The 461,373-nt window shown below is 60.7% G+C and carries 407 protein-coding genes, 4 tRNA genes, 3 rRNA genes and 22 pseudogenes (2 of these 436 running past the window's edge); 235 read left to right on the top strand and 201 right to left on the bottom strand.

The annotated features are described in order from the left end of the window. From NUH87_RS29120 to NUH87_RS29110, 3 genes are all read right to left on the bottom strand, one after another. On the bottom strand, positions 1-270 hold the 5' portion of the coding sequence (locus tag NUH87_RS29120) for a hypothetical protein (RefSeq protein ID WP_338523732.1). 708 nt of this gene lie to the left of the window's left edge; 270 of the gene's 978 nt are visible here — the first part of the coding sequence; its start codon is at positions 268-270; its stop codon lies off the left edge, out of view. Between the two features lie 215 nt (positions 271-485). After that, complete coding sequence (locus tag NUH87_RS29115; protein WP_338523731.1) at positions 486-914, bottom strand: hypothetical protein; 429 nt, start codon at positions 912-914, stop codon at positions 486-488. A 259-nt stretch (positions 915-1,173) separates the two neighbouring features. Then, positions 1,174-1,530 carry a VOC family protein gene (locus tag NUH87_RS29110; protein WP_338523730.1) on the bottom strand — a complete coding sequence of 119 codons (357 nt, stop codon included), beginning with the start codon at positions 1,528-1,530 and terminating at the stop codon, positions 1,174-1,176. 322 nt (positions 1,531-1,852) lie between these two features. On the opposite strand from NUH87_RS29110, the gene NUH87_RS29105 reads away from it, so the two are divergent. Further along, complete coding sequence (locus NUH87_RS29105; RefSeq protein ID WP_338523729.1) at positions 1,853-2,266, top strand: hypothetical protein; 414 nt, start codon at positions 1,853-1,855, stop codon at positions 2,264-2,266. A 247-nt stretch (positions 2,267-2,513) separates the two neighbouring features. On the opposite strand, the gene NUH87_RS29100 is transcribed toward NUH87_RS29105, so the two are convergent. Beyond that, positions 2,514-2,834: a hypothetical protein gene (locus tag NUH87_RS29100; protein ID WP_338523728.1), complete on the bottom strand. Its 321-nt coding sequence runs from the start codon at positions 2,832-2,834 to the stop codon at positions 2,514-2,516. A 978-nt stretch (positions 2,835-3,812) separates the two neighbouring features. Between NUH87_RS29100 and NUH87_RS29095 the strand changes: the two are divergent. Together NUH87_RS29095 and NUH87_RS29090 are read left to right on the top strand one after the other, a co-directional pair. Then, positions 3,813-4,525 (top strand): annotated as a pseudogene (locus NUH87_RS29095) (enoyl-ACP reductase FabI). Between the two features lie 108 nt (positions 4,526-4,633). Continuing rightward, positions 4,634-4,876, top strand: coding sequence for a hypothetical protein (locus NUH87_RS29090; RefSeq protein WP_338523727.1), 243 nt, complete (start codon positions 4,634-4,636; stop codon positions 4,874-4,876). A 235-nt stretch (positions 4,877-5,111) separates the two neighbouring features. Here the strand turns inward: NUH87_RS29090 and NUH87_RS29085 are convergent, their stop codons facing one another. Further along, positions 5,112-5,900 (bottom strand): class I SAM-dependent methyltransferase, encoded by a 789-nt coding sequence (locus NUH87_RS29085; RefSeq protein WP_338523726.1) that lies wholly within the window; start codon positions 5,898-5,900, stop codon positions 5,112-5,114. 588 nt (positions 5,901-6,488) lie between these two features. Here NUH87_RS29085 and NUH87_RS29080 point away from each other — a divergent pair. Together NUH87_RS29080 and NUH87_RS29075 are read left to right on the top strand one after the other, a co-directional pair. Then, positions 6,489-7,142 (top strand): hypothetical protein, encoded by a 654-nt coding sequence (locus NUH87_RS29080; protein ID WP_338523725.1) that lies wholly within the window; start codon positions 6,489-6,491, stop codon positions 7,140-7,142. Positions 7,143-7,447: 305 nt separating this feature from the next. Continuing rightward, a complete protein-coding gene (locus NUH87_RS29075) occupies positions 7,448-8,200 on the top strand; it encodes a carbonic anhydrase (RefSeq protein ID WP_338523724.1) in 753 nt (250 codons plus the stop codon). Positions 8,201-8,407: 207 nt separating this feature from the next. Here the strand turns inward: NUH87_RS29075 and NUH87_RS29070 are convergent, their stop codons facing one another. Beyond that, on the bottom strand, positions 8,408-9,085 hold the full coding sequence (locus NUH87_RS29070) for an acyl-homoserine-lactone synthase (RefSeq protein WP_338523723.1): 678 nt from the start codon (positions 9,083-9,085) through the stop codon (positions 8,408-8,410). Positions 9,086-9,219: 134 nt separating this feature from the next. Between NUH87_RS29070 and NUH87_RS29065 the strand changes: the two genes are divergently transcribed. After that, entirely contained in the window at positions 9,220-9,438 is a 219-nt protein-coding gene (locus tag NUH87_RS29065) for a hypothetical protein (protein ID WP_338523722.1), read from the top strand. Positions 9,439-9,453: 15 nt separating this feature from the next. On the opposite strand, the gene NUH87_RS29060 is transcribed toward NUH87_RS29065, so the two are convergent. The 3 genes from NUH87_RS29060 to gntB all read right to left on the bottom strand — a co-directional run bounded on the left by NUH87_RS29060 (position 9,454) and on the right by gntB (position 12,176). Next, positions 9,454-10,170: a LuxR family transcriptional regulator gene (locus tag NUH87_RS29060; RefSeq protein ID WP_338523721.1), complete on the bottom strand. Its 717-nt coding sequence runs from the start codon at positions 10,168-10,170 to the stop codon at positions 9,454-9,456. Between the two features lie 142 nt (positions 10,171-10,312). Further along, on the bottom strand, positions 10,313-11,212 hold the full coding sequence (locus NUH87_RS29055; RefSeq protein WP_338523720.1) for a DMT family transporter: 900 nt from the start codon (positions 11,210-11,212) through the stop codon (positions 10,313-10,315). Further along, positions 11,202-12,176: a guanitoxin biosynthesis L-arginine gamma (S) hydroxylase gene (gntB, locus tag NUH87_RS29050; RefSeq protein ID WP_338523719.1), complete on the bottom strand. Its 975-nt coding sequence runs from the start codon at positions 12,174-12,176 to the stop codon at positions 11,202-11,204. Before gntB ends, NUH87_RS29055 begins: the two co-directional genes overlap by 11 nt. A gap of 219 nt (positions 12,177-12,395) precedes the next feature. On the opposite strand from gntB, the gene NUH87_RS29045 reads away from it, so the two are divergent. From NUH87_RS29045 to NUH87_RS29010, 8 genes are read left to right on the top strand one after another with little or no spacing between them, the layout of a single operon-like run. Next, positions 12,396-13,208, top strand: a complete 813-nt coding sequence (locus tag NUH87_RS29045) for an enoyl-CoA hydratase/isomerase family protein (RefSeq protein ID WP_338523718.1) — start codon at positions 12,396-12,398, stop codon at positions 13,206-13,208. Beyond that, complete coding sequence (locus NUH87_RS29040) at positions 13,205-14,593, top strand: asparagine synthase C-terminal domain-containing protein (RefSeq protein ID WP_338523717.1); 1,389 nt, start codon at positions 13,205-13,207, stop codon at positions 14,591-14,593. Before NUH87_RS29045 ends, NUH87_RS29040 begins: the two co-directional genes overlap by 4 nt. Positions 14,594-14,604: 11 nt before the next feature. Then, positions 14,605-15,459 (top strand): TauD/TfdA family dioxygenase, encoded by an 855-nt coding sequence (locus NUH87_RS29035; protein ID WP_338523716.1) that lies wholly within the window; start codon positions 14,605-14,607, stop codon positions 15,457-15,459. Between the two features lie 2 nt (positions 15,460-15,461). Beyond that, positions 15,462-16,196 (top strand): NRDE family protein, encoded by a 735-nt coding sequence (locus NUH87_RS29030; protein WP_338523715.1) that lies wholly within the window; start codon positions 15,462-15,464, stop codon positions 16,194-16,196. 24 nt (positions 16,197-16,220) lie between these two features. Continuing rightward, on the top strand, positions 16,221-17,045 hold the full coding sequence (locus NUH87_RS29025) for a GNAT family N-acetyltransferase (RefSeq protein WP_338523714.1): 825 nt from the start codon (positions 16,221-16,223) through the stop codon (positions 17,043-17,045). 19 nt (positions 17,046-17,064) lie between these two features. Beyond that, on the top strand, positions 17,065-18,522 hold the full coding sequence (locus NUH87_RS29020) for a class I adenylate-forming enzyme family protein (RefSeq protein WP_338523713.1): 1,458 nt from the start codon (positions 17,065-17,067) through the stop codon (positions 18,520-18,522). After that, entirely contained in the window at positions 18,519-19,676 is a 1,158-nt protein-coding gene (gene argJ, locus NUH87_RS29015; protein WP_338523712.1) for a bifunctional glutamate N-acetyltransferase/amino-acid acetyltransferase ArgJ, read from the top strand. The genes NUH87_RS29020 and argJ overlap by 4 nt, the downstream gene beginning before the upstream one ends. A 26-nt stretch (positions 19,677-19,702) precedes the next feature. Then, positions 19,703-19,834 carry a hypothetical protein gene (locus tag NUH87_RS29010; RefSeq protein ID WP_338523711.1) on the top strand — a complete coding sequence of 44 codons (132 nt, stop codon included), beginning with the start codon at positions 19,703-19,705 and terminating at the stop codon, positions 19,832-19,834. Positions 19,835-19,914: 80 nt separating this feature from the next. Here the strand turns inward: NUH87_RS29010 and NUH87_RS29005 are convergent, their stop codons facing one another. Continuing rightward, entirely contained in the window at positions 19,915-20,469 is a 555-nt protein-coding gene (locus tag NUH87_RS29005; protein ID WP_338523710.1) for a TetR/AcrR family transcriptional regulator, read from the bottom strand. Positions 20,470-20,594: 125 nt separating this feature from the next. Here NUH87_RS29005 and NUH87_RS29000 point away from each other — a divergent pair, with 125 nt between their 5' ends. Both NUH87_RS29000 and NUH87_RS28995 read left to right on the top strand, forming a co-directional pair. After that, positions 20,595-21,263 carry a DJ-1/PfpI family protein gene (locus NUH87_RS29000; protein WP_338523709.1) on the top strand — a complete coding sequence of 223 codons (669 nt, stop codon included), beginning with the start codon at positions 20,595-20,597 and terminating at the stop codon, positions 21,261-21,263. Between the two features lie 23 nt (positions 21,264-21,286). Then, positions 21,287-21,817 (top strand): DUF2867 domain-containing protein, encoded by a 531-nt coding sequence (locus NUH87_RS28995; protein WP_338523708.1) that lies wholly within the window; start codon positions 21,287-21,289, stop codon positions 21,815-21,817. 443 nt (positions 21,818-22,260) lie between these two features. Here NUH87_RS28995 and NUH87_RS28990 read toward each other — a convergent pair whose 3' ends face one another. The 7 genes and pseudogenes from NUH87_RS28990 to NUH87_RS28960 all read right to left on the bottom strand — a co-directional run bounded on the left by NUH87_RS28990 (position 22,261) and on the right by NUH87_RS28960 (position 27,109). After that, positions 22,261-23,391, bottom strand: a complete 1,131-nt coding sequence (locus NUH87_RS28990) for an ABC transporter permease (RefSeq protein WP_338523707.1) — start codon at positions 23,389-23,391, stop codon at positions 22,261-22,263. Further along, a complete protein-coding gene (locus tag NUH87_RS28985) occupies positions 23,388-24,290 on the bottom strand; it encodes an ABC transporter ATP-binding protein (protein WP_338523706.1) in 903 nt (300 codons plus the stop codon). Before NUH87_RS28985 ends, NUH87_RS28990 begins: the two co-directional genes overlap by 4 nt. A gap of 8 nt (positions 24,291-24,298) precedes the next feature. Beyond that, on the bottom strand, positions 24,299-25,171 hold the full coding sequence (locus NUH87_RS28980) for an HlyD family secretion protein (protein ID WP_338523705.1): 873 nt from the start codon (positions 25,169-25,171) through the stop codon (positions 24,299-24,301). A gap of 394 nt (positions 25,172-25,565) precedes the next feature. Next, positions 25,566-25,901: a lipoprotein gene (locus tag NUH87_RS28975; RefSeq protein WP_040066210.1), complete on the bottom strand. Its 336-nt coding sequence runs from the start codon at positions 25,899-25,901 to the stop codon at positions 25,566-25,568. Positions 25,902-26,135: 234 nt separating this feature from the next. After that, positions 26,136-26,342 (bottom strand): annotated as a pseudogene (locus NUH87_RS28970) (SDR family oxidoreductase); the annotation flags it as partial. Between the two features lie 89 nt (positions 26,343-26,431). Beyond that, a complete protein-coding gene (locus tag NUH87_RS28965) occupies positions 26,432-26,668 on the bottom strand; it encodes a hypothetical protein (protein ID WP_040066207.1) in 237 nt (78 codons plus the stop codon). A 123-nt stretch (positions 26,669-26,791) separates the two neighbouring features. Next, positions 26,792-27,109, bottom strand: a complete 318-nt coding sequence (locus NUH87_RS28960) for a carboxymuconolactone decarboxylase family protein (RefSeq protein ID WP_040066205.1) — start codon at positions 27,107-27,109, stop codon at positions 26,792-26,794. A 221-nt stretch (positions 27,110-27,330) separates the two neighbouring features. Here NUH87_RS28960 and NUH87_RS28955 point away from each other — a divergent pair, with 221 nt between their 5' ends. From NUH87_RS28955 to NUH87_RS28945, 3 genes and pseudogenes are all read left to right on the top strand, one after another. Further along, positions 27,331-28,704, top strand: coding sequence for a glutamine synthetase family protein (locus NUH87_RS28955; protein ID WP_338523704.1), 1,374 nt, complete (start codon positions 27,331-27,333; stop codon positions 28,702-28,704). 7 nt (positions 28,705-28,711) lie between these two features. Beyond that, positions 28,712-30,102, top strand: a pseudogene (locus NUH87_RS28950) (aldehyde dehydrogenase family protein). Positions 30,103-30,105: 3 nt separating this feature from the next. Beyond that, the gene (locus NUH87_RS28945) at positions 30,106-31,266 is read left to right on the top strand and encodes an iron-containing alcohol dehydrogenase (protein ID WP_338523703.1); all 1,161 of its coding nucleotides are present in this window, start codon (positions 30,106-30,108) and stop codon (positions 31,264-31,266) included. A 116-nt stretch (positions 31,267-31,382) separates the two neighbouring features. Here NUH87_RS28945 and NUH87_RS28940 read toward each other — a convergent pair whose 3' ends face one another. The 4 genes from NUH87_RS28940 to NUH87_RS28925 form a co-directional block, all read right to left on the bottom strand. Next, on the bottom strand, positions 31,383-31,826 hold the full coding sequence (locus NUH87_RS28940; protein ID WP_338523702.1) for a hypothetical protein: 444 nt from the start codon (positions 31,824-31,826) through the stop codon (positions 31,383-31,385). A 685-nt stretch (positions 31,827-32,511) separates the two neighbouring features. Then, positions 32,512-32,925, bottom strand: a complete 414-nt coding sequence (locus tag NUH87_RS28935; RefSeq protein WP_338523701.1) for a hypothetical protein — start codon at positions 32,923-32,925, stop codon at positions 32,512-32,514. Between the two features lie 307 nt (positions 32,926-33,232). Further along, positions 33,233-33,628: a VOC family protein gene (locus NUH87_RS28930; protein WP_338523700.1), complete on the bottom strand. Its 396-nt coding sequence runs from the start codon at positions 33,626-33,628 to the stop codon at positions 33,233-33,235. Positions 33,629-33,769: 141 nt separating this feature from the next. Then, entirely contained in the window at positions 33,770-34,330 is a 561-nt protein-coding gene (locus tag NUH87_RS28925) for an ATP phosphoribosyltransferase regulatory subunit (protein ID WP_338526994.1), read from the bottom strand. Between the two features lie 699 nt (positions 34,331-35,029). On the opposite strand from NUH87_RS28925, the gene NUH87_RS28920 reads away from it, so the two are divergent. Both NUH87_RS28920 and NUH87_RS28915 read left to right on the top strand, forming a co-directional pair. After that, positions 35,030-35,467: a DUF3592 domain-containing protein gene (locus NUH87_RS28920; RefSeq protein WP_338523699.1), complete on the top strand. Its 438-nt coding sequence runs from the start codon at positions 35,030-35,032 to the stop codon at positions 35,465-35,467. 10 nt (positions 35,468-35,477) lie between these two features. Next, complete coding sequence (locus NUH87_RS28915) at positions 35,478-36,056, top strand: hypothetical protein (RefSeq protein WP_338523698.1); 579 nt, start codon at positions 35,478-35,480, stop codon at positions 36,054-36,056. A gap of 290 nt (positions 36,057-36,346) precedes the next feature. On the opposite strand, the gene NUH87_RS28910 is transcribed toward NUH87_RS28915, so the two are convergent. Together NUH87_RS28910 and NUH87_RS28905 are read right to left on the bottom strand one after the other, a co-directional pair. Further along, a complete protein-coding gene (locus tag NUH87_RS28910; protein WP_338523697.1) occupies positions 36,347-36,823 on the bottom strand; it encodes a hypothetical protein in 477 nt (158 codons plus the stop codon). A gap of 277 nt (positions 36,824-37,100) precedes the next feature. Next, the gene (locus NUH87_RS28905; RefSeq protein WP_338523696.1) at positions 37,101-38,444 is read right to left on the bottom strand and encodes a hypothetical protein; all 1,344 of its coding nucleotides are present in this window, start codon (positions 38,442-38,444) and stop codon (positions 37,101-37,103) included. A 482-nt stretch (positions 38,445-38,926) separates the two neighbouring features. On the opposite strand from NUH87_RS28905, the gene NUH87_RS28900 reads away from it, so the two are divergent. Both NUH87_RS28900 and NUH87_RS31435 read left to right on the top strand, forming a co-directional pair. Continuing rightward, complete coding sequence (locus NUH87_RS28900; protein ID WP_338523695.1) at positions 38,927-39,274, top strand: DUF6124 family protein; 348 nt, start codon at positions 38,927-38,929, stop codon at positions 39,272-39,274. Positions 39,275-39,643: 369 nt separating this feature from the next. Next, positions 39,644-39,853 (top strand): annotated as a pseudogene (locus tag NUH87_RS31435) (arginine N-succinyltransferase); the annotation flags it as partial. A 17-nt stretch (positions 39,854-39,870) separates the two neighbouring features. Here the strand turns inward: NUH87_RS31435 and NUH87_RS28890 are convergent. The 3 genes and pseudogenes from NUH87_RS28890 to NUH87_RS28880 all read right to left on the bottom strand — a co-directional run bounded on the left by NUH87_RS28890 (position 39,871) and on the right by NUH87_RS28880 (position 41,288). After that, entirely contained in the window at positions 39,871-40,527 is a 657-nt protein-coding gene (locus NUH87_RS28890; protein ID WP_338523694.1) for a VOC family protein, read from the bottom strand. Positions 40,528-40,557: 30 nt separating this feature from the next. Beyond that, positions 40,558-40,889, bottom strand: a pseudogene (locus tag NUH87_RS28885) (IS66 family transposase); the annotation flags it as partial. A 12-nt stretch (positions 40,890-40,901) separates the two neighbouring features. Continuing rightward, complete coding sequence (locus tag NUH87_RS28880) at positions 40,902-41,288, bottom strand: hypothetical protein (RefSeq protein WP_338523693.1); 387 nt, start codon at positions 41,286-41,288, stop codon at positions 40,902-40,904. A gap of 393 nt (positions 41,289-41,681) precedes the next feature. Here NUH87_RS28880 and NUH87_RS28875 point away from each other — a divergent pair, with 393 nt between their 5' ends. Continuing rightward, a complete protein-coding gene (locus NUH87_RS28875) occupies positions 41,682-41,981 on the top strand; it encodes a hypothetical protein (protein WP_338523692.1) in 300 nt (99 codons plus the stop codon). 115 nt (positions 41,982-42,096) lie between these two features. Here the strand turns inward: NUH87_RS28875 and NUH87_RS28870 are convergent, their stop codons facing one another. Together NUH87_RS28870 and mobH are read right to left on the bottom strand one after the other, a co-directional pair. Beyond that, positions 42,097-42,291, bottom strand: a complete 195-nt coding sequence (locus NUH87_RS28870; protein ID WP_338523691.1) for a hypothetical protein — start codon at positions 42,289-42,291, stop codon at positions 42,097-42,099. Between the two features lie 217 nt (positions 42,292-42,508). Continuing rightward, positions 42,509-44,389 (bottom strand): MobH family relaxase, encoded by a 1,881-nt coding sequence (mobH, locus tag NUH87_RS28865; protein WP_338523690.1) that lies wholly within the window; start codon positions 44,387-44,389, stop codon positions 42,509-42,511. A 570-nt stretch (positions 44,390-44,959) separates the two neighbouring features. Between mobH and NUH87_RS28860 the strand changes: the two genes are divergently transcribed. The 3 genes from NUH87_RS28860 to NUH87_RS28850 all read left to right on the top strand — a co-directional run bounded on the left by NUH87_RS28860 (position 44,960) and on the right by NUH87_RS28850 (position 47,038). Beyond that, positions 44,960-45,529 (top strand): DUF3577 domain-containing protein, encoded by a 570-nt coding sequence (locus NUH87_RS28860; RefSeq protein ID WP_338523689.1) that lies wholly within the window; start codon positions 44,960-44,962, stop codon positions 45,527-45,529. Between the two features lie 106 nt (positions 45,530-45,635). Next, positions 45,636-46,130 (top strand): RadC family protein, encoded by a 495-nt coding sequence (gene radC, locus NUH87_RS28855; protein WP_338523688.1) that lies wholly within the window; start codon positions 45,636-45,638, stop codon positions 46,128-46,130. Positions 46,131-46,687: 557 nt separating this feature from the next. Further along, positions 46,688-47,038: a hypothetical protein gene (locus NUH87_RS28850; protein WP_338523687.1), complete on the top strand. Its 351-nt coding sequence runs from the start codon at positions 46,688-46,690 to the stop codon at positions 47,036-47,038. Positions 47,039-47,256: 218 nt separating this feature from the next. Here the strand turns inward: NUH87_RS28850 and NUH87_RS28845 are convergent, their stop codons facing one another. Beyond that, positions 47,257-47,451 carry a hypothetical protein gene (locus NUH87_RS28845; protein WP_338523686.1) on the bottom strand — a complete coding sequence of 65 codons (195 nt, stop codon included), beginning with the start codon at positions 47,449-47,451 and terminating at the stop codon, positions 47,257-47,259. A gap of 446 nt (positions 47,452-47,897) precedes the next feature. Between NUH87_RS28845 and NUH87_RS28840 the strand changes: the two genes are divergently transcribed. Then, entirely contained in the window at positions 47,898-48,347 is a 450-nt protein-coding gene (locus NUH87_RS28840) for a hypothetical protein (RefSeq protein ID WP_338523685.1), read from the top strand. 32 nt (positions 48,348-48,379) lie between these two features. Here the strand turns inward: NUH87_RS28840 and NUH87_RS28835 are convergent. After that, positions 48,380-48,647, bottom strand: a pseudogene (locus tag NUH87_RS28835) (transposase); the annotation flags it as partial. Between the two features lie 363 nt (positions 48,648-49,010). On the opposite strand from NUH87_RS28835, the gene NUH87_RS28830 reads away from it, so the two are divergent. Continuing rightward, positions 49,011-49,445: a DUF6678 family protein gene (locus tag NUH87_RS28830; RefSeq protein WP_338523684.1), complete on the top strand. Its 435-nt coding sequence runs from the start codon at positions 49,011-49,013 to the stop codon at positions 49,443-49,445. A gap of 178 nt (positions 49,446-49,623) precedes the next feature. Here NUH87_RS28830 and NUH87_RS28825 read toward each other — a convergent pair whose 3' ends face one another. Then, positions 49,624-50,202: a hypothetical protein gene (locus tag NUH87_RS28825; RefSeq protein ID WP_338523683.1), complete on the bottom strand. Its 579-nt coding sequence runs from the start codon at positions 50,200-50,202 to the stop codon at positions 49,624-49,626. 266 nt (positions 50,203-50,468) lie between these two features. Here NUH87_RS28825 and NUH87_RS28820 point away from each other — a divergent pair, with 266 nt between their 5' ends. The 11 genes from NUH87_RS28820 (at position 50,469) to NUH87_RS28770 (ending at position 59,947) form a co-directional block, all read left to right on the top strand. Further along, positions 50,469-50,786: a DUF7693 family protein gene (locus tag NUH87_RS28820; RefSeq protein ID WP_338523682.1), complete on the top strand. Its 318-nt coding sequence runs from the start codon at positions 50,469-50,471 to the stop codon at positions 50,784-50,786. A gap of 198 nt (positions 50,787-50,984) precedes the next feature. Continuing rightward, positions 50,985-52,211: a DUF1444 family protein gene (locus NUH87_RS28815; protein ID WP_338523681.1), complete on the top strand. Its 1,227-nt coding sequence runs from the start codon at positions 50,985-50,987 to the stop codon at positions 52,209-52,211. 303 nt (positions 52,212-52,514) lie between these two features. Further along, the gene (locus tag NUH87_RS28810) at positions 52,515-53,141 is read left to right on the top strand and encodes a PilL N-terminal domain-containing protein (RefSeq protein ID WP_338523680.1); all 627 of its coding nucleotides are present in this window, start codon (positions 52,515-52,517) and stop codon (positions 53,139-53,141) included. After that, positions 53,141-53,815 (top strand): hypothetical protein, encoded by a 675-nt coding sequence (locus NUH87_RS28805; protein ID WP_338523679.1) that lies wholly within the window; start codon positions 53,141-53,143, stop codon positions 53,813-53,815. The genes NUH87_RS28810 and NUH87_RS28805 overlap by 1 nt, the downstream gene beginning before the upstream one ends. A 10-nt stretch (positions 53,816-53,825) precedes the next feature. Further along, the gene (locus NUH87_RS28800) at positions 53,826-54,563 is read left to right on the top strand and encodes a TIGR03759 family integrating conjugative element protein (RefSeq protein WP_338523678.1); all 738 of its coding nucleotides are present in this window, start codon (positions 53,826-53,828) and stop codon (positions 54,561-54,563) included. Then, entirely contained in the window at positions 54,548-55,123 is a 576-nt protein-coding gene (locus NUH87_RS28795) for a lytic transglycosylase domain-containing protein (RefSeq protein WP_338523677.1), read from the top strand. Before NUH87_RS28800 ends, NUH87_RS28795 begins: the two co-directional genes overlap by 16 nt. Continuing rightward, a complete protein-coding gene (locus NUH87_RS28790) occupies positions 55,120-55,680 on the top strand; it encodes an integrating conjugative element protein (protein ID WP_338523676.1) in 561 nt (186 codons plus the stop codon). The genes NUH87_RS28795 and NUH87_RS28790 overlap by 4 nt, the downstream gene beginning before the upstream one ends. 2 nt (positions 55,681-55,682) lie before the next feature. Beyond that, positions 55,683-57,881 carry a type IV conjugative transfer system coupling protein TraD gene (gene traD, locus NUH87_RS28785; RefSeq protein WP_338523675.1) on the top strand — a complete coding sequence of 733 codons (2,199 nt, stop codon included), beginning with the start codon at positions 55,683-55,685 and terminating at the stop codon, positions 57,879-57,881. Continuing rightward, the gene (locus tag NUH87_RS28780; protein ID WP_338523674.1) at positions 57,878-58,138 is read left to right on the top strand and encodes a hypothetical protein; all 261 of its coding nucleotides are present in this window, start codon (positions 57,878-57,880) and stop codon (positions 58,136-58,138) included. Before traD ends, NUH87_RS28780 begins: the two co-directional genes overlap by 4 nt. A gap of 14 nt (positions 58,139-58,152) precedes the next feature. Continuing rightward, the gene (locus tag NUH87_RS28775; RefSeq protein ID WP_338523673.1) at positions 58,153-58,902 is read left to right on the top strand and encodes a TIGR03747 family integrating conjugative element membrane protein; all 750 of its coding nucleotides are present in this window, start codon (positions 58,153-58,155) and stop codon (positions 58,900-58,902) included. 154 nt (positions 58,903-59,056) lie between these two features. Then, positions 59,057-59,947 (top strand): tyrosine-type recombinase/integrase, encoded by an 891-nt coding sequence (locus NUH87_RS28770; RefSeq protein ID WP_338523672.1) that lies wholly within the window; start codon positions 59,057-59,059, stop codon positions 59,945-59,947. A 40-nt stretch (positions 59,948-59,987) separates the two neighbouring features. Here NUH87_RS28770 and NUH87_RS28765 read toward each other — a convergent pair whose 3' ends face one another. From NUH87_RS28765 to NUH87_RS28725, 9 genes and pseudogenes are all read right to left on the bottom strand, one after another. Further along, entirely contained in the window at positions 59,988-60,251 is a 264-nt protein-coding gene (locus tag NUH87_RS28765; RefSeq protein ID WP_338523671.1) for a PAAR domain-containing protein, read from the bottom strand. Between the two features lie 52 nt (positions 60,252-60,303). Beyond that, a complete protein-coding gene (locus NUH87_RS28760; RefSeq protein WP_338523670.1) occupies positions 60,304-60,651 on the bottom strand; it encodes an immunity protein Imm33 domain-containing protein in 348 nt (115 codons plus the stop codon). 79 nt (positions 60,652-60,730) lie between these two features. Next, positions 60,731-60,991 (bottom strand): Imm32 family immunity protein, encoded by a 261-nt coding sequence (locus NUH87_RS28755; RefSeq protein ID WP_338523669.1) that lies wholly within the window; start codon positions 60,989-60,991, stop codon positions 60,731-60,733. A 152-nt stretch (positions 60,992-61,143) separates the two neighbouring features. Next, a pseudogene (locus NUH87_RS31430) lies at positions 61,144-61,493 on the bottom strand (hypothetical protein); the annotation flags it as partial. Positions 61,494-61,520: 27 nt separating this feature from the next. Then, the gene (locus NUH87_RS28745; protein ID WP_338523667.1) at positions 61,521-61,784 is read right to left on the bottom strand and encodes a PAAR domain-containing protein; all 264 of its coding nucleotides are present in this window, start codon (positions 61,782-61,784) and stop codon (positions 61,521-61,523) included. Between the two features lie 40 nt (positions 61,785-61,824). After that, the gene (locus tag NUH87_RS28740; RefSeq protein WP_338523666.1) at positions 61,825-62,226 is read right to left on the bottom strand and encodes a hypothetical protein; all 402 of its coding nucleotides are present in this window, start codon (positions 62,224-62,226) and stop codon (positions 61,825-61,827) included. Continuing rightward, complete coding sequence (locus NUH87_RS28735) at positions 62,223-66,890, bottom strand: RHS repeat-associated core domain-containing protein (RefSeq protein WP_338523665.1); 4,668 nt, start codon at positions 66,888-66,890, stop codon at positions 62,223-62,225. Before NUH87_RS28735 ends, NUH87_RS28740 begins: the two co-directional genes overlap by 4 nt. Then, the gene (locus tag NUH87_RS28730) at positions 66,887-69,793 is read right to left on the bottom strand and encodes a type VI secretion system tip protein VgrG (protein WP_338523664.1); all 2,907 of its coding nucleotides are present in this window, start codon (positions 69,791-69,793) and stop codon (positions 66,887-66,889) included. Before NUH87_RS28730 ends, NUH87_RS28735 begins: the two co-directional genes overlap by 4 nt. A gap of 133 nt (positions 69,794-69,926) precedes the next feature. Next, positions 69,927-70,445, bottom strand: a complete 519-nt coding sequence (locus tag NUH87_RS28725; RefSeq protein WP_338523663.1) for an Hcp family type VI secretion system effector — start codon at positions 70,443-70,445, stop codon at positions 69,927-69,929. A gap of 271 nt (positions 70,446-70,716) precedes the next feature. Between NUH87_RS28725 and NUH87_RS28720 the strand changes: the two genes are divergently transcribed. Next, entirely contained in the window at positions 70,717-71,106 is a 390-nt protein-coding gene (locus tag NUH87_RS28720; protein WP_338523662.1) for a hypothetical protein, read from the top strand. A gap of 299 nt (positions 71,107-71,405) precedes the next feature. Here the strand turns inward: NUH87_RS28720 and NUH87_RS28715 are convergent, their stop codons facing one another. After that, a complete protein-coding gene (locus NUH87_RS28715) occupies positions 71,406-71,537 on the bottom strand; it encodes a hypothetical protein (RefSeq protein WP_338523661.1) in 132 nt (43 codons plus the stop codon). 316 nt (positions 71,538-71,853) lie between these two features. On the opposite strand from NUH87_RS28715, the gene NUH87_RS28710 reads away from it, so the two are divergent. From NUH87_RS28710 to NUH87_RS28665, 10 genes and pseudogenes are all read left to right on the top strand, one after another. Beyond that, positions 71,854-72,288 (top strand): hypothetical protein, encoded by a 435-nt coding sequence (locus tag NUH87_RS28710; protein ID WP_338523660.1) that lies wholly within the window; start codon positions 71,854-71,856, stop codon positions 72,286-72,288. A gap of 288 nt (positions 72,289-72,576) precedes the next feature. Continuing rightward, positions 72,577-72,906, top strand: a complete 330-nt coding sequence (locus NUH87_RS28705) for an RAQPRD family integrative conjugative element protein (RefSeq protein WP_338523659.1) — start codon at positions 72,577-72,579, stop codon at positions 72,904-72,906. Next, on the top strand, positions 72,903-73,142 hold the full coding sequence (locus tag NUH87_RS28700) for a TIGR03758 family integrating conjugative element protein (RefSeq protein WP_338523658.1): 240 nt from the start codon (positions 72,903-72,905) through the stop codon (positions 73,140-73,142). Before NUH87_RS28705 ends, NUH87_RS28700 begins: the two co-directional genes overlap by 4 nt. Before the next feature lie 40 nt (positions 73,143-73,182). Beyond that, positions 73,183-73,545, top strand: coding sequence for a TIGR03745 family integrating conjugative element membrane protein (locus NUH87_RS28695; protein WP_338523657.1), 363 nt, complete (start codon positions 73,183-73,185; stop codon positions 73,543-73,545). 12 nt (positions 73,546-73,557) lie between these two features. Next, positions 73,558-73,962, top strand: a complete 405-nt coding sequence (locus tag NUH87_RS28690) for a TIGR03750 family conjugal transfer protein (RefSeq protein WP_338523656.1) — start codon at positions 73,558-73,560, stop codon at positions 73,960-73,962. Further along, positions 73,959-74,636 carry a PFL_4703 family integrating conjugative element protein gene (locus NUH87_RS28685; protein WP_338523655.1) on the top strand — a complete coding sequence of 226 codons (678 nt, stop codon included), beginning with the start codon at positions 73,959-73,961 and terminating at the stop codon, positions 74,634-74,636. The genes NUH87_RS28690 and NUH87_RS28685 overlap by 4 nt, the downstream gene beginning before the upstream one ends. Positions 74,637-74,638: 2 nt before the next feature. Beyond that, positions 74,639-75,535, top strand: a complete 897-nt coding sequence (locus tag NUH87_RS28680; RefSeq protein ID WP_338523654.1) for a TIGR03749 family integrating conjugative element protein — start codon at positions 74,639-74,641, stop codon at positions 75,533-75,535. Beyond that, positions 75,525-76,997: a TIGR03752 family integrating conjugative element protein gene (locus NUH87_RS28675; RefSeq protein WP_338523653.1), complete on the top strand. Its 1,473-nt coding sequence runs from the start codon at positions 75,525-75,527 to the stop codon at positions 76,995-76,997. The genes NUH87_RS28680 and NUH87_RS28675 overlap by 11 nt, the downstream gene beginning before the upstream one ends. Further along, the gene (locus tag NUH87_RS28670; protein WP_338523652.1) at positions 76,978-77,397 is read left to right on the top strand and encodes a TIGR03751 family conjugal transfer lipoprotein; all 420 of its coding nucleotides are present in this window, start codon (positions 76,978-76,980) and stop codon (positions 77,395-77,397) included. Before NUH87_RS28675 ends, NUH87_RS28670 begins: the two co-directional genes overlap by 20 nt. Beyond that, a pseudogene (locus NUH87_RS28665) lies at positions 77,397-80,212 on the top strand (conjugative transfer ATPase). Before NUH87_RS28670 ends, NUH87_RS28665 begins: the two are co-directional and overlap by 1 nt. A gap of 506 nt (positions 80,213-80,718) precedes the next feature. Here NUH87_RS28665 and NUH87_RS28660 read toward each other — a convergent pair. The 5 genes from NUH87_RS28660 to NUH87_RS28640 all read right to left on the bottom strand — a co-directional run bounded on the left by NUH87_RS28660 (position 80,719) and on the right by NUH87_RS28640 (position 83,697). Beyond that, positions 80,719-81,075, bottom strand: coding sequence for a hypothetical protein (locus tag NUH87_RS28660; RefSeq protein ID WP_338523651.1), 357 nt, complete (start codon positions 81,073-81,075; stop codon positions 80,719-80,721). Between the two features lie 94 nt (positions 81,076-81,169). Continuing rightward, positions 81,170-81,529, bottom strand: coding sequence for a hypothetical protein (locus NUH87_RS28655; RefSeq protein WP_338523649.1), 360 nt, complete (start codon positions 81,527-81,529; stop codon positions 81,170-81,172). Positions 81,530-81,984: 455 nt separating this feature from the next. Further along, positions 81,985-82,299, bottom strand: coding sequence for a hypothetical protein (locus NUH87_RS28650; RefSeq protein ID WP_338523648.1), 315 nt, complete (start codon positions 82,297-82,299; stop codon positions 81,985-81,987). A 336-nt stretch (positions 82,300-82,635) separates the two neighbouring features. Further along, positions 82,636-83,073 (bottom strand): hypothetical protein, encoded by a 438-nt coding sequence (locus tag NUH87_RS28645; RefSeq protein ID WP_338523647.1) that lies wholly within the window; start codon positions 83,071-83,073, stop codon positions 82,636-82,638. An 81-nt stretch (positions 83,074-83,154) separates the two neighbouring features. Further along, entirely contained in the window at positions 83,155-83,697 is a 543-nt protein-coding gene (locus tag NUH87_RS28640; RefSeq protein ID WP_338523646.1) for an Imm57 family immunity protein, read from the bottom strand. 162 nt (positions 83,698-83,859) lie between these two features. Between NUH87_RS28640 and NUH87_RS28635 the strand changes: the two genes are divergently transcribed. Further along, positions 83,860-84,195 (top strand): hypothetical protein, encoded by a 336-nt coding sequence (locus tag NUH87_RS28635; RefSeq protein ID WP_338523645.1) that lies wholly within the window; start codon positions 83,860-83,862, stop codon positions 84,193-84,195. Further along, positions 84,192-84,575: a hypothetical protein gene (locus NUH87_RS28630; protein WP_338523644.1), complete on the top strand. Its 384-nt coding sequence runs from the start codon at positions 84,192-84,194 to the stop codon at positions 84,573-84,575. Before NUH87_RS28635 ends, NUH87_RS28630 begins: the two co-directional genes overlap by 4 nt. A 1,189-nt stretch (positions 84,576-85,764) precedes the next feature. On the opposite strand, the gene NUH87_RS28625 is transcribed toward NUH87_RS28630, so the two are convergent. Continuing rightward, complete coding sequence (locus tag NUH87_RS28625; RefSeq protein WP_338523643.1) at positions 85,765-87,042, bottom strand: DUF1173 family protein; 1,278 nt, start codon at positions 87,040-87,042, stop codon at positions 85,765-85,767. A gap of 572 nt (positions 87,043-87,614) precedes the next feature. On the opposite strand from NUH87_RS28625, the gene NUH87_RS28620 reads away from it, so the two are divergent. The 3 genes from NUH87_RS28620 to NUH87_RS28610 all read left to right on the top strand — a co-directional run bounded on the left by NUH87_RS28620 (position 87,615) and on the right by NUH87_RS28610 (position 89,376). Continuing rightward, complete coding sequence (locus NUH87_RS28620) at positions 87,615-87,968, top strand: DUF1640 domain-containing protein (RefSeq protein ID WP_338523642.1); 354 nt, start codon at positions 87,615-87,617, stop codon at positions 87,966-87,968. A gap of 186 nt (positions 87,969-88,154) precedes the next feature. Next, complete coding sequence (locus tag NUH87_RS28615) at positions 88,155-88,793, top strand: hypothetical protein (protein WP_338523641.1); 639 nt, start codon at positions 88,155-88,157, stop codon at positions 88,791-88,793. A 226-nt stretch (positions 88,794-89,019) separates the two neighbouring features. Next, positions 89,020-89,376 carry an HNH endonuclease gene (locus tag NUH87_RS28610; protein WP_338523640.1) on the top strand — a complete coding sequence of 119 codons (357 nt, stop codon included), beginning with the start codon at positions 89,020-89,022 and terminating at the stop codon, positions 89,374-89,376. 313 nt (positions 89,377-89,689) lie between these two features. Here the strand turns inward: NUH87_RS28610 and NUH87_RS28605 are convergent, their stop codons facing one another. Next, positions 89,690-89,977 carry a hypothetical protein gene (locus tag NUH87_RS28605; protein WP_338523639.1) on the bottom strand — a complete coding sequence of 96 codons (288 nt, stop codon included), beginning with the start codon at positions 89,975-89,977 and terminating at the stop codon, positions 89,690-89,692. 955 nt (positions 89,978-90,932) lie between these two features. Between NUH87_RS28605 and NUH87_RS28600 the strand changes: the two genes are divergently transcribed. From NUH87_RS28600 to NUH87_RS28590, 3 genes are all read left to right on the top strand, one after another. Further along, positions 90,933-91,229, top strand: a complete 297-nt coding sequence (locus NUH87_RS28600; RefSeq protein WP_338523638.1) for a hypothetical protein — start codon at positions 90,933-90,935, stop codon at positions 91,227-91,229. Positions 91,230-91,684: 455 nt separating this feature from the next. Further along, entirely contained in the window at positions 91,685-91,837 is a 153-nt protein-coding gene (locus NUH87_RS28595) for a hypothetical protein (protein WP_338523637.1), read from the top strand. A gap of 112 nt (positions 91,838-91,949) precedes the next feature. Continuing rightward, positions 91,950-92,315, top strand: a complete 366-nt coding sequence (locus tag NUH87_RS28590) for a hypothetical protein (protein ID WP_338523636.1) — start codon at positions 91,950-91,952, stop codon at positions 92,313-92,315. Between the two features lie 263 nt (positions 92,316-92,578). Here the strand turns inward: NUH87_RS28590 and NUH87_RS28585 are convergent, their stop codons facing one another. Then, positions 92,579-93,055: a hypothetical protein gene (locus NUH87_RS28585; RefSeq protein WP_338523635.1), complete on the bottom strand. Its 477-nt coding sequence runs from the start codon at positions 93,053-93,055 to the stop codon at positions 92,579-92,581. A 166-nt stretch (positions 93,056-93,221) separates the two neighbouring features. On the opposite strand from NUH87_RS28585, the gene NUH87_RS28580 reads away from it, so the two are divergent. Continuing rightward, on the top strand, positions 93,222-93,623 hold the full coding sequence (locus tag NUH87_RS28580; protein WP_338523634.1) for a hypothetical protein: 402 nt from the start codon (positions 93,222-93,224) through the stop codon (positions 93,621-93,623). 74 nt (positions 93,624-93,697) lie between these two features. Here NUH87_RS28580 and NUH87_RS28575 read toward each other — a convergent pair whose 3' ends face one another. Continuing rightward, positions 93,698-94,120: a hypothetical protein gene (locus tag NUH87_RS28575; RefSeq protein ID WP_338523633.1), complete on the bottom strand. Its 423-nt coding sequence runs from the start codon at positions 94,118-94,120 to the stop codon at positions 93,698-93,700. A 154-nt stretch (positions 94,121-94,274) separates the two neighbouring features. Further along, a complete protein-coding gene (locus NUH87_RS28570) occupies positions 94,275-95,990 on the bottom strand; it encodes a S8/S53 family peptidase (protein ID WP_338523632.1) in 1,716 nt (571 codons plus the stop codon). A 597-nt stretch (positions 95,991-96,587) separates the two neighbouring features. Here NUH87_RS28570 and NUH87_RS28565 point away from each other — a divergent pair. Further along, positions 96,588-98,246: a hypothetical protein gene (locus NUH87_RS28565; protein WP_338523631.1), complete on the top strand. Its 1,659-nt coding sequence runs from the start codon at positions 96,588-96,590 to the stop codon at positions 98,244-98,246. 3 nt (positions 98,247-98,249) lie between these two features. After that, the gene (locus tag NUH87_RS28560) at positions 98,250-99,269 is read left to right on the top strand and encodes a hypothetical protein (protein WP_338523630.1); all 1,020 of its coding nucleotides are present in this window, start codon (positions 98,250-98,252) and stop codon (positions 99,267-99,269) included. Between the two features lie 242 nt (positions 99,270-99,511). Here NUH87_RS28560 and NUH87_RS28555 read toward each other — a convergent pair whose 3' ends face one another. After that, entirely contained in the window at positions 99,512-100,069 is a 558-nt protein-coding gene (locus tag NUH87_RS28555) for a DUF2442 domain-containing protein (RefSeq protein ID WP_338523629.1), read from the bottom strand. Further along, on the bottom strand, positions 100,062-100,307 hold the full coding sequence (locus tag NUH87_RS31425; protein WP_422393891.1) for a DUF4160 domain-containing protein: 246 nt from the start codon (positions 100,305-100,307) through the stop codon (positions 100,062-100,064). Before NUH87_RS31425 ends, NUH87_RS28555 begins: the two co-directional genes overlap by 8 nt. A 486-nt stretch (positions 100,308-100,793) precedes the next feature. On the opposite strand from NUH87_RS31425, the gene NUH87_RS28550 reads away from it, so the two are divergent. Further along, the gene (locus tag NUH87_RS28550; protein WP_338523628.1) at positions 100,794-101,855 is read left to right on the top strand and encodes a DUF3800 domain-containing protein; all 1,062 of its coding nucleotides are present in this window, start codon (positions 100,794-100,796) and stop codon (positions 101,853-101,855) included. 107 nt (positions 101,856-101,962) lie between these two features. On the opposite strand, the gene NUH87_RS28545 is transcribed toward NUH87_RS28550, so the two are convergent. Continuing rightward, a complete protein-coding gene (locus NUH87_RS28545; protein WP_338527069.1) occupies positions 101,963-102,142 on the bottom strand; it encodes a hypothetical protein in 180 nt (59 codons plus the stop codon). Here NUH87_RS28545 and NUH87_RS28540 point away from each other — a divergent pair. The 5 genes from NUH87_RS28540 to NUH87_RS28520 are packed head-to-tail and all read left to right on the top strand — an operon-like array spanning position 102,057 to position 106,705. After that, positions 102,057-102,461: a TIGR03757 family integrating conjugative element protein gene (locus NUH87_RS28540; protein WP_338523627.1), complete on the top strand. Its 405-nt coding sequence runs from the start codon at positions 102,057-102,059 to the stop codon at positions 102,459-102,461. The two genes, NUH87_RS28545 and NUH87_RS28540, sit on opposite strands and share 86 nt — an antisense overlap. Further along, positions 102,458-103,405: a TIGR03756 family integrating conjugative element protein gene (locus NUH87_RS28535; protein WP_338523626.1), complete on the top strand. Its 948-nt coding sequence runs from the start codon at positions 102,458-102,460 to the stop codon at positions 103,403-103,405. The genes NUH87_RS28540 and NUH87_RS28535 overlap by 4 nt, the downstream gene beginning before the upstream one ends. Before the next feature lie 48 nt (positions 103,406-103,453). After that, the gene (locus tag NUH87_RS28530; protein ID WP_338523625.1) at positions 103,454-104,851 is read left to right on the top strand and encodes an integrating conjugative element protein; all 1,398 of its coding nucleotides are present in this window, start codon (positions 103,454-103,456) and stop codon (positions 104,849-104,851) included. Next, entirely contained in the window at positions 104,848-105,192 is a 345-nt protein-coding gene (locus NUH87_RS28525; protein WP_338523624.1) for a hypothetical protein, read from the top strand. Before NUH87_RS28530 ends, NUH87_RS28525 begins: the two co-directional genes overlap by 4 nt. Before the next feature lies 1 nt (position 105,193). Further along, positions 105,194-106,705 (top strand): conjugal transfer protein TraG N-terminal domain-containing protein, encoded by a 1,512-nt coding sequence (locus NUH87_RS28520; RefSeq protein WP_338523623.1) that lies wholly within the window; start codon positions 105,194-105,196, stop codon positions 106,703-106,705. Between the two features lie 22 nt (positions 106,706-106,727). Here the strand turns inward: NUH87_RS28520 and NUH87_RS28515 are convergent, their stop codons facing one another. Beyond that, complete coding sequence (locus NUH87_RS28515) at positions 106,728-107,093, bottom strand: DUF3742 family protein (protein WP_338523622.1); 366 nt, start codon at positions 107,091-107,093, stop codon at positions 106,728-106,730. 579 nt (positions 107,094-107,672) lie between these two features. Here NUH87_RS28515 and NUH87_RS28510 point away from each other — a divergent pair. From NUH87_RS28510 to NUH87_RS28490, 5 genes are all read left to right on the top strand, one after another. Further along, on the top strand, positions 107,673-108,020 hold the full coding sequence (locus NUH87_RS28510; protein ID WP_338523621.1) for a DUF6124 family protein: 348 nt from the start codon (positions 107,673-107,675) through the stop codon (positions 108,018-108,020). 265 nt (positions 108,021-108,285) lie between these two features. Next, the gene (locus NUH87_RS28505) at positions 108,286-109,284 is read left to right on the top strand and encodes a hypothetical protein (protein ID WP_338523620.1); all 999 of its coding nucleotides are present in this window, start codon (positions 108,286-108,288) and stop codon (positions 109,282-109,284) included. A 292-nt stretch (positions 109,285-109,576) separates the two neighbouring features. Then, positions 109,577-110,320: a hypothetical protein gene (locus tag NUH87_RS28500; protein ID WP_338523619.1), complete on the top strand. Its 744-nt coding sequence runs from the start codon at positions 109,577-109,579 to the stop codon at positions 110,318-110,320. Between the two features lie 43 nt (positions 110,321-110,363). Further along, a complete protein-coding gene (locus tag NUH87_RS28495; protein WP_422393890.1) occupies positions 110,364-110,645 on the top strand; it encodes a hypothetical protein in 282 nt (93 codons plus the stop codon). A 45-nt stretch (positions 110,646-110,690) separates the two neighbouring features. Then, entirely contained in the window at positions 110,691-111,800 is a 1,110-nt protein-coding gene (locus tag NUH87_RS28490; protein ID WP_338523618.1) for a hypothetical protein, read from the top strand. Between the two features lie 268 nt (positions 111,801-112,068). Here NUH87_RS28490 and umuC read toward each other — a convergent pair whose 3' ends face one another. Beyond that, positions 112,069-113,355 carry a translesion error-prone DNA polymerase V subunit UmuC gene (gene umuC, locus NUH87_RS28485; RefSeq protein WP_422393889.1) on the bottom strand — a complete coding sequence of 429 codons (1,287 nt, stop codon included), beginning with the start codon at positions 113,353-113,355 and terminating at the stop codon, positions 112,069-112,071. Continuing rightward, on the bottom strand, positions 113,345-113,773 hold the full coding sequence (locus NUH87_RS28480; RefSeq protein WP_338523617.1) for a translesion error-prone DNA polymerase V autoproteolytic subunit: 429 nt from the start codon (positions 113,771-113,773) through the stop codon (positions 113,345-113,347). Before NUH87_RS28480 ends, umuC begins: the two co-directional genes overlap by 11 nt. Before the next feature lie 103 nt (positions 113,774-113,876). Between NUH87_RS28480 and NUH87_RS28475 the strand changes: the two genes are divergently transcribed. Further along, a complete protein-coding gene (locus tag NUH87_RS28475) occupies positions 113,877-114,566 on the top strand; it encodes an SOS response-associated peptidase family protein (RefSeq protein WP_338523616.1) in 690 nt (229 codons plus the stop codon). A 288-nt stretch (positions 114,567-114,854) separates the two neighbouring features. Further along, positions 114,855-115,784 carry a hypothetical protein gene (locus NUH87_RS28470; RefSeq protein WP_338523615.1) on the top strand — a complete coding sequence of 310 codons (930 nt, stop codon included), beginning with the start codon at positions 114,855-114,857 and terminating at the stop codon, positions 115,782-115,784. 74 nt (positions 115,785-115,858) lie between these two features. On the opposite strand, the pseudogene NUH87_RS28465 reads toward NUH87_RS28470, so the two are convergent. Beyond that, positions 115,859-116,095: pseudogene (locus tag NUH87_RS28465) on the bottom strand (transposase domain-containing protein); the annotation flags it as partial. 73 nt (positions 116,096-116,168) lie between these two features. Between NUH87_RS28465 and bamE the strand changes: the two are divergent. Next, a complete protein-coding gene (gene bamE, locus NUH87_RS28460) occupies positions 116,169-116,537 on the top strand; it encodes an outer membrane protein assembly factor BamE domain-containing protein (protein ID WP_338523614.1) in 369 nt (122 codons plus the stop codon). A 209-nt stretch (positions 116,538-116,746) separates the two neighbouring features. On the opposite strand, the gene NUH87_RS28455 is transcribed toward bamE, so the two are convergent. The 10 genes from NUH87_RS28455 to NUH87_RS28410 form a co-directional block, all read right to left on the bottom strand. Continuing rightward, the gene (locus tag NUH87_RS28455; protein ID WP_338523613.1) at positions 116,747-117,340 is read right to left on the bottom strand and encodes a hypothetical protein; all 594 of its coding nucleotides are present in this window, start codon (positions 117,338-117,340) and stop codon (positions 116,747-116,749) included. A gap of 255 nt (positions 117,341-117,595) precedes the next feature. After that, complete coding sequence (locus NUH87_RS28450; RefSeq protein ID WP_338526990.1) at positions 117,596-118,288, bottom strand: DNA/RNA non-specific endonuclease; 693 nt, start codon at positions 118,286-118,288, stop codon at positions 117,596-117,598. 293 nt (positions 118,289-118,581) lie between these two features. Beyond that, positions 118,582-119,475, bottom strand: a complete 894-nt coding sequence (locus NUH87_RS28445) for a hypothetical protein (protein WP_338523612.1) — start codon at positions 119,473-119,475, stop codon at positions 118,582-118,584. 255 nt (positions 119,476-119,730) lie between these two features. Beyond that, positions 119,731-120,138, bottom strand: coding sequence for a single-stranded DNA-binding protein (locus NUH87_RS28440; protein ID WP_338523611.1), 408 nt, complete (start codon positions 120,136-120,138; stop codon positions 119,731-119,733). Positions 120,139-120,140: 2 nt separating this feature from the next. Then, positions 120,141-120,713 (bottom strand): DUF3158 family protein, encoded by a 573-nt coding sequence (locus NUH87_RS28435; protein WP_338523610.1) that lies wholly within the window; start codon positions 120,711-120,713, stop codon positions 120,141-120,143. Between the two features lie 4 nt (positions 120,714-120,717). Continuing rightward, positions 120,718-121,530, bottom strand: a complete 813-nt coding sequence (locus NUH87_RS28430) for a PFL_4669 family integrating conjugative element protein (protein WP_338523609.1) — start codon at positions 121,528-121,530, stop codon at positions 120,718-120,720. Positions 121,531-121,840: 310 nt separating this feature from the next. Continuing rightward, positions 121,841-122,392: a DUF2857 domain-containing protein gene (locus NUH87_RS28425; protein ID WP_338523608.1), complete on the bottom strand. Its 552-nt coding sequence runs from the start codon at positions 122,390-122,392 to the stop codon at positions 121,841-121,843. A gap of 25 nt (positions 122,393-122,417) precedes the next feature. Continuing rightward, the gene (locus tag NUH87_RS28420) at positions 122,418-124,115 is read right to left on the bottom strand and encodes a ParB family protein (RefSeq protein WP_338523607.1); all 1,698 of its coding nucleotides are present in this window, start codon (positions 124,113-124,115) and stop codon (positions 122,418-122,420) included. After that, on the bottom strand, positions 124,096-124,350 hold the full coding sequence (locus tag NUH87_RS28415; RefSeq protein ID WP_338523606.1) for a hypothetical protein: 255 nt from the start codon (positions 124,348-124,350) through the stop codon (positions 124,096-124,098). Before NUH87_RS28415 ends, NUH87_RS28420 begins: the two co-directional genes overlap by 20 nt. A gap of 1,925 nt (positions 124,351-126,275) precedes the next feature. Next, complete coding sequence (locus tag NUH87_RS28410; protein WP_338523605.1) at positions 126,276-126,677, bottom strand: hypothetical protein; 402 nt, start codon at positions 126,675-126,677, stop codon at positions 126,276-126,278. A gap of 152 nt (positions 126,678-126,829) precedes the next feature. Between NUH87_RS28410 and NUH87_RS28405 the strand changes: the two genes are divergently transcribed. After that, on the top strand, positions 126,830-127,066 hold the full coding sequence (locus tag NUH87_RS28405) for a hypothetical protein (protein WP_338523604.1): 237 nt from the start codon (positions 126,830-126,832) through the stop codon (positions 127,064-127,066). Positions 127,067-127,614: 548 nt separating this feature from the next. Here NUH87_RS28405 and NUH87_RS28400 read toward each other — a convergent pair. After that, positions 127,615-127,845, bottom strand: coding sequence for a hypothetical protein (locus NUH87_RS28400; protein WP_338523603.1), 231 nt, complete (start codon positions 127,843-127,845; stop codon positions 127,615-127,617). 301 nt (positions 127,846-128,146) lie between these two features. Here NUH87_RS28400 and NUH87_RS28395 point away from each other — a divergent pair. The 3 pseudogenes from NUH87_RS28395 to NUH87_RS31420 all read left to right on the top strand — a co-directional run. Further along, positions 128,147-128,365, top strand: a pseudogene (locus tag NUH87_RS28395) (hypothetical protein); the annotation flags it as partial. A gap of 39 nt (positions 128,366-128,404) precedes the next feature. Further along, positions 128,405-129,259: pseudogene (locus NUH87_RS28390) on the top strand (AMP-binding protein); the annotation flags it as partial. Positions 129,260-129,339: 80 nt separating this feature from the next. Further along, positions 129,340-129,450 (top strand): annotated as a pseudogene (locus tag NUH87_RS31420) (hypothetical protein); the annotation flags it as partial. On the opposite strand, the gene NUH87_RS28385 reads toward NUH87_RS31420, so the two are convergent. Continuing rightward, positions 129,442-130,368 (bottom strand): LysR family transcriptional regulator, encoded by a 927-nt coding sequence (locus NUH87_RS28385; protein ID WP_338523602.1) that lies wholly within the window; start codon positions 130,366-130,368, stop codon positions 129,442-129,444. The pseudogene NUH87_RS31420 and the gene NUH87_RS28385 sit on opposite strands and share 9 nt — an antisense overlap. 86 nt (positions 130,369-130,454) lie before the next feature. On the opposite strand from NUH87_RS28385, the pseudogene NUH87_RS28380 reads away from it, so the two are divergent. Further along, a pseudogene (locus NUH87_RS28380) lies at positions 130,455-130,583 on the top strand (class I SAM-dependent methyltransferase); the annotation flags it as partial. An 81-nt stretch (positions 130,584-130,664) separates the two neighbouring features. Here NUH87_RS28380 and NUH87_RS28375 read toward each other — a convergent pair. Further along, complete coding sequence (locus tag NUH87_RS28375) at positions 130,665-131,108, bottom strand: hypothetical protein (protein WP_338523601.1); 444 nt, start codon at positions 131,106-131,108, stop codon at positions 130,665-130,667. Between the two features lie 538 nt (positions 131,109-131,646). Between NUH87_RS28375 and NUH87_RS28370 the strand changes: the two genes are divergently transcribed. After that, positions 131,647-132,330: a hypothetical protein gene (locus NUH87_RS28370; RefSeq protein ID WP_338523600.1), complete on the top strand. Its 684-nt coding sequence runs from the start codon at positions 131,647-131,649 to the stop codon at positions 132,328-132,330. A 472-nt stretch (positions 132,331-132,802) separates the two neighbouring features. Here the strand turns inward: NUH87_RS28370 and queD (NUH87_RS28365) are convergent, their stop codons facing one another. Genes queD (NUH87_RS28365) through dbpB (NUH87_RS28355) form a run of 3 tightly spaced genes read right to left on the bottom strand, consistent with a single transcriptional unit; the run spans position 132,803 to position 134,730 of the window. Further along, the gene (gene queD / locus NUH87_RS28365; protein WP_338523599.1) at positions 132,803-133,165 is read right to left on the bottom strand and encodes a 6-carboxytetrahydropterin synthase QueD; all 363 of its coding nucleotides are present in this window, start codon (positions 133,163-133,165) and stop codon (positions 132,803-132,805) included. 32 nt (positions 133,166-133,197) lie between these two features. Continuing rightward, positions 133,198-133,638 (bottom strand): hypothetical protein, encoded by a 441-nt coding sequence (locus tag NUH87_RS28360; RefSeq protein ID WP_338523598.1) that lies wholly within the window; start codon positions 133,636-133,638, stop codon positions 133,198-133,200. Between the two features lie 36 nt (positions 133,639-133,674). Then, the gene (gene dbpB, locus NUH87_RS28355) at positions 133,675-134,730 is read right to left on the bottom strand and encodes a DGQHR domain-containing protein DpdB (RefSeq protein ID WP_338523597.1); all 1,056 of its coding nucleotides are present in this window, start codon (positions 134,728-134,730) and stop codon (positions 133,675-133,677) included. Positions 134,731-134,912: 182 nt separating this feature from the next. Here dbpB (NUH87_RS28355) and NUH87_RS28350 point away from each other — a divergent pair, with 182 nt between their 5' ends. From NUH87_RS28350 to queE, 6 genes are all read left to right on the top strand, one after another. Then, entirely contained in the window at positions 134,913-135,848 is a 936-nt protein-coding gene (locus tag NUH87_RS28350; RefSeq protein WP_338523596.1) for a hypothetical protein, read from the top strand. Beyond that, positions 135,845-136,966 (top strand): DGQHR domain-containing protein DpdB, encoded by a 1,122-nt coding sequence (gene dbpB, locus NUH87_RS28345; RefSeq protein ID WP_338523595.1) that lies wholly within the window; start codon positions 135,845-135,847, stop codon positions 136,964-136,966. Before NUH87_RS28350 ends, dbpB (NUH87_RS28345) begins: the two co-directional genes overlap by 4 nt. Then, a complete protein-coding gene (dpdA, locus tag NUH87_RS28340; RefSeq protein WP_338523594.1) occupies positions 136,963-138,261 on the top strand; it encodes a tRNA-guanine transglycosylase DpdA in 1,299 nt (432 codons plus the stop codon). The genes dbpB (NUH87_RS28345) and dpdA overlap by 4 nt, the downstream gene beginning before the upstream one ends. After that, complete coding sequence (dbpB, locus tag NUH87_RS28335) at positions 138,258-139,313, top strand: DGQHR domain-containing protein DpdB (RefSeq protein ID WP_338523593.1); 1,056 nt, start codon at positions 138,258-138,260, stop codon at positions 139,311-139,313. The genes dpdA and dbpB (NUH87_RS28335) overlap by 4 nt, the downstream gene beginning before the upstream one ends. Before the next feature lie 30 nt (positions 139,314-139,343). Beyond that, positions 139,344-140,045, top strand: a complete 702-nt coding sequence (queC, locus tag NUH87_RS28330; protein ID WP_338523592.1) for a 7-cyano-7-deazaguanine synthase QueC — start codon at positions 139,344-139,346, stop codon at positions 140,043-140,045. 63 nt (positions 140,046-140,108) lie between these two features. Next, positions 140,109-140,744 carry a 7-carboxy-7-deazaguanine synthase gene (gene queE, locus NUH87_RS28325; protein WP_338523591.1) on the top strand — a complete coding sequence of 212 codons (636 nt, stop codon included), beginning with the start codon at positions 140,109-140,111 and terminating at the stop codon, positions 140,742-140,744. A 287-nt stretch (positions 140,745-141,031) separates the two neighbouring features. Here the strand turns inward: queE and dpdD are convergent, their stop codons facing one another. From dpdD to thrS, 17 genes are all read right to left on the bottom strand, one after another. Then, entirely contained in the window at positions 141,032-143,281 is a 2,250-nt protein-coding gene (dpdD, locus tag NUH87_RS28320) for a protein DpdD (RefSeq protein ID WP_338523589.1), read from the bottom strand. 1 nt (position 143,282) lies between these two features. After that, complete coding sequence (gene dpdK, locus NUH87_RS28315) at positions 143,283-143,804, bottom strand: phospholipase D-like domain-containing protein DpdK (protein WP_338523588.1); 522 nt, start codon at positions 143,802-143,804, stop codon at positions 143,283-143,285. Then, entirely contained in the window at positions 143,804-148,597 is a 4,794-nt protein-coding gene (gene dpdJ, locus NUH87_RS28310) for a protein DpdJ (protein ID WP_338523587.1), read from the bottom strand. Before dpdJ ends, dpdK begins: the two co-directional genes overlap by 1 nt. Beyond that, positions 148,597-149,319 carry a hypothetical protein gene (locus NUH87_RS28305; protein WP_338523585.1) on the bottom strand — a complete coding sequence of 241 codons (723 nt, stop codon included), beginning with the start codon at positions 149,317-149,319 and terminating at the stop codon, positions 148,597-148,599. Before NUH87_RS28305 ends, dpdJ begins: the two co-directional genes overlap by 1 nt. Then, the gene (gene dpdH, locus NUH87_RS28300) at positions 149,316-152,384 is read right to left on the bottom strand and encodes a protein DpdH (RefSeq protein ID WP_338523583.1); all 3,069 of its coding nucleotides are present in this window, start codon (positions 152,382-152,384) and stop codon (positions 149,316-149,318) included. Before dpdH ends, NUH87_RS28305 begins: the two co-directional genes overlap by 4 nt. 2 nt (positions 152,385-152,386) lie before the next feature. Continuing rightward, the gene (gene dpdG, locus NUH87_RS28295) at positions 152,387-153,277 is read right to left on the bottom strand and encodes a protein DpdG (RefSeq protein WP_338523582.1); all 891 of its coding nucleotides are present in this window, start codon (positions 153,275-153,277) and stop codon (positions 152,387-152,389) included. Beyond that, on the bottom strand, positions 153,274-155,847 hold the full coding sequence (gene dpdF / locus NUH87_RS28290; RefSeq protein WP_338523581.1) for a protein DpdF: 2,574 nt from the start codon (positions 155,845-155,847) through the stop codon (positions 153,274-153,276). The genes dpdG and dpdF overlap by 4 nt, the downstream gene beginning before the upstream one ends. Further along, entirely contained in the window at positions 155,841-159,113 is a 3,273-nt protein-coding gene (dpdE, locus tag NUH87_RS28285) for a protein DpdE (protein ID WP_338526988.1), read from the bottom strand. Before dpdE ends, dpdF begins: the two co-directional genes overlap by 7 nt. Positions 159,114-159,654: 541 nt before the next feature. Continuing rightward, positions 159,655-159,731 (bottom strand) — tRNA-Pro (locus NUH87_RS28280). 92 nt (positions 159,732-159,823) lie between these two features. Further along, positions 159,824-160,180, bottom strand: a complete 357-nt coding sequence (locus NUH87_RS28275; RefSeq protein ID WP_017128239.1) for a MerR family transcriptional regulator — start codon at positions 160,178-160,180, stop codon at positions 159,824-159,826. Next, entirely contained in the window at positions 160,161-160,463 is a 303-nt protein-coding gene (gene ihfA / locus NUH87_RS28270; protein WP_002553164.1) for an integration host factor subunit alpha, read from the bottom strand. The genes NUH87_RS28275 and ihfA overlap by 20 nt, the downstream gene beginning before the upstream one ends. 3 nt (positions 160,464-160,466) lie before the next feature. Continuing rightward, positions 160,467-162,848, bottom strand: coding sequence for a phenylalanine--tRNA ligase subunit beta (gene pheT, locus NUH87_RS28265; protein ID WP_338523580.1), 2,382 nt, complete (start codon positions 162,846-162,848; stop codon positions 160,467-160,469). A 27-nt stretch (positions 162,849-162,875) separates the two neighbouring features. After that, the gene (gene pheS, locus NUH87_RS28260; RefSeq protein WP_040069106.1) at positions 162,876-163,892 is read right to left on the bottom strand and encodes a phenylalanine--tRNA ligase subunit alpha; all 1,017 of its coding nucleotides are present in this window, start codon (positions 163,890-163,892) and stop codon (positions 162,876-162,878) included. Between the two features lie 110 nt (positions 163,893-164,002). Further along, positions 164,003-164,359, bottom strand: a complete 357-nt coding sequence (gene rplT, locus NUH87_RS28255) for a 50S ribosomal protein L20 (RefSeq protein ID WP_002553161.1) — start codon at positions 164,357-164,359, stop codon at positions 164,003-164,005. 30 nt (positions 164,360-164,389) lie between these two features. Then, positions 164,390-164,584: a 50S ribosomal protein L35 gene (gene rpmI, locus NUH87_RS28250; protein WP_002553160.1), complete on the bottom strand. Its 195-nt coding sequence runs from the start codon at positions 164,582-164,584 to the stop codon at positions 164,390-164,392. Between the two features lie 60 nt (positions 164,585-164,644). Next, entirely contained in the window at positions 164,645-165,196 is a 552-nt protein-coding gene (gene infC / locus NUH87_RS28245; RefSeq protein WP_209437187.1) for a translation initiation factor IF-3, read from the bottom strand. Then, positions 165,196-167,118: a threonine--tRNA ligase gene (gene thrS, locus NUH87_RS28240; RefSeq protein ID WP_338523579.1), complete on the bottom strand. Its 1,923-nt coding sequence runs from the start codon at positions 167,116-167,118 to the stop codon at positions 165,196-165,198. Before thrS ends, infC begins: the two co-directional genes overlap by 1 nt. 371 nt (positions 167,119-167,489) lie before the next feature. On the opposite strand from thrS, the gene NUH87_RS28235 reads away from it, so the two are divergent. Together NUH87_RS28235 and NUH87_RS28230 are read left to right on the top strand one after the other, a co-directional pair. Beyond that, positions 167,490-167,789, top strand: coding sequence for a hypothetical protein (locus tag NUH87_RS28235; protein ID WP_338523578.1), 300 nt, complete (start codon positions 167,490-167,492; stop codon positions 167,787-167,789). A 293-nt stretch (positions 167,790-168,082) separates the two neighbouring features. Further along, positions 168,083-168,295 (top strand): cold-shock protein, encoded by a 213-nt coding sequence (locus tag NUH87_RS28230; RefSeq protein ID WP_003179963.1) that lies wholly within the window; start codon positions 168,083-168,085, stop codon positions 168,293-168,295. A gap of 72 nt (positions 168,296-168,367) precedes the next feature. Here NUH87_RS28230 and NUH87_RS28225 read toward each other — a convergent pair whose 3' ends face one another. From NUH87_RS28225 to NUH87_RS28185, 9 genes are all read right to left on the bottom strand, one after another. Beyond that, complete coding sequence (locus NUH87_RS28225; protein WP_040069120.1) at positions 168,368-168,700, bottom strand: I78 family peptidase inhibitor; 333 nt, start codon at positions 168,698-168,700, stop codon at positions 168,368-168,370. Between the two features lie 170 nt (positions 168,701-168,870). Beyond that, positions 168,871-169,176, bottom strand: a complete 306-nt coding sequence (locus tag NUH87_RS28220) for a hypothetical protein (RefSeq protein ID WP_338523577.1) — start codon at positions 169,174-169,176, stop codon at positions 168,871-168,873. Between the two features lie 5 nt (positions 169,177-169,181). Beyond that, positions 169,182-170,210, bottom strand: coding sequence for a nucleoside hydrolase (locus tag NUH87_RS28215; protein ID WP_338523576.1), 1,029 nt, complete (start codon positions 170,208-170,210; stop codon positions 169,182-169,184). A 46-nt stretch (positions 170,211-170,256) separates the two neighbouring features. Next, entirely contained in the window at positions 170,257-170,661 is a 405-nt protein-coding gene (gene rbsD / locus NUH87_RS28210) for a D-ribose pyranase (protein ID WP_338523575.1), read from the bottom strand. Next, positions 170,658-171,578: a ribokinase gene (gene rbsK, locus NUH87_RS28205; protein WP_338523574.1), complete on the bottom strand. Its 921-nt coding sequence runs from the start codon at positions 171,576-171,578 to the stop codon at positions 170,658-170,660. The genes rbsD and rbsK overlap by 4 nt, the downstream gene beginning before the upstream one ends. 23 nt (positions 171,579-171,601) lie before the next feature. Then, entirely contained in the window at positions 171,602-172,621 is a 1,020-nt protein-coding gene (locus NUH87_RS28200; protein WP_338523573.1) for a LacI family DNA-binding transcriptional regulator, read from the bottom strand. Positions 172,622-172,624: 3 nt separating this feature from the next. Then, complete coding sequence (locus tag NUH87_RS28195; protein ID WP_338523572.1) at positions 172,625-173,608, bottom strand: ABC transporter permease; 984 nt, start codon at positions 173,606-173,608, stop codon at positions 172,625-172,627. Continuing rightward, the gene (locus NUH87_RS28190) at positions 173,605-175,158 is read right to left on the bottom strand and encodes a sugar ABC transporter ATP-binding protein (protein WP_338523571.1); all 1,554 of its coding nucleotides are present in this window, start codon (positions 175,156-175,158) and stop codon (positions 173,605-173,607) included. The genes NUH87_RS28195 and NUH87_RS28190 overlap by 4 nt, the downstream gene beginning before the upstream one ends. A gap of 57 nt (positions 175,159-175,215) precedes the next feature. Continuing rightward, positions 175,216-176,172 (bottom strand): sugar ABC transporter substrate-binding protein, encoded by a 957-nt coding sequence (locus NUH87_RS28185; protein ID WP_040069140.1) that lies wholly within the window; start codon positions 176,170-176,172, stop codon positions 175,216-175,218. 360 nt (positions 176,173-176,532) lie between these two features. On the opposite strand from NUH87_RS28185, the gene NUH87_RS28180 reads away from it, so the two are divergent. Further along, a complete protein-coding gene (locus tag NUH87_RS28180) occupies positions 176,533-176,811 on the top strand; it encodes a DUF1654 domain-containing protein (protein ID WP_040069141.1) in 279 nt (92 codons plus the stop codon). A gap of 4 nt (positions 176,812-176,815) precedes the next feature. Continuing rightward, positions 176,816-177,505, top strand: a complete 690-nt coding sequence (locus NUH87_RS28175; protein ID WP_338523570.1) for an endonuclease I family protein — start codon at positions 176,816-176,818, stop codon at positions 177,503-177,505. Between the two features lie 3 nt (positions 177,506-177,508). Here the strand turns inward: NUH87_RS28175 and NUH87_RS28170 are convergent, their stop codons facing one another. Next, complete coding sequence (locus NUH87_RS28170; protein WP_338523569.1) at positions 177,509-177,889, bottom strand: hypothetical protein; 381 nt, start codon at positions 177,887-177,889, stop codon at positions 177,509-177,511. A 250-nt stretch (positions 177,890-178,139) separates the two neighbouring features. On the opposite strand from NUH87_RS28170, the gene csrA reads away from it, so the two are divergent. Continuing rightward, positions 178,140-178,331: a carbon storage regulator CsrA gene (gene csrA / locus NUH87_RS28165; protein WP_040069145.1), complete on the top strand. Its 192-nt coding sequence runs from the start codon at positions 178,140-178,142 to the stop codon at positions 178,329-178,331. Between the two features lie 123 nt (positions 178,332-178,454). Here the strand turns inward: csrA and bkdR are convergent, their stop codons facing one another. Beyond that, complete coding sequence (gene bkdR, locus NUH87_RS28160) at positions 178,455-178,943, bottom strand: Bkd operon transcriptional regulator BkdR (RefSeq protein WP_040069147.1); 489 nt, start codon at positions 178,941-178,943, stop codon at positions 178,455-178,457. Between the two features lie 195 nt (positions 178,944-179,138). Between bkdR and NUH87_RS28155 the strand changes: the two genes are divergently transcribed. The 4 genes from NUH87_RS28155 to lpdA are packed head-to-tail and all read left to right on the top strand — an operon-like array spanning position 179,139 to position 184,112. Continuing rightward, positions 179,139-180,374 carry a 3-methyl-2-oxobutanoate dehydrogenase (2-methylpropanoyl-transferring) subunit alpha gene (locus NUH87_RS28155; protein WP_040069151.1) on the top strand — a complete coding sequence of 412 codons (1,236 nt, stop codon included), beginning with the start codon at positions 179,139-179,141 and terminating at the stop codon, positions 180,372-180,374. Positions 180,375-180,378: 4 nt separating this feature from the next. Then, positions 180,379-181,434 carry an alpha-ketoacid dehydrogenase subunit beta gene (locus NUH87_RS28150; RefSeq protein ID WP_338523568.1) on the top strand — a complete coding sequence of 352 codons (1,056 nt, stop codon included), beginning with the start codon at positions 180,379-180,381 and terminating at the stop codon, positions 181,432-181,434. Beyond that, positions 181,435-182,721, top strand: a complete 1,287-nt coding sequence (locus NUH87_RS28145) for a dihydrolipoamide acetyltransferase family protein (protein ID WP_338523567.1) — start codon at positions 181,435-181,437, stop codon at positions 182,719-182,721. 2 nt (positions 182,722-182,723) lie between these two features. Continuing rightward, on the top strand, positions 182,724-184,112 hold the full coding sequence (gene lpdA, locus NUH87_RS28140; protein ID WP_338523566.1) for a dihydrolipoyl dehydrogenase: 1,389 nt from the start codon (positions 182,724-182,726) through the stop codon (positions 184,110-184,112). Positions 184,113-184,173: 61 nt separating this feature from the next. On the opposite strand, the gene NUH87_RS28135 is transcribed toward lpdA, so the two are convergent. Both NUH87_RS28135 and NUH87_RS28130 read right to left on the bottom strand, forming a co-directional pair. Beyond that, positions 184,174-184,956, bottom strand: coding sequence for a class II aldolase/adducin family protein (locus tag NUH87_RS28135; RefSeq protein WP_338523565.1), 783 nt, complete (start codon positions 184,954-184,956; stop codon positions 184,174-184,176). A 74-nt stretch (positions 184,957-185,030) separates the two neighbouring features. Then, on the bottom strand, positions 185,031-186,074 hold the full coding sequence (locus tag NUH87_RS28130) for an ABC transporter substrate-binding protein (RefSeq protein ID WP_338523564.1): 1,044 nt from the start codon (positions 186,072-186,074) through the stop codon (positions 185,031-185,033). 207 nt (positions 186,075-186,281) lie between these two features. Here NUH87_RS28130 and NUH87_RS28125 point away from each other — a divergent pair, with 207 nt between their 5' ends. The 7 genes from NUH87_RS28125 (at position 186,282) to NUH87_RS28095 (ending at position 195,748) form a co-directional block, all read left to right on the top strand. Continuing rightward, positions 186,282-188,249, top strand: coding sequence for an FAD-dependent oxidoreductase (locus tag NUH87_RS28125; protein ID WP_338523563.1), 1,968 nt, complete (start codon positions 186,282-186,284; stop codon positions 188,247-188,249). 65 nt (positions 188,250-188,314) lie between these two features. Continuing rightward, the gene (locus tag NUH87_RS28120; protein ID WP_338523562.1) at positions 188,315-188,911 is read left to right on the top strand and encodes a helix-turn-helix domain-containing protein; all 597 of its coding nucleotides are present in this window, start codon (positions 188,315-188,317) and stop codon (positions 188,909-188,911) included. A gap of 17 nt (positions 188,912-188,928) precedes the next feature. Then, the gene (locus NUH87_RS28115) at positions 188,929-190,029 is read left to right on the top strand and encodes a DNA alkylation repair protein (protein ID WP_338523561.1); all 1,101 of its coding nucleotides are present in this window, start codon (positions 188,929-188,931) and stop codon (positions 190,027-190,029) included. A gap of 72 nt (positions 190,030-190,101) precedes the next feature. Next, on the top strand, positions 190,102-191,478 hold the full coding sequence (locus NUH87_RS28110) for a nucleobase:cation symporter-2 family protein (RefSeq protein ID WP_040069174.1): 1,377 nt from the start codon (positions 190,102-190,104) through the stop codon (positions 191,476-191,478). A gap of 201 nt (positions 191,479-191,679) precedes the next feature. Next, positions 191,680-193,032: an OprD family outer membrane porin gene (locus NUH87_RS28105; protein ID WP_338523560.1), complete on the top strand. Its 1,353-nt coding sequence runs from the start codon at positions 191,680-191,682 to the stop codon at positions 193,030-193,032. A 207-nt stretch (positions 193,033-193,239) separates the two neighbouring features. Then, positions 193,240-195,084 (top strand): DAHL domain-containing protein, encoded by a 1,845-nt coding sequence (locus NUH87_RS28100; RefSeq protein ID WP_338523559.1) that lies wholly within the window; start codon positions 193,240-193,242, stop codon positions 195,082-195,084. Between the two features lie 85 nt (positions 195,085-195,169). Then, complete coding sequence (locus NUH87_RS28095; RefSeq protein ID WP_338523558.1) at positions 195,170-195,748, top strand: DUF4337 domain-containing protein; 579 nt, start codon at positions 195,170-195,172, stop codon at positions 195,746-195,748. 69 nt (positions 195,749-195,817) lie between these two features. On the opposite strand, the gene NUH87_RS28090 is transcribed toward NUH87_RS28095, so the two are convergent. From NUH87_RS28090 to NUH87_RS28055, 8 genes are all read right to left on the bottom strand, one after another. Next, a complete protein-coding gene (locus NUH87_RS28090) occupies positions 195,818-196,144 on the bottom strand; it encodes a hypothetical protein (RefSeq protein WP_338523557.1) in 327 nt (108 codons plus the stop codon). Positions 196,145-196,357: 213 nt separating this feature from the next. After that, positions 196,358-197,680: a nitrate/sulfonate/bicarbonate ABC transporter ATP-binding protein gene (locus NUH87_RS28085; protein ID WP_338523556.1), complete on the bottom strand. Its 1,323-nt coding sequence runs from the start codon at positions 197,678-197,680 to the stop codon at positions 196,358-196,360. 14 nt (positions 197,681-197,694) lie between these two features. After that, on the bottom strand, positions 197,695-199,437 hold the full coding sequence (locus tag NUH87_RS28080; protein ID WP_338523555.1) for an ABC transporter permease subunit: 1,743 nt from the start codon (positions 199,435-199,437) through the stop codon (positions 197,695-197,697). A gap of 349 nt (positions 199,438-199,786) precedes the next feature. Beyond that, positions 199,787-200,554, bottom strand: coding sequence for an ABC transporter permease (locus NUH87_RS28075; protein WP_338523554.1), 768 nt, complete (start codon positions 200,552-200,554; stop codon positions 199,787-199,789). Beyond that, on the bottom strand, positions 200,551-201,750 hold the full coding sequence (locus NUH87_RS28070; protein ID WP_338523553.1) for an ABC transporter substrate-binding protein: 1,200 nt from the start codon (positions 201,748-201,750) through the stop codon (positions 200,551-200,553). The genes NUH87_RS28075 and NUH87_RS28070 overlap by 4 nt, the downstream gene beginning before the upstream one ends. After that, positions 201,716-202,558 carry an ABC transporter ATP-binding protein gene (locus NUH87_RS28065; RefSeq protein WP_338523552.1) on the bottom strand — a complete coding sequence of 281 codons (843 nt, stop codon included), beginning with the start codon at positions 202,556-202,558 and terminating at the stop codon, positions 201,716-201,718. Before NUH87_RS28065 ends, NUH87_RS28070 begins: the two co-directional genes overlap by 35 nt. Continuing rightward, complete coding sequence (locus tag NUH87_RS28060; RefSeq protein ID WP_338523551.1) at positions 202,555-203,625, bottom strand: acyl-CoA dehydrogenase family protein; 1,071 nt, start codon at positions 203,623-203,625, stop codon at positions 202,555-202,557. Before NUH87_RS28060 ends, NUH87_RS28065 begins: the two co-directional genes overlap by 4 nt. 49 nt (positions 203,626-203,674) lie before the next feature. After that, positions 203,675-204,235 carry a carboxymuconolactone decarboxylase family protein gene (locus NUH87_RS28055; RefSeq protein ID WP_338523549.1) on the bottom strand — a complete coding sequence of 187 codons (561 nt, stop codon included), beginning with the start codon at positions 204,233-204,235 and terminating at the stop codon, positions 203,675-203,677. 104 nt (positions 204,236-204,339) lie between these two features. Here NUH87_RS28055 and NUH87_RS28050 point away from each other — a divergent pair, with 104 nt between their 5' ends. The 4 genes from NUH87_RS28050 to NUH87_RS28035 all read left to right on the top strand — a co-directional run bounded on the left by NUH87_RS28050 (position 204,340) and on the right by NUH87_RS28035 (position 207,883). Beyond that, a complete protein-coding gene (locus tag NUH87_RS28050) occupies positions 204,340-205,251 on the top strand; it encodes an AraC family transcriptional regulator (RefSeq protein ID WP_338523548.1) in 912 nt (303 codons plus the stop codon). Between the two features lie 119 nt (positions 205,252-205,370). Next, complete coding sequence (locus NUH87_RS28045) at positions 205,371-205,625, top strand: DUF2790 domain-containing protein (RefSeq protein WP_040069190.1); 255 nt, start codon at positions 205,371-205,373, stop codon at positions 205,623-205,625. Between the two features lie 144 nt (positions 205,626-205,769). After that, positions 205,770-206,441 (top strand): heavy metal response regulator transcription factor, encoded by a 672-nt coding sequence (locus tag NUH87_RS28040; RefSeq protein ID WP_040069191.1) that lies wholly within the window; start codon positions 205,770-205,772, stop codon positions 206,439-206,441. Beyond that, positions 206,438-207,883, top strand: coding sequence for a heavy metal sensor histidine kinase (locus NUH87_RS28035; RefSeq protein WP_338523547.1), 1,446 nt, complete (start codon positions 206,438-206,440; stop codon positions 207,881-207,883). The genes NUH87_RS28040 and NUH87_RS28035 overlap by 4 nt, the downstream gene beginning before the upstream one ends. Positions 207,884-208,083: 200 nt before the next feature. On the opposite strand, the gene NUH87_RS28030 is transcribed toward NUH87_RS28035, so the two are convergent. Then, entirely contained in the window at positions 208,084-208,431 is a 348-nt protein-coding gene (locus tag NUH87_RS28030) for a DUF6124 family protein (RefSeq protein ID WP_338523546.1), read from the bottom strand. A gap of 354 nt (positions 208,432-208,785) precedes the next feature. Beyond that, complete coding sequence (locus tag NUH87_RS28025; protein WP_338523544.1) at positions 208,786-210,276, bottom strand: hypothetical protein; 1,491 nt, start codon at positions 210,274-210,276, stop codon at positions 208,786-208,788. Between the two features lie 238 nt (positions 210,277-210,514). On the opposite strand from NUH87_RS28025, the gene NUH87_RS28020 reads away from it, so the two are divergent. Continuing rightward, positions 210,515-211,219 (top strand): cyclase family protein, encoded by a 705-nt coding sequence (locus NUH87_RS28020; RefSeq protein ID WP_338523543.1) that lies wholly within the window; start codon positions 210,515-210,517, stop codon positions 211,217-211,219. 22 nt (positions 211,220-211,241) lie between these two features. Here the strand turns inward: NUH87_RS28020 and NUH87_RS28015 are convergent. Next, a pseudogene (locus NUH87_RS28015) lies at positions 211,242-212,206 on the bottom strand (NAD-dependent epimerase/dehydratase family protein). Between the two features lie 95 nt (positions 212,207-212,301). Here NUH87_RS28015 and NUH87_RS28010 point away from each other — a divergent pair. Further along, positions 212,302-213,204 (top strand): LysR family transcriptional regulator, encoded by a 903-nt coding sequence (locus NUH87_RS28010; protein WP_422393888.1) that lies wholly within the window; start codon positions 212,302-212,304, stop codon positions 213,202-213,204. 37 nt (positions 213,205-213,241) lie between these two features. Here NUH87_RS28010 and dmeF read toward each other — a convergent pair whose 3' ends face one another. Then, entirely contained in the window at positions 213,242-214,177 is a 936-nt protein-coding gene (gene dmeF / locus NUH87_RS28005) for a CDF family Co(II)/Ni(II) efflux transporter DmeF (protein ID WP_338523540.1), read from the bottom strand. A 73-nt stretch (positions 214,178-214,250) separates the two neighbouring features. On the opposite strand from dmeF, the gene NUH87_RS28000 reads away from it, so the two are divergent. After that, positions 214,251-214,526 (top strand): metal/formaldehyde-sensitive transcriptional repressor, encoded by a 276-nt coding sequence (locus NUH87_RS28000; protein ID WP_338523539.1) that lies wholly within the window; start codon positions 214,251-214,253, stop codon positions 214,524-214,526. A gap of 111 nt (positions 214,527-214,637) precedes the next feature. On the opposite strand, the gene NUH87_RS27995 is transcribed toward NUH87_RS28000, so the two are convergent. Beyond that, complete coding sequence (locus NUH87_RS27995) at positions 214,638-215,651, bottom strand: GlxA family transcriptional regulator (protein ID WP_338523537.1); 1,014 nt, start codon at positions 215,649-215,651, stop codon at positions 214,638-214,640. A 267-nt stretch (positions 215,652-215,918) separates the two neighbouring features. On the opposite strand from NUH87_RS27995, the gene NUH87_RS27990 reads away from it, so the two are divergent. Beyond that, on the top strand, positions 215,919-217,535 hold the full coding sequence (locus tag NUH87_RS27990; RefSeq protein WP_338523536.1) for a tyrosinase family protein: 1,617 nt from the start codon (positions 215,919-215,921) through the stop codon (positions 217,533-217,535). Positions 217,536-217,633: 98 nt separating this feature from the next. Here NUH87_RS27990 and NUH87_RS27985 read toward each other — a convergent pair whose 3' ends face one another. From NUH87_RS27985 to NUH87_RS27960, 6 genes and pseudogenes are all read right to left on the bottom strand, one after another. Next, positions 217,634-218,221: a hypothetical protein gene (locus NUH87_RS27985; protein ID WP_338523535.1), complete on the bottom strand. Its 588-nt coding sequence runs from the start codon at positions 218,219-218,221 to the stop codon at positions 217,634-217,636. Positions 218,222-218,225: 4 nt separating this feature from the next. Next, positions 218,226-218,669 (bottom strand): DUF3592 domain-containing protein, encoded by a 444-nt coding sequence (locus NUH87_RS27980; RefSeq protein ID WP_338523534.1) that lies wholly within the window; start codon positions 218,667-218,669, stop codon positions 218,226-218,228. A 153-nt stretch (positions 218,670-218,822) separates the two neighbouring features. Then, on the bottom strand, positions 218,823-219,278 hold the full coding sequence (locus tag NUH87_RS27975) for a hypothetical protein (protein ID WP_040069218.1): 456 nt from the start codon (positions 219,276-219,278) through the stop codon (positions 218,823-218,825). A 1,309-nt stretch (positions 219,279-220,587) separates the two neighbouring features. Further along, positions 220,588-221,304 (bottom strand): hypothetical protein, encoded by a 717-nt coding sequence (locus NUH87_RS27970; RefSeq protein WP_338523532.1) that lies wholly within the window; start codon positions 221,302-221,304, stop codon positions 220,588-220,590. Between the two features lie 404 nt (positions 221,305-221,708). Next, positions 221,709-221,987: pseudogene (locus tag NUH87_RS27965) on the bottom strand (hypothetical protein); the annotation flags it as partial. A 441-nt stretch (positions 221,988-222,428) separates the two neighbouring features. Beyond that, positions 222,429-222,516, bottom strand: a tRNA-Ser gene (locus tag NUH87_RS27960). Positions 222,517-222,638: 122 nt separating this feature from the next. Between NUH87_RS27960 and NUH87_RS27955 the strand changes: the two genes are divergently transcribed. From NUH87_RS27955 to NUH87_RS27925, 7 genes are all read left to right on the top strand, one after another. Further along, positions 222,639-223,307: a Bax inhibitor-1/YccA family protein gene (locus NUH87_RS27955; protein WP_040069257.1), complete on the top strand. Its 669-nt coding sequence runs from the start codon at positions 222,639-222,641 to the stop codon at positions 223,305-223,307. Positions 223,308-223,418: 111 nt separating this feature from the next. Further along, complete coding sequence (gene tusD / locus NUH87_RS27950) at positions 223,419-223,811, top strand: sulfurtransferase complex subunit TusD (RefSeq protein WP_338523530.1); 393 nt, start codon at positions 223,419-223,421, stop codon at positions 223,809-223,811. A gap of 1 nt (position 223,812) precedes the next feature. After that, positions 223,813-224,175 carry a sulfurtransferase complex subunit TusC gene (gene tusC / locus NUH87_RS27945; protein WP_338523529.1) on the top strand — a complete coding sequence of 121 codons (363 nt, stop codon included), beginning with the start codon at positions 223,813-223,815 and terminating at the stop codon, positions 224,173-224,175. Beyond that, positions 224,175-224,474, top strand: a complete 300-nt coding sequence (tusB, locus tag NUH87_RS27940) for a sulfurtransferase complex subunit TusB (RefSeq protein ID WP_040069263.1) — start codon at positions 224,175-224,177, stop codon at positions 224,472-224,474. The genes tusC and tusB overlap by 1 nt, the downstream gene beginning before the upstream one ends. Further along, entirely contained in the window at positions 224,471-224,806 is a 336-nt protein-coding gene (locus NUH87_RS27935) for a TusE/DsrC/DsvC family sulfur relay protein (RefSeq protein WP_338523528.1), read from the top strand. Before tusB ends, NUH87_RS27935 begins: the two co-directional genes overlap by 4 nt. Positions 224,807-224,820: 14 nt before the next feature. Then, complete coding sequence (locus tag NUH87_RS27930; RefSeq protein WP_209437188.1) at positions 224,821-225,804, top strand: glycosyl transferase family protein; 984 nt, start codon at positions 224,821-224,823, stop codon at positions 225,802-225,804. 88 nt (positions 225,805-225,892) lie between these two features. Next, positions 225,893-226,891, top strand: coding sequence for a glutathione S-transferase family protein (locus NUH87_RS27925; protein ID WP_338523527.1), 999 nt, complete (start codon positions 225,893-225,895; stop codon positions 226,889-226,891). A 96-nt stretch (positions 226,892-226,987) separates the two neighbouring features. On the opposite strand, the gene cysG is transcribed toward NUH87_RS27925, so the two are convergent. From cysG to ftsK, 6 genes are read right to left on the bottom strand one after another with little or no spacing between them, the layout of a single operon-like run. Then, positions 226,988-228,379 carry a siroheme synthase CysG gene (gene cysG, locus NUH87_RS27920; protein ID WP_338523526.1) on the bottom strand — a complete coding sequence of 464 codons (1,392 nt, stop codon included), beginning with the start codon at positions 228,377-228,379 and terminating at the stop codon, positions 226,988-226,990. Continuing rightward, positions 228,380-229,660 (bottom strand): serine--tRNA ligase, encoded by a 1,281-nt coding sequence (gene serS / locus NUH87_RS27915; protein ID WP_338523525.1) that lies wholly within the window; start codon positions 229,658-229,660, stop codon positions 228,380-228,382. It lies immediately after the preceding gene. A 15-nt stretch (positions 229,661-229,675) separates the two neighbouring features. After that, positions 229,676-230,050, bottom strand: a complete 375-nt coding sequence (gene crcB / locus NUH87_RS27910; protein ID WP_338523524.1) for a fluoride efflux transporter CrcB — start codon at positions 230,048-230,050, stop codon at positions 229,676-229,678. Then, positions 230,047-231,372, bottom strand: coding sequence for a replication-associated recombination protein A (locus NUH87_RS27905; RefSeq protein ID WP_040069281.1), 1,326 nt, complete (start codon positions 231,370-231,372; stop codon positions 230,047-230,049). The genes crcB and NUH87_RS27905 overlap by 4 nt, the downstream gene beginning before the upstream one ends. A 19-nt stretch (positions 231,373-231,391) precedes the next feature. Beyond that, positions 231,392-232,015: an outer membrane lipoprotein chaperone LolA gene (lolA, locus tag NUH87_RS27900; RefSeq protein WP_338523523.1), complete on the bottom strand. Its 624-nt coding sequence runs from the start codon at positions 232,013-232,015 to the stop codon at positions 231,392-231,394. A 57-nt stretch (positions 232,016-232,072) separates the two neighbouring features. Continuing rightward, positions 232,073-234,484 carry a DNA translocase FtsK gene (gene ftsK / locus NUH87_RS27895; RefSeq protein ID WP_338523522.1) on the bottom strand — a complete coding sequence of 804 codons (2,412 nt, stop codon included), beginning with the start codon at positions 234,482-234,484 and terminating at the stop codon, positions 232,073-232,075. A 157-nt stretch (positions 234,485-234,641) separates the two neighbouring features. Here ftsK and trxB point away from each other — a divergent pair, with 157 nt between their 5' ends. The 4 genes from trxB (at position 234,642) to infA (ending at position 237,439) form a co-directional block, all read left to right on the top strand. Then, positions 234,642-235,592, top strand: a complete 951-nt coding sequence (trxB, locus tag NUH87_RS27890) for a thioredoxin-disulfide reductase (RefSeq protein ID WP_338523521.1) — start codon at positions 234,642-234,644, stop codon at positions 235,590-235,592. After that, complete coding sequence (aat, locus tag NUH87_RS27885) at positions 235,592-236,272, top strand: leucyl/phenylalanyl-tRNA--protein transferase (protein ID WP_338523520.1); 681 nt, start codon at positions 235,592-235,594, stop codon at positions 236,270-236,272. Before trxB ends, aat begins: the two co-directional genes overlap by 1 nt. Positions 236,273-236,375: 103 nt before the next feature. Continuing rightward, positions 236,376-237,083, top strand: a complete 708-nt coding sequence (locus NUH87_RS27880) for an arginyltransferase (RefSeq protein WP_338523519.1) — start codon at positions 236,376-236,378, stop codon at positions 237,081-237,083. Between the two features lie 137 nt (positions 237,084-237,220). Next, positions 237,221-237,439 (top strand): translation initiation factor IF-1, encoded by a 219-nt coding sequence (gene infA, locus NUH87_RS27875; protein ID WP_002553999.1) that lies wholly within the window; start codon positions 237,221-237,223, stop codon positions 237,437-237,439. A gap of 56 nt (positions 237,440-237,495) precedes the next feature. On the opposite strand, the gene clpA is transcribed toward infA, so the two are convergent. Together clpA and clpS are read right to left on the bottom strand one after the other, a co-directional pair. Then, on the bottom strand, positions 237,496-239,766 hold the full coding sequence (clpA, locus tag NUH87_RS27870) for an ATP-dependent Clp protease ATP-binding subunit ClpA (RefSeq protein ID WP_040069300.1): 2,271 nt from the start codon (positions 239,764-239,766) through the stop codon (positions 237,496-237,498). A 28-nt stretch (positions 239,767-239,794) separates the two neighbouring features. Beyond that, positions 239,795-240,157, bottom strand: a complete 363-nt coding sequence (gene clpS / locus NUH87_RS27865; protein ID WP_040069302.1) for an ATP-dependent Clp protease adapter ClpS — start codon at positions 240,155-240,157, stop codon at positions 239,795-239,797. 227 nt (positions 240,158-240,384) lie between these two features. Between clpS and cspD the strand changes: the two genes are divergently transcribed. Next, a complete protein-coding gene (gene cspD, locus NUH87_RS27860; RefSeq protein ID WP_338523516.1) occupies positions 240,385-240,660 on the top strand; it encodes a cold shock domain-containing protein CspD in 276 nt (91 codons plus the stop codon). A 76-nt stretch (positions 240,661-240,736) separates the two neighbouring features. Here the strand turns inward: cspD and icd are convergent, their stop codons facing one another. Beyond that, complete coding sequence (icd, locus tag NUH87_RS27855) at positions 240,737-241,993, bottom strand: NADP-dependent isocitrate dehydrogenase (RefSeq protein ID WP_040069303.1); 1,257 nt, start codon at positions 241,991-241,993, stop codon at positions 240,737-240,739. Positions 241,994-242,499: 506 nt separating this feature from the next. Here icd and NUH87_RS27850 point away from each other — a divergent pair. The 23 genes from NUH87_RS27850 (at position 242,500) to yegQ (ending at position 269,894) form a co-directional block, all read left to right on the top strand. Further along, entirely contained in the window at positions 242,500-244,725 is a 2,226-nt protein-coding gene (locus NUH87_RS27850) for an NADP-dependent isocitrate dehydrogenase (protein WP_338523515.1), read from the top strand. A 69-nt stretch (positions 244,726-244,794) separates the two neighbouring features. After that, the gene (locus NUH87_RS27845; RefSeq protein ID WP_338523514.1) at positions 244,795-245,241 is read left to right on the top strand and encodes an NUDIX hydrolase; all 447 of its coding nucleotides are present in this window, start codon (positions 244,795-244,797) and stop codon (positions 245,239-245,241) included. 60 nt (positions 245,242-245,301) lie between these two features. Beyond that, positions 245,302-246,435 (top strand): tRNA 2-thiouridine(34) synthase MnmA, encoded by a 1,134-nt coding sequence (gene mnmA, locus NUH87_RS27840; protein ID WP_338523513.1) that lies wholly within the window; start codon positions 245,302-245,304, stop codon positions 246,433-246,435. Continuing rightward, positions 246,432-247,055, top strand: a complete 624-nt coding sequence (gene hflD / locus NUH87_RS27835) for a high frequency lysogenization protein HflD (protein ID WP_338523512.1) — start codon at positions 246,432-246,434, stop codon at positions 247,053-247,055. Before mnmA ends, hflD begins: the two co-directional genes overlap by 4 nt. Before the next feature lie 112 nt (positions 247,056-247,167). Beyond that, positions 247,168-248,538, top strand: a complete 1,371-nt coding sequence (purB, locus tag NUH87_RS27830; RefSeq protein WP_040069310.1) for an adenylosuccinate lyase — start codon at positions 247,168-247,170, stop codon at positions 248,536-248,538. Positions 248,539-248,622: 84 nt separating this feature from the next. Further along, the gene (locus tag NUH87_RS27825; protein WP_040069312.1) at positions 248,623-249,789 is read left to right on the top strand and encodes a cupin domain-containing protein; all 1,167 of its coding nucleotides are present in this window, start codon (positions 248,623-248,625) and stop codon (positions 249,787-249,789) included. Further along, a complete protein-coding gene (locus NUH87_RS27820) occupies positions 249,782-250,207 on the top strand; it encodes a GNAT family N-acetyltransferase (protein ID WP_040069313.1) in 426 nt (141 codons plus the stop codon). The genes NUH87_RS27825 and NUH87_RS27820 overlap by 8 nt, the downstream gene beginning before the upstream one ends. A 133-nt stretch (positions 250,208-250,340) precedes the next feature. After that, the gene (locus tag NUH87_RS27815; protein WP_338523511.1) at positions 250,341-251,162 is read left to right on the top strand and encodes a secretin N-terminal domain-containing protein; all 822 of its coding nucleotides are present in this window, start codon (positions 250,341-250,343) and stop codon (positions 251,160-251,162) included. A gap of 499 nt (positions 251,163-251,661) precedes the next feature. After that, a complete protein-coding gene (aceA, locus tag NUH87_RS27810; protein ID WP_017123838.1) occupies positions 251,662-252,987 on the top strand; it encodes an isocitrate lyase in 1,326 nt (441 codons plus the stop codon). Positions 252,988-253,501: 514 nt separating this feature from the next. Further along, positions 253,502-253,915: an NADH-quinone oxidoreductase subunit A gene (locus NUH87_RS27805; protein ID WP_040069318.1), complete on the top strand. Its 414-nt coding sequence runs from the start codon at positions 253,502-253,504 to the stop codon at positions 253,913-253,915. A 10-nt stretch (positions 253,916-253,925) separates the two neighbouring features. Beyond that, on the top strand, positions 253,926-254,600 hold the full coding sequence (locus tag NUH87_RS27800; protein ID WP_040069320.1) for a NuoB/complex I 20 kDa subunit family protein: 675 nt from the start codon (positions 253,926-253,928) through the stop codon (positions 254,598-254,600). 74 nt (positions 254,601-254,674) lie between these two features. Further along, positions 254,675-256,456, top strand: coding sequence for an NADH-quinone oxidoreductase subunit C/D (gene nuoC / locus NUH87_RS27795; RefSeq protein WP_040069322.1), 1,782 nt, complete (start codon positions 254,675-254,677; stop codon positions 256,454-256,456). A gap of 2 nt (positions 256,457-256,458) precedes the next feature. Continuing rightward, positions 256,459-256,956 (top strand): NADH-quinone oxidoreductase subunit NuoE, encoded by a 498-nt coding sequence (gene nuoE / locus NUH87_RS27790; protein WP_040069325.1) that lies wholly within the window; start codon positions 256,459-256,461, stop codon positions 256,954-256,956. Next, positions 256,953-258,308 (top strand): NADH-quinone oxidoreductase subunit NuoF, encoded by a 1,356-nt coding sequence (gene nuoF, locus NUH87_RS27785; protein WP_040069327.1) that lies wholly within the window; start codon positions 256,953-256,955, stop codon positions 258,306-258,308. The genes nuoE and nuoF overlap by 4 nt, the downstream gene beginning before the upstream one ends. A 129-nt stretch (positions 258,309-258,437) precedes the next feature. Further along, a complete protein-coding gene (gene nuoG, locus NUH87_RS27780) occupies positions 258,438-261,152 on the top strand; it encodes an NADH-quinone oxidoreductase subunit NuoG (protein ID WP_338523508.1) in 2,715 nt (904 codons plus the stop codon). Beyond that, positions 261,149-262,156, top strand: coding sequence for an NADH-quinone oxidoreductase subunit NuoH (gene nuoH / locus NUH87_RS27775; RefSeq protein ID WP_040069330.1), 1,008 nt, complete (start codon positions 261,149-261,151; stop codon positions 262,154-262,156). The genes nuoG and nuoH overlap by 4 nt, the downstream gene beginning before the upstream one ends. A gap of 11 nt (positions 262,157-262,167) precedes the next feature. After that, positions 262,168-262,716, top strand: a complete 549-nt coding sequence (gene nuoI / locus NUH87_RS27770; protein ID WP_040069332.1) for an NADH-quinone oxidoreductase subunit NuoI — start codon at positions 262,168-262,170, stop codon at positions 262,714-262,716. Positions 262,717-262,725: 9 nt separating this feature from the next. Continuing rightward, on the top strand, positions 262,726-263,226 hold the full coding sequence (gene nuoJ / locus NUH87_RS27765) for an NADH-quinone oxidoreductase subunit J (protein WP_338523507.1): 501 nt from the start codon (positions 262,726-262,728) through the stop codon (positions 263,224-263,226). 3 nt (positions 263,227-263,229) lie between these two features. Then, positions 263,230-263,538, top strand: a complete 309-nt coding sequence (nuoK, locus tag NUH87_RS27760; protein ID WP_040069337.1) for an NADH-quinone oxidoreductase subunit NuoK — start codon at positions 263,230-263,232, stop codon at positions 263,536-263,538. Beyond that, positions 263,535-265,388: an NADH-quinone oxidoreductase subunit L gene (gene nuoL, locus NUH87_RS27755; protein ID WP_338523506.1), complete on the top strand. Its 1,854-nt coding sequence runs from the start codon at positions 263,535-263,537 to the stop codon at positions 265,386-265,388. The genes nuoK and nuoL overlap by 4 nt, the downstream gene beginning before the upstream one ends. A gap of 40 nt (positions 265,389-265,428) precedes the next feature. Beyond that, a complete protein-coding gene (gene nuoM / locus NUH87_RS27750) occupies positions 265,429-266,961 on the top strand; it encodes an NADH-quinone oxidoreductase subunit M (RefSeq protein WP_338523505.1) in 1,533 nt (510 codons plus the stop codon). Positions 266,962-266,968: 7 nt separating this feature from the next. Continuing rightward, on the top strand, positions 266,969-268,432 hold the full coding sequence (nuoN, locus tag NUH87_RS27745) for an NADH-quinone oxidoreductase subunit NuoN (RefSeq protein WP_040069342.1): 1,464 nt from the start codon (positions 266,969-266,971) through the stop codon (positions 268,430-268,432). Between the two features lie 133 nt (positions 268,433-268,565). Beyond that, positions 268,566-269,894, top strand: a complete 1,329-nt coding sequence (gene yegQ, locus NUH87_RS27740) for a tRNA 5-hydroxyuridine modification protein YegQ (RefSeq protein WP_338523504.1) — start codon at positions 268,566-268,568, stop codon at positions 269,892-269,894. Between the two features lie 122 nt (positions 269,895-270,016). Here yegQ and NUH87_RS27735 read toward each other — a convergent pair whose 3' ends face one another. The 3 genes and pseudogenes from NUH87_RS27735 to NUH87_RS31410 all read right to left on the bottom strand — a co-directional run. Then, positions 270,017-271,699, bottom strand: a complete 1,683-nt coding sequence (locus NUH87_RS27735; protein ID WP_338523503.1) for a methyl-accepting chemotaxis protein — start codon at positions 271,697-271,699, stop codon at positions 270,017-270,019. A gap of 66 nt (positions 271,700-271,765) precedes the next feature. Beyond that, the gene (locus NUH87_RS31415; RefSeq protein ID WP_422393962.1) at positions 271,766-272,521 is read right to left on the bottom strand and encodes a methyl-accepting chemotaxis protein; all 756 of its coding nucleotides are present in this window, start codon (positions 272,519-272,521) and stop codon (positions 271,766-271,768) included. A gap of 102 nt (positions 272,522-272,623) precedes the next feature. Further along, positions 272,624-273,367, bottom strand: a pseudogene (locus NUH87_RS31410) (cache domain-containing protein); the annotation flags it as partial. Between the two features lie 397 nt (positions 273,368-273,764). On the opposite strand from NUH87_RS31410, the pseudogene NUH87_RS31405 reads away from it, so the two are divergent. Both NUH87_RS31405 and NUH87_RS31400 read left to right on the top strand, forming a co-directional pair. After that, positions 273,765-275,054 (top strand): annotated as a pseudogene (locus NUH87_RS31405) (HAMP domain-containing protein); the annotation flags it as partial. A 102-nt stretch (positions 275,055-275,156) separates the two neighbouring features. Continuing rightward, positions 275,157-275,912 carry a methyl-accepting chemotaxis protein gene (locus NUH87_RS31400; protein WP_422393961.1) on the top strand — a complete coding sequence of 252 codons (756 nt, stop codon included), beginning with the start codon at positions 275,157-275,159 and terminating at the stop codon, positions 275,910-275,912. 137 nt (positions 275,913-276,049) lie between these two features. On the opposite strand, the gene NUH87_RS27720 is transcribed toward NUH87_RS31400, so the two are convergent. From NUH87_RS27720 to NUH87_RS27705, 4 genes and pseudogenes are all read right to left on the bottom strand, one after another. Then, positions 276,050-277,363: a sensor histidine kinase gene (locus tag NUH87_RS27720; RefSeq protein ID WP_338523500.1), complete on the bottom strand. Its 1,314-nt coding sequence runs from the start codon at positions 277,361-277,363 to the stop codon at positions 276,050-276,052. Continuing rightward, a complete protein-coding gene (locus NUH87_RS27715) occupies positions 277,360-278,028 on the bottom strand; it encodes a response regulator transcription factor (protein WP_338523499.1) in 669 nt (222 codons plus the stop codon). Before NUH87_RS27715 ends, NUH87_RS27720 begins: the two co-directional genes overlap by 4 nt. After that, positions 278,028-278,336, bottom strand: a complete 309-nt coding sequence (locus tag NUH87_RS27710; protein ID WP_338523498.1) for a PepSY domain-containing protein — start codon at positions 278,334-278,336, stop codon at positions 278,028-278,030. Before NUH87_RS27710 ends, NUH87_RS27715 begins: the two co-directional genes overlap by 1 nt. Further along, positions 278,336-278,443, bottom strand: a pseudogene (locus tag NUH87_RS27705) (peptidase); the annotation flags it as partial. The pseudogene NUH87_RS27705 and the gene NUH87_RS27710, both read right to left, overlap by 1 nt. Before the next feature lie 180 nt (positions 278,444-278,623). Between NUH87_RS27705 and NUH87_RS27700 the strand changes: the two are divergent. Continuing rightward, on the top strand, positions 278,624-279,703 hold the full coding sequence (locus NUH87_RS27700; protein ID WP_338523497.1) for a patatin-like phospholipase family protein: 1,080 nt from the start codon (positions 278,624-278,626) through the stop codon (positions 279,701-279,703). A gap of 84 nt (positions 279,704-279,787) precedes the next feature. After that, positions 279,788-280,144 carry a 6-carboxytetrahydropterin synthase QueD gene (gene queD, locus NUH87_RS27695; protein ID WP_338523496.1) on the top strand — a complete coding sequence of 119 codons (357 nt, stop codon included), beginning with the start codon at positions 279,788-279,790 and terminating at the stop codon, positions 280,142-280,144. Positions 280,145-280,276: 132 nt separating this feature from the next. Here the strand turns inward: queD (NUH87_RS27695) and rrf are convergent. The 5 genes from rrf to NUH87_RS27670 all read right to left on the bottom strand — a co-directional run bounded on the left by rrf (position 280,277) and on the right by NUH87_RS27670 (position 285,501). After that, positions 280,277-280,392, bottom strand: a 5S ribosomal RNA gene (gene rrf, locus NUH87_RS27690). Between the two features lie 158 nt (positions 280,393-280,550). After that, positions 280,551-283,441, bottom strand: a 23S ribosomal RNA gene (locus NUH87_RS27685). Between the two features lie 258 nt (positions 283,442-283,699). Further along, a tRNA-Ala gene (locus tag NUH87_RS27680) sits at positions 283,700-283,775 on the bottom strand. A gap of 30 nt (positions 283,776-283,805) precedes the next feature. Continuing rightward, a tRNA-Ile gene (locus NUH87_RS27675) sits at positions 283,806-283,882 on the bottom strand. Positions 283,883-283,964: 82 nt separating this feature from the next. Next, positions 283,965-285,501, bottom strand: a 16S ribosomal RNA gene (locus NUH87_RS27670). The 16S, 23S and 5S rRNA genes sit together here with 2 tRNA genes alongside, the layout of an rRNA operon. Positions 285,502-286,217: 716 nt before the next feature. On the opposite strand from NUH87_RS27670, the gene rhtA reads away from it, so the two are divergent. Continuing rightward, positions 286,218-287,105 carry a threonine/homoserine exporter RhtA gene (gene rhtA / locus NUH87_RS27665; protein ID WP_338523495.1) on the top strand — a complete coding sequence of 296 codons (888 nt, stop codon included), beginning with the start codon at positions 286,218-286,220 and terminating at the stop codon, positions 287,103-287,105. 166 nt (positions 287,106-287,271) lie between these two features. Continuing rightward, positions 287,272-287,595 carry a hypothetical protein gene (locus NUH87_RS27660; protein ID WP_338523494.1) on the top strand — a complete coding sequence of 108 codons (324 nt, stop codon included), beginning with the start codon at positions 287,272-287,274 and terminating at the stop codon, positions 287,593-287,595. Positions 287,596-287,600: 5 nt separating this feature from the next. Here the strand turns inward: NUH87_RS27660 and NUH87_RS27655 are convergent, their stop codons facing one another. Further along, the gene (locus tag NUH87_RS27655) at positions 287,601-288,581 is read right to left on the bottom strand and encodes a zinc-dependent alcohol dehydrogenase family protein (protein ID WP_422393960.1); all 981 of its coding nucleotides are present in this window, start codon (positions 288,579-288,581) and stop codon (positions 287,601-287,603) included. Positions 288,582-288,700: 119 nt separating this feature from the next. Here NUH87_RS27655 and NUH87_RS27650 point away from each other — a divergent pair, with 119 nt between their 5' ends. Then, on the top strand, positions 288,701-289,600 hold the full coding sequence (locus tag NUH87_RS27650; protein WP_338523492.1) for a LysR family transcriptional regulator: 900 nt from the start codon (positions 288,701-288,703) through the stop codon (positions 289,598-289,600). Between the two features lie 40 nt (positions 289,601-289,640). On the opposite strand, the gene NUH87_RS27645 is transcribed toward NUH87_RS27650, so the two are convergent. The 4 genes from NUH87_RS27645 to NUH87_RS27630 all read right to left on the bottom strand — a co-directional run bounded on the left by NUH87_RS27645 (position 289,641) and on the right by NUH87_RS27630 (position 294,014). Then, positions 289,641-291,449: an aminopeptidase P family protein gene (locus tag NUH87_RS27645; protein ID WP_338523491.1), complete on the bottom strand. Its 1,809-nt coding sequence runs from the start codon at positions 291,447-291,449 to the stop codon at positions 289,641-289,643. Between the two features lie 46 nt (positions 291,450-291,495). Next, positions 291,496-292,665 (bottom strand): cysteine desulfurase family protein, encoded by a 1,170-nt coding sequence (locus NUH87_RS27640; protein WP_338523490.1) that lies wholly within the window; start codon positions 292,663-292,665, stop codon positions 291,496-291,498. A 212-nt stretch (positions 292,666-292,877) separates the two neighbouring features. Beyond that, positions 292,878-293,504 carry a LysE family translocator gene (locus NUH87_RS27635; protein WP_338523489.1) on the bottom strand — a complete coding sequence of 209 codons (627 nt, stop codon included), beginning with the start codon at positions 293,502-293,504 and terminating at the stop codon, positions 292,878-292,880. Positions 293,505-293,648: 144 nt separating this feature from the next. Next, a complete protein-coding gene (locus tag NUH87_RS27630; protein WP_338526983.1) occupies positions 293,649-294,014 on the bottom strand; it encodes an antibiotic biosynthesis monooxygenase in 366 nt (121 codons plus the stop codon). 94 nt (positions 294,015-294,108) lie between these two features. On the opposite strand from NUH87_RS27630, the gene soxR reads away from it, so the two are divergent. Both soxR and NUH87_RS27620 read left to right on the top strand, forming a co-directional pair. Further along, positions 294,109-294,570: a redox-sensitive transcriptional activator SoxR gene (soxR, locus tag NUH87_RS27625; protein WP_338523488.1), complete on the top strand. Its 462-nt coding sequence runs from the start codon at positions 294,109-294,111 to the stop codon at positions 294,568-294,570. Positions 294,571-294,658: 88 nt separating this feature from the next. Beyond that, positions 294,659-295,438, top strand: coding sequence for a TSUP family transporter (locus NUH87_RS27620; protein ID WP_040069416.1), 780 nt, complete (start codon positions 294,659-294,661; stop codon positions 295,436-295,438). On the opposite strand, the gene nudC is transcribed toward NUH87_RS27620, so the two are convergent. From nudC to NUH87_RS27570, 10 genes are all read right to left on the bottom strand, one after another. Continuing rightward, complete coding sequence (gene nudC / locus NUH87_RS27615) at positions 295,435-296,265, bottom strand: NAD(+) diphosphatase (protein ID WP_338523487.1); 831 nt, start codon at positions 296,263-296,265, stop codon at positions 295,435-295,437. The two genes, NUH87_RS27620 and nudC, sit on opposite strands and share 4 nt — an antisense overlap. A 20-nt stretch (positions 296,266-296,285) precedes the next feature. After that, positions 296,286-297,098, bottom strand: a complete 813-nt coding sequence (locus NUH87_RS27610) for a crotonase/enoyl-CoA hydratase family protein (RefSeq protein ID WP_338523486.1) — start codon at positions 297,096-297,098, stop codon at positions 296,286-296,288. A 151-nt stretch (positions 297,099-297,249) separates the two neighbouring features. Beyond that, entirely contained in the window at positions 297,250-298,773 is a 1,524-nt protein-coding gene (zwf, locus tag NUH87_RS27605) for a glucose-6-phosphate dehydrogenase (RefSeq protein WP_338523485.1), read from the bottom strand. Then, the gene (gene gnd, locus NUH87_RS27600; protein WP_338523484.1) at positions 298,770-299,750 is read right to left on the bottom strand and encodes a phosphogluconate dehydrogenase (NAD(+)-dependent, decarboxylating); all 981 of its coding nucleotides are present in this window, start codon (positions 299,748-299,750) and stop codon (positions 298,770-298,772) included. The genes zwf and gnd overlap by 4 nt, the downstream gene beginning before the upstream one ends. A gap of 115 nt (positions 299,751-299,865) precedes the next feature. After that, on the bottom strand, positions 299,866-304,638 hold the full coding sequence (locus NUH87_RS27595; protein WP_338523483.1) for a hypothetical protein: 4,773 nt from the start codon (positions 304,636-304,638) through the stop codon (positions 299,866-299,868). A gap of 78 nt (positions 304,639-304,716) precedes the next feature. Beyond that, a complete protein-coding gene (locus tag NUH87_RS27590; protein WP_338523482.1) occupies positions 304,717-309,558 on the bottom strand; it encodes a hypothetical protein in 4,842 nt (1,613 codons plus the stop codon). A gap of 191 nt (positions 309,559-309,749) precedes the next feature. Further along, complete coding sequence (locus NUH87_RS27585) at positions 309,750-310,241, bottom strand: GNAT family N-acetyltransferase (protein ID WP_338523481.1); 492 nt, start codon at positions 310,239-310,241, stop codon at positions 309,750-309,752. A gap of 98 nt (positions 310,242-310,339) precedes the next feature. Further along, complete coding sequence (gene zapE / locus NUH87_RS27580; RefSeq protein WP_338523480.1) at positions 310,340-311,452, bottom strand: cell division protein ZapE; 1,113 nt, start codon at positions 311,450-311,452, stop codon at positions 310,340-310,342. A 47-nt stretch (positions 311,453-311,499) separates the two neighbouring features. Further along, complete coding sequence (locus tag NUH87_RS27575) at positions 311,500-311,841, bottom strand: nuclear transport factor 2 family protein (protein ID WP_040069438.1); 342 nt, start codon at positions 311,839-311,841, stop codon at positions 311,500-311,502. A gap of 55 nt (positions 311,842-311,896) precedes the next feature. Continuing rightward, complete coding sequence (locus NUH87_RS27570) at positions 311,897-312,613, bottom strand: YafY family protein (protein WP_338523479.1); 717 nt, start codon at positions 312,611-312,613, stop codon at positions 311,897-311,899. Between the two features lie 179 nt (positions 312,614-312,792). Between NUH87_RS27570 and NUH87_RS27565 the strand changes: the two genes are divergently transcribed. After that, positions 312,793-313,845 carry an aldo/keto reductase gene (locus tag NUH87_RS27565; RefSeq protein ID WP_338523478.1) on the top strand — a complete coding sequence of 351 codons (1,053 nt, stop codon included), beginning with the start codon at positions 312,793-312,795 and terminating at the stop codon, positions 313,843-313,845. A 73-nt stretch (positions 313,846-313,918) separates the two neighbouring features. Here NUH87_RS27565 and NUH87_RS27560 read toward each other — a convergent pair whose 3' ends face one another. From NUH87_RS27560 to NUH87_RS27550, 3 genes are all read right to left on the bottom strand, one after another. Then, complete coding sequence (locus tag NUH87_RS27560; RefSeq protein ID WP_040069446.1) at positions 313,919-314,560, bottom strand: hypothetical protein; 642 nt, start codon at positions 314,558-314,560, stop codon at positions 313,919-313,921. A gap of 15 nt (positions 314,561-314,575) precedes the next feature. Beyond that, positions 314,576-315,361, bottom strand: coding sequence for an OmpA family protein (locus tag NUH87_RS27555; protein WP_338523477.1), 786 nt, complete (start codon positions 315,359-315,361; stop codon positions 314,576-314,578). A 237-nt stretch (positions 315,362-315,598) separates the two neighbouring features. Next, positions 315,599-316,525: a carbon-nitrogen hydrolase family protein gene (locus NUH87_RS27550; RefSeq protein ID WP_338523476.1), complete on the bottom strand. Its 927-nt coding sequence runs from the start codon at positions 316,523-316,525 to the stop codon at positions 315,599-315,601. Positions 316,526-316,831: 306 nt separating this feature from the next. On the opposite strand from NUH87_RS27550, the gene NUH87_RS27545 reads away from it, so the two are divergent. Next, positions 316,832-317,239, top strand: coding sequence for a fe2+ zn2+ uptake regulation protein (locus tag NUH87_RS27545; RefSeq protein WP_338523475.1), 408 nt, complete (start codon positions 316,832-316,834; stop codon positions 317,237-317,239). 2 nt (positions 317,240-317,241) lie between these two features. Here NUH87_RS27545 and NUH87_RS27540 read toward each other — a convergent pair whose 3' ends face one another. Continuing rightward, entirely contained in the window at positions 317,242-317,430 is a 189-nt protein-coding gene (locus NUH87_RS27540; protein ID WP_040069456.1) for a hypothetical protein, read from the bottom strand. A 167-nt stretch (positions 317,431-317,597) separates the two neighbouring features. On the opposite strand from NUH87_RS27540, the gene NUH87_RS27535 reads away from it, so the two are divergent. Continuing rightward, entirely contained in the window at positions 317,598-317,735 is a 138-nt protein-coding gene (locus NUH87_RS27535) for a hypothetical protein (protein ID WP_167337447.1), read from the top strand. A 34-nt stretch (positions 317,736-317,769) separates the two neighbouring features. Here the strand turns inward: NUH87_RS27535 and NUH87_RS27530 are convergent, their stop codons facing one another. Next, positions 317,770-318,681 carry a LysR family transcriptional regulator gene (locus tag NUH87_RS27530; RefSeq protein ID WP_338523474.1) on the bottom strand — a complete coding sequence of 304 codons (912 nt, stop codon included), beginning with the start codon at positions 318,679-318,681 and terminating at the stop codon, positions 317,770-317,772. A 106-nt stretch (positions 318,682-318,787) separates the two neighbouring features. Between NUH87_RS27530 and NUH87_RS27525 the strand changes: the two genes are divergently transcribed. Continuing rightward, positions 318,788-319,783, top strand: a complete 996-nt coding sequence (locus tag NUH87_RS27525) for an aldo/keto reductase (RefSeq protein ID WP_338523473.1) — start codon at positions 318,788-318,790, stop codon at positions 319,781-319,783. A gap of 147 nt (positions 319,784-319,930) precedes the next feature. Here NUH87_RS27525 and NUH87_RS27520 read toward each other — a convergent pair whose 3' ends face one another. The 3 genes from NUH87_RS27520 to NUH87_RS27510 all read right to left on the bottom strand — a co-directional run bounded on the left by NUH87_RS27520 (position 319,931) and on the right by NUH87_RS27510 (position 326,047). After that, positions 319,931-323,602: a translocation/assembly module TamB domain-containing protein gene (locus NUH87_RS27520; RefSeq protein ID WP_338523472.1), complete on the bottom strand. Its 3,672-nt coding sequence runs from the start codon at positions 323,600-323,602 to the stop codon at positions 319,931-319,933. Then, on the bottom strand, positions 323,599-325,326 hold the full coding sequence (locus NUH87_RS27515) for an autotransporter assembly complex family protein (RefSeq protein ID WP_338523471.1): 1,728 nt from the start codon (positions 325,324-325,326) through the stop codon (positions 323,599-323,601). The genes NUH87_RS27520 and NUH87_RS27515 overlap by 4 nt, the downstream gene beginning before the upstream one ends. A 70-nt stretch (positions 325,327-325,396) precedes the next feature. Then, on the bottom strand, positions 325,397-326,047 hold the full coding sequence (locus NUH87_RS27510; RefSeq protein WP_338523470.1) for a GNAT family N-acetyltransferase: 651 nt from the start codon (positions 326,045-326,047) through the stop codon (positions 325,397-325,399). Positions 326,048-326,183: 136 nt separating this feature from the next. On the opposite strand from NUH87_RS27510, the gene xthA reads away from it, so the two are divergent. Both xthA and NUH87_RS27500 read left to right on the top strand, forming a co-directional pair. Further along, the gene (gene xthA, locus NUH87_RS27505) at positions 326,184-326,996 is read left to right on the top strand and encodes an exodeoxyribonuclease III (RefSeq protein ID WP_040069467.1); all 813 of its coding nucleotides are present in this window, start codon (positions 326,184-326,186) and stop codon (positions 326,994-326,996) included. Positions 326,997-327,237: 241 nt separating this feature from the next. Next, the gene (locus tag NUH87_RS27500; protein WP_338523469.1) at positions 327,238-328,572 is read left to right on the top strand and encodes a phosphate ABC transporter substrate-binding/OmpA family protein; all 1,335 of its coding nucleotides are present in this window, start codon (positions 327,238-327,240) and stop codon (positions 328,570-328,572) included. A 10-nt stretch (positions 328,573-328,582) separates the two neighbouring features. Here NUH87_RS27500 and NUH87_RS27495 read toward each other — a convergent pair whose 3' ends face one another. After that, on the bottom strand, positions 328,583-329,812 hold the full coding sequence (locus NUH87_RS27495) for an acyl-CoA dehydrogenase (protein WP_338523468.1): 1,230 nt from the start codon (positions 329,810-329,812) through the stop codon (positions 328,583-328,585). Positions 329,813-329,963: 151 nt separating this feature from the next. On the opposite strand from NUH87_RS27495, the gene NUH87_RS27490 reads away from it, so the two are divergent. From NUH87_RS27490 to NUH87_RS27445, 10 genes are all read left to right on the top strand, one after another. Continuing rightward, the gene (locus tag NUH87_RS27490; protein WP_040069473.1) at positions 329,964-330,893 is read left to right on the top strand and encodes a LysR family transcriptional regulator; all 930 of its coding nucleotides are present in this window, start codon (positions 329,964-329,966) and stop codon (positions 330,891-330,893) included. 85 nt (positions 330,894-330,978) lie between these two features. Continuing rightward, entirely contained in the window at positions 330,979-331,383 is a 405-nt protein-coding gene (locus NUH87_RS27485; protein WP_040069475.1) for a MerR family transcriptional regulator, read from the top strand. Between the two features lie 42 nt (positions 331,384-331,425). Next, the gene (locus NUH87_RS27480) at positions 331,426-332,325 is read left to right on the top strand and encodes a hydroxymethylglutaryl-CoA lyase (protein ID WP_338523467.1); all 900 of its coding nucleotides are present in this window, start codon (positions 331,426-331,428) and stop codon (positions 332,323-332,325) included. A gap of 770 nt (positions 332,326-333,095) precedes the next feature. Continuing rightward, positions 333,096-335,144 (top strand): hypothetical protein, encoded by a 2,049-nt coding sequence (locus NUH87_RS27475; protein WP_338523466.1) that lies wholly within the window; start codon positions 333,096-333,098, stop codon positions 335,142-335,144. Positions 335,145-335,385: 241 nt separating this feature from the next. After that, positions 335,386-336,192, top strand: a complete 807-nt coding sequence (locus NUH87_RS27470) for a dermonecrotic toxin domain-containing protein (RefSeq protein ID WP_338523465.1) — start codon at positions 335,386-335,388, stop codon at positions 336,190-336,192. Then, positions 336,162-340,379 carry an NEL-type E3 ubiquitin ligase domain-containing protein gene (locus NUH87_RS27465; RefSeq protein ID WP_338523464.1) on the top strand — a complete coding sequence of 1,406 codons (4,218 nt, stop codon included), beginning with the start codon at positions 336,162-336,164 and terminating at the stop codon, positions 340,377-340,379. The genes NUH87_RS27470 and NUH87_RS27465 overlap by 31 nt, the downstream gene beginning before the upstream one ends. A gap of 217 nt (positions 340,380-340,596) precedes the next feature. Next, the gene (locus tag NUH87_RS27460; RefSeq protein WP_338523463.1) at positions 340,597-341,760 is read left to right on the top strand and encodes an isovaleryl-CoA dehydrogenase; all 1,164 of its coding nucleotides are present in this window, start codon (positions 340,597-340,599) and stop codon (positions 341,758-341,760) included. An 11-nt stretch (positions 341,761-341,771) separates the two neighbouring features. Continuing rightward, complete coding sequence (locus tag NUH87_RS27455) at positions 341,772-343,379, top strand: carboxyl transferase domain-containing protein (RefSeq protein WP_040069487.1); 1,608 nt, start codon at positions 341,772-341,774, stop codon at positions 343,377-343,379. A 50-nt stretch (positions 343,380-343,429) separates the two neighbouring features. Continuing rightward, positions 343,430-344,248, top strand: a complete 819-nt coding sequence (locus NUH87_RS27450) for a gamma-carboxygeranoyl-CoA hydratase (RefSeq protein ID WP_338526981.1) — start codon at positions 343,430-343,432, stop codon at positions 344,246-344,248. Further along, positions 344,245-346,197 carry an acetyl/propionyl/methylcrotonyl-CoA carboxylase subunit alpha gene (locus NUH87_RS27445; RefSeq protein ID WP_338523462.1) on the top strand — a complete coding sequence of 651 codons (1,953 nt, stop codon included), beginning with the start codon at positions 344,245-344,247 and terminating at the stop codon, positions 346,195-346,197. Before NUH87_RS27450 ends, NUH87_RS27445 begins: the two co-directional genes overlap by 4 nt. Before the next feature lie 116 nt (positions 346,198-346,313). Here the strand turns inward: NUH87_RS27445 and NUH87_RS27440 are convergent, their stop codons facing one another. Then, positions 346,314-346,964, bottom strand: coding sequence for a LexA family protein (locus NUH87_RS27440; RefSeq protein ID WP_338523461.1), 651 nt, complete (start codon positions 346,962-346,964; stop codon positions 346,314-346,316). Positions 346,965-347,093: 129 nt separating this feature from the next. Here NUH87_RS27440 and NUH87_RS27435 point away from each other — a divergent pair, with 129 nt between their 5' ends. Together NUH87_RS27435 and NUH87_RS27430 are read left to right on the top strand one after the other, a co-directional pair. Continuing rightward, positions 347,094-347,456: a DUF6124 family protein gene (locus NUH87_RS27435; RefSeq protein WP_338523460.1), complete on the top strand. Its 363-nt coding sequence runs from the start codon at positions 347,094-347,096 to the stop codon at positions 347,454-347,456. 334 nt (positions 347,457-347,790) lie between these two features. Further along, entirely contained in the window at positions 347,791-348,942 is a 1,152-nt protein-coding gene (locus NUH87_RS27430; RefSeq protein ID WP_040069499.1) for a M14 family metallopeptidase, read from the top strand. Positions 348,943-348,966: 24 nt separating this feature from the next. Here NUH87_RS27430 and NUH87_RS27425 read toward each other — a convergent pair whose 3' ends face one another. Then, a complete protein-coding gene (locus tag NUH87_RS27425; protein ID WP_338523459.1) occupies positions 348,967-349,884 on the bottom strand; it encodes a LysR family transcriptional regulator in 918 nt (305 codons plus the stop codon). Between the two features lie 141 nt (positions 349,885-350,025). Here NUH87_RS27425 and NUH87_RS27420 point away from each other — a divergent pair, with 141 nt between their 5' ends. Both NUH87_RS27420 and NUH87_RS27415 read left to right on the top strand, forming a co-directional pair. Continuing rightward, on the top strand, positions 350,026-350,466 hold the full coding sequence (locus NUH87_RS27420) for a DoxX family protein (RefSeq protein WP_338523458.1): 441 nt from the start codon (positions 350,026-350,028) through the stop codon (positions 350,464-350,466). Positions 350,467-350,568: 102 nt separating this feature from the next. Continuing rightward, positions 350,569-351,720 (top strand): MFS transporter, encoded by a 1,152-nt coding sequence (locus tag NUH87_RS27415; protein ID WP_338523457.1) that lies wholly within the window; start codon positions 350,569-350,571, stop codon positions 351,718-351,720. Positions 351,721-351,779: 59 nt separating this feature from the next. Here NUH87_RS27415 and NUH87_RS27410 read toward each other — a convergent pair whose 3' ends face one another. The 3 genes from NUH87_RS27410 to NUH87_RS27400 all read right to left on the bottom strand — a co-directional run bounded on the left by NUH87_RS27410 (position 351,780) and on the right by NUH87_RS27400 (position 355,838). Continuing rightward, positions 351,780-354,230: a TonB-dependent siderophore receptor gene (locus tag NUH87_RS27410; RefSeq protein ID WP_422393887.1), complete on the bottom strand. Its 2,451-nt coding sequence runs from the start codon at positions 354,228-354,230 to the stop codon at positions 351,780-351,782. A gap of 97 nt (positions 354,231-354,327) precedes the next feature. After that, complete coding sequence (locus NUH87_RS27405) at positions 354,328-355,311, bottom strand: FecR family protein (RefSeq protein WP_338526978.1); 984 nt, start codon at positions 355,309-355,311, stop codon at positions 354,328-354,330. Between the two features lie 26 nt (positions 355,312-355,337). Next, positions 355,338-355,838: a sigma-70 family RNA polymerase sigma factor gene (locus NUH87_RS27400; RefSeq protein WP_338523456.1), complete on the bottom strand. Its 501-nt coding sequence runs from the start codon at positions 355,836-355,838 to the stop codon at positions 355,338-355,340. Positions 355,839-356,053: 215 nt separating this feature from the next. On the opposite strand from NUH87_RS27400, the gene NUH87_RS27395 reads away from it, so the two are divergent. Beyond that, on the top strand, positions 356,054-358,258 hold the full coding sequence (locus tag NUH87_RS27395) for an OsmC domain/YcaO domain-containing protein (protein WP_338523455.1): 2,205 nt from the start codon (positions 356,054-356,056) through the stop codon (positions 358,256-358,258). Here NUH87_RS27395 and NUH87_RS27390 read toward each other — a convergent pair. The 3 genes and pseudogenes from NUH87_RS27390 to NUH87_RS27380 all read right to left on the bottom strand — a co-directional run bounded on the left by NUH87_RS27390 (position 358,247) and on the right by NUH87_RS27380 (position 360,278). Then, a complete protein-coding gene (locus NUH87_RS27390; RefSeq protein WP_338523454.1) occupies positions 358,247-359,155 on the bottom strand; it encodes a LysR family transcriptional regulator in 909 nt (302 codons plus the stop codon). The genes NUH87_RS27395 and NUH87_RS27390 overlap by 12 nt on opposite strands. Positions 359,156-359,198: 43 nt before the next feature. Continuing rightward, positions 359,199-359,720, bottom strand: a pseudogene (locus NUH87_RS27385) (redoxin domain-containing protein); the annotation flags it as partial. 126 nt (positions 359,721-359,846) lie between these two features. Beyond that, the gene (locus NUH87_RS27380) at positions 359,847-360,278 is read right to left on the bottom strand and encodes an organic hydroperoxide resistance protein (protein WP_338523453.1); all 432 of its coding nucleotides are present in this window, start codon (positions 360,276-360,278) and stop codon (positions 359,847-359,849) included. Between the two features lie 378 nt (positions 360,279-360,656). Here NUH87_RS27380 and NUH87_RS27375 point away from each other — a divergent pair, with 378 nt between their 5' ends. Beyond that, positions 360,657-362,057, top strand: coding sequence for a 2-oxoadipate dioxygenase/decarboxylase HglS (locus NUH87_RS27375; RefSeq protein ID WP_338523452.1), 1,401 nt, complete (start codon positions 360,657-360,659; stop codon positions 362,055-362,057). Between the two features lie 209 nt (positions 362,058-362,266). Here NUH87_RS27375 and NUH87_RS27370 read toward each other — a convergent pair whose 3' ends face one another. Continuing rightward, positions 362,267-363,157 (bottom strand): LysR family transcriptional regulator, encoded by an 891-nt coding sequence (locus NUH87_RS27370; protein ID WP_338523451.1) that lies wholly within the window; start codon positions 363,155-363,157, stop codon positions 362,267-362,269. A 95-nt stretch (positions 363,158-363,252) separates the two neighbouring features. On the opposite strand from NUH87_RS27370, the gene NUH87_RS27365 reads away from it, so the two are divergent. After that, positions 363,253-364,239, top strand: coding sequence for a threonine/serine dehydratase (locus tag NUH87_RS27365; protein WP_338523450.1), 987 nt, complete (start codon positions 363,253-363,255; stop codon positions 364,237-364,239). A 63-nt stretch (positions 364,240-364,302) separates the two neighbouring features. Here the strand turns inward: NUH87_RS27365 and NUH87_RS27360 are convergent, their stop codons facing one another. Continuing rightward, positions 364,303-365,622 (bottom strand): sigma-54 interaction domain-containing protein, encoded by a 1,320-nt coding sequence (locus NUH87_RS27360; RefSeq protein WP_338523449.1) that lies wholly within the window; start codon positions 365,620-365,622, stop codon positions 364,303-364,305. A gap of 284 nt (positions 365,623-365,906) precedes the next feature. Here NUH87_RS27360 and NUH87_RS27355 point away from each other — a divergent pair, with 284 nt between their 5' ends. The 3 genes from NUH87_RS27355 to NUH87_RS27345 are packed head-to-tail and all read left to right on the top strand — an operon-like array spanning position 365,907 to position 368,885. Beyond that, complete coding sequence (locus NUH87_RS27355; protein ID WP_338523448.1) at positions 365,907-366,791, top strand: MBL fold metallo-hydrolase; 885 nt, start codon at positions 365,907-365,909, stop codon at positions 366,789-366,791. A gap of 16 nt (positions 366,792-366,807) precedes the next feature. After that, positions 366,808-368,067, top strand: coding sequence for an FAD/NAD(P)-binding oxidoreductase (locus NUH87_RS27350; protein ID WP_338523447.1), 1,260 nt, complete (start codon positions 366,808-366,810; stop codon positions 368,065-368,067). Continuing rightward, positions 368,064-368,885 (top strand): sulfite exporter TauE/SafE family protein, encoded by an 822-nt coding sequence (locus tag NUH87_RS27345; protein ID WP_338523446.1) that lies wholly within the window; start codon positions 368,064-368,066, stop codon positions 368,883-368,885. The genes NUH87_RS27350 and NUH87_RS27345 overlap by 4 nt, the downstream gene beginning before the upstream one ends. Before the next feature lie 32 nt (positions 368,886-368,917). Here NUH87_RS27345 and NUH87_RS27340 read toward each other — a convergent pair whose 3' ends face one another. Then, a complete protein-coding gene (locus tag NUH87_RS27340) occupies positions 368,918-369,358 on the bottom strand; it encodes a carboxymuconolactone decarboxylase family protein (protein ID WP_338523445.1) in 441 nt (146 codons plus the stop codon). A gap of 175 nt (positions 369,359-369,533) precedes the next feature. Here NUH87_RS27340 and NUH87_RS27335 point away from each other — a divergent pair, with 175 nt between their 5' ends. Further along, the gene (locus NUH87_RS27335) at positions 369,534-370,970 is read left to right on the top strand and encodes a PLP-dependent aminotransferase family protein (protein ID WP_338523444.1); all 1,437 of its coding nucleotides are present in this window, start codon (positions 369,534-369,536) and stop codon (positions 370,968-370,970) included. A 4-nt stretch (positions 370,971-370,974) separates the two neighbouring features. Here NUH87_RS27335 and NUH87_RS27330 read toward each other — a convergent pair whose 3' ends face one another. Both NUH87_RS27330 and NUH87_RS27325 read right to left on the bottom strand, forming a co-directional pair. Continuing rightward, the gene (locus tag NUH87_RS27330; RefSeq protein ID WP_338523443.1) at positions 370,975-372,417 is read right to left on the bottom strand and encodes a mechanosensitive ion channel family protein; all 1,443 of its coding nucleotides are present in this window, start codon (positions 372,415-372,417) and stop codon (positions 370,975-370,977) included. Positions 372,418-372,540: 123 nt separating this feature from the next. Then, the gene (locus NUH87_RS27325; protein WP_338523442.1) at positions 372,541-373,407 is read right to left on the bottom strand and encodes a pirin family protein; all 867 of its coding nucleotides are present in this window, start codon (positions 373,405-373,407) and stop codon (positions 372,541-372,543) included. A 195-nt stretch (positions 373,408-373,602) separates the two neighbouring features. Here NUH87_RS27325 and NUH87_RS27320 point away from each other — a divergent pair, with 195 nt between their 5' ends. The 3 genes from NUH87_RS27320 (at position 373,603) to dkgB (ending at position 376,310) form a co-directional block, all read left to right on the top strand. Beyond that, on the top strand, positions 373,603-374,142 hold the full coding sequence (locus NUH87_RS27320) for a PaaI family thioesterase (protein WP_338523441.1): 540 nt from the start codon (positions 373,603-373,605) through the stop codon (positions 374,140-374,142). A gap of 42 nt (positions 374,143-374,184) precedes the next feature. Next, positions 374,185-375,321, top strand: a complete 1,137-nt coding sequence (locus NUH87_RS27315) for a thiolase family protein (protein ID WP_338523440.1) — start codon at positions 374,185-374,187, stop codon at positions 375,319-375,321. A 185-nt stretch (positions 375,322-375,506) separates the two neighbouring features. Further along, a complete protein-coding gene (gene dkgB, locus NUH87_RS27310; protein ID WP_338523439.1) occupies positions 375,507-376,310 on the top strand; it encodes a 2,5-didehydrogluconate reductase DkgB in 804 nt (267 codons plus the stop codon). Between the two features lie 4 nt (positions 376,311-376,314). Here the strand turns inward: dkgB and NUH87_RS27305 are convergent, their stop codons facing one another. Then, positions 376,315-376,938 carry a response regulator transcription factor gene (locus NUH87_RS27305; protein ID WP_338523438.1) on the bottom strand — a complete coding sequence of 208 codons (624 nt, stop codon included), beginning with the start codon at positions 376,936-376,938 and terminating at the stop codon, positions 376,315-376,317. A gap of 313 nt (positions 376,939-377,251) precedes the next feature. Then, positions 377,252-377,968, bottom strand: a complete 717-nt coding sequence (locus tag NUH87_RS27300) for an MgtC/SapB family protein (RefSeq protein WP_338523437.1) — start codon at positions 377,966-377,968, stop codon at positions 377,252-377,254. Positions 377,969-378,163: 195 nt separating this feature from the next. On the opposite strand from NUH87_RS27300, the gene NUH87_RS27295 reads away from it, so the two are divergent. From NUH87_RS27295 to NUH87_RS27280, 4 genes are all read left to right on the top strand, one after another. Further along, entirely contained in the window at positions 378,164-379,897 is a 1,734-nt protein-coding gene (locus tag NUH87_RS27295) for a hypothetical protein (protein WP_338523436.1), read from the top strand. Beyond that, positions 379,894-381,639, top strand: a complete 1,746-nt coding sequence (locus NUH87_RS27290; RefSeq protein WP_338523435.1) for a hypothetical protein — start codon at positions 379,894-379,896, stop codon at positions 381,637-381,639. Before NUH87_RS27295 ends, NUH87_RS27290 begins: the two co-directional genes overlap by 4 nt. A 434-nt stretch (positions 381,640-382,073) precedes the next feature. Beyond that, on the top strand, positions 382,074-384,416 hold the full coding sequence (locus NUH87_RS27285; RefSeq protein ID WP_338523434.1) for a membrane-targeted effector domain-containing toxin: 2,343 nt from the start codon (positions 382,074-382,076) through the stop codon (positions 384,414-384,416). A 29-nt stretch (positions 384,417-384,445) separates the two neighbouring features. After that, positions 384,446-384,583 (top strand): hypothetical protein, encoded by a 138-nt coding sequence (locus NUH87_RS27280; RefSeq protein ID WP_338523433.1) that lies wholly within the window; start codon positions 384,446-384,448, stop codon positions 384,581-384,583. Between the two features lie 3 nt (positions 384,584-384,586). On the opposite strand, the pseudogene NUH87_RS27275 reads toward NUH87_RS27280, so the two are convergent. Then, positions 384,587-385,908, bottom strand: a pseudogene (locus NUH87_RS27275) (ATP-binding protein). Next, positions 385,908-386,588 carry a response regulator gene (locus NUH87_RS27270; protein WP_338523432.1) on the bottom strand — a complete coding sequence of 227 codons (681 nt, stop codon included), beginning with the start codon at positions 386,586-386,588 and terminating at the stop codon, positions 385,908-385,910. Before NUH87_RS27270 ends, NUH87_RS27275 begins: the two are co-directional and overlap by 1 nt. 200 nt (positions 386,589-386,788) lie before the next feature. Between NUH87_RS27270 and dsbD the strand changes: the two genes are divergently transcribed. Genes dsbD through dsbG form a run of 3 tightly spaced genes read left to right on the top strand, consistent with a single transcriptional unit; the run spans position 386,789 to position 390,155 of the window. Continuing rightward, positions 386,789-388,534 (top strand): protein-disulfide reductase DsbD, encoded by a 1,746-nt coding sequence (gene dsbD, locus NUH87_RS27265; protein ID WP_338523431.1) that lies wholly within the window; start codon positions 386,789-386,791, stop codon positions 388,532-388,534. Further along, a complete protein-coding gene (locus NUH87_RS27260; protein ID WP_338523430.1) occupies positions 388,534-389,403 on the top strand; it encodes a TlpA disulfide reductase family protein in 870 nt (289 codons plus the stop codon). Before dsbD ends, NUH87_RS27260 begins: the two co-directional genes overlap by 1 nt. Continuing rightward, positions 389,379-390,155: a thiol:disulfide interchange protein DsbG gene (gene dsbG / locus NUH87_RS27255; RefSeq protein ID WP_338523429.1), complete on the top strand. Its 777-nt coding sequence runs from the start codon at positions 389,379-389,381 to the stop codon at positions 390,153-390,155. The genes NUH87_RS27260 and dsbG overlap by 25 nt, the downstream gene beginning before the upstream one ends. A gap of 7 nt (positions 390,156-390,162) precedes the next feature. Here dsbG and NUH87_RS27250 read toward each other — a convergent pair whose 3' ends face one another. Next, positions 390,163-390,972, bottom strand: coding sequence for a substrate-binding periplasmic protein (locus tag NUH87_RS27250; RefSeq protein ID WP_338523428.1), 810 nt, complete (start codon positions 390,970-390,972; stop codon positions 390,163-390,165). A 100-nt stretch (positions 390,973-391,072) separates the two neighbouring features. Further along, positions 391,073-391,696, bottom strand: a complete 624-nt coding sequence (locus NUH87_RS27245; protein WP_040064609.1) for a TetR/AcrR family transcriptional regulator — start codon at positions 391,694-391,696, stop codon at positions 391,073-391,075. 167 nt (positions 391,697-391,863) lie between these two features. On the opposite strand from NUH87_RS27245, the gene NUH87_RS27240 reads away from it, so the two are divergent. From NUH87_RS27240 to NUH87_RS27215, 7 genes and pseudogenes are all read left to right on the top strand, one after another. Beyond that, on the top strand, positions 391,864-393,654 hold the full coding sequence (locus tag NUH87_RS27240) for an acyclic terpene utilization AtuA family protein (protein WP_338523427.1): 1,791 nt from the start codon (positions 391,864-391,866) through the stop codon (positions 393,652-393,654). Positions 393,655-393,727: 73 nt separating this feature from the next. Then, positions 393,728-395,344: a geranyl-CoA carboxylase subunit beta gene (gene atuC / locus NUH87_RS27235; RefSeq protein ID WP_338523426.1), complete on the top strand. Its 1,617-nt coding sequence runs from the start codon at positions 393,728-393,730 to the stop codon at positions 395,342-395,344. Between the two features lie 24 nt (positions 395,345-395,368). After that, positions 395,369-396,526 (top strand): citronellyl-CoA dehydrogenase, encoded by a 1,158-nt coding sequence (gene atuD, locus NUH87_RS27230; RefSeq protein ID WP_338523425.1) that lies wholly within the window; start codon positions 395,369-395,371, stop codon positions 396,524-396,526. A gap of 32 nt (positions 396,527-396,558) precedes the next feature. Further along, a pseudogene (locus tag NUH87_RS27225) lies at positions 396,559-398,032 on the top strand (acetyl-CoA carboxylase biotin carboxylase subunit); the annotation flags it as partial. Between the two features lie 167 nt (positions 398,033-398,199). After that, a pseudogene (locus NUH87_RS31395) lies at positions 398,200-398,526 on the top strand (acetyl-CoA carboxylase biotin carboxyl carrier protein subunit); the annotation flags it as partial. Positions 398,527-398,595: 69 nt separating this feature from the next. Then, the gene (locus NUH87_RS27220; RefSeq protein WP_338523424.1) at positions 398,596-399,138 is read left to right on the top strand and encodes an exonuclease domain-containing protein; all 543 of its coding nucleotides are present in this window, start codon (positions 398,596-398,598) and stop codon (positions 399,136-399,138) included. A 114-nt stretch (positions 399,139-399,252) separates the two neighbouring features. Beyond that, on the top strand, positions 399,253-399,534 hold the full coding sequence (locus NUH87_RS27215) for a pyrimidine/purine nucleoside phosphorylase (RefSeq protein ID WP_040064616.1): 282 nt from the start codon (positions 399,253-399,255) through the stop codon (positions 399,532-399,534). Positions 399,535-399,588: 54 nt separating this feature from the next. Here NUH87_RS27215 and NUH87_RS27210 read toward each other — a convergent pair whose 3' ends face one another. After that, positions 399,589-401,394, bottom strand: a complete 1,806-nt coding sequence (locus NUH87_RS27210; RefSeq protein ID WP_422393886.1) for an ABC transporter ATP-binding protein/permease — start codon at positions 401,392-401,394, stop codon at positions 399,589-399,591. Positions 401,395-401,658: 264 nt separating this feature from the next. Between NUH87_RS27210 and NUH87_RS27205 the strand changes: the two genes are divergently transcribed. Then, positions 401,659-401,832 (top strand): PA1571 family protein, encoded by a 174-nt coding sequence (locus NUH87_RS27205; protein WP_040064618.1) that lies wholly within the window; start codon positions 401,659-401,661, stop codon positions 401,830-401,832. Positions 401,833-401,893: 61 nt separating this feature from the next. Here the strand turns inward: NUH87_RS27205 and pdxB are convergent, their stop codons facing one another. Next, entirely contained in the window at positions 401,894-403,036 is a 1,143-nt protein-coding gene (pdxB, locus tag NUH87_RS27200; protein ID WP_040064619.1) for a 4-phosphoerythronate dehydrogenase PdxB, read from the bottom strand. A gap of 250 nt (positions 403,037-403,286) precedes the next feature. Here pdxB and NUH87_RS27195 point away from each other — a divergent pair, with 250 nt between their 5' ends. Next, complete coding sequence (locus NUH87_RS27195; RefSeq protein WP_338526972.1) at positions 403,287-404,657, top strand: MATE family efflux transporter; 1,371 nt, start codon at positions 403,287-403,289, stop codon at positions 404,655-404,657. Between the two features lie 102 nt (positions 404,658-404,759). On the opposite strand, the gene tusA is transcribed toward NUH87_RS27195, so the two are convergent. Together tusA and rlmM are read right to left on the bottom strand one after the other, a co-directional pair. Further along, positions 404,760-405,011 carry a sulfurtransferase TusA gene (gene tusA / locus NUH87_RS27190; protein WP_040064622.1) on the bottom strand — a complete coding sequence of 84 codons (252 nt, stop codon included), beginning with the start codon at positions 405,009-405,011 and terminating at the stop codon, positions 404,760-404,762. A 26-nt stretch (positions 405,012-405,037) separates the two neighbouring features. After that, positions 405,038-406,105 carry a 23S rRNA (cytidine(2498)-2'-O)-methyltransferase RlmM gene (gene rlmM / locus NUH87_RS27185; protein ID WP_338523423.1) on the bottom strand — a complete coding sequence of 356 codons (1,068 nt, stop codon included), beginning with the start codon at positions 406,103-406,105 and terminating at the stop codon, positions 405,038-405,040. Between the two features lie 163 nt (positions 406,106-406,268). Between rlmM and acnA the strand changes: the two genes are divergently transcribed. The 3 genes from acnA to NUH87_RS27170 all read left to right on the top strand — a co-directional run bounded on the left by acnA (position 406,269) and on the right by NUH87_RS27170 (position 413,060). Then, positions 406,269-409,010 carry an aconitate hydratase AcnA gene (gene acnA / locus NUH87_RS27180; protein WP_338523422.1) on the top strand — a complete coding sequence of 914 codons (2,742 nt, stop codon included), beginning with the start codon at positions 406,269-406,271 and terminating at the stop codon, positions 409,008-409,010. 277 nt (positions 409,011-409,287) lie between these two features. Beyond that, a complete protein-coding gene (locus NUH87_RS27175) occupies positions 409,288-410,853 on the top strand; it encodes a PAS domain-containing methyl-accepting chemotaxis protein (RefSeq protein WP_338523421.1) in 1,566 nt (521 codons plus the stop codon). Between the two features lie 848 nt (positions 410,854-411,701). Next, a complete protein-coding gene (locus NUH87_RS27170) occupies positions 411,702-413,060 on the top strand; it encodes a hypothetical protein (protein ID WP_338523420.1) in 1,359 nt (452 codons plus the stop codon). Between the two features lie 75 nt (positions 413,061-413,135). On the opposite strand, the gene NUH87_RS27165 is transcribed toward NUH87_RS27170, so the two are convergent. Continuing rightward, on the bottom strand, positions 413,136-415,352 hold the full coding sequence (locus tag NUH87_RS27165) for an autotransporter outer membrane beta-barrel domain-containing protein (RefSeq protein WP_338523419.1): 2,217 nt from the start codon (positions 415,350-415,352) through the stop codon (positions 413,136-413,138). 395 nt (positions 415,353-415,747) lie between these two features. On the opposite strand from NUH87_RS27165, the gene NUH87_RS27160 reads away from it, so the two are divergent. The 3 genes from NUH87_RS27160 (at position 415,748) to NUH87_RS27150 (ending at position 420,336) form a co-directional block, all read left to right on the top strand. Then, entirely contained in the window at positions 415,748-417,652 is a 1,905-nt protein-coding gene (locus tag NUH87_RS27160; RefSeq protein WP_338523418.1) for a hypothetical protein, read from the top strand. Positions 417,653-417,772: 120 nt separating this feature from the next. After that, a complete protein-coding gene (locus tag NUH87_RS27155; RefSeq protein WP_338523417.1) occupies positions 417,773-419,578 on the top strand; it encodes an addiction module component in 1,806 nt (601 codons plus the stop codon). A gap of 32 nt (positions 419,579-419,610) precedes the next feature. After that, positions 419,611-420,336 (top strand): hypothetical protein, encoded by a 726-nt coding sequence (locus tag NUH87_RS27150; RefSeq protein WP_338523416.1) that lies wholly within the window; start codon positions 419,611-419,613, stop codon positions 420,334-420,336. A gap of 41 nt (positions 420,337-420,377) precedes the next feature. Here the strand turns inward: NUH87_RS27150 and NUH87_RS27145 are convergent, their stop codons facing one another. Further along, entirely contained in the window at positions 420,378-421,058 is a 681-nt protein-coding gene (locus tag NUH87_RS27145; RefSeq protein ID WP_338523415.1) for an alpha/beta family hydrolase, read from the bottom strand. 188 nt (positions 421,059-421,246) lie between these two features. Here NUH87_RS27145 and NUH87_RS27140 point away from each other — a divergent pair, with 188 nt between their 5' ends. The 16 genes from NUH87_RS27140 (at position 421,247) to fnr (ending at position 444,372) form a co-directional block, all read left to right on the top strand. After that, entirely contained in the window at positions 421,247-429,238 is a 7,992-nt protein-coding gene (locus tag NUH87_RS27140) for a hypothetical protein (RefSeq protein WP_338523414.1), read from the top strand. Positions 429,239-429,541: 303 nt separating this feature from the next. Next, positions 429,542-430,966 (top strand): cytochrome-c oxidase, cbb3-type subunit I, encoded by a 1,425-nt coding sequence (gene ccoN, locus NUH87_RS27135; RefSeq protein WP_338523413.1) that lies wholly within the window; start codon positions 429,542-429,544, stop codon positions 430,964-430,966. A gap of 10 nt (positions 430,967-430,976) precedes the next feature. Then, entirely contained in the window at positions 430,977-431,585 is a 609-nt protein-coding gene (ccoO, locus tag NUH87_RS27130; RefSeq protein ID WP_338523412.1) for a cytochrome-c oxidase, cbb3-type subunit II, read from the top strand. A gap of 3 nt (positions 431,586-431,588) precedes the next feature. Then, the gene (locus NUH87_RS27125; RefSeq protein WP_338523411.1) at positions 431,589-431,786 is read left to right on the top strand and encodes a CcoQ/FixQ family Cbb3-type cytochrome c oxidase assembly chaperone; all 198 of its coding nucleotides are present in this window, start codon (positions 431,589-431,591) and stop codon (positions 431,784-431,786) included. Continuing rightward, a complete protein-coding gene (gene ccoP, locus NUH87_RS27120) occupies positions 431,783-432,721 on the top strand; it encodes a cytochrome-c oxidase, cbb3-type subunit III (RefSeq protein ID WP_338523410.1) in 939 nt (312 codons plus the stop codon). The genes NUH87_RS27125 and ccoP (NUH87_RS27120) overlap by 4 nt, the downstream gene beginning before the upstream one ends. Before the next feature lie 332 nt (positions 432,722-433,053). Then, on the top strand, positions 433,054-434,496 hold the full coding sequence (gene ccoN / locus NUH87_RS27115) for a cytochrome-c oxidase, cbb3-type subunit I (RefSeq protein WP_338523409.1): 1,443 nt from the start codon (positions 433,054-433,056) through the stop codon (positions 434,494-434,496). Next, positions 434,496-435,104: a cytochrome-c oxidase, cbb3-type subunit II gene (gene ccoO / locus NUH87_RS27110; protein ID WP_338523408.1), complete on the top strand. Its 609-nt coding sequence runs from the start codon at positions 434,496-434,498 to the stop codon at positions 435,102-435,104. Before ccoN (NUH87_RS27115) ends, ccoO (NUH87_RS27110) begins: the two co-directional genes overlap by 1 nt. 5 nt (positions 435,105-435,109) lie before the next feature. Then, positions 435,110-435,295: a CcoQ/FixQ family Cbb3-type cytochrome c oxidase assembly chaperone gene (locus NUH87_RS27105; protein WP_040064652.1), complete on the top strand. Its 186-nt coding sequence runs from the start codon at positions 435,110-435,112 to the stop codon at positions 435,293-435,295. Continuing rightward, the gene (ccoP, locus tag NUH87_RS27100; RefSeq protein WP_338523407.1) at positions 435,292-436,266 is read left to right on the top strand and encodes a cytochrome-c oxidase, cbb3-type subunit III; all 975 of its coding nucleotides are present in this window, start codon (positions 435,292-435,294) and stop codon (positions 436,264-436,266) included. The genes NUH87_RS27105 and ccoP (NUH87_RS27100) overlap by 4 nt, the downstream gene beginning before the upstream one ends. A 336-nt stretch (positions 436,267-436,602) precedes the next feature. Continuing rightward, a complete protein-coding gene (gene ccoG / locus NUH87_RS27095) occupies positions 436,603-438,018 on the top strand; it encodes a cytochrome c oxidase accessory protein CcoG (RefSeq protein ID WP_338523406.1) in 1,416 nt (471 codons plus the stop codon). Positions 438,019-438,029: 11 nt separating this feature from the next. Further along, a complete protein-coding gene (locus tag NUH87_RS27090) occupies positions 438,030-438,569 on the top strand; it encodes a FixH family protein (RefSeq protein WP_338523405.1) in 540 nt (179 codons plus the stop codon). Positions 438,570-438,689: 120 nt separating this feature from the next. Then, positions 438,690-441,140, top strand: coding sequence for a heavy metal translocating P-type ATPase (locus NUH87_RS27085; protein ID WP_338523404.1), 2,451 nt, complete (start codon positions 438,690-438,692; stop codon positions 441,138-441,140). Positions 441,141-441,162: 22 nt separating this feature from the next. After that, entirely contained in the window at positions 441,163-441,369 is a 207-nt protein-coding gene (gene ccoS / locus NUH87_RS27080; RefSeq protein WP_338523403.1) for a cbb3-type cytochrome oxidase assembly protein CcoS, read from the top strand. After that, the gene (locus NUH87_RS27075) at positions 441,362-442,045 is read left to right on the top strand and encodes a sulfite exporter TauE/SafE family protein (RefSeq protein ID WP_338523402.1); all 684 of its coding nucleotides are present in this window, start codon (positions 441,362-441,364) and stop codon (positions 442,043-442,045) included. Before ccoS ends, NUH87_RS27075 begins: the two co-directional genes overlap by 8 nt. Positions 442,046-442,127: 82 nt before the next feature. Then, the gene (gene hemN / locus NUH87_RS27070) at positions 442,128-443,510 is read left to right on the top strand and encodes an oxygen-independent coproporphyrinogen III oxidase (RefSeq protein ID WP_040064663.1); all 1,383 of its coding nucleotides are present in this window, start codon (positions 442,128-442,130) and stop codon (positions 443,508-443,510) included. A 127-nt stretch (positions 443,511-443,637) separates the two neighbouring features. Beyond that, positions 443,638-444,372: a fumarate/nitrate reduction transcriptional regulator Fnr gene (gene fnr, locus NUH87_RS27065; protein ID WP_040064664.1), complete on the top strand. Its 735-nt coding sequence runs from the start codon at positions 443,638-443,640 to the stop codon at positions 444,370-444,372. A gap of 47 nt (positions 444,373-444,419) precedes the next feature. On the opposite strand, the gene glp is transcribed toward fnr, so the two are convergent. Together glp and moaB are read right to left on the bottom strand one after the other, a co-directional pair. After that, complete coding sequence (gene glp, locus NUH87_RS27060; protein ID WP_338526969.1) at positions 444,420-445,607, bottom strand: gephyrin-like molybdotransferase Glp; 1,188 nt, start codon at positions 445,605-445,607, stop codon at positions 444,420-444,422. A 22-nt stretch (positions 445,608-445,629) separates the two neighbouring features. Then, positions 445,630-446,169 carry a molybdenum cofactor biosynthesis protein B gene (moaB, locus tag NUH87_RS27055; protein WP_040064666.1) on the bottom strand — a complete coding sequence of 180 codons (540 nt, stop codon included), beginning with the start codon at positions 446,167-446,169 and terminating at the stop codon, positions 445,630-445,632. A gap of 92 nt (positions 446,170-446,261) precedes the next feature. Here moaB and mobA point away from each other — a divergent pair, with 92 nt between their 5' ends. The 3 genes from mobA (at position 446,262) to NUH87_RS27040 (ending at position 447,797) form a co-directional block, all read left to right on the top strand. Beyond that, positions 446,262-446,876, top strand: coding sequence for a molybdenum cofactor guanylyltransferase MobA (mobA, locus tag NUH87_RS27050; protein WP_338523401.1), 615 nt, complete (start codon positions 446,262-446,264; stop codon positions 446,874-446,876). A 99-nt stretch (positions 446,877-446,975) separates the two neighbouring features. Beyond that, on the top strand, positions 446,976-447,197 hold the full coding sequence (locus NUH87_RS27045) for a YgdI/YgdR family lipoprotein (RefSeq protein WP_040064669.1): 222 nt from the start codon (positions 446,976-446,978) through the stop codon (positions 447,195-447,197). A gap of 156 nt (positions 447,198-447,353) precedes the next feature. After that, positions 447,354-447,797 carry a type II 3-dehydroquinate dehydratase gene (locus NUH87_RS27040; protein WP_338523400.1) on the top strand — a complete coding sequence of 148 codons (444 nt, stop codon included), beginning with the start codon at positions 447,354-447,356 and terminating at the stop codon, positions 447,795-447,797. Between the two features lie 12 nt (positions 447,798-447,809). Here the strand turns inward: NUH87_RS27040 and NUH87_RS27035 are convergent, their stop codons facing one another. The 6 genes from NUH87_RS27035 to NUH87_RS27010 form a co-directional block, all read right to left on the bottom strand. Then, positions 447,810-448,700 (bottom strand): pseudouridine synthase, encoded by an 891-nt coding sequence (locus NUH87_RS27035; RefSeq protein WP_338523399.1) that lies wholly within the window; start codon positions 448,698-448,700, stop codon positions 447,810-447,812. A gap of 62 nt (positions 448,701-448,762) precedes the next feature. Beyond that, the gene (locus NUH87_RS27030; RefSeq protein ID WP_040064672.1) at positions 448,763-449,095 is read right to left on the bottom strand and encodes a hypothetical protein; all 333 of its coding nucleotides are present in this window, start codon (positions 449,093-449,095) and stop codon (positions 448,763-448,765) included. A gap of 143 nt (positions 449,096-449,238) precedes the next feature. Further along, complete coding sequence (locus NUH87_RS27025) at positions 449,239-449,439, bottom strand: hypothetical protein (protein WP_040064674.1); 201 nt, start codon at positions 449,437-449,439, stop codon at positions 449,239-449,241. A gap of 164 nt (positions 449,440-449,603) precedes the next feature. Further along, positions 449,604-449,843, bottom strand: a complete 240-nt coding sequence (locus NUH87_RS27020) for a glutaredoxin family protein (protein ID WP_040064675.1) — start codon at positions 449,841-449,843, stop codon at positions 449,604-449,606. Between the two features lie 74 nt (positions 449,844-449,917). After that, positions 449,918-451,012 carry an acyltransferase family protein gene (locus NUH87_RS27015; protein WP_040064676.1) on the bottom strand — a complete coding sequence of 365 codons (1,095 nt, stop codon included), beginning with the start codon at positions 451,010-451,012 and terminating at the stop codon, positions 449,918-449,920. A 72-nt stretch (positions 451,013-451,084) separates the two neighbouring features. After that, a complete protein-coding gene (locus NUH87_RS27010) occupies positions 451,085-452,293 on the bottom strand; it encodes an ammonium transporter (protein ID WP_338523398.1) in 1,209 nt (402 codons plus the stop codon). 345 nt (positions 452,294-452,638) lie between these two features. Between NUH87_RS27010 and NUH87_RS27005 the strand changes: the two genes are divergently transcribed. The 8 genes from NUH87_RS27005 to NUH87_RS26970 all read left to right on the top strand — a co-directional run. Continuing rightward, positions 452,639-452,953: a DUF883 family protein gene (locus NUH87_RS27005; protein ID WP_338523397.1), complete on the top strand. Its 315-nt coding sequence runs from the start codon at positions 452,639-452,641 to the stop codon at positions 452,951-452,953. Between the two features lies 1 nt (position 452,954). After that, positions 452,955-453,332, top strand: a complete 378-nt coding sequence (locus NUH87_RS27000; RefSeq protein ID WP_338523396.1) for a phage holin family protein — start codon at positions 452,955-452,957, stop codon at positions 453,330-453,332. Then, positions 453,329-453,670, top strand: a complete 342-nt coding sequence (locus NUH87_RS26995; RefSeq protein ID WP_338523395.1) for a hypothetical protein — start codon at positions 453,329-453,331, stop codon at positions 453,668-453,670. Before NUH87_RS27000 ends, NUH87_RS26995 begins: the two co-directional genes overlap by 4 nt. Before the next feature lie 113 nt (positions 453,671-453,783). After that, positions 453,784-454,947 carry an EAL domain-containing protein gene (locus NUH87_RS26990; protein WP_338523394.1) on the top strand — a complete coding sequence of 388 codons (1,164 nt, stop codon included), beginning with the start codon at positions 453,784-453,786 and terminating at the stop codon, positions 454,945-454,947. Positions 454,948-455,028: 81 nt separating this feature from the next. Continuing rightward, complete coding sequence (locus NUH87_RS26985; protein ID WP_338523393.1) at positions 455,029-456,360, top strand: deoxyguanosinetriphosphate triphosphohydrolase; 1,332 nt, start codon at positions 455,029-455,031, stop codon at positions 456,358-456,360. Positions 456,361-456,601: 241 nt separating this feature from the next. Then, positions 456,602-457,054, top strand: a complete 453-nt coding sequence (locus NUH87_RS26980) for a response regulator (RefSeq protein ID WP_338523392.1) — start codon at positions 456,602-456,604, stop codon at positions 457,052-457,054. A gap of 303 nt (positions 457,055-457,357) precedes the next feature. Further along, positions 457,358-457,987 carry a response regulator transcription factor gene (locus NUH87_RS26975; RefSeq protein WP_040064687.1) on the top strand — a complete coding sequence of 210 codons (630 nt, stop codon included), beginning with the start codon at positions 457,358-457,360 and terminating at the stop codon, positions 457,985-457,987. A gap of 8 nt (positions 457,988-457,995) precedes the next feature. Continuing rightward, positions 457,996-461,373, top strand: partial view of a transporter substrate-binding domain-containing protein gene (locus NUH87_RS26970; RefSeq protein ID WP_338523391.1) — the 5' portion only. The gene runs 270 nt beyond the window's last position; 3,378 of the gene's 3,648 nt are visible here — the first part of the coding sequence; its start codon is at positions 457,996-457,998; its stop codon lies beyond the right edge, outside the window.

Raw genomic sequence — 461,373 nt, 5'->3', positions numbered from 1 at the left:
GGTGCGTTGGCCCGCACTCCCGAACTCGTTCATCGTAAAGGTCCCTGATGGGTCGATCTCGCCGCTCAGGTAGATATCATTGCGCTTGCCGGCATGGCGATAGCTTCCCGTCAGCCTGCCGTCGACATTCTTGAGATTCATCGTAAACGCATAGCGATCGCCGATGCGGCCCGCGAAGGTCTTGTGGAAGTACTGAGGGGCGGCCAGCGCCGTGGTGGCGGTCATCCAGGACAGAAGCACGGCGACGATCTGCAGGGCTGGACGAAACATGGAGAGCGCTCGGGATTGAAGGTGGCGCAATTGTGACACTCCGTGCCGATCGGTGGCACCCGACCACGCGCGGAAATCGCTTGGCTGGAAGAATTCTCAGCCTAGTGATCGTCAGCAATTTCGGACCAGGCTTCGACGGACCGCTCCTGGCCGATTGTTGCCTGTCACGACCGACTGAAATCGACCCAAATCGGTCCCTAACCGCCGAATGACGGCTAAGAAACCTGGTCACCTATCACTACGATAGATGCTCCGAACGTTACGCCAGATAGCCGGGTAACCTCAGCCAATGCCCGTAAAGGGGCCGGCAAGTCGAAAAGTGTCAGTGGATTCAGTGGACGGTATTGCAACTCATACCCGTTCAAAGCTTGGCGTGCAGCGCGATGGACGTCCGACCAGTCATATGCAAAGAACCCACGTTTGGCAAATGCAACGAAAGCGTTTGCGCCAGACATGGAAGTGACCAGATCTACATCGGACACCTCCGGCAATGAAAGGACCAATTCTTCGGAGATCTCGACGGAGGGAAGTGCGGAGTCAGGAATCGGCCCCGGACCAGCCGTAGTGAAGAGCGCAACCTGCCCGATGGCGTCAGTAGCGATCCATCCAACATCAAAGTCCTGAAGATCGAGGGGAGTAACCATTGGCACCTACTTTAGAAAAAAGGACTCGTTGATTTTCCGACTCTAAACTTCCCAGCCCAGAGTGTGTAAATGCGCGTCGGCAAATTGCCAAACCGGGAAGAAATGCGGCGGATTTATTTTCCCTGCTCTAAACGTCTGCTTTTGGTCGATTGTTGCCTGTCATTACGGGCAACAATTGACCGATGGAAATCCTCAACACTGCTTGCTCACTACCTAAATGACCATGGGAGGCCCCTGCCCTTTCGAGATGAGCAGAGCCCTACGACTGAGCTGTCCAAACGGCCAGCTCATAGCCATCTGGATCAATGAAGTGGAACCTGCTTCCGCCAGGGAACGAAAATGTTTCGCGGGAAATAACAGCCCCCAAGGCTTTAAGCCGACGCTGCGCCTCGTCGAGATCATCCGAGTACAAGATGATCAAAGGGCCACCGGGCCGAACGGGCTCTCCCGTAGTGAAGCCACCCGTAAGGCGGCCATCACTGAATTCTGTATAGGCAGGGCCGTAATCGACGAATGTCCATCCGAACGCCTCGCCGTAGAAGGCTTTGCTACGGGCGATGTCGCCGACGTTGAACTCAATGTTGTCGATCTGTCGGTCTTTACCGCGAACGCTCATGGGTGCCTCCTTGGCTGATGTCGAAAAGACGATATTAACGCATCGACCGTTGATGTAACGTTGGAGCACAAGTCCGTTCGAGTCGGTTCTCTACCGACCATGGTCACGACGCCATGCTGGTCATGGTCGAATGCAAACAGGTGGTCATGAGCGTGCAAAGACCCCTCTGTGAAATTGCGCGTCACTTGACCGCCTGATCGCATCGAAAGCCGTCGCACGCAAATGGCGGATGTCGGCCAGAAACCGCAACAAGTGGATCAAGCAGAGCACGAGACAATACGATACGGTTCACAGTCATCTAGCGGACCATCAGGGCCAATCTATGCAATTCCACGGTTTTGTATTTGGAGACATCGAGGTCGAGGTCCAAGGACGCGCCTACGATCTGCATAACTTCTATCGGGCTGACGCCATTAACTACGCAGTCGTGGATCGCACGATCCTACTCAGCTTTTCTCGTCGTACCGACGATTGGGTACCGCCCGAAGAAGCAAAGCAGATCACCATCACGTTCCATGAGGTCAGTTATTTTTCAATGGATGGCCGAGACCAGAGCCCAATCAGAGAAGACGATGGTGTTATTCATTCGATTGGAGCTGTGCAGCCCGATGCCGAGACTCAAGAGTTCTACCTCACAGATAACATCCCTCATGACCATCACCTAGTCGTGAGCTTCGAATCGGGTCTGACATTACGAATACAGGCAGGTGAAACACGGTGCGAAATCGGTTTCTGAAGAGCCGATAGAGCGCGCCACTCCTTCCTGCTGCGCGGCGCCCTTCAACCTGAGCACCTGCTACCGCAGGCGTTAGCAAGTGCACGCGCCCATCAGCGCCCCGCTCCGCCGTTTCAAGGTGGGTTGCCTCGGCGTATTCTTGAAGGTTGCGAGCCGTTACCCATTCCAGTGGGATACCGAGCTGGTGCAGCAGGTAGACTGCCGAGGGCGAATACATCGTCAACAGCCTCAGAGAGGATCGTGCCAGTCACGCTGATGGCGTAAAAAGGGCATTCTGTATTTCCTGCCGGGCGAGAGGAAAATCCTCAAACGCCATCTGGACGCTCAGCGTATCGCGGGCTTTAGCCACTGCTGCCGGCCCCATGATCACAATGGCTCGTATAGCGGCCCAGCGCGTGAAATGGTTCTCCTGGTCTGAGACCAGCGAGAGTACTTTTTTAAAATCTGCATCGTCTGATGCGTGCTCCGCCAGCAGCCTGGCCATCCCGAAAATATCAATGGGGTATGCCACCTGATGCACACCCAAATACATCGCCCTGTCGATCAATTCGTCAAAAGAAGAGTCCATGAAACCTCATAAGGTAAACAAAAATCCCCCATGCACCTGAGTCCACTGGTAGCCCAGTCAGCCCCTAAAAGTGCGACCGTAATGCCCAAGCTTACCCGCCCGATCAGCCCGTGTCTGGGATCATCAATACCGCAGAGGTTCGACCGATCACTCTTGGCCAAAAGCTGCCTGCCGAACAGCCGGCAGACTCGACGCAAAACCGACGCAGAAGCTGCAGGAGCGCTAGCTTTCAGCGAACGGCTTAACTTGGAGGCTGGGCATGATCATTCAGCTTTTTCCAGCGTCGAGCGAAAGCGAAAGCTTTGTGTCGTACGGACTGCGAGAGCGTTTTCCGAGATGAGCACTGAAGCAATAGCTCGGATAGGTTGTGATCAACAGGAAACCCTTCGTCCAACCATTTGATCGCAAGCTGAGACCAGTACTGAGAGTCAGACTCCAGCGCAGTGACAAGCACCTCGCGCAGCGAGATCTCTGCTGGCAATGACCTTTTAATTTCCAGAGCTGATAGGGCGGCAGAAAGGTCGAGCTTTACGGACTCGTACGGCTTTTCAAGCAGTGGCAACAGCCAAACGTAGCTAAAACTCAGAGTCATCGTGTCAAGAATCTCATATGGCTTACTCGCTGATGGCCAATCCAACTTTCGCTGACCATTGGACCCTAGCATGTAACTCAGCGCCAATTCCCCTCGTCGTATTACGACTTCTCCCATTCTCGCTTCATGGCCGCATCACTGGGGCGGCCATAAGCCGAACACGAAAACCGGCACGCTGCCTCCTGGAGTTTCAGCGGTCGAACAGAGGCATGAGTGCATCATGCGTCTGAAAATATGCCGTTGCTCAAAGCCTCTCGAAGGCGACTGACAACGGCAATGGAAAGCTAGACATAAAGGAGCAATACATGGGATTTCTAACAGGCAAGCGCGTCCTGATCGTCGGTGTCGCCAGCAAGCTGTCCATCGCCTCGGGCATTGCGGCGGCCATGCATCGCGAAGGCGCCGAACTTGCCTTCACCTACCAGAACGAAAAGCTCAGGGCCGCGTGGAAGAGTTTGCGGCTGAGTGGGGTTCCAGCCCCGCATTGTGCTTCCCCTGCGACGTGGCCAGCGATGAGGACATCGCTCTGGTCTTCGAGAAACTGGGCCATCAATGGGATGGGCTGGACTGCATCGTCCACTCCGTGGGCTTCGCGCCTGGCGACCAACTCGAGGGCGACTTCACTGAAGCCACCACTCGTGACGGTTTCCGCATTGCCCACGATATCAGCGCATACAGCTTTGTGGCTCTGGCAAAAGCCGGGCGCCCCATGATGAAAGGTCGCAATGGCAGCCTGCTAACGCTGTCCTATCTGGGCGCCGAACGGACCATGCCCAACTACAACGTCATGGGCATGGCCAAGGCCAGCCTGGAAGCCGGCGTCCGCTACCTGGCCAGCAGCCTTGGCCCGGAAGGCACCCGCGTCAATGCCGTATCGGCAGGCCCGATTCGCACCCTCGCCGCTTCTGGCATCAAGAACTTCCGCAAGATGCTGGCCGCCAACGAAGCCCAGACCCCACTGCGCCGCAATGTGACCATCGAGGAAGTCGGTAACGCTGGCGCCTTCCTGTGCTCCGATCTGGCATCGGGTATTAGCGGTGAGATTTTGTACGTGGATGGCGGTTTCAATACCACCGCCATGGGTGACTTGGTCGATTGACCCACAAGACTGATTGAAGCGCCCTCCTCCGTAGCCTGGCCATTGGGCTACGGAGGTATCGTTTTCGCTGAACGTCACGGCCAGAAACAGACCTGAGTGGGGTTGCACATGTCCGAAATTACTCAGACGGTCATCGCCATGGCGCTGGCCTTTCTACTTGATCGGTTTCTTAAGCCGTACCCGCTGCGCAAGTGGCTAGGGGTGACGCTGGTGGTGGCTGGCGCAATCGGTTGCGTTGCACTGAGTCAGGCCCAATTGCTGGGCTTTGACATGGGATTGATGTCGGTCTTTGCCGTGCCGGTGGGCGCGGGGCTGTTCGTGACCAGGCGGCGGTTTGTGGAGGTTGGCTGAAGTGCATCACCCCTGACTCGGCATCATCCACCAGCGCCTTGGTCAAAGAGATGTAAAAAGGGGGCCTGCCTTCGATTGAAGCTGGCTGACTGCCGTAGGCCGACTCCCGCCTGGGTGTTGTGAAAACCGAGACCGACTTTTTCAACAGAATCGACCGATAGCTGCCCTTCAAGCCATGGACTCACTATCCGTGCCGCCCCGCGACGGCTTGCTCTAATGCGATGAATATCAACGATCACACCTTCACTGCACGCGTCGCTATGAAAGTCGGCAAAACGTTCTCGATCACGAAGCGCGGATGGGGCTGCCAGTCTTCATGGAATCCGGTCAGAACGAGCCCGGCATCAAGCTGGCCGCCAATCTGGTCAGCGAGCGTGTGCCCGAAGACCAGCGCTTCGTTGCGCTCACGTTTGGCCACCATCGCTGTGGGCGGCAAGTTAACTAAATCCGAGTAGGGCAAGCGCCAGACAGGCCGCAGCAGTCCCTGCTCGCGCAGCACTGGGTCGCGGTCACCTACGAAGACCACTGGGTTCCAGAAGCTTGCCAGCAAGCGACCGCCCGTGATCAGCACGCGCGCACATTCGCGCCATACCGGCAGCACGTTTGGCACGTACAGATTCGAGATTGGATGAAAAATGATATCGAAGCTGGCGTCAGCGAATACGCCAAGGTCACGCATGTCACCCTCAATGCAGGTCAGCGCCAGACCTTCTCGGTCGGCGACGGCCCGGTCTTGCGCGAGTTGGCCGATGGAGGCGTCGAAGACCGTGACCTGCGCTCCCGCTGCGGCCAGCAGCGGGGCCTGCTGGCCGCCACCTCCTGCGAGGCAGAGAACGCGCAGGTCGCGCACGTCACCTAACCAACCGGAGGGTAATGGACCTGGCGTCAGCCGGGCATTCAATTGACCGGCGCGGGCGGCTGCGATCTCTGCGGTATCGACTGGACGTGACCACTCGCAGCCATTCGCGGCCTGGTGATTCCAGGCAGCGGTGTTGTAGGCGAGGATGTCGATGGATTCTGTCATGGGCACTCCTTTGACAAAGAGGCCGCACAGCGAGGCCGGAGACGCGCCCATCAAGAACGGTGGGCAGGTAGTGACGCGGGCGCTCGCCGTCGGCCCTGGACAGGCTTACGGGAGAACGGTCGGACAAGGCGTCCAATGGGGCGTCACAGGTTCATTGCAATCTCATACCGGTAGTCAAAAAAGCGGCACGGCTCGGGGGGAGTTTTGCGGTTCGTGCCATGTATAGCACCTTACGGGATCACCTGCGCGGTTTCCACGGCCTGCTTCTGGCCGTTAGCCGCCTTCAGCGAAAGGCAGCTTTGGGTTGTGGATTCAACCGGTGGCGACAGGCAGAAATCGGCCAAAAGCGGCCGATTGGGGAGCAGCTATACTCCGGTTGTAGCACGCCATCCGCTTACCCCTGAGCCCAATGCTTTTCTTTTTTTCAATTGGTTAGAAGCGTCAGGCGCCTGCTACGGGGGATTTAAAGGGGCCTGATCACAGTTGCATGCCTTTCAGCGGTCGTTCTTCGAACAGGACTCACTTCGAATATCCGGCTCGGCCAGTCGAAGCTGGTTATGAAAACCGAGAATAAGCAAGGAGCATGCTATGGCTATCACCCTCATTTTGGGTTGCAATCAAGATGACTTCAACGCACGGCATGATGGCTCCTGCGAGGGCATTTCCTTTTATTTTTGCATGCGCGCGCTCGACCTGGGTCCGTTACAAGGACTTGCCGACCTGTTGGAACAGCGGAATATCGGTCGGAAGGTTGAGCGAATCATGGCTCTGCAGGACCAGATCTGTGATGGCCTCATAAATTCCGGCACCTATGAAATCGGCATTGACGGCCAGCCGATCAGCGACCCCAGAGGTGGCAACCTTCCCGGTATTCGCAACCAGGGCAAGGCCATCCAGGAGTTTCATAACCTGTACTCACAGGAGGCGCAGACCCTGGGTTGCAAGTCGATTGGAACCTTGTCTTCCTTCTTCGAGGGAGGCTTCGTCCAGTTGCTGACGCACACCATCGAGCTGTTGGTTCGCAGCAGGCACGGCGCGGCCCTGATCGCCATGCAAAGCGCTAAGTCCCACTCTGTGGCGCTTGCCTATGACGGTAGCGAACTCTATTTCTTCGATCCCAATTCTGGCGTTCACACATTGGCGAACCTCGGCTCGGCAGCTACGGAACTGGAGAGCCATCTGACGACCAGCTATGCAGTCCCCTCCTGCGTTCACGCCAATATGTTCAAGTTGAACCACTGAACGGGTCATGCGCACGTCCTGCTGTCGACGAACTTCCGAGTGAAAGGTTGGGGACAGTTCCATTTGATGGGCAAACTGGCCGCTCCTGGCCGATATCCGCCGCCCGCGGAGGGCAGCTTTGGGTTGTGGATTCAACCGGTCGTGACAGGCAACAATCGGCCAAAAGCGCTCGGTCACGGCCAAAGAAAACCCAGGCGACGCAGACAGGCCGTCTAGACTCCAGTACACCAGTGTTGACGGTTCCTGAAACACTAACCCCCCCAACATCTGTCATTCCAACCGAATTGACCTGAGTACACCCAATCATGTGTAAATCATGTGATTCAACCGCCGCCCCAGACACCAATGATCGTCGTCGTTTTCTTCGTACTGCCGGGCTAGGAGCTGGCGCCTTGCTACTGGCGGGTCTGCTGCCCAACAGGGCGATCCTGGCCGCCGAAAAAACATCGTCCCCCCCTAAACCACACAATGTCATCAGCCCCGATCAAGCGTTGCAAAGACTGATCGACGGAAATGAGCGGTATGTGACTGGGAATTCTAAAACACATGACTTCAAAGCTGAGCGCGAGGCACTGGTTTCCGGCCAGAATCCGTTCGTGGCTGTGCTCAGTTGCTCCGACTCCCGAATAGCACCCGAATATGCTTTTGACACCGCGCGAGGCGACCTTTTCGCTGTCCGCGTCGCTGGAAACTTCGTGACAGAAGAAGGTCTCGCCAGTCTTGAATATGGGGTTGCGGTACTCGGTGCTCCCCTCATTCTCGTATTGGGGCACGAGCGTTGCGGTGCCATCGAAGCCGGCATAAAAGCCGTAAAAGATCATACGGTATTCCCAGGGCAGATACCGAAACTGGCGGACGCACTCAGGCCATCGGTTGAGAAAGTGCTCAATCAACCTGGGGATTTAGTGGAAAACGCGACGGTGCAAAATGTCAGGCTCTCGGTCGACAGACTTAAAAAAGCGACGCCACTGCTGACGGATGCGCTCGCCAAGGGCACATTGAAAATCGTGGGCGGCATCTACCGTCTTGCCTCCGGCAAGGTTGAGATGATTGCCTGAATCAAGCGGTGCGATCACTTTACCGATAGGGGTGCAACGTCCGCAGGGCACAGGGTACGTGGATGGCGGTTTCAATACCACCGCCATGGGTGACTTGGTCGATTGAGCCACAAGACTGATTGAAGGGCCCTCCTCCGTAGCCTGGCCATTGGGCTACGGGGGACTCATATTCCCACCCTAGAATTACAAGTTATAAAACAATGTCAGTTACACGGGATTTACCTGAGGCAGATTGCAGGTACCGTGGGCAAGCCATCGAGGAACGTCGTAATCTGCCGGATGCCACGCAGGTGCATCCGCCGCTTCACTCACTGCCCGCTCCAGCGCAGCCGACGTCCGACCATTGAGCTCGATACGCAACGCCACCGCCCGCTCTACACCGACCTGCAATGCCGGGCCGAAACGGCTAATGTCTAGTCCCAGGCGGATCAGCATCTTTTCGACACCCACCGTAGTGACAGTGACGAACTGCTCCACCCCACACCCGAGGGCAAAGTTCACAATGGCACGGATAGCCTGAGTGGTGCCCTGCGAGAAGCCGAAACGGTTGCCTTGAGGGATCTCGATGGCAAAACGACTCAGCTCCCAGATCGAATCGGAACAAGGCGCTGGTTGGCCATGCAACAGCTCTGGAAAGGTATGCGCCAACATATTTGGCCCGGTAGTTGGAAGAATCCGCCAGCAACCACAGACATACGCAGACTCTGCATTACGGTTGATAATCATATAATAAGGGTCAAGCGCGTCATACCCATCTATTTCCATACCATTGATAAGTGGTATATCCCACATTTTCTTCTGCTTGAAGATACGCGCCCGAAGCTTGTGCATGCCATCCAACTCTTTAGGGTTGAATTTATGACGGCGATCAATAGAAATAAACATAGAGAAGATACCAGCAACTTTAAATTTGCCGAACAGGATATATTCACAATGAATAAGTGAGACCCTCCCAGATTAGGGAGGTGGTTCGGGGCTGCCGAATTTGCTAGGTTTCAGCTTTTAAAGGATTTACCCAGATGAAACTAATTGATACCTCGCCCGCGCGCGAGGTGGCACGCCAAGCCATCAACCTGCGCCTGAACCTGAAGCAAAGTCAGACCGAATTCTGGTCAAGGTTCGGCATCAGCCAGGCCTGTGCCAGCCGTATTGAATGCACCAGCCTGGTACCCGCCCCCGTCTACATCCTGCTGCGCTTGTACCTGAGCGGGCGCCTGCAGGAAAGTGACCTCGCCTAGCGCAGGCAGTGAGACTCAAGGCGTGATCAATTTCTGCTGGATGGCCTTGAGCACCGCCATCTGACGCGAGCTCACCTGAAACTTGCGGCGTATATTTTTGAAATGGAAGTCGATCGCCGAGGTTGTGCTGGACAGTATCGTCGCGATTTCCCAACTCGTCTTGCCCGCCGCGCTCCACTGCAACACCTCTTTTTCCCGACTCGTCAGGTGCACCACCGCGTGGTTTTCAGGCTGCCCCCTGAGCAACCGCTCAATCACGTAATCGCGCAGCAATGTCGCCATGGGCAGGGAGTGAATGATGGCGGAGACAGAGCGGGGCCCCCGCTCGTAGGGCTTGAGGCAAAACATACCCGCCTCGCCTCGCGGGCCGTGCACGGGCAATGCCAGCCCCAACTGGAGCCCGTGCATCGCGGCTTCTTCGAAGAACGCCAATTCCGCGGGCTGACGGTAGTTCTCCCGGTTCCAGAGCAATGGCAGGTTAGAGTTGAGGCAGTGATGCACGATCGGGTCAATCGCGGCATAGGCCTGGCTGTCGTAATGATTGCGCCAGGTAACCGGGTAGTTGCTTTGAATCACTACCTGCTGGTTGGGCGCACCAGGACCAGGCTTTACGCCCAACAGGAAATTCGAGTAACCCAGTCTACACGTCAGTGTCTTCAGGTTCCCCAGCCAGTCCTCGAAGCGCTCCGTCTTACCGAGTTGTACCAGATCATCCATTACCAGCATGGTCATTCCCTTCCATGGTCACACCGTTCGACGGTGCTCTCATCCTGAGATAGCACGAGGGAAATCGAGCCCCGTCATTAAAATGGGGCGGTAAGGTAGTGACGGGGAGCGTTGAAGTCAATATGCCTGCAAAGGACCCGACAATCGCTCACTCAGTCGTCGGGACCGGGGCTTTACTGCCCAAACGGATCAGCTCATTGGAGAAACACAGCCCGACAATAATCAGTGCCGCCCCGACGAACAGGCTTTCGCGCGGTACTTCATGGAGCACCACAAACGCCAGCAGCGCGGCGAACAGCGGCTCGGTCAGTTCCAGCGCCTGCACTTGGGATGGTTTAAGATGCTCGATGGCCTTGGTGGTGCAAAAGAAGCCGAGAATGGTCGGCAGCGCAGCCAGCGCCAGCAGTGCGGCGATCGCCAATGGCGACAGCTCGCCGATCACGAAACCATCGGCCGCAGCCGGCATCAGCAGGTACAGGCTGCCAAAAAACAGCAATTGTCGGGTGAAGTGCAGCCCCCCGGACACGCCCATCTGCTTCATGGCAACCGAAAAGGCCCCATAGCCGCAGCCGGCCATGGAGGCAAGCGCAGCGCCTTGCAGGGTAAAGCCCTGTTGCAGGTCGGCGCCAAAGATCACCGCGATCCCGGCGATGGCCAGTGCGGCGCCCACGGTCGCGTTCGCGGTGATGGCATCCTTGAGGAAAATGCGCCCCAGGATGATCGAGGAAATCGAGGCACTGGCCATCAGCACCACCACTACACCTGCCGCAGCGTAATGCCGATAGGCAGACGTTTCGAAGTGAAACAGCACGAAGATGCCAAGGAAGGCGCAGATTGCCGCCTGAGTCCATTTGGCCGTAGATGCCGGGCGCTTGAGGAAAAGCAATAGGATCGAAAGTAGCATGCAACCCAGCAGGGTCTTGATGACGGCCACACTGCTGGCAGTGAAGCCATTACTCATGAGTACTTTGCTAAGCACACCGATCGTTGCGTTCAGTGCCGCGGCGGAGAGTGCAAACATGACGCCTTTGCTGAAACTAGATTGCATTGATGACGGTCCCTGTCGCTACTTTGTCGTTAGATAGAATGCCGGCCCACATCGACGGCGCAAAGTTCGAGGATACAAAGATCCCGCCAAACCCGGCATTGATTGTGGCATAAACCGGATCGCCCAGCAGAATCCTGTGGGCCTTCTTGAGGTTCCAGTACGGAATGGCGGGAAAGAGATGGTGGATCAGGTGGAAGTTCTCTCCGTGCATCGCCGTGAAGAAGTGTTCGAGCGGATGGCTGAAGCGATTGCGGGTGGCCTGCAGATCGGTTTTGGCCTTGACGATCATCGGATAATGCTCGGCCAGCTCGATGAACCAGGTCAACGCCTGGAAGGTGGTCAGATACGGTAACAGCCAATAAAGCAGGTAGCCTTTGGCGCCGAGGACCAGCGTCAGGCACAACGCGAGCAGACACTGACAGGTCAGCACTGAAAACAGCTCGCCCTTGCTGGGGCTGCGAACCAGCCGATTGACCAGCAGATACCTCAAGCTCTCCGGCGCGCTTATGAACAACATCGGCTTTATCAAATGCGCGAGCGCGAACCTGAACGTCGAACGCGTTTCGAATACCCCGGATTGCCGATAGTACTGGTAGTCGGGGTCGTGATTCGGATCACCCAGCTTGTGATGGTGATCCAGGGTATGGGAGCGCTTGTAGCTGGCCCAGGCCTGGAATATCAGGAAGCCGGAACACCATGTACCGAGGAATTTCTCCAGTCGTCTGCTGCGGCACAGCGCGCCATGAGCCGCTTCATGCAGCAGCGTGGCCAGTGCTCGTTGCCGCGAGCCAATCAGCAGGATCGCCAGCGGCAACAGCCAAGGGCTGGACTCGCCCAGGTAGATCGCCAGGCTGATCCAGAACAAGTTCTGCAGCAACGCAAAGGGGCCGTGGTAATTGTCGTACCGGTACAACTTCTTGATTTGGTCCTTTATCTCTTTCGAGAACCGGTGTCTGGGTAACATCAATAGTCCTGTTGATTAACCATGGAAACTTTTTAGCCGTGCGTACTGCATGCGGCAGGAATTCGAGCGACCACGGAAACTAATGAGTTACCAGGACGGCCACAACCTCCCTATTCCGGGAGGTACCAGACCGTGCGCCTGCCTATTAACGTGGGCGTTACCGGCCTGCGTCAGGCACGGCAGCACCACTGCGCACAAGGACGTCACGGGAATTTATCGATGCCAGGTTTTGAAAACGATTACGCCACTTACGATTTCGACATTACCTTCGAGGGTAGTGTCGCGCTGGTAGCCTTCACCGACTCGCACCGGCACAACCTGTGGTCGATGCCGCGAATGGCCCAACTGACCCGTCTGCTGAGGCAACTGAACGCGGATGACGCGGTGGGTGCAGTGTTGTTGCACAGTGGCGAGGGCCGCTCGTTCGGCGCCGGAGGCAGCTTCCACGAGACCTCGACTTTCACCGGTGGCAACGAGGTCGACGTGTGGATCGATCACGTCACCGACCTGTACATCGCCGCCCTGCAACTGAACCGTCCATTGATTGCCGCCATCGACGGCTATGCCATCGGCATCGGCCTGCAAATAGCCCTGACCGCTGACTACCGAATCGGCAGCGATCGTTGCGTGCTAAAGATGCCCGAGTTCGAATTGGGCATTGCCTGCACCTTCGGCGGCTTCATGCTCGAGAAGATCATCGGTCGCAGCCTGATGCAGCACATGCTGATGTCCTGCGACGCTTGGCCTGCGCAACGCGCCATGGCCGACGGGCTCCTGCATGCCGTAGCCGATGCAGGGCAACTGCGCGCCCGAGCCCTGGAGCAGGCCCACCGTGCCGCCGCGTTCACCGATGCAGCGTTTCGTAATACCAAGGCCTACCTCAACCGGGACTTTATCGCTGGCCTGGAGCAAACCCGCATCGCCGGCAAGCAGGCGCACCGCGCGGCCTTCGCCGCCGGTGAAGCGCAAGGACGGATGAAGGCGGTGTTGAACCGCTCCAGCGCGCAACCGAGCGTGGGGGCGATCTCGTGACCGTACACCCCTGGTTGCTACTCTCCAGCCGTCCCCTCGAACACTTCGAAGACGCCCGCCTGCCATCGACCGCGTCAGCCTTCCAAACCTATGCCTCGGCTTGGCCAATGCCCGCTTCCGCCACCAGGGCCGATGCGCAGGGCCGCCCTTGCACGCGCTGGAGCGTGGGGGGTGACAACCTGATCGATATGCAGGGTGCCCAGCTGACCGTGACCACCAGTAGCCGCAACATGACCCCGCTGTACTGGAGCGCCGATGATCACGGAAACTTCGTCCTGTCGACCGACCTGCTCATCGCCGCCAGCGCCTGGGTGCGCCTGACCGATTGTCAGCTGGCCGTGCGCGAGGAAGCGGGCGTACGCCTGGATGGTCGCTCAAGCATCCAGGGCATCGACCGACTACCGCACAGCAGCCGCCTGGAGGTCGTCCTCCACGGCAACCAGGCGCGCATCGAACGTAGCGAAATGCACGACAACCTGGCCATGCAGAGCGCTCGCTACGACGACGCCCTGTTCGCCGGGCAGGCTCAGATCCGTGCTTTGCAACAGAGCATCGCCGGCCATCTGCAACGGCCCGCCAAGGTCGCCGCACTGGTCTCCGGCGGCGTCGATTCCGGGCTGGTCGCCGCCCTGCTCGCGGCGCAATGTCCGAGCTTCGAAGCCTTCAGCATCGGCACGCCCTGGGGCAACGAGTTCGATGATGCCCAGCAACTGGCCGACGCACTCGGGCGCCCGCTGAACCGTGTCGAACTCGACCCGCAATCGATCTTGCTGGCGCTGCCACAGACCATCCGTGCCTTTGCCCATGCACAGCCGCAATCCGTGGAGATCGGGGTAGCGATCACCGCGTTCTGCAGGCAATTGGAAGATCCTCGACTGATTTTCACCGGCTATGGCTCGGACCTGATCAACTCCGGCCTGGCCACCGGTGACGGTCTTGCCGAAGACATACGCAGCAGCATCGCCATCGAGGTCAACAAGACCCGCTACTCAAGCGAACTCACCAGCGTCGCCGCCCAGGCCTGTGGCAGCCAACTGGTCCATCCCTACTGGGACCTACCGGTATTGCGTACGGCATTGGACACTTGCCCGTCGGTCAAGACCACCCGCGGCCGCGAAAAGGGCCATCTGCGCCTGGCCGCCGAACAATGGCTGCCGGCGGAGGCCGCCTGGCGCAAGAAAACCGCCATCCATCATGGCAACGGACTGGGTACCGCGCTGGCGCAGTTGATCGACGCCACCACCGGCCAGAGCGGCAGCGCGGCGCCCCTGTACCGGCAGATCCTGGCGACCCAGCTGGACCAGGCCGTGCGTGCCCCGCTGGCGCCCCTGGGCGCCGAAGAAGTGCTTGACCGATCCCTGCAATCAATCGCTCACCGTCGCTGAAGGAACCGCCCATGAACTCATCCGTTTTCCCGCGTGGCCGGGCCCTGACCGCCTCGGGCCTGGGCGTCCATTTGCCGGACGAAACGCCGCTGGCCGCCGTTCGCCAGGCCGTGCTCGACCATGGCGTGACATTGCTGCAGAACGTCCAGCTTGACGAAAGCAGCTTTCGACAGTTCGTCGAAAGCCTGGGCGACAAGGTGTCCTACGCTGAAGACAACGCCAAGGTCGGCTACGGTTTTACCGACATCCTCAAGCTCGACGGCAGCCACGACAAGGAAAAGGTCATCACCGGTCGCGGCAGCTTGCCGTTGCATACTGATGGCATCCTGCTCGGCACCCAGGTCGACCTGATCATCCTGTATGCCGAGGACGTCAAGGACATCGACGAGGACGGCGCGACGGTGGTGTGCGACCAGCTCGCGGCCTTGAAGGACATGCCCGAATCGCTGCACCAGCCACTGCTGGACGGCCGGCTCGAGTACCTGGCCTTCGAGCGCGGCTACTTTACAACCGTGCCCGAAGGCTGGTACCCGATTTCCACCTTCCGCGACTACGGTCGCGTGCGCTCGCTCAATCTTGCCCTGCCCTTCGACGGCCAGGCCAAGGCCAGTTGGGACGTACGCGTGCCAGGGCTGAGCGAGGCAGCATCAGCCGCCTGGTTCGCGGCGCTGGAACAGCACCTGATGGCCGATCAGTACCTGTACTGCCATCGCTGGCGCAAGGGCGACCTGTTGATCATCGATAACCAACGCACCCTGCATGGGCGTCGCGGGCTCCTGCCCAATACCTGCCGCAAGCTGCTGCGCGGCCAGGTGACGTTCGAGGCCGTCGCCTCGGCGCCAGGCGCTGCGCTGGGGAGTGCCTGAGGGTGTGCACAATCATTGCCGCCGTCGGGCTTTCGCCGCAGTGGCCGGTGCTGCTGGCGACGGTGCGCGACGAATCAGTAGAGCGCCCATGGCAGGCCCCCGCCGCGCACTGGCCTGAGCACTATCCAAAGGTGATCGGCGGCCTGGACCTGTTGTCCGGCGGTACCTGGCTGGCGCTGGACACTCACCGGCACCGCGCCAGTTTCCTGGTCAATCGCCCTGAGCAGGCAGGCAGTGATACCCGCAGCCGTGGCGAACTGCCGTTGATCGCACTACAGATGCCCGAGCGACGCTGGGACGCCGAGAGCCTGCGTCGATACAACGGCTTCATCCTGGGGCAGGCCGATGCCAGTGGCTTGACACTTCATCAGTGGGATACCCGGTCGCTGCGTTCGGTGCGCCTGGAGAAGGGCATCCATGGCCTGTGCTATCGCGGCATCGGCGAGGATCACCCGCGCCTGGCACGGCACCTGCCCCGGTTCGCCGCAAGCCCCCTGCCCCAGCCAACGACGACGGCCTCCCCTGCACACGCCTGGGGCCAGTGGCTGCAGCTTCTGGCTGGCGATGGCAAGTACAGCAGCGCAGCAGATGCGCTGCTGTGGCGGCGTGACGTCGAAGGCGGTCCCTGGTCCTCCCAATCAGCCGCCTGCCTTGCACTGGGCGTACGGCAGGCGCGGCTGGATTTCAGTGCCTCTCCACTGGAACCGGCCAGCTGGCGCAACGTGACGCTCACCTAATCCCATCAGAACGAGAATGATGCCTTGAATATTCAACCCATTGCGCCGGATAACTACCCCCAGTTGCTGGCCTTCATCCGCCAGTCGGACGATGCCGATGCCCAGCTGTTCCTCGTCGGCGCATTGAACAATCGCACCGAGGGCCTGCAGGTGTTCGTGCACCAGGATGCAGGGCGGTTGCTCGGCGCCGTCGCCCTGCTACCGAGCCTGCCGCCGTTTGCCGTACCGGTGATCCTCGTCGTCGGCGAACCGGGCGCGTTGCTGGCGCACATTGCAGAAGGCCATGCCAGCCCCCAGATGGCCATCGGCCCCAAGGCCGCTCTGGAACGGCTGCTCGAACACTGGCCAGCTGCCTGGCTGCCACTGATCGGCCGTCGCGACGAGGTACTGCTCAAGCAGTTCGATGCATTCCCGGTCGCGTCGGCGCCGGCGCTCACCACGCGCCTGGCCAGGCCCGAGGACGAGGCCACTCTGGTCGACTACCGGATCCAGATGGAAAAGGACTCCGGCGTAACGCTGGTCTCCAGCCGCGAACAGGCCACGCAAACTGTTCGCCAACTCACCCGGACCCAGGCACTGCATGTGGTCGAGGTCGATGGGCAGCTCGGCGGCTGCACCGCCCTGACCAGTCGGGACGAGCAGCACGAGCAACTGGGTTTCATTTTCGTCGAGGCCCGGCACCGGTTGCGGGGTGTCTCGGACAAGCTGCTGGGCGAGGTGTGCGCCGGCATCCACCGTCGCCAGCGCAGACCGCTGACATTTACCTGCGTCGGCGGCCCGTTGCGCCATCGCCTGGGCGAGATCGGCTTTCGCGTGGTGGGCGAACACCTGAAGCTGTATTTCGGCTGACCATCAAGGAGACCGACGAATGTTCCAGCGACAATTCCTCAGCGTGGTTGCGCGGCATCGAGACCACCCGGCGGTCATCGACAGCCATGGCAACGCCCGCACCTACGGCGAGTTGCTCCAGGACATCGACCAGTTGCGCGCCCGCCTGCACGGCACCGGCCTGCGTGAGGGAGACGTTGTGGCAACCCAACTGGGCAACAGCACCGGCTACGTGGCGCTCTTGTTCGCCATGGCCAGCCTCGGACTGGTGCACTGCCCTGTGAGCCTGGCAAGCAGTGTCGAGCATCGGGCGATGCGCCTGTCCCAAGTCGACGCCGCCGTGCTGATCACCGCGTCGGGTATCGTACCGGCCGAGATCGACGTGCCAGGCTTCGCCCTGTGCAACCCGTCCCACGTCACCCTGGAGGCCCCCGTCCACGAAGAGCAAGCCGGGCTGATGCGCATGCAGGAAACCTCCGGCAGCACAGGCACGCCAAAGCTCGCCTTATGGCGCCAGGACCGTCTCTTTCGGGAAATCCTGCACTGGGTCGAGTGTGCCGGGCTCGACGCCAGCGCGCGCTACCTGAACATCCATACCCTCGATGGCGGTCATGCCGTGGACCTGCACGTGTTCCCGGCCTTGCTGACCGGCGCCACGCTTTACCTCGGCGAAGCCACCCGGATCGAGGACAACTTGCGAACGCTCCACGAACAGCGCATCAGCGTGATGAGCGCTTTACCGGCCCAGTACCTGGAACTGGCGCAGGCCGCGCAACGGTGCGCAATCCGTCTGCCGGCGCTGGCCTTCCCGTTCTGTGGAGGCGCCTACCTGGACGACCTGGTGGTATTGGAAGCCGAGCTCTGCCTGGGCGTGCATATCAAGCGAATCTACGGCTCCACGGAATTCGGAATGATCCTGGCCAACTTCGCCCCAGGCCTGCAGATAGGCTGTGGCATGCGCGTGGTAGGAGATGTGGAGGTGAGACTGGCGATCCTCGACCCCGCACAGCCGGAGATCGGCGAAGTCATCGCGCGCTCCAATCATCGGGGCTCTGGCTATTTTCCGCTGCCGGCCAACCCGGTAGAGGATGCCACCTATGCAACAGGGGATATCGCCAGGCAGCTGGCCGATGGCAGCCTGATGCCTCTGGGGCGGGCGAATGATGCATTACTCACCGTACATGGCACGCAGTTCGCCCCGGTCCTCGAAGGGCGTATCGCACAGGCAATGACGTTCGAACGGGTGGTCATACTGGTCGATGAGTTGGATCGCCGTCGCGCCCATGTGGTGGTGCAGACAGGTATTGCCACGGCCCGGGATTGGCAGTCGGAGCTTGCCGGTTTGCTGGAGAACATGGGAATTGTCGGTCGCACTGCGGTGCTTGAACGGATACCGTTAACGCCGACCGGCAAGCCGGACCGCATGCGCCTGCGCCAGCAGCTCGGCGAGCAGCATGCCGACAAGGAATCATTCACTCTTCTGAAGGACCTGACATGAGCAACACGCACATCCAGCCGAAAGGCTTCCGCAGCATTATCGCTAACCTGGGTATCAAGGACAGCCGCGACGATTTCATGGCCGTCATCTCCGAAGTGCCGGCCAGCGTCAGTGCCGTATTCACCCAATCACGCTTCGCCGGCCCGAGCGTGACCTTGTCCCGCGAGGTCGCCAAGCGTGATACCGCACGGGGCCTGATGGTCATCGCGCGAAACGCCAATGTCGCCACCGGCCCAGAGGGCCTGGCCAATGCCCAGGAAGTGCGCATGGGGTTGGCCCGGGCGGTGGAAGTCGACCCGCAGGACCTCATCATCGCCTCTACTGGCGTGATCGGTCGCCAGTATCCGATGGAAAAAATCCGCGCGTTCCTGGGCGACGTACCGGCCCTGCAACCCGCCGACTTCCAGCGCTGCGCGGCGGCGATCATGACCACCGACACCCACGCCAAGCACGCTGCCCGTAAGGTCGGCAACGCGAGTCTGGTGGGCATCGCCAAGGGCGTGGGGATGATTGAACCGAACATGGCGACCCTGCTGACCTTCTTCTTCACCGACGCCAAGATTGCGCCCGACGTATTGGATGCACTGTTTCGCAGGGTGATCGACAAGACCTTCAATGCCCTGAGCATCGATACCGACACCTCCACCAGCGACTCAGCAGCGATCCTGGCCAACGGACTGGCTGGCGACGTGGACCTGGTTGCTTTCGAACAGGCACTTTACGACATCGCCCTGGGACTGGTGCGGATGATCGCCTCGGATGGTGAAGGTGCGAGCAAGGCGCTAGAGGTGCAGGTCACGGGGGCACGTGATGATGCGCAAGCCAAGCGTGTAGCCAAGGCCATCGTCAACTCGCCATTGGTCAAGACGGCCGTACATGGCGCAGACCCGAACTGGGGACGCGTTGCCATGGCGATCGGCAAGTGCGAGGCGGAGCAGGACATCGACCCGAACAACGTACACATCGTCTTTGGCGAGACCGAGGCCTATCCGCGCCAACTGGACGAGGCTGGGTTGAAGGAGGTCCAAAGCTACCTGCGCGGAAAGGAAGTGCTGATCTCGGTGAATCTGAACATCGACCGGGGGCAGTTCACCGTCTATGGTTGTGACCTTTCTGAAGGCTATATCCGGATCAACGCTGACTACACGACCTGAGGCTTTTTATGGCGGAGCTGCTGAGAATGCCTTTTTCAGGTCCGCCAGACCAGGGTGCAAACCGCAAGGTGGTGATGGGGGTGGTGCACCTGACTGAGCTGGAACAGCTGAAGATGGGCTCGGTGCTGGATGAGCAGGCGGTCAGCATCAGCGGCTGACAACGCCCTGCGGAAGAACGGGAAGCCTGGCTTCCCGTTTTGTTGATCGCGCTTCTGGGTTACCCCATTTAGCTCATGACTTAGGCCCGCCACGGTGGAAGAGCCCCTTCGAAAAGTGAAAAGGCTCGATGCAGGAAACGGTTGAAGCGAGCGGCATCACGCCGCAGCCCTGCCTGTTGACCACCAATCAGGCACAGATGGGCCACCTGCCCCATCACTTCTGCTTCGCCTGGCATAGGGACCCAGCGGCGGCACGTCCGTATCGCGAAGTCCAGTCGTCTTGTGTCAACACGCTGCTGAAACTCGGCTACCAACGGATCGTGCAGCGACCAGGCTCGGATGGAAACTTCCCGCCCAGGTTGTTTCTCAGCGGCAATACTCAAGTAGCGTTTCAAGGTTTCGCCCGCGCTACGACCCTGCGCCGCATAAGCGAGCATGCGCTCCGTGTAGTCTTCTTCCCAAGCGGCCAGCAAGGTGCGGACAAAGTCTTCGCGATTGCGGAAATGGTGATAGAACGATCCGCGGGTCACATTCAATCGGCGCGATAGACTCTCGGCCGAAACGCCAACATGCCCTATTTGGTCGAGGGCTTCAAAACCAGCCGCGATCCAATGGTTACGCGTTAGTTTTCTCACCAGTATTTCGCTCCCTATTTAGCGCCATACAGACTGTGTATGGTGCGCAACCGATTGATACGCTGCGAACACCCGCAAAGATGGCCGTTGCGTTTTGCACGCCAGCACTTTTCATGGAGCTCGCCTTGAAGAAAATCGTTCTGGTTGCTTTCGACCAATTCACAGATATCGACCTGTTCCTGATGTGGGACATTCTAGGCCGCAACACTGAGGACTGGCACGTCCGAATAGTGGGTTCCAGCGCTATCGTGCGATCGGCGCACGGCCTGCCTGTTTCGGTGCACGGTCCGCTTTCCGAGGCCAATAGTGCCGACGCGGTATTGTTCGTCAGTGGCAAGGAAGGGATACCCGCTGCACTTGCCGCCCCCGATTTCCTGCCGTCGTTTGAACTTGACTCCAGACGCCAGCGAATCGGCTCCATATGCGCCGGAGCGTTCATTCTCGAACGGCTTGGGCTGCTCAGCGGCCAAGCCACTACACACCCGGACGCACGATCGAGCTTGCAAGCTCTGGGACTTGAGCCCGTGGACCAGCCTCTTGTATGCCAGGGGAACGTTGCAACCGCTGGCGGATGCCTTGCGGCGCTCTATCTGGTGGGATGGTTGGTGGAATCCTGGTTCGATGTCGACAAGCGCCGTGCGACGTTGCTCCCTGTTCTGCCAGCTGGGCAGCAAGAGCTCTATGATGCCTTGATCGGGCTCAGTATCCGACAAGGAAATACAGGGCGACAAGGAGCGTTATACGACAAGCCATCGCAACAAGAAACGCGACATGGCATGTCGTCTAACTTGTAGTTAGACCTCAGGAGAGATCCCCGATGCCCAGAGCATTCAAGCTCATTAGGTCCGTGCCTGTCCCCTCGAGGTCCGGCATCACCCACCTTTACAAGTCGATGAACCTAGCGGACGCTTTTGCGATTCGGCTCCCCGCGGGCACATCCAGCAATCCAGATTTGCTAGCGCGATTCATCTTTTCCCACCAGCCATCCTGGATCGGATGGCTCATGAAAGTCCGAGACACTATCGTTGCCTGTTTTGGTCTCAAGACAGCCAAACATTTGGCATCACTTGCCAATCGGATTGGAATCTTCAAGGTCTACAGCACGAACCAGACTGAAATCGTGTTGGGAGAGGACGACAAGCACCTCGACTTCCGGATATCGATCCTATGTTCTGGAGAGGCAGAGCCAGAAGGCAGTCGCCAACTCGTTTTTTCAACCGTGGTCCAGTGCCACAACCGTCTAGGCCGGGCCTACATCTTCGTCATTGCCCCCTTTCACCGCTTGGTTGTTAAGGCCAGCCTCCTCCGTGCAGCGCGCGTCGGTTGGCCTCTGGCTACCTGCCCCTAAGGCTGAGAGCGCTGTGTGCCCCCCTGAGGTCTAACCCTTCCATCGAAAGATCGGTGGAGGATCGAAGTCAGCCGACATCACGCGGGTACCCGATACCCGGGCTCTTTTCGTTCCTGCGCCAGTCCCGATGTCGCTTGCAGGTAAGCAGCAGTCGATTGCGACACGTTTTGACTTTTCGCTACCGGCCGCTTAGTGACTGCCCTACACTCAGATCAGCTGATGGATCAGCACCCTCTGGAAAAAGCCCGGCCCAGTGCCGGGCTTTTTACGTTTTGCCCTCGAGCTGACAAAATGCTCTCCCCTCATGAATGGACTCACTCGCATGCGCCTGCCCCTTTGCCCCTAGCCCTACTCTGCACCGCCTCCTTTACTATCCATGCCAGCACTGCATTCGGAGATGCGTAGGGTTTATCACTCAGCATCCATTTTGCCTCCAGCCAGAGTCAATCAAGGGTTCTTCGAAATCGCAGCAGCGCCACCGCCCCCACGACAGCGGTAAACAAAAGAAGTGGCCATAGGTCGGGCCAGATCTCGGCAAAACCGTTGGCCTTGAGCAGAATGCCGCGCACGATGCGCAGGAAGTGTGTGGCCGGTAGGAGCGTGCCAATGGCTTGGGCCCAGGTAGGCATCCCCATGAACGGAAACGCGAACCCAGACAGCAGGATGTTGGGCAGCAGAAAGAACATTGTCATCTGCATGGCCTGAAGCTGGTTCTGCGCGACGGTCGAAAATGTGTATCCCACCGCCAGATTGGCAATGATAAAGATCACCACGGCAATCGACAGAAGCCCAAGCGATCCAAGCATCGGTACCTGGAAGATGTAATGAGCCGCCGCCAGGATGACCGTACTCTGGATGGCGCCAATCAACACATTGGGCGTGATCTTTCCGATCATGATTTCCAGCGGTGTCGCCGGCATAGCCAACAGATTTTCGTAGGTGCCACGTTCCCGCTCGCGCGTGAGCGCGAGGCAGGTCAGCAACACCATGGTCATCGTGAGGATGACGCCGAGAAGGCCGGGCACAATGTTGTACTGGGTGATCGACTCGGGGTTATAGAGCAGGTGAGCGACGGTATTGAACGGTGCCGGTCCCTGCGCTCGTGACGCCAGCGGTCCAACCAAGTCATCTCGCAGCGCCGTCGCCGCGAGATTGTTGAATGCGGCCAGTGCATAGGAGCCTGCGGCAGGATCAGTAGCATCAGCCTCGATCAGAAGGTCTGGCGCTTTTCCGCGTACGATGTCACGCGTGAAGTTAACCGGAATCTCCACGACGAAAGTGACGTTACCTTCCTGTAGAAGTCGCCGTGCGCCTTGGGGATCGTTCGTCTGGGCAACAATATCGAAGTAGCTCGAGTTGGCCAGGGCCGCAACAATGGAGTGAGCAAAAGGGCCAGGATCGGCAACAGATATAGCGGTGGGAAGGTGTTTCGGATTCACGTTGATCGCTGCCCCGAAGATGAGCAACTGCATCAGCGGCACCCCGAGGATCATCCCCAGCGTCAGACGGTCACGACGCAATTGCAGGAATTCCTTGGAAAGGAGTGCCCGGATCCGGCTCAATGAGAAGCTCATTGAGTCCGTTCCTGCAACTGAATGAAGACATCTTCCAGACTGGGCTCTGCCTCTTCAACGACAAAGGCAGGTTGATCCCGATAAGTGGCCAGCGAACGCTCAAGCGCGTCGCGATCACGCCCACTCACATGGAGGATTGTCCCGAAAAAGGCGACATACTCAACGCCGGGCTGTCCACGTAAAGTGTCCGCCAGTCGTCGCACGTCCCTACCCCGAATGAGGAATGTGAAAAGCCCGGACTGCGAGATCACTTCACTCACCGTGCCGCGAGCCACCAACTTCCCGTCAAGGATGTAGACGATGCGATCACAGCGCTCTGCTTCATCCATATAGTGTGTAGACACCAATACAGTCAGGCCGCCTGCGCTCAAACGGTGGATCTCATCCCAGAATTCGCGCCGCGCCTGCGGGTCAACGCCGGCAGTGGGCTCATCCAACAGGAGCAACTTGGGCTCGTGCAACATGCAAGCCGCCAGCGCCAAGCGTTGTTTCCAGCCTCCCGACAGCTCTCCGGCGAGCTGCTTCTGACGCTCGACAAGCCCCAATCTTTTTAACGTTTCATCGACACGCAGGCGTAGGTCAGACATTCCATACATGCGCGCAGTGAACTCCAGATTCTGCCGGATCGAAAGATCCTCCCAGAAGCTGAACTTCTGCGTCATGTAGCCCACCTGGCGCTTAATGGCTTCTGCCTGCGTCCTGAAATCAAGCCCTAGACAGGTGCCGCTACCCTCGTCAGCACGCAGCAGACCGCACAGCATGCGAATCGTGGTGGTCTTTCCTGAGCCGTTCGGCCCAAGGAATCCCCAGACCTGCCCTTGCGGTACAGCGATGTCGATGTGGTCAACCGCTAGCTTCTTGCCAAACCGCTTGGTGAGACCGGTGATATTGATCGCCATGACGTCCATCAAAGCGGCCTCACTTCGACCGGTTGTCCGGGGTGCAGCGGCAGGCCGCCAGGTGCACGTGCTTCTGCCTTGAACACCAGTTTTTCACGGCTGCCGACGCTGAAAATCACCGGGGGCGTGTATTCTTGTTGCCTGGCAATAAACGTGATTTCCGCTTCCACCGGCTTACAGCCATCGCAGCTCACTTGGACTTTTTGCCCAAGGTGAACGCTGGCGAACTCCGTCTCAGGCACAAAAAAACGGACATAAATACTCGCAGGCGGTAGCACAGACACAACGTTGGTCGAAGCACCCACGTACTCACCAGGATGAAAGTAGAGGTCCTCCACCGAACCTTCGGTTTGCGCCACGATACGTCGCTGTGACAACGAATAATCGGCGCCACCCAGCGATGCGGCCATTTGACTGATCTGCGCATGCAACTGCGCAATGTGTTCCCGCGATTGCCTGGCGCTGTTTTCTGCCTGATCTCGCGTAGAGGGAATGCCCGCGTTGGCATTCGCAAGGCCGGTCTGTCTGTTCAGCTCAATGGTCAGGAACTTTAGATTCACCTCTTCCTGCGCGAGCGAGGCTTTGGCCTGGTCAAGCGATGCCTGCGCCTGATCGCGACTCGTTTGCTGCTGGGTATCGTCCAAGGTGAACAACAGATCGCCCTTGTGTACTGCTTGCCCACGCTGAACAGCCACTTCCGTTAACCAACCTGGCTGAGGCGCGCCGATGAAGGCGTAATCTCCTTCTCCATAGCCGAGCCATCCAGTGTCAGATTTATCGCTGCAGCCCGCCAAAGGCAGTAGCAGAAATAGAAACCAAGCACCCCTAGCGCGCGGTTTTGAGTGGCGAGCAAACAGGATATGGACGATGCTGGTTTTCATCTGTCGCTCTCACTCTTGCTCATGGAGGTCGGCATGACCTCCTGCCAAGATGGCAAGCCGAAGCGGTCAGGTCTCCCCGCAGTGGCAGGATCCACGTTGGCGGGTTCCACCCTCAACGATAGAAGAACGGGAGCAAGGCTTCCCGTTCATTTGAGTATGAAGCTCTACAGCCATGTCAGCCTCTCAGGCGATTACCTGACCTCTGCTCGGACCGAGATAAGAAACTTAAGGTGGTGTCTGGCTCAGTTGAACCACAACAGTAATCGGCAGACGCTTGCGGGCGCAGGCGGCGGAGTCAACGAAAACGGGCGCCTTGAAGGGCGCCCGTTTTGTTTGTCAGGGACTGCGGGCAACGCGTGGATCAGACCTGCTTTACACAGACTGAATACCACGTTTACTGAACGTTTTTCAGCTTGACCACATCACCGGAGATCTTGGTGGTGTAACCGGTCAGGACCCAAGCCCAGAACCAGTTTTCCTGCACCTGGGTGTTGATCATGGCGTCGCCGCCCTTGGCTTTGATCGCCTCGTCCTGAGCACGAACAAAACGGCTGTTCTGCCGGATCGGAATGACGCCAAACAGCAGGAGGCCAGTGGCGCTCGCTTCACTGTGGCCGAGAACGGTGTATTGACTGCTGTCATACTGCTGGGTCTTCATCGAAGTGCCGGTGCAACCCGCCAAAACCAGGCCAAACAGAGCAACGGCAACAACTTTCCTGAGGTATTTCACTGTGTAACTCCATGAGAAAAGCCCGGGATCCATCTCTCGAGCGGCGCACAGTCTAGCGGATAAGATGGCCAGTTAGCATCATCACGTGCAGTCAGGTGAATCTCTCACCACCTGTGATAAAAATACCGTCCGTGGTTTTCACGGCAGAAAGGTACGTGTCTGAGATTGAAATCATTACCTTCGGCAGAGGCTGCCGGGCTCAGACTTCACGTAGCAGCGAGCGGAAAAGTGGGTCTAGAAAGCGCTCTTTATCACGCCCCCATCGGCTCGCAACGCAGCTCCCGTCGTTGCCGACGACAGCGGACTGGCAATATAAGCCACGAGGGACGCAATTTCCTGCGGTGAGCCAAATCGCTTGATGAGCGATGTGGGGCGAACCTTCTCGAAGAATTCCTTTTCGAACGCTTCGAACGATTGGCCTTCGGCTTTGGCAAGGGTCTCAGTGCCCATTCGGCGTTTTTCAAGGTAATTGTCGCGTCAACTGTCTAACTATCGGGCTGTCATTGAACTCGAACACCATCAACCCAGCCTCACAACGTTCTTTGGCTATTACCGATACCTTTCGCGATATCGATGCCCCAATCCAGCGCGGCTTCCATGTCCAGCAGGTGCGGCCTTGGATCGTGCCCCTCGAAAATAACCGTGCCGTCCGGCCGGTAAACACCGATCAACAACTCCAGCGAGCCGTCCCTCAGTATCTCGGCCTTGACCTGGATCTTGCATCCGTTCGACAGCGTCTCCTTGTGGACCTCATGGCGCTCAGTCATTGCTGCACTCCTCCCGTCGTTGATACCCGAGTAACGTAAACCCCTATAGGCTTCATGCTCGAAGGACCGAACATCGACTCCCCTGAGGCGAACGGACAGTGTCCTGTCTTTCAGGAAGCTCGTTCACTGCTCCATCACATCATCCGCCCAACTGATCGCCGCAACCACTGTCGGGAAACCGATCGTGCTGGTCAGAGAGATCAGTGTGTGATGGATCTGCTCTCTCGTAGCGCCCGCTTCCAGTGCCCGCCTTGTATGACTGTGCACCGCGCCCTCGGAGCGGATGGCAGCCGCGGCACCGAGCTGAATCAGTTGGACCACTTTCTCGTCCAGTGGGCCGGCATGACGCACAGCCGTCCCCAAGGTCTCCACTGCCGCCAAGTACTCCGGGTACTGCTGTTTGAGATTTCGATAGGTCTTGTGCTCTTTCTTCTTTGCCATCTTTGTCTCCTCGCGAAACTGTGCCGACAGGCACACCTGCGGCAATGTTCCAGCCCGACTCATAAGGCGTCGATTACCTGAACGTGCGTAAAGCAACAGTAGGCTAATCTTAGTGCAGCTTATTGCTCACGATGCTCGCGTCTGCAGGTTTTGGTGTTTTCTGGAGAGCGTCTGCAACAGCTATTTCAGAAAGGCCCAAACCCTTCACGCAGGACTATGTGATGACCGAGCCCCTCCTCAGCCTTGACCAGCTCAAGCGTGCCGCCGCCTCCGGCGAGATTGATACCGTTCTTGTCTGCATGGTCGACATGCAGGGACGACTGGTCGGCAAGCGATTTCAGGTCGAGTTTTTCATCGACAGCGGCCATGAAGAAACCCATTGCTGCAATTACCTGCTGGCCGACGACATCGACATGGAACCGGTGCCGGGTTACGCCGCGGCCAGTTGGAGCAAAGGCTATGGCGACTTTGTGCTCAAACCCGACATGGCCACGTTGCGACGGGTACCTTGGCTTGAGTGCACGGCGCTGGTGCTCTGCGATGTGCTCGATCATCACCATCGACGGGAGCTGCCGCACAGCCCCCGGGCCATCCTGAAAAAGCAGGTCGAGCGACTGCGCGAGCGCGGCTATACCGGCATGTTCGCCTCGGAACTCGAGTTCTATCTGTTCGACGAGAGCTACGAGACCATTCACCAGCGCAACTACCACAAGCCGAAAACGGCCGGCCACTACATCGAGGATTACAACATCCTGCAGACCACCCGCGAGGAACCTGTGCTGCGGATGATTCGCAAGCATCTGCAGTCCTGCGGCATTCCCGTGGAAAACTCCAAGGGTGAATGGGGGCCGGGCCAGGAAGAGATCAACATTCGCTACGCCGATGCCCTGACCATGGCCGACCACCACGTCATCATCAAGCACGCCTGCAAGGAGATCGCGCAACAGCAAGGCAAGGCGATTACCTTCATGGCCAAGTGGCGCTATGACGCCGCCGGTTCCAGCAGCCATATCCATAATTCGCTCTGGGATAAAAACGCTAAAAAGCCGCTGTTCTTCGACGCCAAGGCTGAGTTCTGCATGTCGAAGCTGATGCGCACCTGGGTGGCCGGGCAGCTCAAATACGCCAACGACATCACCTGTTTTCTCGCGCCCTACATCAATTCGTACAAGCGCTTTCAGGCCGGCACTTTTGCCCCGACGCGAGCGGTATGGAGCCGGGACAATCGCACCGCAGGCTTTCGGTTGTGTGCCGAAGGCAGCCCATCGATCCGTATCGAATGTCGCATCGGCGGTGCCGACCTCAACCCTTATCTGGCCTTCGCTGCCTTGATCGCCGCGGGCCTGGCCGGTATCGACGAGAAGCTCAAGCTCACGCCGCCCTTCGAGGGCGATGCCTACCTCGACGAGCACTTGCCGGAAGTGTCGAAGACACTGCGCGATGCCTGCACCGCACTCAAGGCCTCGACCATGTTGCGCGAGGCGTTCGGCGATGAAGTGATCGACCACTACGTGCACACCGCCGAATGGGAGCAGAAAGAGTACGACCGGCGGATCACCGACTGGGAACTGCAGCGCGGCTTCGAGCGCTATTGAGACCACCATGACTTCGACGATTGAACTCATCTCACCGGTCGATGGCCGGGTCTATGCAGAACGCCGCTACTGCGATGCGGCACAGATCGAGCAGGCGCTGGCGACGGCCGCAGCCGCCCAGGCGCAATGGAAACGCCGGCCACTGAACGAACGCGCCGCTTTGTGCAGTGCCGCGGTGGACGCGATGCTGGCGATGAAGGCTGAAATCGTCCCGGAACTGGCCTGGCAGATGGGCCGCCCGGTGCGCTTTGGCGCGGGCGAACTGCGCGGGTTCGAAGAACGTGCCCGCCATATGATCGCCATTGCGCCTGAAGCCCTGGCAGCGCTCGAACCCACGCCTGTCGCCGGTTTTCGACGTCATATCAAACGTGAACCGCTGGGAACGGTGCTGGTTGTCGCCCCCTGGAATTACCCCTACCTGACAGCGGTCAACACGATTATCCCGGCGCTGATGGCCGGCAACAGCGTCATCCTCAAACACGCGTCGCAAACACTGCTGGTCGGTGAACGGTTCACCGAGGCCATGCGCCGCGCCCATCTGCCCGAAGGGGTGTTCCAGAACCTGCTGCTCGATCATGGCCAGACTGCGGCGATCATTGCCTCTGGACGGGTGCAGCAGGTGAACTTCACCGGCTCGGCCGACGCCGGCAAGGCCATGGAAAGCGCCGCCGCGGGGGCTTCCTTGGCATGGGGCTGGAGCTCGGCGGCAAAGACCCGGCCTACGTCCGGGCGGACGCCCACCTCGAACACGCGGTGGAGAACCTGGTGGATGGCAGCTTCTTCAACTCCGGGCAGAGCTGCTGCGCGGTCGAGCGTATTTATGTCGATGAAAAGATTTACCCAGCCTTTGTCGAGCGCTTCGTCGCATTGACCGGCCAATACGTGCTGGGTAATCCACTGGACGAAGCCACCACGCTCGGTCCGTTGGTGACGCCGAACGCCGCTGAATTCGTTCGTGGTCAGATCGCCGATGCGCTGTCCAAGGGCGCCAGGGCACTGATCGATCCGCAGGCCTTTCCCGCTGACGCGCCGGGCAGCGCCTACCTCGCGCCGCAGGTGTTGGTCGGCGTCACCCATCAGATGTCGGTGATGCGCGAAGAAAGCTTTGGTCCGGTGGTCGGCATCCTGCCGGTGACCAGCGACGACGAAGCCATCGCCCTGATGAACGACAGTGAGTTCGGGCTCAGCGCGTCCATCTGGACGCAAGATCTCGCCGCCGCCGAACACCTGGGCAACGAGATCGACACCGGCACCGTATTCATGAACCGCTGCGATTACCTGGACCCGGCCCTGGCCTGGACCGGGGTGAAGCACAGCGGGCGCGGGGTGACGCTGTCGCGCCTGGGTTACGAGCACCTGACCCGAGCCAAATCCTTCCATTTGCGCCACGAGATCTGAGCCATGAGCCTGACTGGAAACTGGAACTACCCCACGAGCATTCGCTTCGGTGTCGGTCGCATCACCGAGTTGGCCGACGTCTGTCGCAGCCAGGGTATCCAGCGACCGTTGCTGGTCACCGACAGTGGCCTGGCGCGCGCCCCGATCACCACGGCAGCGCTGGACGCCTTGCGTGCCGCCGGCCTCGGCGTTGTGCTGTTTTGCGACCTCAAGCCCAATCCGGTCTCCGCCAACCTGGCGGGCGGACTCGACACCTGGCGCGCCGGCCAACACGATGGTGTGGTCGCCTTCGGCGGTGGCAGCGGGCTGGATATGGGCAAGCTCATCGCGTTCATGAGTGGCCAGAGCCGACCGGTCTGGGATTTCGAGGACATCGGCGACTACTGGACACGCGCCGACGAAAGCCGCATCGCCCCGGTCATCGCCGTGCCGACTACCGCGGGTACGGGCTCGGAAGTCGGCCGTGCGGCGGTGATCATCGACGAGCGGACCCACACCAAACGCATCATCTTCCACCCGAAAATGATGCCGCGCGTGGTCATCAGCGACCCGGCCCTCACCGTCGGCATGCCGGCCAAGGTCACCGCCGGTACGGGCATGGACGCTTTGGCGCACTGTCTGGAGGCGTACTGCGCCCCCGGTTTCCACCCCCTGGCCGATGGCATCGCGGTAGAAGGTATGCGCCTGGTGGCGAATGCCTTGGTACGTGCCGTCCACACACCCTACGACCTCGAGGCACGAGCGCACATGCTCGCGGCGGCGGCGATGGGCGCCACCGCCTTCCAGAAAGGCCTGGGCGGGATGCACGCCCTCTCGCATCCGGTGGGCGCGCTGTATGACACCCATCACGGCATGACCAATGCCACCTTCATGCCTTATGTGCTGACATTCAATCGCCCGGCCATCGAAGAACGCATCACGCGCCTGGCGGCCTATTTGCGTCTGCCCTCGCCGGGCTTCGACAGTTTTCTGGCCTTCGTCCTCAAGCTGCGCAAGGACATCGGCGTACCGCACACGCTGGTTGAACTGGGTGTGGATGATCGGCGGGCCGACCTGATCGCCGACATGGCGATTGTCGACCCTTCTGCCAGCGGCAATCCGCTGCCACTCACCCGGGCCGGCGCGGCAGAAATTTTCGAAGCGGCTTATCACGGGCGTATTTAGAGCTGTTGACGGGCCAGGGTCGAGTCTTGAACACGCAACATGGACAGGTTGTAGTTGATGAAAGCCGAATTCAAGTCCTGAAACAGGTGCAAACCCATTTCAGGACTAGACAGACCTCAATCAGTCGGATGGCTGTCCAACGCGGACGATAGCTGACTGGATGGGGACGCCCCCTCAAGCAGCGCATCCACCACCGCACGCGCTACCTCCACCGAATGCAGCATGCCCCAGAACAGCGCCCGCTCGACGGGGTTGGTGTGCAGGCTGATTTCGTCGCCATTGAGCTCCGCCGTTTCGAGCAGATTCGAAACGTAGATCAGCGCGTCCTGGGCAGTTACGCCGGGTTGGATGGCGAATAGCGTGGGCTTGTACGGGGCTTCGGGGATGACGGACTTGGAGCAGGTGAATGCGAGGGTATCGAGCAAACGGGGCGTGTTTGCCGGGGCCGGTTCAGATCCATTGGAAGGGGTATCGGAAACTTTGCGCAGGTACACGCCTTTGTCGGCGGTGCTGAGGTTTTTGCGCATGAGGGGCGGATCGGGGGTGATTTTCTTGGTCACGGTAAAGCTCCTCTGTTCAGAAAAGGAACTCGTCACCCCACGCTGCAAAACGAAAGGTGGCAAGCCGTACACAGGTTTGCAGACCGGAACAGAGGACCGGCAGGCCGAAGCCTCCTGCGCACAGCTCGCCATAACGCGAGCACAAAAATACCGCTTTCGCGGCGCTGTGCGCCTCTGTTGTGCCGGGCTGCAAAACCCGTATCGCTGAATTTGCAGCGACACGTGAACAGTAGCCCTGGCGTTTAGCGCACGCAATATTCTCCCATGCCTGAAACGCGTGGGAAATATGAGTTTTTTTGGCAGGCTATTTCGCGAACTGATTCAGTACTGCTGAGCTGCGCCTGGGGCACAAGATCGTCTCCGCCTACCGATGGACCCGCCACCGACGTCGTCTGAACTCTTGAGTCCCTTTTACGCATAAGCAAGCCACCCTACCGTCGCAATCAGCGGTGGAAAGTGCATTCCCAGGCCGGATGACATGCTCACTGACCCTACGCGAGCTACGATCCAGCGATCTCAAATCACCATGATCACCGGCCGCCAGAAAGGCGAGCGGCTCAGGTTCGGTCACAGCACCAGGACGAGTGCCAAGAGCTCGCGGCATAACCGACGGGAGTAGCGGGTCAAGGCCGAAAGCATCACTGAAACCCACTCAATGAGCAGATCTTGGGATGTAGCCAAGCTACTACCGATTCTGCCTGGAGGTGATCAGTTCCTTGCACCTATCCGCCACCTCTGGAATGGCTGCAGCCACCTGGGATAGCACCTGACACATCTGGTGCCCATCTACAAATGGGAAGACTTCAAGGTTGAGAGCGATTTGAACCTTACGCGTATTGCTGCCTTCAACAAGCCAGCGCTCAACGGCTCGAGTCATCGCAGCGCCATTGTCTTCTGTTTGCCAGGCCAGAAAGTCGAAAAGATTGGCCACCAGAAGAAACGGAACCGATTCCGGTATATCGATGTACAGGCGATCCGCTAAATCTGACTCACCAAACTCGATTACAACTGCTCGTACAGCATCGAACGCCTCTGTGTATTTGGGTTCATGGTTCTCTACTGCGATCACATCCAGTGCTTTAGCAACAACCTGATGCATAGCGATTCCATGCTTTGTGCCGAGATGCTGATGCTACCAGCCTCAGCACTACCTGTTGAACAATCAGCGCCAACCTGAGCCTCATGCTAGCTACCCGAGCACCTGGTACTTCCCTGCCCCAAGCTACACCTGAATCTGATCTACCCGCCCCGCAAAGAGCGCCCCAGTACCCAAAGAAAATTTGATGCCCACAACAGACTCACGCGGCCAGTTTGGTAGATTGACGTAAGCGCCTGCCCAAGTCAGCTTGCGTGACTCAGGTAAGCCCCTACTGAGTAGGCAACCTCATCAGCGCACAAGTCGAAGGTCAGCTAGCGCTGTGACATGCGCAACATATCTTGTTGCCGTCAGGGTCTCTGATGTAAGCACCGTAATAATCCGGAGAGTACTGAGGACGCAGTCCTGGTTCGCCTTCGTCTGATGCCCCGTTAGCCATGGCGATCGCGTAGAAGTCATCAACCTGCGCCCGCGTTTGGGCTTCGAACGCAACCATCACCCCGTTACCTGGTGTCGCGCGCTCACCATTTAGTGGGCTATAGATGCAGAACGCCGTACCTGAGCCCGTCGTACTTTGGGTGAATAGAGCGCGTTCAGGATTATGCTTGAGGGCAAGCAACGCGATGCCTAGCGGTGCAAGTAGCCGCCCATAGAAGTTTGTGGCGCTGGCGAGGTCGTTGGTGCCGATGGTGACATGGCTGAACATGAGGCGCTCCGATGGGGTTAAGGTATGCGTCTACCCAACTTACCTTGTGTGAGTTAGGCCAGCACCCATTGATACGGCAGAAGGTTACCGATTTCACGCTGTTTAGTTTGAAAGCGCCTCTTGGTGGAGGCGCCTTGAACATCACAAGCTTCGAGTCATCTCAGAGGCAAGCACCAATCGCTCAAGCCCGATGCCGAAACCTGCTCCCTCTCGATAGGCTCCGCCACCAACGACTTGCTGCTGTGCCCCCAGCGCGGGACAACATACCTCGAAACCATTCCCCTCCAGGTAGTAGCTCAGTCCGCGCTTCACTGACAGATTCAACTCATATTCGAGTCCCAACGAGTCAAGGAAGCCGGTGCAAATTGCTTGGCTACGCTGCAACGCCTGTGCGGGTGCGGAGCTAAGAATTTCGAGTCCCAGCTGAGTGAACTCGCGATACCGACCCGCTTGAGGTCGCTCATACCGGTAACATCGGGCCACGTAGAAAAACATCACTTCTTCCCGTGATCCGAGCAGTGCATCGTTACGCTCCTGAAAAAGCGCGGTTGCTTCCGGGATGAGGCAGCAAGGACGTCCGGCTTTGTCATCGAAGGCCCACATCTGTCCGATGATTTCACTTCCACCGGCCTTCTCAATAAAAGTGTCCTGCCCCCACAGCGCAGGAACGATGGCCTCCTCAGCCCCGGCCTCGATGAAGATAGCTCCGAAAACGCCCTTCTATCTCACGCATGGTTGCAGCTTCTTTCCCAGTCACTATTCGGGTTCCACGAAGCATAGTCATCGTCCAATCTCCATTTTTTACAGGCAATAAAAAAGGCGCCATTGGCGCCTTGGTTTGGTTCATTGAGTCGTCAGAATGAATGTTTCGAATTCTGATTAATCGATGAGCGTAAGCAACCGCGGCACCCTGAGCGAGGTCCGTGATGGTGATGGCGATTGCTTGGAATAAATTGAGTCATAGCCAATCCTTGCACAATTGCGGGAGCGCTTACAAGCCGCGGATCGCAAACCGGCAACGGGCACCACTGACCCCACTTTCACACAACTTGGGTCGAAGGCAGCCCTTCGCGACGGTCGTAATCGGCCAGAAGCGGCCCATTAGAATCGCCTATTGGAAACGACAAATATCTCTTTCAACGCAACTTGATCAACACGTCCAGAAATGCGCGTACAGCCGGGTTGGTGCGGCGACACACACGAGATTTAAGAGAAACAAATACAGCGCTGCGAAAGCCAAAATCGCAGCAGACAGCCCTGGATCATGCCGAAGTCAGTAAACGCAATGGCACCGATATGAACGCTGGACAGCGCCAGGCGCAGTTCTTCCCCATCCGATTGACAGATTCCCGCCGGCTCATTGTAATAGCCGGCGTTTACGGACTATGCAAGGGACCTGCCATGACCAAGACGCCATCTTCTGGCCGGGGCGATCTGCCCCGCGCGCTGATTTTCATCCCGCTGGGCCTGTGTCTGCTCTACCTCACCCTATGGCTGGTCGAAGACCGGCTGGACTTTCTGGCCCAGGCGCAACGCGCCGAAGGGCATGTCAGCGCCCTGAACGCGGGCGGCAGCCACCCACAAATTGACTTCACCGACGCAACGGGCAAGGCAGTCAGCTACCCCGAGAGCGGGTTTATATTCGGCTACGCGGTGGGCGACTCAGTGACGGTGCTCTACCGCGCCGATGCACCCTCCAGCACCGCGATCATTGAAGACCATGGCGCGCTATGGGGCGTGAGCCTGCTGACGGGCCTGTTCGCAATCGTGTTCACCGCAGGGGGCTGCTACCACGTGGCCGCATGGATTCGCCGGCGCCAGATGGCGCGACCCAAATAAGGATATTCAAATGCAAATCCCATTACCTGTAACTGTCAGTGACTGGCGCTACAAGACTGCCAGCAGTGGCGGATTGACCGTAGTGTTCGCGGCCGCCGCTGGCGGTGCACTGACACTGACCGACCCCAAGGGGGTCGACCAGCAGTTTCGCTATGGCTCGGTCGGGGTCGGCGTGGGCATCGGCGCGCGCCTGCCGCGGTTCGGCAAGGTCAACTTACACGTGCGGGGCAAGAGCGTCGGGGCAGCGGGCGCAGGCGAAGACTTTACGTCGGTCGGCAAAGTGCTGGTCGCAGACTCGATCGCTGCCCGCGGTCTGCTCCGCGAGGACTTCCAAGGCGCTTGTGTGTTCATTGAAGGGGGCGTGGGCCTGCTCGGTGGGGCCAGCGGCTCGGCCATGCTGTTCGGTCTGGACCCCAAGCTGCTGGCCACGGCCGCCGCCACGCTGTCGCCGATGGGCAGCATGCTCCTGCCTCACGACAGCACGGCGCGCCTGCTGCGCTCGGCCAAAGGCGTGATCATCGCCGCTGGCCTTAACGTGGGGCTGCAGGCTGGAGGCGGCGCGACTATTTCCCTGGGCGGGCTGTTCTGATCATCAGCCCTCGCGGGCGTGAGGCTTGCCAGTGCCAGCAAGCCTGCCAGGATTTCCCGGAGCGTCGAGCCGATCAAGAAGATGGACATCCGTTCGCGCTCGGCCATTACGGCCATGGCGTTTATTCCGCTGACTGTTTCGGGTCGAAAGCAGCGGGTGTCGAAGGGCAGCTTTCGACCCGAAGCAGACGGTGGTCACCTGCAGATCTTGGCCAGAAAAGGCCCTTCAATCCGTCTACGAAAATGGGAACGACTCATAGAGTTGTCGTGGTTGAGTATTTAATCGGTGAATTATTTCTGGTAAGTGGTATTATTTTTAATTATTTCAGTGGATTGAACTTCGATTACGCTACACTTAATTAAGTTTTTGGTTAAGAAGTCTACAACCTGCACTTGCTCTTTTAGAGATAAAGCATCGGTGGCTTGGCGTTGAGTTTCTTTGTTCAGGTTCTCTGCTAGTGTTTCATATGAAGAACTGAGCTGGTGTGATAGGGCGTAATGTGTGCTGGATTTAGATTCATACTCTTTCTTGGCTTTTGGCTTGATCACTAGTTGTGCGGCCGTATAAAATGCGGCGCAGCTTATGTTAGCCATTGCAAGAGGTTCAAGGCTCAAGCTTTTTTGATCCGCTGACACGTTGTGAGTAATTGCTGAAAGTGAAATTAAAATTATCTTCAGATATTTGCGTTTCATGTCTTTAGATCCGGTGTAACTACAAATAGCCCCTAAATGGGGCGAAAACGCTTTCGTAGACTTGGTGGATAACATTCCTTGTTTCCTGCCTAGGCTGGGTTTTGCAGCGGTCCGATGACCACATAAGGGAGTTATACACCATGGCTGGAAAACCACGGTTACTCTTGCAGATGCACGAGCAAATTCAGCTTAAACACTACTCGATTCACTTTGCGCGAGTCTACTGCGAATGACTGCTTTTGGCCGATTCTTGCCTGTCATTACGGGCAACAATTGACCGATTCCTGCTCTTGGCGAATGGCGGCTTACGTCAATGACTGGCGAAATCCAGAAGCTTTTTTCCTTCTGTCAGTCATATCAGCCGAGCGAGCGACCCGGTTGGCAATACGTTTGTCGCTTCAAGCTCAGTCAGGTGCTGAATAGTCTGCTCGCGCTCACTCTTCGGGGTGAGCCGGTCAAAGATCATGTAGTGCTCATCAATCCAGAGGCGTATTTGCTCCAGCCAATAGCTAGCGTTGCTCCGCTTCTGGAACTGCTCCAGCAGAAATTGCACCTGAGCCCACTTGGGCATGAGCCGGTGAAGAGCCCGTCTGCGAGAGGGTTGTAGAGTCTCCCACTCGCGCTCAAGCCTGGAGGTTAGATCGGACTGGATATCGCGCCACACCAGCAAGTGAGCCCCTTTGATGGCGACATCGAATACAGCTTGGGACGGATCATGGAGCGCCGCCACGATCATCTCCGGCCTGTGGTTACCCTCAATTGCCAGTACCAGCGCACGAACGGCACCACTACGTTGGTTGATACCAGGGCGTACCCACTGCTCAGGTACTCGCACACTCAGGTTTTGTGCAAGACCCAGCACACCCAGCCATTGAGCTTTGGAGATCGGCATATCACCGGCCAAACGTTCGAGGAGGATCCGGGAAGGATCAACGCCGTGCTGACTGGCAGCCCACAGTGCCGCAGACCTCGCCGACGACGAAGGGTCTACCAGAAACTGCTCTATCAGACGAAGACGGCCCTCCTGAAATCGCATGGCTGCGCGGAAAGATTGGGTCCTGAGGATACCGCTTGCGTTGCTCAACCCCAATGCGATGACCCTTTGCGCCGGTTCTTCGGCAAGCTCTTGAGTCTTGGCAATAGCCATTTGTCGAGCCACCAGATCTGGGTGGCCCATGGTCTCGCCCAGGAACGGGGTGAGATCATTCTCCCCCTTGGTTTGAATCAAGACCTTGAAGAGAAATCGAGCAGAAACGCCTCGGCTCACCCAGAAAGCTTCATTGCAGTGGGCAAGGCACTCTTTCATCGCCAGCGTGGTTTCAACCTTCTTGATCGTCGCGGTGTGATCGGCGCGCTTTCGGTTGCCTAATGCCATGATGGCGGGCATTTGCGCAATGAGCGACTCGGCATGCTGCGGCGTCAGATAATCATCAAGCGCCTCTACCGCGGCAACACGGACTTGAGGCACCCAGTCGTTGAGACGCTCGAGGATCGCAGCCAGCCGCATCGTCGACTGGGACGATCTGATCGCTTTCAGTCCGGCTTCACGGTCGAAACCAGCACAACTCTTAACCAGTACCTGCCAGTCTTTCGTCTGGAGAGGAGGCTCCTGCTCTGGCGGTAGTGGAACAACGGGTTCAGCCACAATAGGTTCTTGATGATTACGAGTGAGTCCTTTCAACCAAAACTTCCACATCAACACTGTCCCTAAATATGAATCCGCCAAGCATATAGGCATCGATCTCAGCAGCGCCACCCAGGTTCTTTTAAGGGAGCTACAGACGGCCACACGCTGGATCGACTATACGGTCAATCGCGCTCGCAGCCCCTCACGGAAGCCTGTCATTTCAGAAGCCCGCAAGAGATCTCTCTTTCACTTGACTGAAATTTCCTAGAAAATCCTGACCGCTTGTTTGCGCCTGCTCTCGCCGCTAGGCTTCGATTCGTCACTGCTCATCAGTGATCGGGTTTAGTCGCCCGGAAGTTCTACATTGGGCGCACAAGCGTCACCTCCCTGTCGGGCACGATTTTTCTTGCCCTGCTTTATGGTGGCTGTGCGCAGGGCGCCTTCGGGCGCGCCGGGTTCCCAATGTTCCGGTCGACTAACCTGTGTACAGCTGCCACCCCCTCGTTTAGTCGCGATAACTGGCAGTTCCACTTAACATTGGAAGTGCGAATATGTTCAAAGTAACCCCCAATCCACCTGCAACACCCAACGTTGAAACCATCGACCCTCGTGTCGCCGACCGGGCTTTGTCTTACTACAACCTCGGTCCGGATGCAGTCTCGAAACCTGCCCCTATCACCGTACTGCATGAGCGTCTGCCTGACCCCAGGAGTCAAGAGGACACCTTGGTCAGCGTCTATTCGATTCTGCAATCCGCTGCTGCAACAGCCTATGAAAACGCTGACAACCAAACCGGTTCGAACCGCAAGGTGGCGATGGGTGTGGTGCATCTGATTGAGCTGGCACAACTGAAGATGGACTCGGTGCTGGATGAGCAGACGGCCAGCGTCAGCCGCTGACAGCGCTCAAACGACAGAAGGACGGGAAGCAGGGCTTCCCGTTCATTTGAGTCTGAAGTTCAACAGCCGTGTCAGCCCTCCTCAAGCGATTGCCAAACACCTGCCCGGACCGAGAATAAGAAACACAAGGTAGTGTCCGGCTCAGTTGAACCACATCACTGTTCGCGGAATGTCGACTGAAGTCCCAGGGGCTGCAGCGCCCTATCGGTTTCGCTTATTGAGCAGGATGTCGGCGATTGGACCTACGCTGCGAAGACCTCCTCGACCAACCGCGGCAAAACCTCTGCCGCTCTACCCGCCAGGCTGAATTCGCGATCCCCTTCTACAGGCTCAGGCTGCACATTGATGTGCAGCACCTGCGCGCCATGTCATAAGGGTTACATCAACATCTTCGACGGAGGTCCGGTCATCGAAGCCCAGATCTCGAGAATCCGTGCCGTGCGCGACAGCCAGCCGCTGGGCCTGATGGTCGGCACACCTGACGACCATGCGCCGCTCTGGCTGATCCATAACCAGCGCCTGGAAAACTGCCGCATCACCGCCGCCCCCAGCGTGGAATCAGAACGAGATGTCGGCTGAATAGTTAGGCCAATGCGTCACCAGTTCATAATCATCGGCAACCCAGGACGAAAATCGTGTGTCTGGCCGCTTGCGCCATGATCGATTTCCAATATGACCAGATGCTCATCACCATGAACAATTTCAAATCCTTTCAGCTGGTTCGCGCAGTTGGCAGGGGTAGAAAAAGCTTGGCTGTTGGGAATGGTAACTCGCACAAATGTAATGTCGCGAAAGCCGTTGGGATGTTCTAACGGCTGCGCTCGCTCAATCGGAGCCTCATCGGGTCTCTTGGCAAACGAAAGAAAAAACCACATCGGTTCGGATATAGGCGCATGCCCCACGTCGACTTTCAGGGCAATGGGTAAGTAAACAGGTCGATACTCCCAGACCGGAAACGTTGGCTTCTCGCCTACGGTGGATGGTCTGAAGCAAATGCCAAAGGGCGCGGCGACTCCATCTGCGCACTTGAGGCGGTCAAAGAGCCGGGTTGGCGCTGTTAACTGACTTTGAGCTTCTGACTCATCGGTGAGATGTAAAAGCTCAATGAAAGAATTTCTAAAGAAGAACCTTCTATTGGCAGTGCCTTGGCCTGGGTGTACGTTTGGCGTCCCTTCAGCGAGCCCGAGGGCTTTCAGAGCATCAGCGCCTCGACCGTCATCATTCACGCAAACAAAAATATGATCTATTTCCATCGTTAATTCCATTTAACCATTTGATTTTATTTAAAAATTATTCGGCAGCAGGCCAGCAATTTCACTCGCCCGACGCGTCGGTAGCCGCGTGAGGACGTCTTTAAATAAGCATATGGATCGTACCCATTCAGCCGCGCAGACTGGATCAAGCTCATGATCGTCGCAGCCCGCTTGCCTCTGCGTAGCGAACTTGCAAAGAGCCAGTTCTTGCGACCAAGAGCCCACGGCCGAATCTGGTGCTCTGCCCAGTTGTTGTCAATGGGGACGGCCCCGTCCTCAAGGTAGCGCGACAGCACTGCCCAGCGCTTCAGGCTGTAATCCAACGCTCTGCTGATAGCCGAACCTTCGGGCACGAGATCGCGCTAGGCGACACTTCAGTTGGTTAAAGCCTGCTTCTTTGCATACTCCTGCGAGAGCCACTTAGCCTTTTGCTGGGCATAGTCGATACAAGACTTGATACTGCTTCGCACCTTAATACTGTCCGCAGGGGCCGCGTGTGAGCTCTCGGTCAGGCATTCCTCGATCAAGGCACTACTGAGTGGTAGCGCTTCAGCCGGCAAATCAGGCAGGTACTCACGGACGAAATCTGCCGTGCTAGCAAGTCGATTGGCATCGGTAGCGAATGCCCATTCTCGGAGGCTCACGTCATGCAGATTGCCGCCACGTTCCCAGCCATCGGCGAAGCGGTCTGGCTTACCGCAGCCTCCTAGTAGCGCAGCCGCTAATAAAACGACCAGCCAGTTCAACGTCTTTATTTGCATCCTTGCTCACTATTTAAATGTTTTGAAATTGTGCATGCGACCCGTGCTCCGGTACAGGCGAAGGTCTGCACTGAAACGGCACATAATAGGGCGATGTTTCCATTCTCCTTCTTCAATATGGCTCCACACAACACATGGTGGCCTACGGCTGGTCCAAAGCCGCTGAATGCCCCCTGAGTCCGCAGACACTGAATGGGAGCTCTTGGCCGGTTGTAGTCTGTCGCGACCGGTAGCTATGGGTCGTTTCGCGTGTCGATTGAGCGCGACTGAGCTGCGCCTAGAGCGACAAGGGAAAATAAATCGGTCACCTTTTCCGAAACAATGCGAAAGGAGGAATAGTCGGCCAATCGCCATTAGTGGTACCGTTTCCCTCAAGCAACGGAGGTCGCCGACATGAACGCGCTGAATAAAGTAGTAGCCTTGTTTCGCAATCGTAAGAAGAAAACTTGGGCTGAACTGAACGACTGGTCGCTCGCCTTCATCGGTGGCCCAAGCTTTCTGGTCGGCAGCTTCTACTTATGGGTTTCCGGGACCAACACGCTCAACTTAATGGTGGTGTCACGCGATCACGGCCTTCCCCTGAAAGCCATTTTGGCTTTCGCTTTCTTGGGCGGTCTCGCATTAAGTGGCTTGTACTTTATGACCGTAGCCAAGCGTTGCTACGAACTGATCGTTGAGCGGAATTTCAAGTAGCGTCCAGGCGAGGCCACCACAGCCAAGCTGGTTGCGCTTACGCGCAACGCGCCATGCCTGGCGCACGGCAAAAAGCCCAGCGTGGAGCTGGGCTTAGAGATCAATAAAGGTGCGATCATTTACATTTTGCGCCGCTCACATCGTCAGATTGGACTGAACGAATAACGTCCTTCTGCTCGCGAATTGCAGCACTGGCGACGGCAGCGTAGACCGCTCGCCTTTCCTCCACGGAGCCGTGGCGGAAAAAATCAGACATCGCCGAAGAGCCATGCGTCTTCGTCGAAGCGTCTATTACCTTTTCGCCTTTCATTGGGATGCTCCGTTCAAAACTTCTTCAAACTCTTCGTGATCGTAGGGCTGGTTGACGAAACCGTCAATTTCGTCGGCGAAAGGCCGATGCCGATGTCACCGTTTCCAGGCTCTCATCCGCTACTGCAAAAAGGGCAACAGGCAGCGTGCTCGACTTGGACGGCCTCGCGTCGTGATTCAGCGCCTGGCGTAAAAATCGAAGGTCAGCCGAAGGGACTCTACCCCTTGGAGTCCATCAACTTCAGATACGGATTGTCATACGGTCTCTCGGTGAAAATCAGGCTGGGGTCCTTGAGCAGATACCCCTTGATGCCTCGGTTTTTGCGTGGGCCTTTGACCTCACAGAACCAGATGTTCAGACCTTCTTCACTCTTGTGGTGCAGGCCCAGTTTCTCAAAGCAGCGTTGAACCCAACGCCAATCGCTGGTCCCCTGCTCCTTGGCCATCCGCGCGGTTTCGGGGTGTTCCTGGGCATAACGCTGAAAGATCTTCGGAGTGACCAGAAAGGCCGTCTCGGCGACGCTATGGACCGGCGCGTGGGCGTCGTTGAGGGTGATCGTGTGATTCAGGATGCCTCGGCGTAGCCAGGTGATGAAAGCTTCTCCCAAGTCCTTCCCCTTCACGTCCAGGACTGGCAAATGGATAGGCGGACAGGACTCGCGCGGAACAGGGCGCGGGCTAACAGGTGACGGATAGGCCTCAACCGTGGAGGGCTCGTCGGGCTCGTGAGGATGCGTGTCCGTTGAGCTGTCCTCATCCAACAGTCGAAACCATTCAGGGGGATCTTCACATGCTTGCTCCTGGGCCTGCATACCCATGCCGTGGAGTTCCTCCTCGTCAAAGGTAAAGCGGGCCTGAGCAGAGCCGTGCATCCAGTCCGGCTCAGTGTCCCAGGGTGAAGCCTGTTCGGGCGATGAGTGATCTACGGCTGGTGTATCACTGGTTTGTCCGGTTGTTGCGGTCGTCGTTTCAACCGTGATTGTGCCGCTGAACACAGGAGGACGCTTGCCCTCCTCCCAGAGCAACGCCGGGGAGACTTTGAGGAACGTGAGGGTTTTCTTCCATTTACCGCTCTGCACGGTGGCGGTCCAGATCGCTTTGCCTTCCACGTTGATCTGGATGATCGCGTTATCCTGAAGCACGTTGAACAGCGTGGCATTCGAGGACGGAATCCCCTCAGCACCTTGGGACAGCAAGTGAGCACGCAGCTTGTCAGCTACCGTTTTGCTGACCAGCCAGACGCTGTCGTCGGTGAGCCAGCCGTCTGACGCACGTGACTGATTCAACTTGAGCTGTTCGTTGACGAGGTAGCGCAGCCCTTCAATCAATTGACGCTGCAAGGAGCTCTTCGGCGCGGCCAGTGCCCGAACGGGATTACCCCCCAACTCCTGCGCCACCGAGGCCTGGTCCGCCTGACTGACCAACTCGCCCAAGGTGCCGGCATGTTCGAATTGCCCAGCCAGCATATAGATCAGTGCGCTCCAGGGTTCAGGATAGGTGCAGAGCCAATCGAGGATCGACGGTGGTAACACTTGCAGGGAGAGCAAACCCGTTGCGGCGCTGTGGAGCTTGTAGTGGCGCCCCTTCAGGTACTTGAAGCGATACGCGCGGTTCACCGGACCCTGCCACGGATGCCACACCGATCCATCCTCCAGGTGCACTTCTACGTCGACAGCGACTTTCCCAAGGTCGTGTAAAAGAGCCGCATACGCGATGGTGGCGGTCCAGGCTTCGGTTTGTGCCGCTTGGGTTTCAGGGGTGGCTCCCATGGGCAGCAGGTGGGACTGCCGAATCTTCAGGGCGTAAGCCACGATCTCCAGGCCATGATCAAGCATGCCACCGGGGTAAGCATGGTGGTGGTTTTCGGAGGCCGGCAGTTGTTGAACCAGTTCGGCGTAGCGTTCGATGGGGCGTAGATAGAGGTCGGCAAACTGTTTGCGTGACAGCGAGGTGCGTTGCCAGATGTGCTCCAGGAGCTTGCGCCGGCGCGGGGTCGACAGCAGCTCTGTAGCGGTCTGAGGCGTGAGGTAGTCGGACGCGCCGGGCTTGCGGGTTGGCTCGTGATCAGCCGCCTTTTTCAATTTGAATCGCCAGAACATTCAGCCTGCCATCCGTGTGGTGTGAGGGAGCCTTTTGGCTGTTCAGTGCACGGATGACCTTTTGCGGGTAAGCCCTTTGCCCTTCGTTTTGCTTCCCTTAGCCCCTTCCGTTTCGCCGTTCCTTTTATGGCCTTTTGGGCGCGGGGCTCCAGAGGAAAACAGGATTACGTCCCTCTGTATTTTTCTGTCACAGGTGGGACCAAGCTGTGTCATTCGGAGGGAGCACGGGAAGTGACACGACACGGGGTGCTTCGCCAAGCCCACGATGCTCAAGCTGAAATATCCGACACCCTCCGTCTGAAAGGGAGGACTAGACCGCCAGGGGCTCTTTTTTCATGCTGAAGGGGTGTCCTGCTGACGTTGTCGGCAACATGCCCAGGTAGCCCGGATCTAAAAGGCTAAGACGCGATGATCGCGTTGATCACCACCCGACCGCTCTCGCATTCATCACCGCGGTCAGTCGTCAGAACCGTTGACGACCGAATGCCTATTGCACCACCACCCAATGGGGAATCACTTTCCCCTGCGGATGAGTGCTTCCCCATTTTCTTAACGAAACTGGAGACACTCATGACTACTCAGAATCAGTCCGCTACTGAAGAAAAAAAGTACTTCAACCTGTACCTGCAAGGTATTGGCTACCTCAACAGTGTCAGAACGATCACTCGTCATAGGCAGTCGTACCTGAAGGTTTCGGTTGCCGTGCTCCAGGGCCCGGCTGACAGCGCCGATTACACCTACATCGATTGCACCGTGGTCGGTATCGAGGCGAAACAGCTCATCAGCCACTGCGCTCAAGAGATCAACAGCTCACGCGAAGCAGTCCTAGCGTGCTTCACGCTCAGCGACCTTTGGGTCAGCCCCTACATTCACCAGAAAGGTGATCGCCGAGGTCAGCCGGGGGCTGGACTGACCAGCAACTTGCTCTCTCTGTCCATGATCAAAATCAACGGTGAAACGGTGTATATCGCGCCGCCCAAGGAGAACACCTCAGATGAGAGTCCAGCGAACGCAATGCAGACACCCGATGCGTTGGATACAACGGATAGGCCAGAAACAATCGATGACTTGGAGACCATCGATAGCGGTGATTTAACCGATGGCACAGAAGACACCATGGTCGCGCACGACGCGGCCTGATCCATCACCCAACCAGGCGCCCTGACCGGCGCCTTCTTTCACCTTCGGGGCATTCACGTCCCTCGGGGATGGCGTGCCTCCATGACTGGACACAGAGGTTGACGTCATGAGTTCTAACCGAGCCTTGAGCGACACGCAGGCACCCGAAACACAAAGCCCTGCCCAGGAAGATCTGTTGATCGAAAGGGCCATGCAGATTCTGGATCGAAGGCTATTCACTCGGGGTCCTAAACTCGAGAGTCCGTCAGAGGTCAGCAGCTTCCTCAAACTGAAACTGGCCAGGGTGGACCGCGAGGTCTTTTGCGTCATTTTCCTGGACACCAAACAACGAGTTCTTGCGTTTGAAATGATGTTTTACGGGGATATTGATCAAACCAGTGTTCATCCCCGGCAGATACTCAAGCGCGCAATCGCCCATAACGCCTCATCGGTCATCGTGGCTCACAATCATCCTTCTGGGTGCTCCACACCCAGTAAGGCCGATCGTGAGCTCACTCGACGATTACGTGAGGCGCTGGCGCTCATTGACGTGAGGTTGCTGGATCACATCATTGTCGGTGCCGGTGATCCACTGTCCATGAGCGACTGCGGGTTGATGTAACCCTCATCAAGATGCCCTCCCCGGGGCCCCACTTTTCTGGTTTCACCTCTGCCTCTGCCGTGGCGGATCTGAACTCGTAGCTCACACTCAGCCCGACCTTGTCGGGCTTTTTTTCGTCCAAGGAAAAGCCCCTGTGATTTCACCCATTTTTTTGCAATGGAGGGTCATTGAGAGCCGATTCTGCGCCGATATGGGGGTGAAAGTAGGACCGTTCTGACATGAATCGGCCAAGTGCTTGATTCGCCCCTCCCTTCATGCACCTACAGGCATCAAGTCAGCTTTTGGCCGACTCAATCGTGGGAAATGCCTGACTACCTCAGCCAACGGGATTGATCGACCATTTACACGGGGTCGCTGTCGAGGACAGCCCTTCATCAGGTGGTCATGATCTACAAGGCTACGACGTACAGGAGTGCGTTGATCAGTGCAGTACGCCGGGCATTCATAGGCGAGGGCTGTCATCGACACCCTCGCCGACTGAAGACCCGATTTTCACACTGACGGAGGCTTGCCGACAGGCCGTGCCACCGGACAAATGATCGATTGCAGGAGATACGATGAAGTCCTCAAAACGCCTGGAAAATGCGCTCGAATCTACCATCTGTATTGAAGAAAAACTCAAGGCCGCGGTGGCTGGTTGGGGGGCCGACATTGACCGTTTCGCTTCAAGCTATGAGCTGCAGGGGGTCGATCACGAATTAAGGTCAACTATCAGGCAGCGAGAACACCAGCTTCATTCGTCCATCCGTTCTCAGAGCACTGAGTTAACCTGTTTGATCAGAGACGTAAGGTTCGAACTGGATATGATCAAGTTCGATAAACAGTTGTGGAACTCCACCCTTTTCGCGATCGTCGCTTCCCCCTTCACCGCGATCTCTGTCTTGGCATTGATCGATACATTCAAATAGGCCACAGCGTATAAAACGTGCCCTGGCAGGTTGGCGTTTGTGACCCCCCTTTACTCGGCACGGCCTAAGTGCTGATCCACAGCCACTCATCCTGTACGGGGCACGCCTCCGTACGGGCGCACGGCCTCTTCACATCAGGCATTCAGGGCCTAGCCGCCGCGAAAGATGGTCAAAAGAAGGTCCCTGGGCCTCAAATACGGATCGGGCGTTTTGTGGTGTCAGTCGTCGAGGTTTTCAGCCAGAAAAGCGACCAGATCCATCGGGCTTCGGCTGTTGATCACGTTGTAGATCAGATCGCGCTTGGAACGTGGCAACTTCTTCACGCAGCTCTTGGCCGATGCCCTCACCGCCTCATCCGTACCATGAATGCGTGCCGCCAGGAGCAGCACAAGAACGACGTCAGAGAGATTCATAGCGGGGTCCAAAACAGAGTGCTGGGAGTGTAGCGATTCTTGAGCGCTCGTAAATCCCCAACAACACGTCAGATGGGCATTCATATACCGTTCGAATCGGCGAACCAGGCGCGAGCTTTCAGGGCACATCGTGAACGGAGGGCATCCATTTTTGGCACCAGAATCTTACTCGGAACGGACTTGAAGCCGAAACGTTTCCAGGACGGAATCGCCCTCGCACAGGCGCACGTCACACTTCTCTGAATTTCCCCCCTGCATCACCAAAAACCTGCGGCTCACGGCCATCTTCTCCGAGCTCAAGCAACCGATAATGGCTTTTGGCCAGAAGCCTCCCGTGGTAAAACGGCTATCAGTCAACAACAGCCACAAGAACAGCACTAAGCGGTGCAAGGGATGTTGAGCGCATGAAGCGCCCATGGCCTCACCGCTTTGACCATTAGGGCATTATGAAAATTACGCGAGACGACAGGCCTGAAGATTTTCTCAGGCTGGAACAGCTTTTGTACGGCAACAATTATTGCGTATGGGTCAACGTCTACGGCCCTCTGGACGCTAGCCAATCATTAGCCGATGCCCTCACACACGCAGTATCCCGAGACAGTGTGGTGGGCGGCGCCAAAGACGTTTCAGTTAGCGAAGTTCAAGAGCAAGTGATGGAGCTACTGCTTCATCCAGGCGATGAAGGTTCAGGGCCGGTGGATTTGGCTACCAAGCTAGATGAAATCACGCTCCTCGCTGAAAAACTGATGCAAACCGCACACGTCCATGAGGCTGACGACATAAAAGCCTTCTGGTTCAAAAAAGGTCACCCCGCCTACCCGGTATTTTGGGAGTTTGCCTATGACGTCCACGCTCAAGGTAAGCGCTGGATCCTTGTGGGCAGTAGCAGCGACTAACCGCATGAGTTGTTCGTCATGGGTGCGCGCTACGACCGTTGGGCTTCTTGCTCCAGGCACCGGCTCGACTGAATGTGGTTGAGACAGCCATCGATGTAGATCTTCAGCAGGATCGTGGGGTGGTCAGGAGGCCGGCCTGTGGCAGCTGCAATAGCGTCGTCGAAACCCAAGAAGGTCAGGTCGAGTTTGTCTACGAAGGCATCGACTAGGTGCACCGGATTGGCATCGCTGAGGTCGTCAGGACTCTCGGGGGAGCAAAGTGTTTTGGCCGCGATATTCGTTTTGAATGAAGCGCCTCATGGGAAATTCCTGCGTTAAAATCTTCAGCAATCATGCGAGCGGTGACCGTTATGAAAGCCCCACGAATGACGAAAACACACGGCTCTCAATGGGCTCAAAAGCTCGTGGAGCTTGGCTGGACGCTTAAACATGAATTCAAGGCTGACAACGAAACATACGAGTGGTACCTGGAATGGGAGCACGCCGAAGAGCCACCCTTGCTGCCTCACAAGATCATTGGGATAAGCCCGGCCGCTAATGTCCCTGTGCCTGATTCAAGAGAGCAGATTTAACGTTGCAGGTCTAAGCACGGTGGATACGTTTTCACACAGCCTTGGCCAGAAGTATTCATTCTTGAGCACCAAAAAATCGATAGGACTGAATATGAGTGAACTACCGGGGGCCGGCGCGCTCCATGATGATGCAACACGAAAGAAAATCCAGGCTGCCGTAGCGGCGAGAAACCTGGCCAGTGCATCGAACAATACCAAGTGGGATGAGCTGATCAACCATTTCCGCCAGCTTCAGGGTTGGCGTCCGTCTTACCGATCCAAGTCCGTCACAGGATATGTCTCAGAGTGGGATGTCGAGTGGTTTTACCATCTGCCGTTTCCATTTGCGTCCGTCGAATGGTTCGACATTGGCTTGTCGGAAGCAGCCCCCTCGAAAGGAAGGCTGCTTGCACCTACAACCATTGACCATACAGACGAAATATCGAAGATCGTCGCACAAATTGGGTTCGAGTTTGACGTACGTGCTGACGTTCTGAGAATTTGGGGATACCTCCCAAAATCGTATGAAGACTTTCCGCCGGTATGACAGGCTGAGATCGGCAATCCGCTAACCCCCTCACCCCAATGATGCACCCGTGCTGTACTCCCATCCTCTGCCCGCTGCTCAGCAGCCAAGTAGCCCCCGTGGAGACCAGCTCCCGGCTCATGCATTGAAAGCATTCACCGAGCACTCATGCCCGTGCACAGTGGAACGACTCAAACGGCTACCGCTTGGCCGGTGAAACCTGGTCTTTCTGTCCTGCCTGGGTGATATCAAAAATTTTCTGGTCGCATGACAAGAAATTCTGCAGATCAAACTCAACCAAATAGGTCTTACTGGACTGAGCGAGGAAGGCTCGAGACAGCGGGCCACATTTTTCCAGCCGATAAGTCGTGCCACGGTCGTCACGCCAATTGGCTACACCTTCAACCTCAGTCAGTTGACCCGCTGGCACTAACATTTCGCGGCTCGGCTTCGCACCATAGAGCCCTCGAGTGAGCCCTTTAGCCAGCCCCCTGGCAAAGGCGGGTAGCTGCTGCTCTAGAGCATCGTTATACACAACACCTACTCTGTTCAAATTCCCGGGCTTTCCGATCTTAAAATTCACGGTAGCGCCGGTGTTGACCACTTTGAAAATGACCTTTGCATTGTGTTCGTCTGCGGTGAGCACCTCGGGCTTTTCAACCGGTTCTGCTGGATCCGCAGCCTTATGCGAAGAGCAGCCGGCAAGAAAAACGGTGAGCACGATCAAAGAGACTGCCTGAACTAACAAATTGCGTACAAACAAACCTTTAGCCTCCATAAACCCCATCATCCTCAGCCATGAGATAGCCAAACGCCATCATATCAAAAGCGCCTATAGCCAGACGTTTTTTCGAATCGCTCCGCCTGCCAGGCATTCCGATACGCGGCCTTGAGATCCTATCCGGGCCACATTGGAGCATGAAGACTTCAGTATACTGAGAGGCCCCTTTATCAAAGTCCGTGGGTTGTCATGCCGAGCCGCAGAAGCAAATCACTCGTACCGTCTTTTAGCTGGGCCTCACCGGACCCGACGGAACGACGCACATGACGACAGCCACCGCCCTCACCGCTCGAGAGGTTTACCAGGTGCTCAAAGATGTGGCTCTGGGTGTACGCACCCTGCGTCGACTGAGCACGCAGTCCTGGAACGAGATCCATACCGGACCTATGCCCGTTGAGGTAGATGGCTGGACGCTTACGCTTTTCAATGACGGCGATACCCTGAATTACTGTGACGACGCGACGTGCCCTGCTGGAAGAGTAGGAACGCTTGACGATTGGCAGCGTTACGGAACCAATCCGGTTGATCTACTTAGCACTTGGGAGCATCAGCAGCTGCAGCACACGCTCGCCAATCTTTGATGTCCGCGATAGCCAGCAGTATTGGCAACAGGCAGCTACCCCTCCTCCGACTGAAGAGCCTCCTCAATCAGAGACGTTCTGCCAATCACGTCCGCCAACTGAAGGCAGCCTTGTTTAACTGCACAACTTTGGAATCTTTACTTAAGTTCCATTGGACAAGCATCATGAGTCACCAGCATTCATGGAATGAACTCTCACATGCTCAGCGCATTTTTCAATAAGCTCTTCAACCGCCCCCCGACACAGGAGAGCTTTGCCCAGAAGGTCATCAAAGCCGCTCGCGATAGCGGCTTTAACGGTCCCCTCGAGTACTTGCCTGAGGAATTCCGACTGCGCCAAGGTGATCGCGCTTATTTCAATCTACACAACGCCTACCGCGACTACCTACAGGCCAGTAAAGACCTAAAAGCAAGCGTGCTCAACCGCTACTTGGCAACCCTGCTCGCCTCGCATAAGGGCACGTCTGCGACCTTCGAACAGACTCGCCCCTTGCTACGTCCGGTGATTCGTAATCTGGCCATGCTGGAAGAGATTCGCCTGCACCACGTACATAACGAGGGCTGGGACTCACCTTTCACCGTGGCCCACCACCCGCTCGGCAAGGATTGTGTGACGTTGCTGGCGGTCGACTACCCAGACACCACCTCCACGCTGACCAAGGGTCCGCAGGACGATTGGAACATCCCCCTGAACGAAGCGCTGTCCATTGCACTGGACAACCTGCGAGACGTAACGCCCGATGCCTTCGAGCAGATTATCCCCGGGCTTTATCTTGGCGCCTGGAAGGACGGCTACGACACCAGCCGGGTGCTGTTGCCCGATGTCCTGCAACGCGCGCGCGTGAAAGGCCGACCGGTGTTCATGATCCCCAACCGCGATGTGCTGATGGTCACCGGCGACAAGGATATCGAGGGCTTGCGCCATATGATCGAGCTGAGTTTCAAGGCCATGGATAAAGGTCGTGCTCTTTCCAGTCAGATCTACACCTATAACGAACACAAGATCATCCCGTTCCCCATTCAGGAGCCGGAACTCAGCGCACGCCTGGGCGACCTTCAGCGATTAATGCTCCATGGCTTCTACAGCGCGCAGAAAGAATTTCTGGACAAGATTCATGAGGTCTGGAATGAAGATGTGTTTGTAGCCACTCATATGCTCTACGAACAGCCCGAGAACAACGGCAGGACCTTCTCAATATCGGCCTGGACACAGGGTGTTGCTACCTCCCTGCCCAAGACGGACCGAGTCGTATTGGTACAGCCTCAGGAAAACGGCCCAGCAGTCACGCAAGTGGTTGCTTGGCAGGAGGTAGAATCAAAGCTGGGAGAGCTGCTTTGCGCGGAAAAAGACTTCTACCCTCCGCGTTACTCCACCCTCGGGTTCCCTGGTCCCGAGCAGCGTAGCCAGCTGACGCCGATTATCTGACGAACTGCCTGCACCGCGTTCAGAAGAATAAGTTGGAGCCATTTTCACGGTATAGGCGTGGCTATCCTTAGCCTTTTCAAGAGCTAGGTGAAAAACAGCTTCACGCCTTGTATTTTCTGCGTGCTCCTCCAGAAAAACCAAGCGCGCAATCAACCTCCGCGCTGATTTTCCTCAATAGGTCCTGCTCTGAACTCCGTTGCATCGCCCACCAGAAAAAATACCCTCGACCCAAATCCTGTTTGTTTGCGGCGCCACCGGCTCTGATTTGCAACTGTGTTCTCACCACTGCGTGAGGACACATGGATGTTTTTTTCCCCTACTCGGCCGCTGGCCACCGCTGTAACACTCGCCTTGCCGTTGACCATGATTGCGCTGTCGGGCTGCGCATCGTTGACGACTTCATCTGCCCGGACGGAGGTCGCACGCCCTTCCGTTTCGAAGGTTTCCCACCGGTCCCAGGTTCAGTGGCTGCTACCTGAACGTTCGCCTGCACAGCGAGAGGGCCGTTACACCCTCGCCAGCACGTTACCCCGGGCCGAGCAGTTGGATCTGCTGAGCCAGGTGATCGATATCCATCTACCGGAGGTCTTGAACCCGACGGTCCAAGAAGCCATGCGCTACGTTCTGCGCCACTCAGGCTATCGGTTGTGTCCGGCGGACGGTGCAGGGACTGGCGATGTGCAGGTGCTGTTCTCCCATCCTTTGCCCGCTGCTCACTACCGGCTGGGGCCTATCACTGTGCGTAATGCACTGCTGGCGTTGGCTGGGCCGGCCTGGCAAGTGGAGGTTGACGAAAGAGCCCGAAGCATCTGCTTTGTGGCACGGGACAAGGGTTCGGAACGGCTGCCGACAACCGTAGCGGTTGGCGCGGCGGCGAGTACAGCGGGAGCGATTTCCTCACCTGCGGCGCGGCCGCTGGGAGGTGAGTGATGAAGCGTCCCACGCTGTATTCAGCCATTCAGGGCACCACGCTGGTTCTGTTGGTGGGCACCGCGATCTACCTGGGAAGCAAACTCTCGACGCTCTCCACCGTTGTGGCCTCGACGCCCTCTCACGAAGGTCCAGACAGCATCCAGCTGCATCTGAAAAAGGTGGATGCCGAACTCAAGGGTTTGCAGTCGCTGAGCTGCGTGACAGAGGCCGATTTTCAGGTCGCGCAACAGGCAATCCTTGAGCGCGTTGAGGCGCTGGCGGCGGACCGCGCCGTAGAGACCGTCGTCTCGGGACTCGCTGCACTGACCACCCAGGTGGAAAACACCGAGGGCGCGTTGCTGGCGCTCAAAGCTGCTGTAGAAACCCCTCCTGCTCCGGCCACTGCGCCGCTCCCCTCCACTGCTGTTGCACCGGGTTCTTCATCGACCGTGCCCAAGGCTGTACGTCCTCGCAAAACCAGCGTACGACCACCCTTCACCGTCGTGGGTCTGGAGTCGCGCGGCGGTGAGTTGTTTTTGGCCGTGGCGCTCACAGGGGTACGGCGACTGGAGGACATTGAGCTACTTCGGCCCGGCCGGGTGTTCTTGGGCTGGCGCTTGGAAGCGTTGGAGCCGAGCAAAGCCCGATGGATTCGGCCTGACGGTGGGTCGCTCACCGTCTCGATGCCGTGAGGGATGCGCCATGAACGTATCCCCTCTTTGTCTGTTGTTGAGCGGCGCCTGTCTGGTACTGCCTTCAGTGGTGCAGGCCGAAACGCTGATCCCCCTGACCGTTGAAAACACGCCACACACGCAACACCAGGAACACCCGGCTCAAGCGCTCGAGCAGGCGCTGGCCACCGAATGGGGCCTCAAGCCAGAAGAGTGGCAGCGCTACCGCCGCTTGATGCAAGGGCCACTGGGCGTGTACTCGCCCAACCTCGATCCGTTGACGGCGTTGGGCATAGAGGCGCGAGATCCCCAGGAACAGCAGCGCTATGCCGAACAGCAGGTGCAGGCGGAGTTCACCCGTGTGCAGAAGCTGCTGGCTTACCAGAACGCCTACAACGATGCCTTCCAGCGTTTGTACCCCGGGCAACTGCCGGTAAACCTGATGGGCTCCGAGAGCACGGCCCAGGCATCCCCTATTACTTCAGCGGCGCGGTTGGCGGTGTTTGTTACCACGAACTGCAAGAACTGCCCCGAGCGCGTCAGGCAGCTTCAGCAAATGGTGCAGGGTTTCGATCTGTACCTGGTCGACAGCCGAGGTAAAGATGACCGCCTTCGCGCCTGGGCCAAACAGGCTGGGATTGAGCCGCAGAAGGTTCTCAACCGCGACATCACCCTCAATCACGACGCCGGGCACTGGGCACGTCTGGGCGACAACGGGGCCTTTCCTGCCGTCATGCGGCTGGTCTTTGGCCAATGGCAACGGCAATGAGCCGGCGTCGTTTATGGCCGTGTGCAGGCCTTGTGGGGGGTGGTCTGTTGGCCCTGCAGGTCAGTGCCACTGCGTTGCCACCGCCCGCTTACCAATGGGCCACACGGGGCACGCCGGTCCCTTCACCCGTGCTGTACGCGCTGGCCCTTCAAGAGAGTGGTGCCCGCGTCCGTGGTCGACTGGTCCCCTGGCCTTGGACCCTGAATGTGGCCGGCCAGCCTTACCGCTTTGCGGATCGGCGCTCGGCATGCAGTGCCCTGCTTCAGGCCCTCCAGACGGTCAGTGCCAAGCAGGTGGACGCGGGCCTGGGACAGATCAACCTGGGCTGGAACGGTGAGCACTTTGCACATCCCTGCGAGGCCCTGGACCCGTACCGCAACCTGGCCGTCGCCACCGCGTTGCTCCTGAAACACAAATCCCCGGACAGCGACTGGACCGCCGCCGCGGGCCGCTACCACCGCCCAGCCGGCGGCGCTCCCGCCAAACGCTACCGCCGGGCCTTTGCCAAGCACCTGACCCGTGTCACCACCCCCAACCTTCAAGGAATGAAGACCCCATGAACCCAATACACTCCCCCCTCTCTCCGTTTGCCCCCCGTGCACCGCTGGCTGCTTTGGTACTGGGCGTACTGACTGGCCTGTCCTGCGCTGCCGTCCACGCCGAACTGATCGTCGTTGATGACCTGGGCGGCGCCTCGACCCTGGCCTATTACCGCTCCCTTAACCTGTTGCCGGATGAGCAACCGGCCAAGGCCATGACCTTGCCGCCGGTACGCATCAACGCCTACAGCGAGGCGGACATGTTGCCAGTGAGGTCACCATCATTGAGCCCAGGTTCCTTCGAGAGCCGCGTGCACAATGCTGCCGGCTTGCAGCCCGTGTTCCTGGTGGGCGATGACGAGCTGTCACGGCAGTGGCTGCAGCACCGAGGTGATGCCTTGCGCGAGATGAAGGCCGTTGGCTGGGTGGTCAATGTGAAGCGGATGGCGGCCCTTGCTGAGCTGCGTGCCTTGGGCGCCGGACTGGAGATGTTACCGGCGGCGGCAGATGACCTGGCCCAGCGGCTGGGGATTGAGCACTACCCCGTACTGGTGACGGCTACCGGTATCGAGCAGTAGTCATGACCCAGTCCCACACCATCGAGGCCCTGCTGCGGCCTGCCGTGGAGCTCTACACCGTGGCGGTGTGTGGCATTGGGGCTTACTTGAGTCTGTTCGCGCCCTGGTCGCTGGCGTTGACACCGATCTTCGGGGTGGTGTCGGCGATGTTCTTTCTAGCGTTCGGCGGGATACGCCTTCGCCAGGCGCTGGTGGTGATGCGCTACCGGCGCAACATCCGTCGGTTACCGCGCTATGTGATGACCAGCAAGCAGGTCCCCGTGAGTAACAGCCGACTCTTTATCGGCCTAGGCTTCAAGTGGGAGCAGCGGCACACCCAGCGCCTGATGCAGACCTACCGGCCCGAGTTTCGTCGCTACGTAGAGCCCACAGCAGCGTTTCAGGCCGCTCGCCGACTGGAAGCGCGTCTAGAGTTGGCCCCCTTTCCGTTGAGCCTGGTGCCACGCGTTACCGCCTGGGACAGCCCGCTCAACCCGGTACGCCCGCTGCCACCGGTGGGCGGTTCCCCTCGTTTGCATGGCGTTGAACCCAATGAAGTGGAGGCCGGCCTCCCGTTGGGGGAGCGCGTCGGCCACAGCCTGATTCTGGGCACGACTCGGGTCGGTAAAACTCGGTTGGCAGAACTGTTCATCACCCAGGATATCCGCCGCAAGAAGATCGTCGACGGACTGCCCTTATTCGAGCCAGTGATCGTGATCGATCCCAAGGGTGACGCTGACCTGCTCAAGCGCATGTACATCGAAGCCAAACGCGCCGGTCGTGAGGGCGAGTTTTATGTCTTTCACCTGGGCTGGCCGGATATTTCGGCGCGCTACAACGCCGTGGGCCGGTTTGGGCGCATCTCCGAAGTGGCCAGCCGCATCGCCGGCCAGCTCTCGGGTGAAGGCAACAGCGCGGCCTTTCGGGAGTTTGCGTGGAGATTTGTCAACATCATTGCCCGGGCGCTGGTGGAACTGGGGATTCGTCCGGACTACCTGAAGATCCAACTGAACGTCATCAATATCGACGCGCTGTTCATCGAGTACAGCGGTTACTACTTCGCCAAGCACGACCCCAGGGCCTGGGACGTGATCGTCACCCTTGAAGGCGCCCTGAACGAAAAGAACACCCCCTACAACATGCGCGGTCGGCAGAAACGCGTAACCGCCATCGACCAGTATCTCTCGCAAACCCGGGTGGCGGATCCGGTGATGGATGGACTGCGCTCGGCAATCCGCTATGACAAGACCTACTTCGACAAGATCGTCGCCTCGCTCCTCCCGCTGCTGGAGAAGCTCACCACCGGGCGCATGGCGGAGTTGATCTCGCCCAACTACATGGACCTCAACGACCCCCGGCCGATTTTTGACTGGATGCAGATCATCCGTAAACGGGCCGTCGTGTATGTCGGGCTTGATGCCTTGTCCGATCCAGAGGTAGCCGCCGCCGTAGGCAACTCGATGTTTTCAGACCTGGTGTCCGTGGCGGGCCATATCTACAAGTTCGGCATCGATGACGGCCTGCCCGGTGCTGCCCAGGATCAGAAAATCCCCATCAACCTTCACGCTGATGAGTTCAACGAGCTGATGGGCGATGAGTTCATTCCGATGATCAACAAGGGCGGCGGCGCTGGCATCCAGGTCAGCGCCTACACCCAGACCCTCAGCGACATCGAAGCCAAGATCGGCAACCGGGCAAAGGCCGGTCAGGTAGTGGGCAACTTCAACAACCTCTTCATGCTGAGGGTCCGCGAGACCGCCACCGCCGAGTTGCTGACCCGTCAATTGCCCAAGGTGGACGTCTACTCCACCACGTTGGTCAGCGGTGCAACCGACAGCTCGGACCCGACCGGCAGCACCGATTTCACCAGCAACACCCAAGACCGGGTCAGCTCCACCAGTGTTCCGCTGATAGAGCCGGCCCACATCGTCAGCCTGCCGAAGGGGCAAGCGTTTGCCCTGATCGAAGGCGCCAACCTCTGGAAAATCCGAATGCCGCTCCCTGCCCCCGATCCTGATGAATGCATGCCCAAGGACCTGCAAACCTTGGCCCAGCACATGCGCAAGCGCTACATCCACGGCGGTGGCGAGTGGTGGATGAGCAGTGGAACGCGGGTGCTGGATGAATCGCTGCCCGCGGATCTGTTGGACGATGGCCCTGCCCCCAAGGACGCCCCCCTGGCCGCGGCCGACGCGACGGATACAGAGGAGGCTCAGCCATGAGAGGGTCCACCCGTTTAGAACTGCGCTTCGCTCAGCTTCGGGCGCCGAGCGCTTCGGTGAAGGCCATATCCAAGGTCCTGGGGAGATTGCTGAGAGAGACTCAGTTGGGGGTCCATGATGCGTATGAGCTGTTTGACCAGTTGAATCAGCACGGCCTGTCTCCACGGTGGACCACCCCGGTCCACATTCGGGTGGAAGACTCGGTCGCAGGTCCACTGCTGGTCTGCTTCGAGCCCGTGCTCGTCACGGTGCACTGAGCAGGAGTGGGACCATGGCCGCGAGCACTGACACCGCAAAAAACCAGCAGGCGTACCGTGAAAAAGGCCTGATCAGCAAGGTTCTTGGGCTGCCCTTCACCCTCCTCGGCATCTTGTTGGTGTCGCTGTTTTTCAGCGTGGTGACCGAGTGGATCGGTCTGTACTTCTTCTGGCCAGAGGAAGGCTGGCACCACTCGCGGGACATGCTGAACAGCGAGCTGGAGTGGTTGTCGGCGGCCTTTGTCCAGAGCCTGCTGGTCGAGCAGCCCGGGCAAACTGCCCGCTGGATCATCGGCCTAGCGTACGAATGGGGCTTTGAGAAAACCGGTCTGATCCATTGGATCACCCAGTCCGCCGAACAGTCCCGGTTGAACAGCAATCGGAGCACCGGGTTGCAGTACTACCTGGGGCTGGCCTATGTGCACCTGGAGGATTACGGGCTGGCGGCGGTCTATGCGGCGCTGACCTTTCTGGCGCGGATTCTGATTTTGATCCTGACGCTGCCATTGTTCTTGATGGCGGTCCTCACGGGGCTGATTGATGGTTTGGTGCGTCGGGATTTGCGCCGCTTTGGCGCGGGAAGAGAATCCGGGTTCATCTACCACCGGGCGAAGCGAATGATCGTGCCGCTGTGGGTCGCGCCCTGGATGATTTACCCCGCATTGCCGATGACCGTAAGCCCCTTGTTGGTGTTGCTGCCCTGCGCAGCAGCCTTGGGCGTGGTGGTGAGTATCTCAGCCGGGAGCTTCAAGAAATACCTGTGAGCGCTGGGGCTTTGCTGCTACCCATCCCCCCAGAAAATTAAGAGGACATATTCAGAATTACAGCGCCCTGACACCAGAGCGTTCCTATCCGCTAAATTGGGACGCCCACTGCCGAACAGGCAGCTTTCAACTTCAGTTATGGAGAGAAGCTGTCATGTTCCAATTTCCCCCATTCGGTACAACGACCCTCGCACAGTGGTGCGATCTGCAGGAAGAGCTGATTCGCTCTCGCCCGCTCAAGCCTCGAACAATCAGCGACCGCCTCAACAACCTGCGACACCTGCGCCTCTCGTTGGGAAATCGCCTCCTGCATCAGATCATGCCTCGCGATCTTGAGCTGTTAATCAACAACATCGCCAAGAGCGGCCGCCCTTTCACTGCCCGGCGGGTGCACATCGAGGCCAATGATCTATTCAACACAGCAGTCTACTGCCGGTTACTCGTCAACAACCCATTATCTCCGATCAAAACACCTACACCCCGCCCCGCACGTGACCGCCTGAGCTTGCTGCACTTCCTAAAAATTCGTGAGGTCGCAGAGTCCTGGAAGAGGCCGTGGTTTGCCAACTGCCTGAATCTAGCCTTGGTCACCGCGCAACGCCGTGCCGATGTGGCCGTGATGGCGCCTCCCCATGTCTTTGCCAGCCACCTGCACGTCACCCAGCAGAAAACGGGGGCTTGCGTCGCCATACCGCTTGAGCTGAAGCTCGACGCTATTGGCATGAGCGTCGGAGAGTCCATTGATCGGTGCCTTGAGGTGCAGCCCAACGGCAACACGTTCATTGCCCGGCGTGACGGAAAACCCTACGTCACAGCGATGCTGACCCACTCTTTTGCGGCCTGCCGTGACGAGGCATTCCCACGCAAAACCTGGCGATCCCCGCCAACGTTCCATGAGATCCGGTCGCTCTCGGAACGCCTTTATCGAACGCAAGGGATCGATACGCAAACACTCCTGGGTCATAAACACGCCAGCATGACCGACTTGTACAACGACGAACGTGATGTAGAAGGTAGAACGTATCGATACGTGAGCCTTTCGTAAGCAGTAAGCTTGAGTGGTGATCGGCGGTCTCGGCTAATAGCTAACCTATAACCGCTCCTTTTGGGCCGCTGGCGATGAGACTGGCGCCACAAGCGGTTTTCATACCGTCCAATGCCACAGCAACTCCACCGACCGTGTAGGTACTGCTGCCCTCGGCGATGGGGAATACGCCTTTGCACTGCGGGCAACTGACGTTGTGACCAACGCCCGCAATCGGTTTCCCATTGAGATCGGTTTGGGAAAACGCCTCCAACACGACGCCACCATGATTGGTGGCGTCGCCCAAGCGGATAATGTCTTTCATACTCAACCAGTACTCGTCAGCGAAGCATTTTAAAACACCCAACAGAAGTCGTTCATTCTGACTCCGCCATCCAGACATCCTCGTAACCCTGCCTGTCTATAATAAACCTTGCCCCTTCAGGCAGAAAAAGATATTTCACGACTTCCGGCAACTCCTCCACTAAATGGCTTGTGTGAAGTGCTTGGTAAAAACCGCTCGCAGGCGAATGCTCGCCACAGTGAATAAACCAGCTTATTGTACCGCCCTCAGGCAATTGGACCCTTGCCCCATAAATTGGAGACTTGTGTAGAGTGTCCAATGCAATGGCGACCATTTCCTCAGGAGGATGAACGGGTAAGCCATACTTGGCGCACACCTTCTTCTGTGCCTCGTTAGGTGCAATCAAGTCAATCCTTTGCATACCTAAACTCCTAGTTTATTTTTCATGCATTTAACCAGGTTGACTCACCATGAGTGCGGTATCGAATAGCCGATAGCGATCACTTGCTTACGGGCTTGACCACTTCCTGGTTAAGTGCGATGAAATCCACATGCTTCTTGTGCGAGAAATTCTCGATCAAGTCTTGCAGGTGTAGGTGCTCTAGCCCATTTGTCGCCATTTCGTACGATGCGCTGATCAAGAAAACACCTATGTCTCTTATCGTTTCTGGATCGGCGAGAATCGATATCTCGTCCAGCTTGATGTTTTTATCACTACCAACAGCCGTTCCATGAACGGTAAATTTTTTTAGCTTTTTCATAGGTTAAATCCCTGCGCCCGAAGGTAATCTTTCTCTTTGCGAGTCAATTCGGATACATCGCCGCGTGTGCCATGACTCTGAGATCCGTCCTGGTTAACAACAACCTCTGCCTTTTCGTTGCGATTCCATTGCGAGCCGGCCTCCGGGCGTCATCTGTAGTGCGCGCTGGAGTTCTTGTGCAGGCGACGATCGAGGGCATCTTAGGCGTAATTCACCGCCAGGCGCGCATCGTCGAAATGCACTAGACGGTCGAACAGGTCCTATTGTATCCGGCTGTAGCTGCCGTTATGCCAACGCTGAATCTGGTTGTCGCGCTCGTCGTACTCTTAATGGGTACCGGCGTACTCGCGCAACAGGTTGTCGAGCAGTTTGCTGCGCGGCGAATCCTGGTCCAGCGGTCGGCGGGTTTCTACAGTCTTGTCATCGAGCAGGTGCTGGCCGGGTCGAAGGCAAAGGTTTCCACGCCCAAGCGGCTGGTGGCGCTGAACAGTCGGCCGGCCGGATGATTTGCTCTGAAGTCAGAGGAACGTCAACTAATCACAGCCCCCTTCGGACCACTGGCGATCAGGCTGGCACCGCAGGCGGTTTTCATACCGTCCAGTGCCACAGCAATTCCGCCTACCGTGTAGGTGCTGCTGCCCTCGGCTATAGGGAAGACACCTTTACACAGAGGACAGCTAACCTTGTGGCCAACGCCAGCAATGGGTTTGCCGTTGAGGTCCGTTTGTGAGAAGGCCTCAAGTACGACACCGCCATGACTGGTGGAGTCGCCCAAGCGGATGATTTCTTTCACTGACTAACAGCGCTCCTTCTCGACTGCAATAAAGTACTCACTATGACTCTCTGTCTTCATAGTTATATTTTGCTGCACTAGCAACATCTTCATCCTCGTCCTCAAGTAGTCTCTCAAGGATTGCAGAGGGCGTCTTTTTGTTTGCAGCTATTCCAATTCTCACAACAGAACTAGAGTCCTGAGAAAGACGCTCAAACAATGCCAGTGACAACTTTCTTTTTGTTGCAACAAGGCGCCTGACGCTAATATCGAACGCACACAGCTCTTCAAGAATCTCCAATGGAACAGTTTTATTATGCGCAACCCACTTCCTATAATCAGGATATCTCTCAATTACTTCGCGCCACACAGAAATAGGAGCCTCTTCCATGGCGGCTCTATCGTACTCGCTTTTTATATCGCTCCCACGTAGCGCCACAAATTCCTCGGCAGAGGTAATCATTTTACATCCTTGCACTTCAAAGATTTAAAGTTGATGTTTTTCCCAGTATCGCTTTTGTGCTTACTCATGTAGTCACCATACACATCAGCGTCAGCAATCCACTCGCCACTATTATCATAGACCTTCCACGCACTCTCTCCATGACCAGTTTTATCCTCCGACCACCAGGTTTTAGTCTTGGGATCACGATGGTATTTCGCGTAGCCTACGCCACCCACGTTACCTTCACAAAGTCGATCATACCGATTGACCTCCCATTTTTTTCTGCACGGGCATTCGGAGTTTTGATTTGGTTTCTCAGATTTAGGTTTTCGCCCTGACCCACCTGGCGATTTTGCCAAACCGAACGGATCGACCCACTTAACCGGATTCGGCGCATAAGCGTATAGATTTGGACCTCCCGCATAACTGATCGGGTCCTGCGAGATAAACCGCCCAACCCCCGGATCATAGTACCGATACCGGTTGTAATGCAGCCCCGTCTCATGGTCGTGGTACTGACCTTGGAACCGTATGGGGTTGGTGAGCCCTTGCTGCTGCGCCAAGGCCGAGCGTTGTTCGCGCACGTCACCCCAGGCCTTGTACTGCGCGCTCCAGGCGACGTTGCCGTTCTGATCGGTCAGCTCTTGCGGTGTGCCGAGGTGATCGCACTGATACCAGGCAACCACATCAAACGGTTGTGCGGTCGGTTGGTGGTTCCACAACGGATCGTCATCGAGGCTGTAGTCGCCGCTGTAGTCCGGCTGGCCTAACAGATTAATCGGTTTTTGCCGTAGGGCTTGGGCCAGCGGGAAAAAGGAGCCGGGCTCGAAGACGTAATGCACGGTGCGCCCCGTGCCACCATCCTGCTGAGCCGGGCTGCTTTCCCAGGCCAGGTTGTCGCCGTCCCAGCCATACAGAGTGAAGCCACATCCGAGTTCGCGCTGTTTGCGCGCGTGTTCGTTGCGGTTCCACTGCGAGCCAGCCTCCGGGCGTTGTTTGTAGTGCGCGCTGGAGTTTTTGTGCAGGCGACGACCGAGGGCATCGTAGGCGTAATCCACCGCCAGGCGGGTGTCGTCGAAGTGCACCAGACGGTCGAACAGGTCCCATTGCATACGGCTATAGACGCCGTTATGCCATCGCACGACCTGATTACCTCGTTCGTCGTACTCGTAATGAGTGCCGGCGTATTCACGCAACAAGTTGTCCAGCAGTTTGCTACGCGGCGAATCCTGGTCCAGCGGTCGGCGGATTTCCGTAGCCTTGTCGTCTAACAGGTTGCTGGCCGGGTCGAAAGCAAAGGTTTCTACGCCCAGGCGGCTGGTGGCACCGAGCAGGCGGCTGACCGGGTCATAGCGGTAGGCCAATGGACCACGGCGGCTGTCGTTGATATCGGTCAGTTGGCCTGCGGCATCGTATTTGTATTCACGTTTGAGCAACGTGGATTTGTCGTCACTGCGCCCCAGCAGTTGCTCTTGCAGACGCCCAGCTGGGTCCCACTTCTGGGTTTGCAACAGGCGGTTGCCCTGATGGCGGGCGACTTCGCGGTGCAGGTCGTCGCGCTCATAGCCGATCAGTTCGTGCTCATCCAGACGCAGGCCGAGCAAATGGCCGCTGCCATAGGTCAGCCAACTGACCCGGTGACCGTCTGGACGAATGGTGGCAATGCGTTGATTGAGCACGTCGTACTCATGCTGCCAGACCGCAACCTGTGGTTTTTCCAGTCCCAGGTAATGCTGATGCTCACGCAGCTGGTTGCCGGCGGGATCGTGGAACCATTGCAGACGGCTGTGGGCGTTGCTGGCCATGACCAGGTTGCCGTTGCCGTCGTAGGCGAAGGTTTCACTTTGCGACTGCTCGCCCAGCGTCGCGCGGCGCTCGGTCAACCGGCCCATGGGGTCAAAGCTGACGGCGATGCTGCGTTCTCCATTGAGTGTTTGGGCCAACCGACCGCTTTCAGCGTCGTACTGATAACGGGTGGTGCGGCCATCGAAGCCTGTCTCTTCCAGCAGACGGCCCACCGGATCGTAGAGAAAGTGCGCGCGTCGCTCGTTTTCGTTTTCCAATGCCTGCAACCGACCCAGACGGTCCCAACGGTAACGCAGGGTTTGTTCGGCAGCATCGACCCGTTCGGCAATCAAGCCAGCCTCGGTGTAGCTCCAGGTGGTGCAGCGATCCAAGCCATCGACGTGGGCCAGCAGGCGGCCCTCGGCATCGCGCTCGAAAGATTCCTCGGTCTTGTCCGGATGCTTGATCAGCACCAATTGGCCGGCCTTGTACTGGTACTCGGTGCTCTGTCCGGCAGCATCGGTGAAGCAAATCATCTGCCCGCGCTCGTTGTACTCCCAGGCGCTGGTCTTGCCGGAGCAGTCGGTGTACTTCACCAACTGACCAGCGTCGTTGTACTCGAGTTCTTTCGCGTTGCCGCTGGCGTCCTTGATCGCCGTCGGCAGACCTGCCGGGTTGTAGGCGTACTCGGTTTTGTTGCCCAGTGGGTCGATGGCTTCGACCAGGTTGCCGACCAGATCGTAAGCCCGCTGCCACTGACCGCCTTCGGCGTCGCTGATCTTGATCAGTTGATCCTGGTCGTCATAGGCGTAGTGCATCACGCTGTGGTCAGCACGGATATGCTCGAGCAGGTTGCTGCGTTCGTCGTAGCTGTAGCGGTCAGTGCTACCGTCGGCATGAACATGACGGATCAGATTTTTCGCGTCGTCACGGAAGAACCACTCCGAGAGCCCATCGGGATGACAGATACGGTAGGTGTAACCGAGACTGTCGTAGTAGTGCCAAGTCTCGTGGCCATGGGCGTCGGTGACGTAGGTCAGGCGAATGTTCTCGTCCCACTCCAACCGCGTGTCGAAACTGCCGTCATCGGCCCATTCACGCACGGCCTTGGCATCGGCACCATGGCCTTGCCATTGCAGGTTCATGCCGCGTCCGGTGCGGTCGGTGTAACGAGTGATCAGGTGATGCTGGTACTGATAGCGCCAGGTGGCGCTGTTTTCGTCCTGGGCCTGGATCAAGTCGCCGACACCGTCGTACTGGTAAGCACACAGTTGCCGCTGTGGGGCGCCGTCACGGATTTCCCAGAGACCGATCAGATGGCCGTACTCGTCAATCATTGTGCCCAGATGCAGATGGACCTTGGTGATATCGTTTTCTTGGTAAGTGATCAGGTCCGAGAGCACCGAACGCTCGCCGTGGCGATGCTCGTAATGCAGCATGATTCCGGCGCCATTGCGCAGCACCACGCCCGTCAGCAGGTAACCCTGGCCACGGCGTACATAGGTTTCCTTGCGCTCGAAGCCACGGCACAGCAGCAGTTGATCTTCGCTGGTGCGCACCACCGTGAGGTTTTCAATGGCGTCGTAATGGAACAAGCCAACCTTGGGCAGCGGGTAGTCGTGACTGCGTCCATCGGCGTCATGGAACAGCAGGCCGTCGTTGGCTTGGTCGAAGCGGGTCGTGAACTCAGTGATCCAGCGCGCACCTAGTACGTCCTGATCATAAGCGTCCAGGCGCGAGCAGTAGGTGCGGGTCCACTCAATCGGGAACGGTCCCGGCAAACTGAAATCGGTATGGCGCACAGACTCCGAGCCAAGAGCGAAACTGATACTTCTCTCGGTCGCTGCACAGGCGCAGTTCTTCTCTTCATTGGGGCGTTTTTTTGCAGGCTCCTCGTGCTTGCTGACCTCCACCTTACCTTCACCCGCCTTGCGCTTGGCCTGGCTGGTCGTGCCAGGTTTGACGTTGCCACCCTGACCATGGCCATTGCGCTTGCGCCAGGCCGCGACAGCGCCGGCTAGTACCAATAACAACGCGCCGATGGAGTTCTGAACCTGGGTGTCGCTCAGGCGGTTCAGTTGAGTACGCAACTCTGGGCCCATGAGCCGCAACGAAGCCGTGCTATCCAGTACTTTTTTCTTCACCTCACCAGGCAGCAGGTGTTCGGCGGCACTGTTGGCAACCCCTTTGCCGGCTGCCTTGTAGACATTGGCGACAGCACTGAAGATATTGCCGATAGCGGCCTTGGGATCATGCAGCAACTGATCGCCTGCGGTGCTGAACTGCTGCTCCGCCTCGTGAACATTGCCCTTGGCGTCGAGCTTGCCCTTGACCGCTTTCTCCAGGCCCGTGGCAATCTCCTTGATCACGTCTTCGCCGAGTTTCCCTGCGTCGTCGAGGATCTCCTTGAGCTTGGTCTGGGCCTGTTTCACGAAGTCATCGATGGTGCCGACAATATCGGCGTTGAGGTGCCCGACGATGATCTCGATCAGCGAATCACCCAGCAGCGTCTTGCCGGCCTGGCGCAGCTCCTGACGCACCAGGAACAGCGTCGGGCGCAGGCTCATGCGTGCGGCAGCCATGCTCGGCGGCATGGGCAAGACACCGATTAGGTTGATGCCCAGGCTGACCCAATCGAGCACTTCCCGCTTTTGGCTGGTGGACAGGGTGACGATGTCATTCAAGGCATCGACCAGCGCCATGATGTTGCCGACCACTGGCAGCGCACCGGCGACGTTCTTGATCCGGTCGAGGGTGACGACACCACCGCTGGTAGACTGCAACCAGGCATCAAATTGCGCGGCGCTGCGTCCTACATCCCCCACTTGGATGAGGTTCAACGGGACGATCGCCACCTGAGGTTCACGTTTTTTTGCAACAGCCGTTTCAGTCGTCATGAAAGCATCTCACCCGCCAGCAGGCCCGGGGTTTTGAGGGAAGTCTTGGAAGGGGTGGCAGCCGGCAGACGCGGCAACTGGCCGCTCTTGCTCGCCACACCGAGAATGCGTGAGGCACTTGGCATCGCCGCACTGGCAAGCTTCGGCAATCCAGCCGCGCCGCCCTGCACCACGCCTTTGACTTGCTGCGCGGTCTGCATCGCCCCCTGGGCGGTTTGCACCGCACTCATGCCGGTTTGCGCCAAGCCTTTGCCCTTCTCCAGAAGGTCAGCGCTACTGCCGGCGCTCGGTAGGGCTTTGGCGACCATGGCCTGTACCTGGCTTGGAATATCCTCGGCAGTCGGCGGATTGACCGGCCACTGCGGTTTACCGATGTAGCTGCCATCGCTCCAGGTGTCCGCCGGGTCCTTGCCGAACACCACCCGCGCCGGCCCCGGTGCGGCCCCGGAGACACTGGCGAACCCCTTGGCATCGAGCGTGCCCTTGAGGCTCTTGCCCAGCGCATCGATCACTTCGAAATCGCCGCCCTTGATGCCCTGTTGCCCGGCGTACTGGTTGAACAACTCCAGATTGCCCTTGCCCGGTTTCGGCGGCTCCGGGAACACGCCGGCCAGACTCTTGGCCCCGGTGTAGGCAAAGTTCGCCGCATGGGCGGTGTACGGGCCGGTGGTGGCGTGGGTGATGCCCCCGGCGTTGTAGGTGGTCGCGCTGCCGCCGCCCTGGATCACCAACTCGGTCTTGGCCGTGATCGTGATGCGGTCGGCATTGGCGGTGATATTGAGCTTGGCCAGCAGGTTGATGCTGTCCTTCAAGGCGCGCACGTCGATGTCACCGGACGCCGCCACCAGCCGCCAGCCCAGGCTCTGCACGAACAGACGCATGCCACGACTGGCGCTGGCCAGTAAGCGTTGGCCAATGGACAGGCTGGTGTGGCCGGTGCTGCTCAGGGCCAGGTGTTCGCCGGTGGCAATATGGCTGGAGCGTGGCGTGGTCAGGGCGATGCCGGCGGGACTGGCGAGCACCAGGTGCGGCTCGGTGAATTCCGGAAACTCGTTGGCGCTCAGGTTCGCCGGACCGCTGCCCAGAATGCCCTGATGCTGACTGTGTAGGGCCTTGGCCACGTCATCCTGATCGCCCGCTTCCTGGGCTTGCAGTTCCTTGGCCTGCATCGCGAAACCGTCCTGCTGCTCGCTGGCGGTGGCCAGGCGTTCGGCGGTTTCCGGCAGGTCCTTGTGGTGCTTGGATTCGTTGGGCCGTGGCTCGGTGGTCAACAGCAAGCCGGCCGCCGCCCGCACCGCGCCATGGCGGTCGGTGCGCAGCTCAAACCCCTCGCCCCGTGGCTGACCACCGGACGGTCGTGGATGGGTCAGGTAGCCTAGGTTGATCGCACTGGCGCCATGGTCGCTGCGCAGGGCGATGCTGATCTCGCTGGTGGTGTCGTCGATGCGCAGTTCGTTGGCGCGACTGCCCTTGTATTCCTTGCTCTTGACCGTGGCCAGGGTCTTGAAATCCGGCAGCTTGTACGGCGGCAGGTTCACCCCGTGGTACAGGCAGCCGGTGATCAGCGGCTGGTCCGGGTCACCTTCGAGGAAGGTGATCAAGACTTCCATGCCGATGCGCGGCAAGTTGATCGAGCCGAAGTTCTGGCTCGCCCAGTTCGAGGCCACGCGCATCCAGCAACTGGTCTTGTCGTCGTGCTGACCTTCACGGTCCCAGAAAAACTGCACCTTCACCCGACCGTACTGGTCGCAGAAAATCTCCTCGCCTTCGGGGCCGGTGACCACCGCGCTCTGGGTGCCGAGGACTTTCGGTTTCGGGTGCTCCAGTGGCGGACGGTACGGCACGTTCCACGGGATCGCGCTGAATTGGTTGCGATAGCCCTGGTGAAAGTCGTCCTTAAGGTCGGTGACGTCACTGGTCACCGACTCTTCCAGCACCTGCGGCTGCTTGCCTTCGTGGAGGATCTCGGTAAGCAGCCACAGGTCGTTCCAGGCCGGGTTGAAGTGGTCGGTCAGGGCCAGGAAATGCCCGCTGACCAGCAGTGGTTGATCGCTGCGACCTTCGGCCAGCCGGTAGTCGCTGCGATGCCGTTCCAGGTTGCGAGTGGCCAGGTGCTTGCCGCGTTCACGGTCAACGAAACGTCCCGGGTAGTCGTAATCCTCCAGGTCCGGTTGGGCGGCGCTCTTGGCGTCGCTTTCCAGTTCGATGCGCGGCTTGGTGAAATCGTAGTCACGCCGTGTAACCCGGCTGGTGCGGGTCGCCAGGCGCAGACCGAAGCGCTTGATCATCGGCGTGTCGGCGACCAGCCCGGTGTCTTGCTGATAGGCCACCGGCGCCAGTTTCGGGAACACCGTCTGGTCATCGCCGAACACCAGCAAGTGGCCTTTGGCACTGTGCTGGAAGTGGTAGTGAATCCCCTCCTCCTCGCACAGACGCTGGATGAATTGCAGGTCGGACTCGTCGTACTGCACGCAGTAAACGCGCTCTGGGTAGACCGCTCCCAGCTGGAACCGGTGATCGCTGGCGAGGATGCCGTGCTCTTCCAGGACCTGGGCAATGATTTGCGGCACCGTCATCTGCTGGAAGATCCGCTGATTGACCCGATGGGCCAGGTAGGCCAATTGCGGGCGTAGGGAAATCCGATAACGGGTCAGGCGTCTACCGGCCTCACCCTGGGCGATGCTGTAGACCAGCCCGTGAATGCCGCTGCCCGAGGGTGACAGCTGCAAGAACGCCAGCTTGTGCAGCAGGCTTTCGAGGTTCAGGAAGGAACGCTCGCTGACCAGCTCCAGCTCAAATTCAAATGGCGTGTTCAGGGCTTCGCGGCCCTTGAAGGCCAGGACCTGAAAGTCCGCACCCTCGAGGGTCAATGTGAAATGGGGCTGGTTGGCCGGTGAGAACATCCCTTGTTCCTCGCGCAATGCGGCGGCGCTCCTCGACATCCAAGTCGGGTATCAACGAACGCAAGAATTCTTGAGTCATGCACACAACATCGACCAGCAGCGCTGGCCGATGTTTTGTAACGGTCGGCCAGACTTAGCCGGCGACCGGGGAACGCCAGTCATCGGAGCCCGAAGTACCGGAGACTTCGTGGGTCCAGGTGATTTTGCGGTAGGTGAACTCGACGTCTTCCAGGTGAGTGAAGTGCGAGTTCGACGGATCCTGGCAGTTGTGCATGTAGTCTTTGATATCGACGATGATCGCGTCTTCAAGCTTGGTGGTGAAGTAATGTTCCTGGGTGCCGGCAGCCGAAGTGCGGTACCACTGGATGGTGATTTCGGTCAGGCGCTCGCCGGAAGTCAGGGCCGCCAGCAGCAGAGGCGAAGACTTGTCGAAGACCTTGGTGATTTTCACAGGCTTGTGCACGCGCTGGCCGGTCGGTTGGCCGGACTGCGGGTCACGCGGGATGATCACTTCGTGGACGAAACCCTGAACCATGACCTGGTCTTCGTGACCTTCCTGGTAGGTGTTGCCCACCGAATCAGCGGTGAAGGCACCGGCGGTGATCAGGCCTTGTTTGGTGCCGGTGATGGACATATACGCGGGTGTTGCCATGGATGCTCTCCTTGCTCAAAAGTCGGGACCAACAGGCAAAATCGCCTGCCAGGCGCCGGCGGGAAATCAAGATCCGTGCCAGCCAGCATGTAGCCATTATCCATCAAGGACTTGAGCGGATTTTCCCTGTGCTATCTCCAATTTTCGTCCAGGAAAATCTACCAACGTGCGCAAGAAGTTGCGCAGCACTGTGCAACTTCTTGCGCACACCTCTGAAGGCCTTGGATTACCTGATCTATAGCGATTTAGCCGGAGGGTTGCCCACATTTGAGTGCGCAACTTTTTGCGCACCACCGCGAAAATCTTAGAGAGCACTTTTGGACCTAAAAGGGTTGTTCACGCCTGTCGCCCGAACGCCATGACGCAATTTTCAGGTCCTGGAAAAAAAGCCATTCGACCGAATCCTATTTTCTGGCTGTCTCCCGCCTCGTCTTTCGGCACGCTCCTGGCCAATCAAGCCGACGACAATGCGCTGATCACCGATCACAACGCGATGGTGGCCTCAATAGACCCGAGAGGGTTGGGACTACCGCTGGATATTTGGGGCGACGAAGTGGAGCGATTGATCGAGGCCCGTGCGCTTGTGTTTTCATCGGGCATTTTCAGGAGTTCAGTGCACTTGCTCATCACGTGCCACTCAATGCCTCCTGGCGTGCGCTGAATGCCATCGCTCATGGTGTTGCAGGCAGTCAGTGTCTGTTGATCATCAACACATTAGGCGGCAGTGCAGCGGCCTACCATGGGCAGTCGGGTCACTACATCGTCGTGCACCTTAGCGTGCGGCCAGACAGCAGCCTGGATGTCACCTATGTCGATTCTCTTGCAAGCGGGTCACCACGCGATCATCTGATCACTCAACTGGTGGGAGCCTTGCGTGCCAACAGAGTCCCGCTCCCACCGGCACCTCCACAGGTTGGTTAACACATGTTCGTTATTACTCATGCACAAATGCAGACGCTTTCAGTGCTCAATCGCCCACTGATCGTCGAAAAAACGCTCGCGGTGCTGGTGCAGCGCGACGACCACCTGGCGCAAGAGGCTGCACGCCAGGCGTGCCGAGACATTGCTGCGCCAAGCGGTGAATCGGTCCATCGGCGTGCTCGGGTGTAGCAGTGAATCCTGCGCGGCAGATTACGCGGGACTGGTTTACACGTTCGGTTTTGGGTTTGAGCACGATGTACAGGTTGCGGCCATCCTTGCCCGCACCGAGCTCAGCATCGAGGCGCGCCTCCACTCAGTGTTTCGCGAGCTGTCTGACGAGGATTGGTCACGTTTGCAGGCAGCACGTTGATAGAGGCACATTCAACCCAGAACCCGAGAGGCCTGTTCGCCAGCAACTGCCGCCATGTATGATTGGTTTTTGTTCGAATTATACCAATTCGAAATTGGACATAGAAAAGGAACTAAAATGGCCAAAACTTCTTTTGGTTTTATTCCCTATGGTGATGTACCGCTTCGACTAATAGATGTAATGGTGTATACAAATGCTAACCGCTGGGAGTCGATGAGCAGTACTCATGCCCCCAATACTGGAATGTCTCGGCTTAAAATATTTAATCCGGATTTTGATGCGGGCTCTGAAATTAAGTGTTGGGTAGAGTTGGATATTGATCCGATTCTTGTGAACGATAATAAGTACGCCTCTGATGGTGCGAGTTTGCTATTCAATATTAATGGCAGTAATTTGCATATCAATATTCACAAAAATGGAGGAATGGAATGTACGGGTGTATACGGTTCTGATCCTCGTACCGTTAATTGGGCGGTAAAACTTGGGAGCGTTGGAATGATATCACAAATCACTTGCGGAGGACGCCACCTGGTGCCGTCTGTTGAGCGGTAAACTTGGGAACGCTGGAATTGGATCACGTATCACTTGCGAAGTACGCTAGTGGTCTTTACGGCCAGTTCGTTAATCTAAGAGGCCCGAAAACAGGGCCATAAGCAATTTAAATAGGTAAATTAATTAAACAAACAGGCCACTAGAGGGTTGCTCACGCCTGTTGCCCGAACGCCATAACGCAATTTTCAGGTCCTGGAAAAAAGCCATTCGACCGAATCCTGTTTTCTGGCTGTCTCTCGCTTCGTCTTTCGGCACGCTCGTTGAACCTTCTTCGAGCGAGCTAACTCCATGCCCTATCCCATTCCCCCTCTTCGATGTATCGCGTTAGTCGCGAGCCTCACCGTGCCCATGGTGATGGCCGAGCCCACGGCCCACGAACGCACCCAACTGAGTCTGGTGCTGAGCCAACTGGAGGCCGTCACACGGCAGGTGAAGGCCAATGCCGCCCTCCCCGTTGATGACCAGGCGCGCTTCACCTTCGACTACGCCCGCCTCTCCGCAGACCTGGAGCAGGTTCGCAGCGGCATTGAGGGTTACCTCACGCCCTCACGTGCCCAACCCCGCACGCCGCCTGAGCTGACCGGCCACTACACCCGGTCCACCTGGAGGTCCCCATGAGCATGAGTGCGCCGCAGCTCAGCGCCTTTCAGGCCATGGGCGGCTTTACCCCACAACAAAGCACCACCTTGCTGATCGGTCTGGTCCTGGCCTGCGCGCTGATCTTCGCCGCCTGGGCCCTTGTCACGGGCTACCGGGGCTGGGCCAGCGGCCAGCTCTCCCAGGGCAAGTTCGCCGGCCTGGCCGCCAAGGTGTTGTTGATTTACCTGCTGCTCACTTTTCTGTTGCTGCACTGACCCACTTTTTCGCTTTAACCCCTGCCATTGGAGGCACCTGATGAAAAATCGTATTGGATGGAACCGCGTCACTCACCTGTTCTCGCGCTGCACCTTGGCCTGCTCGGCTGTGTGGTCCTCCTGGACGTTCGCGGCGCTTCCGGAAATGGAAGCCCCGAGTCGTGGCGAATCGGACAGCATGATCCAGACCCTGCAGGACCATGCCTTCGACATCGTCTCCCTGCTCGCCCTGGCCATCGCGGCCGCCGCGTTCTGTGGCGTGGCCTATCACGCCTACACCACCTACTCCGAGGTGCAAAACGGCAAGAAGACCTGGGGCCAATTCGGGTTGACCTGCGGCGTGGGTGCGCTGCTGCTGGTGATCATCATCTGGCTGCTGACCAAAGGCACGGATGTGCTGTGAGGAGGCCCGGCCATGACACAAGACTCGGATCACACCCTCCCCGACGGCACTCTTCGGTTTCTGCCATCACGCCTCAATCGTCAGCCGGTCATTGTGCTGGGGCTCACGGCCGATGAGATGTGGATCACCGTCGTCATGGGCGCGGTGAGCGGCGCGTGCCTGGGGTTCTTTGCAGCCATGCTGTTTCAGAGCCTGGCCCTGGCCCCCACAACGCTGGTGCTGTGCACCGCACTGGGCCTGCTGGTGGGCGGCAAGTGGCTGCGCCGCCACAAGCGCGGCAAACCCGAGACCTGGCTGTACCGTTACCTGCAGTGCGCCATCGCGACACGCTGGCCGGTGCTCACGGCCTGGGTCGGCGGCGCCGACCTGGTGAGGCGCTCTGGACGCTGGAGCACCCGCCGGAGCCCACGCCCATGAGCCGCTTCAAGAACGAGGTGGCTCGACTGGAGTCCCACCTCCTCTCACTGCGCATTGGGTGTGGGTTGCTGTTCGGGGTGGCTTTGGTCATGGGACTGGGTTGGTGGGACGCCCCCCGAAACCTGACCATCCATATTCCTCCGGACCTGCGCTCTGGCAGCACCCGCAAATGGTGGGAGGTGGCACCGGAGTCGGTGTACACCTTTGGCTTCTACATCTTCCAGCAGCTCAACCGTTGGCCTGTCGACGGCGAGAAGAACTACCCGCGGGCCATTCAGAAGCTCTCTGCCTACCTGACGCCACAGTGCAAATCCCAACTCGAAGGCGACGCCCAGAAACGCCAGACCGCCGGCGAGCTGCGCGGCCGGACCCGAGGTGTGTTCGAGATGCCCGATCGGGGCTACGGCGACGCCCCGGAACTTCGGGTCAAGGTGCTGGGGCGGGACCGCTGGGTGGTGAACCTGGACTTGGTGAGCGAAGAGTATTACGGCTCGGAACGGGTCAAGCAGGCCTTCGTGCGCTATCCGCTTCAGGTGGTGCGCCTGGACGTGGACCCGGAGAAAAACCCCTTTGGCCTGGCCCTGAACTGCTACGACAGCGCGCCGCAACGCATCACCCCACCGCCCAACCCTGTCCCCTCTCACAGCCCCGCCACTGCTATGCAAGGAAGCTAGTCATGCGTCGATTAAACCTCCTCCTCCCCCTCTGGCTGAGCTGTACGGCGGCCCAAGCCATTGAGCTCATGCCGTGGGCGCGATTGCCCCTGGCCGTGCCGCTCTACGTCGACCAGGAGCGCATCGTCTTCATCGATCAGAACGTCAGGGTCGGCGTCCCTCGCTCATTGGGTGACACGCTGCGTATCCAAAGCACGGGGGGCACGCTGTACCTGCGAGCGAATGCGCCGATCAAGCCGACTCGCCTGCACCTGCAAGACGTGCGCACGGGCGAAATCATCCTGATCGACATCACGGCCACCGACGGCCAGGGGCAGCCCGTGCTCGAACCCGTCAAAATCGTGAAAGCGTCTGGCTCGTCCAAGGGCTACGGCGATACCGCCGAGACCTCCCCGTCGGACACCGAGGCTAAGGCGACCCTCAGAGCTGCGAACAGCCCTCCCGCGTCGCAGCAAACGCCGATCCCGGTGGTCCTGACTCGCTACGCGGCACAGAACCTCTATGCCCCCTTGCGAACGGTCGAGCCCCTCCCCGGCGTATTGCCGGTCAAATCGCACCGTGACCTGGACCTGACGGGCCTGATGCCCACACAACCGGTCATGGCCCAATGGCTGGGAGCCTGGCAGTTGGAGGACCACACCGTCAGCGCCGTCAAACTGCAGAACCGCGCCATCACGCCCATCGCACTGGACCCGCGCGAACTGCGGGGCGACTTCGTCAGTGCAGCCTTCCAGCACCCGTACCTAGGTCCCACCAGCCAGGCCAGCGACACCACGGTGGTCTACCTGGTGACCCGTGGCCGGAGCTTGGTGCAAGCACTGCCACCGGCCCTCAGCTCCGTGGATGCCAGTACCGCCCTCACCGTCGCCACCGTACCCGGGGGTGACCATGACCAGTAATGGCCTGCTCAAGTGGTTGCTCCTGCCCCTGATTCTGCTGGTGGTCTTCGGGGTGCTCAAGATGTGCTCCCCCAAGGAGGTCCCGGCCCCCAAACCCGGGAGCACCAAGCAGACTCTGACTCCGGAGGACATGAAGCTGCTCGGCATCGACGGCGACACACCCCAAGACACCGTGGCCACGTTGGTGGCCCAGACCAAAGCCATGCGCACTGAGCTCAAGGCCTTGCTCACGGAGAACAAAGACCAACAGAAGGAAAACGCTCGCCTGCGTCAGCGCGATAGCGACATCGACCAGCGTATCCAGAAAGCCCTGAGCACGGAGCTGGAGAAAGCGCCGCACGCAGGCACACCGCGCTTGAGTCCGCAGGACACCCAGAACCTACTGGAAGACCTCAAGCAGCAGCTCTCGAGCTCGTTTCTGAACAAGGGGGTTGCCGACCTGCCCATCGGGCTGGGCCTGGAGCCTGGTGATGAAGCGTCGTTCTCAGGCACTCACGACGACCTCATCTGGACCGAGCCCCAGGACGCCACCGCCGTCGATGCCAAGGGCAAGCCACTACCGGCCGGCTCCGGTAAACCCGCAAAGGGCTTCAGTTTTCCGACGGCCTTTGAGGACACGATCCATCAAGGCCAGAAGGCGCTCAAAGCCAACACCGGTGCTGTCGGCCGCAATATCAAAACCATTGACGACAAAGCCGCCGCCAAGCCCGTCTACACCCTGCCGGAGAACAGCACCCTCACCGGATCCATCGCCATGACCGCGCTGATCGGGCGGGTGCCGGTAGATGGCGTGGTGAACGATCCCTACCCCTTCAAGGTACTGATCGGTCCCGACAACCTCACCGCCAATGGCATCGATCTGCCGGATGTGGCAGGCGCGGTGATCAGCGGCACCGCCGCCGGGGACTGGACGCTCTCCTGCGTGCGCGGACAGATCGTCAGCCTGACCTTTGTGTTCAATGACGGGCGTATTCGCACGCTCCCCGCCCCGCAAAAACTGGCCAGTCGCCAAGGCACAAACAAGACCGGTCAATCGCAACTGAACAAGATCCAGGGCGGCGTTGGCTGGCTCAGCGATCCGTATGGCGTGCCGTGCATTGCCGGTGAGAGGCGTTCCAACGCCCAACAGTACCTGGGCACCAAAAGCCTGCTCACCGCGGCCGGCGCCGGGGTGGCCAAGCTGCTCGAAGCCGATAAGGCCGACGCCAGCACCGTGCTCACACCTAGCGGAGCCGCGATCGGGGCCGGTCCCTCGGCACTGAACAGCATTTTGTCCGGTGGCGTGAAAGACATTGGTGACTGGGTGAACAAGCTCTATGGCCAGGCCTTTGCTGCCGTCTACGTACAACCCGGCGCGCCCGTGGCCGTGCACCTGGACCGGCAACTGGAGATTGACTACGAAACCCTCGGCCGCCAGGTGCGGCATGTGACAGGAGGTCCCCATGCATCGACCCTCGATTAACCCTCTAGTCTGCCTGTGGCTGGTCACGCTGCTCACCGGCGGCTGCACCACTGACAAGGGCGACCTGCTCCCTCACGGTTCTCAGACCATGACCGACCTCTGGGATCAGCATACCGGGCCTGCCCCCCAAGGCGCCCTGATCCGTCCTCTTCATGAGGCCCGCCTGGCGTTGCGACGACCGCTGGATGACACCAGCACCGATCAACTGGCCTACACCCGCACCGCCCGCAACGAGATCCATAGCCAGTTCAAGCGTCTGCCCAATCCAGACCTCGTGATGTACGTCTTTCCGCATCTTGCGGGATCGGACCCGGTCCCGGTGCCGGGCTACAGCACCGTCTTCCCCTTCTACCAGCGGGTACAGTACGCCCTGCCCGGCGAGCGCACGGAGGACTACTGATGGAGATGGGCCAGAACGATCCCTGGGCGCAGTACGTCGAACAGTTAAAAGCTCACGGCCTGCCGGAGCCTGGCGCCGCGAGTCCCCCCGAAAGCGTCCCGCCACGAAGGCCGATGAGCAGGCGCTGTACGCCGTGACGCCGAGCTTTGTCGACCTGTTGCCCTGGGTGGAATATTTGCCTGACACCCAGTGCCTGCTGCTGGAGGACGGCGAGTCGGTGGCAGCGTTTTTCGAACTGACGCCGATCGGCACCGAAGGCCGCGAAGCGAGCTGGTTGTGCACCGTACGCGATGCCCTGGAAAACGCCCTGCAAGACAGCTTCGACGAGCGGGAACAGCAGCCGTGGGTGGTACAGCTCTACGCCCAGGATGAGACCGAGTGGGACAGCTATCTGCAAAGTCTCAGGGACTACGTACAGCCCCGCGCTCAAGGGACAGCCTTTACCGAGTGCTACCTGAGCATGTTTAGCCAGCACCTGGAGTCGCTGTCTAAGCCCGGCGGACTGTTTGAAGACACCGTAGTCACCCAACTGCCCTGGCGCGGCCAGCGTCGCAAAGTGCGGCTGGTGGTCTACCGGCGCAGCAAGGGTGCTGACACACGCCGGGGCCAAAGCCACGAGCAGGCCCTCAACAGCGTCTGCGACCGCCTGCTGGGAGGCCTGGGCAATGCCGGTGTCAAAACCCAGCGCATGACCGGCGCGCAGATTCATCGTTGGTTGCTGCGCTGGTTCAATCCACATCCGCGTCTGTTGGGTGACACCCAAGCGGACCGTGAGCGTTTCTATCAGTTGGCGTCCTACCCCGAGGGCCCGTCAGTCGATGCCCTGGAGCTGGCCAGCGGCACCGACTTCGCCCAGCGCCTGTTCTTCGAACAACCGCGCTCGGACCTGGACCAGGGGCTCTGGTACTTCGACGAGCAGCCCCATCGTGTGGTGGTCCTCGATCGCTTGCGAACACCGCCAGTCATCGGCCACCTGACCGGGGAAACACCCAAGGGGGGCGACGCCATCAACGCCCTCTTCGATCAGATGCCGGAAGACACCGTGCTCTGCATCACTCTAGTGATCTGTCCTCAGGACCAACTGGAATCCCACCTCAACCACCTGGCGCAAAAGTCGGTCGGGGACACGTTGGCTTCCGAGCAGACCCGCGCGGACGTGCATCAAGCGCGTAAGCACCTGGGCAGCGCGCACAAGCTGTACCGGGGGGCGATAGCGTTTTACCTGCGAGGTCAGGACGTAGAGGAGCTTGATCACCGCACCTTGCAACTCCACAACGTGATGCTCAACGCGGGGCTGCAACCCGTGCGCGATGAGCACGAAGTGGCGCCGCTCAACAGCTACCTGCGCTGGCTACCGTGCGTGTTCAATCCAGGGATGCGCCAGAGCGAGTGGTACACCCAGCTGATGTTCGCGCAGCACGTGGCCAACCTGGCGCCCATCTGGGGACGTAGTGAAGGCACGGGGCATCCCGGGTTCACGTTCTTTAACCGCGGTGGCGGTCCACTCACCTTCGACCCTCTCAACCGCTTCGACCGGCAGATGAACGCGCATCTGTTCCTGTTCGGGCCGACGGGTGCTGGTAAGTCGGCCACCCTCAACAACCTCCTCAATCAGGTCACGGCGCTGTACCGGCCACGGTTATTCATTGCCGAGGCTGGTAACAGCTTTGGTCTGTTTGCGGACTTCGCCAAACGCCTGGGGCTGGCGGTCAATCGGGTCAAGCTGGCACCTGGCTCGGGCGTGAGCCTGGCGCCCTTCGCCGACGCCTACCGACTGGTCGCGACACCTGATCGTGTCATGACGCTGGATAGCGAGGATCTGGATGAGGCCGAGTCCACGGAAGACGATGAACGCGATGTGCTGGGCGAGCTGGAGATCACCGCCCGCCTGATGATCACCGGCGGTGAAGAAAAAGAAGAGCAGCGCCTTACCCGCGCAGATCGCAGCTTGATTCGTCAGTGCATCCTCAATGCGGCCCATACCTGTGTGGGCGAACACAGAACCGTACTTACCCAGGACGTGCGCGACGCCTTGCGGGACATGGGCAATGACACCCACCTGCCAGAGCCGCGGCGCATACGTCTACTGGAAATGGCCGATGCCATGGACATGTTCTGTCAGGGTGCCGAGGGTGAGTTGTTCAACCGCGACGGTACGCCCTGGCCGGAAGTCGATATCACGCTGGTGGACCTGGCCACCTACGCCCGCGAGGGCTACAACGCCCAGCTCTCCATCGCCTACATCTCACTGATCAACACCGTGAACAACATTGGTGAGCGAGACCAAATGCTGGGCCGGCCCATCATCAACCTCACCGACGAAGGCCACATCATCACCAAGAACCCATTGCTGGCGCCCTACGTGGTCAAGAGCACCAAGATGTGGCGCAAGCTCGGGATCTGGTTCTGGCTCGCCACCCAGAACATCGATGACCTGCCCAAGGCAGCCGAGCCCATGTTGAACATGATCGAGTGGTGGATCTGCCTGAGCATGCCGCCGGATGAAGTCAACAAGATTGCGCGGTTTCGGGCGCTCACCGAGGCACAGAAGGCCTTGATGTTGTCAGCGAGGAAGGAGTCCGGGAAATTTACAGAAGGGGTGATCTTGTCAAAGTCGATGGAGGTGCTGTTTCGGGCCGTGCCGCCGAGCCTTTACCTCGCCACAGCCATGACGGAGCCAGAGGAGAAAGCCGAGCGGTTCGAGCTGATGAAGGCGCACGGCATCAGCGAGTTGGATGCAGCGATGGTCGTGGCACAGCGGATTGATCAAAAGCGCGGGATTTCCACCCTTACCGTAGGCAATGATCAGGCCTAGGGGCATAGCCCCACCTGCTCGGGAGTCATAGCCATAACCTGCACTGAGCTATATCCCCCCACTCACGCGACAGACATGATGACTATAAATTCAGAGTGGGATCAGCGAACCAAACCCAGTGAGCTATCAGCGCCACGACCAAACCGATAGCTCCCTAAACACGTACCCAGCTCAAAGCCCATATGCCATTAAATGTCTCGGTGGTGAACCCATATGCAGCCCTTAAATACCGCCCCCAAATCTGACCGGCCTCCTGGCACACCGCGCTCATCCGCCTGCTGGCTTCGCAGCAGTGAGTCAGTCCCGTGGTGTTTTCCAACAGATTACTCGCCGCTCCATACAGCTGGATCATTCCTTCCCGACTGGTCAGGCGGCTGCTGTCGGCGGTAATGGTGGTGGGCGCAGTCCCCACCACCTATCCCGAGCCCAGATCCGTGGTGGCACACTGCATCCTGTTGTCCCACCACATTCGGTTTTGGTACATAGCTCTGCAATTTCGACGTCAATCAATGCCATGCAGGCGGGCATGAGAATGAAATCGGGCTGTCGACCGCTGACCAGAACGGGGACAGATCAAGCGTGAATTCCCCCTTGATGACGTACCCTTCCCGCCCACCTTTAAGGCGTACATGAATCGCACTGTACGACTTCAGATCGTCGCAGCTCAGAACTTGGACTTTTTCACCTAACTCGATTTTCCCCACGCTTGGGAATCGAGTTGGATCGGGTATCGGATAGCTGTCAACGATCAGATTTTCATGGGCAACAAGGAGAGCTCTCTTCGCCGCTATCCAGCCATATAGCAACACAATCACCGCCAAGACACCGGCGGTCCATGCCAAGGACTTATAGAAACGCGTCATCAGTCCCCCCATAAGGCCGGATTGTCGAACGGAGCTCCCGTCCTCTCCGGGCCTTGATACGCTTTTATGCCAGTCAATCGATGAACTTCGTCGTTCATTGCTCTTGGCGGCGCGTAGGATCGTTGTCTTCTTGCAGCGCCGACTTTCCACACTGCGGACAAATTTTTACTGCCAGTAGCCAATTCAACCACTGGCCTACGCTTTGGTGCGATATTGCATACGCCACAAGGCCTAAGCCACAGTAGGGGCATCGGACAGAGAGAAGAGTCGCGCCAAATATGCTGAACGTAGGCAGTAAGATGGCCAGCTGCACCACGAATGGATCGACACCAAGCACACGGCCAATCCCATCGTTGAGTAGAAATCCAAGCGCGGCGGCAACGGCCAATCCTCCAAACAACCAAAGCTTCCACCTCTGCGAGGTTAAAAGGATCGGCAAGTCATTCTTGCTCACGTTTACGGCCCTCACTTCTTGCAGGTGCATGCAAATGTAGAGGCTGCACGATTGATGCCCGTCCTTAAGATGGTTCCAATTAAAACGCCCGCGTCGAATGCGTCCTTGATCAGAACACCGTTAACTGCCCACGTCGTATGGGTTGCTATTTGTTCTCCCACCGACTATGACAACGGTATCTGACTCCTTAGGGTCAACCCATTTCAACAGGCTATCACCTAAATAGTCATATGTGAATTATCTTTCGCTCAATGGACCAGATCCCTAACGGCTGCCTTCATTTTTTATTTGCCGTCGCATTTGCAGATTCCGCCAAAGCGCTTGCAGCAGCCTGTTGAATAGCCTTACAAAGGATTGCTGTTCTCGCATTACTACTACAGGACTTTGTATTGAGTACAATTTTCTTCAGATCTTCATCCGAGGCAGTCGCATCGACATGACGTATCGCCCAGCGTTTAAAATTTGGATGTTTTTTTTGCAATAGCGATAAATATACCGAACTGATCCCATCTCTGTGCGAAGAGGTGCACCACAGCATCAGAGTAACCTTCACCAAGCTCACCATCATCACAAGAAGCGAAAATTTGCTGATGTTTCATAAGAGAGGACCAATCTCCGCGCGCATCGACCAACAAAGATTCTGCTCGATTATTCATTTCGGCGGAGCAATTTGCCTGCGCCGCAGCCTGAGAAAACGGCATACAAGCAAATACAAGTCCGAATAACAAGAAGATTGGATGGCGGGAGAATACGAGTCTGGTGTAGATCATGATTGTCGTCCTATTCTTCAAGCTAGTGCTGCGTACCAACCTGAGGTGCGCTGGGGTTATTATTTATAACAGCCATGGATATTAATGGATCTTTTGGTTCAAAATCGCGCATACAACTCATGGCTGCGTCCATTGTTCAGATGCATCCCAGAGTTGGATGGTTTTGCGCACCACTATTCGCTCTTCCTAAGTGAAGCCCCATTCCTGAACGACCCGGCACCCTGAATACGAAGATACCAAGTGTGGCTCCGCAGGCATAGCTGATTCAGCTCCAGACGATGCCCTAGGTAGGAACCGCCCCTCAGAACGAATAATCCGACAGAAAGACCACAAAAACTACTTACAACTTTCAGTCAAACTGCTTTCGAACACCTTGGTATTGAGAAACCCAAAACGCTCTTTACCCCTAACAAATCCAAATCTATCAACATAATAATCCTCCCCCTTATATTTGATAAGTGCTCTAGTGTTATGCCCATCATACAGGGAGCCATCGCCGCTACCAAAACTGCTATCGACATTTTTCTCAAAATCACTCTTGGAGATATAAAGCTTTGAAAAGGCTCGTTTCTCAATAGTACTTTCGCTCTCTGGGGCGTACAACTCAGCATCAAACGTTATGATGAGAACCTCACCACACTCCTTGGCAAGGACCTCCCCCGCAAAAAATATAAAAGCGAACACAAAAAACGCCCTTAACATCCCACCCCCTCCTTCACTATGGGTAGCTAACCCTATCAGGAAGCCCAAGCTCTCGACGAATAGGGTTCTCATTTGTTATTACATTATTCATCAACCCTGGACCATCATCTTGAACTTTAGTCGCAGCCTGCTCTGGTGGGCTCTCGCTCGAAATCAGAAATCTCCGGGGGAGCACCGCTTGCTATGTTTCACCCCATCAGCAAGGGCACCTGATATCTCGCGAATGCTGACGTCAGTTGAGCAAATTGAATTCACATCGACTCCACGAAGTAAACTCGGACTGGCAGCCTCAGCCTTTTTTAGTTTTTGTTCGCAATCTGAGCGCAATTCATCTGGTTTAATTCTTGTCAGTTCCCGAGACATATTGTGCCCTTTGCCAAGCGCGTAGCACATGAAATCTTCTGATAAGCCTGCATCCAGTTTGTATTTGAGCATCGAAGCAAATGCCTTTAGTGACTCAGGCGACTTCCTCCCCCCCAACAAAGCCAGCCCAAGTTCCGCCCGGTCACCACTGCAAGCCAATGCGTTTTGCGAACAAGCAATTCGCCCCTCTTCGCTGACTGAAGCGACCAACGCCCAAAATACGGCATCGTCCGCCATCTTTATTTCCCGCATCTCCCTTGACTCATTCTCAGCCATGGCAAAAGCCGAGAAGAAAGTCAGAAGAAGAGTTACTGCTTTCTTTCCATTAATCATAGTCAGTCCGTAACCAAAACAGAGCTATTGGGTTCAGCATTGAGCAGTTGATTGAGCTGCTGCATGCCTGATGGTGATCCAGTGATGCATCCTTCAGATGCAGTACGGCCCATTCACAGATGGACCAAAGGCATTTTGACAACTATGTGTCAGGAAGCCATTATGGCCTACGATCCGGTCAGCAGCACGCTGGTCAGTGGCAGCACCTATCTCCATGGCCCGAATGGCGAGGTGATTGGCCAAGCCGATTACGATGCCAGTGGTCAACGGCTCGTTACTCGATACCGGATCTGGCTGGACAGCATGCCGCTGGACCAGGTTGAGCTGAACTACACCCAAGGTGTACCGAGCGGTGCCCAACTGGTGTTCCTGCACTCGGACCACCTGAACGCTCCGCGACTGGCCAGCACCCACCAAGGTATCTCAGCAGGCTTTCAACAGGAATTGATTGGAAGTGGTACTGTCTCAAGCATGCAATGGTATAGGCCTTCCAAATGAGCACGACTAAAATTGTGATGATACTGATCGGCCTGGCTCTGGTGGTTTTTATCTGGTTAGCGCCATCTGGATATGTTATAGAAGTCGAATCTGACGCAATGGTTTACAAAACCATCGAAAACCGTCCTTTAGACGAGCTCCCGATTGCCTTTCAAGTACATAAAGGCGACACCTTATCATTGCTGGGCTGCTTGGACCATAAAGGTGACGTTTATCTTTATGTCCAAAATCCTGATGGGGCGAGAGGGTATCTTTGGGACTTCAAATTCAAACTCATTGACTCTTTTGATTTTTCATGGGACCGGCTTATATTCTCAGCAAAAAATAGAATTGACAGCCTCCAATGCCATGTAATGGCTCATGAGTATAACAGGAGATAACTTTCTCACCACACTGCTATAAGACCAGCAGCAACCTTATCATTTTCACCATGTGGCTTGAGCAAGGCTGCTGTGAGTCACTGGTGGAAAAGGTATTTTACATCTTAACAACCACTTAGGATGCCGAGACTTCGCATGATGCTGCTGATGGCGTCGCAGGACAAATTAATGGTGTTTGGAACGGACAAACCCAAGGGACAATTAATAGCTGTGATTGTCGAAAGCACTAGGCGAGGTAAAAATGTATAACCGACGAAGGTGGTTGGCGTTTGCGCTCGCGCCATTGTTGCCATCGGTGTTCTTCTTGTTCGCATTCCACTTGTCCGACCCAAGGCAGGCGGCTTTTGTTTTAGTATTTTCTATTACATTTAGCTATCTGCCATGTTTGTTGCTTGGCACTCCACTCATAAGGCTTCTGGAGAGGAAAAATTTGTTGAGTGTTGTAAGCATGACGCTGTGCGGATCATTGCTCGGTGTCGTAATATTCTATGCTTTCGGATTCGTTATCTCTGTGGCACTAGGTTCGTCCAAGGGCATTGCCCCTGAGTTGAGAGAGGTTTTTTCGGGCGCCTTACTTGGTGCTTCGGTGTCTACGCCTTTCAGTTTGATAGCCGGTTTCCCACTGTTCAGTTCAAAGAAACGGTGATCCAGTGGAAGCACGCATAAACTGGATTAGTCCAACGATTCCCACACGCGGAGACCTCTTTTATGCCTCAGCATGGCCCTATGCCTGGACCAGGTTTTAATGCGTCTCCGAAATTTGACTCAAAATAGGGTGCATGATGGCTGACAATAAATTTCTTCATAGTCGACAATTATTGAAGCTCGCCCCTTGGCTGCTGCTGGTGATTTTGATTTTATATTTATCGACGTGCTCACTAATCTCTAATTCACGAGCTCAATCATTTGATACTGTTAAGATAGGTGAGGGACTGGGTGCTGTGCTTGCCAGGTTAGGTCCTCCGTCTAAAATTGAAATGTCTGGTGAGCTATTCACTCGCTACGCATCAAAACAGTGCAGCCTCCCCTGCGTTAAACGTTTATGGTATGAAAATCGTCTAACTCTTGACGCTGAGGCTTGGTCAGTAGAGTTTGATGCTAACGATGTAGTTGTGAATAAAACGCATTGGAGCTCTCCGTAACGAAGTGAAACTAATTTGCTTGCGCACTCAACCGACGAATATTGGGATCAATCCGAGCTGGCCGCAGAGCCTGCTTGCAGGCAGGGTAATTCAGGCATCCACTGCCCTTTCGGGTCCTCAGCAGCGTTCCAGCTCCACCAACCTTCAGTTCGGTACACACGTTCGTACCATTGGGTTTTCCGCGCCTTCTGCGCGAGGTACTCAGGCGTACTCATCCCGAAGACCTCCAGAGGAAAATCCTGCTTCATGTCCAAGAGCCAGAAGTCCGGGAAGAACTCGCACTCCTCGGCGTCATAGCGAAGCGGTTTTTCAAAGCGGCGGCCGGCGGCGAACAGCTTGGCCTCCAGGGTGGATTCGTAATCGGAGTCCAGCGGTATCCAGCGCTCACTGACATGCATCAGAGCCAGGTCGAGCACCTGGGCACGAGCACCGGGGTTACCCGTTTCCACGTTGAGCTGAGCTATCGCCATGACCCGGTCTCCGCGCTTCCAGGCCGCAAACTCCTGCTTGAATCGCCTCTGGGTGTCCTGCCAGACCTCGGTGGGCATATTGAGGTAGGGCATGCCAAAGGGACCTGCCAGCGGCAGCTTGGAAATTCCCTCGTCGTGCTTGCCCTTGTCAAAGCGCGCCAAGGGCGAGACCGCAATCACTCGACGGTTGCGCTGGATCGCATCCAGCACCACGCCTTCGTTGGAGACTTCAGCTTTGGAGCGGGGGGTGGCACTGACCAGTAACACATCGCTCAACGTCATGCGCCCGACCTTGATCCGGCTCGCGGTTTGACGCAGAGCGCTATGGACCAGCCCACTGGTTCGCTTACCCTCCATCGCCGGGTACCAGACGTTCAGCCGCGCCTCTTGCCACAGCAAATGGAGCAGCCCGAGCAAGGTCATCGCCGGTTTGCGGAGGCTCGCCGCGGGCATGTGAATGCCCACGCCCTTATCGGCACGCTCACCCTTCGCCGCGTGCTCAAGCAGGCCCCGCGCCAACCGCACACGCAAGGTGCCGTCATCGCCCTCCTCGACCACACCGCTCTCATAGCCCTGCATGCCTGAGCGCTCAGGTGCTGGCGCGTAAAAGCGGCACTCGTTGGCATGCTCGGGGCCTGTACCAGCGAACCTGGCCAAGTGGAAGTCGTCAGTCGTTTCCCGGCGTTTGATGGCCAGCTTGCGCTCACCTTTACCCGGGCAGCTGCACGTGGCGTGAGTGCGGCCATAGGCCTTCTCCAGCACGGACTTCCAGCCCTTGGCGAACTGATCCTCCGTTTGAAATAGCTTCGAGAAGGGTTGGCCGTCGATCACGACCGTAAAGCGCTCATTGAGCATGGAAACACTCTCCTTGTGCAGGCCCTTCGCGATGGGCCGTTGTCCTAACTGTCAGCGTTCTCGAGCAGGGGCTTGAGCAAATCCGTGAAGGCAGTTTCACGCACTCTGCCCCTTACCCTGCATTGACATCACCCAGACGCGCCGGGCCTTTCATCATGTTCGAGCGCACGTTGGCCACCAAGGCCAAAGTTGTCACTGAATGAAAGGGGCTAGCAGGATACCTCTCAGTCCGCCGTTCCCTAGGGAGCCCCGTATCCCGGCGCCCAGGATCACTGACACTCAAAACACTAGGCAGGAGACCACGCAATCCGAGGAAACGTCCGACTATCCCATCCAGTGGGTTTGGATCGATTATCTGGGCTGGTTCGCTGTCGTTGGCAGCACCTTCCCAGGTAGCCAGGACCTTCAAGGCTACGGTGGGCTTTCAAGCTCATGGGTCATCTGTAGTTCGCTCAGCATTCGGAAGCGCGAACAATCGACGAAACCCTCGTCGACCGAATGCCTCAACCCCACCGTGACGGAAATCCACCGTCAGGTGGGTCTCCTGATCGGCTTTCCGTACAGGAGACAACATGACACTTGCGATAACGATCTACGACGCGTTGACAACCGCCAACGTTCCCCCTGACAAAGCCAAAGCGGTGGTACACGCTTGGGAGGCCGAAGTGGAAAACCTTGCATCAAAGGCTGACCTCAAACAGGTCGAGACCCATTTGACACAGTCCATCACAGCGTTGGGTGTTGAGCTCCGCTCTTCGATCAGAGAGATGCAAGCCGCTCTGCGCGAACAGGGGGCAGAGCTTAGAGCCGAACTCAAGGAACAGAGAGCCGACCATCGTTCATCCATTCGGATCCTGCAATGGGGTAACGGTGTCACGTTCCTCTGTGTGGCGGCGCCCTTTCTCCGAAGTGTGTTCGGGGTGTAGACCAAGCCCTCTGGGTTTGAGCACCTGCATCAACCTTCAGCCACACGATCTTCATCGGTGGCCTACTCGTAACAAGACGTTGGCCCTGGCCACGCCCTGATTCACCACCTATTCAGCCCATGCGGGGAACACTCCCCCGTGCGGGTGCAGTGTCTCTCCGTGTTGGGCTTTTTTTGGAGAGATCCCATGCAACTGAATGCCCTTACCCCGCTGCAACAGCAACTGATCAAACTGCCAGTCGTGCTCAGCGCACGCACCTGGCAGGAAGCCGTTTACACCGATCATCCCTTTGAGTGGATGGAGTTTGAACAACGCCTGACCGAAGTCATAAGGGCCGGCTATCGAGCCATTCTCCAACGGCCCGAGGTGTCGGTGCTTTGCAGTTACACCTACGACTTCGGCCTCTATCGCTTGCCACCTCAGCATCTGCAGGATGAGTTTCACTGGTTGGACCTGCGGCTGATTGTCGAGCGAGATCATGACGTACCGACGCTGCTGCGGATCATGCTCAGGAGCGAACACACTCAATCGGCTCGGCACACTCAAAGCCTGCTCTTTGAGCCCGGTCAAATGGTGATGACTCGAGGTGTGAGTCAGCTTGAGCAACAAGGGCTGCTGGACATACTTCCATACCTGAAACGGCACCTCGCCGGTGATTGGGGCGAGTTGGACGAGGACGACAAGCTGAGCAACGCCCAGGCGCTGCAGAACGGCACCCGGTTGCTCTCGGCCTACAACATAGACGCCGGAGACCAGACAAGACTCTGGATCATCACCGAGGCGGACAGGCGCGTCACCACTGTGCTGCTGCCCTGTGAGTACTGACTCATTTCCCCTGCCCCAGCCTGACTGAGGCTCACCAGCCGCCTGCTCACCTTCCTGGGTGAGCAGACGGTTTCCCCTTGCTGCATGTTCTGAAACCGAGGTGCTCGGCTCAATTACGGTCTGAACACCGCATCGGGCCCCACTCCGCCGGACGTCTTGATTCCGTGAAGACGGCGCAAGACATCTGGCAGCACCGCGGACCTCTTCTGAAACCAGGAGGCCTTTAGTGTCCAACTCCATCGCAAGAGCGCGCGCCTATGCGTTCTATCGTCAGGAGGGTCGCTGCTGTTACTGCGACTACCCCATGTACGTCACCTCGCCCCAGAAATACGCGCAGCTCTATGGCTGCTCGCATAGGCAGGCTCTGCAGATGCAGTGCACGGCCGAACATCTGGTGGCCAAGTGTGAGGGCGGCTCAAACCGTGCCTCAAACATCGCAGCGGCCTGCAAGCTATGCAACCTCCGGCGGCATCAGGGCAAGGTCGCTCTGCCGTCGCAAGCCTATCGGGAGCTCGTCCAGAGCAAGGTACTGGAAGGTCGCTGGCACCCGTTTCGCCTGTTGGGACCAGCGGCTCAGCCTTAGGCTAGACCTCGCAACCACCCCATGGTCGTACTCACGACCATGGGGTGGTTGTCATTTAGGGCTCGGTGCAGCGCCCTCCCACTGAGTTCCGTACAATTTTATTTCCCAACCCAATAGCGAGCCGACTCAACGGAGTGCTAGCGCCAGGCCAGACCGAGAAAAAGCCTAACGTCTTGTCCAAGATAGTTGAACACTGCACTGCTTACTCGGCGAAACATCTCGCTTCTCCTACGGCCTTCGCCCAGCGCGATGGCTGGGCTTGGGCAGTACCAAGATTTTTCTTCTAACGCCGGCTGGCGGGCTGTCAGGCAAATCAGGAAGCGTCTTTAGTAAAAATCAGCGGGTAGGGCGTGTATGCGTCTCCACGCGAAGTATCCCTCCCCACACAGCGCCATGATCCCGCATATTTCTCAGGCTTAGTGACATGTAAAAGGTTGGCCCCTCGCAAAACGTCTGTCATGCCAACCATCTCGCTGGTAAATATCGCGAGTCCGTCACCCTCATTGCAAATAATCAGATTGCCATTTTCACCCATGAAGCCATTGACTGTGGGCAGGTTGAGGTTTTTGGTTTCCAGGACATCCCAGTTGCTTTCTTTCATGAGATACGACTCCTTCTTAGCTGTTACATGTGATATTCACGGGGGCGAAAATCGCGCCTCTCCTATGGTCTCGGCCTCGCTTGTGACGGCGAGGCGTTGTGTTGTTTCTCTCGTGCGAGAAACGGTGCCCCTGGGACTTTCCTGAACAGGACAGATCATCCTACAGGGACATGGGTTCAGATGATTCGGGCGACAGTTTTCAACCGGTGTTGAACACGACCCTCCACACAGAAACGGCAAGCGTTGTCAGGAGCACTGGCTACACCGGCAAAACGCTTTTTAAATCGGCTGCATTCTCCTGGTAAAGCGTCACCGTCCAGCAGACTACCGAACGACTATCGACGTACGAGATATCGACTACGTCAAAACGATCAACTTTACGCGGTTTGAAACTGAGAGACTTGCAAGGGCCCCAAAGCCGGCAAAGCATCATCAACAGCTCGACATGCAAGGTCCCATCCGGGAGGATCGAAAACCTCGCCTCAGTGACTCCACCGCCAACGATTGGGTAGGTTCGTACAATAGCCTGGCTCATTTCCAAGTGTCCTTCTTGAGTGGGAGGCGCGAACTACATCCTTTCAATGACTTGGCCCCATTGAAAGGGAAACTGTCCGTTGCTCAGCTTTTCCGATAGGGAACCTCAACATCAGCGTGAGTTACCGACCTCTTCTTTGTAGCATTTTCCGGGCAGAAAAAGCTTGTAGCAGTTGAGTTTTGACAATCCATACGCGCATTTCCCATGCTGTGACCGTGTCTCGCTGACGTTGTCAGCCACATGCCCATGTAGCCTGGATCCGCGAGGCTACGGTGCGCCTCATTGAGCGCATTGATCCCACCCAAGATCGCTTCGCTTGCGGTTGCGCGATCGGTCGACACTGTCGACGCAAGCATGATTTTCCCCCATACGGGCCTACCCCCGTATGGGGCAGGCCTCTCTCTAAAACCTGGAGGCTTAATGAAAATAGAACTGGCTATGTACCAGGCGTTGGTTGCGATCAACGTCCCGGAACTGAAAGCTACCGCAGTGATTGAAGCACTGGAGAACGATATGCAATCCGTACTGGCTACTAAAACGGATATCACTGACGTCAAAGCAGATATCACAGCACTGAAATCCGATATCACAGCGCTACGCGCTGAAGTTGTCGCCACCTGCTCTCAGCTGGAGACAAAACTCACCGTCCGCATGGGTGTCATGCTGTCCGCGTTCATCGGCCTTCAATTGGCAGCCATGAAGTACCTGGCGCTCTAACACACCTCACGCTCCATCCACCCACGCGGGGAATCCTTCCCCGCCGGGCGAAGTGTTTCTCCGCGCTCTGTTTTTTCTGGAGAATCACCATGAGCGATGCTCGACCTCAAGAGGTTCAACACCTCGACCTGTACCCCCTCGGCTCTGATGCTGCCTCACCGATTCGACCGCATGCCTCACGCATGTCCGCTGCTCATCATTGCCCTCTCAATGGGCGGCCTTACCTTCGACCCAGCTCGCCACACACGCGCTAGCGAGCCCCTGAATAGCCACCGGGAAGGCAAAACCCACACTCCCCTCTGCCGATCCCGGCGCTGATATTCAGCACACTCACGATGACGTTCGTCGAACGGTTTGATTGACCCCAGGCGCCCTCAAAGGCGCCTCAGCACCGTTCTGGCTGACTGCAACTGAACGGCACCGTCGAGTGCCATTCACAGAAGAAAGGACTCGATATGAAAATCTTGTTTGGTCTGAACCTGTTTTTGCTGGTCGCAGGGATATTACTCGGTGACGTAGTACAGATTCTTCTCTGCGTGATGGCACTGAGCACCGCTCTGATCCAATGGCAGGAAGAAAAAGATGAACGTGAGACCTTTGAAGCCTGACCTAGCTTGCTTGAAACCATGAGTTGACCCGCACAAGGGCACGCTCATTTCCCACCCTGGGGGCACCTGCCCCCAGTCGGGACAGATGCCCCCTCCTCTTTGGAGACTCGCCATGCGACATAACCCACATCGCTTGCCGTTGCTCATCAAGATCGGCCACTTAGCCGCGCAAGCAAACGTTCACAGCAGGTTGAATACGAAATTCCCTATCATCGTGGATGATCCCTACACGGACACACATTACTTTCTGGACATGGAGCTTTGGTATTCAGTGTATGAGCTCGTCAATGAGCTAGCGGAAATGGACCACCAGAACGACTTTTACCCCGATGCCAGTCCTCTCCTCACTGAGTTCGGCTTGCTACGCGATTACTGGGACATACGAGACCGACTTGATCCTGATCCTGATCCTGATCCTGATCCTGATCCTGATCCTGATCCTGATCCTGATCCTGAAGAGTACCAATGGCTTCGTTAAAAGCGTTATTTTCTCAAACCTGCCATTTTGGGTGAAACAAAAAACGAGTTCTCTGCCCTTCTTAGTGCCACCACCAGCGCCATCAAGGAGCTAGTGGTGGCACTGGGCGTGTTGCGTCAGCGGATGTGCCATGCAGACCGCGGAGTCATCGCAGACCAACTTCAACCACCTGACCTTCATCGGTGGCCCATTCGTAACAAGACGTCGGCATCGGCCACGTCCTGATTCACCACCTATGCAGCACATGTGGGGAACACTCCCCCCTACCGACCACAACCTTTCTTAACCTCCTCCCTGACGAAAGATGGCGGTGGAAGCCCCGTATTCTTCTCGAAGATTTCCATGAGGCAGCCACGCGATGGCACTGTTTGGACTATCTGGTAGGTCTGCCCGGCAGCAGGGACGAAGCTACTGACATTGATGCAGTTGCGAAGGGTGACAACACCGTCTTTCTTCGATCCTCCCGTACTCATCATCTGCACAAAAATGCGTCGGTCCGGGATCAACAAGAATTGCTCGGTCGCCTCACCTTTACGAACCCCAAGGACACCCGTCTCAGAGGTGTCTGTACACGCCACATCGTAGTACGCCCAATATTGTTGGACGCCGCCGTCGAGCATCGTATTAACGCCTTGAATGGCTTCAAGCGTCGCATGGGGAGCTTCTGCATGAGGTTGCTGGTAGAACCCAACACAACCGGAGGTCAAACACAGGGAAAGGGCCACCATGGCTTTTTTCAAATGCACTGCTCCATCAAAAAATAAACACATCACGGACTGGCAACAGGAACTGGACTGCTCAGGCTGGCTTAAACACAATCGACACTTATCGACAGCGCCCACAAAAATCTGAGAGACGCGCACCTCCTGGTGTCTCAATCTCCAGCTCTAAGCAGGGAGGATCGCAATGACCACGAATGATCGCAAGACGTACCTTCACCGTTTAATGCTTGACGCAACTGAAACCGGGCTGAGCCTCAACGACATAACGCCCATTTGTGCACGGCTAAAGATTGACCCTTGTCAGCTTGTTAACGAGCTCACACTCACGGTGGCGAAAGGCTTTAACGCGATGACCCTCGACTTCAATTTCTGTATCCAGGTCATGAATGGCCTGGAAAGCGTTGTCGCCCAACTGGCCGTCGATGGCGAAACACCGGAGCCCGCCCTTTCCATCTACCTCGCTTTCGATGCCGGTGAATTCAAACGGTCCAGCGATGCGGTAGAGGTTTGTCCCAGCGAGAAATACACGAGGCCGATGATTGAACGAGTCTTGCTGGAGCACTACCATCGATGTGATAGAACCTGAGTGGCAACCCTTTAAGGGCGCCGAATAGCCCCCCTATCGATACGCTCGTGTTCCGCTGGTCTTGCATGGAGTCTCTATTCGCCCTGCCACGAGTCGCTGCCCTCCTCACCGGTCAAAATTGTCAGCGTGATGGCCCCCCAATTGTTCCAGTAATAGCCGGTGCGGTCGTTTGCGAATACGAAGAGCACGCCGTCGGTGGTCACCCGATGTTCGCCCTGAACGCCGATTGGAAACGTCTGCGCCGGATCGTCTTGAGTCGGCACCACGCCATTCGGCACGATGCGCCCCATCAAACGGAAATAGCGGCCATCGTCGGGGATCCGCGGCGGACGCCCGGTCGCATAGAACAACTGGGCCGGGTAACCATCCGCTGAGCAAGGAATGACCGCGTCTACCCACACGCCGATTGATCGAAATCGAAGCAGCATACCTGCCACAACGTGCACATCCGTGTCGAACCATGGCGCGTGCGCGGGTACCGAAACGACGTGAGCCAAATTTCACCTCTATCTGAATGACTGAGCGCCTTCCGGCGCAGGCTGTCCTGTGCACGTTTTCCTGAGCCAGGTGTGTATTGGCCGTTCCGCCGATGCGAAACGGCCACGTTGAACACGCCGGTGCACACGGGCCGCAAGACGATAACCGCGTCGCCTAGCCAAGCGCCCTGCGTAACGCGTTGGAAATATCGTGGTTCAGCAGCAGCGTTTTGACTTTTGTCCGATCCGCCTGCGACAACGCCAAATCTGGCCTGCGCGTCGCCGCGGCATCCCAGTCCTGGTGCGCGAGCGCCACGAACTCCGAATCGGTCGACCGATAAACGGTCTGAACCGCTTCGACCTCATACATCTCCGGATTTCCGGGCGGCGCCTCCCCGAGCAGGTCGCGGATCAACGGCCACGAGATCTTGTCTGGATCACGTCGTACGATCGCCCCGCTCGCAATCCCCGCAAGGGCCTGGTCGACCCACTGATCGGCAAGCATGAGTTCGACGTTCAATGCGCCGTGATGACTGGTGTAAGGGACTACATTGGCCGATAGCTGTGTCGCTGACTTCTCGAGTGCATATCGGCATGCTTCGACGCGTCGCCAATCGGCGTCCGGAAATTTATCGCGATGTTTCTGCAACCAGAGCGCGCACGCGGCCGCGATTTGCGGAGTGGCCGCAGAGGTACCGCCGCCTGACATTTCCCACGGTGCGTTATCGTTCGGCGTGATCGGTTGCATCCACGCGACGTTAGGCGTGAACGCGGCGATCGACTTGTAGAGGATCGAATCCGGACCGTAGCTACCTTGCATCGTCGCGTTGTCGCTGGTTTCGTAACCGGTGCTCTTGTACGTCACGCCGGTCGCCGTCACGACCCGCCAGAATGCGGCCGGATAGACTGTATAGTGGGGCGGCGCCTCCAACAAACCTACGCGATACCAGTCGCCGGCCGCAGCGACCACAATGATGCCGGCATCATAGAGTTGATTCACGGCCTCAGCCCATGACTGGCACGGGTAGCCGCCATGGCTGATGGTGACGACATCGCAGGGCTGTCGCCCCTGGTCACCCAGCGCATACAGTAGCCCTTGCGCCACCGATGCATCGCCAAGATGCATTACGGAACCACCGATGCCCCCCACCACGACCGGAACAACAGTCGCGTCCGGGGCACACCCGATGTCGCCGGTGTAACGGCTGCCAAACCCCCACTTGGGCTGGGGATCCAACGTCATCGTGTTGCCGGCCAGAATGCCAATTGTGCCGACCCCGTGGCCCCGATTGAACCATTCCTTATCCGTATCCGTCACGTCCGCCGGAGTGCTCGAATCGTAGAAATTTCGACCTTCGGCAAGGGCAAGGTGGCGTGGCGCAGATAGATGTTTCGGGGCGCACCCGGTATCGAGATGCGCGATCCGCACGCCTGCACCCGTCACAGGAACGTTGGTACCTATCACATATTTAGTGTGGACCTGATCAAATCTGGCTGAACGCAAGTACCAGGTGGGGCTAAAGTTCGGGTCAGCTTTCCTGTCGGGCCCCCACTGCGCCGGCTCTTTGGGCCCATCGTCCTCGTGGTGCACATCCATGCTGAACATTAGCTGAGCTTTCTGAGCCCGGGTCTGCATCTGTGCATCTGTGTACCGTGTCTGTACGCAGTCTGGCTCAGCATACGTCGCGTTGCCCGACATCACCGCGTGGTGCGCGGCGTCCCACGGATGATCCCCAGTCAGGCTCCAACGTGTGGCCGCGGATCCCGGCGGCGACATGATGGTCGCGAAAGACGGTCGAGTGGGTGTAATGGGCATCGACAGGAACGGCGCGTTGTCGTGCATCGTGATGAGCTTTCCGGTCCAGCGCGAATAGTACTGCTTGGTCGGCATGGCAATCTCCTTGTGCGTTTTTCTCTACCTTGACGCCTTCGTACATCGACTTCGCGAAGCCACTCCGCATTCCCCACGCCCCACCGAGCTACGGTCGCGCTAGTGCGCAAACGCTAGGTGAATCTGTCGGGGAAAGCGTAGGCACCCAAGCCACCCCGAGCAACCGCCGTTCATCCGTCGACGGCATTGTTTAGCTCCCCCTGCCAGGTGCCCCGCACGACTAGGCAACTGAGGATTGAGGACCCGTTGGAAACCTGGCTGTGGGCACGTGAGCTGATCGAACTGTTGCAGGCCAGAGTAAGACGGTTTCTGACCACCTCGTGGTCGGTTGGCTGGACCGACGGTCCATGATCTGCTTCAGACCGCCCTCACTCCAATCGGAGGGATGAAACGTCTATCGGCTCAGGACATGATGAAGGTTAGTAGACTTGATGCGCCCTGCCCTCTGGTCAATTGGGGTAAAGGAGACTAATCGTGAAATGGGCAGCCGCTCGCTCCTAATCAGTAACCCCTCCAAAAGCCTCATTGTAAGGCCCCACCAATGATGGCCTAATAACATCCTTTCTTTTAGCCGCCCCCTCTGACAAGGACAGTCCCATGCCAACTCGGCCGCCTCTGGAAGCTGATCCCCTTCTAAAGGCCAATCTCGACGCACTGCTCAGTTCGGTAGTTGACGAAGACCTGCGCAACCTGCAATCCCTCGCCCCTCCCCGCTCCGAGCGAGAAGCACTGAAGAACCAGCGTTTGCAAGAGTTGCTCAACAGCTGCCGTGAGGAGGCCTTACAACAGGTAGTCGGACCGTTTGGCCTGACGCCGGCAATGTTTTCAGATATCAAGGGTGGAAACGTCACCACCCAGCACAACGCTAATCAGGACATTTACGCCAAGGAATCCGAGCGTTACAACCGCAAAAAGGACTACAACTACTCTGCAGGAAAAAAGCAGAAGCTCAAGGATGCGTTCCAGAAAGGCCAGATGAATTCGCAGACCTTCACAGACACCTACACCGGCGAGACGGCACCAACCACACGGGTGACTGAAAACGGCAAAGTAAAGATGAATGCCGAGCTAGACCACACCATCCCACTCAAACAGACGCATCGAGAAGGGGCGTGGATGGTGTCGCCAGAACGGCGCAAGAAATTGGCTTCCGAGCAGGGCAACCTGCACTACACCACCCTTGAAAACAATCGTGCGAAGGGCCACAAAGCAGCCGACGTGGCGCTATCGAGCGAAAAAGGTTACGACGAATCCCGTACCCAACCACTTATTAAGAAAGCCCGAGAGGCGGTTGATAGCCACCTGCCAGGCACTGGCGAGCGAATGCTGTACCACGGTAAGGAGCTAGGCACCACCGGAGCCAAAGAGTTTGGCAAGACCGGATTGAATCGGGCCATGGGCGTGCTGTTGTTCGAGTTGGTTAATGGCAGCTTTGTCGAGGTGCACAAGGTCGTAAGCCAGCGCAACAGCGAGGAAACACTGCTCAATCGGGTACTCGCGGCGATTGAGCGAGTGCTCAAACGTGTGCAGGGTAAATTCAAGGATGCCTTCAAGGCGTTCTTCGAGGGCGGGTTGCAAGGTCTGGTCAGCAACTTACTGACCTTCTTGATCAACAACCTGATCACTACCTCTGCCAAGGTCGTGACCATCATCCGCAGCGGCATGGAAAAACTGTTCGAGGCGCTAAAGCTACTGCTTTGGCCGCCAGAAGGCATGCCCACGTCGGAGGTAATACGTGCGGTCAGCAAGAGCCTAGCCGGGCTCTTCACCTTAGGGGCGGGAATGCTATGGGAGCAGTCGGTCAATGCTTTTATCCTGAGCATTCCAGTGCTGGCGCCACTGGCCGGGATGATTGCACCAGTACTCACCGGCTTGATGACTGGGTTGGCCAACGCACTACTGATGTATGGCATCGATTCGCTGATCGACTGGATGCTGGACAAAGGTACCGATTTCATCAATGCACAGATCAATGCGCTGGAGGCGAGTGCCGAGTTAGGCCAACGCATGATTGCGCAGGTCGAGGCACAGTTCGAGATCTCCCGGCGCTACCGTGAGATGGCGCAGGTCAACGACCAGATCGGCACGCAGTTTGAGCAAGCCAGCCAGGCCTCCCATACATCGATTGTGCACGCACAGGCCACCATACAGCACCAGGATGTCACGCTTACCGCGTTGACCCAGGCCATCGATACCAAGAAACAACTCAATGAGCGATTGGGTTCGTTGCTTCAACAGTTGAAAAAGGAAAGGTAGGGGATGTCCACCGTTATCGCACAGCTTGCCGACATGGTGCCCAGTGACGACCTGCTGGCGCAGATTGACGTTGCCGAGGTGTATGAGAAGTTTCACCGCACCTTCAAGCTTCTGGATAAATTCAAACAGGTTCGTGACGAGCATGAGCGGCGCAGTTTTTTCGGACGACTTTTCAACCAAGGAGAGTTGAAGAGCGCGCAACTCGACGCTCAAGAAGTGCAGGCGGAGTTTTCCAAGACCCTGGCCCAGCTGATGGTGATCAGTTCATTGCAATCGCAGCAATTGACCCAGCAGCAGGAGCTGATTCGCCATCAACAGGACGACCTGAGGACCAAGGCTGAGGAGCTGGCTCGGCAGAATCTTCGGCTGGAGCAACATCAGACGGTTATTCGAGACCAGGCCACTAAACTTCGTAGCTACGTGACGGATTTGCTCAATGTGCAAGGTCTGACGGATGAGCACGGTGAGACGCTCATACGCATTGCCGAGGAGGTCATGGCGACTCGAGACACGCTTCTGGCTGACTTCGATGGGCGCATGCAGGAGATTGGGGGGGCACTCGAAAGCCAGCTCGAACAATCACAACGGCTGCTGGAACAGCACACGACTCGGGCTGAGCAACAGCAGGTTGAATTACGCAGCGAGGTGGATTCACGGTTTGAGCACCTTCAGCAGACCCTACAACAACAGCTGCTAACCAGTACCGAAGCACAGCAAGCTGATGCAAACCGCCAATTGGCGCTGCTTCGAAGTGTAGTGACCGAACAAGAACAGGCGCTGCAAGCACTGCGTGCCGAACACGAGCAGAATGCTGTCAGTCGCGAGGCTGCGCTGAAGCTCCTTCGTATCGAGCAACAGAACAGTGAAGCACGCTTGCGTCGATCAGTACGTATGCTGCTGGCGGGGCTCTGCGGACTCAGCTTGGCCGGTGCAGTGAGTATTTTCGGGGTATACCAACTGAACAGACCTTTGACGGTAGAAGTGTCGAGCATGGTTCAGGCACATGATACGAGTTCGAACTAGTCAGTCCTTGACCAAATCACAAATGTACCTCCGGCGCTCTGCTCAGGTGTCAACGCCTTGCTCTGCAGAGTAACGCCGGTGCGCGCCTATTGAACTTGATTGGCTCGGCGAGGCAATGCGAACTCCCCCCTTCCTTGCGAGCGTCTACTCAGGCCATACCTGACTAATAGGTGGGTTGCCACTCTCCTACGACCGTCACATCTCCGGCGCGCTTTGCTTCAAACGCGTATTTAGCCCTATGCTTAACGCTTCTTTTGTCCTTTGGGCGAGCTACCAGGACGTCGTGCTGCTACCTTCAGAGCTCCATCACCGTCCTGCTTGCGAATGGTGCCTGCGAACCCCAGCTTTATCCTCCAAAATTTTGAACCATAGGCCACTCTCTGAAGCGGTTTTTCGCTCATTAAGTTTCGAGTTTTCTTTTTTTCATCTGCAATGCGGATCGCCTCATCCTTCTTGATGCGAATAATGCGATCGTTGTGATTCACCATCCACGCCGGGCTCCCCATAACGCCCTGAAGCAGGCCTGCTATCAAGATGTCGGCATCCAATTGAGGGAAGTACAGCCCCAGACCAGACGGGCTGATCTCAATTTCACTCAGTTGAGTTGCGCTCCCCACATCCAAGGTCTCAACGAGGCCAGTGGGGACCTCAAGCCGGACGCCTGAATGAAAGTCGATGATAAGCCTGCGGGATAAGCGATCAAAATGTGCCTTTACCGCATACAGGCCCAACATGCGAAGCTGCTGAGTGCCCGAGCCGGAGGGTGTTGTAGAGGCGCCGGTACCTAGGTTATTAGCCATAGAACTGACTCCATTTTTTGCAATAGGTGCCCACTGACGCCGACACTATTTTGCACAGCCGATTTGCTTCATGAGACGGCATGTTGATCGGATCCTCCCTCAACGTGGGTGGCCCATCCGAGCAGTTCAACACGAAAATCACCTCACTATCTTTGTTCATCACGTGGACATGCGCTGGAGCATGATCGTTCGAGTAGTACAAAACTCGATATCCATCTATTCGGTCGATTGTGGGCATGCTCACTGCTATCCATTTTACCAGTCATTTTTCAACGTAAACTAGGGCCTCGCTCGAGGTCCAGCTTACGCGTCCTCTGTGCTTCCGAGAATTGTTGCTACTCATCATGGCGTCATTTTCAAGCGACGCAAGGCGACACCACACCATTATGCCATCATGGCTTCAGGCTTCAGGCTTCAGGCTTCATGGCTTCATGGCTTCATGGCTTCATGGCTTCAGGCTTCATGGCTTCGAATGCTCGGCGAATAACGTCTATATCATTAGCAGGGCTAGGTATGATCAAGACACTACCAACCCGCTGATGGGGCCTGCTGAATAGCATCATACACCCGACAAAGCTCTGGCTCGCCCTCCAGCTCGCGACGTTTGAAAGCTAACTCGAAGGCCGAACGCTTGTGCACCATCACCAAGCACGAGTTGGGTTGCGACCGCTCTGTTGCTCGCTCGGGTCGAACCGGTGTAAACAACATACAGGAGAAGTGTCAAATGGAATGCTTCCGAATCGACGAGAGTGGCTACACGGGATTTGATCTTCTGAATGCCGAACAGCGCTTCCAGGGGGCCACAGCTGTCGCCATCAGCGACGAGGATGCAGCACGCCTGATCAAAGAGCATTTTCCAAAACTGCAAGCCTCTGAGCTTAAGTACCGGGCGTTAGCACGACGATCTGGAAATCATCCCCGTCTGCTGAGACTCCAGCAGGATATCCTGACCAATTACAAGTGTGTGACCTATGTCTGCGACAAGCGCTACCTGCTGTTGCTGATGTTCTTGGACTATGCAGTGGAGCCGTTTTACTACGAGCGAGGGCTTAATTTCTACGAGGATGGGCAGAATTACGCGATGGCGTCTCTGCTGTACACTGTTGGCCCCAAACTCTTGGGCAAGGTAGCCTTCGATAGCTTGCAGGCTGCTTTTCAGCGGGCCGTCAAGGAAAAGAGCCTGGAAGCTATTAATGAGCTCGTCTCTGCGGCGCGCAAGACTAGGTGGCAAGAGCTACCGGAGGCACTGGGGCCATTAGCAAAATATGCTGCGCCGGAGTGCCTGGAGGCAATCACAACACCTGGTGTAAGTACCGATGCGGCCTTCATTGTGTTGCAGTCACTGGTTAGTCGCATGGAAGAAATGGCCGCAGGCCCATACCGTGTAGAGCACGATCAGTCCAAGAACCTGCTCACCTACCACGATCTGCTGCAGCGCTACATCGCTCATGAGGAGACCATCGAGTTCCGCCAATCCGAGATCGCGCGCATCAAATTCCCACTAAAACTTGAGTCGGTGACACAAGTAGACTCAAGAACAAGTCCGGCAGTGCAGTTGGCTGACGTGTTGATCGGCGCCGCTATCGAGGCGGCCAATACGCTGACTGGCCAGCGTACGGGAGGATTGGATGCCAAAGCGGTGATGGCACTATATGCCGACCACCAGTTTATCCATATGTTGCCGTCGATCGACTTTACCGAGCAGAGGCGGTTCCGCCAAGGCACGCAGGCAGCCGAGGTAATCGACTACTTCGGTACTTACTTTCACGTCGGCCCCAAAGGTTAGGCGATTCATTCGGCATGACGCTTGAATCCGAGTCCATTAAGCCCAGGAACTATGGTGAGCTGCGGCTTACTATGTTCAAGGCACTACCAGCCAAGGATCATCAGCCTTCATAAAAAAGCTCCCACTCGTAATCCTGTTTTCTTGCTGTGATCGTGCGTCGCTTTGGAGAGGATTTGGGTTTCTCTTACCCGGACCTTTGCCATGACGCTATCGCCTTCTTTTCGGTCGCTCGGCCTGACTGCCTTGCTGACCGTTGCCCCCACCTGTTTCGCCAGCACCTGGGTCATCACGGACTCAGCCCATCCTGTTGAGGTAACGCCGGACGTTCGCCTGATTCACCTGGATCGTCTTGATCACCTGGAGGCTGTGCTGTCCGGTCAACTGCCGGCGGATCCTGCCCTGGCGCAGGCCTTCTTTCAGGAAAGCCTCACAACCGAAACCGCAGCCGAAATCAGACAGGCCCACCAGGACGTAGTGGAAGCCTGGAGCCTCGGCGTTACCAAGATGCCGGCCGTTGTCGTGGACCAGCGTTACGTCGTCTACGGCGATCCGAACCTTGAGCGAGCGCTCGCGAAGATCGAGCATTTCAGGAGGACTCAGCCATGAATATTGGCTCGTCGCGTACGCGAGTGAAATCGTGGGTAGTGGTCCTGTTGGCCCTTCCCTACTCCACCCTGAGCCTCGCCCTGGACACCGCCACCATCGTCCCATCGGTGTCGTCTCCGAGTTGCCTGGAGTACCAGGTCGTGGGGGTGTGCTATTGGCTGCGCTGCACGCCCTTCGGCTGTAGCGTCAAGACATCGGCCAAGGTCCGGCATTACGTGCCCGATGCCGTGGTCTCCAGCTATTCCTCCACGGGTGAGAACCCCTGGACGGAAGTCAGGCTCCTAAGCCCGGCCAACCCAACGGCCCAGGGCGGTGGCAGCGGCACCACCAACAACGCGAACGAGAACAACCTCGCGGTCTTCAAGAACGTCGATGTGATCGGTCACCCGGGCATCGCGGCGTTCAATGCCTTTGCCAGTGGGTCGGGTTACACCTGCGCGGGTGCCGGTACACCCTATGTGCCCAACCTGCTCAGCACCCTCGACACCCTCGGCTGGCGCCATGGCATTCCGGAAAGCATCTACCCGCCTTCGCTGATCCCAGGCCTGCGTGAGATCGGCAGCCGGCTTTCCCTGAACTTGTGGGGCAGCGTCTATCCGCGCAGTGGTTTCCTGCACCAGCCTGACGACTACAAGGCCTCTGCCGTGATGGCCCAACGCGCGGGTGACATCGTGACCCGACCGGGCCAATTGCATGTCTACCGGCCGCTTCTGGCGCTACCGAGTCCGGGTTACTGGCCCGCAGGGGAACTGCGTGAATCCGATCCCAGCACGGGCAAGTGGCAGGCGCTGACACCGATGCTCAGCCCCTCTTGTTCGGTCTTTCCTCATCCAGGCCCTCACCTTCAGGCCCAGGACGGCGGTTACGCCTGGTCGCTGTGGCGCCCCTACACCTGCTGCAAGCGAGAGGGTCAGACCTTTCTCGGCAGCACAGGCCCTCAATAACGCCTTTCCCGTCTTTCCATCGTCTCTATACGGAACGGAGCTTCACCCATGACTCGGATGTCAGTGTTTCAACGGCCTTCAGCCGGCCCCTGGCTGGTCCTCTTCACGGCCCTCTCAGGCTTGCCTGCCTTCGCGGCGCCACCCAATTTCAGCAGCACCGGCAGCGTGATCGGTGACGACGTGCTGTACCGCATTGGTGGTGGCAATGCCGTGTCCATGGGACGTGCCGGCAACATGCGCAGTATCGGCGTGGGCGTGGGTTGGAACAGCAACCTCATGTGCGGAAACATGGACCTGTCCACCACCCTGCACAACCAGCTCAATGGGCTCACCGATGGCTTTCAGAGCATCATGGGCAGCTTGATTCAGAACGCCACTGGCGCCGTGGCCTCACTGCCGGCGCTGATCATTCAGCGGGCGGACCCGGCCCTGTACAACCTGCTCACCAACGGCATCCTGCAGGCCCGTCTGGACTTCGATCGCTCCAAGGCCAGTTGCCGCGCCATGGCCGAGCGCATGGTCAACGTGGCCGGCAGTCAGAGCGGTTGGGGCTCACTTGCCGAAGGCCAGGCGCTCAAGGAAGCCATGGGCCAGAACCGCGATGCCGTCGCGGTGACGGCACAGGCCGAGTCAGACAAGGGCAATACCGGCATTCCCTGGGTGGGCGGTGACAAAGCCGGTGGCCGGGGTCAGCCACCGATCCGGGTGGTAAACACCGTCACCAAAGCCGGCTACAACCTCCTCAATGGCCGTGGCGCCACGGAGACGGGAGCCATTGCGCCGGCCGACTGCAACAGCGGCATGCTCTGCGGTGTTTGGCGCTCACCGGATGAAGCCGCCACGTTCGCCAACCGTGTCCTGGGCGAAGTGGAGCAGCAGACCTGCGAAGGCTGCACCAAGAGCAGCACCACCGCAGGCGTGGGCCTAACGCCACTGATTCAAGAAGAGTACGAAAGCAAACTCCAGTCGCTGCAAGCGCTGATTGCCGGTACCCAGCCGCCCAGCCTGGAGAACCTCGCCGCGGCCGGCAGCAGCTCGATGCCCATCACCCGGGGCGTCATCACCGCCTTGCGCGATGAGCCCGACCAGGAGCTGTTGGCCCAGCGCCTGGCGTCAGAGATCGCCGTCACCAGCGTGCTGGAAAAAGCCCTGCTGCTGCAACGCACCCTGCTGGCTGGCAACAAGGAACCCAATGTCGCAGCTAACGAGATCGCCACGGCGGCGGTGAACCAGGAGCGCGAGTCCCTGCAACAGGAGATCACCAACCTGCGGACCGAGCTTGAACTGCGCCGCGCCCTCACCAGCAACTCCCCCGCCGCCATCATCGCCCGCCACACCGAGCGCAAGGACAACTCACGCACTATCTACGAAGGCGACCCGGACACCAACCGGCTCGAAGCGGTGGAGAAGGACGTCAACAACGGCAGAAGGACTCAGCGACCATGAGCGCTCCCTTCTTCTCTCGCTTCAAAGGCTGGAGTGTCTGGGCCCCTATCGCCGTCGCCTTGTTGGTCATTCTCATCGCCGCCGCCTTCAACCTGGGTGGTGTGTATGTAATGCAGGGGTTGCCGGCCTGGCAGGCCTGGAGAGCCCAGACCTACTGGTACTTCTTTGCCTGGCGCATGGGCCTCTACAGCGTCGCCCTGCTGGGGTGGCTCAAGTACCGCGCGCGCCTGCTCAAACGTGAACCGGGCGCGAACCTGCGATGGCGCAAAGCCGAAATCGCGGTCGTGCTGGCCGTAGTTCTGATGGAGCTGTCCCGCGCTTACACCCAGCTAGGAGGCTGACATGACGCTCTACACCAATGACTATTTGGAGTACTACCTGACCCTCGTGGGCTGGCTCGTCGGCAACGGCATCTGGGACGTGCTGATGGACTCCGGGCTCTTCGCCCTGCCAATGTTTGCGATCCTGCTCCAGGAATGGCTCAGGGCCCGCGATGAAGGCGCCGATGAGGGCAACAAAGGTCTGCTGGCCGCCACCCGCATCGAGAACCGCCTCTGGCTGGCCACCGCCGTGATCATGTTTGCCGGCGTGCCCTTCATTGAGCTCAACCTCACAACCCTGCAGTTTGACGACAGCCGCTCACAGCAATGCCAGTACCAGGTGCCGGCCCCAGAGGACACCGGCTGGGGTCGATCCTTCACGTCATTGAACAACCAGAGCGCCCGCGTGCCGGTGTGGTGGTGGTTCGTGCACTCGATGTCCAAGGCGGTGACCGGTGCGGCGGTGGCGGCTATTCCGTGTGGCACGGATCTGCGGCAGATGCGCATGCAGGTCAACACCACCCGGCTGCATGACCCGGTGCTCACGCAAGAGGTCGCCGACTTCACCAACGACTGCTACGGCTACGCCCGGGCCAAACTGTTCATGAGCCGCCCCACCCTGACTGACGAACAGAGCCACGACATCAACTGGATCGGCTCTCGTTACTTCAGTCAGCAATCCGGGTACTACGACACCTACCACTCCAAGACCCCACGGGCCGAGTGGCCCTACGATCCGGTACGGGACATGGGATTGGCCGAGGTCAGCCATGGCGGCGGTTACCCGACTTGCAACCAGTGGTGGGGCGACAGCAATCAGGGCCTGCGGACGCGATTGCTCAGCCAAGTGGACAGCAGCCTGCTCGAGCGCTTTATCCGGTGGGCCAGCTTCATGTCCCAGGAGGAAGTGAACGACGCGATCATTCGACAAGTGGTGTCGCCGAGCAGTCAGCATATGACGCAGGGGCAGATCTACATGGACTATGGCGGTCAGGTGGGCGGCTCTCCCTACAACGATTTGAGCCGAGCCGCAGGTACCATTGGGCTGTCTATGGGAACGCTGGCGTACTTCCCAGCGATGGACGTTGTGCGCCAGGCACTGCCCATGGTGATGGCGGCACTAAAAATGGCGCTGGTGATCTGCATACCGCTGGTGCTGATGTTCAGCACCTACGACCTGAAGGCCGCCGTCACGGTGTCGGTGGTGCAGTTCGCGATGATCTTTGTGGACTTCTGGTTCCAGCTTGCACGCTGGATCGACACCACCATCCTCGACGCTCTCTATGGCTACAACTCTCCCTACTCGAACCTAGACCCGTTGATGGGCTTGCACAACATACAGGCCGACATGCTGCTGAATTATGTGATGGCGGCGTTGTTCATCATTTTGCCGATGTTCTGGATGGGAGCTTTGAGCTTCGCCGGAATCAAGGTTGGTAACTCTATTGACGGGCTCAGGCAAGGTACGAAGGGAGCCGAGGGTTCTGGAGGCGGAGGTGCCGATTCATTAAAGAAAATGGCGACCAAGCCCTAAAAGTGGAGGTTTTCATCAATGGTTAATCGTTGTCAAATCTACCAGGATCAACACGATAGTCATCAATGTAATCACCAAAGCCTGAATGACCGTGCCGCCAACCATCACTATCACCAGTAGGTATCTCTTGATCGGGTGCAATGGCTGCTGCATTCGCAATGGCTAAGGCACCCAACACGAACAGTGCAATCCAAAACGCCAGGTACAAAAGCAGTCCTGCAACGGCCAACTTCACGATCCAACGCACAGACCGCGTTGCCATAGGTGGTATGCCTTTCTTTTTAAACCACCCAACCAGGGTGGTTTCAATCCTGCGACAGGCGCCCTGCAGTCGTCCAAGGCGATAGCCCAGTCGGTAAGCAAATCCTTGGTTCTTCGTCTCGTCCATATTCACCTTCCCTGCATTCATGATTGGGCTTGCTTCAGTGCCTTGAGGGGCCCGCTGCCCCATCAGCTTTGCAGATAGATACGAGACACGCTTGTAGGGGAATTCGTAAAAGCAGCAGGCATTTTTCAGCAGACATGCGCCGTCACTGGAGAGCTCGTGGCGACCTTCAGGCGTGAAGTTGGCGCTGGCCGGACGATGGAAATGATATGAGGCTCTGTGAGCTGTTGAACGAACGCTTCTCTGCGGTGATTTGCCAAGGCCAGCAAGACAACTCGCTTTCCATCGAGTGAAATTTCCTAGAAAATCCTGACCGCTTGTTTGCGCCTGATCTCGCGGCTAGGCTTCTACTCGTCACTGCTCATCAGTGATCGGGTTTAGCAGCCTGTCGTGCACTAATTGCGCAAAGCACCACCCCAAGAGGTTCTCATTCGATCCTCGTCTTTATGGTGGTCGTGCGCAGGGCGTCTTCGGGCGCGCCGGTTTTCCAAGTGCACCGGTCTGCTAACCTGCGTACGGCTGCCACCCTCGTTTAGCAGCGAGGGTGATAGCTACCAATCAAGCACCTGGAGTTATCGAATCATGTTCAAACCCACTCCCAATCCGCCTGCATTCTCCAACGTTGAAACCATCGATCCTCGTATCGCCGACCGGGCTTTGTCTCACTACAACCTCGGTCCGGATGCTGGCTCAAAACCTACCCCTATCACCGTGCTGCGTGATCATCTGAATGAGCCCAACCGTCAGGAAGACGCCCTGGCCAACGTCTACTCGATTCTGCAATCCGCTGCGGCCACCGCCTATGAGCACGCCGACAACCAAACCGGTTCGAATCGCAAGGTGGCGATGGGTGTGGTGCACCTGATTGAGCTGGCGCAACTGAAGATGGATTCAGTCCTCAATGAGCAGGCCGTCAGCGTCACAGGCTGACAACGCCCTGCGTATGAACGGGAAGCCTGGCTTCCCGTTTTGTTGATCATGATTCTGGTCTTCGGTTGCCCGGTAACATTGAGCATCAGTGCCAATCTGATACCGAGACCGAACACACCTACCGCAGTGGCTGCCCGTGTGGTCCTTGGACAGCCCATTGGCGAACCCGTCGGAGTTGACCGCCACAAGTTTGCCTTGATGTGAACAACGCATTCAGGCCTATAATCTGATACTATCAAAATGCCATCATTCAAGGGAAGGAAGGATGAAGACTGCTACTTGGTCCGCCTGGCGAATTTTCGGTACTGGTTTGGTGATAGCCGGCTTATTGACGGGCTGCGGCAGTGGCGGTGTGCGCGATGGGTCTGGGCAACAAATTTCGGACGTCTATGGCACGTTCTCCAAAGGCGAGATCCGCTTGCGATGCGGGCTAAGCTGCGCCGGCGCGGCAGGGTTGAATCGAAATCACTGGGCCGAACTGTACAAACATAAGGCTTGGCGAGACCTCGCGCTAAGCGTGGCCGATGTGAACTTAGAAAGCGACCATGAATACTTTTACCTGGGTCGCGCTGCTGAAGGCCTGGGGTTCTACCAGGCAGCGGATAGGTACTATCGTCTCGCTCGCGCCTCCTCTTACGAGTGCGATAGCTTCACCTGCAAAGACGTCAAAGTAGCTGCGGAAATCGCTCAGGGATTAGCTCGTGTCGCGCCCGTTCTTGCCTCAACAGCTCTGACACCTCCAACTCCAAAAAACGCGCCTGCACCGATGATAAGGCCCGCGCAAACCTTGTTGACGTCGCCGGCCACCTCCGCTCGCCAGGAAGATAGCAGCGAGAGGAAAGTCACGGTGACCCACATGGAGAATGGAAACACCGTCTACTCCGAAGAAATTGACTTCAAGTCCGACCACAAGGGCGATTGGGGTGGCGGTAATGTGTCCCTCACTGCGGCTGGCAGACCAGGCACCATGGGTTATGGATTGCTTATTATGATCGGCTACGTGTCACCCCACAGCTACAGTTACCGCTTCGCGCGAAATGAATACGACCAGTTGTTGGACTACCAGCTAATTTTTGACAAAACCATTTCCTGCAATGGTTCAAAATGTGCGCGCAATGAGGCGGCAAGAATCCCGCTGCCTCGCTCCTACCTCGAAGTGCGAGCGACGACCGGTTTGAAAATCCGCCTGGAGGGAAAAGAAGGAGATCAAGTCATAGAGGTGCCGGCTGCTGCCGTCTCGCACTTCCTGACCTCAGTGCCGTAGCCAGCCACAACTGAACAGGAGGCGCACCTCTTCAACCCGACTCAATGCTCTCGCTACCGTGCAGCGGGTCCTTCTGTAGTGTGCGCAGTTGTTCGGGGGTAAGCGGTCGAAATTGGAGAGCGAAGTCCTGCCGCCGATTTTGCCAGAACAGGTCAACACCGACGATAGGCTGATCGAACAATTGCACAGCCAAGCGGCGCATGACAGAGGCTATGCGATGGAAACTGACTAATCATTAAAGTGCTTATCCATGTGTGAGCTTGAATACCCTAACTGCTGAGACTTCATATAAATGCCCACATCACTTCGAAAAACCTGGCGCCTGCTACGCGGCACCAAAGTTACTACCTACATCCTGTTAATGCTTGGCCCCATGTTTATACGCCCCTTGGCCTTCATTAGACAAGCACACCAGTCCCAGCCTGCGTACGCAAAACTGCCGGGGCTTTGGGGCACTCCATTGGTAGTAGCTGGCGTGTGCGCGGCTGCGGTTCAGTCCATCTACCAGTGGATGTTCTGGCAGGAAATGCACAAGCCCGCTCCTGCAAAGCCCCCCGCCGATTTGTTACTGCAATTGCATAAAACCGAAGGCCAGTGCTTTTGGATAGCATTCGCCCTTACAACCCTGCTGGTATATGCCCTAGCTGGACTACGTTGGGGCTATCACTATGGTGCCATCCTTATGATTCGCAAATGGCGCCCCGAGCTAAGCAAGCCACCGTTGAAATATTTTGTGGTTACCACTGCAGCGTGGGGACTATGGCTGAGCCTTTACATCGCAGGTGTAGTGTATGGCCTGTGGAACTGGAAAGCTCAGGGCGATATTGGTGAGTTTTTCAATACCTATGTTCAAACGCATCAGGTCAGTGCCCTAGTCGTAGTGTTAATTATCGGCGCTGTCATGAGGCTTGCCGGGCGCAATAGCCAACTGGGCATGAAGGCTCTATACGGTGGGTCGAAGTGGCTAAGCCTGTTGGTGGATGTAATTGGTATTGGTGTGATGGTGTTATTGATGCTTTTAGTGACACGACTATAGCTGCCCACTGTACGATTTTGAGCTCATTGAAGCTGCGCACAAAGTGAGTGTCCAAGTTGCCCAGACCGGCTTGCTTGATGGCATGATTGGTACCGTTTTCGCGACGATCAAGGTTGAATCTGAGGCATTTCAATGGGCACCTGATGCGGCCAAAGCGAACCAGCAACCCAAGCGTGTACCGCTGCCGGCGCAGTTTCCTCATGCGCCGATCCACCACGAACCGGACAACAGCCTTTGTCAGTGCGACTGTGCCGTCAAGACCTCACCTCCTTTTTCAGCCCTTGATACCCCAATATCTGTAGGTTATCGTTCAGTCAGCTTGTAAATTTAGAGCACGGCACCTTCACTAAAAACTTTAAAGAGCAGAGCAATGGCTAGCATTACCCTGATGCAACTTCCACCCCCCTCTGACTGGCAAAATTTTGAACGGTTATGCCGAGATCTTTGGGCACTGCTTCTAGAAGACAAAAACACACAGAGAAATGGCCGAAATGGGCAGCCTCAATGCGGTGTTGATGTGTATGGCGTTGACTCGGCAGGCAAGCGATACGGAATACAATGCAAAGGAAAAGATAACTATACCAACGCCACCGTTACCGAGAAAGAGTTAAGGAACGAGGTGGAAAAAGCAAAAAAATTCAAACCTGGAATAGACCACTTTATACTAGCCACAACAGGCCCAAAAGATACAAACCTAGAACGGGTTGCTCGAGAGATAACTGCAACACAAAACGAAACAAACAGCTTTTCTGTTCATTTTTTTGGCTGGACCGACGTAATAGAAAGATTAGAACAATACCCTGAACTAGTAAAAAAATACTATCACCTCCTAATCAATGACAGAGATAAAGCGCATAGATTTTTCAAAGCCTGGAGCAAGCTTGTAAGCTATTCAAAAATGAGCACACATTGCAATTTTCTACCTTCAGGCCAATTTAGCGTACGCTTTTCCAGACCTTACATATTATCATTAGAATCTTACTTCTATAAAATCAACGAAATCCTCAAGGACCCGCACTGGCAGGACCTACCCAGCAATGTAAAAATTGCAATCACCAACTTCAATAGAGTAATAAAAGACTTAATCGCCACATGCTGGCAATATGAAAGCAAGATGGATAACGAAGGAATTGTAACCTACTGGATATCAGCAGATCATCTTGCTTACGAACAACAAGGCAAGTATATCGAATATAGAAAAAATGTTTTAAGAGCAGTCTTCTATCAGACCATATTAGCGGCCAACTATGTCGCCAAAACTGTAAATGCTTGCCTTAGCGACATACAAATTGACTATATTGGCTTCACCGAAGAGTTCCCCTACAACCACCCAATTTTCGGGGACCCACATCCTTCGCCAGAAACCTTCCCAATGTACCCTGAGGATGATGTATTAACTGGAAATTTATACCTTGGCTTAATAGCAACCGATTACCATATCAGAGATCAGATTTACCCACCAAAGCCTCCATGCTTTTAATTTTAAAGTATTATATCCCACTCATAACTCACAGGAACGCTGGCCGCACGCGGTGTTCCTTACCCCACATCTGATTGATCGGGTCCAGCACGATCTGCCCCTTGTGACCTGTCGCATCACGCTGGAATGCTGAACCTACCAGCTCTACCGCCTCACCTACCGGTAAGGGTGCATCATCGCAGCGTATATTTCTCCCTAATACGCTCTGCGCTCTGGCCGCTGGTTACCTCAAACGTCGTGTTACCACTACGTATCGACACCAATGGAGTCAGCAGCAAGACACCCTCCACAACTGGTCCAGCCGCGTGGTGAAGCTGCGGCTCATCATCTCCCGGCGCATGCCCCACTCGGGGTGCAGCGGGACGCTGGCCGCGCGCAGCGTTCCCCTGCCCCATCGTTCGTTGATCTGGTCCAGGACGGTCATCACCTTCGTGGTGTTGGCGGGTTGAGAGGCAGCGAACAGGTCATCGGTGTACTCGCCTCGCTGGCAGAGATTGAGGAGTAGGACCTCGGCTTTGCTGTATCTGAAGCCGGGCCGAAAGAGCTGGTCGAGGGCATCGACCGCCATTCTCGTCAGCAGGCGCACGTCGTCTGTGGGGTACGGCAGATCGATCACCACCCCGTTCGCGTACTTGGCCTCTTCTGGGTTGAACATCCCTGTCCGGATGCTGATCCGGATCTTCTTGCACAAGGAGTGCTGGGCCCTGAGCTTTTCCGAGGCTCGCATCATGTAAGTGGCCACGGCCTCTTTGATCGGCGGCAATGTCTGCAGCCGCTGGCCGAACATCCGGCTGCAGCAGATCTCCTGCTTGGGTGCGTCGGGTTCGTCCAGCTCCAGGCATGGTGTCCCTGCCAACTCACGGGCCGTCTTCTCGATCACCACGCTGAAGTTCTTGCGCAGCATCCAGGGATCAGCCTGTGAGAGCTGCCAAGCAGTTCTGATGTCTATCCCGGCCAGGTGTGCAGTCATCTTCCGGCCGATTCCCCACACATCCGATACATCGCAGGCTTTGAGCAACCTCTCCCGGCGGTTCGGTGCCCGGACATCCAGGACACCGCCCAATTGCGCCTGCCACTTCTTCGCGCCGTGGTTGGCCAGCTTGCTGAGGGTCTTGGTACCGGCGATGCCTACCCCCACCGGAATGCCGGTGCTCCGCAGCACCTGAGCGCGTATGCGGCGCCCCAACTGCTCCAGGTTCTCAGTCATGCCGGTGAGTTCAGCAAACGCCTCATCGATGCTGTAGACCTCCAGCGCGGGCACCATGGACTCAATCACCGTCATGACCCGCTGGCTCATGTCCCCGTACAACGCATAGTTCGAAGAGAACGGTACGATGCCGTGCTGGCGGAGCTTGTCCAGGATCTGAAAATACGGCTCGCCCATCTTGATGTGTGGCTTGGCATCCGCAGAGCGGGCAATCACACAACCGTCGTTGTTGCTCAGCACGACGATGGGCGTATGGGCGAGGTCCGGCCGGAACACTCGCTCACAGCTTGCATAGAAGCTGTTGCAGTCGATCAGCGCGAAGACGGGCTCAGGGCGTTCAATGGCCATGGCTGCGCACACTGAAGGTAATTACCCCCCAGATCGACAGTTCATCGCCTTCCATGACGTAACGGGACGGGTACCTGGGGTTCTCCGACTTCAGGATCACCTCTGGCCCTTGCTTGCACAGCCGCTTGCAGACCGGTTCGTTGTTCAGCAGTGCAACGACGATATGTCCGTGCAGTGGCTCCATAGAGCGGTCCACCACGGCCAGGTCACCATCGAAGATGCCAGCGCCTTGCATGCTGTCCCCTTCAATCGACACCAGGTACACATGGGGCGCTCGTATGTTCAAAAGCTCATCCAGTGAGATCTGTTGTTCGATATGGTCAGAGGCCGGCGACGGGAAACCCGCCGGCACTTTGAAGGAACAGAGGGGCAGCTCGGCACCGCCTTCTGCGAGAGGGCCTAAAATGGTAAAGCTCATGACGCACGACTTCCGAAATACCTGTACGAATATACAGTTAACGTTGTAGGAGCCTTGCGGTCAATTCCATTGAGGGGGATGGCGACAAGCGGAGGTACTCAGCATGTGCGGACGATTTGCCCAGTATCAGGGTATGGCGGACTACCTGCGCGAGCTTGAGGCCGAGCAGGACGTCATCAGTGGCTACGACAATGAGCCCATCGCCCGCTACAACATTGCCCCCACCACTCGCGTACTGATCCTGCACAGCGTTGAAGAAGGCCTGCGGATCGATCCCGTGCACTGGGGCTGGGCGCCCTTCTGGGCCAAGGGCAAACGACCTGATCCGATCAACGCACGGGTCGAAACCGTCACCACTGGGAAATTCTTCAAACAGCTCTGGCCAAGTGGGCGAGCGCTGGTCGTGGCCGACGGTTGGTACGAGTGGGTGAAAGATCCCAATGACCCGAAGAAGAAGCAGCCCTACTTCATTCGCCTGAAGAACCAAGCACCGATGTTCTTCGCGGCACTGGCCCAGGTTCACCCCGGGCTTGAGCCACATGAGGGTGATGGCTTCGTCATCATCACCGCCGCAAGCGACCAGGGCATGGTCGACATCCACGACCGGCGCCCCTTGGTGCTCGCGCCAGAGCATGCCCGGGAATGGATCGACCCTGAACTCTCACCAGCACGGGCAGAGGACATTGCGAAAAACCAGTGCCTGCCCGTCGATGCGTTCGAGTGGTACCCCGTGGGCACAGCTGTAGGGAACGTCAAAAATCAGGGAGCAGAGCTGATACTACCCATAGGGTGATGTGTAAGCGTCTGCGCAACACATCTTGCTCATGTTCAGCGTTTGTCTGGGAGAAGAAAATCTACCTCGTAGATCCCCCGTGCCGCGCGGACGGTGGCAGAACCTAGGCTGTTCACTGTTTCGTTTTCGAAGTCCACTCCCGGATCTACCGGCCAATCACCTGTAAGTCGTTGTAAGAAAAAAACAAACTGACAGTGGCAGCCTCTCAAAAGGTGGCCTATACATGGGCAGGCTGGCAAACAGAAGTGCCAGCGCCTTTCCAATTTGATCGGACAAGGAGTCCGTTTTATGGCTACAGAACTGGACGCGTTGCTCTCAAGTATTCGCGACTGCAAAACCTACGACGCGGTAAAAAATCGCCTCGCTATCATCACAGAAAAAAAGGACGCTGCTACTGACCCTGATGTGGTGCGGGCGCTGCGGGATGCCCAGGTGTATGCACTGGTCTGGGGAGTGTTCACCGCCGCTCTCGACAAGGGTGAGCCCATCGTCGCCTTCGACAAGGCCCGCAAGGCACTCGATGCTGCCGTGAAAGCCAAGGTGGGCAACGAGGCGCTTGAAGCTGCCTACACCGCCTACCAGAAAGCCTATTCCGACTACCGGAAAGGCCAAGTTAGTGACAATGCGCCGCTCATCAATGCCATCAAAGCCGTAACCGATGACGCGGCCAAGGTTGCACCCGGCAAGAACGGTACTGATTCGATTGCCGATGCTGCCGCCGCTGAAATGGCCTCGAGCGATGCCTACAATTACCTCGCAAGCCAAAACTCCATCTATTCTTCCGAAGAACTTGGTGCGGACCCTATGCGGGAGTACTACAACAAGAAGCGGCAGATCAGAAATATCCTCAGCCCCGTCAACACGGCTTGTGCTGCTTATGTCAATGAGTATGTCACCCGTGCTCAGGTGGCGGCCCAACTCAAGCAATCACTCAACCAGTATCTGCTCGTCTGGCGCAAGACGACCACCGGAGGCGGGAATCCGCTGGCCGTACAAGGCATATTGGAAAGTATCGATGAGAAGAACGGGACCTTCGTGCTGAGAAGCACTGTCTATGAAGGTCGGCGCGACACGGCTTCGTTTTCCGATATACAAACCATCGATACCTCACGGACGGGCCCAGGGGCACTATCCAGTGCAATCGCACCCGACTGGAGGAACGTAGACCTGGGGAAATGGGTTCGCTCCGACGAATATTACAAATACAAAAGTGCTTAATGCCTGCATAGCGTAACCCTTCACGACAGCGACTGGAGCTAGCACCCGGTCGCTGTTTCTTCGAAATGCGTAAGTCAGGCCGGCATCCACTGATGCGGTAGCAGTTGCCTGATCTCACTGGCCCGCTGTGTCGTCGGCAACCGCGTCAGCACATCTTTGAGATAAGCATACGGATCATGCCCATTCATGCGCGCCGACTGGATCAAGCTCATGATTGCAGCCGCCCGCTTACCGCTGCGCAGCGACCCGGCAAACAACCAGTTTGAGCGGCCAAGCACCCATGGTCGTATCTGGTTCTCAACCGGGTTGTTTCAGCTTGCGGCCAAAATGGGACGGTCGCATTGCTGCTAAGCTACCGCAATCTCACTATTCAATGGATATCACGTGCCAAGCCATACAAAAAATATCGGTTCAGTATCCAATCGAATTTTACTACTGACGGTCTTAGCTGTATTAGTAGTGCCCATCATTGGATTCTGCATCAGTTCATTTTTGGAACCTAATCCCGATCAAGCATTCGAGCAAGTACAGATGGGCGCAACCCAGCAGCAAGTCGTTGCACTTCTTGGGACGCCAAGTGTCGTTCGAGCTTGCGGCGAAACTCTTTGGTGGGGAAGTGACGCAGACTATCGCGGCAAGAACGATGGCCGTTGCGTTACGGAGGAGCGCTACGAATATTTTTTAAGCGCGTGGGGCATAGGCTATTCTCAAGATGGACACGTCGTGTCCAAGTATCATTATATCTCTGAGTAAGTGATGGTCAGTAACTTCTCGACACGCCTATTAAACATTGTATGTGCGCAGTTTTGATGGCCGCTTCGGGTCGACTGCGGCCTGTCATCAGCCGCTATCGACCCAATGTTCCGCAGTCAGCACGCTGGTCGATGGCAATCTTCATAGAGTTCTCTGTTAGCCCGACGCCAGAGAATCACGATTCTTGAAACACTTACGCTTGGCTTGCATCAGCCTTTGGCAACGGGGCAAGGGTTGAACTGCTCGGAGTATTTGAATTCAGTAAAAAAAGGAATTCTTGTTCCAGGAATCACCCCGCTCACAATTTTTTCTTTATCGCTCAACCTAGAAGATTTCCCCCCGCTCCCGATCAGCAGCGGCTGACCGTTAGCCAATAAATAATCAATCATTTGTCTATGCATCGGCCCATTCCATTTCTTTTGAGCATCTACCGGTAGCAATACAAAGGTATAGTCCATAGTGAACATATTTAGTGCTTCTGCCGCCTCTCTCGATGTGGCTGTATGGCCACAGAGCACATCAGCGGTTTTCAGGACATGTGCGGGAACATATTTGTCGTTCTTATAGAGACTAAGAATCAGCTCCTGTCGGGTGAGCACTGCCAGACCATGCTCTGCATGGCAGACCGCTTCAGTGCCGTACTCCAGCCTGCAAAAACCAGACTCAGATATCGCGACAATGTCATTGGCTGAAACACCCAAGTCCTGCTCTATCTGAGCCCTGGCCTGTGGGGTTTGGTATGGAATGCTGCAGGCAGCAAGTGTGAGGGTGGCAACCAGATAAATCAGCGGTAAAAGACGCATAGATACCCCAGACAATTTAGCGTGATGGTAACACCAATGGGCATAACGCCATCATCCGGGGTAGGCTTTGCTCGCTCTGCTTGGAGCGGAGCGCAGTGTTCGTTGGAGCAAAGAGCCCCTGATCTCTCGGTCACGCTATCGGGGCTTTGAATAACTGTTTCAGGCTTATTCTCTCAGGCAGCTTTGGGTCGCTTCGGGTCCTTCACTTTCGGCCAGAAGCGGACTTCGTGGCAATAACCAAATCATCCTACCTGCCTAGCTGAGGTCACACCCACTCGGCTTCGGCCAGGTGGCCGCCGGCTTTTGCGCCTTCACACTGGCCGACACCGGGATGTTCACGTTCTCAGCCCCGACCTCGGCTTCGAGCTCATTGATGCTTCGAATGTAGGTGTCCAGATTACTCAGCCCAGCCTGATTGGGAATGTACCAACTGATGGCCTGGGTCTCCCCGGCCGCGTTCGTGGTGACGACGGTTTTCCAGAAATAGTCAGGCGTGCGGATGCCATGGGAGGCCACGAAGTAATCGTTAGACGGATCGTTGTACACCACACCGCCGTAGACGTGAACCGTCGCCAGGTCCCGATAGCACTCGGCAACCTCCTCCGCCTGCTTCCAGATACCGCGGTTGAAGGTGCCCACCTGCGGCACGATGTTGGTCATGTAGTTGGCGCGACGAATGTAGGTCTCGTCGTAGTCCATGTGGTTGGAGGTCACGAGGTGCCCCCGGTCCCAACCGCTGACACTGGAGTAAGTCGCCGCACTGGACTGCTGACCACAGCCACTGGGCAGATCCGGGTCTAGGCGAAACGACGAAGGACGCGGCACGGAACCGGTATCGGCGGTCAGCACATACTGATAACGCAACGCTGTGTGGTTCGTGCAGTCGTACGTCAGCACGAAGCCACCCTTGTCGAGCGTGACAATGTTCGACACAGCAGCAGCCCGCATGGGGACTGGTGACCTAAGCGTTTCCTGTGTGGGGCTCTGACAGCCCGAGATGACCAGAAAGGTGAAACACAGCGTGCCCAGGAGTTGATTCGTTCGCATGACATGTCCCTATGACTGAACTGAGGATGGCGCGCTGATTGTAAGCCACGACGAGCTCAAGCCTCTTCCCGTGCCTATTGCGTACTGTTTCAGTGCCCCGGCTTGCTCGGCGGCCAGCTTGGCAAGGACAGTCTCTCCCACCATGATGTTCCGACACACGCTAGCAAATCCTTAAAGCGAGCCCACCAAGACATTCAATCCGGTGCAATATACTCGACAAGCCTCGAGTTATCCTTATATGTATAAACATTATTACCATATTGAGAACTGTTATTTCTATTGAGTGCATGTGCGTAAGCCTGAGTATCCAACGCCCTGGGATCCTCTTCATAATACTCCCCCTTACCCAACCTCCCTTCCAATGTCCTATCAAATCTCAGGCGACACGATTTCGCGGTTTCCTCAAATTTATGCCGAGCAGATGCTATCAACCTAACAGCATATTCTGTACTAGGCGGATCAGTAGCAACATCCCGACTCGCCTTCCCTGGCTTACAATAGATAACCGCACCACCAAAATTTTGCGCTTTGTGGTGACTGTGCTGCCACAAAATAGCCTGAGCTTTTGTATACCAAGGATCAACGACGATTATTTTATTAGAGGCATTCCTCACATCGAAATCGCCAATCGCACAATAAAAATGAACAATGCTTTTAGAGTATATGTAGCTCACCTTCTCAGAGGCGGGGAGATACTCTCGCAGCAATGCATAGGCCAACGATGCATAGTCTTGGCAAACACCTCGCTCCTCTTCGTGTAAAGAAGCCACTACCACCTTTGGCCTATGATTGACTATTTTGTTGGAATACCCACCCCGAATATAGTTATTATCAAATCGAGCCTTATGTTTCTCTTGCAACTCCTGACTGAGCTGCCTTTTCTTATCACCAATCTCGAGAAAGTACTGCTTTGCGATCCCGATTCTCGTATAGGAGTTCAAATCCCCCAACACATCCACATCTAATCTTTCAATCTCCTTGCGCTGATTCAACGGCGTATTGCCCAACACTGCCTTAACCACAGCTATCACAGCGTCTGCAAGTTTGATTTTCTGCAACAACTCCGCATCATCAAGAGTAATTTTCACACCTAACCGCCTGCACAGTTAATGGGAAAAGAAAATATAGACAGCCCCCCAAGAAAATCCAGAGCACATCCTTACGGCCCTGCCCGTGGACGGGGCTACCGCGATTGGATCGATGGGGATGAGTACATTGATGAAGTGCCTGCAGTCCGCCTACCCGGTTGACGTGTCAGTGCACTGATAAGCGATATGGAGTAACTCAAGAGTGACAGCAGTCCCTCCCAGGAACCGCTGCCCTCCAACTCAACGCCCTCCCCTTCATTCCGGCTCATCAGCCTCAGGGACCGGCACAGAGCGCTCCTGTGCCGCCATGACAACGATCTCGACACGATGCGGCAATATCCCCACGCGACTGGCCTGAACCTTCATCGCACGGCATTCGACGCCTTTATCATCCTCCCACTTGTCCATGAGCATTCGCCCTATGACCAGCACCCGCATCCCCTTGCGATAGAGTTCTGAGTATCGCTCAGCGTCCTTGTGCCACACCTCAACACCGGCCCAGTAACCACCTCGATCCTCGTACTCGCCATCGCTTTTCGGAATCGGATTGTCGAAGTACACGTTCAGCCGAAGCAGCCGGTAAGGCTCGTTGTTGCCATTGGGGATCTCCTTGAACTCAGGCTTCGTACCGATGTTGCCCTCACCCCAAAAATTGCTGGACATGGTCAGTTCTCCTCCGTGTCACGGCTGATGTGTTGATCCATTCGCTGACGGTAAACCTGATCAGCCACCTCCACCTTGCAAGCGCACAGGAACGCCTGGCGACTGATGCTGTGGGTCAGGCTGATCTGCATGTTGATCACGATCCGCTGGAGCTCCAGCGCATAGAGATCGGGCACCAGGCTGATGGAGGTAAGCTCATCACGAATCAACTCCGCCCACAGATCCACACCCATCTTGCTGCGATCCACCCGGCTCCAACGCAGGAACACCGTGCCCGCTCCAGTGGACTGTCTCGTCAGTCGAATGGGCAACAACGTGAACGGGTAACGCTCCGCCTGGGTCAGTACGCCCTGAATGGCCAACTCGATCAGACTGCCCGTCAGTTGACTGCACGCATCCCCGAATTCGGCCAGTTCCCCCTTACCCTTAAAAGGCTTTAAAAGCCCTTTAAGGAAGGCTGTGTGTTCCAATGCCTGGAAGGCAGTGTGTTGCAGCGGCTGGAAGGCAGTGTGTTTTTCCCCAGCCCCCGGCTCCATTGGGCGAGAGCCATCCAAAGTGTCTCCTGAAACAGACATGGCATTACCCTCCCAAGCGCTCGGAGCCCATCACTTCGTCTGCCGAACCTACGCTCGGATTCGCCCGACTCTCGCCCGCTGCACCCTCAACCTCGGCCCCGTCCTCAATCTCTGCTTCAACTACCTCCAGCCGCCCCACATCATTCACACGACGCCGAATGATCGCAGGCGCGAATTCACAACGCCGAGTGCCCTCCAGCACATCCGTCGGCAACTCCCCAAACCGCTCCCGGGCTTCACGCGCCGCGGCATTGTTGGCGATGAAATCCTCACGAGTCGTTCCGGAGAGCCTGGACTGTTGAGCCAAACCAAACAGGCTACGCAACACATTCCTGCCCGCATTGATCCAGACGTCCATATCCCGGCGCCCCATCAGCGCCGTGTGGTGAGCCAACCGCAACCGGCGAACGATATTGTCGTAGTCGATCAGCAGATATACCGCCAAAAAGCCCAACTGGGTGTTGATGTGGAGCGGCAACGTGACAGGGTGAACATTGAAATTTTCACCCACACGGATCGCAGTGGGCAGACACCCCATCCGCTCATCCAGCCGATCTCGAATCAGCGTCAACGCATCTTTCGAATGCTCAAGCTTCTCGTGGATACGGATCATCCAGAGATCGGCGTAAGGGTCATCCTGCTCGGCCCCACGCACGATCTTGTTCACCAAGCTGACGAATCCGTTAAGGCTGATGATGCCGCTCTTCCCTTCGCCAGCGGGTCTGCCTAGCCAGATGAGGGCTGCGTGGTGAGTGTGAAGCGTCAGCTCCATGGAACTGCGCAACGGACCGAAAGTGAGTGGAAATGGATTTGACATGAAAAGCTCCTGATAGATTGAGGTCGAGACATCAGTGTCATCAGGAACAGGCGAGGCGTCAGTCAACAAACAGGTTTGCGCATGATCCGTTTTAGCGGGTGAAAACCGAGAAAAATCGCCGAAAAAAATAGGGATGGCACAAGCGAGTCACCTGCTAACCCGACTGAAAATGCAGTAGCGCCCTGCCAGCATGATTCCAGTGGAATCACCTGGAGAACTCCCCTCACAGTTGCTCAGCGCCCTACTTACCTGTGTGAACGGGGACCCACAGCGGTCCCCGAAGTAAAGCCATGGAGAGATCCGCCGGCGATCACACCAGATCTTGTGCGATCCAGCCCTGGATAATGCTCCAGACCATTGCCAGGTTCTGCGTTGGCTCGCGCTCTGTCATCAGCATGGCCACCTCCAGAACAGCGCGCATGTCCCGTAGGTTAGTGCCCTGCTCCTTCGTGAGCTGGACCCAATGCCCCCAGAGAATGGCTTCCTGCTCAGGGCCGATTTTCGGCCAGCGCCCCTTACGACTGGGAATCCCAAGAATGTCGCGCCGAACGGCGGTTTCCTTAGGTGGCAATCCAAAGAGCTCAGTGATCATAGTCGCACTCGCTCCCAAGCCGATCGCGCGCCGGATCATGTCCTCCTCATTCATATTTCTGGCATGGGCCAACAACCGGTGGACGATGGTCCCATCCACGACAACCTTAAACCAGGGGACCGGTGAGTTCACCAAGGCCACCATGCTGTGAGGATCAATCAGGGTTTGCAGGTCCTTCTCTTCAAACCCCATGGCCAGACAGCTACGCAGCTGGCCATTTTTGATGTTGTCCAACACTTGAAAGGCGACTGCAAGATTCAAAGGGAGCACATGTACCTCCACCATTCCATGGTTATCAAATGACCTGATTCACAGGTCGATCTTCCTGTCGTTCAACGAGACGCCGAGCCAAACGTATGACCCGGAACAACTTGATCAGGGCGACATCGCTGAGACGCTCCAGTCTCGATGCTGGCTGATCGTCGAACGGCGAACCGCCCAGTAGTAATTGCCCGAGCTTGACCGCGAATCGGTCGCTGGGCATTTCAAAGGGCAACGCCAGGTTAGCGTTGCCCCTGAGTGGTCCTGGCCTTGAGGCCAGTCCACAACCGTCGCTCAATCCCTCCAAGAAATTGAGGAGAATGTGCGCCTGAGGCGTGAATCCCTCAGGTGTGACAGTGAGCGAGTCAGTGCCCCAGCCCACCAGACGGACACACCGAAAACCGATGCCCTGATCGCTCGCGCAGAAAAATTTAGGCTCCAGCGCCACCTCATCGGCAATGTCCCGCACCAAACCAAAAATCACTTGGCGCAAACCCTCAGGATCATCGACAACACCTTCGAACTCGCCAAGATCCTCCACCCGATTCGGCTCATCCGCTGGTGTGACAACGAACGGTTGGAGCATCGACTCGACACCGGGTACCGCATCAACATCATCACTGACCTGCCGCGGCTCAATCACTTCAGAGAAAGGCATACGTTGCGGTGTGGTCGAGCCTATATGGCTCTGGAGGCCTGTCGGCTGCTCATCTGCCGTGAGCGTGAACGGCAGCCCATCAGAGAGCTCCTGCTCGCCCAAGCGCACAGGCGGAACCGCCTCGCCATCCATCACAGGGTTGCTCGACGCCAGCACCTCTGACGGTCTGGACGCTTGGTCAGTGGCCCGCCCTATCTGTCCGGCCATCAACGGCGGCGGTAACGATGGAGACGTCAGGGAAAGCCCCAGCGCGCGCTGTTGCGGTACCTGACGTTCGGGTTCGAGGAGGTCCAGTTTCAGTGCGTTGTAATCCTGCCCCAGCACCTGCGTCATCTTGTGCAGCAACTCATCCTGAAAACGCTCGAAGCTGAAGTCTCCCTGGTCAAACAGCGCGAGGGTCTCCTGGAACAGAGGACCGTGATCCCTTGCTTGAACCGCTGCCCCCGCGTGCTTCAACCAGGCTCTTTCACTCGAACGCCGCAGCGCGGTCAGCTTTTCGATCTGGGGCTTACCCAAGCCTGCGTACAACGTCTTGGGAATGGCCGGTAGCAAATAGCGCACCGTGTCCTGCATCTTGCTGATGTGGGACTGCGAAACCGGGTAACCATCGGACATGAGGTGTCTGGCCAACTCGCGCTGGGAAAGCTGCGCCTCCAGCTCCTGTTCATAGAGCGCCTTAAGGCGCTCCACACCCAACGCCCGCTCGATAAAGGTCAGCCCACCGCGCAGATCGTTCTCCTTCAGGTGCCCTGCCAGGGCAACGACTTCCCCACGGGCCGGCCACGGGCGAAACAAGCAGTGAAGACGAAAGAACTGCTCGTCTCGGGTTTCCCGCCAGAGCTCTTTGAGAATCGCCAGTCGCGTATTACCGCCATTGCGGGTGATGAAGTGTGCCTCTCCCGGCCGACGGGTTATGGGCGGTGGCGCGTCCAAACCACCACGGAGGATGGAGGCCCGCATCTTGTCATACCGTGGGTTGCGGTTCACCCGAGGGTCGTATTCATAGGCCCGCAGTTCGTCCAACGTCACAACCATCGGGGTGTCGACAACGGGATCAGGTAATCGCGCCGTCATCGCCCTCTCCTTGTCGTCCCTCAACGACCTCGAGAGCCTCTGCCAAGTCCTCAAGATCGGGTTGAGACTCATAGCTGTATCCCTCGAGCTGAACACGCAGTACCTCAACCCCTGCCCACCCTTCCATGCGGCAAGCCAGCTCGTACAGAAAACCACGGCTCTCCAACAACTCTCTGCTGAGCTTGAACAGCACCGTGCAGGTGTCATCAAGCATGTCATCAGCGCTCAAATCCATTTGTGCTTTCTCCCTGTTTTAGCGATCGCCCACAGAGCAGACCGCCCTTCTACTTCGCCTTGAGGCAAGACTGACTCAGCATCCCCACCGACCCCACCGAACTTTCCTCCTGCGAGATCCGAATCCACGTCCGCGGCTTATGAGCACCATCGCGCTCAGCATCGGATCCATTCCGTAGTGGCGCTTTAAATTTGTAGTTCTTTTCCTCTGGGCTTTCTGTCAGCAAAAGCGTCTCATCAAAAGGAAAAAACAGACGCTCGCTGTGAGACGCTCATTTTGGATATCAATCCAATGAAGAAAATGCGCCGCGCTCACTGACGCGAAAAAGCAACACAACACGCGGCCCCAAAAGCGTCTTGCAACCGAGGCCGGCCAACACCTGATACTCGCCGTCAGCTTATGGCTAGGGACTGTGATTCCACAGGAAAACGGGTTACCACCCAAGGCATTCACCCGTCGCCACCCGGGCCCGACTGCATAAGTCAGAACACCCGTCGCGCCTCAAAGCTGACGCTCGATGCGGTGAGACCCAGGCCGTCACAGGCTTGAGACGCGGACGCGCACAGCAATGTTTGTGTAGACCCGCTCATCAGCGTCGATGCCCCACTAGCTGATTCCGAATCCAGCGTTTGTGTGCTCGAAACCGTCAGAGAGCCGCGACTAAGGTTGAGCCCCAACGGCTGAGGCTTGCATAGCATGTTGGCCACCAATATGATGGCAACGGATTCATCCCTCAGATTTCTGCGGGCTTGAATCCACCAAAAAATGGCGCGCTAAGGCCAATCAGCCCACTTACCCTCCTCCAATAGAGTAGAGGGCAGGCAAGGCACCTGGACGTTCTTTACGAGCGTCCTGGAATTAAGAACCTGGCGATAATGCACCATCGTGCCTTATCGCCCAATATAGAACGCAATGCACACCACGGATCCGGTCAGTGTTTGCGTCAGCTCAGAGCTCATAGGGCTCGAAGCGGCCAAGGCCCTTAGGCAGCCCGCGGAGCAAAATTTAATTTTGGCCGTGACCTATGACCACGGACCAAGCCAGGCAGGCTCTCCTCGAGAACTGCTCGGACTTTAGGCTATTTGCCCCCTCATCACGAGGGGCTCAAGCCCATTTTCCAACATACGCGCGGCTACGCCGCAGCGAGGTTGAGAAAAACGTGTGCTCTTCTGTTGAGCGTCTATTGAGGCTCCGTCTGTAGCACGCAAACTAATTCGCACCCATTAGATGGCGCGAAACACTTAGCTCAATTACGTCCAGGGATGGCCGTGCTTGATGCGAGTTCCCAACCCAGGGCTATGCAGCGCTGGAGCTCCGGGAGCGCTAATCAACTACACAGCACTATGGACCGCCGATGCGCTCCAAATGTGCCCGTGCCCGATGTGAGGGTTCGGAACCAACATGGCTGAAACGCGCCTCCTGACAGTTGCTCACGCAGGAGAGCCGAATGAGCGCATACCGTACACCCGAATGGCTGAAAAAAATTGTCCGTCGACTCGTGAAGATGATCATTCGCGAGCTGATGCAATGGTTGTGGGACATGCTGATTGAGCTGTTCGAGGACTAAACAAGGCGGCCCGCTTACGCGGGCCACCTTTTTTACAGGCGATAAAAAAGGCGCCATGGGCGCCTTGGTTTGGTTCATTGAGTGATCAGAGTGAATGTTTCGAATTCTGATCAATCGATGAGCGCAAGCAACCGCGGCACCCTGAGCGAGGTCCGTGATGGTGATGGCGATTGCTTGGAATAAATCGAGTCATAGCCAATCCTTGCACAATCGTGGGAGCGCTTACAAGCCGCCGCCTCTTTTACGGATGGCAGACCGGCGACGGGCACCACTGAACGCGTTTTCACACAACCTGGGCCGGCCGCACCGTTGGTAACAGACCGCCGTCGAGCCAAAACTACCTGTTGTGCTGGCCCGATTAGTTGAATTGGCGCTCGTGTGCAGCGACGAGTTCAGGAAACAACTCACCATACACAGCATGCGGAACACCAAGAATATTGACCTCAATGCAAGGAAACGTGAGTTCCTCGGTGTAATCCAGAATGCCCACGCCAACGCACGGAATGGCATTGCCTGTTCGGGTCTGAACAGAGAGGTTTAAAGCGGATTGATCGCTATGATTGGTTCGGCATTCGCTCTGTATGCCCACGTATCCATCAGTAGGCTCGAATACGCCGAATGCGACGCCCATGGGAGGGTCGCCAGACTCTAGAGCTGAGTAGCCCACCAAAACCGAGCCGCTATAGATACTGAATCGCATCATGAAATCGCCTGTTTTTACGTGATGTGTTTCGTCAGCAACGGTGCTGCCTTTGCCCATTACTACTGGTCGCACCGACAGCAATCAGCCAAAAGCAGACTGTAGCGTACAAAGCCCGGTCAAGCCCTTCGCGCCAATACTCCAATTACTGAAATACGTTTGGCTCGTTGGAATGATGTAGGTATGGTAAGCCGAAATTCAGGAGGTCGTTGATGGAAGCTGATCCGCTATGCCTTGTATTTATACCTGCCCTTGTAGCCGTTCTCCGCACTGCTGAAGAGCGAAAAGGTTCACCGCTTACTGAAGCTGAGGTCTGCAGTATTCGAGACCAAGCCGTTTGCATCACCCTACCATTCAGCGTTGCGCTCGACATGGAAAGGGAACGTGGCTATCCGGATATTGCACCTGAAAACTGCTGGAGTGAATGGAAAAAAAGCAAAGGTAGTTGATCTAAGCCCCGGTCCCCAGAGCACCACCCAACTGCGCCTACCATTTCTCCGCGCGTGGTTGGTGAGCTAACACGGCAATGCTCCCCCTACTCCTGAGCACCTGGCAACGTAGACGGCGTCCCAGCCCCCCGCCCAGAAACCACCTCCTCCTCGAACTCCTCCTTGGTGCAACCCGCTCGGCTCCACGGCAAGAAATCGATACCCGCCACAGTGGATTACCAGGTCAACCAAACGGGCAACAACGTAAACGGATATCGCTCGACTCGAGCAAGCCCCCCTGCATCGCCAGCTCAATCAGCTCCCCCTTACCCTTAAAGGCCTTTTAGGGAAGGCAGTGTGTTCCAGTGCACGGAAGGCAATCTGTTGCAGCGTCTGGAAGGCTTCGTGTTTGGAGCTCGCACCTGAGGTTATCGAACCGGCACCGGCGTCATGACCTGATGATGTGAACATCGCATCCCCCTCCAGGACCTCAAGCATCAATTCCCCAGGCATTGAAATTGAGGCAGCGCAGGAAACTCTGCGTTTGTAACAACTGTCCTCGCCCCAGGTTACTGAACAAACTCACCCAATCGAGCCCGTGCGCTCGGAATGATCTCCTCCAGCAACTCAAGCGGCACTCCCTGCATGAACAAGGTCACTTCGAACTTGAGCTTCTGATCATTTCGAAACACCTCAAAGACCATATCGTTCCCTTTCCAGCATTCGATTGCCAGGCCGTCGTGCCGTGGAGTGACGCTCGATGCAATTTCAAAACGATATTCAACGCCATCAATAACCACGCAGCTAACTCCTTTTCAACCAGCGGGTTATGCGAATTTACATACTGGAAATCACCAATGCAAATCGACAAGAACAACAGCCCGACCCGTCTTTGGAAACAAGGACAAGCTGATGGGTATGGCGGGCTCAACCCGTCAACGCAACGTATACTTTCATCCGTTGGTTGGAGCTAAGCAAGAATTGCGCAGCATCTCAAACAACGCTTGATATGCCTGAAATTATTTCTCATGGACGGAAATCCTGCCGCTAACGGATTATTCCGCTCAACAAAGCGAAGACTAATAATGCTCACTTTAAACGGAGCCGCTGGCGTCGACGACTTACCAGAAATGCCTCGAAACCACCTTCGTCCTTAACCGCGACATGTGTCACTACATGCCCCCTGCCCGCGGTACTCATTCTCACGACATGGTGTACCGGCAGATCCTGGCGATTTCCTTCTCGCGGCCCGGGACCACTTTCGACGTTACAGCTATGCACTCATCTCCAACCATACCGGTACTGGCCCCATCCGGCTGATTAGTGCGCGCATGTCCTTCAGCCACGCAGGAGCCGAGCATGAATATCGCCAACTGGCTGGACGAAGCCGGCCTTCGCTACCCGGAGCGTCCGGCCTTGTTCGAAGGGCTGCAGCAAGTCGCCAACTATGGCGCCTTTGTCGCTCTGGTCCGGCACCGGGCCGCGTATCTGATCGACGAGCACGGCATTACTCCCGGCGACCGGGTCGCACTGTTCATGAAAAACTGTTGCGAATACCTCGAGCTGCTCTACGCCATCTGGTGGGCCGGCGCCGTGGCGGTGCCACTCAACTACAAGCTGCACCCCGTCGAGGCCGGTTGGATCGTGCGCAAGGCCCAGGCCCGGTTGATTTTCACCGATGGCGGCCAGGTGTTCGCACCCGGGGCCCTGCCCCAGACATGTCGAGAGCTGGATCGAGAGGACATGGGAGCACTCGCCTCGGCCACTTCGCCGCCGGACACGCCATGTCCGCGTCATGCCGATGACCTGGCTTGGCTGTTCTACACCCCCGCCCCCACCGATCGCTCCAAGGGGGTGATGCTGAGCCACGGCAACTTGACGGCCATGTCACAGGGCTGTTCGCCCGATGTCGATCCGATCGATGCCGATGACGCCGTGGTCTATGCAGCGCCGATGTCTCACTGCGCCGGCCTCTACAGCCTGATCCATGTGCGCCGGGCCGCTCGCCATGTCGTCCCGCAGTCTCGCGACTTCAAGGCCGACGAGCTGTTCGAGCTGGCCAGCGGGTTCGGCAATATCACGTTGTTCGTAGCACCCGCCATGTTCACGTGCCTGGTCGAGCAGGCCCGCCGCCAAGGCTACGACGGCGAAGGAATCAAGACCATCATCTATGGGGACGCCCCCATCTACCCGACAGACCTGCGCAACGTGCTGCTCAGGAACAGCTACGGCGATCTCCTCAAGACGGAACTGCGTCTGTGGTTGAAGGCCAGCGCCAATGACACCTCCGCGCCCTGAAGAACATTTCCGATGCTCTACGTGCCAGCATCGCTGTACAACACCCGCAACACACTGATCGCCGCCGCCCGGAATTTTATGCAGCGATTCCGACGTTGTTATGTGCGTACGGCAGCAAAAGCCTCTTTCTCAGTGTGGCGGTTGGAACGGCTACGTACATTGTGCTCGGTTCGTTCATGTGGGCCCAGGTCGACCACATCGCTTAATGCCTGGCTCGACAACTCAGGGTTATTGACCACCAGCCGCACTTCGAGGAAATCCTCGAACCCAGGGAAAATAGTCAAGCCGTTACGCTGGGCCGCCTCACGAGACACCATGCCGAGACCGTCCATCTGGGTTATCAGCGAAAGGGTCAGGGTTTCGCTGCAGGAGTAAATCATCCGCTGACCGGATTCATAACTTCCAAGGCCCGCGTCGAGAAAGCGCAAGAAACTGTGGGCATAGGGACAATCGTCCGCCGGACGAACCTGAAACTTATCGCCCAGCAACACCCACGAATCGCTCTCCTGACCACAGTGAGCGCCCACCACCTGAACGCGAACACCGGGCAGTACAATGCTTGGCAATCCGTGCTTTTGCGGGCCGATCAAAACGGCTAGGTCGAAGTCCTCATTCTTGAGCTTGCTGAGGTTTTCCATCGACTCGGCGTAGCTGAATTCCAGCTGATGGTCAGGAAACACCTCAATCAGGCGTCCGATCATTTTTCTATTGAAGTCCTCCGACAGCGTGGTATTCAACGCCACCTTCAACGTGCGTTGTCCAGGCACCTTCAGAGCGGTGACTTTTTCTTCCATCTCCCGCGTGGCGACCAACACCTTGTCGATGTAGGGCGTGAGCTCCGCGCCCTGCGGGGTCAGGGTCAAGCCCTTGTTGGAACGTTGAAACAGGCGAAAACCAAACTGTTCTTCGACCTTGTTCAACTGCGCGGCCAACGCCTGCACAGTCAAACAGGAATGCTCCGCCGCCGCCGACAACGAGCCGGTCTGCACGATGTGCATCAGGTTGCGTAAGGTTCTACTATCCATGGGCTAATGCCCTCTAAAGTGGGCTGGCGATTGTTGTGTACCTTACGGCCTATCCTTCCATCCAACCACCCACTCCGAATAGCGAAATTCCTGCCTTCGAATCCACCCTCCTCCAAAGCTAGCACCACAATGTCCAATCCTGGATCGAAGCCGTCCGCACCGGCCGGCTCACCGACCAGGTCATCCTGTTGACGGTACTAGCCCCACACCGGGTTTGAGTGACGTGGCTATTGAAGGCCCAACGTTACTGTCTAGCCCTGAAACAGGTTTAAAGCTGTTTCAGGGCTAGACACACCTCAATCAATCGGATGGCTGTCCAACGCGGACGATAGCTGATTGGATGGGGATACTCCCTCAAGCAACGCATCCACCACCGCACGCGCCACCTCCACCGAATGCAGCATGCCCCAGAACAGCGCTCGCTCGACGGGATTGGTATGCAGGCTGATTTCGTCGCCATTGAGTTCCGCCGTTTCGAGCAGATTCGAAACGTAGGTCAGTGCATCCTGGGCAGTTACACCCGGTCGGATGGCAAACAACGTGGGTTTATATGGGGCTTCGGGGATGACGGGTTTGGTGCACGTGAACGTGAGGGTATCGAGCAAACGGGGAGTATTTGCTGGGACCGGCTCGGGCTCGTTGGAAGGGGTATCAGAGTGTTTACGCAGGTACATCGCCCTGTCGGCGGTGCTGAGGGTTTTACGAATCGGGGGTGGATCGGGGGTGATTTTCTTAGTCATGGTGAATCTCCTGTTTATAAAGGGAGTTCATCCATCCTCGCTGCGACGCAAGGGTGGCGAACTGCGCGCAGGTTCGCAGACCAGGGTAAACAGGAACCCGGCAGGCCGAAGCCTCCTGCGCACAGCTCGCCATAACGCGAGCAACAAAAAGCCGCTTTCGCGGCGCTGTGCGCCTGTCTACGACCGGGCTGCGAAACCCGCGTCGCTGAATTTGCAGCGACACGTGAACAGTAGCCCCGGCGTTTGGCGCACGCAATATTCTCCCATGCCTGAAGCATGTGGGAAATATGAGTTTTTTTGGCAGGCCGTTTCTCGTATTGATTGAACTGTGCCTTGGGCAAAAGGGAAAATAAATCGAGCCCAGAGCGGGGATAAGCCAGACTTACCTGATATCGCAGTTTACCTAAAAGAAGCCAAGTGCCACTATTGGCATCCGATGGAACGCCCTTGCAATTCCGCCCCTTGAGAAAAGGGCCAAATTGAACACAATCCGTCGGCACCCCAGATTTTTTAGTCAGCACACGGATAGAGGTTTTGCATGACGGAAGAAAAGGAAGACAACGGCTCCTCTCTGATGAAGCTTGTCGAGGCCATTGCCATCACACCCAAGGACGCGCGGGAACTGGTCTCTCAGTATAAAGACCAGGTCCGCAGTGCAGAGCCGGATGCCAGCAACAAGCGCATCCAGACGCTGGTCACTGAGAAAATCATCGAACGATACTCCAAAATGGCAGCAACCACCGGTGGTGCAACGTCCCTAGCAGGCGTCATCCCTGGTATCGGGACTGCAGTGGCCATGGTTGGAGGCGGTGTAGCGGACGTTTCGTTATGCATGAAACTGCAAATCGATATGACGATGTGCCTTGGCATTGCTATCAACGATAAAATTTCAAATGAAGACGCCAAACATATGTCCTTCGTCATCGCACTTTGTGGATCGCTGGAGCAGATGGCTTCAAGCAGCGCCACTAAGGTCGCGTCGAAGGCGGCCGTAAAGGTTGTCAGTGAATACCTCAAAGGCGCCACCCTTCAGACCATCAAACAGCTTTTCAAACAGGTGGGAATCAACTTCACCAAAGCTGCAGCGTCCAAAGCTATTCCATTCGGAGTGGGCGTTGTGATCGGTACTGCAGCCAATTATGCACTGACTCGTTATGTGGGTAGCGTGGCTCGGGATGTGTTTCTGCTTCATGTAGAGGGTGGTAGCGCCACCACCGAGTGACCATAGCAGTCTCAAAAGCCACTCAGCCAGCGCTCGATCGATAAATGCGGCATGCCGATGGATCAGATTCTGGCCGCTACACCTGGGGCAGTGAGTAAACCACTCACCCTGCCCCACCGCGTCACTTTGTAGCGCAAGTGTTTTCTTCCACCCACAGTCATTGCAAACAAATGTGCACGGCCTGGGCTCACTGGCGTTGCAATTTATAAATGGCGTTGAGCGCCCAACAACAAGGCCGAGGGCAACCCAGAATTGTCCATTTACCAGCCCAAACCCAGCGCGTCACCTTTGTCCTCAGCCAACTACTAACTCCGATCGTTACAGCTATGCCTCTGCACATTATCTCCGCCTAGCGAGGGCCTGTCGCGGAGCGACCTCTCTACCGACACAAATTTTTGCGAAGACAGTACCAATCGAACCGCTCAGTCAATTACATACCACACATAGCTATATTTCCTTTAATCAAGAGTGGTTATGCCTCCGGTCCTCTATAAACACACCCACTTGTACATGTCTCATGAATACGTATTGCGGATAACTCAGGAAGCAATGGTTTGAGTTCACCCCAGACCCAAATGGCCAAAACCTCACTTGTCGGATTTTCCAACCCGGGGATCTCATTAAGATAATTATGATCAAGACGCTCATATAGAGGCGCAAAAACCTCCTTTATCTCAGAGAAATCTTTAACCCAACCCGATGCTTCTCCGACAGGACCTTCAACATAAATCGCAATACGAAAGGAGTGACCATGCAGGCGCCCACACTTATGTCCCGCAGGAACGTTTGGCAACCGATGAGCGGCCTCAAAAACAAACTCTTTAAAAATCTCCATCAAACCCTCCACATCTACGAGAACCCAATCAGTTAGACTAAAGCCTTCCAAGACTCAAGATCAGCACATAAAGTTTCAAACAAAAACTCTACGACTTTAGCCCGCCCCTCGCCTAGCGCCGATGCAATAGTCATTACAGAAACCAATATTGAATTAACCGTATGAAGATCGATCACAGCACTTAGGAGATCCAATACCTCTTCAAGCTTTACCAACAAAGTTGTTTGGGAAAAACTTAAAGCCTGCACAGTATGGGTAGACGGTGCTAAATATAGAATATTCGCACGCGTCCGCAAACCGTACGCTTCAGTAAGCATGCCATACCCTTCCGAAGGGAAAGCCTCGTCCTGCCCTGCAAGCCTCCTTAATGCTTCCTGAAAAGCCATAGACAGATGCAAAATAACTTCTGAAAACTCTTTGACACAGGCATCACTGGCTAGCGCAGGGGAAAAATCTGAAGAAATCAATGTCATTATAGCGCCTCCAAAATTATTAATAACGAATATTAGCTAGCTAAACTCGAGATCCGAACGCCGAACCACCCTAATCAAATGATCAGTTAAAATATGAATATCGCCATGTAAATTCTGAATACCGTTCCACGGTCGGCTACCCGTTTTAAACGACCACTCCCCAGAGTCTAGCGTCCAAGCTGTATACCCTTGTAGTTTTCTAAGGCCTAGCTTGAATAGAGGAGCCAGAGGCGCGCCGGTAGCACATAACTGCTCCATAACAAACCCCATAGAAATAATTCCCGCACTGTGCACGAGACGAGAACTTTTAGGCGTGTGGCCATGCCAGGCCTCGCCAAACACTTCCTGAACCGCCTGAAAAAACTCACTGATGGCCAAGAAACATCGATCCTCACCTCCCGATAACTCAATCACCTCCCGACAGTAACCATCAGAAAGGGAATTCATTACCAGTTTCTGGAGCGACGTATCGCCGATGACCCCTGAGGGGTTGGTATGCTGCTTAATCTGCCCTTGCAAAGAAGACCGATCATCGTAATTCAGCATTTCAACGATGCGGGCTGCGCGCGCTCGGGAGGTCATTCTGAATGGAAGGCCGCTGACAGAGGGGAGCAGCTCATATACCAGCGATTTCGGCAGTGGACTGGTGTTGTTGACGAGAATGAATTGCCGGCGAAGCTCTTCCGGACTCTCACACACCAGAGCAGATACCAGTAGCTGGAAAGAACTCCCCTCAAGACCAGCTAACGCTGACAGGCGCTGCTGCCCATCCACAACAAATCCTGGGGGGCCGGATGAAACATCGACCTCTATTTCTGCATAGGCCCCATTCCCATCCACCACCCGGACTCCGCTGGTAAACGCTAAAACCACAGCATTAGGCATGACCGCATCGGGACGGGAGAGGTAGTCGCGGATCTCCCGTATGTGTTTGGACACCTGCGGCCGCTGAAAGCCATGAAGGGCGCCACGATCATCACGCTTGACTCGGTCGATGCTAGCGATCGCCAAAATCTGCTCAACGGTAGCCGCAAACGATACCACCTGGTGGGTTGGGCTCTGTAACGCCTTGATTGCGCTGAACTTAAGCAATGAATCTCTTCCTTCATCGAACGGCACCCCAGAAGGAGGGGTAGCAGCAGTTTTGGGGTTCTTATACCAACCCCTCCGCATAAAAACCAGCCTCAGCGCATTGGCCCATACAGTTATTAAATGGTAAATTGCCAACCTCAAATAAATGCGGCATCTGTCAAAACAGGCTTACAGTTTTCCCCATGAGAACCGTCATCGTCACCAACTGCACCAATCGAAAGCGTCTCGACGGCCTGCCGCCGGTGGTGCTGAAGGATCAGTGCTACTCATCGATTGCTGCCATGGCAAAGGCATGGATGGGGCAAATAGACGAACGCCCCACCACTCTGACGGCATCCTCACTTTACGTAGGCAGAAGCGTTTCTGATGCTAGGCGCGTAGCAATAAAGCTGGACGCAAAGCTAATGTTTGCGTCGACCGGCTTGGGGTTGGTTGAAGGTGATCACAAATGTCCACCGTACAACCTGACGGTGGCTCAGGATCCGAATTCTATCATCCCACGTCTCGAAAAACTGGGGGCGCAAGCATCAGATTGGTGGGAAGCCATGAATGCCACACAGTCCAAAGGAAGCGCGATCGCTGACCTCGTCAGCCAACCCGACGTCGACTTGGTGCTCATTGCTCTCTCTTCAAACTATCTCCAGTTGATAGGCGAAGACCTCAGAAAAATTAGGGATGTGGAAATCGATAAGCTCAGAATATTCACCTCGCGCCCTGGCATTGAAATGCTTCCCAGTCATTTGCGACGCATAGCAATGCCGTATGACGAACGCCTTGAAACCTCGACTCTACCAGGCACCCGCAACGACTTTCCTCAAAGAGCCCTGCGTCATTTTGTTGAGGTTCTTGACCTGTCGAATGCTCCTGCAGAGACCGCTCGAAAGAGCGTCGGTGCGGCCATGGATCTTTTGTCCCGAGCAAAAACGACCATCCGGCGGCGCGCATCGGACGATGAGATTACCTTCATGCTTGAGTGCGCCTGGGCTCGCCACCAAGGCAGTTCCACCCGTTTGTTACGCTACTTAAGAGACGAAGCCCTGGTATCGTGCGAGCAATCGCGCTTTAGGAGGATCTGGCAGGACATCAAAGGTCAAGACAGCATAGAGAGCAACGCATGACGAGCAAAGATGCGATTGTGGTGCGAGCACTACGCACCACACAAGGAGACAACCTTGATGTATTTGCATTATTCATCAGGGGGTCTGACTTGGTCCGAATTGCTGACATCAGCCGCCTGTCGCGCGAAGACAGCAGCCCGCTCAAGGGCTTTCAGCGCCCTGAAATCAAGAACCATGTCAAAGGGATCACCGAGTACCTAAATCAAGGGAATGTACTTTTTCCCAATGCGATTATCTTAGCGCTGTCTCCTGATCTGCGTTTTGTTGCAACACGCGGCAGCAAGCCAACAGGAGACACGGGGCTTTCGCAAGCGGGTACGCTGACGATCCCGATCAGGGAGGAAGGAATGAGGTCTGCCTGGATCGTGGACGGGCAACAGCGCTCATTGGCGTTGGCGAAAGCAGCCAATTCGGATCTTCCTGTTCCAGTGATCGGATTTGTGTCCGACAGCCTGACCACCCAGCGCGAGCAATTCATTCTGGTCAACAAGGCCAAGCCCCTGCCCACGCGACTGATCAACGAACTACTACCGGAAACAGGCAGTATCCTTTTGCCCCGCGAACTGAGTGCTCGCAAAGCACCAGCTGAGTTGTGCGGGCTTCTTAGTCGTGATCCCAATTCCCCTTTTTATAAACTCATAAGGAGATCATCCGAGCAAAATAGCAAAGCAGTGATCACTGACACAGCGGTAATAACGATGATCCGCAACAGTATCAGTAATCCGTTAGGCGCGTTGGCCCCCTATACCTCTAGCACCAACGGCGCGGCGAACGTTGAGTCCATGTACAACCTACTAATGACCTTCTGGCGGGCTGTGCGTGAAACGTTTCCAGAAGCATGGGCACTTGACTCCAAGAGCAGTCGACTTATGCACTCAGCGGGGATCATCGCCACAGGAGTGCTTATGGATCGTATCTACGCCAAAATTGGTGGTCCGCGCGAAACCTACGAAGCCGTCTTACAAGAACTGGCAAAAGTTGCTCCTTACTGCGCATGGACGTCGGGTCAGTGGCCGATGATCAACGTCCAGTGGAACGAAATCCAAAGCACCCCTCAAGATATCAAGGCACTACAAGAAACCTTGATCCGCCTCTACATGACCAGCGCTCACCCATGAAATTTTTATACGCCGACACCCAAGACTACGTAGACCCGGACTACGACTTCATCAACGATCGAAATGCGCCGGGCCGGAAGAGATATTGGGACGACCAGTATGCGCACGAAATGATGACCCCCGTCCCCTATGACGGGCTCTTGGTCTCGATGAGCGCAGTGCGCCCTGCAAATGGCGTCGCTAATTCAAAGGTTCGATACTCGACTTCCGAGCAGCAGCGTTTCCTGAGAGAAGGAGCGCGCAAATTTCTACGACTCGATGGCGTCCAGTTCAAAGACACGATGGTCCTTGGTGACTGCGGGGCATTCGCCTATGTAGAGCACCCTACCCCTGCGTATAGCCCAAGCGAAGTAGTAGAGTTTTACTCGGATGCGGGATTCACCCACGGTTGCTCGCCGGACCACATCATATTCAACTGCGACTCCAGCAATCCTCCAGCGTTGAGCCAGTCGGAAGATGTGCTGTTTCGGTACGAAATCACGCTCAAAAATGCTCAAGAGTTTCTAGATTTAGTGAAGGAGGCGGAATGGCCTTTCGAACCTCTTGGAGCGGTACAGGGTTGGTCTCCTCGAAGCATGGCGAACGCTGCAAAACAACTAGAAGACATGGGTTATCGCTACTTGGCTATCGGAGGTCTAGTACCTTTGAAGGTTGACCAAATCCATGAAGTTTTGAAAGAGTTGAGAGCTATCCTCAAGCCCGAGACAAATATCCATCTACTGGGTTTCGCCAAAGCTGAAAATATTCATGAATTCACTGGATATGGCATTACCAGCTTTGACTCAACCTCTCCACTTATACGTGCATTTAAAGATGCAAAGTGTAATTACTACATGAGTAACGACACGAAAAAACTGGACTATTACACCGCAATCCGAATCCCACAGGCAATTGAAAACCCACGCCTGATGCAAGGAATAAAAAAAGGTACTCTGAGCGCAGAGGAATTACAAATCAAAGAAAAAGCAGCGTTGCTAGCGATACGCGACTACGATAAAAATCTGCTCGACTTTGATTCCACCTTAGCCGTACTAGTAGACTATCTCCGACTGACCCTTTCCGGCACGACGTTATCGCCACTAGAAATGGAAAAAGAAATCGCCAAACATATCCGGCTAATCTCACCAACGCTGAGAGATAAACCTTGGCAAAAATGCCAATGTTCGATTTGTCAGTCCGCGGGTATCGAAACTATTATCTTTCGAGCCAGCAATCGGAACAAAAGACGCGGATTTCATAATTTAGGCGTGTATCACCGCCACCTTCAGAAAACCCTGGAACTTTCGAAACAATGATCTATCGATTTAAGGGTGTGCGCGCCCAACAGGCCTCGGGGCATGACGTATTTTCGTTTGCTGCCACTCCAAATGAAATTTTAGAGTTCTCTGAAATTGAGAGAGTCGGCCGCGATGAAGAAGGCCACCTCAAAGGTTTTCAGCGCCATCAAGTCGCGTCGCACATCAGAGATATTCGCGACTATCTTCAGCGCGATGATGCGTTGCTCCCAAACGCGATTATCCTGGCCTTTCTGGGCGGAGTAACGATTAAAGACCTCGGTGAAGGTATTGTAGAAATCGTTATTGATGCTACCGAATCCAAGCCAGGCTTCGTGGTCGATGGACAACAAAGACTCAGCGCCCTTGCTACGATGGAGAAACCTGGATTCCAGGTATTTATATCGGCATTAGTTTGTAAAGATTACAACGAACTGCGGCAACAATTCGTGCTCATTAACAATACCCGACCGCTGCCAAAATCTCTGATCTATGAACTTTTGCCAACCGTCGACGGGTTGCCAGAACGATTTACCAGTCGCAAATTTGCAGCTCGCATTATTGACCTACTGAATTTCCTACCAAACTCTTCTTTATTTGGCGAAGTCAAGCAACATACGAATCCTAGAGGTGTCCTAAGCGATACGGCAATGCAGAAGTTCGTGATGAACTCTGCGAATGATGGCGCGATTCGTAGCTTCATGAAATTTGATGATTTTGAGGGGCGCAGCATCGAACTCATCAACAACTTTTTCCATGCAGTGCGTGTTGTTTTCAAATCGGAATGGGAAGGACTAGCGCCTAGGAATTCACGTTTGAAGCACGGGGCGGGACTGGTTTCTTTGAGTTTCGTTATGGAATTGCTTTACTCCGATCAAGGCACAACTAGCAAGGAAGGATTCATCAAAGGCCTAAAGCTTTTGAAGCCTCATACGGCGTGGACAAGCGGCGATTGGCATATTTCTGAAACCGACCGACGCCCTTGGAATGGTATCCAGAACACGCCCACTGATATAGGACTACTAACTAAGTATCTGACCGACAAACTAAAACAAGAACTAAAACGACGTTAAATCCAAACAACCAGTTCCGAGGAGAGCAGTATGCACACTAAAGCCTTAGTTTTATTTTCAGGCGGACAAGACTCAACCACCTGCCTTGCTTGGGCGCTGGAACGTTACGAACACGTCGAGACCATCGGTTTTGACTATGGCCAAAGGCATCGGATCGAACTCGAATGTCGGCTGAATATCTTGCAGGAGGTACGTAACAGATTTCCGAACTGGGCCAAGCGACTCGGTGAAGATCACGTGCTTGATCTCAAATTACTCGGTCAGATCAGCGATACGGCAATGACCGCTGAGAAAACCATAGAATTTGAAAAAAATGGACTTCCCAATACATTCGTACCCGGAAGAAACCTGCTTTTTCTGACATTCGCAGCAACTATTGCCTACCGAAGAGGCCTGACAGTGCTAGTCGGGGGAATGTGCGAGACCGACTATTCAGGCTACCCAGACTGCCGGGACAACACCCTGAAAGCCACCCAGGTGGCCTTGAGCCTCGGGATGGACGCTCCGGTGATCATTGAAACTCCCTTGATGTGGCTCAACAAAGCTCAGACCTGGCGTTTGGCTGAAGACCTAGGGAATCAAGATTTTGTCAAACTGATCCAAGAAGAGTCCCACACCTGCTACCTCGGGACTCGACAGCATAAACATGAATGGGGCTACGGGTGCGGAACGTGCCCAGCTTGCGAACTGCGCAAAACTGGATATGAGCAGTACATTCAAGAACGAGATTGACGATGGTTCAGCGGTGGCGAATCAAATCATTCGCCACCCATTTGAATCAGGTGAGTAAACCAAATGTCTTACAGTATCAAAGAAATGTTTTACACCCTTCAAGGGGAAGGCAACCAAGCGGGTCGACCCGCGGTATTCTGCCGATTCTCTGGATGTAACCTATGGTCAGGACGTGAACAAGACCGGACTAGCGCGATCTGTACATTCTGTGACACCGACTTCGTCGGAACAGATGGGGATGGTGGCGATAAGTTCAAAAATTCTGAAGCTCTTGCCCATGCTATTGATTCATTTTGGCCAATATCTCATCAAGATCATAAATATGTAGTATTGACTGGAGGAGAACCGCTGCTTCAGGTCGACGATGCATTAATATTTGCTCTGCATAAATTAGACTTTGTGATTGCCGTAGAGACCAACGGCACAATTACACCTCCGCCTGGAATCGACTGGATTTGTGTTAGCCCAAAATCGAGCACTCAAATAAAAATCACTCAAGGTGATGAACTGAAGCTTGTTTTTCCGCAAATCGACTGCATGCCGAATGATTATGAACACCTAAACTTTCAGCATTTTTACCTGCAACCAATGGATGGACCAAACGCCAAAGGACACACCGAGGCAGCTATTAATTACTGCAAAAGCAACCCTAGGTGGCGCCTTAGCTTACAACAACACAAAATATTAATGATACCCTAAACAACCCCGGCAAACATAGAACATTCATTTAAATTTAATTTTCTACTCATAGCAAAACATCTGTTACCTTACAACTCTTAGCCGCAGGATTTCTTTCAACAGCTATCAATATGACCGATCGCCAATTCTCACCTTCGTTATGATCAACAACCACACAGCTTTATTCCTGGCGCTTAAACAACGAAAAATCAACCAAAATCTCGCTCAACACATGAACGGATTTTGAGCAAAACACAGCAAAATGGAGCCTACATGTATAAAGCTGAAGCACCGGAGTTAATGGACTACTATAGACCCTGACTCTTAGTGACGACACACTCAACGATTCTCGTAGTCCCACTTCCCTCAACCTGCTGAAGGAAGGCATTCTCTCGTAAGGAATTTTTGATACAAAAGAATGCCTGATGTGTAGCCACTGCTGCCACAAAAACGACCCAATCTGCGTTTCGGACTGCATTCTTGAGTCTTGGTGTACAGACTTCTTCGTCGTTGATATCGAAGTGAGCATGCGGGAAAATTTTGCTCAGCAGTATTTGTGCACGACTTATCGCGAGGCTATCCAGACTGTAAAGCAACACCCGACGGGAGAATGTCTGTTCGAGGGCTATTTCTAGCGCAGAGTCTTCGCCATCTTTAGGTAGGTCTATCGAATTTTCTTTAGCGAGCAACCGCAAAAGACCTCGCTCTGCAATACCCAGACGGTCATAATATAATATTCCCGCTTGGACCACACTTGTCAGCCATCGGAGTCGAGCCTCAAGAGCTCGACATTGGGCATTCACTAATCCGTCCGTGAGATCAAGCGCCCAGGCCATTGTGTGAGGAGCGCTAACCTGTTCGAATACCCCGATGAGCCTATTGATCAAGCGATCGTACTGCTCCTGACCTGCACCCGCGCGGACTATGTGAAGGATGGCATTCTTCAGGAGTTCAAGCTCTGTTTCGCCAAAACGATCTCTGACTCTTAGGGACTCCGCTAAAGCCTCGTAGGTTACTAGGAACGCGGAATCCGGAGCCGTTCGTTCGATCAACCATTCAAACCAGATAGGATAGATGACTTCGAAGACATGGCTATGAGCAATTGATAGCTCTTCTGACAAACTGGCCAAGTCTTCTGGAAAACCTGGCTCTGACAGTGCATCCCTTGCGTCGGAGGATCTTGCTATTTCGCGCCAGCGGAGCACAAATTCCGCCACGCTTACATCGTCCTCCGGCTCTACGACCAAACGCCCTCTCCAGGTTTCGACGCCTGCTGGGCCAGCAATTTTTTCTACAGCAGCGAATAACCTCGAACTGTTACTGCGAATCGCTTGAGAAATCGACTGACTCGCGCTTGTCGTTCGATCTACAACAGATCGTGCTAGTTCTGGATCCTCAATCTCCCGCGCACATCGAAGTAACGCCGTCAGCACCTCAACACTGTCAGGAAGAGGCTTCAGTAACACGAGAGCCTGCTCATAACGCTCTAACTCCATCTCGCTCCGCGCCTGAATTAGACCAGACTTAGGCTGAAGCGCCTCTATCAGAGTACGAATACCATTTTCAGCCTGACCAAACTTTCCTGCACCAAGGATGTCCAGCAACTTATGACATAGGTCCGCGCTTGGTTCTGGCTGGACAAGTTCGTTTAAAAGGACAGTTTTGAGCACAGAAATACGGCGAGATGAACCGCGGCTCCGCAACAATGGCCCTACTAAAAGTTGGACATGGCTGGAAAAGGCTTCAAGCAAGTGCGTTGGGTCCTCTATTCGCTCAAAGGGACGTAGCCTTGTTTCAAACAATGCATCGAACACATCGCCGAAGGTTTCAGGTGGGAGTTTTAGATGAATCAGATGCTTGAATTGCGGGTGTTCGACGATGCTATCCCACCTTCCGAACGCGGCATTCAACCGGACTTCAAGGAATGCGCGGTTTTCTGCGCTCAAGCCATGCTGATCGCGCAAAGCTCCCATCGCTGACAACGCTTCAGACTCATTTCTTGCTAAGAGAGCACGGTCAAAGGAGGACCGTAACTGTGCGAAGGTCCGAGTTTGGATGGCTGAGCGCAGCGGTCGGTGCTCCAGCAAGTCCCAATACAACTGCCACTGCTTCCCAATCAGCACGTCTCGTTCCGGCCGATGTACCTGAAACGAAAAATATCTCAGTCCGCTTTTTTCAAGCAAAGACGCAACAACTCCATTGGCCAAGACGACCTCCGGTGCCGTAGGACCGAAGTCGGCGAAACTAGGCCCTATGAATGCCTCCAATTCGGCCCGTAGCGCTTCATATTGAGTGTCGGTATGGGCACAGGCATACCAGACCGTAACGCTCTGACCAGCCATCATAAACGGCAGGAGTAGAGGACGATCCGAGAAGCCTTTCAAGTAGCGTCGAACACTCGACTGAAATGCATACGCGCCTGTATGTAAAGCCTGGCCAGCCTTTTGAGCGTCTCGCTCACAAAGATCACTAAGTTTGAACTCATTGGGATCACAGAAGAAGGCATCAAGCATGGCCTTCGCGATCTCCACCTGCGACAAGGAAGGGGCAATCGGCATGTTACTGACCATGGGTTTCAAGTTCCGTATGAGCTTCGGCAACGCGAGCCCTATCAAAAGAAATTAAGACGCTCTCCGCACCAAAAGATATTCCATTTTCCGTAAAGTTCATTGAGCCACCAACAACTGCATGGTCAGTGAGCAGGCTTTTAGTGTGGAGTGCTGCACTTTCTTCCCAAGTGCAGAGATCCTGCGTACCTGTATCGTTGAGTGCCGCCAAGAAACGAGATTTGAAATACTTATTGTGCTGATCGGGCCGAACCCTGATCAACAATTTTGTATTATTGGTAGTTACAGCCACCAAGATGTCGATCAAACGAATCTCACGTCGCCCCCACCCGGGGTTCAGACCATCAAACTCGCCCATTCGATTGTCGAGAATAACGATATTACTTATCCACGGTGCCATCAGAATCACACGAGTACTTGGCACCATCAGTTCCTGTGCAAACAAAATTCCAAGTACATCCTTGACCGAAGTAGGTGCAGTCGTAGCGGATTTGAATATCTGACGATCAGCCATTATGCAGTCTCCGGTATTTCAAATGTCCATTCAACACTCTCGCCCACCCTTCTGATCGAATGCAGGCGGGCGAAAACGTTGAGATATTCAAACTGGACCGGTTCCGTAACAACCTCGCGAATAATTCCCGGAAGCGAACTTGCAGCCTCCGAAACCGGCATGGCGACTGTAGCTCGGTTGGTAGCAATCAAACGCTCGCGGAGCTTTTCTGCCCATTCAGGTGTTCGGGGATCGATAGGCTCCTCCCGCTGGGTCAGCCATTGGCCGACAAGAATCCGTTCGCTGGCGCACGATTGGCTTGCGAATCTATTGGGGAGGGGGAGATTCTTCGAGCGTAGGGCATGCCCTCTTGCCCATAAGATCCCCATAAGCACACTGAAGCGCCAACTCTTTCGGTCTCCATCCGGAAGTTCGAAAGTACCGCCAGCGAAAGCCCGATCCAGACGTCCATCATTGCTGTACAGCGCGCAGATGAGACGTACATCGATCTCAATTCCGTGTTTTTTCTCCAGTTCGTCCCAGTGTAACTGGACTTCTGCAAGCAGTTCATCGAGCAATTCAGGACTGTCCTGGCGAAGTAACCGTAAACTAAGCGCCACCGCGTACCCATGGAATACCGCATGACCTACCCGAACTAGCTCGGCCCTCAGCCGACCAAAATTAACTTGGGCCTCACCGTTGCTCTCAGCACACCGCACGCTTGCAAAAGCATCGATCAATGCACGGTCCCTTGAGGGACCTCCGAGACGCTGAAGCGTGTCCCTAAGTTGCATATCAATAGTTTCGAATTCCTGAGGGTTCAATGCTGCTTCAATATGGCGGTAGAGCCGTTCGGGCTGGGAAATAAGTAGGTCCACGACTTGCTCGATCAAGCCATTTCCGCCTGGATTCGCCTCGGACACCCATATGTACTGCCCATCGCGCTTGGCTCCAGACTCGCTCAATCCTGGATCAACGTCGACACAAAGCGCGTCACCATTTACCTGAGGGCATGCTTGTTGGATTGCGTCTAGAACAGCGGCACCTAGTGTCGTGCGTATCGTACAGGACAACCATTCATCCCAGGTGGCGTCGACCGGCTCGACAAGTACATCAGCCACAGATCTGAGCGCCCGTCGAACTTCTGATTTGGAGAGTTCAGACTGGAGTTCCTGTCGCAATCGATCGGCTCCGTCCTGAAGATCATCGTCTATCTCAGAGGGTGCCTGGAAAACCGTATGCAGGACATCCAGTAAGACCTCTAAATGCTCCCCTGCCCCCAAGCCATCCAAGGCAGTACGCAAATCACACTTTGTCGCTTCGGCCACGAGCAATGCCGCAGTCTGAAAAATCTGGCCAAGCCATGAACGTACGAAAACATTCAATACGAGCTCCGAAAGGTCGCATCCATGTAGGGCCTCCCAGCTAAAGCGCGCCGACCGCGCGGCCCTCGCGCGGGCAGGATCGGACCAGTCGATTTTTCGGTGCAGGGAATCCGGTAATTTCAGCTCAAAAACGAGTGCATCAACCTCCTGATCGAACCCGACACCAGCGGGATGGGCTTCATCCATAAAACGCCACTTAACGACAACCTTACGTGACTCCTGGCCAACGGTAAGTTTCAAGTCGGCCCTAGATCCTACCGCATAGCGCTTAACGACGGCCTCCGAATGGCTTGCATGCGTGTGGAAGGTAACCGAGGGAAGGATGCCTGCTATACCGACACTCGTCGGAGTTTGAAGTGTGGTTCCGTTGAGAGGAGCAAGAAGTTGCGTGACCCAATCGAGTTGGGCATTTGAGGTGTCCGACAACCTCAGAACCGGAGTAACTCCGACGGACCTTAGATCGGCATCCTGCAATTTAGCCGCAACAGGTCTAAACGCGCGACCGGTCGAAAGGATACCTTGCTCGTTGAGATGGAATACGCCCTTGTGGTCGAGTTGATACCAGTCGGATAATTGTGCCTCGAGCTCAACAACCTCTTCACCGCTATCCAGTATTTCATTCAAAACCATTCCATTGACGCCGAGCCACAGTGGCGCGTCATAGCGCATGGACACGCGCCCCGGAGCAAACTCCGACAAGCCTTGCAACACAGGCATAAACTTAGGCTCTTCACTTCCCCCAGCTTGCGGAAGAACAATCTCCATCTCAGGTAAACTTAGATCACTAAAAAGAGCCGCAGGTATGAAATCCGGAAGCGGGTGACCGGCCTGATGGTCGCTGCTCGGACTGTCGTGTGAACGCCAATTTGTCGCGAGTCGCCGTAATAGAGTGGGAATTGCACCTAGAAAAAGTGGTCTAGGCTGACTCCAAAGTAGCGGTTCTACACTCTCCCGTGACAGTCCGAGTAGCTCCCCGACACGACTCGAGCATCGATCCAATTCGTCGGTACTTTTTAAAATGCTGGCAAGCAGTTCTACCAATCGCTGCTGCCGCAACCTTGCTTGCAGCCAGTTTTTACCGAGCCACTTTGCACCGGATACATTGGGAGCCAGATCGACGGCTTTCTTCCTTAATGCATTCCACTTCTCCGAGGTCAAAGGAAACGTTACGTCTCGGGCCAAGATGCGAACTTGGACAAACTGCTCACTTTTCCAATGCTCCGGAGTCTCGTCCTTCAAAGGTCGCGCAAGATCTCGCCAAACGGCCCCAGGGATGGGATCGACTTGCATACATCGTCCCAACTCGTCAATTAATGCATACACTGCTTGCATCCGTTGGACGTAACGGTTCGTCATCGGCAGATCCCGGGCAGCCACCAAGGGATCAAAGAGTTGATCATATGCCTGATAGGCGAGACGATCTCGACCGTAGTCTGAAAGAACAACGACTGTCCAGGGCCGCATGTGCCGTGTCCGGCCGGCACGCCCTTTGCGCTGCAAGAACTGGGCGACATCACGAGGAGCCTTATGTTGAAGTACGACCCCTACCTCTGGATCGTCGAATCCTACTTCCAATGATGCAGTTGCAACTACTACTTGTGATTTCTGGCTCACACCGGAATCAAGGGAAGTTGTCCGTCCAACCTCCAAACATGCGTTAAGATCGTGTCCAATTCCATCCCCTGTGCTCAGAGCCCGCCAGTCCTGCCCAGCCAAATATCTTCGGCCAACAGGGTTAATCGGGGCTCGCAGACGCGCCAGTCCACCATCTGGATAATGGCTCGTATTTCGATTCCCATCGGGGTAGCGTCCCTCGGCGTCAAGAAGGTTCTTGAACAAACGATTGGTCGCATCAAGTTGATCAGTAAACGCGAATGCTCGCCAACCACTGAAAGGTCTTTGCCTGAAGTCAAAGCCGTCCCGTGGATCTAGAAGGCGAGCAAGCAACATCAAGGATTGGATCGATGTTGAGAGAAGTGCGGTCTGCGAAACAGGATCACCGCGCAGAGCAACGAGATACTCGCCTCCCTCTTCAATCATGTCGTTCTCGTGCGGGGTAATGACTTCAACTACGGACTCCTCGAGTCCGGTTAATGTCGCAAAAAATCGTTGTCCCTCCGCAATCGTTGCCGAGAGCCCCACAAAACTTGAACGTCGCCCACTCAGAGCCCACCATCGGCGCAGCAAGTATCCGACCTGTGCACCATAGGTGCCTGCATAAAGGTGCACCTCGTCCAGTAAAACTAGATCAGGGGCTTGGGCTGCCTTAACCCCCACGCCGAACAAATGCCGCACCTGTGTGCTGGCAAGATTCTGATTAAGCATCTCAACCGAGGTGAACAAAATATCCGGCGGATTCGACTCCATACTGGTCCGAGTGAAGACTAGACACGTCTCATCGACATGGTTGCCGCAAGATGCGCATGTCAGGCGCTCCAATCCATGTTCAAGGTCATTTTTGCGAAGAATCATATCTCCGTTGCAGGCATCATCAGGACATCTCATGAAAGGGCAGATACGTTCGCGGGCGCCGCCTTTCCATTTTGAGTACGGACCAAACGCGGACTTTGCCGAGTGGGGGGTGTCACCGTAGAGCACACCCACACGCAACGGGCGCTTACCCCGCGCACTCAGCAAATCGTCAAACTTTCGACACTGACCAAAAACCTCGAGAAGTTGGTCCTTCAACAGTTCGTTCCGAGGGTAAAGTGCTAATACGCGAACTGCTTTTACCTTAGGAGATACCTCTCGCTGATAAGCCAACCACGACAAAGCCGGTAGATAAAAAGACAAGGTCTTCCCACTTCCGGTGCCCGCTGATACCAAAGTACCGCGACAAACTCCGCTTACAAGACCGTTTAGAATTCGAACGCTGGAATCTATTTGAAATTTTGCCAGCCGAGCATTAAGCGGCAGACGTTGCAACCAATGTCCAACAGCCACGAGTAAGTTTGGATCCTCCACCACCGCCTGAATTGCTGCGTAAGCCTCCGCCCACGAACACTCACGCTTTGGATATCTTCGAGGCCTCCATAAAAAGCGAAAATCGGCAACGAGAGTCGGCGCTGCAATCCACTGAGTATCGCCAGAATGACGACGAAATAGCTGGCGCAACCGGGCTAGAAGCCGAATTCCTTCGGCCATTCTGGTACGCCAACGCACCTCACCAGACGATGACAGTGGTAATAAGAAGAGTAGCCTTTGCGCCACCAGAAAATCGCGTAGATCCCCCGATGTTGAAATAGTGCAATCGGGATGGCCCTTTGGCTCGTGAGCATCATCGGAATCCAATACAGATCGCAGACAATCCATGAGTTCAAAACTGGATAAGGAACTGTCAACCAATCCCCAAACCAAAACCTTCGACTCTACCCGCTCGATTGCATTCAGCGCCAACTCTGCGAGCTTATGATCAGGACCAAGAGCCATTATGTATTTCTCACGCGAACTACGAACCGGCTAATATCATCTTTTTCTTTCAACCAACTGAGCACCGTCGGAGTGAGTAACTCAAGGCCAGCACCAAAGTTCAACCCCCGATAGAACTCCCGCACCTCATCAGGTAATTCAAGATCAATTTTCTGGAGCAACTCCTGTAACTGCAATGCACTCTCACGCAAAGCAGTTAAATCTTCTGAGGACTTTGGAAAAAACTGCGCTCGCAACACCTTATATCTTTCGTACAACTCCTTGTAGTCCTGGAGTGTGCTCATATTTGCAGGTGATTTTGGCATCTGCTCTTCAATTCGCTCAGGAGAATCGACTACCCCGGACTCTTCAACTCTTAGTGCCCAAACTTGCCTTACAACTGCTTCGGTCTTGGCCGTCATACCCGCTGCGGAGTTCAGCAAGCGTGTCCAAAGATCATCTTTCGACACTGCCTGAACGTCATCCGCGTTGCTGAGTAATGTCCATGCGTCGCCCGCTAACCCCCTCAAAACCTCCTGCGCCATTTGGAGATCGGGTTCCTCTGCTACCGCTATCCTGAGCCAGGACAGCTTTTCCACCACCTCCCCGACCTTGCGTTTGCGGTCCGACCAGGTTGCGTGCAAATTCTGAATGCTAGAGACCTGATGCCTGATCTGGTTAGCTATTTGGGCCTTTTGCAAATTTTCCCGGGCCATTTGACTGCGACTGAGCAAACTCGTCATTGGAGATCCCAAGTAAGACTGTTGAGCAACCCTTCCCGCTCACGAAGCGCCTCCTCTTGGCCCATCGCTGCGGCCTGATCGGCGCATAATTTCTCAAGAGCACTGAAAAAAACGCCTAGTGCCAGCACGTTCTGCGCCACTTTTATCAGTCCTAGTAGCGGCAGACTGCTCCAAGCCGCAATTTGTACCTCCAAAGACCTTTGCGGGTCTGGGGCTTTGAAATTGCAAGCACCACTGATGACTGCTTCAGATTTCTCGTCAGCAAGATAAGTGACCATCTTTTTTAGCTGAGTTTCGTCACATTTGGTTGGCCATAAGGACAACTGCTTGGCAAGTTGGAGGGTGCTCAGCAAATCCTCACGCCAGGCGACACGCGCATGCCCCTTATCGAAGGCTTCGGCAACCATTGGCTGAAACGCTTCCATAGAGGTCTGCAAGTAACGTACAAGTTGCTCAACTCCGGTATCGGACATCCGCTCTAGCGCGTCGGTGCTCGCGGTGCCAAGGGGCATAGGTCCTTCTAGGAAGAGTATCCAACGCCCCTCGATTACACGCTTCCATGCACTCTTCATGCGCTCAGTATCGACTGCGAGTAGCGTTGTGCCTCGCGCCCCCTGATAGCAGCCAAGCCGATTGGCAAAAAACGTTTGCAACCCCTCTCGTCCCGCCAGGGCCTCTGCCCTCACCAAAATCACCTTTCGTACCGCTGAAGGTAACGAATCGTCTTCCTTAGGTGTCGGCTCTACGGGTGCCCTGAGCATTAACTCCTGGATCCGGGGGGCCTCTGGCTCTGCCTTCCGACTCAACCCAAGCATCAGGTTCTGTCGGTGTAGCACGGTACACAGCATTCGCAAGTCCCGTTGCGCTTCAGACTCTAAAAGCTGAACAAGTTTCGTCTCTAGTTGATCGAGCAAGGCTTGGGCCATCGAGTAATCAGTTTCTGCATCTGCATAGGACCAAGACTTGCCGTTTGAATCCCAGCGACTCAGCGCACGAAGCCCCTGCACCAAAAGTAGCGGAATCGGCTCTCCTGGTTCGGCCACACGAACGATGAAACCAACGCTTCTATTACCGACGGTACGCTCTGGTGGAAGCCAGAACCATTTGAAATCGATTCCCTGCCCCTGCAGGCGGAGAGTGTCCAGCGAGATTCGCTCTTTGAGAGCAGCCGCAAGCAACTGTCGAACTTTCTTCGGATCTTCTCCGGTAAGTTGCGCGTCAGGAGACCAAGCCTCCAATGCTCTCTCGAAACGCACGTCCCCGACTACAGGCTCAACTTCGGATTCGACTGGCACTGTGTGTGTTGTATTCCCTCCACTGTTGGCACTGACGGGCGCCACAGTTGGAGGTTCTTTAAAGTTACGATCAAAAGGCCATGGCAATTTGAAAGCGTCGAACACCGCCTTTGGAGCTTGCGGCGACTGTCGTATGGAACTCGGGGCTCCTGCCCAGTGATACATGAGGGATTCAAGCCTCTCTTCCTCAACTTGTGAGTAGTACTGGAACTGCAACTCCTGGCGAACGCTAGGCTGGAGTCTAGGCTGGACAAAGTTGGCGGGGGGAAAGACTCCTTGCTCGAAGCTATCACGCATGAACAGCGTTTTTCGAAGCACCTCAATGATAAACGCACGCGGATTGAATACCCATCGGTCTGCGCGCTTAAGGGCGTTCTCGCCTAGCGAACGCACCGCGAGTTCGTTAAATGGAAACAGAGCGTAACCCAAACTGCTGGTGCCGAACGCCTTCAACACCTCGGCCGACTGCGCATCGATAACAGGCTCAAAACTAGGCACCCAAGCATACAAATCCACCTGTTCGGAAGGGCGCGCTGCAAAACTGTTTTTGAGCTCCCTCAGTCCCCAGCGTGCCGCATTGAGATAACGCCCAGTCATGTCCACGAGTCGCTGAACGACCACTTCTTCGGACAATCCTTCGCTAGGAATCACCCATTCACCACGCGCGCGCGTGAGCAATGTCTGCCGGCCTGGCATGAAACCGTCCGTAACTGCTAGGGCGGTCCGGATCGGGGCTCGGACCCATTCCCCCTGGTGAACACTCTCAGTGATCACAATGTCCAGAAGCGGCTGCTGGACCCCCGACAAGGTAGCAAGATCTTCAACCAGTAATACCAGTTCCTTGCCCTCATGAAGCAACTGTCGACGAATATCGTCGACAACCTCCTGAATGGTCTTTTGGCGGAAAGTCTCGGCAAAGCCAAATAGAGTCCTCAGGGCCGGATCCAAAACTTCTTGCAGAATTTCTGCGGCGACCACTCGGTCCCGCCCATCGTTTCGGCCAAGAAAACTTAGTGCGTCAAGGGTATCTCCAGAATAATCCCCAAGACGGAGTGACTCGGGTGGTGTGAGATCTTTCGCAGAAAATCGTCTTTGATCGGGATCCGATGCACCGCCCAGGCTGGAACCGACAATACGGATCAGTACCTCTGCAAACCAATTGTCGCGGGCCATTGGATCACGAATCAGGTTTCGCACCTTTTTAGCGATTGTGATCCTGAGACCGAGTTGGCTCTGCTTCGAAGGGTCTGTTTTAACTTCCAAGACAGCCTGCTCGGTATAGGCATGTAGCTCTGAACCGATTGTGGCCGCAAGCAATTCGGCGGCCCGGGGAGGGTCAAGGGCATCTGTAACGCTCGAAAGCTCACGCTTCAGCGTTTCGAAAGCCTCTCCTCCCAAGGGTTCAAGAATCAGTTCAACTACTTGGCGTAAGCTTGCCGTCTTCGGAATCGAAACGATCACAAGGCGGTCACGTGCAGGATGACGCTGCAGTTGTGCACCTAACCAACGGACCATGTGTGACTTACCGATTCCAGAAGCCCCAGTAATAGTCACTAGAACGGCACTACCGTCGTCGGTCGGGCGCATCAATTCATTCAGCAGGTCTGCCTCATCAGCAATCGTTTCAACCCCGGTTTGAGCGGCGCGACGTAATAGGCTTACAGGCTCATGGACCGCTAGTAGTAAGGCCTCATCGATCGTTTCGGCTTCGGTGCTCAAACACTCAAGCACCTGGGGCACCGTGGGCCAATATTTAGCTAGGTTGCTCATTTTTAGGGCTCCATGCTGGGACGGCTCAACCATTGGAAAGTTAGATCTGGGCGAATGCCTTGATATCCGCTAAGGACAATCGATGAGCCTATGTCCGCACGACTTTGCAGTAATAACTCCCCGGAGGCACGAAGGCAAAGAAGCGCACGCGACAATGCCGTCGATACCTGGCCAGGCTGGAGAGGCGCGAGCGCACTCGCGTTTACCTCAGCAAGCACCACAGCCTGCCAACGCCCTCCGTCCAACACTGGCAGTTGTTCCGCTATCCGCTCGACGAAGTCTCGGGCGGACATACCTTCCCCTGGGGCCAGAATCTCGGGTAGGACATCTCTAACAGCCACCGTCGGATCGATGTCGCCACCAGGTTGCCGACTGAATCCAAGGAACTCGGACCAGTAATTCACACCGGTCTTGCGTGTTGAGTTCTGCATTAGGCGCCGATCAGAATTTTCGATTTGCTCCGATTCAAGCCGCTCTAGGTCGCCAAAACGAGTTCGGAATACGTCCTGGGCCATCATCCAGGCCAAGGTTCGCGTGAGATCTGCGGAGCGAGCTCCCTCTGCTGCCCAGAACTCTTGATTATTCTGATCAGAAAGAGCGTACCGGCAGGCAATACGTCTAGTGAACGCGAGGGTTTGCAGTGCTCCTGCCGGAACTTTTGAGGGCCGATCTAGAACGGAAATCATATCATCTGTTTCTATGAATAAGCCGAGCTCAGTCCAACGCCGTAAGGTTTGCCGGGCTTGTTTACCCTCGTCTTCAACAACTCCTCCCGGAGCAACGGCTTCTAGCAACTCCTCGCGAGGAACAGCATTTTTCGATGCCAGCACCCTCGAATGTAGTACGGCAAGCACGTTCGGAAGACCGTCATTAGTAATATTCAATAGGCTCATGCACTGAGCTCCCTGAGCAATGTGTCGAAACTTAAATGATCGATGACATCGGTCCATCTTCGATCTGGTCGGTCCGGATCCTTAATATCCTTAGGGATGACAAGAACAGTGAGGTCGCACGGAGAGGACAAAAGCGAGCCTCGAACATCTTGCGAAATAGAAGTGGTAGACCACAAAACAATGCGCACCTCACCAGCCCCCCCGTCAAGCGAAGCTGCCTTACCAGGGTCGAAAGTATCGATGAACGCATCGCTCCCCGCCCGCCCTACTGCATTCCAGACATCAGTCCACTCCTGCGAGCCGGTCGGGGCGTCTAGCAATACAGTGTGAGGTTGAGTTTTACTCAGAAGTGCCTCGATCAGGGCACCCCGTATGACTGCGCCGCCGGCCGCCTCTGGACAGGTGACGATTAGCAGATTTGGCGAAAGCAATGGCAGCGTTGCGGTTGCCTTTCTCCACCCCTTTTTTGTCGCGAACCGACTAGTGCGGCTCACGAACGGCTTGCCATATTTACTGCTTACTTGCTTGTTGGCCCAGTGCTCAGGGCATCCCCCGCAACAACGTGTTACTGGAACGTATGCATTGTCCTGCACAAGCTCATAGGTAGAAGAAAGCGCATGCGAAATTTCGATATTTCCTGCCACAACATCAAGCACCGCCTCTACGCTCTCATCGGACGATTCGTTAATCACGCTTCTTATTGTGTTCATACGGGCATTGAAGAAAGCCTCGTTCAAATGACCCGTTTCTAAGATCCGAACCGCTGCATAAAACGCATCAACCTCGCGTACGACTTCGTCCTCCACCTGACGAGACTCTGGACGGTGGGATCGAAGCTCACATATTTCGAGCAACCCCGCCAAAGCCATTAGATTCAAGGTTCTGAAATTCCACCCACGATTCGCCGCTGAATGCTGATGCAGATCAGAGCGCAGAGCATCCAAATCTATCCATACGAGATCCGAATTCGGCTGCTGCCAAACCGTAGTAGCAATCATAGCCACCCACCGTTTGTAGCCAAGACCGTTCCCGATTAGTCTCTGGAGCGATATACTCCGTGCCTGCTCGATATCCTCATCAGTGTAAAACAGCAGGCTCGCAGAGGCCTTGCCGTCTCTTCCGCTGCGTCCAACCTCTTGGTAAAACCGATCAAGCGACTCGGGGAGAGTGGCATGCACTATGGTGCGGACATCGGCCTTATCTACGCCAAGACCGAATGCAGACGTGGCGACCATACCGTCAAGCATTCCCGAGTTCCATGAGCGGAGTAGATGACCGCGCTCCGAGGTGAGGGTCAATCCGGTGAAATGATCTATTCGACCGAACCCTTCATCACGTAGCAGTGCACAAAACGCCACCGCCTCCTCCGGCTTGGTCACATACAGAATAAAAGGCCGCGGTGCTAACTTGAGAACTTCTAGTACTCGCTCCCTTTGCTCAGCCTTTGACCTACACCGCTTAAACGCATAACGTGGTTCCGAACGCAAGTGGACACCCGAGATCAACTCGGTCTGTGCCGCTGGTCCAAAGTGCTTTTGGAGTACGTCTATCGTCCCCTTCGTCAGGGTCGCAGATGCAAGAATCAGTCGAATCGACCGTTTAGCCCCTTCGTGACTGATCTTACGTAGGTGTCGCACTAGAGCTGGAAGTAATTGGAACTCCGGGCGGAAGCCACTTCCCCAAGTCGCTACGAGATGTGCCTCATCAACAATTATGTGCGTCAAGCGACCGATAGCAGCTGCATGCTCTAGTGCATCGCGCAAGGCGCCTGTAGCACTCTCCGGGGAGGCGAAGATCATTCGCTGAGCACCGCTCTGTATAGCCCGGCGAACGTCGTCACGCTCCTTCTGCGTCAGTCCACCATGGTAAGCCAGTGGAGTGGCTTCCCAGAATGGACTCTGCTGCAAAAGTAATTCTTCCATCCGCCGCGCTTGATCAATAGCCAAAGCCACGGTCGGTACGATCGTCAATGTAAGATGACCCTCGCCATGAAAAAGCGGGGGAAGATGGCTGAGGGAAGACTTACCACTACCCGTGGGTAGATTCGCAATCAATGTCACATCGGCGGGTAAATGTACAACAGCTCGCAAAGCTTCGCGCTGCCCCTCTGATAGACACGTATCGTTTCTAAGCAGCCTTCTCAGCATAGGGTCCGCAGGAACCTCAAGAGAAGTACGGGAGATCAGCTCCGCAAAAACGTCGTCAAAAATATCCTCTTGGGCGCCGAACCAAGGAAACCTAACAGGCCGAGTTCGTACATCGAACCCATCGCTAAACTCGGCCACGTCGAATCCAGCTTCGCGCCATAACGTTACGGACGGCCAATCGTCGTGCCGTGACACCCTCAGCCAGGAGCCAGCGCCAGCGGCCATATTACGCAGTTGCCACTGCCGAATCAGGCAGATGAGGTCAACATGACTGACAAATCTAGGAAAAGACTTCATCCCGACCAAAAGTTGACGAATTCGCTCTAAAAGGCCATCAAGGGCCAATTCAGAAGGAATGTTGGCATTTGACCAGTCTCTACATGCGCTCTGTAGTGCAGAGTCGTCGAACAGATCGCTCAACATGAGGTGAAAGGAGAGTGATTGGCGATAAAGATTGCACCCACGCATTCGAGCCTAAGAATCGGGGTTCGCAAAGCGGTTGCGAGATGCCTGTAAAAACAATCATCAGTTTCTAACTCCCGCAACTCCGTCGCTGCGGCGACACCACTCATTCGCGAGGCACGTGCCCTACCTTGTGCCAAACGCAACTTATGTTGTCGCGCTACGACTACTAGCGCACTTTCGAGATGCCCATTGAATTTTGGAGACCCCAACACATATTGCTGAGCCAAATCCCTTGCCCGCGAACAAAGCTCGTCCCAGTTCTGCAACCAAGCGAAATCCCGCCTCTGATGCAGAACGCGCCAGCGGTCCGGATTCAAATTAAAATCAGCGTTCCCCGTTTTTTGTCCGTTGTCTTTATACCTTTCTAATAGCATTTTTGGAGGTTCACTCACAATCTGACCCGAACCTGACACCCATACGGTAAAAAATAAGGGAGGCATGCTTGCCCGTGCCAATCGGGATAATGCGCTTCTTTGGATATCGTAAGCGTGTGCATCCGAAACGCTCTCACTCGACGACAGCACTTCACCTGGATGAACCACGAAATCGAAGCGAAAAAAAAGGTCTGCACCGCTCGGATCGATGATTTCAGAATCCTGCCTAACACGCCACAAACCAAAGGCCCGGCCACGGTCGTCAACAGCTGCAAAACGCTCTAGTGCCGTGATTAACGGGTCACCTATCCTGAGGAGGCGGATGTTGTCCCTAAGTCCCTCGCGTGAGTTGACCGTCTGGCGTTTAAATGCATAACGATGGGTGAGAGGCATCTGCGAACTTCCATCAGGTGCCTCAAGATCCATAGCTTGAAGAAACCCTCCGACAAACCGACTTAACGGTAGCAGCGTTTGCTGATCACCTCGATATGCGTAACCAACTCGAAAGATCGAGTCCCCATTAAGACGAGTTGCTTCGGTTCGACGAACGAAGCGAAGTGCCTGAACGGCGAAGGTGTCGAACCCGTCGCGCCAAGCCTCCCACTGCTGGTCACATTCCGTTAGGTCATCTAACAAATCATCGCCTGGCTGTTCGAGCGAATCCAAAGCATCTTGCTGGTCGATGCGACGCAATTCTTTTCTAATCCTACCATCCTGCCCAGCAAGCGCTTCGACGTGAGGAGCGAAAGCCAGTGCACCGAGATCAAACCAGTCATTGATCAACCCCTGAGTCGACTCCTCAATCAGATACTGAAGGCTGGCAACAGAGCGATCAAAAATCTCCCATGCAGTATCAAGCACATCCAGCCACCCCATCTCATTAAGGTTGGCGCGATCAACTAGCACAATAGACCGCACGGGATCGCCCGTGCCAAATCGATCCAGTCGTCCGAGGCGTTGTTCGATCCGATTGGGAGACACGGGTAGATCAAAGTGCAACGCTACCTTGCTGCCTCCATGAAGGTTCACACCCTCTTCTGCGCTGGCATCACATACCAGCACCCGGCATGTAGACGGAAGCGTCAGAAATGCCTTCCAAGGCAACTGCTCATCGTCTTCAAGATCTTCTTGATCAGGTATCGCATCAAGGACCTGATGGCGTTGCACCAATCGACCAAACTCCCTACCAAGCATCTCTACGGCACGATCCGCATCTTCGGCTGAGTCGCAGAAAACAACGATTTGCTGTGCAGCCTTCTTGAGCAGTCCGGAAACGGCATCGCGTAGTGCGAGAAAGCGGCTATCCAACTCACGAATGGTTCGTGCAGAGCCCTCCAGAACCCTCGCCAAATGTCTCGCCTCGATGTCTTCGACACCCAAGTTGATCAACCACTCTTCCACGCGCATGCAGGAGTTGGGTCGTATTCCCCAATCTAGGAGTGTCGCTCGGGCACTAGGCGAGAGATCCGTGAGGGCGCCAAGATGAAGGCGCAAGTCTTCAAGTTGGTGCATGAAAGTCGCGCCAATGTTTCTTTCATACTCGAACTCAAACCGTTCCATGCCAGAACGTTGGATGGTGGCCCACGGGACCGCTACACGGCGATTTCGAAGAACGCGGCGATGTAAACGATAGGTTTCAGCAAGGTGCATTCGCAACGCACCCAACGCGTCAATTAACGCTTCATCGTCCTCTTCAGGAAAACGATCCAGAATTACGCGCAGGTCACTTGTAAGCTCATCCAACAAAGGGTCGGTATTGAATTCATTGTTTAACCTATCGAGTTCTGCTGGTAGAGACCAAACATTCTGCGGTAGCAGGATCGCAACCAACTCGGCCACGAACTGACGAGATTTGATCCGATGCTCGAAACCTGCCAAATCGTCCAGCGGAAAGACCGCAGAGTCCAGCAGATGCATCACCCTGAGAAAACCAGAGCTATCACTCAGAACAGGTGTCGCCGACAGCAATAGCAATCGGGGAACGCTGGGGGCAAATCGTCGAAGTAATTCATAGAGCTGGTTTTCCCCACCTTCCGTTTTTCGCGAAAGGTGGTGAGCTTCATCGACCACAATCAATCCCGCATCGGGCAAAAGCCGAGCTATACGGTCGATCTGATCATGACCTACAACATGTAAGTAGTCGTCCAGAAACGCGTCAAGAGCAAATCGACGCGTTAGCTCCTCACGCCACTGCTGCACCAATGCTCTCGGTGCTACGACGAGAACCTTAGCATTCAATGGATCGTCAAGCATGTATTGCCGAATGACAAGACATGCCTCAATAGTCTTGCCTAAACCAACTTCATCGGCGAGCAAATAGCGTTGGATTGGGTCAGTCAGAATCCGTCGAACAATATTGAGTTGGTAATCTACGAGTTCAATCGACGAACTCAGTACGGAGGCCATCCCCCAACAAGCCGCGTATTGGAGAGATGTGACGTGAGCAAAGGCACTCCGCGCATCAGCAAGGAAAGGTGTTTCCGTTGCTTCTGCTATCAAATAAGGTAATGGGTCTCGAATCGGCTGGTCCCAACGCACTTCAACATCGCAAGCTTCGACGTTGACGCTATCACCATTAGGGTATTGGACCAAAAGCGTCCTCTCCCCATCGTGTTGAAGCACTCTTCCGACCTGCCAGCGCCCACCAGCTGAGTGGCGTCTATAAATACGTGTTTGAGGTCTTAGACTTACAGACCGGATCCTCGCCATCGGAAATTCAATCGTGACATGTGACCCCGGATCGGGAGAGTCGAAAAATTGCACCGTCCCAAGTTGGCCAGCGATCGTCACTAGCTTCCCAACCCCCCATTCAGCGTAAGGAGGATCTACAAGCTCAACGAATGCACCCACAAATAAGCTCAAGCTTTCCCTCGCTACTACGAATTCACTTTCCTATTGATTCCGCTTGAATGCACATTACAGCAGACAATACACGCCTACGCCTTCGCCCTTGGCCACTGACTACTAGCAAGCGATCGGCGCAAAATCCTAAAGGCCGCGGACCGTTCTGCAACTGCCACCTACGGAAGCTCTTGGGGTGCTGTGAAACCTGACGGCCAACCTAGAAACGCCGGTAAATTTATACAATGCTGGAGAGCATAGCCGCCTAACTCAACAACTGCTTAGAGCTTGATAATGCTCTCAAGCATATCAAATAGCCACCACGACATCTACCTTCCATCTCGCGACTAAAGCGCTCCAGGACAATCACCAAACCGCTTGCTCTGCCACCGTGTCGCTTTGAAATATTGTTGAAGGCTGCCAACCTACATCCGGTGTTGCCGGCCTTAGCCAAATAAAAATAGTCAGAAAAATCCGTGCGGGGGGGATGCGGGATATTTTTCAGACACAAAAAAGCCCAACCTTCTCAGATTGGGCTTTTTCAAAAATATGGTCGGGACGGAGTGATTCGAACACTCGACCCCTAGCACCCCATGCTAGTGCGCTACCGGACTGCGCTACGCCCCGACTAGGCGTGAAACTGGGTTTTGCTTCTTGTGGAAGCGAGGAGAAATATACCGCAAGCTTTTGAAATGTCAAAGTATTTTAAATACCTTGAATCACTTCTTCAGCACCACCAGCACATCCTCCAGCTCCGAAATCATCTGGCGGATCAGTTGCTTGTACTGGGTGCTGTCATCCTTGGCCTCATCGCCGGAGAGACGCAGACGCGCCCCGCCGATGGTGAACCCCTGATCGTACAGCAACGCGCGAATCTGCCGGATCATCAGCACGTCATGGCGCTGATAATACCGGCGATTGCCACCACGCTTGGCGGGGTTGAGTTGAGGAAACTCCTGCTCCCAGTAACGCAGCACGTGCGGTTTGACCGCACACAGCTCGCTGACTTCACCAATGGTGAAGTAGCGTTTGCCTGGGATCGGCGGAAGCTCGTCGTTATGACTTGGTTCCAGCATAGGCCTCAACTCGGGCTTTCAATTTCTGCCCTGGACGAAAGGTGACCACACGGCGAGCCGTGATCGGGATTTCCTCTCCCGTTTTTGGATTGCGGCCAGGCCGCTGGCGTTTGTCCCGCAAGTCAAAATTGCCGAAACCCGACAGTTTGACCTGCTCGTTGTCTTCGAGAGCGTGCCTGATTTCCTCAAAAAACAGCTCGACCAATTCCTTGGCCTCCCGTTTGTTCAGGCCCAGCTCTTCGTAGAGACGTTCCGCCATTTCAGCTTTCGTCAGAGCCCCCATACGTCACTTCCTTAGCGTGGCGTTCAACCTGTTTTCAAGCGAGGTGAGGATGCTTTGGGTCGCGGAATTCACCTCATCGTCATTAAGAGTGCGCGATGGATGCTGCCAGGTCAAGCCAACTGCAAGGCTTTTTCTATGCGGATCAATACCTTTACCCTCATAGACGTCAAAGAGCCTGAGCTCTGTGAGCCACTCGCCTGCATTTTCACGGATTACGTCCAGTACCGCACTGGCCGCCACGCCCTTGTCCGCCAGCAACGCCAGGTCACGACGCACTTCAGGGAAACGCGACAACTCGCTGAATTTCGGCATTTTCCCCAACGCCACTTCAGCCAGTACCAGCTCGAAAACGAAGACCGGACGGTCGAGACCGAGGGTTTTCGACAATTCCGGGTGGATTGCGCCGACGAAACCAACCAGACGCCCTTCCCGCTCGATGCGCGCGGTCTGACCCGGGTGCAACGCAGGGTGCTTGCCCGGCACGAACGTGAACGAATCCAGCGCACCGGCAAAGCCCAGCAGCGCTTCCACGTCAGCCTTGACGTCGAAGAAGTCGACGGTGTCGCGACCCTGTGCCCAGCCTTCCGGCAGACGGCTGCCGCAGACCACACCAGCCAGCATCGGCTCTTGCTTCAGGCCTTCCAGCTGACCGACGAAACGCAGGCCGCTTTCGAACAGACGCACGCGATCCTGCTGACGGTTCAGGTTGTGCTGCAACGCCTTGACCAGGCCCGGCCACAACGAAGAACGCATGGCGGCCATGTCGTTGGAGATCGGGTTGGCCAACAGCAACGGCTCGACGCCCGGGTTGAACAGTTCGAACTGTTTCGGGTCGATGAAGCTGTAGGTGATCGCTTCCTGGTAACCACGGGCCACCAGCAGGCGACGCAGCTCAGGCAGGTCGCTACGGGCTTCGGCCTTGGCTTGCGGGGCCAGGCGCGCTTGCGGGTAACGGACCGGCAGGCGGTTGTAGCCGTACAGACGCGCCAGTTCTTCGATCAGGTCGACTTCCAGGCTGATATCGAAGCGATGGCTTGGCACTTCAACGCGCCACTGCCCTGCCCCGCTCGCAGAAACGCCCAGGCCCAGGCCGGTCAACAGACGCTCGACCTCGGCCGACTCCATTTCCATGCCCAGCATCTGGGTGATGCGTTCGGCACGCAGGGTCACCGCGGCCACGGCAGGCAGGTGCGCTTCGCTGACGGTTTCGATGATCGGGCCAGCTTCGCCACCGGTGATTTCCAGCAGCAGGCCAGTGGCGCGCTCCATGGCTTCACGGGCCAACTGCCAGTCCACGCCACGCTCGTAGCGGTGCGAGGCATCGGTGTGCAGGCCGTAGGAACGGGCCTTGCCAGCGACGGCGATCTGGTCGAAGAAAGCGCTTTCCAGGAAGATGTCACGGGTAGTCGCGGTGTCGACACCGCTGTGCTCGCCACCCATTACGCCGGCAATCGCCAGGGCGCGGGTGTGGTCGGCAATCACCAGGGTATCGCCACGCAGGGTGACTTCCTGGCCGTCGAGCAGCACCAGCTTCTCGCCCTCTTCCGCCATGCGCACGCGGATGCCGCCATTGATCTCGGAGAGGTCAAAGGCGTGCAGCGGCTGGCCCAGCTCGATCATCACGTAGTTGGTGATGTCGACGGCGGCGTCGATGCTACGCACGTCGGAACGACGCAGGCGCTCGACCATCCACAGCGGGGTCGGCTTCGACAGGTCGACGTTACGGATAACGCGACCCAGGTAACGCGGGCAAGCGGCCGGCGCCAACACTTCGATCGAACGAACTTCGTCGTGCGTGGCAGGCACGCTCGGTACGACCGGGCGAGTCACCGGAGCGGCATACAGCGCGCCGACTTCACGGGCCAGACCGGCCAGGGACAGGCAGTCGCCACGGTTCGGGGTCAGGTCGACCTCGATGCTGGCGTCGTCCAGGTTCAGGTAGACACGAATGTCCTCGCCCACCGGCGCATCGGCCGCCAGTTCCATCAGGCCATCGTTGTCTTCGCCGATCTGCAGCTCGACTTGCGAGCAGAGCATGCCGTTGGACTCGACACCGCGCAGCTTGGCTTTCTTGATCTTGAAGTCGCCGGGCAGTTCGGCACCGATCATCGCGAACGGGATCTTCAGGCCCGGGCGCACATTCGGCGCGCCGCAGACGACCTGGAAGGTCTCGGAACCGTTGCTGACCTGGCACACGCGCAGCTTGTCGGCATCCGGGTGCTGTTCGGTGCTGAGGACTTCACCGACGACCACGCCGCTGAACACACCGGCGGCCGGCGTGACGCTATCGACCTCAAGACCGGCCATCGACAGACGAGCCACCAGCTCGTCGCGGCTCACTTGCGGGCTTACCCAGCCACGCAGCCATTGTTCACTGAATTTCATCCTGTTCTCCTAATAGATTCGTTACGACTAGCGAAATTGCGCGAGGAACCGCAAGTCGTTGTCGAAGAACAGACGCAAGTCGTTCACGCCGTAACGCAGCATGGCCAGACGCTCGACGCCCATGCCGAAGGCAAAGCCCTGGAAGGCTTCCGGATCGATCCCGGACATGCGCAGCACGTTCGGGTGAACCATGCCGCAGCCCATGACTTCCAGCCAGCCGGTCTGCTTGCAGACGCGGCAGCCCTTACCGCTGCACATCACGCATTCCATGTCGACTTCAGCGGACGGCTCGGTGAACGGGAAGTAGGAAGGACGGAAACGCACCGCCAGCTCCTTCTCGAAGAAGACCCGCAGGAACTCTTCGATGGTGCCTTTGAGGTCGGCAAAATTGATGTCGCGATCGACCAGCAGGCCTTCGACCTGGTGGAACATCGGCGAGTGGGTGATATCCGAGTCGCTACGGTACACACGGCCTGGGCAGACGATGCGGATCGGCGGCTGCTTCGCTTCCATGGTGCGGACCTGTACCGGCGAGGTATGGGTGCGCAGCAGCATGTTGGCATTGAAATAGAAGGTGTCATGCATCGACCGGGCCGGGTGATGGCCTGGGATGTTGAGCGCTTCGAAGTTGTGGTAGTCGTCTTCCACCTCGGGACCTTCGGCAATGCCGTAGCCGATGTGGGTGAAGAATTGTTCGATACGTTCCAGAGTCCGGGTGACTGGATGCAGACCACCGGAGGTCTGGCCGCGGCCAGGCAGGGTCACGTCAATGGACTCGGCGGCGAGCTTGGCGGCCAGATCCGCCTCCTCGAACGACGCCTTGCGCGCATTGAGAACCTCTGTGACACGCTCCTTGGCGACGTTGATCAGGGCGCCGACCTGCGGACGCTCTTCTGCCGGCAAGCTGCCCAGGGTCTTCATCACCTGAGTCAGTTCACCTTTCTTGCCAAGGTAGTGAACCCGGATTTGCTCCAGGGCATTGATATCTTCAGCGCTTTGCACAGCCTCGAGAGCTTGAGAGACCAGTGCGTCCAGGTTTTCCATGTACAGACTCCAGATACGAAATAGGGGAAGAGCTTTAAGGCTCTTCCCCTATTCATGACGTTTAACACCGAGCCCTACACAGGCAAGACCCGGTGATTGTCGGTGGGTACTTAAGCCAAGGTGGCTTTAGCTTTCTCGACAATCGCAGCAAACGCCGCTTTTTCGTTCACAGCCAGATCAGCCAGAACCTTACGGTCGATTTCGATCGACGCTTTTTTCAGGCCAGCGATGAAACGGCTGTAGGACAGACCGTTAACACGAGCACCTGCGTTGATACGAGCGATCCACAGAGCGCGGAACTGACGTTTTTTCTGACGACGGTCGCGGTAGGCGTATTGGCCTGCCTTGATGACCGCTTGCTTGGCAACACGGAATACGCGCGAGCGAGCGCCGTAGTAGCCTTTTGCAAGTTTCAGAATCTTTTTGTGACGCTTACGGGCAATGACGCCACGCTTTACACGAGCCATGAGTTACTTCCTCTATTCTTGAACCAAAAATTAACGAAGGCGCAGCATGCGCTCGACTTTTGCCACGTCAGACGGATGCAGCAAGCTGCTACCGCGCAGTTGACGCTTACGCTTGGTCGACATTTTGGTCAGGATGTGGCTCTTGAAAGCGTGCTTGTGCTTGATGCCGTTAGCAGTTTTCAGAAACCGCTTGGCAGCACCACTTTTAGTTTTCATCTTTGGCATGTTCGGATACTCCGCATTCAGTTGATAAACATAACCGCAAGGCCTGCCGTGCCCTGGTGGTTACTTCTTCTTTTTCGGGGCGATGACCATGATCAGCTGGCGTCCTTCCATCTTAGGATGCTGTTCGACCGAGCCGTACTCCTGCAGGTCAGTTTCAACCCGCTTGAGCAGCTCCATCCCCAGCTCCTGGTGGGCCATCTCACGACCGCGGAATCTCAAGGAAACCTTGGCCCTGTCCCCGTCACTCAGGAAACGTACCAGGTTGCGCAGTTTTACCTGGTAATCCCCTTCCTCCGTCCCTGGACGAAACTTGATTTCTTTAACCTGCACTTGCTTCTGGTTTTTCTTCGCAGCAGCAATTTGCTTTTTCTTTTCGAAAATCGACTTGCCGTAGTCCATCACCCGGCAGACGGGTGGCACTGCATCGGCGGAAATCTCCACCAGATCCAGCTTGGCTTCTTCGGCAATCCGAAGCGCTTCATCAATCGAGACGATGCCAATCTGCTCGCCATCAGCGCCAATTAACCGAACCTCGCGTGCCGAGATATTCTCGTTGATCGGGGCTTTCGGTGCAGCTCGTTTATCTTGTCTCATTTCACGCTTAATAATAATTACTCCGAATCTGGGCGACCACGCCGGGAAACCGCTTGCGCGAGGAACTCGGCGAACCGGGCGACGGGCATCGAGCCCAGGTCTGCACCTTCACGAGTACGCACAGCGACGGTCTGCATCTCGACTTCCCGATCTCCGATAACCAAAAGATAGGGAACCTTGAGCAAAGTATGCTCGCGGATTTTAAAGCCAATTTTTTCATTTCTCAAGTCGGACTTGGCACGGAATCCGCTTTCGGCCAGAGTTTTTTCCACCTCGAGGGCAAAATCAGCCTGCTTGTCGGTGATGTTCATCACCACGGCCTGGGTCGGCGCCAGCCACGCAGGGAACGCGCCCTCGTAGTGCTCGATCAGAATTCCGACGAAACGCTCGAAGGAACCGAGGATCGCGCGGTGCAGCATGACCGGGTGCTTGCGGCTGTTGTCTTCGGACACGTATTCGGCGCCCAGACGGATCGGCAGGTTGAAATCGAGCTGCAGGGTACCACACTGCCACACGCGACCGAGACAGTCCTTGAGCGAAAATTCGATTTTCGGACCGTAGAACGCCCCTTCGCCCGGTTGCAGGTCATACGGCAGGCCGGCGCTGTCCAGCGCGGCGGCCAGTGCGCTTTCGGCGCGATCCCACAGCTCATCGGAGCCCACGCGCTTCTCGGGACGCGTGGACAGCTTCATTTCAATGTCCTTGAAGCCGAAGTCGGCATAGACATCCATGGTCAGCTTGATGAACGCCGCGGATTCAGCCTGCATCTGCTCTTCGGTGCAGAAGATGTGGGCGTCGTCCTGGGTAAAGGCGCGTACGCGCATGATGCCGTGCAGCGCACCCGACGGCTCGTTACGGTGGCAGGCACCGAACTCGGCCAGGCGCATCGGCAGCTCGCGGTAGCTCTTCAGGCCCTGGTTGAACACCTGCACGTGGCACGGGCAGTTCATCGGCTTGATGGCGTAGTCGCGGCTTTCCGACTCGGTGGTGAACATGTTGTCGGCGTAGTTGGCCCAGTGCCCGGACTTCTCCCACAGGGAGCGATCGACCACTTGCGGGGTCTTGATCTCCAGGTAGCCGTTCTCACGCTGCACCTTGCGCATGTACTGCTCGAGCACCTGGTACAGGGTCCAGCCGTTAGGGTGCCAGAACACCATGCCCGGCGCTTCTTCCTGGGTATGGAACAGGCCCAGGCGCTTGCCGATCTTGCGGTGGTCGCGCTTTTCCGCTTCTTCGATCCGCTGGATGTAGGCAGCCAGCTGCTTCTTGTCGGCCCAGGCGGTGCCGTAGACGCGCTGCAACTGCTCGTTCTTGGCATCGCCGCGCCAGTAGGCACCAGACAGCTTGGTCAGCTTGAACGATTTCAGGAAACGGGTGTTCGGCACGTGCGGGCCACGGCACATGTCGACGTATTCTTCGTGGTAGTACAGGCCCATGGCCTGTTCATTCGGCATGTCTTCGACCAGGCGCAGCTTGTAGTCTTCGCCACGCTGGGTGAACACCTCGATCACTTCGGCGCGCGGCGTGACCTTCTTGATCACGTCGTAGTCTTTTTCGATCAGCAGTTGCATGCGCTGCTCGATCGCGGCCAGGTCGTCCGGGGTGAACGGACGCTCATAGGCGATATCGTAATAAAAACCTTCATCGATGACCGGACCGATCACCATTTTCGCCGTCGGGTACAGCTGCTTGACCGCGTGGCCAACCAGGTGGGCGCAAGAGTGGCGAATGATCTCCAGCCCCTCTTCGTCCTTGGGCGTGATGATCTGCAGGGTGGCGTCGCTGTCGATCGGGTCGCAGGCGTCGACCAGCTTGCCGTTGACCTTGCCGGCCACGGTGGCCTTGGCCAGGCCGGCGCCGATGGAAGCGGCGACTTCGGCTACGGAAACCGGGTGATCGAACGAACGTTGACTGCCGTCGGGAAGAGTAATAGTGGGCATGGCGCCTCCTCTCCTAGTGGTGACCCCTACCAAAGGTCACGTGGGTTGGGATGAGCAGCCAGTACGCGATTCGTCCAGCCGTTTATGAAAAACGCCTGCCGCACAGTGGCAGGAGCCGCAAGGCCAACCGGAAACGAACCAGAGTGACTGGAGTTCAAAAAAGGGTTGATGGCGCGGCATCGAGCGCAAGACACGCAAGGGATACCGAAAATAGCCAAGGCGTGGATGCTAGCACAGATGAACGGTCATCGCCTCGTTCGCAACCTGCTAAAGTTGCAGGGGTTTCTGCCTTGCGGGTGAACTTGCGCCCCGCTCTGCCGCTCAAACACAAAGCAACAGCATATCCGCCCGTTTCCAAGGAGTACCCGAACATGCGCCTGACTCACCTCTTCGCCTTCGCCGCCCCGCTCGCCCTGCTGCTGCCCTTGAGCGCGCAGGCCGCCTGGCCCGCCGGCGCCAAGGACGCCTACATGAAAGATTGCATTGGCGCGGCCAGCCAGAGCGTCAACGCCACCGTCGCCAAGCAGCACTGCACTTGCGGCGCCGATGTGCTGGAGAAGAAGTTCACCACCCAGGAAATCCAGCAACTGATGAACTCCAAGACGCTGCCGCCCGCCGAGCTGCGGACCCGCGCCCTGAACGAAATCGCCGTGTGCAAGGTGCAGAAGTAACCCGCCATCAGGAGCCTTTTAGGCCTCAAGCGGAGTGAAAAAAGCGCGAAAGCATGATTTTTATCAATATTTACGCAGCTTTTATGGGTTTTTTTAGGGGCTGTCCTGTCGGCTGAAAGCCTTTAAAACCGGGGCTTTCAGCCAATCTGACAGCTAAACGGGGCACGCCTGACGGGCAATCCGCCGCCAGGGGGGGCTCCCAAGTCGAACATTTCGACTATGATAGCCCAGTGTGCCCAGTTGGCCTGAGCAGCACAGTACTACTGAAAATATATGTTTCTTGGAGATACACCATGTCTAATCGCCAAACCGGCACCGTAAAATGGTTCAACGATGAAAAAGGCTTCGGCTTCATCACTCCTCAAGGTGGCGGTGACGACCTGTTCGTACACTTCAAAGCTATCGAAAGCGACGGTTTCAAAAGCCTGAAAGAAGGCCAAACCGTTTCCTTCGTGGCTGAGAAAGGCCAAAAGGGTATGCAAGCTGCACAGGTTCGTCCGGAGTAAGTTTTCCGCGAACTGAAAAAACCCCGTCCATGCGACGGGGTTTTTTATGGGCGCTGGAAAAGCCCGGAGGCCTTAACCGCAGTTGGCGCGAATGATCTTGCCGCTGCTGTCGGTGTTGAGGTTCAGACGGTCCGAGCGGTACTCCAGGGTCACCATGTCGTCGGGTCCCAGGACCCGGGCGCTCTGCGCGCCGGTGCGGCTGCGGGCCTGCTCCAGCAGTGCGGCGGAGGCCGACTGGCCAATGGCGAAATCGGCCCCTTTGGCCTCGCAACGACCGTCACCGGCCTGGGTGACCGAGTCCTTGGGCGCAGCCGACTCTTTAGCCGCGGACGACGCGCTGGTGGTGCAACCGGCCAGTACCGACAAGGCGAACAGCGCCCCCAGGGATGCAAGCTTCCAAGGCATGGAGCCTCCTTTCAAATAATAGGTAGAGTGAGTGCGACCGCGACTTTCGCCATTGGTTGCACCCAAGGTGCCAGACACGTCGATTCCGACTTCGGCGACCGACAAGTCTGCCTGACCTGTCGAGCGACTTCCCCAGGGAATCGTGACTGAATATTAACGGGTGATGTCGCTCAGTAGATGTCGATGTAGTCGAAGGGCGGGTTGGGCCAGTTCTGCTGCAGGGCATTGAACACCTGCATGACCCAGACCTCGTCGGCGGCCGCGACCTTGCCGACGTAGCCGGAGCCCGCCGCCCAGGTTTCCAGGCGGAACAGCAGGCCGTCGATCTGCGCGCCGCCGACAACTCCCGAGGAAATGTACGCGATGCCCGAACGGGTCACGCGCAACTGGGTATGCATCTCGTCGCTGGCCGCCGCGAGCATCTGGCGCACGGCGTCCAGGGTCAGGTTGTCGGGGTTGTTCAGATCGATCTGCATGGGATTCACTTGAGGCGCGCCAGGCGCTCGGTCAGCAAGTCGAAGAAGCCCTGGGCATTGCCATTCTCGACCCAGAACACGTTCTTGGCCTGCTTCAGGCCGTCGTACCAGTCGACGATGGTCTGGCCGAAGGTCGGGCCTTCACGGCTGTCGATCTGCATGTTGACCTGACGTCCGCTGAACAGCTCGGGATTGAGCAGGTAGGCGATGACGGTGGCGTCGTGTACCGGGCCGCCGGGAATACCGTAGTGCTCCATGTCGCCCTTGACGTACTCGTTGAGGATATTACCGACCACCTTGCTGGCGTTGTTGTTCAACGCCGCGATCTTCTCCAGGCGTTCATCGCTGGTGAGGATCTTGTGGGTCACGTCCAGTGGCAGGTAGGTCAGCTTGACGCCGCTCTTGAGCACCACTTCGGCGGCCTGCGGGTCGGCGAACAGGTTGAACTCGGCGACCGGGGTGATGTTGCCGCCGTTGAAGTGCGCGCCGCCCATGACCACCACTTCCTTGATGCCCTGGGTGATCTCCGGATCCTGGGTCAAGGCCAGCGCCAGGTTGGTCTGCGGCCCGAGCATGGCAATGGTGATGCTGTGGGGCTTGGCCGCCCGCAGGGTCTCGATCAGGAAGTTGACGGCATTGCCCTTGGCCAGGCCGGCCTTGGGTTCGTGGACGGTCACGCCGGAGAGGCCTTCCTTGCCGTGGATATTCTCGGCATAGATCGGCGTGCGCAGCAGCGGCTTGGGCGCACCGGCATACACCGGCACCTCTTCGCGCCCGGCCCACTCGCGGGCCAGTCGGGCATTGCGCGAAGTCTTGTCCAGACGCACGTTGCCGGCCACGGTGGTCAACGCGCGAATATTCAATTCCTGCGGCGAGGCCAGGGCGAACAGCAAGGCCACCACATCGTCGGCGCCCGGATCGGTGTCGATGATCAGGTCGATTTTTTCCGCCGCCTGGGCGCCTGTAGCAGTGAGCAAGGACAAAATCAGCAGACTCCGAAACCAATGTTGCAAGATCTGAGCATAGCGTTGCATGGCACACTCCTTGTGCGGGAAAGAAAGCTTGTGCGGGAAAGAAAAACTAGAAGGTCACGCCGGCCACCAGCACGACGTTGCAATAAGGCTGGCATTCGCCGGTGCGCACCACCGCCCTGGCCGTGCGGCTGAGCACCTTGAATTCTTCATGGCTGAGCAGGCGCCGCTGCCCCATGGCGCCCTGGACGTTCAGTGCGTCGAGGTGTTCCAGGGCCGGCGGACGCTTGAGCAGGATTTCCTCGGCCAGCACATGGCTCTCCACCTGCATTTCGCTGAGCACCGTGCGCAAGGTGCTGACGAAGTCAGGAATGCCCTGGGTCAGGGCCAGGTCGATCAGTTCCACGCCCGGCGGAACCGGCAGGCCGGCGTCGCCGATGACCAGCATGTCGCCATGGCCTAGGGAGGCGATCAGGCGTGACAGGGCGATATTGAGCAGCGGTGTCTTTTTCATGGCGATTTGAAACCCTGGACATCGGACAAGTGGGGAATGGACGGCTGGGCACCGGCACGGGTCACCGACAGCGCCGCCGCGACCTGGCCAAAGCGAATCGCCTCGGCCTCGCCCTGCCCTCGGGCCAGGGCCGCGGCGAAACCGCCGACAAAGGTGTCGCCGGCCGCCGTGGTGTCGAGCGCCTTGACCTTGGGCGCCGGGAAATGCGCAAAACCCTCGCCGTCGGCGAACAGCGAACCCTGGGCGCCGAGGGTAATGATCACCTTCCCTGCCCCGGCGGCCATCAGTTGGGCGGCGGCGGCCCGGGCACTCTCCAGGGAGTCCACCGGCAGGCCGCTGAGGGCTGAGGCCTCGCTTTCATTGGGAATCAGGTAGTCGATCGAGGCATACCAGTCGGCCGGCAACGGCGCGCTGGCCGGCGCCGGATTGAGGATCACCGTCTTGCCCAATTCGCGCCCGCGCTTGAGTACGTAGCCGACGGTGTCCATCGGCACCTCCAACTGGCAGATGATCACATCCGCGTCCTGGAGCACCGCATCAAAGCCTTTGAGCATTTCAGGGGAAAGGCAACCATTTCCGCCGGCAACGATCACGATGGCGTTCTGGCTGTTGTCGTCGACGACGATCAGCGCGACGCCACTGGACACCCCCGCCGCCACGCTGACGGCCTGGCAATCAATGCCCTCGGCCACCAGCGCATCGCGCAGTTGCGGACCGTAGGCATCGTCCCCCACGCAACCGATCATCGACACCGTGGCACCCAGGCGAGCGGCCGCCACGGCCTGGTTCGCACCCTTGCCGCCGGACACCGTGGCGAACGACTGGCCCACCAGGGTCTCACCCGCCCGTGGCAGGCGTTCGGCACGGGTGACCAGGTCCATGTTGAGGCTGCCCACCACCACTACTTTTGCTTGCATACACCAGTACCCATCAATTCGATTCAGCGGTATTGCGCAAACACGCCCGGCACCGGGCCCGTCGATTCGCGCAGGACGATACTCGGCGTCACGATCCGCCGATCAACAGCCAGGAGCGGCGTTGCGATTCTGTTCAAGAGCATTTCCGCCGCCGTTTCCCCCAACTGGAGAATCGACTGGCCGACCGTGGTCAACGCCGGATAGACATAGCGGCTCATCTGGATATCGTCGAAGCCGATCACCGACAGCTCGCTGGGCACGCGGATATTGCGCTCCGCCGCCGCCCGCAACACACCGATACCAAGCATGTCGTTACCGGCGAAAATCGCGCTGGGCCGGTCCCCTTCCAGGAGCAAGGCCGCCGCCCGATAACCGCCGGTGCTGGTGAAGTCGCTTTCCAGCACCCAACGCTCGGGCACCTGCACCGCCGCCTGCGCCAGGGCCCGTCGATAACCGGCCAGACGCATCTGCGCCACGCTGGTATCGGCCGGGCCGCCGATAAAGGCAATCGCCCGATGCCCCAGCTCCAGCAAGTGCCGGGTGGCCAGGTAGGCGCCCTCCTCGTGGTCGATGCGCACCAGGTCGGTTTCGATCCCGGCAATGCCCCGGTCGACAATCACGATGGGCGTGTGCACCGCCGCCAATCCGGCGCCGAGGCTGTCATCGCCGCCGGTGGAGGCGACGATCAGGCCGTCGACCCGTTTCTCCAGCAGCACCCGCAGGTAGCTGCGCTGCTTGTCCGGGTCGTCGTCGGAGTTGCAGAGGATCACGCAGTAGTTGTTGCGCTCGCAGTAATCCTCGATCCCCCGCGCCAGCTCGGCGAAGTACGGGTTGAGGCTATTGGGCACCAGCAGGCCGATGGTCGCGGTGGTCTTGGCTTTCAACGAACGCGCCACGGCGCTGGGCACATAGTCGAGCTGGGCGATCGCCGCCTCGACCTTGAGCCGCACCTTGTCGCTGACCGGCCGCGTCCTGTTCAGCACATGGGACACCGTGGTGTAGGAGATCCCGGCCAACGCCGCCACATCCTTGATGGTTGCCATGCCTCAGCTCCGCCGACGGGCGCGTTGACTGCGGTAGGTGTCCAGCACCACCGCGATCACGATCACCGCGCCGGTGATGATGCGCTTGGTCGGCTCGGTGGCGCCGATCTGCGCCAGTCCCGCCGCCAGCACGGAGATGATCAGTACACCGAAGAAGGTGCTGATCACCGAACCGCGACCGCCCATCAGGCTGGTCCCGCCGATCACCACCGCGGCGATCACCTGCAGTTCCAGGCCGGAGCCGGCGTTCGGGTCCGCCGCTTCCAGGCGGGAGATCTGGAACAGCGCGGCGACACCGGCCAGCAGGCCCATCAGGCTGAACACCAGGATCTTGTAGGGCTTGGGATTGATCCCCGCCAGGCGCACGGCTTCCTCGTTGGTGCCGATGCCGATCAGGTAGCGGCCGAACACGGTCCGCGTCAGCACCAGTTGGGCGACGATGATCACCAGCAAGGCGATGATGAACGACGGCGAAATACCGACGGCCACCGGGTTGGACAGCCAGGCGAACGAGTCGCCGATATAGGCGGTGCGCGAGCCGGTCATCTGGTAGGCCAGACCCCGGGCCATTTCCAGCACGCCCAGGGACACGATGAACGAGGGAATGCGCCAGGCCACGGTGATCGAACCGGTCACGGTGCCGGCCAACGCCGCGCAGCCCATGCCCAACACGGCGGCCGGCCACACGCCCCAACCCCAACCGAGGATCGCCACGCTGACCGCCGAGGCCGCCAGGGCCAGCACCGAGCCCACCGACAGGTCGATGCCGCCGATGATCAGCACGAAGGTCATGCCCACCGCCAGGACCATCAGGTCGGGAATCTGGTTGGCCAGGGTGCTGAAGGTGTCATAGGACAGGAAATGACTGCTCAGGCTGGAAAACAGGATGATCATGGCGAGCAAGGCGCCCGCCAGGCCCAGGTAGGTGCCCAGGCCATAGAAATTACGCGAGGTCTTGCCGGCAACAGCAACAGATACAGTTTTCATGGGGTATTCCTGGGCGCCGCTTCGTGGAGCAGCGCATCACGTTTTTGGTAGCCGGCGAAGGCGGCGGCGAGCAACTCGTCCTGGGTCCAGGCATCACGCTCGAAGGTCTCGATCAGGCGCCCGGCGGACAGCACGCCGATGCGGTCGCAGATCAGCATCAGCTCGCGCAGGTCGCTGGAAACCACCACCAGCGCCTTGCCCTGGCGGGTCAGTTCACCCAGCAAGGCATAGATATCGAACTTGGCGCCGACGTCGATCCCGCGGGTCGGCTCATCGAACAGCAACACCGTGCAGTCGCGCTCCAGCCAACGGCCGATCACCACCTTCTGCTGGTTGCCACCGGACAGCTCGGACACCAATTGATCGGGACTGGAACTGCGAATGCGCATGGCGTCGATCTGACGCTGCGCCAGCGCCGACTCGTCACGCCCGTTGACCAGCCCGGCGCTGGAAATCGCCGGCATGTTGCCTAGGGCGATATTGGCGCTGATGGATTGTGTCAGCAGCAGCCCCTCGCCCTTGCGATCCTCGGTGATCAGGGCGATGCCATGGCGGACCGCATCCACCGGCGAACGAATGTCCGCGACCTTGGCCGGCGAGCCGAGGGCCACCGTGCCGCTGTCGGCACTGTCCGCGCCATAGATCAACCGCAGCAGCTCGGTGCGGCCGGCGCCGATCAGGCCGGAGATACCGAAGATCTCACCGGCACGGACCTCGAAGGAGACGTCGAGGACCTTGTCCGAACGGCTCAGGCCCTTGACCGTCAAGGCCGGCGCGCCGATCTTGCGCACGCCCATGTCGATATGTTCGCCCAGCTCGCGGCCGACCATCAGGTTGACCAGTTGCTCGCTGTTGTAATTGGCCATCGGCTCGACGCAGACCAGGTTGCCGTCGCGCAATACCGCGATGCGCTGGGCGACCCGGGCCAGTTCTTCGAGCCGGTGGGAGATATAGATGATCGCCACGCCACGGGCCTGCAGGCGGGTGATCTGATCGAAGAGCATTTCGACTTCGCGGGCCGTGAGCATCGCGGTCGGCTCATCGAGAATCAGCACGTGGCAATCGCCGATCAGGTTGCGGGCGATTTCCACCATCTGCTGGTGCCCGATGCCCAGATCGCCAACCAGGGTGTCCGGGTCGATGGCCTCGAGGCCGACCTGGGCCATGGCCTCGATGGCGGCGCTGCGCAACTGCTTGCGGCTGATCCACCCTGCGCGGTTGGGCAGGTTGTCGAGGAACAGGTTTTCCGCCACGGACAGGGTCGGCAGCAGATTGAGCTCCTGCATGACCATGCGGATGCCCTGCTCTTCGGCGTGGGTCCGGCTGCCCGGCACATAGGCGCGGCCATTGAACAGCATCTGCCCGGTGGTCGGTGTGACCAGCCCGCCGATGATCTTCGACAAGGTGCTTTTGCCAGCACCGTTTTCACCGGTCAGCGCCAGCACTTCGCCGCGCAGCAACGTCAGGTCGATGTTGCTGAGAACGGGTTGCGCATAGGTCTTGCCGATACCGCTGACCGACAGGACAGCGTTCGGAGCGGAAGATGACATAGGAAAGTCTCCATGCGCCCGCTCAGGACGAGCGGGCACCATTGAACCGCGAGGGGTTTACTTCTTGAGTACCAGCTCGACCGGGGTTTCGATCACGCCGTCCTTGCTGTCGACTTTTTCGCCCTTGATGACTTTCAGTGCGGTTTCGATGCCGAACACCGCCTGCTTGGCGGCGAACTGGTCGGCGGTGGCGAGCACGCGACCGTCCTGGAGCATCGGTTTGATGGCATTGATGTTGTCATAGCCGACCACCTGCACCTTGCCGGCCTTGCCTGCCGAACGCACGGCGGAGACGGCGCCCAGGGCCATGCTGTCGTTGCCGGCCAGCAGCGCCTTGAGGTTCGGGTATTCGTTGAGCATCGCCGAGGCGACCGCGTTGCCCTTGTCGATTTCCCAGTCGCCGGACTGCACGGAGACGATCTTCATGTCCGCGGCCTTCATCGCGTCGGTGAAACCGGCGGTGCGCATCTGGGCGTTGGTGGTGGTGGACACGCCTTCGATGATGCCGACCTCGTCACCCGCCTTCAGTTGCTTGCCCAGGTACTCGCCCACCAGGCGCGCGCCCTTGCGGTTGTCAGGCCCTACGAACGGCACTTCGATGCCCTTGCTTTTCAGCACGCCGGCGTCGAGCTGGTTGTCGATGTTGATGACGACGATCCCGGCATCCTTGGCTTTCTTGATCACCGAGACCATGGCCTTGGAGTCGGCCGGGGCGATGACGATGGCGTTGACCTTGGAGACGATCATCTGGTTGACGATGTCGATCTGCGCGGTGGTGTCGGTTTCGTTCTTGATGCCGTTGGAGACCAGGTCGAAATCGGCGGCGTGGGCTTTCTGGTAGTCCTTGGCGCCGTCTTCCATGGTGCGGAAGAACTCGTTGGCCAGGGATTTCATCACCAGGCCGACCTTGGGCTTGGCGGCATCGGCGGCGAAGGCCTGGGACAGCGGCAAGGTAGCGGAGGCGGCAGCCAGTACGGCGACAGCAAGAAGACGTCCAGCGAATGGCAACTTCATGGGTTTACTCCGGATCTTATGATTGTTGTGAGCAACGCCAGGAGCGTGACGGGAAATGCGTGTGCACAGCCCTGGAAAGAGTTCGCGCAAACGTTTGCGTCATCCAACTATGCGAATCTTGCGGGGATTTGTCAACGGTCCGTCACAGCATAGTCGCCAGTCTGACAATCGCGAAAATCCCGACGAGGTCGGGCAAGGATTCCCCCCTTGCCTGAGCCCGGCGGCCGGCCGATCCGCTACGCATCTCTCTGTAAAATCAGATAATTTTTTCGATTGGCGTACACCAAATCGCAAAAGACGCTGTCAGAAGCACCTCACCACTCCCTGACAGTTGCGAAATGACCTACAGTTAAATACTGTATGCACGTACAGCTAATTAAGGATTGTTCCGTGGCAAACCCAACTTCAGCTTCCTCCGCGCCCAGCACCTACGAACGCATGGGCCTGCGCGTACAGAAAATCATCAACTCGCCCACCGCCCAAAACGCCAAGGCCGCCCTGCTCTTTCGCCTGCCGGACGAACCGGTGGACGAGTGGGAGCGACTGCTCGAGGAAATCGCCGAGAACGACAACGTCACCCTGGCCTACCGCGACGACGGTGGCATACAGATTTTCTGGGTTGTGCCGAAGGAAGACTGAACCAATGATTGTCCGCGTTATCGCCCTGCTGTGTTTTTTCTGTGTGCTGTCGGCCCAGGCGGAGGCACCACGTACCTTCGCCGAAGCCAAGAAAGTCGCCTGGAGGCTCTACGCGCCGCAGTCCACGGAGTTCTATTGCGGCTGCAAGTACAACGGCAACCGGGTTGACCTGGCGGCCTGCGGCTATGTGCCACGCAAGAATGCCCAGCGGGCGGCGCGCATCGAGTGGGAACACATTGTCCCGGCCTGGCAGATCGGCCATCAGCGCCAGTGCTGGCAACAGGGCGGACGCAAGAGTTGCAGCCAGAACGACAAGACCTACCAGCGCGCCGAGGCCGACCTGCACAACCTGGTGCCGAGCATCGGCGAGGTCAACGGCGACCGCAGCAACTTCAGCTTCGGCTGGTTGCCGGTGCAGAAGGGACAATACGGCGCCTGCCTGACCCAGGTCGACTTCAAGGCCAAGAAGGTCATGCCGCGCCCGTCCATTCGCGGCATGATCGCCCGCACCTATTTCTACATGAGCAAGCAGTACGGCCTGCGCTTGTCGAAACAGGATCGGCAGCTGTATGAAGCCTGGAACAAGACCTATCCGGTCCAGGCCTGGGAACGCCAGCGCAACCAGAGCGTGGCCTGTGTCATGGGCCACGGCAACGAGTTCGTCGGGCCGGTGAACCTCAAGGCCTGCGGCTGAGGATCAATAGCCGGTAGCGGGCGCGGCGGTATCTTGCGCAGGGCTGGCGGCAGGCGCCTTGTGCTCCACCACCTCGGAGTCCATCTGCTGCTTGTCGGCCAGCTGCGCCTTTTTCTGCTCGGCAATGGCCTGGGTCGCGAACGGTCCGGCAATCACCTGGCCATTGTCGAGGATCTTGAACGGATAACCGTGCTCGATCAGCCAGGCCGTCCAGTCGGTCAGGGCCTTGGACTTGTCGTCCTTGATCAGCAGGTCCCAACCGGTCGCAGGCGCCACCACCGCCGCCGGTGTCGAGGCCACTTTCGCCGGCTCGACCTTGTTTCCCGAGCCGTCGCCGCAACCGGCCAGCACCACGAATGCCACCATCACTGCTATTCTGCGCACAAGGCGTCTCCCGTAATCATCAGTTAATGTGATTTTATCACCTTGCAGCCTGTCTTAACCTCGTTCCACTGGCTGCTCGGGTCTTATCAGGCTGAATTACCGACGGTTTTCCGACCCCGGGGAATTAAATGGAATGAAATGACGCCTGTAATGAACCACCCGTTCGGATGCACTTAGCGGTATTCTGTGTGTAAGACCTAAGCCAGGAATGCCTGAGAAAGGCACCTTAGTAATATTCAAGGAGAAAGACATGCTGATACTCACCCGCAAAGTCGGTGAAAGCATCAACATCGGTGACAACATCACGATCACGATTCTGGGCGTTAGCGGCCAGCAAGTCCGGATAGGCATCAACGCCCCCAAGGACGTTGCCGTGCATCGTGAAGAGATTTACCAGCGTATCCAGGCCGGCCTGTCTGCCGGTGACAAAGAACCAAAGTAAGCAGCCCGCTCCCTCGTCAGCCCTGCCGTACCAGGGTCGCGGCTGACGAAAGCTTCCCCCCTCTCCTCGCTACTGGCTCAGCGACGTGCCCAACCGGGCTACGTTCTCAACGGCCCCAGGTTCTCAACTGCCCAGGATCAGACCGCCCGCCGGCAACGGCAGCGCCGTCTTGTAGCGCACCTGCTTGAGGGCAAAACTCGAGCGGATGTTCGCCACCCCCGGCACCTTGGTCAGAAAATCCATCATGAACCGCTCCAACGACTGGATCGTCGGCACCAGCACGCGGATCAGATAGTCCGGATCCCCGGCCATCAGGTAGCACTCCATCACTTCCGGTCGATCGGCAATTGCCGCCTCGAAATGCTGCAAGGCCTCTTCCACCTGCTTTTCCAGGCTGACATGGATGAACACGTTGACGTGCAGCCCGAGCAATTCCGGATCGAGCAAGGTCACCTGCTCGCGAATCAGCCCCAACTCTTCCATGGCCTTGACCCGGTTGAAGCACGGCGTCGGCGACAGGTTGACTGAACGCGCGAGGTCGGCGTTGGTAATGCGGGCATTCTCCTGAAGGCTGTTGAGAATCCCGATGTCAGTGCGATCCAGTTTGCGCATGAGACAAAAACACCTGTTTTTTATGGTTATGCAGTTTTTTTATCTGCAAATCGTCTTGAGTGCAATGAAACAGAGAGAAATATTCTTCTGAGTCCGGCCTATGATTGTTGTAGGACAAGATTTCCCTTACCCAGGGAATGATTGCCAGCTAGCGCGCCCACTACAAGAAATTCACAAGATAGAGCGTAGAAAGCCATGACCCCAGCGTACGAACCGCTGCGCCTGCACGTTCCTGAACCTTCAGGGCGTCCCGGTTGCAAGACCGACTTCAGCTACCTGCGCCTGACCGATGCCGGCCAGGTCCGCAAACCCCCGATCGACGTGGAACCCGCCGACACCGCCGACCTGGCCAAGGGCCTGATCCGTGTGCTCGACGACCAGGGCCAGGCCCTCGGCCCCTGGGCCGAAGGCGTGCCAGTGGCGATCATGCGCCAGGGCATGCGCGCCATGCTCAAAACCCGCATCTTCGACACGCGCATGGTGGTTGCCCAGCGCCAGAAAAAGATGTCGTTCTACATGCAGAGCCTCGGCGAGGAAGCCATCGGCAGCGCCCAGGCCCTGGCCCTGAACCTCGACGACATGTGCTTCCCCACCTACCGCCAGCAGAGCATCCTGATGGCCCGGGAAGTACCGCTGGTGGACATGATCTGCCAACTGCTGTCCAACGAGCGCGATCCGCTCAAGGGCCGGCAGCTGCCAATCATGTACTCGGTCCGTGACCACGGTTTCTTCACCATTTCCGGCAACCTCGCCACCCAGTTCGTCCAGGCCGTCGGCTGGGGCATGGCCTCGGCGATCAAGGGCGATACCAAGATCGCCTCCGGCTGGATCGGCGACGGCGCCACCGCCGAGTCGGACTTCCACACCGCCCTGACCTTCGCCCACGTCTACCGCGCCCCGGTGATCCTCAACGTGGTCAACAACCAGTGGGCGATCTCCACCTTCCAGGCCATCGCCGGCGGTGAAGCCACCACCTTCGCCGGGCGTGGCGTGGGTTGCGGCATCGCTTCGCTGCGGGTCGACGGCAACGACTTCATCGCGGTCTACGCGGCCTCCGCCTGGGCCGCCGAACGCGCCCGGCGCAACCTCGGGCCGACCCTGATCGAGTGGGTCACCTACCGCGCGGGTCCGCACTCCACCTCCGACGATCCGTCCAAGTACCGTCCCGCCGACGACTGGAGCCACTTCCCCCTGGGCGACCCGATCATGCGCCTCAAGCAGCACCTGATCGCCATCGGCCAGTGGTCCGAAGAGGAACACGCCGCGGTCAGCGCCGAACTGGAAGCCGAGATCATCGCCGCGCAGAAGGAGGCCGAACAGTACGGCACCTTGTCCGGCGGGCACATACCCAGCGCCGCGAGCATCTTCGAAGACGTCTACAAGGAAATGCCCGACCATCTGCGTCGGCAGCGCCAGGAATTGGGGTTATAAGCCGATGAACGATCACAGCAAACTACAAACGGAGAACGCCGTGGCTACCAGCACCATGACCATGATCCAGGCCCTGCGCTCGGCCATGGATGTGATGCTCGAGCGCGACGACAACGTGGTGGTATTCGGCCAGGACGTCGGCTACTTCGGCGGCGTGTTCCGCTGCACCGAAGGCCTGCAGAGCCGGTACGGCACCTCGCGGGTATTCGACGCACCGATCTCGGAAAGCGGCATCGTCGGCGTCGCCGTCGGCATGGGCGCCTATGGCCTGCGCCCGGTGGCGGAAATCCAGTTCGCCGACTACTTCTACCCCGCCTCCGACCAGATCGTCTCGGAAGCGGCGCGTATCCGCTACCGCTCCGCCGGCGAGTTCAGCGTGCCGATGACCCTGCGCATGCCCTGCGGCGGTGGCATCTACGGCGGCCAGACCCACAGCCAGAGCCCGGAGGCGATGTTCACCCAGGTCTGCGGCCTGCGCACAGTGATGCCGTCCAACCCCTATGACGCCAAGGGCCTGCTGATCGCCGCCATCGAGAACGATGACCCGGTGATCTTCCTCGAGCCCAAGCGCCTGTACAACGGCCCGTTCGACGGCCATCACGAGCGTCCGGTAACGCCATGGTCCAAGCACCCGGCCAGCGCCGTGCCCGAGGGCTACTACACGGTGCCGCTGGACTGCGCCGCCATCGCCCGCCCCGGTAGCGAAGTGACCGTCCTCACCTACGGCACCACCGTCTACGTGGCCCAGGCCGCCGCCGAGGAAACCGGGGTCGACGCCGAAGTCATCGACCTGCGCAGCCTCTGGCCGCTGGACTTGGAAACCATCGTCAATTCCGTGAAGAAAACCCGTCGTTGCGTCGTCGTCCACGAAGCCACCCGCACCTGCGGCTTCGGCGCCGAGCTGATCGCGCTGGTCCAGGAGCACTGCTTCCATTACCTGGAGGCACCGATCGAGCGCGTCACCGGCTGGGACACGCCTTACCCCCACGCACAGGAATGGGCTTATTTCCCAGGTCCGACGCGTGTCGGTGCGGCCTTGAAACGGGTCATGGAGGTCTGAATGGGTACTCATGTCATCAAGATGCCGGACATCGGCGAAGGCATCGCAGAAGTAGAACTGTCGCAATGGCACGTGCAGGTCGGCGACCTGGTGGTCGAAGACCAGGTGCTGGCGGACGTCATGACCGACAAGGCCATGGTCGACATTCCCTCGCCGGTCCACGGCAAGGTGATTGCCCTGGGCGGCGTGCCCGGTGAAGTCATGGCGGTCGGCAGCGTGCTGATCAGCATCGAAGTGGAAGGCGCCGGCAACGTGCGCGAAGGCGCTGAAGCGCCGGCGCCAGCGCCGAAAGCCGCCCCGGCCGTCGTCGCGGAAAAGCCGCTCGCCGCCCCCGAGGCCCCGAGCAAACCCGCCGCCAAACCGGCATCGAGCGCTCCCGTGGCCGCCCGCCCGGCCCCCGTGGCGCGTGCCGCCGACGAGCGTCCGCTGGCCTCCCCGGCCGTGCGCAAGCGCGCCTGGGATGCCGGGATCGAACTGCGTTTCGTCCACGGCAGCGGCCCGGCCGGACGCATCCTGCACGACGACCTTGATGCCTACCTGGCCCAGGCCGACCAACCGGCACCCGCCGTCGCCAGCTACGCCAAGCGCACCGACGAACAGCAGATCCCGGTGATCGGCCTGCGCCGCAAGATCGCCCAGCGCATGCAGGACGCCAAGCGCCGCGCCGCGCATTTCAGCTATGTCGAGGAAGTCGACGTCACCGCCCTGGAAGAGCTGCGGGTCCACCTGAACCACAAGTACGGCGATAGTCGCGGCAAGCTGACCCTGCTGCCGTTCCTGGTGCGGGCGATGGTCGTGGCCCTGCGGGACTTCCCGCAGATCAACGTACGTTACGACGACGATGCCCAGGTCATCACCCGCCATGGCGCGGTGCATGTCGGGGTCGCCGCGCAGACCGACGGCGGCCTGATGGTGCCGGTGGTGCGCCACGCCGAGAGCCTCAACCTGTGGGGCACCTCCAACGAGATCAATCGCCTGGCCCAGGCCGCCCGTAGTGGCAAGGCCAGCCGCGAGGAGATGTCCGGCTCGACCATCACCCTGACCAGCCTCGGGGCGTTGGGCGGGATCGTCAGCACGCCGGTGCTGAACCTGCCGGAAGTGGCCATTGTCGGGGTCAACCGCATCGTCGAGCGGCCCATGGTCATCAAGGGCCAGATCGTCATCCGCAAGATGATGAACCTGTCCAGCTCCTTCGATCACCGGGTGGTCGACGGCATGGACGCGGCCCAATTCATCCAGGCCATTCGCGGCTTGCTCGAACAACCCGCCAGCCTGTTTGTGGAGTGATCATGCAACAGACCCAAAACACCACCCTGTTGATCATCGGCGGCGGCCCCGGCGGTTATGTCGCGGCCATTCGTGCCGGCCAGCTGGGCATTCCCACCGTGCTGGTGGAAGGCCAGGCGCTGGGCGGCACCTGCCTGAACGTCGGCTGCATTCCGTCCAAGGCGCTGATCCATGTGGCCGAGCAGTTCCATACCACCCAGGGCTACAGTGGCAACGCCTCGCCGCTGGGGATCAAGGTCTCGGCACCGACCCTGGACATCGGCAAGAGCGTCGAATGGAAGGACGGCATCGTCGACCGCCTGACCACCGGCGTCGCGTCGCTGCTGAAGAAGCACGGCGTCAAGGTGATCCATGGCTGGGCCAAGGTCATCGACGGCAAGCACGTCGAGGTCGACGGCCTGCGCATCCAGTGCGAACACCTGCTGCTGGCCAGCGGTTCGCAGACCGTGAACCTGCCGATGCTGCCGATCGGCGGGCCGATCATCTCCTCCACCGAGGCCCTGGCCCCGACTTCGATTCCCAAGCGCCTGACCGTGGTCGGCGCCGGCTACATCGGCCTGGAACTGGGGATTGCCTACCGCAAGCTCGGCGCCGAAGTGACGGTGGTCGAGGCCCGCGAGCGGATCCTGCCGACCTACGACCGCGAACTGACCCAGCCGGTGGCCGAGTCGATCAAGGCCCTGGGCATCACCGTGCACCTGGGGCATAGCGTCGAAGGTTTCGATGCCACGTCGAGCACCCTGGAGGTGCGCGATCCCCAGGGGCAAATCCTGAAGATCGCCACCGACCAGGTGCTGGTGGCCGTGGGACGCAAGCCGCGGACCCAGGGCTGGAACCTGGAGGCCCTGGCGCTGGAGATGAACGGCGCGGCGATCAAGATCGACAACCGTTGCCACACCAGCATGCGCAATGTCTGGGCCATCGGCGACCTGACCGGCGAGCCGATGCTGGCGCACCGGGCCATGGCTCAGGGCGAAATGGTTGCCGAGCTGATTGCCGGCCAGCATCGAGAGTTCAATCCGACCGCGATTGCGGCGGTGTGCTTTACCGATCCCGAGCTGGTGGTGGTCGGCAAGACGCCGGACGAGGCCAAGGCGGACGGGCTGGATTGCCTGGTGTCGAGTTTCCCGTTTGCCGCCAACGGGCGGGCCATGACCCTGGAATCGAAAAGCGGTTTCGTGCGAGTGGTGGCGCGGCGTGACAATCACCTGATTGTCGGCTGGCAGGCGGTGGGTGTCGGGGTATCGGAACTGGCGGCGGCGTTCGGCCAGTCCCTGGAAATGGGGGCCTGCCTGGAAGATATCGCCGGGACCATCCATGCCCATCCGACCTTGGGTGAAGCGGTGCAGGAAGCGGCGCTGCGGGCATTGGGGCATGCCTTGCACCTGTAACCCGCTGAAACCTGACCTGTAGGAGCCGAGCTTGCTCGGCTCCTACAGGGGGGTATCGTGGTCAGTCCCGATAGTCCGGCGCCACTCGATCCAGCAAGCGCAACATCGCCGCCCAGGCCAGTTCCATGGCGCCCGGGTCGGTCAACTGCCCCTCCTCCACCGGCCGCCCCGGATCATTGAACTGCCGCTCGGTATGCGCGCACACCTCGTGGGACGGCACGACCAGTTCGCCACAGGCCTGGGCCGTGACCTGGATCTCGCAGGCTTTTTCCAGGTAATACATGCGCAGGAAGGCCTGGCCCACCGTATCCCCCACGCTCAACAGGCCGTGGTTGCGCAGCACCATCACCGACTTGTCCCCCAGGTCGTGCACCAGGCGGGCCTGCTCGTCCATGTCCAGCGCCACGCCTTCATAGTCGTGATAGGCCGTACGCCCGTAGAACTCCATGGAAATCTGGTTCACCGGCAACAGGCCGCACTTGAGCGCCGCCACCGCGCAACCCGCCCGGGTATGGGTGTGCAACACGCACTGCGCATCCTCGCGGGCGCCATGAATCGCACTGTGGATCACGAACCCGGCCGGATTCACCGGATACGGCGAATCCTCCACGGCCCGTCCGTCCAGGCCGATCTTCACCAGGCTCGACGCAGTGATTTCCTCGAACATCAGCCCATACGGGTTGATCAGGAAATGATGCTCGGGCCCCGGCAGACGCAGGGAGATATGGGTGAAGATCAGGTCGGTCATGCGAAAGTGCGCAATCAACCGGTAACAGGCCGCCAGTTGCTCGCGCAATTGACGTTCGATAGCCGCCGGCGCGGCGCTGTGCAGAAGGTCGTTCAAGCGGGTGACTCCTTCAGGCAGGATGGATCGGATCGGGCAGCCGGTACGCCCGCGAGGCGCCCGGCTGCCCTACTTTACTTGCTTGCCCAGGCATTGAAACGTTCTTCGAGCTCCTCGCCGTGGTCGACCCAGAACGCCACGTTCATCGACAGTGCACCCTTGAGGTTCTGCGGCGCCGTCGGCACCCATTTCGCCAGGCCCGGATCCAGCTTGGCGGCGGCCTCGGTATTGGTCGGACCGTAGGGAATCTGCCGCACGTAGTTGACCTGGGCATCCGCCTGGTTGGCAAAGGCAATGAAGCGCTTGGCCTGGTCGACGTGCTTCGAGCCCTTGATGATCGCCCAGTAGTCCATGCCGTACAGGCTCTGCGGCCAGACCAGGGCGAGGTGACTGCCCTGCTGGGCGGCGGCGGCCACACGTCCGCTGTAGGTCGAGGTCATGACCACATCGCCGGCCATCAGCCACTGCGCCGGCTGGGCACCCGCCTCCCACCACTGGATGTAGGGCTTGAGCTGGTCCAGCTTGGCAAAGGCGCGGTCGACCCCCTTGGGCGTGCTCAACACCGTGTACACGTCCTCGGCCTTCACCCCATCCGCCATCAGCGCGAACTCCAGGTTGTACACCGCGCGCTTGCGCAGGCCGCGCTTGCCGGGAAAGGTCTTGACGTCCCAGAAGTCGGCCCAGGAGGCCGGCGCCCGCACCACCTTGTCGGTGTCGTAGGCGATGGCGACACTCCACACCAGCGCCGCCGAACCGCAGTCCTGGGCGGCGTCGGGGATCAGTTGCCCGGCATGCCCCAATTGCTTCCAGTCGAGGCGCTCGTACATGCCTTCGTCACACCCGCGCAGCAGGTCCGGTCCTTCGATCTGCACCACGTCCCAGTCAACGCTGCCGGTGTCGACCATGACCTTGATCTTGGCCATTTCACCGTTGTATTCGCTCTGGATCAGCTTGCTGCCGTCCTTGGCGCTGAAAGGCTGGAAGAACGCCGTGTCCTGGGCCTTCTGCCCGGCGCCGCCGTAGCCGACCACCACCATGTCCTGGCCGGCCTGGGCACTGCCCAGGGCAAGCGTCAGGAGCAAGGGATAAAAACCGTACCTGCGGGTGTTCGATTTCATCGATGAGTCCTCGTGCGGTATCCCCCGGGCCTTGGGCGCGGGGTGATCCATTTTCTTGTTGTATGAGGTACGCCCAGGTCCCGGGCGTCATTCGAAGCTACGCAACGCAAAGTAAAAAAACAAGTTGATTTTTTACTACAGGTAAATTTTCATGAACAAACAATAACGACCGCCCGTCCTTGATCCCGGGCCGCCTGGAGCCTTGCCATGTCGACGTCCCCGCACGCCTTTCGTCATCTGTTCGAACCCTTGCAGATCCGCGGCAAGCGCCTGAAGAACCGCATCATGTCCAGCGGGCACGACACCTCCATGCCGACCGACAACCGGGTCAACGAACAGCTGATCGCCTATCACCGGGCCCGCGCCGAGGGGGGTGTCGGGTTGATCGTGTTGCAGGTGGCGGGGGTTCACGACAGTGCGCGCTACACCTCCCATGTGCTGATGGCCACCGACGATGCCTGCATCGACGGCTATCGGCGGCTGGCCGAAACCTGTCATGCCCACGGCACCCTGGTGCTGTCGCAGATCTTCCATCCGGGCCGGGAAATCATGGAGTCCAGCGACGGCCTGCTGGCGGTCGCCTACTCGGCGTCCGGCGTGCCCAACGAGCGCTTCCGGGTCATGCCGCGGGCGCTGGACCAGGCGATGATCGACGAGATCGTCGGCGGCTACGCGGCGGCTGCGCGCCGTTTGCACCAGGCCGGTATCGACGGCGTGGAAGTGGTCGCCAGCCACGGCTACCTGCCGGCGCAGTTCCTCAACCCGCGGGTCAATCGGCGCAGCGACGGCTACAACGGCGAGCTGGAACAGCGCCTGCGATTCCTGCGGGAAGTGCTCGCCGCCGTGCGCGCGGCCACCGACGAGCAGTTCATCGTCGGCCTGCGGATTTCCGCCGACGAGCGCGACGCCGAAGGCCTGACCGAGGACGAATCCCTGGCTGCCGTGGTGCAACTGCAAGGCGAACTGGACTACGTGCACATCGTCGCCGGGACCTCGGCCTCCCTTGGCGGCGCGGTGCATATCGTCCCGCCGATGGCCATCGAAGCCGCCTACCTGGCCAAGGAAGCCGGCACCTTCAAGGCCAGCCTGTCGATACCCTTGTTCGTCACCGGACGGATCAACCAGCCCCAGGAGGCCGAACTGATCCTGTCCCGTGGCCAGGCCGATGTCTGCGGCATGACCCGGGCGCTGATCTGCGACCCGCAGATGCCGAACAAGACCGACAGCGGCCACAGCGACGATATCCGCGCCTGCATCGCCTGCAACCAGGCCTGCATCGGCCACTTCCACAAGGGCCTGCCGATCAGTTGTATCCAGCACCCGGAAACCGGTCGCGAGTTGCAGTACGGGCAATTGACCGCCACGGCCAAGCGCAAGCGCAAGCGCGTGATGATTGCCGGCGGTGGTCCGGCGGGCATGAAGGCGGCGGCCGTGGCGGCGCAGCGCGGGCATGAGGTGACCTTGTATGAAGCCTCCTCGCAGTTGGGCGGCCAGGTGTTGCTGGCGCAGTTGCTGCCACGGCGTAGCGAGTTCGGTGGTGCCAGCACCAATCTGCAACGGGAAATGGAACTGGCCGGTGTGCGGGTGGTGCGCAATACCCGGGTCGACCGGGCGCTGGTGGAGCGTGAGAAGCCGGACCTGGTGATCGTCGCCACCGGCGCCGAACCTTACTGGCCAGCCTTCGAACGCGGCGGCGAACTGCAGGTGGTGGATGCCTGGCAGGTGCTGCGTGACGAAGTGAAGATCGGCCGCTCGGTGGTGGTGGTCGACTGGCGTTGCGACTGGATCGGACCGGGCATCGCCGAGCGCCTGGTGCGGGCCGGGCACCAGGTCCGGCTGGCGGTCAATGGCACCCACTGCGGCGAGAGCCTGCCGCTGTATGTGCGCGATCAACTGGCCGGCGAGCTGCACCGCCTCGGCATTCCCATCACACCCTATGCCCGGCTTTATGGCTGCGACGACAGCACCGTGTACCTGCAACATACCGCCAGCGGCGAGCCGATGCTGTTCGAAGAGGTCGACACCCTGGTGTTGTGCCAGGGGCATCAACCGGTCGATACCCTCGGCGACGAGCTGCAGGGGCTGGTGGAGTTCCGCCGGATCGGCGATTGCCTGGCCCCGCGTACGGTGGAGGAAGCGATCTACGAAGGGTTGAAGGTGGCCTGGGAGATCTGATCGCCACATCCCCGGCACCCGACAAGTGCCTTATACTGCGGCCCTTTCAAGGATTGGAGCAGGCCATGAGCAACGCCCCAACGCCCGCCGGCGACAGCGCCGCCACGGGCCCGCAGTTTCTCGGTACGCGCATCCGCGGCCTGCGCAAACGCCGGGGCATGACCCTGAGCGAACTGGCGACCCAGGCCGAACTCACCGCCGGCTATATCAGCCAGCTGGAGCGCAACCTCGCCTACCCCTCGATCCCGGCCCTGTTCAATATCGCCCGCAGCCTGGGCGTGACCATCCAGTGGTTCTTCGCCAGCGAAGCCACCACCGCCCCCGAAGACAACGGCTATGTGGTACGCAAGAACAGCCGCCTGAGCGTGCACTACGAAGACGGCATCGTCGACCAGTTGCTGACCCCGCAACCCAACCGCCAGCTGGAAATCCTCCACTCACGCTTCCCGCCGGGCACCTACAGCCAGCAAAGCTACAGCCACGAAGGCGAAGAAGCCGGCTACCTGCTGTCCGGGATCTTCGAACTGTGGGTCGGCGATCGCCACTTCCAGCTGGCCGAGGGCGACAGCTTCAGCTTCTCCAGCCAGGAACCGCACCGCTACGGCAACCCCGGCGAAGTCGATGCCGTGGTCATCTGGGTCATCACACCGCCGACGTTCTAACTCAAGAAGGCCCCGCCATGAGCACCGAACAAGCCGCCCCCGCCCTGAAGGAAATCTTCAACAGCGAACGCCTGCTGCATATCGCCCACGAAATGCGCGCGGTGTACCCCGACTTCGACAGCGCCGGCTTTCTCAGCCGAACCCATCAGGGCCTCGACGAACTGTCGATCATGCAGCGCCTGGCCCGGGTCAGCGAAAGCCTGCACGCGGTGCTGCCCCTGAGCTACAAACAGTCCCTCAAGGTGCTGCGCCAGCTCGCCCCGCGCCTGAACAGCGGCTTTGTCAGCATGTGCCTGCCGCACTATGTCGCGAGCTACGGTGCCGAGGACTTCGAACTGTCCATGGACGCGCTGAAATACTTCACCGCGTTCGGCTCCTCGGAATTCGCCGTGCGGCATTTCCTGCTCAACGATTTCGAACGCACCCTGGCGGTGATGAAAACCTGGTCCCTGGACCCCGACGAGCACGTCCGCCGCCTCGCCAGCGAAGGCTCGCGACCGCGCCTGCCGTGGTCCTTCCGGCTGGCCCGGATCCAGGCCGACCCGCGCCTCGCCGCGGGAATACTCGACCCGCTCAAGGCCGACGACAGCCCGTACGTGCGCAAATCGGTCGCCAACCACCTCAACGACATCACCAAGGACCATCCCGACTGGGTGCTGGAACTGATCGAGGGCTGGTCGCTGGACGACCCGCGCACCGCCTGGATCGCCCGTCACGCCCTGCGCAGCCTGATAAAACAAGGCAACCCGCGTGCCCTTGCGCTGATGGGGGCCGGCGCCAAGGCCAAGGTCGAGGTGCTGGACCTGAAGGTCGAACCCGCGGCGATCCGCCTCGGCGACAGCGTCACCCTCTCCTTCACCCTGGCCTCCACTGCGGCGGCCAGCCAGAAGCTGGTGATCGACTACGGCATCGACTACGTGAAGGCCTCGGGCGCCACCTCGACCAAGGTCTTCAAGCTCAAGACCCTGCACCTGGCCGCCGGCGCAAGCGAGGCCCTGAGCCGCCGCCAGCACATCCGCGAACTGACCACCCGCAAGCATTACAGCGGTCATCACGCCGTGCATTTGCTGGTCAATGGCGAGCGCCTGGGCAGCAGCGGCTTCGATATTCTCGAATAAGCGCCGCAGCAAGCTGGGCGCCCCGCGCCTGGCCCAGTAGAATCGCGACCTCATTTTTTCCAGGGCCCCGCCATGACCGCTCACCAGACTCCGCCCACCGCCGAGCTCCAGGCCAACGAACTGGTCCTCGGCCTCGAGGACCGCCCCAGCCTGCCGATCGGTATCCTGGCGGCGTTGCAGCACCTGCTGGCGATCATCGTGCCGATCGTCACCCCCGGCCTGCTGATCTGCCAGGCCCTCGGCGTCTCGGCCCGGGATACCAACCTGATCGTCTCCATGTCCCTGGTGATCTCCGGCATCGCCACCTTCGTCCAGTGCCGCCGCTTCGGCCCCTTCGGCGCCGGGCTGCTGATCGTCCAGGGCACCAGCTTCAACTTCGTCGGCCCGCTGATTGCCGGCGGCGCGCTGATGGTCAAGCAAGGCACACCGGTGGAAGCGGTCATGGCGGCGATCTTCGGCGTGGTCATCGCCGGCTCCTTCGTCGAGATGGGCATCTCGCGGATCCTGCCCTTCGTCAAGCGCATGATCACCCCGCTGGTGACCGGCATCGTCGTGCTGATGATCGGCCTGACCCTGATCAAGGTCGGCCTGATCAGCATGGGCGGCGGCTTCAGCGCCATGGCCAATGGCACCTTCGCCAATGGCGAGAACCTGCTGCTGTCCGGCGTGGTGCTGGCGATCATCGTGGTCCTCAACCGTATCCCGCTGGTGTGGATGCGCAGCTGCGCCATCGTCATCGCCCTGGCGGTCGGCTACGCCCTGGCGGGTTACCTGGGACGCCTGAACTTCACCGGCATGCACGAAGCCGCGGTGTTCCAGGTACCGACGCCGCTGCACTTCGGCCTGGATTTCTCCTGGGCGTTGTTCATTCCGATGCTGGTGATCTACCTGGTGACCTCCCTGGAAGCCATCGGTGACGTCACCGCCACCAGCAAGGTCTCGCGCCAGCCGGTGGAAGGCCCGCTGTGGATGCAGCGGATCAAGGGCGGCGTGCTGGTCAACGGCGCCAACTCGTTGCTCGCCGGGCTGTTCAATACCTTTCCCAGCTCGATCTTCGCCCAGAACAACGGAGTGATTCAGTTGACCGGCATCGCCAGCCGGCATATCGGCCAATGGATCGCCCTGATGCTGGTGCTGCTGGGCCTGTTCCCTGCGGTAGCCGGCGCGATCCAGGCGGTGCCCGAGCCGGTGCTCGGCGGCGCGGCCATGGTGATGTTCGGCGCGGTGGCGGCCTCGGGTATCAATATCCTCGCCAGCATCCACCTGGACCGCCGGGCGCTGCTGATCATCGCCGTGTCGTTGGCCCTGGGCCTCGGGGTTTCCCAGGTGCCGGAATTCCTCGCGCACATGCCGGCGGCGTTGCGTAACGTGCTGGAGTCCGGAGTGGCCACCGGCGGGATCTGTGCGCTGGTGCTGAACTGGTTCCTGCCGGAATCGCCGAAAGCGTGATCGACGATACTGACGGCGGCCGCGAAAGCCGCCGTCTTGAGCCTTCCTCCACGGGAAAAACCTGACCAAAATCAGAAGCTTATTAAACTAAAGTTCATGTCCTGAAGCCTGCCTTTGACGCGGAACTGTCACATATCGACCCTTTAATTGTTTCAAGAGTTTGCAGCTCTTATTTCAATTTCGTGACAAGGATCCGAACCAATGAACAAGCTGTTGAGCCCCATGGTGGGCGCCGCCCTGGCGAGTGTCATGGTGTCCGCTCATGCGGACTTCATCAATGACAGTCATGCCGACGTGACCCTTCTTAACCGTTACCTGAACCAGGATGGCCAAGGCATCAGTGGCAGCACGGCCAAAGCCAAGAGCTATCACGATTGGGGCCAGGGCTTCCAGTTCGACTTCAAGTCCGGCTACACCGAAGGCACCATCGGCGTGGGCCTGGACCTGCAGGCGTTCTACGGCCTGAAACTCGACTCGGGCGGCGACCTGGACGACAAGACCCACCAGGGCCGCTACCCCGGCAGTATGTTCCCGCTGGAAAACGGCAAGTCCGCCGACCAGTTCGGCGTGCTCAGCCCGACGTTCAAGGCGCGTTTCCTCAAGGATGAACTGCGGGTCGGTACCCTGTACCAGAACAACCCGATGCTGGCCAACACCGACGGCCGCCTGTACCGCCAGACCAACACCGGCGCGCAACTGGTGTCCAAGGACCTGGACAACTTCACCTTCACCGTCGGCGACATCACCCAGACCAAGATCCGCAACGAAACCGGCGACACCGGCATGATCACCGCCGGCGGCACCAAGAAGAGCGATCGTTTCCTCTACGGCGGTGCCGACTACGCCGGGATTCCGGGCACCACCCTGAGCGCCTGGTACTCGAACCTGTCGGACTACTACCAACAGGCCTTCCTCGGCGCCAAGCGGCATGACGCCCTGCCCGTCGGTGCCATCGACAGCGATTTCCGTGCCTACCGCAGCCTGGGCGTCGGCGCCAACGCCGATGGCGACAGCCAGTACGCAGGCGCCGGTTACTACGGCAATGGCCTGACCAAGGGCCGGATCAACCAGTCGACCATCAGCCTGATGGAAAGCTACAGCCTGGCCGGCCACACCATCGGCCTCGGTGCCCAGAAGAACAGCGGCAATAGTGACTTCCCGTACCTGGATTCGGGCCTGAACAGCGGCGCCTCCATGCAGGGCCCGGGCTCGGGCGCCGACACCCCGGCACTGACCAACATGCAATTGAACAAGTTCCAGCACGCCGGTGAGCGCAGCTGGCTGGCGCAGTACAAGTACGACTTCGCCCAGTTGGGTGTGGACGGCCTGGTCTTCGCCACCACCTATGTCCACGGCGACCAGATCCGTACCCCGTCCGACCCCAATGCCAAGGAATGGGAACGCGACATCTCGCTGGCCTACAACGTCCCGAGCGGCGAGCTGAAAGGCCTCGGCGTACGCTGGCAGAATGCCCATGCAAGCCCGGATATCACTGGCGCGACCATTCAGGATGAAAACCGCTTCTACGTGAGTTATGTAGTACCGCTTTGGTAGGAAACCGACGCGGGTCCTGACAGTTACAACCGATAGCACTGTGAAACCGGGCTTGCCCCAAGACCCTGTACGGCTTGGGAGTACGGCCCGGGAACGGTACTTTAAAGGCAAAGAAATGACACTTTTCCAGCACTTGGAGACGCAGCGGCACTACACTTCGTGAAAACGGCCCGAAGCCCCCCGTTGATCGGACACAGGAAGTACCCCATGACGCTATGGAGCAGATACAGAGGCCATGCCCTGGTGACGCTGTTTGTCATCCTCGTCAGTTTCCTGGCTTTCCTGCTCATGAAGTCCGATGCACGGGAAACCTCCACCTACTTCGATTCCCGCGACCTGATTCGCCAGCTCAAGCAACTGGACGCCCGCCTGGACGCCAAGATCATCAAGACCCGGATCAGCGATGAGTACAACTACAACCTGCTCGCCATCCCCACCGCGGATGCCAGCAAACGCTGGGATCAACTGGTCGCACTGAACAGCAAGCTGGACAACTCCGGCATCTGGCAGGCCCGCAAGAAGGCCTACCTGGACGCCACGGCGGAAAAGAACAAGGTGATCGAGCAGTTCCAGGCGCACAACACCGCCTTGCGCGACGACCTGGAAACCCTGTCGTCGATAGAGGACACCATCCAGACCGACCTTGAGCCCTTCAGCGTCGAGCACCCGGTGGAAACCCTCAGCGTGTTGTACAGCGCGTCGAAACTGACCTTGAGCGCGCTGGAATATGCGCAGCACGTGACCAATCTCAAGGCCGACAAGGTCGAGCGCCAGATCCAGCACCTGACCACGCAAAAGAACAGCCTTCCGGCGGCCCTGGTCCCGTCCATCGACAGGCTGATCGACCAGGCCAACGTGGTGGTGCGCGAGCAACCCCTGGTCAACGACCTGCTCGACCGCATCGGCTTCATCCCGGTCGCCGCCAGCCTGGACGGCATCAACGAACTGTTGAATGAAAACCAGCGGCGCGCGGAGCTGCAGGACCACCAGTACCAGATCTACCTCAGCATCTGTGCGGCCCTCATGGCCCTGCTGGTGTTCTACCTGATCATTCGCCAACTGCGCAGCTATGCGCTGATCAACCAGATGAACAGCGCCTTGCAGGCGGCCAATGAACGCCTCGAACAGCGGGTGGAAGAACGTACCCGCGAGCTCAAGGAAGCCCAGAGCGAACTGATGGACACCGCCCGCACGGCCGGCATGGCGGAAATCGCCACCAACGTCCTGCACAACGTCGGCAACGTGCTCAACAGCGTGAATATTTCCGCTGACCTCGTGACCCGCAAGCTCCGCGCCAGCAAGGTGCAGGGACTGGGCAAGGCCGTGCAGTTGATGAACGAGCATGCCGGCGACCTGGGGGACTTTGTCAGCCATGACGAAAAAGGCAAGCTGTTGCCCGCCTACTTCAACCAACTGGTCGCGGCCATCGACACCGAACACGGGGAGATCGTCCAGGAACTGGCGCAACTGAGCAAAAGCGTCGACCACATCAAGGAGATCGTCGCTACCCAGCAGTCCTATGCCGGCGCGGCCAAGCTGCTGGAACCCCTGAACATCACCGACCTGCTCGAAGACGCCCTGCGCATGAACACCGGTGCCCTGAACCGGCACAAGGTCACGGTGCTCAAGGACTACCAGCCGGTACCGACCATCCTCGGCGACAAGCACCGGCTGCTGCTGATCATGATCAACCTGATCAGCAACGCCAAGTATGCGGTGTCCGACCTGAGCAACCGCGAACGGGACATCACCCTGGGCGTGCGGGTCGTCGACGGCAAGACCTTGCGCCTCAGCGTCAAGGATGAGGGCGAAGGCATTGCGCCGGAAAACATGAAACGGCTCTTCACCCACGGTTTCACCACCCGCAAGGACGGCCACGGCTTCGGCCTGCACAGCTGCGCCCTGGCGGCGGTGGAGATGAAAGGTCGCCTGTACGCCCACAGCGACGGGCCGGGCAAAGGGGCGGTGTTCACCCTGGAGATCCCCTTGAAGACGGTCCATATGCAAGAAGAGCCCGCGCCTGCGAACACCTCTCAACTGTCGGCCTATTAGAATATTCATCATTGAGAGAGAGCCTTCTGCCAGCACAGGCTTTAAACTGGGGGCTTCCGCTCTTTTCATCCAAAGATCCGTCGCCATGACAGAAGACTTCGAAGTCCCCAGCCCCCACGAACAACACGTCGAACACGCCACCGAGCATGCCCAAGCACGGGGTGACGGCTTTGCCAGCCGGATCGCGGTGATGACCGCGATCATGGCCACCATTGGCGCCATGCTCAGCTACCAGGCGGGCTCCACGGAAAGCGAAGCGGCGATGGACAAGAACAACGCCGCCATCTTCAAGACCGAAGCCGCCAACCAGTGGAACTACTATCAGGCCAAGTCCAGCCGGCAGAACCTGTCGGAAATGGCCAGCCATATTCCGGGCCTGGATGCCGCGCACTACACGGCCGAGGCGGAACGCTACAAGAAGGAAAAGGAAGTCGTGCGGCAGAAAGCCGAAGGCCTGGAGGCCCAGAGTCGTGAGTGGGATACCAAATCGGAACAGGTCCTGCACCAGCATCACCGCTGGGCCCAGGCGATGACGGCGATCCAGATTGCCATTTCGCTGGCGGCAATCACCCTGCTAACCCGCAAGGAATGGCTCAAACGCCTGGCCTACACCGCCGTGGGTGTCAGCGTGGTGCTGGGCGGCCTGGCCGGGTTGCATATCTGAACCGGTGAAGCCCGGCGTCAGTCAGTCCGGCACCGGCCGGGCTGACTGATAGAGCCGTGTTACCGCAGCTTACGCCTTGGTATTGATGGTTTCCCCGATCGGCTGACCGCTGCCGTTGGAAACGGCTTTCGGTGCGGCTGTTGCCGTGGTGGTGTGGGTGGTGTGATGCAGGTGCTTTTGCACCAGCTTCTGGGCTGCGCGGTCGCCGTGGCTGGCTTCCTGGGCGGTTTGTGCCGCGGTTTCGGTCGCTTCCTTCAAGGCGTCCGCGACGGTGCTGGCAGTGGTGCTGGTGCTGGCAGTGGTGGAAGTTTTCTGTGCAGGTGTCGGGGTCGCCTGGGACTGACCGGCAATACGCACAGAGGCAGGGTTTGCAGCCGGAATTGCGCCGATGGACATCGGACTCTCCTTAAGTTGGGATCAGCAGAGGTGCCCGGCCATGACGTCGACCGGCACACGGTTCACTACGACTTACCGTCTCGACCCTTCAAACTGGCCCGCCTCCGCAACATCCGGAGGCGAGGGAGAAGTTAATCATCGGCATGTGCCCGACCTGTTACGGCCAGGTGAAAACTTCGTATTTCGCGGATCTGCGAAGGTTTCGCAGTCAGGTCAGATCTCGCCTTCCACGTCTTCCAGGCTGAAGGTTTCAGTGGTGTCGTTGTAGGAGAAGATCTCGGCGTAACGACCCCAGCTGATCACGCTTTCCAGGGTCTGCTCGACGAAGTCCTCGCTGAGGGAGTCTTCCAGTTCCTGCTCGAAACGCACCCGTGGCGCCCAATGCCCGTTACGCTCCTGCAATACCTGGCGAATCCGCGCCGCCAGGGGCACGGTGCGCAGCAGGTGCTCGGCAAACATCACCTTGCGCTCCTGGGTACCGTCCTCGGCAAAACGCTTGCCCGCTTCGGTGAGCTTGATATCGGCCCCGCGCAGTTCGGCAAAGCCCAGGTGCTCGAGCATCTCGGCCACCGGGAACAGGTCGTCGACCTCCAGCAGCAAGCGCTCGGCCACGTTCGGCAAGCCGGCATGGCCATGATAGGGCTCGGCCGCCAGGGCTTCGATCAGACCGGCCATGAGGTTGGTCGGCACTTCCGGCAGCCGGCTGCCCAGTTGCAGTTCGGCCTTGCCGGTGCGGGCGTCGGCACTGCGGCGGTTGGTCATCAGCGCGTAGATGTCGTCGACCATCTTGCGGAAGATCGGGTCCAGGCGGTTGCGCGGGTGAGCGAACGGCACCTTGATCTGCGCCACCACGCGCCCGGGGTTGGACGACAGCACCAGGATGCGGTCGCACATCAGCACCGCTTCCTCGATGTTGTGGGTCACGATCAGGATCGACTTGATCGGCAGTTGCCCGCCGCTCCACAACTCCAGCAGGTCGGTCCGCAAGTTTTCCGCGGTGAGCACATCGAGGGCGGAAAACGGTTCGTCCATCAGCAGCAGGGTCGGGTTGACCACCAGGCCGCGGGCAAACCCCACCCGCTGGCGCATGCCACCGGACAGCTCGCGCGGGTAGGCGTTTTCGAAACCGTCGAGACCGATCAGGTCGATGGCCGCCAGGGCCCGCTTGCGCGCTTCCTTGGGCTCCACCTGCAAGGCCTGCAAGCCGGCTTCGACGTTCTCAAGCACCGTCAGCCAGGGAAACAGGGCGAAGGTCTGGAACACCATCGCCACGCCCTTGGCCGGGCCGTCCAGGTTTTCGCCGTTGTAGAGCACTTCGCCGGAGGTCGGCTGGATCAGGCCCGCAATGATCCGCAGCAAGGTCGACTTGCCGGAGCCCGAGCGCCCCAGCAACCCGACGACTTCGCCTTCGTGCAGGTGCAGGTCGACTTCGCTGAGAACCTGACGCTCATCCTTGCCATTGCCAAAGCCCTTGCTCACGTTGCTGAGCGAATAGATTTCACGGGCGCTGCTGGTGTATTCGATTTGACTGTTCATGAGAGCGGCTCGGATTAATTCAGACGAAGTTTGTTTTCGGCGATGGCGTACATCGGCCGCCAGAGCAAACGGTTGAAGGCCACCACGAAGACCGACATGACCACCACGCCCAGGGTGATCTTCGGAAAGTCACCGGCCGCCGTGGTCTGGGCGATATACGCCCCCAGGCCATGGGCCACGACCTTGTCCTGGCCCCAGGAAACGAACTCGGAAACGATACTGGCGTTCCACGCGCCCCCGGAAGCGGTGATCGCACCCGTCACGTAATACGGGAAGATCCCCGGCAACATGACCTTGCGCCACCACTGCCAGCCACGAATATGGAAGTTGGCGGCGGCTTCGCGGAAGTCGTTGGGGAAGGCACTGGCGCCGGCGATCACGTTGAACAGGATGTACCACTGGGTGCCCAGCACGATCAGCGGGCTCAGCCAGATATCCGGGTTCAGGTTGAAGTGCAGGATGACGATGACGAACACCGGGAACAGCAGGTTCGCCGGAAACGCCGCCAGGAACTGCGCCAGCGGCTGAATCTTCTCGGCCAGGTGCGGACGCAGGCCGATCATCACCCCCAGCGGCACCCAGATCAACGAAGCGACGGCGATCAGCAAGGTCACCCGCAGCAGCGTGATCGCGCCCAGGCCGATCACCTCGCCGACATCGCCGAAGGTCACCTCGGTGCTGACATAGTGGACGACGTGATACAACGCATAGGCGGCGAGCAACGCGATGAACAGGCCCCAGACCCAGTCGATCACCCGTGAAGTCGACGGGTTGGGTGCACTGGCCCGGGCCGTGACCCGGGGCAGGCTCAGGCGCAGATGGCCGATACGGGTGACGAGCCGTGAAACCGGCCGGATCAGGCGCTGGATGACCCGGGTCCGCTGGATCAGGTTCAGCACCCAGGATTCCGGCGCGCCGCCCTGGGCCGCGGTGTCTTCCATGCGGAACTTGTCCGCCCAGGCCACCAGCGGACGGAACAGGAACTGGTCGTAGATCAGGATCACCACCACCATCGCCAGGATCACATAACCCACGGCCGAGAGGTCGCGCTGCTCGATGGCGGTAGCCAGATAGGAGCCGATGCCCGGCAGGGTAATGGTCTTGTCGCCGACGGTAATGGCCTCCGAGGCCACCACGAAGAACCAGCCGCCGGACATGCTCATCATCATGTTCCACACCAGCCCCGGCATGGCGAACGGCACGTCGAGCTTCCAGAACTTCTGCCAGCCGGACAGGTGCAGGCTCTCGGACACTTCAGTCAGGTCCCGGGGCAGCATGCGCAGCGACTGGTAGAAGCTGAACGTCATGTTCCAGGCCTGGCTGGTGAAGATCGCGAAGATCGCCGCGCACTCGGCGCCCAGGACCCGGCCGGGAAACAGCAGGAGAAAGAAGGTCACGGTGAACGAGATATAACCCAGCACCGGCACCGATTGCAGGATATCCAGCACCGGCACCAGCAGCTTCTCGGCGCGCTTGCTCTTGGCCGCGAGGGTTCCGTAGAGAAAGGTGAAGACCAATGACGCCACCATCGCCGCAAGCATGCGCAGGGTGGTGCGTACCGCATACTCCGGCAGGTCGGTCGGATCGAGGGAAACCACCTGGGTTTGCAAGGTGGAGATCGGTGCCCAGGTTTCCCGCGCGCCGATCGAGAAAAACAGCAGGAAACCCACCACCAGCGGCAGCGCGATCAGGTCCCAGCGATTGGGCAACAGGCGCCGCGTGCTTGCCGGGATGTAATGGCGTAATACTTTATTCATCGTCAATGATTCCAGCAGCGTTCTGAAATACAGGCCCACGGACTCCAGGGTAGCAACGCACGAAGCGGTGCAGCGCCGGCAGTCTAAGCACAGCACATTCTGGAGAAGTGGTGGGGAAATCGTCGAGGCAAGGCCACGCACTGAACGCTACAGACCGGATACCGGGGCGACGGCTGCGCACCGGCCTATCCCATTGTAAATCCCGCTACGTGGCCCACCGAGAATGGGCAGGGTCCAAGTTCGAATCTCCTGGAGGTGTGAGCTGAAACCTGGGAGGTGGTTCAGCGCGGGATTATACATTTCAAAATGTTACATTAATGTAAATTCCTCATAAATTACGGGGTTGACGTCAGGCGTGCGCCCAACGCCGGTGCAGTCCCCGCGCCAGGGCATCCAGGGCGAAGCCCAGCACGCCGATCAACAGCACCATGGCCATCAGCTCCGAGTACGCCAGGCGGTCACGGGTATCGAGGATGAAGTAGCCCAGCCCGGCGCTGACCCCGAGCATTTCGCAGGGTACCAGCACAATCCAGAGAATCCCGATGGACAGCCGCACGCCGGTCAGCACATGGCCGAGCACGCCGGGGAGGATGACCTGGCGCAGGGTTTCCCAGCGGGTCGCGCTGAGGCTGCGGCTCAGTTGCAGCCAGCGCGGATCGAGCTGGCGCACCCCGGCCACGGTGTTGAGCAGAATCGGCCAGACCGCGGCAAAGGCCAGCAGGAAGTAGATCGGCTGGTCGCCCACGCCCATCAGCATCACCACCACCGGCATCCAGGACAACGGCGAGATCATGCGCAAGAACTGAAACGCCGGGGTGGTCGCCGCCTCCAGCGGGCGATAGCTGCCGATCAGCAGCCCCAGCGGCACACCGATCAGCAAGGCCAGCAGCAGCCCCACCAGAATGCGCTTGAGGCTGACCAACAGGTGTTCGTACAGCTCGGCCCGGCCCAGCAACTCCACCAGGCTGGCCAGCGTCGCTTCGGGCGAGAAACGCGCCGACAGGCCGTCGGGACTGCCGAACAAGTGCACTCCCAGCCACCACAGCAGCCCCAGGCAGAGCAGCCCCGCCACGCCCAGCCCCCCTTGCAGAAGCGATGAGGAAGGCTTGCCGCTCAAAGGCCGAACTCCTCGCTACGGGCAAAGCTTTCCGCCAGCCCGAAAGCCTTGAGCCCGCCCATCGCCGCCAGGCTGTTGCGTACGAAGCGGTCGTCCACCAGGTCGCGGGCGGTCTGCTGCGGATCGAGGCCGGCGAGAAAACCCTTGTCGCCTTCGATCAGGGTGTCCTTGAGACGCCTGACCAGTTCCTCGGTGTAGCTGGGGAACGGATATGGCTGGAAGTCGATGCGCTGTTCGTCCCAATGACCATGCTGGATCGCGCCGCTGGCGAGGTAGGCGTCGCGATCAGTGGCATCCGGCGCCAGCACCCGACCGAGCACCTGCGGGGTGTGCGGCGTATAGCGATTGGCACCGTCCTTGGACAACAGCCTCGCCGCCTCGGCACGGTTGTCACGGGTCCAGAGCTGGGCCTTGACGATGGCATTGACCACCTTCTGCGACCACTCGGGCCGGTTGTTCAGGTCCTGCTCGTGCATGAACACCACGCAGCAGGCGTGATTGCGCCAGATATCGCCGGTAAAGCGCTGCACCCGGCCGACCTTCAGCTCCTCGGCCAGGGCATTGAACGGTTCGGCGACGATGTAGCCGGCGATACGCTTGCTCGCCAGGGCCGGCGGCATGTCCGAGGGCGGCAGCACCACCAGGTTGACCTCGTTGGCGGCCAACACGCTGTTGGCGGCCTTGCTCACCGGTTGCAGGCCGTTGTCGCGCAACAGTTGCTGGACCACCACGTTGTGGATCGAGTACCAGAACGGAATCGCCAGCGACTGCCCGCCCAGCTGTTTGACCTCGGTGATCCCCGGCGCCACGGTCAGTCCGGAACCGCCGACATGGTTCCAGGCCACCACCTTGGCCGGCACCTTGCTGCCATAGCGCGCCCAGACGGTCATCGGCGACAGCAGGTGAATCACGTTGACCTGCCCGGAAATGAACGCCTCGATCACCTGGGCCCAACTGCGCAGCAACACCGGGCGCTCGGCCTGGATGCCTTCGGCTTCGAACAGGCCGTTGTTGTGCGCCACCAGCAGCGGCGTGGCGTCGGTGATCGGCAGGTAGCCGATGCGTACCGGCGCGTCGGGCTCCGCGGCGGCACGGGCCTGCAGGCTGCCCAGCAGCGGCAAGGCGCCGCCGGCGGTCAGCAAGGCGCTGAGTTTGAGGAAGTCACGACGTGTGTGGGTGAAGTCGTCCAGACACATGATCCATCTCCGAAGGTTCGAGCAAAGAATGAGGGTGTGGGGTGCGGCTCGCCCGCCGAAGGGTCTTGAGAATCTCGATACGCAGGGCGCCCAGTTCCTCCACCAGCTCGGCACGCGGCTGTGGCAGGTCGATGCGCCACTCGCCCAGGGTTCGCGCCGGGCTGTGACCCAGTAGCAGAATCCGCTCGGACAGCAGCAGGGCTTCGTCAATGTCGTGGGTGATCAGCACCGCGGCGGTGTTGTGTTCGGCGATGACCTCCAGCAGCAGTTGTTGCATGTCCGCGCGGGTCACTTCATCCAGGGCACCGAAGGGCTCGTCCAGCAGCAACACCTGGGGCTGGCGGGCCAGGCAGCGGGCCAAAGCCGTGCGCTGCGCCATGCCGCCGGACAACTGCGCCGGGTACTGGCCCCGTGCATGTTGCAGGCCGACGGCGGCAATCGCGTGGTCGATCCGCGCCTGGCGTTCCTGCGCGTCCAGGTGCGGCTGGCGGGCAAAGTCCAGGCCGAAGGCGACGTTCTTTTCCAGGCTGAGCCACGGCAGCAGGCTGGGATCCTGAAAGGCCACCGCCACCCGCGGGTGCGGGCCGTCCAGGGGCTCGCCCAGGAAATGCACGCGGCCCTGGTGGGCCGCCTGCAAGCCGGCCAGGACCCGCAGCAGGCTGGATTTGCCGACGCCGCTGGGGCCGAGGATCGACACCACCTCCCCGGCCTGCAGTTGCAGGTCGAAGCCTTCCAGCACCGCGTGCCAGCCCTGTTCGCGGGGGTAGCCGAGGCTGATCTGCCGGGCATCCAGCAAGGCCGCACTCATACTGCCGCTGTCCGGGGCTGACGTTGCAGTTCGGCGCGCAATTGCACCAGGCTCGGGGTCACGATCGGCACGAACGCCGACTCGCGCCAGCGCCGGGCGAAGCCGCTGCCGTACTCGCTCAGATAGGCCTTGCCGCCGCTGGCCTGCAACTCCAGTTGCAGCGCCTGGGCGACCGCTTCGGCCAAGCCGATGCGGATCTGGAACAAGGCGCGTGGCTGGGCCAGGAAGCGCCCGTCGAGCAAGCCACTCTTGAGTTCGTCCACCGTCTGCTCAAGGGCCTGGCGCTGCTCCAGCAAGGGTTCGCGCAGAATCGAGCGATGGTCCTGCAGGTGCCCGTCCACCTCGCTCAGCGCCTGTCGCGCCAGGCCGATGGCCATGCCGCATTGCAGGCCGAGAAAGGCCGGACGCACCGCCGGCAGAAAGACCCGGGCATCGTCGTGCAACAACCAGTCGCGGCTGACCTCCACCTGCTTGAAGTCCAAGGCGGCGGTATTGCTCGACTGCAGGCCCATCAGTTGCAGGTCGTCCGAGCGTTGCAGGCCGGCCACCGCATCCGGGATCGCCAGCACGAACGGCGCACCGCCCTCCTCGCGCTCGATGGCGGCCGCCACCACGAAGCCGCTCTTGCGCAGGTTGGTCACCCAGTGCAGGCGACCCTCGAGACGCCAGCCATCGCCCTGCTCGCGGGCGCGGACCTGCAGCGACTCGATGCCCGAGAGGAACTTCATCGCATTCGACAGCCCGGTGGCCCCGGCCAGCTCGCCGCTGAGCAGGGACGGCAGCAGGTGCTCGCGCAAGGCCGTGTTGGGGCTGTGCAGCAGGTATTCGATAAAGGCTCGCTGCCCCCAGAACACAAAGGCGGCCGCCAGGGAATGGCGGGCCACCCGGGCAATACCTTCCACCGCATCGACCACCGTACCGCCGCTACCGCCCTGGTTTTGCGGCACGCCGATCCGCAGCAGCCGCGCCGTCGCCAGCCGGGAAATCACCTCCTGTGGGTCACACTGTCCCAGGTCCAGGGCCTGGGCTTGGGCATCCAGCCATTGACTCAATGCGTGATCGAGCATGTGGTTTTCTCCTTGAACAAAGCGCCGGGAAATAGCCGGCGCCGATCCATCATTGATCCGTCGTTTGCCAGCGATATTGTGCCAGCTCAGGGTTGAGCGGCGTGCGGGCGAAGACGTTGGCGAAATTGCACAAGGTGGCCAGGCTCACCCCGAGGATCACTTCCAGCGCATTGCCCTGGGTGTAGCCGGTGGCGAGGAATTCGCCGAAGGCCTGGTCGCTGACATTGCCACGGGTGGCGATCACTTCCCGGGCGAAAGCAGCGAGGACTTCGAGCTTTTCCTCGGGCAGCTCGTGTTGTCTGCGCAAGGCCTCGACCACTTCAGCCGGCAACCTGGCCTTGTTCAAGGCCACCGCCGTATGCCCGGCGACGCAGAAGTCGCAGCCGTGGGTGGTGGCGGCCACCAGTTGCACCACTTCACGCTCGGCCAGGCTCAGCCCGGTCTTGCCATTGAGCGCCGATACCGTAACGTAGGTTTCCAGCGCCGCCGGTGCATTGGCCAGCACACCGAGCAGATTGGGGATGAACCCGGAGTTCTTCCGGGCGCTCTCCAGGAAAGGCCTGGCCGCTTCGGGAGCGCTTTGCAGCGTATGTAGAGTGACGCGCGACATGGAGTGGACTCCTGTTGTAGGGTGGTCCTGCAAGTCTGTTGGTTATAAGAATTCCGATCCATATTCAAAAGTAGCGATTCCTTGCTCCTGAGTGTTTCCATTAGATGATTTCGTCCAGCCCTCTGGTTGATTGGTTATTAAAAAGCCTGGAGTTCGAGGCGAGCCTGTTCCATGTGGGCCGTTATTGCGGTGGCTGGCACGCCAGCACCCGGGGCCTGGCGCGGGCGAGTTTCCACCTGATCGTGCAGGGATATTGCTGGTTGCACATTGACGGGCAGCAGGAAAGCCTGCGCCTGGAGGCCGGGGACGCGGTGTTTTTGCTGCGGGACCTGGATTATCGGTTGTCCAGTGCCCGGGACAGCGTAGAAGCGCAACGCCTGCCGCGCCAGGCGATGACCGAGCTGGACAGCGCCGCCCAGGATGGCGTGGGGCTGGTGTGCGGGTTCTTTCATTTCAAGTCCGGGTTGTCGTCATTGATCATCGACGGGTTGCCGGACTGGATTGTCCTGCGCGCGGGCGATCCATCGCTGAGCGCCGCGCGGGCGTTGTTCGGGCTGATCCTGGCCGAGTGCGAGCGGTCACCGGCGCCCTCCTCGACGCTGCTGGAGCGCTTGAGTCATTTGCTGTTTCTGTATGTGCTGCGCCAGCAGGTGGCGGATAACCCGGGTCTTGGCGGACTGGTGGCACTGGCGCGGCATCCGGGGTTTGCGCCCTTGCTGGAACAGTTGATCGAACGGCCCGGGGAAAGCTGGTCGCTGGAGAGCATGGCGGCCTGCACCGGGCTGTCGCGCTCGGCGTTTTTCAAGCGTTTCAACGAACTGGCCGGGCAGTCACCGGGGCAGGTGCTGCTGGCGTTGCGGATGCGCCATGCCTGCCAGTTGCTGCGGGCCAACAACACGGTGGAGCACGTGTGCGCGGCGGTGGGGTATCAATCGATTGCGGCGTTCACCCGGGCATTTGCCAAAGCGCTTGGGGTGCAGCCGGGGGCTTATCGTCGGCAGCATGAGGGCCGCTGAGAGACACGATTGCATTACAACTTTGTCATCGTTCTGTTCGTCGGCTGTTGGTGTCGCCTGGTTATTGTGAACTCACTGCCAAACAACAGGCAGTTCACATTAGATAGGGAGATACTGCCATGAAACTGTTCATTCTCGGGTTCGCCACCCTCCTCGCCACCGGCTCGGCCTTCGCCTATACCACCGACACCTCGACGGTGATCCACGACAAGACCGATTTCCTTGTCCACCTGGACGTCGCGAAAGTCATCTCCACGACTGACCTCTCCGACCAATGTGGCATCATTCCGGCCCGTCTCGACTATCTGGATCATCAGGGTCGGGAACATGTGCTGGACTATCCGGTTCAAGGGCGCTGCACGAACCAAAACTGATGGAATACCTTATGCACACGACTGTCCACGAGCAGGCCCTACGCAACGCCACCTGGTGACAGGACTATACTTGCGCTACCTGCTCGCGGCTTTCAGGTCCGCTTTTTGTGGATCGAATACCGAAACCGAACCAAGGTCATCCCCATGAACATCCTGGTAGTGGAAGACGAGCCCAAGGCGGGCAATTACTTGCTCAATGGCCTGCAGGAGCAGGGATACTCCGTCAGCCTGGCCCGCGATGGCGTCGAGGGTTTGTACCTGGCCCTGGAAACGCCTTTCGACGTCATCGTGCTGGATGTGATGATGCCGAAGATGGACGGCTGGGAAGTCCTGCGCCGCCTGCGCAAGGAAGCCGACACCCCGGTACTGTTCCTGACCGCGCGGGATGACATCGCCGACCGCATCAAAGGCCTGGAGCTGGGCGCCGACGACTACCTGATCAAGCCCTTTTCCTTCGCCGAACTGGTGGCACGCCTGCGCACCCTGACCCGCCGAGGTCCGACCCGGGAAGAAGAGCAACTGCAGATCGCCGACCTGCAGATCGATGTACTCAAACGCCGCGTCACCCGCGCCGGCGTGCGAGTGACGCTGACCAACAAGGAGTTTGCGTTGTTGCACCTGCTCGCCACGCATCAGGATCAGGTGCTGTCGCGTTCACTGATCGCCTCGCGGGTCTGGGACATGAACTTTGACAGCGACACCAACGTGGTGGACGTGGCCGTGCGGCGCCTGCGCCTGAAAATCGACGACCCTTTCCAGCTGAAGCTGATCCACAGTGTGCGGGGCATTGGCTACCGCTTCGACACGCAGCCATGAACCTTCGTCATTACTCCCTGACCCTGCGCCTGGCGGTGGTGTTTGTCCTGCTGGCCTTCGCCCTGATGGCAACCACCGGCGTCGCGCTGTACCACGATCTTGAGCACGAACTGATACGACGCGACGAGGCCACCCTGATCTACCGCATCAATCAGCTACGTAATGTGCTCAATGGCAGCAATATGCTGGAACTGATCAGGACCAAGCCTGAGCTGTTTCAGAACATGCTGTTCAATAGCCAGTCCGTACTCACTATTGGCGTTTCAGGGGAAGCCCCTTTACTGGAGATCAATCCCAGTGGGATCGATCTTCCCGACATCACGCCCGTGGCCATGGAGCATTCCCTGGTACTGACCGATGTCCAGCATCTGCCCGCCGTGAACGGTACGCCCTTTGGGGCCATCTCCGCGAGTATCGGCTCCAGCAAGCTGAAAGTGACCATTGGCTGCCTGATGATCGAACGAACCGCGGTGCTCGCCCGCTATCGTCTCAGCGTCTACGTCCTTGCCAGTCTCGCCGCCTTTGTCCTGGCGCTGGCGGGATATGTGGTGGTTCACCGCGGTTTGTTGCCCCTCAGACGCCTGACGCGCCAAGCCCATGGTATCGGCATTGGCAATCTGACAGAGCGACTCGACAGCCGAGGCGCCCCGAAGGAGTTGCTCCCGATGATCGACTCGTTCAACACCATGCTTGAGCGACTCGCCAAGGGTTTTGCGCAACTGAGCCAGGTCTCGACGGACATGGCCCACGAACTGCGCACCCCTATCAACAACTTGCTCGGTGAAACCCAGGTCGCCATGCAACAGAACCGCAGCGTGGAGCATTACCAGCAGTTGCTCGCCTCCAACGTCGAAGAACTCGAACGCCTGGCCCGCATGCTCGACAACATGCTGTTCCTGGCGCGTACCGACCCCGGTAGCGCGCGTGATCAGCGCGAGGAGCTGGACGCCGCCGACGAGTTGGGACGCGTAGCCGATTACTTTGAAGGTCTGGCCGCGGACGTCGATATCACCATCCGCGCGGAGGGCGACGGCCTGATCTGGGCCGAGCCAACGCTGCTACGTCGCGCCTTGGCCAACCTGTGTGCCAATGCGATCAAATATGGCGCCCCGCACTCCGAACTGTTGCTCCAGGCCGCGCCGTCCGAGGGTGGCATCCATCTGCGCGTGCGCAACTGTGGAACGACGATCCCGGCGGAACACCTGCCGAGGTTATTCGAGCGGTTCTATCGTGTTGATCAGTCGCGCGAGCGTTCGGCCCAGTCCAATGGCCTGGGGCTTTCGATCGTAGCGACCATCATGCAGTTGCACAGTGGCCGCTACAGCGTCACCAGCGAGAATGGCGTGACCTGTTTCGAGCTGTTTTTCCCCATGCGGGATCAGCAAGAGCGTCAGGCCGACTTTCAAACGGCCCGGACGCCCCTTGTCTCGGCATCGTCGTGAAACGCCGAACGCGGTCTTGTGGCGAGCGGGCTTGCCCGCGCTCGGCTGCGAAGCAGCCGTAAAACCTGCCATCCTGATCTACCTGATGTACCGGGTTCTCAGGTTTTGGGGCCGCTTCGCGCCCCAGCGCGGGCAAGCCCGCTCGCCACAAATTTCGGCCAGATTTGAGATCGCTGTTAACTGACAGGCACTTTCCGCGATCAGCGAACGCCGCTTGTGAACTCGTCCTCCAACACCGAATCCACCCGCCCCTGCGCCAGTTCGATCAGACGCACCACTCCCAGCGCCACCTTGCGGTCAGGCCCTGTGAGGTTATCGGCATGTTCATAGGCCGTGGCCGCAGCGGACTCCAGGATCGCACTGGCGTCGACCAGGATGTCTTCACGACTTTGAGGTTTGGTGTTGTTCTTGCGTGTTGAGTGAGCACCGCATCGCTTCGAACTCGTGCCCTGCGGCAAATTGTAATAAGCCAACGCACGGTCAACGATTTGCGGGTCAATGGTTTCGACGTGAGGTGAAACAGGAGGATTGGGCGTGACCTTGAACATGTCTGAAACTCCTAACAGAGATAAGGAGCCGACACCTTCTCGCTTGCACACGAATGAGGGTGGCAGCTGTACGCAGGTGTGCAAGGCCAGGTCTGTTAGGACACCTGGCAGACCCGAAAGTCTCCCACGCACAGCCACCATGAAACATGGCGGACTGCAAAAACGCCCAAGCATGACAAGGGCGTTGTCGTCATAACAGAATTCCGGACTTGCACATCCGTATCACCGATTTGGCGGTGACAAGACGCAGATTAGCCACCGGTTCTGCCAGGAGCAACAGGGCAGAAGTTTCTAGGAAATTTCACTCAATGGAAAGCGAACCGTCTTGCAAACCAAGTACAAGACGACTCAGCCTCACTGCAAACCATAGGAATAAACCCCACCATCATTGCTGTTGTACCAATTGCCCTTGGCCCAGATCACCCGGTCCTGCGCCCCTTGGAAGCCGAGGATCCCCAGGTAACCGTCGATAGCCAGCCGTTGCCAGGAACGCCCCCAGTCCTTGGAGTAGAACACCCCGTCGGCGGAGATTCGCGCATCCGACCACCAGTAGAGCCAACGCGGCGGTCGGTGTTCGCTCGAGGTGTTGATCAGCAGGCTGTTCTGCCCCACCCAGAAATTCCTCTCACGCAACTGACTCTCCGACGCCAACGGCGCGAACACGCTAGGCAGTTCACCCATGGGCTTCCAGGCAAGCTTGGCGGTATCGAACTCAGCGACCACATCTTGCCCATGATCACCCTGGTCGATCAGGCCCATCACTCGCCCGGCGCCGTTCTCCACCAGTTGATCGATAAACAGCCCCTCCTCGCGCTGCACGGCCCCCACCTGCCACTGCCCCGCCTTGCGTAGCAGTTGAGCCCGTGTCGTGATGTTGAAAGCCAGACTGCCGCTATCAGCGTCAGGATTGCGGCCCCAGAAGCGTTGGGAAACCCAGATGAACGCGCGTTGGTCATCCAGTTGGGTGACATAGGTCTGGGTTTCTCCATAAGTGCCCAGGTCCGTGCGCCATTCGGTAATCTCAGGCCGTTTGCCCTGGGCATACTCGGCAGGCACCAGCAACGACTCCGGCGCGAATATTTCCGTGCTGCTCGCGCCGCGATCAGCCGAGTAAAACACCCCGGTGGAGATGGCGCCCGGCTTGTCTTCACCGCTCTCGTTATCGGTTCCGCTCGGGGTACCCCAGGCCCAGACGTCATCCGGACCATGAAAGTAGGGCTTCAAGGCCCAGGCAAGCTGATTGGCCTTGGGAAACAGGCCCTTGGCCAACCAGGTCCAGCGCTTGCCTTGATCGTCGCTGCGAAAGATCACGGTCTGGCGGTTGTCATCGCTGTTCGCGCCAGCGGTTTCGGGTCGCTCAAGGCCCGTCAGCAGGAAAACACTGGCCCCATCCGGGCTGGCCACCAGGCAGGCGGCGTCACTGACATGGGCCACCATTTGAAACTGGCCCTGGGCGTCCAGGCGCGAGATGAAGGAGGTTTCCTTATCCCGGTGGGAGAGAAAGCTCGAGAAAGCCCCCGAGCCTTCCGACTCCTGATCCTTGGCCTCGACCGACTTGCCATGGAGCACGGCATCCAGATCCACCACGTCAGCGGAGGGTTGCAGCTGTTTCGCGTCACCGTCCAGGCGCCCCACCAGCCAGGTGCCCTTCGGGGTCACGACCACACCCGTGCAGTACTGGGTCATCGCGCGCTGCCGGCTGTCCTGTACAGCACCGAGCTGCTGCCGGTCGGGACTGCTTCCGCCCCACCCCAGCTTGGCACTGGTAATCATCCACATGTACCAGAGCCCGGCGCCGACAAACAGGGCGACAAACAGCTGGGCAAACAACTTTGATCGAGGCATGAGCGGGATCCGAATCCATGGAAAAGGCTGGAAAGCTTTTCTCATTTCTCTCGGCGGGAGTAAATTTTTATTGCACGCGCGCAACCGAATCCGGCCAATTGATTGTCAGCACTGTGACGCCGATTCCATTCAGCCGGCCAGGAAAATCCGCGGGAGTGGCGAGCAACGCCCGCCTCAACCCTTGTCGAACGAGGCCGCTATCATCCACGGTTTCACCGAGGACAAGGGAGCCGAAGGAATGCCGAGTATCCAGTTTCAGAAAATCATCAACCTCAGCCACGTCATTACGCCATCCATCCCCCTCTGGCCCCACGACCCGGCCGTCGTCTTCACCGGGGAGGCCTCACAGGAGCAGGACGGCTACTACCTGCGCAGCTTCAGCATGGGCGAACACAGCGCCACCCATATGAATGCGCCCAACAGTTTTTTCCCCGATGGCGTCGGGATCGATGCCTACCCGCCGGATTCGCTGGTGCGACCGGCCGTGGTGATCGATGTGCGGGCGCAGGCACAAGCCGATCCCGACTATGTGATCAGTCCTCGGGACATCGAGAACTGGGAGCACGAGCATGGGCGCATCACTCGGGGCTGCGTGGTGCTCTTCCACACCGGATGGCAGGCCCTGTGGGGCGATCCCAAGCTTTTTTTCAATGAAGATCCGCAAGGCGGCCTGCACTTCCCCGGGGTTGGCGCCGACACGGCCAGACTGCTGGTCGAAGAGCGCGAAGTCGCGGGAGTCGGTATCGACACCCACGGGGTCGACCCGGGCCAGAACACGGCATTTGCCACCAACCGCCAGGTCCTGGCGAAAAACGGCATCATCCTGGAGTGCCTGACCCATCTGGATCAACTGCCCGCCAAAGGGGCAACGCTGGTCATCGGTGTTCTGCAGCTCAAGGACGGATCCGGCTCCCCCGCTTCCGTGCTGGCATTCGTGCCCTGATCTCGCGTGGGTTCGTACGCCATTACAGGCACCCCATCCCCTTCAGCGTCGTTTCCACCGCCTGGTCCAAGGGCGTATGCGGCTCCGTCCCCAGTACGCTCAACAGGCGGGCGTTGCTCATGCGCAGTGGCTTGCGCCACAGGTAGCGCATCTCCAGCATCTCGCGAAACGTGGTGACCAACGGCGAGGCCAGTCTCACCAGCCACCAGGGAAAACGCCGCAGTCTCGCCCGGCCGCCGGCGCGTTCGACCACGCGGCGGATGGCGGTCGCTATCTGGGTGCCGTCGGCGTCCCAATACCCGGCCATATGAAAGGTGGCGAAAGGCGCCAAGCGCTCTCGACGCTCCAATAGCTCGACCATGGTCCGCGCCACGTCCGGCAGGTAGGCCCACTGGTGACCGACGCCCGGATCACTCGGCAGATTGATCACCTTCACCGCCTGCCCGGGCCTGATCATCCCCTGGGAAAACCAGCTGTTGCCGGCCTGCGGCCCGAAGAAGTCACCCGATCGCAGTACAATCGCCCGAACCCCGTCTCGCGTCGCGTCCCGCAAGCGCTGCTCAAGCGCGACACGAATACGCCCCTTGCGGGTCAACGGACGCTGCGCCGACTGCTCGTCCAGCCCGGCAAACGCATCCGGGCCGTAGTTGTAGACCGTGCCCGGCAACACAATGGTCGCGCCTTCAAGACGGGCGGCCGCAATCGTGTTGTCGATCATCGGCAGCACCTGCTCGGCCCAATGGCGATAACCCGGTGGGTTTACTCCGTGCACGATCACGCTGCAGCCCTGCGCCGCACGCACCACGTCATCACGCTCGAGCGCATCGCCCCGCAACCACCGGATGCCGTCACGCTGTTCAGCCGCCGTGGCCAAGCCGCGCTTGAGCGCCTGCACCTGCCAGCCGCCGTCGCGCAGTTGCCGCGCCACTTCGCCGCCAATGCCGCCGCTTGCCCCAGGACCAGGACCTTGTTGCCCAGTGCTGCCATGTCGATTCTCCAGAAAGGTGGTGATGAACAGAGTCTGACCCCGCCCCTTCTGGAAATAAATTGCATAGCACAAGCTATCCGCCATACATTTATGCATGGACCAGAGCATGAGTTGGGAACTGTACCGTACGTTGCTTGCCGTGCTGACGGAGGGCTCGCTCTCGGGCGCCGCACGGGCGCTGGGGATCGCCCAGCCTACCGTGGGCCGTCACATCGCCGCGCTGGAAGCCTCGTTCAAGCAACCGCTGTTCACCCGCTCGCAGACCGGCTTGCTGCCCACCGAAACCGCCCTGGCGCTGCGCGGCTATGCCGAGGCCATGCAGCACACCGCCGCCGCGCTGGAGCGGGCCGCCACTGGCCAGGGCCAGGCGGTGAGCGGCACGGTGCGGATATCCGCCAGCGAGATCATTGCGGTCGAAGTCCTGCCCCCCACGCTGGCACTACTGCACCAGGCCCATCCGCAACTCAGGATCGAGCTGCTGGCCACCGACAAGGTGCAGGATCTGCTGCAACGGGAGGCCGACATTGCGGTGCGCATGACCGCGCCGAAACAGGATCAACTGCTCGCCCGCCGTATCGGCAATGTGGAAGTGGGTGCTTATGCACACGCGGACTATCTGCAACGCAACGGCACGCCTGCCACACTGGCCGACCTCTCACGCCATGCGCTGATTGGCTTCGATGTGCCCACCCCGTTCCTGCGCGCCGCCAGCAAACAGTTGCCCGGCTGGAACCGCGAGGCCTTCGCGCTGCGCACCGACAGCAACCTGGCGCAACTGGCGATGATCCGCGCCGGCTGTGGCATCGGCTTCTGTCAGGTCGCGCTGGCGAGCCGCACGCCGACACTGGTTCGGCTCTTGCCACAGCAGCTCGGTTTCCAGCTGGAAACCTGGGTGACCATGCACGAGGACCTGCGCACCAGCCCCCGTTGCAGGGCGACGTTCGATGCGCTGGTGGAGTGCCTCCAGGCCCATACCCGCGTCACGCGCCAAGAATGAGTTTGAAGGCCGTCACCCGGCGAACAGACGGTTTGCGTCACGCCGCCAGATGAAGTTCGACCGTGACATGCACCAATTCCTCATGGATCGCCAACTGCTGCTTGAAGTAGTCAGGCGTGACCGGCGCCCGCGTCACCAGGCTTAGCACGCAGGCGAACTGCCCCTTCCCGACCCGCCAGACATGCAGGTCGCTGATGGAGGCCGGAATGGGGCTGGCGGCGATGACCTCGCGGATTTCCTCGACCACCGGCGCATCCATTTCCGCGTCCAGCAACACCCGGCTGGTCTGGCGGATCAGCCCGTAGGCCCAGCTCGCCACCAGCCCCGCGCCGACAATCCCCATCAGCGGGTCGAGCCACGCCGCGCCCCAGACCTTGCCGCCGATCAGCGCCAGGATCGCGAGCACCGAAGTGGCCGCATCGGCCACGACATGCAGGTAGGCGGAGCGCAGGTTCAGATCGTGGGCGTGTTCATGGGCTTCGCCGTGATGATGGTCGTGGTGGTGATCATGGGCATGGCCGTCCTTGAGCAGCCAGGCGCAGGCCAGGTTGACCATCAACCCGACGATGCCGATGACGATGGCCTCGTCGTAGTGGATGGGCGCGGGCGAAATCAGCCGCTCGACCGACTGATACACCATCAGCCCCGCCACCATCACCAGGAACAGCGCACTGGTGTAGCCGCCCAGCACTTCGATCTTCCAGGTACCGAAGGCAAAGCGGTTGTCGCTGGACAGGCGCCGGGCCGCGCCATAGGCCAGTACCGACAGCCCCAGCGCCAGGGCATGAGAACTCATGTGCCAGCCGTCGGCGAACAGTGCCATCGAGTTGTAGTACCAGCCGCCGGCGATCTCGGCGACCATCATGACCGCGGTCAGGATCATCGCGCGCCGGGTACTGGTCTCCGCCAGGGGATTGCCATCGTTGAGGATTTTCGAATGGCAGTTGTGATGAGTAGCATTGGGCGAAGACATTGGGCTACAGTCCTGATGACAAGGTCGAAATATACTATACCCCAGTATAGATAACGCACAATGAGACAATTCTATGCCGCATACCATCAAGGATAAAAAACGCCTGCTGACCCGTGTCAGGCGTATCAAGGGCCAGGCCGATGCGCTGGAAAACGCCTTGAACATGGAAGTCGAGTGCACCGCCGTGCTGCAACAGATCGCGGCGATCCGCGGGGCGATCAACGGTTTGATGGCCGAGGTGCTGGAAGGTCATATCCGCGAGCACCTGGGCGCGGACGATGTCACGCCGGCCCAGCGTCGAGACGATGTGGATGAGGTGGTGTCGGCGCTGCGCTCGTATTTGAAGTGAGGTCGCCGGGCCTGGCGCGGAACGTCTCACACAGGAGGCGTGCCCTCTCCTGCTCGGCCCGACGGCGTCAGCCCGCTCGAACCACGCATCTGCGGCGGCCCAAGAAGCCTTTTACTTGACCAGCCGCGTTTCCTTGGAAGGCCTGTAGCCGAAGTACGCGCTATAGCATTTGCTGAAATGACTGGGCGAAACAAAACCGCAGGCCACCAGCACATCGACCTGGGACAGCTCCGTGTGCTGAAGCAGTCGACGCGCCTCGGTGATGCGCAGTTCCAGGTAATAACGTTGCGGCGTGGTGCCCAGTTGTTCCTTGAACAAACGCTCGAGCTGTCGACGGGAACGACCGGCGTAGACCGCCAGTTGCTCCAGTTCCAGCGGTTCCTCGAGGTTGGCATCCATCAGCTTGACCACCTCGCGTAGCGGCGCGCTCACACAGACATTTTCCGCCGGTTTGATGCGCCGGTAGCGAGACTCCTCGAACGCCAGAATGTCCTCGATCCCCTCGACCAGGGCTTTATCATGCAGGCCCTTGATCCAGTCCAGCGCCATATGGAAAGCCCCGGAGGGGCTGGACGCGGTGAGGCGGTCCCGATCGATGACATAGGGCTCGCTGGTGACCTGTGTCGCCTTGGAGATTTCCGCGAGTGCCGGACGATGCTCGGGGTGAATCGCACAACGATACCCATCCAGCAGGCCGGCGCTGCCCAGGAACCACGCGCCATTCCACAATCCGGCCAGACTGATGCCCAGGTCCGACGCGGCCCTCAGCAGACCGATGAACTCATCATCGGCCTTCAGTTCGGTCCGGTAGCCGCCGCAAACGACCAGCAGATCGAGATCTTGAAGGGCGGCGCAATCGATACGGGCATCGGGTCGAATGACCAGGCCCAGGTCGCTGACAACCTCCCCGTCATTCAGGCCGAAGGTTCGGGAAGAGAACAACCCGGGGCGGAGCAGATTCGCCGTGACCAGCGTATCCAGCGCCTGGGTGAACGCCGGCAGCGAGAAATGCTCGAGCAACAGGAAGCCTGTCCGGGTCATTTGCCCGGACTGACCGGTTTTTTCATTCAGGTAGCGGAGGTTTTTTCCCTTCATCCCTCCGCTGAATTGGCGCCGTTCGATCACTGTATGAACCACTCGATTGCGTTGACCACTCTGTCGTCCGGTGCAGGGATAGAGCCCTGCGCCAGGCGCCAGCAGTGTAAGAGATCGCTCCCTCTGGCGCCATTATGCGACGGATCAGGCCAACTGAAACCCATGACACAGCGCGCCCGAACGCGGGACCTCGACCGTTCGGCGCCCGTACTGGCACGTTGCTAGATCCCAGATATGCTCACGATGGCGCAGTAAACCCCCGAGCCTTTCGGGCCATCCGGCAACAAGGAGGTCACCATGTCATCCGCCCCACGCGTACGCCGTTCTCTCAGTGATATCCAGCACGACTATGACCACGGCAAGAAAGATGAACTTGAAGCCCTGATCCGCGCCTGGAAAGGCATCAAGGATCTTCCCGCCAGCCACCCCAACTCCTTCTTCTCCATCGGTGGCCTGCATGGCGAGCCGTTCCGTGGTCAAGGCAAGACCGACCCCAACTGGTGGGGCGGCTACTGCCAGCACGGCACGGTGCTCTTTCCGAGCTGGCACCGCGCCTATCTCTGGCGCCTGGAAGAGGCGCTGCGCAGCATCCCCAAATGTGAAAACGTCACCCTGCCGTTCTGGGATGAATGCAGTGACGAGTCGCGAGAAAACGGCATTCCTTCTGCCCTGACCCAGGAATACTTCGTGATCGATGGGCAGAAGATCGAAAACCCGCTGCGCTCTTTCGTGTTCCCGCAAACCATCACCGATGAGCTCCCGGTGACACCGGACAACCCCATCATCTACAGCAAGCCCGAAGGCTACGAGACCGTGCGCTATCCGCTGTCCGGGCTGGTGGGCACCGAAGCTGACCGCAAAGCCACGGAGGCACACAACGCGCAGTTCCAGGACACGGCGAAGAACATCACCTACCTCAATGAGAACGTCAGTACCTGGTTGAGCGGCAAGATCAAGATCGGTGGCAAGTGGCGCGGCGAGGTGTTCAGTCGTTTCGAAAGCTGCCTGGACGCCCCGAACTACACGCTGTTCTCCAATACCACCTCGACCGGCGAGAAGAACAAGACCGCCCCGGCGGGCACGCACTATGTGCCGCTGGAGGAACCCCACAACTTCATGCACCTGGCGGTCGGCGGTTTCGACTACCCGGGCGCGGGCGACAGTTCAGCGATTCCTGGGGCCAACGGCGATATGGGCGAGAATGAAACCGCCGGCCTGGACCCGATTTTCTTCTTCCACCACTGCTTTATCGACTACGTGTTCTGGATCTGGCAGCGCCGGCAAGGGACCACCGATGAATTCAGCATCGACCCCAAGGATCCCGGCGCCTCCTACTATAAACCCTACAAAATACAACCCCCTGCGGGCGCCGCGGGCCTGGACCCGAACGCCATCCTGAGCCTGGACACCAGCCTCGATCCCTTCGTCAAGGCCGACGGCAAACCCTTCACCACCCGTGACTGCATCAACATCGAGAAGCAACTGGGCTACGTCTATGGCACGGGCTCCCTGGATGCCTATGCCCAACCCGCCAAGCAGTTGCTGTTCAAGGCCGATGCAGCGCAGCCCAGCGGCAAGACCCTACGGGTCAGCCGTATCAACCGGGCGAAAATCCGTGGCTCGTTCCTGATCTCGGCCTATGCCAAGGTCGACGGCAAGCGCGAGTACCTGGGTACCCGGGCGATCCTCAGCCGTTGGCACGTCGAAGGTTGCATGAACTGCCAGACGCACCTGGAAACCACGGCCACCTTCAAGCTGCCACTCAACGCCGATCACTCGGCGATTGACGAGGGCAGTATCGAGGTGGAGATACAGACCCGTGACACAGTCCTGAAGCGGCCAAATGCGGCAAGTCTGCTCAGCGCCGGCAAGGCCGACACCGAGGACGCGCCGTTCAAGCTGGAAATCTACTGATCCACAGCGGGCTTTGCCCACTGCCGGTGCGGCGACCGAAGGCAATCTTCGGTCGCTGCGCCTGCCCTGCCCCGGCTCGCTTGAGAGCCGATGCGCGGCTAGAACAGATAGCCCATGTAGATCGCGGCGCCACCACCGGCCTGCACGCCAGCGTTCATGCCCGCCATGACCACCGCCCCCTTGGCCGACTGCACCAACTGCCGGTTGACCGTGGCGGAGGCAATGACCGAGGTCGCCGGGTTGGCGCTCAGAACCGCCGCCAACGCCAGCAGCTTGGGATCAAGCCCGAACAACAGCGCCGTGGCCGAACCGCCGACCACCAGACCCGCCCCCACCTCGGTATACATGCAAGGCCCGGTGATGTCGTCACTGGTCAGGTCACGACTGACCAGGGCGTCGCTGACAAACACCTTGCCGGTGCTGGGAAAGGCCTCCGCCGCACCGGCTGCACCCACGCTCTTACCCTTGAGCTGGATATTGATCTTGCCGAAACGCGGCAGCCGCGCACCAAATCCGACACCCACCCCGACGCCGCCGTAGCGGTAGCTGACGTTCTCGCCCTGGGGCGAACGCAGGATGATCGAACCGCCACTGCCCGCCAGCAGGGCCACGCTCAGACCGCCGCCGCTGGCGGTCTGATACTGCCAGCGACTCTCATTGACCGGGATCGGGATGTTGTAGCTCATACGTTCAAAGTCCTTTAGATGAATGAACCGCACCGCGACCGCGCTGACGGATGCCCCTTAGCAGACCGGCAATGATGAACACCAGACCGAGGCAACCCAGTAGCCCGGAAGCCCCCCACAGAGCGCCCAGGTCATCGACGACGGCGCTGCCAGCCGGTTGCTCGGGTAGGTAATACACCCGCACCGGCTGATTCTGCTGATAGCCGAAGATAATACCGCCCTGGGGGTAGGAAATCTTTTCACCACTGCGGGTGGTGAAGGCGATCTCGGGATGCGAACCACCGGCATTCAAGTGGCTGACGATGCCATCGGCGGTCTCTGCGTGGGCGAGGAGTTCGCGTCGTTCAAGAGCGAGATCGACGGTAATGCCCAACAGGCCGATACCAATCAGGGCAAAAAGCAGACCCTGCAGTATCTTCCCGATGCGTGACGGGGTGAAGTTAGCCATGCTTGTCTCGGTATTCGTCCATGAAAGAGGGAACTCAGGATAGCAAGAAAGCTTCGAGAGGAAATCCCAAAACCAACAAAGCCCAGCACGAGGCTGGGCTTTTTGTGAATTGTAGCACTTGAAGAAAGGCTAATGACTTCCTGGCATCAGCGGTTATGCGGCATCGCTCCAGTGGAGGTTCAGATCACGAACAGCCCCGCCTTTAACCTCAACGGTGCTTCGTTGTTCGAGTCCATTACGAGTACCGACAATGACATATTTACCAGGTGACAAGTTGACATAAACGATAGGGCCGACCTCATTCAGCGTCAGCAGCTCATGCCCTTGCATGCTCTGGATTTTCACGTTGATATCCGGCACATATTCATTGCTCGGACCGGTGGAGAAGGTCATATGCAGGTTGTATCCCTTGGTCTGCTGAATGGCCCTCGACTCATCGAGCCCGATGCCGCCTGACAGATAGGCGATTCCGTTTTGCTGTTGTTGTTCCAACTGCACCGCGGAGTAGTCTATCGGCTCGTTAGTGACCGCCTGCCTTGCCGTTGCAGACAAGCTCGTCAACGCAGCCAGGACGGCTGCCGATACCGCAAGTAAGCGCAAGGTTTTCATGATGACGACTCCCGGGTTCTTGCAGAACCCATGCAGGGATGCCACCACTGAGCGCTATACCATAAACGGTGGTATCCCGATTCAAGTCACTCCTTATACTGTTGATCCCTCAAGTTCGAAAAAGTTTATATTTTGTTCATTGGCTGTTTTGACCGTTCGGGATGAGGTCTCCACAAAAACAACAAAGCCCAGCACTAGACTGGGCTTTCATTGAGTATTAAGGGATCAGTCATCCTGATCCTCGTGATCACGACGGTGATTGCGATCATACCGTCGATCGTCGTCACGACGTTCATATCCATGACCTCGACCTTGATCGTTATCGTCGCCCTGTTCATATCTGCGACCGTGATCATATCCCCTGCCACGATCATAACCGTACCCGCCTCCGTCGTCCCAGATAGGCACGCAGCCTCCCAGCAGGAGAGGGCCCGAAATGGCCAGGAGCATTATCACTGCACGCTTCATTTTGAGGTCCTGAAAGCTGGTAAGAGTAAAATATCGGACCGCAAATCAACTCAATAATTCATTGGTAAAGACAGCGATGAACCCGTGAAATCGGGGGGTATCTGTCTTGCGCCTGCGGATACGAAAAAGCCCGCACATGGCGGGCTTTAGAAATCAAGTAGGTGGCCGGTGCTGGTCTCCGGCTTACAAGGTTTATCAGGACTCTCACAGAACAGTTTTGCGCTGCCCTGCTTCACACGGCATAAGGGCTGGATCTCAGCGCGGAGATCTTTCTAACCGTGTACCCTTCGGAACGCGCCCCACGTTTCCTTGCTATCCTCTTGCGCATCAGTCTGCGTCTTCACCTACGACCTTAAGAATAGCAAAAAGCCCGAAGCGCTGGCCGGGCTTTTTAGAACGATTTTACCCAGGGGGAAGAGCGGCAGGATGGAAAAAGACTATCGCCAGCCATACATTTCTGGTGCCGTTCGAGTGTGGTGCCGGCATCAGCATTCCACAGCGCCTGATGGCGTGCCTGTACAAGCCCAAGCCCTATCCCATAACCTGTTGTGCTACGCGGCTTATGCTGCGCCAAGTGCTGGACAACAACGATAACCTGAGCGATTTGGTCGTCACCTTCGCAAACACCGACAAGGGACACCCTCCCACACTGGAGTTCGTCCGGGAGTGCAGGAGCGCTAGACAGTGCCGATCGTGTGGCTTGAGTACCGTGACAACAAAGCTGGGTTTGAGGTTGTGGACTTCGTCAGCGCCAGCCGCCGGTGCGAACCGTTCGAGGCGCTCGATCAGCCAGCGTCATGGCTAGACTCTGGTGTGCAAGTGGGGTATTGAGCGGATGCCGTCAGTAGTCTGTTCCACGGCCCTGCTTGTCGCACTCCTTGGGCGACACAATATACCTACAGGAGCTTGCCGCCCCCATCCCCGCGATCCCCGCCACCCCATAGGCAACCACTACGATAGGCACCAGGGCAATGACCAGAGCGATGTCCCAGGCTTTAGAAGAAGTGTCCTCGACCTTGCGTGGAAAGCCTTGCCTAGGCGCCAGGGTTTCGGTTTGCAGAGTGGCCCAGGTTGTATAGCGGAAGGCTTCACCCCCCGGCCCCGGCCCACCGATACGCTGGCAGGCGTCCAGCGATTGGCTGGCGTAGACATCCCCCAGTTGGCGCGGCGCACCCGCAGGACGCGCCTGCCGGGCGTTGAAGTCATCAATCAGAGTCTTGAGCTGCGCCTCGTCCGCCTGCTGGGCGGCCTGGCAATCACTCTCGGAGGAGAACTCCTGGCTGGTGCTGGTCACTGTATCCAGCCACAGCTTGGAGTCCGCATAGAGCCCCAGCAGCCTGCCGTCCTGCTGGGACGGGTGATACAGCCTGAGGGAACCGACAAAGCGCTTCCCGGAGTCGGTCAGCCCCTGGAACTGTTCGCCGCTCAGTTGCTGATTGAGGGTGTAGCCATAGACCTGAGGCCCCGTGACCGCCGGCCTGACCGGCGGCGTCGAACAACCGGCCAGCGATGAGGTAATGATCGCCAGGCTTAAAACACTGCACAGTATCCTTTGCATGAAACGTCCCAGGGTAGTTGGGGGCTGAACAGCCAGGCGCAAGATTACGCCACATCCCAACCGCTGTTTCGGCAGTTTTTCCCGAACCCTTAACGCTCCCCCAACAAACGCAGCGTGGCGACCTGTGTACCATCGAAGCGAAGCGCAGCGAGGTACTCGGGGGTAATTGAGTGCATAAGAATGTAAACCCTCCTTGTCGAAATGAGGTAATCACAAACCTAAACAGGGTAATTTTTAAAAAATACCCCATTTAGATGTTCCATTACCCATTTACGACTGGTCTGAGAGCTTGTAAAGGCAAATGACGAAGGGAATGGAACAAAACAGGCTTACCAAGGATCAACGCCGTACCACTGCCACCTATGGCAATGGTATGGCTCACCGCAAGCGGACAGGCAAAACGATCAGTTCGGCCACTGAGCTGAAGCACACTCAACCGACTGCATCAGCACCGGCATATCCCGCCATCTGATCCAGGGCTCGCTCTGCCAGTGCAACAGGCTCACTGAATGCCCAGCCCATTGCAGGGAGCTGAGGCTAGGGCCGTGGTTTGCCACTGTGGACGACATATTGCGCAAGGCAGGTATGACTTCATGGCTGAACCACTGCCGCAGGTGCTGGTTTTCCGGGATATGGTGATGAATCAGCAGCGCGTACATACCGGACTCGCTGACCATCAGGGTGGGCGGAACCGTATGGGTTGGCGTACCGGCTAGTTGGACCCCGGCGCATCCGAAGATGCCCACATACGGCCCGCCCATAACAGACAGCCACACGCAGGACACGAAAAGCCGCTGTGGCGGCTTTTGTGTCTTCCGAACCAGCCAGGACGCCAATCCTGTATCGCTGAGATTCAACGACACCTTGACCTTAACGCCTGGTGGACGGTTGGAGATAGAGGATATGGGAGCACATATCGTACGAAAAGTTTTGGATTGTGCTCTGATTGCGCGCCAACAGAGCCCCATTCAGACGTGAGTGACTATCGGGCTAGCAGAGACGCTGAGGCGGCCAATAATGGGCTATCCGGCCTCAAGCCAAGGCAACGGATCGGGGGGCTAGCGACCGCCTTCCCCCAGAAACGACAAAGCCCCGACTAATCGGGGCCTTGACAGTGTGCAAGATGGCGGAGGCGCAGAGATTCGAACTCTGGGACCTGTTACAGTCGGCAGTTTTCAAGACTGCTGCCTTAAACCACTCGGCCACACCTCCCATGCATTGCGGGCGCCATAATACCGGAATGACACACACTGTCAAACTCTCGTGATAGCTTGTTACAGAGCCTCTGGTATCATCTTTGCGACTGAACATTTCAAACCCGAAGGAGTGTCGCCATGCGCGAACAGGATTACGCCGTTAACAGCGTGCAGGCTGAGCAGCTAGAAGTTAGCCGCGTCCTGCGCAACACCTACAGCCTTCTGGCCCTCACCCTCGCCTTCAGCGGCTTGACGGCCTTCATCTCCCAGCAGATGCACGTCAGGTACCCCAACGTGTTCGTGGTGCTGATCGGCTTCTACGGGCTGTTCTTCCTCACCAACAAGCTGCGCGACTCGGCCTGGGGCCTGGTCTCCACGTTCGCCCTTACCGGCTTCATGGGCTATCTGCTCGGCCCGATCCTCAACCGCTACCTGGGCATGCAGGGCGGCTCCGAAGTGGTCAGCTCGGCCTTCGCCATGACCGCGCTGGTCTTCGGCGGCCTCTCGGCCTACGTGCTGATCACCCGCAAGGACATGAGTTTCCTCAGCGGCTTCATCACCGTGGGTTTCTTCGTCCTGCTGGGCGCGACCCTGGCCAGCATGTTCTTCCACATCAGTGGGCTGCAGCTGGCGATCAGCGCCGGTTTCGTGCTGTTCTCCTCGGTCTGCATCCTGTTCCAGACCAGCGCCATCATCCACGGCGGCGAACGTAACTACATCATGGCGACCATCAGCCTGTATGTGTCGATCTACAACCTGTTCATCAGCCTGTTGCAGATCTTCGGCGTCATGGGCCGCGACGACTGATCGCCCCCGTTAGGCAAAAAGCCCGCTTCGGCGGGCTTTTTGTTGCCCGTGATTTAGCTTCTTGAGGGTTCTGGCCTTATCATGACCACAGGTTTGCTGACAGAGTCCCCCATGAAGTTTGCCATTGCGCTGTTTTCCGCGCCCCACGCGCCCTCTTCCCGTCGCGCCCTGCTGTTCGCCCAGGCCGCGCTCGCCGGCGGGCATGAGATTGTGCGGCTGTTCTTCTATCAGGACGGCGTGCACAGCGCGTCGAGCAGTGTGGTCACGCCGCAGGACGAGCAGGATCTGCCCCGGCAATGGGCGGACTTCGTCAGCGAACACCAGCTCGACGGCGTGGTCTGCATCGCGGCAGCCTTGCGGCGCGGCGTGCTGGACAGCGAAGAAGCCCAGCGCTATCAACGTTCGGCAGTCAATCTGACGGCGCCCTGGGCCTTGTCCGGCTTGGGCCAGCTGCATGATGCGGTACAAGCCGCCGACCGCCTGATCTGCTTCGGAGGGCCTTGAAATGCCCAAGTCCCTGCTGATTATCAGCCGCCAGGCCCCCTGGTCCGGCCCGGCGGCCCGCGAGGCGCTGGATATCGTGCTGGCCGGCGGCGCGTTCGATCTGCCCATCGGCCTGCTGTTCATGGACGACGGCGTGTTCCAGTTGATGCCCGGGCAGAACGCCAAGGCCCTGCAACAGAAAGACCTGACCGCCAACCTCCAGGCGCTGTCGCTGTTCGGCATCGATGCGCTGTACGCCTGCGCCGACAGCCTGGCCGACCGGGGCATTTTCCCGACCCAGGTCGCCGGCGAAGACCTTGAGGTGCTCACCGCCGAAGAGCTTGGTGCGCTTGTTAACCGTTATGACCAGGTGATCACCCTCTGATGTCAACCTTGCATGTGTTGTCCCACTCCCCTTTCACCGACAGTCGCCTGGGCAGTTGCCTGCGCCTGCTGGGCAGCGAGGATGCGCTGCTGCTCTGTGGCGACGCGGTGCATGCCGTGCAACCGCGCAGCCTGCCGCTCGAGGCGCTGGAAGAACGCGGCGACAGCCTGCGCCTGTTCCTCCTCGACGAGGACCTGCAAGCCCGCGGCCTGGAGTGCCCGGCCTGGGCCACCAGTGTCGACTACCCGGCGTTCGTCGAACTGTCGATCCGTTACGACAAGGTCAATACCTGGCTATGAGCACGCTGACGGTGAACGGGCAGGCCATCGCCCTGGACAAGGATGGCTACCTGGTGGAACTGAGCGACTGGTCGCCGGAGGTCGCGGCGGCCCTCGCCACGCGCGAGGAGCTGGAGCTGAGCCCCGAACACTGGGAAATCCTTGAGCTGCTGCGCGGGTTCTACCGGGAGTTCGAACTCTCCCCCGCCACCCGCCCGTTGATCAAGTACACCGCCTTGAAGCTGGGCGCCGACAAGGGCAACAGCCTGCACCTCAACCGCTTGTTCAAAGGCACTCCCGCCAAACTCGCCGCCAAGCTGGCGGGCCTGCCCAAACCGACGAACTGCTTATGACCGACTACACGCCGTTGATCACCGAAACGCCCGCCGAGCACCCGTTCGCCCAATTCGTCCGCATCCTCGGCAAGGGCAAGCGTGGCGCCCGCAGCCTGACCCGCGAAGAAGCCCGCGAGGCCATGGGCATGCTGCTGGACGGCAAGGTCGAGGACACCCAGCTCGGTGCCTTCCTGATGCTGTTGCGCCACAAGGAAGAAAGCCCGGAGGAGCTGGCCGGCTTCACCCAGGCCCTGCGCGAGCGCCTGCAGGCGCCAAGGCTGGCGATCGACCTGGACTGGCCGACCTACGCCGGCAAGAAGCGTCACCTGCCCTGGTACCTGCTGGCCGCCAAGTGCCTGGCGCAGAACGGCATCCGGATCTTCATGCACGGCGGCGGCGCGCATACCGCGGGCCGTCTCTACACCGAGCAGTTGCTTGATACGCTGCGGATTCCGCTGTGCCGCGACTGGGCGGCCGTCGAGCAGGCGATCGGCCACGGCAACCTCGCCTTCATGCCCCTGGGCGACTGGGCGCCGTCCCTGCAGCGCATGATCGACCTGCGCAACACCCTGGGCCTGCGCTCGCCGATCCATTCCCTGGCGCGCCTGCTCAATCCGCTGGGCGCGCGCTGCGGCCTGCAAAGCATCTTCCATCCCGGCTACCAGGCGGTGCACCGCGAGGCCAGTGGCCTGCTGGGCGATACGGTGATCGTGATCAAGGGCGATGGTGGGGAAATCGAGGTCAACCCGGACAGCAGCAGCCATCTCTATGGCACCACCGATGGCGAAAGCTGGGACGAGGAATGGCCCGCGCTGTCCGAGCAGCGCCATGTGAAACCGGCGACATTGGACCCCGAGCACCTCAAAGCCGTCTGGCGCGGCGAAGTCGAGGACAGCTACCCGCAACTGGCCCTGATCTCGACCATGGCCCTGGCCCTGCGCGGCCTCGGCACGCCCCGCGAACAGGCCTTCGAGCAGGCTCGGCGCTACTGGGATGCCCGGGATATATCGATCTGATCGATGATTAACCCCCAGGGTTTGCGCTATTTATTCGAACAAAGGTCTTTAGACTGGACTCCAAAGCACACTTGCCGAGGAGTTTCCGATGGGCCTTTTGATCGACGGTCGTTGGCACGACCAATGGTACGCAAGCAGTAAAGACGGCGCCTTCCAGCGCGAACAGGCGCAACGCCGCAACTGGCTGACGGCCGATGGCAGGCCCGGCCCCAGCGGCGAGGGCGGCTTCAAGGCCGAAGCCGGTCGCTACCACCTCTATGTGTCCCTGGCCTGCCCCTGGGCCCATCGCACCCTGATCCTGCGCAAGCTCAAGGGCCTGGAAGGCCTGATCGACGTGTCCGTGGTCAGCTGGCTGATGCTGGAAAACGGCTGGACCTTCGACCGGGACTACGGCTCCAGCGGCGATGCGCTGGATAACCTGGCCTTCATGCACCAGCGCTACACCGCCGATGCCGCCGACTACACCGGCCGCGTGACCGTGCCGGTGCTGTGGGACAAGCAGTTGCAGCGCATCGTCAGTAACGAATCGTCGGAAATCATCCGCATGTTCAACAGCGCGTTCAATGGGCTCACCGACAATCGGCTGGATTTCTACCCCGAGGCCTTGCGCCTGTTGATCGACGGCTGGAACGAGCGTATCTACCCGGCGGTGAACAACGGCGTCTATCGGGCCGGGTTCGCCACTTCACAGGCGGCTTATGAAGCGGCCTTTGATGATCTGTTCAGCGAACTGGAGCGTCTGGAGCGGCATCTGGGGGAGAACCGTTATCTGGCGGGGGAATACCTGACCGAAGCGGATATACGCCTGTTCACCACGCTGATCCGTTTCGATGCGGTGTACCACGGCCACTTCAAGTGCAACCTGCGGCGGATTGCCGATTATCCGAATCTGTCGAACTGGCTGCGGGAACTGTACCAATGGCCGGGGGTGGCCGAGACGGTGGACTTTGCCCATATCAAGGGGCATTACTACGCCAGTCACCGGACCATCAATCCGACGGGGATCGTGCCCAAGGGGCCGGAGCAGGATTTCATGACCGAGCATGATCGCGAGCGGTTGACGGGACGTGGGGTCTGGAAGAGCTGACGAGTGCAAACAAACCTGTGGGAGCCGGCTTGCCGGCGATAGGGCCCTTGAGGACGCCATCGCCAGCAAGCCGGCTCCCACAGTCACAGTCGCAGCTCAAACCTGGGATTGCGCGCCTTCGAACCAGGCCAGCTTCTCGCGCAGCTGCACCACTTCCCCAACGATCACCAGCGTCGGCGCATGCACTTCATGCTCCGCCACCAGTTGCGGCAGGTTGGCCAGGGTGCCGGTAAACACCCGCTGATTGGCCGTGGTGCCCTGCTGGATCAAGGCCGCCGGCGTCTGCGCTGAACGACCATGGGCAATCAACTGCTCGCAGATCACCGGCAAACCGACCAACCCCATGTAGAACACCAGGGTCTGCGCCGGCGCCACCAGATCCGCCCAGGGCAGGTCCGTGGAGCCATCCTTCAAGTGACCGGTGATGAAACGCACCGACTGCGCATAATCGCGATGGGTCAACGGGATCCCGGCATAGGCCGAGCAACCGCTGGCCGCCGTGATTCCCGGCACCACCTGGAACGGAATGCCCTGGGCCGCCAGTTCCTCGATCTCTTCGCCGCCACGGCCGAAGATGAACGGATCGCCCCCCTTCAAACGCAGCACCCGCTTGCCCTGCTTCGCCAGGTCGACCAATTGCTGGTTGATCTGGTCCTGGGGGACAGCGTGATCGGCGCGACGCTTGCCGACATAGATCCGGTCCGCATCACGGCGGCACAGTTCCAGGATCGCCGGCGCCACCAGGCGGTCATACAGCACCACGTCCGCCTGCTGCATCAAGCGCAGGGCACGGAAGGTCAACAGGTCCGGATCGCCCGGCCCCGCCCCCACCAGATACACCTCGCCCGGCGCATTCGGCGCCATGCCGTTGATCTTTTCCAGCAGCAGGCGCTCGGCTTCAGCGCCCTGCCCGGCCAGTTGCCGATCGGCGATCGGCCCCTGGAACACCTCCTCCCAGAACGCCCGGCGCTGTTGCACACCCGGAAACAGGCCCTTGACCTGGGTCCGGAAGCGCGCCGCCAGACCGGCCAACTGGCCGTAGGTCGAAGGAATCCAGGTTTCCAGCTTGGCCCGGATCAGCCGCGCCAGCACCGGCGCATCGCCGCCGCTGGACACCGCGATGATCAATGGCGAGCGATCGACAATGGCCGGGAAGATCACGCTGCACAAGGCCGGCGCATCCACCACGTTGACCGGCACGCAGCGCCGATGGGCATCCGCCGACACCCGGGCGTTGAGCGTTTCGTCGTCGGTGGCGGCAATGATCAGCCCGCAGCCGTCGAGATCGGACTCCAGGTAACCGCGCAACAGGCATTCGCCGCCGGCGCCGACCAGCTCGCGCAGCTGGCCCTCGATCTCGGGCGCGACAACCCGCAGCACGGCGCCGGCATCGGCCAGCAGGCGGGATTTGCGCAAGGCAATCTCCCCCCCACCGACCACCAGCACACGCCGGCCACGCAGGTTGTGGAACAGCGGCAGAAATTCCATTTAGCCGATGACCTCGAGGCCGCCCATGTACGGCTTGAGCACTGCCGGTACACGGATCGAACCGTCGGCCTGCTGGTAGTTTTCCAGCACCGCCACCAGGGTACGGCCCACGGCCAGGCCGGAACCGTTCAGGGTGTGAACCAGCTCGGGCTTGCCGGTTTCCGGGTTACGGAAGCGCGCCTGCATGCGGCGGGCCTGGAAGTCGCCGCAGTTGGAGCACGACGAAATTTCACGGTATTTGTCCTGGCTCGGCACCCAGACTTCCAGGTCATAGGTCTTCACGGCGCTGAAGCCCATGTCGCCGGTGCACAACGCCAGGACGCGGTAAGGCAGTTCCAGCAGTTGCAGGACCTTCTCGGCGTTGGCGGTCAGGTCTTCCAGGGCTTGCATGGACGTCGACGGCTCGACGATCTGGACCATCTCGACCTTGTCGAACTGGTGCTGGCGGATCATGCCGCGGGTGTCACGACCCGACGCACCGGCTTCACTGCGGAAGCACGGGGTGTGGGCGACGAACTTCAACGGCAGTTGCTTCGGATCGATGATTTCGCCGGAAACGATGTTGGTCAGCGACACTTCGGCGGTCGGGATCAGGTACAGGTCGGCTTCGCCTTCGCGGCCGATCTTGAACAGGTCTTCCTCGAACTTCGGCAACTGGCCGGTGCCTTGCAGGGCCGGCGCCTGGACCAGATAAGGCGTGTAGGCCTCTTCGTAGCCGTGCTCGGCGGTGTGCAGGTTGATCATGAACTGCGCCAGGGCGCGATGCAGGCGGGCAATCGGGCCACGCAGCAGGGAGAAACGCGCGCCGGACAGCTTGGCGGCGGTTTCGAAATCCAGCCAGCCGAACTTCTCGCCCAGGGCGACGTGGTCCTGGACCGGGAAGTCGAAGGCGGTCGGCGTGCCCCAGCGGCGCACTTCAACGTTGCCGTCTTCATCGCTACCGACCGGCACGGATTCATGCGGCAGGTTCGGAATGCCCAGCAGGATCTGGTCCAGCTCGGACTGGATCTGGTCCAGCGCGACCTTGCCTTCGCTCAGCTCGGAACCCATGGTTTCGACACTGGCCATCAATGGGGCGATGTCTTCGCCGCGCTGCTTGGCCTGACCGATACTCTTGGAAACCGCATTGCGCTCGGCCTGCAATTGTTCAGTGCGGGTCTGCACCACCTTGCGCTGGTTTTCCAGCGCGTCGATGCGATCGACATCGAGGCTGAAGCCACGGGAGGCCAGACGATCCGCTACGTCCTGAAGGTTGCTACGTAACAGTTTGGAATCGAGCATGTCGGTTTCTCGTTATCAGAGTTTGGTCAAGGACAGGCCAGCCCAGGTTGCGAGCAGCCCGCCGAATACGCTGAGGGCCGCATAGCCCAGGGCAATGAGCACCTGCCCGCTTTCCAGCAGGCGCACCGTATCCAGTGAAAAGGATGAAAACGTGGTCAAGCCGCCGACGAATCCCACGATCAAGCCGGCGCGGATCTCGATCGGCACCTCGGGACGCACCAAAAACAGGCCGTAGAGCACGCCAATCACCAGGCAGCCGACGATATTAACGGCCAATGTCGCAGTATAGAAGTGCCGCGGCCAGTTGGCGTTGATCAGGTTGCCCGTGGCGAAGCGCGCCAAGGTGCCGACAATACCGGCGGCAGACACGGCAAGGATGGTGCGGATCAAGACTTTCTCCGTTGTCTCGGGCTGTTGCGGTCGAGAGTGGCAAGGTGGTTGAGCTTTTCGCCGATCTTCAATTCCAGCCCGCGCGGCACCGGCTGGTAGAACGGCTGCGGCGCCAGTTCTTCGGGGAAATAGTCCTCGCCCGCCGCATAGGCGTCGGGCTCGTCATGGGCATAGCGGTATTCGTCGCCGTAGCCCAGCTGTTTCATCAGCTTGGTCGGCGCGTTGCGCAGGTGCAGCGGGACTTCCAGCGAGCCATGCTCGGCGGCGCTGCGCATGGCGGCCTTGAAGCCCATGTAGACGGCGTTGCTCTTCGGCGCGCAAGCCAGGTAGGTGATGGCCTGGGCCACCGCCAGCTCGCCTTCGGGGCTGCCCAGACGCTCCTGCACATCCCAGGCCGCCAGGCACAGGCTCAGGGCCCGCGGGTCGGCGTTGCCGATGTCCTCGCTGGCCATGCGCACCACCCGGCGCGCCAGGTAGAGCGGGTCGCAGCCGCCGTCGAGCATGCGCGCGAACCAGTATAGGGCCGCATCGGGATTGGAGCCGCGCACCGACTTGTGCAAGGCAGAAATCTGGTCGTAGAACGCCTCGCCGCCCTTGTCGAAACGTCGGCGGGTGTCGCCCAGCAGGCTTTGCAGCAGCTCGACGCCGATCTCACCGCCGTCTTCGGCCAGGTCCGAGGCGTTTTCCAGCAGGTTGAGCAATCGCCGTCCATCGCCGTCCGCCGCCGCCAGCAGCATCTTGAAACCTTCATCGCCCAGGCTCAACTGGCGCTTGCCCAGGCCGCGCTCTTCGCTCAAGGCGCGCTGCACCAGCTTGTGCAGCGCCGCTTCGTCGAGGCTCTTGAGCACATAGACCCGCGCCCGGGAGAGCAAGGCGTTGTTCAGTTCGAACGAGGGGTTTTCAGTGGTGGCGCCGATAAAGATCAGCGTGCCGTCTTCCACATAGGGCAGGAAGGCGTCCTGCTGGGACTTGTTGAAGCGATGCACTTCGTCGACGAACAGGATGGTGCGCCGGCCGTACTGCCCGGCCTGCTGCTTGGCGACTTCCACCGCCTGACGGATCTCCTTGACCCCGGCCAGCACCGCCGAGACGGTCTCGAAGTGGGCCTCCGAGACCTCCGCCAGCAGCCGCGCCAGGGTGGTCTTGCCCACGCCCGGCGGCCCCCAGAAGATCATCGAATGCAGCGCGCCCTGCTCCAGGGCTTCGCGCAGCGGCTTGCCGCGAGCCAGCAGGTGCTCCTGGCCGACGTACTCATCCAGGTTGGTCGCCCGCAGACGGGCGGCCAGGGGCTGGGCGATCGGGGCACGGCTGAACAGGTCCATGGGGGGCGTCTGAAACCTCTTATTCCTGGATCACGTCCGCACCCTTGGGGATGTCGAACTTGAACTTGGCGGCATCGATGGGTTCATTGGCCTTGACCCCGGTGAACAGCAGGTTGGTGCGCTGGCCGACGCTGTCGACCAGTTGCATGTCATTGATCAGGCCGTTGCGGAACGACAGGCGCAGGCTGTCGAACAGGGTGTCCTTGGTTTTCGGCTTGAGGATGAAGTCGACCACCCCGCCGGCTTCCTTGGCGCTGATGTCGAAGCTCTCGCTGATCTTGGAGACATCGCCGGACAGCAACAGGGCCGGGGTCTGGGTCAGGCGCAGGTCGAGCTTCTTGATGGTCACCTGTTGCAGGTCCGGGTCCCAGAGGGTGACCTTCTGGCCGTCGGAGATCATGGTCTGCTCCTGCGGTGCATCGGTGTGCCAGAAGAACAGGCCCGGGCGCTTGAGGGACATCTCGCCGGCGGTTTCCTGCAACTGGGTACCGCTGCCGTCCAGGGTCAACTGCGAGAAACGCGCGGTGAGGGTCTGGGATTTTTCGAGCAACTGGGTCAAACGTGCCACGTCCTTCTGATCGGCGTGGGCCGACAGCGTGGTCAGGGCCAGAACCGGCAGCAACAGCATGCGGATAAAACGCATGGGAATCCTCATTGAACTCGTTGAAAGGACGTGCCGCGTGAAACCACGCGGCACGGATCAGTCGCGCGACGGCCCGGGGGCGATGACTTCACGCGAACCGTTGGTGTTCATGGCGGTCACGACCCCGGCCATTTCCATGGCTTCGATCATGCGGGCGGCCCGGTTGTAGCCGATCTTCAGCTTGCGTTGAACCGCGGAAATCGAGGCCCGACGGCTTTCCAGCACAAACTGCACAGCTTCGTCATACAGCGCATCGGTCTCGGCATCGTCGTCACCGCCGCCGCTGCCGCCACCTTCAAAACCACTCCCGGCCTCTTCGACACCGTTGAGGATATCGTCGTTGTATTCCGGCGCGCCGCGCAGCTTCCAGGCCTCCACCACGCGGTGGACCTCATCGTCGGAAACGAAGGCGCCGTGGACACGGATCGGCAGGCTGGTGCCCGGCGGCATGTAGAGCATGTCACCGTGACCGAGCAATTGCTCGGCGCCACCCTGGTCGATGATGGTCCGCGAGTCGATCTTGCTCGACACCTGGAACGCCATGCGGGTCGGGATGTTGGCCTTGATCAGGCCGGTGATCACGTCCACCGACGGCCGCTGGGTCGCGAGGATCAGGTGGATACCGGCGGCCCGGGCCTTCTGGGCGATACGGGCGATCAGTTCCTCGACCTTCTTGCCGACGATCATCATCATGTCGGCGAATTCGTCGACCACCACGACAATGGTCGGCAGCTTGGTCAGCAGCGGCGCTTCGTCGTGGATGCTTTCGCGGTTGTACAGCGGGTCGGCCAGCGGCGTGCCGGCGTCCTGGGCTTCCTTGACCTTGTGGTTGAAGCCCGACAGGTTACGCACGCCCATCTTGGCCATCAGCTTGTAGCGCCGCTCCATCTCGGCCACGCTCCAGCGCAGGGCGTTGGCGGCGTCCTTCATGTCGGTGACCACCGGGCAGAGCAGGTGCGGAATGCCTTCGTAGATCGACAATTCGAGCATTTTCGGGTCGATCATGATCAGCTTGGCGTCTTCCGGGCCGGACTTGAACAGGATCGACAGGATCATCGCGTTCACCCCCACCGACTTACCGGAACCGGTGGTACCGGCCACCAGCAGGTGCGGCATCTTCGCGAGGTCCGTGATGACCGGCTTGCCGCCGATATCGTGGCCCAGGGCCAGGGTGACCGGGGACTTGGCGTCATCGTACTCCGGGGTCGAAAGCACCTCGGAGAAGCGCACGATCTGGCGGTCCTCGTTGGGGATCTCGATCCCCACGGTGGTCTTGCCGGGGATGACTTCCACCACCCGCACGCTGGTCACGGCCAGCGAACGCGCCAGGTCCTTGGCCAGGTTGGCGATCCGGCTGACCTTGACCCCCGCCGCCGGTTGAATCTCGTAGCGGGTGATCACGGGACCCGGGTGAATGGAATCCACCGAGACCTCGACGCCGAACTCCTTGAGCTTGATTTCCAGCAGGTGGCCGACGGCCGCCAGGGATTCCGGCGAGTAGTTGAGCTGCTTCTTTTCCGCGGGATCGAGGATCGAGATCGGCGGCAAGGTGCCTTCCACCGCGCTGTCGATGAACAACGGCGCCTGTTTCTCCTTCTCCACGCGCTTGCTCGGCTGCGGCGGCTTCACCGGTGCCGGGGCGATCACCGGCGGCACCTGCTTCTCGCGCTCGGACATGTGCTTGCTCAGGGCCTGCTCGCGTTCGATCAGGCGTTCCTTGACCTTGGCCTGCTCGCGCTTGTCCGGCACCACCGGGGCCACCACCTCGTGGACCCGGTCGTCGACCTCACGCAGTTGCGCCACCAGTTGCTTGCGCTCGACCCGGGCCGACCACCAGCGGTTCAGCGCGCCCTGGAACAGTTCGAACAGGTCCAGGGTGATCTTGCCGGTCACGTCCATGACCTTGAACCAGGACAGGTCGGTGAACACCGTCAGGCCGAACAGGAACAAGGCGATGAACAGCAACGTGCTGCCCTGGATGTTCAGGGCGTTCTTCGCCAGGTTGCCAAGGCTCTCGCCCAGGGCACCGCCGGCGCCCGCCGGCAAGCCGATGGGCGAATGGAAATGGATATGGGCCAGCGCGGCCCCGGACAGCACCAGGAACACCAGGCCGATCAGACGCCAGGAAAACAGCCAGCCGCTCCACTGCCAGGGCTCGTGGCGCTGGCGGAAGATCTGGTAGGTCTTGATCGCCAGCAGCAAGGGAAACACATAGGCGAAATACCCCAGCACCATGAACAGGATGTCGGCGCTGTAGGAGCCGGCGGGACCGCCGAAATTCTGCACATCATCGATCTTGCTGTTGTGGCTCCAGCCCGGATCGTCCTTGCCATAGGTCAGCAAGGCCATCATCAGGAACAGGCACAACGCGCCGATAGCGATCAGCGCACCTTCCTTGAGGCGATAATGCAGTTGCTGGCGCCAGAGCGGAACAACCGTTTTAGAGGGTGTGGCGGTGGATTTCTTCAAAATGATTCACTGCTTCATTACATAACCGGCATTGTACGGATTTGTCCGCCCGATGCCACGCTGTCACCGCATGGGTGTAGCATAACCGACAGCACTTTTCACGCGGTTCAATTTGAGCACGCATTCTCTTTCGTGACAAAGGCTTATGAGGTGTTTCATGAACGCAACCAAGCATTCGCGCCTGATCATCCTGGGTTCCGGCCCCGCCGGTTACAGCGCGGCGGTTTATGCCGCCCGCGCCAACCTCAAGCCTTTGGTCATTACGGGCATGCAAGCCGGCGGTCAATTGACCACCACCACTGAAGTCGACAACTGGCCCGGCGATGTCGAAGGCCTGACCGGCCCGGTGCTGATGGAACGCATGCAGAAACACGCCGAGCGTTTCGACACCGAGGTCATCTATGACCACATCCACACGGCCAAGTTGCAGCAGCGCCCGTTTGTCCTCGCGGGCGACAGCGGTGTCTATAGCTGCGACGCCCTGATCATCGCCACCGGCGCCTCGGCGCAGTACCTGGGCCTGCCCTCCGAGGACGCCTTTGCCGGCAAGGGTGTCTCGGCCTGCGCCACCTGTGACGGGTTCTTCTACCGCAACCAGGTGGTGGCGGTGGTCGGCGGCGGCAATACCGCGGTCGAGGAAGCGCTGTACCTGGCCAATATCGCCAAGGAGGTGCACCTGGTGCATCGCCGGGACAAGCTGCGGGCGGAGAAGATTCTCCAGGACAAGCTCTTCGAGCGAGCCGCCAACGGCAATATCCGCCTGCACTGGAACGAAAACCTCGATGAAGTGCTGGGCGACGCCAGCGGCGTCACCGGCGCCCGCCTGCGTCACAGCGAGACCGGCGCAACCCGCGAGCTGACGCTGACCGGCGTGTTCATCGCGATCGGCCATAAACCCAACACCGACCTGTTCCAGGGCCAGCTGACGATGCACAACGGCTACCTGCGGATACGGGGCGGCAGCGAGGGCAATGCCACGGCGACGGAAATTCCCGGGGTGTTCGCCGCCGGCGACGTGGCCGACCATGTCTATCGCCAGGCCGTGACCTCCGCCGGCGCCGGCTGCATGGCGGCACTGGACGCCGAGAAATTCCTGGACGATAACTGATGCTGACCTGGCTACAACGCGATTCCCTGAACTTCCCGCCCCTGGCCAAGGCCATGCGCGAACCCAATGGCCTGCTGGCCGCCGGTGGCGACCTGTCCGCCGATCGGTTGATCCAGGCCTACCGCCATGGCTGTTTCCCCTGGTTCTCCGAAGGCCAGCCGATCCTCTGGTGGTCGCCGGACCCGCGCACCGTGCTGTTTCCCGACGAGCTGCACGTGTCCCGCAGCCTGAACAAGCTGTTGCGCCAGCAACGCTACCAGGTCACCTTCGACCACGACTTCGCCGCCGTGATCCGCGCCTGCGCCGCCCCTCGCGCCTATGCCGACGGCACCTGGATCACCGGGGCCATGCAGAACGCCTATCTGCAACTGCACGAACGCGGTTTCGCCCACTCGGTGGAGGTCTGGGACAACGGGCAACTGGTGGGTGGTCTCTACGGCCTGGCCATGGGCCAGCTATTTTTCGGCGAATCCATGTTCAGCCGCGCCGACAACGCCTCGAAATTCGGCTTCGCCACCCTGGTCCGGCACCTCGAGGCAGCAGGCTTCGTCCTGATCGACTGCCAGATGCCCACCGACCACCTGCACAGCCTCGGGGCCCGGGCCATTCCCCGCGAGACCTTTGCCCGCTATCTGAGCGAGCACCTGGACCAGCCCAACAGCGCCACCTGGATGCCCTGACCTACCGCGATCAGGTAACCTTCACACAGTGCGTAGGCGTCTTTTCCCAGGCTGGCTTACACTTGATTCAATGCAATTGAAAAGCTTATTCCGAGGGTCGATCATGACCGAGCTGGCGCGTTTGAAGTTTTATGCCACTCAACCCCACTCTTGCAGTTATCTGCCCGAAGAGCAGGCCACCACGCTGTTCCTCGACCCTAGCCAGCCCATGGATGTGCATGTCTATGCAGACCTGTCGGAAATGGGCTTTCGTCGTAGCGGCGACCACCTGTACCGGCCACACTGCCAGAACTGCAACGCCTGCGTGCCGGCGCGCATCCCCGTGGCGCAGTTCCTGCCCGATCGCCAGCAGAAACGTATCCTCAAGCGCAACGCCGACCTCAAGGTCAAGCCCGTCAAGCCGGGGTTCAGCGAGGAATACTTCGACCTGTACCAGCGCTATATCGAGCAGCGCCACGCCGATGGCGACATGTTCCCGCCCAGTCGCGACCAGTTCTCAACTTTTCTGGTCCGCGACCTGCCGTTCTCCCGCTTCTATGAGTTCCGCCTGGAGGGGCGCCTGGTGGCCGTGGCGGTCACCGACCTGCTACCCAATGGCCTGTCGGCGGTCTACACCTTCTACGAACCCCAGGAGGAGCGTCGCAGCCTGGGACGCTATGCCATCCTCTGGCAGATCGGCGAAGCGCACCGACTGGGCCTGGAAGCCGTCTACCTCGGCTACTGGATCAAGAACTGCAAGAAGATGAACTACAAGACCCAGTACCGGCCGATCGAGCTACTGATCAATCAACGCTGGGTCACCCTCAGCTAGGTCAGCGGAATCGGGCCGTATTGACGAGGCCGGTACTAACCCCTTGGCGTGACACCCCTTTTTCGGGCACAATGCACGCCGCTTTTGCCTGGCGCAGTTGCACCGGGCCATTCACTGGACACCGAGGGCTTTACTGCATGTCGAAAGAAGACAGCTTCGAAATGGAAGGCACTGTCGTCGACACCCTGCCAAACACCATGTTTCGCGTGGAATTGGAAAATGGGCACGTCGTAACCGCGCATATCTCCGGAAAGATGCGCAAGAACTACATTCGTATTCTCACCGGTGACAAAGTGCGCGTCGAGCTGACGCCCTACGACTTGAGCAAAGGGCGCATCACTTACCGCGCTCGCTAAGCAAGTCGATACAAAAACGCCCGGCATAGCCGGGCGTTTTTGTTTGCAGCCTCGAATCAGGCCATTTCGGCCGTGGTTTCGAACTCGAAGGTCAACTCGCCATCCTTGATGTCGATGTGCACCACACCGCCATGGTCGGACAACTCGCCGAACAGGATCTCCTCGGCCAACGGCCGCTTGATCTTGTCCTGGATCAGACGCGCCATTGGGCGTGCGCCCATCGCGGCATCGTAACCACCTTCCGCCAGCCAGCTGCGCGCCGCATCGGTGACTTCCAGCTGCACACGCTTGTCTTCCAACTGCGCCTGGAGCTCGGTAAGGAACTTGTCCACCACGCTCTTGATGACCTCATGACTGAGGCGACCAAACTGGATAATGGTGTCCAGACGGTTGCGGAACTCCGGCGTGAAGCTCTTCTTGACCACTTCCATCGCATCGGAAGAGTGATCCTGGTGCGTGAAACCGATGGAGGCACGCGCCGCGGTCTCGGCACCGGCGTTGGTGGTCATGATGATGATCACGTTGCGGAAATCCGCCTTGCGCCCGTTGTTGTCGGTCAGGGTCCCGTGGTCCATCACCTGCAACAGCAGGTTGAAGACTTCAGGGTGAGCCTTCTCGATTTCATCGAGCAGCAGGACGCAATGCGGCTGCTTGGTGATGGCCTCGGTCAACAGGCCGCCCTGGTCGAAACCGACATAGCCCGGAGGCGCACCGATCAAACGCGAAACGGTGTGGCGCTCCATGTACTCGGACATGTCGAAACGCACCAGCTCGATGCCCATCGCCTTGGCCAACTGCCGCGCCGCCTCGGTCTTGCCGACACCGGTAGGGCCGGCGAACAGGAACGAACCGACCGGTTTGTCCGGCGACTTCAAGCCGGCACGGGACAGCTTGATGGCAGTCGACAGCGAGTCGATGGCCGCATCCTGGCCGAACACGGTCAGCTTCAGGTCGCGCTCCAGGTTACGCAGCAGTTCCTTGTCGGAGCTGGTGACGTGTTTTGGCGGAATCCTGGCGATTTTCGCCACGATATCCTCGACCTGCGCCACTTCGATGCGTTTTACCCGCTTATCGATCGGTTGCAGGCGCTGATAGGCACCCGCCTCGTCGATGACGTCGATGGCCTTGTCCGGCATGTGCCGATCATTGATATAACGCGACGCCAGTTCGGCGGCGGCACGCAAGGCCTCGTCGCTGTACTCGATGTTGTGATGCAGCTCGAAACGCCCCTTGAGCCCCCGCAGGATGCCGATGGTGTCTTCCACCGAAGGCTCGGACACGTCGACCTTCTGGAAGCGCCGCGCCAGGGCCCGGTCCTTCTCGAAGATGCCGCGGAATTCCTGGAAGGTGGTCGAACCGATGCAACGGATATCACCCGAGGACAGCAACGGCTTGAGCAGGTTCGAGGCATCCATGACGCCGCCGGACGCGGCACCCGCACCGATGATGGTGTGGATTTCGTCGATGAACAGGATCGCCTGCGGACGTTTTTTCAGCTCGCCGAGCAACGCCTTGAAGCGCTTCTCGAAATCGCCGCGGTATTTGGTACCGGCCAGCAACGCGCCCAGGTCGAGGGAATAGACCACGCTATTGGCCAGCAGGTCCGGCACCTGGTTGTCGACGATGCGCTTGGCCAGGCCCTCGGCGATGGCCGTCTTGCCCACGCCCGCCTCACCCACCAGCAGCGGGTTGTTCTTGCGCCGACGCGCGAGGATCTGCGCCACGCGCTCGACTTCCAGCTCACGCCCGACCAACGGATCGATACGACCCTGGCGCGCCAGTTCGTTCAGATTGCTGGCGTAAGCGTCCAGTGGATTGCCTGAAGATGAAGACTCACCGCCCTCTTCGTCCTGCATGTCTTGCTCGCCTTCGGAGTGATCGCCGTGCCCGGGCACCTTGGAGATGCCATGGGCGATGTAGTTGACGACGTCGATACGTGCAACGCTTTGTTGCTTGAGCAGGAACACCGCCTGGCTTTCCTGTTCACTGAAGATCGCGACCAGCACATTGGCGCCCGTCACTTCACGCTTACCGGAACTCTGCACATGGAAGACAGCACGTTGCAGGACCCGCTGGAAGCCCAGGGTTGGCTGGGTTTCGCGATCTTCGTCGTGGACGGGGATCAGCGGCGTGGTGGAGTCGATGAACTCCTGCAGGTCGTGCTTGAGTTTGTCGAGGTTGGCGCCACAGGCACGCAGGACGGTAGCGGCCGCCTCATTATCCAAAAGGGCCAGCAGCAGGTGCTCGACGGTCATGAATTCATGACGCTTCGAACGAGCCTCCTTGAAGGCAAGATTGAGGGTGACTTCGAGTTCGCGGTTTAACATAGTTCACCTCATACCCAAGTGGTCGGCATTAACCGTCCTTCTCGATTTCACAGAGTAGCGGATGCTGGCTTTCCCTGGCGTACTGGTTGACCTGCATGGCCTTGGTCTCGGCGATGTCGCGGGTAAACACTCCACATACTGCCCGTCCTTCCGTGTGGACGGCCAGCATGACCTTGGTCGCCAGCTCGCGATTCAGGTTAAAAAACACCTCGAGCACTTCGACGACGAAATCCATCGGTGTGTAGTCATCGTTGAACAAAACCACCTTGTACATCGGTGGCGCCTGCAACGCGGGCTTGGATTCCTGTACAGCAATACCCGCGGAATCGTCGTCGTGGGAATCCGGGCGATCCTGATTGAATGTTAGTCGAATCTGGCTGATTGCATGCATGGAAAGAAAGGTTCGTCAGTTGTGCAATTACAGTGATGGGGGCGTTTCGGACAGATTTCAACACTGTCCGCCAGGCCGCCTTGACTATCGGCAAAACGGTGTTACAACCAATAGAGCCCAGATTGGGTAATAAAGGTCCATACCGTCAACCGTTTTTCTGGTTCACGCAGTGAAGGATGAACTGGATGATACTCCAGTGATGGGGTCGTTTGCAGAGGGATATGAGCATGCTGAGTGGTAAAGTCAAGTGGTTCAACAATGCCAAGGGCTACGGCTTCATCATTGAAGAAGGCAAGAATGAAGACCTGTTCGCCCACTACTCCGCCATCCAGATGGATGGCTATAAAACCCTTAAGGCTGGCCAGGCAGTAAGCTTTGAGATCATCCAGGGCCCCAAGGGGCTGCACGCGGTCAACATCCGGCAACTCGTGACCGCCACAACCCCCGCCACCAAGCCGCAGAACGCCGGGGCCCAAGCCCCCGCCGCAACGGCCAGAGCCTGAAAGCAGAAGCTCCCAGAAAGGAAAACGCCCGATCCAGTCACCTGGATCGGGCGTTTTCATTGAGCCGCCAGTCGAATCACATGTGTTTGATCAGCGCATCGCCAAAGCCGGAAGACGACACCAGCGTCGCTCCGTCCATCAGGCGCTCGAAGTCATAGGTCACGGTTTTCGCACCAATGGCGCCATTGGTGCCCTTGATGATCAGGTCGGCCGCTTCGGTCCAGCCCAGGTGCCGCAGCATCATTTCCGCCGACAGGATCAGCGAACCGGGGTTGACCTGGTCCTTGCCCGCGTACTTGGGCGCCGTACCGTGGGTCGCCTCGAACATGGCCACGGTGTCGGACAGGTTGGCACCCGGCGCGATACCGATACCGCCCACTTCGGCGGCCAGGGCGTCGGACAGGTAGTCGCCGTTCAGGTTCAGGGTCGCGATCACGTCATACTCGGCCGGACGCAGCAGGATCTGCTGGAGCATGGCGTCGGCGATGGCGTCCTTGACCACGACATTGCGCCCGGTCTTCGGGTTCTTGAACTGCATCCACGGACCGCCATCGAGCAGCGTCGCACCGAACTCCTCGGCCGCCACTTCATAGGCCCACTCCTTGAAGGCACCTTCGGTGAACTTCATGATGTTGCCCTTGTGCACGATGGTCAGCGACTTGCGATCGTTGTCGACGACATATTGCAGGGCCTTGCGCGCCAGGCGCTTGGTGCCCTCTTTCGACACCGGCTTGACGCCGATCCCGCAGTCCTGGTCGAAACGGATCTTGGTCACGCCCATTTCTTCCTTCAGGAACTTGATGACCTTGTTCGCTTCCGGCGAACCGGCCTTCCATTCGATACCGGCGTAGATGTCCTCGGAGTTCTCGCGGAAGATGGTCATGTCGACATCGCCAGGCTTCTTGACCGGGCTGGGCACGCCTTCGAACCAGCGTACCGGACGCAGGCAGACGTACAGGTCGAGCTGCTGGCGCAAGGCCACGTTCAGCGAACGGATACCGCCGCCCACCGGCGTGGTCAGCGGGCCCTTGATGGAGACAACATAGTCCTTGACCGCGTCCAGGGTTTCCTGGGGCAGCCAGGTGTCCTGGTCATAGACCTGGGTGGCTTTCTCGCCGGCGTAGACTTCCATCCAGGAGATCTTGCGCTTGCCACCGTAGGCCTTGTGCACCGCCGCGTCGACGACCTTGATCATCACCGGGCTGATATCGACGCCAATACCATCGCCTTCGATGAAGGGGATGATCGGGTTGTCAGGAACATTGAGAGAATGGTCTGCGTTGACGGTGATTTTGTCGCCGACTGCCGGAACCTGAATCTTCTTGTATCCCATGTTGAACTCCATCTATGGATTGAACATCTGGCTGCGTTCGAGCGTACCCCGTTTGCTTGCGCGCGGGAACCTCACACCCGACCCGTCTGCCGCGAAAAACCTTGAATTCGCAGCCTACAAGCTTGAAATCAAAGGTAAAAATGCCAAAATAGAGCACTTCTTGCGACGCCTTGCCACAGCTCCCCCTGCGACAGTTAGACCAATGGACGAGTGTAGTCGCTTATGAAGCATCGGCGTTTTGCCAGCAACCTATGTATAATCGCGCCGCTGACCGTGGGGTCACGCCGGCCGACCGCTCTGCTACCGGAAAATGTAGCCGAGACTTTCCGCCCAAAGCCGGATTGCTACCGCAGTCCGACCGCTTGACGCTCGACTGATGCACCCAACATCACCGCGCGCGAAGAAACCTCGACATTCGGCTCATGGATGACTTTTGAACGAACGCGCTTACCCGGCGCATCTCGAGTTTCTGCGCCTGCTTTAGCAAAGAAGAGAGTTAACCCGATATGCCCAACCGTTCGAAGATCATCTACACCTTCACCGACGAAGCCCCTGCCCTCGCCACCTATTCGCTGCTGCCTATCGTAGAGGCCTTTACCGCTTCGGCCGATATCGCCGTGGAAACCCGCGATATCTCCCTGGCCGGACGCATTCTCGCAAGCTTCCCCGAACAATTGGGCGCCAAGGCCGTGCCGGATCACCTCGCCGAACTGGGCGAGCTGGCCATCACCCCCGAAGCCAACATCATCAAGCTGCCGAACATCAGCGCCTCGGTGCCACAGCTGCAGGCCGCGATCAAGGAACTGCAAGCCCAGGGCTTCAACATTCCGGACTACCCGGAAACCGTCACCAACGACGCCGAGAAAGACGCCCGCGCGCGTTACGACAAGGTCAAGGGCAGCGCCGTGAACCCGGTCCTGCGCGAAGGCAACTCCGACCGCCGCGCGCCGCTGTCGGTCAAGAACTACGCACGCAAGCACCCGCACAAGATGGGCGCCTGGGCTGCCGACTCCAAGTCCCACGTGGCCCACATGAGCAGCGGCGACTTCTACGGCAGCGAAAAAGCCGCCCTGATCGAGGCTGCCGGCAGCGTCAAGATCGAGCTGATCGCCCAGGACGGTACTTCCAGCGTCCTGAAGGAAAAGACCAGCGTCCAAGCCGGTGAGATCCTCGACTGCGCCGTGCTGAGCAAGAACGCCCTGCGCAGCTTCATCGCCGCTGAAATCGAAGACGCCAAGCAACAAGGCGTACTGCTGTCGGTTCACCTGAAGGCCACCATGATGAAGGTCTCCGACCCGATCATGTTCGGCCAGATCGTCGCCGAGTTCTACAAGGACGCCCTGGCCAAGCACGCCGCCGTGCTGGAGCAGATCGGCTTCAACCTGAACAACGGCATCGGCGACCTGTACGCCCGCATCAAGACCCTGCCGGCCGATCAGCAGGCGCAGATCGAAGCGGACATCCAGGCGGTCTACGCCGCTCGTCCGGCGCTGGCCATGGTCAACTCCGACAAGGGCATCACCAACCTGCACGTGCCGAGCGACGTGATCGTCGACGCCTCGATGCCGGCCATGATCCGTGACTCCGGCAAAATGTGGGGCACCGACGGCCAGCTGCACGACACCAAGGCGGTGATCCCGGATCGCTGCTACGCCACCATCTACCAGGCGGTGATCGAAGACTGCAAGCAACACGGCGCCTTCGACCCCACCACCATGGGCAGCGTGCCGAACGTCGGCCTGATGGCGAAGAAAGCCGAAGAGTACGGCTCCCACGACAAGACCTTCCAGATCAAGAGCAACGGCGTGGTTCGGGTTTCCGACAACACCGGTCGCACCCTGCTGGAACAAAACGTGGAAGCGGGCGACATCTTCCGCATGTGCCAGACCAAGGACGCGCCGATCCAGGATTGGGTCAAGCTGGCCGTCAACCGTGCTCGCGCCAGCAGCACCCCGGCGATCTTCTGGCTGGACCCGATGCGCGCCCATGACGGCGTGGTGATCGAGAAGGTCCAGACCTACCTCAAGGACCACGACACCAGCGGCCTGGACATCCAGATCATGTCGCCGGTCGACGCGATGAAGTTCACCCTGGCCCGCACCCGCGAAGGCAAGGACACCATCTCGGTCACCGGCAACGTGCTGCGTGACTACCTGACCGACCTGTTCCCGATCATGGAACTGGGCACCAGCGCCAAGATGCTGTCGATCGTTCCGCTGATGAATGGCGGCGGCCTGTTCGAAACCGGCGCTGGCGGCTCGGCACCGAAGCACGTCCAGCAACTGGTGGAAGAAAACTTCCTGCGCTGGGACTCCCTGGGTGAATTCCTCGCCCTGGCCGCTTCCCTGGAACACCTGGGCGTGACCTACAACAACCCGAAAGCCCTGGTGCTGTCGAAGACCCTGGACCAGGCTACCGGCCTGTTCCTCGACAACAACAAGTCGCCATCGCGTAAGGTCGGCAACATCGACAACCGCGGCAGCCACTTCTACCTGGCGCTGTACTGGGCCCAAGCCCTGGCCGCGCAGAGCGAAGATACCGCGCTGCAAGGCCAGTTCACCCAGCTGGCCAAGACCCTGACCGAGAACGAGGCGACCATCGTTGCCGAGCTCAACGCCGTCCAGGGCAAGCCAGTGGACATCGGTGGCTACTACCACGCGAGCGCCGATCTGATCAGCAAGGCCATGCGTCCGAGCGCCACCCTCAACGCGGCGATTGCTGCGCTGGTGTAAGCTCTTCGCAGTACCACAAGCCCCGGCCCAGTGCCGGGGTTTGTGTTTCCACAACCGGAGAATCTCCCTATGGAATGGCAACCCCACATCACCGTCGCCACCGTCGTCGAAGACAACGGTCGCTTCCTGCTGGTCGAAGAGCTGCAGGACGGACAGACGGTCTTCAACCAACCCGCCGGTCATCTGGACCCGAATGAAAGCCTGAGCGAAGCGGCTATCCGCGAAACCCTCGAAGAAACCGGCTGGGACGTCGAACTGACCGGCGTCATCGGCATCTATCTCTATACCGCCCCCAGCAACGGCGTGACCTACCAGCGCGTGTGCTTCGCCGGCAAGCCAGTCAAACATCACCCCAACTATCAACTGGATGACGGTATAATCGGCCCACGCTGGCTGACCCGCGACGAATTGCTGGCGTTACGCCCACAATGGCGCAGCGAACTGCTCATCCGCTGCCTGGACGATTATCTGGCAGGCCCCCTGCACAGTCTCGAGCTGATCCGCCCTTCTCTTTAGCCTTGCGGGCCCGGGCCTGTTAGAATCGCGTCCTTTTTCAAAGACACTCATTGAATCCCTATGCGTGATCCAGCTGCCACCGCCCCAGAAAACCTGCGCGTCATCGTCGGCATGTCCGGCGGCGTGGACTCTTCCGTTTCCGCCGTCCTGCTGATGGAGCAGCGTTACCAGGTGGAAGGCCTGTTCATGAAGAACTGGGAAGAAGACGACGGAACCGAGTACTGCACCGCCATGGACGACCTGGCGGACGCCCAGGCCGTGTGCGACAGGATCGGCATCAAGCTGCACACCGCCAACTTCGCCGCCGAGTACTGGGACAACGTGTTCGAACATTTCCTGGCCGAATACAAGGCCGGACGCACGCCGAACCCGGACATCCTCTGCAACCGCGAAATCAAGTTCAAGGCGTTCCTCGACTACGCCATGATGCTCGGTGCCGACCTGATCGCCACCGGCCACTACGTGCGCCGCCGCGACATCGACGGCCGCACCGAACTGCTCAAGGGCCTGGACCCGAACAAGGACCAGAGCTACTTCCTCCACGCCGTCGGCGGCGAGCAGATCGCCAAGACCCTGTTCCCCGTCGGCGAGCTGGAAAAGCCCGAAGTACGCGCCATCGCCGAGAAACACCAGTTGGCCACGGCGAAGAAGAAGGACTCCACCGGGATCTGCTTTATCGGTGAACGGCGCTTCAGCGACTTCCTCAAGCAATACCTGCCGGCCCAGCCGGGCGAGATCAAGACCACCGACGGCGAAGTCATCGGTCGCCACCATGGCCTGATGTACCACACCATCGGCCAGCGCCAGGGCCTGGGCATCGGCGGCCTGAAGGACGCCAGTGACGAGCCGTGGTACGTGCTGCACAAGGACCTGGAACACAACGAACTGATCGTCGGCCAGGGCAACGACCACCCGTGGCTGTTTTCCCGCGCCCTGCTCGCCTCCGAGATCTACTGGGTCAACCCGGTGGACCTGAGCGTGCCGCGCAAGCTGACGGCCAAGGTCCGCTATCGCCAGGGCGACCAGTCCTGCACCCTGGAAAAAACCGAACACGGCTATCGCGCCGTGTTCGACGAACCGCAGCGCGCCGTGACGCCGGGCCAGTCCGTGGTGTTCTACGACGGTGAGGTCTGCCTGGGCGGCGGCGTGATCGAAGTCGCCGAGCCCTGGACCTTCAAGGACCCGCGCCCATGAGCCCGACCCAGGAGCAATTGACGGCGCTGGGCGGTGTGTTTCTCGCGGCGGTACTGGTGGACAGGATCGCCAAGACCGGCCAGTCCAGCGAATCCGGCCTGATCTGCATGCTCGGCAGCCTGCTGGTGCGCGATCCCAAGGACACCCTGGAAGTCTATGGGGGCGACGACCTCCAGTTGCGCGACGGCTACCGTGCCCTGATCGGCGCCCTGGAGCGCGATCCCAGCACCCTGCAACGCGAACCGCTGCGCTACGCCCTGTCGATGCTGGGCCTGGAGCGCCAACTGGCCAAGCGTGACGACCTGCTGGACATCATCGGCAAGCGCCTGCCGCAGATCCAGTCGCAGGTCGAGCATTTCGGCCCCACCCATGAAAACGTGGTGGCGGCCTGCGGCGCCCTGTACCAGGACACCCTGAGCACCCTGCGCCAGCGCATCCAGGTGCACGGCGACATGCGCAACCTGCAACAACCGAGCAATGCCTCGAAGATCCGCGCCCTGCTGCTGGCCGGCATCCGCTCGGCGCGCCTGTGGCGACAACTGGGCGGCCATCGCTGGCAACTGGTGGTCAGCCGGCGCAAGCTGCTCAAGGAACTCTACCCGTTGATGCGCAGCGCCTAGGCGCTGTGATCGGCGAAAAGCGCAACACACCGGTCGGTTGGCAACAGACCGGTGGTTATTTTCGTGTATGATACGCGCCCCATTTCGTTGCCCGACTGTCCGAGAACACCCCATGCAGCTCTCTTCGCTCACTGCGGTTTCCCCTGTTGACGGCCGCTACGCCGGCAAAACCCAGGCCCTGCGCCCTATTTTCAGCGAATACGGTCTGATCCGTGCTCGCGTCCTGGTGGAAGTGCGCTGGCTCCAGCGCCTGGCCGCCCACGCCGAAATCGGCGAAGTTCCGGCGTTTTCCGCCGAAGCCAACGCGGTACTGAACACCCTCGCCGAAAATTTCTCCCTGGAACACGCCGAGCGTGTCAAGGAAATCGAGCGCACCACCAACCACGACGTCAAGGCGATCGAGTACCTGCTCAAGGAACAGGCCGCCAAGCTGCCTGAACTGGCCAACGTCAGCGAATTCATCCACTTCGCCTGCACCAGCGAGGACATCAACAACCTGTCCCACGCCCTGATGCTGCGCGAAGGCCGTGACGACGTGCTGCTGCCGCTGATGCGCCAGATCGCCGAAGCCATCCGCGAACTGGCCCAGCGCTTCGCCGCCGTGCCAATGCTGTCGCGCACCCACGGCCAGCCGGCCTCGCCGACCACCCTGGGCAAGGAACTGGCGAACGTCGTCTACCGCCTGGAGCGCCAGATCGCCCAGGTCGCCGCCGTGCCGCTGCTGGGCAAGATCAACGGCGCCGTGGGCAACTACAACGCCCACCTGTCGGCCTACCCGCAGATCGACTGGGAAGCCAACGCCCGCGCCTTCATCGAAGACGAACTGGGCCTGGGCTTCAACCCCTACACCACCCAGATCGAACCGCACGACTACATCGCCGAGCTGTTCGACGCGATCGCGCGCTTCAACACCATCCTGATCGACTTCGACCGCGATATCTGGGGCTACATCTCCCTGGGCTACTTCAAGCAGCGCACCATTGCCGGCGAAATCGGTTCCTCGACCATGCCGCACAAGGTCAACCCGATCGACTTCGAGAACTCCGAAGGCAACCTGGGTATCGCCAACGCACTGTTCCAGCACCTGGCCAGCAAGCTGCCGATCTCCCGCTGGCAGCGCGACCTGACCGACTCCACCGTGCTGCGCAACCTCGGTGTCGGCTTCGCCCACAGCGTCATTGCTTACGAAGCCAGCCTCAAGGGCATCGGCAAGCTGGAGCTCAACGAGCAGAAAATCGCCGCCGACCTGGACGCCTGCTGGGAAGTCCTGGCCGAGCCGATCCAGACCGTCATGCGTCGCTACAACATCGAAAACCCGTACGAAAAACTGAAGGAACTGACCCGCGGCAAGGGCATCAGCCCGGAAGCCCTGCAGACTTTCATCGACGGTCTCGACATGCCTGCGCAGGCCAAGGCCGAGCTGAAAAAGCTCACCCCGGCCAACTACATCGGCAACGCCGTGGCCCAGGCCCAGCGTATCTGATCGCGCCGTACCCGCTCTGAACGCCCGGCTGAGCCGGGCGTTTTTATTCCAGTCTGAAAAATACGTTTTTTCAATAGGTTACACATGAATCCTGATACTCCTCTGCAACTTCTGGGTGGCCTCACCGCCCGGGAATTCCTGCGTGACTACTGGCAGAAGAAGCCGCTGCTGATCCGCCAGGCCATTCCGGATTTCGAAAGCCCGATCGACGCCAACGAACTGGCCGGCCTGGCCCTGGAAGAAGAAGTCGAATCGCGCCTGATCATCGAGCACGGCGAGCGCCCCTGGGAAATGCGCCGTGGTCCGTTCGCCGAAGACGCCTTCAGCCAATTGCCGGAACGCGAGTGGACCCTGCTGGTGCAGGCCGTGGACCAATTCGTCCCGGAAGTCGCCGAGCTGCTGGAACACTTCCGCTTCCTGCCGAGCTGGCGCATCGACGACGTGATGATCAGCTTTGCCGCGCCCGGCGGCAGCGTCGGTCCGCACTTCGACAACTACGATGTGTTCCTGCTCCAGGGCCACGGCCAGCGCAACTGGAAAATCGGCCAGATGTGCGATTCCGACAGCCCGCTGCTGGAACACGCCGACCTGCGCATCCTCGCCGAGTTCGAGGAAACCGCCGAATGGACCCTGGAACCCGGCGACATGCTCTACCTGCCGCCACGCCTGGCCCATTGCGGCGTCGCCGTGGACGACTGCATGACCTATTCGGTGGGCTTCCGCGCGCCGAGCGCCGCTGAAGTGCTGACCCACTTCACCGACTTCCTCGCCCAGTTCCTGCCGGACGAAGAGCGCTACACCGACGCCGACGCGCAACCGGTGGCCGATCCGCACCAGATCCAGCACGACGCCCTCGACCGCCTGAAAAGCCTGCTGGCCGAGCACATGAGCGACGAGCGCCTGCTGCTCACCTGGTTCGGCCAGTTCATGACCGAACCGCGCTACCCGGAACTGGTGGCCGGGGCGGAACTCGAGGAAGAAGACCTGCTCGATGGCCTGCAACAGGGCGCGGTGCTGATCCGCAACCCGAGCGCGCGCCTGGCCTGGTCCGAAGTCGACGACGACCTGCTGCTGTTCGCCAGCGGACAGAGCCGCCTGCTGCCGGGTAAACTGCGCGAGCTGTTGAAAATGGTCTGTGCGGCCGATGCACTGCATGCGGATAATCTGCAGCCATGGCTGGCCGATGAAGATGGGCGCGCCCTGCTCTGCCAGCTGGTCAAACAAGGAAGCCTGGGATTTGCCGATGAATAAGATTCACGTACGTGTCGCGGACTGGCAGAAGGATAACGCCGAGATTCGGCGCATTCGTGAGTCGGTGTTCATTGCCGAGCAGGCGGTTCCGCCGGAACTGGAGTGGGACGCCGATGACAGCAGCGCCGTGCATTTCCTGGCCTTCGAGGGTGACTTCCCGATCGGCACCGCACGGCTGCTGCCGGACGGCCATGTCGGCCGGGTTTCGGTCCTCAGGGACTGGCGTGGGCTGAAGGTCGGTGACGCGCTGATGCAGGCGGTGATCGGGGAAGCCGAGAAACGCGGCCTCAAGCAACAGATGCTCAGCGCCCAGGTCCAGGCGACCCGGTTCTATGAGCGCCTGGGGTTCAGCATTGTCAGCGAGGAGTTTCTCGAAGCCGGGATTCCCCACGTGGACATGGTGCGCAACTCCGCTTGAAGCACCCGCTCGCTACAACCCAAGACGCCCCGACTCCGGGGCGTTTTGCCGTCCGCGATTCAACTTGACCCACCAATGGCCGAGAAACTGTCAAACTCAAGCCATTGCCAAGTCCACCGCGGAGATAACGGACATGTCCCTACGCACCCTGCTCACCGGCCTGCTGCTGGCCTGCACCCTCAGCGCCCAGGCCGCCACCGAAATCATCCCCCTGAACTACCGCACCAGCGCCGACCTGCTGCCGGTCGCCCGGGATTTCATCGGCAAGGACGGCAAGGTCAGCGCCTACCAGAACCAGCTGATCGTCAATGCCGAACCCGACAAGATCAGTGAGCTGCGCGATTTCCTCGGCCAACTGGATAAACCCGCCAAGCGCCTGCTGATCAGCGTCGACACCAGTGAAAACAACGACCAGAACGATGCCATCAACGGCCAGAACCAGACCCGCATCATCACCTATGGCACCGCGAGTCGCGACGGCGGCCTGCAACAGGTGCAGACCGTCGAAGGCTCCCCGGCGCTGATCCAGGTCGGCCAGAGCGTGCCGCTGACCACCGCCATCAGCACCAATCAGTCCTTCGGCACCAGCACAAGTGCCGGCTCTGCCACCGGCACTGGCACGACGCAAACCCTGAACCCGAACCAACAGCCACTGACGCAGATCCAGAACCAGTACCGCAACGTGACCCAGGGGTTCTACGTCACCGCCAGCGTCACCGGCGACATCGTTCACCTGTCCATCAGTACCAATCGTGACCGGATCAGCCAGGAGCGTCAGGATGTAGTGAACGTGCAAAGCACCGACACAACCGTCAGCGGACGCCTGGGCGAGTGGATCACCCTGGCCGGCGTCAACGGCCAGAGCCAAGCCGACCGGCAGGCGCTAACCCGCAGCTACTCGACCTCCGGTCGCAATGACATGACTTTGCGGGTGAAAGTCGACACCTTGGACTAAGACACCAAAAACTGACCGATGAGTCGTATTAGACCAAAGATGTAGTGCTGATAAAAAAGCACTACAAATCGTTTGACGCGCCAAAAAACCGAAGGCATGATGGCCTCGCTCCCGCTAATCAGGGGCCCTGGCAAGGGCCTTCGGATCGCCGCTCTAACCTACCCACCTGAGCCGATTCGTGTCTGTACCGCCCACAAGGTGTGTTTGACGAGATTGCGACTGGAACGAAGTTGTCCCGAGGGACGGAAGCGTAATCAGGTAGAACGGCAAGACCTCTGAAGTCCGCATGAAGGCCCACGACGCCCCAATGCGCCCGACGGATCGCCCTCGCCTCGCTCACTTCCCCCTTGAGCCCCATCGTTCAATCGTCGCATTCCCCGCCAGACCGCACCTGAGTGCCTAAGCTTCTGGTCAGCGAGCAGCCGTTTGCACAACAAGTTGCGCATCCGGTGGAGCAAGGAATTTTCTACCCAAGACCTATGCGACGAGGTTTATCTCCATGGCACTGACACGCGAACAGCAAATTGCAGCCCTTGAAAAAGACTGGGCTGAAAACCCGCGCTGGAAAGGCGTGACACGCACTTACTCCGCCGCTGACGTGGTCCGCCTGCGTGGCTCGGTTCAACCTGAGCACACCCTGGCCCGCATGGGCGCCGAGAAGCTCTGGAACCTGGTCACCCAGGGCGCCAAGCCGTCCTTCCGTCCGGACAAGGATTTCGTCAACTGCATGGGCGCCCTGACCGGCGGCCAGGCCGTGCAACAGGTCAAGGCCGGTATCCAGGCGATCTACCTGTCGGGCTGGCAAGTGGCCGCGGACAACAACTCCGCCGAATCCATGTACCCCGACCAGTCGCTGTACCCGGTGGACTCCGTGCCGACCGTGGTCAAGCGCATCAACAACTCGTTCCGTCGCGCCGACCAGATCCAGTGGAAAGCTGGCAAGAACCCGGGCGATGACGGCTACATCGACTACTTCGCACCGATCGTAGCCGACGCCGAAGCCGGTTTCGGCGGCGTCCTGAACGCCTACGAGCTGATGAAGAGCATGATCGAAGCGGGCGCCGCCGGCGTGCACTTCGAAGACCAGCTGGCTTCCGTGAAGAAATGCGGCCACATGGGCGGCAAGGTTCTGGTGCCAACCCAGGAAGCCGTGCAGAAGCTGACCGCTGCTCGCCTGGCAGCCGACGTGGCCGGCGTACCGACCATCATCCTGGCCCGTACCGACGCCAACGCCGCCGACCTGCTGACCTCCGACTGCGACCCGTACGACCAGCCGTTCGTCACCGGCACCCGTACCCAGGAAGGTTTCTACAAGGTCCGCGCCGGCCTCGATCAAGCCATTGCCCGCGGCCTGGCCTACGCGCCGTACGCCGACCTGATCTGGTGCGAAACCGCCAAGCCGGACCTGGACGAAGCCCGTCGTTTCGCCGAGGCCATCAAGAAGGAATACCCGGACCAGATCCTGTCCTACAACTGCTCGCCCTCCTTCAACTGGAAGAAGAACCTGGACGACGCCACCATCGCCAAGTTCCAGCGCGAACTGTCGGCCATGGGCTACAAGCACCAGTTCATCACCCTGGCGGGCATCCACAACATGTGGCACAGCATGTTCAACCTGGCGCACGACTACGCCCGCAACGACATGACCGCCTACGTGAAGCTGCAGGAGCAGGAATTCGCCGACGCGGCCAAGGGCTACACCTTCGTGGCGCACCAGCAGGAAGTCGGCACCGGCTACTTCGACGACATGACCACCGTGATCCAGGGCGGTTCCTCCTCGGTGACCGCGCTGACCGGTTCGACCGAAGAAGAACAGTTCCACTGAGTCCGCAGCGAGCAAGCGGCCATTCCAGAGCGGTCAAGAATTAACTGGAATGCCTGAAAAACTGACGCCCCGACTGGTTCGGGGCGTTTTTTTGCCGGTCCGATCGCGAAAACACTGATCCAGGGCGGTATCAATTGCGACAAAAAGCGCTAAAACGACGCGCGACGCAACTTTCATCGCGAGTGCGTTTAAACCCACTACACTCCCTTCACCGCCCACCACCTTCATTGGAATCCGCTAAACGATATCAATTATCATTCAATATTCACTTCGTTCATTACAGCCTGGATAAAACATAATTAACAAAAAGGCCCCTAATGCCCACGCCGCATGGCCTGCGAGCCATCGAGACCTCAGCATGTCCTTATTCCAGCCAATAATTTCGCTATAGAAAATTTACTTGCCCGGTGTTTAGCCATAAAATCACCGGGATAGATTGCACTGCGACATATCGTCACTGCTTTTACTTCTTTATCACGCTCAGAGCCCTTGCGCTCTGTTAAGGATTACCCGCATGACCGAAGCGACCGGACTCATGGCCCACAACTGGGGCTTTGCCATTTTCCTGCTCGGCGTCGCCGGCCTCTGTGCCTTCATGCTCGGTGTATCCAGCCTGCTCGGGTCAAAAGCCTGGGGACGCAGCAAAAACGAACCGTTCGAGTCCGGCATGCTACCCACCGGTAGCGCCCGCTTGCGGCTCTCCGCCAAATTCTATCTGGTCGCGATGCTGTTCGTGATCTTCGATATCGAAGCCCTCTTTCTCTTTGCATGGTCTGTGTCGGTACGCGAAAGCGGCTGGGCCGGATTCGTCGAAGCACTCGTTTTCATAGCAATTCTGTTGGCAGGTCTTGTCTACCTTTACCGAGTGGGGGCGCTTGATTGGGCTCCGCAAGCTCGTCATAAGCGGCAGGCGAAGCTGAAACAATGAGGCTTTGGCAATGCAATACAATCTCACCCGAATCGACCCGGATGCTCCTAACGAGCAGTACCCGATTGGCCAACGGGAAACCGTTTCCGATCCGTTAGAAGATCAAGTCCACAAGAACATCTTCATGGGCAAGCTGGAAGACGTGCTGAACGGCGCGGTCAACTGGGGGCGCAAGAACTCCCTGTGGCCGTACAACTTCGGCTTGTCCTGCTGCTACGTGGAAATGACCACCGCCTTCACGGCGCCCCACGACATCGCCCGCTTCGGCGCCGAGGTTATCCGGGCATCGCCGCGCCAGGCGGATTTCATGGTTATTGCCGGCACCTGCTTCGTCAAGATGGCGCCGATCATCCAGCGTCTCTACGAGCAAATGCTCGAGCCCAAGTGGGTCATCTCCATGGGTTCGTGCGCCAACTCCGGCGGCATGTACGACATCTACTCCGTGGTCCAGGGGGTGGACAAGTTCCTGCCCGTGGACGTCTACGTGCCTGGCTGCCCGCCCCGTCCCGAGGCTTTCCTGCAAGGCTTGATGCTGCTGCAGGAATCGATTGGCCAGGAGCGTCGCCCACTTTCCTGGGTCGTCGGTGATCAAGGCGTGTACCGCGCCGAGATGCCGTCGCAAAAGGAACAGCGCCGCGAACAGCGTATTCAGGTCACCAACCTGCGCAGCCCCGACGAAGTCTGATCCAGATCCGCTCTGTATTAAAGAAACGAGAAGCTGGCTTCATTCTTTACGTTGACCGAAAGCGATAAGAAACCATGACTACAGGCAGTGCTCTGTACATCCCGCCTTACAAGGCTGACGACCAGGATGTGGTCGTCGAACTGAACAACCGTTTCGGCCCCGAGGCCTTTACCGCCCAGGCCACCCGCACCGGCATGCCGGTGCTGTGGGTGACCCGGGCCAAGCTCGTCGAAGTCCTGACCTTCCTGCGCAACCTGCCCAAGCCGTACGTCATGCTCTATGACCTGCACGGCGTGGACGAGCGTCTGCGCACCAAGCGCCAGGGCCTGCCGAGCGCCGATTTCAGCGTCTTCTATCACCTGCTCTCGATCGAGCGTAATAGTGACGTAATGATCAAGGTCGCCTTGTCCGAGAGCGACCTCAGCTTGCCGAGCGTCACCGGTATCTGGCCGAACGCCAACTGGAACGAACGTGAAGTCTGGGACATGTTCGGCATCGACTTCACAGGTCACCCGCACCTGTCGCGCATCATGATGCCGCCGACCTGGGAAGGTCACCCGCTGCGCAAGGACTACCCGGCCCGCGCCACCGAATTCGATCCGTACAGCCTGACCCTGGCCAAGCAACAGCTCGAGGAAGAGGCCGCGCGCTTCCGTCCGGAAGACTGGGGCATGAAGCGTTCCGGCAGCAACGAGGACTACATGTTCCTCAACCTGGGTCCGAACCACCCTTCGGCCCACGGTGCCTTCCGTATCGTCCTGCAACTGGACGGCGAAGAGATCGTCGACTGCGTCCCGGACATCGGCTACCACCACCGCGGTGCCGAGAAAATGGCCGAGCGCCAGTCCTGGCACAGCTTCATCCCCTACACCGACCGTATCGACTACCTCGGCGGGGTGATGAACAACCTGCCGTACGTGCTCGCGGTCGAGAAGCTGGCCGGCATCAAGGTGCCGGACCGGGTCGACACCATCCGCATCATGCTGGCCGAGTTCTTCCGGATCACCAGCCACCTGCTGTTCCTGGGTACCTATATCCAGGACGTCGGCGCCATGACCCCGGTGTTCTTCACCTTCACCGACCGCCAGCGCGCCTACAAGGTGATCGAGGCCATCACCGGCTTCCGCCTGCACCCGGCCTGGTACCGCATCGGCGGCGTCGCCCACGACCTGCCGCGCGGTTGGGACAAACTGGTCAAGGAATTCGTCGACTGGCTGCCCAAGCGCCTCGACGAGTACACCAAGGCCGCCCTGCAGAATAGCATTCTCAGGGGCCGGACCATCGGTGTCGCCGCCTACAACACCAAGGAAGCCCTGGAATGGGGCGTCACCGGTTCCGGCCTGCGTTCCACCGGTTGCGATTTCGACCTGCGCAAGGCCCGTCCGTACTCCGGCTACGAGAACTTCGAGTTCGAAGTCCCGCTGGCGGCCAACGGCGACGCCTATGACCGCTGCATGGTTCGCGTCGAAGAAATGCGCCAGAGCATCAAGATCATCGACCAGTGCCTGCGCAACATGCCGGAAGGCCCGTACAAGGCGGATCACCCGCTGACCACGCCGCCGCCGAAAGAGCGCACGCTGCAGCACATCGAGACCCTGATCACGCACTTCCTGCAAGTTTCGTGGGGCCCGGTCATGCCGGCCAACGAATCCTTCCAGATGATCGAAGCGACCAAGGGCATCAACAGTTATTACCTGACGAGCGACGGCGGCACCATGAGCTACCGTACCCGGATCCGCACCCCGAGCTTCCCGCACCTGCAACAGATCCCTTCGGTGATCCGAGGCAGCATGGTCGCGGACTTGATCGCGTACCTGGGTAGTATCGACTTCGTTATGGCCGACGTGGACCGCTAAGCATGAACAGCCCGCTTATCCAGACAGACCGTTTCGCCCTGAGCGAAACCGAGCGCTCGGCCATCGAGCACGAGCTGCATCACTACGAAGACCCGCGCGCGGCGTCCATCGAAGCCCTGAAGATCGTCCAGAAGGAACGTGGCTGGGTGCCTGACGGCGCGCTCTACGCCATCGGCGAGATCCTCGGCATTCCGGCCAGCGACGTCGAAGGCGTTGCGACCTTCTACAGCCAGATCTTCCGCCAGCCGGTGGGTCGTCACATCATTCGCGTCTGCGACAGCATGGTCTGCTACATCGGCGGCCACGAGTCGGTGGTCGGCGAAATCCAGAGCAAGCTCGGCATCGGCCTGGGTCAGACCACCGCCGACGGTCGCTTCACCCTGCTGCCCGTCTGCTGCCTTGGCAACTGCGACAAGGCCCCGGCGCTGATGATCGACGACGACACCTTCGGCGACGTCCAGCCGGCCGGCGTCGCCAAACTGCTGGAGGGCTACGTATGACCCTGACTTCCTTCGGCCCTGCCAACCGCATCGCGCGCTCGGCGGAGACCCATCCGCTGACCTGGCGCCTGCGCGACGACGCCGAGCCCGTGTGGCTCGACGAGTACCAGGCCAAGAACGGCTATGCCGCCGCCCGCAAGGCGTTCGCCGACATGGCCGCGGACGATATCGTCCAGACCGTGAAGGACTCCGGCCTCAAGGGTCGCGGCGGTGCAGGCTTCCCCACCGGGGTGAAGTGGGGCCTGATGCCCAAAGACGAATCCATGAACATCCGCTACCTGCTGTGCAACGCGGACGAAATGGAGCCCAACACCTGGAAAGACCGCATGCTGATGGAGCAACTGCCCCATCAACTGATCGAAGGCATGCTGATCAGCGCCCGCGCGCTGAAAACCTACCGTGGCTACATCTTCCTGCGCGGCGAATACGTCACCGCCGCCAAGCACCTCAACCGTGCGGTGGAAGAAGCCAAGGCAGCGGGCCTGCTGGGCAAGAACATCCTCGGCAGCGGCTTCGACTTCGAGCTGTTCGTCCACACCGGCGCCGGGCGTTACATCTGCGGTGAAGAAACCGCGCTGATCAACTCCCTCGAAGGCCGCCGCGCCAACCCGCGCTCCAAGCCGCCCTTCCCCGCCGCCGTCGGCGTGTGGGGCAAGCCGACCTGCGTGAACAACGTCGAGACCCTGTGCAACGTACCGGCGATCATCGGCAACGGCGTCGACTGGTACAAAGCCCTCGCCCGCGAAGGCAGCGAAGACCACGGCACCAAGCTGATGGGCTTCTCCGGCAAGGTGAAGAACCCCGGCCTGTGGGAACTGCCGTTCGGCATCACCGCCCGCGAGCTGTTCGAAGACTACGCCGGCGGCATGCGCGATGGCTTCAAGCTCAAGTGCTGGCAGCCAGGCGGCGCCGGCACCGGCTTCCTCCTGCCGGAGCACCTGGACGCGCAAATGTATGCCGGCGGCATCGGCAAGGTCGGCACCCGTATGGGTACAGGCCTGGCCATGGCGGTGGACGACAGCGTCAACATGGTCTCGCTGCTGCGCAACATGGAAGAGTTCTTCGCCCGTGAGTCGTGCGGTTTCTGCACCCCTTGCCGCGACGGCCTGCCATGGAGCGTCAAGCTGCTGCGCGCGCTGGAGAACGGCGAAGGCCAGGCCGGCGACATCGAGACCCTGCTGGGTCTGGTCGGTTTCCTCGGCCCGGGCAAGACCTTCTGTGCCCACGCACCGGGTGCCGTCGAGCCATTGGGCAGCGCCATCAAGTATTTCCGTCCGGAGTTCGAGGCCGGCATCGCACCCAAAAGTGCTGCCGTCCCGCCTTTGGCACGGCCGATCGTAGTCGGCGCATAACGTATCGAAAGGGAGGGCGGTCCGTGCCGCCCTCTTGCTCGCCTGAAGACGCACTTTCGATGCGCCAGGCGAGGACCAGGATTCCATTAGCCACGCCCGCAGACGCGGGCCAACGAAGAACTTTGAACCATGGCCACTATCCACGTAGACGGCAAAGCGCTCGAAGTCGATGGGGCAGACAACCTGTTACAGGCTTGTCTGTCGCTAGGCCTCGACATCCCTTATTTCTGCTGGCACCCCGCGCTCGGTAGCGTCGGTGCCTGTCGCCAGTGCGCGGTCAAGCAGTACAACGACGAGAACGACACCCGTGGTCGCATCGTCATGTCCTGCATGACCCCGGCCTCCGACGGCACCTGGATCTCCATCGATGACGAGGAGTCCAAGGCGTTCCGCGCCAGCGTCGTCGAATGGCTGATGACCAACCACCCGCACGACTGCCCGGTCTGCGAGGAAGGCGGTCACTGCCACCTGCAAGACATGACCGTGATGACCGGCCACAACGAGCGCCGTTATCGCTTCACCAAGCGTACCCACCAGAACCAGGAGCTCGGCCCGTTCATCGCCCACGAGATGAACCGCTGCATCGCCTGCTATCGCTGCGTGCGCTTCTACAAGGACTACGCCGGCGGTACTGACCTGGGCGTGTTCGGTGCCCACGACAACGTGTACTTCGGTCGCGTCGAAGACGGCACCCTGGAAAGCGAATTCTCCGGCAACCTCACCGAGGTCTGCCCGACCGGTGTGTTCACCGACAAGACCCACTCCGAGCGCTACAACCGCAAGTGGGACATGCAGTTCTCGCCGAGCATCTGCCATGGCTGCTCCAGCGGTTGCAACATCAGCCCGGGCGAGCGCTACGGCGAACTGCGTCGGATCGAGAACCGCTACAACGGCTCGGTGAACCAGTACTTCCTCTGCGACCGTGGCCGTTTCGGCTATGGCTACGTCAACCGCGAAGACCGTCCACGTCAGCCGCTGCTGGCCAATGGCGCCAAGTTGAGCCTGGACGAAGCGCTGGATAAAGCCGCCGAGCTGCTGCGCGGTCGCAACATCGTCGGTATCGGCTCGCCCCGCGCCAGCCTGGAAAGCAACCACGCGCTGCGCGAGCTGGTCGGTGCCGAGCACTTCTACTCGGGTATCGAAGCCGCTGAGCTGGAACGCATCCGCCTGGTCCTGCAAGTGCTCAAGGACAGCCCGCTGCCGGTGCCGAACATGCGCGAGGTCGAGGACCACGACGCCGTGTTCGTCCTCGGTGAAGACCTGACCCAGACCGCCGCCCGCATGGCCCTGGCCCTGCGCCAGTCGGTCAAGGGCAAGGCCGAGGACATGGCCGACGCCATGCGCGTCCAGCCTTGGCTCGACGCCGCGGTGAAGAACATCGGCCAGCACGCGCTGAACCCGCTGTTTATCGCCAGCCTCGCTGAAACCAAGCTCGACGACATCGCCGAAGAGTGCGTGCACGCCGCGCCCGACGATCTGGCCCGCATCGGTTTCGCCGTGGCTCACGCCCTCGACGCCAGCGCACCGGCCGTCGAAGGCCTGGACACCGAAGCCCTGGAACTGGCCCAGCGTATCGCCAATGCCCTGCTCGCGGCCAAGCGCCCACTGATCGTCGCCGGTACCTCCCTGGGTTCCAAGGCGCTGATCGAAGCGGCGGCCAACATTGCCAAGGCCTTGAAGCTGCGCGAGAAGAACGGTTCCATCAGCCTGATCGTGCCGGAAGCCAACAGCCTCGGCCTGGCCATGTTCGGTGGCGAATCGGTGGACGCTGCCCTGCAAGCGGTGATCGATGGCAAGGCCGACGCCATCGTCGTGCTGGAAAACGATCTGTACACCCGCACCGACAAGGCCAAGGTCGACGCCGCACTGAGCGCCGCGAAAGTGCTGATCGTCGCCGACCACCAGAAAACCGCCACCAGCGACCGCGCCCAGCTGGTTCTGCCGGCTGCCAGCTTCGCTGAAGGCGACGGTACCCTGGTCAGCCAGGAAGGCCGCGCCCAGCGCTTCTTCCAGGTCTTCGATCCGAAGTACCTCGACGCCAGCATCCTGGTCCACGAAGGCTGGCGCTGGCTGCATGCCCTGCGCGCGACCCTGCTGAACCAGCCGATCGACTGGACCCAACTGGACCACGTCACCGCGGCCTGCGCTTCCAGCACCCCGCAACTGGCCCGCATCGTCGACGCCGCGCCGTCCGCCGCGTTCCGCATCAAGGGCATGAAACTGGCCCGCGAACCGCTGCGTTACTCCGGCCGTACCGCCATGCGCGCCAACATCAGCGTGCACGAACCGCGTACCTCCCAGGACGTCGACACCGCGTTCGCCTTCTCCATGGAAGGTTACTCGGGCTCCGCCGAACCGCGTCAGCAGGTGCCATTCGCCTGGTCGCCGGGCTGGAACTCGCCGCAAGCCTGGAACAAGTTCCAGGACGAAGTCGGTGGCCATATCCGTGCCGGCGACCCGGGCACCCGCCTGATCGAAAGCCAGGGCGACTCGCTGAACTGGTTCGCCAGTGTGCCGCGCGCCTTCAACCCGGCCCAGGGCACCTGGCAAGCCGTGCCGTTCTTCCACCTGTTCGGCAGCGAAGAGAACTCTTCCAGGGCCGCGCCGGTACAAGAGCGCATCCCGGCGGCCTACGTGTCGCTGGCCAAGTCCGAAGCCGATCGCCTGGGCGTCAACGACGGTGCCCTGCTCAGCTTGAACGTAGCCGGCACCACCCTGCGTCTGCCGCTGCGGATCAACGACGAGCTGGGCGCTGGCCTGGTGGCCTTGCCGGCCGGCCTGGCGGGCATTCCCCCGGCATTTTTCGGTCAATCCGTTGACGGCCTGCAGGAGGCAGCTCAATGACCTGGTTCACCCCTGAAGTGATCGACGTGATCCTCTCGGTCGTCAAGGCCATCGTGGTGCTGCTGGCCGTCGTGGTCTGCGGCGCCTTGCTGAGCTTCGTCGAACGTCGCCTGCTGGGCTGGTGGCAGGACCGTTACGGTCCGAACCGCGTCGGCCCGTTCGGCATGTTCCAGATCGCCGCCGACATGCTGAAGATGTTCTTCAAGGAAGACTGGACGCCACCGTTCGCCGACAAGGTGATCTTCACCCTGGCACCGGTGGTGGCCATGAGCGCCCTGCTGATCGCCTTCTCGATCATCCCGATCACCCCGACCTGGGGTGTCGCGGACCTGAACATCGGCCTGCTGTTCTTCTTCGCCATGGCCGGTCTGTCGGTGTACGCGGTGCTGTTCGCCGGTTGGTCGAGCGCCAACAAGTACGCCCTGCTGGGCAGCTTGCGCGCCTCGGCGCAGACCGTGTCCTATGAAGTGTTCATGGGCCTGTCGCTGATGGGCATCGTGGTCCAGGTCGGCTCGTTCAACATGCGCGACATCGTCGACTACCAGGCCCAGCACCTGTGGTTCGTGATTCCGCAGATCTTCGGCTTCCTGACCTTCTTCATCGCCGGCGTGGCCGTGACTCACCGTCACCCCTTCGACCAGCCGGAAGCGGAACAGGAACTGGCCGACGGTTACCACATTGAATATGCCGGCATGAAATGGGGCATGTTCTTCGTCGGCGAGTACATCGGCATCATCCTGATCTCGGCCTTGCTGGTCACCCTGTTCTTCGGTGGCTGGCACGGTCCGTTCGGCATCCTGCCGCAACTGTCGTTCATCTGGTTCGCCCTGAAGACCGCGTTCTTCATCATGATGTTCATCCTGCTGCGCGCTTCGATCCCGCGCCCACGGTATGACCAGGTGATGGACTTCAGCTGGAAATTCTGCCTGCCGCTGACCCTGATCAACATGCTGGTGACCGCTGCGATTGTGTTGTTGAACACGCCTGCGGGCGCGGTTCAGTGAGGATTTGACCCATGTTCAAATATATTGGCGACATCGTTAAGGGTACCGGTACCCAGCTGCGAAGCCTGGTGATGATTTTCGGCCACGGCTTCCGCAAGCGCGACACCCTGCAATACCCGGAAGAGGCGGTGTACTTGCCGCCACGTTATCGCGGTCGCATCGTGCTGACCCGCGACCCCGACGGCGAAGAGCGCTGTGTAGCCTGCAACCTGTGCGCCGTGGCGTGCCCGGTGGGCTGCATCTCGCTGCAGAAGGCCGAGACCGACGACGGTCGTTGGTACCCGGAGTTCTTCCGCATCAACTTCTCGCGTTGCATTTTCTGCGGCCTCTGCGAGGAAGCCTGCCCGACCACCGCGATCCAGCTGACACCGGATTTCGAGATGGGCGAGTTCAAACGTCAGGACCTGGTGTACGAGAAAGAAGATCTGCTGATCTCCGGCCCCGGCAAGAACCCTGATTACAACTTCTATCGTGTTGCAGGTATGGCGGTTGCCGGGAAGCCGAAAGGCTCTGCCCAGAACGAAGCCGAGCCGATCAACGTGAAGAGCTTGCTGCCTTAAGGAAGAACGATGGAATTCGCTTTCTATTTCGCATCGGGTGTCGCTGTTCTGTCCACGCTGCGCGTGATCACCAACACCAACCCTGTGCACGCCCTGCTCTACCTGATTATCTCGCTGCTCTCCGTGGCGATGACGTTCTTCAGCCTCGGTGCACCCTTTGCCGGCGCCCTGGAAGTGATCGCCTACGCCGGTGCCATCATGGTGCTGTTCGTGTTCGTGGTGATGATGCTGAACCTGGGTCCGACCTCGGTGCTGCAAGAGCGCGACTGGCTCAAGCCCGGGATCTGGATCGGGCCGGTGATCCTCTCCGCCCTGCTGCTGGCCGAACTGCTGTACGTGCTGTTCAGCCATGGCAACGGCGGCGCGATCGGTCAAACCACCGTGGGCCCCAAGACCGTGGGCATCAGCCTGTTCGGTCCGTACCTGCTGGTGGTCGAACTTGCCTCGATGCTGTTGCTTGCCGCAGCCATCACGGCATTCCACTTGGGCCGCAACGAGGCGAAGGAGTAACTTATGCCTGCTATCCCTTTGGAACATGGCCTGGCTGTCGCCGGCATCCTGTTCTGCCTCGGCCTGATCGGCCTGATGGTCCGCCGTAACATCCTCTTCGTGCTGATGAGCCTGGAAGTGATGATGAACGCCGCCGCACTGGCCTTCATCGTCGCGGGCGCACGCTGGGCGCAGCCGGATGGACAGGTCATGTTCATCCTGGTGATCAGCCTGGCAGCCGCCGAGGCCAGTATCGGCCTGGCGATCCTGCTGCAGCTGTATCGCCGCTTCCACACGCTCGATATCGACGCTGCCAGTGAGATGCGCGGATGAACATGATCTTTCTGACTTTCGTATTCCCCCTGATCGGTTTCCTGCTGCTGGCGTTCTCCCGTGGACGCCTCTCGGAAAACGGCTCGGCCCTGATCGGGGTCGGTTCCGTCGGCCTGTCGGCCATCGTCGCCGCCTACCTGATCTGGCAATTCAACGTCGCGCCGCCCGAGGGCGGCCACTACACCCTGGTGCTGTGGCAGTGGATGTCGGTGGAGGGCTTCGCCCCCAACTTCGCCCTGTACGTCGACGGCCTGTCGATCACCATGCTCGGCGTGGTGGTCGGCGTGGGTTTCCTGATCCACCTGTTCGCCTCCTGGTACATGCGCGGTGAAGACGGTTACTCGCGCTTCTTCGCCTACACCAACCTGTTTATCGCCAGCATGCTGTTCCTGGTGCTGGCCGATAACCTGTTGTTCGTGTACTTCGGCTGGGAAGGCGTGGGCCTGTGCTCCTACCTGTTGATCGGTTTCTACTACGGCAACCGCAACAACGGTAACGCGGCCCTCAAGGCCTTTATCGTCACCCGCGTCGGCGACGTGTTCATGGCCATCGGCCTGTTCATCCTGTTCACGCAGCTGGGCACGCTGAATATCCAGGAACTGCTGGTCAAGGCGCCCGAGCACTTCAAGGTCGGCGACTTCTGGATCGTCCTGGCGACCCTGATGCTGCTGGGCGGTGCGGTCGGTAAATCCGCGCAACTGCCGCTGCAGACCTGGCTGGCGGACGCCATGGCCGGTCCTACCCCGGTTTCGGCACTGATCCACGCCGCGACCATGGTGACCGCCGGTGTCTACCTGATCGCCCGTACCCACGGTCTGTTCGCCCTGGCGCCGGATATCCTGCACCTGGTCGGCATCGTCGGTGGCGTGACCCTGGTCCTGGCCGGCTTCGCCGCCCTGGTCCAGACCGACATCAAGCGGATCCTCGCCTACTCGACCATGAGCCAGATCGGCTACATGTTCCTGGCCCTGGGCGTCGGTGCCTGGGAAGGCGCGATCTTCCACCTGATGACCCACGCCTTCTTCAAGGCCCTGCTGTTCCTTGCCTCCGGTGCGGTGATCGTGGCCTGCCACCACGAGCAGAACATCTTCAAGATGGGCGGCCTGTGGAAGAAACTGCCGTTGGCCTACGCCAGCTTCATCGTCGGTGGTGCCGCCCTGGCCGCCCTGCCGATCGTGACCGCCGGTTTCTACTCCAAGGACGAAATCCTCTGGGAAGCCTTCGCCAGCGGTAACCAGAATCTGCTCTATGCAGGTCTGGTGGGCGCGTTCATGACCTCGCTGTACACCTTCCGCCTGATCTTCATCACCTTCCACGGTGAAGCCAAGACCGAAGCCCACGCCGGCCACGGGATTACCCATTGGCTGCCGCTGAGCGTGCTGATCGTGCTGTCGACCTTCATCGGTGCCTGGATTCATCCGCCATTGGCGGGCGTCCTGCCGGAAAGCGCCGGTCATGCCGGCGGCGAAGCCAAGCACAGCCTGGAAATCGCCTCGGGTGCCATCGCCCTGGCCGGTATCCTGCTGGCGGCCGTGCTGTTCCTCGGCAAGCGTCGCTTCGCCACCGCGGTCGCCAACAGCGGCATCGGTCGTGTCCTGTCGGCCTGGTGGTTCGCCGCCTGGGGCTTCGACTGGATCTACGACAAGCTGTTCGTCAAGCCGTACCTGGCGATCATCCATATGCTGCGCAAAGACCCGCTCGACCAGACCATCGGCCTGATCCCGCGTATGGCCAAAGGCGGCAACACCGCCCTGAGCCGCACCCAGACCGGTCAACTGCGTTGGTATGCCGCGTCGCTCGCCGCCGGTGCAGTCGTGGTGCTGGGCGCCATCGTGCTGGTAGCGGTCTGACTATGAACCTTGCGACATTGCGAAAGGAATTGAGCCCGTCATGATTCTGCCTTGGCTAATCCTGATCCCCTTTATCGGCGGCCTGCTGTGCTGGCTGGGTGAGCGCTTCGGCGCCACCCTCCCCCGCTGGATTGCGCTGCTGACCATGTCCCTCGAACTCGCCCTCGGCCTCTGGCTGTGGGCCCACGGGGAATTCCACCTGGCACCGGCTCCCGGCGCCGATCCGACCTGGGCGATCGAGTTCAAGCAGGTCTGGATCCAGCGCTTCGGCATCAACGTGCACCTGGCTCTCGACGGCCTGTCGCTGCTGATGGTCCTGCTGACCGGCCTGCTGGGCGTCCTCTCGGTGCTCTGCTCGTGGAAAGAGATCCAGCGTCGCGTGGGCTTCTTCCACCTGAACCTGATGTGGATCCTGGGCGGTGTCGTCGGCGTGTTCCTGGCCCTCGACCTGTTCATGTTCTTCTTCTTCTGGGAAATGATGCTGGTGCCGATGTACTTCCTCATCGCGCTCTGGGGTCACAGTTCTTCGGACGGCAAGAAAACCCGGATCTACGCGGCGACCAAGTTCTTCATCTTCACCCAGGCTTCCGGCCTGATCATGTTGGTGGCGATCCTCGGTCTGGTCCTGGTCCACTTCAACAGCACCGGCGTGATCAGCTTCAACTACGCCGACCTGTTGAAAACCAAGATGTCGCTGAGCACCGAGTACATCCTGATGCTCGGCTTCTTCATCGCCTTCGCGGTGAAACTGCCGGTGGTGCCGTTCCACTCCTGGCTGCCGGATGCCCACGCCCAGGCGCCGACCGCCGGTTCCGTGGACCTGGCCGGTATCTTGCTGAAAACCGCAGCCTACGGTCTGTTGCGCTTCGCCCTGCCGCTGTTCCCGAATGCTTCGGCGGCGTTCGCGCCGTTTGCCATGACCCTGGGTCTGATCGGGATTTTCTACGGCGCGTTCCTGGCGTTCGCACAAACCGACATCAAGCGCCTGATCGCCTTCTCCAGCGTTTCGCACATGGGCTTCGTGCTGATCGGGATCTACTCCGGCAGCCAGCAGGCCCTGCAAGGCGCGGTGATCCAGATGCTGGCCCACGGCCTGTCGGCGGCGGCACTCTTTATCCTCAGCGGCCAGCTCTACGAGCGCACCCACACCCGCGACATGCGTGAGATGGGTGGCCTGTGGTCGAAGATCGCCTACCTGCCGGCCATCAGCCTGTTCTTCGCCACCGCGTCGCTGGGCCTGCCGGGCACCGGCAACTTCGTCGGCGAGTTCCTGATCCTGATCGGTACCTTCGCCGCGGCACCGTGGGTCATCGCGATTGCCACCTCGGGCCTGGTGTTCGGTTCGGTCTACTCGCTGATCATGATTCACCGTGCCTACTTCGGCCCGTCCAAGTCCGATGCCGTGCTGCATGGCATGGATGGCCGCGAACTGATCATGGTGCTGGGACTGGCGGCGTTGCTGATTTACCTCGGCGTCTACCCGCAACCGTTCCTCGATACCTCCGCCGCCACCATGCATGGCGTGCAGCAGTGGTTCGGCACCGCCTTCACTCAACTCGCTTCGGCCCGGTAAGAGCGCTATGGACCTGACGACTCAACACTTTATTGCGCTTGCTCCGCTGCTGATCACCAGCCTCACCGCTGTCGTGGTGATGCTGGCGATCGCCTGGCGCCGCAACCATTCACAGACCTTCCTGCTCTCGGTGGCCGGTCTCAACCTGGCCCTGCTGTCGATTCTGCCGGCGCTGAAAGTCTCGCCACTGGCGGTGACGGCGCTGATCCAGATCGACGACTTCTCCTGCCTGTACATGGCGTTGATCCTGGTCGCCACCCTGGCATGCGTCACCCTCGCCCATGCCTACCTGGGCGACGGCGGCGACGGCTACCCGGGCAACCGTGAAGAACTCTACCTGCTGATCCTGACCGCCGCCGCCGGCGGCATGGTCCTGGTCAGCGCGCAGCACCTGGCCAGCCTGTTCATCGGCCTGGAGCTGCTCTCGGTACCGGTCTACGGCCTGGTGGCCTACGCCTTCTTCAACAAGCGTTCGCTGGAAGCCGGCATCAAGTACATGGTGCTGTCGGCCGCCGGTTCCGCCTTCCTGTTGTTCGGCATGGCCCTGCTCTACGCCGAAGCCGGCACCCTGAGCTTCAGCGGTATCGGTCAGGCCCTGGCGGCCACCGGCCTGCCAAGCCCGATTGCCCAGCTGGGCCTGGGCATGATGCTGGTGGGCCTGGCGTTCAAGCTGTCGCTGGTGCCTTTCCACCTCTGGACCCCGGACGTGTACGAAGGCGCCCCGGCGCCGGTGGCGGCGTTCCTGGCCACCGCCAGCAAGGTCGCGGTGTTCGCCGTGATGATCCGCCTGTTCCAGCTCTCGCCGGTGGCCAGCAGTGGCGTACTGAGCAATGTGCTGGCGGTGATCGCCATCGCCTCGATCCTGATGGGCAACCTGCTGGCGCTGACCCAGAACAACCTCAAGCGTCTGCTGGGTTACTCGTCCATCGCCCACTTCGGCTACCTGCTGATCGCCCTGGTGGCGAGCAAGGGCCTGGCCATGGAAGCCATGGGCGTGTACCTGGTCACCTACGTGATCACCAGCCTCGGCGCCTTCGGTGTGATCACCCTGATGTCCTCGCCTTACAAGGGCCGTGACGCGGACGCCTTGTACGAGTACCGCGGCCTGTTCTGGCGCCGTCCGTACCTGACCGCCGTACTGACCGTGATGATGCTGTCGCTGGCCGGTATCCCGCTGACCGCCGGCTTCATCGGCAAGTTCTACATCATCGCGACCGGTGTCGAGTCGCAACACTGGTGGCTGATCGGTTCGCTGGTGCTGGGCAGTGCCATCGGCGTGTTCTACTACCTGCGTGTGATGGTCACCCTGTACCTGGTCGAACCGAACCTGCGTCGTGTCGATGCCCAGCTGCACTGGGAACAGCGTGCTGGCGGCGTGATGCTGCTGGCGATCGCGGTACTGGCGTTCTTCCTCGGCCTGTACCCGCAACCGCTGCTGGAACTGGTGCAACACGCGGTACTGGCAAGCTAAGCAGCCGTCCGTTGTACCCGACACCCCGCCCGAGGCAACTCCGGCGGGGTGTTTTGTTTCTGGCATAGACCCAGGTCAATACCTCTCAAGATCGGATGCCTTAGCCTCGCGACCTTTTGCGAACGATCCGACCATGCCCCTCCCCTCCCCCGAACTGCTGGCGCCCGCCGGCACCCTGAAGAACATGCGCTACGCCTTCGCCTACGGCGCCGATGCGGTCTACGCCGGCCAGCCGCGCTACAGCCTGCGGGTGCGCAACAACGAGTTCGACCACGCCAACCTGGCCCTCGGCATCCGCGAAGCCCAGGCCCAGGGCAAGCGCTTCTACGTGGTGGTGAACATCGCCCCGCACAATGCCAAACTCAAGACCTTTCTCAAGGACCTGGCACCGGTGATCGCCATGGCCCCGGACGCGCTGATCATGTCCGACCCCGGCTTGATCATGCTGGTGCGCGAGCATTTCCCGCAGATGCCGATTCACCTGTCAGTGCAGGCCAATACGGTGAACTGGGCCAGCGTGCGGTTCTGGCAGCAACTGGGCTTGAGCCGGATCATCCTCTCCCGGGAGCTGTCCCTGGAGGAGATCGGCGAAATCCGCGAGCAGGTGCCGGACATGGAGCTGGAGGTGTTCGTCCACGGCGCGCTGTGCATGGCCTATTCCGGCCGCTGCCTGCTCTCCGGGTACCTGAACCGCCGCGACGCCAACCAGGGCAGTTGCACCAATGCCTGCCGCTGGCAGTACAAGGCGCAGCCGGCCGCGGAAAACCTGTTGGGCGAGATAGTCCAGGCGTTCGACCCCGTCGAGCCGACCCTGGGCATCGGCGCGCCGACCGACCAGGTGTTCCTGCTCCAGGAGTCCCAGCGACCGGACGAGTCGATGCCGGCCTTCGAGGACGAGCACGGCACCTACATCATGAACGCCAAGGACCTGCGCGCCGTACAGCATGTCGAGCGGTTGACCCGCATGGGCGTGCATTCGCTGAAGATCGAAGGCCGGACCAAATCGCATTTCTACTGTGCGCGAACGACCCAGGTCTATCGCCGGGCCATTGACGACGCGGTGGCCGGACGAGCGTTCGACCGCAACCTGATGCATGACCTCGAATCATTGGCCCAACGCGGTTACACCGAAGGTTTCCTGCGTCGACATGTGCATGACGAGTATCAGAACTATCAGCACGGCAGCTCGGTCTCGGAACGCCAGCAGTTTGTCGGCGAACTGACCGGCGAACGCCGCGAGGGACTGGCGCAGGTCAAGGTGAAGAACCGTTTCGGGGTTGGCGATCATCTGGAGCTGATGACCCCCGGGGGCAATCTGCATTTTGATCTGGATGAGCTGCGCAACGAGCGCGGCGAGCGGATCGAGGTGGCGCCAGGGGATGGGCACACGGTGTACCTGCCGGTTCCGGATGAGCTGGAGTTGCGGTTCGGGTTGTTGATGCGGGATCTGGCGGAGGCCTGATAGATATCAGTCGCCTGGACGGGCGCTATCGCCGGCAAGCCGGCTCCTACAATTGTCCGCGTCGTACCTGGGTCTTGTGTACGACCGAAAAACCTGTGGGAGCCGGCTTGCCGGCGATGCTTTTAGATCCGGAACTGCCCCACCAGCTTGCCCAGGCGCTGTCCCAGTTCCGCCAGGCTGCGGGAGGTCTGGGCACCCCGTTGGGTTTCGTCGGCCACGCTGTCCACCGCCGTGGCGATCTGGTGCACGCTGCGGTTGATCTCTTCGGCAACCGCGGTCTGCTCCTCAGCGGCACTGGCGATCTGCGCGTTCATCGTGTTGATGGTGCCGATCAGCTGCGCCATGGTATCCAGCGATGCACCGGCCTCGTTGGCCCGGTCCGAAGTGCCGTCGCCGGCCTCGCTGGAACGGCGCATGGCCTCCACCGCCACCTGCGTGCCCTGTTGCAGACGGTCGATCATGCCCTGGATTTCCTGGGTGCTCTGCTGGGTCCGGCTGGCCAGTGCACGCACTTCATCGGCCACCACCGCAAAACCACGCCCCGCCTCACCAGCCCGTGCCGCCTCGATGGCGGCGTTGAGGGCCAGCAGGTTGGTCTGCTCGGCGATGGAACGAATCACCCCCAGCACGCTGACGATCGAAGTCACGTCCTGCTGCAGGCTGTCCAGGGAGGTGCCGCTGTGGCGAATATCCTTCACCAGCGCATGGATCTGCTGGATGCTGCCGTCGACCACCCGCTTGGCGGTCTGGCCTTCGACATCGGTCTGCTGCGCGGCAACCGAGGCACCTTGCGCGCTGCGGGCCACTTCCTGGGCTGCCGAGGACATCTGGTTGATCGCCGTGGCCACCTGGTCGGTCTCGTGGCGCTGACGTTCCATCGCCTGTTCCGAACGCTGGGCCTGATCGCTGACCTGGGAAACCAGCGCGGTCAGTTGCGCGGTCATTTCAGTGATCTGCCGCACCAGGCCATGGATCTTGTCGACAAAGCGGTTGAAGGAACCGGCCAGCTGCCCCAGTTCGTCCTGGCTGGTGATCGCCAGGCGCCGCGTCAGGTCACCCTCCCCGGCCGCGATATCGTCCAGGCTGTGCTTCATCAATTGCAACGGGCGCAAAATGGTATTGGCCATCAGTATCCCGAGGACCGCGATCACCAGCAGCACCACCAGGGTGATCCCGAGGATGCTCAGGATCACCCCCTCCATGCGCTGATGGACCTTGGTCTCCAACTCCGCGACCTGGGCCTCGATACCGTCGAGGTTGACGGAGGTACCGATGGCCAGGTCCCACTTGGGCAGGTATTCGGTGTAACCGATCTTGGGTACCAGCACCTTGTCGTTGCCGGGTAGCGGCGAACTGTATTTCAGGTAATGGGTACCGTCCTTGGCAACCTCGACCAGGCCGCGATTGGCGTAGACGCCATTCGGATCGCGGGCATCCTTGAAACTCTTGCCGATGTCATCGGGGCTATTGCTCTTGAACACCCGCACGATCTGCGAGTCATAGCCGAAGAAGTAACCGTCCTTGCCGTACTTGATACTCGACAGCAGCTTCACCACCTGGGCCCGCGCCGCCATGTCGCCCGGGGGCGCGGCATCGTAGAGCGGCTTGATCGCGGTCATCACCTGGGTGACGTAGTTCTGCAAGGTCACCTTGGCCTCCGAGAGCAGACGCTGGCGGGTTTGCTCCACCTCATCCCTGGCCTGATTTTGCAACATCCACACCGTGGTCAGGCTGATCACCAGGGCGCAGAGCAATACCGGCAGCACTGCGAGGGACACGACTTTGGCCTTCAAGCTCAGGCACATAATGGATCTCTCTTGTAGGAATAGGCGGTCAACGGGTCAACCGCCTGGGACGAGCAAAGATGCGTTCTAAATCCGGAACTGCCCCACCAGCTTGCCCAGGCGCTGTCCCAGTTCCGCCAGGCTGCGGGAGGTCTGGGCGCTGCGCTGGGTTTCATCGGCCACGCTGTCCACCGCCGTGGCGATCTGGTGCACGCTGCGGTTGATCTCCTCGGCCACCGCGGTCTGCTCCTCGGCGGCGCTGGCGATCTGCGCGTTCATCGCGTTGATGGTGCCGATCAACTGCGCCATGGTATCCAGCGATGCACCGGCCTCGTTGGCCCGGTCCGAAGTACCGTCACCGGCTTCGCTCGAGCGGCGCATGGCCTCCACCGCCACCTGCGTGCCCTGTTGCAGGCGATCGATCATGCCCTGGATTTCCTGGGTGCTCTGCTGGGTCCGGCTGGCCAGCGCGCGTACTTCATCGGCCACCACCGCAAAACCGCGCCCCGCCTCACCGGCCCGTGCCGCCTCGATGGCGGCGTTGAGCGCCAGTAGATTGGTCTGCTCGGCAATCGAACGAATCACCCCCAGCACGCTGACAATCGAGGTCACGTCCTGCTGCAGGCTGTCCAGGGACGTGCCGCTGTGGCGAATGTCCTTCACCAGCGCGTGGATCTGCTGGATGCTGCCATCGACCACCCGCTTGGCGGTCTGGCCTTCGGCATCGGTCTGCTGCGCGGCGATCGCGGCCCCTTGGGCGCCACGCGCCACTTCCTGGGCCGCCGAGGACATCTGGTTGATCGCCGTGGCCACCTGGTCGGTCTCGTGGCGCTGACGTTCCATCGCCTGTTCCGAACGCTGGGCCTGTTCGCTGACCTGGGAGACCAGCGTGGTCAGTTGCACGGTCATTTCACTGATCTGCCGCACCAGGCCATGGATCTTGTCGACAAAGCGGTTGAAGGAACCGGCCAACTGCCCCAGCTCGTCCTGGCTGGTGATCGCCAGGCGCCGCGTCAGATCCCCCTCCCCGGCCGCAATATCGTCCAGGCTGTGCTTCATCAATTGCAACGGACGCAAAATGGTATTGGCCATCAGGGCCCCGAGGACTGCGATCACCAACAGCACCACCAGGGCGATCCCGAAGATACTCAGGATCACCCCTTCCATGCGCTGATGGACCTTGGCCTCCACCTCCGCAACCTGGGCGTCGATGCCATCGAGGTTGACGAAGGTACCGATGGCCATGTCCCACTTGGGCAGGAATTCGGTATAGGCGATCTTGGGTACCAGGACCTGCTCGTTGGTGGCCAACGACGCGCTGTATCTCAGGTAATGGGTACCGTCCTTGGCGACCCGGACCAGCTCACGCGTGTAGTAGACGCCATTCGGGTCGCGGGCGTCGTTGAAATTCTGGCCGACACCGCTGGGGTTGTCGCTCTTGAACACCCGCACAATCTGCGAGTCGGTGCCGAAAAAGTAACCGTCCTTGCCATACTTGATACTCGACAGCAGTTTCACCGCCTGGGCCCGCGCGGCCATGTCCCCCGGGGCCGACGCATCGTAGAGCGGCTTGATCGCGGTCAGCGCCAGGTTGACGTAATTCTGCAAGGTCACCTTGGCTTCCGAGAGCAGACGCTGGCGGGTTTCCTCCACTTCATCCTTGGCCTGATTCTGCAGTATCCAAACCATGGTCAGGCTGATCACCAGGGCGCAGAGCAATACCGGCAGTACGGCGAGGGACACGACTTTGGTCTTCAGGCTCAGGCGCATGAGGGTTCTCTCTTATAGGGAAGACAGTCAACAGGTTAACGGCTTGGGACGAGCAAAATTGAGCAGAGAGGCTATTGATACACGCAAATGACGCACTGCGGATATCTGCCCATGACGCGTTGACGCTATTCTCCCTCCCCCCACACTCACAGCTAGCGTGGGACGGCCTCACCCCGTTCAATAACCCTATGTTTTTCCAGTGAAATAGCAGTTCACCGAAAGACCTTGCTTATTTTTAATTGAACGATTAAACAAATAAAAAACCTCAAGCCGTCAACCTTCCGCCTTCTCTTGCCTCGATCAAGGATGTCACTTCATGCCGCTCAGACAACTTTCCATCCAGTGGAAAATCACCCTGCTCGCCGGACTCAGCCTGCTGGGCGTCGTGACCTTGCTGGTGGGGCTTTCCCTCTACCGCATGGAACACAGCTCGCAACTGGTGAAAGCCTCGAGCATGGAGATGCTCAATGAAGCGGCCCAGGCGCGGATCGAAGCCCAGGGCGAAGTGCAGGCGTTGATCATTCGTCGTCAGTTCATGGACGCCTATCAATACGGCAACGGCTTTGCCCGCCAGGTGCTGTTCCTGCGCGAACAGGCGGAAAAGCGCTTTCTCGATGCCTTCGACCTGCGCGAGGACCTGACCCGCCAGGTGAAGTCCGCACTGCAAGCCAACCCGGACCTGCTCGGCCTGTCCCTGGTGTTCGAAGCCAATGCGCTGGACGGCAAGGATGAGCTGTTCGCCGGCCAGAAGGAGGTGGGCAGCAATGAAAAGGGCCGCTTCGCGCTCTACTGGTCGCAGCCGACCCCGGGCAAGCTGACCTCCATGCCGCTGCCGGAAAGCGACATGGCCGACACCAGCCGCGGTCCCAGCGGCGAACCGAACAACGCCTGGTTCACCTGCCCGCGCAGCACCCTCAAGCCCTGCGTGATCGAACCCTACTTCTACCCGATCGATGGCCAGAACGTGCTGATGACCAGCATCGTCTTCCCGTTGATGGTCGAGGGCAAAGTGATTGCCTCGCTGTCGGTGGACATCAACCTCAACAGCCTGCAAGCGCTCAGCCAGCAGGCCAGCAAGAAGCTCTATGACGGCCAGACCAGCGTCAGCATCCTCAGCCCGGCGGGTCTGCTGGCCGGCTACAGTCCGGACGCGAGCCAGTTGAGCAAGCGCCTGGAGCAGGTCGATCCCGTCAACGGTGCCGCCCTGACTCACACACTGTCCACCCTGAGCACGACACGCAGCGAGCGCGAACAGGACCGGTTGAAGATCCTCGCGCCGTTCCAGCCAATCCCCGGCGGCAAGTCCTGGGGCGTGCTGCTGGACATCCCGGAAAAGGTCCTGGTGGGGCCGGCCGAGACACTCAAGGATCAACTCGACGAGCGCAATGCCGCCGGCACTCTGGTCGAACTCAGCCTTGGCCTGCTGGCCGCGGTGGTTGGCCTGCTGCTGGTCTGGCTGATGGCCCGCAGCGTGACCCGGCCGATCCTGGGTGTGGCGCACATGCTGGAAGACATTGCCAGCGGCGAAGGCGACCTGACCCGCCGCCTGAACTATGCCAAGCGCGACGAACTGGGCCAGTTGGCCGGCTGGTTCAACCGTTTCCTCGACAAGCTGCAACCGGTGATCGCCGACGTCAAGCGCTCGGTCCAGGATGCTCGCGGGACCGCCGACCAGTCCGCCGCCATCGCCAGCCAGACCAGCGCCGGCATGGAGCAGCAGTATCGCCAGGTCGACCAGGTGGCCACCGCTTCCCATGAAATGAGCGCCACCGCCCAGGACGTTGCCCGCAGTGCCGCCCAGGCCGCCCACGCGGCGCGCGATGCCGACCAGGCCACGCGCCAGGGCCTGACGGTGATCGACCGCACCACCAGCAGCATCGGTCACCTGGCTGCCGACATGAGCCAGGCCATGGTGCAGGTCGAAGGGCTGGCGGCCAACAGCGAGAAGATCGGCTCGGTGCTGGAAGTGATTCGCGCCATTGCCGAGCAGACCAACCTGCTGGCCCTCAACGCCGCCATCGAGGCCGCCCGGGCGGGTGAAGCCGGACGCGGCTTTGCGGTGGTCGCCGATGAAGTGCGCAACCTGGCGCGACGCACCCAGGAGTCGGTGGAGGAAACCCGCCAGGTCATCGAGCAGCTGCAGAGCGGGACCCAGGAAGTGGTCACCTCCATGGGCAACAGCCATCGTCAGGCGCAAGGCAGTGTCGAGCAGGTCAGCCAGGCGGTGACCGCGCTGCAGCAGATCGGCGACGCCGTGACGGTGATCACCGACATGAACCTGCAGATCGCCAGCGCGGCGGAAGAACAGAGCGCGGTGGCCGAGGAAATCAACCACAACGTGGCGACCATTCGCGACGTCACCGAGTCGCTGTCCGGACAGGCCAATGAGTCGGCGCGGGTCAGCCAGTCGCTCAACAGCCTGGCGAACCAGCAGCAGGGCCTGATGGACCAGTTCCGCGTCTAGGCTCCGTACGAAAACTCGCCGAGCGGCGATCAGGCAAGGCAAAAACAGGCGAGCAAGCGGAGTGTAGGGACCTACATGAGCATTGCGAGCCTGTTTTTAACGCAGCATGATCGTCGCGCAGGCAGTTTTAGTCGAGCCTAGCGGCGCGGCACGTCGACCGTCACGAGCAGCCCGCCCAGCGGGCTGCTCGACAAGCGCAAATCGCCGCCCCAGGCCTCGACGATATCGCGCACGATACCCAGGCCCAGCCCATGCCCGCGGGTCTGTTCGTCCAGGCGAGTGCCCCGGCTGAACACCGCCGCCCGACTCTGCGGCGGGATGCCCGGCCCATCGTCCTCGATCCCCAGCCGATAACCGGCAGACACTTCGACAATACTCAGGCGCACCTGTGCATCGGCCCACTTGCAGGCGTTGTCCAGCAGATTGCCGAGCAGCTCCAGCAGGTCCTCGCGATCCCAGGGCAACTGCAATCCGCTCGGCACCTCGCGGGACAGCTGCAGGTGCTCGCCATGGATCATGCGCAGGGTCGAGAACAGCACCGGCAGTTCCGTATCGCAATCGAATGCCGCGCCGGGCAGGGTGTCCCCCGCCAGTCGGGCACGCCCCAGTTCCCGTTCCAGGCGTTGCTGAATCTGCTCCAGCTGTTCACGCAAGGTTTTGCGCAGGTGCGGGTGAGCCGCAAGTTCAGCACTGGAGGCCAGGCTCAGCAGGACCGCCAGCGGGGTCTTGAGTGCGTGACCGAGATTGCCCAGGGCATCACGCGAACGCTTGAGGCTGCCCTCGGTGTGGGCCAGCAGGCGATTGACCTGCGACACCAGTGGCTCCAGTTCCAACGGAACCTGGGTATCGAGTTGCGAACGGCGTCCTTGTTGCAACTGGGCAATTTGCTTCCGGGCGTTCTCCAACGGGCGCAAGGCTCGGCGCACGGTGACCCGTTGCAACAGCAGGATCACGATCAGCGCCGCCAGGCCGATGCCCAGGCCAACGCGCTGCACCAGCTGGAATTTGCGGCGCACCGGCGTGTAGTCCTGGGCCACGCTGATACTGATCGATTGGCCCAGGCGCCGGTAGTCCGAACGCAGCACCAGGAGCATCTGCCCTTCCGGTCCCAGCTGCAGGTTGGCGTGCAGCCCGGCCTTCTCGACGATGGGCAGGTCCTGATCCCAGAGCGAACGCGAGCGCCAGTGCTGATCAGCGAAATCGACACAAAAGTAATGCCCGGAAAAGGGCCGTTGATAGGCCGGCGACAAGCGTCGCTCATCCAGTTTCAGACCGTGTGGGGTGCGCACCAATGCCACCAGCAGGCTCTCGCTGTCGGCATGCAGCCCATCCTCCAGATAACGTTGCAAGCCCAGCTCGAACAGCCAGAGGCTGGTCGGTGCCACCACCAGTCCGGCAACGAGCAATACACTGACCAGCCCGAGACTCAAACGTCGCTGAATCGACTTCACCGGGCCGCGCCACCAAAGCGATAGCCCTGGCCACGGCGGGTTTCGATCACAGCGCGCCCCAGCTTGCGCCGCAGATGATTGACATGCACCTCCAGCACATTGGAGTCACGCTCGGTTTCGCCGTCATAGAGATGCTCGGCCAGATGGCTTTTCGAGAGGATCTGTTCGGGGTGCAGCATGAAATAGCGCAACAGCCGGAATTCCGCCGCCGTGAGCTGGACATCACCGCCCTCGCGGCTGACGCACTGGCGCCCTTCGTCCAGATGCAGGCCGGCAGCCTTCAGGGTCGGCTGGTTGGCCTGGCCACGGGCCCGGCGCAGCAGCGACTGGACCCGCAGCTGCAATTCCTGCGGGTGAAACGGCTTGGTCAGGTAATCGTCGGCACCGGCCTTGAGCCCTTCGATACGGTCGGCCCAGGAGCCGCGCGCGGTGAGGATCAGCACCGGCACCGACAGGTTGCCGGCGCGCCATTTGTGCAGCACCTCGAGCCCCGGCAAGCCCGGCAGGCCGAGATCGAGAATGATCAGGTCGTAGGGCTCGACGGCCCCCTGGAACAGCGCATCGCGCCCGTCGGCCAGCCAGTCGACGGCATAGCCCTGGCGCGTGAGGCCGGCAATCAGTTCGTCCGCCAAGGGAACATGGTCTTCCACCAACAACAGCCGCATCAATCGTCTTCCTTGTCTTTCAATAAACGACCACTGCTGGCCTCCAGCTCGATGTCCCGCACCACGCCGGCCTGGGTCAGGAGTTCGACGTCATAGACATAGACGTCATGCCGACTCACCAATTCGGCCTCCAGCAGCTTCGCCCCGGGGTAGTGACTCAAAGCCTGCTGCAGCAGCTGCTCCAGCGGCATGATGACGCCCTCGCGGCGTAAACGCAGGGCTTCGTCCTGATTCAGGTCGCCGGCCCAGGCCTGGCAACCGAAGGCAGCCAGCGCAAGCCAGGTGCAGGCGTGCAGATTCAACGTCATTAACTGTCCTGATGATCCTTGAGAACCTGCCCGCCGATGGCGTCCGATTCAACATCCCGCTCAGCTCCTTGAGCGCCGTGCAGTTCTATCTGATAAGTGAAGTCGCCGTTCGTTCACCGCACCCGGTATCAACCGAGCCGTGCAAGGCCATACGCTAGACGTCGCAACTTAATCGAACCTGAATTTATCCGACCGTCATCCGCCGCGGCTGGCGGTTTTTGCAGGGCAACGACAGGCGCGGACCGCAAGCTCCCCTATAATTCCCGTCCCGGTAGAACGAGGACTGTATGACCGCCATCCATATCAAGTTTCCCGCCTTGACCCTCAAGGCCGGCAAGCGGACCTTGCAGCGCATTCGCGAACAGGGCTTGAAGGCCGCTGACGTCGGCACCCTGCCCGGTGCGGCCGGCGGGCCCAAGGCCCTCGGCATCCAGGGCCTGGACCTGGCGCTGTTCGGCGAGTGGCTGCCGGCCAGTCCCCGGGAGCGCTCGCTGATCGGTGCCTCCATCGGTGCCTGGCGCTTCGCCAGCGCCTGCCTGCCGGATGCCGCCGAGGGCATCACGCGGCTGGGCCAGCTCTACAACGAACAAAGCTTCGCCAAGGGCGTGACCATGGCACAGGTCAGCCAGAGCTGCCGGCGCATGCTCCATGACCTGCTCGATGGCCGCGACGCGTCGATCCTGGCCAACACCCATTACCGCCTGAACGTGGTGATCGTGAAGAGCCACGGTCTGCTCGCCGAGGATCATCGCGGGCGCCTGGGGCTCGGGCTGTCGTCCGTGATCGCCGACAACCTGGTCAAGCGTTCGCGGCTGTCGCGTCACTTCGAACGGGTCATCCTGCATGATCCGCGACGGGCCCCTCCCCTTCAGCCACTCGCGGACTTTCCGTCGCGCTGCCTGCCGCTGGACGAGGACAACCTGCGCCAGGGCCTGCTGGCCTCGGGCTCGATCCCGATGGTGATGGAAGGCGTGCGTGATATCGCCGGGGTCGGCACTGGCACCTACCGCGATGGCGGACTGCTGGACTATCACCTGGACCTGCCCTACAGCGGCGAGGATGTGGTGCTGTACCCACATTTCACCGACAAGGTCATCCCCGGCTGGTTCGACAAGACCCTGCCCTGGCGCCGGGGCAACCCGGACCGCTTGCAGGACGTGTTGCTGCTGGCGCCTTCGCGGGAATACCTGGCCCGGCTGCCCCATGGCAAGCTGCCCGATCGTAACGACTTCAAGCGCTACATGGGTGACGACCAGGGACGTCAGACCTATTGGCGCAAGGCGATGGAGCAGAGCCGGCGCCTGGGTGACGAGTTTCTCGAACTGGTCGACAATGGTCGTCTGGGAGAGCGCCTGTTGGCGCTTTGATGCGATTGCCGCCGCGCAAGCTGTTAAACTGCCGTCCTGCATTTATCGGCTGCGCGCTGGCCACCCTTCAGAGCTGACATTACCGTGGAAATCTTCAAAGAGTTTACGTTCGAATCCGCCCACAAGCTGCCCCACGTACCGGACGGCCATAAATGCGGTCGCCTGCATGGTCATTCGTTCAAGGTGGCGATTCACCTGAGCGGCGAGGTGGACCCGTATACCGGCTGGATCCGTGACTTCTCGGAGATCAAGGAAATCTTCAAGCCGCTGTATGAGCGCCTGGACCACAACTACCTGAATGATATTCCCGGCCTTGAGAACCCCACCAGCGAGGTCCTGGCGAAGTGGATCTGGCAGGAGTTGAAACCGTTGCTGCCGGAACTGTCGGCCATCCGCATCCACGAGACCTGCACCAGCGGCTGCATCTATCGCGGGGAGTGAATCCCGGAAATAAAAAAACCACCTGCACAGGTGGTTTTTTTACGCTCGGAATTTACTGACTGCGGTTGGCATTTCCGCGGTTCAAAAACAAAACCCCTACCTGCATGCGCAGATAGGGGTTTCGGAATTTAATCTTGACGATGACCTACTCTCACATGGGGAAACCCCACACTACCATCGGCGATGCATCGTTTCACTGCTGAGTTCGGGATGGGATCAGGTGGTTCCAATGCTCTATGGTCGTCAAGAAATTCGGTAGCCAGGTCGTTTTCTCTTACGAGATCACGCTCCAGCGAATGGGTATGTGACAGCTTGGTGTTTTGTGAGTCGCAAACTTTCGGTTCGTTTCGTCTTCACACACCGCAATCTGGTGCTCTTTCGAGTCAGCAAATTGCTTGGGTGTTATATGGTCAAGCCTCACGGGCAATTAGTATTGGTTAGCTCAACGCCTCACAGCGCTTACACACCCAACCTATCAACGTCGTAGTCTTCGACGGCCCTTCAGGGAACTCAAGGTTCCAGTGAGATCTCATCTTGAGGCAAGTTTCCCGCTTAGATGCTTTCAGCGGTTATCTTTTCCGAACATAGCTACCCGGCAATGCCACTGGCGTGACAACCGGAACACCAGAGGTTCGTCCACTCCGGTCCTCTCGTACTAGGAGCAGCCCCTCTCAAATCTCAAACGTCCACGGCAGATAGGGACCGAACTGTCTCACGACGTTCTAAACCCAGCTCGCGTACCACTTTAAATGGCGAACAGCCATACCCTTGGGACCGGCTTCAGCCCCAGGATGTGATGAGCCGACATCGAGGTGCCAAACACCGCCGTCGATATGAACTCTTGGGCGGTATCAGCCTGTTATCCCCGGAGTACCTTTTATCCGTTGAGCGATGGCCCTTCCATACAGAACCACCGGATCACTAAGACCTACTTTCGTACCTGCTCGACGTGTCTGTCTCGCAGTCAAGCGCGCTTTTGCCTTTATACTCTACGACCGATTTCCGACCGGTCTGAGCGCACCTTCGTACTCCTCCGTTACTCTTTAGGAGGAGACCGCCCCAGTCAAACTACCCACCATACACTGTCCTCGATCCGGATAACGGACCTGAGTTAGAACCTCAAAGTTGCCAGGGTGGTATTTCAAGGATGGCTCCACGCAGACTGGCGTCCACGCTTCAAAGCCTCCCACCTATCCTACACAAGCAAATTCAAAGTCCAGTGCAAAGCTATAGTAAAGGTTCACGGGGTCTTTCCGTCTAGCCGCGGATACACTGCATCTTCACAGCGATTTCAATTTCACTGAGTCTCGGGTGGAGACAGCGCCGCCATCGTTACGCCATTCGTGCAGGTCGGAACTTACCCGACAAGGAATTTCGCTACCTTAGGACCGTTATAGTTACGGCCGCCGTTTACCGGGGCTTCGATCAAGAGCTTCGCGTTAGCTAACCCCATCAATTAACCTTCCGGCACCGGGCAGGCGTCACACCCTATACGTCCACTTTCGTGTTTGCAGAGTGCTGTGTTTTTAATAAACAGTCGCAGCGGCCTGGTATCTTCGACCGGCATGGGCTTACGGAGCAAGTCCTTCACCCTCACCGGCGCACCTTCTCCCGAAGTTACGGTGCCATTTTGCCTAGTTCCTTCACCCGAGTTCTCTCAAGCGCCTTGGTATTCTCTACCCAACCACCTGTGTCGGTTTGGGGTACGGTTCCTGGTTACCTGAAGCTTAGAAGCTTTTCTTGGAAGCATGGCATCAACCACTTCGCGTCCTAAAGGACACTCGTCATCAGCTCTCGGCCTTAGACTCCCGGATTTACCTAAGAGTCCAGCCTACCACCTTAAACTTGGACAACCAACGCCAAGCTGGCCTAGCCTTCTCCGTCCCTCCATCGCAATAACCAGAAGTACAGGAATATTAACCTGTTTTCCATCGACTACGCTTTTCAGCCTCGCCTTAGGGACCGACTAACCCTGCGTCGATTAACGTTGCGCAGGAAACCTTGGTCTTTCGGCGTGGGTGTTTTTCACACCCATTGTCGTTACTCATGTCAGCATTCGCACTTCTGATACCTCCAGCAAGCTTCTCAACTCACCTTCACAGGCTTACAGAACGCTCCTCTACCGCATCACTTACGTGATACCCGTAGCTTCGGTGCATGGTTTGAGCCCCGTTACATCTTCCGCGCAGGCCGACTCGACTAGTGAGCTATTACGCTTTCTTTAAAGGGTGGCTGCTTCTAAGCCAACCTCCTAGCTGTCTAAGCCTTCCCACATCGTTTCCCACTTAACCATGACTTTGGGACCTTAGCTGACGGTCTGGGTTGTTTCCCTTTTCACGACGGACGTTAGCACCCGCCGTGTGTCTCCCATGCTCGGCACTTGTAGGTATTCGGAGTTTGCATCGGTTTGGTAAGTCGGGATGACCCCCTAGCCGAAACAGTGCTCTACCCCCTACAGTGATACATGAGGCGCTACCTAAATAGCTTTCGAGGAGAACCAGCTATCTCCGAGCTTGATTAGCCTTTCACTCCGATCCACAGGTCATCCGCTAACTTTTCAACGGTAGTCGGTTCGGTCCTCCAGTCAGTGTTACCTAACCTTCAACCTGCCCATGGATAGATCGCCCGGTTTCGGGTCTATACCCAGCGACTAAACGCCCTATTAAGACTCGCTTTCGCTACGCCTCCCCTATTCGGTTAAGCTCGCCACTGAATATAAGTCGCTGACCCATTATACAAAAGGTACGCAGTCACAGAACAAAGTCTGCTCCCACTGCTTGTACGCATACGGTTTCAGGATCTATTTCACTCCCCTCTCCGGGGTTCTTTTCGCCTTTCCCTCACGGTACTAGTTCACTATCGGTCAGTCAGTAGTATTTAGCCTTGGAGGATGGTCCCCCCATATTCAGACAAGGTTTCTCGTGCCCCGTCCTACTCGATTTCATGACTAAGAGACTTTCGCGTACAGGGCTATCACCCACTATGGCCGCACTTTCCAGAGCGTTCCGCTAATCTCAAAGCCACTTAAGGGCTAGTCCCCGTTCGCTCGCCACTACTAAGGGAATCTCGGTTGATTTCTTTTCCTCAGGGTACTTAGATGTTTCAGTTCCCCTGGTTCGCCTCTTGCACCTATGTATTCAGTGCAAGATAACCAGCTTATGCTGGCTGGGTTCCCCCATTCAGAGATCTCCGGATCAAAGTCTGTTTGCCGACTCCCCGAAGCTTATCGCAGGCTACCACGTCTTTCATCGCCTCTGACTGCCAAGGCATCCACCGTATGCGCTTCTTCACTTGACCATATAACCCCAAGCAATCTGGTTATACTATGAAGACGACATTCGCCGAAAATTTGCATGCTGCTCAATTAAGAGCCTCACAAATTTTACCTTAGCCTGATCCGTTACCAGTGAAAGTAACGTTCAGTCTATCTTTCTATCACATACCCAAATTTTTAAAGAACGATCTAATCAAAGACTAGAAATCAACATTTCACCTTCAGCCGAAGGAAATGCTCATTTCTAAGCTCTAACGCAGAAACAGCAAAACAGCAGTAAGTGGTGGAGCCAAACGGGATCGAACCGTTGACCTCCTGCGTGCAAGGCAGGCGCTCTCCCAGCTGAGCTATGGCCCCGTATTTCTACAGGCTTTTCCCACACAAAATTGGTGGGTCTGGGCAGATTCGAACTGCCGACCTCACCCTTATCAGGGGTGCGCTCTAACCAACTGAGCTACAGACCCAATTTCGGGCTGCTTCTAATCGTCTTCTTCAATGAATCAAGCAATTCGTGTGGGAACTTATGGAGCAGCTGATGTCGTCGATTAAGGAGGTGATCCAGCCGCAGGTTCCCCTACGGCTACCTTGTTACGACTTCACCCCAGTCATGAATCACACCGTGGTAACCGTCCCCCCGAAGGTTAGACTAGCTACTTCTGGTGCAACCCACTCCCATGGTGTGACGGGCGGTGTGTACAAGGCCCGGGAACGTATTCACCGCGACATTCTGATTCGCGATTACTAGCGATTCCGACTTCACGCAGTCGAGTTGCAGACTGCGATCCGGACTACGATCGGTTTTATGGGATTAGCTCCACCTCGCGGCTTGGCAACCCTTTGTACCGACCATTGTAGCACGTGTGTAGCCCAGGCCGTAAGGGCCATGATGACTTGACGTCATCCCCACCTTCCTCCGGTTTGTCACCGGCAGTCTCCTTAGAGTGCCCACCATAACGTGCTGGTAACTAAGGACAAGGGTTGCGCTCGTTACGGGACTTAACCCAACATCTCACGACACGAGCTGACGACAGCCATGCAGCACCTGTCTCAATGTTCCCGAAGGCACCAATCCATCTCTGGAAAGTTCATTGGATGTCAAGGCCTGGTAAGGTTCTTCGCGTTGCTTCGAATTAAACCACATGCTCCACCGCTTGTGCGGGCCCCCGTCAATTCATTTGAGTTTTAACCTTGCGGCCGTACTCCCCAGGCGGTCAACTTAATGCGTTAGCTGCGCCACTAAAGACTCAAGGTCCCCAACGGCTAGTTGACATCGTTTACGGCGTGGACTACCAGGGTATCTAATCCTGTTTGCTCCCCACGCTTTCGCACCTCAGTGTCAGTATCAGTCCAGGTGGTCGCCTTCGCCACTGGTGTTCCTTCCTATATCTACGCATTTCACCGCTACACAGGAAATTCCACCACCCTCTACCATACTCTAGCTCGCCAGTTTTGGATGCAGTTCCCAGGTTGAGCCCGGGGATTTCACATTCAACTTAACGAACCACCTACGCGCGCTTTACGCCCAGTAATTCCGATTAACGCTTGCACCCTCTGTATTACCGCGGCTGCTGGCACAGAGTTAGCCGGTGCTTATTCTGTCGGTAACGTCAAAACACTAACGTATTAGGTTAATGCCCTTCCTCCCAACTTAAAGTGCTTTACAATCCGAAGACCTTCTTCACACACGCGGCATGGCTGGATCAGGCTTTCGCCCATTGTCCAATATTCCCCACTGCTGCCTCCCGTAGGAGTCTGGACCGTGTCTCAGTTCCAGTGTGACTGATCATCCTCTCAGACCAGTTACGGATCGTCGCCTTGGTGAGCCATTACCTCACCAACTAGCTAATCCGACCTAGGCTCATCTGATAGCGCAAGGCCCGAAGGTCCCCTGCTTTCTCCCGTAGGACGTATGCGGTATTAGCGTTCCTTTCGAAACGTTGTCCCCCACTACCAGGCAGATTCCTAGGCATTACTCACCCGTCCGCCGCTGAATCGAAGAGCAAGCTCCTCTCATCCGCTCGACTTGCATGTGTTAGGCCTGCCGCCAGCGTTCAATCTGAGCCATGATCAAACTCTTCAGTTCAAACATCTTTGGGTTTTGAGAAAACCCTAAACTTGGCTCAGCAATCGTTGGTTACATCTTTGATTTCTCGCGGAGTAACTTGTGATGCTGATAATCTAGTGACTATTCAGTCTGACTCCACAAGCACCCACACGAATTGCTTGATTCAGTTGTTAAAGAGCGGTTGGTGAGCTGTTCGCTCAACCGAGGCGCGCATTCTACAGCAGCCTCATTTGCTGTCAAGTGATTATTTTCAGAAGTTTTCAAGGTTTCCCGTGTAACTTCAACCACTTGCGCTTCCGATCTCTCGTTAGCGGGAGGCGAATTCTACAGCGTTACACGCTGCTGTCAACACCTCTTTTACACCGCTTTCGATCGAGAGGATCGAACCGCTGAACCGGCGAAAACACACTGCCTTATCAGCTCCTTCTGGGCTTCGATACACTGAAGCGAACCGCTTGACCCAAACCTAAAAACCTTCGTAACTCATTGAATCTCAAAGGCTTTTCCGTTTCGACCGCGCCGGAAGTGGGGCGAATTATAGACCTATAGGATTTGCCGTCAACCGTTAATTTCACTTTTCTGTCATAAGGAGCGAATGCGGGAGCCGTACCCGCTCCTTCCCTACCGCCCTATGGAAAAGCAGGGAGACGTTGAGCAATATATTGCTCAACGGCGCTTTGTTCCGCATCATGTACAGCTGCCTTCTTCCCTATAGACCCGGACGCCCCCACCCCATGACCCAGCAGTCCCGTAGCCTGGCCTCGACACTCTTTCCCGTCGGCCTGCTGCTTATCGCAATGGCTTCGATTCAATCCGGCGCCTCCCTGGCCAAAAGCATGTTCCCGATTGTCGGCGCCCAGGGCACCACCACCCTGCGCCTGGTGTTTGCCAGCATCATCATGGTGTTGGTCCTGCGCCCCTGGCGGGCAACATTCACCGCCCGATCCCTGCGCACCGTCATCATCTATGGCATCGCCCTGGGCGGAATGAACTTCCTCTTCTATATGTCCTTGAGAAGTGTCCCCCTGGGCATTGCCGTCGCCCTGGAGTTCACCGGTCCCCTGGCGGTGGCGATTTACGCATCGCGCCGCGCCATCGACTTTCTCTGGATAGCCCTGGCGGTCAGCGGGCTCCTGCTGCTGATCCCCTCCGGCGCGACCAGCGCCGGCATTGATCTGCTCGGCGCCGGTTATGCGCTGGGGGCCGGCGCATGCTGGGCGCTGTACATCCTGTACGGCCAGAAAGCCGGCAACGACAATGGCATCCAGACCGCCGCCCTCGGCGTGGTGATTGCCGCCCTGTTCATCGCCCCCATCGGTATCGTCCACGCCGGCACCGCCCTGCTCACCCCGGCCTTGATCCCGACGGCCATCGGCGTCGCCATCCTGTCCACCGCCCTGCCCTACAGCCTGGAAATGGTCGCGTTGACGCGCATGCCGGCCCGCACCTTCGGCACCTTGATGAGCATCGAACCTTCCTTCGGCGCGCTGTCCGGGCTGTTGTTCCTGCACGAGTACCTGTCCGTCGCCCAGTGGCTCGCCATCGCCTGCATTATCAGCGCCTCCATCGGAGCCACGCTGACCCTGCGCAAGGAGTCCGCACCCGCCGTCGCCGCCGATTGATACAGAGTGTGAGTCAGCTCTGGTATTTGCCGCTCAAATAGGACATGTTTACACCTAACTCAATGCCAGCCTTGGAAATTTTGGAGAGGGGGACTCAAGGAAGAATCAGGCGGCAGGAAAAAAGCCAAACCGGACGAGTTGATCCGGGGCAGAGATAGGGATGGTAATGAAACGCTTCTTGATAGTCCTGGCAGTACTTGCCGTCGCCGGCTGCGCCGCGACCTCGAAACCGATGAAATACGGTAAGCGCGGCGTGCATATCAACTGTTCCGGGCTGACATCCTCCTGGGAAAAGTGCTACGCCAAAGCCGCCGATTCCTGCAGCGACAACGGTTATCGAGTCCTCGCCAAATCCGGCGATGCCGTGGAAGACCCGGGTGACTATCCGTTCGGCCTCAACCCGGCCGGCTATACCAGCCGCAGCATGATCATCATCTGCAACAAGCCATCCGCGCTGAGCCCTAAAACGCCCCCACCCTCTGACGATTGAATGGACTAGATCTCGATCACCAACCGACCTTGCGCCGCGCCGCTGGCCAGCAAAGTATAGGCCTCCTCGGCGGTTTGCAGGGTAAACCGCCGGGGATCGAGCAAGGGTTTCAATTGGCCGGCTTCGATCAGCCGTGCGGCCTGCTCCAGTATCTGCCCGTGATGTTCGCGCCCGTGGCCGGTCAGCAACGGCAGCAAGGTAAACACCCCGGAGTAAGTGGCCCCGCGAAAGGACAGCGGTGCCAGGCTGTGTTGTCCCCAACCGAGGCAACTCAGGACATGCCCGTGATAAGTCCGTGCGGCCAGGAACGACTGGTCCAGGGTTTCGCCCCCCACCGTGTCATAGACGATATCGAAGCCCTCGCCCCCGGTATGCTGCTCGACATATTCCTGCACGGTATGCAGCCGATAGTCGATAAAGGTCGCGCCAAAACCTTCGATCACGGCCTGATGCCTGGCCGAACCGGTGGCGAAAACCCTGGCGCCAAAGGCCCGGGCAATCTGCACCGCCACATGCCCGACACCGCCGGCGCCGCCATGGATCAGCACCGTTTGCCCAGCCTGGACCCGCGCACGATCCACCAGCCCTTCCCAGGCGGTGATCAGCACCAACGGCAATCCGCTGGCCTCACGCATACTCAGGTTAACCGGCTTGCGCGCCAGCAATCGGGCATCGACTGCGGCGAACTCGGCCAGCGAACCCTGGGCACCACCGATACCCGTCGCCATCCCGTAGACCTCATCGCCGACATCCCAGCCACTGACGCCCTCGCCCAAGGCCTCGACAACACCCGCCAGATCCATCCCCAGTACCGCCGGTAACGGTTGGCGGGCATGGCCGGCCTGTCCGGCACGAATCTTTGCGTCCAGCGGGTTGATGCCACTGGCCTTGATCCGCACCAGGACTTCTCCGCTCCCGGGTTTCGGGCGGTCGATGGAAACCTCGCGCAACGGCGCACCGGCGACATCGACCATCAGGGCATTCATTTGCGGTACAGGGGACATGGCGGCTATCTCTGTCAGTGGAAGTGAGATCCATCATCCGCCGCCTAGAGCATTCCGATAAGACGCCAAATTGCTATAGTGACCATGCCCATATGGCATGAATGAGAAGCTCCGTGGACAAACTCAATGCAATGGCAGTCTTTGTGCGGGTGGTGGAACGCGGCAGTTTTTCCGCTGTTGCGCGGGAGATGCTGACCAGCCAACCGACCATCAGCAAGATCCTCAAGGCCCTGGAAACCGAGCTGGGCGGCAAGCTGATTGCCCGCAGCACCCGCCAGTTGTCGCTGACCGATGAGGGACAACGCTACTACGAACAGTGTCGGCAGATCCTCGCGGCGGTGGACGCCGCCGAGCACAGCTTCCAGTCAGGCCGCGAAAGCGTGGCCGGCAGTTTGCGCATCGGCTCGTCGGTGAGTTTCGGGCGCCTGCAGATCGCCGCCCGGTTGCCGGACTTTCTCGCGCGCTATCCGCAACTGGATATCGACCTGCAACTGAGCGATCACAACCAGGACCTGGTCAGCGAAGGCCTGGATGTGAGCCTGCGCATCGGCGAACTGGGGGACAGCAACCTGATCGCCCGCCACATCGGCAGCACCCGGCGGGTGACGGTGGCCAGCCCCGGGTATCTGGCACGGCACGCTGAACCGCACACCCCCGAGGAGTTGGCCGGGCACAACTGCCTGCTGTTCAATCTGTTGAGCAGCCAGAATCTCTGGCGCTACGAAAAGGACGGGAAAGCGCACAGCGTGCACATCCGCGGCAATGCCCAGAGCAACAACTCGGAAGCGATACGGGAGATGGTCCTGGGTGGGCTTGGCGTTGCGCTGTCGCCCGTGTGGCTGTTCGCCGAGGATCTGAAGGCCGGTCGGGTCAAGGCAATCTTGCCTGACTATCAGGCCCAATCCTTGCCGATCCATGCGGTGTTTCCGGCCAATCGTCGCCAGTCCGCCAGGGTCAAGGCATTCGTCGACTACATGAGCGATGCCCTGGCGGGACTTTGAACACACCGCGCCGCCACTCAGGTGACGGCGCGGTCGGCGGTCAGATCGCGACCGTACGGGTGTTCAACCATTCCAGTGCCGCACCGTCCAGCAACGGGCTCAAACGCTCGCGCACTTCGGCGTGGTAGGCGTTGAACCAGTCACGTTCCTCCTGCGTCAGCAACGACGGCTCCAGGCAGCGGGTGTCGATCGGACACAGCGTCAGGGTCTCGAACTTGAGGAACTCGCCGAACTCGCTCTTGCCCGCCTCGCGGTTCAGCACCAGGTTTTCGATGCGCACGCCCCAACGGCCCGGACGATAGGTCCCAGGCTCGATGGAGGTGATCATCCCCGGCTGCATGGCGGTCTGCGGTGCCGCGACCGCCTGGTAGGCGATCACCTGCGGACCTTCGTGCACGTTGAGGAAGTAGCCGACGCCATGGCCGGTGCCATGCCCGTAGTCCACGCTTTCGGCCCAGATCGGTGCCCGGGCGATGGCATCCAGCAGCGGCGAAAGAATACCGCGCGGGAATTGCGCCCGGGACAAGGCGATCACGCCCTTGAGCACCCGCGTGCAATCGCGTTTCTGCTCGGCCGTCGGCGTACCCACCGGCACCATCCGGGTAATGTCCGTGGTCCCGCCCTGATACTGGCCGCCGGAGTCGATCAGCAGCAGACCGTCGCCCTCGATCAGCGCATGCTCGGCCTCGGTGGCGTGATAGTGCGGCATCGCACCATTGGCGTTGAACGCGGCAATGGTATTGAAGCTCAGCGACACATAACCCGGACGTCGCGCCCGGGCGGCGCTCAGGCGTTCGTCGATGGTCAGCTCGGTCACCCGCTCGCGGCCCAGTGCGCTCTCCAGCCAGGCGAAGAATTCGCACAAGGCCGCGCCGTCCTGCTCCATGGCCTGGCGGATATGCACCGCGTCGTCGAGGCTCTTGCGGGATTTGGCCAGGGTCGTCGGGTTGAGCCCCTCGACCAGCTTCACCTCCTGGCCGAGGTTATCCAGCAAGCCGACCGTCACCCGCGCCGGGTCGACCAGCAAGCTCGCCCCCGCCGGAATAGCGGCCAGCGCCGCGCCGACTTCGCGGTAGTCACGCAAGGTCACGCCATCGGCCTCGAGCACCTGCCCAAGCTCGGCACTCACCTTGTCCAGGGACACGAACAAGGTGACCTGGTCCTGGTTGACCAAGGCAAAGGAAACGAACACCGGGTTGAAGGACACATCGGCACCGCGCAGATTGAACAACCAGGCGATATCGTCCAGCGTGGCGATGAAATGCCAGTCGGCGCCGCGGGCTTTCAGTTCGCCCCGCAACTGGGCGAGCTTCTCGCCCCGACTGACCGTCGCCTGCGGCGGCAGGTGCTGATAGATCGGCTGGTTCGGCAGCGCCTCGCGGTCTTCCCAGACCTGATCGAGCAGGTCGATATCGGTGCGCAGCCGCGCCCCGCGTGCGCGCAACTTGTCGCCCAGGGTCCGCGCCGAAGCCAGCGCCATGACCGCGCCATCCACCGCGACCACGCCAGCGGGCGGCGTCTGTTCGGCCAGCCAGTCCAGCGGACCGGGTTGCCCCGGCAACAACTTCATCAGCTCGATACCGCTGCCGGCCAACTCCTTGGTCGCCTGCTCCCAGTACCGACTGTCAGCCCAGACGCCGGCGAACTCCGGCGTCACGATCAAGGTGCCGACCGAGCCATGAAAACCCGACAGCCACTGCCGCCCCTGCCAGTAAGCGGGCAGGTACTCCGACAGGTGGGGATCGGCCGACGGCACCAGCAGGGCCTGAACGCCTTCACGGCGCATCAGTTCGCGCGTACGTGCCAGGCGCTGGGGAACGGTTCCTTGACTTGGGGTCTGCGTGCTCATTGTGTCTCCTGCTAACCACTTATTATTCAATTGTTGTTCGATGCCATCACGGCCGGGCAACCGCCCAGAAGGGTGCCGGCGCGCTCAGGCTGGCTTTTATCGCCGACGCGGCGCGGTCGATGTCCTGCTCGGAGGTAAAACGCCCCAGGCTCAGACGAATGGTGCGACCGGCCAGCCGCGCATCATGCCCCAGTGCCAGCAGCACATGGGACGGCGCCTGGCTCGCGGAGTTGCAGGCGGAAGTCGCCGAGTACGCCAGGGATCGCCCCAGTGCCGCAGCGTCGAACTCGCCTTCGACGAATGTCAGACTCAGGGTATGGGGGATACGTTCCGTCGGGCTGCCGTTCAGCCGCAGGCCGGGAACATCCGCCAATTGCTCCAGCAGACGCTGGCGTAGTTGACGGATGCGGGCAACTTCTTCTTCCAGATGCTCGCTCGCCAGGGCGAAGGCACTGCCCATGCCGGCGATCTGGTGGGTGGCCAGGGTGCCGGAGCGCAGGCCGCCCTCATGGCCGCCGCCGTGGATCTGCGCGTGCAGTTTCTGTTGCGCGCGCGGCCCGACATACAAGGCACCGATGCCCTTGGGACCGTAGACCTTGTGGGCGGAAAACGACATCAGGTCCACCGGCAGGCGGGCCAGGTCGATGACCACCTTGCCCGCACCCTGGGCCGCGTCCACATGGAACAGCGCGCCGTGCTCGCGCACCCGCTGGCCGATGGCCGCGATGTCATTGAGGGTGCCCAGTTCGTTGTTGACCAGCATCAGCGAGACCAGGAAGGTGTTCTCGCGCAGGACTTCACTGACCATCGCCGCGGTGATCAAGCCTTCGGCATTCGGCACCAGGTAGGTGACGGCCACACCGGCTTCCTGGAGTTGCCGGGCGGTATCGAGCACCGCCTTGTGTTCGATCTGGCTGGTGATCACATGCCCGCCACTGATACCACGGGCCTGGGCCACACCCTTGAGGGCCAGGTTGTTCGATTCGGTGGCACCGGAGGTCCAGACGATCTGCTCGGGGCTCGCCCCCACCAGGCTCGCCACTTGTTGTCGGGCCTGCTCGACCGTCTGCCGGGCACGCTGGCCGAAGGCATGGGAGCTGGAGGCCGGGTTGCCGAAATTGCCGGAAAACCCCAGGCACTCGACCATCACTTGAATGACCCGCTCATCCACCGGCGTGGTGGCGGCGTAGTCGAAATACAGAGGAAGTTCATTCATGGCGAAAGACTCGTAAAGCGTGTCCCGCGGATCGATCTCTTGCTGCCCCCACAACTGTGGTTGGACGGACAGCTGTACCCGATGGAAAACGATTAAAGAAAGATGGCTTTCATTAAAAGTGCGTAGGAACGCTCCTGAAATCCAGCTTACAGGCACGGGGAAGGTGTTGCGAGTGTCAATCGTGCGGGAACAGGGAGACACGCAAGGAGAGCTCAGTGCAGCAGTTGCTTCGCACTCTCATGCAACAACGGATACAGCGAGATCACCAACAGCAGCGCCATGCCGAGATTGAACAGCCGCAACCAGCGCGGATCGCGCAGCACATTGCGCAACAGGCTGCCGCAGGCCGCCCAGACACTGACACTGGGGGCATTGATCAGGGCGAACACCGCCGCGATCACCAGGACGTTGGCGAAATAGCCCTGCAACGGCGTGTAGGTACTGATCGCGCCGACCGCCATCACCCAGGCCTTGGGATTGACCCACTGAAACGCCGCGGCGTTCCAGAACCCGAACGGCCTGGCCTGTCCCGGCTCCACCTCGGAGACCGGTCCGGAACCGGCGATCTTCCAGGCGAGGTACAGCAGGTAGGCGCCACCGATATAGCGCAATGCCGTATAGAGCACCGGATAAGCCTCGAACACCGCGCCAAGACCGAGGCCCACCGCCAGCACCAGGACAAAGAAGCCGCAGGAGATCCCCAGGATATGGGGAATGGAGCGGTTGAAACCGAAGTTCACACCGGACGCCAGCAACATGGTGTTGTTGGGGCCGGGGGTCACGGAGGTCACCAGGGCGAAAAGGGCAAAGCCCAGCAGCAGGTCCAGCGAAAGGGTCATGACAGCGTCCGGTCACAAGGTCAGTCGGACATTCACCCTATCCCACGGGCCTGGCGGAACTCACGCACAGTTGGCAAAAACTTGGACCGGTACAGTTTCAACCGCTAACGCTGATGGCTGCTTCTGTTACTGCCACGGTTGCCACTAACCCACCAGCGCACACTGCAGGGCGTCGTCGCGGCTGCGCTCGATGCTGCGCAGCACCTGGAACGAACCGAAAGTCACCGCCTTGGCCCGGTGGCTGCGGATCAGGGCCCAGAAATCCTCTTCGCCGCTTTCGAAACGGGCGAATGCCGCTTCGCCGTCTTCCCGGGAGCGCCATTGCAGCGTATTGAGCACGCGCCGACCGTCATCGCTGGCCTGCACCGTGCCGCTGATAAAACCACCCTCGACCCGGGCCAGTCGCTCGGTCTGCCGGGCCAGGGCAGCCACCAGCGCCTCCAGCTGGCCGGGCTCGATCTCGAACTGGATCAATTGGGTAAAACTGCGATTTTGCGCTGTCGACAGCATGAAAGGCTCCCCCGGGAAGTCGAACAGGATCTTGTGATCCGAGGCCACGCAGGGTAAAACCTCCAGTTAACTCGAGGTCAAGAGGTTTCTCCCCATGGCGACACAAAAACCCCTGCCCACGGACAAGGCCCTTACGGTCGGTCAACTGGCGGCCCGTAGCGGCGTGGCCGTGACCGCCCTGCACTTCTATGAAAGCAAGGGCTTGATCAAGAGCTATCGCAACGCCGGTAACCAGCGCCGCTATCCGCGCGAGGTGCTCAGGCGGGTGGCCTTGATCAAGGTGGCCCAGCGCCTGGGGATTGCCTTGGCGGAAATTCACCAGGCCTTGCAAGCGCTGCCTGAAGGCCGTGCACCGACAGCGGCGGACTGGAAGCAGTTGTCGGAGCACTGGCGGACCGGACTGGACGAACGCATCGCCCAGTTGACCCGGTTGCGCGACAAGCTCGACGGCTGTATCGGTTGTGGCTGCCTGTCGATGGAGAACTGCCCGCTGCGCAACTATGGCGATATGTTGGGTGCCCATGGAACGGGGGCGCGCTTGCTGGAGCCGAGGTAATGAGGTCGCGGCAACATTCGGTAATGGGTAAGATGGCGGCCTTTGAGCGCCACCCTGCCGCGCCCCCTGCCGATATTAAGCCGACCCGATGCCCTTCGATCTCAGCGTAGACCTGACCACCCTCGCCATTCTCGCCCTTGTTGCCTTCATCGCCGGATTCATCGACGCCATCGCCGGCGGCGGCGGGTTGCTCACCACCCCGGCCCTGCTCACCGCCGGGCTGCCGCCGCACCTGGTGCTGGGCACCAACAAGCTCAGCTCGACCTTCGGCTCGGCCACCGCCGGCTTCACCTTCTATCGCCGCAAGCTGTTCCAGCCGGGGCAATGGAAGCTGTCGATCCTCGGCACCTTTGTCGGCGCGCTGATCGGCGCCGTGACCGCACACTTCATGCCGGCCGAATGGTTGAACAAGATGCTCCCGGTGATCGTCTTCGCCTGCGGCCTGTACCTGCTGTTCGGCGGCACGCCCAAGGCGCCGCTGGACAGCAACGCGCCGATCAGGAAGACATGGCAATTGCCCCAGGGCCTCGGCCTGGGTTTCTACGACGGCGTGGCCGGCCCCGGCACCGGTGCCTTCTGGACCGTCAGCAGCCTGCTGCTCTACCCCATCGACCTGGTCAAGGCCAGCGGCGTGGCCCGCAGCCTGAACTTCGTCAGCAATGCCGCCGCGCTGTCGGTGTTCGTGTTTTCCGGCCAGGTGGACTGGGTGATCGGCCTGTGCATGGGTCTGTCGGTGATGGTCGGCGCCTTCTTCGGCGCCCGCACCGCCATCAGCGGCGGGGCGAAGTTCATTCGCCCGGTGTTCATCACCGTGGTCCTCGGACTGACCGTGCGCCTGGCCTGGCAACACTGGTTCAGCGTGGCCTAGACCGGCAGCACGGGCTCCGAATAACCCAGGCGCCGCGCCAGGTACAGGTCGATCAGGTAGCGGGCGATGGAGCGCGAGGCCGGCAGCGGCGGCATATCGTGAATGCTGAACCACTGCGCATCCTCGATCTCGTCCGCCTGCGGCACGATCTCGCCACCGGCGTATTCGGCGTGAAAGCCGAGCATCATCGAGTGCGGGAACGGCCAGCACTGGCTGCCCATGTACTGGATATTCTTGACCTCGATCTGCACTTCCTCGCGCACTTCACGAATCAGGCACTCTTCCGCCGACTCACCCGGCTCGGCGAAACCGGCCAGGGTGCTGTAGACTCCGGGCACGAAACGCGGCGAGCGAGCCAGCAGCACTTCGTCGCCACGGGTCACCAGCACGATCATGCTCGGCGAGATCCGCGGGTAGCTGCGCAGGTCGCAGGGCTGGCAGAACATCGCCCGCTCCAGATGCACCTGGGTCATGGCCTGGCCGCAACTGCCGCAGAAGCGGTGCTCGCGCGCCCAGGTGCCGATCTGCGCGGCATACCCGAGCATGCGGTAGAGCGTGTGATCACCCTCGAGCATGAACGCCCGCAGGCCCTGCCAGCGACAACCCGGCAGCTCGGCACCGGACTTCAGTTCCAGCAGGTAGACCGGCTCGCCATCCAGATGACCGATACCGTGCTCGGCCAGCAGCGACAGGTCCTGGCGCTTGATCCACTCGCGGGGAAACAGCACCCCGTTGTCGTCCAGCAGGAAACCGGAAGGGCCATGTACCACGGCCCAGCCACCGGCCTGCTCGATATCCAGTACAGCGGTTGTCCAGCGTTGAGTCATCGGGGTGTCCTTGGCAGGCTTCAATCAGGGAATTCGGCTTTCTGCTTGCTCATGTGCGCGGCGATGGCGACGCGCAGATCGGTGGATTGCAACATGGCGGCGTTCCAGGTGGCAACGTATTCGAGGCCGTCATCGACCCGATGGTCGCGCATGTAGCTGATCATCGCCTTGGTTCCGGTGACGGCAATCGGCGACTTACCGGCAATTTCCCGCGCGATCCCCATCACGCCATCGAGCAAGGCGGCATGATCGGGGTAGACGCGATTGACCAGGCCGATCCGGGTCGCTTCCTCGGCACCGAACTGACGACCGGTGTAGGCCAGCTCCCGCAGCATGCCGTCGCCGATGATACGCGGCAAACGTTGCAAAGTGCCGACATCGGCGGCCATGCCGATATCCACTTCCTTGATGGAAAACTGCACGTCCTCGGCACAGTAGCGCATGTCGCAGGCGGCGATCAGGTCGACCGCACCGCCCAGGCAGTAGCCCTGGATCGCCGCCAGCACCGGCTTGCGGCAGTTGTCGACGGCATTGAAGGAGGCTTGCAGCTCCAGGATCTTGCGCCGCAGCAGGCGGGCGTTGCGGCCGACATCCTTGCCCAGCTCGTTGGCCACCGAGGCCAGCAGCATCAGGTCGATACCGGAAGAGAAGTGTTTGCCGGCGCCACTGATGACCACCACGCGCACGGCGTCGGTGTCGTCGATCCACTGGAAGATCTCGGTGATTTCGCGCCAGAAGGCCGCGTTCATCGAATTGATCTTCTCCGGGCGGTTGATCCGCACATGGGCGACGTTGTCTACCAGTTCGACGTGGAAGGCTTGGTATTCGGACATGACGGACATCCTTGGCTGGGCGAAAAGAGATTCGCCACTATAGCAAGCCACCCCGCCGGCCTATAGGAAGCGGATGTGCCAAAAACCGGACAATGCCCTGCAAGAGCGCAGTGGATGGCTGCCGTTGGCGGCCATCCACAAGGGATCTCACTCACCCGAGGCTGTGCCAGACACGGCCGTCACGGGCCAGCAGTTCGTCAGCCGCCTGCGGGCCGTTTTCCCCGGCCTTGTAGCCCTGCACCTGATTGTCCGCGCGCCAGGCATCGAGGAACGGCTGCACCGCCCGCCAGCCGTTCTCGATATTGTCGGCGCGCTGGAACAGCGTCTGGTCACCGGTCAGGCAATCGTAGATCAGGGTTTCATAGCCGGTGGACGGCTGCATCTCGAAGAAATCCCGGTAGGCGAAACCCAACTCGACATTGGTCATCGCCAGTGCGGGTCCCGGGCGCTTGGCCAGCAGGTCGAACCACATGCCTTCATTGGGCTGGATCTGGATCTTCAGGTAGGTCGGCTGCAGGCGCTCGACCTCGGTGTCACGGAACTGCGCATAAGGCGCCGGCTTGAAGCAGATGGCGATTTCCGTGTTGCGCACGCTCATGCGCTTGCCGGTACGCAAGTAGAACGGCACACCCACCCAGCGCCAGTTGTCGATCATCACCTTGAGCGCGACATAGGTTTCGGTATTGCTGTCCGCCGCCACGTTGTTTTCTTCCCGGTAACCGGGCAACGCCTTGCCGCCCAGCTCGCCCGCGCAGTACTGGCCACGCACCGAATTGGCCCGGGCCTCCTCGACGCTCCAGGGGCGGATCGCACCGACCACCTTGGCCTTTTCACCGCGCACCGCATCGGCACCGAACGCCGCCGGCGGCTCCATCGCGACCATCGCCAGCAACTGGAACAGGTGATTGGGCACCATGTCCCGCAAGGCGCCGGTGTGCTCGTAGAAACTGCCACGGGTTTCGACGCCGACGGTTTCGGCGGCGGTGATCTGCACGTGGTCGATGTAGTGGTTGTTCCAGAACGCTTCGAACAGGCCGTTGGAGAAACGACTGACCAGGATGTTCTGGACGGTTTCCTTGCCCAGGTAATGGTCGATGCGATAGATCTGCTTCTCGCTCATCACCTTGAGCAGGCAGCCGTTCAAGGCTTCGGCGGTGGCGAGGTCGGAACCGAAGGGTTTCTCGACCACTACCCGGCGAAACGCCTCGGGACTGTCCACCAGCAACCCGGCCGCGCCCAGGCGCCGCACCACTTCACTGAAGAAGCGCGGCGCGGTGGCCAGGTAGAACACCGCGTTGCCGGTACCGCTGGCGGCGATCTTCTCACCCAGCGCGACATAGGTCGCGTCGTCGAGGAAGTCGCCCTGCACGTAACTGATGTTTTTCGCCAGTCGGCCCCAGAGCGCGTTGTCCAGGGCCTCCTCGGCTTTTTTCCCGCTCTTGGCCGCGACTTCGGCACGGCTGAAGTCTTCCAGCTTTTTGGCGAAGTCGACATCGCTGATGGCGTTGTGATCGACCCCGACGATATGCAAGCCATCCCCCAGCAGGCCATCGCGCATCAGGTTGTAGAGCGCCGGCATCAGCAGGCGCTTGACCAGGTCGCCGTGGGCGCCGAACAGAAACAGCGTGGTCGGCGGCGCGGGTTCGGCCTTGCGCCTGGTGCGGGAGGCATTCATTTTTTCGGTGTCTCCACGTGACCGCCGAAGCCGAAGCGCATCGCCGACAGCAGCTTGTCGCCATAGGTGCTTTGCTGGCGGGAGCGGAAACGGGCAAACAGCGAGTTGGACAATACCGGTACCGGCACCGCTTGCTCCATGGCCGCCTCGATGGTCCAGCGCCCTTCGCCGCTGTCGGCCACCGCGCCGCTGTAACCGTCGAGTTTCGGATCGCTGGCCAGGGCATCGGCGGTCAGGTCCAGCAGCCAGGACGAGACCACGCTGCCGCGCCGCCAGACTTCGGCGATGTCCGCCAGGTTGAGGTCGAAACGCTGGTCCTCGGGCAGGCTCGGCGAGTTCTTGGTCTTGAGGATGTCGAAGCCCTCGGCGAAGGCCTGCATCATGCCGTACTCGATGCCGTTGTGGATCATCTTGACGAAGTGCCCGGCGCCCGGTGGCCCGGCATGGATATAGCCGCGTTCGGCGCGGTCGTCGGCGCTGACCCGGTCGCGGGTCCGGGGAATGTTGCCGATCCCGGGGGCCAGGCTGGCGAACAGCGGATCGAGGCGCTCGACCACCCGGGCGGCGCCGCCGATCATCATGCAGTAGCCGCGTTCCAGGCCCCAGACCCCGCCGGAAGTGCCGACATCGATATAGTCGATGCCCTTTTGCTCCAGCGCCTGGCCGCGACGAATATCGTCCTTGTAGAAGGTGTTGCCGCCGTCGATGATCACATCGCCGGCCTCCAGCAGTCCGCTCAGTTCGGTGATGGTGTCCTCGGTCGGCGCACCGGCCGGCAACATGACCCAGACCGCTCGGGGTCTGTTCAGGCTGGCCACCAGGGCCGGCAGGTCGGCGACGCCGATGGCGCCCTCTTTGCCCAGGGCGGTGACGAAGTCGGTATTGCGGTCATACACCACTGTCTGATGGCCATCAAGCATCAGGCGCCGCGCGATATTGCCGCCCATGCGGCCCAGTCCGATGATTCCCAGTTGCATGCAGCGTACTCCCGATATCGATGAAAAATCACTGTCACACATTAGCCCAGCGGCAGGCGGATGTCTGTCTCGATATCGCCTGGGACGCTGACTGCAGGCACCCACCGGTAGTTTTTCAGCCCGCCGTATCCGGCTCGGAGGTGTTGAAAAACAGCGCCTGGGCCACGGCCTTGTCGAGAATCCGGCCACGGTGGATATCCAGCGTCAGTTGCGCCCGACCGCCCTGCCCGGCCTCTATCCTGGCCGCTGCGCGCTGCCGGGCCGAAGCCTGGGCCTGGCTGCCCAGGCGCCGTTGCGCAAGGGTCTTCAGGTGCGCGCTGACAAACCCGGCATCCGCCGTCGTGGCCGCCGGGTAGTGGAAGTGCGCGACCCACAGGGGGCGGCCATCCTTGTGGCTGATCACATACTCCTGCAGGAAGCCGCCCCGCTCCTGCGCCAGTCGCCCGCCGGCGCGGTGAATATCCACCTGGTCCTGCTCCTTCAGGTACTGCAGACGCGCCAACTGCGGCACATTGCGCTTGATCGCGGCGATACGCGCATTGCGCCCTTCGGCGATCAGCCGGGTGGCTTCGAGGCGCAGGTTGTCCTTGAGCGCTTGAGCGGTGTTCACCTGCCCCGATGTCCCGCCGCCCTCACTGAGTGCCTGCTGGAGGTCGTCCGCCAGGGCGTTCAGTTTCTGCGCCTTCAGCTCCAGGATACCTTGCAGGTCGCGGGGGTCCTTGGAGGTGCCAGTCAGTGCCATCACCTGGCGAATCAAGGCCTCGACGCCCTCACGCGCGGCCTGTCCCTGGGTCACCAGCCTGGACAGGCCGACCTTGCGCGGGATCGGCGGCGCCGGCTCGACCTTCACTTCCTCCCAGAACCTGTCCTGGGCATCCTCCTTGTTCTCCTTGAAGGTCGACACCAACCCGCCATTGGGATCGGTGATCTCGACGATCTCGTCCTCCTGCTCGGGCGTGCGCTCGCGTACCCGGCCGACAAACACCTCGCGGTTGCGGGTCCGGATAAACTTCTTTCGGGTGCCGCCGGCCACCGGAGCGGGCTTAGGCACGGGGTCGGGCTCGGCCGGCGCGGTCTCCTCCCACAAATCGAATAGCCTGTTCAGCGCCCCTTCACGCAACTGCGCCAGCAGCCCCGACAGGCGCGTGGCGTATTCGAGCAGGCGCTGTTGCGGCATCAGGCCCTGCAAGTAATTCAGCAAGTCGTGGGTCTCATCGTAGCGATTGACGGCCGTCAGCAAGGCATCGATCCGGTCCTGCCGCGGATCTTCAGCACTCAGACGATTGATCGTATTGGTCACGTATTTGGTTTGCTCGGCACTGTGCTTGATGGCCGCGAAGATCTGATCGTCCATTTGCAGGGTGATCTGCAAAGGCAGTTCGTCCAGGGTCAAGGCCAGCAGGGTCGGCAGTTGCACCGCCTGCCAGTCCAGCGGGGTGAACGGCTGCACCAGCGCCTGCTCCAGTGCGGCGGCTTGCGCCGGCCCCAGTTCGGGAATCGCCCGCAACTCGTCGAGCGCGGCATATTCCCGGGTGCTCCAGACAATCTGCTTGTCGGTGATATCGGCATTGTTCTTCAGGTTGGCGACGACCTGGGCATAACGGGCCTCCGTGTCAGCGGCGATCATCTCGTTGATCTCCCGGACACTCAGGCTGCCTTCGCGGCCCACCGCCAGGGACAGGTTCAACAACGTCCGGCAATTGCGCACGCTGTCGGCCAAGGCGGCCACCAGCGTCGCAGGCTTCGGCTCCACCTGGCGATTGTCATTGAACTCCTTGATGAGGCGAATCTTTTCTTCGAGGACAACCTGCAGGTCCTCCAGCTTGCCCAGGTATTCACGGCGCTTGTCACTGCGTTGCCGGTCGCTGAAGTTCTTCGCGGTCTTGCCCTCACTCATGGTCTCAAGACGCTTGCGCAGCATTTCGGCCTCGTTCAACAGGCTGCCGATACGCGCCGACGCCTGGGTCACTTGCCCGTGCAGCGTGGAGGCCCGGTCGCGCAGCTTGCGTTGCAGGCGCGCCTGCACGGTTTCACGGCCGCTGCCACCGCGCAGGCGCAGGCGCAGATCGAGGCGCCAGCGACCTTGCTCATCGCGATCCAGAAACGGCCCCGGGGCTCCCGCACCATCGACCACACGGGGACCGTCATCGCTCCATGCGACCTGATAGAGCGCCTTCTCGATCAGCACGTGCCAGCCCTTGTCCCGGGCGCCGTCGAGATGCACCAGTCCCTTGTTGGGACCGCTTGCAGAGACCGAACCGAGGCTATCGAGTGGCGGTGGCGTGTCGAAGACCCTGACACTGAACTTCTCCAGTGCTTTGCGGGAAGCCGCCGACAGGGCACGGCGCGGATTCGACCAGGACAAGTCGAAAGGCGGCTGGGACGTCTCATCGGTGGCCAGGGGCGACGTGATCCGCTCAAGCGATGCCTCTCCCTCGATCGCCAAAGGCTCACGCTTATCCGACGACTCCGGCAGCGGTTCTCGCTCATCCGCCATCACCTCATGCAACAGCACCGTCGCCAGGTTGCTCAGCATATCGGCCCAAGCTTGGGCCCGGGCCTCCTCGTCGTCGCCCAGCAACCCCGGCAGATCCTGGCGAACACTGCGATAGAGCAGGATCAGCCAGCCGGCCTGGGTCAAGGGGCCGCTGGCAAACATCAGCATTGAACTGAACAGTTGCCATCCGCTGTCCTTCAACCGCGCCCAGCGTTTTTCCGCGTTCGACAACAACTGCATGTCGGCCTGGCGGATCACCGCATTGATACAGGCATGAAACAGATGATGGACATAGTCCTCCGTGACTTCCTCACGACCCAGGGTTGCCGGTGCCGGTGGTGCCGGCAACGGCGCGGCCTCATCACCCGGCAGGACCGAGCCGAGATGGGGCTGACGGAAACCGCCGTTGGCATACACCGCGCGTCTAGCGGCGGCGAGCCAGGCCAGCACACTGTCCTGCAACGCACCGGGTTGCCCGATCGCCTCCAGCAGCGCGGGCCGGCTGACATGTTCGCCCAGGGGCGGGTCGAACAGCGGCCGGTAAAGCAGATGCGGCCCCCGGCTGGTGTCCCGGGGCTCGATAAGAAACATACCCGCCACCTTGTCCGGGCTCGCCTCGGGACTGGCCCGAAAGGCCAGGGGCCGGAGCACGATCGGCAGACCGTCGACCTGGCGTTCATGGGCGTCGAACGCCAACATCGCCCTGACCAACCGATACCCCCTCTCGGTCATCCCCTGTTCGCCACGGAGCCTGAGTTCCAGTGCCGCCAGGGGCAGTTGCGCCTGGATCTGGTGGTAAAAGCGTTGCTGGCGGAACACCGCATAACGCGTATCGTCCAACAACCGCTGCCGCAAGTAAGCCGGGTAGCCGGCACCGATATCCACCTCGGTGATCAGTTCCAGCAGATAGTCGGTCGTCATCCAGTCCGGCAGCGGGGCCCCACCGGCGAGCCGGATGCGCATCTGCGTGGCGCCGAAACGAAAATCATCGAGGTTTTCCAGCGCCAGTTCGGGCAGCGTCAGCTCGATTTCCTCGAACTCACCCAGCACATCCGGCGACAGCGGCTTGCGCCGGTATTTCTCAAGCGTAAGCAGGATGTCCTGCATGCGGATCTCCGGCATCTGCGGATGCCGCCGCGCCATGGCCTCCCTCAGCGTCTGCCGGCTAAAGCGCGACAGCGAAGCCACCTCGTCGAAAAGACTGTGGGACGACGACTTGCCCAGTGCCGCGACCAGGGTCGATAACAGCCCGGCATAGTCGCGCCGGTCCGCCTCCGCGGCGTTCAGCAGCCACAGCGGCGCCGCCTCGCGCACCCGCCGCTGCAGAGGGGTAAGCGGCGCGAGCGCGGGCGTAGCGAACCAGTCTCCCGGATCAGTGATACGCTCGACGCGTGCCGACCAGGACTCGCCAACCCCCTCCGTAACGCTGCGCGGCAAACGCTCCAACGCACGCAACTGGTTTTCCAGCAAGGCCCCGGCCAGGTTGTCGAAGACATTCAGCTGCGAGGGGATCAGTTCGACCTTCCCGGGATCCGGCAACTGACCACGCAGCAGCGTCCAGAGCTCATCGACAGGCTGCAAGCGCTGCACATCATGGCCTGGACGGAGCAGGAAGTAGGCAAAGTCCGACGCTGACAGCTGGCGGGCGAAGACCACCGCGACGGGCGTGACGCCGAGCCGTTCCCGCCGATCCTTGGCATGCAGCAGATAAGCCACCAGGGCATGCTTGCCCAGCAGGCTGTCACGGAGTGACTGATCTGCGCTGACCAGCGCCTTGGGCAGCATCTGGCTGGCCTGGAACGCCAGGCTATTGGGCAGGCTCCCGGCACCGTACATCGAAACGAACAACAGGTTCGAGAGTGCCGCGCAGCGGCTGGGAATCTCCGGCGAGTGTCGATCCCAGCCAGGCACCCAGGCGTCCGATCCCGGGACCTTGCCTGCCCAGTCGGGCACCGGCTCGTTCCAGAACGCGACCAGTTGTGCCTTGAACACTTCGAGCAGGGCATCGCCCCAGCTATTGAGCGTCGCGCCCAGCCGCTTCAGGTCCACCGTAGCGATGGCAACCTCGACCTGCGAGCCGGGTGCACGGCTCACCAGTATCGAATCGGGAGCGTCATAGCGCGGGCTCCAGCCCTCGCTGAAGCGGCGCAACAGCACGTCGGACAAGCCGGTGTATCGATAGCTGGATGCCGGCTCCCGCTCGCCCAGCCAGAGGGTTTCAGCCTGGATCCGTTGCCCCTGGACCCTGAGGTCGGGAGCGTGTTGGTCCAGCGCCGCCTGCACCAGCGAGCCCACCACCGACGACAGGGTCGGTCGAGCGGCGAAGAGCGCGCGGGCAGTGTTTCGGTAGTGTTGAAGTGAAGTCTCCAGCGAGGTCGGCAGGGAGATCATGAGGCCGCAATCCTTGACGTGGGAAAGCGGCCAGTCGACAAGAACCCGTGAGCCCTCGGGCGGTAGCGGGGTACCGCGTTACCCGGCTTGATCACCGGGCTTGGCGAGCACCGGGAAGAAATGCTGTTGCGCCGCAGCCAGGTCGATCCGACTGCGATGGATCTGCAACGCCAGGTTGGCATTGCCGCCCTGCCCCGTCTGGATTTTCTTGAAGGCCTTTTCCTGCTCCAGCGACTGGTACTTGCCGCCGAGCTTGCGCTGCTCGAGGGTTTTCAGGTGGCCGGCGCCGAAGGCCGAGTCGAGTGCCGACACGCTCGAGTAGTGAAAGTGCGCGTACCACAGCGGCTTGCCGTCCTTGTCGAGCAGCGCATACTCCTGCAGGAAGTCATGCTTGCCGAGCGGGATCCGCTCGCCTTCCTTGCGGATGGTCACTTCGCCCAGCCCCAACAGGTAGTCGATACGCGGCATTTCCGGCGGGTTGGCCTTGATCGCGAGGATCCGTGCGTACTGCCCGGACGCCCGCAGTCTCGGTGCCGCGTCACGCAGCTGCCGCACCACCGCCTGGGCATTCCTCACCCGCTCCGGGTTGCGCGGCGGTGTTTGCGCAACGCCCAGGAGCTTGTCGATCTCAGTGGCCTGGTGCTCCATGGCCTCGGCCTGCAAACGCAGGATGTCCTCCTGCGCCCTGGGCGCATTGGAACGCACGGCCTGCCTCATGACCCGGTCGATCGCCGATGCTTCGTCGTTAAGCAACTGGCGCCCGTTGGCCACCCGCTTTTCCAGGCCGACCTCGGGCCTGATCACCGCGGGTTTGGCCGGTTTTTCCGGGTCGACGACCGCCTCCCAGAGCCCATCGGCGGTATTTTTCCGATAGGTCTCGATCACCCGCCCATAGACATCGCTGACCTGCACGGTCTCTTCGCCATCCGCCGATGCCGGCGACTGGACCTCACCGGACAACACTTGTCGGTGACGCGTACGGATGACCTTTCTCGTGGTCTCTTTGACCGATGGGCCGGCAACAGCCCTGGGCGGCAGCTCCCAATCATCACTGCCCAGCAACAGGCGCAGATCTTCCCGGGTATCCTGGGTAATGGCCTTCAGCGACGCGAGCACCCGCTCCAGCTTTTCCGTGGCGAGGCGACGATCGACCAGCGTCGCCAGATAGAACTCGAGTTTTTCCTGAAAATCACTGGATTGCTCGACAAGCGACTCCAACAACTCGATACGCTCGCCGGCCAACAGCTTGCCCTCCTCAAGGGCATCGAGGGACGAGTAATAGGACACATGCAACCGCTCGAACTGATCCCAGATCTCCTCGAACAGCTCGTGCCCGAGAGACTCGGGCGTTAGCTCGCCCAGGACAACACGGTTCTTCAACTGTGCAATCTTCCAGGCGCGGACTTCCACCTCGATGGAGCCCCAGCCGACGGTTGCGATCACCGTCTGATAGCTTTCGCGGCCGTCGCGTATCTGTCTTAGCTGATCGAGCCAGTCCCGCTGCTGGAGGGCCCAGTCGACCGCCTTGTCCGTGGCCGCCGCATCAAGCTCCCACTCGGCCTGCATCACCGCCGGATCCAGCTGCTCTTCAGGCCGCGAGGAAAGCTTCGAATGGGGCCGCTCGATTCTTTCCAACAACCAGGTTTGCTGGGCATGGAGCAACGTCTGCAGTCCAATCACCCCATTGTGCAGCGCATTGATCTGAAAGGGCCTCACCACCTTGGTCAACTGGGTATCGGCCATCAACTTTTTGCTCAGGTCCAGTTGTTGGCGGTAGTTCTGCAGATCGGCTTCCAGCAAGGTTGTCATCTCACGAAGCAGTTCGGTTCGACGCTCGTAGGTGACCCGCTTGGCCGTCTCGCCAACAGTCGCCAGCCTCCAGCGCTTGACACTGCTGCTGACCGACGGTTCGCTATCCTTGATCTGCCGGCTGAGTGCTATCAGTGCCTCGCGCTCCTCGGTGACGGTTTGCGATCCACGGGCCGGGGCCCGCTTGGGCGGACTGCCACCGCGCAAACGCATATCCAGGCTCCAGCGCCCCTGCGCGTCGCTGCGTACCCAGGGTCCGGCATTGCCGTGCTCGTCAACGATTCTGACGCCCTCTTCGTCGGCCTCCCAGGCCACCTCGTAAAGATCGCCCTGGATCAAGGCACACCATTTGCCCTTGCCGGCATCCTCGATATGGACCAATCCCCGAGCCGGCCCCGAGTCCGCCACGCGGCCCAGTTCGGCCAAGGCCGATGCCGGCTTGTCAAACCCGCGCAGACGATAGGCGCGGACCCGCTTCATCAGCGAATCGTGGATTGGCCAACCCGACATTGACCACGCACTCAGTTGGGCATGGGGCAAGTCGGGCACCCGAGCAATGGTCGGCGCGGGCAACGGCTCCGCGCGCGGCGGCTCAGGCCTTTGCAACAGCGGCGCCTCGGCTTCGTCCGGGGCGGACGCGGCGCGATAGTGCAGCAGCAAGGCCGCGAGATTGAACAACAGGTCCGCCGCCCCCGCCGACTGTTCCGCCCGATTGTCGCTGTCCAGCGCTCGCAGATCGTCATGGCCGATCTTCAGGATCACCAGCCAGCCGAGCATCTCCACCAGACGCCCGACATAGGGCAGCAGCCCGGCAAACGGCAGTTGGGTGATGCCCAGCAACACCTGCCAGGCGCCCTCCTTCCAGTCCGCCCAGCGCTGCTCGGCATTGGACACCGATTGCCGGTCAGCCTGCTCGACCTGGGCCTTGACCATGGCGGCGAAGATCGCCGACAGAGAGTCACCTTCGGCAGTGCCCTCGGCAAGCGTCGCGGGGACGGGCCTGGACGGTGCCGGCGCGAACTCGTCGCCGCCCAGGAACTGCTGGATACGCGGCGCGTCGAAGCCCCCGTGGTCATAACGCTGACGTGCCGTTTCGGTCATCCAGGTCAGGACGCTGCGCTGCAGATCGCCGGGCTGGCGGATCGCGGCGAGCAACGCCTGGCCCGTTTCGAATTGGCGTAGCGGTTGTTGCAGGAACAATGGGCGGTACAGGATCAACGGGCCGCGGCTCATATCCCGTGGACCGATAAGGAACATCGCCTGCACCTCGTCAGCCCGCCAGTCGGCCCTGGCCTTGAACGCCAGGGGCCGCAGGACGATTTCCACGGCATCGACAAACCGGCCCGGGCCCGCCGGCTGGACCAGCGCCTGCACGTAGCGAAAGCCGTCGATGCTGAACCCCGACTCGCCCTTGATCTTCAACTCCAGGGCCTGGAGCGGTAAACGCACCCGCCACTGCGCGACGAACAAGGCCTCGCGCCGCCGAGCCTCGGCAACGTTAGTAATAAGCTGTTCCTTGAGCAGGTCCGGGTAGGCTTGGCCGATGTCGGCGCGGGTCACCAGGCCGCGCAGGTAATCCGGAGTCATCCACTGCGGGACGGGCTCCGACAATCCGCGCGCTTCGATGCGAATCCGCATACCGGTATGGCGCATGCCCCCCAGGTTGGCCAACACCAGTTCCACCAGCGTCATGTCGACCTGTACCGTGACCTGCGCCTGTTGCGAGTCAAGGGTCTGGGCTGCGCTATAGTCGAGCTTATCGATATTGAGCTTGACGGCATTCGGGTCGATAACGGTGGCCGTCGGATGGTCCTCGCGCATCAGCGCCTGCAGCCGCCGTGCGGCAAACTCATAGAGGGTACCGATGTCTTCGAGGTAATGCCGGCCTGCGGACTCACACTGCTGGCGCGCCAGTTCGCGAAGCAGACCGCTGTAGCTTGAACGATCGGCAACCGAGGCATCCAGCAGCCAGTCCGGCAGCGATGCGCTCGTCAGGCCCAGGGCCGCCGGGCCGCAACGCTCTTGCGTGAGCACCTGGAAGCGCGTGGTATCGTAGGTTCTCGCGGGCACGGCGAACCACCGGCCCGGATCGGTAATGTCGTTCACCCAACGCTGAAGATGAGCCCTGGCCTCCCAGTCGCCCGGAGGCGTCGCGCTCAGCGCCTGCAATTGATATTCGAGCAAGCCTTTTGCCAGGCTGTCGCCGATCACTTCGGCGGGCTCATTCCAGCGCCAGACGAGCGACTCCCTGATTTCCAGATTGCGCCCGGCCGTCCGGCTGCCGATCAGCATCGCGACCAGATCGGCACTGTCCGGCTTGCCCTGGCGCAGGCCGCCTTCGCCCGGATGAAAGTAAAGCGGATAGGGCATTGGCTGCAGATTCTCTTCATAGCGCATGAAGTCGATCACCGGAAACAACTCCGGGTAGCGTTGCCCCTGGGCGTCCACGCTGAAGACCCGGGTCTCGAAGGCGCGAATATCCAGCGTCGGGCTTTCGTCCTGGGCATCGCCAGGCGAGTAGCCCATGTAGAACGGCAGCCGACTCAGGTCGGGAAGCCCTCTGCGACCAGGCGTCTGCCCCGGAACGAGCAAGCGTCCGATCGCGGCCGCCAGCCGCGCCCAACGGCTCGGCCCGTGCCCCTCCGGCGATTGATTCCAGCGCTCGATCAGTTGCTGTTTCAGGTTTTCCAGCAGCCGTGATCGCGCCGCCTGGTCCAGTCGCTTGAGCAGCCCGTCGAGATCGATCGCCAGGGGTTTCTCCGCTGCCGGTGGCTGCTCGCGCCAGAGCAGGTTATGCGTCTCCAGACGCAAGCTCCTGGAAGCCCCCCAGACCGGAACCCGCAGGGCGAAGCGCTCGACCATGACCTCACTGAGGCTGTAGTAATGATGCCCTGCCGGGGCACCGTCGATACCCTCGGCCAATACCCAATAGGGCACGGCGAGGCGCACCCGCTCGGCCGACAGGTTGAATTCGGCATAGTGTTCGTCCAACACGCCCTGGACCAGCGGGGTCGCGACCGAGAGCAAAGAGGGAGGGTCGGCAAAAAGTGCTTTGGCGACCAAGGTCGGATGCATGGATGGGCTGTCCGGAACCGGCGACTGCGTTGACATGGTTGACGTCCTCGTTCGAATGATGGGAACGAGTCGTTACCCGACGCACCTGTTGGCCGGCCACGACTCCTGGAGGATTCAACCCCGCAGAGAAACGTCGTGTGCGGTAAACAGATAGGCCCTCTTGCGCCAGAAGGCCCTGTTGGGTACTGACGAATGTGCAGTACCGGGGAATGTGCGGGACGCTGGCGCTACAGGTATTTGTTCCAGAACAGCATCTGGCCGTGCTCCGGATCGAGCTGCGCGCCGCTGAAACCGAACTTCCTGTAGGAGGCCTGGGCCACGGCGTTGCCTTCCAGCACCTCCAGGGTGATCTTGCAGCAGCCGCGCTGGCGGGCAATGTCCTCGACCTTCTGCAGCATCCTCTGGCTCAGCCCCAGGCCGCGAAACTTGCTCATCACCACGACGTCATGCACGTTCACCAAGGGGCGGCAGGCAAAGGTGGAAAAACCTTCGAAGCAGTTCACCAGCCCCGCCGGCTCGCCACCGACAAACGCCAGCACACTGAACGCATGGGGCCGTTTGGCCAACTCGCCGGGCAACTGCTGCAGCACATCCGGCGCCAGGGCCTGGCCGCCGCCCATCGGGTCTTGGGCATAGTGATTGAGCACCAGCGCAATGGCCTCGGCGTGAATCGGGTTGGTGTAGCTCGCTTGCAATACCAGTACGTCCGCAACGTCCATGTCTGTCCTCGACGAAACCATTAGGGGAAGTTCCCGCGTTTCAGCAGCCCGATTGTTACCACGCCCAGCGAGGGAAACGGAAGAAAAAAATCAGTGCATCACTGGCCGAACCGCTGCAACTGCATCTCGCGCAAGCGACTGAGGGTCCGACGGAACGGAAACGCCAGGTAGCCTTCGGTGTACAACGCATCCAGCGACACCTGGGCGGCGATGTACAGCGGCACCTTGCGGTCGTAGCACTCGTCCACCAGGGCGATGAAGCGGCGCACGCTGTCGTCGTGTCTCGACAACTGCGGCAACTCGCGGTCCCCGGCCTCGACGCGCCGCGCCGCGTCCTCGGTGCCGCGGGCGATCCGTCCCGGGCGCTGGCAGGCGCTGAGGTTCGGCACTTCGCTGAGGAAAATCGCCGTGTAACGATCGCACAGCGCCATGAAGTCCATGGCCGCCAAGGGCTCCTCACACAGCGCGGCATAGCGGCACCAGAGCACGCTCGACGAGGCCTGCACCACCGCCAGGGTCCGGTAGCCCATGGCGACCGGTTCGCCGGACAGCGGCTGCCCGGCGGTCAGCGCCTTGAAGGCTTCGGCCAGCAGCGCCGAGTGCCCCTCCGGTTCGATCCAGTAACGCTGCACCCCGGCCCCCGGATGCAGGCGGTGGTCCTCGCCGCCATCGACATCCGCCACGTCCATGTGCTGCTCGATCGCGGCAATCGCCGGCAGGAAGCGCTCGCGGTTGAAGCCATCGGCATAGAGTTGCCGCGGTGGCTGGTTGGAGGTGGAGACGATCACCACGCCCTCGTCGAACATCACCTGGAACAGCCGCCCGAGGATGATCGCATCGCCGATATCGTTGACGAACAGTTCATCGAAGCACAGCACCCGGACCTCCCGCGCCAGTTCACGGGCCAGGGCCCGCAGCGGATCGGCGATACCGCTGAGCTGGAACGAGCGCTGGTGAACCCAACCCATGAAGTGATGGAAATGCTGGCGCCGCGACGGCACGCCCAAGGTCTGGTGGAACTGATCCATCAGCCAGGTCTTGCCCCGCCCCACCGGCCCCCAGAGGTAGACACCCTTGGGCAACCGCCCCTGGTGCAGCATCTCATGGCAGCGCTGCAAGGCCTGCACCGCCTGCCATTGGGCCGGGTCATGGACAAAACCGCGCTGCTCGACGGCGGCGCGGTAGGCACTCAGGGGAGAATCGACAGGCATGGTTGGCGCAGGCTCGAAACCGGGGCCGTGCAGTATGCCAGCTTGTCCTAGAGGGAAATATCCAGCCGGGCGATCTTGCCCTGCTCATTGAGCCGGAACACGTAGCGCAACTCCACCGAACCGCCGGGGAAAGTCCCCGAGACAAGCTGCTTGACCAGCACCTTGCCGGTGCGTTGCGCCACATCCAGGACTTCGACCCGGGGCTGGTATTTACGCGCGGTCTCGTCCATCCACTGGGCGATGGCGAGGGTGCCGACCCGGTGATGGCCTTCGTCGAAGACATTCGCGTCCTCGGCGAAGAAACTGGCCACCGCCGAACTGTCGCGGGCATTGGCGGCGCTGATATAGGCCTCGATGGCCGGGGCGAGCACCGAAGTTTGAGTGGTCATGCTGTTCACAGCTCCTTGCTGGTGGAAGGTGGAACCATCCTAGAACACTCGCCTGTCAGTTCTTGTCAGGAGTGAAGCGCTCGTGTTCATCCTGGTCGAACTGCTTGCGCCATTGCCGTAGCAGGTCGCTGCGCCGCCCCGGATAACGTTCGCCCTGCTCCCGGGCCGCAGCGATCCGGTCGGTGCGAAAGGTCCGAAAGGCGTTGCGCAGCTCACACCAGGCCACCACCACCCGTGCCTCGTTCAGGAAACCCAGGGCCAGGGGCCAGATCAGCCGCTGGCTGGGCACCTGGTTCACGTCGGCGTAGTCGATGTGGAGCTTGGACTGGTCGCGAATGGCCTGGCGAAACACATTCAGCGGCACGGCATTGTCCGGGTAGCCATAACCGCGCGGTCCGGGCAGCAGGGTCGGATTGCGCAGGGCCTCCTGGGCGGCCGGCGCCAGCACCGCGGCAATCTTGGCCAGGGCATCGGAGGCGGCCTTGCTCAGCACCTCGTCACCACGCTGATCGACATACTGCAAGCCCAGCACGACGGCCTCGGCCTCATCGGCATTGAGCATCAATGGCGGCAGGAACAAACCGCTGCGCAAGACGTAGCCGACGCCCGCCTCCCCCTGGATCGGCGCACCCAGGGCCGTGAGTTCGGCGATATCGCGATAGACCGTGCGTTCGGAAATCTCCAGCTCGCAGGCCAGCGCCGCGGCGGTGGCCGGACGGCTTTTGGCGCGCAAGACCTGGAGCAAGGTCAGCAGACGCGAAGTGCGGGACACGGAGGGCGACCTCTTGCCGGAAGAAAGTCGCAGCTTAGCAGAGCCCCCCTGTCAGGAATTGTCAGTAATGCGGCGACCCGGGAAACCCCTTGACGCATTTTATTACAAGCATCATATTTAATGAATGTCGATTGACATTTAACCACCCGAGCCTTCCCGACCTACCTTGGAGTCATCCCATGCACTACAAAGTCCTGGGCCGCCGCAGCGGCTTGCGTGTATCCGAACTGGCGCTGGGCGCCGGCAACTTTGGTACCGGTTGGGGTCACGGGGCCGAGCGTGACGAGTCGAAGCGGATCTTCGACGGCTACCTGGAAGCCGGCGGCAACTTTATCGACACCGCCAACGGCTACCAGGCCGGCCAATCGGAAGTCATTCTTGGCGAGTTGATCGCCGCCGAGCGCGACCGTCTGGTGGTGGCGAGCAAATACACCATGGGCACCACGCCCGCCGCCGGCGTTTCCCACACCGGCAACAATCGCAAGAACATGATCCGTGCCGTCGAGGAAAGCCTCAAACGCCTGAACACCGAACATCTCGACCTGTTCTGGGCGCATATCAGCGATGGCCTGACCCCCATGGAGGAAATCCTCCGCGGCTTCGACGACCTGGTGCGTTCGGGCAAGATTCTCTACGCCGGCCTGTCGAACTTCCCGGCCTGGCGCATCGCCCGCGCCGACCTGCTGGCCGAAGTGCGCGGCTTTGCGCCGATCGCCGCGATCCAGGTGGAATACAGCCTGGCCGAACGCAGCGCCGACCGTGAACTGCTGCCGATGGCCGAGGCATTGGGCCTGGCCGCGACCCTGTGGTCCCCCCTGGGCGGCGGCTTCCTCACCGGGAAATATCGCCAGGGCAACGAGAACACTCGGGCGAGCAAACTGGGCATGCTGATCCACACGGAAAACAGCGCCCGCGAAAGCCGCCTGATCGACACCTTGCTGGCGGTGGCGGAGGAACTCGGCGCCACTCCGACCCATGTGGCCATTGCCTGGCTGCGGGAGAAGGCCAAACGCTCGACCACCAGCCTGATCCCGATCCTCGGGCCGCGCACCCGCGAGCAACTGGACGGAACCCTCGGCGCCCTGCAACTGAGTCTTGGCAGCGAACATCTGGCGCGCCTGGATGAAGTCAGCGCGGTAACGCTGGGCGTGCCCCATGAAATGATCGCCGGCTCGGCGGCACGCTACCGCGGTGGCGAGACTTTCGACCTGCCGATCATCCCGGTGGCGTGACCACGCGGTCTTGTGGCGAGCGGTCTTGCCCGCTCGCCACAAACCTCGGCCAGGCTTGAGCTTGTCGTTAACATCAATCTTCCGAGGTATCGACCTCGCCTCTTCTCACCCGCTTGGCAAACTCGGTTTCAATGCCTTGCGCCAATACCCTGGCCTGACCCCGCCAGTCCTCGCGCTCGACCCGCCCCGGAAAGCTGAAGTAATGCTCTATCCAGTGCACTTGCGGCTCCGTCCATTGGGCAATCTGGGAAAACCGGTAGATACCCAGTTCGTGCAGCACGGCTTCATTCTTATGCCCGACACCTGAGATCAACTTCAGGTTGTCCAGCGTGCCAGTGGGTTTTTCCATGATCAGCGGACGACTGCCAACGCCAGCGGCATCGGTTGCCGCTGCCCGGGCCCCGGGCCTCAAGTCCGTGCTGCTGGAGGCGGCATCGGCAGCCAGCCTGGCGTGAATCCAGGCACTGAACCAACAACCGACCAGGTAAGCCGCAAACAGCAGCAAGGCGGTTTCCAGCCAAAACCCCGCACGCCCCGGCAACCACTTGAGCAAGGCGACAATCACGCCAACGGCAAAGACCCATAACGTCACGTTCAACCAGCCGGCGATCCAGTGGTACTGGCGCGCGGCCTGACTGGTGATCCAGCCCACGAGCAAACCCAGGATCAATGCCAGCAGCATCCAGCCCCAATACTGTTCAAGTAAATAACTCATGATGGCTTCTCCTGGTTATTTAGCGTCAGTCGAGGGTGTTACATGGCTGTCATCCGTCACCTTCACTTCTATCCGACGATTTTGTGCCTGGCCTTCAGGCGTGTCGTTCGGCGCCACTGGGTTGGCCTCTCCGAATCCCACCGCTTTCAGATGTTCTGGCGTGACGCCATGTTGTGCCAGATAACTGACCACGGCTTCGGCCCGGTGCGTGGAAAGTGCCAGATTGAAGGCCGCTTTACCGGTGTTGTCGCTGTAGCCATCGACTTCGATCTGTTCGTCGGGACACTGTTTGGCCGTGGCAACCAACGCATCAAGCGCGGTTTTCGAAGCCGCTGACAAGATGTCCCGGGCCGTGTCGAATTGCACTTTGTATTGATTCAGCGCAGCGGCGAATTGTTGTTCGCAGGCCTTGGCGTCGAGACTTCCGGTGGAACTCTGTTGAATGGCCTGGGGCTCATCGGCAGCGGTTGTCGGCGCTGGGGACGGCTCCAGGGACGGCGCGGTGGGGACGGTTTCGGGAGGGAGGCCGATAGTGTTATCGGCCTGTGTCACGGTCTGATCGCCCAGGGTGTCGATAACCTCTCTAACACCATAGGTTTGGTCAGCGGCGTCACGGGCTTGTTTAATTGAATTGGGCAGGGTCACGTCACGCCCGGCGACAGCAATGGGAGCACTATCGGTTGCACTCCCCACGCGGGTCCGCAAATCCTGTTCGACTTCAGGCGTTGTTATCCAAATAGCGGCCAACCACAGCAAAGCGAGTAACGGTAAACCCCACCACCAGTTTTTCGAGCGAGCCATTTGTCTTCTCCTTAACGTAGGAAAACCAACGGACTGCGAAAAATGCTGAGGCAGGTGATAATCAAGTGTAGGTAATAGAAGTGAGTCGTCAATATAACGGCGACCACAACTCTGACAGTCAGAATTCCGTCCCCCTCGACAAAGAAACCGATCGCCGACGAACCTCACTTCGTCAGCGGGCGATTGCCCCGTGATATCTGGGAAATCACCCGCGAAGAGTGGCAACGGTTGCGCTGATCATTCCTGGATAAAGCGCACGCCGGGTTTGGCCCGCTCATCCACCTGCAACTCGAACACGTCCGGGCGGGCATAGTGGCCGGTGACGTCGAAGTCATAGCGGGCGCGAACCAGTTGATCGGTGTCGATCTGCGCGGTCAACAGGCCGGCCTGGCCGACAAACGGCCCGGCCAGCACCTCGCCCATGGGCTCGACAATCAGGCTGCCACCGTTGATCAACGGACGCTCCGCCGGCCAGTTGGCCACCTCAATCCCCAACGCCTGCGGCGAAGGCTGCACCTGGCAGGCCGTGACCACGAAGCAACGGCCTTCACAGGCGATATGGCGCATGCTGACCTGCCACATCTCCCGTTCATCCACGGTCGGCGCGCACCAGACTTCCACGCCCTTGGCGTACATGGCCGTACGCAACAGCGGCATGTAGTTTTCCCAGCAGACCGCCGAACCGAGACGCCCGGCCTTACCCTCCACCACCGGCAAGGTCGAGCCATCGCCCTTGCCCCAGATCAACCGCTCGGTGCCGGTGGGCATCAACTTGCGGTGCTTGGCCACCAGCCCGCCCTGGGGCTCGAAGAACAGCACCGTGCAATACAAGGTATGCCCCGCGCGTTCGATGACCCCGAGCACCAGGCTCGCGCCGGTGCGCGCGGACAGCTGCGCCAGTGCCTCGGTCTCGGCACCCGGTACATCGATGGCATTGGCATGGTAACGGGCAAAGGCCTCGCGCCCCTCGGGCAGCCGATAACCCAGTTGGGTACCGAAGGTTTCACCCTTGGGGTAGCCGCCCAGCAGCGCTTCGGGCATCACCACCAGGCAGGCGCCGGACTCGATGATCGCCTCCTCATAGCCGAGGATCTGTTCCAGGGTGTCTCCCTTGCCGGCGGGCGAAGAACCGATTTGCAGTGCAGCGACGATGGACTTGGGCATGACGTGAACTCCATGAAGGTGGAGTGCCGATTGTCGCGGCGACCCGGATCATGAATAAAGCCACTTTCAGAACTGAATGATATGAACCGGAAAAATATCAGGAGCATGGACCCAAGCGGCTCAAGGCGCCCGGGGAGACGAGTCTGAAGATGAAACTTCAGGCATAACCAGGTGCCATCACCTGCCTGCGACCTGATATCGACAAATTTTCGACATTCGAAGCTTCATGATTTAGCCGTCTCGCTCGTCCTTATCAGGGAGAGCCGACATCACATTCCTGATCAGGCTCTGAGAAGGAGTTTTTGCATGTACGACCAGCACAGGTCAACGGACGGTATTTCTTTGCAACGCGATCCTTCCTACAGCTCGGGCGCCATGTTGGGCAAAACTGCCGAACGCAGCAGCAACGACCGTATTCGTCAATTACTCAAACACTTCGGTTTGCGCACCAGCCTGATCCGGCTCAAGGTCATCGACGCGCTGCTGAGCGCCGACGAAGACCATCGCCGGCTGGGTGTGCGCGGGGTCCACAGTCATTTGCTGGAGCTGGGCATTCCCCTGTCCTTCCTCAGTGTGCGCGAGGTGCTCAAGCGCCTGTGCAGCGAGGGTGTCGTGGTGCTCAACGCGGACAAGAGCTACAGCCTGCACCCCGATGCGATCGCGACGCTGGCGCAACAGGACGCCGCGCCGCAGGCCACGGATCTCGAAGCCTGAGTTCAGGGCTTGACCTTGCGCCGCATCACACCGTTGATCACCACCACGACCACTGCCACGCCGATGGCGATGTACTGGAACAGCTTCTCGCTGATGACCCCGATGTTTTGCAGATAGGACAGACCGAACATGATCCCCAGCACCACCAGGGAAATCAGGATCGAGTATTTCAGACGCTGCGATTGAGTCATTGGGTATTCCTGAAAATTAAAACCTGAAGCGATGAATGTATCCGGTTTGTATCGAAATCCATACCAATGATCAACAAAGGTCAACGAATTAAACGAGGCAAACGGAGTCTCATATTACAGCCGAGGAAATGTTTTAGCTTCCCGGCTTCACCCATGAGGATTTATCCATGTTTCGTCGAATCACACTGCTGATTCCCTTGCTGATCATTATGTCCCTGAGCGGTTGCATCATCTTTCCCGACCGGGGTGGCTGGCATGATCATGGCCATCGTTACTATGATGGGGGTGGCTACTACCGCCGCTGATCGCGCCCACCGGGGACGGTAATCGACCGTCCCCTCATCGCCGAAACCCGGTACCCGACCGGGTACAGATCTCCACCAGCCAATCGACAAATACCCTGACCCGCGCCGACATCTGTCGATGGGGCGGGTACATCGCACTCAGTGGCAAGCCGGGCGGCGGATGATCGCGCAGCACTTCGCACAACTGGCCGCTGCGCAGTTGTTCGACCACGTGATAGTAAGGAATCTGCACCAGCCCATACCCGGCTTCACACGCCGCCAGGTAACCGTCGGCACTGCTGACCGAAAGGCGCTTGGGCAGGTCGATCGTCTGCAACTGGCCGGCCTGCTGGAACTCGAGGCCGAAGCGCTTGCCGGTCACGCTGGAAAAGTACTCGACCATCAGGTGCCCCTCCAGGTCCGCCAGCGAGGTCGGCATGCCCATGCGCTCGAGATACGCCGGACTGGCACAGGTCACCTGCTCGACCAGCACCAGCGGCCGTGCCACCAGCGAATCGTCCAGGGCCTGGCCGCCGCGCAGCACACAATCGACGCCGTCACGGATCAGGTCCACGGGCCGGTCATTCAGGCCGATTTCCAGGTCGATCAGCGGGTAGCGCTCGGTAAACTCCGGCAATACCGGAATCACGATCAAGCGCCCGATCCCCGCCGGCATGTCGACGCGCAGGGTGCCGCGCGGATTCTGTCGGGCAGCGGAAAACACCGCTTCGGTCTCCTCCAAATCCGCCAGCAGTTGCACGCAGCGCCGGTAATAGGCCGCGCCGTCGAGGGTGGTGCTGACCTGGCGGGTGGTGCGGTGCAGCAGTTGCACACCGAGGTGCGCCTCCAGTTGCTTGACCAGCACCGTCACCGAGGCCCGGGGCACTTGCAGGCTGTCGGCAGCCTTGGCAAAACCGCCCAGCTCGACGATACGGGTAAAGACCCGCATGGCGTTGAAGCGATCCATCGGCCCTCCATTATTTTGAATTTACGAATAGTGATAGTGTTTTTAGCCGGTTTATCGCGCTTTTGTCGAGGTTCACACTGCACGAAATCCCACAGGAGCTCACACCATGCACACCCGTCAACTCGGCAAGAACGGCCCCCAAGTCTCCGCCATCGGCCTCGGCTGCATGGGCATGACCGATTTCTACACCACCGGCAGCGACACCCGCGAAGCCACCGCCACCCTGCACCGGGCCCTGGAACTGGGCGTGACCCTGCTCGACACCGCCGACATGTATGGCCCCCACAGCAACGAAGAACTGATCGGCCGGGCCATCGCCGGCAAGCGCGACCAGGTGTTCCTGGCCAGCAAGTTCGGCATCCTGCGCGACCCGGCCAATCCCTCGTACCGAGGGGTCAACGGCAAGCCGGAATACATTCGCACGGCCATCGATGGCACCCTCAAGCGCCTTGGCGTGGAGACGCTGGACCTGTACTACCAGCACCGCATCGACCCGGACGTGGCCATCGAAGAAACCGTCGGCGCCATGGCCGAGTTGGTCAAGGCCGGCAAGGTCCGTTACCTGGGCCTGAGCGAGGCGTCGGTCGAGACCCTGGAACGGGCGCACCGGGTGCATCCGATCAGCGCCCTGCAAAGCGAGTACTCGCTGTGGAGCCGCGACCAGGAGGACAACGGCTGCCTGGCCGCCTGCCAGCGCCTGGGGATTGCCTTTGTGCCCTACAGCCCGTTGGGCCGTGGTTTCCTGACCGGTGCCTTGAAGAGCCCGGACGATTTCGCCGCCGATGACTATCGTCGTTTCAGCCCGCGTTTCCAGGGCGAGAACTTCACCCGCAACCTGCGGCTGGTGGAGCAGGTGCAGGCACTGGCCGCGGAAAAAGCCGTGAGTGCCGGACAACTGGCGCTGGCCTGGGTATTGGCCCAGGGTGACTACCTGATCCCGATTCCCGGGACCAAGCAGCGCAAGTACCTGGAAGAGAACGTGGCGGCGCTGGAGGTGCAGTTGAGCACCGCCGAGCTGCAGGCCCTGGAGGCGATTTTCCCGGCGGGTGCCACGTCGGGGCTGCGCTATCCGGAAGCGGTGATGCAGGGCCTCAATCGCTGAGCCCCGCGCGCGCCCTTGTAGGAGCAGCCGGTCGACGCTCGATTGCTCGCGATAGACGTCAACGATAACGCGGGGAACCTGATGCCCCGCGGTGTCTGGGCTACCATCGCGAGCAATCGAGCGTCGACCGGCTGCTCCTACAGACAGCTAGAAATCGCGCTTGTAGAAAATATCCAGGGAACTGGCCACCCCACTCGCCGCCTCCAGGTACACGCGCTTGCTCAGCAAATAGCGCAAGGCAATGGTATTGGCCGGTTCGAACACCCCCACCCCGTAACGCAGGCTCAGCTTCTCGGTGATCTTGCCGCTGGCCACCACCGCCGTGGTGTTGCCGCTGCCCTGGGTATCGAGGGCAAAATCCTCGATACCCAGGTTCTTCGCCAGGTCGCCGGTCACCCCGGAACTGCCCATCAAGCCCAACCCCAACGCCGCCTGGGCCAGCATGTTGCTGTCTTCGCCGGTGGTGCTCAACGGCCGCCCCAGCACCAGGTAGGACAGCGCCTGCTCCTGGCTCATGGCCGGTTCCGAGAAGATCTGCGTGGTCGGTTGTTCGGCGCTGCCGCTCAGGCGAATACCGGCGACCACGTCACCGGTCTGGCGAATGGCCTCGATATCCAGGTAAGGCTGGTCGATGGGGCCGGCGAACAGCAACCGCGCCCGACGGATCGTCAGGCGCTGGCCATAGGCGTTGTAACGCCCGTCATTGAGTCGCAGCTCGCCACGGGTGTCGAGGTTGTCACCGATATGCACCTGCCCCTGCAAGTCGGCGCTCAGTCCGAAACCGTTGAAGCTGAGCTTGTCCTCCCCCACCAGCACATCGATATCCATGGACATCGCCAACGGCGGCTTGCCCGCTTCGGTCTGATGGCCGACGATCACCGTGTCGTCCGAGACCTTGACCGTCGACGGCGGCAGCTCGCGCACGGTGATCGCGCCCTTGGGCACATGCACCTTGCCGGCAATCGCCAGCTTGTCGCCGTGCATCGACACCGTCAGGTCCGGCGCGACCTCCAGCGTGGCATACGGCTCGACGCTGACCGGCAACTGCGAGCCCTTGATCGCCAATTCCAGCTGCAACGCATTCGTCCAATCGATATGCCCGGCCAGGCTGCCGTGCCCGGCGTCGCCGCCGGTCCAACTGCCGTTGAGCTGGACGTTTTCCCCGGCGATCTGCGCCTGCACCCGCAGGTCCTTGACCGTGGTGGGCACTTCCGACCCCGAGACCTCACCACCACTCAACGTCAGGTTGCCGTTGACCTGGGGCGCCAGCAAACCGCCGGACAAGCGCCCGCTGCCATCCAGGCGACCGGCCAGGGTGTCGACCTTTCTCACAAAAGGCCGGGCCACGCCGAGGTCCAGGCCGCTGAGGCGGAAATCGCCGCTCAGGGGCTTGTTCCTGGCCAGGGGATTGATCTGCGCCTGGAGCGTCAGTTCGCCCAGCTTGCCACCGCGAAAATCGAGGACCGTGTCGACTCGCCGGGGCGTCAGGTTGCTGGTGAGCTTGAGGGTCTCATAGGGGAAATCCAGCCACTTGCGCCGTTCGCGCATGCGCAAGGTGCCGCCGCTGGCGTCGATCATGATCTGGCCCTTGGGGCCGCTGGCCGGCAGGTCCAGTTGCAGGTCGGCATTGAGCCGGCCCTGCCAGGCGAAGTCGCGGGGCAACCATTGCGCCAGGCTTTCCAGAGGGAACTGCTTGAGGTGATAACGCAGCCGGGGTTCGGGCATCAGCCGCTGGTCCTCGCCGCACAGGCTGGCCTGCCCCGACAGCCAGCAGTGGCTGCCAAAGTTCAGCCGGCCATCGGCAAGGTATTCGAGCTTGGCCGGGTTCTGCAGCTTCCAGTCCTGGCCGCCGGTCTGTACGTCCCCCGACACCAGGCGCCCGCGCCAGTTGCCTTTGTCGAGCGCGCCGTCCAGGCCCAGGGCCAGCTTCAGCAGCGGGCCTTGCAGATCGAGCTGCGCCTGCTGGCGCTTGAGATCGCCCTGCCCCTGCAAGGTCAGGGTGCCCAAGGCCGTGTCGCCGACCTGGATACCGTCGCCCTTGAGGTCCAGCCGTCCACGTTGGGCGCTGTCGAGGTTGGCCTCGAGACCGAGGTCGCGTAGATGGTTGTCGGCGAACACCAGTTGCTGACCGTGCAGGCTGACCTTGCCTTGCGGTGCCTTGAGACTGCCGGCGAGATCGACCCGCCCCTTAAGTTGCCCACGCAACTGCGGCCAGAGCTGGCCCAGGCGCGGCAAGTCGAGGTCGAGCTGCCCGGCCAAGCGCTGTTGCAGGCTGCCGCTGCCCTGGATGCGGTTATCGCCCAGGCGGATGTCGAGGGCACCGAGGGTCCATTGCTCGCCCTGGCCGCCGGCCTTGGCCTGGAGCTGCGCCGGCTGCCCGCGCAGCTTGCCCTTGAGGTCGACAGTTGCATCAAGAACCAGCTGCCGGTTCTTGAATTCGCCTTTGCTGCGTAGCGGCCCGGCCAGGGTTCCGGGCAATTCCGCCAGCCAGTACGCGGGGTTGAGCGCGCTCAGGTCCAGGGCGGTGTCCCAGGCGATGCCATCGGCGAATTGCAGGTTCAGGTGCCCGCTGGCCTTGCCCTGCCCCGCCGTCAGCTCTAGCTGCGGCAAGGCGATCTGCTTCAGGTCGCCACTGAAAGGCGTCAGCAGGTTGAACTTGCCCGCCGGACCGTCGAGGTCGGCCTGGACGTAGCCCAGGTAATTGCCATCGCGGTAATGCACTTCGCCGACAAAGGTCCGCGCCTTGACCGCCGGCTCTTCGATCAATGGATAGAGGCGGTGCCAGGGGAAGTCCAGCCAGTCGACCTTGGCATCGGCACTGAAGCCCTTCTGCCAGTCCAGCTCGCCGCTGAGTTTGAGCCGCTGGTTGGCACTGGCCGTCAGGTCCAGCGCAGCGATTTGCGCCCCCTGGGCATCGACCCGACCTTGCAGGCTCAGGTCGACGGGCCCCTGTTCCGCCGGCAGCACGGCCTTGCCCTGAAGCTGGTAACCGTCTTTCAGGTTGCCGCTGCCGCTGAGTTCGAGCTGATTGAGTTGCAGGGTATCCGGCAGTTCGGTGCTGGCCTTGAAACCGTCGGCGGTGATCCGCACCCGGGCCGGCAGGTGCTCGGCCAGGGCCTCCAGCTCGCCGCTGAGCTGGCCCTGGAGATAACCGCTGCTGGCGGCCTTGAGCTTGAGGGTCTTGAGCAGGTCGCCGCGCACGTCCAGCGCCAGGGCCCAGGGCACACCGCCCGGGGCCGGCAACAGCAGCTTGCCCTCGGCCATCAGCGGCCAGTCGCCGCTCGGCTGCAACACGCCGGACAGGTCCAGGCTGAGGTCGTCGCGCTGCAGATGCACGGTATCGATCTGCAACCCCTTGGCGGTCCAGTGGGCGGCCAGTTGCAGCTCCTTGAGCTGCTCGCTGCCATCGAGCCACAGGCTGCCGATGCGCACCTGGCCCAACTGGATCGCCAGCGGCAGCTTGAGGTCCGGCAAGGTCAGCGGCCCGCTCTCGGCAGGCGCCCCCGGCTCGAACTGCAGGTCGACCCGCTCGACTTCCAGTTGGTCGACACACAGCACAAAGTGCGTCAGGCACAGCGGCGCCCAATCGAACCGTGGTTGCTGCAGTTCGACCCGATTGCCGCCCTGCTGCCAGAGCAGATGATCGGCACTCCACTGTCCGCCCAGTCGGCCCTGGAAATTTTCCACCGTCAGCCCCGGCACTTGCGCCAGTGCCCAGCGACTGCCGACCTGGGTCCCCAACAACAGGCCAACCGACACCAGCAACAACAGGATCAGCGCGAGCAGCGCCAGGCCGAGTATTTTCAAACCACGCTTCACAGCTCAGGCCCCATGGAAAAGTGCAGACGGATGCCGCCGGGATCTTCCAGCGCATGGGCCAGGTCCAGGCGGATCGGACCCACCGGCGAGACCCAGCGCACGCCGATACCGACACCGGTCTTGAGGCTCGGCAACTCCAGGGTATTGAACGAGTTGCCCTGGTCGACGAAGGTCGCGACCCGCCATTTCTCGGCGATGGAATATTGGTATTCGAGACTGCCGGCCACCATGTAGCGCCCACCGACCCGGTCGCCCTCGGCGTTTTTCGGGGACAGGCTCTGGTAGTCGTAGCCGCGCACGCTCTGGTCGCCACCGGCGAAGAAGCGCAAGGACGGCGGCACGCTCCGGTAGCCGTTGGTGGCGCTGCCGCCGAACTGGATCCGGCCGAGGAAACGGTGGTTGTCCCAGACCGTGGTCAGGCCCTTGAGCATGGCCGTGCCGTACAGCAGGTTATTGTCCGAGCCCAGCCCTTGCTTGGCGACCTTGCTGTCGAACTGCAGGCGGTAACCGTTGTGCGGGTCGATGCGGTTGTCGCTGCGCAGGTAGGAATAACTGATGCCGGGCATCAGCAGGTCACTCATGCCGGTATCGTCGCCGAGACGATATTCCTCGCGCTGCCACTTGAGCGAGATCACCCGCTGCCAACCGCTGGGCAACTTGCTGTGCCATTCCGGGCCGACGGTGAGCAGCTTGCTCAGGCTGTCGGTGTGGGCGATTTCTTCGTACTGGTAGCCGCCGGCCCAGCGCAACTTGTCGGTCAGCGGCGGATCCAGCGGCCGGTCGTACCAGAGGCCGATGTTCTGCCGAGGTGCGGAAACCTCGCTTTCGATGCCATAGCTGTCGCCCTTGGAATTGACCCAGTGGCGGGTCCAGTTGGCCTTGACGCGGGGCCCGACGTCGGTCGAGTACCCCAGGCCCAGACCCATGGTACGGGGCTTGCGGGTATCGAGCTGGACCTCGACCGGGATCACCTGGTCCTTGGCCGCCGGCGGGGCCGCGTCCACCCGCACGCCTTCGAAGTAGCCGCTCGATTGCAGGGCCTGGTTGAGCTCGGCGATCAGTTCGGAATCGTAAGGGGTACCCGGCTTGAACGGCACCATGCGGTGCAGCAGGTCCTCGTCAAACGGCGTATCGCCGGCGAAATGCACCTGGCCCAGGGTGTAGCGCGGACCACTGTCGTAGATCAGCTCGATATCGGCGACGCCGGCCCGGGGATCGACGGACAGCTTCTGGCTGATGAAGCGCCCGCTGAAGAATCCGTAGCGCGAGGCCTGGTTGAGGATCAGGCGCTTGGCGTCCTCGTAGTGGCCATGGTTGAGCACGGCACCGGGCTTGAGGGCATCGCTCCTGGGGACCCGGAAGGCCTTGAGACTGGCGGCCGGACCCTCGATGCGCACGGTGACGTTGCGCAGGTGCACGGGTTCGCCGGGCTCGATGCTGAGGATCAGCCGTGGCGTCTTGCCGGCTTCGACTTCGCTGTCGATCCGCGGCTGATAATAGCCGAGCGCCTGGGCGGCCTTGCGCGCCTGCTCCTGCGCGCCACGGCTGAAACGCCGCAGGGCATTTTCGCCGCGGTTCCCCAGGCTGCCGATGTAGCCTTCCACATTGGCTTTCAACTCGTCATTCGCCGGTTTGACCCGTACATCGAGTTCACTTTGCGCGAGGGCCGCCATGCTGCAACAGAGCAGAAGCCAACCGCCGGTCCATCTCTTGGAAAACATCATAGGCGCGGATGCTATCACGGGCTGGGTCAAGGCCGTCATAGAACGCGAAACCGACCGGAAAGTTCGACAGTCAAGCCATTGCTGTTTGTAACACCTGCGGGTTGGCGTGGTAGAACACGTGCTCGCGGATCGGTCCCACGGCCACTTCGCCAATCTCCTCGTAGCCCTGGCGCTTGTAGAACTCCAGGTAGTGCGGGTTGCCGGTATCGAGCACCACGCCCTGGGAATGCGGGTCCTCGGCGCACCAGTTGTGCACCGCCGTCAGCAGTTGTTCGCCATAGTGCTGGCCCTGGAACTGCGGGTGGATGCCCAGCAGCGGCAGCACATGCACCGACTCCGCTGGCAGGCAGGCCAGCACCGCCTGCCGGTACTCCAGGTAACGGCGGGTACAACGAAAACCGGTGCCCAACAGCATGCGCATGCGCCAGACCCAGCTTTCGGTAATGTCCAGGCGGCGTTGTGGCGGGGCGATCAGCGCGAGGCCGATCAGGCGGTCGTTGACCAGCAGGCCGATGGCCGGCAGGTCCTCGAGAAAGTGCTGCTTGACCCGCTCGCGCACCACGGCCCGGACCCGTTGCTCGTAGCCCGGGCGCTCGGCCTCGAACAGGTAGGCGAAGGTCGGTTCATGCCGATAGGCGTGGTACAACAGCGAGCGGGCCTCGCGTGAATAACCGCCATCGAGCAGATGGATCTGGGCCGTGATCTCTGGCATATCCGGCATGAGGGGCAACCTCCCTGGCCGCGGCGCGCTGCCGCAACGGTCTGAGAGCAACGTTAGCAGTGCATCGGTAGTCCCGCCACGCTGGCCGTCGTCGGACTTGTCGGCTAGCATCGCTGTTTTGCCAGGACTGTCGCCCATGAAGATCGTCTCGTTCAACATCAACGGCCTGCGCGCCCGGCCCCATCAGTTGGCGGCGCTGATCGAGAAGCACCAGCCGGACGTCATCGGCCTGCAGGAAACCAAGGTCGCCGACGACCAGTTCCCCCAGGCCGAAGTCGAAGCCCTGGGCTATCACGTGCACTTTCACGGCCAGAAGGGCCATTACGGCGTGGCGCTGCTGTCGCGCCAGCCACCGCTGAGCCTGCACAAGGGTTTCGAGAGCGACGACGACGAAGCCCAGAGGCGTTTTATCTGGGGCACCTTCGCCGACGAAAACGGCACGCCGGTGACCATCATGAACGGCTACTTCCCCCAGGGTGAAAGCCGCGACCATCCGACCAAGTTCCCGGCCAAGGAACGCTTCTACCAGGACCTGCAACAGCTGCTGGAAAGCCGCTTCAAGCATGACCAGCCGCTGGTGGTGATGGGCGATATCAATATTTCCCCGGAAGACTGCGATATCGGTATCGGTGCCGAGAACGTCAAGCGCTGGCTGAAAGCCGGCAAGTGCAGCTTCCTGCCGGAAGAGCGTGAATGGCTGGGCCGCCTGAAGGACTGGGGGCTGGTGGACAGCTTCCGGCACCTGCACCCCGAGGTGAACGACCGCTTCAGTTGGTTCGACTACCGCAGCCGCGGCTTTGAAGACGAGCCCAAGCGCGGCCTGCGGATCGACGTGATCATGGCCTCGAACGGTTTGCTGCCACGGATCAAGGCCGGCGGGGTCGACTATGAGTTGCGGGCCATGGAGAAACCCTCCGACCACGCGCCGATCTGGCTGGAACTGGGCTGATCCCCGTTCTCCCGGGTAGCCACAAAACCCTGTGGGAGCCGGCTTGCCGGCGATGACGGCCGTATTGGCGATGCAAGTCTCGCAGGCCTCATCGCAGGCAATCGAGCGTCGACCGGCCGCGCCTAACAGGAGGGTGCGGCGTTTTCAATAATGCGGCCGGGCGCCCGGCCGACCGTCATCTATCTGCAACCTTTCCGACTCATTCTCGCAGCACTTTGGCCCATTATAAGGTGCAGGCCCCATGCTGCGCGCGCTCTCACTGTTGCTTCTCTGCGGCCTGCCCGCATTGACCCTGGCGGCCCTGCCCGCCCCTCCCGACGACGGCCCCGCCCTGCGCATCCAGGGCTCCAACACCATCGGCGCCAACCTCGGCCCGGCGCTGGTCAAGGGCTGGCTCGAGGAACAGGGCCTGCATGGCGTGCACCTGGCCGACACCGGCAAGGACAACGAGCAGCGCGTTCTCGCCACCACCGAACAGGGCCGCCGGGTACGGGTCGAAGTCGCCGCCCATGGCTCCAGCACCGGCTTCGCCGCCCTGAAGGCCGGCAACGCGGACCTGGCCGCGTCGTCACGACCGATCAAGGACACGGAACTGCAGGACCTCGAAAGCCTCGGGGATCTGAAAAGCCCCGCCGCCGAACAAGTGATCGCCATCGACGGCGTGGCCATCATCCTTCACCCGCAAAACTCGTTGACCCGGCTGAACACCGAGGACCTGGCGAGCATCTTTTCCGGCGAAGTGAAGACCTGGGAAGAACTGGGCGGTATCGGCGGCGCCATCCATCTCTATGCACGGGACGAAAAGTCCGGGACCTGGGACACCTTCAAGGACCTGGTGCTGACCCGCCGCGGCAAGTCCCTGGCCGCCGGCGCGAAGCGTTTCGAATCCAGTGAACAGCTGTCCGATGCAGTGAGCCAGGATCACCAGGGCATCGGTTTCATCGGCCTGCCCTACGTCCGCCAGGCCAAGGCCGTGGCCATCGTCGACGGCGATTCGCAAGCGATGCCGCCCCTCGCCAGCCTGATTGCCACCGAGGATTATCCGCTGTCGCGGCGGCTGTTCTTCTACCTGCCGCCGAACCGCCAGAACCCCTGGGCCAACTCCCTGGTACGCTTCGCGCAAAGTCCGGCGGGCCAGGCGATTGTCGCCGGCAACGGCTTTGTCGCGCAGACGGTGCAGGCCATGCCGGTGATTCCCGGCCCGGCCATGTCAGCGCAATACCAGGCCCTGGCGAAAGAGGCGCAACGGCTGTCAGTGAATTTTCGCTTCGAGGAAGGCAGCGCCAGCCTGGACAACAAGGCGCGTCAGGATGTCCTGCGGGTCCTGGATTACCTGCGGGCCCAGGGCAAGCTGAACAAACGGGTGACCCTGGTGGGCTTTGGCGACGCCAAGAACGACCCGGCCCGGGCCGCCCTGCTGTCCAAGCTGCGGGCGATGGCGGTGCGCCGGGAACTGGTGAAAGGCGGCGTGGTGTTGCGCGACATCCAGGGCCTCGGCGCGCAGATGCCGGTGGCGGCCAACACCGAGGATGAAGGCCGCATCAAGAACCGTCGGGTCGAGGTCTGGGTGTATTAAGGCTGAGGGCTCAGCGCTCCGAACGCATCATCTCCCGCGGTACATATTTGCCGATCTCGTACTTGCCGATCGCCGCCCGGTGCACTTCATCCGGGCCGTCGGCCAGGCGCAGGGTACGCTGCATGGCGTACATGTAGGCCAGCGGGAAATCGTTGGACACCCCGGCCCCACCATGGATCTGGATCGCCCGGTCGATCACCTTCAGGGCCACGTTCGGCGCCACCACCTTGATCTGGGCGATCTCGCTTTTCGCCACCTTGTTGCCGACGGTGTCCATCATGTAGGCGGCCTTCAGGGTCAGCAGGCGCGCCATGTCGATCTCCATCCGCGAGTCGGCGATCTTGTCGATATTGCCGCCCAGGCGGGCCAGTGGCTTGCCGAACGCCGTACGGTTCACCGAACGCTGGCACATCAGCTGCAGCGCCCGCTCGGCCATGCCGATGGACCGCATGCAGTGGTGAATCCGCCCCGGGCCAAGGCGCCCCTGGGCGATCTCGAAGCCACGGCCCTCACCCAACAGTACGTTCTCGTAAGGCACCCGCACATTCTCGAACAGCACCTCGGCGTGGCCGTGGGGCGCGTCGTCGTAACCGAACACCGGTAGCGGACGGACAATCTTCACCCCGGGGGTGTCCACCGGCACCAGGATCATCGAGTGCTGCTGGTGACGCGGTGCGTCCGGATTGCTCAGGCCCATGAAGACCAGGATCTTGCAGCGTGGATCGCAGGCACCGGAGGTCCACCACTTCTTGCCGTTGATCACCCACTCATCGCCCTGGCGCTCGGCACGGGCGGCCATGTTGGTGGCATCGGACGAGGCCACGTCCGGCTCGGTCATGGCGAAGGCGGAGCGGATCTCGCCACGCAGCAGCGGCTCCAGCCAGCGCTGTTTCTGTTCTTCATTGGCATAACGCACCAGCACTTCCATGTTGCCGGTGTCCGGCGCCGAGCAGTTGAACGGCTCCGGCCCGAGCAGCGAGCGGCCCATGATTTCCGCCAGGGGTGCGTACTCCAGGTTGGTCAGCCCGGCGCCCAGCTCGGACTCCGGCAGGAACAGGTTCCACAGGCCTTCGGCCTTGGCGCGGGCCTTGAGCTCTTCCATGATCGCGGTGGGCTGCCAGCGATCGCCTTCGGCGACCTGGCGTTCGAACACCGGTTCGGCCGGATACACATAAGCGTCCATGAACGCGGTCACGCGTTCACGCAGTTCCTGAACCTTGGGCGAATAGGCGAAATCCATGGGCAGCTACCTTCTTGAGTCGGTGGGCGGGGTCATGAAATCGATGCTAGATCAGCTACGAAAATTTACCAAAGCTATTCTCGGCGTGTATTAACATTCATCACCGATATATGATCAGCTGATCGAACCCTAACAATAAGAGCGCCGCGAAATGAATCTGAGCAAGGTCGACCTCAATCTTTTCATCGTCTTCGACGCCATCTATACCGAAGCCAACCTGACCCGCGCCGGGCAGATCGTCGGCATCACCCAGCCGGCGGTGTCCAACGCCCTGGCCCGTTTGCGCGAGACCTTCAACGACCCGCTGTTCGTGCGCACCGCCCAGGGCATGGTGCCCACGCCGATGGCGCAGAACATCATCGGCCCGGTACGCAATGCCCTCTCGCTGCTGCGCATCTCGGTCCAGGAAAGCCGGATCTTCAACCCGTTGCAGGCGAACAAGACCTACCGCATCAGCATGACCGACCTCACCGAGGCGGTGATCCTGCCGCCGCTGTTCCAGCGCCTGCGCCGCCTGGCGCCGACCGTGGCGATCGAGAGTTTCCTCTCCAAGCGCCGCGAGACCACCAAGGAGCTGGCCGCCGGGCGTATCGACTTCGCCGTGGACGCGCCGCTCAACACCGACCCGCAGGTGCGCCATGTCAAGCTGATGGAAGACCGCTATGTCTGCGCCATGCGCAAGGGCCATGCGCTGGCGGGCAAGGACAAGCTGACCCTGGACGATTACCTGGGGCTGACCCACATCCATATCTCCAGCCGGCGCAACGGCCTCGGCTACGTGGACCTGGCCCTGGGCAAGATGGGCATCCAGCGCAAGATCGCCCTGCGTTCGCAGCATTACCTGATGGCCTCGCAGGTGTTGCAGCAGACCGACATGGTCATGACCGTGCCGGAACGCTTCGCCCGGCGGCATGACCTGCAGTACTTCCCGTTGCCGGTCAATGACGTGCCGCCGGTGGAAACCCACCTCTATTGGCACGAGAGCACCGACCAGGACCCGGCCAACCGCTGGATGCGCGAGCAGATGATCGAGTTGTGCCAGCAGGTCACGGCCCATGAGAAGAAGCTCGACAAGGTCTGAGCAACATCGCCACAAAGGCCGACATGCTTGACGTATACGTCAAGCAGCCTTTAGCTTAGCGCCATGACCTTCCTCGAGCGCTTTCATGAGCAGCCAGACCTACAGCATCTCCGACCTCGCCCGCGAGCTCGACATCACCACCCGGGCCATTCGCTTCTATGAAGAGCAAGGCCTGCTCAGCCCTGAGCGGCGCGGCCTGGAACGCATCTACTCGGCCCGGGACAAGGTGACCCTGAAACTGATCCTGCGGGGCAAGCGTATCGGCTTTTCCCTCGCCGAATGCCGCGAGCTGATCGAGCTCTACGACCCCACCAGCGGCAACCAGAAACAGCTCAACAGCATGCTGGCGAAAATCGCCGAGCGTCGGGCACAGCTTGAACAGCAGTTGCTGGATATCGAACAGATGCAACTGGAACTCGACACCGCCGAGGAGCGCTGCCAGCAGGCCCTGGCGCAGACCCTGGAACATCAGGCACAGCCGATCCTGTAGAACCACGCCACTCCAGCCCCCTCTTTCGCAAGGTACCCCGCCATGTCCTTACCCACCCACGTACGCCTGGTCGAAGTCGGTCCCCGCGACGGCCTGCAGAACGAAGCCCAACCCATCAGCGTGGAAGACAAGGTCCGCCTGGTGGACCGCCTCACCGACGCGGGCCTCGGCTACATCGAAGTCGGCAGCTTCGTCTCGCCCAAATGGGTGCCGCAGATGGCCGGTTCCGCCGAGGTCTTTGCGCGTATCCAGCGCAAACCCGGGGTCACCTACGGCGCCCTGGCCCCCAACCTGCGCGGTTTCGAAGATGCCGTGGCCGCCGGGGTCAAGGAAGTGGCGGTGTTCGCTGCCGCGTCCGAAGCCTTTTCCCAGCGCAATATCAACTGCTCCATCAGTGAAAGCCTCGCCCGCTTCGTCCCGATCATGGACGCCGCCCGCCAGCACGGCGTGACGGTGCGCGGTTACGTGTCCTGCGTGCTCGGCTGCCCCTATGAAGGTCCGGTCGCCGCCGCGCAGGTCGCCGCCGTGGCCCGCGAGCTGTACGCCATGGGCTGCTACGAAGTGTCCCTGGGCGACACCATCGGCACCGGCACGCCGGGGGCCACCCGGACAATGTTCGAGGTGGTCTCGGCCAGCGTCCCGCGGGAAAAACTCGCCGGTCATTTCCACGACACCTACGGCCAGGCCCTGGCCAATCTCTACGCCAGCCTGCTCGAAGGCATCCAGGTCTTCGACAGCTCCATCGCAGGCCTGGGCGGCTGCCCCTACGCCAAGGGCGCCAGCGGTAACGTCGCCACCGAAGACGTGCTCTACATGCTCAACGGCCTGGGCATCGACACCGGGGTCGACCTCGATCGACTGATCCTCGCCGGCCAGGAAATCTGTGGCGTGCTGGGGCGTGTTACGGGTTCGCGCGTCGCCAAGGCACGCCAGGCGGGATGAATGTGTCCGGGTGTTACCGTTTGGAAACACAAACGAGTAACACGGAAACAGAATCAGCGATTTTTCCGTCGACGATGGCCTAACAAAAACAGCAAGCCCTTGATTTCAAAGGGTTTCAAAAAGTTGGCACGCCACCTGCTATATCTCTTGCATAACAAGAATAAAAAGCGACAAACCCATAAAAATAAGACGTACCGACTCTGACATAACAAAAACAACACGGCAGAGACGCAGCTAACAGATTTTTTTGGAGAAGGTGTGCTTTCAGGGGACCCACGGGTTACCCGCAACCGGACAGAGAACAATAAAACTACCTTCAAGGTAGCTCCCGGACTGGTTGGATCACCCGATAAGGCAGATCAGCGCTCAAAAAAATACGTTTGCTCTTTGACCCCGGATGGGGGTCAGCCAAAAACGCGGTAAAGGGTCACGGTCGACAAAAACAACAACAGACCGCCCCTCAATAATAAAAAAAGAGCATACAACACAGATTCAAGGGGAGCTTCGGCTCCCCTTCGTGTTTCTGCCTTCCTGTCATTCGACGACACATCCTCCTTGCGCCTATCTATGTACCGCATCCCCCGCCTCCAGGGAGCGGATACTCACCCTGCCGCCCGCTGCCGTCTGCCCGCGCGATCTCCACGTATCAACACCCGATTGCTGACAGATCCTGAACAGGATGTTTATTTCTTTAATTGGCAGGTATCGCTATGTCTCCAAGAACCCCGGTCAAACCCACATCGTCCACCATCAGGGTGCCTGGCCCCAGGTTGCCGGACCTTCCCGAATCCTTGAGACCATCAATCCCACCCGGACCGCACATCAGCGGCCTGCGCCCGCACCACCTGGACAACCCAACAGTTTCCAGCGGTCAGGCTCATCCCCATTCTCGACCGACAACCGACACGCCAACGGAGCAGAACCTGCAACTGACGGATCTGCCGGATCAGGCCAGGACCGCCACCCCCGATTCACTGGGGAGCTACCGGGTCGGCACGACCGGAGCATTGCCGCCGCCCAACCAGCAGGGCCTGCGGATCATCAAGAACCGTCAATACGTCGATCTCGATGACGGTGGCACGGTCATGGTCGTGTATGACGCGCAACTCGAGACCTACCGGGCAAAACGCGCCAATGAACTGCTGCCCTCCGGCCCCGCGCTTTATCGGATCGGCAATGGCAGCACCTGGGGACCGGAGCCCATGACGGCCTCCGCCGATCAGCCCACGGCAAGCCCGCCACCGCGCAAACGGCCACGCCTGGTTGACGATCCGCCGCGGGCATCGGCTGTCGTCGTGCCCAAATTCGGTTATTCCACCCCGAGCCCCTACACCCGTCTCGCGGGCCCTGACAGCCAGGGTTACTACCGCCTGAAAAAGCTTGATGCCGATCACGCCGAGGACAGCGTGTACGCGTTCAGCAAGGACGACGACAACTGGGTACTGGTTGACCCGCCAGAGGGGCGGATGGACTCGAGCGGTCAGTCGATTGCCGCCGAACGACTGCCCTCCTGGACCGACCGCGATATCTGGGAACACTACGGGCTTCACGGCAACGACATCACGCGTTTCCGCTCCGAGACCGAAACGACCGGCAGAAAGCCTCAATGGGCCCACGCCCGTTCAGAGGGCAGGACCCAGGACCAATTGATACGGGCGCTGAAATGGCCCCATCCGGACAAGAGCGCCGAAGAACGCGGGCAGATCCTGCAAGGCTACAACCTGCTTCCGAGCATGCTGCCTCGCCTGCAGCAGGCACTCCAGGAACACGCCAAGCTGCCTGAATGGGCAGAGACGCACAAACTTCAGTCGGCGACCGAAACCCATCCACAGCGCTTTGACTTGCTGGAACAGGAAGTGCTGCCACAAATCCGCAATATCCGGAACTTTGAACCCCACTCGCTCGACCCGGATTTCGACGCTTACTACAGCCGGCCATTCCTTGACGCATTCCTGCTCAAGATCGGCTACCGGAAAAACATCCATGGCTGCCTGTACCGCACGGATATCCCTGCCATGTTCAGGACGGAAGATCGCACGCCGTTCGAGCTGGCCAGGGATGGCTGCATGCTCGCGCGTGAAAACCATCCACCCGGCTCGACCACGAAAAAAGCCTTGAGCGCCACCTTCAGCCTGAGCGACGCGAAAAACTACAGTGTCGGTGGAGGGCCGGGCATCGGCCAACTGCGTTACAACACGCAAACCAACAAATATCCCGGCAGACACCCCGACTCGGATAGCGGCAGCGACGCCGACAGCGAGGGCAGCGCGGATGAAAGCGCGTCGAATACCAGCCAGGCCGCTTCGTCGTCAGCCTCAGGCAGCACCGGTCAGCAGAGTGAAGCGGCATCGACCGGATCGGGCTCGCGCAGGCCGATTTCACTCGATAGCGAACGCGGCTATACAACCTACAGGCACCGGCAGACCACCAGCTTCATCTACATGATCGATACACGAAACGTTGAGGTCGTTCCGGGGCAGGAAAACCGCTTTTTCAACCATGATCCCCAGAAAATCAACTTCTTTCCCTACGATGATATCGAAGGGCACATTTCAGTTTCCGACAGAGGCGTCAGTGCCGAGCGGATATGGCTGGTCAACTCCAGCCTGACCCGTGCCGCCAATGTCCGCGCAATCCATCAGGCCGCGGGACAAACCGCCGCCGACATCGAGAGTGCAACCTGGAGTGGTGTCGACAACAGCGCGGTCTACGATAGCTTGATCGACCAGGTGGCCGCTTCCGGCGGGACGGTGCTGAATTGGCCCGCCGACGGAAAAATCTTTGCCGATGACGTGACCTGGCCAGCCCCGGACAGCTGATTTCACCTCCTGATCGGCTGAATACCTAGCACAGTCCCAACCGCTGCCCATTCGAATAATGAATCGGGCAGCACACAACGATAGCGGCTAGCACGAGATGATAGCCAGAAGGCCATAACCGGCTATTTTTCAGGCTCGGATTATTGATACTAACCAACTGATTAAACTCAACTTTTTCAACTTTTATACCCGCGCGTTGAGCATAAGCTGAAAGCCTCATTCACGGAAAAAGTTGATCTTCATGAGTACCCAGCAACCCCCACTTGCCGCCCCCGCCACACCGATACGCTCGACCAGGAACCATCGCCTGATCCTCAAGCGACTCCCCTCCTGGTTGACCCAGGCGCCCCTCGAATGGCGCCTGGCATTCGCCACTCGCCTCAGGCAGAGCCAGATTTCCAAAGCCGCACTGGCGCGCCATCTGCACGGTTTCAAAAGCGTCAAGGACTTTGCCGCGCCGCTGCTCTCCCAGGCCCTGGACGACCACTATGGTCCGGGCCTGGACATCCACCACGACCAACTCCGTCACGTCCATATCCTGGCCGCCGCCACCCTCGGCGAGCCGCGTCGGGAGAACATTGTCCTGCAGAGCCTGCTGCAAGCCGCCCTGCAGAACTTCGAAAGCAGTGAAACCGGCGCGTTCGGTTTCGACCACGGCTCGGCCATCCTGCGTAAAAGTACCGCGGTCCTGAAAAAGCCTATCACCCCACCGGACTTCGCCACCGTCTGTCGCCGGCTCGACCTGGGCGGCCAGTACAAAAGACACGTCGAACATTTTTTCCTGCGCACCGAGCGAAACCGCCCAAGCCCGCTGTTCAAGACCCTCTTCGAGCAACAGGAGCGCGACGAACTGGCGGTGCAGGCGGAAATCGCCCTGATCAAAGACAACCTGGATCAATCGGCCTACCAGATGCTGCAAGGCCTGCTCGACCCGACGCAGACACCCCGTTGGGACAATCATCCCGTGCACTGCTCCTACCTGACCCTGCTCGACTTTCCGAACGTCGACAGCGGCGCTTGGGGGCGTTGCTCAAGGGTGTGCTGCTGATTGAGCACGACACCCCGTCAAGCAGCGGCGAGCGGCCCTGCGTGGCCTACCTGTCAGGCGATCCGCACCAGGCCCTCAAGCGCTACCCCTCCTTCAACGCGTTCCACGATGAGCTCAGGGAACGGCTGCGGGCTAAACCCTATCAGGCCTTCTTCAAACGCTATGTTCACCTGCGCACTCAACCGGCACTCTTCCATGCCCTCGACAACTGCCTGAACCCGCTCGACCCCGTCACCGGGCAGCGCAAGCCGGCCCCGCAAGCCAACCTGCGCCTGGAGAAAAGCTCACTGGGCGACCACCCTTTCGACGAGTTCTGCGTCCTGCAAACGGTCAAGAAGCTCGACGACGCCCGCGTCAGCGCGGTGCCCACGGACGACGAGGACAAGAAGACCCGCACCGCGCGCCTGCGCTCGTTGCTGAACTGGGGGGTCAACCTGTTGTTCCTGGTGCCCGGGCTCGGCGAGGCAATGCTCGCGGTTGCCGCCGCGCAACTGATCGTGCAGCTCTACAACGGCATCGAAGAATGGAGCCATGGAGAGAAAATGCAGGCGGTGCTCGGCTTCATGGGCGTGCTGCTGAACGTTGAACTGCTGGGGCTGGGGGCCGTCATGACCCTGGATTTCGAAGGTTCGGCCTTTATCGAAGGACTCAAGCCGATCAAGTCTCCCCAGAGCGAGCCGGCACTCTGGAAACCCGACCTGACACCCTATGAACACCGGCTGCCCGACACGCCGGAGCTGAAACCCGATGCCGCGGGGCTCTATCACCATCAGGACAAGACCTACCTGGGTCTCAACGGCCGCCATTACCGGATCAGGCCCGGCGCAAGCGCCAAACGCTTCCACCTGCAACACCCGAGCAACCCCGACGCCTACGCACCGCGGGTCTATCACAACGGCAAGGGCGCCTGGCTCCATGAGTTCGAGCAGCCCTTGCAGTGGAAGCAACCGCAGCTGTTTTCCCGGCTGGGGCCGGATGCGGCCAGCCTGGACCCGGCGTCGGCGGAAAAAATCATGCAACTGAGCGAGGTCGACGACGCTACCCTGCGCCTGCTGCACCTGGACCAGGAACCGCCCCCGGCCTTGCTCGAAGACAGCCTGACCCGTTTCAAGCTCGACCGCGACCTCAAGCGCCTGGTGCAGCGCCTGCAAAGCGGTGGCGCGGCCAACAGTTCAATCGACGAACTGCACATGGAACTGCAATTGCTGACCAGCGAACCGGTCTGGCCGAGCTCGAAAGTGTTGCGTTTGCTGGACCGCCATGGCGCCCCGCTGAAGGAATACCCCGCCGGCCAAGCGCCAGCCTTGCAGCGCATCGACCTGCGCTGGCCCGGGCTCGACGCCAACCAACTGCTGCGCAAGGTCCTGGAAAACCTCGACGAGGCCGAGATCCGCCGTTTGCTGGGCGAAGACTTCGGCACCGGCCCCATCAGCCTGGATGCCCGTGCCGTGGCCCTCAGGCGCAAACTCGCCACACAGGCCAGCCACCGCCGGGCGGCGTTGTTCGACTCACACTATCGCTATCGCACCCAGAGCAACGACCCCGCCGTTGCCGTGATCCGGCAAGAGTTTCCCAGCCTGTCGACGCCAGTCGCGCAGGAGTTGTCCAGAAACGCCAGTCCGACCGAACGGCGGGTTCTGCTCGACGCGGGACGTGTACCGCTGCGACTGGCCGAAGAGGCCCGGTATTACAGCCGCAACCTGCGCCTGGCGCGAACCCGGGAAGGACTCTATCTCGACACGACGAACAACCCCGATACCGACAAGCTGATCCTCAGCCAGATCGGCAAGCTGCCGGGCTGGTCGGACCAGGTTCGTCTCGAAATACGCGAGCCCTACTTCGGAGGGCCCTTGCTCGACAGCCTCGGCGCGGAGCAGGCACCGATTCGCAAGGTACTGGTTAAAAATGGCGACCAGTACGAAGCCCATGACGCCCTGGGCCAGGAGCTGCACGGTCCGGACAATCTGTACAGCAGTGTCCTGCACGCCCTGCCCGATACGGAGCGCAAGGCCTTGGGGTTTCCCGGAACCCATGAGGCCGCCGGCCTGAAGCAGACCGTGCTCGATCAGCCGTTGCCGCCGCGCAAGGAGCTGGAAAAACTCCTCGGCCTGCCCCCCACCAAGCCCAACGAAACGCCGCCGATGCGCCTGGCCGCCCGCCGTCCCGGCACATCTGCCGCTGGACCCGACGCGGCAGAAAGAATCCCGGGCACCCGCTCCGCGGCCTTCACCGAACTGGCGCAACGTCTTTACCCCGCGCATGCCTGGCGAGATGTGGAGGAGTTTCTCGAGATAAGGGGCCTGAACGAAGGCGCGGCGGTGCAGCGCCTGGAAGAACTGGAAAGCGAGTACAACACCTTGTCCGCGGAACTCGAAGCCTGGGTCGATACCCCGCCGGTTCCCCGAGAGGGCGTGATTATCAGGAGCTATATTGCCAGCAGGATCAAGCAATGCTGGCGCCGAGGCCCCTACCAAAGCACCTCCCAGGAAGGTTACCGGCTCGACATCGTGATTTACGAGCGGGGCACCCGGCTGCCGGTCCTGTCGGCCAACTTCAGCCACGTCAGCGAACTGGTCCTGAACCTGTCCCATCCGGACATCACCCAGGGACTGAACCGTTTTCTCGAGGGTTTCCCCCAGCTGAAACGCCTGTCTATCAGCGGCGGCTCCCTGACCGAGATTCCGCCGGCGCTGGGCTCGATGTCCGGACTGACCCACCTCAACCTGAGCGGCCACCATATCGTCCTGACCGAGGAAACGGCCACCCTGCTCGAAGGGCTGACCCGACTGAGGGATCTGAACCTGGCCTACAACCGGACCCTGGGCCGTTCGCCGGACTTCAGCGCGATGCTCGAGCTCAAGCGTATCGAGCTGAGCCACACCGGGCTCACCCATTGGCCGACCGGCTACCTGGACCTGCCGGAATTGATCCGGCTTGACCTGAGTTCGAACCACCTGACCACTATCCCTTCCGCCGTCCTGGACACCAGCGCAGAGGGACAACGCATCGCCAGGGCTATCAACCTCTACAACAACCCCATTGCAACGGACTTTTTCGATGATGCCGTGTACTACTACTCGGAAACCGAGATCGACCTGGGGTTGGATATGCCGGCCGAATCGGATTCGGACGCCGACCTGAGCGCAGGCGACTCGCCGGCGCATAGTCCGCAGGGCTCGCGGGGGCCCGTCTCACGCGACGAAAGTGCCTGGTTGCAAGGGCTCGACAACAAGGCGCAGGAGGCCTTTCGCAATGACTGGATGCGCCTGGCCGGCGAGGAGCCGGTCGAGCAGTCCGAAGCGTTTTTCCGGGTGATCGGCGATCTGAGTGAATCGGCCGACTATGCCGACAATGCCGCGCGTCCGGGACTCCTGGACAAGGTCCGGCGCATGGTCGGCGCAGCAGTCGACAACACCGAACTGCGGGAGAAACTCTTCGCCAAGGCCACCGCGCCGCAATCGGACGCCTGTGCCGACGGCATCGCCGTGGCGTTCAGCGACATGGGCCTCGACGTGTTGCTGCATGAAGCCTACGCCGAGCCGGACGCCGGGAAGGTCGAGGCGAAACTGCTGCAACTGGCGAAGGGTAAATCGCGCCTGGATCGCGTCAACGCCCAGGCCCGGGACCTGATCAACCAACGCAAGGCCAGGGGCCAACGTCCCGATGAAGCGGAAGTCTACCTGGCCTTGCGCATCGGTCTGGGGGAACGGCTGGAACTGCCCTGGCAGGCCTCGAAGATGCATTACGGCAGAATTGCCGGGGTCACCCCGGAGCAGGTGGATGCGGCTTATCTGGCCATCCTCGAGCAGGAACGGCAGCCGATGGATGTGGTCAGGCAGATCCTCAGGCAGGAGTTCTGGAAGGACTACCTGGAGATCCAGTACCTGCAGGAACTCAGCGAGAAAGAGGCGCTGCGCAACACCAAGAGCGACGCCATGTTGGACCTGCAATCGGCACAGGAACGCTGGTTCAATAATTCAAATCTGCCCGAGGAGGAAAAGACCAGGCTGGAGACCGCGATGAAAGCGGCGGCCGCGACACTGGGCAAGTCCGAGCAGGAAGTGTTTGCCCGGCCCATGACCGACGCCGAATACCAGACCCTCTACGAAGCCATCGCGCGTGAACACAGCGACGAGATGGAGCGCCTGACCGCAGCGGCGTTGCAGGAGCACGGGCTGGCGCGCTAGTTCCAAAACCGCTCTTACATCCGCAGAGATCTGTGGCGAACGGGCTTGCCCGCTCGCCACACAATCCCGGGCCTGCCGGGCCAAGCGCCAAAGCATGGGTCGGGGCGCTCCGGCGAAAATGTCCGATTGACAGCCAGCCCCATCACCTTTACGTTAACGTAAAGGTGAGCATTCACTCACACCAACGCCTTGCTCAACCCATAACAAAAGGTGCCCCATGAGCTATCCGACCCTGAACTTCGACCTCGGCGAAACCCTCGACATGCTCCGCGACCAGGTCCAGTCCTTTGTTGCCAAAGAGATTGCTCCCCGCGCCGCGCAAATCGACGTGGACAACCTGTTCCCCGCCGACCTGTGGCGCAAGTTCGGCGACATGGGCCTGCTGGGCATCACCGTGCCGGAAGAATACGGCGGCGCCGGCCTCGGCTACCTGGCCCATGTGGTGGCCATGGAAGAAATCAGCCGCGGCTCGGCCTCGGTCGCCCTCTCCTATGGCGCCCACTCCAACCTCTGCGTCAACCAGATCAACCGCAACGGCAATCACGCACAGAAAACCAAATACCTGCCGAAGCTGATCAGCGGCGAACATATCGGCGCCCTGGCCATGAGCGAACCCAACGCCGGCTCCGACGTGGTCTCGATGAAACTGCGCGCCGACAAGCGCGGCGACCACTACGTGCTCAACGGCAGCAAGACCTGGATCACCAACGGCCCCGACGCCAATACCTACGTGATCTACGCCAAGACCGACCTGGACAAGGGCCCGCATGGCATCACCGCCTTCATCGTCGAGCGCGACTGGAAAGGCTTCAGCCGCAGCAACAAGTTCGACAAGCTCGGCATGCGCGGCTCCAACACCTGCGAGCTGTTCTTCGATGACGTCGAAGTGCCGGAAGAAAACATCCTCGGCGTGCTGGGCGGCGGCGTGAAAGTGCTGATGAGCGGCCTGGACTACGAGCGCGTGGTGCTCTCCGGCGGCCCGACCGGGATCATGCAGGCCTGCCTGGACCTGGTGCTGCCCTACATCCACGACCGCAAGCAATTCGGCCAGAGCATCGGCGAGTTCCAGCTGATCCAGGGCAAGGTCGCCGACATGTACACCCAGCTCAACGCCAGCCGCGCCTACCTCTACGCCGTGGCCCGGGCCTGCGAGCGTGGCGAGACCACCCGCAAGGACGCCGCCGGGGTGATCCTCTACAGCGCCGAGCGCGCAACCCAGATGGCCCTCGACGCGATCCAGATCCTCGGCGGCAACGGCTACATCAACGAATTCCCCGCCGGGCGCCTGCTGCGCGACGCCAAGCTGTATGAAATCGGCGCCGGCACCAGCGAGATCCGCCGCATGCTGATCGGCCGCGAACTGTTCAACGAAACCCGCTGAGGGGCGCGCACATGGCAATCCTGCACACCCAACTCAACCCGCGTTCGGCCGAGTTCGCCGACAACCGCGCGGCGATGCTCGAACAGGTCGTGGCCCTGCGCTCGCTGCTGACCCAGGTCCAGCAAGGCGGCGGTCCCAAGGCCCAGGAGCGGCATACCTCGCGGGGCAAATTGCTGCCGCGCGAACGGATCAACCGCTTGCTCGATCCCGGCTCGCCGTTCCTGGAAATCAGCCAGTTGGCGGCGTATGAGGTCTACGGCGAAGACGTTCCCGCCGCCGGGGTGATTGCCGGCATCGGTCGCGTCGAAGGCGTCGAATGCATGATCGTCGCCAACGATGCCACGGTCAAAGGCGGCACCTATTACCCGCTCACGGTGAAGAAACACCTGCGCGCCCAGGCCATCGCCCAGCAGAATCGCCTGCCGTGCATCTACCTGGTGGATTCCGGCGGTGCCAACCTGCCGCGCCAGGATGAAGTGTTCCCGGACCGCGAGCACTTCGGGCGGATCTTCTTCAACCAGGCCAACATGAGCGCCATGGGCATCCCGCAGATCGCCGTGGTCATGGGCTCCTGCACCGCCGGCGGCGCCTATGTGCCGGCGATGGCCGACGAGGCGATCATGGTCCGCCAGCAAGCGACCATCTTCCTCGCCGGCCCGCCGCTGGTGAAAGCCGCCACCGGCGAAGTGGTGAGTGCCGAGGACCTCGGCGGTGCCGATGTGCACTGCAAGATCTCCGGGGTGGCCGACCATTACGCCGACAGCGACGAACACGCCCTGGCCCTGGCCCGGCGCAGCGTCGCCAACCTCAACTGGCGCAAGCTCGGCGAACTGCAGCAACGCACGCCGATTGCCCCGCGCTTCGCCGCCGAGGAGCTGTACGGGGTGATTCCCGCCGATGCCAAGCAACCCTTCGACGTGCGCGAAGTCATCGCCCGGCTGGTGGACGATTCGCTGTTCGATGAATTCAAGGCGCTGTTCGGCAGCACCCTGGTCTGTGGCTTCGCCCACCTGCACGGTTACCCCATCGCGATCCTGGCGAACAACGGCATCCTCTTCGCCGAGTCCGCGCAGAAAGGCGCGCACTTCATCGAACTGGCCTGCCAACGCGGCATCCCGCTGCTGTTCCTGCAGAACATCACCGGCTTCATGGTGGGCCAGAAGTACGAGGCCGGCGGCATCGCCAAGCACGGCGCAAAACTGGTCACCGCCGTGGCCTGCGCCAAGGTGCCGAAATTCACCGTGATCATCGGCGGCAGCTTCGGCGCCGGTAACTACGGCATGTGCGGGCGTGCCTATGACCCGCGTTTCCTGTGGATGTGGCCCAACGCGCGGATCGGCGTGATGGGCGCCGAACAGGCGGCGGGGGTGCTGGTGCAGGTCAAGCGCGAACAGCACGAGCGCAATGGCGAAAGCTTCTCGGCGCAGCAGGAGGCCGAGATCAAGCAGCCGATCCTCGACCAGTACGAACACCAGGGGCACCCGTATTACTCCAGTGCCCGGTTGTGGGACGACGGCGTGATCGACCCGGCACAGACCCGCGACATCCTCGGCCTGGCACTCTCGGCGGCCCTCAACGCGCCGATCGAACCGACCCGCTTCGGCGTGTTCCGGATGTGACCGGCGGGGACAACGCCAGCGCCTACAAAAGCTGCACAGGACCCGACATGATGACTGACTTCAACACCCTCGAATTGCACACCGACCCACGCGGCTTCGCGACCCTCTGGCTCAGCCGCGAAGAAAAGAACAACGCGTTCAACGCCGAAATGATCCGCGAGCTGATCCTGGCGCTGGACAAGGTCCAGTCCAATGCCGCCCTGCGCTTCCTGGTGCTGCGCGCCCGTGGCCGGCATTTCAGCGCCGGCGCCGACCTGGCCTGGATGCAGCAGTCGGCCCAGCTCGACTACGCCACCAACCTCGACGACGCCCGCGAGCTGGCCGAGCTGATGTACAACCTGGCCAAACTGAAGATCCCGACCCTGGCCGTGGTCCAGGGCGCGGCCTACGGCGGTGCCCTGGGCCTGATCGGCGGCTGTGACATGGCCATCGGCGCCGACGATGCGCAGTTCTGCCTCTCGGAAGTGCGCATCGGCCTGGCCCCGGCCGTGATCAGCCCGTTCGTGGTCCAGGCCATCGGCGAGCGCGCCGCCCGCCGCTACGCCCTGACCGCCGAACGCTTCAGCGGCCTGCGCGCCCGCGAGCTGGGCCTGTTGTCCGAAACCTACCCGGCCAGTGAGCTGGACCAGCACGTCACGGCCTGGATCGACAACCTGCTGCTCAACAGCCCGCAGGCGATGCGCGCGAGCAAGGAGCTGCTGCGGGAAATCGGCAGCGGCGAACTCAGCCCGGCGCGGCGCCGCTATTGCGAAAACGCCATTGCCCGGATCCGGGTCAGCGCCGAAGGCCAGGAAGGTCTGCGCGCCTTCCTGCAAAAACGCCCGCCGAGCTGGCAGGCCGAGTCGACCGTCAAGGAGCCCCGCCGATGAGCGCCCCTGTGATCACTTCCCTCCTGGTGGCCAACCGCGGCGAAATCGCCTGCCGGGTGATGCGCACCGCCAAGGCCCTGGGCCTGACCACCGTCGCCGTGCACAGTGCCATCGACCGTGACGCCCGCCACAGTCGTGAAGCCGATATCCGCGTCGACCTGGGCGGCAGCAAGGCCGCCGAGAGCTACCTGCAGATCGACAAACTGATCGCCGCCGCTCACGCCAGCGGTGCCCAGGCGATTCACCCCGGCTACGGTTTCCTCTCGGAAAACGCCGGCTTCGCCCGGGCCATCGAGGCGGCCGGCCTGGTGTTCCTCGGCCCGCCCGCCAGTGCCATCGATGCCATGGGCAGCAAGTCCGCCGCCAAGGCCCTGATGGAGACCGCCGGCGTGCCGCTGGTGCCGGGTTATCACGGCGAGGCGCAGGATTTCGACACCTTCCGCGAGGCCTGCGAACGCATCGGCTATCCGGTCCTGCTCAAGGCGACAGCCGGTGGCGGCGGCAAAGGCATGAAGGTGGTCGAGGACGTCAGCCAACTGGCCGAAGCCCTGGCCTCGGCCCAGCGTGAGGCACAGTCGTCCTTCGGCGATTCGCGGATGCTGGTGGAGAAATACCTGCTCAAGCCGCGCCACGTCGAGATCCAGGTCTTCGCCGACCGGCACGGCAACTGCCTGTACCTCAATGAGCGTGATTGTTCGATTCAACGTCGGCACCAAAAAGTCGTCGAGGAAGCCCCGGCACCCGGTCTGAGCCCGGAGCTGCGCCGCGCCATGGGCGAGGCCGCCGTGCGTTCGGCCCAGGCCATCGGTTACGTCGGTGCCGGCACCGTGGAGTTCCTGCTGGACGCTCGCGGCGAGTTCTTCTTCATGGAGATGAACACCCGCCTGCAAGTCGAGCACCCGGTCACCGAAGCCATCACCGGCCTCGACCTGGTGGCCTGGCAGATTCGCGTCGCTCGCGGCGAAGTGCTGCCGATGACTCAGGATCAGGTGCCCTTGATCGGTCATGCCATCGAAGTGCGGCTGTACGCCGAAGACCCGGGCCATGATTTTCTGCCGGCCACCGGGCGCTTGGAGTTGTATCGCGAATCGGCGCCGGGACCGGGACGCCGGGTCGACAGCGGCGTGGCCGAGGGTGACAGCATCTCGCCGTTCTATGACCCGATGCTCGGCAAACTGATTGCCTGGGGAGAGGACCGCGAACAGGCGCGCCTGCGCTTGCTGGGCATGCTGGATGAGTTCGCCATCGGCGGCCTGAAAACCAACATCGACTTCCTGAGGCGGATCGTCGGTCATCCAGCGTTCGCCGCGGCGGAACTGGATACCGGCTTCATTCCCCGCTATCAGGAGCAACTGCTGCCAGAACCCTCGCCACTGAGCGATGAGTTCTGGCAAGCGGCGGCCCAGGCGTTTGCGCAGAGCCTGCCGACTGTTCCGCGCGCCGATGACCCGGGTTCGCCTTGGGCCATCAACCGGGGTTTGCGTGCCGGACTGCCGACGGAAATCACCCTGCACTTGAGTTGCGAAGGGCAAGACCGGGCGCTGACCCTGGGTGATGCCGATGCTCATACCGCACGGCTCGAGGGTGAGTACCTGCTGACTGAACACAAGGGTTTGCGCCGCCAGCATCGGGTCATCCGCCGTGGCGATACGCTGTATCTGCAATGGGACGGCGAACTGCGCCGTATCGAGTCGTATGACCCGATCAGTGCCGTCGAAGCCAGTCACAGTCATCAGGGTGGGCTGACCGCGCCCATGAACGGCAGCATCGTGCGGGTGCTGGTGGAAGTCGGGCAAAGCGTCGAGGCCGGGGCGCAGTTGGTGGTGCTGGAGGCGATGAAGATGGAACACAGCATCCGCGCTCCCCAGGCGGGTGTGGTCAAGGCGTTGTATTGCCAGGAAGGTGAAATGGTCGGCGAAGGCAGCGCGTTGGTGGAGATAGAAGCTTGATCTTTTAACTTGTAGGAGCGAGCTTGCTCGCGATGGACTTGAGAGCGCCGCGTTACTCCAGCAGACACGCGTCATCGTTGACGTCCATCGCGAGCAAGCTCGCTCCTACACAACCATCAGAACTTCACCGTCGCCTGCACCACCACGCCGATGACCGAGCACGCCTCGGTGACCGCGATCTTCGGCCAGGTCGGGTTCAGCGGCTTGAGGTAAGGCTGCCCGCCCTCCTGTGCCCACTGGCGGAAAATCGCCTCCTCGCCCTCGCGCAGGCGGGCGATCACCAGGCTGCCGACCTCGACCTCCCGATCCGGGTCCACCAGCACCATCATGCCCTCGGGCACGCTGGTGCCGGAGGGCGCCGTCATCGCATCGCCCACCACCTGCAACCAGAACGCCGCCGGGGCGTATTGATCGGTCACCTCGTAGCGCCCGGCGTACTCGCCCCTGGCCGAATCCTGCACCGAAGCGCCCGCCTGCCAGTCACTGATCGGGTAGCGGAACGCCGAGGTGATGTCGTAGACCTGCTCGTCCCGCTCTTCCGGGGCCTGGGCCGCCACCGCGCGGTCACGAATCACCAGGACCACCTCCAGGTGCCCGAGGCCCAGCGCCTGGAGGACCTTGTTCATCATCGCCAGATCGGGCTTGCGCCTTTTGTTCAGCCAATGACCGACGCCGCCCTGGGTGATATCCAGGCGTTCGCCAAGTTTTTCCTGCGAAAGACGAAGCTCTTCGAGCTTGGCTTTCACCAACGCTATCCATTTATCCATGGACGGAACAATACGGGCAGTATTTCATCGCTCAATACACAAAATGTATTGTTTGTGACGAGCATCGCAGTACCAATCGTACTAATCTGCAATGGCTGACTTGAACTTCCTCTGAAAGGCAGGCCCCTCATGACTTCCATCACGACAGAAAGCCCTCGACCCGACTCGAAAAGCCCGCTCGCGTCCCTCAAGGATCGCGCCGCCGCCCAGCGTGCGCTCGACTATTATTTGAAACCATCTGTTTCAGCCGCCACTTGCGCGGCGAACACCAGCGATGACCTCCTCTATCCGAAGCTCTTTGCGGTACGCGACGACCTGAACGTCGAGGAAGCCATGATCCATGCCTCCGACCTGCTGCGCTGCGCGGCGGCGGCCGCCTACGAAGCCGCTCACGGTGCCAACCGCGACCTGGGCTTTTCGGTGGTGTACATGATCGACATGGCCAAGGCCCTGGTGGACCGCGCCGTACAGATACAGGCCGGCACGGCGTGAACAGGCCACGGCCAGGCGACTTGCCAAGGGCCGAGCGGGCCTGGGGGGAGCATCGGAAAGATAATATCCGCCAAGGACGGGAAAAGACTTGACCCTCAAATGATAATGATTATTATTGCAATCAACTGATCGCGAGATCGGTCGATAACCCGGAGACCTTAGGTCGGACTCCTGGATTATCTCCTCATCAGGCTAATCACGGTTTTTGACCCGGCTTCTTGCCGGGTCTTTTTTTTTGCACTCGCCCGCCACACCCACCCCTTCACGCCTCGGCGAATACCTCATCGAGGTGTACAGTAGCACCCACAAAAAAGCCTCTTCAGGTACTCAGACAATGCCCGTGGTTCTACCCTCCCTCAAAATCAGCAGCGACTTCGACAGCGGCAATATCCAGGCGTTGGACGCGAGCAACCCGCGGCACCTGCTCCTGGCCATGGAGCCGGATACCCGCAGCCAGCATTTCCAGTGGTTTCACTTCAAAGTCGAAGGCCTGCGACCGGGCGAGACCTATACTTTCGAACTGAGCAATGCCAGCCAGTCGTCCTACAACAAGGCCTGGACCGGCTACCGCGCCGTGGCGTCCTACGATCACCAGGACTGGTTCCGCGTCGACACCCGTTTCGATGGTGAGAGCCTGCATATCAGCCTCGTCGCCGAACAGGCGCAAGTCTGGTTCGCCTACTTCGAACCCTACAGCCGCGAGCGCCATGACTGGTTGATCGAACAGGCCCTGACCCGCGCCGGCACCGAGTTGCTGGCGGTCGGCAAAAGTGCCGAAGGTAGGGATATCCAGCTGCTGCGCAAAGGCAACGGTGCCGAAGGCCGGCGCAAGGTCTGGATCATCGCTCAGCAGCATCCGGGCGAGCACATGGCCGAATGGTTCATGGAAGGGCTGATCGAGCGCCTGCAAGAGCAGGACGATGCCGAGCTGCGGGAGCTGCTGGCCCGCGCCGACCTGTACCTGATCCCCAACATGAACCCGGACGGTGCCTTCCACGGGCATCTGCGCACCAACGCCATGGGCCAGGACCTCAACCGCGCCTGGCAGAACGCCAGCCAGGAAATCAGCCCCGAAGTCCTGTTCGTCCAGCAGCAGATGGCCAAGCATGGCGTCGATCTGTTCCTGGATATCCACGGCGACGAGGAAATTCCCTACGTCTTCACCGCCGGCTGCGAAGGCAACCCCGGCTACACCCCGCGTATCGCCCAGCTGGAAAGCCACTTCCGCAGTCATCTGAGCGCACTCACCGTGGATTTCCAGACCACCCACGGCTACACCCGCGACCTCCCCGGACAGGCCAACATGACCCTGGCCTGCAACAGTGTCGGCCAGCACTTCGACTGCCTGTCCCTGACCCTGGAGATGCCCTTCAAGGACAACGACGACGCCCCGAACCCGCGTACCGGCTGGTCCGGCCAACGTTCGAAACAGTTGGCCAAGGATGTGCTGAGCAGCGTCGCGGATATCGTCGATCAACTGCGCTGAAGGTACCAGGCGCCATCCCGGGCCTCAGACCATCCCGACGGGCTGCGCCTCGCCCTGCGCCACCACCCGGGCGATCAACCACGCTGCCGCCGGCCCCGGCGGCGTGTCGGTGCGGTAGATCGCGTCGAAGCCATAGGAACCGCCACGCAGGTCCGGCAGATCGAGCGGCACCAGCCGCCCGCTCGCCAGGTCCTCGGCCACCATCGGCGCCGGCATGCTGCCCCAGCCCACGCCCTCGCGCAGCAGCATCAGCTTGGAACCCAGGTCCGCCAGGCGCCAGGTGCGGGTGCCGAGCACACCGAATTCCTGGTCGCGGGTCAGGCTCGAACGATCCGACAGCACCAGTTGCACATGGTCACGACCGGCACCGGGCAGGTTCACGCCCTGGGTCAGGGGGTGACCGGGGGCCGCCACGGGAATCAGCTCGACACTGCCCGCGCCGACCCGATCCAGGCCGGCCAGGCCACGGTTGAAAAAACCGCTGACGCCCACCCCGGCGCGCCCCTCCAGCACCAGCTGCGCCACCGCTCCCAGCGCCTCCACATGCAGGTGCAGCAACACCGTGGGGAACTGCGCGCGAAAGCCCTTGAGCACATCCACCAGCCGAGCCGCCGGAAACATCACGTCCACCACCAGGTGGATTTCCGCTTCCAGGCCCTGCAGCAGCCCGCGGACCTTCGCCCGCAAACCATCGACGCCGCTGTAGATGCTGCGCGCCTCGGCCAGGACGGTGCGCCCGGCGTCGGTGAGCTGCGGCTTGCGGGTCAGTGTGCGGTCGAACAACTGCACGCCGAGCTGCATCTCCAGGTTGGCGATGGTGTAGCTGATCACCGAGGTGGCGCGACTGAGCTTGCGCGCGGCAGCGGCAAAACTGCCGGTTTCCACTACGCTCAACAGTACCCGCAGTTGATCGAGGGTCGGCGTGCCGGGATTGGGGATCATGGAATTGGCTCCTGAGGACGTTCGATATTCTCGAACCTAATCCTCGAAATTATTCGGCTATTGCGTACGTTACTGCAATGGCAGACTGCACACCACTACGACGCACCATGGTGGTCGCGTCGCTTCTACAGGTATCCAGCCATGTCCAATACAACCAACGCCAACTCCGCTCTGCACACTCAATCCGACAGCATCGGCGCCTCGGCCGCCATCGCCCTCGCCGGGCGTATCCTGCTGGCGGCGATCTTCCTGCTCTCGGGTTTCTCGAAGATCGCCAACCCCGCCGGCATGATCGGCTACATCGAATCGGTGGGCCTGCCCCTGCCGCAGCTGGCCCTGATCGCGGCGATCGTCATCGAAGTCGGCGGCAGCCTGCTGCTGATCCTCGGCTACCGCACCCGTCCTGTAGCCCTGATCATGGCCCTGTTCAGCGTGGTCACCGCCCTGGCGTTCCACAATCACCTGGGCGACCAGAACCAGTTCATCCACTTCTTCAAGAACATCGCCATGGCCGGCGGCCTGCTCCAGGTTGTCGCCTTCGGTGGCGGTCGCCTGAGCCTGGATGCCCGTCGCAAAGCCTGACCGGTCGGTTGCAACACCCGTCCTTGGCCTCGCCGCGCCGGACACGATGTGCAAGGATGGCCCCTTGCACAGCGTCGTCTGCCGGACTGCCAAGGATTTTTCATGACCGCCCTCACCTCCCACGCCCCGCTCAAGCCGGGGCGCCTGGAACAGATGTCGACCCGCATCGCCTTCTTTATCGCCGGTTTCGGGGTGGCCGCCTGGGCACCGCTGGTGCCTTATGCCAAGGCCCGGGCCGGACTCGATGAAGGCACCCTGGGCCTGCTGCTGTTATGCCTCGGGGTGGGCTCGATCATCGCCATGCCGGTCGCCGGTGCCCTGGCCTCGCGTTTCGGTTGTCGGCGGGTGCTGACCATCGGCACCTTGCTGATCTGCCTCGCACTGCCGCTCTTGGCTACGGTCAGTTCGATACCCGGGCTGGTGGCCAGCCTGTTTCTGTTCGGCGCCGGGCTCGGCTCGGTGGACTCCACCGTCAACCTGCAAGCGGTGATCGTCGAACGCGCCAGCGGCAAGACCATGATGTCCGGCTTTCACGGCCTCTTCAGCCTCGGCGGGATCGCCGGTGCCGCCGGGGTCAGCGCGCTGCTCGGGCTGGGGCTGTCGCCCCTGGGGGCGATTGGCGTGGTGGTCCTGTTCCTGCTGCTGGCGCTGTTCAAGGCTGCCCCGCACCTGCTGCCCTATGGCAGCGAAAGCTCAGGCCCGGCGTTCGCCGTGCCCCATGGCGTGGTGCTGTTCATCGGCATGCTGTGTTTCGTGGTGTTCCTCGCCGAAGGGGCGATGCTCGACTGGAGCGCGGTGTTCCTCAGCGCCGAACGCCAGGTCGCGGATGCCTATGCGGGCCTGGGCTATGCGGCCTTTGCCCTGGCCATGACGGGCGGACGGCTGACGGGCGACTCCATTGTGCGGCGCCTGGGGGCACAGAGGGTGATCGTGTTCGGCGGGCTCACCGCCACGACCGGCCTGGCCCTGGCCACGCTCACGCCGGCCTGGGAGGCGGCGTTGCTCGGTTATGCGCTGGTGGGTGCCGGTTGTTCGAATATCGTGCCGGTGCTGTACACCGCCGTGGGCAAACAGAAGGTCATGGCCGAAAGCATCGCCGTGCCGGCAATTACCACCCTGGGTTATGCGGGGATTCTCGCAGGGCCGGCGGCGATCGGCTTTATCGCCCATGCCAGCACCTTGAGCCTGGCCTTCATGGTGATCGCGGTGATGCTGCTGGGTGTGGCGCTCAGCGGCAGGATTCTGCGGACCTGAGATCGCATGGAACTGTAGGAGCCGGCTTGCTGGCTCCTACAAGGTCGGGTTCTGGTCTATCAGAACCCGACACTGGCCTGCACGAAGAAGGTCCGTGGCTCACCCACGTAGATTCCCGCATTGTTGTCGCTCGACCGGGTGAAGTAGCGCTGGTCGAAGACGTTGCGCACCCCCGCCCCCAGTTTCAGGTTCGACAGCTGCGCGCCGAAGTCATAGGCACCGCGCACATCCCAGGTCATGTAGCCGGGAATGTTGCCGTACTGGCCATCCGCGGTCGGCTGGGTGATGTAGTTGCCGTTGAAACTGCCGTCGGCGTTGGTCCCGGTCCCCGGCGCGCGCTGGGAAGACTGGGCGAAACCGTCGAGGTTGTAGGTCCAGCGGTCGACCGCATAACGCAGACCGACATTCAGCACTTCCCGCGAATACAGCGGCAGGTCACGTCCCTTGAAACCCGGAATATCGCCCTCGGAGGTCGCCTTGGTGTAGGTGAAGCCGACAGTGGCGGTCAGGCCGTCGAGCGCCGGGTCGAGTGCCGCCAGGTCGTAATGCGCGGAGGTCTCGATACCCCGGTGCCTGGTCGCGCCGAGGTTGGTCCAGCCCACGTCGTTGCTGACGTATTGCAGTTCGTCGGCAAAGTCGATGTAGAACAGCGTCACCTCGCCGCCCCAGGTGCGCTCGTCATAGCGGGTGCCCAGTTCGTAGGTCCTGGCCTTTTCCGGTTGTAGGCCGTTGGCCGTGCTGTTGCCGTTGCCGCCCTGGGCAATCTGGAAGTACTGCAGGCTGCCGAAGGAGGTTTCGTAGTTGGCGAAGACTTTCCAGGCATCGGAGAGGTGGTACATCACGCTCAACGCCGGCAGCGGCTCGTTGCTGTCGACACTGCGGAACTTCTCCTGGACCGGCACGTAGTTGGTGCCCGGCACCGGCCGATCATGCCAGTTGCTGCTGATGCGCTCGAAACGGATACCCGGGGTGATGGTCCATTTGCCGATATCGATCTTGTCGTCGATGTAGAAGGCATTGGCTTCGGTGCCGCCGGTACGGTCCTGGTAGATATGTCCGTCGGAGGTCGGCGTCACGGTCGGCACATTGTTGACCAGGGCCAGGCGATCGGTGGCCTCATGCATGCCTTCCTTGAGGTAGCGATAACCGACACTGACTTCCTGGGTGCTCGGCCCCAGGTCGAACACGTGGGACGCCCGTGGTTCGACGCCAAAGGTGTAGTAGCTGCGCGGGTAGGCACTGAGGGTCTTCAGGTCACGGGCGGCGATATTGCTGCCACGGAAACTGTCGGTGTAGTAGGTCAGCACTTCGACCTGGGTCTGCTCATCCACCTGCCGTTTGTACTTGAAGGAAATGTCCTTGCGCCGGCCGCTGAAGTTGTCCCAGTGGCGCACCGACTGGTACGGGTTGGCGTCGTACTGCTTCTGGGTCAGGCCGCCGGGCATGTCCGCGGTGGCGTCGTAGTAGTGCAGGTTCAGGGCGAAATCGTCCTGATCGGTCGGCGCCCAGTGGGTCTTGAGCAGGACGTCGTTGATATCGTTGCCGTTGTTGCTTTCGCGATAACCCTGTCCTTTCACCCCGGAGTACAGCAGGGCCGCGCCGAAACCGTTATCCGCGGTGCCGCCGAGGAAGGCCGTGTCGAGGTGCTTGACGCCGCCATGGCGCGAGCTCTCCAGTGTGGTGCCGACCTCGCCGGAGAACTTCTGCGGGATCGCCCGGGTCACGAAGTTGATCACGCCACCGACGTTCTGCGGTCCGTAACGAACGGAACCGGCACCGCGTACCACGTCGATGCTGTCCAGGTTGCCGACCGACACCGGAGCCATCGACAACTGTGGCTGGCCATAAGGGGCGAACGCCGCCGGGACGCCGTCGATCAACACGGTGGAACGTGGAGACAGACGGGACGTCAGGCCGCGCACACCGACGTTGAGGGAAATATCGCTGCCGCCGGTGCCGTTGTTTTCCTGCACCTGCACGCCGGGAACGGTCCGCAGTGCGTCCTTCACGTTCATCGCGCCCTGCTCGACCATCGCCTCGCGACGGACCACGGTCCGCGCACCCGGGTGGTTCTGCACGATCGCCTGGTCGGCATCACCGAGCCAGTCACCCACCACCTTGACGTCCAGCGGCGCCAGTTCCAGCGCCCCGGTCGCGGCCGGGGCGGCAGCGCGCAAGGTCACCGAACCGTCCTTGAGCTCATAGTCCAGGCCACTGCCGCGCAGCAGCATGTTCAGGGCTTGTTCCGGCGACAAGTCGCCGTCGACCGCCGGGGCCTGCTTGCCGGCCACCAGTTGCGGGCTGAAAAACACTTGCAGGGAGGTTTGCTGACCCAACTGGCTCAAGGCCGATGCCAGGGGCTGGGCCTGGATATGGATGGCGCCCGCAGCCTGAGCGGCCTGGCTCAGCGGCATCATGGCGCTGACCGCAAGGGCCAGGGCCCAAGCCTGGGAGCTGGGCAAGGCTTGGCGGATCGCCCGGTAAAGGGCGTGGGGCTGGTTGTTCTTCACGTCTGATCGAGTCCTGTTGTTCGCAGAGAATTGCGTTTGTTAATGCAAACCAGTTGCAGTTGAACAGGAAGACGAAGAACTCGAAAAAAACCTGAATCTATCGTGAAAAAACTTCCTGGCCGCCGTCGGCACGGGTGCGCACCGCCACCGGCAGGATGTTCGGCAAGGCCTTGAGCAAGGCCTCGGTGTCGTTGGTCTTGAACACGCAGGTCAAGCGCAGGTTGCCCACCGCCGGGGAGGCAACGCCCAGGGGCTTGTCCCGATACCGCGAGACTTCCTGCACCACATCGCTGAGGCGGGCATTGTTGAAGACCAGCTTGCCGCTGCGCCAGGCGGTGAGTTCTCCGGCATTCACCGGTTCCGCCGGCGCAACCCGGCCCTGCTCGTCAACCCGAGTGCCCTGGCCCGCCGTGAGGTTGACGAAATCCTCATCCCGCGCCTCGCGGCCCTGGACCTTGACCGTCCCCGCCTCCACCACCACCCGGGTCTGCGCCGGATCGCGGCGCACATCGAAGCGCGTGCCGGTAACCGTGACCTTGCCGACCCCGGCCTGGACCACGAACGGGCGGCTGCTGTCGTGCTCGACGCTGAACATCGCCTCGCCCTGCTCCAGCTCGACGTTGCGGCGGTCCGGCTGGTAATCCACCCGCACCCGGCTGCGGCTGTCGAGGTCGATGATCGAACCGTCGGGCAAGGCCACCTGGCGTCGCTCGCCGAGCACCGTGACGAACGTTGCGCTGTAGGGGGCCGGGTGATTCAAGCCGCTGAACAGGCCCAGTCCCAAGGCCACCGCCGCCACTCCGGCGGCCAGCGCAAAACGCAGCAGCGGCCGGCGGCCGGCCCGCGCCGGCGGCGTCTCGCAGAGTGCCTGCAAACGCGCCCTGGGCAGCAGGTCGGTGGCGCTCCAAAGTCCCTGAAGCAGATCGAACTCCTCCTGATGCAACGGATGGGCATGACGCCAGGCGTCGAACTCGGCCTGTTGCCCGGCGCTCAACGGCGCTTCCTGCACCCGCACGAACCAGGTGGCGGCCTCATCGCGAACCGTGGCCGGATCGCACGTGCAATCACGGGTATCCATCATGGGTGCAGTTTGCATCGCCTTGTCCTTCATTGATCCGCTCCATCCAGGCGCTCGCGCAGATGGCGCAGGGTACGGATCATGTACTTCTCCACCATATTCCTGGACAGCCCGAGGCGCTCGGCGATCTCCGCCTGGGTCAGGCCCTCGATCTTCTGCCAGACAAAGGCCTTGCGGCAATTGACGGGCAACTCGCCCAGGGCCCGCTCGATGGAGTCGGCCAGCTGGAACGCGTGCATGAAATGCTCCGGGTCGCCGGTGGGCGGCGCGCCGTGATCAATCGCTTGCAGTTCCAGGGTCCCGCGCCGGTCTTCGCGACGATAGGCATCCACCGCGATATTGCGTGCGGTCTGGTGCAGGTAAGCCCGTGGTTGCTCGACGCCGGCGGCTTGGCTTTCCAGCACCCGCACAAAGGTATCGTGCGCCAGGTCCTCGGCCTGCTGACGGTTTCTCAGCCGACGGGTCCAGGTGCCGATCAACTCTTCGTAATGCTCGAAAAAACCGGGTCTGCGGGGTGGCTGGAGATTCATGGCGATGGGCTATGAAGGCGGAGCGTGAATAGTAATGCTTCGCATTAATGGCTGCAATTCATTCCAACGCTTGCGGTGCCCGCCGCTCATGCCGACGCGACGACCCCGGGTCGCGTGGCGCCGGTCAGCGGCCATTGCCGAAAGCACAAGACTTCCGGCTGAAAGAACGGATAATGGCGGCCAAATCGTTTAGCTCGTTATTCTGGTAATCCCGCATGGAAATCAAGGTCAATTTTCTCGACAACCTTCGACTTGAAGCCAAGTTCGATGACTTCACGGTGGTGGCCGATCAACCGATCCGCTACAAGGGCGATGGCTCGGCACCGGGGCCGTTCGATTACTTCCTGGCGTCGTCGGCCTTGTGTGCGGCTTACTTTGTGAAGTTGTACTGCGAGACCCGCAATATCCCCACCGATAATATCCGCCTGTCGCAGAACAACATCGTTGATCCGGAAAACCGCTACAACCAGATTTTCAAGATTCAGGTCGAGTTGCCGGCGGATATCTCCGCCAAGGACCGCCAGGGCATCTTGCGTTCCATCGACCGCTGCACGGTAAAGAAGGTGGTGCAAACCGGGCCTGAGTTCGTGATTGAAGAGGTGGAAAACCTGGATGCCGATGCCCAGGCGTTGCTGATGCCGAACCAGGTTTCGGAGACGGGCACCTACATTGTGGGCAAGGACCTGCCGCTGGAACAAACCATCGCCAATATGTCGGGCATCCTGGCCCGTCTGGGCATGAAGATCGAAATCGCTTCGTGGCGCAATATCGTGCCCAACGTCTGGTCGCTGCACATCCGCGATGCACACTCGCCGATGTGTTTCACCAACGGCAAGGGCGCGACCAAGGAAGGCGCGCTGGCGTCGGCGTTGGGCGAATTCATCGAGCGCCTGAACTGTAATTTCTTCTACAACGATCAGTTCTGGGGCGAAGAGATCGCCAATGCGGCGTTCGTGCATTACCCGGATGAACGCTGGTTCAAGCCTGGCCGCAAAGATGCGCTGCCGGCTGAAATTCTCGACGAGTACTGCCTGCAGATCTACAACCCCGAGGGCGAGTTGCGTGGTTCGCACCTGTACGACACCAACTCCGGCAATGTAGAGCGCGGCATCTGTTCGCTGCCGTATGTGCGCCAGTCGGATGGCGAGGTGGTGTATTTCCCGTCCAACCTGATCGAAAACCTGTTCCTCAGCAACGGCATGAGTGCCGGCAATACGCTGGCCGAGGCCCAGGTGCAATGCCTGTCGGAAATCTTCGAGCGCGCGGTAAAACGCGAAATCCTGGAAGGTGAAATCGCCCTGCCTGATGTGCCGCAGGAAGTGCTGGCGAAATACCCCGGCATCCTGGCCGGGATTCAGGGCCTGGAAGAGCAAGGCTTCCCGGTGCTGGTGAAGGATGCGTCGCTGGGCGGGGAATTCCCCGTGATGTGCGTCACCTTGATGAACCCGCGCACCGGCGGTGTGTTTGCCTCGTTCGGCGCGCACCCGAGCTTTGAAGTGGCGCTGGAGCGCAGCCTGACGGAATTGCTGCAGGGCCGCAGTTTCGAAGGCCTGAACGATTTGCCTCAGCCCACGTTTGAAAGCAACGCGGTGACGGAACCGAATAACTTCGTTGAACACTTCATCGATTCCAGCGGTGTGGTGTCGTGGCGCTTTTTCAGTGCCAAGGCCGATTTCGAATTTGTCGAGTGGGACTTCTCCGGGCAGGGTGAAAACTCCAATGCCGAGGAAGCCGCGACCTTGTTCGGCATTCTCGAAGAGATGGGCAAGGAAGTGTACATGGCGGTGTATGAGCATCTGGGCGCAACGGCCTGCCGTATCCTGGTGCCGGACTATTCGGAAATCTATCCGATCGATGATCTGATCTGGGATAACACCAACAAGGCACTGTTGTTCCGCGCCGACATCCTGAACCTGCATCGCCTGGACGATGCCGAGCTGGCCGCGCTAGTCGAGCGCCTGGAAGACAGCGAGCTGGATGATTACACCGACATCACCACCTTGATCGGCATCGAATTCGACGACAACACGGCCTGGGGCCAGCTGACGATTCTGGAGTTGAAGCTGCTGATTCATCTTGCCTTGCAGCAATTCGAAGAAGCGAAAGAGCTGGTGGAAGCCTTCCTGCAGTACAACGACAACACAGTCGAGCGCGGGTTGTTTTACCAGGCCGTGAACGTGGTGCTGGAGGTGCTGCTGGACGACGAGCTGGAGCTGGACGATTACGAGGTCAATTTCCGCCGGATGTTTGGCAACCCGCGGATGGACGCCGTGATGGGCTCGGTGGACGGCAGCGTGCGCTTCTTCGGCTTGACGCCTACAAGCATGAAACTTGAGGGGCTCGACAGGCACCTGCGGCTGATCGACAGCTACAAGAAACTGCACACGGCGCGGGCCAATGTGGCGGCCTTATCCAGTTGATAGCGCGAAGCTGTCGATAATCGCTTGCTTGACCAGGAGCACCGCGCCATCCGTCTGTGCGTGGGTGCGCCAGCCCAGCTCGATGGGATAGTGCGGCAGCTCGATGGGACAAGGGACCATCCGGATATCGCATAACCGGGCGATCGCCCGGGCAGCATGGGTGGGCAAGGTCGCGACCGCCGACGAGCCCTTCAACAGGAAGGGCAATGCCGCGAAGTGCGTCGTGGCGGTGGCCACCCTGCGGCTTAGTCCTCTTGCCGCCAGCCCCTCATCGACGATGCCGATAAAGCCCCCCGAGGAAATCAGGATGTGTTCACGGGCGACATAGTCCTCCAGGTCGAGCGCCGCGCTGTCGTCCAGGCTGCCCCGATCCACCAGGCAGGCGTAGCCGCCCTCCCCGAGCAGCTGTCGACCCAGCAACCGATTCGGCACGCCGCCCGCGGTAATGATCAAGTCGAACTGACGCTCCATCAGCGCATCGACCGCGATCTGGCTGTGGGTTTGCCGAAAGATCAGCCGCAGGTTTTTCGCCCGTTGTGCCACGGTTTCAATCAACTTGCGACCGAGGGCAATTTCAAAGTCGTCGGACAGGCCGATGGTCACCGAGCGTCCCTCATAGCTGGCCAAGGTGGGCTGGACCAGGGAAAAGCTGTGGCGACATTTATTCAAGGCATCGGAGATCACCGGCTTGAGCTGGTTGGCGATCAGGGTGGGCGACAAGCCCCTGCCGGTACGCACGAAAAGCTGATCACCGTACATCGTGCGCAGGCGATTCAAGGCGGCGCTGACGGCTGACTGGGTCAACCCCAACTGCAACGCCGCACGGCTGGCGCTGCCCTCGTCATGCAGGGCCTCGAAGACTTTGAGCAGGTTGAGATCGGTATTATTGATATTCATCCGATTTGTACTACTTGCAAAGGAGGGCACCTAGATTAATACATTATCGCTCCACATCCTCCTCCGGCAGCGAGCCGTGCTGTCCCTCCCTGGCTTCCTCCAGCAGCGCCTGAATCTGCTTTTCCTGCTCGGCATAAGCGCCCTCGCCAAAATGGCTGTAGCGCACCCGTCCCTTGGCATCGACCAGGTAATGCGCCGGCCAGTACTGGTTATCGAAGGCACGCCAGATGAGGGCGTTGTTGTCGATGGCCACCGGGTAGCCGATACCGAGTTGCCTGACCTGCCGGCGGACATTGCCTGGGATTTTTTCCTCGGCATATTCAGGGGTGTGCACCCCGATCACCACCAACCCGTCCTGCGCATACTTTTTCGCCCATTGATTCACGTAAGGCAGCGCATGCCGGCAGTTGATGCACCCGTAAGTCCAGAAGTCCACCAGGACCACCTTGCCGCGCAGCGATTCGCCGGTCAGCGGCTCGGAGTTGAGCCATTCGACGGCCCCCGAGAGGGACGGCATCGGCCGATCGGTTGCGGATTGCGCGCTGACTTTGGCGACGATGTAGTCGGTCATCGTGGAGATCGTTTGCAGCAGCCGTTGCCCGACCTGGAAAGCAGTGCTGCTACCGCTTGAAATCAGCACTGCCACCAGCAATGCGGCACACCCCGCCACGCGTTGCAGCCGCCCCATCGGTCAATCCTCGACGATCAGCGTGACATCGACGTTGCCGCGAATGGCCAGCGAGTACGGGCAGATCTGGTGGGCTTGATCCACCAATGCCTGTACCTGATCGCGGGAGAATCCCGGAACGGCGATACGCAACTCGACCTCAAGGCCAAAGCCGCCGCCGGCGTCCTTGCCCAGCCCCACCTTGCTGGTCACCCGGGTGGTCGCCGGCAAGGCGACCTTGGCCTGAACCGAAGCCCGTTTCATGGCCCCCAGGAAGCAGGCCGAGTGACCGGCGGCGAACAATTGCTCGGGGTTGGTGCCAGGACCTCCGGCACCACCGAGTTCGCGCGGCGTGGACAACTGCACATCGAGAGCGCCGTCGGTGGAGAGGGCCCGGCCTTCACGGCCGCCGGTCACGGAAGCCTGACCCGCATAAAGAATGGTTTCGAGAGACATGATGTATTCCTGGGTGATGATGGGAAAAAATGTGTCGGTCCAATCCCGATCAACCCGCGCAAAGCGACGGCGTTATCGGGTAGACACAGTTGAACGCCGGCCTGTATCTCGTCTGTGTCCTGATTGCGCTCAAGGTTGACTCAGTGTTTCCAGGGCCTGCTCATACACAGTCCGATACAAACCGCCGCAGCCCGTGCCGTCGCATGGGCGGATGTGGCTCGGACTTTCCTCCGTCAGCAGTGCGCCACGGCGGGCCCTTGGGCCGAGTTCAGTCCTTTTTGGAATGATGCCTGGACCTTAATTCGTTTGAACCCACGCCTGAGCACCCGCAGAATTCAGCCCACGTTCAGTCATTCCGATTTTGCGGAGAACCACCCGATGAGCACCGCTGTCTTCGCCCACCCCGACGAAATCCGCGCACACTTTTCCCGCGCCATGTCGCAGATGTACAAGACCGAAGTTCCCCTCTACGGCGCCCTGATGGAGTTGGTCGCGCAGATCAACGAACAGGTGCTGAGCGACAATGCCCAAGTGGCCGACAGTCTCCGGCAGACCGGCGAAATCCGCCGCCTGGACATGGAGCGCCACGGTGCCATTCGTGTCGGCACGGCGGCGGAACTGGCAACCCTGTGCCGATTGTTCGCGGTGATGGGCATGGAGCCGGTGGGCTATTACGACCTGACCCCGGCCGGTGTACCGGTGCATTCCACGGCCTTTCGCGCGGTGCATGAAAGTGCCTTGCAGGTCAGTCCGTTTCGCGTCTTCACCTCGCTGCTGCGCCTGGAACTGATCGAGGAAGACGGACTGCGGGAGTTCGCCGAATGGATCTTGAGCCGGCGGAATATCTTCACCCCGCGCACCATCGAGCTGATCGAAAAGGCCGAAATGAATGGCGGCCTCGATTCCGCCGATGCCGCCGAATTCGTCCAGCAGGCGCTGGAAACCTTCCGCTGGCACAACAGCGCCACGGTGTCGCTGGAAGAGTACAAGAAGCTCAATGCCCAGCACCGCCTGATCGCCGACGTGGTGGCGTTCAAGGGGCCGCACATCAACCACCTGACCCCGCGCACCCTGGACATCGACGCCGTACAGGCGGCCATGCCGGGCAAGGGCATCACCCCCAAGGCGGTGATCGAAGGCCCACCCCGGCGCGAGTGCCCGATCCTGTTGCGCCAGACCAGCTTCAAGGCGCTGGAGGAAGCCATCACCTTCATCGGCCAGGGCGCCACTGAAACCGGCAGCCACTCGGCCCGTTTCGGCGAAATCGAACAACGCGGCGCGGCACTGACGCCCAAGGGCCGGGCGTTGTACGACCGCCTGCTGAACGCCGCGCGGGATGAGCTCGGTGACTTTCCCAGCGAGGCCAATGCCGCGCGCTATGACGCGATCATGGCGAACACCTTCAAGGCCTTCCCCGACAGCTACAGCGAGATGCGCAAGCAGGGCCTGGCATACTTCCGCTACTTCCCCACAGAGAAAGGCATCGCGGCGCGCAGCAGCGAACTGCCGCTGCGCGAGCTGGAAGCCTTGATCGAAGCCGGCCAGGTGAGTTTCGAACCGCTGGTGTACGAGGACTTCCTGCCGGTGAGCGCAGCGGGGATCTTCCAGTCGAACCTGGGGGATGACGCGCAGGCGCATTACGCCGGCAACTCCAACCGGGAGCAGTTCCACCAGGCGCTGGGGCGGGAAACCATCGATGAATTGCAACTGTATGCGGCAACGCAGCGGCGCTCGTTGCTGGCGTGTTCGACCCGGCTGAATATCGCTCCGTTGGTCTGATGGGAGTCTATTTCTGGACGTAATGCCCATGGCTTGCAACGACCTCAAGCCTGGCGAAATTTGTGGCGGGCGGGCTTGCCCGCGCTGGGGCGCGAAGCGGCCCTAAAATCAGCGAGCTCATTGTGTCAGGCAGAACGCAGTCACCGGTTTTACGACTGCTACGCAGCCGAGCGCGGGCAAGCCCGCTCGCCACAAAACCGCGCTCGACCTCAAATCACCTTAACTGACCCGGTCTGCGACTCGGCCATCAACTGGTTAAGCGCCACCACCAACGGCGCACGCACCGACGCACGCTGCCAGACAATCCCCAATGTGCGAAACAGCCTGGGTTCCGGGACGTCCCAGCGACGTACACCCTGCGCCTCATGATTGGCCGCCGGCCGGTCCGGCACCAGCGCCACCCCCAGCCCTTCGGCGACGAACTTGACGATGATGTCGATGCCATCCAGTTCGAACTGGGCCTTGGGCTTGAGGCCATGACCTTGCAGATACGTCTCCACCAGCTTGCCACCCACCACCTTGCGGCTGAAGCGGATAAAGGGTTCCCTGGCGATGGTCGCCAGCACATCATCGACCTGCATCGTCGCCGGGGTGATCAGCACCAGCGGTTCCTCCACCAGCGCTATCCAGTCGCAGCTCTTGGGCAAGGCGTACAACGGATGCACGATCAACGCCGCATCCAGGTCGCCACCCACCACCTGTTCCATCAGCTCCTGGGAGTTGCCGGGCTCGATATAGATTTCGATCTCGGGATAACGCCGACGCCACTCATGCAGCGCCGGCGGCAGCAACTGCATCAGGGCATATTGAGTCGCCCCCAGCCGCAAGGGACCGGCCGGCAGCACGCCGCTGGAGGCACTGGCGCACAGGTCGCGGGCTTCGCGGACAATCAGCCGGGCCCGCTCGACGATCCGATGGGCCGCCGGGGTCGGCTTCACGGTATGGCCGCTGCGCCTGAGCAAGGCATTGCCGAGCTGTTTTTCCAGGGCCTTGATCTGCTGGGCCACGGTGGTCGGCGCCAGGTCCAGCTGGCGCGCCGCCGCCGCGATGGAACCACAGTCGATCACGGCCAGGAAGGTTTCGAGAAATTGAGTGTCCATCGACGGATTTTACGTTGTTCAACACCACGAACAAGCGCTTTTCAAGGGTCTTACAAAACCGCAGATTAGCCCTTTGCAAACCTCAGGAGCGCCATATGACCTCACATCCCATTCAACTGGCCGATATCGAACAGGCTGCCCAGCGTATCCAGGGACACGCCGTAGAAACCCCACTGCTGGAATTCCACAGCCTGAATGAACACTGCCAGGGCCGGGTGCTGATCAAGCCGGAGGTGTTGCAAAGAACCGGTTCGTTCAAGTTCCGGGGTGCCTACAACACCCTCGCCAGCCTCAGCCCCGAGGAACGCGCACGTGGCGTGCTGGCCTTCTCCTCGGGCAACCACGCCCAGGGCGTGGCCTGCGCGGCCAAGCTGCTGGGCATCCGGGCAACCATCCTGATGCCCAAGGATGCGCCGCCATTGAAGATCCGCCGCACCCGCGAATATGGCGCCCGGGTGGTGCTGTTCGACCGCGAGACGGAAGACCGCGAGGCCATCGCCGCGACGCTGACCGCCGAAAGCGGTGCGGTGCTGGTCAAGCCCTACGACGACCCACGGGTAATGGCCGGCCAGGGCACCCTGGGGCTGGAAATCGCCCGCCAGGCCCGGGCGCTTGGCCTGCGCCCCGAGGTGGCCCTGGTGCCCTGCGGCGGTGGCGGCCTGATTGCCGGCGTCAGCGTGGCCCTGCACAGTCAGTTTCCACAGATCGCGGTGTATGCGGTGGAACCGGACGGCTTCGACGACACCGGCCGCTCCCTGGCCGCGGGCAGCCGTCAAACCCTCGCACCGGGCGGACACTCGATCTGCGACGCGATCCTGACCGCGGCACCGGGCGAGCTGACCTTCGAGATCAATCGCCGGCTGCTCAGTGGCGCGCTGACGGTGACCGACGCCGAAGTCCGCTTCGCCCTGAGGTGGGCGTTCGAGAACCTCAAGCTGGCGGTCGAACCAGGTGGCGTGGTCGGCCTTGCGGCCCTGCTGGCCGGACGCATCACGCTGGAGGGCCGTTGCGCGGTGGTGGTGTTGTCAGGGGGCAATGCCGACCCGGCGCTCTTCGCCCAGACCCTGCTGACGAGCGATTGATTGAACGCTGCGGTTGCAGGAGCCCCGAACGGCGGCTCCTGCGCCTGGGCGGATCCGCGACCGTCAGCCCTTCCCTTCCAGCGCCTGCAAGCGCCGATACAAAGTGCGCTCGCTCATCCCCAGGGTTTTCGCCAGTTCGCTGCGCGGTCCGTCGAACACCGCCAGCGCGTGGGCCAATTGTTCCAACTCGTTACGCCCGCGCCGCCCCTGCGCTGCTGCCATCGGTGTTTCACGGCGCAGTTCGGCGGGCAGGTCAGCTACGCGAATCACCCCGTCATCGGTAAACAGGCGGGCCCGCTCCAGCACATTGCGCAGTTCGCGGATATTGCCCGGCCAGTCATGCAGCCCCAGGGCCTTCATCGCCGACGGATCGATACGCGGCACCGCCGTCGGCGCCAGCCGCTGCAACAGGCTGTCGATCAGCAGCGGCAGGTCGTCGCTGCGCTCGCGCAGGGCCGGCAGGCGAATCGGAAAGGCGCTGATGCGGTAGAACAGGTCCTGGCGAAAACTACCGGCCGCGACCATGTCCTTGAGCGGCTTGTGGGTCGCGCACACCAGGCGGAAGTCCGAGTGCACGGTACGCAGGCTGCCCACCGGACGAAAGCTGCCGGACTCGATCAGGCGCAGCAGCTTGACCTGCATCGCCAGCGGCACCTCGCCGATCTCGTCGAGGAACAGCGTGCCGCCATGGGCCGCCTCGGCCAGGCCGATCTTGCGCTGCAAGGCGCCGGTGAAGGCGCCCTTTTCGTAACCGAAGAGTTCGCTCTCCAGCAGGGTTTCGGTCAGGCCGGTGCAGTCGACCACCACCAACGGCCCACCGGCCCGCGGACTGCCCTCATGCAGCGCCCGGGCAAAGAGCTCCTTGCCGGTGCCGGACTCGCCTTGCAACAAAACCGGAATCGGTGACGGTGCCGCCCGCTGCAAGGCGCCCAGCGCCTCCTTGAACGGCGCCGAGCGGCCGACCAGGCCCTGGTGCTGCGGCTGGGCCGAGGCCACGGTGACCGTATTCAAACGCTCGACATAACCGACCACTTCGCCCTGCTCGTCCAGCAACGGCCGCAGCTCCACATCGACATGCTCGGGGCCACGGGGCGTGTGATGGATATGCAGGACGCGCTCGGGCAAGCGGCTTTCGTGGGCCTTGCGCATGGGGCAATGCTCGCCGGCCTGGTCGCAGGGCACCGCGAACTGGTGCGAGACCCGGAAGCATTTCGCCCCCACATGGGGACGGCCCTCCACGCCGAACTGGCGCTGGTAGGCGGTGTTGGCGGCGACGATGTTGTAGTCGGTATCGAGGACGATGGTCGGCTGCAGGTCGTGTTCCAGATAAGACACCAGGGCCCGCATATCGGGCCGGGCAAAGTCGGTGGCGAGGATGGTCATGGCAACTCCCGGATGGAGGCAGGAGCTTAATGCATGCCGGCGCTTTCTGCCATTGACTGCCACGAACTGCCAAAATGACTGCCAATCCGGCTGAAAAAATCCTCCAAAGCAGAAAACGTCGGCGAACAGGTTGATATAAATCAGCTATCTGGCAAAAAAATCAAAAACCCTGGTTTGGCATGCTTATTGATCTCTCTGACAGACAGGGACAAACCCATGTCCGCCAACTACACCTGTAGGAGCGAGCAAGCCCGCTCCTACAAAAAAGCCGTCTGGAGTAGACAATGACCTTTGGCGACAAGCTGGCTGTAGAAGCCTTTTTCGACCCCGGCACCGGCACCATCAGCTACCTGGTGCTGGACACCGGCACCCGCCGCTGCGCGCTGATCGACAGCGTGCTCGACTACGACCCCAAGTCCGGGCGCACCTGCACCCAGTCGGCCGACCGGCTGATCGCCCGGGTCCGCGAACTGGACGCCCAGGTGGAGTGGATCCTGGAAACCCACGTGCACGCCGACCACCTCTCGGCGGCGGCCTACCTGAAGGAGCAGCTCGGCGCCAAGGTCGCCATCGGCAGCCGTATCACCCTGGTCCAGCAGGTGTTCGGCGAACTGTTCCATGAAGGCAGCGATTTTCGCCGCGACGGCAGCCAGTTCGACGTGCTGCTGGGCGACAGCGCCGAATTCACCATCGGCACCTTGAAAGCCCGGGCCCTGCACACGCCGGGACATACACCGGCGTGCATGAGCTACCTGATCGAATCCGGCGATGAACTCATCGTCTTCGTCGGCGACACCCTGTTCATGCCCGACTACGGCACCGCCCGCTGCGACTTCCCCGGCGCCGATGCCCGCACCCTCTATCGTTCGATCCGCCAATTGCTGGCGCTGCCACCCCAGACCCAACTGTTCATGTGCCATGACTACCTGCCGGGCGGCCGCGAGCTGCGCTACATGAGCACCGTGGCCGAACAGCGCGCCCACAACATCCATATCCATGAAGGCATCGACGAAGACAGCTTCGTGCGCATGCGCGAGGCCCGTGACGCCACCCTCGACATGCCGGTGCTGATGCTGCCATCGGTGCAGGTCAACATGCGCAGCGGCCAATTGCCCGAACCGGAAGACAACGGCGTGCGCTACCTGAAGATCCCGCTCAATGCCCTCTGAACCAGGACCCGACACCATGTCCGCGACTAGCGTCTCCCATCACCAGATCCTGATCGTCGGCGCCGGCGCGGCCGGCATCGCCGTGGCCTCCAGCCTGCTGGCCCGGGCGCCCGACCTGGATATCGCGATTATCGACCCGGCCGACACCCACTATTACCAGCCCGGCTGGACCCTGGTCGGCGCCGGGGTGTTTCGCCTCGAGTCGACGGCCCGACCCATGGCCTCGCTGATTCCCCGTGGCGTGCGCTGGATCAAGGCGGCCGTCAGCGCCTTCGGCCCCCACGGCCACGAAGTGGTGCTCACCGACCAGAGCCGGGTCGGCTACGAACAGTTGATCGTCTGCCCCGGCCTGAAGCTGGACTGGGCGGCCATCGACGGGCTCGAGGCGACCCTCGGACGCCATGGCGTGACCTCCAACTACCGCTACGACCTCGCGCCCTACACCTGGAAACTGGTGCAGGAGCTCAAGGACGGCGAGGCCCTGTTCAGCCAGCCGCCGATGCCGATCAAATGCGCCGGCGCGCCGCAGAAGGCCCTCTACCTGTCCTGTGACCACTGGCTCAGGAGCGGGCGCCTGGAGCGGATCAACGCCCGTTTCTTCAACGCCGGCGCGGTGCTGTTCGGCGTCGCCGACTACGTGCCGGCGCTGATGGAATACATCCGCAAGTACGCCGTGGACCTGCAACTCGGCCACAGTCTGGTAGCGGTCGATGGCCCGGCGAAGCAGGCGACCTTCGCCCGCACCCTGGCCGATGGCAGCCGCGAAACCCTGGTGCGGCCGTTCGATATGCTGCATGTGGTGCCGCCGCAAGTGGCCCCGGACTTCATCCGTGCAAGCCCCCTGGCCGATGCGGCCGGTTGGGTCGATGTCGATCCGGCCACCCTGCAACACCGCCAGTTCGCCAATATCCACGGCCTGGGCGACGTGACCAACACCGGCAATGCCAAGACCGCCGCCGCCGCGCGCAAGCAGGCGCCGGTGGTGGCCAACAACGTGCTGGTGGCCCTCGGGCGCCTGCCGACCCAGGCCGCCTATGACGGTTATGGTTCCTGCCCGTTGACCGTGGAACGCGGCAAGATCGTTCTCGCCGAGTTCACCTATGGCGGCAAGCTGGCACCGACTTTCGCCCCCTGGTTGCTCGACGGGCGCAAGCCGACGCGCCTGGCCTGGTGGCTGAAGGAGCGCATCCTGCCGCCGCTGTACTGGCGCGGCATGCTCAAGGGTCGCGAATGGCTGGCGCGACCGAAGTTGACGGCGGCCAGAACCCAACCATGAACGAACATCTGTTGCTGGGCGCGGGACTGGGAACACTGATTGGCGCCATCCTCGCGCTGACCGGGGCCGGCGGCGGCATCCTCGCGGTGCCGCTGCTGGTGTTCGGGCTGGGCTTGTCGATGGTCCAGGCCGCGCCCATCGGTTTGCTCGCGGTGGGCCTGGCGGCGAGCGTCGGGGCCTTGCTCGGCTTGCGCCAGGGGATCGTGCGCTATCGGGCGGCGGCCTATATCGCCGGGATCGGCGTGCTGCTCACGCCCCTGGGCCTGTGGCTGGCCCATCACCTGCCCAACGAGCCGCTGGCCCTGGGGTTTGCCGTGGTGATGATCTATGCCTGCGGCCGGATCTTCCTCAAGGCACACCGGGAGTTGCAGCATGGGCATCCAGCGCCACGGCCGGATTTCCAGCCGTGCGTGCTCAATCCCCTGGGCCGGTTGCGCTGGACCCTGCCCTGCGCCCGCGCGCTGACCGTCACCGGCATGCTCTCGGGGCTGTTGTCGGGGTTGCTCGGAGTCGGTGGCGGGTTTGTCATCATCCCGGCGCTGACGCGCTACACCAACCTGGACAGCAAGAGCATCGTTGCCACGTCGCTGGCGGTGATTGCACTGGTGTCGCTGGGCAGCGTGGTCACGGCGACACTGTCCGGGGCGATGCACTGGTCGGTGGGCGGGCCGTTTGCGGCGGGGGCGGTGCTGGGGTTGGTACTCGGGCGCCAGGTCGCCGCGCGTCTGGCCGGACCCAGGCTGCAGCAGCTGTTCGCCCTGGTGGGTGTGATGGCGGCGGTGCTGCTGGCACTGGGGGCGCTGGGTCTGTCTTTCTGACCCAGCGTCCCCGGCAGGCCGTGTCTTGCCCTTCACTCGGCCGGCAGCTTGCGGAACCCCACCGCCAGACGGTTCCAGCTGTTGATGGTGTTGATCGCCAGCGTCAGGTCGACCATTTCCTTCGGGCTGAACTCGGCGCTCAGCAAGGCATAGTCCTCATCCGACGCATGGGTCCGCGAGAGTTCGGTCAGGGCCTCGGTCCAGGCCATCGCGGCGCGTTCACGCGGGGTGAAGAACGGTGTTTCACGCCATGCCGACAGGCAGTACAGGCGACGTTCGGTCTCGCCGAGCTTGCGCGCATCGGTGGTGTGCATATCGATGCAAAAGGCGCAGCCATTGATCTGCGAGGAACGCAGCTTGACCAGTTCGAGCAGCGACTTCTCCAAGGGCAGTTTGCTGACCGCGCTTTCCAGCGCCAGCATGGCTTTCAGGGCATCGGGCGAGGCGGTGTAGAAATCGACACGAGGTTGCATGGTGGTGCTCCTTACAGGTTGGGAATGAGGCTAAGGTAAGCCCGGCCGGCAGCAGGACAAATAGCCAATTCCGGCAAAGATCGGGATGCCAATCCCGACGTGTCGAAGCCCCGCCGGCAGGCTAAGATGCGCCATCGGTGCGCACACGCCCCGCCTTCTCCAGCCGAGCTTCGACATGGAATTGCACATCACCCTCAAGGGCACTCGCGATCTGGCGAAACAGATCACCGAACAACTGCGCGACGCCATTACCCAGGGCAAGCTCGCCGCCGGCACACGACTGCCGCCGACCCGGCTGCTCGCCGAACAGCTGGGGGTGTCACGCAAGACCGTCGCCGACGCCTATGCCCACCTCACCTACGACAACCTGCTGGTCGGCCGGGTCGGCGCCGGCACCTTCGTCAACCCGCACGTGCCGCCAGCCGCGCTGCCCCTGCAGGACAACGAACTGGCCGGGGCCGCCGTGATCCTGCACTGGCGCGATGCGTTCATGTCGATGCACCATCCGACCCACACCCTGCGCTACGACTACCTGGGCGGGGCCACCGGCAAGCATCAGTTTCCCCATGACGAATGGCGCCGCTGCGTGCTCTTCGCCTTGCGCCAGGGCGCCCAGTCCCGGGGCTTGTACGGCCAGGCGGAAGGTTTGCCGATGCTGCGCGCAGCCATTGCCCGGCATATCGGTTTCTCCCGGGGGGTGCGCTGCGGCAGCGACGACCTGCTGGTGACCAATGGCGCGCAACAGGCCCTCGACCTGGTCGCCCGGGTGCTGGTGGAACCGGGTTGCACGGTGGCGGTGGAAGATCCCGGCTACCCGCCGGCACGCCTGCTGTTCGCCGCCCAGGGTGCCCGGGTGGTGGGGGTGCCGGTGGACGACCAGGGCCTTCAGGTGGACTTGATTCCCGACGGCACGCGGCTGATCTATGTCACCCCGGCGCACCAGTTCCCCCTCGGCATGCCCATGAGCCTGGAACGCCGCCTGGCGTTGCTGGAGCGGGCGCGGGAACTGGGGGCGATCATCATCGAGGACGACTACGACTGCGAGTTCCGCTACGAGGGCCGCCCCACCGACTGCCTGCAAAGCCTCGATCGCCACGGACTGGTGGCCTACGTCGGGACCTTTTCCAAGACCTTGCTGCCGGAACTGCGCCTGGGCTACCTGGTGGCCCCACCCGGCTTGCGCAAGGCGCTGCTGTCGGCCAAGCAGTTGACCGACTGCCACACCGCGACCCTGACCCAATGGGCCGTGGCCAAGTTCATCCTCGACGGTTACCTGCTCAAGCATATCCGCCGCTGCCACGCCGCCTACAGCAGCCGCCGCGAACAACTGATCGAGCGCCTGGAGGGCGACCTCGCGCCCTGGTTCGAACGGATCCATGCCACCGCCGGCTTTCACCTGGCGATCCTCGACAAGGGCGGGCTGGACATACCGCTGCTGATCGAACTGGCCAAACAGGTCGAGGTCGGCTTGTACCCGCTGGCGCCCTTCTACTACAGCGCCACGCCACGCACCGGCCTGCTGATGGGCTACGGCTGTATCGACACCCTGGATATCCCGCCGTCGCTCGACCGGCTGCGCGAGCTCCTGCAACAGTTGAGCCCGCGCGCCTGAAGCCTCAGGCCCGGCTGCGCAACCATTGCAGGAACCCGCGTTTCTCCACCGGCTTGGGCTCTTCGCGGTTGAATTTCTGCACCGCGCTCAAACGATGGTCGAGCAGGTTCTTCATGGCTTCGCCGATGTCGTGCCGGGCTTCCAGGCACGGCTTGAGGTACTCGTTCTCAATGCGGTAGAGCACGCAGTCGGTCTTGGCGGTGAAGTCCGCCACCACCGCCTTGTCGGCCACCACCCCGGCCTCGCCGATCACCTCGCCCGGCCCCATCCGCGCGACCTCCACCGGCACCTCGCCGCGCAACAGGGTGACCGAGACCACGCCGGACTCGACGATGAACAGGTGATCGCTGATCTCTCCACGCGCCAGGATCAGGTTGCCGGCGCGGAACGTCTCGGGCCGCATGTTCTCGCTGAAGGTGTCCTTTTCCTCAGAACGCAGGGTGGAGAAAATCGCCGAGCTTTCCAGCAACCGGCGCGAGCGCGAGAAATCCACCGGTGCGACACTTTCCCCGGTGGACAGCAGGCTCACACCCGAGGCCCGCAAATGCCGGAACGCCAGGTCATAGAGCTGATTGCGCACGGCGCGCTTCTCGCCCATGGAGACCACGAAGCCGCTGATTTCGTATTCGGCACCGTCGGCGCCGGAGCTTTTCAGCGTCACACAAGGCGCCGGGGTCGGCAGCAAGGCGCGACAACCGAGCATCGCGCGCTCCAGGGCCTCGATCACCACCTGGGGCCGGGAATGCGTACTGACCTGCACACTGATGGACAGCCCATGCATGTCGCTGGGCCGGCTGAAGTTGACGATCTTGGCCTTGGCCGCGAGGGAGTTGGGCACCACCGCCATGCTGCCCTGGGAGGTCTGCAGACGGGTGGCGCGCCAGTCGATATCGACCACCCGGCCTTCGGTGCCGTCGATGGAAATCCAATCGTCGACCTGATAGGGCTTGGTGGCGTTCAGCACAATCCCGGAAAACACGTCGCTGAGGGTGCTCTGCAAGGCCAGGCCGACAATGATCGCCAGGGCGCCGGACGTCGCCAGCACGCCCTTGACCGGCAGGTCGAGCACATAGGCCGCTGCTGCGACAACGGCGATCAGGAAGATGATCGCCCCGAGCACATCCTGCACCAGCCGCCCGGCATGCCCGACCCGCTGCATCATCACCGTGCCGAGCAGCACCGTCAGGGTCCGCGCGCCGAATAGCCACCAGCCAATCTGCAAGCCGGTGGCCGCCAGGTGCCGGGGCACGTCATCCGGCCAGGGCGCGGTCTGCAGGGGATTCATGCCCTCGTTGAACAGCAGCAGGCTGAACAGCGAGAACACCGTCAGGCGCATGGCCATTTTCCAGGTGGCACTCTTGCTGCCGATCAGGTGCCACAGCAACAAATCCACCACGATCAGCAGCAAGGCGCACAGCAAGGGATGTTCAGACAACAGGTCAAGCATCGAGCCACTCCATGAAAAGAAACCGTCACGTCGCGAAGATCGCACAGAACGGCTTCATGGAGTTATAGCTTTATATTCACGGTGGCGGAACGGCCTCGCGGGAGCGGGGAGCGCGCAGTATCGTCAGTCGTGCATCTGCCCGAAGCGCCCGGCCTGGAAGTCGGCGAAGGCCTGGTAGATCTCGGCTTCGCTGTTCATCACGAAAGGACCGTGGCCGACAATCGGCTCGTCGATGGGCTCGCCGCTGAGCAACAGCACCATGGCCTCTTCATCGGCGTGCAACGACACCTCGCGACCGGTACGCTCGAACACCACCAACTGTCCCGGGCGCGCCACCTGCTCGCCATTGACCCGCACACTGCCGCGCAGGACCACCAGCACCGTGCTGTGCCCTTCGTGCAGGTCCAGGGCCAGGGTCTTGCCGCCGGCCAGGCGGATATCCCACACATCCATCGGCGTGAAGGTCCGCGCCGGCCCCCGCTGACCGTCGAACTCACCGGCGATCAGGCGCAGGCTGCCGGCCTGGTCCTTGAGGGCGATCCGGGGAATATCGCTGTCGAGAATGCCCTGGTAACCGGCCGGCGCCGACTTGTCCCGTGCCGGCAGGTTGACCCACAGCTGGACCATTTCCAGGCGCCCGCCGCGTCTGGCAAAGGCTTCGGAATGAAACTCCTCGTGAATGATGCCCGCCGCAGCGGTCATCCATTGCACGTCGCCCGGGCCGATCACGCCGCCGGCACCGGTGGAGTCGCGGTGCTCCACTTCGCCGTCATAGACGATGGTCACGGTTTCGAAACCGCGATGGGGGTGCTGGCCGACGCCCCGGCGTTGCGTGGTCGGGGTGAATTCGGCCGGCCCGGCATGGTCCAGCATCAGGAAAGGGCTGATGTGCTGGCCCAGGTTGTCATAGGAAAACAGTGTGCGCACCGGAAAACCGTCGCCGACCCAGTGGCCCCTGGGGCTGGTGTAGAGACCAAGAATCTTTTTCATGGGTACCTCCATCATTCATGGGGCACAGCTTAGATTCAGCTGATTTTTGGCGCTAGATGGTAAAAAACAGCTTCAGCGTTCCATTGGCAGGACGATTCTCCACTCGTCTGCAGAATGCTGGATTAATTTATATTTCGGACATAATATTAATGAAAATATTACGAGCGTAATTTTTTATCCTTGTCAGGAGGCGCCATGCAAACCCCCGATCGTAACGCCACGCTAGCCCAATGGATCGCCGAGGAGCAGGCCATGCGCGAGCGCCTGCAAGGCCCCGGCAGCCTGACCCTGGCCCAGGTCAGCCAACTGACCCCGGCAGAGTTCTTCAACGGCATCGGCAACGGCGAACTGCCCTCGCCGCCGATGGGCGCCTTGCTGGATTTCATTCCCATCGAATGGTCCGAGGGGCGCTTCGTGTTCCAAGGTAGCCCGGACGCCCAGCACTACAACCCGCTAGGCATAGTCCATGGCGGCTACGCCGCAACCTTGCTCGACTCGTGCATGGGCTGCGCCATCCACACCCGCCTGCAAAAGGGCCAGGGCTATACCACCCTGGATCTGCGCATCAGCTATGTGCGGGCCTTGACCGACAGCAGCGGGCCGATCCGCGCCGAGGGCAAGATCGTCCACCTCGGGCGCTCGACGGCCCTGGCCGAAGGCCGGATCTATGACGTGGATGGACGGCTTTATGCCACCGGTTCCACCACCTGCATGATTCTCGAACCACGAGGCTGAGAAACCGCCGCCTCTCTTAGTCCACACCACAGGAGCTTCACCATGACCTCCATCGTGATCGCCGGTTACGCCCGTTCCCCCTTCCATTTCGCGAAAAAAGGCGCCCTGATCGATATCCGCCCCGACGACCTCGCCGCCCAGGTGCTGCGCGGCCTGGTGGATAAACTCGACATCGACCCCGCCGACCTCGAAGACCTGGTCATGGGTTGCGCCTACCCGGAAGCCGAGCAAGGCATGAACATCGCCCGCATCGCCAGTTTCCGCGCCGGTTTCCCGAACAGTCTCGGCGGTGCCACGATCAACCGCTTCTGCGGCTCCTCGATGAGCGCCGTGCACTACGCCGCCGGGCAGATCCTGCTGGGTGCCGGGGAGGCCTTTCTCTGCGCGGGCGTGGAGTCCATGACCCGCGTGCCCATGGGCGGTTTCAATATCTCGCCGAACCCGACCCTGATGCGCGACCACCCCGAGGTGTACATGCCCATGGGCTACACCGCCGAAGAAGTCGCGCGTCGCTACGGCATCGGTCGGGCCGAGCAGGAAAGCCTGGCCGTCGAGTCCCATGCCAAGGCCACCCAGGCCCGCGAACTGGGCCGCCTGGCGGACGAAATCATCGCCATCCAGACCGCCAACGGCTGGGTCAAGGAAGATGGCTGCATTCGCCCGGGCACCAGCCTGGAAGGCCTGGGCGGGCTGAAACCGGCGTTCGATGGCAGCGTCACCGCCGGCACCGCCTCGCCGCTGACCGATGGCAGCGCCGCCGTGCTGGTGTGCAGCGAAACCTTCGCCCGCGACCGTGGCTTGTCGATCCTGGCGCGGATCAAGGCGGTGGCGGTGGCCGGCTGCCCGCCGGAAATCATGGGCATGGGCCCGGTCCACGCGACCCGCAAGGTGCTGCAACGGGCCGGCTTGCAGATCGGTGATATCGACCTGGTGGAAATCAACGAAGCCTTCGCCAGCCAGTCCCTGGCCTGCCTGCGGGAACTCGACCTGGACCGCGGCCGGATCAACCTCGACGGCGGCGCCCTGGCCATCGGTCATCCCCTGGGAGCCACCGGCGCGCGCATTACCGGCAAGGCCGCGGCCCTGCTGCAGCGCACCGGCGGGCGCTACGCCATTGCCACGCAATGCATCGCCGGCGGCCAGGGCATCGCGACCTTGCTTGAGGCGGTCGAGGCCTGATCCGCCTCACCCAGGCTGGAGCCGCTGCCTCCCCAAGGCAGCGGCTCCAGCGGATGTTGCCCCCTCCGCCCCCTCCGGTCATTCGTGCGCACCGGTAAAGAGTCCTTTTCCCTACCCCCACTTTTTCTCAAAGATCGCGATGGGGATACTCCTGCTCATTCCCACTGTCACTTCAGGAGTCCCCCATGTCTGTTCCCGCCTTCGGCCTCGGCACCTTCCGTTTGCAAGGCCAGGTCGTCATCGATTCGGTCAGCACCGGCCTCGAGCTGGGCTACCGGGTCATCGACACCGCGCAGATCTACGAAAACGAGGCCGAAGTCGGCCAGGCCATCGCCGCCAGCGGCATCCCCCGTGACGAGCTGTTCATCACCAGCAAGATCTGGATCGCCAACCTCGGCAAGGACGCCCTGATCCCCAGCCTCAAGGAAAGCCTGCGCAAACTGCGCACCGATTACCTGGACCTGACCTTGATCCACTGGCCATCGCCGCAGGACCAGGTACCGGTCGGCGAATTCATGGACGCGCTGCTGGAGGCCAAGCAACTGGGCCTGACCCGTGAGATCGGCGTTTCCAACTTCACCGTCGACCTGATGCAGCAGGCGATTGCCGCGGTCGGTGCCGATCAGATCGCCACGAACCAGATCGAACTGCACCCCTACCTGCAGAACCGCAAGGTCGTGGCGGCGGCCCGGGACCAGGGCATCCGGATCACCTCCTACATGACCCTGGCCTACGGTGAAGTCCTCAAGGACCCGCTGATCCGCCAGATCGCCGAGCAGCACCAGGCGACCCCGGCGCAAGTGACCCTGGCCTGGGCCATGCAACTGGGCTATGCGGTGATCCCCTCGTCGACCCGACGCGAGAACCTGGCGAGCAACCTCAAGGCCCGGGAGCTGCGCCTGAGTGACGAAGAGATGGCGAAGATCGCCGGCCTCGAACGCGCCCATCGCCTGACCAGCCCGCCGGGCCTCGCGCCGAAGTGGGATTGAGGGCTCAGATCAACTGGTTGCGCTTGGCGAACTCGGCCAGCGCCACCACCGACTTCAGGTTGAGCTTTTCGATCAGGCGGGTCTTGTAGGTGCTGACCGTCTTGTCGCTGAGCAGCATCAGTTCGCTGATGTCCTTGTTCTTCATCCCGCGGGCGATATAACGCAGGATGCTCAGCTCGCGGTTGCTCAGGCTGTCGATCAGCACCGGCTCCGAAACGGCACCGCCCTGCCCCTGGACGTGCCCTTCCAGACGCGGGAAGAAACTCTTGTTGAGCATGACCGCCTGGATCGCCAAGCGCAGTTCGATCAACTCGGCGGTCTTGGAGATATAGCCCATGGCGCCGGCGCGCATGCAGCGCTCGGAGTAGAACTCCGGCGCCTGTTCGGTGAGCACCACCAGCTTGCTTGGCAGCTGCAGGTCGGTGAGCCGCTTGATCGCTTCCAGGCCGTCGAGCCGGGGGATGTTCAGGTCCATGACGATCAGGCTGGGCGCCAGTTCCCGGGCAAATTGCACCGCATCGACACCGTTGTCAGCCTCGGCGACGACCTGGAACCCCTCCTTTTCCAGCAAGACCTTGATGGCCATGCGAATGAACGGGTGATCGTCAACTATCAGAGCTGTGCGCATTACAAATCCTCAAGAAGTACGCCAGCCACTGCTTGAGACGGGAACGTGCTTGCATCGAAAAAACAGAGAGGGAAAGAGCGGAATACAGTATAGGAAAAATCTCAATTTCTGCTGTGGCTGAACAGTGGAAGTCAGGCCATTCCGGCCCATGGGTAGGACGTTCAGAGGGTGAGGGCTGAACAACGCCGGCCACTTTATCGAGAGAACTCAGAGGCATCTGTAGGGGAAATCCCAAGATACCCGCCGTTTCCAGGAAGCCTGCAATCGCCCAGCCGCGTGCGACAGCGGCTGGGCAACGCCCGCGAGATCCCACTCAATCGGTGGTACTCGGGCTCCAGAACGCCTGCTGCACCATGCTCGAGGTAGACAGTCGCGCCACCAGGGCGTCGAGTTCGTCGCCGTCCACCGAGGTGATCGCCAGGGTCGCTTCGATTTCCACCTCTTCGTCGCCGAAAGGCCGCACATCGACGTCGCTGGCCGGGTAGTTGCTGCGCGCAAGCTCCTTCTCCAGCAAGGACAACGCGCCCTTTTGCTGGTTGCGCCGGGCAATGAGGTAAATGATGTTGGTCACTTCCGCCGAGATCACGTCCAGCGGCTGACGGTTGATGTTGTTGACGATCGGCCGCAGCAAGGTGTTCGCCGCCAGGACGAACAGGGTTCCCAGCAGGGCTTCGAGGATCAGGTCGGCACCGGCGCAGGCACCGACCGCCGCCGAGGCCCAGAGGGTCGCGGCGGTGTTCAGGCCACGGACATTGCCCTCTTCACGCATGATCACGCCGGCGCCGAGAAAGCCGATGCCGGAGACCACATAGGCGACCACCCGCACCGCCCCATCGGCCCCGCCCAGGCGGTTGGCCATGTCGACGAAGATCGCCGCCCCCACCGCCACCAGCACGTTGGTCCGCAGTCCCGCCGTGCGCTGGCGGAACTGGCGTTCGAAACCGATCAGGCCACCGAGGATGAAGGCGGCGCTGAGGCTGACGAAGGTGTCGGTCAGGGAATCGAGGTTGATGTTGTTCAGGGCTTGCATGGAGGCTCTCGTGTCAGCGCGTCTACAGGGGGCGGTGACGCAGACATAGCACATCCAGATGAACGCGATGATGTCAGCGCTCGCGACTCAACTCGCCTGCCACCGACACGACAAATAAATACCTCAGGCGTAAAAACACCTCCGGCGACACTCCTTCGTGCGTTTCTTCGGAACTCACGATAAAAGGACTTATCCATGGCAAACACACGCAGCAGGGATGAACGGGTCTTCAGGCCCATCGATGGCATTGTCATCTCGGACACTGTTTCAAACCCTACCATCAAGCAGCCTTCCACCCCCGCCCCGCCTCGCGCGCCCTCAGCGGCCCGGGGAAGGGCCGGCCTCGCCGAACTGGACGCGCGCCTGGGGCCGGTCACCCTGGATACCTTCGTCATCAGTCGCGTGGAACTCTACGACATGGGCGCCAGACTCAACGGACGCGCCCTCGACAGTGCCGACCCGCAACTCCAGGGCAGTGGCCGGGCCCTGGTCGATGGCTTGCAGTTCGAACCGGCTGAACTGCAACGCCATCTGGAGACGGCGGCCGATGCCGATCAGCGCCCCATCGACGTGTTGTTTGAAATAGCCTCGCAACGCTCCTTGCAGGCACCACCCTTGCTCGGGACAAAAAAACCAGCGCTCGCCGACAACCTGATGAAACATCTCGATCAGTTGCTCGTGCGGTTGCAGAACCTGCAAGTCCTCGCCCACAAATATGTCACCTTCAGCCTTCCGGGCTGGATCAATACCGCCAAGAGTCGCAGCCTGCTCACGGCAGGATCAGGCATGCAGGCCTACGGGATCTACAGCGGCCTGGTCGGTATCCGCGAAGCGCTGAAAAAGGGCGACGCCACCGAGGCTGCCGTGAATGCCGGCAGCATTGGCGCCGAGCTGACGTCCGTGTTGGTCGAGCGCGGCTTGAGGAAAACCGGGGAAGCCCTGCTCAGCCAGGGTGGCAGGATTTTCCAGGGCTTTCGCGCCACCTCCGCCGGCCTGCTGGTCAGCCGCAGTGCCGGCCTGCTGGGCAATGTGCTGACCCTGCCATTCGATATCCACAGCGCTGTCGTTGCTTTCAATAATGCCGCCAAGGCCAGCGGCAAGGAGGCCATGGACCATTACGTCACGGCCGGGTTCAGTGTTGCCAGCGCCACCTTGTCGCTGGCACTCGGCGCGGCCGCCGCCGCCGGGTTCAGCTCCGCCGGCCCTCTCGGGCTCGTGGCCTGCGCGGTATTGATTGTCGGCGCGAAGATCTACAGCGCCGTACGCCAGGTCGACGATATCGACGACTATATCGAACTGAGCGTCAACGAACGTTGGCGTTCGGGATGGTTCGCCTTTACCGGACAGGCACTGGACCAGGAGGTCATGGATCGCTACCTGATCGAGCGCACCCGGGTCGACTATGGCAAAGCCCTGGAAACCCGCGCCCGGGCGCTGCTCGACGTGGAAATGAAGGAAACCCTCGCGGGAGTCGTGAACGGCCGCTTTCACGTCGAGCTTGAGCCCGTCAAGCACTGGGCAGCGCGCTGGGAGGGCGAGGAACAGCCCTATACGACCATCAATACGCCCGTTGTCCGCGAGGGTGACGATGTCATCGACGCCTCAAAGGGCCTGGGGCAAGTCCCGGGCCTGGTCAGCGGAACGCCAGGGGAAAAAAAGGCCGTGCTCTGGCAATTGGGCGGCGGCAACGACCAGGTCGTCGGCGTGCGCGACCAACCCAACTACTTTGCGTTTTCGACCGGCAAAAAGACCCTGACCGGCGGCGATCAGGATGACGCCTTTCTGTTCCAGGCCCAGGCAACCCTGTCCTCCCCAGCGTGCCCGCCCTCAGTACGCTACAGGGTGGAGACGGCCAGGATACGCTGTCGCTGCAAGGGCAGGTCCCATCGCGCCATAACTTTCACTTCATCGGCCACGCGGTTGACTTGAACAGCGGCACCTTGGGTTTGCGGCGTAACTCCGCGGACCTCGACCCGGTCGCCTACGCCACGCTGGCCTCCATCGAGCATGTCGAAACGCTGGCCGGCGGCAGCAGTCGCGTGACCGGCAACCCGCAGTCCAACCACATCACGCTGCAGGGTTCGGACGACCAGGCGAGCGGCGGCGACGGCGACGACACCTTCATACTCAAGGGCACTGAGAGCCGGGTCGCCGGAGGCGCCGGCAAAGACCACTACCGCATGGCCTCGACGGGAAGAACCGTGATACTCGACGAGGACGGACGTGAGCCCAGCACCCTCGAACTGGACTGGCCCATGGAGCGCATCCAGAGCTGGCGCATCGTCGACACCGCGCTGATCGTCACCTCGTTGCGTGACGAGCATGGCGAGCAGCCCAGTCACCAATTGACCGTCAGGGGTGTCTATCAGCACGACGGGGGGCGGCAACTGCAAAATGACCTGTTGTTGTTTGTCACCCAGGAGGGCTACCTGCTCAAACCCGACCTGCCGGCCACGCTGGAGGGTACCGACGACCAGGACATCCAGGTCACGGTGCTGACCCTCGGACAACTCCCGCCGGCCCCGCAACCCGTCAATGGCGGCGAGTACAGGCTTCCCGGAGCCTCGACGAGCAGCTACTTCATCGCCAGGAAGACGCTGGACACGACCTTCCAGGTCATGGCTGACGACACGCGCCCCTCCACCACGCTGTTCCTGGACTACGACAGCGATGAGATCGAGCAGGTCAGCGCGCTTTACCACGTGCAATCGAAGAGAGTCGGCGCCTTCAACTACCTGGACTACAGCGATGCCAGCCTGATCGTACGGCTCAACGACCAGACACAACTGACGCTCAAGGACTGGGTGGTCAAGGGCGCAGGCAACCCGACCGATGTCGGTGCTTCTTTGCATACCGCGGGGTTCGACCTGAACCATGGGATTGTCCTGGTACTGCGCGATGGCAGTTCGTACCAGGTCGGCGCTCCAACCTCCAGCTATATCGAAGACAACCGCAACCCGGGAATCAGGACCCTCGATGGCCGTGGTGCATTACGCAGGCGTACCGGCAACCGCCTGTTCCGCTCGCCGGAAAACCACAACGCCTTGCTCAAAGAGCACCCGCAGCGCGTCGACTTCAAAGCCGGCAGCGACTCGACGATCTACAACCTGGAGGGCATGAGTTCAACCTATGAACTCTATCCCTGCGCCGGATCGACCATCCGCCTGTCAACGCCGGGCGCCCTGGCGAAAACCGCCAATGCGTCGACCTGGTACATCCATACCAGCGCAAGCGCCCAGATCATTACGCGCAGCGATATCAGGATCGCCAGCCAGCAGCTATGGATCGGCAATATTCGTTTGCTGCTGCCGGCGGACGATGATCCCTCGCAGCCCATGGACCTGATTTACATCGTCCTGACATCCGGCGCCAGGTATGAGGTGGATCGGATCTTCGAGCAGCTTTTGCTGCATGAACTGGATGCCCGCGCCCATGCCGACATTGCCGCCATAGAAAGCGCTATCAAACAGCATCAGGCCAACAACGAACTGGCTAGTCATCGCATCAGGGTCAGCGGGTTGAGGGTGACAAGCTCATCGACTTCAAGCACACCGGCCCTGGCGGCCTACGACGCGCTTATCTACGACACGCTGACGGAGCAGTGGCACACGGACAACGACGAATCGTCCCTCGTCGACCCTGCGGGCCTGTTTATCCATACCCCGCGCTAACCGCACGGGGCCTCCAACACGACCCGAGCAAAACCGGACAGGGCTTGCCCGCGGCGCAAGACGCGCCGTTGGCCGGCCCCAGTGAGACCACGACCAACGAAAGGATTCCGCCATGTCCCCAGAACACCGATTCGCCCCGGCACCTCCGGCACTGGGCAACCCGATCTGCCGGCAATCAGACCGCCCGAGATCAGCCCAACGATACGCAATCGCCTTCCCCGCAAAGTCGCCCCGCTGCTGCCGAGCGCACCCGGGAACCTACCGGCCGCCCGGCCGGAAGTGGCTCCCGTCGCGCCGATCCCCGGCGCGGCCCCCGTTGCCATCAGCAACATCGCCGGGCCCGTTGCCAACAGCCTGTCGCCGGGGCGCCCCTTGAGCGCTTACTCGAGGCCAGCGCCCAAAGGCCTCCCGCCCCCGACAGCGAAGGGTTTCGCGTGGCCCAGCAACGCCAGTTCGTCAATCTCGAAGATGGCCGGGTCGTCATGGTCCGCTATGACGAAAGCGTCAGGTCCTACTGCGCCCAGGCCAGGGAGGAATACCGGCCCTCGGGCCCGGCCTTGTACCGGGTCGCGGGTAGCGATATCTGGAGAGAAAACAGCGCCGCAACGGCATTGCGCCAATATCAACTGCCTGAAGAACACCGAGCCATTGTCGCCCAGGCACCAGCCTCGGCGAACACCAGCAGTTCCCTCGCGCAAACCGCCACCAGGCAGAAACTCATGGAGCTGCGCTCACGGCTACTGGCGGATGCCGGTCGCTACTCACTGCCGCCCGCACCCACGCGCCCCCAGCCAAGCCGCGGCGTCAGCCCCCGCGCAATGATCGAGGCCTTTTATCGAAACGCCGAAGGGCTGGTCATCGGCGAACTGCTCACCAGCCCGGGCAGCAAAGTGTTCCTGATCGAGAACATGGCCACCTTGGCTAAAAATGGCGTGAAAACCCTTTATCTGGAACACCTCAGAACCGATATCGAGCAGAGTCACCTGGACCACTTCCATAAAACCGGAATCATGAGCAGCGAACTGGATACCCACTTGCGAGTTCTGGGCACCGTATATGGCAGCTCCTCGCCGGGCTTCTACAGTTACTACCGTCTGGTCACCACCGCGCAGACCCACGGTATTCGGGTTCAGGCGCTCGATTGTGCGGCAAGCTACTCACTCTCGAAAGACGAACGCGCCCGGACCGACCACGGACGGGTGATGGTCCAGCATGCCAATCAGGTCATCCACGCCGATCGGCTGAATGGCGCCGGTGGTAAATGGATTGCCCTGCTGGATAACCAAAACGCCAATGGCCGTCACTCCGCACTGGCTCCAGGGCTGGCCATGGCGCAAGGGGTCATCGGCCTGCAGGTCGAGGATGTGGTGATCGGGCCCGCGGTAGAAACACTCATTCCGGTCACTGCCAGCAGCACCCATACCAACTTCATCCACGCCGACCTGACACTGTCGGTAAAAGTGCCATGGAATGTCTCGTTTGAAGCGTCGCCCCGATTCAGGGACTTGCTCAACCCTGAAATCCGCGAAAAAAGGGGTGTCATGCTGATGGACCCCGGCAATACCACGAGTAGCGTCAACCGCAATATCCGCAGCGAATTCTTTCGCCGCAAGGCACTCCTGGAGAAAACCGCCCAGGCCTTCTTTTCGCACATCCAGGTCATCCCTGGCCAACGCCCGGTGCCTCAGTTACCGGCAGAAAGCCCGGCAGCGCAGTTCCTTGAAAAAATCTACGAAAACAGCCATGGACTGGTGCTGGGGGCTGTCGCCAAGTCAATCAGTGCGAGGAAACTGCTGATCGACAACATGCCCGTTCTCTCCAGGCTCAAGGTGCAAAGGCTTTATATACAGCATCTGATGAAAGACTTCGACCAACAGCTTCTGGACGATTTTCACACCCAGGGTGTGATGCCCGATGAGTTGACGAATCTCCTGCGCAATGAGGACAACAAGGCATCGATTGATCCGAAGGGCAAGTATTCACTGCGGCAATTGCTGGTCAGCGCTCGCCAGCAAGGCATCAGGATCCAGGCACTCGACACGGCCATCAGTTATCCCGAAGGGAGGCGCGCTCAGGACCCGGACCCGGCCTGGAGCCCGAGCCCCAGGCGCTTGCCCACCTTCAACTATATTGCCCACAAGCTGATCAGCGCCGACCAACAGCAATACGGCGCGCATCGATGGCTGGCGCTGGTGGAAAGTATCCATGTCAACACCCTCAGAGAGATACCCGGCCTGGCTGAATTACAAGGCGCGGTGGGTCTGCGCACTGTCGCCACGGGGGGCCAGCCGGCGCTACGGATCACGCCCGATAGCGGTGAAGTGGCACTTTTTTCCAATGGTGTTCATCAGGTCCGCGCAGACCTGAAGCTGGAGATCAGTATTCAGTCCACCCCTCTGCGCCCCACCCAGCGGAACCCGAGGGAGTGTTTGCACAAACCGTCGGACTTCCTGATTGAAACAACAGACGAGGGTTTCATGCTTGTCCAGAAACCCAAAGACAGTCCCTACCGGGAGACCCCCTTGATTGCCAGCGAAGGACTGTTCCTTGCCCCTGCCGGATCCGGTATTCCCGACAGTGAAAGATTCAGCAGCATTGGCGATCTGGTCTGGCGACTCAAGAGCACTGGCATGGTGCAGGTGGCCGGGACGCCCGGGGGCCTGCCCGGAACGCTCAGGCTCGATACCCATCCACAACTCAATCGACCCGGAATGTTTCTTTTCGGCCAGGTCGAGAACGGCCCGTACTGGTCTATCGCGCAACGGATCGTTCACTGAAGGTCATCGCCATCCTGCAAAAGAGCGAAATGCCCGGCAAGCTCTGCATCAAAGCGCAAGCGCTGGGCTACGACGGATCGGAAATCTTTGACGATCTCGATCATTTGAAGCGCGAATTGATCTACACCAAGCATCTGGTCCCTTATATAGCCCATGTCGATCTCTGAAGTTCAGACCGCCTGCAACGGCATGCTCAACTCGACCCGCAGCCCATCGGGGCGGCTGTCGAACTGCAGTACGCAGCCGCAGCGCTGGACGATGGCGTTGACAATCGCCAGCCCCAGGCCGCAACCGTTGCTCGTGCTGTTGCGCCAGAAGCGCTGGGTCAGGTGCTGCAGATCGTCCGGGGCGATGCCCGGACCGTGGTCGCGCACCTGGAAGTGCACGCGGTTGCCGATGGTTTCCACATTCAGCTCCACCGGCGCATCGCCCGGGGTGTGACGCAGGGCATTGTCCAGCAGGTTGCGCAAGGCGGCGATGGACAGGGTCGAAGGCATTTCCAGCGGTGCCCGGGAGAAGTCCTTCGCCAGGTGCAAGGCGATGCGCTCACGGTCGCCGTTGGCCGCATCCTGGATGGCCAGGCGCGCCACCTGTTCGGCATTGCACTGCACGCCGTCGTCGAACGACAGGCTGCCCTCGACCCGCGCCAGCAGCAGCAACTGCTCCAGGGTCCGGTGCAGGCGGTCGGCACCGGCCTCGGCGTGGGCCAGGGACTGGTCACGGGCCGCGCCCTCGGTCATGCGCGCCACTTGCAGGTGGGTCTTGATCGCGGTCAGCGGGCTGCGCAGTTCATGGGCGGCATCGCCGGTCAGCCGGCGCTCGCGCTCGATGGTCTTGCCGATGCGCTGGAACAGCTGGTTCTGGGTCTCCAGCAACGGCTGCAGCTCGCGGGGCAGCGGCTGTACCTGCAAGGGTTCGAGGGAATCGGCGCTGCGGCGCATCAAGGCGTCGCGCATGCGGTTGAGCGGCGCCAGGCCCTGGCCGATGCCCAGCCAGAGCAGGCACAGGCAGCCCATCAGCGCCACGCCGACCGGCACCGAGGCCGCCAGCAGCACCGAGAGGTTCAGGGCTTCGCGTTCCACCTGGCGGTCGGCGGTGGTGATATGCACATCGCCGCGCACCAGGGTGAAGGTACGCCAGGGCGCGCCGTCGATCATCTGGTCGTGGAAACCGGCGGTCTGGGCCTCCAGGGCCTGATCCGGGTTGTTGTGGCTGCGGGCGAGGATCTCGCCGCGCAGGGAGCTGACCTGGCAGGCCATGCCCCAGGAATATTCAACTGTTCGGCGCTGAAATGGGTACCGTCGCCCTTGCTCGGCACCGGCGGCAATTGCTCCAGCAAGCCGGCGACCATGCGCGCCGAAGCCACCAGCCGCTGGTCGAGGGAAAACATCATCTGGTGCCGCAGGTCGCTGAGCATCCAGGTCGCGGCCAGGGCCCAGATCAGGATGAACGCCGAGCCGATGGTCAGGCTCAGGCGCAAACGCAGGCTCATCATGACCCGCTGTCCTCGTTACCCGCCGGGCCCAGGCGATAGCCGAGGCCACGGACGGTCTCGACGATGCCGTTGCCCAGTTTGCGCCGCAGGTGGTGGATATGCACGTTCAAGGCATTGCTTTCCAATTCGTCGCTGAAGCCGTAGACGCTGTCTTTCAGTTGCTCGCTGGAGAGCACCCGGCCGCGGTTGTGCAGCAGCGCCTGCAACAGCGCCTGTTCGCGGCGCGAGAGGTCCACCGGCTGGCCGCCGAGCAGGGTCACGCGGCTGCTCGGGTCGTAGCTCAGGGCACCGTGCTCGATCAGGTTGACGCTACGCCCGGCCACGCGCCGCAGCAAGGTTTGCAGGCGGGCGAAGAGTTCGCGCAGGTCGAAGGGCTTGAGCAGGTAGTCATCGGCGCCGGCCTGCAGGCCGTCGACCCGGTCGGTGACCGAGTCGCGGGCGGTGAGGATCAGCACCGGCAGCTCCAGGCCCTTCTGGCGCAGTTGCGCCAGCAGTTTCAGGCCGTCCTCGTCGGGCAGGCCGAGGTCGAGCACCATCACGTCGAACTCCGCCGCGCGCAACATGGCACGCGCGGCCGCGGCGCTGGCGACATGCTCGACGGTCATGCCCTGGGCGGTCAGGCCGGCCTTGATGCCGCTGGCGATCAGCTCGTCGTCTTCGCAAACCAGTACGTGCATGGGGATACCTGTGCAAATGCGTCGATTGAAACGCAAGTGGATTAAGCGGCGATTATGCCGCCAATGCCTGGAGGATAGTTAATCACCACCCGTCCGAGGCCTGTAAGATCCGCATTCGACCTGGGTTAAAACCGGGTTAATGATCGGTTAATCGCCTGCTTGCAGGCTTGTACGACTCGCCACGGTTCTAAGGCTTTTCTATGCGTTGGTTGTTGACCCTTGTCCTTGTTCTTTTCGCCGGTCTCGCCCAGGCCGGCAACGATCCATTCGCGGTGAAGAAGCCGGACTTCCTCCCCGTCGGCAAGGCCTTCGCCTTCAGCGCCGAGGCCCTGCCCTCCGGGCAGACCCGACTGTATTGGCAGATCGCCGACGGCTACTACCTGTATCAGAAGCGCCTGAAGTTCGATGGCCTGGACCCGGCGCAGCGGCCGGCGCTGCCCGAGGGCGAGCACCACAACGACGAGTTCTTCGGCGACCAGCAGGTCTATCGCGGCGAGCTCGAACTGCTGGTCCCGGCCGGCGCCGGCGGTCAGGTCAGCGTCGGCTGGCAAGGCTGCGCCGACGCCGGCCTGTGCTACCCGCCACAAAGCCAGACGGTCGATCTGGGCGGCAAGACCAGCGTATCCACGGTTCAAGGACAGGGGCAAGGCCAGGCGCAGGACCAGTCCCTGGCCGCCAACCTGCAACACAACGCCCTGGGCTGGAGCCTGCTGGCCTTCTTCGGCCTGGGCCTGCTGCTGGCCTTCACCCCGTGCATGCTGCCGATGCTGCCGATCCTCGCCGGCCTGGTGGTGGGCAGTGGCGCCGGTCCACGGCGCGGCTTTGCCCTGGCCGGCAGCTACGTGATCTGCATGGCGCTGGTGTATGCCGCGCTGGGCATGCTCGCGGCCCTGCTGGGCGGCAACTTGCAGGCGCTGCTGCAACAGCCCTGGCTGTTGGGCAGTTTCGCCGCGTTGTTCGTGGTACTGGCCCTGCCGATGTTCGGCTTCTTCGAACTGCAACTGCCGGCAGCCCTGCGCGATCGCCTGGAAAGCGCCGGCAGCGGGCGTCGCGGCGGCAGCCTGGTGGGGGCCGGGGTGCTCGGCGCCCTCTCCGGCCTGCTCGTCGGCCCGTGCATGACCGCGCCCCTGGCCGGTGCCCTGCTCTACATCGCCAAGAGCGGCAATGTCGTCGAAGGCGGCCTGGTGCTGTTCACCCTGGGCATCGGCATGGGCTTGCCGCTGTTGCTGCTGGTGACCGTGGGCAATCGCTTCCTGCCCAAGCCGGGGGCCTGGATGGACCGGGTCAAGGCGTTGTTCGGCTTCCTGTTCCTCGCTACCGCGGTGCTGATGATTCGTCCGGCGGTGAGCGAATCGCTGTGGATGGGCCTCTGGGGCGCGTGGTTGCTGATCATCGCCTGCTGCGCCTGGCGGCTGGCCCGACAACCGGGACGCGTCGCCCTGCCGAGCGGCTGCGCCGGCGTCCTGCTCGGCCTCTGGGGCGCGCTGCTGGTGGTGGGCGCGGCGGGCGGCGGCAGCGACCCGTGGCGACCGTTGCAGGTGTATACCGGCGCGACCCAGGGCGCTGCGCAGGCCCACGATGCCTTCGTCACCGTCAACGAACCGGCCGCCTTGCAGCGCGAACTGGACACCGCCAAGGCCCAGGGCCAATGGGTGCTGGTGGACTACTACGCCGACTGGTGCGTGTCGTGCAAGATCATGGAGAAACAGGTCTTCCCCGAGGCCGACGTACAAGCTGCCCTGCGCAATGTACGACTGGTGCGCCTGGATGTGACCCGAGACAATGCCGCCAGCCGCGAGCTGCTGGGCCGTTATGAAGTCCCCGGGCCGCCGACCCTGCTGTGGATCGCTCCCGACGGCCAGGAACGCCGGGCCAGCCGTATCACCGGTGAAGTCGACGCCAAGGCCTTCCTGCAGAACTGGAACAGCACACGGGACGCGCCTTGATGCTCACCCTGACCCTCGGCACCTTCGCCCTGTCGATCCACCACCTGCTGTTGCTGCTCGCCCTCGCCCTGGCGACGCTGGTGGGTTGGCGGGTGGCCAAGGGAGGCGGGGAAAACCCGGAGTCGGTGCTGTTCGGCCTGTTCATGCTCGGCATGCTGGTGGCGCGGATCAGCTTCGTGATCGCCTACTGGGCGTATTTTCGCGACGACCCGTTGCAGATGCTCGATATCCGCGACGGCGGCTTCCTGCCCTGGCCGGGGTTGCTGGCCCTGTTGCTGGGCTGCGCGGTGTTCTGCTGGCGGCGTCCGGCCCTGCGCCGGTCGCTGGGCCTGGGCCTGGGCACTGGCCTGGTGTTCTGGCTGCTCAGCAGCCTGTCGCTCAACCTCTATGAACAGGGTACGCGCCTGCCGGAACTGACCCTGCGCGATGCCCAGGGCCAATCGGTGCAATTGCGCGACTACCAGGGCGGCCCGCTGGTGATCAACCTCTGGGCCACCTGGTGCCCGCCGTGCCGCCGGGAAATGCCGGTGCTGCAGAAAGCCCAGCACGAACGCCAGGACGTGACCTTCCTGTTCGTCAACCAGGCCGAAAGCCTGCAGAGCGTCAGCACCTTCCTGATGACCCAGGGCCTGAACCTGAACAACGTGCTGTTCGACGGCAGCGGCCAAATGGCCCAGAGCGTCGGCTCCATGGCCCTGCCCACCAGCCTTTTCTACAACGCCGAAGGCCGCCTGCTCGGCACCCACCTGGGCGAATTGTCCGAGGCCAGCCTGGCCCGGGCCCTGGAAACCTTCGGCCCGCCCCCCTCCACTTCGGCCGTACCGGCCACAGCAAGGAAACCGTCATGTCCTTCAACCGCCACCTGCTGAACCTGAGCCTGGGCACCGCGCTGGCCGCGTTGCTGCAAGCACCTGTGTTGCAAGCCGAGGAACTGCCCGCGCCGATCAAGAGCATCGAAGCCAAGGGGGCAAAAATCATCGGCAGCTTCGACGCCCCGGGCGGCCTGCGCGGCTATGCCGCCCAGTACCAGAACCGTGGCATGGCGCTGTACCTGACCGCCGACGGTCAGCACGTGATCGCCGGCAACCTGTATGACGCCGACGGCAAGGACCTGAGCCAGGCGCCGTTGCAGAAGCTGGTGTATGCGCCGATGGCCAAGCAGGTCTGGGGGCAGATGGAAAAGAGCAACTGGATCGCCGACGGCAAGGCCGATGCACCGCGCGTCGTCTATCTGTTCAGCGACCCGAACTGCCCGTACTGCAACATGTTCTGGGAGCAGGCACGGCCGTGGGTCGAGTCCGGCAAGGTGCAACTGCGCCACATCATGGTCGGCATCATCCGCGAGGACAGTGCGGCCAAGGCCGCCGCGCTGTTTACCGCCAAGGACCCGCAAGGCGCCCTGCACGACCATGAAAAGGCCGGCAAGGGCAGTTCGCTCAAGCCGTTGGACACGATCCCGGCACCGATCCAGGCCAAGCTCGATGCCAACATGAAGTTGATGGCAGACCTGGAACTGTCGGCCACGCCGGCGATTTTCTATCTCGATGAAAACGGTGACCTGCAACAGCAGCAGGGCGCACCGTCAGCGAACAAGCTGGTGAAGATTCTCGGGCCGAAGTGATAGGAGGCTACTGGGCCGCCACCGGATTGGCCACCGGCATCACCTTGATGCGATAGGGCTGGAAGATCTTCAGCAGTTCGCCGTTGTCCTGCAGGCGCTGCAGCAGCTTGCCAAACGCCTCGGCGCTGATCGGGGCTTGCGGCCGCAGGAGCGCATAGTGGTGATAGACCTGGTCGATCCGCTCGGAAATCAGCAGCTCCTTGGCCACATCCGGGTTGCGGATCAGGTAGTCGGACAGGTAGGAACGGGTCACCAGGGCGATATCGGCACGCCCGCGCAGCACCATCAGCAGGTTGGAGTCATGGGAATACGTCAGGGTGGCGTTGTAGGTTTCGGCCAGGTACTTGGGGTCCGCGTTGAAGCTGGCGAACTCATAGTGATAACCGCTGAACAGGGCCAGGCGCTTGCCCTTGAGATCGGCAAAATAGCTTTCGTCGCGACCCGGCTCACGCTCGGCGACAAACACCTCGGCATCCTCCAGGCCCATGTCGACCGCGGTATGCGGAATATCCTTCCAGCCCCAGGCCGGATTCTCGAAGATCGCCATGTCGGTACGCCCCTGCTGGAAATCGCCGAAGCGCCGGGGAATCGAGGTCGGTACCAAGGTGAACTGGTAATCGCTCTGCAGCTTGTTCAGGGCCTCGGCCAGTTGCGGCAGCAGGCCGGTATCGGCGCCCTGCTCGGGGCGGATGGTGTAAGGCGGGAAATGCGCGGCGCCGATCCGAACCAACTGGGCCGCCGAAACCGGCAAGACCACCAACGCTGAAAGCGCCAACAATAGGACTCGGGAAACCGTGCGCACAGGCAGGACGTTCAAGGGCACACCTCAGGAAGAAAAATTCATGGATCCAAACTAGGCGGTTTTGTCGACTTCGACAACTGTTCGTACATGAATTAATCGCTCCCCGACCGACCCGTCATAAATCTTTGAGAATCAATATCAAAGCCTCTTCGGCCAGTTGATCCAGGGTCAGGCTGCCCTGGGGTCGAAACCAGGTCGTGGTCCAGGACAAGGCCCCGGTCAGGAAGCGTCGGGTGATGAACACGTCGCCCTTGATATAGCCGGCGTCGCGGGCTTCAGTCAGCACCTCAAGCCAGATCTGCTCGTAGAGGTCGCGCAGCGCCAGGACCTTGGCCTGCCCTTGCTCGGACAATGAGCGCCATTCGTAGACCAGCACCGCCATGGCTTCCCCCGTGCCGCCCATGATCGACTGCAGTTCACAGCGGATCAGGGCCAGCACCCGCTCGCGCACGCTGCCGGCTTCGGCCAGCGACGCACGCATGAGGGCGGTGTTATAGACGATGGTCTCCTCCATCACCGCGCGCAGGATTTCATCCTTGCTTTTGAAGTGATGGAACAGGCTGCCGGATTGAATGCCGATGGCACTGGCCAGGTCACGCACCGTGGTGCGGTCGAAACCCTGGTTGCGGAACAGGTGGGCCGCAGTCTGCAGCAGTTTTCCACGGGCGCTGTCCGGGTCGGTCAGTTGCCCGGCGCTGACCAGGTCGCGCATGACGCGCTGGGCTTGTTGCTCGTTCACGGCATTCCCCTCATGACTCACTGCCTCCCACCCACCGGCTGCCGGTTGCGCGCAATTTAAGCCTACAGGCACAGCCAAGCAAGCGCTTGGGCCAACCGGACCGGCGGGATTTACAAACCAAGCGCTTGCTTGGTAGCCTCATCCAAGGACGTTCGGAGGCAGCTCTGATGAAGGCAAGGGTTCGTGTCGGTTGCGCCAGTGCGTTCTGGGGCGATACCAGCACCGCGGCGGCGCAGTTGGTCGAAGGGGGACGCCTGGACTACCTGGTGTTCGATTACCTGGCGGAAGTCACGATGTCGATCATGGCCGGGGCGCGGATGAAGGACCCCGCCGCCGGCTATGCGCCGGACTTCGTCGAGGTGCTGCGGCCGTTGCTGGGCGAGATCGCCCGCCAGCGGATCCGGGTGATCAGCAATGCCGGCGGAGTCAATCCACAGGCCTGCGCCACGGCCCTGCAGGCCGCCTGCACGGCCGCCGGGGTAGCATTGAAGATTGCCGTCCTGCTGGGCGACGACCTGCAACCGCAACTCCCTCAACTGGCCGCGAACGGTATCCGGGAAATGTTCAACGGCGCGCCGCTGCCGGCGCACTGTGTGTCAGCCAACGCCTATCTGGGCGCCCCAGGCATCGTCCACGCCCTGAGCCTGGGCGCGGATGTGGTGATCACCGGGCGCGTGGTCGACAGCGCACTGGTCAGCGCCGCGCTGGTGCACGAGTTCGGCTGGTCCTGGCAGGACTACGACAAGCTGGCCCAGGCCGCCCTCGCCGGACATCTCATCGAGTGTGGCGCACAGTGCACCGGGGGCAACTTCACCGACTGGCGCGAGGTTCCGGACTACGCGCACATCGGTTTTCCCATCGTCGAAGTCAGTGCCGACAGCCACTTCATCGTCAGCAAGCCCGAGGGCTCGGGCGGCCTGGTGAGCCCACTGACCGTGGGCGAACAGCTGCTCTACGAAATCGGCGACCCCAGGGCCTATCTGCTGCCGGACGTGATTTGCGATTTCACCCGGGTCCGCCTCGTCCAGAAGACCGCCGATAGCGTCGGCGTCAGTGGTGCCACCGGCTTGCCGCCCACCTCGCAGTACAAGGTCTGCGCCACCTACCCCGATGGATTTCGCAGCACCGCCAGTTGCCTGATCGCCGGGATCGACGCGGTGGACAAGGCCCGTCGGGTCAGCCAGGCGATCATCGACAAGACCGCGCACATGTTCCAGGCCCGCGGCTGGCCGCCCTACAGCGAGGTGAACGGCGAACTGCTCGGCAGCGAAGCCACCTACGGTCCCCATGGCCGCCGCCAGGACAGCCGCGAGGTGGTGATCAAGCTGGCGGTGCGTCACCCCGAGCGGCAGGCGTTGCTGCTGTTTTCCCGGGAGATCGCCCAGGCCGCCACCGGCATGGCGCCGGGGCTGACCGGCATCCTTGGCGGACGGCCCGCGGTGTCGCCGCTGATCCGCCTGTTCTCCTTCCTGATCGATAAAAACGCCTGCACGTTGAGCGTGTCTCTCGACGGACAGCTGCATGCCGTCACCCTGCCCGCCCCAGCCCCCAGGCAAGCCGCCGCCGTTGCCGAAGACCGGCAGCCCCCCCGGCCCCAGGGCCGTGCCGAAGCCAACGTGGCGCTGGTGAAACTGGCGGTGGCGCGCTCCGGCGACAAGGGCAATCACGGCAATATCGGGGTGATGGCGCGCCATCCCGACTATCTGCCGTGGATCGCCGAGGCACTGACGCCGGCGGTCGTGGTGGACTGGATGGGACATGTCCTCGACCCGATCCACGGCCGGGTCGAGCGCTGGTACCTGCCCGGCACCCACAGCCTGAATTTCCTGCTGGAGAACGCCCTGGGCGGCGGCGGTATCGCCAGTTTGCGCATCGACCCGCAAGGCAAGGCCTTCGCCCAGCAACTGCTGGAAATCCAGATTCCCGTACCGCAACACATTGCCGATCAACTGGCTTGAGGGCCGTTACCGTGACGGGTGCATCCACGTTCAGATCCGGGCGGCACGCCGACCCGGCGCCAAGGAGTCCGGCATGCCCGTGATCGAATCCCGACTCGATGGCCACGGCGAGGATTTCGCCCGGCATCGCCAGGCCATGCTCGACGGCCTGGAACAGATCCGCCGGCTGGAACGCAATCTGTTGGACAAGGCCGACAGTGCGCGGGAGAAATTCGCCCGCCGCGGTCAGTTGCTGCCCCGGGAACGGCTGAACCTGCTATTGGACCCTGGCGCGCCCTTTCTCGAGCTGGCCAGCCTGGCCGGCTACAAACTGCATGACGACAAGGACGGCAGCCTGGCCGGCGGCGGCCTGATTGCCGGCATCGGCCATGTCTGCGGCGTGCGGGTCCTGGTCGTGGCCAACAACAGCGCGATCAAGGGCGGGATCATTTCCCCCAGTGGCCTGAAAAAAACCCTGCGCCTACAACAGATCGCCCTGGAAAACAAACTGCCGGTGATCACCCTGGCCGAGAGCGGCGGCGCCAACCTCCATTATGCGGCGGAGATTTTCGTCGAAGGCGCGCGCAGTTTCGCCAATCAGGCGCGCATGTCGGCGATGGGCCTGCCGCAGATCACCGTGGTCCATGGCTCGGCAACGGCGGGTGGTGCCTATCAGCCGGGACTTTCGGATTACGTGGTGGTGGTCCGTGGCAAGGCCCGCTTGTTCCTGGCCGGCCCGCCACTGCTCAAGGCCGCCACCGGTGAAGTGGCCAGCGACGAGGAGCTGGGCGGCGCGCAAATGCACGCCCAGGTGGCCGGCACCGCCGAGTACCTGGCGGAAAACGACGCCGACGGCGTGCGCATCGCCCGGGAAATCATCGCCCAACTGCCCTGGAACCAGCGCTTGCCGGTCCCCCTCGCGAGGACCTGGGCCGAACCGCTCTACCCCATCGAAGAACTGCTCGGACTGATCCCCGACGACCCGAAAAAACCCTATGACGTGCGCGAGATCGTTGCCCGGCTGGCCGACGGCTCGAATTTTCTCGAATTCAAGGCCGAGTTCGACATCCAGACGATCTGCGGCCACCTGCAGATCCAGGGCCGACCCTGCGGTCTGATCGGCAACAACGGCCCGATCACCCCCAAGGGCGCGAGCAAGGCGGCGCAGTTCATCCAGCTCTGCGACCAGAGCCGCACGCCCCTGGTGTTCCTGCACAACACCACCGGCTTCATGGTCGGCACCGAGGCCGAGCAACAGGGGGTCATCAAGCACGGGGCGAAGATGATCCAGGCGGTGGCCAACGCCCGGGTGCCGAAACTCACCCTGGTGGTCGGCGGCTCCTATGGCGCCGGCAACTACGCCATGTGCGGCCGTGGCCTGGACCCGCGCTTCATCTTCGCCTGGCCGGGCAGCCGCACCGCGGTGATGGGCGGCGCCCAGGCCGGCAAGGTCCTGCGGATCGTCACCGAGGCCCGTCAGCTCAAGGACGGCCTGGCGCCCGACGCCAAGCTGCTCGACGGGCTCGAACAGCTGACCGCGCAGAAGCTCGACAGCCAGTCCACCGCGCTCTACGGCACGGCCAACCTGTGGGACGACGGCCTGATCGATCCCCGGGACAGCCGCACGCTGCTGGGTTATTTGCTGGATATCTGCCACGAAGCCGAGGTTCGTCAGCTACACCCCAATAGTTTTGGCGTGGCACGGTTCTGATCAACGATCACGGAGAACAAGGCAATGATCTTCACCCAGGAACACCAAGCCCTGCGGCGCACGGTGCGCCAGTTCGTCGAAGGCGAAATCAATCCCCATGTGGACGAGTGGGAGAAGGCCGGACGCTTTCCCATCCACGAGATTTTCCGCAAGGCCGGTGAGCTGGGCCTGCTGGGTATCTCAAAACCGGAGGCCTTTGGCGGCCTGGGCCTGGACTACAGCTACTCCATCGTTGCCGCCGAAGAGTTCGGCGCCATCCATTGCGGCGGGATTCCCATGTCCATCGGCGTGCAGACCGACATGTGCACCCCGGCCCTGGCACGCTTCGGCTCCGATGAACTGCGCGAGCAGTTCCTGCGCCCGGCCATCCGTGGCGAACAGGTGGGCTGCATCGGCGTTTCCGAAGTGGCTGCCGGCTCCGATGTCGCCGGGCTCAGGACCCGCGCGCGCAAGGACGGCGATGACTACGTGATCGACGGCAGCAAGATGTGGATCAGCAATTCCCCCAGCGCCGACTTCATCTGCCTGCTGGCCAACACCTCGGACGACCCGCCACACCTGAACAAGTCGTTGATCATGGTGCCGATGGACAGCCCCGGGATCAGCCTGAGCCCGCACCTGGACAAACTCGGCATGCGCAGTTCGGAAACCGCCCAGGTGTTTTTCGACAACGTGCGCGTCCCCCAACGCAATCGCATCGGCCAGGAAGGCGCGGGGTTCATGATGCAGATGTTGCAGTTCCAGGAGGAACGCCTGTTCGGCGCGGCGAACATGATCAAGGGGCTGGAGTACTGCGTCGACAGTACCCTGGACTACTGCAAGGAGCGCCAGGCCTTCGGCGCGCCGCTGATCGACAACCAGGTGATCCACTTCCGCCTGGCGGAGCTGTCGACCGAGATCGAATGCCTGCGGGCGCTGGTCTACCAGGCCACCGAGCAGTACATCCAGGGGCAGGACGTCACCCGACTGGCCTCCATGGCCAAGCTCAAGGCCGGGCGCCTGGGCCGGGAGGTCAGCGACAGTTGCCTGCAATACTGGGGCGGCATGGGCTTCATGTGGGACAACCCGGTGGCCCGGGCGTATCGCGATATGCGGCTGGTGTCCATTGGCGGCGGCGCCGACGAGATCATGCTGGGGATCATCTGCAAGCTGATGGGCAGCCTGCCAGGGAAAAGGCGGTGAGTGGCCTGCCGGTGTGCCAGAAGATGAGCCCCATACCGGCCTTCCACAAGATCCTCATCGCCAACCGCGGTGAAATCGCCTGCCGGGTCATCCTCGCTGCCCAGGCCCTGGGCTATCGCACCGTCGCCGTCTTCAGCGAAGCCGATGCCCGGGCCCGCCATGTGCAACTGGCCGACGAGGCGGTGTGCATCGGTCCGCCCCAGGTCGCCCGCTCCTACCTGAACAGCACCGCCCTGCTCGACGCCGCCCGCCGCAGCGGCGCCGACGCGCTGCATCCCGGCTACGGCCTGCTCTCGGAAAACGCCGCCTTCGCCCAGGCCTGTCTGGACGCCGGCCTGACCTTTATCGGCCCCAGCCCCGAAGCCATCGCCCTGATGGGCAGCAAGCGCCTGTCGAAAATCGCCATGCTCGCCGCCGGCGTGCCGTGCATCGCCGGTTACCAGGGCGCCGAGCAGGATGACGCGAGCCTCGCCCGTGAGGCCGAGCGCCTCGGTTATCCGCTGATGATCAAGGCCAGCGCCGGCGGCGGCGGACGCGGCCTGCGCCGGGTAGACCGGGCCGAGGAACTGGCGCCACAACTGCGCGCCGCCCGCTCGGAAGCACTGAACGCCTTCGGCTGCGACGAACTGATCCTGGAACAGGCACTGATCGAACCGCGCCATGTGGAAATCCAGCTGTTCGGCGACCAGCATGGCCAGCTGATCCATCTCGGCGAACGGGACTGCTCGATCCAGCGTCGGCACCAGAAAGTCATCGAGGAAGCCCCCTGCCCGGTGCTGACCGTCGAACTGCGCCAAGCCATGGGTGAGGCGGCCCTGAAAGCCGCTCGCGCGGTGAACTATGTCGGCGCCGGCACCGTGGAATTCCTGCTGGACGCCAGCGGCCAGTTCTATTTCCTGGAGATGAACACCCGCCTGCAGGTCGAACACCCGGTCAGCGAAATGATCACCGGCCTGGACCTGGTGGCCTGGCAGATCAACGTCGCCGCCGGCCTGCCGCTGCCGTTGCGCCAGGAGCAGGTCAAGTTCAACGGCCATGCCATTGAAGTGCGCCTGTATGCGGAGGATCCGACCCGCGACTTCCTCCCCCAGACCGGGCAGGTCCTCGGCTGGGAACCAGCGCCGGCACTGACGGCGGGCGTACGGATCGACCACGGCCTGGTGGAGGGCGAGACCATCGGCCCGTTCTACGATCCGTTGCTGGGCAAGCTGATCGCCCATGGCGCGACCCGCGAAGAAGCCCGGCGCAAGTTGTTGCGGGCAGTGGAGGATTGCGTGCTGCTGGGCATTGCCAGCAATCAGCGGCTGCTGGCCAGTCTGCTGGCCCATCCGGGCTTTATCGAGGGCCGATTCAGTACCGCCTTTATCGACGAACACTTCAACGATCATCCGAGCCTGAAAGCCTACGTTCCTTCGACGATCGAGCTGGCCCTGGCCACCGCGCTGTTCTATCGGCAGACGGCTGACCGGCATCCACCCGGACTCTCCGGCTGGCGCAACACCGCCAGTGTCCCGCGCCCGTATCGACTGGCGCTGGAAGAAACCCGCTTCGACCTGCTGCTCACCGACGGCCCCGGGCAGGCGCTGGTGATTCAACGGGCCGATGAGCGCATCGAGCTGCAAGTGCTGGCGCGGGATGCACACTGGGTGCGGGCACAGATCGACGGTGTGGTCCGGCGCTACGCCTATCGCCTCGACGGCGACCAGCTGTGGCTCTTCACCGGCCCCGGCAGCCTGCACCTGCGCGACTGCACCCACGCGCCGGTGCAAGCCCCGCCGAGTGCCGCTTGCGGCACGCTGACCGCGCCCATGGACGGCGCCATCGTCCAGGTGCTGGTCAGCGAAGGCAGCCAGGTCAGCCAAGGCCAGGCGCTGCTGGTGCTGGAAGCCATGAAAATGGAGCATCCGCTCAAGGCCGGGCGGGCGGGAGTGGTCCGCCAGGTGCGGGTTGCCCGGGGCGATCAGGTAAAAAACCGCCAGATCCTGCTGGAAGTCGAATAAGCATCTAGGCGGATCCAGCGCCTTTGGCTACGCTTGAGCCCGACTAGGATGCTGTATTCGGAGCTTGCGATGCCCCACTGGCTGGTGATTGATCTGGAAGCCACGACGGACGATGGGGGCTGGCCGGTGACCGAGATGGAGATCATCGAAATCGGCGCCACCCTGGTCAACCGTGAAGGCCGGGAGCTGGACCACTTCCAGCGTTTTGTCAGGCCCTTGCGCCGACCGTTGCTGACCCCCTTCTGCCGCGAACTGACCCACATTACCCAGGCCCAGATCGACGGTGCCGCGCCACTGGGCGAGGTCTGGCCGCTGTTCGAACGCTGGCTGGCCCGGCACCAGGCCCCGCTGGAAGGCTGGGTCAGCTGGGGCGACTACGACCGCCGGCAATTGGAACAGGACTGGCGGCAACACGGCCTGTCGAGCGCCCTGGGCCAGGTGCCGCATATCAACCTCAAGCAGCGCTTCGCCAAGGCGCGGCGCCTGGAGCGCCCGCTGGGCCTGAACGGCGCCTTGCAATTGGCCGGGCTGCAATTCAACGGCCAGCAGCACCGGGCGCTGGAGGATGCACGCAATACCGCGCGCCTGCTGCCACTGAGCCTGCCGGCGTGATGCCCGGCCGCGCCGATCGGGCGTGGCGGGTCGAGCCATCCGGGTTTGCCGCGCCCACAGGAACTTGGGCATACTGGCCGACCCAATTTTTCAGCTCATTTCGAGGAACCGCCCATGTTTAAAGTCAACGAGTACTTCGACGGCACCGTCAAGTCGATTGCCTTCGCACAAGCCGAAGGCGCTGCCACCATCGGCGTGATGGCCCCAGGCGAATACGAGTTCGGCACCGCCCAGCGCGAGATCATGCACGTGGTCTCCGGCAAACTGACCGTCAAGCTGCCCGACAGCAGCACCTGGGAAACCTTCGAAACCGGCAGCCATTTCAACGTTCCGGCCAACAGCAAGTTCCAGCTGAAAGTCGCCGTGGACACCGCTTATCTGTGCGAATACCGCTGAGTCCGGCGGTGTAGCAGCCGAACGGCGCCTGCGGGCGCCGTTTTTCATGACGTACTACTTGGTCGGGACAGGATCACCCGCTGCTTCCCCCGCCACGGATTCCGTCCCCCGCGCATTGAACTGCAACGCCGCCAGCCGCGCATACAGCGGGTTGCTCGCGATCAGCTCGGCGTGGGTGCCAATCGCCACCAGCTTGCCCTGGTCCATCACCGCGATACGATCGGCGTTCTGCACCGTCGCCAGGCGGTGGGCGATCACCAGGGTGGTGCGGCCTTGCATCAGGCTCGGCAGGGCCGCCTGGATCAGGTGTTCGCTCTGGGCATCGAGGGCGCTGGTGGCCTCGTCCAGCAGCAGGATCGGCGCATCCACCAGCAAGGCCCGGGCAATTGCCAGGCGTTGCCGTTGGCCGCCGGACAACCCCAGGCCGGCGTCACCCAGGTGCGTGCGGTAACCCTCGGGCATTTTCTCGATGAACTCGTGGGCGTGGGCGATGCGCGCCGCGTCGCGGACCTGGGCGTCGCTGGCGGCCGGGTTGCCGTAGCGGATGTTTTCCTCGACGCTGCCGAAGAACAGCGCCGGACTTTGCGAGACCAGCGCAAAGCAACGGCGCAGGTCCTGCGGGTCCAGCGCGGTCAACGGCTGGCCGTCGAGCAGCAGGCGGCCCTGCTGCGGGTCGTAGAAGCGCAGCAACAGGTCGAACACGGTGGACTTGCCCGCCCCCGACGGACCGACCAGGGCCAGGGTCTCCCCGGCCCTGACCGTCAGGCTCAGGCCGTCGATGGCATGGCTGTCCGGGCGCGAGGGGTAGCTGAAGCGCAGGTTCTCCAGCACCAGGTTGCCGCTGACCCGCTCGACCAACTTCACGCCGCCGACCGCCGGCGCGGTGATTTCATTGCCCGACTGCAGGAGTTCGGCAATCCGCTCCCCCGCCCCCGCGGCCCGCTGCAACTCGCCGATCACCTCGCTGAGGGTGCCGAAGGCGCTGCCGACAATCAGGCTGTAGAACACGAAGGCCGCCAGTTCGCCGCCGGAAATCTTCCCGGCCATCACGTCCATCCCGCCGACCCAGAGCATCACCGCCACCGCGCCCAGCACCAGCACGATCACCAGGGTAATCAGCCAGGCCCGTTGCACGATGCGCTTGCGGGCGGTCTGGAACGCCTGCTCGACGGTCACGGCGAAGCGCTGTTCGTCCTCGGCCTGGTGGTTGTAGGCCTGCACCGTCTTGATCTGGCCGAGGGTTTCACTGACGTAGCTGCCGACATCGGCAATCCGATCCTGGCTCAGGCGTGACAGGCCACGCACCCGGCGCCCGAAGACCAGGATCGGCGCCAGCACCAGCGGCAAGGCGATCACCACGATGCTGGTGAGCTTGGGGTTGGTGACGAACAGCAGCACCACCCCGCCGATGACCATCAGCGCATTGCGCAGGAACAGCGAGAGCGACGAGCCGATCACCGACTGCAGCAGCGTGGTGTCGGCGGTCAGGCGCGACTGAATCTCCGAACTGCGGTTGTTCTCGTAGAACCCCGGGTGCAGGTAGATCAGGTGGTTGAACACTTGCCGACGGATATCGGCGACCACCCGCTCGCCGATCCAGGACACCAGGTAGAACCGCGTGAAGGTGCCCACCGCCAGGCCCAGGACCAACAGCATGAACAAGCCAATGGACTGGTTGAGCAACTGCGGCGACTGGGTCATGAAGCCCTTGTCCACCAACAGGCGGATGCCCTGGCCCATGGACAGGGTGATGCCGGCGGTGACGATCAACGCCAGCAGCGCGCCGACCGCCTGCCAGCGATAAGGGGCGACAAAACGACTGGCCAGGCGAATGGCGCGGCGATGGCGGGCAGAGAGCATGGGCAATGAATCCATTAGGCGATGAAGACAGAGCCTACACCGAACCGGGACCGAACTTGTGCAAAACGCAATCAATCGGATTAATTATGATCGTGCATGCTAATCCCTAGAGACTATTGATCTAAAGCCTCTCTGGCGGTGCCGGACGGTTTCTGCTGCACTGGTGCCGTCGCCTTGCCTGTAGCCTGTTGTAACAGCCTGGTCATGCGACGAATATAATCTTCAACTGAACCTGACGACGAAACCTGAGTGAGGAGACAGGCCATGGACTTGCAAAACAGCACCAACGAGATTCCGGTGATTCGTACCTGCTCCCAGAAACTGGGCTGCGCGATTATCGACGCAGAGGGTCGTGAAGTCCCGATCACCGAAGAAATGATCCAGGACGCCTGCCGCGAACTGGAACAACGATTGGTCAAGCCTGCCGAGCAAGACTGACAGCCCGAACTCTTCATTGACCCGGCCCTTGACGCCGGGTTTTTTCTGCCCGATTTCCCGCTTAGAGCACAACGGCACCCAAGGCCAGCGCCAGCTTGCGCAGCCCTTCGTCGTCGCCGTTGATCTTCACCGGCAAGCCTTCGATTTCCCGGCGCTCGGGATAGTTCTTGCGCAGCAGGTCGAACGCCACTTTCTGCTCGGCGACGCTGCCGGCCAGGCTGCGGCGGAAATCCGCATCGTCGCGTCGCGGGTCGTAGACACCGCGACAGATCATCGCCATGGCCCAGGCCGGATCGCTGCCGGCATTGAGGGTGACCTGCGCCAGCCAGGGTTCGGGCAACAGGTCCTCGAGATGGACCTTGGCGGCCTGTCCGATGAAAGCGCAAAACGCCTGATAGATCTGCGCGGTCCCGCGTTGCTTGCCGTCGAGGCTGTAACCGGCGATATGCGGGCTGCCCAGCACGCACAACTCGGCCAGGGCGACATCCACTTCCGGCTCGGCTTCCCAGACGTCCAGCACCGCCTGCAGGTCTTCGCGGGCCAGCAGCACCTCGCGCAACGCGGCGTTGTCCACCACCGGGCCACGCGCGGCGTTGATCAGCCAGGTACCGGGCTTGAGTTGCTCCAGGCGCCGGCGATCCAGCAGATGCCAGGTGGATTGCGCCCCCGTGCGGGTCAATGGGGTGTGCAGGCTGATCACATCGCACCGCTCGATGATCTGCTCCAGGCTGACATAATTGCCACCTTCAGCCGCCTGGCGTGGCGGATCGCAGACCAGGACGTTCCAGCCCAGCCCACGCAGGACCTTGATCAGCCGGCCGCCGACTTCACCCGCGCCGATCACCCCATAGGTGCGCGCGCCGAGGTCGGCCCCTTCGATTTCCGCCAGGGTCAGCAGGCTGCCCAGCACATAGTCGACCACCCCGCGCGCATTGCAGCCTGGGGCGCTGGACCAGTGAATACCGGCCTGCTGGAAGTAGTCCAGGTCCAGGTGATCGGTGCCGATGGTGCAGGTGCCGACGAAGCGCACCGCGCTGCCTTCCAGCAGCTCCCGGCTGACCTGGGTCACCGAGCGCACCAGCAAGACATCCGCCTCGGCCACCGCCGCCCGGTCGATAGCGCGCCCCGGCAGACGGCGGATCTCGCCGAAGCCGGCAAAGAAGGCATCGATCAGGGGGATATTTTCGTCGGCAACAATCAACATGGCAGGCTCCTTTGGCGAGGGCGCAGTGTAGGCGCAGTCGGCGTCCGAGAGCCAGCCGCGCGTCGAGCGACCGCGTCGGCCGCTGATCGGAGCCTTACAAATGCGCTACAACCGGACATTTCCTGACTATTCCGTCAACAGGTAGAATTCGCGGCTTTTCGCGTCATACCTGGATACATCATCGGTGAACAGCCTCACTGCAACGCCTGACACCCCGCTCCTGAGTCGCCCGGCCCGGGTACGCCTGGAAATGCGCAACCTGCTGGGCCTGGCCCTGCCGATCATCATTGCCCAACTGGCGCATACCGCTATGGGCTTCGTCGATGCGGTGATGGCCGGCCGGGTCAGCCCGCGGGACCTGGCGGCGGTGGCGCTGGGCAATTCGATCTGGGTGCCGGTGTTCCTGCTGATGACCGGCATCCTGCTGGCGACCACGCCCAAGGTCGCCCAGCGCCATGGCGCCGGGACACCCGCCGAGATCGGTCCGCTGGTGCGCCAGGCGCTGTGGCTGGCGCTGGTGGTGGGCCTCGCGGCGGGGGTGATCCTGTACAACGCCGAACCGGTCCTGCACCTGATGAAGGTCGACCCCGAACTGATCGGCCCGTGCATGGACTACCTGCGCGGCATCGGCACCGGCCTGCCGACGGTGGCGCTCTATCACGTGCTGCGCTGCTGCAGCGACGGCATGGGTCGCACCCGCCCGAGCATGGTGCTCGGGCTGTGCGGGCTGGCGCTGAACATTCCGCTGAACTACTTGTTCATCCACGGGGTGTCCATCTACGGGCATTTCGGCGTGCCGGCCATGGGCGGCCCGGGCTGCGGCTGGGCCACGGCGATCGTGATGTGGTGCATGCTGTTGGGCATGGCCGGTTGGGTGCGCTGGGCCAAGGTCTATCGGCCGAGCCAGGTCTTCAGCCGGTTCGACTGGCCGCAGTGGGCAGTGATCAAGCGGCTGCTGGACATCGGCCTGCCCATCGGCATTGCGGTGTTCGCCGAGGCGAGCATCTTCTCGGTGATCGCCCTGCTGATCGGCAGCCTCGGGGCCACGGTGGTGGCCGGGCACCAGATCGCCCTGAACATCAGTTCGCTGGTGTTCATGATCCCCTACTCCCTGGGCATGGCCATTACCGTGCGGGTCGGCCAGGCACTGGGCCGCGAACAGCCGCGCGAAGCGCGCTTCACTGCCGGGGTGGGGGTGGCCACGGCGCTGGCCTATGGCTGTGTGTCGGCGAGCCTGATGCTGTTGTTCCGGGAGCACTTGGCGACCGTCTATACCAGCGACCCGATGGTGATCCGGGTGGCGACCATGCTGATCGTGTATTCGGCGCTGTTCCAGTTCTCGGATGTGATCCAGGTGACGGCCGCCGGGGCGTTGCGCGGTTATCAGGACACCCGGGTGACCATGATCCTGACGCTGTTCGCCTATTGGGGCATCGGCTTGCCGGTGGGCTACGCCCTGGGCCTGACCGACTGGCTGGGGGCGCCAAGCGGCCCGAGCGGGCTGTGGCAGGGTTTGATCGTCGGGTTGTCGTGCGCGGCGCTGATGCTCTCGATCCGCCTGGTACGCAGTGCGCGCCGGCGGATCCGGATGCATGCGGCACGGTCGCCGCGAACCCTGTAGGAGCCAGCTTGCTGGCGATTGCGATGTAACATTCACCGCCGCTATCGCCGGCAAGCCGGCTCCCACAGTCACGGGAGCGTCAGTTAGCCGGCGCTGACCGTCCTACTGGAGTTTCTTGCGAATCCAGTACAGGTAGGTGCCGGCCTCTTCCCGTTGCTCCACCAGTTCGTGATCGAGGAACACGCAGAACTTGGGAATATCGCGACGGGTCGACGGGTCGGTGGCGATCACCTTGAGCAGCCCCCCGGGCGGCAGGTCGCGGATGTGCTGGTGCAACATCATCACCGGCTCCGGGCAATGCAGCCCGGTGGCGTCGAGGGTGCCGTCAACGGCGGGGTCGTGGGGCTGGGTCATTCTTCACTCCTGAAACCAGGTCGGCATTATCCAGCTTTTTTCATATCCAGTCGACGCAGGTGGCAGGTCACTTCCTCACGGTCGTGGTACAGCTGCTTGCAGCCGATGGCGACCCTGATGCCACGGGCCTTGAAGCCCTCCTCGATACGCTCCAGCAAGCGCCGGACTTCGGCGTAGCGCTGCTTCATCGGCAACTTGAGGTTGACCACCGCCTCGCGGCAATGCCCCTCGCCGATCCAGGTTTCCAGCAAGGCGGCGTTGCGCGCCGGTTTCTCGACGATATCGCAGACCATCCAGTCCACCGGCTGCTTCGGCTTGAAGGTGAAGCCGTCGGCCATCAGGTGCTGGACCAGGCCGGTGTCCATCAGGCTTTCGGCCATGGGGCCGTTGTCGATGGCGGTCACCAGCATGCCGCGGTTGACCAGTTGCCAGGTCCAGCCGCCAGGTGCGGCGCCGAGGTCGACGCCGGTCATGTCGCTGTGCAGTCGTTCGTCCCATTGGTCCCGGGGAATGAAATGGTGCCAGGCCTCTTCCAGCTTGAGGGTCGAGCGGCTCGGGGCGCTCTTGGGGAACTTGAGCCGGGGAATGCCCATGGGCCACATCGCCGAATTGTCCGCCTCGGCCAGACCAAGGAAGACTTCCCGACCGCTCTTGAAGGTCAGCAGCAGGCGCGGCTTGCGGGCATCCTCCTGCAGCTTGCCGGCCTGGGTCAGGGCCTTGCGCAACGGCCCTTCGAATTTCTTGCAGAAGTTCGACAGTTCCTTGCCGTCGTTGGTATCGACCACTTCCAGCCAGAGGCTGCCGAAGGTCGGCGCCGCCGCCAGCTCGGCGAGGATCACGCTGATGCGATCGGTTTCCGGCAGGTCGATAAAACGCCCCCGCGCCCATTGCCGGGGAAAGATCAGCTCGGCGAAGCGCAAGCCGGTCATCAGGCGGGCCGCGCCGTCGTCGTCAGTGCAGACGAATTCGGCGCAGGCGCTGTTGGGCTTGGCCTTGGCGTAGCCCGGAACGTCCAGGCGCGCGGCATGCTCGGCGATCTCCGAGCAGACTTCGCCTTCGAAGCCGGGTCGGCAATGCATAAAGAGGGTATTCATTGGGCTCAGCCTGTCACAGAAACCGGCGCATCATAGCCGAGTTCGGAACCTTGGACGTGTTCATAGAGTCCAGTCATTAGCCAGATGTCCCAATCGGAGCTAGGTTTAAGGCTCTGTTCGTTCCACCCGGCCCGTGCCGTGCGGGCCTCCAAGGAGTCATTTCATGTCTTCCCTCGATAGCCTGAAAGCCCTTAAAACCCTGGATGTAGGCAGCAAGACCTACCACTATTTCAGCCTCCCGGCTGCCGCCAAGTCCCTCGGCCACCTGGACAAGTTGCCGATGTCGCTCAAGGTCCTGCTGGAAAACCTGCTGCGCTGGGAAGACGGCAAGACCGTCACCGGCGCCGACCTCAAGGCCATCGCCGCCTGGCTCAAGAGACGCAGCTCCGACCGGGAAATCCAGTACCGCCCGGCCCGGGTGCTGATGCAGGACTTCACCGGGGTGCCGGCGGTGGTCGACCTGGCCGCGATGCGCGCCGCCGTGGCCAAGGCCGGCGGCGATCCGCAGCGGATCAACCCGCTCTCCCCCGTCGACCTGGTGATCGACCACTCGGTGATGGTCGACAAGTTCGCCACGGCGCAGGCCTTCGGCCAGAACGTCGATATCGAAATGCAGCGCAACGGCGAGCGCTACGCCTTCCTGCGCTGGGGCCAGAACGCCTTCGACAATTTCAGCGTGGTACCGCCGGGTACCGGGATCTGCCATCAGGTCAACCTCGAATACCTGGGCCGTACCGTCTGGACCAAGGACGAGGACGGCCGCACCTATGCCTTCCCCGATACCCTGGTCGGCACCGACTCCCACACCACCATGATCAACGGCCTCGGCGTACTCGGCTGGGGCGTCGGTGGCATCGAGGCGGAAGCGGCGATGCTCGGCCAGCCGGTGTCGATGCTGATTCCCGAAGTGATCGGCTTCAAGCTCACCGGCAAGCTCAAGGAAGGCATCACCGCCACCGACCTGGTGCTGACGGTGACCCAGATGCTGCGCACGAAAGGCGTGGTCGGCAAGTTTGTCGAGTTCTATGGCGACGGCCTGGCCGAGTTGCCCCTGGCGGACCGGGCGACCATCGCCAACATGGCCCCGGAATACGGCGCCACCTGCGGCTTCTTCCCGGTAGACCAGGTGACACTGGACTACCTGCGCCTGTCCGGCAGGCCGAGCGAAACCGTCCAGCTGGTGGAGGCCTACAGCAAGGTCCAGGGCCTGTGGCGGCTGCCAGGCCATGAACCGACCTTCACCGACAGCCTGGCCCTGGACATGGGTAGCGTCGAAGCCAGCCTGGCCGGGCCCAAGCGCCCGCAGGACCGGGTGTCGTTGCCGGATGTCGCGCAAGCCTTCAGCGACTTCATGGCGTTGCAATTCAAACCGGTGCACAAGGACGAAGGCCGCCTGGAAAGCGAAGGCGGCGGCGGTGTCGCGGTGGGCAATGCCGACCTGGTCGGCGAAGCGGACTATAGCGACGAAGGCCAGACCTACCGGCTGAAGAACGGTGCCGTGGTGATCGCCGCCATCACCTCCTGCACCAACACCTCCAACCCCAGTGTGATGATGGCCGCCGGCCTGGTGGCGAAGAAGGCCGTGGAAAAAGGCCTGAAACGCAAACCCTGGGTCAAGAGTTCCCTGGCCCCCGGCTCCAAGGTGGTGACCGACTACTACAAGGCCGCCGGCCTGAACCGCTACCTCGACGAACTGGGCTTTGCCCTGGTGGGCTATGGCTGCACCACCTGCATCGGCAACTCCGGGCCGCTGCCCGAACCGATTGAAAAGGCCGTGACCCAGTCGGACCTCACCGTCGCCTCGGTATTGTCCGGCAACCGCAACTTCGAGGGCCGGGTGCATCCGCTGGTGAAGACCAACTGGCTGGCCTCGCCGCCGCTGGTGGTGGCCTATGCCCTGGCCGGCAGCGTGCGCATCGATATCAGCCGCGAGCCACTGGGTGAGGACCGGGACGGCAAGCCGGTGTACCTACGGGATATCTGGCCCAGCCAGAAGGAAATCGCCGACGCGGTGGCCCAGGTCGATACCGCCATGTTCCACAAGGAGTACGCCGAAGTCTTCGCCGGCGACGCCCAGTGGCAGGCGATCGAAGTGCCACAGGCCGCCACCTACGTCTGGCAGAAGGACTCGACCTATATCAAGCACCCACCGTTCTTCGACAATATCGCCGGGCCCCTGCCGGTAATCGAAGACATCCAGGACGCACGGGTGCTGGCCCTGCTCGGCGATTCGGTGACCACGGACCACATCTCCCCCGCCGGCAATATCAAGGCCGACAGCCCCGCCGGACGTTATCTGCGCGAGCTGGGCGTGGAGCCGCGGGACTTCAACTCCTACGGTTCACGCCGCGGCAACCACGAAGTGATGATGCGCGGCACCTTTGCCAATATCCGCATCCGCAACGAGATGCTCGGCGGCGAGGAAGGCGGCAATACCTTCCATGTGCCGTCCGGCGAGAAGCTGTCGATCTATGACGCGGCCATGCGCTACCAGGCCGAAGGCACGCCGCTGGTGGTGATTGCCGGCCAGGAGTACGGAACCGGTTCGAGCCGTGACTGGGCCGCCAAGGGCACCAACCTGCTGGGGGTCAAGGCGGTGATCGCCGAGAGTTTCGAGCGTATCCACCGTTCCAACCTGGTGGGCATGGGCGTGCTGCCGTTGCAATTCAAGCTCGACCAGAACCGCAAGAGCCTGCAGTTGACCGGCCGGGAGACCCTGGGTATCCAGGGACTGAGTGGCGCCGACCTGCAACCGCGGATGAACCTGACCCTGACCCTGACCCGTGAAGACGGCAGCCAGGAGAAAATCGAGGTGCTGTGCCGGATCGATACCTTGAACGAAGTGGAATACTTCAAGGCCGGAGGGATTCTGCATTATGTCTTGCGGCAATTGATCGCTGCCTGATCGGAACAATGCCAATCACCTGATAAAAGCACCGGCCCTGGCCGGTGCTTTTATGCTGGGGGGACAAGTGTGGCACTAAAGTTCCAATTAAACCCGACGAAATACGCCGCTACTTTTCGTACACTGCTAGGCTCCAGTCACTGTCGGCACAAGTGATTCAACCTGGGGTCAAGTCCGCAAGCAGCATGATGCGACACCACCCTCGGCGTTGAAAAATATATTCAATATTTCCCCAACCCTGCCGATATACCGTCAAAGCCTTGCGGATAGAGAAACCATGCGTAATAACCAACCCATTACCCAACGCGAACGCACCTTCCCCGCTCAGCAACGGTTGATTTCCACTACCGACGCCAAAGGCGTGATCACCTACTGCAACGACGCCTTCGTCGAGATCAGTGGATTTTCCCGTGAAGAACTGATCCGCGCACCACACAACCTGGTGCGGCATCCGGACGTTCCGACCGCGGTGTTCGCGCATATGTGGAACACTCTGAAACAAGGCCTGCCATGGATGGGCATTGTCAAGAACCGCTGCAAAAGTGGTGACCATTACTGGGTCAACGCCTATGTGACGCCGATTTTCGAAGGCAACCAGGTGATCGGCTACGAGTCGGTGCGGGTCAAGCCCAGTGCCGAACAGATCCGCCGCGCCGAGGCGCTGTACCAGCGCATCAACCAGGGCAAGTCGGCCATCCCGCGGCGCGACAAGTGGCTGCCGGTGCTGCAGGACTGGCTGCCGTTCATCCTGGTCAGCCAGGTCAGCTTCCTGATCGGCGTCTGGCTCAACTCCTACTGGGGCTTCGCCCTTGCTGCGGCGGTCTCGGTACCGCTGGGGCTGCTGGGCCTGAGCTGGCAGCAGCGCGGTCTCAAGCGCCTGTTGCATCTGGCCGAGCAGACCACCTCCGACCCGCTGATCGCCCAGATGTACACCGACAGCCGGGGCGCCCAGGCCCGCCTGGAAATGTCCATCCTCAGCCAGGAGGCACGCCTGAAAACCTGCCTGACCCGCCTGCAGGACACCGCCGAACACCTGACCGACCAGGCCAAGAAGTCCGACGAACTGGCCCAGAAAAGCTCCACCGGCCTGGATCGCCAGCGCCAGGAAACCGAGCAGGTGGCCACCGCCGTCAACCAGATGGCCGCCACCACCCAGGAAGTGGCCAGCCACGTGCAGCGCACCGCCGATGCGACCCAGGAAGCCAATCGCCTGACCGGTCGCGGTCGCGATATCGCCGGCGAAACCCGCGAGGCCATCGAGCGCCTGTCGGTGGTGGTCGGCGAGACCGGCAGCACGGTGACGCAACTGGCCAAGGACAGCGACGAGATCGGCGGCGTGGTCGATGTGATCAAGGGCATTGCCGACCAGACCAACCTGCTGGCCTTGAACGCGGCCATTGAAGCGGCCCGCGCCGGGGAAATGGGTCGTGGTTTTGCGGTGGTCGCCGATGAAGTGCGGCAACTGGCGCAACGCACCAGCGAATCCACCGGGCAGATCCACGCCCTGATCGCCAAGCTGCAACAGACCGCCGGCAACGCCGTACAAACCATGGACGCCGGCCACCGCCAGGCCCAGGAAGGCGTGGCCCGGGTCATGGAAGCCGATGCCGCGCTGGTGGGGATCAGCGAAGCGGTGGCCAATATCACCGACATGACCACCCAGATCGCCGCCGCCACCGAAGAGCAAAGCTCGGTGGCCGAAGAGATCAGCCGCAACATCAGCACCATTGCGCAACTGGCCGACCAGACCTCGGAACAGGCGCACGACTCCGCGCACTTGAGCGAGGAGTTGACCCGCACGGCCAACACGCAGTATTCGTTGGTGGAGCGCTTTAACCGCTGATCGTTAAAGAGCCGTACAAAACCCGATGATTAATAGTCATCGGGTTTTTTATTACCCAAAGAAAAGCGAACAGGTTCCTTTTTTAAAGTAAGAAATATCCCAACATTTGCAAACTTCGCACTGACACAAAACACCCTATTAAATCCACTTACGCAAAACTCTTGACAAGCCATCGCACTTGCTATTCGTTGAGACTCCGGCATGGCATCGCATAGATAGTTACTACCCATCTGAGATTTTCATGCCTTATTTGCCAGACCCACACGTGTCGACGCAAACAATCATAATAATCGGTAGAGCGTCTGACCGTGAAAACACCTGACAACACTCAATTAGATAGCAGGACTATCCTTATGATGGATCTAGTGAACACTCTACAGTCTCGCTTCATGAAAGAGGACCTTATCGCCCCACATGTCGAGCAAGCCGCCCCGGAGGATGGGCTGCTGCCGGCCAGCGAACTTGACGCGCCGATCACAGTGTCTTTACCGCTCTGGCCGAATGCAAGACCCGATGACTCCTATCAACTCACCTGGAACCATTCATTGATTGGCGACCCCATTCAACTTGCGCCCGCTCTGCAACCTGGCGATATCCTCTATTCGCACATCCCTGTCGCCACACTCGGCGTCGATGGGACATACCAACTCGGTTATCGGATCATGACAGGTTCAGGCGATATAGCTTATATATCCAAAACCACTCCCATTATCATTGATCGCCGCCCTCCCGGCGGCGCTCTTCTCGCGGCCCTTATCCTCCCGCCAATCGCCCGGGACGGCCTGACCGACCCTGAACTTGTCGAACTGGACAACCAACTCAGCGTCACCGTCCCCGGCTACTTCGACATGCAATGGGGCGATGTGATTCAAAGCTACTGGGGTGAACAGCCCGGCCCCACGCATCGGGTCCGGGCCGATGAACTCGGCAGCGATAAAATCCAGCTCAGCGTCGACCGAAGCTTCCTCGAACGCCTGGGCAATGGCGAGTTCGCTCTCAGTTACAGCGTCCGCGACCGCGCCGGCAATACCTCCGTTCGCTCGCAAGCGGTCATGCTCAAGTTGCAGTTGCAGCAAGTACCGACCAACCTGCAGGCACCCATTGCCCTGCAGCTCGACCATGGCCAGGTGCATGACGCCCATGCCCGCGTGGGTGTGAAGATCGCGGTTCCCGCCTACCCCCATGTCGCCATCGGTGACGAAATCTGCGTGCTGTGGAACGACGAACGGGCCGCCCCCAGGCGCGTCATCACCGCCCACGAACTGGACAAGCCGTTGCTGCTGAACGTCGTGGCGCGCTATCTGGTGATCTCCCGCCACGGCGACGGCCCGGCCAGGGTCAAATACCAGGTGCGGCGCAATGGCCAGGTGTTCACTTCAGCGGAGCTGGAACTCGAGGTTTTTTTGCAGTTGCCCGGTCCGCAGGACCCGACCCCGCAGACGGTGGTCAACGAGGCGCTGGCCGCGCCGCTGATCAAGGGCAAGAACCCCAATGGCCGCCGGCAGGACAACTACCTCGATGAAGACAACGCGCAACTCTCGGCCGACGCGGTCATTGCCTGGCGCAAGGCGTTCCGCGCCGGCGACCAGCTCAACCTGTTCTGGGGCCAGTCCAGCCGGCCGCTGGTACGCCCGATCACCCAGAAGGATGTCGACGCCGCCAGCTATCTGGTGATCAACGTACCGAGCAGCCTGATTGTCGAGCAGGGCTGCGGCGTGGCGATCAGCGTGCAGTACACCGTGACCCGGGAGGGCAATCCGAACACCTCCTACTCCCCCAAGCAATCGGTCGCGGTGATTTTCCAGATGCAGCTGCCGGGCGGCTCGGCGGGCCTGATGGAGCCGGTGTTCACCGGGGCCAACGTGCTGAATGTAGTGGACCCGCGCAAGGACCCGGAGGGCACCGTAGTGCTGGTGAGCCCCTATCGCAATATGAAAGTCGGCGACCGGGTGCTCCTGCGCTTTTGCGGTTTCGACGCCCTCACCGGGGGCAACGAGATCGACGCCGCGACCTTCAGCGCCGAACGCCGGGTCAGCGAGCACGAGCTGCGCAATGGCTGCCGGATCCGCGTGCCGCTGGCGTGCCTGATGGCCATCGAACATGGTCGTGGCCGCGCGCGTTATGAAGTGATCAGCGAGCTGGGACGGATTACCTCATTACCCGCCGATGTCTATGTCTCCTCACGAGCAACCGTCACCGCGCGTTGAGCGCCAACGATGAAAAAAGCCCTCGACGATCCTTCGTCAAGGGCTTCGGTAAAGGCTGTCGTCTGACCCGCGGTATCAGAACGCGTAGCGCAGGCCGATATTGGCCCCCCAGGGCTGCTCGATGTGCTCGCCCTTCATGTAGTCGAAGTCCGCATGCAGTTGCAGGTTCTTCGACAAGGCAGCAGAGACCCCCGCCCCCAATTCGCCGCGGCTGCCGAACAGGCTGTTGTCGAAGGCCGTACCATTGACCTTCACGGTGTTGTCGTTGCGGGAAAACTCATGGGCCATGGCCACCCGCAGGTACGGCTGCAGCAAACCGCCGTCGCGCAGTTCGAGGTTGCGCCCCAGGGTCGCGCCGGCCTTGCCGAGCACGGAGACGGTACGCCCGTTATCCACGCGCAGGCCGTTATCCAGTTGGTAGTTGTCGCCCTTGACCAGGACCGAGGACAACTGGGCATAAGGCTCGACGAAAACATCGTCACGCAACTTGATGTGCTTGCCGAACTCCAGCGAAGCGCCGTAGGCGAAGTTGTCGTAGCTGCCCTTGGCCCGGGTGCCGTTGGTCATCGAGACATCGGCCTGGTTATCGAAGCGGTTCAACTTGAGCACGCCGTCGAGGTAATAGCCGTCCTCCCGCAGCCAGGTGCCGTAGGCACCGAGGGAGTAGCTGTCCACCGTGGCGGAGGTGCCGCGACTCAGGCTCAGGTCGGAACGGCTGTGGCCGGCCATGACCCCGACCAGCAGTTGCCCGTCGCTCACCGGTACGGGCAGATCGACCCCGAAAGACAAGCCCCTCTGGCGCTGCTTGTAGCCGAAGCCCGCTTCGGCGGTGACGTTGTACTGGTTACCGTAACCACGGATCCAGCCCCCACCCTCGCCACTGGTGCGCACTTCGCCCATGCGGCTGCGCAAGGTGGCCAGCTCGCCGTACCAGATGGTCGGGCCGACGCTGAACAGCGCCAGCGAGGCCTCGGTCGAGGGACTGATGGTCCTGCCGGCCCCGACGATAAACCAGTCGTCGCCCTGCTTTTCCAGCTGATAGGAATAGACCCCCAGGTCGACGCTGCCACCGACCACCTCGAACAGCGCATCGCCGCCTTCGGTATGCACCACGTGCAAGGGGGTGATTTCCGGGGAGTTGGGCTCCAGCCCGGTGTTCTGGACATTCAGCAGGAAGTTGCCGTTGGCCTGGCCATTGATGTCCAGGCGGTCGCCGCTGTTGCCCAGCAGGTTGACGTGCATATTGAACGTGCCAGTCCCGGACAGCTCGCCCAACGACAGGGTGTAGAACTGTTCGGCTGAGCCCAGCGTCACGCTGCCACCGTCCATGGCCAGCGACTTGACCTCGGCATCGCCGGCCAGCGTCCAATTCGCGTTGCTGTTGATGGCCACGCTATTGGTGTTGATCAGGTTGCCGAACAGTCGCGCGCCGTTTTGCAGGGTGACATCCAGGGTGCTGCTGTCGTCGGCCACCAGGTCGCCGCGCAGCAGGCTGCTGTCAGCGGTGAAGCCGACGGTGCTGGCACCTGAGACATCCAGCAAAGTGCCATTACCTACCAGAGTGCCATTACCCGCCAGCAGACGCCCGTCGTTCTGCACCGTGATCTGCGCAATCGTGCCTTCCACCGCCGAAATCGCCGGGCCGGCAAGCCCCTCTATCGTTGAGTTGTCGACAACGATTTGCGCCAGCCGGGGAATGATCGGCCCTCCCGGCGCCGCGGTTCGGCCATCGAGTTGCAGGCCGATCGCATCGCCCTGCACATAACTGTTGTTGCTCATGTTCAGCGTGGCGCCGAGCAAGCGGATACCCATGCCGCCGACACCGCCAAAGTCGCTGCCGAACACCCGGGTATTGTCGAGGCTGAGTTGCCCCAATGCCGCCACCGCAATCCCGATCCCGGCCCCGGACAGGGTACTGCCCTGGATGTCCGCCCGGGACGCGGTTGTCGTACCCGCCGACGTCACGGTGCTCAGCAGCAGTGCCTCCCCGCTATCGTTGCGGATATCCGCATTATCGAGAACGGCCCTTGCGGCCCCCAGGCTAATCCCTTCAGTAACCCGGCCACCGTTGACTATTACCCAGGAGTTGACGCCGTCGGCCCTGACACGGGTCGCGGCGCCACCGTCGATAATTTCCAGCACCCCCTTATTGAGCACTTGCCATGAAGTGACCTCGCTTTCGGCGGTGATGGTTTCCCAACGGTTGCTCACTGTTCCCTGGGTCTCACTGTCCAGGACGGCGTGCTCGCGATCCTGCGCCAGGCTCGCCTCGCCCCCCAACACTGCGCCCATGAGACAAGCGACTTTTCCAAGGCCTTTATATCGATAGCAGAACGGAGTCAATCGATAAGTCGTGCATAACATTACTACTTCTCCAACCCACAACAAAAGAAGTAATAGTTTGATAAGGCACGACCACTATTTAATATTAAAAAAAGCCGTCAAAAAAGTCGGAATTTTCCCAAATTACACAAGGTACTTACCCACAGAAAATTCATGCTTTCGTACACTTCCACGCCTGAGAAAAACCACAAACAGCGCTTGACTCCTGTCAGCAACCTCTATTACGTGAACCCCAGATAGGAAAACGCCTATCGATAAAACTTGAAATGACAGGGCACTGACCAATAGATATCCGACACTTTTAGTGACCTTGTCTTCATTCCACTTTAACCAGGAGTAAAACCATGTGCTCGAACAAGAAGCGCCTTATTCTCACGCAAAACAATTACACCCGACTCACCCGCCAGAATCCGCCGCAACCCGATGTAGAGCTCGCTTTTCCAGACGGTTTGTTGCCCCTGACCGCACTCGGAGCACCCGTTCCCGTGACCTTCCCGCTATGGGATGACGCCAGTACCGACCAGACCTATCAATTGCTTTGGGATGGCGATGAAGTGGGTACCCCCACCGATGTCGAGCAGGACGATCTGGATAACCCGGAGCGCTATCTGAGTCTGGATATTCCCGTGGATCTGCTGGTTGAAAAGAATGATCCGGCGAACCCAACCGACAAAAAATATAAACTCGGCTATCAGATCTACGACAAGATCAGCCAACAGAAAACCGACTCGATTGACCGTCTGATCGAGGTCGATACCACCCGTCCCGGCCTGCCGAGTCATGGCCCGATGGCTTTCCCCAGGGAGGTCGATGATGGCCTGACCTCGGCGGAGCTGACCGCCATGGGCAATACACTCGATGTCATCGTGAGCAGCTACAGCACCATCGCTCAGGGTGACTTCATCGAGACTTTCTGGGGCGACATCGCCGGGCCCACGACCACCGTGGAGAAGAACGATATCGAGCTGGAGGAAGTCCCCCTTTCCTTCAGTCGCGCCTTTCTTGAAAACGTCGAGTCCCAGGTCGGCAACGCCCTGTCGGATGTGACCTACATCATCACCGACCGCGCCGGCAACGTCTCGCCGCGCTCCCTGGCGCGGCAGATCCGCTTGCTGCTGGCCGAGATCCCGGACGATCTGCCGCGACCTATCGTCGAACAGGCCAGCCCCGGGCAAGGCGGCCTGATCAGTTACAGCGATGCGATCACGGGCGTCACCGTCGACATTCCCCATTACCTGGGTGCCCAGGCCGAGGACCTGGTGACGCTTTATTGGGGCGACAGCAACCCGTTGCCGGCCATTCCGGTCCAGGACGGGGAGGAAGACAACGATCCGATTCTTTCGCCGGTCCTGCAATTCGACATTATCAACCGCTTCCCCGAAGCCACGGTCAATGTCCACTATGAAGTGCGCCGCAACGGCCAACTGGTGGGCACCTCGCTAGTGCTGCCGGTGGCGGTCTACCTGACCTTGCCGGTGCCGGAGGAACGCCTGCAGCCCTTGACGATCCAGGGCACCAGCGACAACCCCAACCGCCAGGACAACTTCATCGACCCGGATGACTATGAGCTGGATGGACGGGCCATCTTCCGCTGGGTCAACGGCCTGCGAGTAGACGACTACATCAACTTGCACTGGGGCCAGCAAGTGGTAGATCAGTGGTATCAGATCACCCAGGCGGACTTCAATGCCGGTGTCGATATCGACATTCCAGTGAGCAACCAGGTCATCAAACTAGAGGGTACCGGTGCCGCCATCCCAGTGGCCTACACCGTCACCCGCGCCACCAACCCCAACCCGGCACCGGCGCCGAGCCAAGCGGTGGTGGTGCGCTCGAAAATGGAACAACCCGGTGGCGAGCTTGGCCTTCTGGAAGCGGTGTTCACCCGCCTGTCCGACGCCGGCCATGTGATTCCCGGCCTGAATCCGGACGGCACGCCAGTACTGGTCAGGCCGTATGACAACATCAGGCTCTACCACGACATTGCCCTGACGTTCGATGGGTTCGAGCTGGATGGAACGCCCATCCCGACAGCCCACTGGGAAAAGACCGACACCATCAACCCGACCAATATCGATACCGGTTTGACCTTTCAGATTCCGCTGGCCAACTTGATCAGCATTTGCAAAGGCTATGCAGAAGTCACTTATCGGGTCGAACCGCGCCCTGAACATAATCAGGAACCGGCCAACTCGTTGCCCGGCTCTGCCCCGGTCAGTATGAACCGGCCCGGCATAGGTTGCAGTTAACACGCCAAAGTTACACCCACCGAAAAAACTCTATAAGCCCTTTATAAGTTGATACTTATCAAGTGCCTCAGTGTGTCTGCGGCCTTCTGCGGAAGGCTGCATTCAAACAAGGAAATGACTATGAGCATGACAACTTCCAGCACGCCCGTTTTCGATCACCCCGATGTTCCCGCCGCATTCGAAGATGGCCTGTTACCCATCAGCGCACTCAATGCCCCGCTGCTCGTGACTTTCAAAGTCTGGGACAATCCCTCAACCAGCGAAACTTACCAGTTGCTCTGGAACGAAGTGCTGATCGGTGATAGCGAGCTCATCAAAGCCGAAGACAAACCCGGTGATACATTGGAACTTTATATTCCCGTCGATGCGCTGATCGAGGGTAAATATCAACTGGCCTACCGTGTCACCGACAGCCTCAGCGAAGAATACACAGACTCCTTCCCCTACCCCCTCGAAATCGACACCACTGCCCCCGGCTATCCCACCACCCTCGCCCCCCTTGATTTCCCCCCAGCCGTCAAGGACGGTCTCAGCTCGGAAGAACTGACGCAACTGGGCGATGTATTGCCGGGCACCGTCCACGGCTACAGCGGCTTCGCCATCGGAGACCGGATCAGGACCTTCTGGGGCGCCACCGAAGGTCCTGGCGGCGAGGTCGAGGAAGATGACATGGAGGAACCCCGGAAAGTCATCATCGAATTTCCCCGCGCCTTTCTCGAGTCGCTGGGGGATTTCAACGGGCCGGTGTTCTACCAGGTCACCGATCGGGCCGGCAATCCCTCCGAGGACTCGACCGCCACCGACATTCTCCTTCTGCTCAACGAACCGGTAACCGACCTCCCCGCGCCGATCATCGACGGCTATGTCGAGCCCATCGACCACGAACAGGCGCAAGCCGGTATCGAAGTATGGATTCCCAGCTCGGACCTGGCGGAAGCCGGCGACCAGATCCTCTTGCACTGGGCCAGCGTCCCCCTCGGTCCCTTCGACACCGAGTCCATCGGCCAACCGATCATCCTGCGCATCGACGTAGCCTTCGAGACCCTCGAACAGGCCGGCGACGACGCCATCCGCCTGAGCTATGACCTCAGCCGTGACGGTCGCCCCATCGGCTACTCGTTGCCACTGGATATCGTCGTCAGGGCCAGGCTGCCGGTGCCCGGCGAGATGCAACGGCCCGTCATTCGCGGCGCCTCGCCCGGGGCCACGGACAACCTGATCGATGAAAACGACTTCGAACGCGATGCAACCGCGGTCATTGCCTGGAATCCCGGTTTCAGCGTAGGGCAGCTGATTCAGCTGTACTGGAGCGGGCAACCGATGTTCGAACCGCCTTATCCCATCAGCGCGAGCGATGTCGCCGCTGCCCGCGACCTGAACCGCCCGGTCCTCAATAGCCGCTTCCGGCCGCTGGGCACCGGCACCGATATCCGCGTGCAGTACAGCGTCACCCAGGCCGGCAATCCGAATACCTCGCGATCGCTGGAGCAAAGCATCATCGTCCGCTCCCGCGATGAACTGCCCGGAGGACCGGTCGGACCGGAGGCCCCGGTGTTCACCGAGCTGAACGAGCATGGCGCGATCAACCCGGTCAACGGCCAGGAAGGCGCGCCGGTCCACATTGCCCCGTACCTGAATATCAAGGCAGGCGATGTCATCCATTTCCTCTACGAAGGCTTCGACCAGCTGATTGGCGGCCACCCGAAAAACCAGTGGCCGCACACCTCCGAGCCCCTGACCGAGGAACAGACCCGCAACGGCTACGACCTGCGGATTCCGCGAACGGTGCTGGACGCCACCTGCTACGGCCACACGGAAGCCTCGTTCAGCGTCGACAGCGTAACCGGAACCGGCCGTTCGAAACGGCAAAACGCCTATGTGGACATGCGCGTGGCCGGCGTCTGTCCGGCAGCCTTGCACCCATGATCCGCCCGCCCCTTTCCCCCGGAGACCTCATCATGTCCAAGCCCATCCAAGCGCGAAACCTGGACCGCCCCCTGGTCCTCAGCGCCAACCCCGCCGGTGTCGGTGCCATCGACGTCGACAACCCGGAAAAACCCCTGGCCGTGCTGGTCGGGCCGTTGAACCTCAAGCCCGGGGATCGTATCGACCTGTATTGGGGACACGTCGTGGAGCCGACCGTCAGCTACGAGCATCCCCTGGATGCCCCGCCGGACAGTGGTTTCGCGACCCTGTCCGTCGACACCCGAAGTCTTGAGTCGGCCAAGGATCCGCTGCCGGTTTGCTACAGCTTCACACCGTTTCCCGGCGGCACTGCCGAAGAGTCCGATATCACCTGCATCCGGGTAAAACTGGAATCCCCCGGCGGCGTCGACATCGATCCGGCGACACCCTATGAGAACGAAGCCCTGCGCCCGCCACGCGTACAGCCATCCGGCGTTATCGTCAATCCGCAGGGAGTGAGCGTGATCGTCGCGCCCTACCCGCACATGAGCGAAGGCGATCGGATCAGCGTGGCCTGGGATCAGCAGAGCATCCACCACCCGGCCTTGACGGCAGCGGAACTGGAACTGGAGGTGGTCATCCCGATCCCGCCGCCAATCATCGAAGCCGCCGGCAACGCCAGCGCCCTGCCGGTGCGCTATGAAATCCGCGATGTGGTCGGCAACTGGTCGAAGCGCTCACCCGCCACCGAGGTCGTGGTCAGTCTCGACGCGCGCTGAAGCCACCCACGCCGGTTGCCCTGAGCCAGGCAACCGGTGTTTTACGCCCTCTGGTGCTGGATAAAGTCGTGGACTTGCCGCGCCGCCGTGTCCAGATGCTGCTCATGGCTGAAACCGCTGGCCTTCAGCGGCTTGAGATCGTGATCGGCCGCTGCCAGCCAGCTCACCTGCACCGCCGCCGACAGCGCATAGCCCGCCACCGTCTGCCGATTGCCCAGGGCATCGCGTTCGCCCTGCACGATCAGGGTTGGCGTGGCGATATCGGCCAGATGCGCCACCCGTGGTTTTTCCGGTTTGCCCGCCGCGTAGAACGGATAGCCCAGGCACACCAGCCCCTGCGCGCCGAGGTCATCGGCGAGCAAGCTGGCCATGCGTCCGCCCATGGACTTGCCACCGATGAACAGCGGACCCTGGACCTGGCGCCGCCCCCCCTCGTACACCTCGCGCCAACACTCCAGTAAGCGGGCCTGCGGGTTCGGCGGACGCTTGCCACCGTCCAGGCGCCGTTGGGCCATGTAGGGAAACTCGAAGCGCAACACGGCGACACCCTGCAGCGCCAGGCGTTCGGCCATGGCGTTCATGAAGTCACTGTCCATCGGTGCGCCGGCACCGTGGGCGAGGATCAGCGTGGCAACCGGGCCATCTTCCCCGGCGGCGTTGTACAGATAGCCAGAGTCCGCTGCCCAGGATGCCGGGGACCGGGTTGCTTGCAGGGTCGACATATCACCTCTCATTTCACTGTCCGCGCCGAAAACAGGGCCCGGAGGGTCCGCGTCGGCAAGCTAGATATGTAACGCATCGCTGCGCCGCTTTTCCTGAAAATGAAAACACCTTATCTGCCAGCCCAGACACTGCAAGGCCGGCGGCGCCGACACGGGACTCCCCGGTCCATTTTCAGACGAGTATTGCCATGCCTCAAGACGCCCTCACCCACGCCGAACAACCCGGCGCCAGTCGCCCTCAACCGGATCGTCCGCTCGCGCCAGCGCGCCGGAAGGCCGCTGCGCCGCAGCTCAGCCGCGCCTTCGCCAGCCTCGATGAAGCCGTCCAGTATGCCCACGGCCAGGCCGCTTTCAAAGGTTCGAGTCGACAGTCGTGGTTTATCCTCAAGCAGGCGCAACGGGATGAATTCAAGGCAACCGAGGCGCCGGGAACGGCCCCCTCCGACCCAGCCGCCGTCTTCGGCCGGGACACCCAGGACGTACTGCAATTGCCCGAAGGCTTTATCCTCACCGGCCTCTACTGCCAGGCCGAGACCGTCCACGAGCAACTGCCCCCCAGGGAAAGCGGGCTGTACGAAAACTTTTTCAGCCCCTACGACCTGCTCGCGGGACTTCATCATGCACGCCGCTCACGTCCATCAGCGTCCGCCGCGCAGCCGCCGGCGTTGCTCCTCGGCACCCCCGACGGTGCGCTGCTGGCCTATCGATCCGAGGACAGCGAGCTGGAGCAAGCGCTGTTGCCCGAAGGCGCGGACTGGCAGACGCGGGCCGGGCACTACCGCGATCAACTGCTGAGCGGTGTACTGCCCCCCAGCCAGTTCGTCCGCACCCTCGCCGCCGCCGGCCAGTTGCGGGTGCTGCGTACCAGCCACCTGTGGAATCGCCTGGGCGAGGTAGACCCGTTCAAGTGGGCGCCGTTCGCCGACGCCATGCTCCCCGCGCTGGGTCCGGCCTTTCTCTCGGCGGACGACGCCGCTCGCCATGCCCAGCAGCTCATCCAGGGCGGCACCGACAAGGAGTTCGGCGGGCTGATCTTCCAGCGCCAGGATGGGGCCTTTGTCGCAACAGTACCCACCACCGGCAACAACCGCCGCTTCAACAGCGATAGCCTGTATCCGATCACCGAAACCGGTATGGCCAGCTTCCCCCCCGGACACCGGCTGCATGCCGTGTACCGCTCCAACATCAGCCTGTCGGCGATCAAGGAGCAACACCTCGACACGCCATCGACGCTTTCCGAACAAGAGACACGCCTCAAGCTGAAAAGCATCACCCCTGACGAAGTGCTCACGACCCTCCTGGCCCGGTCAAAAGGCGTACAGGCGTTTTATGTACTGATGACCAACGCCAACATCATCAAATACATGCCCAGCGGCTCTGCCGAAGAAGACGCCTTGATCCCGCGCCTGTTGCCCGGAAACGACCTCAGCGACCTTGACCGGCTATTACCGAGCGAATTCATCAAGTCCCTGGCCAAGACCGGCGGGCTCCATGTCGTCCGCGGCGATACCTACTGGGGTCCGCCAGGCAAGATGCCCGGCGATTGGACGCCCTACCCGCCAACGAAAGCCTCGGGGCCCGCTTTGCCGACCTTCGGGCCGCTGCTCGACAGTGCGGATGCCGCCGCCCTGTATGCCCACGAACGCATCAACGGCCAATACCGCGACCGGCGGATCGGCTTCATCATCACCGATCACCACAACCGCTACGTGGCGAGCGAACCGGTGGCGGCCAGGGAACCGCTGTTTACAGCCGACCCGCTGTTGCCCACCGCCGCTGACGGCTCACTGTCATTACCGCCCGGCTATCGCCTGGCCGGCCTCTACTACAGTGCTGCGCTGTATCCGCAACGCTTGCCGTGCAAGGACGTCTGGATGTACCGCAACTGCTTTCTGCCCGCTGAGCTGCTGGCGGCGCTCAAACAGATCGAAGCCTATCGCCCGGCCCCGGGCACGCCCGCTCTGCCCTTGTACCTGAGCACCCTCGATGGTGCGCAACTGAAATACCGGTCGCTGGACATCCGCTTCGACCAGTTGCTGCTCGCCGGCTCCGGCAACGTTCAGAGCTACGGCGAACGCCTGGTCAAGGGCATACTCGACCCGCTGAACTTCATTCACTCGCTGGCCGGGAGCGGTGAACTGAGCGTGCTTCATCCCAGTGAACTGTGGGGCCCGGCAGGTCCGGTCAGCAGCGAATGGCACCCCTATCATCAACTGCGCCGGCGCCCCCTCGGCCCACTCTTCGCCAGCGCCGATGACGCGGCGCGCCACGCCCACGAGCAGATTGCCCGGCGCTACGACAAGGTCCATGGCGGGGTGATCCTGAAACGCGCGGACGGCCTGTTCGTCGCCACGGCACCGCGGGTCTCGGCCACCGAAATCTTCGACCACACGCTGGTATTCCCCATCAGCAATGGTTTCCCCCTGGAAGATCACACGATTGTCGGGACCTATAGCTCCCGCCTGGGGACCCTGGATTTCTCGCTGCCGGAAACCGAGGGCCGGCTTTACCTGAACCTGTTTCCAACCTGGGATATCTATCGGGCGATCAAGGATCGTTCGATTCCATTGCGCTATTTCTCCGGCCAGGACGGTTCGCTGATCCGCTACACCAGCAAGCACTCTCCAGATGAAATCGAGCTGTTCAAGGCACTGTCGCCGTCACCGGAAAACCCGCTGAACCTGACGGACAATCCCACGGAGCAGCGTTTCAAGAGTGGCAGGGACGCCGACAAGGGCGCCGTGCTGGCGTTCGTCCGTGACCTGGTAAAAGCCGCCGAGCTGCGGGTGCTGGTCAGTGGCCGCGATGTCTGGACAACTCCCGGGAAAGTGCTGTCGATTCGTGACACCGTCGCCGGGGTGCTGGTCGAGACTGACCAGACACTCGTCGCCCGCCATGCCCCCGCGTTCAGCCCGGTGTTCATCGCGGCAGAGGATGCCGTGCGCCATGCGCTCAGGCACACCAACCAGAGAACCCGGCGCAGCTTCGGCTTCATTTTCAAGAAAACCGAGAAAGAATACGTCGCCACCGCCCCCGCCCTCGATACCGGCGCGAACTTCGATCGAACGCTCATACTGCCGCCGGAGATCGCCGTCCTCAGCCTGATTCCCGGTTATCTCCTCGACGGCCTCTATGTGGCGACACCCCGACTGGAGGCACCGCCCAGCGACCCGGTCTACCCGCATTTCATTTCGGCGCGCGACTTCGCCCACGCCATCAAGACCGCGCGTGAAACGGCGATCGTGCCGGGGCACCAGAGCAGCACCCGGATTTATCTGTCGACCGTCGACGGAGCCTTGTTGAACTATCAGCTACCGCTGGTTCCCGATGCCGACGAAGTGCTACGGGGCGGCGTCTTTCACAACGACGGCATTGATACCCAGGGCCAACTGGAGAACGGCTCGCTGTCCGGTCGGGACTATGTTCGCCGCGTGGCGGCGAGCGGTAAATTGAGCGTCTTGCAACCCGGTACGCTGTGGCGGCGCAAAGGCCCGATCAGCGCCACCTGGGACGCCTCCGACGATGCCTCGAGCGAAACGCAACGTTATGCCCTCAGCCCGCTGTTCGCTCACGCGGACGATGCCGCCCGCTATACCCATGGCAAGATCGGCCACGGTCGCGGCGCGCTGTTGGTCGACGCGATCTATCGAACATCCGTCCCCGATGGCTATGTCACCCTTGAGCCTTTCGTCGATGGCCAGGCGATCAAGGTCACCCGCACCCTGGCCGACCAGAAGACACAGGAACTGGAGAAACAGCGCCTGGAATTGACCCTGGGGAAAACCCCGCTCGACAGTATTCATTATGCCAAGCCGGTCGCCCCTGCCCAGTACCCGACCAGCGCTCCTGCCACGGTCGACTTCTTCAGCGCCGAGGATATCTGCTTCGTCACCAGGACCCTGCTGGCGGACAACCTCTTCCTCAACGGCATCTACCACTCCAGCCAGGAAGGCGCCCTGCTCAAGTACGAGCCCAGGGACTCCAGCGCACAACGTGATTTGTGCGTACCGAACGAACCGAACAGGGAACCCGGCAAAAACCTTACCCCAGCCCATGTCCGCCTGGTGAAGACGGTCGCCGGCGCGGGCAGGCTGAGCGTGCTGGAAACCAGCCGGCTCTGGCCAGAACCAGGCCCGGTCGAGCCCGGCTGGACACCGGCATGGGCCGTCGAGGATCGACGCCCGCGCGCCACCCGGGACCTGGTACCGCCGCTGATCAACAGTTTCAATATCGGCGGTGTGGGGGCCACCGACGTGATCGACCCGCAACGGCCGCTGCCCGTGGTGATCGCCCCGCTGGACCTGAAACCCCGGGATCGCATCGACCTGTACTGGGGCAGCCATCCCGATCCCGTCGCCAGCCATACCCAGGGCAGCGAGCCCGGCGCCGGCTACCTCACCCTGCGGGTCGCCACCCACTGGATCATGTCGGCGCAAGACCTGGCGGTGCGCTATGTCCTCACACCCTTCCCCGGCGGCACCCCGGAAACTGCCGAGACCCGCGTACGGATCAAGCTGGACGTGCCCGGCGACCCCGACACCCAATCCGCGACGCCCACCGTCAACGACAAGCTCGAACTGCCCGTGGTGTTGCCGCCCGGGGTGATCGAAGACCCGGAGGGCGTCAGCGTGGTGGTCAAGCGCTATGCGAACATGGCCGCGGGCGATGCGCTCGTCGTCTCCTGGCATGGCCGCCTCGTACAGCATCCGCCCTTGAGCGGGCCGAGCGACGAAGTGGTGGTGCCGATCGATCCGGCGATCATCCGCGAAGCCGGCAACTCCGACGCCATCCTGGTGCGTTATGAGATCCGCGATGTGGTCAACAACTGGTCGAGATGGTCACGCCCGGCGCTGGTCGAAGTCGGCATCGGCGATCCGGACCTGCGGGCCCCGGTGGTGCCGCGTGCCCAGGGCATGCTGCTGAACCTGGATCAACTCAATGGCGCCGACGTGCAGACACTGGTGCTGCGCTATGACGGCATGAGCAGCACCCAGACCCTGCGCCTGCTGGTTGAACGGGAAACCGCCCTGGGCGCACAGCTGCCCGCGTACAGCGCGGTCATGCCCGGCCACGACAGCGATGCGTTCGTGTCCTTCGAGGTGCCGAACGAGCAGTTCCTCCTGATCATCCGGGGACAGGCGCGGTTCTACTACTATGTCGAGGAACCCGCTCTGCCTTCACGCCGTTCCAAGAGCCTGTCGCTGCAAATCGTCGGCCAGGCCCTGACACTCAAGCCGCCACGGGTGCCCGTGGCCGAACAGAACGGCAATGTGCTCGACCCGACGGCAACCGGGGTCATTGCCCGGGTGGAGCGCTATTCGTTCATTGCACCGGGCCAGACGGTGACCCTGGTCTGGATCGGTACGACTGCCGTCGGCACGGAGATCCGCCACGAACAGACCCTGCCCGTCATGGACATCGGCAAGGACATCGACTTCACGATCCCGGACGACAAGGTCAGCGTACTGGCCGGCGGCTCTGTCGTGGTGCGTTATGACGTCAAGACCGAAGCACCGGACCCCTTCGTTTCGCAGGCGCGCCTGCTGCCGGTCAGCGCCAGGCCACTGGACCTTGATCCGCCCAAGGTGCTGGAGGCCCATGACAGCGTGCTGTTCCCACTCCAGGCGCTCGACGGCGCGACGATCCGGGTCAGCTATGCCATGGAGACCCGGGACAGCATTCAAGCCTACTGGCGCGGCACGCCCGGCAACGGAACCCCGGCGATCGAGGTCAAGCCCGGCAACGCCAGTGGCACCGTCGACTTTGCCGTGCCCGCCAGCGCCGTCAGTGCCAATATCGGCAAGCGCGTGGAGGTCGGCTATAGCGTCACCCGCCAGGGTATCCCGGCACCCTCGAACATCCTGGCGCTGGACGTGCTGCCCATCGCCCACGAAGAGCTGCGACCGCCCTTCGTTCGCGAAGCGCCGGACAATCTGCTGCTGGACCTCAACACCTTTGCCGGCGATGCCCATGTCGAAGTCAGGAAATGGCCACATATCCAGGTCGGCCAGCGGATCTGGCTACGGATCGAGGGAACCCTGATCAACGGCAGGCCTTTCACCCTGGCGCTGTGGAATGCCGAGGAAGTCAGCAGCATCTCGGATGTGATCGAAGGCCTGCTTGCACGCACCCACCTCGATCAATTGCGCGACCTGAGCGGCCTGACCTTTACCTACAAGGTGGCCTTCGACGGCGGTCGCGATGAAGCGGACGCCCTGACATTCCCCCGGCTGTCGTTGACGCTCAGGGCCAGGAAACGGGCGCCTGAACTGATCTTCGACACCAGCCCCGTCAGCCTGCCCGGCACGATCTACCTGATCCCCTGCCACCCGCAGGTGCTGCCCGCCTTCGGTCCCGGCACCACGCTGCAGCGCGCGGCCGGCGGCGGTGTGCCCGGTTATCACTACAGCAGCGACGACCCACGGATCGCCGTGGTCGACGACAGCGGCACAGTCACCGTGCGCGGCAATGGCAAGACCGCTATCCGGGTCAGCGACAGCGCCGGGCAACGCAAAAGCTACGAGGTCAGCGTCAGCGGCGTGGTGCAGTGCTACAACCTGGGCGAAGGCACCAGTGACGAAACCCTGCGCAAGGCACAACAAAAAAGCCTGAGCATCCCGTCGCTGGACGAACTGATCAGCATCCGCACGGCCTACGGCAAGCGCTGGCCGTTGCAGTCGCCGCTCAAGCCGAAAACCTGGTCATCGACCACCAAGACCCCATTGGGACTGGTGTATGCGGTGCTGGACATGACCTTGAATGTCGTCGAGCCGGAAGGTCCCTATATCAAGATCACCGCCGGCCTGGGCTTGATCCATGAGGCCAGCGGCCTGGGCATCGGTCCCTCGCGGCTCCCGGGGTGCAAAACCGCCCGGAGCCTGCCCGCGGATGCCCGCGAACTGGAAAGGCCGAGGGTCGAGGCCGCCCTGGACGACGGCCAGGGACTGCTGCCGGTCAGCGCACTCGACACTCCGGTCGCGGTGACCTTCCCGGTCTGGGCCAACCCCGCCACGGACGAGACCTATCAGTTGCTGTGGGGGACGGAATTGCTCGGCAGCCCGGTATTCATTGCCCCGGGCGACAACCCCGGCGACACCCTGAGCCTGGACATTCCCGTCGCGGCCCTCACCCACGGCCGGCATGAACTCAGGTACCGGGCCTACAGCACCGTCAGCCAGACCTCGACGGATTCGTTTCCCACCCTGATCGAGGTCGACCGCGAACAACCCGGCCAGCCATTACTGGCGGCCATGGCCTTTCCACCGCAGGTCAACGACGGCCTGACCTCGGCGGAGCTGACCCGACTGGGCAATGTGCTGCCGGGCACCATCGCCAGCTACAACGGTTTCGAGATCGGTGACCAGGTAACGACCTTCTGGGGCGATGTCGAGGGACCGGGCATGCGGGTCACGGAACTCAAGACCCTCGTCATCGAGTTTCCCCGCGCCTTCCTCGTCTCGCTGGGGCCGGATGCCGATTGGCCGGTGTCCTACCGGATCAGGGACCGGGCGGGCAACCTGTCGGAGCCCTCGAAAGCGGTCGCCGTCAAGCTGCGGCTCTCAAGCGGCGAGCGTCCGGAACTGGCGTTCGACCAACGCCCGGCAACCCTCAGCGGCAAGATCTACCTGATCCCCAGCCACCCGGCGGTCTTGCCGGCCTTCGGCCCGACGACTTCGCTCCGGCGCCAGGCCAGCGGCGGTACCCCCGGTTATAGCTACACCTCCGGCAATCCGGCGATTGCCGTGGTCGATGCGTCCGGCCTGGTCACGGTACGCGGCAACGGCAGCACCCGCATCACGGTGCGCGATCGCGGCGGACAGACGAAAAGCTACAGCCTGTCGGTCAGCGGCGTGATCCACTGTCATGGGCTGGGACTGGGAACCTTCGCCAACATGCAGGCCAAAGCCGGCGCCGGGCATCAGCGGCTGCCGACCCGCACCGAGCTCGCGGAGATCCATCGCCTCTACGCCAACCGCTGGCCATTGGGCGCCCAGCGCGAATGGCTGGCGGACACCCCGCGGGAAGCGGAGTCAACGACCACGCGGGATTTCGGCCTGACCTGGTCCACGGCGCGGGCGACCGTGGTGCCGCCGATCAAGTATTACGTCGTGCACCTGCCCACCGGCAAGGAGTCGATCCTGTTCGATCTGAGCAGTGCCTATGGCCTGGGCCTGAGCTGAGCCGAAGCCTTCGGTGGCGGGTGCAATGCCGTCCACCGAAGCTTGAATGCACCCCCCTTGTGGGAGCGGAGCTTGCCCGCGAAGCTTTTAGCGGCCTCAAGGCCCTCTTCGCGGCGGTCCGGCGTCCCGGCAAGCTCCGCTCCCACAGGGCCCCCTGGCCACCGGCAACGCCTACCCCATTGACCCCCGTCAATACCCCCCGCTGGCTATTTGCCCATGCTTGGCTGGCTTTTAGTCTGCCTATAACTCCAGATCCTGCGAATGCAACAGCGCCGGCCGGGTCTGAACCGTGGATGGGGAACCATGAACACTTCAATCAGTACCGCCTACAACTACAAGGTGGTCCGCCAATTCGCCATTATGACGGTGGTGTGGGGCATCGTCGGCATGGGGCTCGGTGTCTTCATCGCCGCCCAATTGGTCTGGCCCGAACTCAACTTCAACCTGCCGTGGACCAGCTTCGGTCGTCTACGCCCGTTGCACACCAATGCGGTGATCTTCGCCTTCGGTGGCTGCGCGCTGTTCGCCAGCTCCTACTACTCGGTACAACGCACCTGCCAGACCCAGCTGTTTTCGCCGAAGATCGCGGCGTTCACCTTCTGGGGCTGGCAGTTGGTGATTGTCCTGGCGGCCATCAGCCTGCCGCTGGGCTACACCAGTTCCAAGGAATACGCCGAACTGGAATGGCCGATCGATATCCTGATCGCCATCGTCTGGGTCGCCTACGCCGTTGTGTTCTTCGGCACCCTGATGAAACGCAAGACCAAGCATATCTATGTCGGTAACTGGTTCTTCGGCGCGTTCATCATCACCGTGGCGATCCTGCATATCGTCAACAACCTGGAACTGCCGGTCAGCCTGACCAAGTCCTACTCGATCTACGCCGGCGCCACCGACGCCATGGTGCAGTGGTGGTACGGGCACAACGCGGTGGGCTTCTTCCTGACTGCGGGCTTTCTCGGGATGATGTACTACTTCGTGCCGAAACAGGCCGAACGTCCGGTGTATTCCTATCGCCTGTCCATCGTGCACTTCTGGGCGCTGATCACCCTGTATATCTGGGCCGGTCCCCACCACCTGCACTACACCGCCCTGCCGGACTGGGCCCAGTCGCTGGGCATGGTGATGTCGCTGATCCTGCTGGCACCGAGCTGGGGCGGCATGATCAACGGCATGATGACCCTCTCCGGGGCCTGGCATAAGCTGCGCAGCGACCCGGTCCTGCGCTTCCTGGTGGTGTCCCTGGCGTTCTACGGCATGTCGACCTTCGAAGGGCCGATGATGGCGATCAAGACCGTCAACGCCCTCTCCCACTACACCGACTGGACCATCGGCCACGTTCACGCCGGGGCACTGGGCTGGGTGGCGATGATCTCCATCGGCGCGCTGTACCACATGATCCCGAGAGTCTTCGGCCGCCCGCAGATGCACAGCATCGGCCTGATCAATGCGCACTTCTGGCTCGCCACCATCGGCACCGTGCTCTACATCGCCTCGATGTGGGTCAACGGCATCGCCCAGGGCCTGATGTGGCGCGCGGTCAACGAGGACGGCACGCTGACCTATTCCTTCGTCGAAACCCTGGTGGCCAGCCATCCCGGCTACGTCGTCCGGCTGGTGGGCGGGTCGATCTTCCTCAGCGGCATGTTGCTGATGGCCTACAACACCTGGCGCACCGTGCGCAGTGCGGAACCTGCCACCGTGACCGCCGCCGCGCAGATGGCCTGAGGAGCTCGCCATGAAACACGAAGTGATTGAAAAGAACGTCGGCCTGCTGATGCTGCTGATGGTGTTCGCCGTGAGCATCGGCGGCCTGACGCAGATCGTCCCGCTGTTTTTCCAGGACGTCACCAACAAGCCGGTCGAAGGCATGAAGCCCTACACCGCGCTGCAACTGGAAGGCCGCGATATCTACATCCGCGAAGGCTGCGTCGGCTGCCACTCGCAGATGATCCGGCCGTTCCGCGCCGAGACCGAACGCTACGGCCACTATTCGGTGGCCGGTGAAAGCGTCTGGGACCACCCGTTCCTTTGGGGCTCCAAGCGCACCGGGCCGGACCTGGCCCGGGTCGGCGGCCGCTACTCGGAAGACTGGCACCGCGCGCACCTGTACAACCCGCGCAACGTGGTCCCGGAGTCGAAAATGCCGGCCTACCCCTGGCTCGTGGCCAACCCGCTGGACAGCAGCCTGACCGAAACCAAGCTCAAGGCCATGCGTACCCTCGGCGTGCCTTATACCGACGACGACATCGCCGGCGCCGTGGCCAGCGTCAAGGGCAAGAGCGAGATGGATGCCCTGGTCGCCTACCTGCAAGTGCTCGGCACTGCGATCAAGAGCAAGAGGTGAGTCATGGACATGAGTACCGGAATGATCCGTGGCCTCGGCACCCTGGTGGTCTTTATCGCCTTCGTCGGCCTGGCCCTCTGGGTGTTCAACGCCCGGCGCGCCCCCGAGTTCGCCGAAGCCTGCCTGCTGCCCTTCGCCGATGACGAGCCGCTTCCCGACACCCCTGAAGACCCTACTGCGACAAGGAGCCCCCGGCCATGACCACCTTCTGGAGTACGTACATCTGCGTACTGACCATCGGCAGCCTGATCGGCCTGACCTGGTTGTTGATCGGCACGCGCAAGGGTGAAACCAAGGGCAGCGTCGACCAGACCATGGGCCACAGCTTCGACGGCATCGAGGAGTACGACAACCCGCTGCCGCAATGGTGGTTCATGCTGTTCGCCGGGACCCTGGTGTTTGCCGTCGGCTACCTGATCCTCTACCCGGGCCTGGGCAACTGGAAAGGCATCCTGCCCGGCTACGAGAACGGCTGGACCGGCGTTCACGAGTGGGAAAAGGAGATGGACAAGGCCGACGCCAAGTTCGGGCCGATCTTCGCCAAGTTCGCCGCCATGCCCGTGGAAGAAGTGGCCAAGGACCCGCAGGCGCTGAAGATGGGCGGTCGCCTGTTCGCCTCCAACTGCGCGGTGTGCCATGGCTCGGACGCCAAGGGCGCCTACGGTTTCCCGAACCTGGTGGAAACCACCTGGCGCTGGGGCGGCAGTGCCGACACCATCAAGCAGACCATCATGGGCGGTCGTATCGCGGCGATGCCGGCCTGGGGCGAAATCCTCGGCGAAGACGGCGTGAAGAACGTCGCCGCCTATGTGCGTCATGAACTGGGCCACCAGCCGTTGCCCGAGGGCAGCGACGCCAACCTGCAAGCCGGCCAGCAGATCTTCAGCAGCAATTGCGTGGCCTGCCATGGTCCTGAAGGCAAGGGCACCCAGGCCATGGGCGCGCCGAACCTGACCCGCCCCGCCGGGCTGATCTACGGCAGCAGCCTGGCACAATTGCAACAGACCATCCGCCACGGTCGCCAGGGCCAGATGCCGGCCCAGGCGCAGTCGCAGGGCAACGACAAGGTTCACTTGCTGGCCGCCTACGTCTACAGCCTTTCCCACGGCGGTCAAGGAGAAAAGAAAGCTCAATAAATACCGGATGTTTCCTGCCGCATCGATCAGGATGCGGTAGTTCCCCGCCTGTACGCGACCCAGTGTCGCACCTCTCTTTTAGTCCGCCTACCCACTCCCGGGAATCGGTACTAAGCTTTGCGAATTCCGATCGAACCGTATCCCCCCGCCTGCCGGTCGATCCCGGCCTTTTCGAGGGTGCGTTTTGACCTTACACCGAGCATGGAAAGGCCGCAGAATCAGCGTCGCACGGTATTGACCCAGGTCATGGCGCGTTGCAATGACCCTACACTTTATCCATACTTGCGACCGATTTTACGCCTAATAATTATACCAAACCGTGGAACCTTAGAATGAGCACAGCAATCAGTCCGACTGCTTATAACTATAAGGTAGTCCGCCAGTTCGCCATCATGACGGTGGTCTGGGGGATCCTTGGCATGGGGCTCGGTGTTTTCATCGCCTCGCAACTGGTCTGGCCGGAATTGAACTTCGGTCTGCCCTGGACGAGTTTTGGACGCCTGCGCCCGCTGCACACCAACCTGGTGATTTTCGCCTTCGGGGGCTGTGCGCTGTTTGCCACCTCCTACTATGTCGTGCAGCGAACCTGCCAGGTACGACTGATTTCCGACAGCCTCGCGGCCTTCCACTTCTGGGGTTGGCAGGCGGTGATCGTCGGTGCCATCATCACCCTGCCCCTGGGTTACACCACCACCAAGGAATACGCCGAACTGGAATGGCCCCTGGCTATCCTGCTCGGGGTTGTCTGGGTGGTCTACGCCCTGGTGTTCTTCGGCACCATCGTCAAGCGCAAGACCAAGCACATCTATGTCGGCAACTGGTTCTACGGTGCCTTCATCGTCGTGACCGCGATGCTGCACATCGTCAACCACATTTCCCTGCCGGTGAGTTTCTTCAAGTCCTACTCGGCCTATGCCGGGGCGACCGACGCGATGATCCAGTGGTGGTACGGCCACAACGCCGTGGGCTTCTTCCTGACCACGGGCTTCCTGGGGATGATGTACTACTTCGTGCCAAAACAGGCCGAACGGCCGATCTACTCCTATCGCCTGTCCATCGTGCACTTCTGGGCGCTGATCACCCTGTACATCTGGGCCGGTCCCCACCACCTGCACTACACCGCCCTGCCGGACTGGGCCCAATCGCTGGGCATGGCGATGTCGATCATCCTGCTGGCCCCGAGCTGGGGCGGCATGATCAACGGCATGATGACCCTCTCGGGCGCCTGGCATAAGCTGCGCACCGACCCGATCCTGCGCTTCCTGGTGGTGTCCCTGGCGTTCTACGGCATGTCGACCTTCGAAGGGCCGATGATGGCGATCAAGACCGTCAACTCGCTGTCCCACTACACCGACTGGACCATCGGCCACGTTCACGCCGGGGCGCTGGGCTGGGTGGCGATGATCTCCATCGGCGCGATCTACCACATGATCCCGAAAATCTTCGGCCGTCCGCAGATGCACAGCATCGGCCTGATCAACGCGCACTTCTGGCTCGCCACCATCGGCACCGTGCTCTACATCGCCTCGATGTGGGTCAACGGCATCACCCAGGGCCTGATGTGGCGGGCGATCAACGACGACGGCACGCTGACCTACTCGTTCGTCGAAGCGCTGCAGGCCAGCCACCCCGGCTATATCGTTCGCGCCCTGGGCGGTGCGTTCTTCGCCAGCGGCATGCTGTTGATGGCCTACAACGTGTTCCGTACCGTTCGTGCCTCGAACCCGGCTGATGCAGACGCCGCCGCTCAGATCGCTGTCGCTGGAGCTCACTGATGAAGCACGAAGTAGTCGAGAAGAATATCGGCCTGCTGGCCTTCTTCATGGTCATCGCCGTGAGCATCGGCGGCCTGACGCAGATCGTCCCGTTGTTTTTCCAGGACGTCACCAACAAGCCGGTCGAAGGCATGAAGCCGCGCCCGGCGCTGGAACTGGAAGGCCGCGACATCTTCATCGCCAACGGTTGTGTCGGCTGCCACTCGCAGATGATCCGGCCGTTCCGCGCCGAGACCGAACGCTACGGCCACTACTCGGTGGCCGGTGAAAGCGTCTGGGACCACCCGTTCCTCTGGGGTTCCAAGCGCACCGGGCCGGATTTGGCCCGGGTTGGCGGTCGTTACTCCGATGACTGGCACCGCGCGCACCTGTACAACCCGCGCAACGTGGTGCCCGAGTCGAAAATGCCGGCTTATCCGTTCCTGGTGGAAAACAAGCTCGACGGCAAGGACACGGCGAAGAAAATGGAAGTCCTGCGCAGCCTGGGCGTGCCTTACACCGACGAAGACATCGCCGGGGCCAGGGACGCCGTGAAGGGCAAGACCGAAATGGACGCGCTGGTGGCCTACTTGCAAGGCCTGGGCACCATCATCAAAAGCAAACGGTGATCTGGATGGATATCGGGATGATTCGTGGCCTGGGCACCCTCGTGGTGATGGTGGCCTTTATCGGCCTAGCGCTGTGGGTGTTCAGCCCACGGCGCAAGTCGGAGTTCGACGACGCGACCTTGTTGCCTTTCGCGGATGATCCCGAAGCCATCAAGCAGGTCGAAAAAGCGTCTAGGAGTAACAAAGAATGACTACGTTCTGGAGTCTGTACGTCACCGTCCTCAGCCTGGGTACCATCTTCGCCCTGACCTGGCTGCTGCTCTCCACCCGCCGGGGTCAGCGCGCCGATCAGACCGAGGAGACGGTCGGCCACTCCTTCGACGGTATCGAGGAGTACGACAACCCGCTGCCCAAATGGTGGTTCATGCTGTTCGTCGGCACCATCGTCTTCGCCCTCGGCTACCTGGTCCTGTATCCGGGCCTGGGCAACTGGAAAGGCCTGCTGCCGGGCTACGCCTACCTGGACAACGACAAGCAGACCGCCTTCGCCAACGGCCAGACCGGCTGGACCGGCGTGCACGAATGGGAAAAGGAAATGGCCCGGTCGGATGCCAAGTTCGGACCGATCTTCGCCAAGTACGCCGCCATGCCCATCGCGGACGTGGCCAAGGACCCGCAGGCGTTGAAGATGGGCAGTCGCCTGTTCGCCTCCAACTGCTCGGTGTGCCACGGCTCCGATGCCAAGGGCGCCTACGGCTTCCCCAACCTGACCGGCGTGGGCTGGCGTTGGGGCGGTGAGCCGGAAACCATCAAGACCACCATCATGGGTGGTCGCCACGCGATGATGCCGGCCTGGGTCGACGTCATTGGCGAACAGGGCGTGGCCGATGTCGCCTCGTTCGTGCTGACCAACTTCCACCATCGCCAGCTGCCGGAAGGCGCCAAGGCCGACCCGGTGGCGGGCCAGAAGATCTTCGCCGGCAACTGCGTGGCCTGCCACGGCCCCGAAGGCAAGGGCACCCCGGCCATGGGCGCGCCGAACCTGACGAACCCGGGCGCGTTCATCTACGGCTCGAGCTTTGCGCAACTGCAGCAGACCATCCGCCATGGTCGCCAGGGCCAGATGCCGGCCCAGGCGCAGTTGCAGGGCAACGACAAGGTCCACTTGCTGGCCGCCTACGTCTACAGCCTGTCCCACGGCGACAACAAGCCCGCTGAGTAAGTGCGCTCGAGCAACAACCGACGGCCCCGCCAGCACCCCTGGCGGGGCCGTTTTCATTAGGTACGAGCCCTCTTCCTCGGCTGAAAAACACCCCGCCACCCCGGCCATCGCACGCCACCCTGACCACGCCCGAACACGATCCATCAGCTATAGTCAATTGACCTGCATCATGCTTTGTTACATCTGCTACACCATCCGGACGCGTCACCCAACGCGACCAAAGGTCGCACCCTTGGACCACAGGGACCGGCGTATCATTGCGCCACTGCACTACGCTTTCTGATCGCGGTCGGCATGTACTGACCGAGGCATTTCCCCCAGCCGTGGGACGCAATAATGAGCAACCAGATTCCGCTGCACGACGTCACTCCACCTGCCAAACCCGCCAACGACACCGTCGACCTTTACGCTTCTCGCGAGAAAATCTACACCCGTGCCTTCACCGGCCTGTTCCGCAACCTGCGGATGACCGGCGGTGCCGTCCTGTTCCTGCTGTACTTCGGTACCGTGTGGCTGAACTGGGGCGGTCACCAGGCCGTCTGGTGGAACCTGCCCGAACGCAAGTTCTTCATCTTCGGCGCCACCTTCTGGCCCCAGGATTTCATCCTGCTCTCGGGCCTCTTGATCATCGCCGCGTTCGGCCTGTTCTTCATCACCGTCTATGCCGGGCGGGTCTGGTGCGGCTACACCTGCCCGCAAAGCGTCTGGACCTGGATCTTCATGTGGTGCGAAAAGGTCACCGAAGGCGACCGCAACCAGCGCATCAAGCTCGACAAGGCGCCCATGAGCGCCAACAAGTTCCTGCGCAAGTTCAGCAAGCACAGCCTGTGGCTGCTGATCGGCTTTGTCACCGGCATGACCTTTGTCGGCTACTTCTCGCCGATTCGCGACCTGACCATCAGTTTCTTCATCGGCGAAGCCGATGGCTGGTCCTACTTCTGGGTCGGCTTCTTCACACTCGCTACCTACGGCAACGCCGGCTGGCTGCGCGAGCAGGTGTGCATCTACATGTGTCCCTATGCGCGCTTCCAGAGCGTGATGTTCGACAAGGACACCCTGATCGTCTCCTACGACCCGCGCCGTGGCGAAGGCCGTGGCCCGCGCAAGAAAGGCATCGACTACAAGGCCCAGGGCCTGGGCGACTGCATCGACTGCACGATGTGCGTGCAGGTCTGCCCCACCGGCATCGACATCCGCGACGGCCTGCAGATCGAATGCATCGGTTGCGCCGCCTGCATCGACGCCTGCGACAGCATCATGGACAAGATGCAGTACCCGCGCGGACTGATCAGCTACACCACCGAGCACAACCTTTCCGGGCAGAAGACCCACACGCTGCGGCCGCGCCTGATCGGTTACGCGCTGGTCCTGTTGACCATGATCGGCCTGCTGGTGACGGCATTCCTGATGCGTTCGCTGGTGGGCTTCGATGTCAGCAAGGACCGCGTGCTGTACCGCGAGAATGCCGAAGGGCGGGTCGAAAACGTCTACAGCCTGAAGATCATGAACAAGGATCAGCGCGACCACACCTATGTACTGGACGCCAGTGGCCTGCCCGACCTGAAACTCCAGGGCAAGCGCGAAATCCACGTGCCCGCCGGCGAGATCTTCAACATGCCGATGGAGCTGTCCAGCGCCCCCGATCAGCTGCCGTCGAGCACCAACGAGGTGAAATTCACCTTGCGCGACGCCGATGACGCCAGCGTCCACATTGAAGCCAAGAGCCGATTCATCGGCCCGCAAATCCGTTAAGGGAAGACCCGATGCCCGCAGCCACTGCCGCAAGCCCCTGGTACAAGCACCTCTGGCCCTGGATCCTGATCGGGATCATGGCCTGCTCGGTGACCCTGACCCTGTCGATGGTCACCATCGCGGTCAACAACCCGGACAACCTGGTCAACGACAACTACTACGAGGCCGGCAAGGGCATCAACCGCTCCCTGGACCGCGAACTGCTGGCCCAGGGCCTGAAGCTGCATGCCAAGGTGCACCTGGACGAGGTCACCGGCGAAGTCGACCTGCGCCTGACGGGCGACAGCCGGCCGTCCAGCCTGGAGCTGAACCTGATCTCGCCGACCCAGCCGGACAAGGACCGCAAGGTCACCCTGAGCCGCAGTGACAGCGAACCCGGACGTTATATCGGGCAACTGGCGGACAAGATCGAGGGCCGGCGTTTCGTCGAGTTGCTGGGGGTCGAGGGCGACAAGACCTGGCGCCTGTTCGAAGAAGAACAGATCAGCCACGACAAGGACCTGAAGCTGGGCGACGAACCGCTGCAAGGCGCCGAAGAGCCGAGCAAGTAAATACGATCCCGCTTCTGTAGGAGCCGGCTTGCCGGCGATAGCGATCTTCCAGGCGACAACGATGTCGGCTATCAGATCCCATCGCCAGCAAGCCGGCTCCCACAGTGACCGATGGCGCCTATGACGACCCCGACACCCTGCTACCACTGCGCCCTGCCCGTCCCTACCGGCAGTCGCTTCACCGCTGTCGTCCTGGGCGAGCCCCGCGAGTTCTGCTGCCCGGGCTGCCAGGCGGTGGCGCAGGCCATTGTCGCCGGCGGCCTGGAGCACTATTACAGCCATCGCAGCGAAACCTCGGCCAACCCCGAGGCCCTGCCGGTGCAACTGGCGGATGAATTGGCGCTGTACGACCGCGCCGAGGTGCAGAAGCCCTTTGTCCGCCACGACGGCGAACTCGCCGAAGCCACCCTGCTGATGGAGGGCATCAGTTGCGCCGCCTGCGGCTGGCTGATCGAGAAGCACCTGCTCGGCCTGCCCGCCGTGGCCGAGGCGCGGCTGAACCTGTCCAATCACCGCCTGCAGGTGCGCTGGGCGGACAGCCAACTGCCGTTGAGCCAGATCCTCGGCGAACTGCGCCAGATCGGCTACGCCGCGCACCCCTACCAGGCCGACCAGGCCTGCGAACAGCTTGCCCGTGATAATCGCAAGTCCCTGCGCCAACTGGGCCTGGCCGGCCTGCTGTGGTTCCAGGCGATGATGGCGACCATGGCCACCTGGCCGGAATTCAATATCGACCTGAGCCCGGAACTGCACACCATCCTGCGCTGGGTGGCGTTGTTCCTGACCACGCCCATCGTCTTCTACAGCTGTGCGCCGTTCTTTCGCGGCGCCTTTCGCGATCTACGCACCCGCCACCTGACCATGGACGTCTCGGTCTCGCTGGCCATCGGCAGCGCCTACTGCGCCGGCATCTGGACCGCCATCAGCGGGGTCGGCGAACTCTACTTCGACGCCGTGGGCATGTTCGCCTTGTTCCTGCTGGCCGGTCGCTACCTGGAGCGCCGCGCCCGCGAGCGCACCGCCGCCGCCACCGCGCAACTGGTCAACCTGTTGCCGGCGTCCTGCCTGCGCCTGGGGGCCGACGGCCAGAGCGAACGCATCCTGCTCAGTGAACTACGCCTGGGTGAGCGGGTGCTGGTGCATCCCGGTGCCGTGCTGCCGGCCGACGGGCGGATTGTCGAAGGCCGCTCGAGCATCGACGAGTCCCTGCTGACCGGCGAGTACCTGCCGCAACCGCGCACAACGGGGGATGCCGTCACCGCCGGCACCCTGAATGTCGACAGCGCCCTGACCGTCGAGGTCCTGGCCCTCGGCCAGGACACCCGCCTGTCCGCCATCGTCCGCCTGCTCGATCGCGCCCAGAGCGAAAAGCCGCGCCTGGCGCAGATCGCCGACCGCGCCGCGCAGTGGTTCCTGCTGTTCTCGCTGATCGCCGCGGCGGTCATCGGCCTGGTCTGGTGGCAGCTGGAACCGTCCCGGGCGTTCTGGATCGTGCTGGCGATGCTGGTCGCCACCTGCCCTTGCGCCCTGTCGCTGGCCACCCCCACCGCCCTGACCGCCGCCACCGGCACCCTGCACAAGCTCGGCCTGCTGCTGACCCGCGGCCATGTGCTCGAAGGCCTGAACCAGATCGATACGGTGATCTTCGACAAGACCGGCACCCTCACCGAAGGCCGCCTGACCCTGCGCGCCATCCGCCCGCTGCGCGAGCTGGACAGCGAGCGCTGCCTGGGCCTCGCCGCCGCCCTGGAAAACCGCTCCGAACACCCGATCGCGCGTGCCTTTGGCCGCGCCCCGCAAGCCGCCGAGGAGGTCCACGGCAGCCCTGGCCTGGGCCTTGAAGGCCGGGTCGGCGAGCAACGCCTGCGCATCGGCCAGGCGGCGTATGTCTGCGCGCTCGCGGCCTGCCCGCTGCCACCGACGCCAGACGAAGCCGGACAATGGCTGCTGCTGGGCGATAGCCACGGGCCGCTGGCCTGGTTCGTCCTCGACGACCGTCTGCGTGACGACGCCCCCGCGCTGCTGGCGGCCTGCCGGGCGCGGGGCTGGCGCACGCTGCTGCTGTCCGGCGACAGCTCGCCGATGGTCGCCAGTGTCGCCGCCGAACTGGGCATCGACGAAGCTCGCGGCGGCCTGCGTCCGGACGACAAATTGCAGATGCTGTGGGACTTGCATCGACAGGGCCGCAAAGTGTTGATGCTCGGCGACGGCGTCAATGACGTCCCGGTCCTGGCCGCCGCCGATATCAGCGTGGCCATGGGCTCGGCCACCGACCTGGCCAAGACCAGCGCCGACGCCGTGCTGCTGTCCAATCGCCTGGGCGCCCTGGTGCAAGCCATCGACCTGGCCCGGCGGACCCGGCGGATCATCATCGAGAACCTGATCTGGGCCAGCCTGTACAATGGCCTGATGTTGCCGTTCGCCGCCCTCGGCTGGATCACCCCGGTGTGGGCCGCGGTCGGCATGTCCATCAGCTCGCTGACCGTGGTGCTCAATGCCTTGCGCCTGACCCGCCTGCCCGGCGCGCCGGTGCTCACTGCCACGCCAGATACCCGCCCGTTGCCGGCCTGAGCCGCGCGGGCATGGAGTTCCCATGCCAGCTCTCTACGTGATGATCCCCGCCGCCCTGCTGATCGTGGCCATCGCCGTCTACATCTTCTTCTGGGCCGTGGACAGCGGCCAGTACGACGACCTGGAAGGCCCGGCCCACAGCATCCTGTTCGACGACCTGGACCCGAAGCACACCGCCGCCGTCGAAGACACCACGGACAAGCACGACAAGGCCCCGCCCCATGCTTGAACTGGCGCCCCTGCTGGTCTCGGCGGTGATTCTCGGCCTGCTCGGCGGCGGTCATTGCCTGGGCATGTGCGGCGGCCTGATGGGCGCCCTGACCCTGGCGATTCCCCCGGAGCAACGCAGCCGGCGCTTTCGCCTGCTGCTGGCCTACAACCTGGGGCGGATCCTCAGCTATGCCGCCGCCGGCCTGCTGATCGGCCTGGCCGGCTGGGCCGTGGCCAGCAGCCCGGCGGCGCTGTTGCTGCGGGTGATCGCCGGACTGCTGTTGATCGCCATGGGCCTGTACCTAGCCGGCTGGTGGAGCGGCCTGACCCGTATCGAAAGCCTCGGACGCGGCCTGTGGCGGCATATCCAGCCGCTGGCCAACCGCCTGCTGCCGGTGTCGAGCCTGCCCCGCGCCCTGCTGCTGGGCGCGCTGTGGGGCTGGCTGCCGTGCGGGCTGGTCTACAGCACCCTGCTCTGGGCGGCGAGCCAGGGCAATGCGCTCGACAGTGCGCTGTTGATGCTGGCCTTCGGCCTGGGCACCTGGCCGGTGCTGCTGGCCACTGGCCTTGCGGCGGAACGGGTCACGGCCTTGCTGCGCAAGCGCAGCGTGCGCATGAGCGGCGGCCTGCTGGTGATGCTGTTCGGCCTGTGGACCTTGCCGGGGCCGCACCAGCACTGGCTGATGGGCCACTGACAGCCGTTGATACAGGTCAAGATGGTCCCTCCCCGCAACCCCTAGACTCCGGATATTGCAGCCAATCCGGGGGAATGCCCGCATGCTCGACGCCATCCGTTGGGACCCAGACCTGATCCACCGCTACGACCTCGCGGGACCGCGCTATACCTCCTATCCCACCGCGGTGCAGTTCAACAGCCAGGTCGGGGCCTTCGACCTGCTCCACGCCCTGCGCGACAGTCGCAAGGCCCTGCGCCCCCTGTCCCTGTACGTGCATGTGCCGTTCTGCGCGAACATCTGCTACTACTGCGCCTGCAACAAGGTCATCACCAAGGACCGTGGCCGTGCCCTGCCCTACCTGCAACGCCTGGAACAGGAAATCCAGTTGGTCGCCTGCCACCTGAACCCGGCGCAGAAAGTCGAGCAACTGCACCTGGGCGGCGGCACCCCGACCTTTCTCAGCCACGACGAACTGCGGCAACTGATGACCCGGCTGCGCCAGCACTTCAACCTGCTGGACGACGATTCCGGCGACTACGGCATCGAGATCGATCCACGGGAAGCCGACTGGTCGACCATGGGCCTGCTGCGCGAACTGGGCTTCAACCGGGTCAGCATCGGCCTGCAGGACCTCGACCCCAACGTGCAGCGCGCCGTCAACCGCCTACAAAGCCTGGAGGAAACCCGGGCGATCATCGAGGCGGCGCGCACCCTGCAGTTCCGTTCGATCAATATCGACCTGATCTACGGCCTGCCCCGGCAGACCCCGGACAACTTCGCCCGCACCGTCGACGAAGTGATCAACCTGCAGCCCGATCGCCTGTCGGTGTTCAATTACGCCCACCTGCCCGAGCGCTTCATGCCGCAGCGGCGGATCGACGGAAACGAACTGCCGACGCCGGCCGACAAGCTGGAAATGCTCCACCGCAGCATCGAGCAGCTCACCGCCGCCGGCTACCGCTATATCGGCATGGACCACTTCGCCCTGCCCGACGACGAACTGGCGATTGCCCAGGAAGAATCGACCCTGCAACGCAACTTCCAGGGCTACACCACCCACGGCCATTGCGACCTGATCGGCCTGGGGGTGTCGGCCATCAGCCAGATCGGCGACCTCTACTGCCAGAACAGCAGCGACCTGAACCAGTACCAGAACACCCTCGCCGGCGCGCAACTGGCCACCAGCCGGGGCCTGTTGTGCAACGCCGACGACCGCCTGCGCCGGGCAGTGATCCAGCAGATCATCTGCAACTTCAGCCTGGAATTCGCCCACATCGAGCAGCAGTTCAATATCGACTTCGGCGGCTACTTCGCCGCGCTCTGGCCGCGCCTGATGGAGATGGCCGGGGACGGCCTGATCGAACTGGACCGCGAGCGCCTGACGGTCCTGCCCGCGGGACGCCTGCTGGTCCGTTCGGTGTGCATGGTCTTCGATGCCTACCTGGAACAGCAGAACCGTCAGCGCTTTTCGCGGGTGATCTGACGGTTCGAGCCGCTTTCGGCAGTGAGAGCATCTGAACGGGTGCGCCATTTTGGCGCAGGCTGGCCCGAGCGGCCCTTGCTGGGTTACCCTTACGTCTTATGTGTGTTCTCCCACAAGGATTTAAGAAATGTCCGACCCAGTGAAATTGCGCACCCATAGTCAGGCCCATTGTAAGGACTGCAGCCTGGCCCCTCTCTGCCTGCCACTTTCGCTGAATATGGAGGACATGGATGCGCTGGACGAGATCGTCAAGCGTGGCCGCCCGCTGAAAAAGGGTGAGTTCCTGTTTCGCCAGGGCGACACCTTCGGCTCGGTCTATGCGGTGCGCTCCGGTGCGCTGAAGACCTTCAGCCTGAGCGACGGCGGCGAAGAACAGATCACCGGGTTTCATCTGCCGAGCGAACTGGTCGGCCTGTCGGGCATGGACACCGAGACCTACCCGGTTTCGGCCCAGGCGCTGGAAACCACCTCTGTCTGCGAAATCCCCTTCGAGCGCCTGGACGAACTGGCCCTGCAACTGCCGCAACTGCGTCGCCAGTTGATGCGGGTGATGAGCCGGGAGATTCGCGACGACCAGCAAATGATGTTGTTGCTGTCGAAAAAGACCGCCGACGAGCGCATTGCCACTTTCCTGGTCAACCTGTCGGCGCGTTTCCGCGCCCGCGGTTTCTCGGCCAACCAGTTCCGCCTGAGCATGTCGCGCAACGAGATCGGCAACTACCTGGGGCTGGCCGTGGAAACCGTCTCGCGGGTCTTCACCCGCTTCCAGAGCAACGAGCTGATCGCCGCCGAAGGCAAGGAAGTGCACATCCTCGACCCGATCCAGCTCTGCGCGCTGGCCGGCGGCTCGCTGGAAGGCTGAAGCCGGGCCGAGACTTGAGGTCAGCCCTTAACTCAACGGCATAAGGGCTAGCCCAGCACTTCGCTCAACGGAATGAAGTTCACCCAGTCGCCTTCCACCAGGGTGCTCTCCTCCAGCACCTCGACCAAGCCCTCGGCCCAGGCCGCGCTGCGCAGCACGCCGGAACTCTGGTTGCGATAGATCGTCGCCCGGCCGTTTTCCAGGCGCGCGCGCAGGTATTCGCGGCGATTGCCCGGCTTGGACCAGACAAACCCGGCCGGCACCTTGAACTGCAACGGCTGGACCGCCTGCACGCCCTGGCGGCGCAGCAGATAAGGCCGTGCCAACAAGGCGAAGGTGACCAGGGTCGAAGCCGGATTACCCGGCAGGCCGATCACCGGCACGCCGCGAAAATGCCCGAAAGTCAGGGGTTTTCCCGGCTTGATCGCCAGTTTCCACAACTCCAGCTCGCCCGCCTCGCGCAAGGCGATCCCAAGGAAATCGGCTTCGCCCACCGAGACCCCGCCCGTGGACAGGATCAGGTCGACATCGCCCAGCTGCGCCAGGCGCTGGCGGGTCGCCTCCAGGTCATCCGGGAGGATCCCGGCGTCCAGCACCTCGCAGCCCTGGCGCGTCAACCAGCCGCACAGCAATACGCGGTTGCTGTTGTAGATCTGCCCCGGCCCCAACGGCTGGCCCGGCTCGACCAGTTCGTCGCCGGTGGACAGCACCGCCACCCGCACCCGCCGCACCACGTTCAGTTCGGCGCAGCCGAGGGACGCCGCCAGGCCCTGCTCGATCGGCCCCAACCGGGTTCCGGCGGCCAGCACCACTTCGCCCACCGTGGTTTCCTGGCCCTGGGGCCGGATGTTCTGCGCAACCGCCAGCGCTTCGATGAAGCGCACCCGCCCATCGGCGAGCACCTCGGCGTTTTCCTGCATTTCGACGCAATCGGCCCCCGCCGGCACCGGAGCGCCGGTAAAGATCCGCGCGCAGGTTCCCGGCTGCAAAGGCTCGGGGGCCTGCCCGGCAAAGATGCGCTGGCTGACCGGCAGCGGCTCGCCGTGCCAATCGGACAGACGCAGGGCGTAGCCATCCATGGCACTGTTGGGCCATGGCGGCAGGTCGAGGCCGGACACCAGGTCCTCGGCCAGCACCCGCCCGTCGGCCTGCGCCAACGGCACGCGCTGCACCTCACGGATCGGCGTCGCCTCGGCCAGCGCCAGCAGGCGGGCCAGGGCGACTTCCACCGGCATCAACGCACCGCTCTTGCCCGGCTTACCCACGGGATTCACAAGGCGCCGCCTGTTTCAGATGGGGGACGAAGTTGCACGGGCGATGGCGCGCGTCCAGCTGCTCGGCGAGGATCCCGTCCCAGCCGGTGCGCACCGCGTTGGTCGAACCCGGCAGGCAGCAGACCAGGGTGCCGTTGGCCAGGCCGGCCAGCGCCCGGGACTGCACGGTGGAGGTGCCGATGTCCGCCACGGAGATCTGCCGGAACAGCTCGCCAAAGCCGTCGACCTGCTTGTCCAGCAGGCAGGCGACGGCTTCCGGGGTGCTGTCGCGCCCGGTAAAGCCGGTGCCGCCGGTGATCAGCACGACCTGGACCACGTCTTCGGCGATCCAGCTGGCGACCTGGGCGCGAATCCGATAGAGATCGTCCTTGAGCAACACCCGCTCGGCGAGACGGTGCCCGGCGGCGATGAGGCGGTCGACGAAGACCTGCCCCGACGTGTCGGTTTCGAAGGTACGGGTGTCACTGACGGTCAAGACCGCGATATTCAGCGGTACGAAAGGTGTATCAGCCTTGGCTTTCATAGGCTCGGTCCGGTTGTAAGGAGGAACAGCCCGGTGTTATATCACAGCGTGCCTTTTCCTCACTGCTGTCATCGCTGCCATCGAGAGTGCCCATGCCCGAGAACGACTTTTCCATTCTGCTCCTGGCCGGCGGTCGCGGCCAACGCATGGGCGGCCAGGACAAAGGCCTGCTGGACTGGCGCGGGCAGCCGCTGATCGCGCACCTGCACGCCGTGGCACGGCCGCTCACCGATGACCTGATCATTTCCTGCAACCGCAACCAGGCGCGCTACGCCGCCTACGCCGACCGGCTGGTGGCCGACGACAGCGACGACTTTCCCGGCCCCCTGGCCGGGATCCGCGCGGGGCTCGCGGCGGCTCGCCACGGACATCTGCTGGTGCTGCCCTGCGATGTGCCAAAGATCGACAGCGCCTTGCTCACGGCCATGCTCGATGCCGTTCGCCGCGATCCGACAAAACCGCTGATGCTGCGCCAGGGCGAACACTGGGAACCGCTGTTGTGCGTGATCCCCACCGCGCTGGCCGGGGCCTTCGAAAACGCCTGGACCCTGGGGGAACGCAGCCCGCGCAAGGTCATGCTGCAACTCCAGGCGCAGGCCCTGGAGTGCCTGCCCGATGATCCCAGGTTGGCCAATCTGAACACGCCGCAGTTGCTGCAATCCGCGAATCATTCGCCTGATGATAGGCATTCGCAAGGAACTTGCTGAGCCTATGGCCGTCAGAAACTATCAATGAGCGTTGCAATCCATCAGTTCTGACATCAATCAACGCTATCCTCAAGAGAAATCCTTTTTCGGAGAAGTACCATGACGCCACGGACCCTTGCCGCATTCCTGCTGACAGCCGGCCTCGCCGCCCTCGCCGGCTGCTCGTCGCCGACGGTGATCACGTTGAACGACGGACGTGAAATCCAGGCGGTGGACACCCCGAAATACGACGAGGACTCAGGGTTCTACGAATTCAAGCAACTGGACGGTAAAAAGACCCGCATCAACAAGGACCAGGTGCGTACCGTCAAGGAGCTGTAAGCCCTGCCCCCATACGCTGCCAGCACGGAGCCCGCCTTGCGCGGGCTCCGTCGTTTCCGCCCGACGGCAGCCGCCGCCCGTGGGCATAACGCCCGGCTACGGCCTATTCTATGAAAATCCCTCACCCGGGCTCATTCCCCCTCCGGGAGCTGAACCATGAAAGTCCTCATGTTGCACGGCATCAATCACGATCTGTTCGGCAAATGCGAACCGATCCGTCATGCCGGCATCACCCTGGAACAGATCGACGACCGCCTGCGGGCGCTGGCCAGGGAGCTTGACGTGGACCTCACCAGTTTCCAGACCAACAACGAAGGGGCGATGTGCATACGCATCGAGCAAGGTGCCCGCGAACAGGTGGACGCGGTGCTGATCAATGCCGGCGCCTGGACCCACAGCAGCTACGACATTCGCGACGCCCTGGCCCACCTGTCGGTACCGGTGATCGAGTTGCACATGGCCAATATCCATCGCAACGAACCCTTGCACCAGCCTTCAGTACTGTCCGAAGTGGCCCGCGGGCAGATCTGCGGTTTTGGCGTCGACAGCTACCTGCTGGGCCTGCGGGCGGCGGTGAATGCGGCACAGGACTGCCGTTGACGGCAGTGGGCGTCACCAATGCAGGACGATCTCGCTCTCGAACCGGCGCTCCCGGCCATCGACCGGATCGATGAAGCGCAAGCCCTGGGCCAGCAGCTTGAGCGGGTTGGCGTAGTCGTCCTCGGCATCCTTGAGCACCTGTGGATAAAACGGGTCATTGCAGATCCCCGCCCCCAGGGCCGCCATGTGCACCCGTAGTTGATGCTTCTTGCCCGTGACCGGATACAGTCCATAGCGCCACAGCTCGCCCTTTTTTTCCGCCACCTCGACCGCGGTTTCGGTATTGCTGGGACCGGCCCCTTCGCGCATCCGGAAAAACGGTTCGCCTTCCACCAGCCGGCTTTTATGGACCAGGGGGAACGACAGGTCCGGCAAGGCCCGGGCAATCGCCTCGTAGCGTTTTTCAATCTGTCGGGTCGGAAACAGCGCCTGATAGGCCGCACGACTCTCGGGATTGGCCGAGAACAACACCAGGCCCGCCGTGTGCCGATCGATTCGGTGCAACGGCACCAGGTTCGGGTTGTCCAGGCGGCGGATCAGGCGTCGCAACAAGGTCTGCTCGACATACTCGCCGGCCGGCGTCACCGGCAGGAAATGCGGCTTGTCCGCCACCACCAGATGCTCATCGGCGTAGAGAATCGTCTCGCTGACCGGAATCGGCGTCTCGTTGGGCACCTCGCGAAAATAGTGAATGCGCAGGCCCTCGCGATAAGGCAACTGCACATTGATCGCCGCGCCCGCTGCGTCCAGCACCCGACCGCGGGCAATGCGGTCGAGCCATTGCTCACGGCTGATCGCCTTGAAGTGTTCGCACAGGCAGTCCAGCACCGTGGTCCACGAGCCGGGTGGCAGGTACAAGGTGCTGGCCTGGTGCTCGGCGGCATTGAAGGGCAAGGCGGACATGGCAGGACTCGAACGGCTGGGCAAGCCAGCATTATCCAGCAAGCCTCCGGCAGAACCTAGTCTCAGCCCGAGGCGATCTTGCTTCCCAGCCGAACGGCGCCCGCCGCCTCGGTGTAGTCCTTCAGCCAGCGCAACACATCCACCGCCTCCCAGCGCCCCGGGTCATAGAGTGCGTACAACAACCCCTGGTAGCCCACCACGTCCAGTTGCCGGTGATAGCCCGCGCGCTGGAACAGGGCTTCGATTTCAGCGAAACAGGTATTGAAGTGCAACTTGTTGAACGGCGTCTTGCCTTCCGTGACCAGCCCGTCCAGGCGCAACTCCAGGACCGCCTCACGCACCACATCAGCGGACATGCGGTTCACGCTGGATTTCAATTGTTCGACATTGAGCATGCTTTAACCCTCTTTATCTCTCTGGATTCCGTTCCCGGGTGCGCACGCCAGGGTGGGCATCCTGTCCCAACACCGGAACGAAAACTGTATGAACATACAGTAACTGATTTTCTGATGACCCGCCAACCGATTGCCGGCAGCCCTCAGGATTCCCTGGGATGGACCTTCCCATAGACGTTGCCGCCGATGAACGAGCCCACCGTGCCGAGGATCACCATGGCGTAGGTCCCACCATCGATCTTTCCATACCAGGTCAACGTCGCGGTGCTTACGCCAACCACCACGGTGGCCAGAAACTTGCGCCCGCCCAGTTGGTTGACCAGCAGAATCGACCTCCCTTTCATTTCATTTCCTCCCTTGCAGCACCGGAACGTGCTGCGTCAAACGTCATGCAGCGACGTAAGCACAGTCGTTTTTCAAGCGCAACCGCGGGTAATTTGATGAAACAGAAGGGCTCGGCAAGCGGGCAATGGGTCAACCGATCCACTGCCGGCGCGCAGGAAGAGGTTCAGCTCAGAAAGGCCACGACCTGCTCGACGTCGAACGGCCAGCCCAGTTCGGCCCCCGTGTCCACGCGGCGCAGGACCGGGATACGCAAGCCATAGGCTTCGAACAAGGCTTCGTCGTCGGCAATGTCCACCAGTTCCAGCATCAGTCCGTATTCGACGACCAACGGCATCAGCTGCGCCTCGGCAAGTTCGCAGAGATGGCAACCCAAGGTGCCGAACAACTGGCATTCAGAAGGCATGGGGCAAGGTCCGGGACAAGAGAGACCTGTATTTTAGGCCGGGGTCGAGCAACCGTCGAGCCAGGGACGCCCGCTCAGACCGCATCGTAGTGCTTGCCCGACGCCGCCGGCCGGAATCTGCGCTGCCCATAACGGCTCGCCCGGTCCAGCACCGGCTTCTCGAAAAAGCTGTAGCCGACCCAGCCGTAACACCACACCGCAATCATCATCAGGACCAGGAACAGCAGATTGTCCTCAAGATGGGTCGGCCAGTTGCCAATGATCTGCCAGGCGCGCCCCACCACCCCGAGTACCAGCAGGTGCGAAAGATAGATGGTGTAGGACATGTCACCGGTGAACACCAGAAACCGTGGGCAATGGATCAACTGACGCCGCTCCAGCAATGCCAGGGACAAGGTCAGGGCCGCGAACACCAGCCCCACCAGGACCATCCTCGGCAAGCCCTCGGTCGAGAACAGCTCATAGTGCCCGATCAAGGCGAAACCCGGCCCGAGCGCCATGACCAGGACCAGCCAGAGCACGGCGTCCGGCACCTTCGCGCTGTGACGGGAATAGAACAACAGGGCCGCCGCGCTGCCGACGATGAATTCCAGCCCATAGGGGTGCAGCACGATCTTGAGGGCCGAGGAATAGTCGCGCCAGGAGTCCAGCAGGTTGAACCCCAGCAGCACCATCGCCCAGGCCAGCAGCAGCAACGGCAGGCCGCGCTCGCGAAACCCCAGCAGGAGGGTGAAGACCAGGTAGAACCACAACTCGAACACCAGCGACCAGGCCACCATCACCAGCAGCACCCGGTCATTGGGCAGCAACAGGAACGACAGCCACAGGTTGGAGCCGCCATGGGAACTGTTGACCAGCATCGGCTGGACCAGATAGATCGCCAGGGTGATAAAGAAGTACAGCCAGTAGTTGGGGTAGATCCGCGAGAGCCGGTTGAACAGGAAACGCTGGGCCTGGACCCGGTCCTGGAAGCGGCCGCGGGTGACGATCACCATGACGAAGCCGCTGATGACGAAAAACAGGTCCACGCCCAACTGGAAAAAGTCCACCCACCCCGGCAGCAACGTATCGCCGCCGGAGTACTTGTGCTCGACCGCCGCCATGTGGAACAGCACCACGCCCAGCACTGCCATGCCTCTCAACCCTTGCAGTGAATACAGACGTTCCATAGACCTCTCCGTTCGAGGGGGACCTGGCCGCATGTCCCCAGGCAGGGGTCGAGCATAACGAACCGGGGCGGATTAGTCCTGGCTCACCGCGCCGATCTTGTGAATCGACAGGTCGGCGCCATGGTACTCCTCTTCCGGACTCAGCCGCAGGCCATGCAGCGCCTTGATCACACCGTACACCGCGAAGCCGCCGACCAGGGCCACCACCACCCCCAGCGCGGTGCCGAGCAACTGGCTGACCAGACTGACACCGCCCAGGCCGCCCAACGCCTGCTGGCCGAAGATCCCGCAGGCAATCCCGCCCCAGACCCCACACAGGCCGTGCAACGGCCAGACACCCAGCACATCGTCGATCTTCCATCGGCTCTGGGTCGCGATAAAGCACCAGACGAACAAGCCGCCCGCCACCGCGCCGGTCACCAGCGCACCCACCGGGTGCATCAGGTCGGAACCGGCACAAACCGCCACCAGGCCGGCCAGGGGGCCGTTGTGCAGGAAGCCCGGGTCATTGCGCCCGATGATCAGCGCCGCCACGGTGCCGCCGACCATCGCCATCAGCGAGTTGACCGCCACCAGCCCGCTCACCCCCTGCAGGGTCTGCGCGCTCATGACGTTGAAGCCGAACCAGCCGACGATCAGGATCCACGACCCCAGGGCCAGGAAGGGGATGCTCGACGGCGCGAACGCCACCAACCGCCCCTCGCGATAGCGACCCTGGCGCGGCCCCAGCAACAGCACCGCCGCCAGCGCCAGCCAGCCCCCCATGGCGTGCACCACCACGGAGCCGGCGAAATCATGGAAGCCGGCGCCGAAGTGCGCCAGCAGCCACGCCTGCAGGCCAAAATTGCCGTTCCAGACCAGGCCTTCGAAAAACGGATAGACGAAGGCCACGATCAACGCGGTGGCGCACAACTGCGGGGCAAAACGCGCCCGCTCGGCAATCCCGCCGGAAATGATCGCCGGAATCGCCGCCGCGAACGTCAGCAGGAAAAAGAACTTCACCAGGCCATAACCGTGGTCGCCACTGATTTGCGCCGCCGGCTGCAAGAAGCCGACGCCGTAGGAAATCCAGTAGCCTATGAAGAAATAGGCCAGGGTCGAGATCGCGAAGTCGCTGAGGATTTTCGACAAGGCGTTGACCTGGTTCTTTTGCCGAACGGTCCCGACCTCCAGAAAGGCGAAACCGGCGTGCATGGCCAGAACCATGACCGCGCCGATCAGAATGAACAGGGTGTTGGAACCATGGACCAGAGTGTCCACAGCGCTTTGCAAGTTTTCCATGGAGACGGCAGACCTGAAGTCAGGGAAAAGCACCAAAGCAGTTCGCTCGCCGCGCATTTCGCACCAGATTGGCGCCACCCAAAACCGATGGCGAACCGGTTTGGCGCAGGGCGAAAAACGAAGCGTGAGCCATCCTTGGGTTTTTTCCGCGTTTTTTGATTATTTAAGGTATGGTTTTCGCAGGCCAAGGCTCCAGGGCGCCCAAATACAGCGCACGTGCCCGGCGCAACGCACCAGCACAAAGCAAAAGCTGTACCAGACAATCGCGGTGAACCTTCACTCAAGGTCCGCACTCGAAACCTGTACAGGCTTTTCACGGATGGCTTTTCACGGAGAAACAACCCCATGACCCGCAAAACGGCACAGACGGCTCAAGAAATCCTGATGGCGGATTTTCAAACCCTGGTCAATGACACGGAGCGCCTGCTGGCGCACACCTCCAGCCTGGCTGGCGAGCAGGCCGACGAGTTGCGCGAGCAGATTCGCGAAAGCCTGCTCAAGGCCCGCGAGACCCTGCAACTGACCGAAGCCTCCCTGCGCGATCGCGGCCAGGCGGCGGTCGAGGCGACCGAAGCCTACGTCCAGGCCAAGCCCTGGCAGTCCGTCGGGATTGCCGCCGGTATCGGCTTCATCATCGGCCTGCTGGCGACGCGGCGCTGATATGGCGGGGGATGAATCGACCGCCAGCGGTTCCTCGACACGCCGCCTGGGCGCGGCCTTCCTCGGTCTGTTGCACAGTCATGTCGAATTGTTCGGCATCGAACTCCAGGAGCAGAAAGCCCGGACCGTCAGCCTGTTGCTGTGCGCCGGACTGACCTTGGTGTTCGCCCTGTTGCTGATGGTGGGACTGTCGGCGCTGGTGCTGATCCTGCTCTGGGACAGTTGGCGCCTGGCCGGCATCATCGGCCTGTGCGTCTTCTACAGCCTGGCCGCGCTGTTCTGCGCCCTGCGTCTGAAAGCGCTGGTCGCCGATGAGTCGTCGCCCTTCCAGGCCACCCTTGAAGAGTTGGCCAACGACCGCGAGCGACTGCTGCCATGAGCCTGCCCGACCTGACCCACGTCCATTCACGCCGGGATATGCGCAAGGCACTGATCCGCCTGCGCATGGAACTGCATCGCCAGGAAATCCGCCATGAGTCCCGGGACCTGCTGCAGCCCTTGCAGCATATGCGTGGCCTGGGCCGGAACTGGCAGGCCAACCTGGGCCTCAAGCACGCGCCGTTGTGGGGAATCGGTATCGTCGCGCTGCTGGGGTTCCTCGGTGCCAAGGGGGCCAAGGGTGGCGGCGTGGAGCGCCTGTCACGCTGGGTCCGCCTGGGTGCCGGCCTGTTGCCGCTGATTCGGCTGGCATTGCGCGCAACCTCCTCCAAAGAGTGATGGCGGCGAAGCTGGCTGCATTCTTGCAGTAGCCAGCGGATCGAGTGCGAACCTTCGGGCTCGCGCTCCGTCGGCCTTGCCCGCCGCAACCAGACCCAGTCCAAGGAGGCTCCGTGATCGACGGGCAACCGCTCGCCTGTTTTCAGCCGTTCATCGATACCGCCACCGGCCGTATCGCCGGCGTCGAGGCCCTCGGCCGACTGCGCCAGGCCAATGGCCAATTGACCTCCGTGGGCCCCTTGTTCGCCGATCCGCGCAGCCCTTCGGCCGCACTGCGACGCCTGGACCGGCAGATCCGCGACAACGCCCTGAGTCGGCTGCACGAAGCGCCCCCGGACTGGTTCCTGAGCCTGAACATGTCGCCACGCTGGATCAGCCGCCTGAGCAACGGCCAGGCCCTGCCCAGCCTCAAGCAACTGGCACAGTACGATGTCGATCCACGGCGCATCGTCTTCGAAATCACCGAACTGGGGGGCGACAGCCTGCGACTGGCCGAAGTGGTCAGCCGCTATCGTGCCGCCGGCGCGCGCATCGCCATCGACGATTTCGGTGCCGGTTATTCACAACTCGATCGGGTGCTGGCCTTGCAGCCGGACATCCTCAAGCTCGACATGCGCCTGTTCCAGGCCGCGGCCCGCGGCGGCCCCAGCAGCGAAGTGGTCAAGGCCCTGGCGCAAATGGCGGAAAAGACCGGCTGCTGGATCATCGCCGAAGGCGTGGAAACCGAGGCCGAGCTGAATTTCGCCCTGGAATGCGGCTCGCGCTACGTCCAGGGCTATCTGTTCGCCAAGGCGGAGCTTGAGTTCTTCGCCACCGATGCCTTTGTCGCCCGCTTCGCCGAACTCAGGGAGCGCTATGTGCGGCAGAAGCTGGCCGAACGCGCCCGCCTGATGAGCCTGCGCCAACAACTGGTCGGTCTCATGGCCACGCTGCAGAGCTGGGCCCAGGCCCAGGCGCCGCTCAGCCAGTTGCCCCGGCCCGACGGCTACCCCTGGCTGCTGCGCTTCTACCAATGCGATCGCCACGGCACCCAACTGACCCCCAACCTGGAATGGTGCAACCAGGCCTGGCAGGCCGACAACAGCTACCTGGGCCACAACTGGTCCTGGCGGCCCTACTTCTATCATCTGCTGGCCGAAGGCTGGGACGAACGGCGGCTGATCCTGTCCAGCACCTATCGCGACGCCACCAGCAACCAGTATTGCCTGACCGCCGGGCAATTCTTCGACAACGGCCAGCGGCTGTTGCTGATCGACATCGATGCCGCCGGCTTATAATGTTTGCTTGCATGGTTTTGCTTGCAGGCACGCGTACTAAACGGGAAGCTGGGGCATCAGTCACCAACGGAGAGCCCCGCCTTGGATTGGCACACCCTGCTTACCCGCGAACGCCTCGGGAAATCGCTGCACAGCCCTGAAGAACTGGGCCGCAGCCCCTTCCACAAAGACCATGACCGCATCATCTTCTCCGGTGCCTTCCGCCGCCTGGGACGCAAGACCCAGGTGCACCCGGTGACCAGCAACGACCATATCCATACGCGCCTGACCCACTCGCTGGAAGTCAGTTGCGTCGGACGCTCCCTGGGCATGCGCGTCGGTGAAACCCTGCGCGACGCCCTGCCGGACTGGTGCGAGCCCAGCGACCTGGGCATGGTGGTGCAATCGGCGTGTCTGGCCCACGACATCGGCAACCCGCCGTTCGGCCACTCCGGCGAGGACGCCATTCGCCACTGGTTCCATCAGGCGGCCGGACGCGGCTGGCTGGACGCCATGAGCACGGCCGAGGCCAACGACTTCCTCAACTTCGAAGGCAATGCCCAGGGCTTCCGGGTGCTGACCCAGCTGGAGTATCACCAGTTCGAAGGCGGTACCCGCCTGACCTACGCCACCCTCGGCACCTACCTCAAGTACCCGTGGACCGCGCGGCACGCCGATTCGCTGGGTTACAAGAAGCACAAGTTCGGTTGCTACCAGAGCGAGTTGCCGATCCTCGAGCAGATCGCCCACAAGCTCGGTCTGCCGCAGCTGGAGGAGCAACGCTGGGCACGCCATCCGCTGGTCTACCTGATGGAGGCCGCCGACGATATCTGCTATGCCCTGATCGACCTGGAAGACGGCCTGGAAATGGAGCTGCTCGACTATGCCGAGGTCGAATCCCTGCTGCTGGGCCTGGTGGGCGACGACCTGCCGGAAACCTACCGGCAACTCGGGCCGCAGGATTCTCGCAGACGCAAGCTGGCGATCCTGCGCGGCAAGGCCATCGAACACCTGACCAACGCTGCGGCCAGGGCCTTCGTCGAGCAACAGGACGCGCTGCTGGCCGGTACCCTGTCGGGGGACCTGGTCGAACACATGCACGGTCCGGCCAAACGCTGCGTCCTCAATGCCAAGGACATCGCCCGCAAGAAGATCTTCCAGGACAAGCGCAAGACGCTCCATGAGATCGGTGCCTACACCACCCTGGAAATCCTCTTGAACGCCTTCTGTGGCGCCGCCCTGGAACAACACGGCGGACGCACGCCATCGTTCAAGCATCGGCGCATCCTCGACCTGCTGGGCAACAACGCCCCACGGCCCGAGTGGCCACTGCACACTTCGTTCCTGCGGGTGATCGATTTCATCGCGGGGATGACGGACAGCTACGCCAGTGAAATGGCCCGGGAAATGACCGGTCGTTCCAGTCCGGTGTAAGCCCATGGCGCCCGCCTTTGATCAAGGCGGGCCGCCTGGCGCGACAAAGCCTACACAGGCGAGAGAATCCACTGATTGATCGTGGCTTCGGCCCACTGAAATAATTGCTGTCCTCTTATGTCTGCCGCCCCACACTCAAGCTGACCTGCCATTCAACAAGCGCCCGATTCCAGGCATATTTTCCTACACAGCGCCTACCTAAGTAGCCTTTCCCGAGTCGACAGGTCGCCCGGAAAACACCATGCCCAAACACAACTTACGCGTGTTGCTGGTAGAGGATCATCCCTTTCAACTGGCCGCCACACAGAGCCTGCTCAACAGCTATGGCTTCCACGCCCTGACACCGACGCTCACGGCCCGGGAAGCCTTGAACGCGCTGGATTCGGCACACACACCGTTCGACCTGATGCTGTGCGACCAGTGCCTGCCGGACGTGCTGGGCCTGGACCTGATCGAAACCGCCTGCCGTAGCGGCATGATCAAGCAGGCGATCCTGCTCAGCAGTCTCAGCAGCGAAGAACTCGCTGTCCTCAGCGCGCTTGCGCTGGAGCGGCGCCTGCCGTTGCTCGGCTGCCTGAGCAAACCGCTGAACGGCGACGCCCTGGAGGCCGCACTGGGCCTGGACAACGATGCCCATGGGACAGCCACTCCTCCCGAACGGTCCGACCTGCCTCGCCCCACCGCGTCTTCGTGACGCCCACTCGCCAGCCCCTGGGTTTCTACCCCGGGGCGGATCACTGCAAAAGCACGCCGACCTATAAGTAGGATATTTCCCAAAGAACCCTAAGACCTTACAAAGAACTCATCTTTCCGTATAACCATTTAACTCAAGACTTAAATAGTTCTTCTCTTTCAAACTTGCGCCAATCGTAAGTCAAAACCCTATTTAGAGTAGGAATATTCCTATACTACCTCTGTAGGGCCCTCCCTTCATGCGCCTGCTTGTCCAACTGAGCTAAGGTTCGCGCTTTCCAAGCAGCTCGTATGGGACTTTATTATGAACTCGGTATTTATCGTCGACGACCACCCCGTTGTCCGCCTGGCCATCAGGATATTGTTGGAACAGGAGGATTGTTATGAAATAGTCGGGGAAACCGATAACGGTGTCGACGCGATGCAAATGGTCCGCGAGTGCATGCCGGACCTGGTGATCCTGGATATCAGCATCCCCAAACTGGACGGCCTGGAGGTCCTGGCCCGCTTCAATGCCATGAACTCGCCACTCAAGACCCTGGTGCTGACCGCCCAGACGCCCAACCTGTTCGCGATGCGCTGCATGCAATCCGGCGCCTCGGGTTATGTCTGCAAGGCCGAAGACTTGAGCGAACTCCTGAGCGCGATCAAGGCGGTATTGTCCGGCTACAATTATTTCCCGAGCCAGGCGCTGATCGGTGCGCGAAAAGAGGGGCCGGAAAACCCGGAGATCGAATTATTCAAACTCGTGAACGACCGGGAACTGATGGTCCTGCAACTGTTCGCCCAGGGACGGACCAACAAGGAAATTGCCAAGGGCATGTTTCTCAGCAACAAGACTGTCAGCACCTACAAGAAGAGACTCATGCAAAAACTCAAGGCCAAATCCCTGGTAGAGCTTATCGAGATGGCCAAACGCAACGCGGTAGTGTGAGAAAACCAATGCCCATGCGCATAAAGGACTATCTGATGGTGATCACAGGCTTGTGCCTGTGCCTGTCAGCGCTTGCAGATACCCAAGGTGTCACCCACTTCTCGTTACTCAGCCGCTCAAGCGCCAGCCACATGGAGGTCGCGCTGGACAAGGATCAGCGGCGCTGGATCCAGGACAGGCGTGAACTGGTGCTTGGCACCTCCGTCCCGGACTACCCGCCCTTCGACATGACCGTCAGCGGGCGTGACTACGAAGGCATCACCGCCGACTACGCCGGCATTCTGGGCAGGGCCCTGGGCCTGTCCATCAAGGTGCAGAGCTTTGCCACCCGGGAAGCCGCCATCAGTGCCCTCGAACAAGGCCGGATCGACCTGCTCGGCAGCGCCAACGGCTTCGAGGCCGTCAACAAGAACATCGCGCTCTCGACCCCCTATGCCATCGACCAGCCGGTGCTGGTCACCCGTGAAGACGAAACCCGCGCCCTCAGCGATGGCCTGGCCGGGATGCGCCTGAGCATGGTCTACCACTACCTGCCGCTGGACGAGATCAAGGCGCTGTATCCCAATGCCACGCTGCAGTTCTACCCCTCCTACCTGAACGCGCTCAACGCCGTGGCCTTCGACCAGGCCGACGTGTTCCTGGGGGACACCATCTCGACCCACTACCTGATCAACAAGGGCTATTTGCGCAATGTGAAAATGGCCAATTTCGGCAAGCACGAGGCCTACGGTTTCAGCTTTGCCGTACGCGGTGACAATGCCGCCCTGCTCGGCGCCGTCAACGCGACCCTCAAGGCGATCCCCACCAGCGAACGCGAGAGCATCGCCCACCGCTGGAGCGCCGGCAGCGACATCCTGCTGACCGACCACAAGCTGCAACTGACGGCGCGCGAAGAGCGCTGGCTCAAGGAGCACCCGGTGGTTCGCGTGGTGGTCAACGAAGCCCTGGCACCGATCACGTTCTTCGACGCCGACAACACCTTCCGTGGCGTCACCGCCGACCTGCTGGAACTGATCCGCCTGCGCACCGGCCTGCGTTTCGAAGTACAGCGCTCGCGCAGCCTGGAAGACATGATCAATCGGGTGAACAACAACCAGGTCGACATCATCGCCGCCGTCAGCCCGACCAATGAACGCGAGAACGTCCTGCATTTCAGCCGGCCCTACATGGAAAACTCGTTCGTGCTGCTGACGGCCAAGGGTCGTGACAGCGCCAGCAATCTGGAGCAGATGCAAGGCCGGCGCCTGGCCGTCATCCGCGGCAACCCGCTGATCGACTACCTGCGCAACGACTTCCCGCAGATCAAGCTGATCGAAACCGACGACAGCCTCAAGGCGGTCGAATTGCTCGCCCAGGGCCAGGCAGACGGCGCGGTGAGTTCACTGGTGATCGCCAACTACCTGATCGCCTCGCAGACCTTCGACGACAAGCTGCAGATCAGCGCGACCATCGGCACCCAGCAGGCCATTTTCGCCCTGGCCACCGCCCGTGGCGCCACGGAACTGAGCTCGATTCTCGACAAGGCGCTGCTGAGCATCGCCCCGGACGAACTGGGCATCATCAACAGCCGCTGGCGCGGCTACTCACCGGCCTCCGACAGCTATTGGCGCAACTATCATCGCCTGATCCTGCAGATCGTCATCGGGGCCGGTGCGCTGCTGCTGCTCTCCCTGGGCTGGAACGCCTACATGCGCCGGCAGATCCGGCAACGCCAACTGGCCGAACGGGCCCTGAGCGACCAGTTCGAATTCATGCGCGCGCTGGTCAACGGCACGCCGCACCCGATCTATGTGCGTGATCGCGAAGGCCGCTTGCAGACCTGCAACGACAGCTACCTGCAGGCCTTCTCGAGCAAACTGGAGGATGTGATCGGCAAGCGGGTCACGGACGCCTACCAGGGCAATGCCTTCGAAGCCCGGGAGTACCAGGCCGACTACCAGCGGGTCATGGACGAAGGCACCGCACAGATCTGCGACCGCACGCTGCATATCGGCGACCGGAGGTTGACCCTCTATCACTGGATCCTGCCCTACCGCAACTCGCTGGGCGAGGTGCAAGGCATCATCGGCGGCTGGATCGATATCAGCGACCGCCGCGAGCTGTTCGAAGAACTGCGCGCGGCCAAGGATCAGGCCGACAGCGCCAACCGCGCCAAGAGCACGTTCCTGGCGACCATGAGCCACGAGATCCGCACCCCCATGAACGCGGTGATCGGCATGCTCGAGCTGACCCTCAAGCGGGCGGACCAGGGCCATCTGGATCGCCCCGCGATCGAAGTCGCCTACAACTCGGCCAAGGACCTGCTGGAACTGATCGGCGACATCCTCGATATCGCCCGCATCGAGTCGGGACGCCTGAGCCTGTCCCCCGAGCGGGTCAACCTGAGCGAGCTGGTGGAGTCGGTGGTCAGGGTCTTCGATGGCCTGGCGCGCCAGAAGCAGCTGGACCTGGTGGTCCAGCTGCCCGAACGGCACAGCATCGGCGACATCCTGATCGATCCCTTGCGCTTCAAGCAGATCCTTTCCAACCTGATCAGCAACGCCATCAAGTTCACCGAGCAGGGCCAGGTCACGATCGGGCTGCTCATGCAGCCCACCGGCGTCGCGCAACGGACGAACATGACCCTGACCGTCCAGGATACCGGCATCGGCATCACCCCCGCCGATCAGGCCCGGCTCTTCGAACCCTTCGTGCAAGCCGACAACTCCGGACACCTGGCCCGCAGTGGGGCCGGCCTGGGCCTGGTGATCTGCCGCAGCCTGTGCGAAATGATGGGCGGCACCCTGAGCCTCTCCAGCCAGCCCGGCGAAGGTACCCGCGTGGTGGTGACCCTGGAACTGGACAGCCTCGAAGCCACGCAAGGCGTCGCCAGCCGCGATCCGGAGCTGGCGCTGCCGCTCCAGGCCCTGAATGTCCTGGTGGTGGACGACCATCCCGCCAACCGCTTGCTGATGTGCCAGCAGCTGGGATTTCTCGGCCACTCGTTCACCACCGCGCAGAATGGCGCGATCGGATTGCAAACCTGGAAAGACGGGCATTTCGACCTGGTGATCGTCGACTGCAACATGCCGGTCCTGAACGGTTACGAGATGACCTGCCAGCTTCGCCAACATGAAGCCAGCCAGGGGCTCGCGCCCTGCGCGGTGTTCGGCTTCACCGCCAACGCCCAACCCGAGGAACGCACCCGCTGCAAGGAAGCCGGCATGGATGACTGCCTGTTCAAACCCATCAGCCTGACCACCCTCAACCAGAAGCTGGCCGACGTCACACCGCGCCCACGCCAGAGCACCTTCAGCCTTGACGGCCTGAACGCCCTGACGGGGGGCGAACCGCTGCTGCTGCGCCGCCTGATCGACGAGCTGCTGAGCAGTTGCCAGTCCGACCGC

The organism is Pseudomonas batumici, assembly GCF_036585405.1.
In the GTDB taxonomy this organism is placed as follows: Bacteria; Pseudomonadota; Gammaproteobacteria; order Pseudomonadales; family Pseudomonadaceae; genus Aquipseudomonas; species Aquipseudomonas batumici.
Note: the sequence above shows the minus strand (reverse complement) of the source record. Positions and strands in the feature narration are given on the sequence as shown.

Bases quoted from the DNA above. Each gene is read 5' to 3' on its own strand.
- NUH87_RS29115 (WP_338523731.1), bottom strand. From the start codon at position 914: ATGGTTACTCCCCTCGATCTTCAGGACTTTGATGTTGGATGGATCGCT.
- NUH87_RS29110 (WP_338523730.1), bottom strand. From the start codon at position 1,530: ATGAGCGTTCGCGGTAAAGACCGACAGATCGACAACATTGAGTTCAAC.
- NUH87_RS29105 (WP_338523729.1), top strand. From the start codon at position 1,853: ATGCAATTCCACGGTTTTGTATTTGGAGACATCGAGGTCGAGGTCCAA.
- NUH87_RS29100 (WP_338523728.1), bottom strand. From the start codon at position 2,834: ATGGACTCTTCTTTTGACGAATTGATCGACAGGGCGATGTATTTGGGT.
- NUH87_RS29090 (WP_338523727.1), top strand. From the start codon at position 4,634: ATGTCCGAAATTACTCAGACGGTCATCGCCATGGCGCTGGCCTTTCTA.
- NUH87_RS29085 (WP_338523726.1), bottom strand. From the start codon at position 5,900: ATGACAGAATCCATCGACATCCTCGCCTACAACACCGCTGCCTGGAAT.
- NUH87_RS29080 (WP_338523725.1), top strand. From the start codon at position 6,489: ATGGCTATCACCCTCATTTTGGGTTGCAATCAAGATGACTTCAACGCA.
- NUH87_RS29075 (WP_338523724.1), top strand. From the start codon at position 7,448: ATGTGTAAATCATGTGATTCAACCGCCGCCCCAGACACCAATGATCGT.
- NUH87_RS29070 (WP_338523723.1), bottom strand. From the start codon at position 9,085: ATGTTTATTTCTATTGATCGCCGTCATAAATTCAACCCTAAAGAGTTG.
- NUH87_RS29065 (WP_338523722.1), top strand. From the start codon at position 9,220: ATGAAACTAATTGATACCTCGCCCGCGCGCGAGGTGGCACGCCAAGCC.
- NUH87_RS29060 (WP_338523721.1), bottom strand. From the start codon at position 10,170: ATGACCATGCTGGTAATGGATGATCTGGTACAACTCGGTAAGACGGAG.
- NUH87_RS29055 (WP_338523720.1), bottom strand. From the start codon at position 11,212: ATGCAATCTAGTTTCAGCAAAGGCGTCATGTTTGCACTCTCCGCCGCG.
- gntB (WP_338523719.1), bottom strand. From the start codon at position 12,176: ATGTTACCCAGACACCGGTTCTCGAAAGAGATAAAGGACCAAATCAAG.
- NUH87_RS29045 (WP_338523718.1), top strand. From the start codon at position 12,396: ATGCCAGGTTTTGAAAACGATTACGCCACTTACGATTTCGACATTACC.
- NUH87_RS29035 (WP_338523716.1), top strand. From the start codon at position 14,605: ATGAACTCATCCGTTTTCCCGCGTGGCCGGGCCCTGACCGCCTCGGGC.
- NUH87_RS29020 (WP_338523713.1), top strand. From the start codon at position 17,065: ATGTTCCAGCGACAATTCCTCAGCGTGGTTGCGCGGCATCGAGACCAC.
- argJ (WP_338523712.1), top strand. From the start codon at position 18,519: ATGAGCAACACGCACATCCAGCCGAAAGGCTTCCGCAGCATTATCGCT.
- NUH87_RS29010 (WP_338523711.1), top strand. From the start codon at position 19,703: ATGCCTTTTTCAGGTCCGCCAGACCAGGGTGCAAACCGCAAGGTGGTG.
- NUH87_RS28995 (WP_338523708.1), top strand. From the start codon at position 21,287: ATGCCCAGAGCATTCAAGCTCATTAGGTCCGTGCCTGTCCCCTCGAGG.
- NUH87_RS28990 (WP_338523707.1), bottom strand. From the start codon at position 23,391: ATGAGCTTCTCATTGAGCCGGATCCGGGCACTCCTTTCCAAGGAATTC.
- NUH87_RS28985 (WP_338523706.1), bottom strand. From the start codon at position 24,290: ATGGCGATCAATATCACCGGTCTCACCAAGCGGTTTGGCAAGAAGCTA.
- NUH87_RS28980 (WP_338523705.1), bottom strand. From the start codon at position 25,171: ATGAAAACCAGCATCGTCCATATCCTGTTTGCTCGCCACTCAAAACCG.
- NUH87_RS28965 (WP_040066207.1), bottom strand. From the start codon at position 26,668: ATGACTGAGCGCCATGAGGTCCACAAGGAGACGCTGTCGAACGGATGC.
- NUH87_RS28960 (WP_040066205.1), bottom strand. From the start codon at position 27,109: ATGGCAAAGAAGAAAGAGCACAAGACCTATCGAAATCTCAAACAGCAG.
- NUH87_RS28955 (WP_338523704.1), top strand. From the start codon at position 27,331: ATGACCGAGCCCCTCCTCAGCCTTGACCAGCTCAAGCGTGCCGCCGCC.
- NUH87_RS28945 (WP_338523703.1), top strand. From the start codon at position 30,106: ATGAGCCTGACTGGAAACTGGAACTACCCCACGAGCATTCGCTTCGGT.
- NUH87_RS28935 (WP_338523701.1), bottom strand. From the start codon at position 32,925: ATGCATCAGGTTGTTGCTAAAGCACTGGATGTGATCGCAGTAGAGAAC.
- NUH87_RS28930 (WP_338523700.1), bottom strand. From the start codon at position 33,628: ATGTTCAGCCATGTCACCATCGGCACCAACGACCTCGCCAGCGCCACA.
- NUH87_RS28920 (WP_338523699.1), top strand. From the start codon at position 35,030: ATGACCAAGACGCCATCTTCTGGCCGGGGCGATCTGCCCCGCGCGCTG.
- NUH87_RS28915 (WP_338523698.1), top strand. From the start codon at position 35,478: ATGCAAATCCCATTACCTGTAACTGTCAGTGACTGGCGCTACAAGACT.
- NUH87_RS28910 (WP_338523697.1), bottom strand. From the start codon at position 36,823: ATGTTATCCACCAAGTCTACGAAAGCGTTTTCGCCCCATTTAGGGGCT.
- NUH87_RS28905 (WP_338523696.1), bottom strand. From the start codon at position 38,444: ATGTGGAAGTTTTGGTTGAAAGGACTCACTCGTAATCATCAAGAACCT.
- NUH87_RS28900 (WP_338523695.1), top strand. From the start codon at position 38,927: ATGTTCAAAGTAACCCCCAATCCACCTGCAACACCCAACGTTGAAACC.
- NUH87_RS28890 (WP_338523694.1), bottom strand. From the start codon at position 40,527: ATGGAAATAGATCATATTTTTGTTTGCGTGAATGATGACGGTCGAGGC.
- NUH87_RS28880 (WP_338523693.1), bottom strand. From the start codon at position 41,288: ATGCAAATAAAGACGTTGAACTGGCTGGTCGTTTTATTAGCGGCTGCG.
- NUH87_RS28875 (WP_338523692.1), top strand. From the start codon at position 41,682: ATGAACGCGCTGAATAAAGTAGTAGCCTTGTTTCGCAATCGTAAGAAG.
- NUH87_RS28870 (WP_338523691.1), bottom strand. From the start codon at position 42,291: ATGAAAGGCGAAAAGGTAATAGACGCTTCGACGAAGACGCATGGCTCT.
- mobH (WP_338523690.1), bottom strand. From the start codon at position 44,389: ATGTTCTGGCGATTCAAATTGAAAAAGGCGGCTGATCACGAGCCAACC.
- NUH87_RS28860 (WP_338523689.1), top strand. From the start codon at position 44,960: ATGACTACTCAGAATCAGTCCGCTACTGAAGAAAAAAAGTACTTCAAC.
- radC (WP_338523688.1), top strand. From the start codon at position 45,636: ATGAGTTCTAACCGAGCCTTGAGCGACACGCAGGCACCCGAAACACAA.
- NUH87_RS28850 (WP_338523687.1), top strand. From the start codon at position 46,688: ATGAAGTCCTCAAAACGCCTGGAAAATGCGCTCGAATCTACCATCTGT.
- NUH87_RS28845 (WP_338523686.1), bottom strand. From the start codon at position 47,451: ATGAATCTCTCTGACGTCGTTCTTGTGCTGCTCCTGGCGGCACGCATT.
- NUH87_RS28840 (WP_338523685.1), top strand. From the start codon at position 47,898: ATGAAAATTACGCGAGACGACAGGCCTGAAGATTTTCTCAGGCTGGAA.
- NUH87_RS28830 (WP_338523684.1), top strand. From the start codon at position 49,011: ATGAGTGAACTACCGGGGGCCGGCGCGCTCCATGATGATGCAACACGA.
- NUH87_RS28825 (WP_338523683.1), bottom strand. From the start codon at position 50,202: ATGGAGGCTAAAGGTTTGTTTGTACGCAATTTGTTAGTTCAGGCAGTC.
- NUH87_RS28820 (WP_338523682.1), top strand. From the start codon at position 50,469: ATGACGACAGCCACCGCCCTCACCGCTCGAGAGGTTTACCAGGTGCTC.
- NUH87_RS28815 (WP_338523681.1), top strand. From the start codon at position 50,985: ATGCTCAGCGCATTTTTCAATAAGCTCTTCAACCGCCCCCCGACACAG.
- NUH87_RS28810 (WP_338523680.1), top strand. From the start codon at position 52,515: ATGTTTTTTTCCCCTACTCGGCCGCTGGCCACCGCTGTAACACTCGCC.
- NUH87_RS28805 (WP_338523679.1), top strand. From the start codon at position 53,141: ATGAAGCGTCCCACGCTGTATTCAGCCATTCAGGGCACCACGCTGGTT.
- NUH87_RS28800 (WP_338523678.1), top strand. From the start codon at position 53,826: ATGAACGTATCCCCTCTTTGTCTGTTGTTGAGCGGCGCCTGTCTGGTA.
- NUH87_RS28795 (WP_338523677.1), top strand. From the start codon at position 54,548: ATGGCAACGGCAATGAGCCGGCGTCGTTTATGGCCGTGTGCAGGCCTT.
- NUH87_RS28790 (WP_338523676.1), top strand. From the start codon at position 55,120: ATGAACCCAATACACTCCCCCCTCTCTCCGTTTGCCCCCCGTGCACCG.
- traD (WP_338523675.1), top strand. From the start codon at position 55,683: ATGACCCAGTCCCACACCATCGAGGCCCTGCTGCGGCCTGCCGTGGAG.
- NUH87_RS28780 (WP_338523674.1), top strand. From the start codon at position 57,878: ATGAGAGGGTCCACCCGTTTAGAACTGCGCTTCGCTCAGCTTCGGGCG.
- NUH87_RS28775 (WP_338523673.1), top strand. From the start codon at position 58,153: ATGGCCGCGAGCACTGACACCGCAAAAAACCAGCAGGCGTACCGTGAA.
- NUH87_RS28770 (WP_338523672.1), top strand. From the start codon at position 59,057: ATGTTCCAATTTCCCCCATTCGGTACAACGACCCTCGCACAGTGGTGC.
- NUH87_RS28765 (WP_338523671.1), bottom strand. From the start codon at position 60,251: ATGAAAGACATTATCCGCTTGGGCGACGCCACCAATCATGGTGGCGTC.
- NUH87_RS28760 (WP_338523670.1), bottom strand. From the start codon at position 60,651: ATGCAAAGGATTGACTTGATTGCACCTAACGAGGCACAGAAGAAGGTG.
- NUH87_RS28755 (WP_338523669.1), bottom strand. From the start codon at position 60,991: ATGAAAAAGCTAAAAAAATTTACCGTTCATGGAACGGCTGTTGGTAGT.
- NUH87_RS28740 (WP_338523666.1), bottom strand. From the start codon at position 62,226: ATGATTACCTCTGCCGAGGAATTTGTGGCGCTACGTGGGAGCGATATA.
- NUH87_RS28735 (WP_338523665.1), bottom strand. From the start codon at position 66,890: ATGACGACTGAAACGGCTGTTGCAAAAAAACGTGAACCTCAGGTGGCG.
- NUH87_RS28730 (WP_338523664.1), bottom strand. From the start codon at position 69,793: ATGTTCTCACCGGCCAACCAGCCCCATTTCACATTGACCCTCGAGGGT.
- NUH87_RS28725 (WP_338523663.1), bottom strand. From the start codon at position 70,445: ATGGCAACACCCGCGTATATGTCCATCACCGGCACCAAACAAGGCCTG.
- NUH87_RS28715 (WP_338523661.1), bottom strand. From the start codon at position 71,537: ATGGACCGATTCACCGCTTGGCGCAGCAATGTCTCGGCACGCCTGGCG.
- NUH87_RS28710 (WP_338523660.1), top strand. From the start codon at position 71,854: ATGGCCAAAACTTCTTTTGGTTTTATTCCCTATGGTGATGTACCGCTT.
- NUH87_RS28705 (WP_338523659.1), top strand. From the start codon at position 72,577: ATGCCCTATCCCATTCCCCCTCTTCGATGTATCGCGTTAGTCGCGAGC.
- NUH87_RS28700 (WP_338523658.1), top strand. From the start codon at position 72,903: ATGAGCATGAGTGCGCCGCAGCTCAGCGCCTTTCAGGCCATGGGCGGC.
- NUH87_RS28695 (WP_338523657.1), top strand. From the start codon at position 73,183: ATGAAAAATCGTATTGGATGGAACCGCGTCACTCACCTGTTCTCGCGC.
- NUH87_RS28690 (WP_338523656.1), top strand. From the start codon at position 73,558: ATGACACAAGACTCGGATCACACCCTCCCCGACGGCACTCTTCGGTTT.
- NUH87_RS28685 (WP_338523655.1), top strand. From the start codon at position 73,959: ATGAGCCGCTTCAAGAACGAGGTGGCTCGACTGGAGTCCCACCTCCTC.
- NUH87_RS28680 (WP_338523654.1), top strand. From the start codon at position 74,639: ATGCGTCGATTAAACCTCCTCCTCCCCCTCTGGCTGAGCTGTACGGCG.
- NUH87_RS28675 (WP_338523653.1), top strand. From the start codon at position 75,525: ATGACCAGTAATGGCCTGCTCAAGTGGTTGCTCCTGCCCCTGATTCTG.
- NUH87_RS28670 (WP_338523652.1), top strand. From the start codon at position 76,978: ATGCATCGACCCTCGATTAACCCTCTAGTCTGCCTGTGGCTGGTCACG.
- NUH87_RS28660 (WP_338523651.1), bottom strand. From the start codon at position 81,075: ATGACGCGTTTCTATAAGTCCTTGGCATGGACCGCCGGTGTCTTGGCG.
- NUH87_RS28650 (WP_338523648.1), bottom strand. From the start codon at position 82,299: ATGATCTACACCAGACTCGTATTCTCCCGCCATCCAATCTTCTTGTTA.
- NUH87_RS28645 (WP_338523647.1), bottom strand. From the start codon at position 83,073: ATGAGAACCCTATTCGTCGAGAGCTTGGGCTTCCTGATAGGGTTAGCT.
- NUH87_RS28640 (WP_338523646.1), bottom strand. From the start codon at position 83,697: ATGATTAATGGAAAGAAAGCAGTAACTCTTCTTCTGACTTTCTTCTCG.
- NUH87_RS28635 (WP_338523645.1), top strand. From the start codon at position 83,860: ATGGCCTACGATCCGGTCAGCAGCACGCTGGTCAGTGGCAGCACCTAT.
- NUH87_RS28630 (WP_338523644.1), top strand. From the start codon at position 84,192: ATGAGCACGACTAAAATTGTGATGATACTGATCGGCCTGGCTCTGGTG.
- NUH87_RS28625 (WP_338523643.1), bottom strand. From the start codon at position 87,042: ATGCTCAATGAGCGCTTTACGGTCGTGATCGACGGCCAACCCTTCTCG.
- NUH87_RS28620 (WP_338523642.1), top strand. From the start codon at position 87,615: ATGACACTTGCGATAACGATCTACGACGCGTTGACAACCGCCAACGTT.
- NUH87_RS28615 (WP_338523641.1), top strand. From the start codon at position 88,155: ATGCAACTGAATGCCCTTACCCCGCTGCAACAGCAACTGATCAAACTG.
- NUH87_RS28605 (WP_338523639.1), bottom strand. From the start codon at position 89,977: ATGAAAGAAAGCAACTGGGATGTCCTGGAAACCAAAAACCTCAACCTG.
- NUH87_RS28600 (WP_338523638.1), top strand. From the start codon at position 90,933: ATGAAAATAGAACTGGCTATGTACCAGGCGTTGGTTGCGATCAACGTC.
- NUH87_RS28595 (WP_338523637.1), top strand. From the start codon at position 91,685: ATGAAAATCTTGTTTGGTCTGAACCTGTTTTTGCTGGTCGCAGGGATA.
- NUH87_RS28590 (WP_338523636.1), top strand. From the start codon at position 91,950: ATGCGACATAACCCACATCGCTTGCCGTTGCTCATCAAGATCGGCCAC.
- NUH87_RS28580 (WP_338523634.1), top strand. From the start codon at position 93,222: ATGACCACGAATGATCGCAAGACGTACCTTCACCGTTTAATGCTTGAC.
- NUH87_RS28570 (WP_338523632.1), bottom strand. From the start codon at position 95,990: ATGCCGACCAAGCAGTACTATTCGCGCTGGACCGGAAAGCTCATCACG.
- NUH87_RS28565 (WP_338523631.1), top strand. From the start codon at position 96,588: ATGCCAACTCGGCCGCCTCTGGAAGCTGATCCCCTTCTAAAGGCCAAT.
- NUH87_RS28560 (WP_338523630.1), top strand. From the start codon at position 98,250: ATGTCCACCGTTATCGCACAGCTTGCCGACATGGTGCCCAGTGACGAC.
- NUH87_RS28555 (WP_338523629.1), bottom strand. From the start codon at position 100,069: ATGGCTAATAACCTAGGTACCGGCGCCTCTACAACACCCTCCGGCTCG.
- NUH87_RS31425 (WP_422393891.1), bottom strand. From the start codon at position 100,307: ATGCCCACAATCGACCGAATAGATGGATATCGAGTTTTGTACTACTCG.
- NUH87_RS28550 (WP_338523628.1), top strand. From the start codon at position 100,794: ATGGAATGCTTCCGAATCGACGAGAGTGGCTACACGGGATTTGATCTT.
- NUH87_RS28540 (WP_338523627.1), top strand. From the start codon at position 102,057: ATGACGCTATCGCCTTCTTTTCGGTCGCTCGGCCTGACTGCCTTGCTG.
- NUH87_RS28545 (WP_338527069.1), bottom strand. From the start codon at position 102,142: ATGACCCAGGTGCTGGCGAAACAGGTGGGGGCAACGGTCAGCAAGGCA.
- NUH87_RS28535 (WP_338523626.1), top strand. From the start codon at position 102,458: ATGAATATTGGCTCGTCGCGTACGCGAGTGAAATCGTGGGTAGTGGTC.
- NUH87_RS28530 (WP_338523625.1), top strand. From the start codon at position 103,454: ATGACTCGGATGTCAGTGTTTCAACGGCCTTCAGCCGGCCCCTGGCTG.
- NUH87_RS28525 (WP_338523624.1), top strand. From the start codon at position 104,848: ATGAGCGCTCCCTTCTTCTCTCGCTTCAAAGGCTGGAGTGTCTGGGCC.
- NUH87_RS28520 (WP_338523623.1), top strand. From the start codon at position 105,194: ATGACGCTCTACACCAATGACTATTTGGAGTACTACCTGACCCTCGTG.
- NUH87_RS28515 (WP_338523622.1), bottom strand. From the start codon at position 107,093: ATGGACGAGACGAAGAACCAAGGATTTGCTTACCGACTGGGCTATCGC.
- NUH87_RS28510 (WP_338523621.1), top strand. From the start codon at position 107,673: ATGTTCAAACCCACTCCCAATCCGCCTGCATTCTCCAACGTTGAAACC.
- NUH87_RS28505 (WP_338523620.1), top strand. From the start codon at position 108,286: ATGAAGACTGCTACTTGGTCCGCCTGGCGAATTTTCGGTACTGGTTTG.
- NUH87_RS28500 (WP_338523619.1), top strand. From the start codon at position 109,577: ATGCCCACATCACTTCGAAAAACCTGGCGCCTGCTACGCGGCACCAAA.
- NUH87_RS28490 (WP_338523618.1), top strand. From the start codon at position 110,691: ATGGCTAGCATTACCCTGATGCAACTTCCACCCCCCTCTGACTGGCAA.
- umuC (WP_422393889.1), bottom strand. From the start codon at position 113,355: ATGGCCATTGAACGCCCTGAGCCCGTCTTCGCGCTGATCGACTGCAAC.
- NUH87_RS28480 (WP_338523617.1), bottom strand. From the start codon at position 113,773: ATGAGCTTTACCATTTTAGGCCCTCTCGCAGAAGGCGGTGCCGAGCTG.
- NUH87_RS28475 (WP_338523616.1), top strand. From the start codon at position 113,877: ATGTGCGGACGATTTGCCCAGTATCAGGGTATGGCGGACTACCTGCGC.
- NUH87_RS28470 (WP_338523615.1), top strand. From the start codon at position 114,855: ATGGCTACAGAACTGGACGCGTTGCTCTCAAGTATTCGCGACTGCAAA.
- NUH87_RS28455 (WP_338523613.1), bottom strand. From the start codon at position 117,340: ATGCGTCTTTTACCGCTGATTTATCTGGTTGCCACCCTCACACTTGCT.
- NUH87_RS28450 (WP_338526990.1), bottom strand. From the start codon at position 118,288: ATGCGGGCTGCTGCTGTGTCGAACATTGTCACGCTCGACAAGGGTGGC.
- NUH87_RS28440 (WP_338523611.1), bottom strand. From the start codon at position 120,138: ATGTCCAGCAATTTTTGGGGTGAGGGCAACATCGGTACGAAGCCTGAG.
- NUH87_RS28435 (WP_338523610.1), bottom strand. From the start codon at position 120,713: ATGTCTGTTTCAGGAGACACTTTGGATGGCTCTCGCCCAATGGAGCCG.
- NUH87_RS28430 (WP_338523609.1), bottom strand. From the start codon at position 121,530: ATGTCAAATCCATTTCCACTCACTTTCGGTCCGTTGCGCAGTTCCATG.
- NUH87_RS28420 (WP_338523607.1), bottom strand. From the start codon at position 124,115: ATGACGGCGCGATTACCTGATCCCGTTGTCGACACCCCGATGGTTGTG.
- NUH87_RS28415 (WP_338523606.1), bottom strand. From the start codon at position 124,350: ATGGATTTGAGCGCTGATGACATGCTTGATGACACCTGCACGGTGCTG.
- NUH87_RS28410 (WP_338523605.1), bottom strand. From the start codon at position 126,677: ATGGGCAAAGGCAGCACCGTTGCTGACGAAACACATCACGTAAAAACA.
- NUH87_RS28405 (WP_338523604.1), top strand. From the start codon at position 126,830: ATGGAAGCTGATCCGCTATGCCTTGTATTTATACCTGCCCTTGTAGCC.
- NUH87_RS28385 (WP_338523602.1), bottom strand. From the start codon at position 130,368: ATGGATAGTAGAACCTTACGCAACCTGATGCACATCGTGCAGACCGGC.
- NUH87_RS28375 (WP_338523601.1), bottom strand. From the start codon at position 131,108: ATGACTAAGAAAATCACCCCCGATCCACCCCCGATTCGTAAAACCCTC.
- NUH87_RS28370 (WP_338523600.1), top strand. From the start codon at position 131,647: ATGACGGAAGAAAAGGAAGACAACGGCTCCTCTCTGATGAAGCTTGTC.
- queD (WP_338523599.1), bottom strand. From the start codon at position 133,165: ATGGAGATTTTTAAAGAGTTTGTTTTTGAGGCCGCTCATCGGTTGCCA.
- NUH87_RS28360 (WP_338523598.1), bottom strand. From the start codon at position 133,638: ATGACATTGATTTCTTCAGATTTTTCCCCTGCGCTAGCCAGTGATGCC.
- NUH87_RS28350 (WP_338523596.1), top strand. From the start codon at position 134,913: ATGAGAACCGTCATCGTCACCAACTGCACCAATCGAAAGCGTCTCGAC.
- dbpB (WP_338523595.1), top strand. From the start codon at position 135,845: ATGACGAGCAAAGATGCGATTGTGGTGCGAGCACTACGCACCACACAA.
- dpdA (WP_338523594.1), top strand. From the start codon at position 136,963: ATGAAATTTTTATACGCCGACACCCAAGACTACGTAGACCCGGACTAC.
- dbpB (WP_338523593.1), top strand. From the start codon at position 138,258: ATGATCTATCGATTTAAGGGTGTGCGCGCCCAACAGGCCTCGGGGCAT.
- queC (WP_338523592.1), top strand. From the start codon at position 139,344: ATGCACACTAAAGCCTTAGTTTTATTTTCAGGCGGACAAGACTCAACC.
- queE (WP_338523591.1), top strand. From the start codon at position 140,109: ATGTCTTACAGTATCAAAGAAATGTTTTACACCCTTCAAGGGGAAGGC.
- dpdD (WP_338523589.1), bottom strand. From the start codon at position 143,281: ATGCCGATTGCCCCTTCCTTGTCGCAGGTGGAGATCGCGAAGGCCATG.
- dpdK (WP_338523588.1), bottom strand. From the start codon at position 143,804: ATGGCTGATCGTCAGATATTCAAATCCGCTACGACTGCACCTACTTCG.
- dpdJ (WP_338523587.1), bottom strand. From the start codon at position 148,597: ATGGCTCTTGGTCCTGATCATAAGCTCGCAGAGTTGGCGCTGAATGCA.
- NUH87_RS28305 (WP_338523585.1), bottom strand. From the start codon at position 149,319: ATGACGAGTTTGCTCAGTCGCAGTCAAATGGCCCGGGAAAATTTGCAA.
- dpdH (WP_338523583.1), bottom strand. From the start codon at position 152,384: ATGAGCAACCTAGCTAAATATTGGCCCACGGTGCCCCAGGTGCTTGAG.
- dpdG (WP_338523582.1), bottom strand. From the start codon at position 153,277: ATGAGCCTATTGAATATTACTAATGACGGTCTTCCGAACGTGCTTGCC.
- dpdF (WP_338523581.1), bottom strand. From the start codon at position 155,847: ATGTTGAGCGATCTGTTCGACGACTCTGCACTACAGAGCGCATGTAGA.
- NUH87_RS28275 (WP_017128239.1), bottom strand. From the start codon at position 160,180: ATGCTGGAACCAAGTCATAACGACGAGCTTCCGCCGATCCCAGGCAAA.
- ihfA (WP_002553164.1), bottom strand. From the start codon at position 160,463: ATGGGGGCTCTGACGAAAGCTGAAATGGCGGAACGTCTCTACGAAGAG.
- pheT (WP_338523580.1), bottom strand. From the start codon at position 162,848: ATGAAATTCAGTGAACAATGGCTGCGTGGCTGGGTAAGCCCGCAAGTG.
- pheS (WP_040069106.1), bottom strand. From the start codon at position 163,892: ATGGAAAACCTGGACGCACTGGTCTCTCAAGCTCTCGAGGCTGTGCAA.
- rplT (WP_002553161.1), bottom strand. From the start codon at position 164,359: ATGGCTCGTGTAAAGCGTGGCGTCATTGCCCGTAAGCGTCACAAAAAG.
- rpmI (WP_002553160.1), bottom strand. From the start codon at position 164,584: ATGCCAAAGATGAAAACTAAAAGTGGTGCTGCCAAGCGGTTTCTGAAA.
- thrS (WP_338523579.1), bottom strand. From the start codon at position 167,118: ATGCCCACTATTACTCTTCCCGACGGCAGTCAACGTTCGTTCGATCAC.
- NUH87_RS28235 (WP_338523578.1), top strand. From the start codon at position 167,490: ATGCGCCTGACTCACCTCTTCGCCTTCGCCGCCCCGCTCGCCCTGCTG.
- NUH87_RS28230 (WP_003179963.1), top strand. From the start codon at position 168,083: ATGTCTAATCGCCAAACCGGCACCGTAAAATGGTTCAACGATGAAAAA.
- NUH87_RS28225 (WP_040069120.1), bottom strand. From the start codon at position 168,700: ATGCCTTGGAAGCTTGCATCCCTGGGGGCGCTGTTCGCCTTGTCGGTA.
- NUH87_RS28220 (WP_338523577.1), bottom strand. From the start codon at position 169,176: ATGCAGATCGATCTGAACAACCCCGACAACCTGACCCTGGACGCCGTG.
- NUH87_RS28215 (WP_338523576.1), bottom strand. From the start codon at position 170,210: ATGCAACGCTATGCTCAGATCTTGCAACATTGGTTTCGGAGTCTGCTG.
- rbsD (WP_338523575.1), bottom strand. From the start codon at position 170,661: ATGAAAAAGACACCGCTGCTCAATATCGCCCTGTCACGCCTGATCGCC.
- rbsK (WP_338523574.1), bottom strand. From the start codon at position 171,578: ATGCAAGCAAAAGTAGTGGTGGTGGGCAGCCTCAACATGGACCTGGTC.
- NUH87_RS28200 (WP_338523573.1), bottom strand. From the start codon at position 172,621: ATGGCAACCATCAAGGATGTGGCGGCGTTGGCCGGGATCTCCTACACC.
- NUH87_RS28195 (WP_338523572.1), bottom strand. From the start codon at position 173,608: ATGAAAACTGTATCTGTTGCTGTTGCCGGCAAGACCTCGCGTAATTTC.
- NUH87_RS28190 (WP_338523571.1), bottom strand. From the start codon at position 175,158: ATGTCATCTTCCGCTCCGAACGCTGTCCTGTCGGTCAGCGGTATCGGC.
- NUH87_RS28185 (WP_040069140.1), bottom strand. From the start codon at position 176,172: ATGAAGTTGCCATTCGCTGGACGTCTTCTTGCTGTCGCCGTACTGGCT.
- NUH87_RS28180 (WP_040069141.1), top strand. From the start codon at position 176,533: ATGCACGTACAGCTAATTAAGGATTGTTCCGTGGCAAACCCAACTTCA.
- NUH87_RS28175 (WP_338523570.1), top strand. From the start codon at position 176,816: ATGATTGTCCGCGTTATCGCCCTGCTGTGTTTTTTCTGTGTGCTGTCG.
- csrA (WP_040069145.1), top strand. From the start codon at position 178,140: ATGCTGATACTCACCCGCAAAGTCGGTGAAAGCATCAACATCGGTGAC.
- bkdR (WP_040069147.1), bottom strand. From the start codon at position 178,943: ATGCGCAAACTGGATCGCACTGACATCGGGATTCTCAACAGCCTTCAG.
- NUH87_RS28155 (WP_040069151.1), top strand. From the start codon at position 179,139: ATGACCCCAGCGTACGAACCGCTGCGCCTGCACGTTCCTGAACCTTCA.
- NUH87_RS28150 (WP_338523568.1), top strand. From the start codon at position 180,379: ATGAACGATCACAGCAAACTACAAACGGAGAACGCCGTGGCTACCAGC.
- NUH87_RS28145 (WP_338523567.1), top strand. From the start codon at position 181,435: ATGGGTACTCATGTCATCAAGATGCCGGACATCGGCGAAGGCATCGCA.
- lpdA (WP_338523566.1), top strand. From the start codon at position 182,724: ATGCAACAGACCCAAAACACCACCCTGTTGATCATCGGCGGCGGCCCC.
- NUH87_RS28130 (WP_338523564.1), bottom strand. From the start codon at position 186,074: ATGAAATCGAACACCCGCAGGTACGGTTTTTATCCCTTGCTCCTGACG.
- NUH87_RS28125 (WP_338523563.1), top strand. From the start codon at position 186,282: ATGTCGACGTCCCCGCACGCCTTTCGTCATCTGTTCGAACCCTTGCAG.
- NUH87_RS28120 (WP_338523562.1), top strand. From the start codon at position 188,315: ATGAGCAACGCCCCAACGCCCGCCGGCGACAGCGCCGCCACGGGCCCG.
- NUH87_RS28115 (WP_338523561.1), top strand. From the start codon at position 188,929: ATGAGCACCGAACAAGCCGCCCCCGCCCTGAAGGAAATCTTCAACAGC.
- NUH87_RS28110 (WP_040069174.1), top strand. From the start codon at position 190,102: ATGACCGCTCACCAGACTCCGCCCACCGCCGAGCTCCAGGCCAACGAA.
- NUH87_RS28105 (WP_338523560.1), top strand. From the start codon at position 191,680: ATGAACAAGCTGTTGAGCCCCATGGTGGGCGCCGCCCTGGCGAGTGTC.
- NUH87_RS28100 (WP_338523559.1), top strand. From the start codon at position 193,240: ATGACGCTATGGAGCAGATACAGAGGCCATGCCCTGGTGACGCTGTTT.
- NUH87_RS28095 (WP_338523558.1), top strand. From the start codon at position 195,170: ATGACAGAAGACTTCGAAGTCCCCAGCCCCCACGAACAACACGTCGAA.
- NUH87_RS28090 (WP_338523557.1), bottom strand. From the start codon at position 196,144: ATGTCCATCGGCGCAATTCCGGCTGCAAACCCTGCCTCTGTGCGTATT.
- NUH87_RS28085 (WP_338523556.1), bottom strand. From the start codon at position 197,680: ATGAACAGTCAAATCGAATACACCAGCAGCGCCCGTGAAATCTATTCG.
- NUH87_RS28080 (WP_338523555.1), bottom strand. From the start codon at position 199,437: ATGAATAAAGTATTACGCCATTACATCCCGGCAAGCACGCGGCGCCTG.
- NUH87_RS28070 (WP_338523553.1), bottom strand. From the start codon at position 201,750: ATGTGTCTGGACGACTTCACCCACACACGTCGTGACTTCCTCAAACTC.
- NUH87_RS28065 (WP_338523552.1), bottom strand. From the start codon at position 202,558: ATGAGTGCGGCCTTGCTGGATGCCCGGCAGATCAGCCTCGGCTACCCC.
- NUH87_RS28060 (WP_338523551.1), bottom strand. From the start codon at position 203,625: ATGCTCGATCACGCATTGAGTCAATGGCTGGATGCCCAAGCCCAGGCC.
- NUH87_RS28055 (WP_338523549.1), bottom strand. From the start codon at position 204,235: ATGTCGCGCGTCACTCTACATACGCTGCAAAGCGCTCCCGAAGCGGCC.
- NUH87_RS28050 (WP_338523548.1), top strand. From the start codon at position 204,340: ATGATTTCGTCCAGCCCTCTGGTTGATTGGTTATTAAAAAGCCTGGAG.
- NUH87_RS28045 (WP_040069190.1), top strand. From the start codon at position 205,371: ATGAAACTGTTCATTCTCGGGTTCGCCACCCTCCTCGCCACCGGCTCG.
- NUH87_RS28040 (WP_040069191.1), top strand. From the start codon at position 205,770: ATGAACATCCTGGTAGTGGAAGACGAGCCCAAGGCGGGCAATTACTTG.
- NUH87_RS28035 (WP_338523547.1), top strand. From the start codon at position 206,438: ATGAACCTTCGTCATTACTCCCTGACCCTGCGCCTGGCGGTGGTGTTT.
- NUH87_RS28030 (WP_338523546.1), bottom strand. From the start codon at position 208,431: ATGTTCAAGGTCACGCCCAATCCTCCTGTTTCACCTCACGTCGAAACC.
- NUH87_RS28025 (WP_338523544.1), bottom strand. From the start codon at position 210,276: ATGCCTCGATCAAAGTTGTTTGCCCAGCTGTTTGTCGCCCTGTTTGTC.
- NUH87_RS28020 (WP_338523543.1), top strand. From the start codon at position 210,515: ATGCCGAGTATCCAGTTTCAGAAAATCATCAACCTCAGCCACGTCATT.
- NUH87_RS28010 (WP_422393888.1), top strand. From the start codon at position 212,302: ATGGACCAGAGCATGAGTTGGGAACTGTACCGTACGTTGCTTGCCGTG.
- dmeF (WP_338523540.1), bottom strand. From the start codon at position 214,177: ATGTCTTCGCCCAATGCTACTCATCACAACTGCCATTCGAAAATCCTC.
- NUH87_RS28000 (WP_338523539.1), top strand. From the start codon at position 214,251: ATGCCGCATACCATCAAGGATAAAAAACGCCTGCTGACCCGTGTCAGG.
- NUH87_RS27990 (WP_338523536.1), top strand. From the start codon at position 215,919: ATGTCATCCGCCCCACGCGTACGCCGTTCTCTCAGTGATATCCAGCAC.
- NUH87_RS27985 (WP_338523535.1), bottom strand. From the start codon at position 218,221: ATGAGCTACAACATCCCGATCCCGGTCAATGAGAGTCGCTGGCAGTAT.
- NUH87_RS27980 (WP_338523534.1), bottom strand. From the start codon at position 218,669: ATGGCTAACTTCACCCCGTCACGCATCGGGAAGATACTGCAGGGTCTG.
- NUH87_RS27975 (WP_040069218.1), bottom strand. From the start codon at position 219,278: ATGAAAACCTTGCGCTTACTTGCGGTATCGGCAGCCGTCCTGGCTGCG.
- NUH87_RS27970 (WP_338523532.1), bottom strand. From the start codon at position 221,304: ATGCAAAGGATACTGTGCAGTGTTTTAAGCCTGGCGATCATTACCTCA.
- NUH87_RS27955 (WP_040069257.1), top strand. From the start codon at position 222,639: ATGCGCGAACAGGATTACGCCGTTAACAGCGTGCAGGCTGAGCAGCTA.
- tusD (WP_338523530.1), top strand. From the start codon at position 223,419: ATGAAGTTTGCCATTGCGCTGTTTTCCGCGCCCCACGCGCCCTCTTCC.
- tusC (WP_338523529.1), top strand. From the start codon at position 223,813: ATGCCCAAGTCCCTGCTGATTATCAGCCGCCAGGCCCCCTGGTCCGGC.
- tusB (WP_040069263.1), top strand. From the start codon at position 224,175: ATGTCAACCTTGCATGTGTTGTCCCACTCCCCTTTCACCGACAGTCGC.
- NUH87_RS27935 (WP_338523528.1), top strand. From the start codon at position 224,471: ATGAGCACGCTGACGGTGAACGGGCAGGCCATCGCCCTGGACAAGGAT.
- NUH87_RS27925 (WP_338523527.1), top strand. From the start codon at position 225,893: ATGGGCCTTTTGATCGACGGTCGTTGGCACGACCAATGGTACGCAAGC.
- cysG (WP_338523526.1), bottom strand. From the start codon at position 228,379: ATGGAATTTCTGCCGCTGTTCCACAACCTGCGTGGCCGGCGTGTGCTG.
- serS (WP_338523525.1), bottom strand. From the start codon at position 229,660: ATGCTCGATTCCAAACTGTTACGTAGCAACCTTCAGGACGTAGCGGAT.
- NUH87_RS27905 (WP_040069281.1), bottom strand. From the start codon at position 231,372: ATGGACCTGTTCAGCCGTGCCCCGATCGCCCAGCCCCTGGCCGCCCGT.
- lolA (WP_338523523.1), bottom strand. From the start codon at position 232,015: ATGCGTTTTATCCGCATGCTGTTGCTGCCGGTTCTGGCCCTGACCACG.
- trxB (WP_338523521.1), top strand. From the start codon at position 234,642: ATGAACGCAACCAAGCATTCGCGCCTGATCATCCTGGGTTCCGGCCCC.
- aat (WP_338523520.1), top strand. From the start codon at position 235,592: ATGCTGACCTGGCTACAACGCGATTCCCTGAACTTCCCGCCCCTGGCC.
- NUH87_RS27880 (WP_338523519.1), top strand. From the start codon at position 236,376: ATGACCGAGCTGGCGCGTTTGAAGTTTTATGCCACTCAACCCCACTCT.
- infA (WP_002553999.1), top strand. From the start codon at position 237,221: ATGTCGAAAGAAGACAGCTTCGAAATGGAAGGCACTGTCGTCGACACC.
- clpA (WP_040069300.1), bottom strand. From the start codon at position 239,766: ATGTTAAACCGCGAACTCGAAGTCACCCTCAATCTTGCCTTCAAGGAG.
- clpS (WP_040069302.1), bottom strand. From the start codon at position 240,157: ATGCATGCAATCAGCCAGATTCGACTAACATTCAATCAGGATCGCCCG.
- cspD (WP_338523516.1), top strand. From the start codon at position 240,385: ATGCTGAGTGGTAAAGTCAAGTGGTTCAACAATGCCAAGGGCTACGGC.
- icd (WP_040069303.1), bottom strand. From the start codon at position 241,993: ATGGGATACAAGAAGATTCAGGTTCCGGCAGTCGGCGACAAAATCACC.
- NUH87_RS27850 (WP_338523515.1), top strand. From the start codon at position 242,500: ATGCCCAACCGTTCGAAGATCATCTACACCTTCACCGACGAAGCCCCT.
- NUH87_RS27845 (WP_338523514.1), top strand. From the start codon at position 244,795: ATGGAATGGCAACCCCACATCACCGTCGCCACCGTCGTCGAAGACAAC.
- mnmA (WP_338523513.1), top strand. From the start codon at position 245,302: ATGCGTGATCCAGCTGCCACCGCCCCAGAAAACCTGCGCGTCATCGTC.
- hflD (WP_338523512.1), top strand. From the start codon at position 246,432: ATGAGCCCGACCCAGGAGCAATTGACGGCGCTGGGCGGTGTGTTTCTC.
- purB (WP_040069310.1), top strand. From the start codon at position 247,168: ATGCAGCTCTCTTCGCTCACTGCGGTTTCCCCTGTTGACGGCCGCTAC.
- NUH87_RS27825 (WP_040069312.1), top strand. From the start codon at position 248,623: ATGAATCCTGATACTCCTCTGCAACTTCTGGGTGGCCTCACCGCCCGG.
- NUH87_RS27820 (WP_040069313.1), top strand. From the start codon at position 249,782: ATGAATAAGATTCACGTACGTGTCGCGGACTGGCAGAAGGATAACGCC.
- NUH87_RS27815 (WP_338523511.1), top strand. From the start codon at position 250,341: ATGTCCCTACGCACCCTGCTCACCGGCCTGCTGCTGGCCTGCACCCTC.
- aceA (WP_017123838.1), top strand. From the start codon at position 251,662: ATGGCACTGACACGCGAACAGCAAATTGCAGCCCTTGAAAAAGACTGG.
- NUH87_RS27805 (WP_040069318.1), top strand. From the start codon at position 253,502: ATGACCGAAGCGACCGGACTCATGGCCCACAACTGGGGCTTTGCCATT.
- NUH87_RS27800 (WP_040069320.1), top strand. From the start codon at position 253,926: ATGCAATACAATCTCACCCGAATCGACCCGGATGCTCCTAACGAGCAG.
- nuoC (WP_040069322.1), top strand. From the start codon at position 254,675: ATGACTACAGGCAGTGCTCTGTACATCCCGCCTTACAAGGCTGACGAC.
- nuoE (WP_040069325.1), top strand. From the start codon at position 256,459: ATGAACAGCCCGCTTATCCAGACAGACCGTTTCGCCCTGAGCGAAACC.
- nuoF (WP_040069327.1), top strand. From the start codon at position 256,953: ATGACCCTGACTTCCTTCGGCCCTGCCAACCGCATCGCGCGCTCGGCG.
- nuoG (WP_338523508.1), top strand. From the start codon at position 258,438: ATGGCCACTATCCACGTAGACGGCAAAGCGCTCGAAGTCGATGGGGCA.
- nuoH (WP_040069330.1), top strand. From the start codon at position 261,149: ATGACCTGGTTCACCCCTGAAGTGATCGACGTGATCCTCTCGGTCGTC.
- nuoI (WP_040069332.1), top strand. From the start codon at position 262,168: ATGTTCAAATATATTGGCGACATCGTTAAGGGTACCGGTACCCAGCTG.
- nuoJ (WP_338523507.1), top strand. From the start codon at position 262,726: ATGGAATTCGCTTTCTATTTCGCATCGGGTGTCGCTGTTCTGTCCACG.
- nuoK (WP_040069337.1), top strand. From the start codon at position 263,230: ATGCCTGCTATCCCTTTGGAACATGGCCTGGCTGTCGCCGGCATCCTG.
- nuoL (WP_338523506.1), top strand. From the start codon at position 263,535: ATGAACATGATCTTTCTGACTTTCGTATTCCCCCTGATCGGTTTCCTG.
- nuoM (WP_338523505.1), top strand. From the start codon at position 265,429: ATGATTCTGCCTTGGCTAATCCTGATCCCCTTTATCGGCGGCCTGCTG.
- nuoN (WP_040069342.1), top strand. From the start codon at position 266,969: ATGGACCTGACGACTCAACACTTTATTGCGCTTGCTCCGCTGCTGATC.
- yegQ (WP_338523504.1), top strand. From the start codon at position 268,566: ATGCCCCTCCCCTCCCCCGAACTGCTGGCGCCCGCCGGCACCCTGAAG.
- NUH87_RS27735 (WP_338523503.1), bottom strand. From the start codon at position 271,699: ATGTGCCTGAGCTTGAAGGCCAAAGTCGTGTCCCTCGCAGTGCTGCCG.
- NUH87_RS31415 (WP_422393962.1), bottom strand. From the start codon at position 272,521: ATGGAACGTCAGCGCCACGAGACCGACCAGGTGGCCACGGCGATCAAC.
- NUH87_RS31400 (WP_422393961.1), top strand. From the start codon at position 275,157: ATGGAGCAGCAGTATCGCCAGGTCGACCAGGTGGCCACCGCTTCCCAT.
- NUH87_RS27715 (WP_338523499.1), bottom strand. From the start codon at position 278,028: ATGCGGCTGTTGTTGGTGGAAGACCATGTTCCCTTGGCGGACGAACTG.
- NUH87_RS27710 (WP_338523498.1), bottom strand. From the start codon at position 278,336: ATGACGTTGAATCTGCACGCCTGCACCTGGCTTGCGCTGGCTGCCTTC.
- NUH87_RS27700 (WP_338523497.1), top strand. From the start codon at position 278,624: ATGACCGCCATCCATATCAAGTTTCCCGCCTTGACCCTCAAGGCCGGC.
- rhtA (WP_338523495.1), top strand. From the start codon at position 286,218: ATGACCCAGCAGTCCCGTAGCCTGGCCTCGACACTCTTTCCCGTCGGC.
- NUH87_RS27660 (WP_338523494.1), top strand. From the start codon at position 287,272: ATGAAACGCTTCTTGATAGTCCTGGCAGTACTTGCCGTCGCCGGCTGC.
- NUH87_RS27655 (WP_422393960.1), bottom strand. From the start codon at position 288,581: ATGAATGCCCTGATGGTCGATGTCGCCGGTGCGCCGTTGCGCGAGGTT.
- NUH87_RS27650 (WP_338523492.1), top strand. From the start codon at position 288,701: ATGAGAAGCTCCGTGGACAAACTCAATGCAATGGCAGTCTTTGTGCGG.
- NUH87_RS27645 (WP_338523491.1), bottom strand. From the start codon at position 291,449: ATGAGCACGCAGACCCCAAGTCAAGGAACCGTTCCCCAGCGCCTGGCA.
- NUH87_RS27640 (WP_338523490.1), bottom strand. From the start codon at position 292,665: ATGAATGAACTTCCTCTGTATTTCGACTACGCCGCCACCACGCCGGTG.
- NUH87_RS27635 (WP_338523489.1), bottom strand. From the start codon at position 293,504: ATGACCCTTTCGCTGGACCTGCTGCTGGGCTTTGCCCTTTTCGCCCTG.
- NUH87_RS27630 (WP_338526983.1), bottom strand. From the start codon at position 294,014: ATGCTGTCGACAGCGCAAAATCGCAGTTTTACCCAATTGATCCAGTTC.
- soxR (WP_338523488.1), top strand. From the start codon at position 294,109: ATGGCGACACAAAAACCCCTGCCCACGGACAAGGCCCTTACGGTCGGT.
- NUH87_RS27620 (WP_040069416.1), top strand. From the start codon at position 294,659: ATGCCCTTCGATCTCAGCGTAGACCTGACCACCCTCGCCATTCTCGCC.
- nudC (WP_338523487.1), bottom strand. From the start codon at position 296,265: ATGACTCAACGCTGGACAACCGCTGTACTGGATATCGAGCAGGCCGGT.
- NUH87_RS27610 (WP_338523486.1), bottom strand. From the start codon at position 297,098: ATGTCCGAATACCAAGCCTTCCACGTCGAACTGGTAGACAACGTCGCC.
- zwf (WP_338523485.1), bottom strand. From the start codon at position 298,773: ATGAATGCCTCCCGCACCAGGCGCAAGGCCGAACCCGCGCCGCCGACC.
- gnd (WP_338523484.1), bottom strand. From the start codon at position 299,750: ATGCAACTGGGAATCATCGGACTGGGCCGCATGGGCGGCAATATCGCG.
- NUH87_RS27595 (WP_338523483.1), bottom strand. From the start codon at position 304,638: ATGATCTCCCTGCCGACCTCGCTGGAGACTTCACTTCAACACTACCGA.
- NUH87_RS27590 (WP_338523482.1), bottom strand. From the start codon at position 309,558: ATGTCAACGCAGTCGCCGGTTCCGGACAGCCCATCCATGCATCCGACC.
- NUH87_RS27585 (WP_338523481.1), bottom strand. From the start codon at position 310,241: ATGGACGTTGCGGACGTACTGGTATTGCAAGCGAGCTACACCAACCCG.
- zapE (WP_338523480.1), bottom strand. From the start codon at position 311,452: ATGCCTGTCGATTCTCCCCTGAGTGCCTACCGCGCCGCCGTCGAGCAG.
- NUH87_RS27575 (WP_040069438.1), bottom strand. From the start codon at position 311,841: ATGACCACTCAAACTTCGGTGCTCGCCCCGGCCATCGAGGCCTATATC.
- NUH87_RS27565 (WP_338523478.1), top strand. From the start codon at position 312,793: ATGCACTACAAAGTCCTGGGCCGCCGCAGCGGCTTGCGTGTATCCGAA.
- NUH87_RS27560 (WP_040069446.1), bottom strand. From the start codon at position 314,560: ATGAGTTATTTACTTGAACAGTATTGGGGCTGGATGCTGCTGGCATTG.
- NUH87_RS27555 (WP_338523477.1), bottom strand. From the start codon at position 315,361: ATGGCTCGCTCGAAAAACTGGTGGTGGGGTTTACCGTTACTCGCTTTG.
- NUH87_RS27550 (WP_338523476.1), bottom strand. From the start codon at position 316,525: ATGCCCAAGTCCATCGTCGCTGCACTGCAAATCGGTTCTTCGCCCGCC.
- NUH87_RS27545 (WP_338523475.1), top strand. From the start codon at position 316,832: ATGTACGACCAGCACAGGTCAACGGACGGTATTTCTTTGCAACGCGAT.
- NUH87_RS27540 (WP_040069456.1), bottom strand. From the start codon at position 317,430: ATGACTCAATCGCAGCGTCTGAAATACTCGATCCTGATTTCCCTGGTG.
- NUH87_RS27535 (WP_167337447.1), top strand. From the start codon at position 317,598: ATGTTTCGTCGAATCACACTGCTGATTCCCTTGCTGATCATTATGTCC.
- NUH87_RS27530 (WP_338523474.1), bottom strand. From the start codon at position 318,681: ATGGATCGCTTCAACGCCATGCGGGTCTTTACCCGTATCGTCGAGCTG.
- NUH87_RS27525 (WP_338523473.1), top strand. From the start codon at position 318,788: ATGCACACCCGTCAACTCGGCAAGAACGGCCCCCAAGTCTCCGCCATC.
- NUH87_RS27515 (WP_338523471.1), bottom strand. From the start codon at position 325,326: ATGATGTTTTCCAAGAGATGGACCGGCGGTTGGCTTCTGCTCTGTTGC.
- NUH87_RS27510 (WP_338523470.1), bottom strand. From the start codon at position 326,047: ATGCCGGATATGCCAGAGATCACGGCCCAGATCCATCTGCTCGATGGC.
- xthA (WP_040069467.1), top strand. From the start codon at position 326,184: ATGAAGATCGTCTCGTTCAACATCAACGGCCTGCGCGCCCGGCCCCAT.
- NUH87_RS27500 (WP_338523469.1), top strand. From the start codon at position 327,238: ATGCTGCGCGCGCTCTCACTGTTGCTTCTCTGCGGCCTGCCCGCATTG.
- NUH87_RS27495 (WP_338523468.1), bottom strand. From the start codon at position 329,812: ATGGATTTCGCCTATTCGCCCAAGGTTCAGGAACTGCGTGAACGCGTG.
- NUH87_RS27490 (WP_040069473.1), top strand. From the start codon at position 329,964: ATGAATCTGAGCAAGGTCGACCTCAATCTTTTCATCGTCTTCGACGCC.
- NUH87_RS27485 (WP_040069475.1), top strand. From the start codon at position 330,979: ATGAGCAGCCAGACCTACAGCATCTCCGACCTCGCCCGCGAGCTCGAC.
- NUH87_RS27480 (WP_338523467.1), top strand. From the start codon at position 331,426: ATGTCCTTACCCACCCACGTACGCCTGGTCGAAGTCGGTCCCCGCGAC.
- NUH87_RS27470 (WP_338523465.1), top strand. From the start codon at position 335,386: ATGAGTACCCAGCAACCCCCACTTGCCGCCCCCGCCACACCGATACGC.
- NUH87_RS27460 (WP_338523463.1), top strand. From the start codon at position 340,597: ATGAGCTATCCGACCCTGAACTTCGACCTCGGCGAAACCCTCGACATG.
- NUH87_RS27455 (WP_040069487.1), top strand. From the start codon at position 341,772: ATGGCAATCCTGCACACCCAACTCAACCCGCGTTCGGCCGAGTTCGCC.
- NUH87_RS27450 (WP_338526981.1), top strand. From the start codon at position 343,430: ATGACTGACTTCAACACCCTCGAATTGCACACCGACCCACGCGGCTTC.
- NUH87_RS27445 (WP_338523462.1), top strand. From the start codon at position 344,245: ATGAGCGCCCCTGTGATCACTTCCCTCCTGGTGGCCAACCGCGGCGAA.
- NUH87_RS27440 (WP_338523461.1), bottom strand. From the start codon at position 346,964: ATGGATAAATGGATAGCGTTGGTGAAAGCCAAGCTCGAAGAGCTTCGT.
- NUH87_RS27435 (WP_338523460.1), top strand. From the start codon at position 347,094: ATGACTTCCATCACGACAGAAAGCCCTCGACCCGACTCGAAAAGCCCG.
- NUH87_RS27430 (WP_040069499.1), top strand. From the start codon at position 347,791: ATGCCCGTGGTTCTACCCTCCCTCAAAATCAGCAGCGACTTCGACAGC.
- NUH87_RS27425 (WP_338523459.1), bottom strand. From the start codon at position 349,884: ATGATCCCCAATCCCGGCACGCCGACCCTCGATCAACTGCGGGTACTG.
- NUH87_RS27420 (WP_338523458.1), top strand. From the start codon at position 350,026: ATGTCCAATACAACCAACGCCAACTCCGCTCTGCACACTCAATCCGAC.
- NUH87_RS27415 (WP_338523457.1), top strand. From the start codon at position 350,569: ATGACCGCCCTCACCTCCCACGCCCCGCTCAAGCCGGGGCGCCTGGAA.
- NUH87_RS27405 (WP_338526978.1), bottom strand. From the start codon at position 355,311: ATGATGGATACCCGTGATTGCACGTGCGATCCGGCCACGGTTCGCGAT.
- NUH87_RS27400 (WP_338523456.1), bottom strand. From the start codon at position 355,838: ATGAATCTCCAGCCACCCCGCAGACCCGGTTTTTTCGAGCATTACGAA.
- NUH87_RS27395 (WP_338523455.1), top strand. From the start codon at position 356,054: ATGGAAATCAAGGTCAATTTTCTCGACAACCTTCGACTTGAAGCCAAG.
- NUH87_RS27390 (WP_338523454.1), bottom strand. From the start codon at position 359,155: ATGAATATCAATAATACCGATCTCAACCTGCTCAAAGTCTTCGAGGCC.
- NUH87_RS27380 (WP_338523453.1), bottom strand. From the start codon at position 360,278: ATGTCTCTCGAAACCATTCTTTATGCGGGTCAGGCTTCCGTGACCGGC.
- NUH87_RS27375 (WP_338523452.1), top strand. From the start codon at position 360,657: ATGAGCACCGCTGTCTTCGCCCACCCCGACGAAATCCGCGCACACTTT.
- NUH87_RS27370 (WP_338523451.1), bottom strand. From the start codon at position 363,157: ATGGACACTCAATTTCTCGAAACCTTCCTGGCCGTGATCGACTGTGGT.
- NUH87_RS27365 (WP_338523450.1), top strand. From the start codon at position 363,253: ATGACCTCACATCCCATTCAACTGGCCGATATCGAACAGGCTGCCCAG.
- NUH87_RS27360 (WP_338523449.1), bottom strand. From the start codon at position 365,622: ATGACCATCCTCGCCACCGACTTTGCCCGGCCCGATATGCGGGCCCTG.
- NUH87_RS27355 (WP_338523448.1), top strand. From the start codon at position 365,907: ATGACCTTTGGCGACAAGCTGGCTGTAGAAGCCTTTTTCGACCCCGGC.
- NUH87_RS27350 (WP_338523447.1), top strand. From the start codon at position 366,808: ATGTCCGCGACTAGCGTCTCCCATCACCAGATCCTGATCGTCGGCGCC.
- NUH87_RS27345 (WP_338523446.1), top strand. From the start codon at position 368,064: ATGAACGAACATCTGTTGCTGGGCGCGGGACTGGGAACACTGATTGGC.
- NUH87_RS27340 (WP_338523445.1), bottom strand. From the start codon at position 369,358: ATGCAACCTCGTGTCGATTTCTACACCGCCTCGCCCGATGCCCTGAAA.
- NUH87_RS27335 (WP_338523444.1), top strand. From the start codon at position 369,534: ATGGAATTGCACATCACCCTCAAGGGCACTCGCGATCTGGCGAAACAG.
- NUH87_RS27330 (WP_338523443.1), bottom strand. From the start codon at position 372,417: ATGCTTGACCTGTTGTCTGAACATCCCTTGCTGTGCGCCTTGCTGCTG.
- NUH87_RS27325 (WP_338523442.1), bottom strand. From the start codon at position 373,407: ATGAAAAAGATTCTTGGTCTCTACACCAGCCCCAGGGGCCACTGGGTC.
- NUH87_RS27320 (WP_338523441.1), top strand. From the start codon at position 373,603: ATGCAAACCCCCGATCGTAACGCCACGCTAGCCCAATGGATCGCCGAG.
- NUH87_RS27315 (WP_338523440.1), top strand. From the start codon at position 374,185: ATGACCTCCATCGTGATCGCCGGTTACGCCCGTTCCCCCTTCCATTTC.
- dkgB (WP_338523439.1), top strand. From the start codon at position 375,507: ATGTCTGTTCCCGCCTTCGGCCTCGGCACCTTCCGTTTGCAAGGCCAG.
- NUH87_RS27305 (WP_338523438.1), bottom strand. From the start codon at position 376,938: ATGCGCACAGCTCTGATAGTTGACGATCACCCGTTCATTCGCATGGCC.
- NUH87_RS27300 (WP_338523437.1), bottom strand. From the start codon at position 377,968: ATGCAAGCCCTGAACAACATCAACCTCGATTCCCTGACCGACACCTTC.
- NUH87_RS27295 (WP_338523436.1), top strand. From the start codon at position 378,164: ATGGCAAACACACGCAGCAGGGATGAACGGGTCTTCAGGCCCATCGAT.
- NUH87_RS27280 (WP_338523433.1), top strand. From the start codon at position 384,446: ATGCCCGGCAAGCTCTGCATCAAAGCGCAAGCGCTGGGCTACGACGGA.
- NUH87_RS27270 (WP_338523432.1), bottom strand. From the start codon at position 386,588: ATGCACGTACTGGTTTGCGAAGACGACGAGCTGATCGCCAGCGGCATC.
- dsbD (WP_338523431.1), top strand. From the start codon at position 386,789: ATGCGTTGGTTGTTGACCCTTGTCCTTGTTCTTTTCGCCGGTCTCGCC.
- NUH87_RS27260 (WP_338523430.1), top strand. From the start codon at position 388,534: ATGCTCACCCTGACCCTCGGCACCTTCGCCCTGTCGATCCACCACCTG.
- dsbG (WP_338523429.1), top strand. From the start codon at position 389,379: ATGTCCTTCAACCGCCACCTGCTGAACCTGAGCCTGGGCACCGCGCTG.
- NUH87_RS27240 (WP_338523427.1), top strand. From the start codon at position 391,864: ATGAAGGCAAGGGTTCGTGTCGGTTGCGCCAGTGCGTTCTGGGGCGAT.
- atuC (WP_338523426.1), top strand. From the start codon at position 393,728: ATGCCCGTGATCGAATCCCGACTCGATGGCCACGGCGAGGATTTCGCC.
- atuD (WP_338523425.1), top strand. From the start codon at position 395,369: ATGATCTTCACCCAGGAACACCAAGCCCTGCGGCGCACGGTGCGCCAG.
- NUH87_RS27220 (WP_338523424.1), top strand. From the start codon at position 398,596: ATGCCCCACTGGCTGGTGATTGATCTGGAAGCCACGACGGACGATGGG.
- NUH87_RS27215 (WP_040064616.1), top strand. From the start codon at position 399,253: ATGTTTAAAGTCAACGAGTACTTCGACGGCACCGTCAAGTCGATTGCC.
- NUH87_RS27210 (WP_422393886.1), bottom strand. From the start codon at position 401,394: ATGCTCTCTGCCCGCCATCGCCGCGCCATTCGCCTGGCCAGTCGTTTT.
- NUH87_RS27205 (WP_040064618.1), top strand. From the start codon at position 401,659: ATGGACTTGCAAAACAGCACCAACGAGATTCCGGTGATTCGTACCTGC.
- pdxB (WP_040064619.1), bottom strand. From the start codon at position 403,036: ATGTTGATTGTTGCCGACGAAAATATCCCCCTGATCGATGCCTTCTTT.
- NUH87_RS27195 (WP_338526972.1), top strand. From the start codon at position 403,287: ATGCGCAACCTGCTGGGCCTGGCCCTGCCGATCATCATTGCCCAACTG.
- tusA (WP_040064622.1), bottom strand. From the start codon at position 405,011: ATGACCCAGCCCCACGACCCCGCCGTTGACGGCACCCTCGACGCCACC.
- rlmM (WP_338523423.1), bottom strand. From the start codon at position 406,105: ATGAATACCCTCTTTATGCATTGCCGACCCGGCTTCGAAGGCGAAGTC.
- acnA (WP_338523422.1), top strand. From the start codon at position 406,269: ATGTCTTCCCTCGATAGCCTGAAAGCCCTTAAAACCCTGGATGTAGGC.
- NUH87_RS27175 (WP_338523421.1), top strand. From the start codon at position 409,288: ATGCGTAATAACCAACCCATTACCCAACGCGAACGCACCTTCCCCGCT.
- NUH87_RS27170 (WP_338523420.1), top strand. From the start codon at position 411,702: ATGCAATGGGGCGATGTGATTCAAAGCTACTGGGGTGAACAGCCCGGC.
- NUH87_RS27165 (WP_338523419.1), bottom strand. From the start codon at position 415,352: ATGGGCGCAGTGTTGGGGGGCGAGGCGAGCCTGGCGCAGGATCGCGAG.
- NUH87_RS27160 (WP_338523418.1), top strand. From the start codon at position 415,748: ATGTGCTCGAACAAGAAGCGCCTTATTCTCACGCAAAACAATTACACC.
- NUH87_RS27155 (WP_338523417.1), top strand. From the start codon at position 417,773: ATGAGCATGACAACTTCCAGCACGCCCGTTTTCGATCACCCCGATGTT.
- NUH87_RS27150 (WP_338523416.1), top strand. From the start codon at position 419,611: ATGTCCAAGCCCATCCAAGCGCGAAACCTGGACCGCCCCCTGGTCCTC.
- NUH87_RS27145 (WP_338523415.1), bottom strand. From the start codon at position 421,058: ATGTCGACCCTGCAAGCAACCCGGTCCCCGGCATCCTGGGCAGCGGAC.
- NUH87_RS27140 (WP_338523414.1), top strand. From the start codon at position 421,247: ATGCCTCAAGACGCCCTCACCCACGCCGAACAACCCGGCGCCAGTCGC.
- ccoN (WP_338523413.1), top strand. From the start codon at position 429,542: ATGAACACTTCAATCAGTACCGCCTACAACTACAAGGTGGTCCGCCAA.
- ccoO (WP_338523412.1), top strand. From the start codon at position 430,977: ATGAAACACGAAGTGATTGAAAAGAACGTCGGCCTGCTGATGCTGCTG.
- NUH87_RS27125 (WP_338523411.1), top strand. From the start codon at position 431,589: ATGGACATGAGTACCGGAATGATCCGTGGCCTCGGCACCCTGGTGGTC.
- ccoP (WP_338523410.1), top strand. From the start codon at position 431,783: ATGACCACCTTCTGGAGTACGTACATCTGCGTACTGACCATCGGCAGC.
- ccoN (WP_338523409.1), top strand. From the start codon at position 433,054: ATGAGCACAGCAATCAGTCCGACTGCTTATAACTATAAGGTAGTCCGC.
- ccoO (WP_338523408.1), top strand. From the start codon at position 434,496: ATGAAGCACGAAGTAGTCGAGAAGAATATCGGCCTGCTGGCCTTCTTC.
- NUH87_RS27105 (WP_040064652.1), top strand. From the start codon at position 435,110: ATGGATATCGGGATGATTCGTGGCCTGGGCACCCTCGTGGTGATGGTG.
- ccoP (WP_338523407.1), top strand. From the start codon at position 435,292: ATGACTACGTTCTGGAGTCTGTACGTCACCGTCCTCAGCCTGGGTACC.
- ccoG (WP_338523406.1), top strand. From the start codon at position 436,603: ATGAGCAACCAGATTCCGCTGCACGACGTCACTCCACCTGCCAAACCC.
- NUH87_RS27090 (WP_338523405.1), top strand. From the start codon at position 438,030: ATGCCCGCAGCCACTGCCGCAAGCCCCTGGTACAAGCACCTCTGGCCC.
- NUH87_RS27085 (WP_338523404.1), top strand. From the start codon at position 438,690: ATGACGACCCCGACACCCTGCTACCACTGCGCCCTGCCCGTCCCTACC.
- ccoS (WP_338523403.1), top strand. From the start codon at position 441,163: ATGCCAGCTCTCTACGTGATGATCCCCGCCGCCCTGCTGATCGTGGCC.
- NUH87_RS27075 (WP_338523402.1), top strand. From the start codon at position 441,362: ATGCTTGAACTGGCGCCCCTGCTGGTCTCGGCGGTGATTCTCGGCCTG.
- hemN (WP_040064663.1), top strand. From the start codon at position 442,128: ATGCTCGACGCCATCCGTTGGGACCCAGACCTGATCCACCGCTACGAC.
- fnr (WP_040064664.1), top strand. From the start codon at position 443,638: ATGTCCGACCCAGTGAAATTGCGCACCCATAGTCAGGCCCATTGTAAG.
- glp (WP_338526969.1), bottom strand. From the start codon at position 445,607: ATGCCGGTGGAAGTCGCCCTGGCCCGCCTGCTGGCGCTGGCCGAGGCG.
- moaB (WP_040064666.1), bottom strand. From the start codon at position 446,169: ATGAAAGCCAAGGCTGATACACCTTTCGTACCGCTGAATATCGCGGTC.
- mobA (WP_338523401.1), top strand. From the start codon at position 446,262: ATGCCCGAGAACGACTTTTCCATTCTGCTCCTGGCCGGCGGTCGCGGC.
- NUH87_RS27045 (WP_040064669.1), top strand. From the start codon at position 446,976: ATGACGCCACGGACCCTTGCCGCATTCCTGCTGACAGCCGGCCTCGCC.
- NUH87_RS27040 (WP_338523400.1), top strand. From the start codon at position 447,354: ATGAAAGTCCTCATGTTGCACGGCATCAATCACGATCTGTTCGGCAAA.
- NUH87_RS27035 (WP_338523399.1), bottom strand. From the start codon at position 448,700: ATGTCCGCCTTGCCCTTCAATGCCGCCGAGCACCAGGCCAGCACCTTG.
- NUH87_RS27030 (WP_040064672.1), bottom strand. From the start codon at position 449,095: ATGCTCAATGTCGAACAATTGAAATCCAGCGTGAACCGCATGTCCGCT.
- NUH87_RS27025 (WP_040064674.1), bottom strand. From the start codon at position 449,439: ATGAAAGGGAGGTCGATTCTGCTGGTCAACCAACTGGGCGGGCGCAAG.
- NUH87_RS27020 (WP_040064675.1), bottom strand. From the start codon at position 449,843: ATGCCTTCTGAATGCCAGTTGTTCGGCACCTTGGGTTGCCATCTCTGC.
- NUH87_RS27015 (WP_040064676.1), bottom strand. From the start codon at position 451,012: ATGGAACGTCTGTATTCACTGCAAGGGTTGAGAGGCATGGCAGTGCTG.
- NUH87_RS27010 (WP_338523398.1), bottom strand. From the start codon at position 452,293: ATGGAAAACTTGCAAAGCGCTGTGGACACTCTGGTCCATGGTTCCAAC.
- NUH87_RS27005 (WP_338523397.1), top strand. From the start codon at position 452,639: ATGACCCGCAAAACGGCACAGACGGCTCAAGAAATCCTGATGGCGGAT.
- NUH87_RS27000 (WP_338523396.1), top strand. From the start codon at position 452,955: ATGGCGGGGGATGAATCGACCGCCAGCGGTTCCTCGACACGCCGCCTG.
- NUH87_RS26995 (WP_338523395.1), top strand. From the start codon at position 453,329: ATGAGCCTGCCCGACCTGACCCACGTCCATTCACGCCGGGATATGCGC.
- NUH87_RS26980 (WP_338523392.1), top strand. From the start codon at position 456,602: ATGCCCAAACACAACTTACGCGTGTTGCTGGTAGAGGATCATCCCTTT.
- NUH87_RS26975 (WP_040064687.1), top strand. From the start codon at position 457,358: ATGAACTCGGTATTTATCGTCGACGACCACCCCGTTGTCCGCCTGGCC.